This window comes from Paenibacillus sp. FSL M8-0212 (assembly GCF_038004645.1).
GTDB lineage: Bacteria > Bacillota > Bacilli > Paenibacillales > Paenibacillaceae > Paenibacillus.
In genome coordinates this window covers 749,347-1,210,719 of record NZ_JBBORP010000001.1, presented here as the reverse complement: position 1 = coordinate 1,210,719, position 461,373 = coordinate 749,347, and the positions used below count along the sequence as shown (strand labels likewise).

The 461,373-nt window shown below is 46.7% G+C and carries 402 protein-coding genes, 6 tRNA genes, 2 pseudogenes, 2 riboswitches and 1 other annotated feature (2 of these 413 cut by a window edge); of the genes and pseudogenes, 288 read left to right on the top strand and 122 right to left on the bottom strand.

What is annotated here, in order from left to right; all coding sequences use genetic code 11:
• The 3 genes from MKX68_RS05530 to MKX68_RS05520 form a co-directional block, all read left to right on the top strand.
• On the top strand, positions 1–240 hold the 3' end of the coding sequence (locus MKX68_RS05530) for an NADAR family protein (RefSeq protein ID WP_338591532.1). Its footprint begins 246 nt before the window's first position; only the last 240 of its 486 coding nucleotides appear in the window; its start codon lies beyond the left edge, outside the window; the stop codon is at positions 238–240.
• 112 nt (positions 241–352) lie between these two features.
• Positions 353–1,225: a TIGR02452 family protein gene (locus tag MKX68_RS05525; protein ID WP_340915297.1), complete on the top strand. Its 873-nt coding sequence runs from the start codon at positions 353–355 to the stop codon at positions 1,223–1,225.
• Positions 1,226–1,281: 56 nt separating this feature from the next.
• Entirely contained in the window at positions 1,282–1,704 is a 423-nt protein-coding gene (locus MKX68_RS05520; protein ID WP_340909799.1) for a macro domain-containing protein, read from the top strand.
• 171 nt (positions 1,705–1,875) lie between these two features.
• Here MKX68_RS05520 and MKX68_RS05515 read toward each other — a convergent pair whose 3' ends face one another.
• The 4 genes from MKX68_RS05515 to MKX68_RS05500 form a co-directional block, all read right to left on the bottom strand.
• Positions 1,876–2,823 (bottom strand): iron-hydroxamate ABC transporter substrate-binding protein, encoded by a 948-nt coding sequence (locus tag MKX68_RS05515; protein ID WP_340909796.1) that lies wholly within the window; start codon positions 2,821–2,823, stop codon positions 1,876–1,878.
• A gap of 61 nt (positions 2,824–2,884) precedes the next feature.
• A complete protein-coding gene (locus MKX68_RS05510; RefSeq protein ID WP_340909794.1) occupies positions 2,885–3,901 on the bottom strand; it encodes a FecCD family ABC transporter permease in 1,017 nt (338 codons plus the stop codon).
• Between the two features lie 2 nt (positions 3,902–3,903).
• Entirely contained in the window at positions 3,904–4,977 is a 1,074-nt protein-coding gene (locus tag MKX68_RS05505) for a FecCD family ABC transporter permease (protein ID WP_340019424.1), read from the bottom strand.
• A gap of 99 nt (positions 4,978–5,076) precedes the next feature.
• A complete protein-coding gene (locus tag MKX68_RS05500; protein ID WP_340909791.1) occupies positions 5,077–6,807 on the bottom strand; it encodes an AraC family transcriptional regulator in 1,731 nt (576 codons plus the stop codon).
• Between the two features lie 491 nt (positions 6,808–7,298).
• Between MKX68_RS05500 and MKX68_RS05495 the strand changes: the two genes are divergently transcribed.
• A complete protein-coding gene (locus MKX68_RS05495; protein ID WP_340909789.1) occupies positions 7,299–8,300 on the top strand; it encodes a Gfo/Idh/MocA family protein in 1,002 nt (333 codons plus the stop codon).
• Between the two features lie 21 nt (positions 8,301–8,321).
• Positions 8,322–8,945: a pyroglutamyl-peptidase I gene (pcp, locus tag MKX68_RS05490; protein ID WP_340909787.1), complete on the top strand. Its 624-nt coding sequence runs from the start codon at positions 8,322–8,324 to the stop codon at positions 8,943–8,945.
• A gap of 1,507 nt (positions 8,946–10,452) precedes the next feature.
• Here pcp and MKX68_RS05485 read toward each other — a convergent pair.
• A complete protein-coding gene (locus MKX68_RS05485; protein ID WP_036672450.1) occupies positions 10,453–11,295 on the bottom strand; it encodes a 1,4-dihydroxy-6-naphthoate synthase in 843 nt (280 codons plus the stop codon).
• Positions 11,292–12,197 (bottom strand): futalosine hydrolase, encoded by a 906-nt coding sequence (locus MKX68_RS05480; protein ID WP_338591558.1) that lies wholly within the window; start codon positions 12,195–12,197, stop codon positions 11,292–11,294. The genes MKX68_RS05485 and MKX68_RS05480 overlap by 4 nt, the downstream gene beginning before the upstream one ends.
• 1,236 nt (positions 12,198–13,433) lie before the next feature.
• On the opposite strand from MKX68_RS05480, the gene MKX68_RS05475 reads away from it, so the two are divergent.
• The 11 genes from MKX68_RS05475 to MKX68_RS05425 all read left to right on the top strand — a co-directional run bounded on the left by MKX68_RS05475 (position 13,434) and on the right by MKX68_RS05425 (position 25,606).
• The gene (locus MKX68_RS05475) at positions 13,434–13,823 is read left to right on the top strand and encodes a GntR family transcriptional regulator (protein ID WP_091034217.1); all 390 of its coding nucleotides are present in this window, start codon (positions 13,434–13,436) and stop codon (positions 13,821–13,823) included.
• Entirely contained in the window at positions 13,816–14,718 is a 903-nt protein-coding gene (locus MKX68_RS05470; protein WP_340909777.1) for an ABC transporter ATP-binding protein, read from the top strand. The genes MKX68_RS05475 and MKX68_RS05470 overlap by 8 nt, the downstream gene beginning before the upstream one ends.
• Positions 14,693–16,720: a hypothetical protein gene (locus MKX68_RS05465; protein ID WP_340909774.1), complete on the top strand. Its 2,028-nt coding sequence runs from the start codon at positions 14,693–14,695 to the stop codon at positions 16,718–16,720. Before MKX68_RS05470 ends, MKX68_RS05465 begins: the two co-directional genes overlap by 26 nt.
• Positions 16,721–17,303: 583 nt before the next feature.
• A complete protein-coding gene (locus tag MKX68_RS05460; protein ID WP_340909773.1) occupies positions 17,304–18,344 on the top strand; it encodes a hypothetical protein in 1,041 nt (346 codons plus the stop codon).
• Between the two features lie 92 nt (positions 18,345–18,436).
• Positions 18,437–19,450 carry an alpha/beta hydrolase gene (locus MKX68_RS05455; RefSeq protein ID WP_340909770.1) on the top strand — a complete coding sequence of 338 codons (1,014 nt, stop codon included), beginning with the start codon at positions 18,437–18,439 and terminating at the stop codon, positions 19,448–19,450.
• A 52-nt stretch (positions 19,451–19,502) separates the two neighbouring features.
• Positions 19,503–20,039 (top strand): nickel-responsive transcriptional regulator NikR, encoded by a 537-nt coding sequence (gene nikR, locus MKX68_RS05450; RefSeq protein ID WP_289391353.1) that lies wholly within the window; start codon positions 19,503–19,505, stop codon positions 20,037–20,039.
• 300 nt (positions 20,040–20,339) lie between these two features.
• Complete coding sequence (locus MKX68_RS05445; RefSeq protein WP_340909768.1) at positions 20,340–21,998, top strand: ABC transporter substrate-binding protein; 1,659 nt, start codon at positions 20,340–20,342, stop codon at positions 21,996–21,998.
• A gap of 42 nt (positions 21,999–22,040) precedes the next feature.
• Positions 22,041–23,036, top strand: a complete 996-nt coding sequence (locus MKX68_RS05440; RefSeq protein WP_338591575.1) for an ABC transporter permease — start codon at positions 22,041–22,043, stop codon at positions 23,034–23,036.
• Positions 23,033–24,040 carry an ABC transporter permease gene (locus tag MKX68_RS05435; RefSeq protein WP_340909764.1) on the top strand — a complete coding sequence of 336 codons (1,008 nt, stop codon included), beginning with the start codon at positions 23,033–23,035 and terminating at the stop codon, positions 24,038–24,040. The genes MKX68_RS05440 and MKX68_RS05435 overlap by 4 nt, the downstream gene beginning before the upstream one ends.
• Before the next feature lie 2 nt (positions 24,041–24,042).
• Complete coding sequence (locus MKX68_RS05430; RefSeq protein WP_340909762.1) at positions 24,043–24,999, top strand: ABC transporter ATP-binding protein; 957 nt, start codon at positions 24,043–24,045, stop codon at positions 24,997–24,999.
• Complete coding sequence (locus MKX68_RS05425; RefSeq protein ID WP_339785933.1) at positions 24,989–25,606, top strand: ABC transporter ATP-binding protein; 618 nt, start codon at positions 24,989–24,991, stop codon at positions 25,604–25,606. The genes MKX68_RS05430 and MKX68_RS05425 overlap by 11 nt, the downstream gene beginning before the upstream one ends.
• Positions 25,607–25,785: 179 nt before the next feature.
• On the opposite strand, the gene MKX68_RS05420 is transcribed toward MKX68_RS05425, so the two are convergent.
• On the bottom strand, positions 25,786–26,976 hold the full coding sequence (locus MKX68_RS05420; protein WP_340909760.1) for a MalY/PatB family protein: 1,191 nt from the start codon (positions 26,974–26,976) through the stop codon (positions 25,786–25,788).
• A gap of 409 nt (positions 26,977–27,385) precedes the next feature.
• On the opposite strand from MKX68_RS05420, the gene MKX68_RS05415 reads away from it, so the two are divergent.
• Positions 27,386–28,075: a stalk domain-containing protein gene (locus tag MKX68_RS05415; protein ID WP_340909758.1), complete on the top strand. Its 690-nt coding sequence runs from the start codon at positions 27,386–27,388 to the stop codon at positions 28,073–28,075.
• Between the two features lie 141 nt (positions 28,076–28,216).
• Here the strand turns inward: MKX68_RS05415 and MKX68_RS05410 are convergent, their stop codons facing one another.
• The gene (locus MKX68_RS05410; RefSeq protein ID WP_340909756.1) at positions 28,217–30,232 is read right to left on the bottom strand and encodes a S9 family peptidase; all 2,016 of its coding nucleotides are present in this window, start codon (positions 30,230–30,232) and stop codon (positions 28,217–28,219) included.
• A 505-nt stretch (positions 30,233–30,737) separates the two neighbouring features.
• Between MKX68_RS05410 and MKX68_RS05405 the strand changes: the two genes are divergently transcribed.
• The 6 genes from MKX68_RS05405 to MKX68_RS05380 all read left to right on the top strand — a co-directional run bounded on the left by MKX68_RS05405 (position 30,738) and on the right by MKX68_RS05380 (position 34,931).
• Positions 30,738–31,295, top strand: coding sequence for an STM3941 family protein (locus tag MKX68_RS05405; protein WP_338591591.1), 558 nt, complete (start codon positions 30,738–30,740; stop codon positions 31,293–31,295).
• A gap of 46 nt (positions 31,296–31,341) precedes the next feature.
• On the top strand, positions 31,342–32,205 hold the full coding sequence (locus MKX68_RS05400) for an aldo/keto reductase (protein ID WP_445671105.1): 864 nt from the start codon (positions 31,342–31,344) through the stop codon (positions 32,203–32,205).
• 224 nt (positions 32,206–32,429) lie between these two features.
• Entirely contained in the window at positions 32,430–32,816 is a 387-nt protein-coding gene (locus MKX68_RS05395; RefSeq protein WP_036606428.1) for a GntR family transcriptional regulator, read from the top strand.
• Positions 32,809–33,507 (top strand): ABC transporter ATP-binding protein, encoded by a 699-nt coding sequence (locus tag MKX68_RS05390; protein ID WP_338591598.1) that lies wholly within the window; start codon positions 32,809–32,811, stop codon positions 33,505–33,507. Before MKX68_RS05395 ends, MKX68_RS05390 begins: the two co-directional genes overlap by 8 nt.
• A complete protein-coding gene (locus MKX68_RS05385) occupies positions 33,504–34,244 on the top strand; it encodes a hypothetical protein (RefSeq protein WP_339785913.1) in 741 nt (246 codons plus the stop codon). The genes MKX68_RS05390 and MKX68_RS05385 overlap by 4 nt, the downstream gene beginning before the upstream one ends.
• 183 nt (positions 34,245–34,427) lie before the next feature.
• On the top strand, positions 34,428–34,931 hold the full coding sequence (locus MKX68_RS05380; protein WP_091034173.1) for a hypothetical protein: 504 nt from the start codon (positions 34,428–34,430) through the stop codon (positions 34,929–34,931).
• 115 nt (positions 34,932–35,046) lie between these two features.
• On the opposite strand, the gene MKX68_RS05375 is transcribed toward MKX68_RS05380, so the two are convergent.
• The gene (locus tag MKX68_RS05375; protein WP_340909749.1) at positions 35,047–35,931 is read right to left on the bottom strand and encodes a WYL domain-containing protein; all 885 of its coding nucleotides are present in this window, start codon (positions 35,929–35,931) and stop codon (positions 35,047–35,049) included.
• Positions 35,879–37,234, bottom strand: coding sequence for a helix-turn-helix transcriptional regulator (locus MKX68_RS05370; RefSeq protein WP_340909748.1), 1,356 nt, complete (start codon positions 37,232–37,234; stop codon positions 35,879–35,881). Before MKX68_RS05370 ends, MKX68_RS05375 begins: the two co-directional genes overlap by 53 nt.
• A 371-nt stretch (positions 37,235–37,605) precedes the next feature.
• On the opposite strand from MKX68_RS05370, the gene MKX68_RS05365 reads away from it, so the two are divergent.
• From MKX68_RS05365 to MKX68_RS05355, 3 genes are all read left to right on the top strand, one after another.
• Positions 37,606–39,099 (top strand): TROVE domain-containing protein, encoded by a 1,494-nt coding sequence (locus MKX68_RS05365; protein WP_340909746.1) that lies wholly within the window; start codon positions 37,606–37,608, stop codon positions 39,097–39,099.
• Between the two features lie 26 nt (positions 39,100–39,125).
• On the top strand, positions 39,126–39,866 hold the full coding sequence (locus MKX68_RS05360; protein ID WP_340909744.1) for a nucleotidyltransferase domain-containing protein: 741 nt from the start codon (positions 39,126–39,128) through the stop codon (positions 39,864–39,866).
• A 224-nt stretch (positions 39,867–40,090) separates the two neighbouring features.
• Positions 40,091–40,720, top strand: coding sequence for a copper amine oxidase N-terminal domain-containing protein (locus tag MKX68_RS05355; protein ID WP_340909741.1), 630 nt, complete (start codon positions 40,091–40,093; stop codon positions 40,718–40,720).
• Positions 40,721–40,854: 134 nt separating this feature from the next.
• Here the strand turns inward: MKX68_RS05355 and MKX68_RS05350 are convergent, their stop codons facing one another.
• The gene (locus MKX68_RS05350) at positions 40,855–41,247 is read right to left on the bottom strand and encodes a RidA family protein (protein WP_340909739.1); all 393 of its coding nucleotides are present in this window, start codon (positions 41,245–41,247) and stop codon (positions 40,855–40,857) included.
• A gap of 275 nt (positions 41,248–41,522) precedes the next feature.
• On the opposite strand from MKX68_RS05350, the gene MKX68_RS05345 reads away from it, so the two are divergent.
• The gene (locus MKX68_RS05345) at positions 41,523–41,774 is read left to right on the top strand and encodes a hypothetical protein (RefSeq protein WP_145320846.1); all 252 of its coding nucleotides are present in this window, start codon (positions 41,523–41,525) and stop codon (positions 41,772–41,774) included.
• 68 nt (positions 41,775–41,842) lie between these two features.
• Here MKX68_RS05345 and MKX68_RS05340 read toward each other — a convergent pair whose 3' ends face one another.
• Positions 41,843–42,631: an S-layer homology domain-containing protein gene (locus MKX68_RS05340; RefSeq protein ID WP_338591622.1), complete on the bottom strand. Its 789-nt coding sequence runs from the start codon at positions 42,629–42,631 to the stop codon at positions 41,843–41,845.
• Between the two features lie 225 nt (positions 42,632–42,856).
• The gene (locus MKX68_RS05335) at positions 42,857–43,777 is read right to left on the bottom strand and encodes an AEC family transporter (protein WP_150366318.1); all 921 of its coding nucleotides are present in this window, start codon (positions 43,775–43,777) and stop codon (positions 42,857–42,859) included.
• A gap of 121 nt (positions 43,778–43,898) precedes the next feature.
• Here MKX68_RS05335 and MKX68_RS05330 point away from each other — a divergent pair, with 121 nt between their 5' ends.
• From MKX68_RS05330 to MKX68_RS05320, 3 genes are all read left to right on the top strand, one after another.
• Positions 43,899–44,414, top strand: coding sequence for a mismatch-specific DNA-glycosylase (locus MKX68_RS05330; RefSeq protein WP_340909735.1), 516 nt, complete (start codon positions 43,899–43,901; stop codon positions 44,412–44,414).
• Positions 44,415–44,556: 142 nt separating this feature from the next.
• On the top strand, positions 44,557–45,132 hold the full coding sequence (locus MKX68_RS05325) for an RNA polymerase sigma factor (RefSeq protein WP_340909733.1): 576 nt from the start codon (positions 44,557–44,559) through the stop codon (positions 45,130–45,132).
• Positions 45,110–46,723 (top strand): hypothetical protein, encoded by a 1,614-nt coding sequence (locus MKX68_RS05320; RefSeq protein ID WP_340909731.1) that lies wholly within the window; start codon positions 45,110–45,112, stop codon positions 46,721–46,723. Before MKX68_RS05325 ends, MKX68_RS05320 begins: the two co-directional genes overlap by 23 nt.
• 236 nt (positions 46,724–46,959) lie before the next feature.
• Here the strand turns inward: MKX68_RS05320 and MKX68_RS05315 are convergent, their stop codons facing one another.
• A complete protein-coding gene (locus MKX68_RS05315; protein WP_340909729.1) occupies positions 46,960–48,021 on the bottom strand; it encodes a LacI family DNA-binding transcriptional regulator in 1,062 nt (353 codons plus the stop codon).
• 380 nt (positions 48,022–48,401) lie between these two features.
• Here MKX68_RS05315 and MKX68_RS05310 point away from each other — a divergent pair, with 380 nt between their 5' ends.
• Positions 48,402–49,721 (top strand): glycoside hydrolase family 125 protein, encoded by a 1,320-nt coding sequence (locus tag MKX68_RS05310; RefSeq protein ID WP_340909727.1) that lies wholly within the window; start codon positions 48,402–48,404, stop codon positions 49,719–49,721.
• 306 nt (positions 49,722–50,027) lie between these two features.
• Here the strand turns inward: MKX68_RS05310 and MKX68_RS05305 are convergent, their stop codons facing one another.
• Positions 50,028–51,083: a Gfo/Idh/MocA family protein gene (locus MKX68_RS05305; protein WP_340909725.1), complete on the bottom strand. Its 1,056-nt coding sequence runs from the start codon at positions 51,081–51,083 to the stop codon at positions 50,028–50,030.
• 48 nt (positions 51,084–51,131) lie between these two features.
• Positions 51,132–52,019, bottom strand: a complete 888-nt coding sequence (locus tag MKX68_RS05300; RefSeq protein ID WP_076214488.1) for a sugar phosphate isomerase/epimerase family protein — start codon at positions 52,017–52,019, stop codon at positions 51,132–51,134.
• A gap of 216 nt (positions 52,020–52,235) precedes the next feature.
• Here MKX68_RS05300 and MKX68_RS05295 point away from each other — a divergent pair, with 216 nt between their 5' ends.
• Positions 52,236–53,045 (top strand): AraC family transcriptional regulator, encoded by an 810-nt coding sequence (locus MKX68_RS05295; protein WP_340909723.1) that lies wholly within the window; start codon positions 52,236–52,238, stop codon positions 53,043–53,045.
• Positions 53,046–53,309: 264 nt separating this feature from the next.
• Here the strand turns inward: MKX68_RS05295 and MKX68_RS05290 are convergent, their stop codons facing one another.
• Positions 53,310–53,993, bottom strand: coding sequence for a serine/threonine protein kinase (locus MKX68_RS05290; RefSeq protein ID WP_338591644.1), 684 nt, complete (start codon positions 53,991–53,993; stop codon positions 53,310–53,312).
• Positions 53,994–54,504: 511 nt separating this feature from the next.
• Between MKX68_RS05290 and MKX68_RS05285 the strand changes: the two genes are divergently transcribed.
• Both MKX68_RS05285 and MKX68_RS05280 read left to right on the top strand, forming a co-directional pair.
• Positions 54,505–55,422, top strand: a complete 918-nt coding sequence (locus tag MKX68_RS05285) for a PD-(D/E)XK nuclease family protein (protein ID WP_036606467.1) — start codon at positions 54,505–54,507, stop codon at positions 55,420–55,422.
• A gap of 41 nt (positions 55,423–55,463) precedes the next feature.
• Positions 55,464–55,622, top strand: coding sequence for a hypothetical protein (locus tag MKX68_RS05280; RefSeq protein WP_340909720.1), 159 nt, complete (start codon positions 55,464–55,466; stop codon positions 55,620–55,622).
• Here MKX68_RS05280 and ald read toward each other — a convergent pair.
• Positions 55,589–56,722 carry an alanine dehydrogenase gene (gene ald, locus MKX68_RS05275; protein ID WP_036672396.1) on the bottom strand — a complete coding sequence of 378 codons (1,134 nt, stop codon included), beginning with the start codon at positions 56,720–56,722 and terminating at the stop codon, positions 55,589–55,591. The two genes, MKX68_RS05280 and ald, sit on opposite strands and share 34 nt — an antisense overlap.
• A 189-nt stretch (positions 56,723–56,911) precedes the next feature.
• Between ald and MKX68_RS05270 the strand changes: the two genes are divergently transcribed.
• A complete protein-coding gene (locus MKX68_RS05270; protein WP_338591649.1) occupies positions 56,912–58,582 on the top strand; it encodes a PucR family transcriptional regulator in 1,671 nt (556 codons plus the stop codon).
• 59 nt (positions 58,583–58,641) lie between these two features.
• Here MKX68_RS05270 and MKX68_RS05265 read toward each other — a convergent pair whose 3' ends face one another.
• Complete coding sequence (locus MKX68_RS05265) at positions 58,642–58,932, bottom strand: hypothetical protein (protein ID WP_340909717.1); 291 nt, start codon at positions 58,930–58,932, stop codon at positions 58,642–58,644.
• A 436-nt stretch (positions 58,933–59,368) separates the two neighbouring features.
• Between MKX68_RS05265 and MKX68_RS05260 the strand changes: the two genes are divergently transcribed.
• Entirely contained in the window at positions 59,369–61,438 is a 2,070-nt protein-coding gene (locus MKX68_RS05260) for an nSTAND1 domain-containing NTPase (RefSeq protein WP_340909716.1), read from the top strand.
• Positions 61,439–61,485: 47 nt separating this feature from the next.
• On the opposite strand, the gene MKX68_RS05255 is transcribed toward MKX68_RS05260, so the two are convergent.
• The gene (locus tag MKX68_RS05255) at positions 61,486–63,201 is read right to left on the bottom strand and encodes a sigma-54 interaction domain-containing protein (RefSeq protein ID WP_340909715.1); all 1,716 of its coding nucleotides are present in this window, start codon (positions 63,199–63,201) and stop codon (positions 61,486–61,488) included.
• A 453-nt stretch (positions 63,202–63,654) separates the two neighbouring features.
• Here MKX68_RS05255 and MKX68_RS05250 point away from each other — a divergent pair, with 453 nt between their 5' ends.
• Entirely contained in the window at positions 63,655–65,037 is a 1,383-nt protein-coding gene (locus tag MKX68_RS05250) for a collagen-like protein (RefSeq protein WP_340909713.1), read from the top strand.
• A 235-nt stretch (positions 65,038–65,272) separates the two neighbouring features.
• Here the strand turns inward: MKX68_RS05250 and MKX68_RS05245 are convergent, their stop codons facing one another.
• Positions 65,273–66,196, bottom strand: a complete 924-nt coding sequence (locus MKX68_RS05245; RefSeq protein WP_340909711.1) for a proline dehydrogenase family protein — start codon at positions 66,194–66,196, stop codon at positions 65,273–65,275.
• 214 nt (positions 66,197–66,410) lie between these two features.
• Between MKX68_RS05245 and pruA the strand changes: the two genes are divergently transcribed.
• Together pruA and rpoN are read left to right on the top strand one after the other, a co-directional pair.
• Entirely contained in the window at positions 66,411–67,958 is a 1,548-nt protein-coding gene (pruA, locus tag MKX68_RS05240) for an L-glutamate gamma-semialdehyde dehydrogenase (protein ID WP_340909709.1), read from the top strand.
• A gap of 128 nt (positions 67,959–68,086) precedes the next feature.
• Positions 68,087–69,391 (top strand): RNA polymerase factor sigma-54, encoded by a 1,305-nt coding sequence (gene rpoN / locus MKX68_RS05235; RefSeq protein WP_340909707.1) that lies wholly within the window; start codon positions 68,087–68,089, stop codon positions 69,389–69,391.
• A gap of 124 nt (positions 69,392–69,515) precedes the next feature.
• Here rpoN and MKX68_RS05230 read toward each other — a convergent pair whose 3' ends face one another.
• Positions 69,516–70,949, bottom strand: a complete 1,434-nt coding sequence (locus tag MKX68_RS05230; RefSeq protein ID WP_338591666.1) for an aspartate ammonia-lyase — start codon at positions 70,947–70,949, stop codon at positions 69,516–69,518.
• 334 nt (positions 70,950–71,283) lie between these two features.
• Between MKX68_RS05230 and MKX68_RS05225 the strand changes: the two genes are divergently transcribed.
• The 3 genes from MKX68_RS05225 to MKX68_RS05215 all read left to right on the top strand — a co-directional run bounded on the left by MKX68_RS05225 (position 71,284) and on the right by MKX68_RS05215 (position 74,581).
• A complete protein-coding gene (locus tag MKX68_RS05225) occupies positions 71,284–72,561 on the top strand; it encodes a methyl-accepting chemotaxis protein (protein WP_036672371.1) in 1,278 nt (425 codons plus the stop codon).
• Positions 72,562–72,759: 198 nt separating this feature from the next.
• The gene (locus MKX68_RS05220) at positions 72,760–73,605 is read left to right on the top strand and encodes a hypothetical protein (protein ID WP_340909705.1); all 846 of its coding nucleotides are present in this window, start codon (positions 72,760–72,762) and stop codon (positions 73,603–73,605) included.
• Between the two features lie 268 nt (positions 73,606–73,873).
• The gene (locus tag MKX68_RS05215; protein ID WP_091034085.1) at positions 73,874–74,581 is read left to right on the top strand and encodes a stalk domain-containing protein; all 708 of its coding nucleotides are present in this window, start codon (positions 73,874–73,876) and stop codon (positions 74,579–74,581) included.
• Positions 74,582–74,730: 149 nt separating this feature from the next.
• On the opposite strand, the gene MKX68_RS05210 is transcribed toward MKX68_RS05215, so the two are convergent.
• The gene (locus tag MKX68_RS05210) at positions 74,731–75,705 is read right to left on the bottom strand and encodes a ring-cleaving dioxygenase (protein ID WP_340909701.1); all 975 of its coding nucleotides are present in this window, start codon (positions 75,703–75,705) and stop codon (positions 74,731–74,733) included.
• Between the two features lie 457 nt (positions 75,706–76,162).
• Between MKX68_RS05210 and MKX68_RS05205 the strand changes: the two genes are divergently transcribed.
• A complete protein-coding gene (locus MKX68_RS05205) occupies positions 76,163–76,924 on the top strand; it encodes a YwaF family protein (protein ID WP_315939780.1) in 762 nt (253 codons plus the stop codon).
• A 139-nt stretch (positions 76,925–77,063) separates the two neighbouring features.
• On the opposite strand, the gene MKX68_RS05200 is transcribed toward MKX68_RS05205, so the two are convergent.
• The 3 genes from MKX68_RS05200 to MKX68_RS05190 all read right to left on the bottom strand — a co-directional run bounded on the left by MKX68_RS05200 (position 77,064) and on the right by MKX68_RS05190 (position 79,463).
• Positions 77,064–77,858, bottom strand: coding sequence for an SDR family oxidoreductase (locus MKX68_RS05200; RefSeq protein WP_036612094.1), 795 nt, complete (start codon positions 77,856–77,858; stop codon positions 77,064–77,066).
• A gap of 206 nt (positions 77,859–78,064) precedes the next feature.
• Positions 78,065–78,328, bottom strand: a complete 264-nt coding sequence (locus tag MKX68_RS05195) for a YqkE family protein (protein ID WP_036612099.1) — start codon at positions 78,326–78,328, stop codon at positions 78,065–78,067.
• A gap of 484 nt (positions 78,329–78,812) precedes the next feature.
• Entirely contained in the window at positions 78,813–79,463 is a 651-nt protein-coding gene (locus MKX68_RS05190) for a peptidylprolyl isomerase (protein WP_340909696.1), read from the bottom strand.
• Positions 79,464–79,720: 257 nt separating this feature from the next.
• Between MKX68_RS05190 and MKX68_RS05185 the strand changes: the two genes are divergently transcribed.
• Positions 79,721–80,935: an MFS transporter gene (locus MKX68_RS05185; protein ID WP_340915294.1), complete on the top strand. Its 1,215-nt coding sequence runs from the start codon at positions 79,721–79,723 to the stop codon at positions 80,933–80,935.
• 299 nt (positions 80,936–81,234) lie between these two features.
• Here the strand turns inward: MKX68_RS05185 and MKX68_RS05180 are convergent, their stop codons facing one another.
• The 3 genes from MKX68_RS05180 to MKX68_RS05170 form a co-directional block, all read right to left on the bottom strand.
• Positions 81,235–81,429: a hypothetical protein gene (locus tag MKX68_RS05180; protein ID WP_340909695.1), complete on the bottom strand. Its 195-nt coding sequence runs from the start codon at positions 81,427–81,429 to the stop codon at positions 81,235–81,237.
• Positions 81,430–81,468: 39 nt separating this feature from the next.
• On the bottom strand, positions 81,469–81,840 hold the full coding sequence (locus tag MKX68_RS05175; RefSeq protein ID WP_036611534.1) for a hypothetical protein: 372 nt from the start codon (positions 81,838–81,840) through the stop codon (positions 81,469–81,471).
• Positions 81,841–81,962: 122 nt separating this feature from the next.
• Positions 81,963–82,124, bottom strand: coding sequence for a hypothetical protein (locus MKX68_RS05170; protein ID WP_017690239.1), 162 nt, complete (start codon positions 82,122–82,124; stop codon positions 81,963–81,965).
• Positions 82,125–82,269: 145 nt separating this feature from the next.
• Between MKX68_RS05170 and MKX68_RS05165 the strand changes: the two genes are divergently transcribed.
• A complete protein-coding gene (locus MKX68_RS05165; protein WP_017690238.1) occupies positions 82,270–82,551 on the top strand; it encodes a hypothetical protein in 282 nt (93 codons plus the stop codon).
• A gap of 189 nt (positions 82,552–82,740) precedes the next feature.
• Entirely contained in the window at positions 82,741–84,603 is a 1,863-nt protein-coding gene (locus MKX68_RS05160; protein WP_340909693.1) for a HAMP domain-containing sensor histidine kinase, read from the top strand.
• 74 nt (positions 84,604–84,677) lie between these two features.
• Here MKX68_RS05160 and MKX68_RS05155 read toward each other — a convergent pair whose 3' ends face one another.
• Both MKX68_RS05155 and MKX68_RS05150 read right to left on the bottom strand, forming a co-directional pair.
• Positions 84,678–84,938: an NHLP leader peptide family RiPP precursor gene (locus tag MKX68_RS05155; RefSeq protein WP_339785846.1), complete on the bottom strand. Its 261-nt coding sequence runs from the start codon at positions 84,936–84,938 to the stop codon at positions 84,678–84,680.
• Between the two features lie 36 nt (positions 84,939–84,974).
• A complete protein-coding gene (locus tag MKX68_RS05150) occupies positions 84,975–85,922 on the bottom strand; it encodes a hypothetical protein (protein ID WP_340909690.1) in 948 nt (315 codons plus the stop codon).
• Between the two features lie 446 nt (positions 85,923–86,368).
• Here MKX68_RS05150 and MKX68_RS05145 point away from each other — a divergent pair, with 446 nt between their 5' ends.
• On the top strand, positions 86,369–87,106 hold the full coding sequence (locus MKX68_RS05145) for a hypothetical protein (RefSeq protein ID WP_339785839.1): 738 nt from the start codon (positions 86,369–86,371) through the stop codon (positions 87,104–87,106).
• 37 nt (positions 87,107–87,143) lie between these two features.
• Here MKX68_RS05145 and MKX68_RS05140 read toward each other — a convergent pair whose 3' ends face one another.
• Both MKX68_RS05140 and MKX68_RS05135 read right to left on the bottom strand, forming a co-directional pair.
• On the bottom strand, positions 87,144–88,397 hold the full coding sequence (locus MKX68_RS05140; protein WP_340909686.1) for an acyltransferase: 1,254 nt from the start codon (positions 88,395–88,397) through the stop codon (positions 87,144–87,146).
• A gap of 139 nt (positions 88,398–88,536) precedes the next feature.
• Positions 88,537–89,532 carry an LCP family protein gene (locus tag MKX68_RS05135; RefSeq protein WP_340909684.1) on the bottom strand — a complete coding sequence of 332 codons (996 nt, stop codon included), beginning with the start codon at positions 89,530–89,532 and terminating at the stop codon, positions 88,537–88,539.
• Between the two features lie 184 nt (positions 89,533–89,716).
• On the opposite strand from MKX68_RS05135, the gene MKX68_RS05130 reads away from it, so the two are divergent.
• The 5 genes from MKX68_RS05130 (at position 89,717) to MKX68_RS05110 (ending at position 100,236) form a co-directional block, all read left to right on the top strand.
• Positions 89,717–90,268, top strand: coding sequence for an undecaprenyl-diphosphatase (locus MKX68_RS05130; RefSeq protein ID WP_340909682.1), 552 nt, complete (start codon positions 89,717–89,719; stop codon positions 90,266–90,268).
• Positions 90,269–90,474: 206 nt separating this feature from the next.
• The gene (locus tag MKX68_RS05125; RefSeq protein WP_340909678.1) at positions 90,475–92,214 is read left to right on the top strand and encodes a methyl-accepting chemotaxis protein; all 1,740 of its coding nucleotides are present in this window, start codon (positions 90,475–90,477) and stop codon (positions 92,212–92,214) included.
• 417 nt (positions 92,215–92,631) lie between these two features.
• Positions 92,632–95,553, top strand: a complete 2,922-nt coding sequence (locus MKX68_RS05120; RefSeq protein WP_445671104.1) for a glycoside hydrolase family 9 protein — start codon at positions 92,632–92,634, stop codon at positions 95,551–95,553.
• Between the two features lie 85 nt (positions 95,554–95,638).
• Positions 95,639–98,914, top strand: a complete 3,276-nt coding sequence (locus tag MKX68_RS05115) for a glycoside hydrolase family 48 protein (RefSeq protein WP_340909675.1) — start codon at positions 95,639–95,641, stop codon at positions 98,912–98,914.
• A gap of 527 nt (positions 98,915–99,441) precedes the next feature.
• Positions 99,442–100,236 (top strand): C40 family peptidase, encoded by a 795-nt coding sequence (locus MKX68_RS05110; RefSeq protein ID WP_074093837.1) that lies wholly within the window; start codon positions 99,442–99,444, stop codon positions 100,234–100,236.
• Between the two features lie 158 nt (positions 100,237–100,394).
• On the opposite strand, the gene MKX68_RS05105 is transcribed toward MKX68_RS05110, so the two are convergent.
• Positions 100,395–101,303, bottom strand: a complete 909-nt coding sequence (locus MKX68_RS05105) for an ArsR/SmtB family transcription factor (protein ID WP_340909671.1) — start codon at positions 101,301–101,303, stop codon at positions 100,395–100,397.
• 179 nt (positions 101,304–101,482) lie between these two features.
• Between MKX68_RS05105 and arfA the strand changes: the two genes are divergently transcribed.
• The gene (gene arfA / locus MKX68_RS05100; RefSeq protein WP_338591720.1) at positions 101,483–102,988 is read left to right on the top strand and encodes an arabinosylfuranosidase ArfA; all 1,506 of its coding nucleotides are present in this window, start codon (positions 101,483–101,485) and stop codon (positions 102,986–102,988) included.
• Between the two features lie 538 nt (positions 102,989–103,526).
• Here arfA and MKX68_RS05095 read toward each other — a convergent pair.
• On the bottom strand, positions 103,527–104,279 hold the full coding sequence (locus MKX68_RS05095; protein WP_340909667.1) for an MBL fold metallo-hydrolase: 753 nt from the start codon (positions 104,277–104,279) through the stop codon (positions 103,527–103,529).
• Positions 104,280–104,411: 132 nt separating this feature from the next.
• Here MKX68_RS05095 and MKX68_RS05090 point away from each other — a divergent pair, with 132 nt between their 5' ends.
• Positions 104,412–104,843 (top strand): Lrp/AsnC family transcriptional regulator, encoded by a 432-nt coding sequence (locus MKX68_RS05090; RefSeq protein WP_338591724.1) that lies wholly within the window; start codon positions 104,412–104,414, stop codon positions 104,841–104,843.
• Positions 104,844–104,877: 34 nt separating this feature from the next.
• Here MKX68_RS05090 and MKX68_RS05085 read toward each other — a convergent pair whose 3' ends face one another.
• The 3 genes from MKX68_RS05085 to MKX68_RS05075 form a co-directional block, all read right to left on the bottom strand.
• Positions 104,878–105,273 carry a hypothetical protein gene (locus tag MKX68_RS05085; RefSeq protein WP_340909664.1) on the bottom strand — a complete coding sequence of 132 codons (396 nt, stop codon included), beginning with the start codon at positions 105,271–105,273 and terminating at the stop codon, positions 104,878–104,880.
• Positions 105,274–105,482: 209 nt separating this feature from the next.
• Entirely contained in the window at positions 105,483–107,300 is a 1,818-nt protein-coding gene (locus MKX68_RS05080) for an ABC transporter ATP-binding protein (protein ID WP_340909662.1), read from the bottom strand.
• A complete protein-coding gene (locus tag MKX68_RS05075) occupies positions 107,293–109,035 on the bottom strand; it encodes an ABC transporter ATP-binding protein (RefSeq protein ID WP_340909659.1) in 1,743 nt (580 codons plus the stop codon). Before MKX68_RS05075 ends, MKX68_RS05080 begins: the two co-directional genes overlap by 8 nt.
• 361 nt (positions 109,036–109,396) lie before the next feature.
• On the opposite strand from MKX68_RS05075, the gene MKX68_RS05070 reads away from it, so the two are divergent.
• The 8 genes from MKX68_RS05070 to MKX68_RS05035 all read left to right on the top strand — a co-directional run bounded on the left by MKX68_RS05070 (position 109,397) and on the right by MKX68_RS05035 (position 120,850).
• Positions 109,397–110,320, top strand: coding sequence for an S-layer homology domain-containing protein (locus MKX68_RS05070; protein WP_076319033.1), 924 nt, complete (start codon positions 109,397–109,399; stop codon positions 110,318–110,320).
• An 824-nt stretch (positions 110,321–111,144) separates the two neighbouring features.
• Positions 111,145–112,116 carry an ABC transporter permease gene (locus MKX68_RS05065; protein WP_340909656.1) on the top strand — a complete coding sequence of 324 codons (972 nt, stop codon included), beginning with the start codon at positions 111,145–111,147 and terminating at the stop codon, positions 112,114–112,116.
• A gap of 15 nt (positions 112,117–112,131) precedes the next feature.
• Positions 112,132–113,040, top strand: a complete 909-nt coding sequence (locus tag MKX68_RS05060) for a carbohydrate ABC transporter permease (protein WP_036668765.1) — start codon at positions 112,132–112,134, stop codon at positions 113,038–113,040.
• 41 nt (positions 113,041–113,081) lie between these two features.
• On the top strand, positions 113,082–114,677 hold the full coding sequence (locus tag MKX68_RS05055; protein ID WP_340909653.1) for an extracellular solute-binding protein: 1,596 nt from the start codon (positions 113,082–113,084) through the stop codon (positions 114,675–114,677).
• A 107-nt stretch (positions 114,678–114,784) separates the two neighbouring features.
• Positions 114,785–116,071: an alpha-L-fucosidase gene (locus tag MKX68_RS05050; RefSeq protein ID WP_340909651.1), complete on the top strand. Its 1,287-nt coding sequence runs from the start codon at positions 114,785–114,787 to the stop codon at positions 116,069–116,071.
• Positions 116,072–116,134: 63 nt separating this feature from the next.
• Complete coding sequence (locus tag MKX68_RS05045; RefSeq protein ID WP_340909648.1) at positions 116,135–117,157, top strand: carbohydrate-binding family 9-like protein; 1,023 nt, start codon at positions 116,135–116,137, stop codon at positions 117,155–117,157.
• Positions 117,158–117,164: 7 nt separating this feature from the next.
• Positions 117,165–119,798 (top strand): transglutaminase domain-containing protein, encoded by a 2,634-nt coding sequence (locus MKX68_RS05040; protein ID WP_340909645.1) that lies wholly within the window; start codon positions 117,165–117,167, stop codon positions 119,796–119,798.
• A gap of 5 nt (positions 119,799–119,803) precedes the next feature.
• Positions 119,804–120,850: a glycoside hydrolase family 18 protein gene (locus tag MKX68_RS05035; RefSeq protein WP_340909643.1), complete on the top strand. Its 1,047-nt coding sequence runs from the start codon at positions 119,804–119,806 to the stop codon at positions 120,848–120,850.
• 203 nt (positions 120,851–121,053) lie between these two features.
• On the opposite strand, the gene MKX68_RS05030 is transcribed toward MKX68_RS05035, so the two are convergent.
• Together MKX68_RS05030 and MKX68_RS05025 are read right to left on the bottom strand one after the other, a co-directional pair.
• Positions 121,054–123,354, bottom strand: a complete 2,301-nt coding sequence (locus MKX68_RS05030) for a helix-turn-helix domain-containing protein (RefSeq protein ID WP_340909641.1) — start codon at positions 123,352–123,354, stop codon at positions 121,054–121,056.
• Between the two features lie 316 nt (positions 123,355–123,670).
• The gene (locus MKX68_RS05025; protein ID WP_340909638.1) at positions 123,671–125,185 is read right to left on the bottom strand and encodes a glycoside hydrolase family 43 protein; all 1,515 of its coding nucleotides are present in this window, start codon (positions 125,183–125,185) and stop codon (positions 123,671–123,673) included.
• Positions 125,186–125,363: 178 nt separating this feature from the next.
• On the opposite strand from MKX68_RS05025, the gene MKX68_RS05020 reads away from it, so the two are divergent.
• Complete coding sequence (locus MKX68_RS05020; protein WP_340909636.1) at positions 125,364–126,227, top strand: helix-turn-helix domain-containing protein; 864 nt, start codon at positions 125,364–125,366, stop codon at positions 126,225–126,227.
• A 79-nt stretch (positions 126,228–126,306) separates the two neighbouring features.
• On the opposite strand, the gene MKX68_RS05015 is transcribed toward MKX68_RS05020, so the two are convergent.
• From MKX68_RS05015 to MKX68_RS05000, 4 genes are all read right to left on the bottom strand, one after another.
• Positions 126,307–126,876 carry a YdeI/OmpD-associated family protein gene (locus MKX68_RS05015; protein ID WP_340909634.1) on the bottom strand — a complete coding sequence of 190 codons (570 nt, stop codon included), beginning with the start codon at positions 126,874–126,876 and terminating at the stop codon, positions 126,307–126,309.
• Positions 126,877–126,887: 11 nt separating this feature from the next.
• Entirely contained in the window at positions 126,888–127,397 is a 510-nt protein-coding gene (locus MKX68_RS05010; protein WP_340909632.1) for a DinB family protein, read from the bottom strand.
• An 83-nt stretch (positions 127,398–127,480) separates the two neighbouring features.
• Positions 127,481–128,398: a helix-turn-helix transcriptional regulator gene (locus MKX68_RS05005; RefSeq protein WP_340909627.1), complete on the bottom strand. Its 918-nt coding sequence runs from the start codon at positions 128,396–128,398 to the stop codon at positions 127,481–127,483.
• A gap of 274 nt (positions 128,399–128,672) precedes the next feature.
• On the bottom strand, positions 128,673–129,590 hold the full coding sequence (locus tag MKX68_RS05000) for an ArsR/SmtB family transcription factor (protein WP_017690213.1): 918 nt from the start codon (positions 129,588–129,590) through the stop codon (positions 128,673–128,675).
• 397 nt (positions 129,591–129,987) lie between these two features.
• On the opposite strand from MKX68_RS05000, the gene MKX68_RS04995 reads away from it, so the two are divergent.
• The 8 genes from MKX68_RS04995 to MKX68_RS04960 all read left to right on the top strand — a co-directional run bounded on the left by MKX68_RS04995 (position 129,988) and on the right by MKX68_RS04960 (position 139,875).
• Positions 129,988–130,899: a glycoside hydrolase family 43 protein gene (locus tag MKX68_RS04995; protein ID WP_053061664.1), complete on the top strand. Its 912-nt coding sequence runs from the start codon at positions 129,988–129,990 to the stop codon at positions 130,897–130,899.
• Between the two features lie 132 nt (positions 130,900–131,031).
• On the top strand, positions 131,032–132,372 hold the full coding sequence (locus tag MKX68_RS04990; protein WP_340909624.1) for an ABC transporter substrate-binding protein: 1,341 nt from the start codon (positions 131,032–131,034) through the stop codon (positions 132,370–132,372).
• A gap of 157 nt (positions 132,373–132,529) precedes the next feature.
• Complete coding sequence (locus tag MKX68_RS04985; RefSeq protein ID WP_036611613.1) at positions 132,530–133,420, top strand: carbohydrate ABC transporter permease; 891 nt, start codon at positions 132,530–132,532, stop codon at positions 133,418–133,420.
• A 26-nt stretch (positions 133,421–133,446) separates the two neighbouring features.
• Positions 133,447–134,289: a carbohydrate ABC transporter permease gene (locus tag MKX68_RS04980; RefSeq protein ID WP_340909622.1), complete on the top strand. Its 843-nt coding sequence runs from the start codon at positions 133,447–133,449 to the stop codon at positions 134,287–134,289.
• A 56-nt stretch (positions 134,290–134,345) separates the two neighbouring features.
• Positions 134,346–135,767 carry an arabinan endo-1,5-alpha-L-arabinosidase gene (locus MKX68_RS04975; protein ID WP_340915288.1) on the top strand — a complete coding sequence of 474 codons (1,422 nt, stop codon included), beginning with the start codon at positions 134,346–134,348 and terminating at the stop codon, positions 135,765–135,767.
• 1,539 nt (positions 135,768–137,306) lie between these two features.
• Positions 137,307–138,287, top strand: coding sequence for a glycoside hydrolase family 43 protein (locus MKX68_RS04970; RefSeq protein ID WP_340909619.1), 981 nt, complete (start codon positions 137,307–137,309; stop codon positions 138,285–138,287).
• 195 nt (positions 138,288–138,482) lie between these two features.
• Positions 138,483–139,328 (top strand): EcsC family protein, encoded by an 846-nt coding sequence (locus MKX68_RS04965; protein ID WP_340909616.1) that lies wholly within the window; start codon positions 138,483–138,485, stop codon positions 139,326–139,328.
• A gap of 58 nt (positions 139,329–139,386) precedes the next feature.
• Positions 139,387–139,875: a YbaK/EbsC family protein gene (locus tag MKX68_RS04960; RefSeq protein WP_340909613.1), complete on the top strand. Its 489-nt coding sequence runs from the start codon at positions 139,387–139,389 to the stop codon at positions 139,873–139,875.
• 420 nt (positions 139,876–140,295) lie between these two features.
• Here the strand turns inward: MKX68_RS04960 and MKX68_RS04955 are convergent, their stop codons facing one another.
• A complete protein-coding gene (locus tag MKX68_RS04955) occupies positions 140,296–141,570 on the bottom strand; it encodes an MFS transporter (RefSeq protein WP_340909611.1) in 1,275 nt (424 codons plus the stop codon).
• A gap of 253 nt (positions 141,571–141,823) precedes the next feature.
• Here MKX68_RS04955 and MKX68_RS04950 point away from each other — a divergent pair, with 253 nt between their 5' ends.
• Positions 141,824–142,036, top strand: a complete 213-nt coding sequence (locus MKX68_RS04950) for a hypothetical protein (RefSeq protein ID WP_340909609.1) — start codon at positions 141,824–141,826, stop codon at positions 142,034–142,036.
• 365 nt (positions 142,037–142,401) lie between these two features.
• Here MKX68_RS04950 and queF read toward each other — a convergent pair whose 3' ends face one another.
• From queF to MKX68_RS04920, 6 genes are all read right to left on the bottom strand, one after another.
• On the bottom strand, positions 142,402–142,893 hold the full coding sequence (gene queF, locus MKX68_RS04945) for a preQ(1) synthase (RefSeq protein WP_076209554.1): 492 nt from the start codon (positions 142,891–142,893) through the stop codon (positions 142,402–142,404).
• A gap of 148 nt (positions 142,894–143,041) precedes the next feature.
• The gene (queE, locus tag MKX68_RS04940) at positions 143,042–143,815 is read right to left on the bottom strand and encodes a 7-carboxy-7-deazaguanine synthase QueE (protein WP_340909605.1); all 774 of its coding nucleotides are present in this window, start codon (positions 143,813–143,815) and stop codon (positions 143,042–143,044) included.
• Entirely contained in the window at positions 143,808–144,299 is a 492-nt protein-coding gene (gene queD, locus MKX68_RS04935) for a 6-carboxytetrahydropterin synthase QueD (RefSeq protein WP_036611465.1), read from the bottom strand. Before queD ends, queE begins: the two co-directional genes overlap by 8 nt.
• Positions 144,296–144,976, bottom strand: coding sequence for a 7-cyano-7-deazaguanine synthase QueC (queC, locus tag MKX68_RS04930; RefSeq protein WP_340915287.1), 681 nt, complete (start codon positions 144,974–144,976; stop codon positions 144,296–144,298). The genes queD and queC overlap by 4 nt, the downstream gene beginning before the upstream one ends.
• Before the next feature lie 379 nt (positions 144,977–145,355).
• The gene (locus MKX68_RS04925) at positions 145,356–146,060 is read right to left on the bottom strand and encodes an AIM24 family protein (RefSeq protein WP_036668803.1); all 705 of its coding nucleotides are present in this window, start codon (positions 146,058–146,060) and stop codon (positions 145,356–145,358) included.
• Between the two features lie 18 nt (positions 146,061–146,078).
• The gene (locus tag MKX68_RS04920; protein WP_036611459.1) at positions 146,079–146,534 is read right to left on the bottom strand and encodes a hypothetical protein; all 456 of its coding nucleotides are present in this window, start codon (positions 146,532–146,534) and stop codon (positions 146,079–146,081) included.
• Between the two features lie 331 nt (positions 146,535–146,865).
• Between MKX68_RS04920 and MKX68_RS04915 the strand changes: the two genes are divergently transcribed.
• The 3 genes from MKX68_RS04915 to MKX68_RS04905 all read left to right on the top strand — a co-directional run bounded on the left by MKX68_RS04915 (position 146,866) and on the right by MKX68_RS04905 (position 149,068).
• Complete coding sequence (locus MKX68_RS04915) at positions 146,866–147,033, top strand: hypothetical protein (protein WP_340909603.1); 168 nt, start codon at positions 146,866–146,868, stop codon at positions 147,031–147,033.
• A gap of 207 nt (positions 147,034–147,240) precedes the next feature.
• Positions 147,241–147,945 (top strand): hypothetical protein, encoded by a 705-nt coding sequence (locus MKX68_RS04910; protein ID WP_339785754.1) that lies wholly within the window; start codon positions 147,241–147,243, stop codon positions 147,943–147,945.
• A gap of 151 nt (positions 147,946–148,096) precedes the next feature.
• Positions 148,097–149,068 carry a helix-turn-helix transcriptional regulator gene (locus MKX68_RS04905; protein ID WP_339785752.1) on the top strand — a complete coding sequence of 324 codons (972 nt, stop codon included), beginning with the start codon at positions 148,097–148,099 and terminating at the stop codon, positions 149,066–149,068.
• 65 nt (positions 149,069–149,133) lie between these two features.
• Here MKX68_RS04905 and MKX68_RS04900 read toward each other — a convergent pair whose 3' ends face one another.
• Positions 149,134–149,805 (bottom strand): 3'-5' exonuclease, encoded by a 672-nt coding sequence (locus tag MKX68_RS04900; RefSeq protein WP_017690193.1) that lies wholly within the window; start codon positions 149,803–149,805, stop codon positions 149,134–149,136.
• 433 nt (positions 149,806–150,238) lie between these two features.
• On the opposite strand from MKX68_RS04900, the gene MKX68_RS04895 reads away from it, so the two are divergent.
• Together MKX68_RS04895 and MKX68_RS04890 are read left to right on the top strand one after the other, a co-directional pair.
• A complete protein-coding gene (locus MKX68_RS04895) occupies positions 150,239–152,185 on the top strand; it encodes an FAD-dependent oxidoreductase (protein WP_340909600.1) in 1,947 nt (648 codons plus the stop codon).
• Between the two features lie 368 nt (positions 152,186–152,553).
• Positions 152,554–154,338 carry a proline--tRNA ligase gene (locus tag MKX68_RS04890; RefSeq protein WP_340909598.1) on the top strand — a complete coding sequence of 595 codons (1,785 nt, stop codon included), beginning with the start codon at positions 152,554–152,556 and terminating at the stop codon, positions 154,336–154,338.
• A gap of 598 nt (positions 154,339–154,936) precedes the next feature.
• Here MKX68_RS04890 and MKX68_RS04885 read toward each other — a convergent pair.
• From MKX68_RS04885 to MKX68_RS04875, 3 genes are all read right to left on the bottom strand, one after another.
• Entirely contained in the window at positions 154,937–156,736 is a 1,800-nt protein-coding gene (locus tag MKX68_RS04885) for a 5'-nucleotidase C-terminal domain-containing protein (RefSeq protein ID WP_340909596.1), read from the bottom strand.
• Positions 156,737–156,908: 172 nt separating this feature from the next.
• Positions 156,909–157,325, bottom strand: coding sequence for an ImmA/IrrE family metallo-endopeptidase (locus MKX68_RS04880; RefSeq protein WP_101314157.1), 417 nt, complete (start codon positions 157,323–157,325; stop codon positions 156,909–156,911).
• 42 nt (positions 157,326–157,367) lie between these two features.
• Positions 157,368–157,811 (bottom strand): helix-turn-helix domain-containing protein, encoded by a 444-nt coding sequence (locus MKX68_RS04875; protein ID WP_091015519.1) that lies wholly within the window; start codon positions 157,809–157,811, stop codon positions 157,368–157,370.
• A gap of 691 nt (positions 157,812–158,502) precedes the next feature.
• Here MKX68_RS04875 and MKX68_RS04870 point away from each other — a divergent pair.
• The 7 genes from MKX68_RS04870 (at position 158,503) to MKX68_RS04840 (ending at position 164,697) form a co-directional block, all read left to right on the top strand.
• Positions 158,503–158,985, top strand: a complete 483-nt coding sequence (locus tag MKX68_RS04870) for an ArpU family phage packaging/lysis transcriptional regulator (RefSeq protein WP_017690187.1) — start codon at positions 158,503–158,505, stop codon at positions 158,983–158,985.
• Between the two features lie 46 nt (positions 158,986–159,031).
• A complete protein-coding gene (locus MKX68_RS04865; protein ID WP_340909592.1) occupies positions 159,032–160,783 on the top strand; it encodes a GAF domain-containing sensor histidine kinase in 1,752 nt (583 codons plus the stop codon).
• A gap of 18 nt (positions 160,784–160,801) precedes the next feature.
• A complete protein-coding gene (locus MKX68_RS04860) occupies positions 160,802–161,536 on the top strand; it encodes a response regulator transcription factor (RefSeq protein WP_340909590.1) in 735 nt (244 codons plus the stop codon).
• Between the two features lie 194 nt (positions 161,537–161,730).
• Positions 161,731–162,306: an NADPH-dependent FMN reductase gene (locus MKX68_RS04855; RefSeq protein ID WP_339785740.1), complete on the top strand. Its 576-nt coding sequence runs from the start codon at positions 161,731–161,733 to the stop codon at positions 162,304–162,306.
• Positions 162,307–162,353: 47 nt separating this feature from the next.
• On the top strand, positions 162,354–162,812 hold the full coding sequence (locus tag MKX68_RS04850; RefSeq protein ID WP_338591805.1) for a VOC family protein: 459 nt from the start codon (positions 162,354–162,356) through the stop codon (positions 162,810–162,812).
• Positions 162,809–163,444 (top strand): VOC family protein, encoded by a 636-nt coding sequence (locus MKX68_RS04845; protein WP_340909585.1) that lies wholly within the window; start codon positions 162,809–162,811, stop codon positions 163,442–163,444. The genes MKX68_RS04850 and MKX68_RS04845 overlap by 4 nt, the downstream gene beginning before the upstream one ends.
• Before the next feature lie 293 nt (positions 163,445–163,737).
• Positions 163,738–164,697 carry a hypothetical protein gene (locus MKX68_RS04840; protein WP_445671062.1) on the top strand — a complete coding sequence of 320 codons (960 nt, stop codon included), beginning with the start codon at positions 163,738–163,740 and terminating at the stop codon, positions 164,695–164,697.
• 93 nt (positions 164,698–164,790) lie between these two features.
• Here the strand turns inward: MKX68_RS04840 and MKX68_RS04835 are convergent, their stop codons facing one another.
• The gene (locus MKX68_RS04835; RefSeq protein ID WP_091015510.1) at positions 164,791–165,273 is read right to left on the bottom strand and encodes a hypothetical protein; all 483 of its coding nucleotides are present in this window, start codon (positions 165,271–165,273) and stop codon (positions 164,791–164,793) included.
• A gap of 345 nt (positions 165,274–165,618) precedes the next feature.
• Here MKX68_RS04835 and MKX68_RS04830 point away from each other — a divergent pair, with 345 nt between their 5' ends.
• The gene (locus MKX68_RS04830; RefSeq protein WP_340909579.1) at positions 165,619–167,469 is read left to right on the top strand and encodes a DUF4127 family protein; all 1,851 of its coding nucleotides are present in this window, start codon (positions 165,619–165,621) and stop codon (positions 167,467–167,469) included.
• A 4-nt stretch (positions 167,470–167,473) separates the two neighbouring features.
• Here the strand turns inward: MKX68_RS04830 and MKX68_RS04825 are convergent, their stop codons facing one another.
• Positions 167,474–167,818, bottom strand: coding sequence for a YfjL-like protein (locus MKX68_RS04825; RefSeq protein ID WP_340909576.1), 345 nt, complete (start codon positions 167,816–167,818; stop codon positions 167,474–167,476).
• 387 nt (positions 167,819–168,205) lie between these two features.
• Here MKX68_RS04825 and MKX68_RS04820 point away from each other — a divergent pair, with 387 nt between their 5' ends.
• The 39 genes from MKX68_RS04820 to MKX68_RS04630 all read left to right on the top strand — a co-directional run bounded on the left by MKX68_RS04820 (position 168,206) and on the right by MKX68_RS04630 (position 208,858).
• Positions 168,206–169,177 carry a hypothetical protein gene (locus MKX68_RS04820; RefSeq protein ID WP_340909574.1) on the top strand — a complete coding sequence of 324 codons (972 nt, stop codon included), beginning with the start codon at positions 168,206–168,208 and terminating at the stop codon, positions 169,175–169,177.
• Positions 169,178–169,465: 288 nt separating this feature from the next.
• The gene (locus tag MKX68_RS04815) at positions 169,466–169,666 is read left to right on the top strand and encodes a hypothetical protein (protein ID WP_017690177.1); all 201 of its coding nucleotides are present in this window, start codon (positions 169,466–169,468) and stop codon (positions 169,664–169,666) included.
• Entirely contained in the window at positions 169,666–171,129 is a 1,464-nt protein-coding gene (locus MKX68_RS04810) for a phage tail sheath subtilisin-like domain-containing protein (RefSeq protein ID WP_340909572.1), read from the top strand. The genes MKX68_RS04815 and MKX68_RS04810 overlap by 1 nt, the downstream gene beginning before the upstream one ends.
• Positions 171,130–171,309: 180 nt before the next feature.
• Complete coding sequence (locus MKX68_RS04805; RefSeq protein WP_036611426.1) at positions 171,310–171,717, top strand: phage tail tube protein; 408 nt, start codon at positions 171,310–171,312, stop codon at positions 171,715–171,717.
• A gap of 294 nt (positions 171,718–172,011) precedes the next feature.
• Positions 172,012–172,446: a phage tail assembly chaperone gene (locus tag MKX68_RS04800; RefSeq protein ID WP_017690174.1), complete on the top strand. Its 435-nt coding sequence runs from the start codon at positions 172,012–172,014 to the stop codon at positions 172,444–172,446.
• 14 nt (positions 172,447–172,460) lie between these two features.
• Positions 172,461–172,604, top strand: coding sequence for a hypothetical protein (locus MKX68_RS04795; RefSeq protein ID WP_162842432.1), 144 nt, complete (start codon positions 172,461–172,463; stop codon positions 172,602–172,604).
• 24 nt (positions 172,605–172,628) lie between these two features.
• Entirely contained in the window at positions 172,629–174,368 is a 1,740-nt protein-coding gene (locus MKX68_RS04790; protein WP_340909568.1) for a hypothetical protein, read from the top strand.
• Between the two features lie 56 nt (positions 174,369–174,424).
• A complete protein-coding gene (locus tag MKX68_RS04785; protein WP_340915284.1) occupies positions 174,425–175,057 on the top strand; it encodes a LysM peptidoglycan-binding domain-containing protein in 633 nt (210 codons plus the stop codon).
• Entirely contained in the window at positions 175,054–176,043 is a 990-nt protein-coding gene (locus MKX68_RS04780) for an XkdQ/YqbQ family protein (RefSeq protein WP_340909565.1), read from the top strand. The genes MKX68_RS04785 and MKX68_RS04780 overlap by 4 nt, the downstream gene beginning before the upstream one ends.
• Positions 176,036–176,446, top strand: coding sequence for a hypothetical protein (locus tag MKX68_RS04775; protein WP_145146389.1), 411 nt, complete (start codon positions 176,036–176,038; stop codon positions 176,444–176,446). Before MKX68_RS04780 ends, MKX68_RS04775 begins: the two co-directional genes overlap by 8 nt.
• Positions 176,439–176,894 (top strand): DUF2634 domain-containing protein, encoded by a 456-nt coding sequence (locus MKX68_RS04770; RefSeq protein WP_340909562.1) that lies wholly within the window; start codon positions 176,439–176,441, stop codon positions 176,892–176,894. The genes MKX68_RS04775 and MKX68_RS04770 overlap by 8 nt, the downstream gene beginning before the upstream one ends.
• A gap of 4 nt (positions 176,895–176,898) precedes the next feature.
• Positions 176,899–178,038, top strand: coding sequence for a baseplate J/gp47 family protein (locus MKX68_RS04765; protein ID WP_340909560.1), 1,140 nt, complete (start codon positions 176,899–176,901; stop codon positions 178,036–178,038).
• Positions 178,031–178,297 (top strand): hypothetical protein, encoded by a 267-nt coding sequence (locus MKX68_RS04760; protein WP_340909557.1) that lies wholly within the window; start codon positions 178,031–178,033, stop codon positions 178,295–178,297. Before MKX68_RS04765 ends, MKX68_RS04760 begins: the two co-directional genes overlap by 8 nt.
• The gene (locus MKX68_RS04755) at positions 178,257–178,847 is read left to right on the top strand and encodes a YmfQ family protein (protein ID WP_340909554.1); all 591 of its coding nucleotides are present in this window, start codon (positions 178,257–178,259) and stop codon (positions 178,845–178,847) included. Before MKX68_RS04760 ends, MKX68_RS04755 begins: the two co-directional genes overlap by 41 nt.
• On the top strand, positions 178,847–180,019 hold the full coding sequence (locus MKX68_RS04750) for a tail fiber protein (protein WP_340909551.1): 1,173 nt from the start codon (positions 178,847–178,849) through the stop codon (positions 180,017–180,019). The genes MKX68_RS04755 and MKX68_RS04750 overlap by 1 nt, the downstream gene beginning before the upstream one ends.
• Before the next feature lie 107 nt (positions 180,020–180,126).
• The gene (locus MKX68_RS04745; RefSeq protein WP_340909549.1) at positions 180,127–180,555 is read left to right on the top strand and encodes a phage tail terminator family protein; all 429 of its coding nucleotides are present in this window, start codon (positions 180,127–180,129) and stop codon (positions 180,553–180,555) included.
• A 122-nt stretch (positions 180,556–180,677) separates the two neighbouring features.
• Positions 180,678–180,887, top strand: coding sequence for a hypothetical protein (locus MKX68_RS04740; RefSeq protein ID WP_340909546.1), 210 nt, complete (start codon positions 180,678–180,680; stop codon positions 180,885–180,887).
• Complete coding sequence (locus MKX68_RS04735) at positions 180,887–182,203, top strand: phage tail sheath family protein (protein WP_340909544.1); 1,317 nt, start codon at positions 180,887–180,889, stop codon at positions 182,201–182,203. Before MKX68_RS04740 ends, MKX68_RS04735 begins: the two co-directional genes overlap by 1 nt.
• Before the next feature lies 1 nt (position 182,204).
• Positions 182,205–182,663 carry a phage tail tube protein gene (locus tag MKX68_RS04730; protein ID WP_017690162.1) on the top strand — a complete coding sequence of 153 codons (459 nt, stop codon included), beginning with the start codon at positions 182,205–182,207 and terminating at the stop codon, positions 182,661–182,663.
• A gap of 170 nt (positions 182,664–182,833) precedes the next feature.
• Positions 182,834–183,256, top strand: coding sequence for a phage tail assembly chaperone (locus tag MKX68_RS04725; protein ID WP_307414629.1), 423 nt, complete (start codon positions 182,834–182,836; stop codon positions 183,254–183,256).
• A gap of 201 nt (positions 183,257–183,457) precedes the next feature.
• Positions 183,458–185,536 carry a hypothetical protein gene (locus tag MKX68_RS04720; protein WP_340909536.1) on the top strand — a complete coding sequence of 693 codons (2,079 nt, stop codon included), beginning with the start codon at positions 183,458–183,460 and terminating at the stop codon, positions 185,534–185,536.
• Positions 185,537–186,232 (top strand): LysM peptidoglycan-binding domain-containing protein, encoded by a 696-nt coding sequence (locus tag MKX68_RS04715; protein ID WP_340909533.1) that lies wholly within the window; start codon positions 185,537–185,539, stop codon positions 186,230–186,232.
• Positions 186,233–186,245: 13 nt separating this feature from the next.
• Complete coding sequence (locus MKX68_RS04710; RefSeq protein WP_340909530.1) at positions 186,246–187,295, top strand: XkdQ/YqbQ family protein; 1,050 nt, start codon at positions 186,246–186,248, stop codon at positions 187,293–187,295.
• 6 nt (positions 187,296–187,301) lie between these two features.
• Positions 187,302–187,559 (top strand): DUF2577 family protein, encoded by a 258-nt coding sequence (locus MKX68_RS04705; protein ID WP_175383663.1) that lies wholly within the window; start codon positions 187,302–187,304, stop codon positions 187,557–187,559.
• The gene (locus tag MKX68_RS04700; RefSeq protein WP_340909527.1) at positions 187,556–187,969 is read left to right on the top strand and encodes a DUF2634 domain-containing protein; all 414 of its coding nucleotides are present in this window, start codon (positions 187,556–187,558) and stop codon (positions 187,967–187,969) included. The genes MKX68_RS04705 and MKX68_RS04700 overlap by 4 nt, the downstream gene beginning before the upstream one ends.
• Positions 187,962–189,020, top strand: a complete 1,059-nt coding sequence (locus MKX68_RS04695; RefSeq protein ID WP_340909524.1) for a baseplate J/gp47 family protein — start codon at positions 187,962–187,964, stop codon at positions 189,018–189,020. The genes MKX68_RS04700 and MKX68_RS04695 overlap by 8 nt, the downstream gene beginning before the upstream one ends.
• Positions 189,017–189,562 (top strand): putative phage tail protein, encoded by a 546-nt coding sequence (locus MKX68_RS04690; RefSeq protein ID WP_340909522.1) that lies wholly within the window; start codon positions 189,017–189,019, stop codon positions 189,560–189,562. The genes MKX68_RS04695 and MKX68_RS04690 overlap by 4 nt, the downstream gene beginning before the upstream one ends.
• A complete protein-coding gene (locus tag MKX68_RS04685; RefSeq protein WP_340909519.1) occupies positions 189,563–192,223 on the top strand; it encodes a hypothetical protein in 2,661 nt (886 codons plus the stop codon).
• Between the two features lie 12 nt (positions 192,224–192,235).
• Positions 192,236–192,727 (top strand): hypothetical protein, encoded by a 492-nt coding sequence (locus MKX68_RS04680; protein WP_340909518.1) that lies wholly within the window; start codon positions 192,236–192,238, stop codon positions 192,725–192,727.
• Positions 192,728–193,006: 279 nt separating this feature from the next.
• Positions 193,007–193,507 (top strand): phage holin family protein, encoded by a 501-nt coding sequence (locus MKX68_RS04675; protein ID WP_340909514.1) that lies wholly within the window; start codon positions 193,007–193,009, stop codon positions 193,505–193,507.
• Between the two features lie 385 nt (positions 193,508–193,892).
• A complete protein-coding gene (locus MKX68_RS04670) occupies positions 193,893–194,831 on the top strand; it encodes a glycoside hydrolase family 25 protein (RefSeq protein WP_340909511.1) in 939 nt (312 codons plus the stop codon).
• Between the two features lie 944 nt (positions 194,832–195,775).
• On the top strand, positions 195,776–197,425 hold the full coding sequence (locus MKX68_RS04665; protein ID WP_340909508.1) for an ABC transporter substrate-binding protein: 1,650 nt from the start codon (positions 195,776–195,778) through the stop codon (positions 197,423–197,425).
• Positions 197,426–197,619: 194 nt separating this feature from the next.
• Positions 197,620–198,624 carry an ABC transporter permease gene (locus MKX68_RS04660; protein ID WP_340909505.1) on the top strand — a complete coding sequence of 335 codons (1,005 nt, stop codon included), beginning with the start codon at positions 197,620–197,622 and terminating at the stop codon, positions 198,622–198,624.
• A 230-nt stretch (positions 198,625–198,854) separates the two neighbouring features.
• Positions 198,855–199,754, top strand: a complete 900-nt coding sequence (gene nikC / locus MKX68_RS04655; protein WP_124117053.1) for a nickel transporter permease — start codon at positions 198,855–198,857, stop codon at positions 199,752–199,754.
• 736 nt (positions 199,755–200,490) lie between these two features.
• Positions 200,491–202,371 carry a molecular chaperone HtpG gene (htpG, locus tag MKX68_RS04650; RefSeq protein WP_076327316.1) on the top strand — a complete coding sequence of 627 codons (1,881 nt, stop codon included), beginning with the start codon at positions 200,491–200,493 and terminating at the stop codon, positions 202,369–202,371.
• A gap of 706 nt (positions 202,372–203,077) precedes the next feature.
• Positions 203,078–204,493, top strand: coding sequence for a deoxyguanosinetriphosphate triphosphohydrolase family protein (locus tag MKX68_RS04645; RefSeq protein WP_076209597.1), 1,416 nt, complete (start codon positions 203,078–203,080; stop codon positions 204,491–204,493).
• A 21-nt stretch (positions 204,494–204,514) separates the two neighbouring features.
• Positions 204,515–205,540, top strand: a complete 1,026-nt coding sequence (locus MKX68_RS04640; protein WP_445671061.1) for an MsnO8 family LLM class oxidoreductase — start codon at positions 204,515–204,517, stop codon at positions 205,538–205,540.
• A 285-nt stretch (positions 205,541–205,825) separates the two neighbouring features.
• A complete protein-coding gene (locus MKX68_RS04635; RefSeq protein ID WP_340909499.1) occupies positions 205,826–207,538 on the top strand; it encodes a HAMP domain-containing methyl-accepting chemotaxis protein in 1,713 nt (570 codons plus the stop codon).
• Positions 207,539–207,880: 342 nt separating this feature from the next.
• Positions 207,881–208,858 carry a TRM11 family SAM-dependent methyltransferase gene (locus MKX68_RS04630; protein ID WP_340909497.1) on the top strand — a complete coding sequence of 326 codons (978 nt, stop codon included), beginning with the start codon at positions 207,881–207,883 and terminating at the stop codon, positions 208,856–208,858.
• A gap of 178 nt (positions 208,859–209,036) precedes the next feature.
• Here MKX68_RS04630 and MKX68_RS04625 read toward each other — a convergent pair whose 3' ends face one another.
• The gene (locus tag MKX68_RS04625; protein ID WP_340909495.1) at positions 209,037–209,993 is read right to left on the bottom strand and encodes a D-2-hydroxyacid dehydrogenase; all 957 of its coding nucleotides are present in this window, start codon (positions 209,991–209,993) and stop codon (positions 209,037–209,039) included.
• A 207-nt stretch (positions 209,994–210,200) separates the two neighbouring features.
• Between MKX68_RS04625 and thpR the strand changes: the two genes are divergently transcribed.
• Together thpR and MKX68_RS04615 are read left to right on the top strand one after the other, a co-directional pair.
• On the top strand, positions 210,201–210,803 hold the full coding sequence (thpR, locus tag MKX68_RS04620) for an RNA 2',3'-cyclic phosphodiesterase (RefSeq protein WP_340909493.1): 603 nt from the start codon (positions 210,201–210,203) through the stop codon (positions 210,801–210,803).
• 130 nt (positions 210,804–210,933) lie between these two features.
• Positions 210,934–211,791, top strand: a complete 858-nt coding sequence (locus tag MKX68_RS04615; protein WP_340909491.1) for a cell wall hydrolase — start codon at positions 210,934–210,936, stop codon at positions 211,789–211,791.
• Between the two features lie 274 nt (positions 211,792–212,065).
• On the opposite strand, the gene MKX68_RS04610 is transcribed toward MKX68_RS04615, so the two are convergent.
• Positions 212,066–213,280, bottom strand: coding sequence for an MGDG synthase family glycosyltransferase (locus MKX68_RS04610; protein WP_133386709.1), 1,215 nt, complete (start codon positions 213,278–213,280; stop codon positions 212,066–212,068).
• Positions 213,281–213,662: 382 nt separating this feature from the next.
• Between MKX68_RS04610 and MKX68_RS04605 the strand changes: the two genes are divergently transcribed.
• The 3 genes from MKX68_RS04605 to gltB all read left to right on the top strand — a co-directional run bounded on the left by MKX68_RS04605 (position 213,663) and on the right by gltB (position 222,004).
• On the top strand, positions 213,663–214,244 hold the full coding sequence (locus tag MKX68_RS04605) for a TetR/AcrR family transcriptional regulator (RefSeq protein ID WP_036611349.1): 582 nt from the start codon (positions 213,663–213,665) through the stop codon (positions 214,242–214,244).
• Between the two features lie 206 nt (positions 214,245–214,450).
• Entirely contained in the window at positions 214,451–216,733 is a 2,283-nt protein-coding gene (locus MKX68_RS04600; RefSeq protein WP_340909488.1) for a YhgE/Pip domain-containing protein, read from the top strand.
• 672 nt (positions 216,734–217,405) lie between these two features.
• Positions 217,406–222,004: a glutamate synthase large subunit gene (gene gltB / locus MKX68_RS04595; protein WP_340909486.1), complete on the top strand. Its 4,599-nt coding sequence runs from the start codon at positions 217,406–217,408 to the stop codon at positions 222,002–222,004.
• Positions 222,005–222,486: 482 nt separating this feature from the next.
• On the opposite strand, the gene MKX68_RS04590 is transcribed toward gltB, so the two are convergent.
• Positions 222,487–222,855, bottom strand: a complete 369-nt coding sequence (locus tag MKX68_RS04590; protein ID WP_017690127.1) for a helix-turn-helix domain-containing protein — start codon at positions 222,853–222,855, stop codon at positions 222,487–222,489.
• 378 nt (positions 222,856–223,233) lie between these two features.
• On the opposite strand from MKX68_RS04590, the gene MKX68_RS04585 reads away from it, so the two are divergent.
• The 28 genes from MKX68_RS04585 to MKX68_RS04450 all read left to right on the top strand — a co-directional run bounded on the left by MKX68_RS04585 (position 223,234) and on the right by MKX68_RS04450 (position 250,499).
• Entirely contained in the window at positions 223,234–223,638 is a 405-nt protein-coding gene (locus MKX68_RS04585; RefSeq protein WP_340909483.1) for a hypothetical protein, read from the top strand.
• 155 nt (positions 223,639–223,793) lie between these two features.
• On the top strand, positions 223,794–224,552 hold the full coding sequence (locus tag MKX68_RS04580) for a tyrosine-protein phosphatase (RefSeq protein WP_105597655.1): 759 nt from the start codon (positions 223,794–223,796) through the stop codon (positions 224,550–224,552).
• A 38-nt stretch (positions 224,553–224,590) separates the two neighbouring features.
• Complete coding sequence (locus tag MKX68_RS04575; RefSeq protein ID WP_017690124.1) at positions 224,591–225,340, top strand: YveK family protein; 750 nt, start codon at positions 224,591–224,593, stop codon at positions 225,338–225,340.
• Positions 225,321–225,998 (top strand): CpsD/CapB family tyrosine-protein kinase, encoded by a 678-nt coding sequence (locus MKX68_RS04570; protein WP_221819114.1) that lies wholly within the window; start codon positions 225,321–225,323, stop codon positions 225,996–225,998. The genes MKX68_RS04575 and MKX68_RS04570 overlap by 20 nt, the downstream gene beginning before the upstream one ends.
• A 187-nt stretch (positions 225,999–226,185) precedes the next feature.
• Complete coding sequence (gene galU, locus MKX68_RS04565; RefSeq protein WP_339785681.1) at positions 226,186–227,088, top strand: UTP--glucose-1-phosphate uridylyltransferase GalU; 903 nt, start codon at positions 226,186–226,188, stop codon at positions 227,086–227,088.
• Positions 227,085–227,783 carry a sugar transferase gene (locus MKX68_RS04560; protein WP_036611331.1) on the top strand — a complete coding sequence of 233 codons (699 nt, stop codon included), beginning with the start codon at positions 227,085–227,087 and terminating at the stop codon, positions 227,781–227,783. Before galU ends, MKX68_RS04560 begins: the two co-directional genes overlap by 4 nt.
• Positions 227,784–227,817: 34 nt before the next feature.
• On the top strand, positions 227,818–229,194 hold the full coding sequence (locus MKX68_RS04555; protein WP_340909475.1) for an O-antigen ligase family protein: 1,377 nt from the start codon (positions 227,818–227,820) through the stop codon (positions 229,192–229,194).
• Positions 229,191–229,649 carry a PssD/Cps14F family polysaccharide biosynthesis glycosyltransferase gene (gene pssD / locus MKX68_RS04550; protein ID WP_036668906.1) on the top strand — a complete coding sequence of 153 codons (459 nt, stop codon included), beginning with the start codon at positions 229,191–229,193 and terminating at the stop codon, positions 229,647–229,649. The genes MKX68_RS04555 and pssD overlap by 4 nt, the downstream gene beginning before the upstream one ends.
• Positions 229,646–230,125 (top strand): PssE/Cps14G family polysaccharide biosynthesis glycosyltransferase, encoded by a 480-nt coding sequence (gene pssE, locus MKX68_RS04545; RefSeq protein ID WP_340909472.1) that lies wholly within the window; start codon positions 229,646–229,648, stop codon positions 230,123–230,125. The genes pssD and pssE overlap by 4 nt, the downstream gene beginning before the upstream one ends.
• 38 nt (positions 230,126–230,163) lie before the next feature.
• Complete coding sequence (locus tag MKX68_RS04540) at positions 230,164–231,231, top strand: glycosyltransferase family 4 protein (RefSeq protein ID WP_338591952.1); 1,068 nt, start codon at positions 230,164–230,166, stop codon at positions 231,229–231,231.
• A gap of 21 nt (positions 231,232–231,252) precedes the next feature.
• Positions 231,253–232,197: a glycosyltransferase family 2 protein gene (locus MKX68_RS04535; protein ID WP_340909470.1), complete on the top strand. Its 945-nt coding sequence runs from the start codon at positions 231,253–231,255 to the stop codon at positions 232,195–232,197.
• Positions 232,198–232,208: 11 nt separating this feature from the next.
• Positions 232,209–233,231 (top strand): glycosyltransferase, encoded by a 1,023-nt coding sequence (locus tag MKX68_RS04530; RefSeq protein WP_340909467.1) that lies wholly within the window; start codon positions 232,209–232,211, stop codon positions 233,229–233,231.
• Positions 233,232–233,277: 46 nt separating this feature from the next.
• Positions 233,278–234,180 carry a glycosyltransferase gene (locus tag MKX68_RS04525; RefSeq protein ID WP_133386851.1) on the top strand — a complete coding sequence of 301 codons (903 nt, stop codon included), beginning with the start codon at positions 233,278–233,280 and terminating at the stop codon, positions 234,178–234,180.
• An 8-nt stretch (positions 234,181–234,188) separates the two neighbouring features.
• The gene (locus MKX68_RS04520; RefSeq protein WP_338591963.1) at positions 234,189–235,565 is read left to right on the top strand and encodes a lipopolysaccharide biosynthesis protein; all 1,377 of its coding nucleotides are present in this window, start codon (positions 234,189–234,191) and stop codon (positions 235,563–235,565) included.
• Entirely contained in the window at positions 235,552–236,580 is a 1,029-nt protein-coding gene (locus MKX68_RS04515) for a polysaccharide pyruvyl transferase family protein (protein WP_091033831.1), read from the top strand. Before MKX68_RS04520 ends, MKX68_RS04515 begins: the two co-directional genes overlap by 14 nt.
• Complete coding sequence (locus MKX68_RS04510; RefSeq protein ID WP_340909462.1) at positions 236,577–237,959, top strand: sugar phosphate nucleotidyltransferase; 1,383 nt, start codon at positions 236,577–236,579, stop codon at positions 237,957–237,959. The genes MKX68_RS04515 and MKX68_RS04510 overlap by 4 nt, the downstream gene beginning before the upstream one ends.
• A 32-nt stretch (positions 237,960–237,991) precedes the next feature.
• Positions 237,992–239,323 (top strand): UDP-glucose dehydrogenase family protein, encoded by a 1,332-nt coding sequence (locus MKX68_RS04505; RefSeq protein ID WP_340909460.1) that lies wholly within the window; start codon positions 237,992–237,994, stop codon positions 239,321–239,323.
• Positions 239,324–239,336: 13 nt separating this feature from the next.
• Entirely contained in the window at positions 239,337–240,257 is a 921-nt protein-coding gene (locus MKX68_RS04500) for an LCP family glycopolymer transferase (protein WP_340909457.1), read from the top strand.
• Between the two features lie 39 nt (positions 240,258–240,296).
• Positions 240,297–242,438, top strand: coding sequence for a WD40/YVTN/BNR-like repeat-containing protein (locus MKX68_RS04495; RefSeq protein ID WP_340909455.1), 2,142 nt, complete (start codon positions 240,297–240,299; stop codon positions 242,436–242,438).
• Between the two features lie 10 nt (positions 242,439–242,448).
• The gene (locus MKX68_RS04490; RefSeq protein WP_340909453.1) at positions 242,449–243,033 is read left to right on the top strand and encodes a VanZ family protein; all 585 of its coding nucleotides are present in this window, start codon (positions 242,449–242,451) and stop codon (positions 243,031–243,033) included.
• Between the two features lie 84 nt (positions 243,034–243,117).
• Positions 243,118–243,639 (top strand): hypothetical protein, encoded by a 522-nt coding sequence (locus tag MKX68_RS04485; RefSeq protein ID WP_340909450.1) that lies wholly within the window; start codon positions 243,118–243,120, stop codon positions 243,637–243,639.
• 251 nt (positions 243,640–243,890) lie between these two features.
• Positions 243,891–244,142: a hypothetical protein gene (locus MKX68_RS04480; protein WP_143023589.1), complete on the top strand. Its 252-nt coding sequence runs from the start codon at positions 243,891–243,893 to the stop codon at positions 244,140–244,142.
• Positions 244,143–244,174: 32 nt separating this feature from the next.
• On the top strand, positions 244,175–245,083 hold the full coding sequence (locus tag MKX68_RS04475; RefSeq protein ID WP_340909447.1) for an ABC transporter ATP-binding protein: 909 nt from the start codon (positions 244,175–244,177) through the stop codon (positions 245,081–245,083).
• On the top strand, positions 245,076–245,867 hold the full coding sequence (locus MKX68_RS04470; RefSeq protein WP_338591987.1) for an ABC transporter permease: 792 nt from the start codon (positions 245,076–245,078) through the stop codon (positions 245,865–245,867). Before MKX68_RS04475 ends, MKX68_RS04470 begins: the two co-directional genes overlap by 8 nt.
• Before the next feature lie 174 nt (positions 245,868–246,041).
• Positions 246,042–247,115, top strand: a complete 1,074-nt coding sequence (locus MKX68_RS04465; protein ID WP_081745953.1) for an AI-2E family transporter — start codon at positions 246,042–246,044, stop codon at positions 247,113–247,115.
• A gap of 216 nt (positions 247,116–247,331) precedes the next feature.
• On the top strand, positions 247,332–247,727 hold the full coding sequence (locus tag MKX68_RS04460; protein ID WP_264931832.1) for a GntR family transcriptional regulator: 396 nt from the start codon (positions 247,332–247,334) through the stop codon (positions 247,725–247,727).
• Positions 247,728–248,068: 341 nt separating this feature from the next.
• Positions 248,069–248,851 (top strand): DUF1648 domain-containing protein, encoded by a 783-nt coding sequence (locus MKX68_RS04455; protein WP_340909442.1) that lies wholly within the window; start codon positions 248,069–248,071, stop codon positions 248,849–248,851.
• A gap of 58 nt (positions 248,852–248,909) precedes the next feature.
• Positions 248,910–250,499, top strand: coding sequence for an alpha/beta hydrolase family protein (locus MKX68_RS04450; RefSeq protein WP_340909440.1), 1,590 nt, complete (start codon positions 248,910–248,912; stop codon positions 250,497–250,499).
• Positions 250,500–250,620: 121 nt separating this feature from the next.
• Here MKX68_RS04450 and MKX68_RS04445 read toward each other — a convergent pair whose 3' ends face one another.
• The gene (locus tag MKX68_RS04445) at positions 250,621–251,979 is read right to left on the bottom strand and encodes a hemolysin family protein (protein WP_340909438.1); all 1,359 of its coding nucleotides are present in this window, start codon (positions 251,977–251,979) and stop codon (positions 250,621–250,623) included.
• Positions 251,980–252,355: 376 nt separating this feature from the next.
• On the opposite strand from MKX68_RS04445, the gene cls reads away from it, so the two are divergent.
• Both cls and MKX68_RS04435 read left to right on the top strand, forming a co-directional pair.
• Positions 252,356–253,795 carry a cardiolipin synthase gene (gene cls, locus MKX68_RS04440; RefSeq protein WP_340909436.1) on the top strand — a complete coding sequence of 480 codons (1,440 nt, stop codon included), beginning with the start codon at positions 252,356–252,358 and terminating at the stop codon, positions 253,793–253,795.
• A gap of 348 nt (positions 253,796–254,143) precedes the next feature.
• Positions 254,144–255,055, top strand: coding sequence for a YitT family protein (locus tag MKX68_RS04435; protein ID WP_036611290.1), 912 nt, complete (start codon positions 254,144–254,146; stop codon positions 255,053–255,055).
• Between the two features lie 55 nt (positions 255,056–255,110).
• Here the strand turns inward: MKX68_RS04435 and ligD are convergent, their stop codons facing one another.
• From ligD to ku, 5 genes are all read right to left on the bottom strand, one after another.
• Entirely contained in the window at positions 255,111–256,001 is an 891-nt protein-coding gene (ligD, locus tag MKX68_RS04430; protein ID WP_340909433.1) for a non-homologous end-joining DNA ligase, read from the bottom strand.
• 40 nt (positions 256,002–256,041) lie between these two features.
• Positions 256,042–256,992, bottom strand: coding sequence for an ATP-dependent DNA ligase (locus tag MKX68_RS04425; RefSeq protein ID WP_133386730.1), 951 nt, complete (start codon positions 256,990–256,992; stop codon positions 256,042–256,044).
• 35 nt (positions 256,993–257,027) lie between these two features.
• Positions 257,028–258,140, bottom strand: a complete 1,113-nt coding sequence (locus tag MKX68_RS04420; protein ID WP_340909429.1) for a GerAB/ArcD/ProY family transporter — start codon at positions 258,138–258,140, stop codon at positions 257,028–257,030.
• Between the two features lie 177 nt (positions 258,141–258,317).
• Positions 258,318–259,187, bottom strand: a complete 870-nt coding sequence (locus MKX68_RS04415) for a VOC family protein (RefSeq protein ID WP_340909426.1) — start codon at positions 259,185–259,187, stop codon at positions 258,318–258,320.
• 317 nt (positions 259,188–259,504) lie between these two features.
• A complete protein-coding gene (ku, locus tag MKX68_RS04410; RefSeq protein ID WP_340909424.1) occupies positions 259,505–260,419 on the bottom strand; it encodes a non-homologous end joining protein Ku in 915 nt (304 codons plus the stop codon).
• A 263-nt stretch (positions 260,420–260,682) separates the two neighbouring features.
• Between ku and MKX68_RS04405 the strand changes: the two genes are divergently transcribed.
• The 7 genes from MKX68_RS04405 (at position 260,683) to MKX68_RS04375 (ending at position 267,101) form a co-directional block, all read left to right on the top strand.
• A complete protein-coding gene (locus tag MKX68_RS04405) occupies positions 260,683–260,979 on the top strand; it encodes a hypothetical protein (RefSeq protein WP_338592010.1) in 297 nt (98 codons plus the stop codon).
• Between the two features lie 4 nt (positions 260,980–260,983).
• Entirely contained in the window at positions 260,984–261,160 is a 177-nt protein-coding gene (locus MKX68_RS04400) for an H-type small acid-soluble spore protein (RefSeq protein WP_340915280.1), read from the top strand.
• A gap of 263 nt (positions 261,161–261,423) precedes the next feature.
• Positions 261,424–261,906: a tRNA (adenosine(37)-N6)-threonylcarbamoyltransferase complex ATPase subunit type 1 TsaE gene (gene tsaE, locus MKX68_RS04395; RefSeq protein ID WP_339785645.1), complete on the top strand. Its 483-nt coding sequence runs from the start codon at positions 261,424–261,426 to the stop codon at positions 261,904–261,906.
• A gap of 2 nt (positions 261,907–261,908) precedes the next feature.
• A complete protein-coding gene (gene tsaB, locus MKX68_RS04390) occupies positions 261,909–262,757 on the top strand; it encodes a tRNA (adenosine(37)-N6)-threonylcarbamoyltransferase complex dimerization subunit type 1 TsaB (RefSeq protein ID WP_445671103.1) in 849 nt (282 codons plus the stop codon).
• An 18-nt stretch (positions 262,758–262,775) separates the two neighbouring features.
• Positions 262,776–263,297: a ribosomal protein S18-alanine N-acetyltransferase gene (gene rimI, locus MKX68_RS04385; RefSeq protein ID WP_036668955.1), complete on the top strand. Its 522-nt coding sequence runs from the start codon at positions 262,776–262,778 to the stop codon at positions 263,295–263,297.
• Complete coding sequence (gene tsaD / locus MKX68_RS04380; protein WP_340909418.1) at positions 263,294–264,349, top strand: tRNA (adenosine(37)-N6)-threonylcarbamoyltransferase complex transferase subunit TsaD; 1,056 nt, start codon at positions 263,294–263,296, stop codon at positions 264,347–264,349. Before rimI ends, tsaD begins: the two co-directional genes overlap by 4 nt.
• Before the next feature lie 517 nt (positions 264,350–264,866).
• Positions 264,867–265,205: a binding site (T-box leader), on the top strand.
• 336 nt (positions 265,206–265,541) lie between these two features.
• On the top strand, positions 265,542–267,101 hold the full coding sequence (locus MKX68_RS04375) for a 2-isopropylmalate synthase (protein WP_339785643.1): 1,560 nt from the start codon (positions 265,542–265,544) through the stop codon (positions 267,099–267,101).
• Between the two features lie 650 nt (positions 267,102–267,751).
• On the opposite strand, the gene MKX68_RS04370 is transcribed toward MKX68_RS04375, so the two are convergent.
• Positions 267,752–269,710 carry an ABC-F family ATP-binding cassette domain-containing protein gene (locus MKX68_RS04370; protein ID WP_340909414.1) on the bottom strand — a complete coding sequence of 653 codons (1,959 nt, stop codon included), beginning with the start codon at positions 269,708–269,710 and terminating at the stop codon, positions 267,752–267,754.
• A gap of 279 nt (positions 269,711–269,989) precedes the next feature.
• On the opposite strand from MKX68_RS04370, the gene MKX68_RS04365 reads away from it, so the two are divergent.
• The 7 genes from MKX68_RS04365 to groL all read left to right on the top strand — a co-directional run bounded on the left by MKX68_RS04365 (position 269,990) and on the right by groL (position 275,377).
• Positions 269,990–270,628: a 5-formyltetrahydrofolate cyclo-ligase gene (locus MKX68_RS04365; protein WP_339785640.1), complete on the top strand. Its 639-nt coding sequence runs from the start codon at positions 269,990–269,992 to the stop codon at positions 270,626–270,628.
• Between the two features lie 27 nt (positions 270,629–270,655).
• The gene (moaC, locus tag MKX68_RS04360; RefSeq protein ID WP_340909412.1) at positions 270,656–271,147 is read left to right on the top strand and encodes a cyclic pyranopterin monophosphate synthase MoaC; all 492 of its coding nucleotides are present in this window, start codon (positions 270,656–270,658) and stop codon (positions 271,145–271,147) included.
• 37 nt (positions 271,148–271,184) lie between these two features.
• Positions 271,185–271,670 carry a MogA/MoaB family molybdenum cofactor biosynthesis protein gene (locus MKX68_RS04355; protein WP_017690080.1) on the top strand — a complete coding sequence of 162 codons (486 nt, stop codon included), beginning with the start codon at positions 271,185–271,187 and terminating at the stop codon, positions 271,668–271,670.
• Between the two features lie 207 nt (positions 271,671–271,877).
• On the top strand, positions 271,878–272,126 hold the full coding sequence (gene tatA, locus MKX68_RS04350) for a twin-arginine translocase TatA/TatE family subunit (protein ID WP_036668966.1): 249 nt from the start codon (positions 271,878–271,880) through the stop codon (positions 272,124–272,126).
• A gap of 78 nt (positions 272,127–272,204) precedes the next feature.
• A complete protein-coding gene (gene tatC / locus MKX68_RS04345) occupies positions 272,205–272,987 on the top strand; it encodes a twin-arginine translocase subunit TatC (RefSeq protein ID WP_091015386.1) in 783 nt (260 codons plus the stop codon).
• Positions 272,988–273,387: 400 nt separating this feature from the next.
• The gene (gene groES, locus MKX68_RS04340; protein ID WP_017690077.1) at positions 273,388–273,669 is read left to right on the top strand and encodes a co-chaperone GroES; all 282 of its coding nucleotides are present in this window, start codon (positions 273,388–273,390) and stop codon (positions 273,667–273,669) included.
• Between the two features lie 73 nt (positions 273,670–273,742).
• Positions 273,743–275,377 (top strand): chaperonin GroEL, encoded by a 1,635-nt coding sequence (gene groL, locus MKX68_RS04335; protein ID WP_036611259.1) that lies wholly within the window; start codon positions 273,743–273,745, stop codon positions 275,375–275,377.
• A gap of 198 nt (positions 275,378–275,575) precedes the next feature.
• On the opposite strand, the pseudogene MKX68_RS04330 reads toward groL, so the two are convergent.
• Positions 275,576–276,522 (bottom strand): annotated as a pseudogene (locus MKX68_RS04330) (IS30 family transposase).
• 297 nt (positions 276,523–276,819) lie between these two features.
• Here MKX68_RS04330 and MKX68_RS04325 point away from each other — a divergent pair.
• The 4 genes from MKX68_RS04325 (at position 276,820) to MKX68_RS04310 (ending at position 287,101) form a co-directional block, all read left to right on the top strand.
• Positions 276,820–277,503, top strand: coding sequence for an ImmA/IrrE family metallo-endopeptidase (locus MKX68_RS04325; RefSeq protein ID WP_076209637.1), 684 nt, complete (start codon positions 276,820–276,822; stop codon positions 277,501–277,503).
• A gap of 472 nt (positions 277,504–277,975) precedes the next feature.
• The gene (locus MKX68_RS04320; RefSeq protein ID WP_076209638.1) at positions 277,976–280,123 is read left to right on the top strand and encodes a GTPase; all 2,148 of its coding nucleotides are present in this window, start codon (positions 277,976–277,978) and stop codon (positions 280,121–280,123) included.
• 61 nt (positions 280,124–280,184) lie between these two features.
• Positions 280,185–281,918: a GTPase gene (locus tag MKX68_RS04315; RefSeq protein ID WP_076209639.1), complete on the top strand. Its 1,734-nt coding sequence runs from the start codon at positions 280,185–280,187 to the stop codon at positions 281,916–281,918.
• A 383-nt stretch (positions 281,919–282,301) separates the two neighbouring features.
• Entirely contained in the window at positions 282,302–287,101 is a 4,800-nt protein-coding gene (locus MKX68_RS04310) for an AAA domain-containing protein (RefSeq protein WP_340909406.1), read from the top strand.
• A 783-nt stretch (positions 287,102–287,884) separates the two neighbouring features.
• Here MKX68_RS04310 and MKX68_RS04305 read toward each other — a convergent pair.
• Genes MKX68_RS04305 through MKX68_RS04295 form a run of 3 tightly spaced genes read right to left on the bottom strand, consistent with a single transcriptional unit; the run spans position 287,885 to position 289,935 of the window.
• Complete coding sequence (locus MKX68_RS04305; RefSeq protein ID WP_340909405.1) at positions 287,885–288,952, bottom strand: S-layer homology domain-containing protein; 1,068 nt, start codon at positions 288,950–288,952, stop codon at positions 287,885–287,887.
• Positions 288,953–288,991: 39 nt separating this feature from the next.
• Positions 288,992–289,396 (bottom strand): hypothetical protein, encoded by a 405-nt coding sequence (locus tag MKX68_RS04300; protein WP_340909403.1) that lies wholly within the window; start codon positions 289,394–289,396, stop codon positions 288,992–288,994.
• Between the two features lie 47 nt (positions 289,397–289,443).
• Positions 289,444–289,935: a hypothetical protein gene (locus MKX68_RS04295; RefSeq protein ID WP_076209643.1), complete on the bottom strand. Its 492-nt coding sequence runs from the start codon at positions 289,933–289,935 to the stop codon at positions 289,444–289,446.
• A 200-nt stretch (positions 289,936–290,135) separates the two neighbouring features.
• Here MKX68_RS04295 and MKX68_RS04290 point away from each other — a divergent pair, with 200 nt between their 5' ends.
• From MKX68_RS04290 to MKX68_RS04280, 3 genes are all read left to right on the top strand, one after another.
• Positions 290,136–290,333 carry a hypothetical protein gene (locus MKX68_RS04290; RefSeq protein ID WP_340909401.1) on the top strand — a complete coding sequence of 66 codons (198 nt, stop codon included), beginning with the start codon at positions 290,136–290,138 and terminating at the stop codon, positions 290,331–290,333.
• A gap of 61 nt (positions 290,334–290,394) precedes the next feature.
• The gene (locus tag MKX68_RS04285; RefSeq protein ID WP_340909399.1) at positions 290,395–290,700 is read left to right on the top strand and encodes a hypothetical protein; all 306 of its coding nucleotides are present in this window, start codon (positions 290,395–290,397) and stop codon (positions 290,698–290,700) included.
• A gap of 70 nt (positions 290,701–290,770) precedes the next feature.
• Entirely contained in the window at positions 290,771–291,007 is a 237-nt protein-coding gene (locus tag MKX68_RS04280; protein ID WP_076209645.1) for a hypothetical protein, read from the top strand.
• Positions 291,008–291,127: 120 nt separating this feature from the next.
• Here MKX68_RS04280 and MKX68_RS04275 read toward each other — a convergent pair.
• Positions 291,128–292,447: pseudogene (locus MKX68_RS04275) on the bottom strand (IS3 family transposase).
• A 232-nt stretch (positions 292,448–292,679) separates the two neighbouring features.
• Here MKX68_RS04275 and MKX68_RS04270 point away from each other — a divergent pair.
• Together MKX68_RS04270 and MKX68_RS04265 are read left to right on the top strand one after the other, a co-directional pair.
• Entirely contained in the window at positions 292,680–293,738 is a 1,059-nt protein-coding gene (locus MKX68_RS04270; RefSeq protein ID WP_340915278.1) for a flavin-containing monooxygenase, read from the top strand.
• 265 nt (positions 293,739–294,003) lie between these two features.
• On the top strand, positions 294,004–294,351 hold the full coding sequence (locus MKX68_RS04265; protein WP_340909397.1) for a hypothetical protein: 348 nt from the start codon (positions 294,004–294,006) through the stop codon (positions 294,349–294,351).
• Between the two features lie 282 nt (positions 294,352–294,633).
• On the opposite strand, the gene MKX68_RS04260 is transcribed toward MKX68_RS04265, so the two are convergent.
• The 3 genes from MKX68_RS04260 to MKX68_RS04250 all read right to left on the bottom strand — a co-directional run bounded on the left by MKX68_RS04260 (position 294,634) and on the right by MKX68_RS04250 (position 300,149).
• A complete protein-coding gene (locus MKX68_RS04260) occupies positions 294,634–295,254 on the bottom strand; it encodes a hypothetical protein (RefSeq protein ID WP_340909394.1) in 621 nt (206 codons plus the stop codon).
• A 173-nt stretch (positions 295,255–295,427) separates the two neighbouring features.
• Entirely contained in the window at positions 295,428–296,870 is a 1,443-nt protein-coding gene (locus tag MKX68_RS04255; protein ID WP_340909392.1) for a VanZ family protein, read from the bottom strand.
• Positions 296,871–297,029: 159 nt separating this feature from the next.
• A complete protein-coding gene (locus tag MKX68_RS04250; protein ID WP_340909390.1) occupies positions 297,030–300,149 on the bottom strand; it encodes a glycoside hydrolase family 2 TIM barrel-domain containing protein in 3,120 nt (1,039 codons plus the stop codon).
• A 93-nt stretch (positions 300,150–300,242) separates the two neighbouring features.
• Here MKX68_RS04250 and MKX68_RS04245 point away from each other — a divergent pair, with 93 nt between their 5' ends.
• Positions 300,243–301,109 (top strand): helix-turn-helix transcriptional regulator, encoded by an 867-nt coding sequence (locus tag MKX68_RS04245; protein WP_340909386.1) that lies wholly within the window; start codon positions 300,243–300,245, stop codon positions 301,107–301,109.
• Between the two features lie 5 nt (positions 301,110–301,114).
• Here MKX68_RS04245 and MKX68_RS04240 read toward each other — a convergent pair whose 3' ends face one another.
• Positions 301,115–303,169, bottom strand: coding sequence for a helix-turn-helix domain-containing protein (locus tag MKX68_RS04240; RefSeq protein WP_340909384.1), 2,055 nt, complete (start codon positions 303,167–303,169; stop codon positions 301,115–301,117).
• A gap of 494 nt (positions 303,170–303,663) precedes the next feature.
• On the opposite strand from MKX68_RS04240, the gene MKX68_RS04235 reads away from it, so the two are divergent.
• From MKX68_RS04235 to MKX68_RS04200, 8 genes are all read left to right on the top strand, one after another.
• The gene (locus MKX68_RS04235) at positions 303,664–304,884 is read left to right on the top strand and encodes a metal-dependent hydrolase family protein (RefSeq protein WP_340909380.1); all 1,221 of its coding nucleotides are present in this window, start codon (positions 303,664–303,666) and stop codon (positions 304,882–304,884) included.
• 56 nt (positions 304,885–304,940) lie between these two features.
• On the top strand, positions 304,941–306,107 hold the full coding sequence (locus tag MKX68_RS04230; protein WP_338592082.1) for a hypothetical protein: 1,167 nt from the start codon (positions 304,941–304,943) through the stop codon (positions 306,105–306,107).
• 256 nt (positions 306,108–306,363) lie between these two features.
• Entirely contained in the window at positions 306,364–307,299 is a 936-nt protein-coding gene (locus MKX68_RS04225; protein WP_340909378.1) for a helix-turn-helix domain-containing protein, read from the top strand.
• 27 nt (positions 307,300–307,326) lie between these two features.
• Positions 307,327–307,815, top strand: a complete 489-nt coding sequence (locus MKX68_RS04220; protein WP_340909376.1) for a DinB family protein — start codon at positions 307,327–307,329, stop codon at positions 307,813–307,815.
• A gap of 189 nt (positions 307,816–308,004) precedes the next feature.
• Complete coding sequence (locus MKX68_RS04215) at positions 308,005–308,292, top strand: hypothetical protein (protein WP_338592090.1); 288 nt, start codon at positions 308,005–308,007, stop codon at positions 308,290–308,292.
• A 223-nt stretch (positions 308,293–308,515) separates the two neighbouring features.
• Positions 308,516–308,821, top strand: coding sequence for a hypothetical protein (locus MKX68_RS04210; protein WP_340909372.1), 306 nt, complete (start codon positions 308,516–308,518; stop codon positions 308,819–308,821).
• Positions 308,822–308,829: 8 nt separating this feature from the next.
• Positions 308,830–309,165 carry a hypothetical protein gene (locus MKX68_RS04205; protein ID WP_340909369.1) on the top strand — a complete coding sequence of 112 codons (336 nt, stop codon included), beginning with the start codon at positions 308,830–308,832 and terminating at the stop codon, positions 309,163–309,165.
• A gap of 122 nt (positions 309,166–309,287) precedes the next feature.
• Positions 309,288–309,806 carry a GNAT family N-acetyltransferase gene (locus MKX68_RS04200; protein WP_340909367.1) on the top strand — a complete coding sequence of 173 codons (519 nt, stop codon included), beginning with the start codon at positions 309,288–309,290 and terminating at the stop codon, positions 309,804–309,806.
• 35 nt (positions 309,807–309,841) lie between these two features.
• On the opposite strand, the gene MKX68_RS04195 is transcribed toward MKX68_RS04200, so the two are convergent.
• Both MKX68_RS04195 and MKX68_RS04190 read right to left on the bottom strand, forming a co-directional pair.
• Entirely contained in the window at positions 309,842–311,086 is a 1,245-nt protein-coding gene (locus tag MKX68_RS04195; protein WP_340909363.1) for a hypothetical protein, read from the bottom strand.
• 18 nt (positions 311,087–311,104) lie between these two features.
• Complete coding sequence (locus MKX68_RS04190; protein ID WP_338592096.1) at positions 311,105–311,455, bottom strand: hypothetical protein; 351 nt, start codon at positions 311,453–311,455, stop codon at positions 311,105–311,107.
• Positions 311,456–311,893: 438 nt separating this feature from the next.
• On the opposite strand from MKX68_RS04190, the gene rhaD reads away from it, so the two are divergent.
• From rhaD to MKX68_RS04155, 7 genes are all read left to right on the top strand, one after another.
• On the top strand, positions 311,894–312,745 hold the full coding sequence (gene rhaD, locus MKX68_RS04185) for a rhamnulose-1-phosphate aldolase (RefSeq protein WP_340909361.1): 852 nt from the start codon (positions 311,894–311,896) through the stop codon (positions 312,743–312,745).
• Positions 312,746–313,069: 324 nt separating this feature from the next.
• Positions 313,070–314,887, top strand: a complete 1,818-nt coding sequence (locus tag MKX68_RS04180; RefSeq protein ID WP_340909358.1) for an APC family permease — start codon at positions 313,070–313,072, stop codon at positions 314,885–314,887.
• A gap of 344 nt (positions 314,888–315,231) precedes the next feature.
• Positions 315,232–316,194 (top strand): carbohydrate ABC transporter permease, encoded by a 963-nt coding sequence (locus tag MKX68_RS04175; protein ID WP_340909356.1) that lies wholly within the window; start codon positions 315,232–315,234, stop codon positions 316,192–316,194.
• Positions 316,191–317,012 (top strand): carbohydrate ABC transporter permease, encoded by an 822-nt coding sequence (locus tag MKX68_RS04170; protein ID WP_340909354.1) that lies wholly within the window; start codon positions 316,191–316,193, stop codon positions 317,010–317,012. The genes MKX68_RS04175 and MKX68_RS04170 overlap by 4 nt, the downstream gene beginning before the upstream one ends.
• Positions 317,013–317,379: 367 nt before the next feature.
• On the top strand, positions 317,380–318,738 hold the full coding sequence (locus MKX68_RS04165) for an ABC transporter substrate-binding protein (protein WP_133386752.1): 1,359 nt from the start codon (positions 317,380–317,382) through the stop codon (positions 318,736–318,738).
• Between the two features lie 429 nt (positions 318,739–319,167).
• Positions 319,168–324,333: an S-layer homology domain-containing protein gene (locus tag MKX68_RS04160; protein WP_340909351.1), complete on the top strand. Its 5,166-nt coding sequence runs from the start codon at positions 319,168–319,170 to the stop codon at positions 324,331–324,333.
• Between the two features lie 294 nt (positions 324,334–324,627).
• Complete coding sequence (locus tag MKX68_RS04155; protein ID WP_339785576.1) at positions 324,628–324,846, top strand: immunity 17 family protein; 219 nt, start codon at positions 324,628–324,630, stop codon at positions 324,844–324,846.
• 618 nt (positions 324,847–325,464) lie between these two features.
• Here MKX68_RS04155 and MKX68_RS04150 read toward each other — a convergent pair.
• Together MKX68_RS04150 and MKX68_RS04145 are read right to left on the bottom strand one after the other, a co-directional pair.
• Entirely contained in the window at positions 325,465–328,056 is a 2,592-nt protein-coding gene (locus tag MKX68_RS04150) for a glycine betaine ABC transporter substrate-binding protein (protein ID WP_340909348.1), read from the bottom strand.
• A complete protein-coding gene (locus MKX68_RS04145) occupies positions 328,022–329,251 on the bottom strand; it encodes a quaternary amine ABC transporter ATP-binding protein (RefSeq protein WP_307414572.1) in 1,230 nt (409 codons plus the stop codon). Before MKX68_RS04145 ends, MKX68_RS04150 begins: the two co-directional genes overlap by 35 nt.
• 501 nt (positions 329,252–329,752) lie before the next feature.
• On the opposite strand from MKX68_RS04145, the gene MKX68_RS04140 reads away from it, so the two are divergent.
• Complete coding sequence (locus MKX68_RS04140) at positions 329,753–330,328, top strand: GbsR/MarR family transcriptional regulator (RefSeq protein ID WP_338592117.1); 576 nt, start codon at positions 329,753–329,755, stop codon at positions 330,326–330,328.
• A 127-nt stretch (positions 330,329–330,455) separates the two neighbouring features.
• On the opposite strand, the gene MKX68_RS04135 is transcribed toward MKX68_RS04140, so the two are convergent.
• The gene (locus MKX68_RS04135; RefSeq protein ID WP_340909345.1) at positions 330,456–332,087 is read right to left on the bottom strand and encodes a helix-turn-helix domain-containing protein; all 1,632 of its coding nucleotides are present in this window, start codon (positions 332,085–332,087) and stop codon (positions 330,456–330,458) included.
• 186 nt (positions 332,088–332,273) lie between these two features.
• Entirely contained in the window at positions 332,274–333,560 is a 1,287-nt protein-coding gene (locus MKX68_RS04130; protein ID WP_340909343.1) for a DUF5050 domain-containing protein, read from the bottom strand.
• A gap of 243 nt (positions 333,561–333,803) precedes the next feature.
• Between MKX68_RS04130 and MKX68_RS04125 the strand changes: the two genes are divergently transcribed.
• Together MKX68_RS04125 and MKX68_RS04120 are read left to right on the top strand one after the other, a co-directional pair.
• Positions 333,804–334,817 carry a Gfo/Idh/MocA family oxidoreductase gene (locus MKX68_RS04125; RefSeq protein ID WP_340909340.1) on the top strand — a complete coding sequence of 338 codons (1,014 nt, stop codon included), beginning with the start codon at positions 333,804–333,806 and terminating at the stop codon, positions 334,815–334,817.
• A 32-nt stretch (positions 334,818–334,849) separates the two neighbouring features.
• Complete coding sequence (locus tag MKX68_RS04120; RefSeq protein ID WP_340915276.1) at positions 334,850–335,836, top strand: Gfo/Idh/MocA family protein; 987 nt, start codon at positions 334,850–334,852, stop codon at positions 335,834–335,836.
• A gap of 3 nt (positions 335,837–335,839) precedes the next feature.
• On the opposite strand, the gene MKX68_RS04115 is transcribed toward MKX68_RS04120, so the two are convergent.
• The 3 genes from MKX68_RS04115 to MKX68_RS04105 all read right to left on the bottom strand — a co-directional run bounded on the left by MKX68_RS04115 (position 335,840) and on the right by MKX68_RS04105 (position 338,502).
• Positions 335,840–336,634: a MurR/RpiR family transcriptional regulator gene (locus tag MKX68_RS04115; RefSeq protein ID WP_340909338.1), complete on the bottom strand. Its 795-nt coding sequence runs from the start codon at positions 336,632–336,634 to the stop codon at positions 335,840–335,842.
• A gap of 136 nt (positions 336,635–336,770) precedes the next feature.
• Positions 336,771–337,604, bottom strand: coding sequence for an ABC transporter permease subunit (locus tag MKX68_RS04110; RefSeq protein WP_340909335.1), 834 nt, complete (start codon positions 337,602–337,604; stop codon positions 336,771–336,773).
• The gene (locus MKX68_RS04105) at positions 337,597–338,502 is read right to left on the bottom strand and encodes an ABC transporter ATP-binding protein (protein ID WP_340909331.1); all 906 of its coding nucleotides are present in this window, start codon (positions 338,500–338,502) and stop codon (positions 337,597–337,599) included. Before MKX68_RS04105 ends, MKX68_RS04110 begins: the two co-directional genes overlap by 8 nt.
• A 444-nt stretch (positions 338,503–338,946) precedes the next feature.
• Between MKX68_RS04105 and MKX68_RS04100 the strand changes: the two genes are divergently transcribed.
• Together MKX68_RS04100 and MKX68_RS04095 are read left to right on the top strand one after the other, a co-directional pair.
• Complete coding sequence (locus MKX68_RS04100; protein WP_340909328.1) at positions 338,947–340,782, top strand: HSP90 family protein; 1,836 nt, start codon at positions 338,947–338,949, stop codon at positions 340,780–340,782.
• Positions 340,782–341,831: a hypothetical protein gene (locus tag MKX68_RS04095; protein ID WP_340909325.1), complete on the top strand. Its 1,050-nt coding sequence runs from the start codon at positions 340,782–340,784 to the stop codon at positions 341,829–341,831. The genes MKX68_RS04100 and MKX68_RS04095 overlap by 1 nt, the downstream gene beginning before the upstream one ends.
• Before the next feature lie 151 nt (positions 341,832–341,982).
• Here the strand turns inward: MKX68_RS04095 and MKX68_RS04090 are convergent, their stop codons facing one another.
• From MKX68_RS04090 to MKX68_RS04075, 4 genes are all read right to left on the bottom strand, one after another.
• Complete coding sequence (locus MKX68_RS04090) at positions 341,983–344,190, bottom strand: serine hydrolase (protein ID WP_340909322.1); 2,208 nt, start codon at positions 344,188–344,190, stop codon at positions 341,983–341,985.
• Between the two features lie 50 nt (positions 344,191–344,240).
• Positions 344,241–345,011, bottom strand: a complete 771-nt coding sequence (locus MKX68_RS04085; protein ID WP_091033675.1) for a DUF3169 family protein — start codon at positions 345,009–345,011, stop codon at positions 344,241–344,243.
• 1 nt (position 345,012) lies between these two features.
• A complete protein-coding gene (locus MKX68_RS04080; protein ID WP_017690042.1) occupies positions 345,013–345,222 on the bottom strand; it encodes a helix-turn-helix transcriptional regulator in 210 nt (69 codons plus the stop codon).
• 174 nt (positions 345,223–345,396) lie between these two features.
• A complete protein-coding gene (locus MKX68_RS04075; protein ID WP_340909320.1) occupies positions 345,397–346,647 on the bottom strand; it encodes an MFS transporter in 1,251 nt (416 codons plus the stop codon).
• Positions 346,648–346,770: 123 nt separating this feature from the next.
• Here MKX68_RS04075 and MKX68_RS04070 point away from each other — a divergent pair, with 123 nt between their 5' ends.
• Entirely contained in the window at positions 346,771–348,654 is a 1,884-nt protein-coding gene (locus tag MKX68_RS04070) for an ABC transporter substrate-binding protein (protein ID WP_340909318.1), read from the top strand.
• A gap of 244 nt (positions 348,655–348,898) precedes the next feature.
• Here the strand turns inward: MKX68_RS04070 and MKX68_RS04065 are convergent, their stop codons facing one another.
• Positions 348,899–350,392, bottom strand: a complete 1,494-nt coding sequence (locus tag MKX68_RS04065) for a serine hydrolase (RefSeq protein WP_340909316.1) — start codon at positions 350,390–350,392, stop codon at positions 348,899–348,901.
• A 247-nt stretch (positions 350,393–350,639) separates the two neighbouring features.
• On the opposite strand from MKX68_RS04065, the gene MKX68_RS04060 reads away from it, so the two are divergent.
• From MKX68_RS04060 to MKX68_RS04035, 6 genes are all read left to right on the top strand, one after another.
• Entirely contained in the window at positions 350,640–351,836 is a 1,197-nt protein-coding gene (locus tag MKX68_RS04060; RefSeq protein WP_340909314.1) for an outer membrane lipoprotein-sorting protein, read from the top strand.
• Positions 351,837–352,231: 395 nt separating this feature from the next.
• The gene (gene alr / locus MKX68_RS04055) at positions 352,232–353,419 is read left to right on the top strand and encodes an alanine racemase (protein WP_340909311.1); all 1,188 of its coding nucleotides are present in this window, start codon (positions 352,232–352,234) and stop codon (positions 353,417–353,419) included.
• Between the two features lie 260 nt (positions 353,420–353,679).
• Positions 353,680–353,961, top strand: a complete 282-nt coding sequence (locus MKX68_RS04050) for a CopG family ribbon-helix-helix protein (RefSeq protein ID WP_017690037.1) — start codon at positions 353,680–353,682, stop codon at positions 353,959–353,961.
• 3 nt (positions 353,962–353,964) lie between these two features.
• On the top strand, positions 353,965–354,315 hold the full coding sequence (locus MKX68_RS04045; protein WP_024630714.1) for a type II toxin-antitoxin system PemK/MazF family toxin: 351 nt from the start codon (positions 353,965–353,967) through the stop codon (positions 354,313–354,315).
• A 234-nt stretch (positions 354,316–354,549) separates the two neighbouring features.
• Positions 354,550–356,739 (top strand): alpha-galactosidase, encoded by a 2,190-nt coding sequence (locus tag MKX68_RS04040; protein WP_340909308.1) that lies wholly within the window; start codon positions 354,550–354,552, stop codon positions 356,737–356,739.
• 276 nt (positions 356,740–357,015) lie between these two features.
• Positions 357,016–359,238 (top strand): Tex family protein, encoded by a 2,223-nt coding sequence (locus MKX68_RS04035; RefSeq protein ID WP_340909305.1) that lies wholly within the window; start codon positions 357,016–357,018, stop codon positions 359,236–359,238.
• Positions 359,239–359,418: 180 nt separating this feature from the next.
• Here MKX68_RS04035 and cmpA read toward each other — a convergent pair whose 3' ends face one another.
• Together cmpA and MKX68_RS04025 are read right to left on the bottom strand one after the other, a co-directional pair.
• Positions 359,419–359,562, bottom strand: a complete 144-nt coding sequence (gene cmpA / locus MKX68_RS04030) for a cortex morphogenetic protein CmpA (RefSeq protein WP_017690033.1) — start codon at positions 359,560–359,562, stop codon at positions 359,419–359,421.
• 182 nt (positions 359,563–359,744) lie between these two features.
• Positions 359,745–360,101: a hypothetical protein gene (locus tag MKX68_RS04025; protein ID WP_017690032.1), complete on the bottom strand. Its 357-nt coding sequence runs from the start codon at positions 360,099–360,101 to the stop codon at positions 359,745–359,747.
• A gap of 119 nt (positions 360,102–360,220) precedes the next feature.
• Here MKX68_RS04025 and MKX68_RS04020 point away from each other — a divergent pair, with 119 nt between their 5' ends.
• The 3 genes from MKX68_RS04020 (at position 360,221) to MKX68_RS04010 (ending at position 360,946) form a co-directional block, all read left to right on the top strand.
• Positions 360,221–360,682 carry a SprT family protein gene (locus MKX68_RS04020; protein WP_036669054.1) on the top strand — a complete coding sequence of 154 codons (462 nt, stop codon included), beginning with the start codon at positions 360,221–360,223 and terminating at the stop codon, positions 360,680–360,682.
• A gap of 93 nt (positions 360,683–360,775) precedes the next feature.
• A tRNA-Asn gene (locus MKX68_RS04015) sits at positions 360,776–360,851 on the top strand.
• 6 nt (positions 360,852–360,857) lie between these two features.
• Positions 360,858–360,946: transfer RNA gene (locus tag MKX68_RS04010), tRNA-Ser, on the top strand.
• A 222-nt stretch (positions 360,947–361,168) separates the two neighbouring features.
• Here the strand turns inward: MKX68_RS04010 and MKX68_RS04005 are convergent.
• Positions 361,169–361,867: an ArsR/SmtB family transcription factor gene (locus MKX68_RS04005; protein WP_340909301.1), complete on the bottom strand. Its 699-nt coding sequence runs from the start codon at positions 361,865–361,867 to the stop codon at positions 361,169–361,171.
• A 164-nt stretch (positions 361,868–362,031) separates the two neighbouring features.
• Here MKX68_RS04005 and MKX68_RS04000 point away from each other — a divergent pair, with 164 nt between their 5' ends.
• Together MKX68_RS04000 and MKX68_RS03995 are read left to right on the top strand one after the other, a co-directional pair.
• Positions 362,032–362,634: a flavin reductase family protein gene (locus tag MKX68_RS04000; protein WP_340915274.1), complete on the top strand. Its 603-nt coding sequence runs from the start codon at positions 362,032–362,034 to the stop codon at positions 362,632–362,634.
• 358 nt (positions 362,635–362,992) lie between these two features.
• On the top strand, positions 362,993–363,664 hold the full coding sequence (locus MKX68_RS03995; RefSeq protein WP_017690026.1) for an MgtC/SapB family protein: 672 nt from the start codon (positions 362,993–362,995) through the stop codon (positions 363,662–363,664).
• Between the two features lie 64 nt (positions 363,665–363,728).
• Here the strand turns inward: MKX68_RS03995 and MKX68_RS03990 are convergent, their stop codons facing one another.
• On the bottom strand, positions 363,729–364,625 hold the full coding sequence (locus MKX68_RS03990; protein ID WP_338592179.1) for a Cof-type HAD-IIB family hydrolase: 897 nt from the start codon (positions 364,623–364,625) through the stop codon (positions 363,729–363,731).
• A gap of 4 nt (positions 364,626–364,629) precedes the next feature.
• Positions 364,630–365,406, bottom strand: a complete 777-nt coding sequence (locus tag MKX68_RS03985; RefSeq protein ID WP_338592181.1) for a DeoR/GlpR family DNA-binding transcription regulator — start codon at positions 365,404–365,406, stop codon at positions 364,630–364,632.
• Between the two features lie 308 nt (positions 365,407–365,714).
• Between MKX68_RS03985 and MKX68_RS03980 the strand changes: the two genes are divergently transcribed.
• The 4 genes from MKX68_RS03980 (at position 365,715) to MKX68_RS03965 (ending at position 366,663) form a co-directional block, all read left to right on the top strand.
• Positions 365,715–365,786, top strand: a tRNA-Glu gene (locus MKX68_RS03980).
• A 106-nt stretch (positions 365,787–365,892) separates the two neighbouring features.
• Positions 365,893–365,968 (top strand) — tRNA-Lys (locus MKX68_RS03975).
• Positions 365,969–365,985: 17 nt separating this feature from the next.
• Positions 365,986–366,068: transfer RNA gene (locus MKX68_RS03970), tRNA-Leu, on the top strand.
• Positions 366,069–366,237: 169 nt separating this feature from the next.
• The gene (locus tag MKX68_RS03965) at positions 366,238–366,663 is read left to right on the top strand and encodes a helix-turn-helix domain-containing protein (protein WP_036610863.1); all 426 of its coding nucleotides are present in this window, start codon (positions 366,238–366,240) and stop codon (positions 366,661–366,663) included.
• A 111-nt stretch (positions 366,664–366,774) separates the two neighbouring features.
• Here the strand turns inward: MKX68_RS03965 and MKX68_RS03960 are convergent, their stop codons facing one another.
• The 6 genes from MKX68_RS03960 to MKX68_RS03935 are packed head-to-tail and all read right to left on the bottom strand — an operon-like array spanning position 366,775 to position 371,558.
• On the bottom strand, positions 366,775–367,677 hold the full coding sequence (locus tag MKX68_RS03960) for an urease accessory protein UreD (protein ID WP_340909295.1): 903 nt from the start codon (positions 367,675–367,677) through the stop codon (positions 366,775–366,777).
• Entirely contained in the window at positions 367,652–368,371 is a 720-nt protein-coding gene (gene ureG, locus MKX68_RS03955) for an urease accessory protein UreG (protein WP_017690021.1), read from the bottom strand. Before ureG ends, MKX68_RS03960 begins: the two co-directional genes overlap by 26 nt.
• A gap of 33 nt (positions 368,372–368,404) precedes the next feature.
• Positions 368,405–369,097: an urease accessory protein UreF gene (locus MKX68_RS03950; RefSeq protein WP_340909291.1), complete on the bottom strand. Its 693-nt coding sequence runs from the start codon at positions 369,095–369,097 to the stop codon at positions 368,405–368,407.
• 36 nt (positions 369,098–369,133) lie between these two features.
• The gene (ureC, locus tag MKX68_RS03945; protein WP_192133143.1) at positions 369,134–370,852 is read right to left on the bottom strand and encodes an urease subunit alpha; all 1,719 of its coding nucleotides are present in this window, start codon (positions 370,850–370,852) and stop codon (positions 369,134–369,136) included.
• Entirely contained in the window at positions 370,849–371,238 is a 390-nt protein-coding gene (locus tag MKX68_RS03940; protein WP_340909287.1) for an urease subunit beta, read from the bottom strand. Before MKX68_RS03940 ends, ureC begins: the two co-directional genes overlap by 4 nt.
• Before the next feature lie 17 nt (positions 371,239–371,255).
• A complete protein-coding gene (locus MKX68_RS03935; RefSeq protein ID WP_076209470.1) occupies positions 371,256–371,558 on the bottom strand; it encodes an urease subunit gamma in 303 nt (100 codons plus the stop codon).
• A gap of 261 nt (positions 371,559–371,819) precedes the next feature.
• On the opposite strand from MKX68_RS03935, the gene urtA reads away from it, so the two are divergent.
• From urtA to urtE, 5 genes are all read left to right on the top strand, one after another.
• Positions 371,820–373,070, top strand: a complete 1,251-nt coding sequence (urtA, locus tag MKX68_RS03930) for an urea ABC transporter substrate-binding protein (protein ID WP_340909284.1) — start codon at positions 371,820–371,822, stop codon at positions 373,068–373,070.
• A 180-nt stretch (positions 373,071–373,250) separates the two neighbouring features.
• Positions 373,251–374,156 carry an urea ABC transporter permease subunit UrtB gene (gene urtB, locus MKX68_RS03925; protein WP_036610830.1) on the top strand — a complete coding sequence of 302 codons (906 nt, stop codon included), beginning with the start codon at positions 373,251–373,253 and terminating at the stop codon, positions 374,154–374,156.
• Between the two features lie 21 nt (positions 374,157–374,177).
• Positions 374,178–375,269 (top strand): urea ABC transporter permease subunit UrtC, encoded by a 1,092-nt coding sequence (gene urtC, locus MKX68_RS03920; protein ID WP_340909282.1) that lies wholly within the window; start codon positions 374,178–374,180, stop codon positions 375,267–375,269.
• Positions 375,232–376,041, top strand: coding sequence for an urea ABC transporter ATP-binding protein UrtD (urtD, locus tag MKX68_RS03915; RefSeq protein WP_340909279.1), 810 nt, complete (start codon positions 375,232–375,234; stop codon positions 376,039–376,041). The genes urtC and urtD overlap by 38 nt, the downstream gene beginning before the upstream one ends.
• Positions 376,019–376,714 carry an urea ABC transporter ATP-binding subunit UrtE gene (gene urtE, locus MKX68_RS03910; RefSeq protein ID WP_340909277.1) on the top strand — a complete coding sequence of 232 codons (696 nt, stop codon included), beginning with the start codon at positions 376,019–376,021 and terminating at the stop codon, positions 376,712–376,714. Before urtD ends, urtE begins: the two co-directional genes overlap by 23 nt.
• A gap of 29 nt (positions 376,715–376,743) precedes the next feature.
• Here urtE and MKX68_RS03905 read toward each other — a convergent pair whose 3' ends face one another.
• From MKX68_RS03905 to MKX68_RS03895, 3 genes are all read right to left on the bottom strand, one after another.
• Positions 376,744–377,379 (bottom strand): hypothetical protein, encoded by a 636-nt coding sequence (locus MKX68_RS03905; protein WP_338592207.1) that lies wholly within the window; start codon positions 377,377–377,379, stop codon positions 376,744–376,746.
• Positions 377,380–377,406: 27 nt separating this feature from the next.
• Positions 377,407–377,610 (bottom strand): hypothetical protein, encoded by a 204-nt coding sequence (locus MKX68_RS03900; RefSeq protein WP_017690011.1) that lies wholly within the window; start codon positions 377,608–377,610, stop codon positions 377,407–377,409.
• Positions 377,611–377,876: 266 nt separating this feature from the next.
• Positions 377,877–378,578 carry an urease accessory protein UreF gene (locus MKX68_RS03895; RefSeq protein WP_340909272.1) on the bottom strand — a complete coding sequence of 234 codons (702 nt, stop codon included), beginning with the start codon at positions 378,576–378,578 and terminating at the stop codon, positions 377,877–377,879.
• Between the two features lie 425 nt (positions 378,579–379,003).
• On the opposite strand from MKX68_RS03895, the gene MKX68_RS03890 reads away from it, so the two are divergent.
• A tRNA-Leu gene (locus MKX68_RS03890) sits at positions 379,004–379,086 on the top strand.
• 146 nt (positions 379,087–379,232) lie between these two features.
• Here the strand turns inward: MKX68_RS03890 and MKX68_RS03885 are convergent.
• Positions 379,233–379,712, bottom strand: a complete 480-nt coding sequence (locus MKX68_RS03885; protein WP_338592214.1) for a glutathione peroxidase — start codon at positions 379,710–379,712, stop codon at positions 379,233–379,235.
• Positions 379,713–380,084: 372 nt separating this feature from the next.
• A riboswitch (cyclic di-AMP (ydaO/yuaA leader) is annotated at positions 380,085–380,260 on the top strand.
• Positions 380,261–380,378: 118 nt separating this feature from the next.
• Here MKX68_RS03885 and MKX68_RS03880 point away from each other — a divergent pair.
• Both MKX68_RS03880 and MKX68_RS03875 read left to right on the top strand, forming a co-directional pair.
• Positions 380,379–380,774, top strand: coding sequence for a hypothetical protein (locus tag MKX68_RS03880; protein WP_017690008.1), 396 nt, complete (start codon positions 380,379–380,381; stop codon positions 380,772–380,774).
• A 180-nt stretch (positions 380,775–380,954) separates the two neighbouring features.
• Entirely contained in the window at positions 380,955–381,638 is a 684-nt protein-coding gene (locus MKX68_RS03875) for an HAD family hydrolase (protein WP_340909268.1), read from the top strand.
• A gap of 136 nt (positions 381,639–381,774) precedes the next feature.
• On the opposite strand, the gene MKX68_RS03870 is transcribed toward MKX68_RS03875, so the two are convergent.
• Positions 381,775–383,070: an Nramp family divalent metal transporter gene (locus MKX68_RS03870; protein WP_036669231.1), complete on the bottom strand. Its 1,296-nt coding sequence runs from the start codon at positions 383,068–383,070 to the stop codon at positions 381,775–381,777.
• Between the two features lie 398 nt (positions 383,071–383,468).
• Here MKX68_RS03870 and MKX68_RS03865 point away from each other — a divergent pair, with 398 nt between their 5' ends.
• The 16 genes from MKX68_RS03865 to MKX68_RS03790 all read left to right on the top strand — a co-directional run bounded on the left by MKX68_RS03865 (position 383,469) and on the right by MKX68_RS03790 (position 397,893).
• Complete coding sequence (locus MKX68_RS03865; protein WP_017690005.1) at positions 383,469–383,888, top strand: organic hydroperoxide resistance protein; 420 nt, start codon at positions 383,469–383,471, stop codon at positions 383,886–383,888.
• Positions 383,889–384,098: 210 nt separating this feature from the next.
• Positions 384,099–384,344 carry a zinc ribbon domain-containing protein gene (locus MKX68_RS03860; protein ID WP_036610816.1) on the top strand — a complete coding sequence of 82 codons (246 nt, stop codon included), beginning with the start codon at positions 384,099–384,101 and terminating at the stop codon, positions 384,342–384,344.
• A 99-nt stretch (positions 384,345–384,443) separates the two neighbouring features.
• Positions 384,444–384,722: a hypothetical protein gene (locus MKX68_RS03855; protein ID WP_017690003.1), complete on the top strand. Its 279-nt coding sequence runs from the start codon at positions 384,444–384,446 to the stop codon at positions 384,720–384,722.
• A gap of 188 nt (positions 384,723–384,910) precedes the next feature.
• Entirely contained in the window at positions 384,911–385,333 is a 423-nt protein-coding gene (locus MKX68_RS03850) for a thiol-disulfide oxidoreductase DCC family protein (protein ID WP_340909266.1), read from the top strand.
• A 61-nt stretch (positions 385,334–385,394) separates the two neighbouring features.
• Positions 385,395–386,258 (top strand): DUF6612 family protein, encoded by an 864-nt coding sequence (locus tag MKX68_RS03845; protein ID WP_340909264.1) that lies wholly within the window; start codon positions 385,395–385,397, stop codon positions 386,256–386,258.
• A gap of 144 nt (positions 386,259–386,402) precedes the next feature.
• Entirely contained in the window at positions 386,403–386,786 is a 384-nt protein-coding gene (locus MKX68_RS03840; protein WP_047842030.1) for a VOC family protein, read from the top strand.
• 162 nt (positions 386,787–386,948) lie between these two features.
• Entirely contained in the window at positions 386,949–388,166 is a 1,218-nt protein-coding gene (locus MKX68_RS03835; RefSeq protein WP_340909262.1) for a nucleotide-binding protein, read from the top strand.
• Positions 388,163–389,467, top strand: a complete 1,305-nt coding sequence (locus MKX68_RS03830; RefSeq protein WP_338594871.1) for a CpaF family protein — start codon at positions 388,163–388,165, stop codon at positions 389,465–389,467. Before MKX68_RS03835 ends, MKX68_RS03830 begins: the two co-directional genes overlap by 4 nt.
• A gap of 40 nt (positions 389,468–389,507) precedes the next feature.
• Positions 389,508–390,251: a type II secretion system F family protein gene (locus MKX68_RS03825; RefSeq protein ID WP_091016179.1), complete on the top strand. Its 744-nt coding sequence runs from the start codon at positions 389,508–389,510 to the stop codon at positions 390,249–390,251.
• A gap of 12 nt (positions 390,252–390,263) precedes the next feature.
• Positions 390,264–391,133 (top strand): type II secretion system F family protein, encoded by an 870-nt coding sequence (locus MKX68_RS03820; protein WP_338592232.1) that lies wholly within the window; start codon positions 390,264–390,266, stop codon positions 391,131–391,133.
• A gap of 11 nt (positions 391,134–391,144) precedes the next feature.
• Positions 391,145–391,333 carry a Flp1 family type IVb pilin gene (locus MKX68_RS03815; RefSeq protein ID WP_340909258.1) on the top strand — a complete coding sequence of 63 codons (189 nt, stop codon included), beginning with the start codon at positions 391,145–391,147 and terminating at the stop codon, positions 391,331–391,333.
• Entirely contained in the window at positions 391,317–391,991 is a 675-nt protein-coding gene (locus MKX68_RS03810) for a TadE/TadG family type IV pilus assembly protein (RefSeq protein WP_340909255.1), read from the top strand. Before MKX68_RS03815 ends, MKX68_RS03810 begins: the two co-directional genes overlap by 17 nt.
• Positions 391,992–392,082: 91 nt before the next feature.
• A complete protein-coding gene (locus MKX68_RS03805; protein WP_340909252.1) occupies positions 392,083–394,200 on the top strand; it encodes a hypothetical protein in 2,118 nt (705 codons plus the stop codon).
• Positions 394,201–394,229: 29 nt separating this feature from the next.
• A complete protein-coding gene (locus MKX68_RS03800; protein WP_445671102.1) occupies positions 394,230–395,261 on the top strand; it encodes a pilus assembly protein in 1,032 nt (343 codons plus the stop codon).
• 11 nt (positions 395,262–395,272) lie between these two features.
• Positions 395,273–395,788, top strand: coding sequence for an A24 family peptidase (locus MKX68_RS03795; RefSeq protein WP_340909246.1), 516 nt, complete (start codon positions 395,273–395,275; stop codon positions 395,786–395,788).
• A 338-nt stretch (positions 395,789–396,126) separates the two neighbouring features.
• Entirely contained in the window at positions 396,127–397,893 is a 1,767-nt protein-coding gene (locus MKX68_RS03790; protein ID WP_340909243.1) for a DUF6382 domain-containing protein, read from the top strand.
• Positions 397,894–397,918: 25 nt separating this feature from the next.
• Here the strand turns inward: MKX68_RS03790 and MKX68_RS03785 are convergent, their stop codons facing one another.
• Positions 397,919–398,830 carry a TIGR01777 family oxidoreductase gene (locus MKX68_RS03785; protein WP_338592247.1) on the bottom strand — a complete coding sequence of 304 codons (912 nt, stop codon included), beginning with the start codon at positions 398,828–398,830 and terminating at the stop codon, positions 397,919–397,921.
• Positions 398,831–398,988: 158 nt separating this feature from the next.
• A complete protein-coding gene (locus MKX68_RS03780) occupies positions 398,989–399,456 on the bottom strand; it encodes a DUF2621 domain-containing protein (protein ID WP_339785490.1) in 468 nt (155 codons plus the stop codon).
• Positions 399,457–399,626: 170 nt separating this feature from the next.
• On the opposite strand from MKX68_RS03780, the gene MKX68_RS03775 reads away from it, so the two are divergent.
• Together MKX68_RS03775 and purU are read left to right on the top strand one after the other, a co-directional pair.
• Positions 399,627–400,733 carry a deoxyribonuclease IV gene (locus MKX68_RS03775; protein WP_091033584.1) on the top strand — a complete coding sequence of 369 codons (1,107 nt, stop codon included), beginning with the start codon at positions 399,627–399,629 and terminating at the stop codon, positions 400,731–400,733.
• A 42-nt stretch (positions 400,734–400,775) separates the two neighbouring features.
• Complete coding sequence (purU, locus tag MKX68_RS03770) at positions 400,776–401,669, top strand: formyltetrahydrofolate deformylase (protein ID WP_017689986.1); 894 nt, start codon at positions 400,776–400,778, stop codon at positions 401,667–401,669.
• Between the two features lie 74 nt (positions 401,670–401,743).
• On the opposite strand, the gene MKX68_RS03765 is transcribed toward purU, so the two are convergent.
• Positions 401,744–402,223, bottom strand: coding sequence for a hypothetical protein (locus MKX68_RS03765; protein WP_340909239.1), 480 nt, complete (start codon positions 402,221–402,223; stop codon positions 401,744–401,746).
• 434 nt (positions 402,224–402,657) lie between these two features.
• Between MKX68_RS03765 and tkt the strand changes: the two genes are divergently transcribed.
• The 5 genes from tkt (at position 402,658) to MKX68_RS03740 (ending at position 408,362) form a co-directional block, all read left to right on the top strand.
• The gene (gene tkt / locus MKX68_RS03760; RefSeq protein ID WP_253431915.1) at positions 402,658–404,700 is read left to right on the top strand and encodes a transketolase; all 2,043 of its coding nucleotides are present in this window, start codon (positions 402,658–402,660) and stop codon (positions 404,698–404,700) included.
• A gap of 333 nt (positions 404,701–405,033) precedes the next feature.
• Positions 405,034–405,351, top strand: a complete 318-nt coding sequence (gene ppnP, locus MKX68_RS03755) for a pyrimidine/purine nucleoside phosphorylase (RefSeq protein WP_017689983.1) — start codon at positions 405,034–405,036, stop codon at positions 405,349–405,351.
• Between the two features lie 236 nt (positions 405,352–405,587).
• Entirely contained in the window at positions 405,588–406,943 is a 1,356-nt protein-coding gene (locus MKX68_RS03750) for a glucose-6-phosphate isomerase (protein WP_017689982.1), read from the top strand.
• Between the two features lie 178 nt (positions 406,944–407,121).
• Complete coding sequence (locus MKX68_RS03745) at positions 407,122–407,754, top strand: YigZ family protein (RefSeq protein WP_036669098.1); 633 nt, start codon at positions 407,122–407,124, stop codon at positions 407,752–407,754.
• A 5-nt stretch (positions 407,755–407,759) separates the two neighbouring features.
• Entirely contained in the window at positions 407,760–408,362 is a 603-nt protein-coding gene (locus MKX68_RS03740; protein WP_017689980.1) for a TetR/AcrR family transcriptional regulator, read from the top strand.
• 189 nt (positions 408,363–408,551) lie between these two features.
• Here MKX68_RS03740 and MKX68_RS03735 read toward each other — a convergent pair whose 3' ends face one another.
• Complete coding sequence (locus tag MKX68_RS03735) at positions 408,552–408,953, bottom strand: secondary thiamine-phosphate synthase enzyme YjbQ (protein WP_091033577.1); 402 nt, start codon at positions 408,951–408,953, stop codon at positions 408,552–408,554.
• 346 nt (positions 408,954–409,299) lie between these two features.
• Between MKX68_RS03735 and cysT the strand changes: the two genes are divergently transcribed.
• From cysT to MKX68_RS03680, 11 genes are all read left to right on the top strand, one after another.
• Positions 409,300–410,115, top strand: coding sequence for a sulfate ABC transporter permease subunit CysT (gene cysT / locus MKX68_RS03730; RefSeq protein ID WP_017689978.1), 816 nt, complete (start codon positions 409,300–409,302; stop codon positions 410,113–410,115).
• Complete coding sequence (locus MKX68_RS03725) at positions 410,112–410,909, top strand: sulfate ABC transporter permease subunit (RefSeq protein ID WP_340909229.1); 798 nt, start codon at positions 410,112–410,114, stop codon at positions 410,907–410,909. Before cysT ends, MKX68_RS03725 begins: the two co-directional genes overlap by 4 nt.
• 1 nt (position 410,910) lies before the next feature.
• Positions 410,911–411,975, top strand: coding sequence for a sulfate/molybdate ABC transporter ATP-binding protein (locus tag MKX68_RS03720; protein WP_036610770.1), 1,065 nt, complete (start codon positions 410,911–410,913; stop codon positions 411,973–411,975).
• 25 nt (positions 411,976–412,000) lie between these two features.
• Entirely contained in the window at positions 412,001–413,065 is a 1,065-nt protein-coding gene (locus tag MKX68_RS03715) for a sulfate ABC transporter substrate-binding protein (RefSeq protein ID WP_340909226.1), read from the top strand.
• 157 nt (positions 413,066–413,222) lie between these two features.
• Positions 413,223–413,669 carry a hypothetical protein gene (locus tag MKX68_RS03710; protein WP_340909225.1) on the top strand — a complete coding sequence of 149 codons (447 nt, stop codon included), beginning with the start codon at positions 413,223–413,225 and terminating at the stop codon, positions 413,667–413,669.
• A gap of 284 nt (positions 413,670–413,953) precedes the next feature.
• The gene (locus MKX68_RS03705) at positions 413,954–414,760 is read left to right on the top strand and encodes an MBL fold metallo-hydrolase (RefSeq protein WP_340915273.1); all 807 of its coding nucleotides are present in this window, start codon (positions 413,954–413,956) and stop codon (positions 414,758–414,760) included.
• 118 nt (positions 414,761–414,878) lie between these two features.
• Positions 414,879–415,751, top strand: coding sequence for an RNA polymerase sigma factor (locus MKX68_RS03700; protein WP_340909223.1), 873 nt, complete (start codon positions 414,879–414,881; stop codon positions 415,749–415,751).
• An 18-nt stretch (positions 415,752–415,769) separates the two neighbouring features.
• Positions 415,770–416,351, top strand: coding sequence for an ATP-dependent Clp endopeptidase proteolytic subunit ClpP (gene clpP / locus MKX68_RS03695; protein ID WP_340909221.1), 582 nt, complete (start codon positions 415,770–415,772; stop codon positions 416,349–416,351).
• Between the two features lie 228 nt (positions 416,352–416,579).
• Positions 416,580–416,954: a GntR family transcriptional regulator gene (locus tag MKX68_RS03690; RefSeq protein WP_036610760.1), complete on the top strand. Its 375-nt coding sequence runs from the start codon at positions 416,580–416,582 to the stop codon at positions 416,952–416,954.
• A gap of 5 nt (positions 416,955–416,959) precedes the next feature.
• On the top strand, positions 416,960–417,826 hold the full coding sequence (locus MKX68_RS03685) for an ABC transporter ATP-binding protein (RefSeq protein WP_340909219.1): 867 nt from the start codon (positions 416,960–416,962) through the stop codon (positions 417,824–417,826).
• Entirely contained in the window at positions 417,819–418,445 is a 627-nt protein-coding gene (locus tag MKX68_RS03680) for an ABC-2 transporter permease (protein ID WP_340909217.1), read from the top strand. The genes MKX68_RS03685 and MKX68_RS03680 overlap by 8 nt, the downstream gene beginning before the upstream one ends.
• Before the next feature lie 141 nt (positions 418,446–418,586).
• Here MKX68_RS03680 and MKX68_RS03675 read toward each other — a convergent pair whose 3' ends face one another.
• Positions 418,587–420,008, bottom strand: a complete 1,422-nt coding sequence (locus tag MKX68_RS03675) for an aminotransferase-like domain-containing protein (protein ID WP_340909215.1) — start codon at positions 420,006–420,008, stop codon at positions 418,587–418,589.
• A 120-nt stretch (positions 420,009–420,128) separates the two neighbouring features.
• Here MKX68_RS03675 and MKX68_RS03670 point away from each other — a divergent pair, with 120 nt between their 5' ends.
• Positions 420,129–421,067 carry a DMT family transporter gene (locus tag MKX68_RS03670; RefSeq protein ID WP_340909211.1) on the top strand — a complete coding sequence of 313 codons (939 nt, stop codon included), beginning with the start codon at positions 420,129–420,131 and terminating at the stop codon, positions 421,065–421,067.
• A 64-nt stretch (positions 421,068–421,131) separates the two neighbouring features.
• Here MKX68_RS03670 and MKX68_RS03665 read toward each other — a convergent pair whose 3' ends face one another.
• Positions 421,132–421,701, bottom strand: a complete 570-nt coding sequence (locus MKX68_RS03665; RefSeq protein ID WP_289391549.1) for a TetR/AcrR family transcriptional regulator — start codon at positions 421,699–421,701, stop codon at positions 421,132–421,134.
• 156 nt (positions 421,702–421,857) lie between these two features.
• Between MKX68_RS03665 and MKX68_RS03660 the strand changes: the two genes are divergently transcribed.
• Entirely contained in the window at positions 421,858–423,384 is a 1,527-nt protein-coding gene (locus MKX68_RS03660) for an NAD(P)/FAD-dependent oxidoreductase (protein WP_340909209.1), read from the top strand.
• A 37-nt stretch (positions 423,385–423,421) separates the two neighbouring features.
• On the top strand, positions 423,422–423,601 hold the full coding sequence (locus MKX68_RS03655) for a hypothetical protein (protein WP_340909207.1): 180 nt from the start codon (positions 423,422–423,424) through the stop codon (positions 423,599–423,601).
• Positions 423,602–423,714: 113 nt separating this feature from the next.
• Here the strand turns inward: MKX68_RS03655 and MKX68_RS03650 are convergent, their stop codons facing one another.
• Positions 423,715–424,518, bottom strand: coding sequence for a Cof-type HAD-IIB family hydrolase (locus MKX68_RS03650; protein WP_339785445.1), 804 nt, complete (start codon positions 424,516–424,518; stop codon positions 423,715–423,717).
• 276 nt (positions 424,519–424,794) lie between these two features.
• Positions 424,795–425,799: a lipoate--protein ligase gene (locus tag MKX68_RS03645; RefSeq protein WP_340909205.1), complete on the bottom strand. Its 1,005-nt coding sequence runs from the start codon at positions 425,797–425,799 to the stop codon at positions 424,795–424,797.
• Between the two features lie 189 nt (positions 425,800–425,988).
• On the opposite strand from MKX68_RS03645, the gene cobD reads away from it, so the two are divergent.
• The 11 genes from cobD (at position 425,989) to MKX68_RS03590 (ending at position 437,548) form a co-directional block, all read left to right on the top strand.
• A complete protein-coding gene (gene cobD / locus MKX68_RS03640; RefSeq protein WP_340909203.1) occupies positions 425,989–427,179 on the top strand; it encodes a threonine-phosphate decarboxylase CobD in 1,191 nt (396 codons plus the stop codon).
• Positions 427,176–428,006, top strand: a complete 831-nt coding sequence (locus MKX68_RS03635) for an adenosylcobinamide amidohydrolase (protein WP_340909201.1) — start codon at positions 427,176–427,178, stop codon at positions 428,004–428,006. The genes cobD and MKX68_RS03635 overlap by 4 nt, the downstream gene beginning before the upstream one ends.
• 44 nt (positions 428,007–428,050) lie before the next feature.
• Positions 428,051–429,031, top strand: coding sequence for an adenosylcobinamide-phosphate synthase CbiB (gene cbiB / locus MKX68_RS03630; protein WP_340915271.1), 981 nt, complete (start codon positions 428,051–428,053; stop codon positions 429,029–429,031).
• Positions 429,022–429,708, top strand: a complete 687-nt coding sequence (locus MKX68_RS03625; RefSeq protein WP_340909200.1) for a histidine phosphatase family protein — start codon at positions 429,022–429,024, stop codon at positions 429,706–429,708. The genes cbiB and MKX68_RS03625 overlap by 10 nt, the downstream gene beginning before the upstream one ends.
• Before the next feature lie 166 nt (positions 429,709–429,874).
• Positions 429,875–430,005: riboswitch (cobalamin riboswitch) on the top strand.
• A 410-nt stretch (positions 430,006–430,415) separates the two neighbouring features.
• The gene (locus tag MKX68_RS03620; protein WP_074094019.1) at positions 430,416–431,414 is read left to right on the top strand and encodes an ABC transporter substrate-binding protein; all 999 of its coding nucleotides are present in this window, start codon (positions 430,416–430,418) and stop codon (positions 431,412–431,414) included.
• Complete coding sequence (locus MKX68_RS03615) at positions 431,411–432,457, top strand: FecCD family ABC transporter permease (RefSeq protein WP_133386799.1); 1,047 nt, start codon at positions 431,411–431,413, stop codon at positions 432,455–432,457. The genes MKX68_RS03620 and MKX68_RS03615 overlap by 4 nt, the downstream gene beginning before the upstream one ends.
• A complete protein-coding gene (locus tag MKX68_RS03610; RefSeq protein WP_133386800.1) occupies positions 432,454–433,266 on the top strand; it encodes an ABC transporter ATP-binding protein in 813 nt (270 codons plus the stop codon). Before MKX68_RS03615 ends, MKX68_RS03610 begins: the two co-directional genes overlap by 4 nt.
• Before the next feature lie 45 nt (positions 433,267–433,311).
• Complete coding sequence (cobT, locus tag MKX68_RS03605; protein ID WP_340909195.1) at positions 433,312–434,433, top strand: nicotinate-nucleotide--dimethylbenzimidazole phosphoribosyltransferase; 1,122 nt, start codon at positions 433,312–433,314, stop codon at positions 434,431–434,433.
• Positions 434,430–434,990 (top strand): bifunctional adenosylcobinamide kinase/adenosylcobinamide-phosphate guanylyltransferase, encoded by a 561-nt coding sequence (gene cobU / locus MKX68_RS03600; protein WP_338592325.1) that lies wholly within the window; start codon positions 434,430–434,432, stop codon positions 434,988–434,990. The genes cobT and cobU overlap by 4 nt, the downstream gene beginning before the upstream one ends.
• Positions 434,987–435,877: an adenosylcobinamide-GDP ribazoletransferase gene (gene cobS / locus MKX68_RS03595; protein WP_340909191.1), complete on the top strand. Its 891-nt coding sequence runs from the start codon at positions 434,987–434,989 to the stop codon at positions 435,875–435,877. The genes cobU and cobS overlap by 4 nt, the downstream gene beginning before the upstream one ends.
• Positions 435,878–436,003: 126 nt before the next feature.
• The gene (locus MKX68_RS03590; protein WP_340915269.1) at positions 436,004–437,548 is read left to right on the top strand and encodes a cobyric acid synthase; all 1,545 of its coding nucleotides are present in this window, start codon (positions 436,004–436,006) and stop codon (positions 437,546–437,548) included.
• A 126-nt stretch (positions 437,549–437,674) separates the two neighbouring features.
• Here the strand turns inward: MKX68_RS03590 and MKX68_RS03585 are convergent, their stop codons facing one another.
• Positions 437,675–439,375 (bottom strand): methyl-accepting chemotaxis protein, encoded by a 1,701-nt coding sequence (locus tag MKX68_RS03585; RefSeq protein WP_100527909.1) that lies wholly within the window; start codon positions 439,373–439,375, stop codon positions 437,675–437,677.
• Positions 439,376–439,728: 353 nt separating this feature from the next.
• Between MKX68_RS03585 and MKX68_RS03580 the strand changes: the two genes are divergently transcribed.
• From MKX68_RS03580 to MKX68_RS03570, 3 genes are all read left to right on the top strand, one after another.
• Entirely contained in the window at positions 439,729–441,126 is a 1,398-nt protein-coding gene (locus MKX68_RS03580) for an L-cystine transporter (protein WP_091033512.1), read from the top strand.
• Between the two features lie 375 nt (positions 441,127–441,501).
• Complete coding sequence (locus tag MKX68_RS03575) at positions 441,502–442,185, top strand: queuosine precursor transporter (RefSeq protein ID WP_017689950.1); 684 nt, start codon at positions 441,502–441,504, stop codon at positions 442,183–442,185.
• A gap of 211 nt (positions 442,186–442,396) precedes the next feature.
• Entirely contained in the window at positions 442,397–442,750 is a 354-nt protein-coding gene (locus MKX68_RS03570; RefSeq protein WP_091033506.1) for a hypothetical protein, read from the top strand.
• A 287-nt stretch (positions 442,751–443,037) separates the two neighbouring features.
• On the opposite strand, the gene MKX68_RS03565 is transcribed toward MKX68_RS03570, so the two are convergent.
• The gene (locus MKX68_RS03565) at positions 443,038–444,126 is read right to left on the bottom strand and encodes a M24 family metallopeptidase (RefSeq protein ID WP_340909186.1); all 1,089 of its coding nucleotides are present in this window, start codon (positions 444,124–444,126) and stop codon (positions 443,038–443,040) included.
• Between the two features lie 260 nt (positions 444,127–444,386).
• On the opposite strand from MKX68_RS03565, the gene MKX68_RS03560 reads away from it, so the two are divergent.
• Complete coding sequence (locus tag MKX68_RS03560; protein WP_340909184.1) at positions 444,387–445,598, top strand: PQQ-dependent sugar dehydrogenase; 1,212 nt, start codon at positions 444,387–444,389, stop codon at positions 445,596–445,598.
• 572 nt (positions 445,599–446,170) lie between these two features.
• On the opposite strand, the gene MKX68_RS03555 is transcribed toward MKX68_RS03560, so the two are convergent.
• On the bottom strand, positions 446,171–446,902 hold the full coding sequence (locus MKX68_RS03555) for an MBL fold metallo-hydrolase (protein ID WP_340909181.1): 732 nt from the start codon (positions 446,900–446,902) through the stop codon (positions 446,171–446,173).
• Positions 446,903–446,958: 56 nt separating this feature from the next.
• Entirely contained in the window at positions 446,959–447,501 is a 543-nt protein-coding gene (locus MKX68_RS03550; protein WP_340909178.1) for a hypothetical protein, read from the bottom strand.
• Between the two features lie 104 nt (positions 447,502–447,605).
• Between MKX68_RS03550 and MKX68_RS03545 the strand changes: the two genes are divergently transcribed.
• Positions 447,606–448,469: an SDR family oxidoreductase gene (locus MKX68_RS03545; protein ID WP_340909175.1), complete on the top strand. Its 864-nt coding sequence runs from the start codon at positions 447,606–447,608 to the stop codon at positions 448,467–448,469.
• A 47-nt stretch (positions 448,470–448,516) separates the two neighbouring features.
• On the opposite strand, the gene thrS is transcribed toward MKX68_RS03545, so the two are convergent.
• From thrS to MKX68_RS03530, 3 genes are all read right to left on the bottom strand, one after another.
• Positions 448,517–450,517 carry a threonine--tRNA ligase gene (thrS, locus tag MKX68_RS03540; RefSeq protein ID WP_340909172.1) on the bottom strand — a complete coding sequence of 667 codons (2,001 nt, stop codon included), beginning with the start codon at positions 450,515–450,517 and terminating at the stop codon, positions 448,517–448,519.
• Between the two features lie 472 nt (positions 450,518–450,989).
• On the bottom strand, positions 450,990–452,750 hold the full coding sequence (locus MKX68_RS03535; RefSeq protein ID WP_340909169.1) for a sensor histidine kinase: 1,761 nt from the start codon (positions 452,748–452,750) through the stop codon (positions 450,990–450,992).
• Positions 452,747–453,508 carry a response regulator transcription factor gene (locus tag MKX68_RS03530; protein WP_340909166.1) on the bottom strand — a complete coding sequence of 254 codons (762 nt, stop codon included), beginning with the start codon at positions 453,506–453,508 and terminating at the stop codon, positions 452,747–452,749. The genes MKX68_RS03535 and MKX68_RS03530 overlap by 4 nt, the downstream gene beginning before the upstream one ends.
• A 220-nt stretch (positions 453,509–453,728) precedes the next feature.
• Here MKX68_RS03530 and MKX68_RS03525 point away from each other — a divergent pair, with 220 nt between their 5' ends.
• Positions 453,729–454,829: a M23 family metallopeptidase gene (locus MKX68_RS03525; RefSeq protein WP_340909163.1), complete on the top strand. Its 1,101-nt coding sequence runs from the start codon at positions 453,729–453,731 to the stop codon at positions 454,827–454,829.
• Between the two features lie 96 nt (positions 454,830–454,925).
• Positions 454,926–455,429 carry a GNAT family N-acetyltransferase gene (locus tag MKX68_RS03520; RefSeq protein WP_192134353.1) on the top strand — a complete coding sequence of 168 codons (504 nt, stop codon included), beginning with the start codon at positions 454,926–454,928 and terminating at the stop codon, positions 455,427–455,429.
• Between the two features lie 115 nt (positions 455,430–455,544).
• Here MKX68_RS03520 and MKX68_RS03515 read toward each other — a convergent pair whose 3' ends face one another.
• Positions 455,545–456,036: a DinB family protein gene (locus tag MKX68_RS03515; RefSeq protein WP_338592362.1), complete on the bottom strand. Its 492-nt coding sequence runs from the start codon at positions 456,034–456,036 to the stop codon at positions 455,545–455,547.
• 285 nt (positions 456,037–456,321) lie between these two features.
• Between MKX68_RS03515 and MKX68_RS03510 the strand changes: the two genes are divergently transcribed.
• The 6 genes from MKX68_RS03510 to MKX68_RS03485 form a co-directional block, all read left to right on the top strand.
• On the top strand, positions 456,322–456,741 hold the full coding sequence (locus tag MKX68_RS03510; protein WP_338592364.1) for a hypothetical protein: 420 nt from the start codon (positions 456,322–456,324) through the stop codon (positions 456,739–456,741).
• Positions 456,738–458,027, top strand: coding sequence for an ammonium transporter (locus MKX68_RS03505; RefSeq protein ID WP_338592366.1), 1,290 nt, complete (start codon positions 456,738–456,740; stop codon positions 458,025–458,027). The genes MKX68_RS03510 and MKX68_RS03505 overlap by 4 nt, the downstream gene beginning before the upstream one ends.
• Before the next feature lie 341 nt (positions 458,028–458,368).
• Complete coding sequence (locus MKX68_RS03500; RefSeq protein ID WP_340909155.1) at positions 458,369–459,310, top strand: YwqG family protein; 942 nt, start codon at positions 458,369–458,371, stop codon at positions 459,308–459,310.
• A 400-nt stretch (positions 459,311–459,710) separates the two neighbouring features.
• Positions 459,711–460,169: a DinB family protein gene (locus MKX68_RS03495; protein ID WP_340909152.1), complete on the top strand. Its 459-nt coding sequence runs from the start codon at positions 459,711–459,713 to the stop codon at positions 460,167–460,169.
• Positions 460,170–460,275: 106 nt separating this feature from the next.
• Entirely contained in the window at positions 460,276–461,232 is a 957-nt protein-coding gene (locus MKX68_RS03490; protein ID WP_340909150.1) for an aminoglycoside phosphotransferase family protein, read from the top strand.
• Positions 461,229–461,373 carry the beginning of a response regulator transcription factor gene (locus tag MKX68_RS03485; RefSeq protein ID WP_017689932.1) on the top strand. It continues 590 nt past the right edge of the window, so 145 of the gene's 735 nt are visible here — the first part of the coding sequence; the start codon lies at positions 461,229–461,231; the stop codon falls past the right edge of the window. The genes MKX68_RS03490 and MKX68_RS03485 overlap by 4 nt, the downstream gene beginning before the upstream one ends.

The window sequence follows — 461,373 nt, the reverse complement described above, 5'->3', positions numbered from 1 at the left end:
CGCATTGTCTACGAGGGTAATTTGGCCAAATTTACACAAAACGAAGAACTGCTAACCGTGCTGCGTGCCACTCGTGGAACGACCCTTGTGGAAGCAAGTCCAGATGATCGCATCTGGGGTGTAGGGCTGGCGGAGGAAGACCCGCGTATTCGTAATCGAAGAACATGGCGGGGAACCAACTGGCTGGGTGAGATTCTGACCCGTCTAAGAGAAGATATAGGAAGTGATTCAGATGAGTGATCAACAACAGGATAAGAACAATAGCAGCAATAACAAAAATAGCAACGGGCGTAATAGCCACGACAGTAAACTCGGTAGATCAACTGGTAATGGTGGCTCCAATTCACGTTCCATGCGGGCTAATATCGCACAGCAGACGTTGGCTATTTTGGATGAAGGGCAGTACGTAAATGGGTATGATCGCAAGGTTGAGATAGGTACCGATGTGCAGCAAGCCATCCGAAATTCGGCGTTATACCGTCCAGCAGAATTGTCCGCGCTCAGAGAAACGCTTCGTACAGAAGCTTACGTTGGAATTCAACCCACGGCCCCATCCGCTGGAGTTGAGGCTGCACCGGGTCGCATTGAAGTTACTGGCGAGACTACACTTGGAGCTGCTTTACGTTTGACGGTAGCTGAAGGAAGAGAAGATGTGGTCTGTTTGAACTTTGCATCGGCGAAAAATCCTGGCGGCGGCTTCCTTGGCGGAAGTCAGGCACAGGAAGAGAGTCTGGCCCGAGCGACAGGACTATACCCGTGCATCGCCCAAATGGATGAAATGTACGATTACAATCGCAAACAGCGATCGGGTCTCTATTCGAATTATATGATCTATTCACCGGATGTTCCGGTGATTCGTGATGATGAAGACAGGCTGCTGGACAAATATTATGTATCATCATTCATTACTGCGCCGGCGGTGAATGCGGGTGTGGTGAAAGAGCGTGGAGAAGCGGATGATCTACAGATTGAGTCCGTGATGAAGGAACGTATCCGTTATATTCTGGACGTGGCTGTTACGAATGGTCATCGGACGATTGTTCTCGGTGCATATGGTTGTGGCGTATTTCGTAATGAACCGGCAGTGGTGGCGAAGTATTTTCATGATGTGTTAGTGGGAGAGGGATTTAAGGACTCCTTTGAACGAATTGTATTTGCTGTATATGATCGATCCGCAGGTCAGAGAACTTTAAAGGCATTTCAACGTTTTTTGGCAGAGGCCTAATAAAAAAATATGGGATATAGATTGAATGAGAGCGCTTGATAAAGGAGAGGAATGCCATGCAGTTTCATGAGAGAGAACAGGATTTATTTGAACTGGGGGATGAGTACACGCTTGCACACTGCATATCAGCCGATGCAAGGATGGGCAAGGGCATTGCGGTACAGTTTCGCGAGCGATTCGGTTTGGAAAATCTTCAAGAGCAGGCCAAACAAGAGCCGCTTGAGATTGGACGATGTTATCCGGTAGGGCGGACGCTGAATCTGGTCACCAAGGCAAAATTCTCCAATAAGCCGACGTACCAATCGTTGACTAATGCGGTAGAATCCATGCGGGACGTATGTGTGATGGATGGCATTACGAAACTGGCTATGCCCCGAATAGGATGTGGGCTGGACAGGCTGAAATGGGAGAAGGTCAGTCCGATTATACAGGAAGCTTTTGCCGATACGGATGTTGAGATCATTGTCTGTACAGTGTGAACGCGCAGGTTGGAAGAGGATGGACTGCAGCTTGTTGGCAGATCCAAAGCAAAAAAACCTCAGCTTTGAGGGGAATAGACCGTAAGTATGATTCATACCTACGCTGTTCCATTCAAAGTGAGATTTTTTATTGTTTTTTATAGATGATGGGTATCAGATGTACGGGACACTTTATTTTTTGGAGAACATTTCTTTGGCTTCATCCATGGCCATTTTATTACCGATCGATGAGTAATCCAGCCAAGGTTGTGCGCCAATCGGGTAGACATGACCGGCTTTGACTGCTTTCAGACCTTGCCAGATCGGATTGTTTTGCAGCTCCTTGAACATTTCTTTGGCTTCATCATCCGAATTCACAACCACAAAGATTGCATCTGCATCATAGTCCGGCAATATTTCACGAGAGACGACTTGATACGGTTTAGTCGAATCGATATCTGTGATCCCTTTGGCAGGAGTCAGACCGAGATCCTCATACAAAATGGGACCCATGGGACGGCGTGTACTGAACACACGTAATTCTTTGGCAGTAACACGGATCGCCATCACAGCACCATCACCAATCGTGTCATGAATCAGAGATTTCACTTCTTCCGTTTCGGTCGCATAGTCCTGAATGTATTGCTCGGCTTCCTTCTCACGATTTACGAGTTTGCCAATCTCTTTCAGATGATCGCGCCATGTACCGTCATCCAGATTGAAGACATGCACCGGAGCAATCTTTTCGAATTTGGCAATATCATCACCGGAGAATTCTTCGTCCAGATAGATCACATCGGGTTTCAGGGCAAGCAAAGCTTCCATATCCGGGTCTTTAACCGGACCAAGTGGCGTTGTATTTTGAAGTTGATCAGCAACATGGGACAGGAAGCCTTTGGCTTCGCCACCAATAACGGAACCAACTGGAGTAATACCGAGAGACAGCAGATCATTGGTCAGATGGATCGACATGGAGGCAATACGTGGCTCTCCTGAACTTGCACTGTTGTCCTGATTATTGGTTGAAGTATCCGTGGACGAACCGCCAGAAGCAGATGATGAATTATTGGCCGTTCCACAGGCTGCGAGCACAAGCACCAGACAGATACTCATGACAAGCATAAGATTTTTCTTTAACATGGATAGTAACATTCTCCTTGAACATCTCTTGGATGTCTTTATTGTTTTTTGAAAAAAAAGATCACTTGCTTCGTACTAAAAGGTACAAAAAGTAAGGTGCACCAATCGCAGCAACCACCACGCCTGCCGGAATGGCGTTAGGCTGAAAGATCGTTCGTCCGATCGTATCGGCGGTCACCAGAATAACCATACCGATGAGCCCGGCAGCAGGGATCAGATGCCGATGCATCGGACCGACAAGCCTGCGCGCCAGATGTGGTGCCGCCAGACCGATAAAGCCGATCCCACCAGCCATCGATACACTGACGGCAGACAAGGCCACGGCACAGAGCAGCAAAATAACACGCTGGGATCGAACAGGCGTCCCGATACTGGTTGCGGCAGCATCACCAAGGTTGAAGGCATCAAGCGTTTTGGATCGACACCAAATGTACGAGATACATAACACCACCCAAGGAAGCAATGCTTGCACATGAATCCAATCCCGGCCCCAGACGCTTCCTGCCAACCAGCGAGCGGCAAAGGAATAGGTGTCTTCATCCAAACGCAGGGATAGGTAGAGTGTCAACGCATGGAACCCGGCCGCTACCGCGATTCCCACCAGAATCAGCTTAATGGGTGATACGCCGTTGTGCCGATCATAGGACAGCAGCATGATGATCAGGGCGGCAGCAACACTGCCTGCAAAAGCAAACAACGGAATTAACAAGGCTACAGAGCCATCCATTGTAAAGGAGAGACTAACAAACACCATTAGTCCAAATGCTGCCCCAGCATGTAATCCCAGAATACCCGGGTCCGCCAGTGGATTGCGGGTGATCCCTTGCAAGGCCGCTCCAGCAATACCAAGTCCTGCTCCAGCAAGTACAGTTACCAGGATGCGAGGCAGTCGGTAATCAAACAGTACAATCTGATCATCCGAACTGCCATTACCAAGCAAAGTCTGTAACACAGCCATTGGGGAGAGACGAATGGTTCCCGTGTTCAGGCTGATCACAATAACGGCAATGGCGATGCAGAGCAGCGTAATACTGACAACTATCGAACGTTTACCTCGTGAGGGTGTATTAAAATTCATCGCTATAAGGCCCTCCTTTCTTTACGGGCCAGATAGAGGAAGAACGGTACACCGACAAAAGCGACCATAATGCCTACCGCGAGCTCCTCGGGCGGGTTCACGATGCGTGAGCCCAGATCAGCGAGCACCAGTAATATCGCTCCAAGCAGAGAAGACATCGGAATGATGAGTCGATAATCCACACCCACCAGTTTGCGTGAGATATGGGGGATGACGAGCCCGACAAATCCAATTGAGCCTACTGCCGACACGGACACACCAGCCAGCACAACAACCGCTGCGAGGGCGAGAAACCTCGTCCAGCGCAGGTTGATCCCGAGATTAATCGCCACTTCTTCACCGAGTGACATAAGGGATACACGCCGGGCGAGTGGCATAATCAGTACTAGTGTGGCGAGCAGCACGGGAAGAATCAGCTTCAGATGCCGCCATTCTATTCCGCCAAAACCTCCCGCATACCAGAAGGCCAGATCCTGACTCAGGTCAAAATAAATGGCAACTCCTGTGCTGAGCGAGGTTAACATGGCTGCAATAACCGCCCCGGCAACGGTCAGTCTGATGGAATTCAGACCACCCGGTGCTGCCATTCCAAGCAGGAAGATTAGCAGTGTGCCCAGAACAGCCCCCACGAATGATAAAACCATGATCCATCCATATGACAGTCCGGGCCAAAAGGCAAAGCTCAGTGCTACGACAAAAGTGGCTCCAGCATTGATGCCCAGAATGCCCGTGTCTGCCAGCGGATTACGCGTAATACCTTGCATTAAAGCTCCTGCAACGGCAAAGGCAGCGCCGATAATAACCGCGGCAAGGACACGAGGCAGCCGCAGCTCATGAATAATCTGATGTGGTGTCAAAGCTGGGTTGTACTGAAATATGGCAGCCCATACGGTTTCCAGCGTTAGCCCTTTGGCACCTAACGAGATTGCGACAAACATACTTAGCAGCAGTATGGCTATGGCAGACAAAAACGTGAGCCCAACGGTCACTGCAGATTTTTTTGAATTAGACGGACGATGTGGCAGTCCCGGATGTTGAATACGGGTCACTCCTTTGGTACCAACAACGCATTTCATTGTTATTGATTATCATTATCAATTAGTGATCATTATAGAATCTTAATTCAGGCCCGTACATGGCATAAATTAAGATTTTGGAGATGGACATTTTTTAGATTACAAAAGTGAAGGTTTGTTCGTCAACATAGAGAGCGCTTCATCGAGCTGGATGTTGATGGAATATGGAGCATATACGACCCATGAGTTCCAGTCGATGAGATGTACACGTCCGTTTTTTACCGCAGGATGGCTGTTCCATAGTGGATTCGAAGCCATCTCTTTCAACAGTGTTGCCTTTTCATACATAGAATTAATCGCCAGTACCAGCACATCTGCCTCCAGTCCGTCCCATTCTCCTGGTGTGAAGGGCAGCCAATTGAATCCAACGCCGGGAGATTTGCCAGCCAGTTCGGTCTGAATCCGCTGAGGAGCGGCCAATTGCAAGGTTCGATAAAAGACATGTCCAAAGTTCCGATGGCTGTACATCCGTGGACCTTTAGGCGTTAACGTGCCAACGGCAACGGTGATGTCCCCGACGAATTCCTTGATTTTTTTGCGTGCACGCTCTGCCTTGCGTTCATGTCGATCCAGCCAATCTGTGGCTGCTTGGGTACGATCCACTATGGATGCAATCTGATGCAGATGACCAAAGACGTCTGTCTGGTTCCAGGGAATCGTGATGATGGGGGCGACATCGCCAATATGCTCCATCGCTGTGGCAGCTGCATTGTCCTTGGTCAGAATCAATTCAGGATTCACATCCAGGAATGCCTGACGTCCCTGTTCCCACGGTTCATAAGCGTGGAAGGGCAGTGCCAACGATTTGGGCATATGAGGCAGGTGGCCCTGAATCTGAGCTGCGCATGGTGTGATACCCAGTGTCATCAGGTGATCCGTGTATGGATAGGAGAGCGACACAATATTCCGATGCACCTGCTTCGCATAGGAAGTGGGAGCATATCCAGCATGGTTCCGGAAACGTCGGCTGAAATAAAATTCGTCACGGTAACCCACTTCACGAGCCACATCACGGATACGCAGATCGGAAGTGAGCAACAATTCCTTGGCCCGGTTCATACGCAAATGAGTGATGTATTCAATCGGATTCTTCTGCATGCGGCTCTTGAATAGCTGCGAGTAATAGGATGGATGCATGTCAGCCAGTTCAGCCAGCTTTTCCAGTTTGATCTCGTGCATGTAGTTTTCGCGCATGTATTGCAGGGTGGACCTGAGCCACTGTTCGGGTTCATCCTGCCCAGCCCCTACGTCAGTCTGGTCTTCTTGAGGCCAGAGCATATGTAACAGTTCAGTTAGGAAGAGCTGTGCCTTCAGGCCTGTTTCCAAACCTTCGTTGGTCAGTTGTGTAAGCTGTGCGGCAATGCGCTGTATACCGTAAAATGGGCCCTGAATCCAGCCTGTAACAGGTGAACTGAGCTCACGTTCGTAGATTCGTCTGGATTTTGTTTTCTCCGTAGCCCGATACAGATCAAAGTGAATGATATACAGTTCAATATCATGGTCTTCATCACTAATCAGTTCAATCGCAGTTCCTGGTGTGCACAGACAAGCTGATTTGCGAACCACGTGGGATTCGGTCTCATTCATAATCAGTTGGCCTGTGAATTTGTGCATGTATATGAAGGTATGATGAGCAAGCTCAGTTGTGGACCAGCGCCATTTCCCTCGGGTTATTATATGTTCTGCCTGACGAAGTTCAATCAGGGTATCATTCAAGAATGCATCCAGGCCTGCCCGGGTTGAGGATTCCTTTTCTGCATTGAGACTTGTCTGCTGATGTAACATGTGTGGATTCATGTCGTTGTGGGTGGTACCAGGGATGGTAGTCATGGTGCTATGCGACCTCCTCTCTTTTGAACAGTTAAGTAATAATGAATGAATCTGATACGTATCGTATTTTCTCGGGCCTGAACGTCTTACTTGAACATCTATTGATGCGTTTTGCATGATGCTATAATTATTAGCTGCCTTGGCAAAAAAACGCGTTTGCAGTATAGTCAGATGTTTTCTGAATAGCACACGAGTATGATCCCGTTATCAGATGTGATCGATAGTTTAAGCAGATTGTCGCTAGTTACAAGTAGTTTAGGGACAAGACTTCTTGGCCCTAGTCTGCTGATAATCTTAGCAAATCTACTGGAGAATTGAAATGTACATAGATATGTTCGAGGCCCTGATGAGCTTAAATTCTATTGAAAGCACATAATCGAAATCGTTTTCTGACGTAAGCGTTTCTTTTTGGTAAAATAAAGGGGATAACATGTTGGCCTGATCTGAATCATGAACCTTTTCAACTCAAATTGCAGTAGGGAGGCTTTAATATGACAGAAGTAGCGGGACGGGACAAAGTACGTTGGGGCATTATGGGTACGGGATGGATTGCATCCCAGTTTGCAAAGGATCTGGAGCATGCCGGGAACGCAGTGAAGGCAGCGGTAGGTTCACGGACAGCGGGAAGTGCGGAGAAGTTTGCAGCTGAATATGGTTTTGCACGCGCTTACGGTTCTTATGATGAGATGCTTCAAGACCCTGAGGTAGATATTATCTATGTGGCAACACCGCATCCTGTGCATAAGGAGAATGTAATGGCTTGTCTGGAGGCAGGCAAGGCGGTGCTCTGTGAAAAGCCGTTTACGATGAATGCACGTCAGTTGGAGCAACTGGTGGAGACGGCACGGGAGCGTAACCTTTTCCTGATGGAAGGGATGTGGACACGCTTTTTGCCACCGATCGCTCAAGCCAGAGCATGGATCGCAGAAGGACGAATCGGTGAAGTACGTTTGCTCCAGGCAGACTTTGGATTCCGTGTCGGCTGGGAGCCGGAAGGTAGGTTGCTTAATCCGGATCTGGGTGGAGGCGCATTGCTGGATGCAGGGGTGTACCCGATCTCCTTTGCATCGATGATCTTTGGTGAACAGCCCCAGCATGTATGGAGTACGGCCAATATCGGTGAGACGGGTGTGGACGAGCAGTTTTCCGTATTATTGTCCTATTCCGAGGGACGTTCTGCGTCACTGAGTGCTGCCATTCGTCTGAACCTCAGCAATGAAGCGGTCATATACGGTACGGAAGGCAAGATTCGTCTCCCTTTATTCCTGGCGGGCAAAGAAGCTTATCTGCATGCGAATGGTCAGGATGAGCCGGAGAAGTTCACGGATGATCGAACGTGCATTGGTTATGCTTTTGAGGCAGAAGAAGCGGGACGCTGTATCCTAGAAGGCCGCACGGAGAGCAATACCATTAAACTGGACGAATCTCTGGAAATCATGAAGCTGATGGACACCATTCGGGGCCAGTGGGGTTTGCGTTACAAATCGGAGTAAACAGACAGGAGCTGACATGTGATGGTGAAGATTCTGATATCCGGGTTTGAACCGTTTGGCGGGGATGCGGTGAATCCGACGGGGGTGTTAATGGAGGCTCTTGCAAACGAAGTGATCGAGGGTGCTGAGCTAAAAACAGTGCTGTTGCCCGTGCACTTTGATGAATGTGCAGACCTGCTGATCGCAGAGATGGAAGCCTATCGGCCAGATGTGGTCATCGCCTGTGGGCTGGCCAAGGGCAGAACATCCATCACACCCGAGCGGATTGCCGTGAATGTCAAAGACATTCCGCCAGGCTCCTTCGCGGATAACCAAGGCCAGCGTCCTGTGGACGAGCCCATTGCAGATGGCAGCCCAGACGGTTTGTTCTCCACGTTGCCCATACGTGCCATGGTGAATGACATGTCCGCAGCAGGTATTCCGGCTGCCGTATCCAATACAGCAGGTACATATATCTGCAACAACACGATGTACCGGGTACTGGATCACATTCGAGTAGGGCAACTTCCGATCCGTGCCGGATTTGTACACTTTCCCGCCTCCACAGAGATGGCTGTGTTGCAGCCTTCCGTCCCTTCGCTATCTACTCACATGATGCTGGATGCGCTGCGGATCATGATTCGCGCGGTTGTGGCTGATTCGTAGGGGATGGTTCCGATTGTTCGGCTGCGGTTGCAGCAAATCGTAGGTGACGGTTGGATTCGTAGACCGCAGTTGTGAATGGGAGAGCAGTGGATTGGGATGGGTTGCAGTAGGGTTCAAGATGACTTGGAGAGCGTTGAGCTGCATGGGGTTCTTTCTGCTTCAATCTTGGGTTGAGCAGAGTGATAGATATGAGTATAAATATGAAGTTGAACATAGAGTGAAAAAAGAGCTGTCCCATCGTCATAAGTCTGACGTTAGGGGACAGCTCTTTCTATTTTGTGTGTCATGTGTAGACCAACATGGTTAGTGAGGCCACTAGTTTGCAGCAAGTATCTTGTTGCAAGTATCTCGCCTAGTTAAAAATTAGACTCTAAAACCCCAAACCCGAAACCCGAAACCCGAAACCCGAAACCCGGTAAGGCTTGTACAATCTTGCTGGAAAGTAGTGATTCAGCGAAATAGGTGCGGGGGAGTTTAAGGATAGACTCCGATTCGTAAGCCTTCTAAGCTTCTGAATACAACCTCTATTAACCCGAAGTAACCAAGCTCTTACAAAACAAGACGCAAGGACACCGCCATCACCCTGGCTAGCTAAGAAGTTTGTGTCCACGAATGAACCCCGAATAGACTTCTACGAAGCTTGCTCCTCAGAGCGTCTTGGAACGGACTCTAACGAACCGAGCACACGCTATTCGCCGAAAATCCGCACATACTAATTTCTAACGAATCGTAGGATGGTTAATGTGTGGGAAGAAGAGAGTTTATCGTTGATATGACCGATTTCTAGCTGTATAGAGTGTCTGGGATTCGTTAGAATTTTCGTCGCATGATATTTGGCTAAATAAGGTGCATAGGGTTCGTAAGAGAAAAACCTGCGAATTTGTAGCACCCTAGCCTACTTTTACAAACCATTTAAATTTCGAATCCCCCGAATAGGTTTCTACGAAGCTTGCTCCTCAGAGCGTCTTGGGACGGACTCTAACGAATCGAGCACACGTTATTCACCGAAAATCCGCACACACCAATTTCTAACGAATCGTAGGATGGTTATTGTGTGGAATAAAGCGAGTTTATCGTTGATATGACCGATTTCTAGCTGAATAGAGTGTCTGGGATTCTTTAGTATTTTCGTAGCATGATATTTGGCTAAATAAGGTGCATAGGGTTCGTAAGAGAAAAACCTGCGAATTTGTAGCACCCTAAGTCTACTTTTACAAACCTCTTAAATTTCGAATCCCCCGAATAGGTTTCTACGAAGCTTGCTCCTCAGAGCGTCTTGGGACGGACTCTAACGAATCGTGTACACGCTATTCGCCGAAAATCCGCACATACCAATTTCTAACGAATCGTAGAAGCGTTATTGTGTGGAATGAAGCGAGTTGATCGGTGATATGAACGAATTTTAGCCGAATACGGTGTCTGAGATTCTTTAGAATTCTCATACCACGTTATTCGGCTAAATAAGATGCGCTGTGTTCTTTAGATATAGAGCGTACAGATATAGATGTTAGATTCGCAACAGATCAAGGTCGAACTCGGGAACGAGTCCTTCTTTCATGGCACGGCCAAGCAGTGCAGTGATTGCACCGTAACCATCATCACCCAGGTTGGCGCTGAACTCATTAACATACAGTCCGATATGCTGTGCAGCTACGTCAGGGTCCATTTCTTGGGCATGTTCCATAACGTATGCTCTCGACTCATCCGGGTGCGCCCATGCATATTCAACGGAGGCGCGTGCCCATCCGGCGAGGGCATGAGCGTCCATGTTGCGACGTGCGATGATCGCTCCAAGCGGGATCGGAAGGCCTGTGTCGCTTTCCCACCAGTTCCCGAGATCCGTCATCAGTTTGAGATCATAGTTCTGGTACGTGAAACGTGCTTCATGGATGACAAGTCCGGCATCAATCTTGCCGTCTCGCACAGCAGGCATGATCTGGTCGAATGGCATGACCACAATCTCGCCTACACCGCCCGGAACATTTTGCGCTGCCCACAGACGGAATAATAGATATGCTGTTGAGCGTTCACTCGGCACAGCAACTCGTCGTCCAGACAGATAGGCTGGATCGGTTGTACCGTTTGCGGTCAGAACCAGTGGACCGCATCCTCTGCCGAGTGCGCCTCCAGCAGGAAGCAGAGCATAGTCTGATAATACGTATGGCAGTGCTGCATAAGATATTTTCATCACTTCAGGTGTGTCAGGTCCATCGGGATTTGCCGCCAGACCATTGGTAATATCAATATCAGCATAACGGACATCCAGCTCAGGTGCGCCCGGGATCAATCCGTGCACCCACGCGTGAAAGATAAATGTATCATTTGGACAAGGGGAAAATGCAATTTTCATGATGTAATAACCTCCCGTAAAATGGAACTTGCAGCCTGAAGCGCATCGAGGGCATCCTTGATGCGCCAAGCGTCGCGGTCGCGTGGACCGACCGCGTTGGATATGGCCCGCAGTTCGAGTGCTGGCACGCCGAACTGCTGGGCAGCTGTTGCCACGCCGAAGCCTTCCATACCTTCGGCGGCGGCATCCGGCACGCGGCGCAATAGCTCCGCGGCCGTCTCCGCTGTTCCGGTCGCCGTGGACACGGTGACCGCAGTGCCTCCGCTGACGGCGAGCCCAGCCTGCTGCAGCTCATGGCGCAGGCGAGAGGCAAGCTCCGCGTCCGCCGCCACAATGGACGAGCCGAATCCGAGCTCGTCCACACTAAGGAAGCCGTCTGGCGTCTGCGAGCCCAGATCGGCAGCAACCATGGCGTCGGCTACCACGAGGGAGCCGACGTCTGCCCGGCCGGGGAACCCGCCGCCGATGCCGGCACTGATCACCAGCATGTAGGCTGGTGAATATCCGGCTCCGGCAAGGGGCCCCGGCCTTGAAGATGTGGCAGATGCCTGTGCCACATCGGATGGGCTTGGCGCAGTAGAACCCTGCGCCAACGCCCTAGTGCTTGCAGCCGCTACGGCATATGCCAATGTAGCGGCTGTTCCTGCTGCGGCCGAGGCTGGGCCAACGCCCGCTGCGATGACGTCAAATCGTTCCGCGCCCGTGTCTCCCAAACCACGGAGGACCGCATCTTTTTCCGCATCAACCGCGGTTACAATTAACACACGTTGTGATGAATTTGCTTGTACCGGACTTATATCTGAAGTGTTTATTTCCCCAGTTGAATCCCCGTGGTGTCCATTATTTTCGAATGATGCGTTGGGTTCATTATTCTGCTCTTTATCCTGTCTATGTTCATTCATCTCGGATTCTCCTTGTGAGGTATTCGAAGCGTAACCTATGCCTCCATAATATCTTTCTTACAGCAAGCTTTTAACTACACTTCTTAGGGTTATTACTGCCTTCTATATTTCCGTGTACATGTATAGTTCAACTTATATAAATGGAATTCGGACATAGTTTTGTCCACTAGAAAAGGACATTTATCTTCATTTTGTCTTTCAAAGAGTGGACACTTTTTCTAAAAAGGTACTATACCCATCCTTTAAAATAACACACTACATATAGATTTTTTCGGACGTAAAATTACAAATGATCTATATGTAGAAATCAAACTCCAGAGTGCTTTCTCATGTCTGTGTCCACCCTTTGAAAGACATATCTACAATATGTATGCTCAGTGCGGACAGCACGAGTTGGCGCTCCAAAAAGTCAGATAAACGATTGAAAAGGCTGGAGTCTGCCCCGACTCAATCAACGCTAATCATATATCGATTTTCGGATTTTAAACCAACAAACCAAATAAATAACTGGCCGACTCTACACCCGATCCCTACATAGTAGCTCATTTGTGTAAACTCATTTGTGCAAACCCGAACTTAAAGCAAGTACATAGTCTCGCTAACTCTAATTTAGCTACCTGCTGAACAGCCAACTACTGTGTAGACATTAGATCTATAACGCAACACAACATATCTAACGCATAACTGACCTAACAATCAATCAGATTAAATGCGCACAAAAAAGTAACCAAGATACAGTGATTATTGAACAATACTTCATCTCCATCATAACGGAAGGGGAAAGACCTGAACAACCTTTACATGTAATTCTGTCAAAGCGGTAAAGCAAAGGTTTTGGGTAGCTGGCCGCATCACTTCTTCAAGTAGCCACATCTAGCCACATCGCTTCAGATAGCCGTTTTGCCTCACCTCATGTGAACGCCACCATGATCGTGCCGCGTCCTAAGCCGGAATGAACCTGCTTTCCAAAATTATATATGTCAAATAAACCATATAACCTCTCTTTATTAACGTACTCCCAATAAAACAAGAAGTCAAAGTCAACGGTTGACAATTCGATTTAACTGTATTAATAATAGTAGTACAGTTAATACACCTAAGAGTTGAATAGCACGGCACTACAGCTGTACAGCTTAGGTAACGCCTTTTTACACCTAGATATTTGCACATACACCTCAGATACAGTCATTTAAAACCGATAGGTTATTTCACACATGTACAGAAAGGAGGTGCGGGATGTTCGAATTAGATGTACGCAGCCGTAAGGCGATCTACGAGCAACTAGTGGACAAAGTCAAAGAAATGATCGTATACGGTATTCTAAAGCCCGACGAGCAGCTTCCTTCCGTTCGTGCGTTATCCACGCAGCTGACCGTAAATCCAAATACGATTCAGAAAGCGTATCGCGAGCTTGAACGTGAAGGTTACATTTATTCTTTGAAGGGAAAAGGGAGCTTCGTATCATCGTCTGTGGAACATCCGAATGAAGCCATGAGAGATGAGATCAGAGAGTCTCTGGTGAAGTTAATTGCAGAAGCTTCGTATTCCGGTTTGACCAAAGCGGATATGACGCTTTTGTTTGAGGAAGCGATGGCCCGTATAGAGAAGGAGGAGCCTCATGATTGAGCTGAATCAAGTCGTCAAAGCGTTTGAACAGGAAAAGGCAGTGGATGGCGTAACGATGAACATACATAAGGGGTCGATCTATGGTTTGCTCGGTTCCAACGGGGCAGGCAAGACTTCGCTGCTCAAAATGATGGCTGGCATTTACCGTCAGGACAGCGGGACTGTTCGTATCGAGGGTACTGAGATTTATGAAAATATGGATCTCAAAGGCCGCACAATTTTTATGGCCGATTCGCCGTACTTTTTTCCGCAATCTTCAATAACTCAAATGGCTGCATTTTATCGTTCTGCCTACCCGCGCTGGAATGAGGAGCGGTTCAAGCAACTGGCCACCGTATTCAAACTGGATGTAAAACGCAAGCTGCATCGTATGTCCAAAGGCATGCGCCGTCAGGCAGCCGTATGGCTGGGACTTAGCTGTATGCCTGAAGTGCTGCTGATGGATGAGCCGATTGACGGCCTCGACCCGGTCATGCGCCAGCAGATCAAAAACTTGCTGTTCCAGGAAGCAGCTGAGCGTCAAGTAACTATTGTTATCTCGTCTCACAATTTACGTGAGATCGAAGATCTGTGTGACCATGTGGCGATTATGCACAAAGGCCGAATTATTGTAGAGAAGGATCTCGATGATCTGAAGGCCGATACGCATAAAATCCAGGTCGCATTCCGCCACCCGGACCATGCCAAAGCCATGGATGAGCAGATTGATATTTTGCATGAAGAGAAACGGGGAAGTGTGTCCCTGTACATTGTCAAAGGCAACCGACAACAGGTAACGGATAAATTCCGTGTACATGATCCGTATCTGCTGGATGTACTGCCTTTGACGCTCGAAGAAATCTTTATATATGAAATGGAGGACGCAGGGTATGATATTCAACCGATTGTTCTGTAACCGGGGCATCCTGATCCAAAATTTCAGACAGCATGGATGGATAGGCATTTTATTTCTCATCACATTGTTGTTCTCGTTACCTTTATATATTGCTACCGAGTACAGAGATGTGCCACAGCAGATTACAAGTTTGTTTCAGGCCAATGGTGAAGTGCAGATTTTGTTCGCTATCACACTGCCCGTAGCGGCTGGCATCTTTCTGTTTCGGTATATTCAGTCCGGTGCACCGTCTGATCTGTTCCATAGTTTGCCGTTACGTCGTAAACATCTATTAACGGTTAACTTGTTGACTGGATATGCCATGATTTTGCTTCCGATCTGGATTACAACTGCAATTACCGGCTGGGTATGGGCAGTACTGGATCAACCTGCCTTTCTGTTCGATGGCAGCACGATCTGGATGTGGGGCTTGAGCATGAGCATATACTCGCTATTTATGTTCATGCTTACTGTGGCGGTCGGCATGTGCATCGGGCAGTCTGTGTTGCAGGGGCTTACCGTATACGCGCTCCTCTTGTTACCTGTTGTCGTATGGTTCATTATGTCACTTCATCTCCAGCATTATTTGCTTGGATATCCGTACGATGAATTGGGACGTAATGCGGAAGAAATGTCACTTGTTCTTCGCATGGCTTCAATCAGTTATGCTCCTATCACTAATGGAGAACTTATAATCTATTCGATATTCGCAATCCTGTTTATTCCTCTGACTTATGTGCTCTATGCGAGAAGACAGGTTGAATCTGCTACGCAAGCAGTTACATTTACTCTTGTGAAACCTATATTCCGATTTGGTTTAATGTTTACGTTGGTTCTGATTGGCGGAGCTTACTTCACGATTATTGCTCCAAGAGGATCAGCTGGATGGGGAATCTTCGGATATGTTCTTGGTGGAATTGTAGGTTATATCGTTGCCGAGATGATTATTCGCAAAACATGGCTGATCTGGAGCAGCAGGCTGCTGCCCAAGCTGATTTTGTATGGTATTGTCGCTGGTTTGATATTGTACATCCCTATTGCCGGCTGGAATGGATACGCTGCGCGAGTGCCTGAACTGAACAAAGTGAACAGCATCAAGCTTGGTGGGGAGCGTTATATCTATAGTAACGGTGTCAATCAGAAGATGGACGATGCTCACCTCTATTCTAATGATCCGGAATACATGGGGGCAGTTATCGCTCTTCATCAAAAAATTGTGGATTCCGATCTTCCTATACTGAATGATCCAATCAATCCAGGTATGCGTGATGATGAGTATGTATTTATTAACTACAAGCTGGATAACGGCAAGGTGATGAAACGTAAATACTATATTCCAGAAGCCGAATTCCATCAGGAATTAATGGCTCTGAAACAGTCCCAGGATTACAAAAGAGTCGCCTTTGAAACGTATAAGCTGGAAGAGGATGCATTAAGTTTTGGCATTCGCTCTTCCACTAGTTCATACCGAAAGGTGTACATTAGCAATCCGGAGCAAGTCCGTGAATTCAAGGAACTCTTGAAACAGGACATTTTGGACCAGACCTATGAAGAACAGCGCTCGCCGTGGCAGTCGTTTGCTTACGCGGAGATGAATCAGGATTCTACTTCGAAAGATCCATCTCAACCGAGGGAGATGTGGAACTTTGAGATCAAACCTAGCTATGATCGGGTATTGGCCTGGCTGAAGGAGAACAAATTATACGATCAGTTGCTTGTCCAAGCAGACGAGATTATCTCCGCACAGTTTGCGAAGCAGGAGATCAACAGTCCGGGTTTTCTTCAGTGGGCGAATCCGCAGCCAGAATATATCGATGGGAGTCTAAGCATCAAGAAGCAGGTCGCAACCCAAAACAAAGAAATCATTAGCGATTTGCTCAAACGTCAACGGTCTGGTTATAAAACAGAGAAAGATACCATCTACCAGATCAAGTTGAATGTAACTCGTGGCGAGAACATCTACATGATGCTGAAAGAAGAGGATCTGACCGAGGCAATGAAAGCTATTTTGGTCAATCAATAAGTTGAGCTGTATACGTTGTTGATTAAATGCGGGAAGGGTTCTCCCGTTGATCGAAGGGTTGATATTAGACCAGGAAAACTATAAAAATTGAACTAAACATTTACACAAAACGTAGAGGACAGAAAGAACCTGAAGAAGCGGAGCGTTCGCCTACAAGCTTTCTGTAAGAAAGCTACATCGGAAGCATACGCTATCCCCGGATTTACCCTTTATATAAAGAATCAAAAAAATCTGGGGATAACAGCGATCGGAAGGTTGTTCTGTCATCGGAGTGTGCAGTGTAAAAATTCATTAGTTCAATTTATATAAACACGACTTGACCAGATACAACGAATGGAATATATTAGAAAAAGGAAAGGTTCGAGCGACTCGTTCAATCGAATCTCATATGGAACGGCTTATGAGGGAAGCACCCGTAAGAGCAGGCAAATGCCTGACTTGCGGGTGCTTTTTTGTCGTTCGCTGATTTCGTTGGCTATTCTGCTAAATATTTTAGAAGAAAGGGTGTTAGAGACGCATGCAAACAGAAACGTGGAAGGAAACGATAAATGAACAGGAGGCAATGGAGTGTTGTTCTTCCCTATTGGAACGAACAAACTCACATAACTTCATAGAACATGACGGCCTATTGGAAGAAAAAAAGGGGCGACAGCATATCGAAGATATAGCTACAGAAGATATAGCTTTAATGGAGACGAGTGACATTCTATTCCCTTCTCCAATAGCAGGTAGCCATAGTCACATGATGGAACAAAGTAACGTTCGGCGTGGTCAATTGTCATCGTTCGCTCATCTTATTTTCAGATCACGCCTGCTTATAGGGCTTATAATACTTTTCAGCGCAGGCACGATCTATTTTGCTTCTTCAGTGGAGGCTGCGGGCATAGATCTTGGCGTAACCGCGCAAAAAGCATGGGATTCCGTTTTGAACAAAGCCGACGCACAAACCAAGTTAACGTTGAAGCAAGCATACGAGAAAGTGGGGAACTGGAAGGCTCAAGAGCAGGTTTGGGAACAAAAAATAAAGACACTTCATGCCGCCAATACCGCAGAATTGGAGCGATTACGTGTAGAAATAAGACAAACCGATGATGCGAAGGTCGCAGCTCTAGCTGAAAAGGTAAAGCAAACCCAAGCCCGATATGAACCGCTATTCGCCCTATACAGTTCAGTCAATAGACAGTTGGATGCAGCCAAGGCCATCAAAAATAAGGAATGGAGTGCAGCAATCCGCACTCAGGCAGAGACGTTGAGACCCTTTGTGAAGCTTGCCAGAGAAGACATCCGGATCAAGAAAAAGGAACTTGCTGAAGTACGTAAACGGAAGAGCGCTGAAATAAAACGTTTACGAGCTGTGGTAGCAGGGGCTGACTCCGCGAAGAAACAGATTCAAACGGCTAAAAAACAGGCGAGTCTGGCTAAAGAACGATATTCCAACGCATTACAACAGTTCAAACAGAGTACAAAGCAAGGCCAAACGTCACGTGTACTCAGCTCATTGAACACATTGGCTTCTGCAGCAGAGAAGTGCGCAGGTACAAAACAAAATATTTATACACTGGAGCAAAAAGTATCCACTACATATGTGAAAGTCAGACAGGAAATCGCCAAGAGACCCAAATAAGAGGAAACCCGGTCCTCTCCGCAACGTACACAACTTTAGATGTAAAGACGCTTCGATGATGATGGAACGAGGTGGAACTATTGCAGTCCAAGTTGGAAACGAAACGTACGGGGGCAAAAGGTTTTAAACGTAAACGTTACTGGATTCCCAGCGTTGTACTAATTTTGATCATAGGTTTTATCGGGATTGGTACACAATGGACACCCAAAATAGCTGTATTTTTATTAAAATCATTAATTGAAACTACTAATCCAGATACGAGCAGCAAGGACCGTATGATCTCGGAAGGCGTAACTCGTGTTGCGAATGTACCCTATGCAGACGAAGGGCGTAATGACAGTACGCTGGATATCTATTATCCTTCCGTAACATCGGAACCTTTGCCTGTTGTGCTGTGGGTTCATGGCGGTGGATGGGTATTGGGTGATAAAGAGGACATCGCAGATTATGCCGTACAATTAGCCAAACAGGGTTACGTTGTGGTCAGTATAAATTATGCGCTCGCACCGGATACGAAATATCCCATTCCCGTGATCCAGACGAATCAGGCTTTGACTTACGTGAAGAACCATGTCAGTGAGTATCAGGGTGACCCGGAAAACATATTTCTCGCAGGCAATTCAGCAGGTGCCCAGATTGCAAGTCAGACCGCGGCAGTGGTGACCAATCCATCTCTGGCTAAACTGATGAATATAACGCCAGCCGCCCAGCCGGAAGAGTTGCGTGGGGTTCTTCTATACTGTGGTCCATACAATCTAAGTACGGTAGCCAATACAGGTTTTCCACTCATACGGACATTTCTCTGGTCATATACAGGAGTCAAAACATTCGAAGATTATCCACGTTTGCATGAAATGTCGACCGTGCTTCAGGCCACAGCAGCGTACCCGCCTGCATTTATTACCTCAGGCAATAATGACCCGTTGACCAGTCAATCGATTGAGCTGGCACAAGTATTGAAGCGCCTTGATGTTGAGGTGGAAACCTTGTTTTTCTCGAACTCGTCAGAGAAGCTGGGACATGATTATCAATTTGATCTGGAGAGTGACGCTGGACAACAGGCGATACATTCGGCAGTACGATTCATGCAACAGTATAGTCGATGAGCAGACAAGTCTGTGGTACACTCGAAGCAAATGAGGGCGCAGGAGGAGAAGCATGGCAGATAAAGAAGATTTGACCCGGTTCGGGGTGGCGTTTCCTACACCTCTGATTGAGCAATTTGACCAGTATATTGAGGAACAGGGATACAAAAACCGATCCGAGGCTTTCCGTGATCTTGTTCGAAAAACATTACTGCAACCTTCTGCACTGCAATCCGATCAGGATGTGGCAGGCACCATTGTGATGGTCTATGATCACCATATCAGTGATCTTCCCATTCGTTTGATGGAGCTGCAGCACGAGGCGCATCATGACATCATTTCCAATATGCACGTACACCTGAACCATGACCAATGCCTGGAGGTTATTGCCGTACGAGGGAATCTGGGGCGATTGCGTCATCTGCATCAACAGATCCAGGTGCAAAAAGGGGTATTGTATGCAGAATTGTCTGTGACTTATGTGGATGAACTCAACAAACTGGCTCATGCTCAGAGTCATGATCAGGATGGCAAGCCGGATCAGAGTCTGGATCACAATCACAGTGCGGGTCAGCATGGTCACAACCATCATCATCGCTCTTCGGAGTAAGACAAATACGAGTGTAATTTCTATGAAAATATAGCAAATCTAAAAAACAGACTATTGGTTAGATGCCAACCGTCTGTTTTTTTGTTTTTTGTTTTTTTTGTTTGTTATAATACCTGACTCTATAGAGCGCTACAAATGCTCGGTTAAAGAATTTTTTAATTATTAATTCTGAAATATGAAAAAATATGGATTGTGAAGTTAACTTTGTTGACATATAATTTGTGTTTTGTGCTACAATTTCTCTAAAAAGTAACACGAAATAAGTGAGTGCAGCACAACTTTAGAGGGGGAACGACCAGAATGGGCAGATTTTCATGGAGATGGGGAAAACGAAAAGTTAGAACAGGATTAGGCATCTTGCTTGTATGTTCCATTGGTTTATCTGGTTGTGCACAGGGCACAGCGCCAACAGCTTCATCAGCAGAGAATGGACAATCAGGTACAGCCTTAACCAAAGATGAATTGGTGCTGGCCGTTGGCACCGAACCGGAAGGTGGGTTTGATCCAACAACCGGATGGGGGCAATATGGGTCACCACTTTTCCAGAGTACCTTGCTGAAGCGTGATGCCAAGTTACAACTGGTTAACGACCTGGCTACGGCATACTCAGTTAGTGAAGATGGGCTGACCTGGACGGTTACACTCCGTAACGATGTAAAATTCTCTGATGGGGAGCCGCTTACGGCTGAGGATGTGAAATTTACGTTTGATACGGCTGCTCAGAGTGGATCTGTGATTGATTTGACGAATATGGCTGATGTGCAGGCACCTGACGATAGCACGGTTGTATTCACATTGAAATCGCCGCAGTCTACATTTATCAGTCTGCTGACGACACTTGGCATTGTACCTGAACACGCCTATGGTGCTGATTATGCGGAACATCCGGTCGGATCAGGGCCGTACAAGCTGGTACAGTGGGACAAAGGACAACAGGCCATCGTGGAAGCCAATGAAGAATATTATGGTAACAAGTCTGCATTCCACAAACTCACCTTCCTCTATCTGGATGAAGATGCGGCCTACGCCGCTGCGCAGGCAGGTACGGTGGATATCGCTGCTATCCCGGCAGCGTTTAGCAAACAACAGGTGAATGGCATGACATTAGAGGCCGTGAAAACCGTAGATAACCGGGGCATCATGTTCCCCATGCAACCTGCTGGTGCCAAGTCGGGAGATGGTCTTCCCGCAGGGAATGATGTGACATCTGATCTGGCGATTCGCCAAGCGGTGAACGTTGTGATTGATCGTGAGGCTTTGGTTGAGGGCGTACTGGAAGGGTACGGTCGTCCAGCGTATTCCGTCAGTGATGATCTGCCTTGGAGCAATGCAGATGCTGTATTTACGGATGCCAATCTCGAAGAAGCAAAGCGCATTCTGGCATCTGGTGGCTGGGTGGATGCGGATGGTGATGGTATTGTTGAGAAAAACGGCGTTAAGGCCGAGTTCAATCTGCTTTATTTTGCAGGTGATTTAACAAGACAATCTCTGGCGTTAGCTACTGCGGATATGGTTGCCCAGGCGGGAATTAAGATCAATGTTGAAGGCAAAAGCCGTGAAGAGACAAAAAAGATGGCTTACTCCAACGCTGTATTATTTGGTTGGGGCAGTCATGATCCTTTGGAAACGTATAACCTCTATAGCAGTACCCACAAGGGAGAAGGATATTACAATGTAGGACTGTACAGTAATCCTGTCGTGGATTCATGGATGGAGAAGGCCCTTCAGGCAACCAGTGAGGAAGAGGCATTGCCTTTCTGGCAGAAAGCGGAATGGGATGGCACAACAGGTTTCAGTTATCAGGGGGATGCACCTTGGGCATGGCTCGTAAATATAGATCATCTGTATCTTGTTAAGAACGGCCTGAACATTGGCGAGCAACAGATCCACCCCCATGGTCACGGCTGGCCGGTGACATCCAATCTGGAGGAATGGTCCTGGGATAACAGCACGAAATAAGAAGCTCAGCGGTAGCTTTAGCCTGAATTGGGGAGAGATTGGATGACGGGCAGGAATGGATGGGCTAGATTTGTTGGTTTTAAATTGTTGCGACTTGTATCTCTGTTGGTTGGGGTCAGTGTGTTGTCTTTTATATTAATGCAATTCTCTCCTGTGGACCCGATCGAAGCTTATATTGGTGGAGACATGATCAGGGTAAGTGCCGAACAGCGCAGTTTAATCGAAGAACGTTGGGGATTGAATGAATCTCCCATGGAACGATTGCTGACTTGGGGACAAGCGCTGATTCAGGGAGATCTGGGAACTTCGATGATCTACAGACAGCCTGTAGCGGATATTATTCAGGAACGGTTCATGAATTCTGTCGCGCTTATGGCTGTAGCTTGGATGTTATCCGGCATCATTGGTTTCACTCTTGGTGTAGTTGCTGCCATGAGACGGGATTCGAAGCTGGATCACCTGATCTGCTGGTATTGTTATACGCTGGCCTCCACGCCGGTATTCTGGATTGCACTGTTGCTGCTGATGGTATTTGGGGTGTGGCTCGGATGGCTGCCAGTTGGCCTTGGAGTACCCGCAGGCATGTCGGCTGATCAGGTCACATGGGGAGATCGGGCTATTCATATGATTCTGCCAGCGTTGACTCTCAGCTTGACTGGGGTAGCTTCTATTGCTTTGCATACCCGGCAGAAGCTTACGGATGTGCTCGAGTCAGATTATATTCTGTTTGCGAGAGCGCGGGGTGAGCGTGGATTTCAGCTGTTCCGTCGACATGGGTTCAGACATGTTGTTTTGCCAGCCATAACACTACAGTTTGCTTCGTTCAGTGAACTGTTTGGTGGGGCTGTACTTGCAGAACAGGTATTTTCATACCCCGGCCTTGGTCAGGCAACGGTTCAGGCGGGGTTGCGTGGAGATGTTCCACTGCTGCTTGGACTTGTGATGTGCAGTGCAATTTTTGTTTTTACAGGTAATATGGTTGCAGACATTCTGTATCGTATGATTGACCCGCGGATGAAGGAGGAGCTGATGTCATGAAGCAGACGGTAGAACGCTCCTCTGAGCAGACGGCAGAAACAACCGAAGTACAGAAAGTGAAAACTGCGACTCAAGAGGTAAGGTACAGCATTAATCCGGGGTTACTACAAGCTGAGACTGGAAAAGGAACAGGAACAACACGCCAAACGAGAAAAGGTTATGCGGGTGCCAGAGACCAAAATTTCCGCAATCCTCGCCAAAGAGCGGTGATTTGGGGAAGCCTTGCGGTGATCTGGATTACCGTTGTGTGGTTGACGGGCAGGCTGCTTCCGGCTGGTTCTACGCTGACATCATTAATGGATCGGAATTTGGCTCCAACCTGGGCGCATCCATTTGGCACAGATTGGCTCGGAAGAGATATGTTCATGCGCACGTTAAAGGGATTGGCAACCAGCATTCAAGTGGGATTACTTGCTGCATGTGGTGGTGGAATGATCGCAATGTTATTGGGTTTGGCTGCCGCTTCAAGCAAGGCTGCTGACTGGGTGATCTCATGGATTATCGACCTGTTCCTCAGTGTGCCTCATCTGGTATCGCTGGTTATGCTGGCCTTTGTATTTGGTGGAGGTTTGGCAGGAGTGGCGGCAGCGATTGCGCTGACACACTGGCCGAATCTGGCCCGGATTGTACGAGCAGAGATGATTCAACTGAAATCGGCAGAATATATTCAGATTTCACATAAGTTAGGTCAATCACGGTTACAGATTGCGGTGCAGCATATGCTGCCACATCTGGTTCCACAACTTTTCGTGGGCGTGCTGCTAATCTTTCCCCATGCGATTCTGCATGAGGCAGCCATTACGTTTCTGGGGCTTGGGTTGTCCCCGCAACAACCGGCAATTGGAATTATTTTGTCCGAGTCGATGAGATATTTATCTGCTGGCATGTGGTGGCTCGCTTTTTTCCCGGGACTGGCATTGTTGTTGGTTGTTCGTGCGTTTGATGTATTGGGCAACAGTCTGAAGACAATGACGGGAACAGGTAGTTCAAGGGAGGTGAGGTAAATATGGCTCTTCTTGATATTGAGGGAGTATCGGTGGCATTTCGGCGTGCTCGTGGTTGGTTTGGACACGAACAGACTTACGTTATTCAGAATCTGGATCTTTCCATAAACGAGGGCGAGATCGTGGCTGTTGTAGGTGCAAGTGGATCGGGTAAAAGTGTGCTGGCGCAGGCCATTATGGGCATCCTGCCTGCCAATGCCAGGTTGGAGGGGAGAATAAGCTATAGTGGCAAGCCTTTGACTCCAGAGCGGCAGCTTCATCTGCGTGGTGAGGAGCTGATGTTGATTCCACAATCCGTCAGTTATTTGGACCCGTTGATGAAGGTGGGGAGGCAGGTTCAGCCTGTAACCCGAGATGTGGGAAGGAAGCGCAGATTCATGACTCGATCCCACTTGAAAAAGACGGAGCAGGAGCTGACGGAGCGATATCATCTTCCTCAAGGAACAGGCGGGAAATACCCGTTTGAGTTGTCCGGAGGGATGGCAAGGCGGGTGTTGATGGCGACAGCGACCTCAGGCCAGCCGAAGCTGATCATTGCTGATGAGCCGACACCAGGTATTCATCCCGAAGTGTTGGCCGAGACGATGAGGCAATTTCGTGAGCTTGCGAATGATGGCGCAGGCATTCTGTGGATTACCCATGATGTCACGACTGCCCTGACGGCAGCCGATCGCATCGCTGTATTTTATGCGGGTGCCAATGTAGAGACGGCGCTGGTTGATGATTTTACGGGGATTGGAGAACGTCTGCGTCATCCATATACGAAAGCCCTCTGGAATGCGTTGCCGCAGAATGGATTTCAGCCACTTCCGGGCTCCCAGCCATTGGCGGGTCTAGAGATTGCAGCAGGATGTTCATTTGCTCCCCGATGTAGCGCAGCAACCGCAGCATGTACCCGCGAACGTCCTCAGCTTCGTAATATACGAGGCGGAGAGGTGAGGTGTTTCCATGTCACTTGAAGCACGGAATGTAAGTTACCGTTACGATCAGAAATCGTGGGTGTTTCAGCAGATGAATATGCAGGTGCAACAGGGCGAAGTCGTTGGCTTGTGGGGGCCGAGTGGCTGTGGCAAAACAAGCCTTGGGCGCATCCTTGCAGGATATGCCGAACCTGTGGCAGGACAAGTACTTTTGGATGGAAAACCACTCCCTCGTAAAGGAGTATGTCAGGTTCAGCTGGTGTTCCAGCACCCGGAGAAAGCCGTGAATCCACGCTGGCGGATGCGTCGTGTACTTCAGGAGGCGGCTGTGCAGGATGAACAACTGCTCGAAGCTTTGGGTATTCAGCAGAATTGGCTGGACCGCAGACCGGGTGAATTGTCCGGTGGAGAACTGCAACGATTCTGTGTGGCGCGAGCACTCGGTACAGCGACACGTTATGTGATCGCAGATGAGATGACAACGATGCTGGATGCAATCACTCAGGCACAGATCTGGCATACCGTGATGGAAGTGGCTCGAAAGCGTGATCTGGGGCTATTGATCATAAGCCATGATCGGGAGTTGCTGAACAGATTGTGCGACAGAATTACACCGATGCCGATAAAGATGTCATTATCATTTTAATTATGTTTTGAATAAATAAAATGATCGAATACAAAAGGGGTGCCCCTTGTGAAGTCATTGACCATGAATGTGAGTCATGGACTTGACTAGGGAGCACCCCTTTTTCCATTTTACAAATATTCACCATTTAACGAACAGTACACGTTCTGTTCGCAACGCATATAGATGTAACTGGCAGCTTATTTGCCCGACACATTGCTTAACAACACAGATAACCTGCGCATCGCCTCTTCAACCGTAGAACGTGGACAGGCTACATTAATACGCATGAACCCTGTACCCTCTGTTCCAAAGAAACTCCCGTCATTGAAAGCAAGCCCTGCTTCATGAAGAAGCATATTGCATAGTTGTGCATGTGGGATATTCAGCTCCCGGAAATCCATCCATAACAGATAGGTCGCTTCGGGCAGATGCATTTTAATCTGAGGAATATGTTCCGCAACATATTGCTGTACATATTCCATATTTCCACGGATATAGGCAATGCACTCATCCAGCCATTCCTCGGCTCCGTTGTATGCAGCTTCGGTTGCAACAGCCCCCAATGTGCTGATATTGGCAAGTCCCATCGTTTTTACACCCTGCGCGAACGATTCCCACAACTTGGCATTGGGGATGATGATGTTGGATGTGCAGAGGCCAGGAATGTTGAACGTTTTGCTTGGAGCCGTGCAGATGATGCTTAGATCAGAGACGGCGTCCGAGATCAGGGTCAGAGGTGTATGAGTTCCGCGCTGATGAGCAAGATCGGCATGGATTTCATCTGAAACCATCAGTACGTTGTATTGCAGACACAGTGACGTAAGACCTTCAAGCTCTTCACGAGTCCATACCCGTCCAACCGGGTTATGAGGACTGCACAGAATCAGCATTTTGACCCGACCGGTCTGCAAGCTGGATTCCAGTTGTTCCAGATCCATCGTGTAATGACCGTTATTCTCTACTAAAGGATTGGTGATCAGTTCACGACCTTGACCACGTACTACTTCATAGAAGGGCGCATACACCGGAGTTTGGATGACCACTGCATCTCCCGGCTGAGTGAATCGTTGTACAGCAATGCTGAGTGCGGGCACAATACCTGGAGTGAATACGATCCAGTCATCGTTAATTTTCCAGTTGTGGCGCCGTTCCATCCACCCTGCAACAGCTGCATGATACGCCTCAGTCCGCACTGTATAACCAAAAATCCCGTGCACCATCCGTGTTTTCAGGGCCTGAATAACGGATGGTGGAGCAGCGAAATCCATATCGGCCACCCACATTGGAAGCGCATCAGCAACGCCGAAGATATCCTCAAGTGCATCCCATTTTTCTGATCCGGTAGAGATCCGGTTAATAGACTGATCAAATGTACTGTTATTGTTCATCGTATAAATCCCCCTTGAATTCCGTTCCTTCGACCACAAATCGACAAATAATTATCTAATACATTGGTTAATTTCGCAACTGTTGTGCGTGTATGATTGGCTTCATATGTATGGTCCGGAATTCAGGACTTTATTCATATAAGAACAACTTTACGAGCGAGAGAAGAGCAGGCATACAACAAAGACTATTTTTGTACGCCCTTGGTCCTGTTTTGTCCATTTATCGTTTACAACCTCTTGTTAGATGCTATTATATTGCTAACATTTGGTGGAACAACGGGCTGTTATCCGAATAAGCTCGTGCCCATACATGATGAGCATAACTACATGAGTCTTTCGAGTACATCGAGCGATCGCTTGAATCGTATTATGCATAAGGCTGACATTTGAACTCAGGAGGCGTTTAGGGATGAAAAGCAAAAAGTGGTTGATTGCTGCGGGTGTGTTTGGCATGGTGTTAACCGGATCGGCAGGTGTATATGCAGGTACACAACTGGAGACGATCAAAGCTTATCTGAACCATGGGCTCGCCATCGAAGTGAACGGACAGAAATTTACACCGACAGGTGACCAGGGCAAAAAACTTGCACCAATTACATATCAAGGCAGTACATATCTCCCCGTTCGTTCGATTGCTGATGCGTTGAAGACCGAAGTGAAGTATGATTCCCAAAACAATAAAGTAAGCATCGGCTCTTCAAGCTCTTCTGGCGGATCAACATCCACAGGCAACAGCGGATCGCAACCATCTACAGGCACGAACACACAGGCGGCAGGTGTGAAGTCCAAGTATCTGCCAGCAGATTTCCCATTACCGAAGGATGCGAAGGCTACGAGCTTGATTGAGAGTAATGTGGGTGGCAACGATAAAAAAGTAGTCCTCACCTACACAACCAAAGAAACGTTGCTAACCGTTGGAACATCCTACAAAGACTACTACCAGACCAAAAACTTGAGCCAGAACACTCAGGATATCCAGGCAGACGGCTTCAGCATCGTGGGTCGTGAAGATGGCAAATATGCCGTAACGATCACAGGTTCGGTGTCTGCAACCAACAAGGATCTGAATGAAATCACCGTAGTGTGGGGCGAAGAGTAATCTTTCCTTCTATAAAAGGTGAACAGCAAAAGCCGTCCGTTGAAATCATAACAGATTTCATTGGACGGCTTTTAGGGTTGAATCTATATCTGGTCTATACTCTAAATTAATAGTGTAATTAATAGTCTAACTATTAGTCCGTTACAAGTACTCGTTAAACCAACCGGCAATATGCTCCAGACGACGTACTCTTAAGTGGGGATGACCTCCACGAGATAACTCGTGGTTGGCACCTGGGAAACGAACAAGACGAGTGGTCTGTTTGCGTCGTTTCAACGCAATGTATAATTGCTCGGCCTGCTCAATCGGACACCGCAGATCCTGTTCGCCATGCAAAATGAGTAGCGGAGTACTGACGTTGCCGACATAAGCGAGCGGGGAATGTTTCCACAGTTTTTCCGTGTCATCCCACGCGTTACCACCAATTTGATCTTCTGTGAAGAAATAGCCAATGTCACTGACGCCATAGAACGATAACCAGTTGGAGATGGAACGTTGGGTAACAGCGGCCTTAAAGCGGTCCGTGTGTCCAACAATCCAGTTGGTCATGAAGCCACCATAACTGCCGCCGGTTACGCCCAGTCTGGATTCATCAATAAACGCATACTGGGACAGGACGTAATCCACGCTCTCCATAAGATCGCGATAATCGCCACCGCCATAATCTCCGCGACAGGCATCTACGAATTGCTGCCCGTATCCGAGCCCTCCGCGTGGATTGATATACACAACAGCGTAGCCTTGTGCGGCGAGAATCTGGAACTCGTGCATAAATGTAAAACCATACATCATGTGCGGGCCGCCATGAATCTCCAGAATGGTCGGGATTTTGACCCCGTCGACCATGCCATGAGGTTTCATGATCCATCCTTGCAGACGCAGGCCATCTGAGGAATTAAACCAGAAGGTTTCCGGTGTACTAAGGTGGATCTCATCCTCAAGCTGTGGATTACTGCGGGTGAGCTGAACCGGTTCTACCCCGGGATCTTCCGGTTGTTCATACATATAGAGATCACCAGGATTTCGTGTATCGGCAACAGCAGCAACGATCTGCCCGTTTTCCAATTCGGCAAATTGATAAATCTCCCGTTCGTCAGGCCGTATATAGTCGGCACTGCTGCCGTCTCGTGCGAATTTGGCGATGCGTACACTACCATGGATGGTCGCCAGACAGAAGATTGAAGAACCATCCCTGCTGAATAATGGCCCCGTAGTTGTCAGATGTGATCGCATGTCGCCAACAATGCTGTGATTCAACTGTACGTCCCAATCCGTGCTCAGACATACGAGTTCACCACCTGATACTGGAAGGGTGTACAGCTTCACAAGTGTGGCATTTCCATAGGAACGGTCACTGGCGAGCAGTGCAATGGATTGTCCATCCGGTGCAAAGGCCAGTCGGCTGAACGTATATCCTTCCGGGGTTAACTGCTGCACATCCGATCCGTCTGCTTTGGCAAGGTACACATGATTAGTCAGGGTATAATCATTATGATCCTCGCCTTCTTCAGGCATTTGCGTGATCCATACGATGGATGTTCCATCCGGGGACCAGGCGTAGTCTCCAACGTCATAATGACCTGAAGTTACCGGGGTTGCTTCCGCGTACGCGTCAATCGGCGCGATGGTGAAGAGATGGGAACGTCTTCCTTTCCACAATCCACTGGCATCTGATTTCATTCGAATCCGGTCAACAACATGTTCTTGCAGCAGTTTGGGTTTATCGTTTATAGGATCTGTAGGTTCTAATTCTTCTTGTCCGCTCATATCCACGGATGATTTCACAAGTAAGGTATGACCATCTGGTGACCAGAGCAGGGAACTGACGCCATTTTTCAGGTGACTGATTTGCCGTGCTTCTCCGCCATCTGTTGCAATGATCCACACTTGGGATTTACCATCAACCTCTCGTATAAAAGCAAGCTGAGACCCATCTGGCGACCAGGCAGGGGAATGATCCTTCTCTCCAGAGGTAAAAGGCCTGTCCTTCTGACTTCCCAGATGCAGCAGCCTTAGGTGAGAACAATAACCGTCACGTGCTTCATTCGTTTTCCGGCTTACATATACCAGTTGTCCGCCTTGAGGGGACGGAGTTGGATCATTAACCCATGTAATCTGATAAAGATCTTCCGCTGTTATGCCGCGCTGACTCATCATTGTTTGTCCTCCCACCATGAATTAGAATTGGTTAATTTCCTAACCTTTCCATTTATATTAACGGAAAGCTAGGGGCAGGACAATAAGGGTGACAATGGAGGGGACAGAAATAACCTGAAGAAGCGGAGCGTTCGCCTAAAAGCTTTCTGTAAGAAAGCTGCATCGGAAGCATAGGCTATCCCCGGATTTTCACTTTGAAAAAGTGGAATCGAAAAATCTGGGGATAACAGCGATCGGAAGGTTGTTCTGTCATCGGAGTGGTCAGTGCAAACATTCTTTGTTCAATTCATATAGGTGTGTTAAAAGGATTTGCTCGAAGGATGACGAATCCTAATGTTGAATAAGCGCAGAAATGACGAAAAATGGTCTTAATTTAATGTTTAACATTGGTGAATTTGGTTTAATGTACAATGCAATTCCTGTTCAACATTCAGGTATTTGGTTCATGACCATTCGTTTATATAGAACTTGTATGATTCAGTCGCAATGGAGGAGGAACGTCACGTTGAGCACATCCTATGAGCAGCATGTAGAATATCCAAACCGGAAACGAATGGCGTGGCTTACGGCAGGGGCGGCACTCTTTGTGGCAGCCGGATTTTTTTTGATTTTTGATCGTTCTTCAGTTACGAATGATTCCATCCTTTCGGATGTGATTGGACTTCTATCCATTTTGTTTTTTGGGCTATGTTTCTGCTACAGTTTGGTAAAGATGATTAAGAAGGAACCCTCTTTTGTGATCGATGAGGATGGGTTTGTGGATGCATCTTCTTATACCGCAGGAGGGGCAGTGGCCTGGAGAGACGTTGAGAATATTTTTATGTATGAATTGATGGGACAGAAAATGATCGGGGTCAAATTGCGGGACGAGAAAGCTTTTCTGGATCGCCAGAACGGGATGAAACGCAAATTGATGACGGTCAACAGCAATATGGTCGATGCAACCATCAGCGTTGCCCAAAGTAGCCTCACAATGTCACTGGATCAGTTGTATATCATGATGATGAACCACTGGAGGCATGTGAGTGATAACATGATTTATGATTCGTATAATCGTCGTTAGAGAGGTTACAATGTCCATAAGTCTTCAGAATGGAGGAGTATAGATGATGCATGGTAATCAAACACGCACGATTCTGCTTCCGGATGGAACTGCCCTGCCTGCGATAGGACAAGGCACATGGTACATGGGAGAGAAGCAATCCAGCCAGGAAGAAGAAGTACGGGCACTACGTTCCGGTATTGAACTGGGAATGACCGTGATTGATACGGCGGAGATGTATGCAGAAGGTGGGGCAGAAGTCGTTACGGGAAAGGCCATCTCAGGCCTGCGTGATGACGTTTTTCTCGTATCCAAAGTATATCCCCATCATGCAGATCGCAAGCAGATGATTACAGCCTGTGAGCGTAGTCTGACGCGTCTTGGTACAGATCACTTGGATCTGTATTTGCTTCATTGGCGCGGAGGAATACCGCTCGAAGAGACGGTCCAGGCCTTGGAACAATTGAAGCAATCCGGTAAAATCCTGCGTTGGGGTGTCTCAAACCTGGATACAAGGGATATGCAGGAATTATGGAGTCTGCCGGAGGGGTCTCGGTGCATGGTGAATCAGGTGCTTTACCATGCAGCTTCGCGTGGTATTGAACATGATCTGCTTCCATGGATGCGGGAACGTAGCGTTCCTGTAATGGCGTATTGTCCACTGGCACAGGGTGGCAGACTTCGCAGTGAATTGTTGGAGAATCCAGTCATTCAGGAGATTGCACAGGATCGAGGAGTTACAACTTCGCAGATCGCATTAGCCTGGGTGATCAGGGACGGAGATGTGCTGGCGATTCCCAAGGCGGTACAGCTGAATCATGTGGCAGACAATGCAGCAGCAGTGAATATCGTTTTGACACCAGAGGAACGGACCCGTTTGGATGAGGCATTCCCTGCGCCTAAAGGTAAGGTACCTTTAGATATCGTGTAGCTGGTTCTACTTTATCGGATAAGCATATGAATGAGATGACAATACGATTAATGAGTTATGCAGAGCAGATCTTCACGATCTGCTCTTTTTTTGTATGTATTTGGATAACCAAAGCTTGCTCATCAACTGAGCGATTATATATTTATAACAAATGGGCTTTACAACACTATTTCACTAGTGTACTATGTAACTAACACACCAGTACAGAGAGGAGCGAGAGCTTTGTGACTATAGAATTTGATAACAACTTACCGATATATCTGCAGATCATGCAGTACATCAAAAGACAGATTGTAACCGGGACACTTCAAGCAGGTGACAAAATTCCTTCGGTTCGTGAACTGGCGGCCGAACTACAGATCAATCCAAATACAGTACAACGGACATTTCAGGAGCTTGAGCGGGAAGAAGTGGTCGAAACCAAACGGGGCTTGGGCAGATATGTGACCAGTGAGGAGCGGAAGATTATGACGATCAAAAAAGAGATGGCCGGTGAATTACTGGAACGTTTTCTGACCGGAATGCAGGAACTGGGGATTGAAGAGCAGGATATCTTATCCATCGTAGCCGATGCCGTTGCGGAAGGAAAGGGAGGAACAACGCATGAGTAACATCCTTGAACTGAACCAGATCAATAAAACATATGGCAATAAGAAAGCGCTCAGTAATATTACTTTGGATATTGCTCCAGGGCGAATCGTAGGTCTGCTGGGTAGCAACGGCAGTGGCAAAAGTACGCTCATGAAGCTGGTTGCAGGTTTGCTGCATCCGAGCAGTGGAACGATTCAAGTCACAGGTAAGCCTGTGGGGCTGGAGACGAAGTCACTGGTTTCATTTATGCCGGATCGTCCATTAACCGAAAAGTGGATGAGAGTGCGGGATGCGATTTCGTACTATCGCGATTTCTATGCTGATTTTGATGAGGAGAAGGCACGGGAGATGCTGGACTTCATGAATCTTGTCGAGAGTGACCGGGTACGGCATCTGTCAAAAGGGATGAATGAACGACTACAACTAACACTGGCACTTTCTCGTAAGGCTCGTCTGTATTTGCTGGATGAACCGATTGGCGGAGTAGATCCGGTTGCGCGTGGCAAGATTCTGGATGCGATCGTCAAATTCTATGATGAAGAGAGCAGTCTGATCATCTCCACACATCTGGTGAATGATATCGAACGGATTTTTGATGAAGTGGTCTTCATTCGTGAAGGTCAACTGGTGATGCGGGAAGAAGTGGAAACTCTCCGTCTGAAATATGGGAAAAGTGTGGATGAGATGTTCAAGGAGGTCTATGCGGAATGATGACATTATTGAAGTATGACTTTAGAAGGAACTGGAATACACTGCTGGCTGGGCTAGTTATTTTGATTATCGCTCAAGTAGGGCTTTCCCTTTTCGTGTCTGAGGTCACAGGGATTGTGCTTGGCATTATGGGTTATGTTGGAGTTGGTGTGGCTATATATGTGAAAATGATTAAAACATACACGTCCAATATCCGCTCTTATAATCGCCGTCTGTTACCCGTAACGGGCCTATCACATGTGTTGTCTCCTTTGATCTTTGGACTACTTTGCGGGTTGGGGTTAGTCATTATTTTTACGACTCATGCCTACATCTATATTTCAATGAAGCTCAGAATGAACATGGCTAGCAATATTGATCTTTCGGGTCTGCATGTTTCGGATTATATTAGTTTGTTGCTGTTTAGCGCATGGGTTATGGTATTCATGACCGTCATTATCTTCCTTTCGATCTCGATTGCAGGCAGCTTCCGCTGGAAAACGGGACCATGGATCGGAATCGTTGCATTCTTTGTCCTCGTTAATCTGATTGGCTGGTTGGAGAATATTATTACGACTGGACGCTTCAGTCCAAATGAGATGTTCCGGTATACGGAAGAAAGTACAGGTATTGCAATCACAGCCAATGGCGTATTATGGTCGGACGGCATGTGGGTAAGCATTGTATTTGAAATGATCGTAGCCGTTATCTTGGTGTGGGCAACCATTTACCTGAACAACAAAAAAGTTGAAGTCTGATGACAGGATAACTTGAACGTGATGCGAGCAACTAGGGTTGCTCGTTTTTTTTTTACATCCAGTGTTAATCCATATTTTGAATCCACTACCATTAATTATACGTATATATAGATATATTGTGTGCTCGATGCGAGATTAGGTTAAACAGAACAAAAGGATATGTAAGGGAAAGGAGCAATCGTTATGGAACTATACTTTAGGGATAACTTTTTTAATGCGGGTTACACCGAGATTATGAATCCAAATCAGGAACAGGCCGGGCATCTCGATTTGAAAAGTGTTTTTGGCTCTTCGCTCGATGTATCAGATAACTCGGGATTGGTTTGCAGTGGCAAATTCCGCATGTTAACCAATCGTTGGGATATCACTGCAGCCGATGGGAGACATCTGGGCGTATTGCGAGCGAGATTTAGTTTCTTCAGCAAAAAGTATGAGTATGATGCAGGATCACGCGGTACGTATGATGTGTCTGCTCCAGCATTTTCGCAGGAATATGATATAAGTGGCAGTGGTGGCCGCATCGTGGCAAGTTTCCGCCGTACCAGTGGCTGGTTCAGTTCAGGCGCATTTGTATTAGACAACCAGTCGGAACAACTGGACACGTATGAATTAATTGCCGTGGTTATGGGCGTGCATGCGATTAATAAAAGACGGAACTCGGCAGCCAGCAGTGGTGGAGCAACGTAAGTGGATCGAGTAGAATTACTTCCGCTGATAAGTTTACGACATTACGAGCAAGTAGGTATAGCAAAAAAAGGTTTGGATAAGGTTATCCAGACCTTTTTTGCTATATGGGGCCAAATCATTGGCCATCGACTTTCGCAAGAGAGCCTTCCTCGTGTTGGCGGTGCTGAACTTCATTCGCGCGTTCGGGATGCATATCAGGATCTTTTTCTACATAACGGGCCAATGCCTTGGCAGCTGTCTCGGACATCCTCTCCCGCAGCATCGTGTGGTCAGCGATTCGAACCCGTTTGCCGAGAAAACGCATCTTGGATAAAACATAATCCATCTCATTCCGCGGAACGGTCAGCTCGATTCGATACGTCTGCTCGGCTTCCAGGTACTCGACCTGTTTCTCGAAGCAGGAGAAGGCATAGAGGATTCGGGATAACTCCTGATTGAACTCGGGCAGAACCTCGATGGTGATGGTCGTTTTGCGCTTCTCCGTAATTGCAGCAATTCGAGCAGTGTAACCAGAAACGGTATCCGGCTCAACGGGTTGGGCTTCCACGGTAACGATGCTGTGCAGCTTGGTGGACATGAGCTTGTCGAAGCGAGGCGCGTACCAGAGCACATACCATTCTTTTTTGACCATGGAATACTCCAGTTTATATGGGAAACCAAATTCATCCTGGCTTGTGCGTCCATTGCGGACGCGACCGATCAGCCGAAATCCCTGATGATGCAGAATGATTAGCCGTAACTGTCGAAGTAGTGGGTGAGAGACACTGTTTTCTTCGCTTTTGGCTTTTTCGGTCAGGTAATCTTGAAGGTTCAGGTCCTGCTCACTATTCAACATATTGTACATTTTATCCAATGTTACAGCGCTCAGTGCTTCTCTCGCAGCAGGATGATTCAGCATCATGCGAAGCCAGGCCCGTTCCTGTGAGGTCCAGGTGAATAGTCCGGTTTCATTCAATCGCGTCATCATCTGGTAATTGAACATCTTCTCGAACAGGTTCATAATATTCCGCAATCTCCTTCCATTCCTTGATCATCTCCTGGCGTAGTCTCTGAGGTGCAATTATTTCGCAGCTTGAGCCAAAACTCCGTAACCACGGTTTGATCTCGGTGGTACCGTTGACCTGGATTTCGTAGAGAAAGGTATGATCCGTTTCGGGTATAATCTTGCCCCATTGACCTTGCAGACGAACCCGATCCAGAATGAAGTTGCGCTGACCACGCTCCGGGTGGAAAAAGCGTGCTTGAACCGTCACGGTATTCCCCGTATCCACGAGCCAACTGTAGCGACTAATGTCGGTCCACTGCTGCTTCAATTCGAGCATGTATTCCTCTTCTACTGAATCCTGTTCCTCCAGTTGGGTTATGCCTTCCATCCGGAATTTAACAAAGCCGCGGCGCCCCTGATATCCAATTACATACCAACGACCATACTGATGGTCATAAATCACTTCAAGGGGCACGATCCGATTGGATCGACCATCTGCTTCCCGTTCAAAGCGTGGATTCGTATTCTGTGAACTGTAGCTGGATGGTTTTTTCGGTGAATAGTATAGGAACTGCACACGTTTGCGCTGACGAATCGCACTAAGCAGCGTGTAGAGATGAGCTTCGTCCAGAATACGAGAATAATAGTGATACTTATAGATATAGGGTTCGGTAGCTTCTTCTTGCGGAAAACTTACCGTAATGGCTTTCTTCAGACTGTCCCGCAATAAGTACCCCTGTACGGAAGGAACTTGGGTATTCGCCATCATATCCACAAAATCATACAACTCCAGCTGTTCCTCCACAGTTAATTGGGTAAGGACATCCTGTTGTAAAGCATATCGATATGGCCTGCCACCTGGCTCTTTTCGAATAACCCCAACCTCTTCCAGATACTTTAGATCAGAGCGAATGGTTTTCTCGTCAGGTAACGCTAGATCTTCCGGCAGATCAGCACAGCAGGCGTCCAGCAGTTCCATCGCGGTTAAGGCTTCATCTTGTAAGGTATGCAAAAGGACAGAAAGCCGCTGAACTTCAGTCTCTTTCATCGACTTGGCACGGAAGAGAAAGAGCAGCATAGGCTCTGCCGACTCCCCGTATTGGAAGCGAACGAGATCGGCCATTTCCCGGCTTGCGTCGGCACCTGGGCGTTGATCAGCGACGGTCTGCATGATTTCTTTTAACCTGCGATTGGTTTTATCAAAGGTATGTACGGATATGCCAAGCCGCTCGGCATATTGTTTGCGGTTATATGCACCGCTTGTTAGGGATAACATGCGTAAGAACTGAATTTCTTTGTCAAAACTCTCTCTTGCCATGAACATTCACTCCTCGTTATCCCTTCATTGTAGCAGGATGAGCGGCAGGTTTCATTTTAAACTTGTGAAGGTTGACTCCATTTCAGAAAATGATTCGTCGCCATACTTTCGCCATGTTCGCGTGTAGGTGCGTGAGGCATAATGAGGTTGTGAAGCGGGGCAGCAACAAGCACTGTGGATCAAGGTTCCGAGGCGCCAGGGAGGGTTACTTCGACTGTTAATCGACCAGGTCGTTGGTTCGAATCCAATCGCCGCCGTTCATGGCGGTGTAGCTCAGCGGTAGAGCGGGTATTATACCTTCCCACCTTTTTCCTCGGAACATTTTATTATGAAAGAACAGCAAATAGACTCACACCGGGAGGTCATGAGTGATGAGCAGAGCGAAACAATTATTTAATCAACCTCAGCCAACGACACGTAATCATGGGGGCTATGGAGCCTATGAGCGATTGGTGGAGGAACAATATATACAGATGTTGATGACCAATACATTGAACAATACGTTCTATGCAGATACCCAGCAACTGATGGACGATGCGATGGTCAGTCATCAGGAGATGGCTGAGGTCGATGCAGGATTTATGGCACGGGCGCTGGTCTATGCTCGTAATGAAGGTTTGATGCGGTTACAGCCTCTATACGGGCTGGCATTGCTGTCCAAAGTGGACGCGGATCAGTTTTCGAAAGTATTCTCCAAGGTGATACAGACACCGGCTGACTTGGCCGATTTTCTGACGATTCTAAGAGGAACTGGTCGGGGACAGGGCGGTCGAGCGGTGAAGCGTCAGGTGAGTCTCTTTTTGAACGGGATCAGCGAATACTGGGCGATCAAATACAACGGACGTGGGCGTGGATACAGTCTGGGCGATATGATCGCTACAGCACATCCCAAGCCGATAGATATGAAGCAGCAAGCCTTATTCCGTTATTTGCGCGGGCATGAGGTGGATCTTACGGAACTTCCGCAGTTGCAGGCGTTGGAAAAGCTGAAGGCTACCCCAAACCCGGCAAGTCGGATGCATCTGATCGAGAAAGGTAAACTTCCGTATTCGGTGGTCACCTCGATCATGCAACCGACACGTACGGTGTGGGAGGCGTTAATGTCACAAATGCCGACTTTTGCGTTGCTGCGCCATCTGAATGCAATGGATCGGGCAGGTGTTTTTGAAAAATCGAAAAATATCGATTATGTTACACGTCGTCTAACCGATGTTGAGGCCCTGCGCAAGTCGCGGATTTTGCCTTTCCGATTCGCCAGTGCGTATGAAATGATTGCCAGAGAAGAGCTGCGGGGTGCTTTGCGACAAGCGGTGGAATTATCCATTGGCAACCTGCCAACACTGCCGGGAAGAACGGCTATTTTCCTGGATCGCTCCGGTTCCATGCAAGGGGATTATTTGCGGATTGGTTCGGTGCTGGCACTGGCACTATATAAACAAACACGAGGTAACGCGCTGTTCTGGTTATTCGACCATATGGTTGAAGATGCTCGTCCGAAGATGAATGAGAGCATTATTTCCCAAGCTCACCGTATTCGCGCACAAGGTGGAACAGACACGGGTCGGCCGGTGCGGGAACTTCGGGATATCGGAGAAAAAGTGGATCAGATCATTATGATCACCGATGAACAGCAGAATGAAGGCAGCCCGTTATATGCTGAGCTTGAGCGATATCGGCGGATGATGAATCCGGAGCTGAAGGCATTTATTGTGGATATAGCACCTTATCAGCAGGCTATGGTACCGCCACGGGATGGCAAAACCTTTTACATCTACGGTTGGAGTGAAACGGTATTGACGTATATTGCCGAGACTGTGGCTGGATATGATACACTCGCGAACCGAGTAAGAGAGATCGAGATTTAAATAGGGGAATTTGGAGGCGGCTGACCATGACCTACGTTCATGAAGAAATGAAAGATACGATTAGACAACAGCTGAAGCAGATTGAACAGGAGGAGCAGGTACGGATTATCTATGCCTGTGAATCAGGCAGCCGGGCGTGGGGGTTTCCATCCCAGGACAGCGATTATGATGTGCGTTTTCTGTATGTAAGACCGCTGGAATGGTACTTGTCGATTGAGGATAAAAGGGATGTGATCGAACGCCCAATCAGTGATCAGCTCGATATCAATGGTTGGGATCTGCGCAAGGCGTTGAAGTTGTTTCGCAAATCAAATCCACCACTGCTGGAGTGGCTGCAATCCCCAATTCAGTATGATGAACAGTATAACGTGGCACAGCATATCCGTGCGCTGTCGCCTTTGACCTTCTCGCCCAAGTCCTGCATGTATCATTATCTGAATATGGCAAAGGGGAACTTCAGGGATTATTTACAAGGGGACCAGGTGAGAATCAAAAAGTATTTCTATGTTCTTCGCCCCTTACTGGCTTGTGGCTGGATCGAACGTCATGATGCGATGCCACCCATGGCATTTGAAGAGCTGGTGCAAGAACTTGTACCTGCAAATACACAGCTATATACGGAGATTCATGAATTGCTGCGCCGGAAAAAGGCGGGCGAGGAACTGGATCTGGAGCCGCAGTTGCCCGCAATACAGGCTTTTTTGGCGGAGAAGATCGAGCATTTTGAACGACTGGCTGGCCAGATGGAGAATGAACAGATTATTTAATTTGAAGAATTGGACCGGATTTTCCGTTTTGCATTACAAGAGGTGTGGGGCGAAGGGGAATAAGAGAGAGAAAGTTGCATGTGGGTAACACTATCGCTAGAGTCGGAGTGAGAATATCCGCGTTTGTGAACTGTTATGTGAAAATAAATTTTGTTATTCGCCTATATTGTATGGGTAATTATGGTATGATACTCTGGCTAAACTAATTGCTGGAGGTTATCCGTATGCGTATCAAAGTAATAAGCAGTTTGCTTGCCATGTTCATGATTTTTGCTACTGTTGCGTCTGCTCATCCAGGAAGAACAGATTCGAGTGGAGGGCACACCTGTCGTACCAACTGTGCAAAATGGGGGCTGAAACAAGGGGAATATCACTATCACAACGGAGGTTCCTCTTCGAGTTCCAAATCTTCATCTTCAAGTTCATCCAGTTCAGGAAGTACCAAGAAAAGTAACAAGTCTTCAACGACAACCAAAAAGAAAGCCACTCCTAAACCAGAATATATAACGTCTTCTGTTCAGGTGAAGGTGAATGGTTCCAAGGTTATTTTCACTGAATCTCCAATTGTAATGAATAACACAAATCTCGTACCCCTGCGTGAGATGGCCGGAGCGTTGAAAGCCAAAACGTCTTGGGACAGTAAGACTCAAACCATTACCATTACCAAAGATAAGTACAAGCTAATCTTTACCTTGGGCAGTAAAAAGGTGAAGGTTAACGGGAAAGAGGTCACCCTACAGGCAGCGCCCAAAGAAATTAAGGGAACGACGTACATTCCCCTCAGAGTTTTGGTAGAAGGGCTTGGGGCATCCCTCACTTCATCTGGTAATACGCTGGCAGTGAAGGTGAAATAATAAGATTAAGAAATCAGAAAGAAGCAGGTTAGGAGTTTATCCGGCCCTGCTTCTTTTTTTGTGTATGAACTTCGTTAAAGCGAGACCTCATCAGGCCATTTTACTTGGCTCTGCAACGTTGGATATGACCAGAATCAGTCGGTATGAGCAACGGCGCGAATCTCAATCAGTTGATGAGGGAAGGCGAGTCCGGATGTCCCAACCATCGTAACAGCTGGACGATGCGTACCAATGTACTCTTTATACACGGCAACACATGGCTCAAGATGCTCCTGCGGGTGAACCAAAAAAATCTCCAGTTCAGCAATGTTCGACTTGGTCACGTTAAATCCTGCGAGCACGCGATCCAAGTTATCTAGTGTCTGGCGGACTTGTGCTTCAATATCATCGACACCAATAAACGTCCCCTCCATATCATGCGAAAATTGTCCTGCAATGTAGATCGTACCGTTAATGCTGTATCCCTGAGCAACACTAAATGCTTCTTCCCAGGGCACACCGTGGCTATATATTTGAGCTGTAGTCATAAGTTTCTCTCCTTTGAAATTCAAGATAAGGTTAGTATAAACGGATAAAAACGACTTGTGCAGTACGCACTTTCATGACAGTGACTATCCATAAGGATAGTGTGAACACGGTGTTAGTAAGCCTAACGACTCATTTCGGAGAATCTTTATATCAGGATATTTAATTTAGGTATAACTAACTTAAGTCCTATATCCTTCCCCTAGAATCTGGGTAATAATTATAGTAGGCAAGTGATTAATGGAATCTCATAACGTAACGATAGGGGGTAACCTGTATGGCATCCATGATTCTGCTGGTGAAACAGACGGAGGACGATGAGAAGGTTATTTATCGATTCGGACCGAATGAGCGAAAGATGGGGCTCATTGAGATGAATAAGATCAAGGAAAGTGTGAGGGAACTGGAACCTGTCCAGGTGGATGGGGTAAGCCCGAGTTTTTTCTTTAACCGAGCCGCGCAGCGACTGGTACGATGTTTATTCAGGGAAGGCGGCAAGTTCCCGGAACGAACGACGTTTGAATCATAGTACACACTCGTTAAAATAAAACACTCTGTATCCCATGTTGTAGACTGGATACAGAGTGTTTTTAAGTTCTATTTGCTTGAATATTTTTTAAGTGTACCATCTGCTTGTAAATCGAGATATAACCTGTGAAGAATAGTTGCTGCTTCTGCTCTTGTTATTGTTTTTCTGGGATTAAACAGGCCTTCATTTGCTGTCATTATACCTTTCTTTTGTAAGGCTGCGAGACTGCTACCAACCAAAGCTGAGTGATCATCACTAAGTTCCAGTCCTTCAAAAAGTAACGGGTAGACCTTATTGGTCCCATCAACTTCATAGTTAAAGCGTCCATCTTTCAAATGTTCATCACTATACTCGCGTTTGGGGATATCCTTCATCGTGTGTAGAATGTCGTAGACTTCTTGACTGTCATCAATCTCATCGTATAAGACAGGTAGCAGGTTTACTACTCCGATACGAGTGAGCTTGTTATCAGGATAGAAGTAGTTGTTTCCCTTCTTAATGGCATATGTTGAATATGTAAACTGTGAGAGTGCTTTGGATGTGGAACTGTAAGCCCAGTGACTAGAAGGAACATCTTTAAACTTTCGAGTTGGCATGTCATCGTTCGTTATGTATTTATTAAATAACTGTGAAAACATCGTGATGAATTCTGCTTTGGTCACACTATTATCGGGTTTAAATGTGCCATTTTGGTAACCTTTGATTATTCCCTTCTTACTCATAAATTCAATGGATTCGATAGCCCAAGAGTGTTTGTTTTGGGTGACATCCTTGAAGGTGGAACCTTTGGCACTGGCAGCTGTAGAGCCTGCGATGAGAGATGACAAGAGGAACATGATGATAACTAGCTTTTTCATGCTGACTTCCTTTCTAAATGTAGATTCAAATTTTGGAAACTCCTAAATCTTAGCATAATAAATTTCGAGCGTATACTTATTTCAGGGAATAAAGGGACTATTTATCTATTCTAAAAAGGGTGCTGTGGCATTTGCTTAATGTAATGGATGAAAAAAGGCCCATCTCCACAATGTGAAGACAGACCGTTCTATGAATGCTAAGGATATTTATTCCATTCTAAAATTTCAGAACGTTTTGGCATAAGAGATCAGCGCCGTAATCGTAATGATGTTCAAGAGCGTTGAGATTAGCACCGTCTGGGCTGCAAAATCGGGTTCGTTATCGTATTCTTCCGCCAGGATGGATGCGTTGACACCGGTTGGCATACCCGAAGCGATAATGAGTGCCTGTGCAGCGATACCTTCCAACCCAAGCAGAAGCACAATTGAAATGCCGATAGCCGGGCCAATCAGAAGACGCAAAAATGTGCTAATATACACATCAAGGCGATACAGTTGAATTGGATATTTTACAATCTGTGCCCCGAGTGTCAGAAGCGCCACGGCAACCATACTTTGCTGCGCATAAGTCAGCGGCATGGACAGGAACGTAGGCAAGGGAACTTTCCACATGTGTAACAGAATCCCCAGCAAGAGCGCATATGGAACAGGCATTTTAAGAAAACCAATAATCACGGCACGGTAATTACCTTTGAGCTTCGCGCCCTGAATGGACAACACGCCATAGGTGAATGTCAGTAATGCCTGTAAAGACATGACCAGCGCCTGAATGGAAGAGGCGAGTGGATCGCCTCGGAATACCAGTGCATTGATAGGCAGTCCATAGTTGCCTGCGTTATCCAGCATAATGCTGTTGTTGAAGGCAGCCTTCATGCCTTTATTCATCTTAAGTGAACGCGCAAATACAGAACCTACAATATAGAGAATCAATACATATATCGCGTAAAAGAGTGTCACGGTCCCAAGCAGTTCGCCCGACATATCCGAGTGGTACATGCTCATAAAGACGGCTGCGGGGGTAATACAATAGAAATTGATTTTGGCGAGTGTGTACAAGTCCAGCTTGAACACCTTTTGCATCCAGGACCCGACGGCAATCAGGAGAAAGACGGGCAGGACGACTTCAAGCATGATGTCTGCAATCATTAGTTCAGCTTCCTTTTTCATGAAAATTTCAATCCGATTTCGAAAATACTTTGCTTATTATATCATTTTATACACACACGAATGTGGGAATAGGCTAAAAAAGATCAGGAGGGGTTGCATCATGATTCCAGATCATCTGGATGTTGGTTTATCGATATTGTTTATTGGTTTCAATCCTAGCATTACGTCTGGAGAGACGGGTCATCATTATGCTTACAAAGGAAACCGGTTTTGGCGCATTCTTGAACGGTCGGGAATAACCCCGCGTTTATATGATGCAAAAGAGGATAGAGAGTTGCTGAAGCTGGGGTACGGATTCACGAATATTGTGGCCCGTCCCACCAGAGGTATGGAGGATATTACGAAGGAAGAGTACGCAGAAGGACGACAGATTTTACGGCAAAAGCTGGAGGAATACCGACCGGACATCGCCTGTTTTGTCGGGAAAGGGGTATACACCCAGTACAGCAAACGTGCCAAAGTGCAATGGGGATTCCAGGATGACCCGGTCGTCAAGGAGATTCAGGAGTTCGTCGCTCCGTCGTCCAGTGGACTCGTACGCATGTCGATGGATGAGATTGTGGCGATCTATTCCCAGCTTGCTGATTTTGTTACGGAGAAGAACAGGGAAGATTAAGAGGCATGTAAGCAGAGTTCACCCAATTGGCTTCGCCGATAAGGGCGAATTCTTTTTTTTGGATAAAGTGAGAGGTTTCGGGAACGACTACCGTCTATATAGTACAGAACCATGCATGGAAGCTGTAGAGAAGGGGGATTAAATGACTCATCAGATACCGGAGGAGGAGCTTATTCAACGCATTGTTGCAGGGGATAAGCAGTTGTTCTCCGTGCTTGTGGATCGATATAAAAATAAAGTCTACGGCATCATGCGCGGAATGGGCGCGAGTCATCCGGATGCACAGGATCTCGCTCAGGATACGTTCATTCGCATCTATCGTTATCTCCCGTCGCGGCGGGAGGGAAGCAGTTTCTCGTCATGGGTGTACACCATTGCGGTGAACCGGATGCGGGATTTTATACGGGAAAAGAAACCCGTGATGTCTCCGGTCGATCAGGCGATCGAACCTGTCAGTAATGAAACACCGGAAAAACGTGTGCTGCATAAGGAGATGCAGCGTGAAATATATCGACAGCTCGAACAGTTACCTGAATCGTATCGCCTGGTGTTATTACTAAAGTACACAAACGAGTTGAGCTATGAAGAGATTGCAGATATTACAGGCATGAGTTCAACCAAAGTGCGTAACGCCCTTTATCGCGGGAAAAAAACGCTGAGGAAGCAAATGGAACGCAAAGGAGGTTTAGCTACGTATGAAGCCTATTTCAAAGGATGAAGATCGGTTGTGGGAGGAGCACCTATACCGTGAGGAGCCGGATGCGGATTTTACGCTGAAGGTCATGCAGGAGCTGGATGGGGTGTCCATGGAAAATGGAGAAGATGAGCATCCATTCGTGAAAAAATCCAAGAGAGCGCATTGGATGCGCCGGACGGGTATCGCTGCAGCGGCAGTTGTGATTCTTGCGGGAGGGGCCTGGTATGCGTTTGATCACACAGCAGAGCCAGCACAACCCGCGGTAAATGCTGTGGATCGTCTGCCATTGCCTAATATACCTGTGCCTGAAGCATTGAAATATTCCTATTTTGCGGATGATTACAAGCGTCTTAAACCTCTCGGACTTGTGGTTAATCCGAACATCTATATTAATGACCAAGGCTACACGCTCAAGATTGAAGACGTGCTGGTAGACCGATCTCATATGGTAATGACCATGCAACAAACAACACCTGATGGATTAGGGTTATCACGGTTACTGTCTGAGCTGGGGAGAATTCATGTTACGGATGAAGAGGGGAGACAGGTTGCCACTCTTGCAAGAGATACAAGAACAAAGGACCCTCTAACTGAACGATTGTTATTTCAGTTTCATGATGAAATTCCGGATCAGGTGATCGTGCGGGGTGAACTGCGTAATTTAAATATGGGCAGCTATTATAATTACGAGAAAAAATCCTACGAAGATAGAGAAGTTAAGGTAGACTGGAGCTTCCGATTTAAAATCGATATGACCAAAGCCAAATCATTGGCTGTTGAAAATCCTATGGATAACACATATACGACGCCAGAAGGACTAAAGCTTGATATGACACAGCTTGTACGCACGCCAAACGGAACCCGGCTTGACCTGAATGTGAGTCTGGATGATGAACTTCGTGCCAAAGTTGATGAGAATTGGGCGAGCTATATGAGTATCATCTACCATCTTGAGATTCCTGAAACAAATGAATATCGAATTTTCAATGGAATAAGACCAGATGCCCGTCAAGCCAAGTTCCAGCTCCAAGATCAGAGTGACTTAAGGAACGGTGGGCCGTTGAGGTTGTCAGAGACATGGGACCCTGCGTTGGTAACGGTAGATGCGAAGAACATTCGCTTTGTTCTGGATGGTTACACCCTGCCGGTGAAAGAAGAGAAATCAGTGGAAGTTGATCTGAATAAGAGGCGTAAGGACACGAATTTTTATACTTTTGCACAATTTGAACAGCTTGGAGATAAAATATTATTCTATGATTTTGAGTACGAGCCACTGATGGAATCGTATGATCCTCCGAAGATTGATGTAAAGGAAGGGTATTCACTAGTTCTGAAGGGGAGTGGGACGTTCCGAAATGCTTTCATGGGTGATCGCTGGGTTGCAGTAGATTCGGATGAAAAAGAGTATCCTGTTGAAGTGAACGGTTATCCGGATCAACCTAATAATAACGGTGAATACGTTGAAGATGATCTGCAATTAAAAATTCGGGGGTTTAACGAAGAAAAGGGTACAAAATTCACTTTGAAAAGAACCGTAGTCAATAGAGAGTATCGCGATGTGAATTGGGAAGTGGATCTTCCATCGTACAGTAGCCTGCCTTGGCTGAAATAACCAGTAGTACAATTCTTTAGACATGAAGTAAATGAAGCTTAGAATGGATGATATAAGGATGGGTGGATGAATCAGTAGATTTAAGTCTGAATGTACAGGAATATAAGGATATAAGCCTAATATACGAAAAAGGCCCTGCATAATGGTATGCGGGGCCTCTTTCGTATTCACCAGACTCACGGGGACAGCATGTACCTAACGAATCTATCTTCAAAAGAGCGGTTACCCTTTCCGAATTAGGCCGATTCCCTTGGAATCAACGTAGTTGATAACATAACCGTTTCTTTCGGTGTCCCCGGGCGTTCGATCCGGCGTTGTAAAGCTTCAACGGCACGCTGTCCGAGTTCCTCTTTACACAGATTAACTGTGGTCAGAGGTGGGGAAGACGTAACGGCAGAGTGTACATTGTCGATACCGATGACAAGGCAATCTTTAGGTGTGGAGATGCCCATCTCCTGTAATTTGTGCATCCACTGCAAAGCAATATCATCATTAACACCAATCCAGGCATCGGGACGTTCATCATCTGGCATGTTTTGAATTGTGGTGGCCAACTGGTTAACCCATTCCCCGTTCTCATACGGAATATTCCATTCTCTGAAGCTGGTCGTATGACTGGTGTCCACATGGAAATGGTTCAGGGCCAACTCAATCCCGATCTTCCGCTGCGCAAAGCTGGCAGCACGACCATCATCTGTGATGAGGCCAATCCGTCGGCAATTCATAGACATTAGATATCTAGCCACAGTGATGCCAGCTTCCAGATTATCATGGCTGATCGTATCACAATTCAGCAGGGGTTCCTGATGATCTACCAAAATAATAGGCCGACCCGTCTGAGAGAGTCGTTGCAGAACCGTATGCGGGAAAGCCCCCATGACAATAATCCCGGCACAACGTTCCCAGTCCAAGTGAGGAGCAATCGCTTTTTCGGGAGAGGTGTTCTCGTCCGTCACTCCGAGTGAGGGGGATACAATGGCATGATGCCAACCACGCTCATTACAGGCGGAGATCATGCCTGACAGAACACGTTGCCAGTAGTGAGGTTCACCGCGGTTGAGCTGATTCATGCATATGAGAGCAAACGGTGGATCGGACGGATCTGCATGGTTTGAAGTAGCAGGACTATTGCTAGCACCAGGAGTACTTTGACGATATCCTAAAGCGCGAGCGAGTTCCAGTACCCTTGCGCGTGTCGCTTCACTGACACCCGTCTTGCCACTGAGTGCGCGGGAGACGGCATATTTGGATAATCCGAGCTGGTCAGCCAGCGTCTGAATGGATACTTTGCGTGACATATCATTACTCCTTCATTTGACGATCATCTTCTGACACAGTACACTTACAAATAATAATGTTATTATAATTTATCATAACAAAAATAACAATAGTGTTAGGATCATATAGTCAATCTAAACCAATCTATATAAGTTGAACTAATCATTTACACGATAACGGAGAGGACAGAAAAAAATTGACAAAGCGAAGCTAAAAGCTTTCGGCAAGAAAGCTGCATCGGAAGCATAAACTTCGCCTTTATCACCGGATTTCCCCTTGAGAAAGGGGATCGAAAAAATCTGGGGATAACAGCGATTGGAAAGTTGTTCTGTCATCGTAGTGCCAGTGTAAAAATTTATTAGCTGAACTTAAATAAACCAATTCAAAGGAGACGACATCCATGGAACAGTTCAGATTACCGAAAATCCCTATGCCGCAACTGGAATTACCGCAAGCTGTGCAGGATATTCTGACTGAGGCGGACGAGCGTTTGCAACATCGACCGGGGTTGCTGGCTCAGTTTCGCAATTGTTTTCCTAGTACGTTGGAAACGACCACAAAGCTGCTCGATGATGGGACAACCTTTGTGATTACAGGAGATATTCCCGCCATGTGGTTAAGGGATTCCGTAGAGCAGGTCATGCATTATGTTCCACTTGCGAAGGATGACGAGAAGTTGCAGCGTATCATCGGAGGGTTGATCAAACGTCATACGTTCTACGCTGATATGGATATCTATGCCAATGCGTTCAATGAAACAGCGAATGGATGGCATTGGGATGCCAATGATGAGACGGAGATGTCACCTTGGGTGTGGGAACGGAAGTTTGAGCTGGATTCCCTTTGTTTCTCCATGAAGCTGGCTTATACATATTGGCGGGAGACGGAACTGACGGATATATTTGACGAGCGCTTCAAGAAAGTGATGGAGAATATCGTAAACCTATGGGAGACAGAACAGCATCATGCAGAACGTTCATCTTACCGGTTCATGCGGCGCAATTGTCCAGCCCATGATACGCTGCGTAATGAAGGATTGGGTATGCCCGTAAATTACACGGGGATGATCTGGTCCGGATTTCGTCCGAGTGATGATGCATGTGATTTTCATTATAATATTCCGGCGAATATGTTCGCTGCGGTAACCTTGCGTCAGATGGGGGAGATCGCGAAGTGGGTGTTCAGGGATGAACAACTGGTAAGCCGGATGGCTCATTTGGAAGAAGAAATACGACACGGTATCTCTCTGTACGGTACTTATCGTCATCCAGAGTATGGGCAGATTTATGCCTATGAGACGGACGGTTACGGAAACTTTTGTCTGATGGATGATGCGGGTACGCCTGGACTGATGTCCATTCCGTATATCGAGTATGCTTCGATTGAAGACAGGGTGTATCAGAACACACGGCGATTCATTTTGAGTAAGGAAAATCCGTTTTATTATGAAGGGAAGGTAGCCAAAGGAATAGGTAGCCCCCACACCCCTCCGGGATACATCTGGCACATGGCGTTATCCATGCAGGGCTTAACCGCAAACAATGACGAGGAAATACTGGCGATGATTGAATTGCTGGAAAGTACGGATGCGGGTACCGGATATATGCATGAGGGCTTCCACGCCGATGATCCCAACACGTTCACCAGACCATGGTTTGCCTGGTCCAACAGCCTGTTCTCACAGTTGGTGTACAAGGCAATGAAAAAAGGAATTCTATAAGTGATACATTTTTAAAAAAGGTCCTTACTACTCGTAAAGCGGCCGTTTCGGTTACGAATCGTTCTTTTGATCGCTGTTATCCCCGGATTTCCTGATCGACTTTTGTAAAGTCGAAATCCGGGGATAAAGGCGAACACTTCGTTTCTTCAGAATCGATTTCGTTCCCTGCACTACTTTTACTATCGAGCACGACTGTTTTTGAACGATATCATTTTTAGAATAGGAGAGTAGGTAAAAAACAGGAAAGCCCAAACTGCTGAACTTTGCAGTTTGGGCTTTGTTTAGTTGAAAAACACAGGCGCTTCGCTATGTGTTTTTTAGTAGATCGGCGATGAACACTTTTTGGCCTGTGCGTGCGCTTTCCAAAGATGCGAGGACCATGGCCATGCTGAACTGGTTATCGCTGCAATCGGTCTCAGGTAATCGTCCGGATTCCAGTGCAGCGAACATGTCTTCGAGACAGCCGTGATGACCTGTTTTGTCCATGACAGGCAGTTCCGCTTCAATCCGCTCACTTGGCTGAAAAAAGGATGGTTTGCCGTCAGCATCCAGGCTTTGCGCAGTAACTACTTCAGCATAGATGTCATCATGACCATCCCAGATGGCGGTTCCTTTTTCACCGATTACACGCCAGCTTGCTTCCCATGATGTGGCTACACCTTCTGCGCACCAGGATCCGCGATAGTTGAATACGGACCCGTCAGACATCTCAAATATACATAACGCCATCGCATTGCCCTGATACCAAGACCCTGGAGGATTGAATTCATGACAGTATACCGATACCGGGTTGGCTCCGAGAATATACCGTGCCTGATCAAATGTATGTATCGCCATATCGAGCAGCAGTGGACTATCCATCAGATCCCGGAATCCGCCGAAGTGTGGCCCGAGGAAGAAGTCGGCTCCTGCGAAACCTACCTGCCCTATAGCTCCGCCGGAAATGAGGTGCTGGTAGGCGCGGATACGCGGATCGAAACGACGATTCTGCATGACGGCTTGAATGTGTCCTGTGCTGCGAGCGGTTTGCACAATGTCTGTGCATTCGGAGAAGGACTCTGCTAGTGGTTTCTCGCCAAATACATGACATCCTTCCTTCAAGGCTGTCATGGCAATGCCGTAATGACTCGCCGGAATCGTGACATCGAATACGATATTCGCGCCAGTCGCTTGAATGCCTTCACGGATATCGGTGAACGTAGGGCAGGTGAGGCCATGTCTAGTAGCAAAAGCAAGGGCTGTCTGTTCATACAGATCGACCAGTCCGACGATTTCTGTATCCGGCCTTTGCAAGGCATAGTCCGCCCACGTGTTTGCCATAGCACCGCAGCCAGCGATAATTACCCGATAAGGATGAGTCATGTTCTCATCTCCTTCGTATGGATTGTGTTATACAGCTCGCATGGTTTCCTATACCGGATTGGGCACAAAATCGCCGCCGCGGCATTGTTTCAAATATCGCAATGCATGCACCTGTCCGGTCATTTCGAGTTCGTCTTTGTAGACGGGATCATGCCAGCCTTCAATATCAATCGTGCCCTGATAACCGTTCTGGCGCAGAATGGTGATGATGTCTGCCCAGTTGTTATCCCCGAAGCCGGGTGTGCGGTGCCAGACAAATTCCCGTGGACCGTGTACGCCGTATTCCTTAACAATATCCCAGGCAATCGTGGCATCTTTGCCATGGACGTGGAAGACTTTATGAGCCCATTTGCGTAGCTGTGGAATAGGATCAATCAGGCTGGACATTTGATGGCAAGGCTCCCACTCCAAGCCGACATTTTCATCAGGAACAGCATCAAACATCATCTCCCAGGCCGTTGGGTTATGTGCGATGTTCCAGTCGCCTGTCTGCCAAGTGCCTCCCATATCACAGTTTTCAAAAGCAATCCGTACACCCCGGTCTGCTGCCCGGCGTGCCAGTTCACCAAATACTTCCTTGAACCGGGGGATGGACTCGTTAATGGGTTGATCCGTCAGACGTCCGGTGAACCCGGAGACGATATCTGCACCGAAGAGCTGTGCGTGATCGATCACTCGCTCCCAGCTTGCCAGTGTATCGGCGTTGTCTCCGGCTCCCGTGAGCGGGTTACCAAATACACTCACCGCGGAGATGACGATACCTTGTTCGTCCACGATTTCACGGACACGTTTGGCTGTCTCTGCCAAGTCCAGGTCACCAGTTGTTTGCCAGAAGGTCAGGTTAAATGATTCGAAGCCGTGTTGCATGATCTGCGGGATAACGCGGACGGCGTCCTGCCCGCCTACAAGGGTACCGATGCGTAATGATTTATTCATGGTTGTATTTCACTCCAATATTGGCTTATAGTACTTCGTGACACACTCATTATAGCCGTGGATTAACGGGATGGCTCTAAACAATCTTGTGTAATAATAGTCGGATCTTGTGAAGAGGGGGAAGAAGTCGTGCTGGATCTGAAAGCGCTTCACGAAAATACCCGAATTGACCATAAATCACATCCATTTCAGCTGTTCCAAAATAGGTGTTCAGATATGAAAGCTGAAGAATGCATTTTGTATTTGCATTGGCATGAACATTTTGAGCTGATTGTTATGCGCAAGGGAAGTGCGCTGTTTCATATTGATAGCAAACCTTATGTAGTTCGAGCAGGTGAAGTCATCATCATTCCTGGAGGCACATTGCATGTTGGATATGCTCTGGATGAGGGGGATGTGCATTATGATTCCGTTGTAGTTAACCGTGCACTGTTCCATGATTTCACCCATGATCCTGTGCATGAGCAATATGTCGCGCCGTACTTGGAAGGAAGAGTGAGATTTCCGGTCAAACCGGCAGAGGAAAACACAGCCTGCACAGGCTATTATTCTTTGCTGAATGAAGCCGTAGAGGAAATGGCGTTACAGCCCCCGGCTTATCAGCTCGTGGTGAAATCCAAGCTGCATGCCTTGTTCACCCTGCTTGCGCGAACCTTTATGCCGCAGCAGCTACCGGATAAATCGGTCGGATCGTATTTTCCCAACCGCGAACGTTTCAAACAGTTGATTGCACAGATTGAAGCGGACCCCACAGGTAAGATGTCTGTTACGGAAGCGGCAAGTCATGTGGGATTGAATGCGTATCACTTCTGCAAAATGTTCAAAAAGCTGACCGGACGTACTTTTGTGGAATACGTGAACGGTTGCAGGATGAGTGAGGCAGAGCAACTGCTGCAAGGCAGTAGCCTGACCATTACAGAGATCGCCGCCAGAGTTGGTTGCGACAATGCGAACTATTTTACGAAGTTATACAAACAATACAAGGGGATGACCCCCTCGCAGGGACGTGGAAGAAAAGAAGGTTGAGCACGACCAGTTTAGCAATAGTCTCGGATAAAATGTCTATAAAGATGATTGTGACACTAAGTAACTCGCAGTCGCAATTGTGAGCAGAAGCAGAAGTAGAAGTAGAAGTAGAAGTAGAGCACACCGCAGTGATTACCGTAATAATAACCATACGCAAATACGCACATCTACAAAAAACCACCCGGATAAAGGCCTCTTCAAGGCTGTTATCCGGGTGGTTTTGATTCAATAATATCAAGACAATCCTCTATGTGTACAACGTGCTTATTTCATAAATCTGGAGAACAAACGATTGGCTTTCTTGGCGAGGTCGTCCATTTTGATGTTGGCATGATCGAACTGATTGTATCCCCATTTGATCGTTTGCAGCATGCGTGGAGATATGGGTGTTCCTTTGATGCGCGGATAGATGTTGTGATAGGCCCAGACAAGATGCTCCCAGCGATTGTCATTGCCGTCCTGAATATACTCGGATACGTCAATTACTTTCCCGCGTCCGTTCTGAAGAATTACATTTTTCAGATGAATGTCGCGAGGGTTCAACCCGCGGCTGCGAACGGCTTCTCGCGCTGCGTCCACATCGAGCATGACCTGCTCGGGGACGGGGATTCCCTTTTCCAAACATTCCAGCAGTGTATCCCCGGGTTCAAAACTGATCACGAGTACATTCCGGCCGCTGCCGTAATAGGTAGGGAAGTATGGCAGACCTTTGAGCTGCTCGTATACCTGTTTTTCATTTTCGAGTTTGTCCAAGGCATGATCCGAGTACATCTTGAAGGCATACTGCGGCAAGCCGTCATACGTAAATACAGCCGCATCCGTACCTGTGCCAATGCAATTTAAACCTTCTACATCGCCGATGATGTTCACCAGCTCATTCCGGTCGCTTCCGATGACTTGGATCTGTTGTAATGCTTCTTCCGCCTGGAACCAATCCGGTCGATTCATGGGTGGTGCCTCCTTTTAGGATATGCCTGTACAATTTTTTTATATAATCATTTTCTAACGAACCGAGTAAGTCTTATTTCACGTAAATCGGCAGATCTGAAAATGTAACGAATCAGAGACACGCTATTGACTCATTTGCTTGCAATAAACACGTTCTACAACCGGAATAAGACTAATTAGCGTGTCTGGGGTTCGTTAGATTCCGTAAAACCTCATAATCCACGTGATATGGTGTGTGAGATTCGTTAGCGCCGGGCCGCACTGGCCCCGGGCTAGACCCGTACTAGCATCCCGGTCCCAGATTCGCTGCCCTCTATAGAGTATATTATGCGTTCTGCTCCGCAATTTCATCTTTTGGTGATGTTACTATATAAACGATACGGATCGAATCGGAAACGGTTGCGTCAGAAGAAAATAACGGAAGCGCGCTTGCGGCAAGGTTGCCCGGGCTTTATACTGTGAGCATCAAGGGATCTCATGCAGATCCGGCATACAGAAAGGCAGATTACTTATGGCACAATACCCGCAGTGGTCTTATTCGCAGTCGCGGGCGAGTATGTTCGATGAGTGCCTGCGCAAATATTATTATCATTATTACGGTGCCCATAACGGCTGGAAGACAGACTCTGCTGATGAGATGCAGGTTCGTCTGTACCGTCTGAAGCAGCTCAGCAATCTGTATCTTGTCTTCGGAGACCTCGCGCATCGGATGTGTGAGTCGGCGGTACGCAGCAGGGAAGAGGGCAAAGATAAACCGCGTGAACACTTTCTGGAACAGACGATACGCAAGCTGCTGAATCAGGCGTATGTGGAATCGATGGACGCGGATCAGTGGCGGCTGAACCCCAAGAATCGCACGATGCTGTCCGAGATTTATTACGGGGATGATACGTTGAATGACCGGATCGCCACGATTAAGGAGCGGGCTTCGGCCTGTGTCAGTAACCTGTACCAGACGCTTACGTGGGAGGACTTGTCCCGGGCAAGTACAGACATTCTGGAGATCGAGAAATGGGATACCATGATGCTGCACGATACACGCGTGTATGTGAAGATGGATTTATTGTATCGGCGCAGTAACGGCAATATTGTCATTGTGGACTGGAAGACCGGCAAGGAAGATGACTTTTCGGATCAGCTAATGCTGTACGCATCCTATGTGAGAGAGCACTACCGGGTTCCGTTGGAGCAGATTGAACTGCGAGTGGAGTACCTGTTAACCGGAAAACACCGAGAGTTTACAGCCACAGAAGAGGATATCCGGAAGGTGGAGGAGAACGTGGGTCGTTACATCGAGGAGATGCGATCCTGTGTTGAGGATGAATACTATAACCGTCCAAAGGACGTCACCTACTTTACAGCGATGCCTTCCCACCGGTCCTGTCGGGATTGCAACTTCCGCGAAGTTTGCAGTGAGCGAGCAGTCTGAAGCGCCAAAACCGGAGCAACCTAAAGGCCTTATACCAACTAATGAGTTATTTCATATGTGAAAAAAACAAGAAGCGCAAGCCGGGAACATCATCTGCCCGACTTGCGCTTCTATTACGTTCCACAGGCCTGGCGACAAGGCGCCGGGTGGAACGAACGTATCAAGATTACTGGACAGCGGCGGTATTCTCCAGCGCCTGACCCGCAGGAACATAGGCATGCCCGAGATCCCTGGCAACCGCCTCATACGTGATGTGTCCATTCAGCGCATTGACCGCGCTACGAATGGACGAACTGCCGCGAATCGCGGCGGCTGCACCATGGTTGGCCAGCTGCAGCGCATAAGGCATGGTGGCGTTGGTTAGCGCCACCGTGGACGTACGCGGCACGGCGCCCGGCATGTTCGCCACCGCGTAATGCACGACGCCATGTTTCACATAGGTCGGTTCATCATGGGTTGTGATATGATCAATGGTCTCAACGATCCCGCCCTGATCAATCGCGACATCCACAATGACCGAACCCGGTGCCATCGTCTTCACCACTTGCTCGCTGACAAGCGTTGGCGCCTTGGCGCCCGGAATCAGCACCGCACAGATCAACAGATCTGCCGCCGCAACAGCTGTTGCAATGTTGGACGGGCTGGATACCAACGTGTGGATCTGATTGCCGAAGATATCATCCAACTGGCGCAGACGATTCAGATTCAGGTCAAGGATGGTCACATCGGCGCCAAGACCAATAGCAATTTTGGCTGCATTTGTTCCCACCGTTCCACCCCCAATAATGACCACTTTCCCCCGACTGACGCCTGGTACACCTGACAAGAGAATGCCCTTGCCACCTTCTGTTTTCTCCAGTAGCTGTGCTCCGATCTGGGAGGCCATACGGCCTGCAACTTCACTCATGGGGGTTAGCAGGGGGAGAGCACTGTTGACCTCCAACGTCTCATACGCAATAGCCGTTACCCTACTCTTTATAAGGGCTTTGGCAAGCTCCGGTTCCGCTGCGAGGTGCAGGTAGGTGAACAGAATCAGTCCGGGACGAAAATATCCATATTCACTGGCAAGCGGTTCTTTCACCTTGATGATCATATCGGCCTCGGTCCACACTGACTTGGCATCCATCCGAATCTCGGCGCCCGCAGCTTGATATTCATGATCCGTGAATCCACTGCCGATCCCCGCGCCTTGTTCAATCAGTACCTGGTGACCGGCTCTGATGAAATCAGCAGCCCCGGCCGGAGTCATTGCTACACGATTCTCATTATTCTTGATTTCTTTGGGAATTCCGATTCTCATCACCATGCACCTCGTCCATTTATTGGTTGTTAGCTTATACTACAAGTTTATGACTTGGATAATCGTTTTGCACCTTACTTAATGTCTAATCTTTAGAAATTGAACTCAACATATTGTCGAAAAAGACTGTTCAGGACATTTGTCCATGGATTATAATGTAAGAAAAAATAACACGAAGAGGGATCGCCATTGCGAAATGACCGTGTGTTTACGATCAAAGATATCCTTGCACGTCCGGTATTTGGCCGAGCACGACTAGCAGCAGGGAAGGATGGAGTGAACCGTCAAGTTGGCTGGGTTCATGTATTGGAGATTACCAATGTATCTCCATTCGTAAGCCCTCATGATCTTATTTTATCCACTGGACTGTGGCTTCAATCGGAAGAAGGGCGCGAAGAGTATCTGCTTCAGCTCATTGGCAGTGAGGCAGCGGGGCTATGTGTGGAGTTTGGTACCAGCATATACGGAATCCCGGAAGAACTGATTGAACTGGCGGACAGACACCAGTTTCCGCTGATCGTGTTTGAACAACCGGTCCGCTTTGTCGAGATCACACAGGATATTCACTCTCTGCTCATTAATCATCAGCATCAACTGCTGAAAAGTCTCGAAGCATACTCCCGTCAGCTTCAGCAACGAACATTACAGAGTACGGATATGTCTGCTGTGCTGAACCTGCTGCATGAGTACGCTGCCAAACCGGTGGTGTACATTTCGTCTATGGAGCCGGGCAGTTTTGTGCCCGAACTTGTTCCGGAGATGGAACAGGCCATCTATACCTGGTATGAGCAAGAGGTAGAACATCTGGATTTGAATGATTCAGATACCGAATTATGGTTCCACATGGACGAAGAGAAGGCTCTGTTGTGTCATCCGGTCGTCTGTTTTGGCCAGGTATTTTCGGCTGTAGGCATGATTGTGCATCCCGCAGCTCCAGTGGAATATCTCAAGCTGTTGCTCGATTATACGGCGAAGGCGGCGGCAGCGCTTACGCTTCGTTCCCAGTTTCTTGAAGAGAAGATGGTCCGCAATCAGAATGAACTGATCCAGGATCTGATGAATGGCAACATCCATCAGGAGGAACAGGCTCAGACCCGAATGGGGCTTCGTTTACTGGTGAAGGGACAGTATTGGTTTGCTGGAGGGGTTATAGAGATTGAGCATCGGTTGAAGGGTACAGGCCGGGAGCGAATGGAAGCGAATCATCAGGATGTTCTTGTCCTGCTGCGTTCCCTGCTCAAGAAGAACAATCTGCCTAGCCTGATTATGCTGAAGAACAATCAGGTATATCTGTGCTGTGCGAAGGAAGCGGTATCGGCTGCTGCACGTCATCAACTGCTGCGATTGCTGGAAGGGATTGCCCAGGACGTGAAACGGTTTGCCAGTCGTAACTTGAAGCAGGTTATGATCCATGTGGGATTTGGCAAGTTACGCAGCCGTTTGACCAGCCTGCCGGAGAGCCTTCAGGAGGCCTATCAGGTGATCGAAGTTTCGAGATCGGTAGATCCGATGGAACATGTTCACTTTTACGAACGTATGGGTATATATCAAATGTTAAAGGCGTTACCCCAATCCTTTCTGCAACCCTTTGTCCAGGATCACCTGGGTATGTTGATTGAACATGACCAAACGCATCACCTGCGATTGGTGGAGACGTTGGATGCTTACCTGCAGAACTTTGGTTCCAAGCGCGATGCGGCCGCCCAGTTATTTATTCATCGGCAAACGTTGTACAACAGACTGGAGAAGCTGGAAGAACTGATGGGTCCAGGTTACATGGATCAAGGGAGAAGAATCTGTCTGGAGATGGCGCTGCTCGCGCACACGATGATCGAGAATGGACAGTGGCAATCCTCTTGATGAGGTGAAAGGGATGCAACACAGACTGTGCATCGATCTTACACTACCTTGTGCACAGTCTAGCAGTTTTTACTAATCCGCCGGGTATGTTGTAATGAAGCAGGCAGGCGTTGCAGGGTGGAAGTGGAGCGTCGGCCCCGATACAGCTTCGTTTGACCGGAGGAAGGTGCCAGTGATAATGAAGAAGGAGCAGCCAGCCGATACGGGGGTGACGACCGGTCGGGACGTCCTTCCTGTTCTGCTTCATTGTTCTCCATTGAAATGCCACTTTGGTGCAGCCATTCATTAAGTCGTTTGGGATTGATTCCAAGTTGTCCGCTCAGATTACAGATATCGAGGTTTATTCTCACACAAATCCGCCTTTCCTGGAATATCGGGCTGGTAGTAGGGTATGAAAGGGAAGCATGAATTCGAGATCAGTAAATGCTCATATGCATGTTGGCTGTGCTTGATCGGCGGAATGATTCATTAAGTTAAGAAAAAGCGTGGAGGCGTCTATATACCGTGTTAAACGTTTCCATGTCCGCTGTTTTGAATATTTACTATAAATTGGCTTTTAACAAGATTCTATCACTTCACACCCAATTGCGCGTCTCAATATAGTCTCAATTTTGTGAGAAAATAGAATCAATTTCATAATACCTTCAGCTGCTTCAATCAAAGGTGGATATAGATCAAAACGATTCAATTTGTCTATATCTAGTTACAAAATTGATAGTTTACTGAGTTATGAAATTGATTCAAAAAATATATTAAAAGTACCAGTATCTAGTACGGAGGACATATATGGGAAACAGTAGTGAGGCTCAATACGACAAATATGTTGAGGATGGCAAACGTTTCATTGGTCGAGCCAAGGAACTGAAGACACTGGAGCGGTGGTTCAATCATCCGGAAGCCCCATTAACCATATTTTCAATTACGGGCATGGGAGGCATTGGTAAATCTTCCTTGCTTTCAGAGATGTTATCTGTCTCTCGGGATCGAGGTGCGACGGCAATCTGGATGGATGGTCGATCATGTGGGGCGACTCCTTCCGTCTTTATGGATTATCTGTCCTCTACATTAGGATTGGAAACAATGGATAGTGAAGGATACCCGCGGCCATTGAGTCTGCTGAGAGACTCATCGATTGAGAAGAGATTGGTCCTGGCCGTGGATAATTATGAAGAGCTCGCTCTGTTAGAAAGCTGGTTCATGGAAGTCTTTGTATCCAAACTTCCGTTAAGAGGGATACTTGTCATTCTTGCATCACGCCCGGAACTGGCATCCACCTGGCGGACACATCCCCGATTACATCAGAGATTTATACAGATGCGGCTTCAACATTTTACAGTTGATGAGATTACGGAATACATCACGGTGGCAGGCTTTCTGAATCAAGGGATGGCAGGTACCATTACGAGAATGACCGATGGACATCCGCTGGGGCTGGCCCTTGCTGTAGAAGCTGCAGATCAGAGGAGGAATCTTCCGCAGTCCGAATGGGCTGAACTGTCACATATGATCAGTGCTCGATTATTATTGGAACTTACGACACCCCGTCTGCATCCCGTAGTGGAGGTACTAACACTGCTTGAGACAGCCAATCAGGAATTATTATCATCAGTACTGGATATGACCGTGACAAAAGAAGAGTACCACATGCTGAGACAGATGTCGTTTATCCGTTCCGGCCCGGATGGTCTTGCCCTGCATGATATGGCCAGAGTACATCTACTACGAGATTTTCGCCAGCGTGAGCCTCATCGGTTGCAGACCATGCGTATCAAGATTGTGAAGCTGCTGAAACCACTGCATGAGCAGGCGGGTCCACATGAGCGTCGCCAGATCGCCCGGAAGATGCTGTTGCTCTGTCAGGAATCCATGCTTCAATACCGCAAGTACGCAGATGTGTCCCGTGATTCCTTGTTCTCACCTCTCGAAACGATGAGAAGCGAGGATCTGCCCGTTCTGCACAGCCTGTTACAGCAATGGTGCGAGTACAGCGTGGAACCATGGCAAGCCGCATCCTATGGTCCCTTCCTGGATGAACTGGCACATCGTTATCCCGAAGGAATCGTATTAATGCGTGACAAGCTTGGGGAGACAATTGCCATGTTCATTACCGTCCTTGTACATAGGGAGAGTAGTGAGTTGTTACTAAAATATTTTCCAAATGAGATGTATGAATGTTTCACACCACAGGAACTTGAGAATGACCCGGATCAGAGTGATACGCACTTTGCTTTGCTGGCTGCGGCAAGAGATGATGTGCCTGGTTATACACGAGAAGAACTGGTGGGATACATGGCACTGGATCGACTATCTCTACTGGGTGATGGTGCGCGAGCGATACTTGTTGCAACGAATCCTCATTTGAAACTGTTTTTGCAGAGCATTGGATTCCAGATGCGAAGAACCCGCACCCGTGTCTGTGACAGATTCGAGGACCGGGCGGACGTACTTGATTTGGATTTGCGTAGTGGGCAATTCGGAGAGTGGGTCATGTCTCTGCTTGATCCGGAATCAACAGAAGATCGTATACAGCCGGAAACAACGGAAGTGGATGGTGTAATCTGGACTGAACAGGATGTTCGCAAGATGTTGGGGGATCTTCGTTCCCCGGGAGAATTGCATGAATATGCTGGCAGGGTTAGAGGAGTAAAGGATGGAATCCAGTTACAGCTGTATGTCATGGATCTGTTGGAAGGCAGAGTACATGGCCTATCTCCGCAGGATCAGATGCTGTTATACGCGGCCTACTGGACGCATGCTGGCAATCCAACTGCCGCAGCCCAGACGTGTTCCATGAGTCGGGCGACATTCTATCGCCATCTCAGAACAGCACTGACTCGCTTGACGCGGATTTTGTAGGGTTCTATTCGTTCATCATACCGATCATAACGACAAGAAGAGGCTGGTCATAGACCGAGCCTCTTCATGCGATTGTAGAGCGTTGCCCTGGAGATGCCGAGTTGTTTGGCGAGTGTTCGTTTGTTGCCACCTGCTGCTTTCAGATATTGAATTAGAAGTTTCGCCTCATAAGTATCCAATTTTTGCTGGTAGGTAACGTTGGAGACAAGTTCGGAATCATCTGAATGATCTAATTCGTCAGCATTTGCAGCCGTTCGAGGTTCTTGTTCTGGTTCTGCTCCCGCCAAATCCTGACGTTGTTGATTTTTGCTGTAGGCATGTGAATGAATGCCAGATATCAGTTGAACTTCGGACTGTTCTTGCATGATGAGGGAGGTAAGGGTATCAGGCAGGTATTCCTGCTTCACCTCACCATCTGTCGTCAGAATGGTCAGGCGTTCTATCACATTTCGTAGTTCACGTACATTGCCTGGCCAATCATATTGGAACAGTAACTTGAACACTTCAGGTGGAACCAACTCAATATGACGGTTATAGAGCAATGAGAATTCTTGAAGGAACGTCTGGGTTAATTCATATATATCTTCCTTGCGCATGCGCAAAGGAGGGATGACAAGGTTAATGACATTCAGCCGATAGTAGAGATCTTCCCGGAATTGATTGCGGGCAATCATACTTAATAGATTCTGATTGGTCGCAGCGATAATCCGGCAGTTGGCCTGTTTCATGCGCGTTCCCCCCACAGGAAAGTAACTCCTCTCCTGCAACACCCGAAGCAGTTTCACTTGCAATTCCAATGGCATCTCACCGATCTCATCCAGAAAAAGAGTCCCCCCTTCGGCAAGCTCAATCTTACCCTTTTTGCCTTTGGGATCCGCGCCGGAGAACGCGCCTTTCTCATAGCCGAATAATTCACTTTCAAACAATGAAGCAGGAATTGCCCCACAGTTAATAGCGATAAACGGTGCAGTCTGCAATTCACGAAGATCATGAATGGCTTTGGCGAATAACTCCTTGCCTGTGCCGCTCTCTCCGAGGATAAGTACGGTTGCTGAGGTGGTACTGATCTTGCGAATGGTCTCTAAGCACTGCTTGATGACTAAGCTGCTGCCCTTGATTCTGGCGAATGGATCTAATTCGGGACGTAGCCGAGCAACGGCTTTCTCCAGATGCTGGACTTTGGAAGTCATATGTAATAGTTCCTGATGTAATCGGATTTCGGTTGTTATATCCACTTCAGCAGCAACTGCACCCACAATATGTCCATCCAGTTGGACAGGACGAGCGTTAATCAGGGCGAACAGGTCGGGCCTTGGCTGATGCTGTTTGCGGTAGACCGTTTCACCGGTATACAACGTCTTGAGAGATTGTAGCCGATCTGGAGGAAAAAAGTCCGCTGCGGGTTGTCCGATGATGTCTTTTTTGCTGATCGAAAAAACATGCTCCGCGCCAGTTGTCCAGTAGGCCACCTTGGCGTCTTCATTAATTAATGTCAGAGCTGAACCCGCTGTCTCCAGTGTGGTCTCAAAATAAGCTTCTATTAAGCGATGGGCATGCATCATGGCATGCAAAACATCGGATACGGCGATATATCCCAAAAGGGGTCCATCATCCTGAATGAATAGATAAGAAGATGTGTCGAATAAGGAGATGGCATCTACCAACGATGTTGATGACGGAATGGTAAGTGTGGGGAGGTCTGTATCCAGAACATCCATATCCGTACGCAATAAAGACATTAATTCTGGAAGTAAATGTTTCATCGATATCACCTCAGTTAGAACATAACTTTTGGAAACGACTTCTTTTACACGAGTTACTTACAAAGTAATCTACATATGAAATGACTGGAGAATGATGGTTACCCATATTATAACTTTCCAAATGAGGTGTGTATATATTTTTTGACATGAAGCATACATGTTGTCGGTATAGAAGAGATCAATGTTGAATTTTCATTTATTTTATTCCCTTTTACTATTATTTAAAGGAATTAATGCTAATTTGTATAGACCATTTAGTGGTTGAGGTGAGGGTTAAGTTATTAAAATTGACATTTAAAAAAACAGATTAAACGGTTATTTCTCAATATGCTACACGGGCAGTTGAAGTGATTATTCATATAAAACATGAATTGTCCACACCATTAAGAAACTTCTGAATAATGCTATATGAAGGCTCAATCCGCATGAAGAAGAATAAAGGAGGGTGATGAAATGACCATTCTATCAACTGGGCCCATTGAGAATAATATTTCAGGGATAACAGGGATCAGACCGACTCAATCCGTTACGGTCAAAATCGATAACCGGAATGCGACAGATATGTTCACAGTGCTTCTTATGGGCTATTACCTTAATGGGGTCAGGACGTTATATGTAGAAGAACTGCTCAATGTGTTGCCTAATCAGGTCATTACCAAAAATTATTATGGCAATTTTGATGCATTCGAGTTTGTATTTTCAACAGCAGACACGGCTGCTCCAGAAGCACAAATATCCGTATGGGGCAAAAGTGCCCAAGGTGGATTAGTCGCGGCTCACCGATTGGTATCCCAAGAGTTACTGGGAGAAACGCTGAGCACAACGGGTGTAACTGGAGCCACAGGAGCGACGGGCATTACGGGAGTAACGGGAAGCACCGGGGCCACTGGAGTGACAGGAGCGACGGGTATTACGGGAGCAACGGGAAGCACCGGGGCTACTGGAGTTACAGGAGCCACGGGCGTTACGGGAGTAACGGGAAGCACCGGGGCCACTGGAGTGACAGGAGCGACGGGCGTTACAGGAGTAACGGGAAGCACCGGGGCCACTGGAGTGACAGGAGCTACGGGCGTTACGGGAGCAACGGGAAGCACCGGGGCCACTGGAGTGACAGGAGCCACGGGCGTTACGGGAGCAACGGGGGGCACCGGGGCTACTGGAGTGACAGGAGCCACGGGCGTTACCGGAGTCACAGGAGCAACAGGCGTTACGGGAACTACGGGTGTGACAGGAACCACAGGAGTTACCGGAGCAACAGGTATTACAGGAGTTACGGGAGTTACGGGTGTGACGGGAGCTACTGGAATTACAGGAGCTACGGGTGTTACAGGGACCACAGGAGTCACGGGAGCCACAGGAGCCACAGGAGCCACAGGAGTCACAGGAGTCACAGGAGTCACTGGTGCAACTGGAGCTACGGGACAAGGTTTATCCTCATATGCTTATATTTTTAATACTTCAGCTCAGACTGTAGCTACCGAAGCGGACATAACCTTTGATAGTAACCAAAATCTCACTAATATTACTCATACGCCCAATACAGCTGCGATTATTATTGGTAATGCCGGGGACTATGCGGTGTTTTTCAACGTTGCAGGTGTGCAGGCAAACCAATTCACACTTTATCAAAACGGAGCCCCTGTAGGTGGCAGTGTCTATGGCTCAGGAGCTGGGACTCAACCGAATCCAGGCATGGTCATTATTACCGCTGCTCCCGGTGATGTGCTGACATTACGGAATCATTCCAGTGCATCAGCTGTTGATCTGCAAACTCTGGCAGGCGGAACACAGATCAATGCCAATGCCTCGATTCTTATTCAACAATTAAGTAGTTAAAAGGCTTTTCGAGCTTGTAATTTTAATTAATAAATGGGTGTGTCCAGATAAATGGACATTTAAAATTGGGGATGCTAATTTTTTAGACATTAAGAGAAGAACCGGAGAAAAGGAAGGTTGGATATTCTTCTGGTAAGTGTCACCCATACAGAAAAAAACCATGTGCCCAGAAAGAAAGAGGCAGCATGGTTTTCTTTTGTCTTTTTTCATATATATTGATCCAGCTGGAAAATAATTATCTGAACATATTCTTAACGACCATCCAGAGATTAGCCGGTTTTTCGGCCAAACGGCGGGTATAGTACGGATACCACATGGTGCCATAAGGTACGTAACAGCGAATGCGATAGCCTTCTTTGGCGAGACGTTCCTGTTCGCTCATGCGCAGACCATATAACATCTGAAATTCAAAGGCATCCGGAGAGATTCCCCGATCCTTGGCGTATTGTTTCGTCCAGTTAATGATGTGATCATCATGCGAGGCAACCGCAGTGTATACACCCTGATCGAGGTGATTACGAATCATCGTTTTGAATTGATGAATGACTTCAGAAGCATTCTGATAGGCGACTGATGCGGGTTCTTTGTAAGCACCTTTAACCAGACGAAGCCTAATGCCTTCCCGAATCATATCGCGTGTATCTTCTTCGGTGCGATGAAGGTAGGCTTGCAATACTGTGCCTGTATTATGCAGTCCTTCCGAGTGCAGTCTTCGAACTATATCCAGCGTTGCTTGAGTAAATGGACTATCCTCCATATCAATTCGGACAAATAGATCATGCAATTTGGCTTGTGCGGCAACGGTACGGATATTTCGATAGCCCTCTTCCGGGTCTAGTGCAAGGCCCATCTGGGTTGGTTTCAGCGAGACGTTGGAGTCTGCTCGTTCACGTGCAATGCCTTCTACCAGTCGTACATACTCATCCCTGTATAATGCCGCTTCGCTCAGACGGGTGATGCCTTCCCCCAGATGATCGAGCGTAGCCATAATGCCTTTGTTATTGAGTATGCGGATCTCTTCGAGAGCTTCTTCCAAGGTGTTTCCTGCAATAAACTTTCCTGCCAGCTTCTTACCATATCTGATGGACAGGTTCTCTACAGCTTTGTTGCCTGCCACGGTTAATAAGGTTTTGCGATATATTTCCGTTCCCACACTCATCTTCGGTTCCTCCTTCAGCATTGTGCATCCTTAATTCAAGCAAGAAACGTGCCAGAACCAGCAAGATTCAATGTTTTTTATTTTTCAGCGAAAAATATTTCAGTTCCAACCAGAGTTGGCACGGATTTTGCTACATATATTTGGTGATGAGTAACATGCAAAATAATTCAGGCGAGCAGCCAGCGAATCCCACATCCTGAAGGAGGAATCATTGATGAATATCCCTTTTGTTAACGAACCATTCACACCCTTTGCGGTCCAGGCGAACCAGGAAGCATTTGAAGACGCACTTCGTCAGGTAGAAGCTGAACTTGGGCAGGAATACCCGATTATTATTGGTGGGCAAAAAATAACAAGCAGCCGCACGTTAACTTCCGTGAATCCCGCAGCCAAGAATCAAGTTGTCGGAACGATCCATCAGGCAGATCAGGAATTGGCCGAAAAGGCTATTCAGATAGCTGCGGAGACATTCCACACATGGAAACATACCGACCCGAATGAGCGGGCTCGTTATCTATACAAAGCAGCTGCCATTATGCGTCGTCGCAAGCATGAGTTCTCCGCATGGATGGTCTATGAAGCCGGCAAGACCTGGCCTGAAGCCGATGCGGATACAGCGGAAGCCATTGATTTTATGGAATTTTATGCACGGGATATGCAGCGACTGAGTGAACCGCAGCCCCTCGTGCGGATTGCAGGGGAAGATAATGAACTGAGTTATATACCGCTGGGCGTGGGTGTTGTCATTCCACCTTGGAACTTCCCACTGGCGATTATGGCAGGCATGACCTCTGCTGCACTGGTCTCCGGCAACACGGTGGTATTAAAGCCTGCCAGCACAACTCAGGTGATTGCCGCGAAGTTTATGGAGCTGCTCGCAGAAGTTGGCCTGCCGGATGGCGTCGTGAACTTTTTACCAGGACCAGGCAGTGAAGTGGGCGATTACCTCGTGGATCATGCGCTCACCCGGTTTATCAGTTTCACCGGTTCCAGAGACGTAGGACTGAGAATTAATGAACGTGCAGCACGTACAGCACCAGGTCAGAAGTGGATTAAACGGGTCATTGCAGAGATGGGCGGCAAGGATTCCATCGTTGTAGACAGTGACAGTGATCTGGAACTCGCGGCAGAGTCCATTACCGCTTCGGCATTTGGTTTCTCAGGACAGAAATGTTCGGCGTGTTCTCGTGCCATTATTCATAAGGATGTATATGATGAAGTATTGCAAAAAGTGATTGAACGGACACAGAAACTGACGATGGGCAGTCCACTCGAAGTTGGCAGTCAGGTTGGGCCGGTTATCGATGACAAGGCATATGCAAAGATCACGGAATATATTGAAATTGGCAAGGGTGAGGGGCGTCTTGTGCACGGTGGCGGTACTGGGAACGTTGAAGGTTATTTCATTGAACCAACCATAATTGCCGATGTGGACCCGAAAGCCCGAATTGCTCAGGATGAGATTTTTGGACCTGTGCTTGTGTTCATCAAAGCAGAATCCTTTCAGGATGCATTGGATATCGCGAATAATACAGACTATGGTCTGACCGGCGCGGTGATCTCACGTAATCGTGAACATCTGGAACAGGCAAGACGCGAGTACTTTGCGGGTAATCTGTATTTCAACCGGAAATGTACCGGAGCACTGGTAGGCACGCATCCATTTGGCGGATTTAACATGTCAGGCACAGATTCCAAGGCAGGTGGAAGAGACTATCTGTTGTTGTTTACCCAGGCGAAGCTGGTATCGGAGAAATACTAGACAGAAACCCATGATCTGATTAAAAACTTCTTACATTTGCTTGAATAGTATGCTATTATCCCTGCAAATCCTTTTGTTCGTATAAGAAACACAGATGTTTATTACCGAAGGCATAAGGAGGGTAACGGATGTTAGGTGTTCAGTTGGTACAGGAACAACGTATTCGGCTGTCCATCACGCCGGAGATGAAACAATCCTTTCATTTGCTAACCATGTCTGGCCAGGATCTGACTCGTTACTTGCTGGACGCAGCGGAGGAAAATCCAGTACTTGAACTGGAAGAACAAGCTGCGCCCCTCGCCCGGATTCCGCGGCGAATGGATCAGCGCAGGTATGATTCCTACGATCCGCTGCTTCAGGCCAAAGGTGCTGAACCTACTCTGGAACAATTGCTGATTACGCAAATTCGAGTGATGACACTTCCAGACGAATTGGAAAATATGGCGGTATATTTGGCAGGATGTGTAAATGATGATGGTTATCTGACGGTTGAACTGGCAGAAGTGCAAGCAGTTCTTCAGCTTCCGATGAGCAAGATTGCTGCAGGACTGGAGCTTCTCCAATCGCTGGACCCTGCTGGTGTAGGGGCGCGGAATCTGCAAGAATGTCTGTTGCTCCAGATCAGACGTGATCCATTGGCTGTTCAGTACGCTGAACGTATGGTGGAAGCCGGATTGGAAGCACTGGTTCCTTTTCACCCAGGTAGAACAGGACGTCGATTAGGCATGACTTCGCAAGAAGCTCAGGTTGCCTACGACTATATTACACGTCTCGACCCCAAGCCCTGTCGATCCATCGGATGTACAGAACGACCACATTACATTATTCCGGATGCCATTGTTGGGTTGCGTAACGGTGAAGCCTATTTTAACCTGCATGCAGCAGGTAACCCTCGTGTATCGATGAATGAATCGTGCTTCCGCTGGATCAGGGAAGAGGCTCCGGACGCAATCTGGTCTACGCGCGTGGCAGAGGCGAGGGCTATCATTCGGAGTGTACACTTGCGGCGCAGGACTTTAGTGCGTGTGCTGGCGGCCGTGATGGAAGAGCAGAAGCACTTTTTGGTCAAAGGCCCATCCGCGCTAAAACCGCTTAATCTGGGTGTTATTGCAGAGAAGATTGGCATGCATGAATCAACGGTAAGTCGTGCGGTGAACGGTAAATACATTGAGACCCCACATGGTGTATATGAACTCAGGGCTTTTTTTGCCTCGGGAATCAGTACAACGTCAGGGGATAAAACATCGGCATCAGCGGTAAAACGCAGATTAAAAGAAATCATTCGCATGGAACAGGCTCAGCGTCCATACTCGGATAGTCATTTGGCCACACTGCTCGCCGAGGAGGGGGTTGTCATCTCCCGCAGAACGGTTGCCAAGTACAGGGAGGAACTTCAGATTCTGCCTTCCCTTGAGCGTAAACGGTGGATTTAATTGAATAGCTGGCGTCTTATCATCTCTGAATACAAGAACCCCCGCAAACCGGATGAATGGTCTGCGAGGGTTCTTGTTAATTATTCGTTCGTGTTTGGGTTGCTGCATCAGTTTTCCTGATTACCTACAAACGTTCCATATTACGCAAGAAGTGTTCTCCGGCAATCCCTGGTGTAGTCATCTGTTCCGGATGAAGAATCTCTTCCAGTTCTTCCGGTGTCAGCAGTCCGCGTTCCAGGATAATCTCCTGCAAGGAAAGTCCAGTCTTGAGCGCTTCCTTCACGATGGAAGCTGCCACATTATAACCTAAGTGCGGGTTCAACGCTGTAACCACACTGAAACTTTGCTTCATGATTAATTCGCAGCGTTCACGGTTAGCTTCCATCTCTTCCACTGCATAACGTGTGAACACATCGATGCCGTTATTCATAATTTTCAGCGATTGCAGCAAGTTGAACGCAATAACTGGGCCCATGACATTCAGCTCGAATTGACCGGCTTCACACGCCATACAGATCGTATGGTCGTTCCCCATCACCTGGAAGGATACCTGGTTAATGACTTCCGCCATAACCGGGTTGACTTTGCCCGGCATAATGGACGAACCTGGCTGACGTGGTGGCAGGCGCAGTTCATTGAATCCTGCACGTGGACCTGAAGCCATCATGCGAATATCATTACAGATTTTGGACAGGCTGACTGCACATACCTTCAGCGCCGCTGAAAGTTCCAGATAGGCATCCGTGTTCTGCGTTGCATCCACGAGATCCTCAGCAGTTTGCAGGGGCAATCCGGTAACATCAGACAGGTGCTCTGTAACCTTAACGATATATTCGGGTTTGGCATTAAGTCCAGTACCTACCGCAGTTGCACCCATGTTAATGGTAAGCAGGCGGCGATTGGCGAATTCAAGACGCTCGATATCCCGTCCGATGACGCGGGCATAAGCACCGAATTCTTGTCCAAGGCGAATAGGCACGGCATCCTGAAGATGGGTACGGCCAACCTTAACCACATCGTTGAATTCCACTTCTTTTTTATGGAACGCCTCCTGCAGTCTTTTCATGGTAGCGAGTAACGTCTCCGACAGTTGGTACGCCGCAATACGCAGTGCTGTAGGTACCACGTCATTGGTAGACTGGGACATGTTTACATGATTATTGGGATTGCAATGGAAGTAGTCTCCCTTGCTTTTGGTTAACAGTTCCAGCCCGCGGTTGGCCAAAATTTCGTTCATATTCATATTCATGGAGGTGCCTGCACCGCCCTGAATGGAGTCTACAATAAAATGATCCAGATGATGGCCTTTCATCATTTCTTCAGCCGCCATGACGATCACATCGCCAATCTTGCTCGGCAGCATCTTCAACTCCATGTTGGTAATCGCTGCTGCCTTCTTCACCGCAGCCAGAGCCGTGATCAGCTCCCGGTGTACCGGAACGCCGGTAATCGGGAAGTTTTCCACGGCCCGTACCGTCTGAATTCCGTAATAAGCATAAGCCGGGATTTCTTTTTCACCGATAAAATCTTTCTCCGTCCGTGTGGACATAGTAGACATCTCGTTCGCCTCCAGTGGCATCAATAAAAATAGTTCGGCTCCAGCGTTGCTGAAGCGCACTCAGTATATCATTTAAGCAAAATGGATGCCAATCTAAATCATTTGGCCTCTTGTGCCGATAATAAATAAAATTAGGGATATTAAATGGAATATTATTCAATTTTTAAGAAGGGGAGGGGTAGCCAAGCTTGTCTTATACATTATGCGCTTTATGGTAGAGAAGTCATGCATGAACGGCAACTATGGGGGAAATAGAACGTTTTCAGTGATGTATATCACATGAAATTTGGTACTTGATTGGTAAAATAGGAAAAAAGGACTACGGGGTGTGCACATGAAATGGACTTTAGGAGCAAAGACTGTCGCAGGTCTGGTACTGATTTCGATTATTACCTACGGAACTAGCGGCTTTTTTATATTTTTTGTCAAAGACTGGGTTACGTTAGATATTCCGAATTGGGTATACATATCGATTATCCTGATCATGGGAGTATGCTGGAACGGGATTCTGGGATGGTTTGCCTCACGCTGGCTGACTCGTCCAATCGTTCACCTGTCCCGGGCTGCACAGCAGGTTTCAGCGGGTGATCTGACAACCGAAATTCCGCAGCGACGCACGCAGGATGAACTTACAGTATTATATGATGCTTTTCGCGCAATGGTTTCTAACCTTCGAAGCATTGTAAATGATATTGCAGACAGTACAAGAACGACCTCACAGAACGCACAGTCTCTGAGTGAAGCGATTACCCAGGCCGCCGAACAGATCGAGATGATGTCGGATGCGGTGGATCATATTGCGGTAGGCGTAGAAGAGCAGAAGGTCACTTCCCATCAATCTCTGATCACTGCGGATGAGATGCTGAACGATTTCCAGCGTATGCATAGCCAGTCCATGGACATGACAGAGATGTCCGGTCAGATGGAACGATCGGTGGATCATACAAAACAGACTTTCTCATCGTTGATGAAAGGGATGGACGAACTGGCCGAGTCGCACAATCGTTCTCGCGACATTATGCTGTTGTTGGAGAAGGAAGCCTCCGATATCGAGGTAATTACACAATCTGTCAAAAATATTGCTGAGGAAACAGGGCTACTTGCCCTGAATGCTTCCATTGAGGCTGCGCGAGCTGGCGAAGAAGGTTCTGGCTTTGCGGTTGTGGCGCAGCAGATTCGTAAGCTGGCAGACGAGAGTAAGGAATCGGTGCATCGTATTAATGAGCTGATTAGTCGTGTTCAAGAGCGGATCAGGGAGACGGCACAACTGTCTCATGAGCAGCATGGTCTCGTGGTTAATGAATCGGAGCGGACCGTCTCTGTGGATCAGACGTTGCATGAACTGACAGGAACAGTGGAAGTATTTATGAAGGGTGCGCATGATATCGGCTCCAAGATTGCAGAACAGACCGGTCGCGTGGAGCAAACGCACGGTCATGTGAAGAAGATCCAGGGGAAAGCAGGATCGTTCTCGGATGAGGCGAGACGAATTATGGATGCCGCACACGAAGAGACAGCCATCATGGAGGAGATTTCATCCTCGGCTGAAGAACTGAGACAATTAACCGATCGGTTATTGGACAAAACCAAAGCATTCCGGATGCAGCCTTAAGCTGTGTTCGGGATTTTTTTTGTTTTTGGAGAACAGTTTTGGCATGAGAATTTGCTTATTCTGGTTAAAGCCGAACGTTCTTTCGTGAAAATGAAAATTTGTAAAGATTATTTTATGAAAGATTAACAAATTCGCAACTTGCAGGCGATAAATGAAGATATAATAGGATTATCACAACAGATAAAGGAGCCCAGTATATTGAAAACTTGGACAGGTATCCTGCTGATGATTATTTTGGCGGTAGCTACGATTAGTACAACTTCGGCTGCCAGAACCATGAATGAATCGCAAAAACAGCTTAATATAGATGATCAATCCAGCCAGACCGCAGAGGTCGAGGCTTCCAATATAGATAAACTGCATGACACAGCGAAGACAACACAGGAATCCATTCCTGTGAAAGATGAATACGTTTCGGTAGCTCCAGAGAATGAGAACGTCAGATTATACCCTATGAAAGTTGAGGGTTCAGGATATATATACAACGGAATGATTTTGGAAGTGGACGGCAAGACAAGAGAATTTAGTGATTGGCAGGGAGAAGGCGGGTCTTACAAACCCGAAGTGCACGAGCTGGATCTGAATGGAGACGGCCAGAAAGAAATTATCGTTTTGTACACGAAAGGTCATGGAACAGGGATTTATTTGGGACAAGCACGTATCATTAATCCGGTAACGCTGGAAGAGATGAAGATGCAATCTTTGGATGAGATTGCGAAACAGCATGTGAAATCAAAAGTTACGGTTAGATCAGACCGTGTGGATGTTGATGTCGTCGTTGATGGCGTTCAAGCAGAACCTTTACGGATCGAGGAAGATACGAGTGGCGGCGTATATAACGAAGAGTTGGGATTCGGTGGAGTAACCTATTACAGTGTAGAAGATGGCCAGCTTGTCGTATCAGCAGCAGGATCTTACGGTGCGGCTTTATATGCGGGTGATCTGACATTCACTTATGAGTATCAAGATGGCGAGTGGAAGGCCGTAGATTTGAAGTACAGCATGGAAGTGTATGAAGAAGAATATTATGAATCGTTTGATTAATATCATCCTGTTGATATCGTAGTAAAGCGGGAATTGAAAGTTCTCATGTATGGAGTTAAGTGAACATCTGACAAGAATATCTTCCTTTCTATCTTTGCGGACAGTGGGAAACAGGACGAGGCTGAAAAAAATCGGGACATACAGCCTCGTTTTGTGCTGCCTACAGATAGGAACTTTGTACTAAAAATGCAGTAAACAATTGACATTATCACTTTAGTCGTTTAAATGTATAAAGGACAAATCATTTTAACGTTCAGGAGGGATTTTGATGAAGAAGAAGGTTGTACTGGGTCTGATGGTAGGCACATTAACGCTTGGTATCGGTACTGGTGCGCTTGCAGCAACAGGGTTGGAGCAGATTAAAGCCTATCTAAACAGCAAGATTACGCTAAAAATGGATGGTGCCACGGTGACAGCCAAAGATGCCAATGGTAAAACGGTGTTGCCTATCACTTACAACGGAACAACTTATTTGCCTGTGCGTGCTGTGGGATCCTTGCTTGGGACAGAGATCACTTATGACAGTGCAACTTCATCCGTCCTGATTGGCGGAACGAATGGATCTGCGCCCGTAACCAACGGAAAAGTAACACTGAGTGCACTTGGAACATCCGTACTGGGATCTACCGCTTGGCACACCAAAGATCCTAAGGATACCACATATAAAGGCAAGGATTACAAGGATGTTTATCTGCATAATGATCCTACGAAACAGGGGGATGATATCCAGATTAATACGGGTAAAAAGTATTCTTCTTTGCACTTGGAACTTGCCGCGCTGAAAGGAAATCAGGAGATTCATATCTATGATCAGGATCTCGCTACACTCAAAAAGTTCAATATCACTCCAGAAAGCGGTATGATGAGTCTGGATGTGGATGTTAAAGGTACAGACGCTGTCTATGTAGAGATTGTATCTGAAGATCCGGGTTCGGCTCTGTTTGTACCGCTCACAACATCGTATCTGACGAAGTAAAACACAATCTGCAAGTTTGCGACCTTACAGAAGGGGCAAGGCAAGCATAAACATAAAAAAACGATGATTCACTAGGCGATTCCTGAACAGTATCCGGTATTCAGAGCTGCCTGGTGAACATCGTTTTTATTTTCTTTTTGTTACGAATATTAACGAATGACGGTATCCAGCGGTTTGAGATTAGCTTCAATCTCAGCGCGGCGACCTTCAAGGAATGGAGGCAAAGCAAGCGATTCTCCCAGATGCTCCAATTCTTCGTCGGTATCAAATCCCGGACCATCGGTTGCAAGTTCGAACAGAATACCGTTTGCTTCACGGAAATACAGGGAGCGGAAGTAGAAGCGATCTACAAAACCGGAGTTAGGAAATTGGAAGTTATGCACCCGTTCCACCCATTGTTTCAGCTCTTCTTCATTATCCACACGGAACGCAACATGGTGTACGCTGCCACGTCCAGGACGTTCTTGGGCAAGGTCATTCCGTTCCTCAACATGCACCTCGGAGCCGCTGCCACCATCACCGGATTCAAAAACGAGTACATCAGGCTGACCTGGAGTAAAGGCAGGGTAACTTCCTTTGGCTCTGAAACCGAGCAGTTCGGTAAGAACCGGAGCGGTAAGGGAAGCATCTTTTACCGTAAGATGGATGGGGCCAAGGCCTACAATGCCATACTCGGCAGGCACAGGGCTCTGATCCCATGGTTTACCACCAGCGACACCTGTATTGTTTTCATCGGAGACCAGAATCAGACGTTGTCCTTCAAAGTCTGTGAACGAGAGCGTGGCACGGCCACCCCGTTCAACAATCTCTCCATGTGGGACTTCGAATTCGTCAAAACGTTGCTGCCAGTACGTAAGTGCCGCATCACTTGGAACGCGCAGTGACGTTCCAGATATGCTGTTCACCCCTTCACGAGTCTGTCCGGCCATCGGAATCTCGAAGAAGGTAAGTTCGGTACCCGGATTACCTTTCTCATCGCCATAGAAGAGATGGTAGACGGATACATCGTCCTGGTTGACTGTTTTTTTAATGAGGCGCAGACCCATGATGTTGGTGTAGAAACGATAGTTCTGATCGGCATGTGCTGTTAGAGCTGATACGTGGTGAAGTCCTTTGATTTGCATAATAATTCCTCCTAGTTAGGTTATACGTTCAACTAAGGATTATTTACACTGGCACTTCGATGACAGAACAACCTTCCGATCGCTGTTATCCCCAGATTTTTTGATTCCTTTTTTGAAAGGGGAAATCCGGGGATAGCATATGCTTTCGATGTAGCTTTCTTTCAGAAAGCTTTTAGGCGAACGCTCCGCTTCTTCAGGTTTTTTCTGTCCTCTCCGTTATCATGTAAATGTTTAGTTGAACATTTGTTGAGTGCTGTATTTGTATTATTTCGATTAAGAAAGTTACTAACTTTTCGTGTGTTTTGTTTCTGAATTTATCTTAACATAAAGATATTTAAATTACAATGCTTATTTAGAATTCCAACTGGACAGTAATTTCATTCAATGGCAAAATGAAAAAGTTAACATTAAAGAGAGATAATGTTGGTGAGATCATTACAAAGGAGAGAAGAGATGCATGGCGTATCCACCATGGCTGGACCCTTATGACGCAGAGCCGTTTATTCTGTTCTCCACTTCACATATCGTTTCAATTAGCGTAATTACAGCATTGATTGTACTGCTGTTTTTGCTTCGACACCATCTTCGATCATGGTCAGAGAGGGCACGCCGCACCCTGCGGATTGTTCTGGCCTGTATCATGTTTGCCTGCGAAATCGTGCTGCAACTCTGGTATGTGTACGGAGGGATATGGAGCCTGCAGACGTCACTGCCACTCGAACTATGCAGTCTGTCTCTGCTATTATCGGCGTTGTTACTACTGACACGCAGTCGACTGTTACATTCTGCACTGCTGTTTGCAGGCATTGCTGGAGCCCTTATGGCGATCCTGACTCCTAATCTGGGTTATGGTTATGCACATTTTCGATTCATTCAATTTTTCGTCGCTCATGCCTGCATCATTCTGGCTTTACTCTACATGACCTGGGTGGAACAGCTGCGACCTAGCTGGAGATCTGTAGCAGGTTCGATGATATTTGTGAATGTGGCAGCATTAATTGTATATGTTGTAGATGTCATGCTTGACGCGAATTATATGTTTTTGAGACACAAGCCGAGTACACCCTCGGTGCTGGATATGTTAGGTCCGTATCCCATGTACATCCTTGGGGAAGAGATACTTGCGCTAGTTTTGTTCTCGCTAATGTACATTTTGCTCTTTGCCATTCCAGACCGGTTGAAGCATCGTGTGAAAAAAGGTAAAAGTTCCGCGGTGTAGTGATAATCCTTGTAGTTGCAACTGCGCCAGATTATAAACTTCTTATAAATAAAACATCCCGCAGTAATCTGACCGGATCAGATCGCTTGCGGGATATTCGGGCGTTGTCCCTGAATCGGGTCAACTTATATTTATATGTTTATCCACGGAGCAGAGATTCCGCACCATCCACGTAGATTCGTGTGCCTGTAACATGAGAGGCTTCATCGGAGGCCAGGAACAGAACGAGATTCGCCACTTGTTTCGACGTTCCAGGTTCGCCCTTGAGCGGATGTTCATGACCCTCAGGGAATTCAACAGGAATCTGGACTTCTTTCAGATCATCCGACGGATAGGTGTTATCATCGATGTTGGTATCGATGGCTCCTGGGCAGACGGCGTTTACACGGATCTTATAACGAGCCAGCTCCAGTGCAGCCATCTTTGTAAACGCAGTTTGTCCCGCTTTGCTGGAAGCGTATGCAGAGAATCCAATTCCTGAGAAGACCCGGTTACCGTTGATGGAACTGGTGATAATGATGCTGCCACCATGTTCTTTCAGATGGGGGATGGCATATTTGACGGTTGCGAAGGTTCCGCGCATATTGATCTCCATCGTCTGGTCCCAGTCCTCGATTTCCATCGTTTCAATCGGGGCCATCGTTCCGTTAATGCCAGCATTCGCAAATATGATATCCAGTTTACCCGCTTCAGCCGCAGCCTGATTGATTGCCTTCTGCACATTATCCGGTTTGGAGATATCACATTCGATAACATACGCTTCTCCGCCAGCCTTTTCAATCGTCTGCTTGGTTTCCTCCGCATTTTCGGGTGTGCGATCCAGCATGTACACTTTGGCCCCATGCTCGGCGAAACGAATAGCGGTAGCCTGACCAATCCCCGATCCACCTCCGGTTACAATCGCGACTTTGCCTTCCAAACGTTGTTCTGTCATCTCTGATCCCTCCATGAGTTAGATTATCGTTGTACGCTCTACTTCTAACATACCCGGCTCAAGATGCGTGAATCATATGTGTATATATCAAAAAGAACAGGACCGCAATGCGGCCCTGTTCTTTGAACAGATCATCTTCATGATCTGTCTGCTGTAATATTATTTTGGCATGTGTGATAGAAGACACCCTTAGGTCATGCCCTGGTTTACTTATGTTTCTTCCAGTCCATAGCGCTGTTATTAAGCAAATATTCGAAGTCGTTATCCCGGCGCTTCTGCTCCGCTTGGCGAGCTTCTTCTGCTTGCTGACGTTCCTGCTCTTTAAGAGCCGCTTCGGCAGCCTTGGCTTCATCCGCCTGAGCTTTCAGCTTCTCCAGCACATCACTGCTAAGCAGATCCTTCAGTGTTGTGGGTTTATCCTGTGCTACTGCTGCTTTGGGAGCAGGAGTGCGTTTTTTGGATTTTGCCATAGGAAAATCTCCTTTCCAAACATGAATCAGGTTCCATTTATCGTACAGTAGTCATAGTATATCAGGTTCCCGTAAAGCATTCCATGAATCTGCGGAACAAAAGCAGGAAAACGAGGCTTGCGTGACGAATGAAAACGGGTATAAAATCATATACTATTACCGATACTGCGACTATTCCCTGGAGAAAGGAGTCGTTGTTCGTGGAAGTAAACCGTGGTTTACTGAAAGGGCTTGCATGGGGCGTTGCCTTTAGCTGCCCGTTATGGATTGCGATTATCGGCTGGTTACGTTTGATGGGATGGATGTATTGAGGATGATGCCGGAAGAGGTCATTTTTTATAAAGTCATAGATGTAACCGCTATCATTAAAATCAAAAAATAAAGCTCTGCCTTGCGAGATTCGCACAGGACAGAGCTTTTGTTTGTTTAGATTTCATTAACAAGTCATAACCATGGATTATCATCCGTTTGGCATGGAAGTTCATTAAGGCATTTTTACCGGTTCTGGATATTCCAGACCGTGGGTATCTACCGTAACTTTTTTCATAACTTGATCCGTAACCGGTTTGTCGGCTTCACCGATTTCCTGAGCTGCAATACCATCAACAACTTCCATACCTTCTGTTACCTTGCCGAAGGTGGCATATGAGTTATCCAGGTAATCTGCGTCAGCTAGCATGATGAAGAATTGAGAACCTGCCGAATCAAGATTATCCGATTTACGCGCCATCGAAATGATTCCCCGAGTATGATTCAGGTGATTCTTGTGACCGTTGGATGTAAATTCACCTTTGATCGTGTACCCCGGGCCTCCTGAACCGTTGCCCTCTGGATCACCACCCTGAATCATGAAGCCGGGAATGACCCGGTGAAAGATCAGGCCGTCATAGAACCCTTTATTCGCAAGGGAGATGAAATTATACACCGTGTTGGGCGCAATCTCGGGATAGAGCTCAATAACGATCTTTTGACCATCCTGCATCTCAATGGTAGCCACCGGGTTTGGACCTTCAGGCGCGGCCGGAACCGGCGTTTTCTCGGCACTGGTCGCAGGGCGTCCGCAACCACTAATGACGATAAGCAGCATCGCAAGAACGAGCGATACTGCGGTTGTTTTTTTCCACCGTAAAGACATGAAAACGTTCCTCCTTGCATCTCTGCATTATATATTTGCTCCAAAATCATATTTGGATATTTACCCAACTATCATACCGTTTTTGTGGACAGGATGGCAATGTAATACATGTGTTTATGGTGAACAAGGGATGGCCTTCATGGAATGATGGGTGTAAAATAAGGAAAATGCTTCTGCATCGGGGACGTACGGGTCTGTTCCGTCCGCTCCAATACACGGCAGTCCCGGCGTCAGTAACGGAAAGGGCGTGCGGGTATATGAACTTCTCGTGGAAGCGCAATCTGGTCATATTGTGGATTGGTGTATTTTTTTGCAGCACCGCGTATTCGATCTCGATTCCATTTCTGCCCCTGTTTCTAAGTGCTGACTTGGGGGTTCGTGATCACCTGGAATTATGGTCAGGACTGGCATTTGGCATTACGTTTCTTGCGAGTGCACTCGTGTCTCCGTTCTGGGGATCACTGGCTGACAAATACGGACGCAAGCCCATGTTGATCCGGTCGGGATACAGCCTTGCCGTCTTGTATTTAATCAATTATTTCGTGCAGGACCCATACTCGCTGATTGTTGTTCGATTGTTTCAGGGTCTGCTTGCAGGGTTTGTTCCGGCAGCGATTGCCCTGGTAGGTACGAATACACCTGAAGAGAAGACTGGCTATGCACTTGGTATTATGTCCACTGCAGGAGCCACTGGTGGTATTATTGGACCGTTAATTGGTGGCGTGGTGAGTCACTATTATGGGAACCGGAATGCATTTTTGTTTTCGGCTATTGTTGTGTTAGTCTCAGCAATCATCGCAACCTTCTGGGTAAAAGAAGAGAACTTCAACCGGAACAAAGCTCGTTCCCACGTCATGGATGACATTCGTGAAGCGAGAGCGAATCGTTTGTTTATGACGGTGCTTGGCATGATGGGCATATGTACGTTCTCCGTCATGATTCTGGAGCCACTATTGACGGTCTATGTGATGGAGATGGGCGTTCAGCCGGATCGTGCCTCACTCAGCTCGGGTATTATTTTCTCAGCGGTGGGGGTAGCAACCGTTATTATGGCGCCGCGTTGGGGCAAGATTGGTTCAAGGATTGGATACGGTAAAGTGTTGATCATTGGACTGGTTGGTGGGGCTGTAGGGAATCTTCTGCAGTTCTTTACAACAGGTTATATCGCATTCGGCATTTTACGATTTGTGTATGGTTTATTCTTTGCGGCTGTATTTCCGGCAATTAACGCCATGATTGTGCAGGCTACCGCATCGAGTTTCCGGGGAAGGGCCTTTAGTCTGAATCAATCCGCTGCCCAGATCGGGACGATGGCGGGACCGATCATCGGTGGTGTACTTGGGGGCTGGCTGCCGATACGCTGGATTTTTATCATTAATGGACTTGCACTGATCATCACTGCGATTGTAGCGAAGTGGTCTGGATTGGATCACAAACTGCCCGTGGCAAGTAAGGTTTCTGCTAAACAGTGAAGCTGAGTTGTAAAGAGAAATTGAACTTACAAGTAACGAAACGAAAAAAGATGACGCTGTGAAATTACAGACGTCATCTTTTTTAAGTCTAATACGGATCTATATAAGTTAAACTAATCTTTTACACGAGAATGTAGAGGGCAGAAATAATCTGAAGAAACGGAGTGCTCGCCTTTATCACCGGATTATTACCTTTGAAAAGTGAATCAAAAAATCTGGGGATAACAGCGATCAGAAGGTTATTCTGTCATCGGAGTGGCAAGTGTAAAACTCTTTAGTTCAATTTTTATAGGGAGCCTTTAATGGTCATCTGAAGAGGGCTTACGAGAAGCCTTCTCTTTAGGAATGGCATGCTCGACCGCATCACGTTGATCCTCATCCTCAAGTGCTTCGGGGAAGGAGTCCTCAGTGAACAGTCCGAAATCCGGGTCAATATCCCGTTCGGTCACGAGATTATCCGGTTCATGCGCATGCTTTTGGCGATCTTCCTTCATCGTGTAGGCACCTCCTCATTCAGGATGTCATAACAGCTGTTAATGTCGTGGTGGAATGTCGTTCTCTGGTTTGGCATCCGCACCAGCACCATTAAGCAGATCGGTACCATGCAACGCATCCGGATCGGGTGCAGCAGGATCAACCGGACTGTTCGGTTGCAGAAGATCTGCATCCGGTACAGATTCCAGCGGTGTCTCAGCCAAACGTGAATCCAATTCCGGCTCGTCCACAGCAGTTGCGGCTACGGGTGCCAGATCCGAATCTTCCGTTACAATCCGTCTGCCGGAAACTTCATCAAAAGTATCCATATCGCCTTCCGGGACTTCCGTCTCTGGCGGAATATCGCGGGACCTCTGATAACGGTCATAATAGCGGTCGCTCTCTTCGTTACTAATTGGTTTGTCAGACATGAGTAACACTTCCTTTCGTTGTCGGTTGCCCAAATGCTTCTTACCCCGTAGTTACCCAAAGCGCTAGTGTTGTAATCTTGCACAGGTTATTATCTCCGGGTGTTCACTACGATATGAATGCCTTAGAATTTGGGGAATACATATTTAACCAAGAAATATAAGAATCCAAAAAAGATAATGATATATGCGGCATATTTAATAAATGTGGAAGCGACCATACTTGAATCCGATTTATGCTGAACATCCTTATGTTCCACCTCAACCGTACGATGGGGCTCATTCATTGTAATCATCTCCTTAGCGTGTTTGTTTGCTTTGAGAAACCATTACACCCGGAGCAAAGGATTGAATCGCAGCCACCGTTTTTACAGCTTTTCCTGTTTTGCCTATGTTATGATGAAGCTTGAATATGTAAGGGAGGGATTTCATGTGGACTGGTTCACACTGGGCAATATGATCACACGCATCCGTATCGGGCAAAAGGCGTCCACACCCGGGTTCTCCCGTACCGTCATCCGTCGTCCGGATGGTTTGTTTTGGGTAGGTGGTATATGGTCGGGGCAAGTTGTCCAGTTACGGGATTTCCTTTTTTCCGACATATGGACCATTTATGATGATGAGGAGACAGAGCAGTGGCTTGAATTTCGCAGTCAAGTTGAACAGAAAGAACGGGAAATGATAGTGAACCAGTTCGAAGACCTGCGTGATTAATCGGATAACTTTAACAATAAAATGGAAATAAGACTATAAATCGACTTAAATGTGAAATTTCATTTTATCTCAAGAAGGTGACGTGACAAACGGTGGCGAATGATAAATGAGAGAATTTAAGATAGGGAAAATTAGAACTTTGAGGTGCTGTGAATGAAAAATGTGCCCAAAGCTATCGTCATCTTATGGATGAGTGTATTGATTATTCTAGGCATGCCACATGGGATAGTCTTTGCAACTACAGGAGTGGTTCAGCAACCTGTATCCATTACAGGATGGGAAGTAAAATGGGGGAACGTTGACGATCAAGGGTTCATCAGTGAGGTTAAGGGAGCAGACGAGATATGGGAAAAGCAGGGCAGCGATAAGTTAGAGTATAGCAATACGGATCGATCGAATTCCTTATGGACACGCCTGACCATCCCTGAATTGAGTGAGGAAAGTTCAGCCATTCGATTTGAGAACATTAAAGGCAATCATATTGTCATCTATCTGGAAGACCGCAAGGTCTACGAGAACTACCATTACAATTATGATAATAATGCTGTGTTGCTGCCCTTATCCAGCGAAAATTCAGGTGACACGCTCTATGTATGGTCGCAAAATGAAAAAGGCCGTTTGGGGATACAAGGTACTGTTCAGGTTGGACCTTATGCCGCGTTACAGGAGAAATATATTCATAACGGACTTATTGATGTAATTTTGGGCGCGACCTTTGTTTTCACAGCGATTACGATGCTGAGTTGTACGTTCTTCCTTGGCAAGTTCCATAAGGGATTATGGATCTCGCTATGCATCGTAATGGGTTCCATCGGCACGATGATCATTACGTACTCGCAATTTTTGTATACGTTCTATCAGGTATATGGTGACCTGTATTCCGTAGTCTTTGATCTGGCGATGCTGCTGGGTATGCCAGCGCTATGTTATTTTTTTGAACAGATTATCGGACCAGGACTGCATGGAATCTTCACCAAACTGCGAAAAATACTATTCATATATTCAGTTATCGCTGTGTTCTCTCTATTTATCTATGTTACTTCAGGTGGGCAATGGGAGATCCTCTACAATCTGCTCGTACAGCGTGTGGTTGGCATGGTGCTTGTCATTCTGCTGACAATCCTGTTGGTTGGTACCATCGCCAAAGCGCTGCAACGAAATAGGGAAGCTATGCTGCTTGCGACGGGATTCGGTACATTTGCCTTGATCAGTGTGGCTGAACTGTTGTGGTATTATCAGCGGAGTGGAACGTATCATCTGTTATGGTGGAAATGGTCCATGGTTGCATTTGTGATCTCGTTGATTGCCATTCTCGGAAGTCGTTTTGCCGAAAAACATACCAAAGTTTTAGAGTATTCCAAGGAACTGGAGCTGTTCAACAATGAGTTGCAGCGATCCGAAAAGATGGAGATTATTAGCGAACTGGCCGCTTCCGTTGCCCATGAAGTACGTAATCCACTTCAGGTGACAAGAGGGTTCTTGCAACTTATGACGGAACAGGAAGACAACAAAAATAAGGGGTATGTGCGAATTGCACTGGAAGAACTTGATCGGGCTTCGGGCATCATAACGGATTTTCTTACCTTTGCCAAACCTGAGTTTGACCATATTATCTCGCTCAATATCTCGGATGAGTTCAATCATATTGAAGGCATTCTTGTACCGATGGCTAATCTGGAAGGTGGTAAAATCACCACTGACATTCCGCCAGATCTATATATTCGAGGCAATTCCTCGAAGTTCAAGCAGGCTTTTATCAATATTATCAAGAACAGTATTGAAGCTCTGCAGGGACAAGGCCAGATTGATATCTGGGCGTACAAGCAGGACGGAATGATTAAGGTGCATGTCAGGGATAACGGAGAAGGAATGGACGAGGAAGCACTCTCCCGGTTGGGCGAGCCTTATTTCTCCAATAAAATCAAAGGCACAGGCCTCGGCATGATGGTGACATTCCGAATTGTTGAAGCGATGCAAGGACAGATCAGCTTTACAAGCACCAAAGGGGTAGGAACAGAAGCGGTTGTATCTTTTGCCGAGTTCGTCGATTGACGAACTCACAGAAGGATACAGCGGCTTTTTTGTTCCTACCCCTAATTTCTTACATTACCAATAACTCACCCGGTTTAACTTCTCCAAGGTCCGCAATTCACATCATAATTTACTTTGGAAGGATTGGGAGGTATGACAAGCACGTAGTCATTTTGCTGCTCCTCAACGGTACGCACCTGAATGTGCTCCGGGATTATGATACCGAAAGCTTCACGAAGCGCCTGCTTCGGATTGGAGTGCAATTGTTGTCTGAAGTGCTCGTCAGTCCAAGCCTTTTCAATAATATCCTCATGCAACGTTTTCTCTGATACCATCATCGTCAACATTCCCTTCATATTTAAAATTAAACTGAATCAGCTTCATCCTTATGTTCAGAATCCCAACTGTTGCTCGCTAATCCAGTGATGAAACCCGCCATGGAGGAGCCGTTTCTTCCGTTGTGTAATGTCCTGAACAGCTTGTACTAAAGTGCTGCATAAATAAGAATTAAACGCCTCAAGATGCGATGTTCCTAAGTTAGACGATGTTAGTGTACGATTATAGTGATAAGCAATGTCTACGTAAGAGTTCATGAGTTGTGTATTGTATACATTGTCATGTATACGTTCGCTTAGAGGATAAACTGGATAGTTGTGATTCAGTGCTGCGGATATGTGGGAGAGGTAGCTGTTGTAGTTTCCATGCACAGCATCTTGTTGCGTGTCTGTGAAGTCATCGGTCATTTGAAGTGTCATGAGTGTAATGTTGATAGCAGAACACATCGGGATGATCCGGTCGGACTGATTCAGCAGAAGCAGTGCACCAGTAGCTCCAATGAGCAGAGGGGCAGCCTTTTGCGCAATCAACAAGGGATTCTGTTGGAAATAATCAATGGAGTGCTCACCCGTAACACTCACGGCCCAATCCACTACATATTGTCTGAAATAGACCCAGAACGTGGAGGAAAGATTGAATAATACCGAGTAAGATTGAAGTGCATCCATGTAATATAGATTACCCAGGGATAACTTCAATGTGGCATTCTCCGGTTGTTCATCCATCACGTCGTCCTGATTCAGAAAATATAACATATGGATGAGGCAGGCTGTACTTAATTGGTGTGCTTTCTCTGGGGGTAGTTTATCTGAGTGTTGCGTCCAAAGTGGAATGATGTACCCGATGTAGCTGTGTCCCGAATCTCGTAACAGCGGATTAACCGAACGAAGCTGCTCTAATGCATGTCCTGACAAGGGTTCGGGATATTCCCGTACGAGTTGTTCCGCTGAAGCAAACACGACCTCCAGATCGGATCTAAACGGATCTAACCAATCTTTCCGCATTATTACGTATCGTCCTTCCTGCGATAAGGTAATCCAGGACTGTTCAACTATATTAGTTGAAATAATCATTTACACGATAACGGAGAGGACAGAAAAAACCTGAAAAAGCGAAGCGTTCGCCTAAAAGCTTTCTGAAAGAAAGCTACTTCGGAAGCATATGCTATCACCGGATTTTCCCTTTACGGAAATAATCAAAAAAATCTGGGGATAACAGCGATTGGAAGGTTGTTCTGTCAGCGTAGTGTCAGTGTAAATAATATGTAGTTCAACTGATATAGATCATGAAGTTACACTTAGTATAGCGGAAATAAACTGAAAAAAATAGGATTTTTTGTGATCAATTGTGAGAAAAATGATGACTTTTTGTATTTTATGGCATAAAAAAGTGGATTTTAGGCTCAAACTAGGAAGGCACAGGATTTCGACATCGGAAAGGCGGCAGAAAAATGAAATTGAAATGGAAAACATGGATGGCAGCCGGATTGGCAGCCGTAGTCATAACAGCAGCAACAGGACATGTAGCATTCGCTGATTCAACGGTTCGGATTGAGGAACATGAAGATGCGTCAAAAGCTTCTTCCTCTGCTAAACCAGCGAAGCCGTGCATGCAGGCAGGACACGGTCTGTTCATGATTGGTGAGACGGCAGACTTGCTTGGGATTGGACTTCGGGATCTGAAAGAACAGATGGAACTTGGCAAGACGTTGTCCCAGATTGCGAAAGAGCGCAAGGGGCTTAGTGAGGAGCAGTTATTGCAGAAGTTGAAGCCTACACTCACACAGCGTCTGGATCAAGCTGTAGAAGAAGGCTGTCTCACCAAGGAACAAGCTGCAGCCACGAAGGCGGACATGGATACCAAGTTGAAAAAGGTCATCAATACTCCGCTTCGTGATTTGCGGCGCGAGTTTGCCCACCATGGCAAACGTTCCATGGTAGATAAGGGCGAAATTGCCCGGTTTATTGGAGTCACCCCTGCTCAACTTCACGAGCAGCTTCAGGGAGGGAAATCTCTGGCTGAGATTGCTCAGGCAAAAGGCATTAGTGAAACGCAGCTGGTGGACAAGCTGAAGGAACAATTAACGGGTGATCTGAAGAGATTTGTGAATCAGAAGGGCAACGTGCATCCAGCCCCGGGTCCCCAGGAACCTGTTCCTGGACGATCAACTTCGAGCGAAGTGAAATAAAGAAGAGCGTCTCCGTGAGGGGACGCTCTTCTTTATTTTAAAACGGCTCACTCGTTCCCGGACTGCGAGTTGGGCCGGGTGACGGAGTTCGCTCAGGTGAATTTTTTTTGCCCACAGCAGCTGATGGATTGGGGGTTAAACGTGGTTTGCGCATTAACCCTACGGTGAAACGTGAGCCAGGAAGCTTGGACAGCGCCCAACTGATTGCAAGAGCGATAACAACCGTTACAAGGAACGATAGCAACGTTACAGGCAGATGCCATCCACTGAGTTGAAGCGGTCTGGTTACATAAGCGATCGCATAGATCACCAGTGCATGAACCAGATATCCACCAAATGAATAGCGGCCAATCCAGGATAACAGGCGCTGAAACCGTGTATCTTTGCCCCGCATTAGTACAAGGAAACCATACATCATAAACATCTGAGCCATAATGATCAGGAATGTGGTTGGTTTCAGATAGGTGGAGATATTCAGATTAACGACATCCCCGGACCCACGCAGCACATCGTAACCAAGCCATATATACATCCCTATAAACAGACAGATTGTCCATGGCAGGATCTTGGTGGTCCAACTCCTCCAGCTATCCACTGACCAGGCACATACGGCACCCAGTAAAAAGTAGAACCAGTACATCACCCATGAATAGGAGCGATATTGCAGTAACGTTGACCAAGGCTCGGACATGGATTCTGTCCAGCCCCCCATATTATAGTAGGACCATTGCATAAGCAGGGCATATAGTGCTGCTGCAAAGAGAATTAGCCCCATCATGACTTGCATGGGCGTGAAACGCTTGGCTTTCTGGATACGTCTCTGAATGGCTTTCGCTCCCGCCAGGAACAGGGGGAACAGAATATAGAACTGAAACACCATAATGACAAACCAGAGATGGTATCCTGTCTGCGGGACAAACAGTTCACGAATCAGACTGCGAAAATCCGGTATACCTGTAAGCCAGAACGCGGGGGTGAAGATACGGACAGAAAGCCAGTAGATCAGTGTCCATACGACAAACGGCATATAGATATCGCCAAATCGCTTTCGAATGAAGCGAGGATAATCCGGTTTAGTGTTACGGTGATGGTAAAACAACATTACACCTGATAGAAATACAAACGTTGGCGTACCAAATCGGGTCAGATGATAAATCATGGTCAGCATAATGGAATCCGGTTGTTCAATATCAGCGCGATAGATATACTCAGCGATACTATGCTGCATGACAATCGCCAGAAAGGCAATGCCCCGCAGTTCGGTCCATTCCGCTATTCGTGGTTTTTTCACATTGTAATCCTCCCTCCAGGAACCGGAGTTCATCATATAAGGGTACCTGTTAAACATTAAGGCTGCATTAAATGGAGAAAATAGGTACTAAAAAAGACGGCTTCGGCCGTCTTTTCTGTTGGTATAACTCATGTTAGTTTTAGTTCTGTTCGTCTGATGATTGGGGCTGTGAAGATGCGGCATCTTCTTCAAACAGTTTCTGAATGTAGGACTGGAGTTTGGTTACATCGACACCGAGCACCTGAGCTGAACCGACCAGTTCATTGGTGAGCAGCTTGTTTGGTGGAATCTGCTGCTGATCAATATCGTTCACATGGATATCAAAGCCAAGTGATGCGAGTTTTAACATCTGGGTTGGACTAAGGTCTGTCTCAATGTATGGAGCGATGGCTTCCAGGATATCCGGGATTTTGAAGAGCGACGTGGTACTCTGCATTTTCTTGGCCAGCTCGGTCATGAAGATCCGCTGCCGTTCGGTGCGTGTAAAATCCGAGGTGGCATCATGCCGGAACCGAACATATTGTAGGGCGGTCTTGCCGTCCATATGCTGCAATCCTTTTTTCAAGTCAATGTCGTACATATGTTTATCTGCTTTACTGGTGTAATACATGTCTTTCTCCACATCGATTTCAATGCCGCCTACCGCATCAACAAGTGCCATGAAACCTGTAAAGTCTGTGTAGACATAATGCTGAATGGGAATACCGAGCAGATCACTGACGGTTTGTTTGGTCAGCTCCGCACCCCCGTAGGAAAAGGCTGCATTAAGTCTGCTTTTGCCATGCCCCGGAATGGCTACATAGGTATCTCGCAGTACGGAGAATAGATGGGCTTTCTTGGTGACCGGATCAATGGAAGCGACCATGACCGAATCTGAGCGTCCTGCATCGTCACCTCTTGAGTCTCCACCAAGGAGCAGAATGTTCACCCGTTCCTGGCCCTCCCATCTGGGAATCGTTGTAGATGGTGTGTCTGAATCGCTGTCTGTGCCGGAAGAGGACGAGTTGGATGAAGTCCCGGAAGCAGTGGAGATGCTATTGGCAAAATGAACAATCGAATATCCGTAATATACAACGACACCTGTAATCGCAAGTGCCAGGGTCAGGGCTGTACCCCATAACCATTTTTTAAGCATAATCTTCACCTTTCTATGATTGAACTGATATGTAACCCAAACTAGTTTAACAAAAAGAAAGCAAAATGTCCTCTTTGATTTCGTAACTTCGGTCAATATGAGGATTGTTTGACAAATAGTTAGTGTATATTTATTATGTAAAAACTAATCTTGTTTTGTGTAATGGGGGTATTAAAAGCCAGTTATGAATCAATCACTATTTAATTGGATTAATCAGTATGCAGACCAAATACCGTTTCTGGACTGGTTTATGATCACATCATCCGAGTATGCGGTCTGGGTTATGATCGCACTGCTCGTTATCGTATGGTTTCTCGGCGATCCATCGAAACAACGAATTGTTTTCTATGCTTGTGTAGCTTCCATTGTAGCGCTAGTTCTGGCCAAATGGGGGATATCACCAGCAGTGGGTCATCCAAGACCTTTTGTAGAAGGGACTGTGCATCAGCTGGTTGCCCATGTACCTGATCCTTCTTTTCCAAGTAAACATGCTTCCTTTGTATTTGCTCTCGCGGCTGCTTCATTCTTCATTGGGCGTCGCTTCGGGTTATGGATGCTGTTACTCGCTGTGTTGACAGGGGTGTCTCGTGTATATGTTGGTGTGCATTATCCAGGGGATATTCTGGGAGGATTCATTCTCGGAAGTCTGCTTAGTGTGGTTCTGATTACAACCCGCAATTATACCAAGTCGATTCCCGACTTTTTCATTAACATACACCGACGTGTTTTTCGTTAACGTCTGAACGTAATATGGAGCGAAATCGTAATAGTTTTGTTCAATAAAGAAGTCTCTTATCTCTGGTTCTGCCAAAGATGGGAGACTTTTTTTGTGTTATGTTCGAAGTTACATGAAATTTATAGAAATTGAATTCTAACATCTACAATTCACCACGATAGGTGACGATATATTATAAATATGTATTATTTTGAGGAGTGGGACACATGGAAGACACGCGGGGGAATAAGTTGGGGATATTGAAGTTAACGATTCGAGGCAAGTTACTGACTGGTTTTCTAATCGTCGTGGCTCTGCTGGTTGTTGTAAGCGTTTATGCGTTAATACAGATCCATAATATGTCTGGAAAAGCCAATGATGTGGATCAGACCTGGATGCCGAGTGTAAGCCTACTAGGTATGATGAACGGCGATGTTTCGGATGTAGAGCGTTTGGCGCTTGCAGTCATCGTTGAACAGAACGAAGACGAATCGGTTAAGCTGAATGAAGCGTTGCAGCTACTTCTCAACAAGATTGAAGATGAACGAGCACAACTGCAAACGTACATTGCAAGTAATGAAGAAGCACTTAAGCTGTATAATGAGGATTTCAGTACGAATTATGAAGCCTATCTCGCAAAAATGCCTGCATTCATCGAATTGGGTCTGAAAAATGATTATGCGGGAGCAAGCAGACTTCATACCGAGGCTTATCCAATGTGGTATACAGCAAACGACACCCTTGCCAAGTTAATTACCTTGGGCAATGAAGGATCGGATGCAGCAACGAATGATTCTGTCGAGTTGGCTGAGAATACATTTAATGTGATTTTGGCAGTGACGATTTTTGCATTCCTGGCAGCTGTATTTATTGCCTTCTTCATTGCAAGCATCATCTCACGTCCAATCAAAAAGATGAATGAAGCAGCCATGGCGATTGCCAATGGGGATCTCACGGGTGAGACGATTGTACTGAAGAGCAAGGACGAACTGGGAATGTTAGCAACTTCCTTCAATACCATGAGTGGCAATTTGCGCTCCATGATTGAATCGGTATCGATCACTTCCGAACAGGTAGCCGCTTCATCGGAGGAGCTTCTTGCAAGTGCAGAGCAAAATACTCAAGCCTCGGAACAGATCTCCCAAACGGTCGAAGAACTGGCTGTAGGTACGTCGGATCAAGTTGATATTGTGAAGCGTTCTTCACAGGCGATGAATGAAATGGCTCTCGGATCAGAGCAGATTGCCGAGCTTGCTCAGAGTGTATCCGTATCTGCTGTAGATGCGGCGAATCAATCTTCCGAAGGAAATATGATTATTCAGCAAGCGGTTGAACAGATGGGTTCTGTTCGAAATTCTATTGCTTCGCTTACTGAATTGGTTACAGGGCTGGGGGAACGTTCAGCAGAGATTGGAACCATTACCGAGGTAATCAACAACATTGCCCGGCAGACCAATCTGCTTGCACTGAATGCAGCCATTGAAGCCGCACGAGCAGGAGAGCATGGACGTGGTTTCGCCGTGGTTGCCGGAGAAGTGCGTAAGTTGGCTGAGGAATCTTCCACATCTGCGCAAAGAATTACGGATCTCGTTCAATTGATTCAGAAAGATACGGATCATGCTGTTCAGGCAGTCAAAGTGAACAGCAGTGAGACAGAAGCAGGAATCGAGATGGTTACTGCGGCAGGACAAGCGTTCGAGCAGATCTCGGATGCGGTCAACAAAGTAGCGGGTGAGATCCAGGAAGTATCTGCTGGTTCAGAGGAAATGTCGGCGAGTACAACTGAGGTTGTAGGATATGTAAGTCAGATCTCCAACATCGCCGGAGAGGCAGCGGGCGGGGTTCATAATGTATCTGCCGCAACTCAGCAGCAACTGGCTTCCATGGAAGAGATCGCTTCATCCGCAGGTTCATTATCCAAAATGGCCGAAGAACTGCAGGAGCAAATTAACAAGTTCAAAGTGTAACCAAAGAAAGAGATGTTCTGACACCTAAGGTGTACAGATACACACAGACGAGATGGTCAGAGTGCCATTTGATCTGTGGTGTTGATCAAAGCAAGGGCGAGAAGCTGTTTCTCTAACGCGCATATGCGTCAGAGAAACAGCTTTTTTTGTCGCTTGACGAAGAGGAGGTCACAACAATGTTATTTTAGAAGTCACCAACGCTTATATAGCTAGTGAAACAAACGACTATAATGGTAATTAATGGTGGAAGTTACACTGAAATACACCATGGGGAGGAGCGATATAAACTCGCAGTCCAGAGTAATGCATACGGAACATTGATGAAGAGGAGATGAATAGTTGAACATGAAAGGGAGCTGGTGGAGACGAGTCGCCGTGATCGCGTTATCGGCAGGACTACTGGCAGGGAGTTTATCGATGGGTACAGGAATTCGTAAGGCGGATGCGGCCGCCGGAAATCAAAACTATGCTGAAGCACTGCAAAAGGCCATCTACTTCTATGAAGCACAGCGTTCGGGCCCATTGCCGGCGAGTAATCGGGTCGAATGGCGTGGTAATTCAGGCATGCAGGATGGAGCTGATGTAGGCGTTGATCTGACCGGAGGATGGTATGATGCCGGAGATCACGTGAAGTTTGGTTTTCCGATGGCTGCTTCCGCAACGATGCTTGCCTGGTCTGTCGTGGAATACAGCGACGGATATGAACAGGCCGGACAACTGGAGGAGATCAAGGATAATATCCGATGGGCGACCGACTATTTTATGAAAGCGCATACGAAACCAAATGAATTATGGGGACAAGTGGGGGCAGGCAATACCGACCATGCCTGGTGGGGTCCCGCAGAAGTCATGCAGATGAGTCGTCCCTCGTTCAAAATCGATGCTTCCTGCCCGGGCAGTGATCTGGCGGCAGAAACGGCTGCAGCGCTGGCAGCGTCATCGATTGTATTTGCAGATGATGATCCGGCATATTCGGCCAGACTGCTCCAACATGCGAAAGAGCTGTATAACTTCGCAGATACATATCGGGGGAAATACACCGATTGTATCACTGATGCTGCAGCGTTCTATAACTCGTGGTCAGGATACGAAGACGAATTGGCATGGGGTGGCGCATGGCTTTATTTAGCTACTAATGATAGCGCTTACTTGTCCAAAGCCATTGCGGCTTCGGATCGGTGGTCTGCCAGCGGTGGTTCTGCAAACTGGCCCTATACGTGGACACAGGGCTGGGATAACAAAAATTATGGTGCCCAGATCCTACTTGCCCGAATTACGTCCAGTTTGAACATGCCGGAGGCGACGAGATTTATTCAGTCGACTGAGCGCAATCTGGATTATTGGACGGTTGGAGTCAATGGGACACGAGTCAAGTATACGCCAGGAGGTCTGGCGTGGCTGGATCAGTGGGGCTCGCTCCGATATGCAGCGAATGCATCCTTTATTTCTTTTGTATACTCCGACTGGGTTAGTGATCCTGTGAAAAAATCAAGATATCAGGATTTCGCTGTCTCACAAATGAACTACATTTTAGGCGATAATCCACGTCAGAGCAGTTATGTGGTCGGATATGGGCAAAATGCACCTCAACATCCGCATCATCGGACCGCTCACGGTTCATGGCTGAATAACGAAGATATCCCGGCTAACCATCGCCACATTCTGTATGGTGCCATGGTCGGTGGCCCGGATGCATCGGATGGATATACCGATGATATCGGGGATTACGTGAGTAATGAGGTCGCAACCGATTACAATGCTGGTTTTACCGGTGCACTGGCAAAGATGAATTTGCTATTTGGTCAGAATCATCAGCCCCTTGCGAACTTCCCTGCACCTGAGGTGAAGGGCGATGAGTTCTTTGTGGAGGCTGCTATTAAATCATCAGGCGCCAATTATACGGAAATCAGAGCACAGCTTAATAATCGTTCCGCTTGGCCTGCCCGAATGGGAGATCAACTTTCTTTTAAGTATTTCCTGGATTTGAGTGAAGTGTATGCTGCCGGACGTACGGTATCGGACGTGCAAGTGACAACCTCCTATACGGAGGGGGCGACGGTATCCCAACCAGTTGTGGTAAATGCAGCCCAGCATATCTATGCCATTACGGCGAACTTCGGTAATACCAAGATCTATCCAGGTGGGGAAGGAAATTATCGTAAAGAAGTACAGTTCCGCATTACAGGCCCACAGGGTGTATGGAATGCCAGCAATGATCATTCGTTCCAGACGCTGACCACAGGCACTCCTGTGAAGAGCATATACCTTCCAGTCTATGATGCAGGGGTAAAGGTGTATGGACAGGAGCCTGGTGTTACACCAGTCACGGTTCCAGGCGCACCTGCTGGCGTGCAGGCTGTGGCGGGAAGTAGTCAGGTTAACCTGACTTGGGCCGCTGTATCCGGGGCTGAATCGTATACGGTGAAGCGCTCCGAGGTGAGTGGAGGACCATATACAACTGTTGCGACAGGGGTTAATGGATTGACCTACACAAACACGGGGCTGACCAACGGGACGGCTTATTATTATGTAGTGACTGCTGTGAATTCAGCAGGGGAATCATCGGGTTCTGTACAGGTGTCGGCTACCCCGCAAGTAGCTTCGACGGTGCCGGGAGCACTGACTTTAAGTGGGACAGCTGGCAATGCGCAGTCGGTCCTGACCTGGACAGCAGCCTCGGCCGCTACTAGCTATAAGGTACAACGTTCGGTGGCAGGCGGGACATATGCAGATGTGGCAACCGGTTTGTCCGTGTTGACTTACACCGATACAACAGCGCTGAATGGTACCACGTACAATTACCGGATTGCAGCTGTGAATGCGAACGGACAGACACTGTCCAATGTCTTGGCACTGACACCTACTTCACCTCCGGTGACGACCGGTACACTCGAAGTGCAGTACCGCAGCGGAGGTTCCGGGAATTCAAGTAATGCGGTGACTCCGCAGTTCAACGTGAAGAATACGGGAACACAGGCGATTGATCTCAGTACCGTGAAGATCCGATATTATTTCACCAAGGATGGTGCGGATCAAATGACTTTCTGGTGTGATTATGCCGAAATGGGCACGGCCAATGTTGAAGGTACATTTGTCGCAGTGAATCCGGCGAAGGGTACCGCAGATACGTATCTGGAGATTAGCTTCAAGTCGGGAGCAGGCAGTTTGGCCGCTGGAGCAGAGACCGGCGTGATTCAGGCACGCTTTTCCAAAAATAACTGGAGCAATTTCGATCAAAGTAATGATTATTCCTATGATGCTTCCAAGACGGCTTTTGCCGCATGGAACAAGGTAACCGGGTATCAGGGAAACACCAAAGTATGGGGCTTGGAGCCGTAACTGACTGAATGTCAGAAGAAGATCAGCATGGGCAGACCAACAGCGTTTATATTCAATTTCCACTATTCCAGGGAGGTATATATTAATGTTGAAATCAGCTGCGAAAAAAAGTTTAACAGCCATGCTGGCGGGAACCGTCATGTTGACCGGATACACCGGACTCTGGGCAGGGCCGCAAACAGCACATGCCGCAGATCAGGCCATCGAGATTCAGGCAGACAGCATTAATGAAGCCCGGTTTTTGCAATTGTATGATCAGTTGAAAGATCCGGCGAACGGATATTTTTCTCCAGAGGGTCTACCGTATCATTCCATTGAGAGCCTGCTCAGTGAGGCCCCGGATTATGGTCATATGACGACGTCCGAGGCATACAGTTACTGGCTGTGGTTGGAAACCATGTATGGCCACTACACGGGAGATTGGTCCCAATTGGAAGCAGCATGGGACAGTATGGAGAAATACATTATCCCGGTCAACGAAGGTGACGGCAAGGAAGAGCAGCCTACGATGAGTTCATACAACCCAAACAGCCCTGCTACGTATGCAGCGGAAAAACCTTTTCCTGATCAATATCCATCGCAACTTAATGGTCAATATGCAGCGGGTAAAGACCCGATTGATGCCGAACTTAAGGCGACCTATGGTGACAATCAGACCTATCTCATGCACTGGCTGGTCGATGTGGATAACTGGTATGGATATGGCAACCTGTTGAATCCATCACACACGGCTACCTATGTGAATACGTTCCAGCGTGGCGAGCAGGAGTCTGTGTGGGAAGCCATTCCGCATCCATCCCAGGATGATAAATCTTTTGGTAAGGCAAACGAAGGTTTCATGAGCTTGTTCACAAAGGAAAATCAGGTACCGTCAGCGCAATGGCGTTACACAAACGCAACGGATGCCGATGCACGTGCTGTACAGGTGCTGTATTGGGCGAAGGAGATGGGATACAACAATCCGGAATATCTGGATAAAGCGAAGAAGATGGGGGACTATCTGCGCTATGGCATGTATGATAAATACTTCCAGAAAATTGGAAGTGCAAAGAACGGTACACCGACTCCGGGTACAGGCAAGGATTCCAACATGTATCTCATGGCTTGGTATACGTCTTGGGGCGGTGGCCTGGGTCAAGGTGGGGATTGGGCTTGGCGCATTGGAGCGAGCCATACCCATCAGGCTTATCAAAACCCGGTTGCAGCGTATGCTTTGTCTGATCCGGCTGGCGGCTTGATTCCGAAATCAGCAACAGCGAAGGCAGATTGGAATGCTACGCTGAAACGTCAGTTGGAATTCTACACTTGGCTACAATCCCATGAAGGAGCTATCGGCGGGGGAGCAACGAACAGTCTGGATGGTTCATACAAAGCCTATCCGGCAGGCGTAAGTACATTCTATGACATGGCTTATCAGGAGGCACCTGTATATCGTGATCCGGATTCCAACACCTGGTTTGGATTCCAGGCATGGCCGCTGGAGCGTGTAGCCGAGATGTACTATATTCTTGCGGAGAGCGGTGATTTGACCTCTGAGAACTTCCAGATGGCCAAAAAAGTAATCACGAAGTGGATCGACTGGAGTAAGGATTATGTATTTGTAGGTGAGCGTCCGGTGACGGATGCGCAAGGTTATTATCTGAATGTGGCTGGACAGCGCATTTTGGGTGGAACCAATGTTCAGGTAGCAACAACGCCGGCTCCGGGAGAGTTCTGGATTCCGGGTGGTCAGGAATGGCAGGGTCAACCGGACAAGTGGAACGGATTCAGTTCGTTTACGGAAAATCCGAACTTCCGTGTAACGACCAAAGATCCAGTGCAGGACACAGGAGTTCTGGGAAGTTACGTTAAAGCTCTGACCTTCTTCGCAGCGGGAACACAGGCAGAGAACGGCACACTTAGCGCGGAAGGCCAAGAAGCCAAGGATTTGGCCGAGGCTCTGCTGGATACAGCTTGGGATTACAATGATGGTGTGGGGATTGTTACGGAAGAAGAACGTAAAGACTACTTCCGCTTCTTTGCCAAAGAGATCTATATCCCGGCGAACTGGTCAGGAACCTTTGGTCAAGGCAACACGATTCCAGGTACAGCAGGTGTACCTTCCGATCCGGCGAAAGGCGGCAATGGCGTATACATTGGATACTCCGATCTGCGTCCGGCCATCAAGCAAGATCCGGCATGGGCTTACCTGGATAACCTGTACAAAACGTCGTATAACCCGACCACGAAGCAGTGGGAAAACGGTGCACCTACCTTTACGTATCACCGGTTCTGGTCACAGGTGGATATGGCTACAGCGTACGGCGAGTATGATCGTCTCCTCGGAGATTCCGATAGTCCGGAAGTGGAAGTACCCGCTGCTCCTGCTGGAGTAACAGCAACTGGAGGAAGCGAGCAAGTGGTTCTGAATTGGAACGCAGCTGCTGGTGCGGCCTCGTATACTGTGAAACGTGCAACAGTGAACGGTGGTCCTTATACGCCTGTAGCGACAGGAGTCACAGGATCGACATTCACAGACACAGGTTTGACCAACGGCACAACGTATTATTATGTCATCACTGCGGTGAATGCCGTAGGTGAGTCCGTACCGTCGACACAGGCATCTGCAACACCATTGGCAGGTACCGTTGTGCCAGGCGTATTCAACCTTACTGGAACGGCTGGCAATGCCCAGGCGGTACTGACATGGACAGCATCAACTGGTGCAGCAAGTTATAAGGTGCAACGTTCGGTAGGCACCGGAGCATATGCTGATCTGGCAACTGGTTTGACTGCACTGACGTATACCGATGCTACAGCGGTGAATGGTACGGCTTATAATTACAGAGTCGTAGCCATGAATACGAGTGGTCAGACGAATTCGAATGTATTGGTGTTGACCCCATTAGCACCTCCAGTCACAACGGGAACGCTTGAAGTACAATACCGTAATGGTAGTTCAGGAACTTCGGGCAATGCGATTACTCCACAGTTCAATGTGAAGAATACAGGAACAACTGCTGTCGACTTGAGCAAAGTGAAGGTCCGGTATTATTTCACGAAGGATAGTGCCGCTGATCTGAGTTTCTGGTGTGATTATGCACAGGTTGGCAGTGGTAATGTGGAAGGGCATTTTGTTTCGATAGATCCGGCCAAGGGCACGGCAGATACGTATCTGGAGATTGGATTCAAAGCGGGTGCAGGCAGTTTGGCCGCGGGTGCCGAGACTGGAGTCATCCAGGGACGTTTCTCGAAAAATAACTGGACGAATTTTGATCAAACGAATGATTATTCCTTTGATTCCACTCAAACGGCCTTCAGTGCCTGGACGAAAGTGACAGCTTATCAGGATGGCGCCAAGGTATGGGGAATTGAACCTTAAATGAGTTGATCGACTAGCTGTAGAGAGATGTTACTCATCATACAGGTTAAGCCGGGGAGAGATCCCTGGCTTTTCTTTTTTTATGGAAAAGCAAAAATGAAATACGAAATAATCAAACGGACACTGCTGATAAATCGATCCGTATTGAGGCTGGAGGCAAAAATGTGAATTCGGGCAACGGTAATCGGCAAATGAATCATAGTAATGTTTACCATATTTGCGATTTTAAACATTAAAATCTAGGTCATATGGCATATGCCCTGAATGAGAAACGACCTAGCTCTTGTATCGCGGAAAAATCAAGCCTATCAAATAGTTACAATAATTTAACCTTTCAAAAAGAAGGGATCAGCAGTGAATTTTTCCAGCAGATCATGGACAGAACCTGATACTTAGTGCTCAAATGTGCCTATATCAATACAGGACTTTCGACTGATGAACGTTATGGATAGCCCGTTTACAATGGGGCAAGCCCGGGAGAACCAAGCCAGGTTAAAATTCTGTAACATCAGGGGGAACTCGACATCATGAACTGGAAGAAAACGATTATTACGGCAAGTGTCACAGCAACGATGCTGATGGGAAGTCTGACGACAGGAGCACTAACGGCACAGGTATCGGCAGCTGCTGTTGACAATTCACAAGTAAAAGTAATTTGGGGCGTAAACCTACGCACAACACCTTCTTCTTCTGCGAAGATTGTTCGCTTGGTTGCTAAAGGGGAAACGGTAACGGTGCTTCAGCAATCCGGTTCGGATTGGTATAAGATTAAGGATTCTGCTAACCGGACAGGCTACATATCTTCTTCATCCAAATACACACAAGCGATTAGTGGCGGCACAAGCGGATCGGGTTCGAATAGTGGTACATCGGTGACCGGCAATGCATCTGTAGAAAAAGTGATTGCAGCGGGAATGAAATACTTGGGAACACCTTATGAGTTCGGAGCCAGTCGTAACAGCACAGCGACTTTTGACTGTTCCAGCTTTGTACGTCAGGCTTTCATCGATGCGCTGGGCATCAAGCTTCCAGCGGATTCCCGCAAACAGGGAGCTTATGTAAAAGCCAAGGGTACAGTTCAGACCAACTGGAAAAACCTGAAACGCGGAGATCTGATGTATTTCATGTCGTATAAAGGCAGCTCTGCATCATCGTATTCCGGCGTGAATAAATCTACCGCAACCATTACGCACACAGGGATTTACCTGGGCGACGGAAAAGTATTACACACCTATTCTAACGCTGGCGGTGGTGTAACAACTAGTGATATCTCCGGCAAACACTGGGAGTACCGCTTCCTGTTTGGTGGTAGTGCGCTGTAGGTTAGAACAAGAACCTTCTTAGAACTTCTACGAACTTCTAGGATATTCTAGGATATTCTACGGTATTTTGCGGATGTTCATATGTATATTAAACACCTTCCATTTGCCTTTGAGGGCGAGTGGGAGGTGTTTTTGTGTTTTCTATTGAGCCGAAGAGTTCAATCCTGATAGTACAGTCGGAACAGGATGTCCTGATTGTAGTTTCCGAATCCCTCACCATACAAGGTGAGCCCACCTACATGCCGGGCATCTTCCTCCACCGAAAGACGAAGAGTCCATTGGTTGCGTTCAACCGGGATATCTGCGAGTGTAATGTCGGATAGATGTTGTCCATCAATAAACGTACCCTCATTGGTAATTCGGAGTACCTTGAGCATGCCGTATTGATTGACACTGTCACTCCACCATTCCGGGGTGAACATGCCACGTCCGTTGCCTGAATCTCCAGGGCTTGTCCATTCCCCTAATCGGATGCCATTCAGCATGAATGTAATATCCGAGGGCCAATTCGGATTAACCGAAGGGGCTTCTGACCCGATCTCTAGGGACAATTCAATGGCATTGATCTGCTGTCCGGATAAGATATAGTTTGGAATTTTGTACTCCACAAATCCACGACCAAACCACAGAATATGCGCATGCATCCGCTCGGGGTCGAGAAAATAACGAGGATCATCATACTGTCCGATAACATGATTGGACGTAGCCAGACCACATGTCGGGTAGACGTCAAAGTGAGTGTAGTGTCCCACAGGTACAGAAACTTCGTGCAGCTTGCGCGCTGTCCCGCTTTCCTGCGGCATGGAGATGCCAATCCAGTCTACAGCAAGACTGTTCATTTTATGTGTGCCGCCGTCTTTGCGTATCATTTTGGACTGAATAATGCCCACATCCTGAAGTTTGCGGACATGCATGGTCACGATAGCACTACTTAGACCCAGTGAAGCAGCAAGGTCTTTCACATTCATCGGAGTCTCTGCAACAAGGCGGATGATCTGTAGACGGACTTCACTGGCAAGTGCTTCATATAGGGGGAGCCATTCGGCATCGGTATTTGCTCTGATCACAGTTGTTCCTCCATTTTTTCTGTATAGAATTAAGTTAAACATAAATTCAGTAAAAAGAATAACATTTTGCAAAATTCAGGTTGAAATTAAGGCTATAATCGATTTTAATATAAATATGAACGTTGATCCATAGAATATCAATTAATTTTTATATTAATCTTAAGGAGTTGAAATTCATTATGGAAAAAGCAAAAATGACGGTAGATAAAGATTTTACTATTGGTGTAGTGGATAAGCGCTTGTACGGATCATTTATTGAGCATCTGGGACGTGCAGTCTATGGCGGGATTTACGAGCCGGGGCATCCATCAGCGAACGAACAGGGTTTCCGCACGGATGTGCTGGAGATGGTCAAGGAGTTGAATGTACCGATTGTACGTTATCCTGGAGGTAATTTTGTATCCGGTTACAATTGGGAAGATTCGGTTGGACCTGTGTCAGAACGCAAACGCAGACTGGAACTGGCCTGGAGAACGATTGAGACCAATGAATTTGGCTTCAACGAATTCGTGGACTGGGCGAAACAGGCTAATTCTGAAGTCATGATGGCCGTTAATCTGGGAACACGGGGCGCCGATGCAGCACGTAACATTGTAGAGTACAGCAACCATCCAGAAGGTTCGTATTATAGTGATCTTCGCATCAAGCATGGATATAAGCAGCCCCATGCGATCAAAACATGGTGTCTGGGCAATGAGATGGATGGACCTTGGCAGATCGGTCACAAAACGGCAGAAGAGTATGGACGTGCAGCCGTTGAAGCGGCAAAAGTCATGAAGTGGACGGACCCGACGATTGAACTGGTAGCCTGCGGAAGTTCAAACCTGAATATGCCATCATTCCCGGAATGGGAAGCAACGGTGCTGGATCATACGTATGATCACGTGGAGTATCTGTCCTTGCATCAATACTACGGCAATCAAGAGCAAGATACGCCAACGTTCCTGGCACGCTCGCTTGAAATGGATCGTTTTATCGATACCGTGAAGGCAACTTGTGATTATATCAAAGCGAAGAAGCGCAGCAAAAAGACGATGTATCTGTCCTTTGACGAGTGGAATGTATGGTATCACTCCAATGAAAATGATTCGAAGATGGACCCTTGGCAGATTGCCCCACCACAGCTGGAGGATATCTATAACCACGAGGATGCACTGCTTGTTGGTTGTATGTTGATCAGTATGCTCAAACATGCGGATCGGGTTAAAATGGCATGTTTGGCACAACTCGTTAACGTGATTGCACCGATCATGACAGATACGGGCGGTGGTTCATGGAGACAGACGATCTTCTATCCATTTATGCATACGTCTCTCTTCGGGCGCGGAACAGCATTGGTGCCATTGATTCAGTCTCCGAAGTACGATACAAAACAAATCACAGACGTACCTTATCTGGAAGCTATTGCGGTGCATAACGAAGAGCAGGGTGAAGTGACTGTATTCGCAGTCAACCGTCATCTGGAAGAATCCCTTCCGCTCGAAGTGGACCTGCGCAGCTTCGGGAAGTGTACCGTGATCGAGCATATCGTGCTGGAAAGTGATGATCTCAAAGCAGTTAATACAGCGGCACAACCAAACCGCGTTGCTCCTCATAATCGTGGGGGTGCAGTCATCTCCGATACACTGATTACGGCGAGCTTGGCGAAAGCATCATGGAACGTGATTCGTTTGAAAGTTCAGTAGGGGATTAGCGTAAGCGTAAAGGGCTAGGACACGTGAGGGCGCAATGGCAGGCTTGATGCCTGAGAGGGAAAGCCAGCGAACAGCGGATTAGCGTGTTCCTTCAATCAAAAAAGCTGGGTGCGAGTTCATCGCATCCAGCTTTTTTCGTTGTGTTTTGTAGGGAAAGGGAAGGCATGGGAGACATGAGTGATGATGTGGCAGACAAGGTAGCTTATAAGCTAGGTAACGGCGTGTGTTGAAAATGAAGTACATGGTCCTGTCATACGCATACGCGCTAACGAATCTAGGCCACCTTATTGTGCCGATTATCGTTATAGTAGAAATTTAACGAATCGGAGACACGTTATCCTGGCAAAGAGACGGATGAATCTCGGTAAAAGCGTGCCTAGAGCGGAAATAAGGTGTCTAGGATTCGTTAGAATATTAGATTTGCTGGAAACAGACTAATAGCGTGTGCTGAGTTCGTTACAATCCACCCACCTATGTGAAAAGGTTAATTCTCTTCTGCTTTGATTCAGCGTAGCTTCCGCTTCAAAATTTAAAACTCAAAACTTTCGCCGTCACGTGGAATAAGCACCTGTCCATCCATCTGCTCGGATGCCAGATAAGTCGCAAGGTCCGTACGAGACATCACACAATGGTTAATCGCATCCATGTGCACAGCGATGACATGAGCAGACGGCGCATGGCGCTTCACGGCGACAACGTCAGGGCCGTCCATCGTAATGGGATCACCCTCCACAAAGCGTGCACCTCCGGCATTCACGACAATGACTTCAGGCGTATATTGGCGGATGGCCTCAGCAGGTTCTTCACACCAGATCGTATCCCCGGCAATATAGGTGACAGGTTCTAGATCTGCTTCAAGTACAAAGCCGGACACCTTGCCCATACGTTCACCGATCTCACCTGTGCCATGATGCCCGGATGTACGGGCGAATCGGATAGAGTGATGCTCATGTTTTTCATCTACAGCTGTTACATTCGTGAATCCGGCACCCAGAAATACATTCTCATCCCCAGGCTGGCAGATCAGAGGAATGTCTTTGCCAAGTTGTTTCGCCGCTGCTTCATCCCAGTGATCCAGATGGGTGTGTGTCACAATCAACAGATCCGGATTCAGATAATCCGTTTCGGTTTCGGGCAAGCTCACTCTTGGATTACGTAACTCATTGGGTGTGTTCGGGAATGCAGGCATGACTTCGGCGTCCATCAACATCGGATCAACGAGAATGTTCAGCCCTCCATATTCCAGCCACAGTGTAGCATTGCGAATCAATTGAATTTTCATTATATTTGCACTCCTTCGAGTTGTTTAATAGTATTACCCTTATATGGTATACAACCCGTTTAACGGCGTACATAACATGATGAATGGAATTAGGCCACGCTAATTTCACCGTGAAAGGATTGCTGAAGCAAGATGAATGAAATGATAGATGCCACAGATATACGTATTTTGCAGATTCTGATTCAAGATGCCAAACGTTCTCACAAAGAGATCGGTGAAGAGGTTCATCTCACGGGACAGGCCGTTGGTGCAAGAGTGCGCAAGCTGCAAGATCTGGGTGTGATTGAAGGTTATACGGTAAAATGGAACCCGGAACGCCTTGGCCTCGGCCTACAAGCATTTGTCACAGTTTTCTTGAACTCCGGCGACAGACATGCTGCCTTTCGTACATTCATTGCTGAACGTGAGGACATCGTTGAAGTCCATCGCGTCAGCGGAGAAGGCTGTTATCTGATGCGGGTGCAGACCAGTACCACAGAGCAACTTGGACAACTGCTGGAAGCATTGCTGCCTTACGGCAATTACAAAGTTAGCCTGTCCATAGGTGTAGAGAAATCACAATGATGTGTGGGAAACTTGTCCTCATCCATCCCGATACTCAACCATTTTGCCGCTGTTCCTGCAAAGTCTCCTGAAGCAAAGTCACTGCCTGGTTCAGCTCTTTTTTGCTGAGTAGATGATCCGTTTGAATATGAAACCGTGTGCCGTCCTTCAAGTACAGGACAAACATGGGAGAAGTAGACAGAAGCCACTTGCTGCGGGCAGGTGAGGCGAGTTCCACTTTGCGAATCCGGCTCCATGGAATCTTCCGTTTACCCGTGCTCAACGCATCATCATCCCAGGATAACAACACGGCGGGAGTTCTGGTTAGTCGTGAGACGAACATGAAGAACAACGGTCCAACAAACCACATACCCAGTACGGCTGCGATGGAATAGTATATCGTCTCCAGTCTTTCGGCTTGTCCGTCCACGATGATCCATAATAGGCTCACGCACAAGAGAAGGAAAAGAAAGCATAAACTTCCTTTCCATAACGCAGTGCTGCGTTGGTAAAGAATCTGCTGATGGTCACGCTTGGGTGTTTCAGGTTGTTGCATACATGCTCCTCCTAATGAACAATGCTGATCAATATGCCAAACGTGCCGCCTGCATGAGCAGAGCGGCATGTTCAACGTTCTGTATTTACTATAACTCAGGTTCATTACCCTGATATAGCTGAATTTTTACCTGCATCACGCGCATGGGTGTACAAGTCGGCATACACACCTTTGGCTGCGATTAGTTCCTTGTGCGGGCCTTCCTCCACAATCTCACCATTCTCCATCACTAGAATTCGATCGGCATGCATCACCGTGGACAGACGATGGGCAATAACAATGGTGGTGCGTCCCTGGGATACCGATTCCAGCGCCTGCTGCACAAGCTGTTCCGTGTGTGAGTCCAGATTGGCGGTTGCCTCATCCAGGATGAGCACTCGGGGCTGGAACACCACGATCCGGGCAAAGGAGATCAACTGCCGCTCCCCGGCGGATAGTCCGCTTCCGCGTTCGGATAGATGCGTATCATATCCTTGAGGCAAACGTGAAATCATGGCATGTGCTCCGACAAACCGGCAGGCCTCAATCGCCTGCTCTCGCGTAATATCCTCACGAAACATTCTCACATTATCAATGATGGAACCGGAGAACAGGAAGGGTTCCTGTTGAATCAGACCCACGATCCGATGAAGCTTAGCCTGCGGCAGATACCGAATATCGGTACCATCAATCTCAATACTGCCCTTGTTTACATCATAGAAGCGATTGAGTAGGGAGATCAGTGTGCTTTTGCCAGCGCCTGTTGTGCCCACGATACCTACCATTTCACCCGGATAGAGGTGCAGGTTCATATGTTGGATCAGGGGCCGATCTGCCCGATAACCAAACGACACATCATTAAAATCAATCTGGCCCATCACATTTTGTGGTTCAAGCGAGGAGGCCATCCCGGGTTTGGGATCAGCAACTTCAGGCCGTGTATTCAGAATGTTCCAGATGCGATCCATCGATACGGTCGTGGACTGGAATGTATTCCATTGCATCGTAATCTGGTTAATCGGTTGAAAGAACTGACGGATATAGCTGATAAACGCATACAATACCCCGACTTGCAGGGACTCACCCAGTACGGCGCGACCTCCAAGCCAGACCATCATGACCAGTGCCGCATTGCCAAGGATATCAAACGTCCGGTTGAATATGACATTGGAGCGGGCTTGAGCAATGTTGGCTTTCAGATGAAGCGCATTTTGTTCCGAGAAACGTTTCTTCTGTTCTTCTTCCTGGTGAAAAGCCTGAATCAGGAACATGCCGGACAGGTTCTCCGCCGTAAAAGCGATCAGACGGGAAAGCCGGGTACGAGCATTTTGATAAGCTTTCCGCAGTCGACTACGGAATAACACCGCAACAACCGCAATGACAGGCAAGACGATCAGAGAGTAACTCGCCAGTACAGGATCAAGCTGGAACATAAAGACGATAATGAGCACCAGCATCATACCATCTCGAATCAGACTGAGCAGTACTTGAGTGAAAAAGCTGCTGATGGTCTCCGTATCACTGGATACGTTCGTGACCAGACTGCCGATATGAAAACGGTCAAAGAAGGACATGGACATTTTGGATATATGCTTGAACAGGTCCTTTCGGATCCGGGATACAATGTTCTGTCCCACATGCTGCAACAGATTATTCTGGATATAGGTAAAAATAAAACTGATGACAGCCAGCCCGAGAAAGATGGCTGCGAGCTGAACGAGAAAGCCCACACTGGTCTGGCCCACGGCCAGATGATCATCGATGGCGATCTTCACCAGATAGGGTTGCAGCAGATCTGCCGATATGCCAAGAAGTGAACAGAAGAAGATACCAGCAAAAGCCCATTTATGGGGTTTGGCGTATGCCATCATCGCCTTAAATGAAGTTCGTTTACTCTGATCGGCCTCTGCGTCTGGGCGAAGTTCAGCGTTAGCGTTAGACATGATGTAATCCCTCCTCCTGCAAACGGTAGGTGGCCGCATATAACCCCTTGGCAGCCATCAGCTGAGCATGTGTTCCCTGCTCAGCGACTCGCCCTTCATCCAGAACGATAATATCGTCCGCATGACGGACCGCGCTGATGCGATGAGAGATGATTAATGTAGTCTTGCCCTTGCCGATTTCGCGCAAACTGCGCAGAATACCACTCTCGGTGACGGCATCAACCGCGCTCATACTGTCATCCAGAATAAGTAACTGTGCTTGTTTGATCAGTCCTCTTGCCAGGCTCGTTCGCTGACGCTGTCCACCAGACAGGGTGAGTCCACGTTCGCCAAGCAGTGTATCAAAGCGATCGGGAAAACGGACAATATTGTCATAGATCATGGCTTGCCGTGCACTATGTTCCACTGTATCCAGCGATACTTCCCGGTCGCTGAATGCGATGTTATCCCGGATGGTGGTACTAAACAGGAATCCATCCTGAGGGACATAGGCGATGCGCGATCTTAGACTTTCCAGCGACAGCTGCCGAATATCGGTACCATTGATGCGAATCGTTCCTTCAGGTGGTTCATATGTACGCAGCAATAGCTTAACGAGGGTACTTTTACCTGAGCCGGTCTTGCCTACAATACCGACCGTTCGCCCGGCACGGATATTGAGTTGAATGTTTTTGAGAGCAGGAGATGAACTGCCAGGATAGGAGAAGGTTAGATTCTCCATCGTGATGTCTTGTACGGTTTGGAGCGCTGTCGCTTCAGGAAGTTCACGTACATCCGCTACTTCGCTGAGCAGGTCATTCACCCGCTCCAGTGATGCGCCTGAGCGCTGAACGGTATTAATAACATTGCCGATCTGTTGAAGCGGTCCCATGATAATGCGCAGATATAAGGTTAAGGCGACAAAACTCCCGAGTGTAATAGAATTCTGCATGGTCATAATACCTCCAACAAGCAGAGAAACGACCAATGAGATGGCTCCCAGCAGTGGTAGCAAGGCTTGAAACAAGGAAGACAGACGAACCAGTCGAAGCTGTTTGCTCTTGATTGCATCGACGGTAGTTCCAAAGCGTGCACGAGCACTGTCTTCAATGGCAAACGTCTTGGTTACGCGTATGCCACCCAGCTGCTCTTCTGCTGATTCCGTCATGGTTGCAAGAGCTTCCTGCACGTCGCGAGAGCGCTTGCGAATCCGCGGACCAAAAAACACGACCAGAAATGGAATCGCCAGCAAAGGAACAACACTGATTAGAATGAGCGTCAACGGAATCCCGCTAAGCAGCATCATGACAATGCAGGACAACAGCAGGAAGGTGGCATTGGTCATGAGTGTCACGCCATTAGATATCGCTTCACGTACGGAAGTAACGTCATTCATGACATAACTGAGCAGCTTTCCGTTCCCCTGTTTGGAGAAATAATGTTCGCTAAGTTCGGAAAACTTACTAAATATACGCTCACGCGTCATGAATTCGAAGCGTCGACCGAGCTTCATAATCATGAATTGCCCGGTACCGAACAGCAGATTATACCCGATGGCAATAGCCATAAGAGACAGGCTGTACCTTACGACCGTCTGCATCTGAAGCGTGTTCTGCATCAACTGATCCGTGAAGCTGCCGAGTATCCGGGGCAAGGATGCTTGCCCGACATTGGAGGCGATAATCAGAAGAACAGCAACCAGATAAACAGGCCAGTTCGACACAACATAACCGCGAAGTAATCCTTTCTTGGACATAAGCGTTGTTCTCCTTTTGTTATAGGTGAAGTCAGTTCAGGCAGGTGAAGTCAAGAAAAGGGCCGACACCTGTTATTAGCGCGTCGTGCCCTCTTACTGTATGCGATCTAGTTCGTTGTTTATCCGTCATCCGATAGATTTCTCTATTCTTATTTTTGCGCTAATCCGATGGGATGTCAACGAAGCCAGTTAGCAAAAAGCAGGTGATCGGATTAGCGACGTCGGAAAGGAGCTCTATGCCGTGTTCCTGTGTTGTATTCACCAGATGTCGAAATTACTGAAACATTTTCTAGGGATACCCCGTCTGTAGGAATGAAGAGGTAAAAAATAGGCTTTACTAATCATATGGAGGTGCCAGGAAATGAAACATAAAAAAGGTTTGGCTGCAACACTTGCGCTCTGCGTTTCTTTGACAGCAGGAGGTGCATCGGTATTTGCTTTCACAGATGTGAAGGATGAAGGTCAGAAGTCGATTGTGGATTCATTGAAATCAAAAGGCATTGTTAGCGGAGTAACAGCGGATCTGTTCCGTCCAGATCTCGCATTGTCCGAGCCACAGGGTGTTCAACTGATTGTGAACGCATTTGGTCTGAAAAATGAATTTGCGGAAGCATCCGCTCAGAATAAAATCAGTCCGGATACGTGGTATGCCGATGCAGTGCAGGCCGCTACTCAGAATGGACTGTCCATTCCGGTAGAATTGAATCCCCAAGGCAAGATGACACGCGAGCAATTTGTTATTTTGCTGCATGAAGGCATTAACACAACCGGGAATTATCCGGTCATCATGAAGTATAATCTTGTTAAGGACGAAAATAAAATCGGTAAGGACGCCATATCTGCAGTCCAGAACTTGCTGAACATGAACATCATTGAACTGGATAAGGACGGTAACTTCCGTCCAGATCAGTCGCTTACCCGTATGGAGGCTGCAAGCATGATCTTCAATGCACTTGAATTTGTGGATAAACACGGCAATGGCGGCTCGACAGAGCCAGCTCCAACTACTCCAGGTGAAGGCCAACAAGCGATTGTACCTGAAGTAACAACGACGAAGGTTGATGACAAAACAACCAAAGTTAAACTCAGTGCTGAAATGCCGCACCCTGGTTATGGATTGAAGATTGATGATGTGAAATTGGAGAAGGATGGACGTGCGATCGTGCTCTATTCCATTATTCAACCTGATCCAGACATGATGTATCCGATGGTTATCACAAATGTGACTGCAGAAACGGATATCCCAACAGGGTATACAGCAGAAGCTCAACCTTCTGGTAAGTAAATTCACTGCAAACCCTATAAACTGAACATGGTTAAAACGGATGTGAATCTTCAAAACCACTCTCCATGCATGTATGGAGAGTGGTTTTTTATTTGAGTTGAAACTGTACACAGGTTTTTATATGATCATTTATATTACATGTAGTGTAATTAATTATGTCATTATTTATGAATGAAATGGATATCTGCTTAGGTTGTAAAGCCATTTCGTGTTAGCGGAATGGCTTTTTTTAATGGTCTTTTCTGAAATATCTACTGTTTTCAGATTCTACGCCTTGTGCAAAATCTACATATATGACTTCATATTTCCAGTATTTATAAGCGTTTATGTATCCTACAGGCAAGATAAAAACAACATATATACGAAAGAGGGAGGAGAAATATAGAATAAAGGCAAGCCATTACAGGCTTGTAGTATGCGAGAGATGTATGATAGATAATATCACATTGTATCACATCGGTAAAACCTTGAAACCTGCAATCCTTAGAATTCAGTATGATGCTTGTAGACTTGAATACCGTGTCCAATGCGTATATGTGGGTTTTGACTTTAAGGTCTGTTTTCTAACCTAAGTTTGGATCTGACATCTTTCAAGTTCATGTAATGAAACTCTCAATGACAACTATAGGAGGGAAATAGGTCAAATTCTACATGTTTTACAACCCCGAAATGACAATGACAAGCTGGCAACAAAAGTGTAAACCCCCGTTGTAACAGTATATTCCGTGATTTTAGAAGTGAAGATTGAAATGGCATATTTACGGATTAGGAAATGAACCATAAACTCGGTATGTAAGCGTTACCAAAAAAGGAGGAAACAACTGATGCAACCAGATGGGAAGTCCGCCTTATCGCAAAACTTATCGGTATACACCAATCCGAGCAGTAAGAAAAATAAATTATGGAGAAGGGCGATTCGGAACTGGGAGTTGTATCTGTTTATTGCACCAGCCTTTTTATACTTTCTGATATTCCATTATGGTCCGATGTACGGCATACAAATTGCATTTAAAAACTTTATCCCAACGCTTGGTGTCACAGGAAGCCCATGGGTCGGATTCGATCATTTCATCCGTTTCTTCAATTCGTATTATTTCTGGGATTTATTATGGAATACCCTTAGCATCAGCTTGTATGAGCTGGCCATAGGTTTTCCACTGCCGATTATTCTGGCATTAGCGTTCAATGAAGTGAAGGATTCCTTCTTCAAGCGTACTGTGCAGACCGTCACGTATGCACCGCATTTCATTTCGGTTGTTGTGATGTCGGGGATGATCATTACCTTTTTATCACCCTCGTCAGGCATGATTGTCAATTTGGTACAGGCCCTTGGATTTCAGTCACCTCAATTCCTGACGGACCCTGCGTGGTTCAAGACAGTGTATGTACTGTCGGGAGTCTGGCAAAGTGCAGGCTGGGGCACCATTATATACCTTGCCGCTCTATCGGGTGTGGACCCGCAACTGCATGAAGCGGCTGTGGTGGATGGTGCGAGCCGGTTCAAACGGATTTTGCATATTAACATACCAGCGATCATCCCTACGATCACCATCTTGTTAATTCTCAATATGGGCAGTATTCTGGGCGTCGGATTCGAGAAAATCCTGCTGCTGCAAAATCCGCTGAATATGGGCTCGTCCGATGTCATCTCAACATTTGTCTATCGGTCCGGTCTGGTCGATGCGCAGTACAGTTTCTCTACGGCGGTGGGATTGTTCAACTCCGTAGTTAATGCGATTCTGCTTATTACCGTGAATCAGATTGCACGCCGTACCAGTGAAAACAGCCTATGGTAAAAGGAGGGAATACACATGTCATCCGCTGTGAAAGAAAGCAGAAGTGATAAATTGTTCTTATTGTGCAATTACATCTATCTGACGGTAGCGCTCGTCATTGTGCTGTATCCACTGTTATACATCATCAGTGCTTCAATCAGTGATCCCAAATATGTAGCCTCCGGTGAGATGTGGCTACTTCCAAAAGGGATTACGTTTGAAGGTTACGCTCGGGTGTTTGAGAACACCAACATCTGGATTGGTTACAAAAATACGATTATCTATACCGTTGTAGGCACCATCGTTAACCTGATTGTTACACTACCGGCAGCCTATGCGCTCAGCCGCTCGGACTTTGTGGGACGCGGATTCTTCATGGCGATGTTTATGGTAACGATGTTCTTCGGCGGAGGGCTTGTCCCGAGTTACCTGCTGGTTAAGGATCTTGGTATGGTGAACAGCATGTGGGCACTTATTCTGCCCGGGGCTGCATCCATCTGGAATATTATCGTATGCCGGACGTTCTTCCAATCGACCATTCCCAAGGAGTTACAGGAAGCGGCGCATATTGATGGGTGTACTAACACTCGATTGTTCATCAAGATTGTGCTCCCGCTTTCCATGCCAATCATTGCAGTGATGGCGCTCTTCTATGGAGTCGGACACTGGAACAGCTATTTCAGTGCCATGATCTATCTGAATGATTCTTCCAAGTACCCACTGCAGCTCTTTCTGCGCCAGATTCTGGTGCTTCAGGAAATGGCGGCACAGGGGGGAGGCGCTATCGATACGTCTTCAGCAACGGCGATGAACACCAAAGCGGAGATCGCTGCACTGGTCAAATATGCTGTCATTATTGTTGCCACCCTACCGGTCATTGCGGTGTATCCATTCCTTCAGCGTTACTTTGTACAGGGTGTTATGATCGGTTCCGTTAAGGGATGATCTTAATCCATATACCACATTAAACAAGGGGAGTTGCTGTCATGAAAAAGCTTCGCAAGGCTTCATCCATTACACTCTGTCTCACCTTATTCGCAACATTGCTTGCAGCTTGTGGTTCAACCAATGAAGATGGAAGCACGACCTCCAAAGTAGAGGGGGTCAAAAAAGAAGGTTTCCCCATTGTAGACAAAACGCTAACGTTAAAGGTCATGTCCCAGGATGCGGGTGTAGCCGATTGGAGCACGATGCCTGTGCTGCAAGAAATGGAGAAACTGTCGGGCATCAAGCTGGAATACCAGCTCTCACCGATCGACAGCTTTGAAACGAAGAAAAATCTGGTTTTCGCGAGCGGAGACTTGCCGGATATGTTCTATGCTGCGGACCTCAAGCCAGCCGAACAGGTGACTTATGGCAGCCAGGGCATCCTGATCCCGTTGGAAAAATACATTGACGAAGGTTACGCACCAAATATCAAAAAGATACTCGATGAGAACCCGGATGTCCGCAAATCATTTACAACACCAGATGGACATATGTATGCACTCCCATTCATTGATAAAGCGGCTGTGTGGTATAGAGGGCCAATGTGGTACAACGGGGAATTCTTGAAGGCACTTAACGTAGAAGAGCCTAAGACCACGGAAGAATTGTATACCTATCTCAAGCGTGTAAAAGAAGAAGATCCTAATGGCAATGGCCAGCAAGATGAAATTCCGCTTACTTCTGTGAAACTGGATGATCTTCGCATGTTTTTCTTCGGCTTCTGGGGAATGTACAACGAAGGCATCTATTCCGATAAGGACGGTAAAGTTCACTACCCTTATCAAGAAGAAGGTTACAAAGGTTATCTTACATTCATGAACCGCTTGTGGAAGGAAGACTTGCTGGATCATGAGACCTTCTCTCAAACAGGTGATCAGAAAAAAGCAAAAGGTGAAAGCAACAAACTTGCACTGTTCAACGATTACCATCCATACTTCACGCTCGGCGGTGAGCCTAGCACGGATCATCCGCTGATGACACCGGTGAAGAGCGAGGTGGCAGATTCTCCGGTATACGGCAAGCATCCGGGCATGTCGGCTCGCGGTACTTTTGCTATTACGAGCAGCAACCCGTCACCCGAGGCGACGATGCGATGGATCGATTACTTATACAGCTATGAAGGTGCGACTCTGTTCAATCAAGGTCCGGAAGGTGTGTTGTGGAAATTCAAAGACAAGGAAAATCACGTGAAAGAGTGGCTCCCCGTTCCTGGCGGCGGTGATCGTGAGGAATACCGGGGTAAAATCACGCCGAACTTTGGTATCTTGACACCGGGTATTAATGATCCGGATGTAGCGAAGGGTCTACGCACCGAATTTGATGAGTGGATTGACCAGCAGAATCAAGAGAAGTTGGTACCTATCGGAAAAGCACCATTTCCTAACGTTTATTTGACGAATGAAGAGCAAAGCGAAGCAACCGCTCTATTGTCTGATCTGGATACGTACGTTAAACAGATGGAAGCGAAGTTTGTGACCGGCCAGGAACCACTTGAGAACTGGGATAAGTACATTGCACAGATGAAGAAAATGGGCAGTGACCGTGTCATCGAACTGTATCAGGGGGCATATGACCGCTGGAATTCGGGGCAATAAAGCCTATCGAGATACATCCCATGCAAAAAGACAGCAGTTAGCTTCAATAATGTTAGCTGCATTAAATTTTTCGCATATAAGAATTCTCGGGGGAGGTGTGAACCGTTATGCAGAAATGGTTTCAAGAAGCCAAACTGGGGATATTCATCCACTATGGCATCTATGCGGTGGACGGGGTAGCGGAATCCTGGTCCTTCTATAATGGCAGGATATCCTATGAAGAATATATGAAACAGTTGGATGGTTTTACGGCATCGGAATTCAATGCAGAGAAGTGGGCGGACCTGATTGAGAAGTCTGGTGCCCGGTATGCCGTGTTAACAACGAAGCATCATGATGGCGTTGCTCTATGGGATACGCAATATAGCGATCTCAACGTCGTCAAACAGACTCCAGCCAATCGGGACATTGTGAGGGAATATGCGGAAGCGATTCGGGAAAAGGGCATTCATCTGGGGATGTATTACTCGCTCATTGATTGGTCACACCCGGATTATCCTAGCGTGTATGAAGGTGGAAAAGTACCGGAGGATCTCAGTAGTGTCAACCGGCATTCAAGTCCTGTGGACGGCGTTCAGGATCAGGCAAAGTGGCAGAAGTTCCTGCAATTCAATAACCATCAACTGAGAGAGATTTTAACAAATTACGGAAAGGTGGATCTGCTGTGGTTTGATGGGGACTGGGAACGGAGTGCCGAGCAGTGGAATCTGCCGGAGTTCAAGCATTATCTGCAATCTTTTAACCCGGATATCATCATCAACTCCCGCCTTCAAGGTTATGGGGATTACAAAACGCCTGAGCAGGGCATTCCGATTACAAGACCGGAGGGACCCTGGGAGTTCTGTACCACGATTAACACATCTTGGGGTTATGTGCCAACCGATCATAAATATAAATCCCTGAATCAGATCATTCGGATGTTCTGTGATTGTATATCGATGGGCGGTAATATGTTGCTGGATATCGGTCCGCGTGAAGATGGCACCATCGATCAGAGGCAGGAGGATATTCTGCTTGGGCTGGGAGCATGGATTCGAACCCATGAAGAGGCCGTCTTCGGAACGGGTGAAGGCATTATGCCTCGCTATTATCTGGGGGGAAGCACCGTATCTGAGGATCGAAAGACGCTGTACCTGTTTGTGTATGACGATCCAAAAGAGAATGTGTGCATCAAGGGGCTCTGCAATCCGATCAAGAAAATTACCGTGCTGCATTCGGGCAAAGAGCTTAATCATGAGATTCATGGGGGCGTGCCTTGGTTCAATATCCCGGGAACAACGTGGATTAAGATGACCTCGAAGGATACACATGAACAGGTGACCGTTCTTAAGCTCGAATTCAATGAGGAGCTGGAAATGTACGGCGGCTCTGGAGCCGTTGTCACCCATAACTAACCATTACGGGGAGGGCGTGTGCCGATAGACGCATGTCCTCCCTTACGAATTGGAGAGAGTGACATGAACCGAAGTGGAGTGCCAGAACCCAGGATTGAGTATGCTCCCAAACATTATATATGCAAGCGTGCGCAGGAACCACTGGTGTTAGATGGCCGTGTGGATAAGGCATTTTGGGATGCGGCCCATTGGACAGATGATTTCGTTGATATCGAAGGTGATCTTCGTCCGAAGCCAGAGAAACAGACACGGGTAAAAATGCTGTGGGATGACGACTATTTCTATTTTGCTGCCGAGCTGATTGAAGATCAGATATGGGCTACCCTGACTGAACGTGATTCCGTTATTTTTTATGACAATGACTTTGAGATTTTTATCGATCCCGACGGGGATTCCCATCAATATTATGAGTTCGAGATCAATGCGCTCAATACGGTATGGGACCTGTTATTAGTGAAGCCGTATCGGGATGGTGGGCCTCCGGTTAACGGTTGGGATATTAGCGGTCTCAAGACAGCCGTATATATCGATGGGGAACTGAACAGACCTGGTGCAGAGAACCGGAAATGGTGCGTGGAAGTCGCGATTCCTTGGGCCAGTCTAAAGGAATGTGCCGAGGGAAACCGTCCACCTGCGCCGGGTGAATTCTGGCGTGTCAACTTCTCGCGTGTGGAGTGGCAGACGGAAGTGCAAGACGATGAGTACCGCAAGGTATTGAATCCAGAGACGGGTAAACCTTATCCCGAGGACAACTGGGTGTGGTCACCTATGGGCATTATCAACATGCATTACCCGGAGTTATGGGGTTATGTTGTATTCTCGGATGACGGAACGGATCAGTCATTTGAATTGCCTGAAGACGAACGAATCAAATGGGAGCTTCGCAAGCTTTATTACCGTGAACGTAATTATTATGAAAAGCATGGTGAATTTACCCAAGATGTGAAGCTGCTTATGGGTGAGGAATCGTGGAGCTGTGAGCCTGTTATTGAAACGACTCGCAGCCTGTTCCAGATTACTGCGCCGTCTTTGGACGGAGCGGCCTTGATCTGTATTCGGGAAGACGGAAAGCTGTGGAAGGAGTGATAACGCAATGACCAGCCAAACCTTGGTATTTTCCCTTGATGCACAGTCATTGGAGAGGATCGAGCAGAAGTTCCAGGAGAAGGTACGTTTTGCAGAGGCTCGCAAATCGGAGTTGTTTCATATTTTTCAGCAGGAGCTAACGCAAGAAGAGACGTGGGCATTGAAGTATGTCTATGTCTATATGCCGGTAAACGACATGGCTGATTATAACGGGGACTTGTTCTTGAGTCATGTGCGCCGGGCTTTGGACACCCGTAAACGTGTGTCATGGGGAGAACGTGTTCCGGATCATTTGTTTCTTCATTTTGTGCTGCCTTATCGGATAAATACGGAAAATATTGAAGATTACCGCGGCTTACTGTATGACGAATTAGCCAAGCGAACTAATAACTTATCCATGGCAGATGCCATTTTGGAGACCAATTATTGGTGTCATGAAAAAGCGACCTATATAGGCAGCGATCTGCGCACGATATCACCGCTGACGATGATCCGCAATGCTCGTGGTCGATGCGGCGAAGAATCCACGCTGGCGGTGGCCGCTCTTCGCAGCATCGGCATACCTGCCCGCCAGGTCTATACGCCGCGTTGGGCTCACTGTGACAGCAATCATGCTTGGGTAGAAGCTTGGGCAGATGGTCAATGGTATTACATCGGGGCATGTGAGCCGGAAGCCCGTCTGAACCAAGGGTGGTTCAGTCCTCCAGCCCGCAGGGCCATGCTGATTAATACGAGAATCTATGCCGACTATCCCGGACCAGAGGATATTACGCTTTCCGAAAAGGGATATACGGAAATTAATTTGCTTGAAAACTATGCGCCAACACGCAACATCTATGTGAAGGTGAAAAATGAGCAGGGAGAGCCCGTACCCGGCGCGAGTGTCCGTTTTGAGCTGTACAATACAGCTGAATTTTATCCAATTGCCGAGATTAGGACGGACGCACAAGGGGAAGCGACCTTTAAGACTGGCTGTGGAGACCTTTTGATTCGTACGGTCAGCGGCGGCAAGTGGAGTGAGATCCTATTTAAGGCTCGGGAAAACAAGGTTATAGAGCTTGTGCTGAACTCATCAGAGCAGCCTACAGGGATTGTAGATTTCGATATGGTTCCTCCTCCGGAAAGGGAGGGAGAGGTCGTGCTTGCATTACCGGAAGAGAAGATTAAGATTCATAATCGTCGTCTGGAGGAAGGAGCGCAGACCCGGAGTGAGTATGAGGACACGTTCCTGAGTGAGAAGGAAGCTGTCTCGCTGGCTAAAAAGATTGGATTGCCCTCGGTTCGTGTATGGGATGTTCTCCGCAAGGCACGGGGGAACAGCCGTGAAATTGCAGCTTTCCTAGAGGAACGTTCCAATCCATACGGTGAGTGGCCGCTCCGGTTGCTGGAGTCGATGAATGAAAAAGATTTAATTGATACCCTTCGCCAGACGCTGGACGATCATCTGATTGGTGCACTCTCGCAGCAAGGATCATGGGCGGAAGATACGTTTGTGAGATACATCCTGTGTCCGCGGATCTCCTATGAGATGCTGGTCCCTTATCGAGGTGTATTCCAGAATGCCTTTTCGGCAGAGGAGGTAGTGACGTTCAGGGAAAATCCTGCGACGCTTGCCCGAATGCTGGAACAGGAATACGAATACTATGAAGATCTTCCTAATCTAAAAGGTAAAGGGAATCCGATAGGGACGTTTAGTCTAATGAAGGGAGACTCTCAGTCGCTGGATATTTTGTTTGTGGCTGTATGTCGCAGTTTGGGTATTCCGGCCCGATTACATCCGAGCGCACAGAAACCACAGTATCTAAGTGACAGAGGCTGGGAGGATGCAGTGTTTAGTCTCGCCTTACCTCAAACTCAGGAGAGCACAAGCTGGGGAATGCTCCAACTTCATAGGGATATAAAAGCTTCGCAGGATACACCTGAAGCATCCTATTTCGAGAACTTTACGTTTGCCCGTCTGGAAGATGGCGTCTACAAGACGTTGATTTATCCTTATTACAGTACGGATGTCTATAGTGAGCTATATGAGGTTGAGGCAGGAGCTTATCGCTTAACGACAGGCATTCGTCTGAAAGATGGAACGGCAAAAGTACGATTCGTTTACTTTACCGTGAACGCCGGAGATACAACTGATGTTGTATTGTCTTATCGCGAGACTGAGTTTGATATTCCTGTACTGGGTAAACTTGCACCAGGAAGTATACTGACCCGTCTGGATGGTTCAGAGGTAGAACTGGAGGAACTTCTGGGATCGGAGGGTGCCATTGCTGCCTGGATTGAACCGGAGCGGGAACCGACGAAACATCTGATTCGTGAGCTGTGTGAGCTGGCAGAGCCGCTGGATAAGCTGGGTATACCCATCGTACTCATGATCGGAGATATGGAATGGAACGCTGCCTTTGACCCTGCTGATTATCCAAAACTGCCTGTACGCACGGTTTTTGTACGAGATTCCAGTTATGCTTCCTTGTCCGGCTTCATTTCGAAGCCTGCAACTCACGAAGCGGGTTATCCACATCTGTTTGTGCTGGATACTCAGCATCAAGTTCGTTATTTGGCTTCCGGGTACAAGATTGGTACCGGGAAGGAAGCCTTGCAGATTGCTGCTGCGATATCTCAATCATCGAACGGATCGGAGTGAAGAGAGTGACCAAATATATTGCTGCCGGTTATGCTGTTGATTCAGTTCTTCCCGACATGACACATGAGGATCTCTTGAAGTTAACACATCTGAACGTAGCCTTCGGACATGTCAAGAATGATGCAATCACCACCGAGCATTTAAAAAACGGCCATGTGATCCAGCACATCAAGCGGGAGCATCCGAATCTTACAGTGCTGTTGTCTGTAGGCGGATGGAGCGCTGGCGGTTTTTCCGAAGCCGCCTCAACCCAGGCGGGGAGGGAGAGCATGGCTGCATCGGCGGTTAGGGCGCTGGAGGAATATCCTTTTGACGGGATCGATCTGGATTGGGAGTATCCTTGTTACGGTGAAGCCGATATTACATCCAGCCCTGATGATAAACGGAATTTCACCTTGCTTCTCAAGACGATCCGGGAGACATTGAGTGCCAAGGGAGCCGAGGATGGTCGTCATTATCTGCTCACCATTGCGGCAGGGGCCGATCAATACTACGTTGATGGTACAGAGATGGCTAAGGTGCAGCAGTACTTGGACTACGTGCAGTTGATGACCTATGATATGCGTGGCGGTTTTCAAGTCCTGACCGGACATCATACGAATCTGTACACGCCCACCGGAGATTTGTTTCGAATTAGTACGGATGCTTCCGTGAACCTGTTTGTTCGCGCCGGTGTTCCGAAGGATAAAATTGTGATCGGTTCCGCCTTCTATTCACGGATCTGGACTGAGGTTCCTGACCGAAACCACGGGCTTCATCAAATGGCTGGCAGCACAGGCGGTTACGGTCCGTCATTTGCCGAACTGGAAGCGAAGTACATTAACAAGAATGGTTACACTCGTTATTGGGATGAAGAAGCCTGTGCACCGTTTCTGTTTAATGGGTCCAGCCTCATATCGTATGATGATGAAGAATCGATTCAATGCAAATGTGAATACGTAAAGGATCAAGGTCTGGCCGGGATCATGTTCTGGGAGTACGGCTGTGATCCAACTCACCGTTTGCTGGGTGCAGTACATCAAGGGCTGAAGGTTCTTCCAGCTGGGAAATAGGATAAGCACGTCGAAGCCGACGGATCGATTATGTCTACGGACTAAAAACATACGAAGGGGCCGTCCTAACGTCATGAGCATGACGTATAGGACGGCCCCTTGTTTGCGTTATTTTGGTCTAATGAATCAGGCACGGTTATTCGCTCTCATATACATTGTTTACTGTTTTGAGATGTAACCATTCACAGAGACAATGTATCCCTTTATCCAATACATTCCTCGTCATCATCATCAGGGGAATCGACGGAGCCGTTGGGACGGTGCATTTTACGGTATTGCCCTGGGGTATAACCCGTCTCTTTTTTGAATTTTCGGATGAAGTTTGGTGTATCCAGGTAACCGACACGCGTGATGATATCTTTTAACGGATCGGTAGTATGCAGCAGTAGTCGAATGACCTCATCCATCCGTTTCTGCCAGATATATTGGGTAAAGTTCATGCCGATCTTTTCTTTGAAAGAACGACTGAAATAGGATGAAGAGATCGTGAATTTCGATGAAATCGTACCCAGACTGAGATCATAATCAGAGAAATTGGCATCGATATAAGCAACAATTTCATCCATCAGGGAGCTTTCTTCCGTTTCACTCTTTGCCTCGACATGGGCGCAGATTTCGGCGGCAAGACCTGTCAGTTTTTTCTCCAAATCCTCCAACGAGTCGTAGGAAGTGATCCTTGGAAGTTGATCAACCACATGATGAATTCCAAGCTCCGAAGCGGTTTTGAGCATTGTATTCAGAATATCAAAGCAGATGCAACGCAGCAGCGGTACAGACGGCATTTCGGATTTCAGGGTATTCAACGCAGTTGACACCATCTGAACCGCCACATCATAGCTGCCTTGTTTTAAGCTCTGAACCAGCTTTAATAACACATCCTTAGGAACCCAGAAGGAAGAATCCTGTACATCGGAACCGGAAAGGTTGTTAAAGTATGTACTGCTGCCCTGTCCATGCAGCATCGATGCTTCCAGAGCGGTCGAGGCCTCAATGTAGGACTGATTCAGCTGTTTCGGATAAATGTACCGATTGCCTATCCCAATTGCGGGCGCGACCCCGGTGTGTTCTGTCACCATCCATTGCAGTTTTTCAACAATAGGCTCCATACGGGCATTCAGTCTACCTTCATGCTCTATTTCGGCATCGAATCCCACGATAAGGGCCAATTGGTCTGCTTGTGGCAGCTCCACGCCGTAAGCATATGCAGACAACTCCGGCAGCTCCACATCGTTCATCAGCTGCATGACAGTAGGTTGCTCGGGGTTATCACCGTTAGGAAAAGCATGCATTTCCCAGCCCATGATCATGACAAAATAATGGGATCGGTTAAAGCGTATGCCAAGCTTATCCGTAAACTCAGATGGGAAATCTCCGGTGTGACCGTGCTTCAGCAACATGAGCAAAATATGATTGCGAGCATACGGTTCCTGAAGATCTACGCGCTGACTGTAATCATGCAATGTTTTCTTGATCCATTCCAGCTCGTTGGTGGTGGAGGATGGATCAGGATCATTCTTCAACCGAATGAACTCCATTAAGTCTGAAATCGGATGGTACTGTCTTCGGGCCAACATAATGGCGAGGAACGTGCCCATCACCACCATGAAGGAGAAAACGAGAACAACAAAGGTGCGAATATGAACGATACGGCTAAAAAATTGGTTGCTGGGCATAGCGGTTACATAAGTCCAACCCGCATCCGATTTAACGGATACAACCGAATGTGGTTCTTGATTTAAGGAGATGCTGTGCGTTCCGGGTTCAAGAGCAAACAGAGCGTTAACTTCCTGTTCGGATATGATTTCTCCCTTGTAATTGGCTGCCAGTACTTGCCCGTAATTATCGAAAATATAAGTCATCCCGTGATAGTCGCTGAGGATGGAATCAATTAGGCCCGTCAGATTGGACTCGTGAATCAGGTACATGACGGTTCCATGGGCGGGCGTATTGTTAGGTGCAATCGGTACAAGGTAGGCTAGCATGGAATTGGGTATTCTGGTTCCTTGGACGACCTGCTCCGCTGGACGTATCGTGGGGGACTGTACGTTATTCAAATCCCGGATCATGTCTGTTTTGTTCCAAGTAGTAAATTTGTAGCGGCCAGTGAATACATCCAGATTCTCAGAACCTTGAGAAGAATAGATGTTATCATCTCCGCGGAAGAACAGGAATAACTCATCGATAATGGAACTGGTGGCTTTATATTTGACCAATGCGCCGATTGATTCCCGGCTATAGTACGGATGGTGGGTCCAATACCGCGTTAACTGCTCATCGTAGGCGATGCGAAAAGCGATGTCTTGGAGTTCCTTCATGCGATCATCGATGACAGTTTTGGCTTGAGTGAGCTGATTGACATTGGTCTGTTCAATCTCTGAACGGAGCGTGTCTACAGCATTGTGATAAATAATGATGGTTAATATAACAAGAGGGATAAGGAAAATGGAGATATAGGATAGTGTGTACTTAAGCAGAAGCTTGGACTTGAAGTGATTCCATTTCATATCTGCAACCTCCCGTTTTTCTTTCGTGCTGCAGCGATAGCGCTCTCATATGGGGCAGTGAAGTTACTGCCAAGATGGGAGCTACTGGGGTGTTCCTTCTAAAAATACTAGGAGAACTTCTCTAATAAAGCAATGGTTCTTTTATAAATTCCAGTGCAATCATTGAGAAAAATATAAAGATAGCAAAATCCCCTGAAAGTTCACTCATTTCCTTATGCTACCACACAAGGTTTTTCAAAGAGTATCTACTTTAAGGGGATAATTTTAGCTGATCATATATTATATTTTCTATTATTGAATATAGGAGTTAAAACGATTATTCGTCCAGAGGTTCATAGTCAAACCAATCGTAACTTGCAGGCGTACACTCCCCCGATGGGGCGTAGGCGTACATGGCGATCATCACACCTGTGAAACCACTTGCGACTTCGGTAGATAACAGATGTGTTTCCCCTGAACCCACTTCGATGGCATCGGATGAACCTTGCTGGTAGAGGAACGTGAAGTGATTACGGTCAGCCTTGATTTGTAATACAACCGGCCCCTTGTCACATTTAAGTACCTGTTCGGTTCGCAGAGAGCCAACGGTTCGCCGCAATACGATTTTCTTCTGCCCATCGACCTGTGTTACAGCCAAATCGTAATGATATTTATCATTCATAAATAAGGTTAATCCAGCTTCCTCACCGCTCGCATTTGGCTCATAACACAGCTCGGTGGCCATATTGCATAAAAAATGGCTCAATCGACGCCCGACAAAGGCTGGATTTTGTCCATCATCGAGTGAAACCGAATGACCTCGGAGGATGAGTTGCCCGGGATTTTCAGTGAGCGTCCAACTACCCGGAACTGGATTACGTAAGAAGATCCAGTTCATTCCTAATGATGGTTCGTCAAAATCATCCCGAATAGCCTGAGGTGACCAAGGGTGCTCAGCCAACAAAGGCCCAGTCATCTCCTGCTCAATATGTCCGTCCACACCGATCATCGGCCAACCGGTATCCGTCCAAGTGACAGGTGCCAGGAACGTTTCACGTCCCAGATGGTGCCGCATGGGGTAACCTGCTGGACGAATGCCAAGAGATACGGCCCACCAGCTTCCATCCTGGATCTGGACAAGGTCTGCATGACCGGTTGCGTGAATGCTGGATTTCATGCTCCGATTGGACAGTATCGGATTATGTGGACATGGATCAAATGGACCATATGGCTCTGTGCTCCGAGCAATGGTCTCCATATGACCATACTCGGTTCCACCTTCGGCGATCATCAGATAGTAGAGGCCGTTTATTTTATACATGTGGGGAGCTTCGGGGGCTGCTCCTCCGGTTCCGGTCCAGATTAATCGGCTATCCGTCAGTCTCGTTCCGGTCTTAAGGTCTATCTCGAACTGATAGATGCCCTCACCTTCATCGCCGTTACAGGCCGTTTGAAAATACACATGTCCATCTTCATCGAAGAGAAAAGAGGGATCAATGCCGCCCTGATCAACAAAAATCGGAGCAGACCATGGTCCCTCGGGCTGGGCACTACGTACATAAAAATTTCCGCCGCCGCTGACATTGGTTGTTGTCATATAGAACCAGCCATCATGGTACCGGAGTGTTGGGGCAAAAATGCCGCCAGAGCTGCCTGCGTTCGCTAAAGGGAGTTGCTCAGTTGTTGTGAGGACATGGCCGATCTGTCGCCAGTTCACAAGGTCTTTGCTGTGGAAGATGGGCACACCAGGGAAATATTCAAAGGTACTGGTTACCAGATAATAGTCTTCATCTACACGGCAGATACTCGGATCTGGATAAAACCCCGGAATCACCGGATTGGTATATTTCATCATTTATGCTCCTATTCATTTCGAGAGTTTAATATGGATCTGAACGTGAACGTATGAAATGTATCCTTGCTACAAGGGGAATTATATCGTCTTTAATCATTTCCAACCTTGATTTTTCGGTCCTCGAATAGCATGATATAGACATTCAACCCAACATGGTTTGCGGAGGGGAATGCTTTTGAGTAATGCATATTTGAGATGGTTTACTTCAGATCAACAGTTTCCATTTTTCATTCAGTATGGTGGACACGACCAAGACATGGAACTTCATAATCATGTGGACTTTACGGAACTTGTCATTGTTCTGAGTGGTCATGCAACCCATGTGGTGAACACCGAGGAATTTTTTATTAAAAAAGGGAACGCATTTGTGATTAATGGCGACACTCATCATGCGTATAAAGACCCTCATGATTTTAGGATCTGTAACATCATGTTCAGTCCCGAAATGCTTGCTTCGGCTGGGCCCGATCTGAGAAAATCTAACGGCTTCCAGGCGCTGTTTGTTTTGGAACCTTTTTATCGTAATATTCACTCCTTTCCGAGTAAATTGGCGTTATCCATTTCCAGTCTGGAGTATGTAGAATCGCTGATATCGTTCATGATTGAGGAGTATCAGAGTAAACAGCAAGGGTATCAGACGATGTTGATCTCACGTCTTACGGAGATGGTTGTATATTTGTCGAGGCAATATGATACGCAAGAGAAAGGGATCGAAGGTAATAATCTGATGCATCTGGCAAATGCCATTTCATTTATTGAAGATCATTATCTGGAGCCACTGTCGCTAGAGGATATTGCGGGGAAGTCGAATATCTCAATAAGGCATCTGAATCGGATTTTTCGATCCTATTATCAGATGACCCCGATCTCTTATCTGCAAAAGTTGCGTCTGGAGAAGGCATGTCATTTGTTGAAAAACGGGAACCTGTCCATTACGGAAATTTCATATGAATGCGGGTTTAACGACAGTAATTATTTCACCCGCCAGTTTAAGAAAGCTTTTGGCGAATCTCCCAAAACATACAGGCAGAATCATTAATACCTGACCGAATAAAAAAAGCAAAACAGGGCCTCCTCATAGGGAGGTCCTGTCTGCTGTCTTAGGGAAAAGGGAAAATTCAATAGTCCAAAAGCCGTCCGTTGTCATGCCACTGACCGTACATTTTATTTTCCTTTGTGTTGGTTATGAACTTATCCAATCTGCTCTGGAATAATGCTGGCTGATTCTTAACACTTTGGATCGTATCGATCCGAACGTTTTGATACAGGGTAGGGAAGGCCATGAAATTTGCATAAACCTGATGGTCTTCTTTCAGCTTTTGTTCGATCACGCCATCAATAATGAAAGCATTCTGATCCATAACAGGAAGAACCTTTCTCCCCTCGTCATGCATCAAGCCCAACTTTTCAAGACGGCGGACACGTTCCTTGTTCAATTCAGTCCATGAGCTACGTTTACTCCTAGGAGATAATCTCTGTGCTAATTGAGTCTCGGATATTTTCTTTTTGACTCCATCGATCCAGCCAAAGCACAACGCCTCCTCAACCAAGTCCAAATACAGCAGGGTATTTGGCACGGGTTTCAAACTTATCATTACCCAGCAAGATTTCTCAAATTTTCCATGCTCTCGCAACCAATTTCTCAATTCATCCCTTGACGTCACGGGGATACAATGTACATTTTCCATCCGATTATCGACTATGCTTGAGCCAGTTCCTGATACCAATAGAGAAAATAGTCATTCATGATGGAGGCATGCCCCAATTGACGCAGCATGGTAGAAACATTGCCTCGATGATAGGTGCCGTGGTTAACTGCATGGAATACGATTTCCGATAAGCTGGTTTTGCGAACTCCGGCAAATGGATTATCGAGTAGAATGGTTTGCTCCAGATCCGCTTGGCCTCGTAACCACTCACTGTATTGTGCCGACAGGTCGGTAAAACGTTTGATGTACTCATCCACAGAACCGTGAATCTCACCATTAAGCAGTATACATGCTTGCAGTGCCTCGTGCATACCGGTGCCATTCAATACCTCGTACCACATTTTATCTACCGCGTAGATATGGCTGAGTGCGTGAGCAATGGTTGGAAATGAACTGTTCACTTCCTGACTCAGTACAGAAGAGGGCAATTCCTTGATTCTGCCCAGGATCGTTTGGTTGGCCCATGCGTGGTAGTTATACATTTGTTCTGGATGATTCATTGATGATCGTCTCCTTTAATTTGGCAATAGATTGGGTTAACTTACTGAGATGATTATAAAAAAAGAAGTATGACAACAGCGTGTCATACTTCTTCATAGAGCTTAAGTGCATTTTGAAGTTGTTCTTTCAGGATGCCTCGTAATTCAATCGGTTCAAGCACCTCAGCACCACTTCCCAAACTAAGCAGAAACGACCAAAGCCATCTGGCTTGTAACGGTTGATGAACCTGGATCCGCATCGTCATAGTTCCATCCTCATGAAATTGCTTATCTGCCTGTTGGAAATGATCCATGGCTTCCGCAAGTCCTTCCGGATTCACCCGAAATACAACATCACTTACCTGATCTTGCCATGACGGATCTGATACAACCGTCTCTTGAGGAATCTCAAGATGGGGTGGGAAGTGTTCCGATGTCAGTTGTACGTTCATCATCCGGGACAGTCGGAACTCGCGATAATCCTGCCGTGTCTGGCAAAATCCATACACATACCAATTACGATATTTAAAATGAAGTCTTACCGGTTCCAGATGGCGGGGGGTATGTTCATTTTTATAATTGATGTAGTCAAAACGGACAACCTGATGTTCTGTAATACCTTTACGCAGATGAGGAAGGGCATCAGGTTCGGTTCGGCGAGTCTCCAGATCCACCGATAGGCTTGAGGTTTGATGCTCCGGTCCAATCGTTTGCAGACGTTCAATCGTGCCTTGTGCACGTGCATCTTCGAATACTGTGGATAGACTGCTCAGGACAGTTATCAGGGAATCCACATCATAAGAACCGAGCAAGCTTTTATCCATCTTGTATCCGTCCATCATGCCGTAGCCGCCTTTGAGTCCCTGATGGGAGACAACCGGGAAGCCGGCGGCACAGATTACATCAATATCCCGATAGATCGTTCTTGGGGACACCTGAAACTCTTCCGCCAAGGTGGAAGCAGACAATACTTCGTGGTTCAGCAGTTTATATATGATTGAGATTAATCGCTCCAATTTCAAAAGGTATCCCCGCCCGTTGTTCCATTTTTGTCATTACAGGCCATTATTATATCACGACATGGTGAACAACATGGAGGATCGCAGGGGGCTATAAGAAGTCATATCATCCAGTATGTTTGTTTCAACTTGGTTAAATAAGTTCTTAGGCGAGATGAAAAAAAGAGTGCTGGATAGCACCCTTTTGAAGACACATTGTTGTTGCTGTTGTGTTGAACAGTTACGTTAACAGTTGGGTCGAGCTTAATTCATATCGAGTGAATAGTCAGAGCTGGCTCTACTCTTCTTGCACGTTATAGAGAACCCGAGCGAGCAGATTCTGTCCATAGTTACCGAAGTTTTTGCCAAAGATCGTTAAGCCCCGTTTGTTCAAAGGTCCGTCCGTAACCGCAATGCGGAAATGAATATCGCTTTTGTAATCCAGCCCAATCTGGTCCAGCGTTACGTCCGAGATGCGGCATCCGTCGATATAGCTGCCTTCCTGTGTAATCCGGATCAGCTTCAGCATGCCGTACTGATTCAAGTGTGGAGGCCACCATTCCGGATTAAAGGTACCGCGTGTATTGCCAAAATCCCCCGGACTTGTCCAGCAGCCAATCTCAATCCCATTGACATAGAAGTAAATATCCGAAGGGTAATTGTCACAAAAGCCAGGGGCCTCCGATCCCAGTTCCATCGACAACTGAATTTCGCTAAAGGACTGATTAGGTTTGAGATAGTTTGGAATCCGATACTCGAGATAACCTTCAGCCAGCCAGATCATCTCCGCATCAATTCGCAGTGGATCAGCAAAGTACCGCGGATCATCGAACTCTCCAACAATGCTGTCTCGGGTAGCGAGACCACATGTAGGTGCAGCCTGATAATCGCTGTAATGACCGACCTGAATTTCGACCTCATAACGATTGTTAATCTCCTGTGAACGCAGATCAACCATCAATTTTTCCTCATTGAGATAACATATCTTCTGAATTCCATGTTTGCCAACAGCGGTGTTGATCTCGATCAATCCGCTCTCTTCAAGCTTCTTAATATGCATTGTGATAGCGCCATTGCTCAGTCCAAGCTTGGTTGCAAGATCATTGAGATTAAGACTTTGGTTCTTGGCCAGCAGCTCGATGATCTGAATCCGGATTTCCGAACTGAGCGCTTTGAAGATATTCACACCCGACATCAGATCTTTAATATAAATCATAGGTGGATTTCCTTTCCCCGTTCTGAACAAAGTCTTCGACACAGACATTTGCACATTTATATGTTTTATTTCAGATAATTATAAATCATTCCCTCATGGAAGGGAAGGGTGGAGAAATAGAAGCCAAAACCCTTGTGTATAGCCCAAATACGAAAATATAATCTATATTTTGTTCACTATTCCGGTTAAAATAAGTGTTAATCAGTTCACATATATTTGAAATATACCATTGAAATGTAATGTAACCGCTTTTATAATCCTATTATACCTAAATTGATTCATTACTTCATGAACCTAATTAACCATTTGATCAGGAAAGGTGGAGTTTGGTTTGGAAAAGTTAAGCAATGTGAAGAGGTTTAAGTGGAAACGGTTGGCGTTACCGGCATTACTTGTGATGGTATTACTGCTGGCAGGTCAGTCAAAAGCTTTGGCGGCGTTCTGGAATCTGACCGGAGATACCGCTGTTCATGATCCGTCGATTATCAAAGAGGGCAGTTCCTGGTACACCTTTTCAACCGGCCCGGGCATTCAAGTATTGAAATCCGATAATGGATCGTCCTGGTATCGTGTTCCACAAATCTTCTTAAGTAAGCCATCCTGGTGGGCTTCTGCCGTTCCGGGACAAAGCGGATTGGATGTATGGGCACCGGATGTAGAGCAGTATAACGGAAAAGTATGGCTCTATTATTCGATCTCCACCTTTGGCTCCAATCGGTCTGCAATTGGTCTTGCGTCTGCGAACAGTATTGGTGCAGGGCAATGGAAGGACGAAGGATTGGTGCTTCAAACCACGACCGCCAATAATTATAATGCCATTGATCCGAATCTGGTCATTGATGCTTCAGGCAATCCATGGCTGGCCTTCGGTTCTTTCTGGAGCGGTCTGAAGATTGTCAAGCTGGACAAAAATACGATGAAACCGACGGGAAGTATAACTTCCATTGCTGCGCGCCCGAATAACGGAGGGGCTATTGAAGGACCAAGTATTGTATATCGTGGCGGTTACTATTACCTGTTTGCTTCCATCGATTCTTGCTGCCAAGGGGTGAACAGTACCTACAAAATGGTCTATGGACGTTCGACCAGTATAACAGGCCCTTATGTGGACAAAAACGGAGTTAATATGCTGAATGGTGGCGGAACGATATTGGATACAGGCAATGTGAAATGGAAAGGTCCAGGTGGTCAGGACGTGTACAACGGTAATGTCATCGCAAGACATGCCTATGATGCAGAGGATAATGGCAATCCGAAATTGCTGATTAATGACTTGCTTTGGGACTCGAATGGCTGGCCGAAATACTGATTTGTTTTAAATAAATATAAAATATTTTATAAAAGTGTTGACTAAAGTGATCTGGATTTGATAAATTTAACAACAGAAATCTTATTTCATCCAATTGAATGCGGTTACAAGTCCAGATCAGGAGGGGTTCAGATGGTAAAGAAAAAGAGTTGGGTCACATTTATGCTTCTTATGCTGGTAAGTGCGCTGGTACTCGCAGGTTGCGGGGGAAGCAGCGGTGCAAGTGGGGACAAGGAGTTAACGTTTATGTTCCGCGGCGGTACAGACGAGCAGAAAGCATACCAGGCGGTGGTCAAGAAATTTGAAGAAGATCATCCGGGTGTGAAAGTCAAAATTATCGTAACGGCTGCGGATCAATATGCAACCAAGCTAAGAGCGGCAATTACAGGCAACAGCTTGCCTGACGTATTTTATATCAATCCGGGCGACGTGAAAGCATATGTGAACAGCAATGTGCTGATGAACCTCACTTCGTATATTGAAAACAATCCGGATGTGGATCTCGATAATATCTGGAAATACGGCGTGGACCTGTATCGTTATGATGGAAAAATGGCAGGACAGGGCGATATCTACGGTATGCCGAAGGATCTGGGGCCATTTGCACTGGGCTACAACAAAACGTTGTTTGAAAAAGAGGGCATCCCACTCCCTGACAAGGATAAACCATACACATGGGAAGAGTTCATCAAGGTGAACCAGCAAGCGACCAAAGATACCAATGGGGACGGTAAACCGGATGTGTACGGTACCGGATTCAACGTACAGTGGGCCCTGCAATCCTTTGTATGGAGCAACGGTGGGGATTGGTTGGATGAGACCAAAACAAAGGTAACAATTGATGATCCGAAATTCGCTGAAGCCTTGCAATTCTTCGCGGATATGCAGAACGTATACAAAATTACACCTTCCATTGAGGAAGCGCAAACATTGGATACGTACCAACGCTGGATGAAAGGTGAGATGGCTTTCTTCCCTGTAGGCCCATGGGATATGAGTACATTTGAGAAATTACCTTTCGATTATGATTTGCTGCCATTCCCTGCGGGATCTACTGGTAAATCGGCAACGTGGATTGGATCTCTGGGAATCGGAGTATCCGCGAAAACGAAACATCCAGAAGAAGCAGCGGCATTGGTGAACTACCTTACGGCTTCGAAGGAAGGCATGCAGCAACTGGTAGATGCCAAGGTACAGATTCCAAACTTGCTTGATATGGCAGACGAGTGGGCCAAAGATACATCCACGAAACCAGCCAACAAACAGGAATTCATTGATATCGTTGAGGATTACGGCCGGGCACTGCCAGGTAACTACACTTACAATGCGGAATGGTATGACCTGTTCTTCACGGACATTCAGCCGGTATTGGATGGCAAGATTACAGCCGCAGACTATGTGAAGCAGCAACAACCGAAAATGCAGAAACTGCTCGACAAAGCGGTTGAACAAGAAAAGAAATCTCAGAAATAGTAGATAGGAAAGGGCGATGCCGGCAGCCTGCAATCATGCTGCTGGCATCATTCGTATTGGGACTTATTGGATTCCATACGGGCATGTGGCATTCGTTGATCGGCAAGGTTCAATCGAAGAATGCCACATGCTGATACTAGAAACAGGGGTGAACGCCGTGATTACGAAATCGAGTTTGTATCGCAAAGAGATGCTGTACGGATATCTGTTTATTTTACCTCCGATTCTTGGGTTGCTAATCTTTGTCATGTTCCCGTTCCTCTATTCCCTCTATGGTTCCTTTACCGATTGGGATGGACTGGGACAGATGAATTTTATCGGTTTGGCCAACTTCAAGGATCTGCTCACGGATGACCTCTTCTATAAAGCGATGTTTAATACATTCTTCCTGATGCTCGGTATCCCGATTGGTCTGTTGTTGGCTTTGTTGCTGGCAATGGGTCTGAATCGTAAAATTCCCGGCACAACGACATTCCGTGTAATCTATTACATTCCGGTTATTTCTTCCCTCGCTGCGGTGTCCATCATGTGGAACTGGGCATACAACGGGGATTACGGTCTGGTAAACCAGTTCCTTGACCTGTTTGGTATCAAGGGTCCAAACTGGCTCGCGAACAAAGACACGGTCAAACCCGCTCTGATTATTATGACGGTGTGGAAGGGTCTTGGATACACAATGTTATTGTACTTGGCGGCACTGCAAAGTGTATCACGTACATACTACGAAGCGGCTGAGCTGGATGGAGCCAATGGGTTCCAGATCTTCCGCAACATCACCTGGCCTATGGTGAAGCCGGTTACTTTTTTCCTCATTGTTACAAATATCATTGGTGGTTCCCAGATCTTCACCGAGATGAACATTATGACGCCTACGGGTGGTCCTGAATATTCTTCGGCATCGATCGTCTTCTACATCTGGCAGAAAGCCTTCAGTAACTTGCAGATGGGTTATGCCTCAGCGATGGCCATGATTCTTGGTATTTTCATTTTTGTCATTACCCTGGTGCAATTCAAAATGAACGAAAAATCAGCCTATGATGGGGATTGATTGTCAAGGAAAGGAGTGAACCGGAGATGTCTTACAGTCAAAAGAGGAAATTAACGAACTCGATCATCTTTATCGTACTCGCGATCGGTGCGATTGCGATGATTGCACCACTGATCTGGATGTTGTCCACGTCATTGAAGGAGAAGCAGGATGTATTCGCGCTTCCGCCTGTATGGATACCTGAAGTATTCCAATTTGGAAAGTATAAAGAAATCTGGGAAGCAGGACCGCTGCTCAGCGGGATCAAAAACAGCCTCATCGTTGCGGTAAGTGTAACGGTGGTGGGTACGTTTACGTCCAGTATCGCGGCCTTTGCCTTTGCCAAATTAAGATTTCCGCACAAAAACAAACTGTTTCTCGTGTTGCTGGCATCCATGATGATTCCTTATCCAACAGTCATGATCCCGCAATTCATCATGTTTGCGAAGCTGGGCTGGGTGGATACGCTATTGCCACTGATTGTTCCTGGCCTGTTCGGTAACGTAATCATGATCTTCTTCCTTCGCCAATACCTGCTTAGTGTACCTGATGCAATTATTGAGGCGGCCAAAATCGATGGAAGTTCCTACTTCCGGCTGTACTCCAGTATTACGTTTCCGCTCATCAAACCGGCGATTGCTGCACAGCTGATTCTCTGGTTCATGGGCATCTGGAACGATTATCTGGCACCAATTATCTATCTGAATTCACCGGAGAAGCAGACGTTACAACTCGTTATCGCGAACTTCAACGCGACGTATGCAATTCAAACCGATTACCCGCTTATTATGGCGGCGTCGATTGTGGCTCTGTTACCTGTATTAATCATCTTCCTGATCTTCCAGAAACAGATTATTGAATCGGTTGCCATTTCGGGAGTGAAGGGATGAATCAGCGGAAGAGATTCCGAGGGTGGACATTTTCGAAGAGAGGGGTTGTTGCTTCCATGTTGCTGTTGTTGATTACTGGGGCTATCGGCTGTGCTGGAGAAGGGGCGGGAGAAACGGTGTCCCGTCCGGTCTTTCCTGAAGCTCCTCAAGATACTCAGCTGTATGACACATCCATACTGGATGATGAATCCCGTTGGACGGTAAACAATGCGCATGATCCAGCCATTATCAAAACAGAACAGGGGTACTATGTCTATTCCACAGACGTTCGTGTAGCAGGAGAGGCGAAACCCGGTGTCATGGTACGCAAGTCAGATGATCTGATCCACTGGACATGGGTAGGTCAGGCTCTGCCCGGTATTCCGCAAGAAGCGCTGGATTGGACAGGTGCAGTCAATCTGTGGGCACCGGATGTGATCCAGGCTGGCGATACCTATCGGATGTACTATTCGGCTTCTTCTTTTGGCAGTACCCAGTCGGCTATTGGTCTGCAGACATCCTCATCTCCAGAAGGTCCATGGACAGATGAAGGACTCGTAGTGAAAACTTCTGCGAATGAACAGGACAAATTAAATGCCATTGATGCCAATCCCATTGTGGATGCCGAGGGCAATTCGTGGATGGTATATGGTTCATTCTTTGACGGCATCTACATTGCGCCACTTGATCCCGACACCGGGAAATTCAAGGACGAGGGTTATGGTACTCGCATTGCTGCTCGGGATCGTGCAACTGAAGAGGGCGCAGTGGAAGGTCCATACATTGTGTATAACCCGGAGTTCAAAAAATATTATCTGTTCGTCTCATATGATTCCTTATTCGAGGACTATAACGTGCGGGTTGCGCGTGCTGATTCAATCACAGGACCGTACACGGACATAAACGGCAATAACATGCTGGATACAGAGTATCTGCCGCAATATGAGATCGGCACCAAAATTCTCGGGGGGTATCGCTTCACGGAAGGCGAGGGCTGGGTTGCGCCCGGACATAACTCTGTGTTGAAGGACGGAAGCGATTATTACATCGTGCATCATGCACGGGGTGAGACGGATAAAAACTGGCCATATCTGCATGTACGTAAAATGTTATGGACGAAGGACGGCTGGCCTGTCGTTTCACCTGAACGGTACGCTGGTGAGACAGCACAGGATGTTCCGAAGTCCATGATTGCCGGGGAGTGGGAAGGCATGGCAATTGATCCGTCCGTGGACGGGCAAATTCAAGCCGTGCCTTATACCCTAACGGACAAAGGAAAAATCCAAAGCGAAAAAGGTTCAGGAACCTGGACGTTTGATGACAAACAAACACTGACACTAAAGTGGAAAGAAAGCCCATGGGGCGGAGCTACCACGGAAGAGCTGCAACTGCTGCCGTCCTGGGACTGGGAGCGAAGCCAACCCGCGCTGGTGGTGACAGGCCTCAATGACCGCGGCGTGGCGGTCTGGGGCAAGCAGATCAGCGCAGCGGAGGAGTAAGAGGTTGACCAGCGAGCAGTAAAAGAGCGAGCGACTGCTCCGAAGGTGCACAAGCAGTGAGGGGGAGGGAGGAGCCGCAGGAGCGAGTTTGGCATCCGATTTCAACCGCAGAGAGCGGTGATAAAAAGAAATCGGAGGACAAGAGAGCACCAAGGTCCTACCGCCACCGAACGTCTGCTGTGCATGGCAAAGCTGGCCAATAGCTCTGCGGCTAGCCCTGCATTACATGGGGAGAGTCGACTGTGCGAAGCGGTCAACCCCATAAGACCGAGCCAACAAAAGGCTCGAAGTGAGTTTGTAACCCAGCGAGCGCGGTGAGAGCGAGCTGCTGCGCCAAGGTGCACAAGCAGTGAGGGGGAGGAAGGAGCTGCAGGAGCGAGTTTGGCATCCGATTTCAACCGCCAGAAGCGGTGGAAAGAGAAATCGGAGGACAAGAGAGCACCAAGGCCCTGCCACCCCCGAACGTCCGCTGTGCATGCAAGCTGTCCTATTAAGGTGCACTAACGCAGATAGACACTTAAGATTCATCTGTGCTGGCCTATGTCTGAGGCCAATCATGCTCTAAATATGGGGAGAGTTGACCGTGCGAAGCGGTCGGCCCCATAAGACCGAGCCAACAAAAGGCTCGAAGTGAGGCTGTAACCCAGCGAGCGCGGTAAGAGCGAGTTGCCGCTCCGATGGTGCACAAGCAGTGAGGGGGAGGAAGGAGCCGCAGGAGCGAGTTTGGCATCCGATTTCAACCGCCAGAAGCGGTGGGAAAAAGAAATCGGAGGACAAGAGAGCACCAAGGTCCTACCGCCACCGAACGTCTGCTGTGCATGCAAGCTGTCCTATTAAGGTGCACTAACGCAGATAGACACTTAAGATTCATCTGTACTGGCCTGTCTGAGGCCAATCATGCTCTAAATATGGGGAGAGTTGACCCTGCGAAGCGGTCGGCCCCATTAGACCGAGCCAATAAAAAGGCTCGAAGTGAGGTTGTAACCTAGCGAGCGCGAAAAGAGCGAGCTGCCGCTCTAAGGGTGCACAAGCAGAGAGGGGGAGGAAGGAGCCGCAGGAGCGAGTTTGGCATCCGATTTCAACCGCCAGGAGCGGTGGGAAAAGAAATCGGAGGACAAGAGAGCGCCAAGGCCCTACCACCCCCGAACGTCCGCTGTGCATGACAAAGCTGGCCAGTAGCTCTGCGGCTAGCCCTGCATTACATGGGGAGAATTGACCGTACGAAGCGGTCAACCCCATAAGACCGAGCCAACAAAAGGCTCGAAGTGAGGTTGTAACCCAGCGAGCGCGGTGAGAGCGAGCTGCTGCGCCAAGGTGCACAAGCAGAGAGGGGGAGGAAGGAGCCGCAGGAGTGAGTTTGGCATCCGATTTCAACCGCCAAGAGCGGTGGGCAAAAGAAATCGGAGGACAAGAGAGCACCAAGGCCCTACCACCCCCGAACGTCCGCTGTGCACCACCCAAAAAGGTTTTCGTTTTTTGCGCAATTGGGTTACATCCCCAAACTTCGAGCCAAACAACATTTGAAAGGGGAGCATTCCCATGACTGATTCTATTACATTTACTAATCCCATTCTGGAGCAGCGCGCTGATCCTTGGGTGTACCGTCATACAGACGGTTACTATTATTTTTCTGCTTCTGTACCAGCCTTTGATCGGATTGAGATCCGTCGAGCAGAGACTTTGGAAGAGTTAAGAGATGCCAAGCCAGTAACGGCTTGGACCAAGCGTGACACGGGGCCGATGAGTGCCAACATCTGGGCACCGGAGATTCATTTTATCGATGGCAAATGGTACATACACTACGCTGCGGCTCACACCAGTGAGACCAACGAAGGACTGTTCGATCATCGGATGTATGTTTTGGAGAACGATTCCGCGAATCCACTCGAAGGAGAATGGGTAGAAAAGGGACAGATACACACACGGTGGGAATCATTCGCGCTGGATGCAACAACCTTTGAACATAAAGGAATACGCTATCTGGTCTGGGCACAAAAAGATCCGGATATTGTGGGCAACTCGAACCTGTACATTGCCGAAATGGAAAACCCTTGGACGCTACGCGGCGAACAGGTCATGATCTCTACGCCTGAGTACGATTGGGAAATCATCGGTTTTAAGGTGAATGAAGGCCCGGCTGTGATGCATCGTAATGGAAGGTTATTCATTGGATACTCGGCGAGCGCGACCGATTACAATTACTGTATGGGTCTGCTCACCGCAGATGAAAATGCCGACTTGCTTGATCCGGCCAGCTGGGTGAAATCACCCGAGCCGGTATTCCAGACTTGTGAAGCGAACGGTCAATACGGTCCGGGCCATAACAGCTTTACGGTGTCACCGGATGGAAAGACCGATATTCTGATTTATCATGCCCGTAATTACAAAAACATCGAGGGTGATCCTTTGTATGATCCGAACCGTCACGCCCGTGCTCAAGTGATTCGTTGGCGTGAAGATGGCACACCTGATTTCGGTGTTCCGGCACCGGATGGCAGCGCAGTAGCGGAAGCAAAATAAGAGGTCGTTTAACCTTTCATACGAGAGTCCTTAGTTAGCGAGTGATGCTGATTAAGGGCTCTTCTGTATGTGAACGATAAGATAGAGCGGCCTGAACATATGTGTCCTGGACACAAATCAAAGCAACCACAACCATGATCTCTGCGTATGAGAAAGATACAGATTACGATGCAGAACCTATTAGGAGGATCAAATATGGATTCACGCGAGGCGTTGGATAAGGAACTTGAACAGATTTTGAAATGGGAAAAACAACAGAAGGACTTGTTTATATGGGATAAAATCGGGCGTTTGCCCTTTGCGATGTTGGATAAAGTGATGCCTAAAGCGCTGAAACAGAAGATAGGAGATTCCCTGAACGACGTGGGTCAGTATGTACAGCATGGGGGCAAGTTCCTCGTACAGAAGAAAAAAGTAGCCAAGCTGCTGCAAGAGGAAGCAGAGAAGTCCGGTTATTCCATGATGGACACGACCTATCGTCTGGAGCAGGAAGCTGAAGCGGAGGGAACAGCGAAAATTCATAGTGTGGAGAATCTGCCACTTCAGGTGCTGGACCAGGTTGCTGATAACATTACCGAGAGTCGAACCAAGTTTGCTGCGGCTCAGGGGGCAGCTACAGGTTTTGGTGGCATTGTAACCATTGCAGCAGATATTCCGTTAGTGATGGGGCTTTCTCTGAAGGTACTGCAGGAGATGGCACTATGTTACGGTTATGACCCAGATGAACCGCTGGAGCGTATCTTTATTGTCAAATGTCTGCAATTCTCTTCTGCCGATATTGTGGGCAAGAAAGCCATTATTGAAGAACTCGCCGCTTACGACGATCCGGACAAGCCAATTGAAGTGGTATCGCAGATGCAGGGGTGGCGGGAAGTGTTTAACTCCTACAGTGAATCCTTTGGCTGGAAGAAGCTGTTCCAACTCGTGCCGATTGCCGGCATGGTGTTTGGTTCCGTGAGCAACAAAAATACAATTCGAGATGTAGCCGAAGCAGGCAAAATGTTGTACAAAAAACGGCTGATTCTTCAGCGTTTGAAATAAGGTTAAAGAAGAAGTAGTCTTATAGAAGAATATTTATATTGAAAGAGTTGAATTTGATATGTTAAACAAACAGGGTTTCTATGATCTTTTAGATCGCAATAATATCGTTTACGAAAGTATTGAACATCCCGCAGTATACACGATGGAGGAAATATTCTCTTATCAGATTCCACATACAGAACGTATTGTTAAAAATCTGTTTCTGCGTGATGACAAGAAGCGCAACTATTATCTGGTGACGATTGCTGGAACGAAGTCCGTTGATTTGAGAAGTTTAAGCGAAAAGATACCTAGCCGCAAACTCAGTTTTGCTAGTGAAAAGGATTTGTTGGAGTTACTCGGATTGGAAAAAGGGCACGTGAACCCTATGGGAGTGTTTAATAACATACAGAAAAACGTGACCGTAGTTTTTGACAAGGATCTAGTAGGTCAGAAAATCGGAATTCATCCGATGGAAAATACGGCAACGGTATTCCTTGAATTTGAAGATGTGAAGGAACTAATTACAGCTCAAGGTAGCAACGTTGTCATGTGTGACGTGGAATAAACGGTTGAAGCTAAATACGAAAACAACCAATATAAAAAAGGGTTCCTGCAAGTCTGTGAATACAGAGTTGGCAAGAACCCTTTTGTTTTGGTTCAAACATTTTATTCATACTGTAAATGCAGGTGACTAAAGTGAAATCTAACGAACTCAGCAGACGTTATTCGGCGATATTTCACTAATCCCGATTTCTAAAGAATCTCAGACACGTTATTTCTGCATTTCAACGCACATTCCAAGGTTTTCGGCCTTTTTCTCGGGAATAGCGTTGCTCAGATTCTTTAGATTGCGAAACCAGCAGTATTCGTTCAAATAAGTGCTGTCAGGTTCGTTAGCGCAAGATAACGTCTTATAAGGGCGATGCTGCCACGTAAGGATTGGATCTAATATAGAATAAAAAATGGACACCTGTTGATGTATTTTTTACTCTTCACTACTGTTTTCTTTTGCCCAGATATTCAGCAATTTATCGGATGGAAGCAAGAACGTGAAGATCCCGAGCAGGGGCAGGAAGCTGCACATCTGCATTACTGGTGATACACCGAAGACATCAATCCAGTTCCCTAGGACGAGTGCACCTAGCCCTCCCATACCAAATGCGAGACCTGTGATCAGGCCAGAGACCGTTCCGATTTTGCCTGGAATCAGCATTTGCGCGTATACAACAGTAACCGAGAAGCTGGATAACATGATAAAACCAATAATGGTTAGCAGTACGCCTGTCCAGAACAGATTCGCATAGGGCAACAACAGAGCCAGAGGAGCAGCTCCGGCCATGGACAGGAAGATCAGGTTACGTTTGCCGAATCGATCCGCCAAGGGGCCTCCGAAGAACGTACCCAGTGCTCCGGCAGCCAGGAACAAGAAGATATAGATCTGCGCGTCCTCTGTGGACAATCCAAAAGTATCTTTCAGATTAAACGCATAGAAGCTGCCAATGGAAGCGATATACCAGGAACGAACAAAGACGAGCAAGATCAATAGCGTAATGGCGGCAGTAATCTTTTTGCGCAAAGCAGGATTGGGTGCACGACGGGCAGCAGCCTGTCTACGCAGATATCCTCCCGATTGCAGCATACGTCCATACCAACGGGCTATGTAGATCTGAACTGCAATCCCCATGGCAGCAATGCCTGTAAATCCAATGGCACCGAACAGTCCAAACGGGATAAAGATCCAGCGTGTAAGCAATGGGGCAAGGGACTGCCCGGCGTTACCACCAACTTGGAAGATGGACTGTGCCAGTCCACGGCGTTGACCAGCAGCCATATGGGATACCCGTGAACCTTCCGGATGGAAAGCGGCGGAACCTAGACCGACAAAGATAACGGAGATCAGGACAGCCATATAACTGTCAGCGAAAGCCAACAGCAACATGCCGGTAAATGTAAAACCCATGCCAATGGGCAGGATAGATGGTGTCGGTTTTTTATCAGCAAACCAGCCTACGACAGGCTGCATAATGGAAGCGGTAAAGTTAATAGCAAATGAGATCCATCCGATCTGAGTATACGTGAGATGCATAGAGTCTTTCAAAATCGGAAAAATGGCGGGAATAACCGACTGGATCGAATCATTGAACAGATGAACCAGACTTATTGCAATGAGTATCCGGTAAACGGTGCTTTGGGCATCCGATCCGGGTGGGGCTTTCGAACGCGCTGTGGCGTCCTTGGTTAAAGTGGATTGAGTAGACATGTACAATTCTCCTTTGGTCGCGGTCACGAGGGATCAGCGCCTGATGTTGTAATATATGCGTGTAAGCATATTGTTACATAATAGGATAGATTGATTGGACCGACAAGGGGAACAAGGGAAAACGTTGATGAATTGAACTCTATTTCCGAGGTGTTTATTAATAGCATTACATTTACAAAAGAAACGTATTACTTTAGCATCTACTGTAAGAAGACCCATATTTATGTGTAAGAAGGATAGAGGAGGGATGGATATGAAATCCTTATCACCTTATGAATCCGCTAAACGTGAGTTGGTGATGACTATTTTGTATATGGCTGTAATAACGTTTCAGGCTATCTATGTAGCACCGAAATCTCTATCTGCTGCTATCGTCATATTTATCATTTTTCAGCCAATTGGTGTTTTGATGTTGAGACATTACGTCAAAAAAGTCAGAGAACTAAAGGACGATCAGTCTACTTGAAAGTGTCTCCAAGCTTAGGATTGAGACAAGGAGGTTCTACAGGTTTATACTAAAAAGCCGAACTTCTTAAGCTATATAAGCTGAATTAATCATTTACACGATAACGGAGAGGACAGAAAAAACCTGAAAAAGCGAAGCGTTCGCCTAAAAGCTTTCTGAAAGAAAGCTGCATCGGAAGCATACGCCATCCCCGGATTTTCCCCTTTAGGAAAGGGAATGGAAAAAATCTGGGGATAACAGCGATTGGAAGGTTGTTCTGTCATCGTAGTGCCAGTGTAAATAATCTTTAGTTCAACTTATATAGCAGAGTTCGGCTTTTGGCATTCTATGATTCTATCTTATACAGAATAGATGAACCTGACGGATTAACGATTATCAATTGTCTCCGGATACATATCATGATTCATCATGCGGTGCTCAGCCATTTGCTCATACTTCGTTCCTGGCTTACCATAGTTCGTGTAAGGGTCAATGGAAATGCCGCCGCGCGGTGTGAATTTGCCCCATACTTCGATGTAGCGTGGGTCCATCAGCTTGATCAGGTCGTTCATGATGATATTCACACAATCCTCGTGGAAGTCACCATGGTTACGGAAGCTGAACAGGTACAGCTTGAGTGATTTACTCTCGACCATTTTGATATCAGGAATGTAACTGATATAGATCGTCGCAAAGTCCGGCTGACCCGTAATCGGGCACAGGCTGGTGAACTCCGGGCAGTTGAATTTTACAAAATAATCGCGGTACGGATGTTTGTTATCAAAGCTCTCCAGAATGCCCGGATCATATTCAAACGTATATTTTACGTTCTGGTTGCCCAGCAACGTCACATCTTGCATCTCATCAGGTTGTCTCATCGGTTATTAAACGCTCCTTGTTTCCGCCAAAGCCCAAAGCCTCGCGGTATATATGAATAGGCCATTTTGCCTGTTAAATTCTCTTTTTTTCTAAGGACATTTCATCCTCATCCTTACATCATGCCGCCCATTCCACCCATACTGCCCATCACACGCCGCGTTTGTTGCCCCATACCAACGTATGAAGCTGCGGAAGCAAGCGAACGTTGTTCAGGTCATCAGATGCACTAACTTGGTCAATCAGCCACTCATAACGAGCAAGTAGCGAGGACGCCAGATCTGGCGTATCGGCAGAAGTCACATCCGGGTTCCCGGTTTGTAAAAATAAATCCGTGCCCGGATACCGTGCATGCACACGGCGGGCATAATCCAAATCGGTCTCATCGAAGATCACGATCTTCAGACTATGACTTCGTTCTACCGGGCCAGCGGCCAGCCTTTCGATCAGATCATCCAGCACGGCCCAATCGGTGTCCATGCCGGAGCTGGGTGGCTTGGGCGAGACAGTGACTTCGTCAATGTCCGCCAGCCAAGGCTGCCAGCGGGAGCCCTGCGTCTCCACCGCAGTGCGGATGCCGTTCTCCCGCAGCAGGGCAACCAACCCGCCCAGCGAAGCGAGCAGGGCGGGATTACCGCCAGAGATGGTGACATGGGAGAAACGCGTGCCGCCAACGCGGCGCAATTCTTCCCATACATCCTCTGGCGTAATCATCCGAATCTGGTCCTTGCCACTGCCGTCCCAGGTAAAGGCCGAGTCGCACCAGGAGCAGCGATAATCGCAGCCCGCGGTGCGAACAAACATCGTTTTTTGCCCGATGACCATGCCTTCGCCCTGAACCGTCGGGCCAAAAATCTCCATCACGGGAATACGAGCCTCTTTGCGAGTTCCCGTCTCATTCACCTGCTTTGTCACACTACTCATCGATCATCCACTCCCGTCTCGCTTCCGCGTAACTGGTTGGTGTCTCGAAGAGTCGGACAAACTCCGTCCGACCACCATCGGTCAGCCCGGCATAGGGTTCTGTCTGGAGCGCATGTTCCATCTGTTCGAACAGCCAAACGACCATATTTTCAGCCGTTGTATTCATTAAAGGAAGTGTCTCGTTAAGGTACTGATGATCCAGATATCCCTCAATCTGAGTTTTCCATATATCTTTGATATGTCCAAAATCAACCGTCAGCCCGGTTTCACCCGGATAACCGCTGATGCCAAAAATAACTTTATACGTATGACCGTGCAGGTTCTTGCACTTGCCTTCATAACAATGCAGGTGATGTGCTGCGTCAAAGGTAAATTCTTTGCTTACAAGCACACGTTTGCGGTGATAGCGCAGCTGGGTGGGTAGAATATCTTCTCCGATGCGTTGCAGATGCTCTACAATACGGAATGTTCCAGGTTCTCTCATCGTACATCCACTCCCGCCGATTCAGCAGCAGAACGTTGCTGTACATAGCGATCCAGTCCGGCTTTGCGTAGTTTGCAAGCAGGGCATTCTCCGCATCCATCGCCGATCACGCCGTTGTAACAGGTCAGGGTACGCTCGCGTACATAATCAAAGGCACCGAGATCATCGGCCATCTTCCACGTTTGGGCTTTGTCCAGCCACATGAGCGGGGTATGAATGACAAATGGATAGTCCATCGACAGGTTAAGCGTCACATTCATCGATTTCACAAATGAATCCCGGCAATCCGGGTATCCGCTGAAATCCGTCTCGCATACACCTGTAACCAGGTGACGTGCTCCTTTTTGCTTTGCCATAATGGCCGCAAAACTGAGGAACAGCAGATTCCGTCCATCCACAAATGTACTCGGCAGTTCGCCTTCTTCATGCGTAATCTCGACATCCGTGCGAGTGAGCGCATTGGGGGCAAGCTGATTTAACAGGCTCATATCGAGCACCGTTTGCTGTACACCCAGATCACGAGCAATCTCGGCTGCACATTCAATCTCCTGCTTGTGGCGCTGACCGTAATCAAACGTAACAACCTCGACTTCGGCAAACTGTTGTTTGGCCCAGAACAGACACGTGGTGCTATCCTGACCGCCGCTGAATACAACGACTGCTTTTTCTTCGTTCAACATAAAAAAACCTCTCTATCTTCTTGAGATCAAACCATGCACGTAGGCATAGAGTGTCGGAAGAACAGAGAAGTTCATGAACTGGCATCCATCAAAAAACACACCTTCTCGATAACCGCTTCAAAAAAGCAGGTAAGAGTCAGTGTCCTTAGTTTTTTACGTACATTCCGTTAAGTAACGTGTACGCAAGACTTATACTGACCATCACATGGTCAAGTCTTATAGAGGGAGTTCGCGAACCTCTCCCATGCCACAGGCATGGATTTTCTTCTTCAATTGTCTGAACCATTATAACATGAAACCGCGTGGTGACCACCCCACTGGAGCATAGTGGCAGCTAATCGGTCGGCTCCATCAACTAACAGCTTATTTGATCAGTTTATTTTATCAATACATTGCCGAAAGGGATCACTTCTTTCAGAATTCGTTTGAACAGTCCCTCATCGTTAAGATCCTGTTCCAAGCGGTGATTCTCACGTCCAGCCTGAAAGAGTACAGATCCATGTCCTGTCATCTTCCAATGATAATTCATATGCTGACTGGCAAGGTTGTTACCATATACGGTGAGTTCCAGATGTGCATTTTCGGGATAGGCAATAATGCTGCCAGCATCCACATAGAGCGGCGCTGTCGGGTGAAGCTCCTGTTGGCAGACCTGGCCTTGAGTGAGCAATCCGATTTTGCCTTTGCCGGAAAATTTCATTTTCACTGCATCACGGGTGATCAGCATGTTTTTGATTTTCTGAATTTTGGTATGCATGGTTACACCATCAGAGTAGAAGAACAGGTGGCGGAAGTCATAGAGCAGATCACTGTCCTCCGTGAGCTCCACTTCCTTCATCGTGAATCCGGGAGGCAGGGCAGCCACAAATTGGCAAGGTCCGGTAATTTCGGATTTAATCAGCTTTTTTTTGCGATATATGCCCGTGATATTCATGAATTTATCATTGCGACTCCCACTTGGACCGCGGAAGGCCACAATTTGCTGCGGATGCAAAATATGGAGGCGGTCATCTTTAATCAGTGAAAATGTGACAACTTGTCCAGCTCCGCCTGCTTCAGCATTGTTCAGGTGTATGTTCATGCAGTTGCTCCTGTTCTTTTATACTCGGCCGGAACGGCGACGCATTCCCCAGCGCATCACACGAATCAGAACAAAGTAACCCAATATGAGAGAAACGACAGTGATGATCGTCGTCTGAATTCGTTTGGTGGTAGCTGCTTTGGCATTCTGGTCGTCCTGTAATTTACTTACCATTTCAGTGAGTTTCTGGTTCTGAGCCAGCAGTTGTTCGTTCTGGGTCTTAAATGCTTCGACATTGGCCTGGGCTTGTCCCAACTGAGCAGACGTTTGATTTAATTGCTCCATCGTTTGTTTATAACTTTCCTGCAGAGCATTCACTTCTCCGGGCAGTTCGGAGACTCGCTCCCATCCGCTGTATATATCCGTAAAAATATTGGCACTGGCTGCACTTACTGTCGAAGCGATCGAAACGGTAAATAGAATGCATGTGGTGAATAACACCCGAATGAAATAACCCTGAATGGATTTTGGCATCGTTAACACCTCTTTCTTCGGTTAGATAGATCCATCGCCGAATTCGTCGTCTATTGTTGAAATACGGCTCTTACATTATACGTCAAAACCGGGATGATGGGTTCAAGATGATATCGTTTTATTACCCGAAATATATAAAATTATTTAGGAGAAGGGCTGTTTAACTTGCAAATCTGTGGGGTAATAGAACGATAGGCAAGCACACCGGACCGTTTTAACAGATCTTTTACTTCAGTTCCGGGTGCATGCTATTCACAAATGCGCAATTTAATGAACGATACCAATATATCCGATTGAATATAAGATCGTGAACATGAAGGAGTAGAAACATATGTACACAACAGATCAGAATACATCAACCAAAACGATCATGATCACTGTGAATGGAGAGCCAGTAGGGCGTAAGCTGGTCATTGACAGTGTCACCTATGCACCGGTAACCGAAGCAGATGGTACACAATATTTACACAAAATGGGAATCGATCATCCTACTGTTTAATTTGGGACTTGTCATAGATAAGTGATTGATAAGCTTGGCCTAGTGCCAGGCTTTTTCGTCGTTTATTGTCGTATTGAGACGGATTTAGGGATATAAAACTAATATATTGGAAAAATTTAATGAGAACATGTGTTCCGTGACAATATAGTGTCCATTCACCCTGATAACTTAGAAGATAATACACATAAATCGGGGGAGAGACTACCAGTGAACTCAGTCTTTGAAGTATCTTATTCGTGGAATAAAGAGGCCATACCGACAGGGGGAGCCGACCCCGTATATATGATGGTAGAGTGGCGTAACGGTGCCCCTGCCAAAAGACTTAGGAAAATAGCACCCAAAATTGTATCAAGAGATTTGGAACTTTTGCTCAAACCGGAATATGGAGTACAGCTAAAAGGCATCTATGGATGTCGTTCCAAAGAAACGGATATTGGCTGGTTATTGAGACTTGGGGATATGTACAAGGGAGAGAGTAAACAAATTTTGCTTGAATTCGTCATGGGACCCCGTGTATCAGGAAAAGCTGCCGTATGTTCAGCCTACTGGAGCACAAGGAAGTTGAAGCAAAGTCAACGTGTATTGTTACGAAGAGAACAGTTGTATATTCAGTACACCAGTCATCTGGGCATGCTGCGACAACCGGAAGATCCCAAGGTGGAGAAGACGATCAAATTAAGTGAAACCGTGCCCCTGATCAAACAAGCCCTGCGCGCCTACGAAAGAGGCCGGGTTCAGGAGGGAAGTAATATGTTGCGTCGCCATGCTGATGCGTTGTTAATTGAAGCTGCGCGGAAGCAAGATCTGGACTATTACGCGGAAGCCGAGATCGTTGAAAAGTTGCGTTATCACTATGAGATAACGTTTACAACCGGATATCATAACCGTGAAAAAAAGATATTAGGCGAATAGGGATGATTTCAGATGGTAACGGTATAGAGAGAGTCTACATATTTGAAGGTGAAGTTTAGGAGAAGGTCGAATGTATGTATCAATATCATATTAAACTATGGATGGAGTTGTATCAAATTTATTGAAACAACATCGTGGAGGGTCCGGCAAAATGACAGACCGACTAATCCGATTAATGCGCATTATCACGCTAGTGCAAGCCAAGCCGGGCATTCTGGCACGTGAGCTTGCCCAGCGATGCGAGACAACGGAAAGGACGATATACCGCGACATGGAGGCCCTCAGTGCAATGCATATCCCGATCGCCAATATGGGACACGGACAAGGGTACATGTTTATCAGCCATTTTGCCATGTATCCGCTAAATTGGTCTGATGAAGAAGCCCAAGCATTCATGCATCTTGCTGAAGTTATGGAGAACATTCGTCCTTTGCTGAAACCTGCTTTTGAGAGCGCTTATGAGAAAGTGGTTGCTTCGAGTCAGAAAAACAAAACAGAACGAGTGGAATGGTCGGAGCAAATTAGTGGATTGTTCAAAGCGGGATTGCCCGCATGGCAAAATGAAAACAACGATTCGCAGAATCAATCCCTGATTACCCTGCTTCAGGCTGGCATTTCACAGAACATCATTGAAGGGGAGTATCTGTCTCAAGGTAAAAAAGGGATCGTACGTATAGACCCTTACTGTCTTATCCCTCGTGAATACAGATTTGAGCTGTTAGGGTATTGTCACCTGTCGGAGAAACTTCGAATATTTCAGGTGAGCCGGCTGCAAAAGATACGGATATTGCCACGCACGTTTCGCAAAGAGGATTATCTGATACAATCCCACTTCCGCATTCCTTGGGCATACGAGGGAAGTACGGAGTGGACTGCATTCAAAATTCGATTTGCACCCCATGCTGTAGAGCGTGTGATGCAGGAACAATTCTTTATACGCCCCATCTTAACCATAGAACCGGAAGGTAGCCTGTTATTTGAAGCCATATTAAGTGATGTTGAGGAATTTCTCGTATGGATATCTAAATATGGACCTGATGCGGAAATTCTCGAACCTGAGATCTGCCGCATTAAGATGAAAGAACGCCTGAACAGCTGGCAACAAATGTACAATAGAAGTTGAGATTAGCATGCAATCTGAAGCAGAACAAAGATGCTAAAACACCAATAAGTACCTACTGTGGACGGTTACTCTTTGGTTTTGAAAAGGCTTGCCAGATTGCCAAAAGGTGATTCTTTCTCTTCATCTTCTGTGGAGCTGGAATAGACAACCTTGGATGTAATGCCCTCATCATCGGCTGCACAGTTGTTTTCGAGAGTGAAACGGTCAAATTGATGCATAAACACCTTGGCTGTATTGATGGCATCATCCAAGGCACGGTGCTGGGTACCATCAAATTCAATTCCGCAGATTTCAAGAGCCTGAGCGAGTCCGAGTTGACGGAACTTGCCTTCTTTACGAACGGTGCGGGACCATTGTTGCTGGAGATCGTTATGATTGGTGATCCAGGCTACATCAAGTTGATGGGTGCGACAATGAGAGATCAGTTTGCTGCGGTCATCGGGTCCCCAGGAACACATGTAATAGGGGTCACTTCCCATCCAGGCAATAAATTGGTTCAATGCTGCCGGAAAAAGAGGGGCTGCATCAATATCTTTCTGCGTGATACCTGTAAACTGAATCGTGTCAGTGGACAGAACAGACTTATTGGAAGGACGAACATACGTATGGAACGTATCCGTTACGACCAATCCATCTGCACTTTCCGTAACTTTGACGGCACCGATATCAATAATTTCAGAAGAATAGCGAGTATTGCGGCTTACCGTGAATTCAAGATCATATATGATATATGGCATAGGACAAACTCCTTTATCGATTAATACCTGTGATAGATTTCTATTTCTCTATATTACAGGGAACGTGCTGCCATGTCAGCCATCGCTAGAGAATTCATTGTATTCGGGTGAATGAACAGTCTGAGTGTTTAATGATCTTTCTGATGCATTTCCGGTTTTGGTAAGTCTTTACTTCACAAAAAGTGGTCGTTATAATGAGGAAAGTTAGGGCTTTCCTATATTTTGTTTGTATTTATGGCAACATAAAAGTAGAATTTTTCGTCTTATTATCAAAACTTCCTAACACCGTTTGAAGTGTTGGGGAGTTTTTTATCATTTATAGCATACTCATGTAGGAAAGGGGAAAAAGTTAGTCGGTTGTTGGTATAACATAGGAAAATTACATTATGAGTTAGTATTATTGAATTTAAAGTACATATGGAGGTTTGTTTCTTTGATTAGTAGAAAATTGAAAATAACAGTAATTACAGCCAGTGTGTTTATTGTTTTAATGAGCGCTGCATATGGTGCATTCTATATTTGGAACAAGAATTATAAATTTAATAATAATTATGTATGGCAGCCTTTGGAGGACGTGCAATCTACACTAAACCTGAAAGATTCCTATAACGTTATTGTAGCTGGAACGGATCCGGAAGGTATTACTGCTGCTTTATCAGCTGCTCGTAATGGGATGCGTGTATTGCTGGTGGAAGCAAGAGATCGCAACATGTTGGGAGGATTGTTGACCGAGGGAGGACTTAATACGCTGGATCTAAATTATTCCCCTGAACAACCGCAGTTATTGAGTAGTTTGCGGGAGCCTGACTTTTTGAACAAAGGCATTTTCCAGGAATGGTTCGACCAGATCGAGGGTAGTTCATTTGATACCAATACAGCGGCTAACATTTTCTATCGGATGGTTCGTTCTGAACCTAATATTGACCTGTTGATGAATGCTAAGGAATTAGTTCCCCTTACTGAACAATCTACGGGAGATCACACGACAATAACGGGTATGAGCATAACTAAAGAAGATGGAACAACTGTTCAGATCTCAACCCGCTCCATCATTGATGCGACGCAAGATGCGGATATTGCAGCAACTGCAGGAGTTCCATATTCCATAGGTAGACAAGATATTGGAGATGGTAAATCCAAAATGGTCTCTACGCTTGTATTCAAGCTAAGCGGTGTTACTGATGAGGTATGGCAAAAGTTTAGGGAAAGAGAGGGAACCGGGGTTGATAAGATGAGTGCTTGGGGGTACGGTGATGCTAGAAAATATGAATCCTCCAATCCACAACATATTAAGATTCGCAGTCTGAATATCGGAAGACAAAATGATGATACAATCTTGATTAATACAATGCAAATCTTTGGGGTAGATCCGTTAGATCCGATATCTGTGAAAAAAGGTCTGGAAATTGGGCGTAAAGAAGCTCCACTAATTGTTGATTTTCTGAAGGGAAATTATGATGAATTTGCAGGGCTACAATATGCTGGAACAGCGAACGAACTTTACGTAAGGGAATCACGTCATATCTATGGCGAGTACCGATTAACATTAGCTGATGTCATGGAGAATCGTGATCATTGGGATGCCATTGGATACGGTTCATACGATATTGATATTCAGAGCACAAGTGTTGGAAATCCCGGCACGATTATGTTGAGTCCGATTCAATATGGTGTACCCTTTCGCTCGCTTGTACCGCTAAAGGTTGATGGTTTGCTCGTCGTTGGACGTGCAGCAAGTTTTGATACAATCCCACACGGTAGTGCAAGAGTTGTCCCACTGGGAATGGCAGAGGGGGAAGCAGCAGGAGCGGCGGTCAAGCTGGCATATATCCATAAGGAGTCCTTCCGCGAACTCTCAACTTCCGAAGAGCGAGCATCTGAACTACGTAAGATGCTGGAGAATCAGGGGATGGATCTGAAAGTACATCGTTTCGAACAGCCTGATTATATGGAACATAAGGATTACAAGGGATTGCTGGCTGCAGCGAGTATGTATATGACTTCAGGCAATTATAATAACGATGGTTGGGAACTGGATAAAGGAATGAATCCAGAACGATTTTTAAGTAAATTGAAAAGAATGCAAGCGATGTTTCCAGAAGCCTACTCAGGCAGTGCCGACCAAGCTCTAGCAAATATGGAGAATGCCGTAACCCTACCTTTAACGTTGGATCAGGCTGCGTATATGTTATGTCTGGCAATGGGATATTCAGAAACGGAAACTTCACTTGAACAGGCACTTACTCATTTGCAAACACAAAACTTTATAAGTGCCGACACGCTTGCTGGCATTACGGACAAGAACAATCTTACCAATGGGGATGCGTTTATGCTCATTCGTGATGTAGTGGAGTATTATTCTGGAGTTGTATTCGACTAATTGGTTGACAATTACTTGTAAATGAACTAATGTGGTCAAAAATGATAACAGCGTTATAACGAGGACATGATTGTGCAAGCCAGCTTCAACAGAGAGGGAACAGTGTGGTGCAAGGTTCCTGTAGCTGCTTCATAAATTCCTACCTCGCGAGCTGCGGAAGAGAATGCCCATACAGGGTTGCAACCTCCGCCGGCAGGGCCCGTTATGCCCCGTAGGACTGCATGTTACAGATCGCATAGGTTGCGAACGGATTAATTTGCAGTTAAATAAGGGTGGTACCACGACACATTCGTCCCTTGACGGATGTGTCTTTTTGCTGTTTATGCGCCGTATTTGATAACAAAAAGGAAGATTAGGAGTGTGTTATGATGCGTCAAAGTGAAATGCTTGTCCCAACATTACGTGAAGCGCCAGCGGAGGCAGATGCAGCAGGACATCGCTGGTTACTGCGTTCCGGCATGATTCGCCAACTGGCAGCAGGGATCTACAGTTACCTGCCCCTTGGACGACGTATATTGTTAAATGTTGAACGAATCGTTCGAGAAGAGATGGATCGTGCCGGGTGTCAGGAAGTATTGCTGCCAATTATGCAGCCAGCCGAACTGTGGGAAGAGTCCGGAAGGTACACACAGTATGGTCCTGAATTAATGCGTCTGAAGGATCGTCATGCACGGGAATTTGCTCTTGGACCAACACATGAGGAAGTCGTAACCGCTTTAGCGCGGGACGAGGTGAGTTCGTATCGTAAGCTGCCATTCACCCTGTACCAGATCGGAACCAAGTTCCGGGATGAACGCCGTCCTCGATTTGGATTGCTGCGTGGACGTGAATTTATCATGAAAGATGCGTACTCTTTTGCTTCGGACTGGGAAGAGCTTGATCGGACCTATCAGGCCATGAACACAGCTTATAGTCGCATTTTGGAGCGTTGTGGTCTGGACTATATCCGTGTTGAGGCGGACGCTGGAACGATTGGTGGTCAAGGGGAAACACATGAGTTCATGGCTCTTGCTGATGTGGGTGAGGACACAATTGTAACCTGCAAACATTGTGGATATGCTGCAAATCTGGAGAAAGCGGGTTATCAGACTTCTGGAGATATGGAGAAAAAAGAAGGAAACTTGGATGTTCCAGCCGATTCTGTAAGTGCAGACTCCACGCTTCAAACGGATGAACATTCAGGAGCGGAAAACGTAGTACGCATCTCCACACCTGGCGTTCGTACGATCGCAGAGTTAACCACTTTTGTGGGCAAAGGTGCTGAACATATGATCAAAACGCTGCTTTATGTGGCGGATGGTCAGCTCGTCGCTGCGCTTGTGCGTGGAGATCATGAATTGAATGACATCGCATTGAAGCAGGTGTTGGGGGCAGAGGAACTGATCCTTGCAGACGATGCAGCCATTGCGGCACATCCAAATCTGAAGGTAGGATTCCTGGGTCCAATTGGACTAAATCTGCCGATGGTGGTGGACGCTGACGTGGCAGTGATGAAAAGTGCAATTACAGGAGCCAATGAAGTGGATGTGCATGTTTCCGGCGTACGCCCAGGCATTGATTTTGCATTGGAGCGAGTAGAACGAATCCGCTTTGCTGCGGAAGGGGATGCTTGTCCAACATGTGCATCACCACTTGTGTTTACCAAAGGTATTGAGGTTGGACACATATTCAAATTGGGAACAAAATATAGTGATGCCATGGGTGCTTCATTCCTGGATCGTAATGGTCGGCAGTGTGCGCCAGTCATGGGATGTTACGGCATTGGCGTATCCCGCCTGATGGCCGCAATAGCTGAGCAGTATGCAGGAGATGATGGCATAAGATGGCCTGCCGCTGTTGCGCCTTATGATGTGCATCTGATTACAGTAAGTTGGAAGGATGAGCAGCAGCGTCAGCTCACCCTCGAACTGGAACAACAATTAATCGATGGCGGTTTCACCGTATTGGTTGATGACCGGGATGAACGTCCGGGTGTGAAATTCAAGGATGCAGAGCTGATCGGATTGCCTGTGCAGATCGTTATTGGCCGAGGAGCAGCAGAAGGACAGGTCGAACTGGGATCACACGCACTTGCAGCATCAGGTGAATCGAAACGAATCGCTTTGACCGCACAGGAGGCTGTGCTTTATGTGAAGGAACAGCTCACTTCCTAAATTCAGGGGACTCGCTAATTATATGAGTTCATATAATAGTACCGAATATAATGCGGTAGCTGATTTTGATTACTGAAATTCCAATGTGAGCATGAAAAAGAGGGCTATAGGCATGCAATTTGGTAGGATTCTATGAGTGATATCATACGAAATAACTATATTTGGATAGTTGTATTTAGTATACAAATGATTTTATGATTAAGGATTTGAAGATGATCATACTCAGGCGAATCTATGTGCAAGTATGCAATTTTGAGAAGATAGAGATGTCGAAATTAAATGTACAATAACCGCATGAACACGGTCATTCCTGAGAGTTTTTATATAGTTCGGTGTCGAAGGCACATGATAAAGTTGGTCCGTAAAGGCCTGGCTGGGATTTATTTTTGCCTCAGATGATTGTCAGGATTAGCAGGATATGTCCACAGGAAATGTTCAAGTATCTGATGTGGATTGATGTTAAAGAACAGAGATACAAAAGGGTGTTCCCTAAACCAGTAATCTGGCTTTGGGGACACCCTTTTGGTTATGACAAGATAGATCCGTATGCTGATGCACTATAAACGGTCATGCCTATATGCACTTTGCTTTGCTGAGCTTAAGAAGCTGCAGGCAATTTCAATTGTTGACCTGGATAAATCCAGTGTGGATTTTTGATATTGTTCAGCTTTTGCAATGCCTGCCAAGTTGTGCCGTATTGTTTGGAGATAGAGTACAGGGAATCTCCGGATTTCACAACATGCAGTTTGGCTGGAGCTGGTTTACTTGGTGTTGGTTTAGACGGTTTTTCCGGTTTTGGTGTTTCTGGTTTTGGCTTGGTTGGAGCTGGTGTTTCTGTTGCCGGAGTTTCCGGCTCTACTGCAGGTTTTACCGCTTCACTGATCCGACCATCTGTTTTGATGTCTACAGCGCCAAGCTTCTGCATGTAATTGATCAATGCTTCGTCCAGCGCGCCATACATACCCGTAGTTGGATATTTGGCAAACATGGTGTATTCGTCACCACCAACAGCTGTGAAATCATTGGTTGCCAGTGTATATGTTGCTTCCGGATCAAGGGCTTTATCGCCCACGGTTACGGAATGTACACGGCTACCTTCAGCAGCGGAAGTATCGATTTTGAACTTGATACCAGATACTTGCGGGAATCCACCGCTTGGTTCCGGGTAGGAACCTACACCGACTTCAAGGGCTGAAAGAATATCGGACCCTTTCACTTCAAGCGTTACAACTTGGTTACCAAAAGGAAGCACTGTGATGATATCACCTTTGGTTACGGTCCCTTTTTCAATGGAAGCACGGATACCACCACCGTTAGTCAATGCGATATCGGCTTTGCTGACATCACGAATGGCATCTGCAAGCAGGTCACCCAGATTAGTTTCTCCTGCACGTACCTGTTCACGTTTACCATCCAGCAGAATAGCTGTATTGGCTACTTCTTCTTTCAAGATAGGTTCTTGTTCTTTTTGAATGGAGTTTACGAGAGTTGCAACCTTCTCATTTGGTTTGATGTCTTTTGCTTCCGTTTCATCAATTAATGTTGCTTGTTTCTTTGTTACTTTACCCCCGTCTACCCACAGATCGATGACACCAACGTAGTTAGTGTATTCTCCTGCACTTGCAATCAATGTTCCATTATCGGATACAAGGCCATCTTGCAGTACAGTGTGGCTGTGACCATCGATGAATACGTCGATGCCAGGGACTTCTTTAACAACTTTAAAGCTAGTATCCGTGCTGGATGCATCTTGACCAAGGTGTCCCAATACAACAACAACATCTACTTTGCTGCGGATTTCGTTTACCAGAACTTTGGCTTCCGCAGATGGATCTGTAATATCAAGACCTTCTACGTTTTTTGGATTCGTTTTGTACAACGTTTCTGGTGTAGTCAAAGCGATGATACCAATCTTCACACCATCCACCTCTTTAATGAGGTAAGGATCGAAGAGACGTGTTCCGTCTTTTTTCTTCACGTTGGCACTCAGCATAGGGAAGTTCATCATGTCCGCCAGTTCGATCAGACGATCTGAACCATAGTTGAATTCGTGGTTACCGGGTACGATGGCTTGGTATCCCATTTCATTCATGACTTTCACGATGCTCTCACCATTCACGAGAGTGGCAAAAGTTGTACCATGTACAGCATCTCCAGCATCAAGCAAGAGTGTGTTCGGGTTTTCGCTACGATATTTGTCAGCGATTCCAGCTACTTTGGCAAAACCCATAGCAGGTGAAGATTCAACTGCACGGGCATGCGTATCATTCGTATGTAGAATGGTAATGTGTTTACCTGTGCCCGGAGTGGTATCCGTTGCAGCTGCGGCAATACCTACACTGCCAAACAGCAAACAGACCGTTAGCAGAAGTGAAACGTAATTCTTCCAGATTTTCATATGAATCCGAAACCTCCCAAAATAATAATCTACTTGAGCGTTTACACAGCTCACGTAGTATTTTAACAGACTATTATTAGGAAATCTCGCGAATTACGTAAAAATACGTAACCTGAAAGTGACATCTAAATCTGCTGTTGGAAAATATAATCTCTTTAAGGAACGTATGTTCTTAAATGGTGTAAAAAAAATGCTGCGCTTCACGCGGCAGTCCGGTACGTAAACAAAATTTCTCCAAAGATTCATCCGGTTCAGGCATCACTCCGGAGGTTAGCAACTGAATGGCAAAACGGTTAGCCTGTCTTTCCAGCTTGCCTGGAGCAAAATAGGAATGTTCCTCCAGAAAGAATCGATTAATCCCTTTATGAAGCCGGTCATGACCAAGCTCATGTGCGCACACGAACCGTTGCCATTCCGGCGGCAAATCATTGTGTATGACGATAAACCTGCGCCGGAGCTTGCGAAAGTAGAGTCCCTTGGTGGACTTCCCCAAATTGGTGAAACGAATCTGTATTCCAACCGCGCGGGCAATGCTGAACGGGCAGTTGGTCCGATGTTTTCGAATCAGCTTTGTTACGATGTCATCCATATGATCTCACCTGCTGCCTCATTAAATTCAGTGGGTCATGCCTCATGGGCGATTGTCCGATTCGTCTGTCTTTTTGCGTTTGTTCATCTGTTTGGCTTCCCAGAACAGACCTGTCAGTACATCCTTGATTCGTTTCTTGTCCTCTTCATCGAGTGGAATGCCGTCAAACATCAGATCATCATCGTCCTCCAGCATCTTTTTGAAATCACGACGGTCTTTGTATGTAGCCCATTCCGGTACGTCCTGAAGTTCAGCAGTACTCCCTGGTTCAATATAACCAGCCTGCTTCATCATCTCTGTATAGGGCACCGAGAGTGCATCTGAAATCTTGCGGATGGTCGCTGGTTTGGGCACACCCCGGACCCCATTTTCGATACGTGAAATCTGTGAGTTGCTTATTCCAGCTGCTTCGGCGAGCTGATTGATGCTGTATCCCTGTTGCTCGCGCAGTTGTTTCATATAAGGACCAAAAGCGTGCTCCACAATTATGCCAACTCCTTCGATTCGTACAAGTGCTTGAGTTATAAATTAAGAGAGCTCGTGCTGCACAGATCACTCCGATGACAGAACAACCTTCCGATCGCTGTTATCCCCGAATTTCCTGAATGTATATCCTCATAGGTGGAATTTCGATGATAAAGGCGAACGCTTCGCTTCTTCAGGTTCTTTCTGTCCTCTCCGTTAACGTGCATATCTAATCCAAATCTTAACTTATAAAAATCAAATGACTTATACGGAAGTTCATTAATTAAACAGTACTATAACGTATATATACCATTAGGTAAAGAGATATGAAACAATTATGCCAAAAGGCATAGGAAATGAGAGCGAAGGTTTTATTTTATCGTCAAAACGAACCAAAATGAAGGTTTACTCCGATCTCCAGAAAGTGGTATCCTCAAATAGAAATACGAACACTATACGAACAAAATGTAACAATGACACAGGTTGGATTTTAGAAGTGACTCTTTGAAGAAGGTAATTCCCCGGATTATACCGATTTGGAGTGATTCCAAAAGGCAACAGGGGAAAATTGAAAAAATGTCGTTACTTTTTTAGAAAACTGGACAACTCTATGAATAAGAGCATTTTGCCATCGAGCAAGAACGATTGCAAAACAACATGACGTGAACGATAGAGTGAGTGATATAAAGAACACTAAAGGAGGAAGATAAATATGGAATTGATGCTGCCCGAATTGGATCGACGCAAAACACAAACGGCTGTTGAAGCTGCGCTGGAGAAATACCGAATCTATAAAACCATTGCATTTGAAGAACGAGAGGTTATGGTGACGGCAAGTTATGCCGAGCGTTTCCACGGTGCAACCAATGTGACGGGGGATTCCACGGCGAGAACGGCGATCTACAATGTGGACGTGCAGCGCGCACGTCAGGCATATTGCGATACGATTGATTTTGTTGTGTCCCGACTGAGTGAAAAGGAACGTGTACTCGTCTGTGAACGATATCTGAAAGACGATGATGTGTTTGACTATAAAGTGTATAACCATGTGTTTGATCCACCTGTCAGCAAGGATACGTACACGAAGATTCGTACACGTGCTTTCTACAAAATGGCACTGGCTCTGTCAGATCGAGGTCTGATTAATATGGAGCCTTTGTCTGTGTCCCGCAAAGAGCGACAGAAGCTGGGCTGAGTGAGTGAGTGATTGAAGAAGTTGATCCTTTAATATCCAAGGTGGATTGGGTACAATAGTTGAACAAACCACAGTTGGCACAGCCAAAGGAGAGAAGTCTGCCATGTCGGAAGAAGTCGGAATGCAGGAAATGGTCACGTTGAAGACAATCGCGGAAACGCTCAATACGTCCAATGATCTGAACTTAATGCTGGATACCGTTGTCGGCAAATTACTGGAGTTGACCGGATTAACGGCAGGTTGGATGTTTCTGATTAATGAACGTGGAGACTATACCTGTGTTTCGGATTACAATCTGCCCCCGGCATTGCTGCGTAAAGATAAGGAGCCCATGCGAACGGGTACCTGCTGGTGTGTGAACCGCTTCAAGGACGGTCGTCTGAATCATGCGGTCAACATCATTAACTGTAAACGGCTGGAGGATGCGGTGGAATTCCAATGGGGAGATACCCATGATATTACCCACCATGCAACCGTCCCGTTAAGGTCAGGTGAGAAGATGCTCGGCCTGCTCAACGTGGCTGCGCCAGCCAAGGAACATTTCAGTGACAGTGAACTGGCGCTGTTACAGAGCGTGGCGTACCAGATTGGTAGTGCGGTAGAGCGGATGAGATTGTATCGTGCGGAGCAGCGACGAGCTGATCTGTATGCCAAGCTGGGGGAGTTCAGCACGGCTTTGGGTCTTGCAGTGAACGAATGCAGCAATTCTGATGCTTTTTCTTTAAAAGTTGTACAGCTGCTTGGACAGCATTATGATTGGACTTTTGCTTCAATCATTCAACAGAAAAACGGAATGTTCGTTGTGCAGGCAGCCTATGCAGATGATAAGGTTCGAACGTTATCAGGTGCGCTGGTATCTTCAGAAGTGGCAAGCCATATGAACCGAGTAATTAATAGTCACCGTGCTACAATTTTGTCTGCAATAGAGATTGCTGAGATATTTACTCTGTGCGAGCCTGACCCGACTATGAATTCCATTGCCGGAATTGCTGTTCCCCTTCCGTACCATACGCCAGGGGAAACGGGAATTCTGGTGATCGGAATCGGAACTGGAATAGGAATAGGAATAGGAATAGGAACAGCATTTCCTGCGCAGGCAGACCGTGAAGTGCTGGAGGCATTGGCCGAGCATATTGCCGCCTCATGGGAGAGTCTGAAGCTGGCGGAGAATCGCCGCGAACTGGCACGGCTGGAAGAGAGAAACCGGTTGGCTCGCGATCTGCATGATTCGGTTAATCAGATTTTATTTTCACTATCGTTAACTGCTAAGGGAGCAGAAAGTATGTTATCTGGCTCCGAACAGTTGCACCCGGCAGCGGAAGCGATGAAGGATATTCGGGCTTTGTCGCAGGAGGCTCTCAAGGAAATGCGCACATTGATTATGCAGCTCCGTCCCGCGGGACTGGAAGCAGGGCTGCTCCATGCGCTACAGGAATACGGCACCAGCCAGGGGCTTCAAGTGGTGATGAATCGGACGGGAACGCGGTCTTTACCGCGTAATATAGAAGAAGCATTGTGGCGAATCGGACAGGAAGCGCTGAATAATGTACGGAAACACGCTGATGTTTCTTCTGCTGAGGTCACCCTCAAGTTAAGTGATCATGAAGTGGTGTTCACCGTCACAGATCAGGGAAAAGGTGGTGCGAACAGGCCAAAAGTGTCGTCTGGAAGCTCGCTTGGCCTGTCCATTATGAAGGAACGGGCCCAATCGCTCGGGGGCAACTTAGAGATAGTGAGTTCTCCCCGCAAGGGAACAACAGTAACGGCAGTCATTCCACTTCCGTTCGAATCTGTATAAAGTCAGGGGGAAGAAGAGATGCCGATTACGATTTTGCTCGCAGATGATCATGCGATGGTGAGACGAGGGCTGCACGTTTTTTTGACCACACAGCAAGACATGGAAGTTGTTGGTGAAGCATCGAACGGGCAGGAAGCTCTGGCGCAGGCGGAATTGTTAAAACCTGACGTGGTATTAATGGATCTGCATATGCCGGTCATGGACGGAATCGAAACAGCCAGACGGCTGCGTGCATTAATGCCAGGAACGCGAATTATTGTGCTCACATCGTTTTCGGATCAGGATCATGTGGTTCCTGCTGTGCGTGCAGGGGTGAAAGGATATCTACTCAAGGATATTGATCCGGAGGATCTGGCTGTGGCCATTCGCAATGTGCATGCAGGTCAGGTAGAATTGCATCCTGCCGCAGCAGGTCAATTGATGCATGTACTGGCTTCATCCGAGTGGTCTATAAACGATCAGTTATCAAAGCATATAACCGCAGATCAGTCAGCAGATAGTCAACATCAGGAGCCAAAGCAGGTTGGAAAATCAAATGAAACATCCCTTGGTGGTCCGGATATGCTTACTCGCCGTGAACAAGAGGTATTGGGGCTGATTGCTCAAGGATTGAGCAACAAGGAAATTGCAGTTCAATTGGTCATCACCGAAAAAACGGTCAAAACCCATGTCAGTCATCTGCTCGACAAACTGGGTCTGGCGGATCGGACACAAGCGGCTCTTCATGCCGTAAGAAATGGCTGGGTCGTGTGACCAATTCCGACATATGTTCATACTTAAGTCGTATAAACTCAACCTAAAGGTTGAGTTTTTTGGTATTTCAAGTTAAGTCTATCTGCTGACGATTTGGATGCAAAAGAAAGGTAAGATAAGGATAGCCAAAGACGGATCGGTTGAAGGAACGTTAGAGTTTGAAACAATAAAAAAAACCAAGGAGAGTGACATGAATGAAGATTGTTATTTTGGCAGGCAGCAATCGGAACAATGCAACCAGTACACGTCTGGGAGAGTATGCTGTGGAGATTATTCGCGGTCAGGGACATCAGGCTAGCCTGTTTGATCTGTATCAGACACCACTTCCATTCTATGCACCAGATGAAAAGCAGGCGGATCATGAACATCTGGCAGACCTGAACACACGTATGCTCGCGGCAGATGCCATCATCCTGTCTACACCAGAGTATCACGGCAGTATTAGCGGTGTGCTCAAAAATGCACTGGATCACCTGAGTCAGGCTCATTTCAGCGGCAAGCCCGTCCTGTCCATCAGTTCCTCTGGTGGAGCGGTGGGGGTAAGTTCACTTTTACAACTGCAAGCGATTGTCCGCAATCTGCATGGTATCAATGCCCAAGAGTGGATCTCCATTGGTGGTGCGCAGCGCAGACGATTCGAAGCGACATTTGACGGATACGAAGAGTACGAAGGCAGTCAGGATATAGAAGAACGGGTGCAGCGGGTTATTGGATCGTTTTTAAATCTGGCACAGACGTTAACGAATGCGCGGAATTCTACGATGAGTTGAGAACCAAGGAAGATTAAAAATGGGAAAAGGAAAAGAGGTTGAGCATTATGATTACAGGCATATTTGAAACACATTTGAACGTGACGGATCTGGAGAGATCCCATCATTTCTATGAAACGGTCCTGGGTTTACCCCATGCTTATGGGCAGAAAGAACGTGGGAACTCCTTCTACTGGATTGGTGGAAAAGGCAATGCCATGCTGGGATTGTGGCAAAAGGATCCTTCCGAGGTGAAGCGTCAGCACTTTGCTTTTCATGTATCTCTGGAGGATATGAAACATGCGGTGGCTCACTTGGAGAACAAAGGAATCAAGACACAGAACTTCCTGGATGATGATATCGGTGAACTGTACGTCTTTGGCTGGATGCCTGCGGTATCTGTGTATTTTAACGATCCGGATGGTCACTCGCTTGAATTCATCGCCATGCTCCCGGATGAAGCGAAGCCTGAGCTTGGCATGGTGCCATGGAGTCAGTGGGAGGAGTTGCAGGAGAAGGCCGTATGATGATCGAAGAATTGCAGTTATATACAACACGGCTGGAGGACCTCAAGCATTTTTATCGTGATACGTTGGGAATGGAGGTGTCCAATGCGACAGATCAGGCCTTCAACCTGCAGGTTGGAGGGACAAAGATGATTTTCAAACCGTGTGAAACAGATCATGAGCCCTTTTATCATGTGGCCTGGTTGATTCCGACAAATCAGTTCAAGGAAGCAAAGCAGTGGGCAGCATCACGTGTTGTTTTAAGCAGGGAAAAAAATCGGGATGAGACATACTCTGCTAATTGGGACTCTCATTCTCTCTATTTTGAAGATCCAGCAGGCAATATTATTGAGCTGATTGCTCATCATCGTATTCAAAACGAGAGTGACCATGACTTCTCGACTCAAGATATATTACAGGTGTGTGAAGTTGGACTGGTGACGGAGGATGTTCTGTCTACGGTGAATGAGCTTCAGCGGATTGGACTCACGCGCTGGGGTGAGGTTAGTGATACCTTTGCTCCTGTAGGAGATGTACATGGTTTATTTATTGTGGTGAAGAAGGATCGGACGTGGTTTTTCTCCAAGCAAAAAGCAGAGATCTATCCGCTGGAAGTGTCCATTCGTGACTTGGGCAGGCTTCGAATCGGCTAAACTTTGCATTCCGGGGCAAAACGGGCATATGTGGAGCATTTCCATCATGTTATAGAAGTAAACGCTTTATTTATTCATTAGGATATATAAGTTGAACTAAATTTACACGATAACGGAGAGGACAGAAAAAACCTGAAAAAGCGAAGCTGAAAGCTTTCTGAAAGAAAGCTACTTCGTAAGCATAATCTCACATTTATCACCGGATTTTCCCTTAGGAAAGGGGATCGAAAAAAAATCTGGGGATAACAGTGATTGGAAGGTTGTTCTGTCAGGCTTACATATGATGAAGGGTGGTGGCAAGCTTGGATCGACGTTTGTTGGAAGAGGGACTTGCGATTATCGTTTCCAGTCGGGAACGTACAGGAGATCTGTGGCACGCCCATTATGGGGCGGGTGCGATTGCGGCATATTTTTGGGTACGGGAAAATCGTCTCACTGCCCTTGCCGCCGGCAGTGTTACGGCCGAAGCAAAAGCCATGCTTCGCCAGCATGGGATCAGCCCTGGTCAGACCTCCCCGATTGGTGAAATGATGCCCAGGGAAGATGCTGAAGCGCGTATTACGGACGCATTGGATCGAACGATTGGAGAGCTGCACTGGGTTGGACACCAGGCCATCTATGGGGCAATCAGCCTGAAAGCCATTCGCGAACTGGATGGATGGGGCACTGCGGAGGACATTGGTCGGCTGGTTGAACTGATCGATTCTTTCGATCGAACCATCCCGGGAAGATCCTGGATGAACACAACCGTGAAAGAAATTCGCAATCTGAAGCTGGAAAAGAGTGATGGTTTCCCCGAGATCGAAGATCCAACACAGTTGTCACGCCTGATTCTGGATGAGCTTGGTGCGTTCCAGACCATATATCACGCGGAAGCACATCATGATCTGATTGGTCATATGCTGACCTATGGACATGCGCTTAACATATTATATGAATTGGGTTATCCGGCATTATTCCACAAAGGCATTCCGCCTTTCCTTACCATGGTGAAGGCACTACGCTTAAGCCGAGATGTGGATATTGAACAGGAGATGCCGACATTGCAATCACCCGTAGACCTCCTGCCACTAGAACGGGCGGAACGATCAGTGGCGCTTCCCCATGAACTGGAATACTGGCTCACCGATAGACGTTCTCGTGACTGGAACGGAGGTCATATATTTAAATTCCCGTTCAGCTTCTATCATCATGCCAAAAACGGGGAGCCCGTACCGGAAACATGGGAGAATTTTCGTTATATCATCGCGTGAGATAAACATTCATTTCAAAAGGGGTGTCCGTCATGACGGACACCCTTCTAGGCATTATTCTAGTTTACCGAATCGTGGGCAGCCTGCACCTTTTTAACGGGGCCAAATTTCAAGGATAAAAAGGATCAGCATGACTCTGGACACCAGCATGTATGGTGATTTTCGTACGGGCTGACGCGCTGCCCATATTCCCCAGGAACTCATAAGTGCAATACTCCCCCAGAACATCCATAAGGAGATGCCTTCGGGTGTAAATAGAAAGGACAGCTTGGGCAGTCCCCTGTTGCCAGCCCCAAGAAGAACAGTGGTCATATAGACGAGGACAAGGAAAAACAACTCGAAGAGCAGGGTTTGCAGCCAGAAATAATAGATGTTGAACACTCGTAGCATGATGACTGTGATCAGGATAAACAGGATACCAACGGATAAGAATGTTGCCGCGGTCCATCCAATCAGAGATGTTGTTATAACATCTGTTTCCTGATATAAGATGTACATCGCCAACGCATACATAGCTGGGCCCGCCATATAACTGGTGACAGCAATCCAAAGATAGAAGAAATACCTCTTTTTCATCGTCATATCCATCCTTTATTGTTCGTAGGATTTGAAAGCTACTTATGTCATATAAACATCATCAGGATGGGTTTGGTTGGATTGTCGATAGGATTTTCTCGCGAGAAACCGACATTTAACCGCCACGGAGACGACCACATTCATGCGTAATTCATCCCGATTTCCATCAGCGCGAGTGGGCAAAGGCGGTAAAATGGTATTATCGGATCAGCAGCAAGGAAGACACACTGACAGCTCATACGCTAAAGTACAGACCGGCCATGGGGCCGGTTTTTTAATTCGGTGATTGCATCCTTGCCCTGATCGGGTATTAAAGACTAAACAGATAACAGGAGGCTACGTGATATGAAAACAGTATTGTATGTTCCACTGGATGATCGTCCAGCGAATCTGGATGATGTAATTGTGCAAGGGAAAGCAGCCGGTATCCATATCGTTACACCGAACCTGAGTGATATTAAGAATCGTCTGGACTCGGAGAAAACCGTAGATGGCACAACGCTGCTCGGCACCTCCACGCCGGTTTATGGCAAACCGTCCAAGATTCACAACTTTATTCTGAAACATGCTGCCAAGGTCGACGGATTCATTATCTCATCCGATATGCTCGCCTATGGCGGTCTGATTGGCAGTCGTCAGCTCCGCGAAGATGGAGGGGGCGCCTATCCTGAATATGATGATGAGACCACTCGTTTGCTGGATGTGATCCGCGTGATCAAGCAGAAATATCCGCGCAAACCCGTATTTGTCATGGACACCATCATGCGTTTGGCTACAACCTCGTTTGCAGATGGCTTGGCGCTAGATGCATATAATGAGTCCCGTGCGTTGATGCAGCAGCCACGTCAGACATACACCGAGTTTGAGGATATTATCGAAGGTTATAACCTGTCCCCAGATGGGGTGGAATATGGGGCAACGACCTATTTTGATAAAGAACAGTATTACAATACAAGACAACATAAATTCAAAACAAATCTATACATTCTGGATCAACTGGCTCGCACAGGTTATATCGATTTCCTTGCGGTTGGCGTCGACGATGCAAACACGCAGGGTGTTCAGATCAATGAAATCAAATATGTAGAAGCGCGGATCAATGAATGGCTGGGTGGAACCAATGGACAAAATCCAGATCGTGCTATCATCTTGCCGGATGCGGATGGTCTGGGGCACGCTTTGGTTGCTCGCATGGCTAACCAGTTGTTCCGAGGTGGGGCGAGGATACGTTACGCAGTGAAGTATTTTGGTCCTCATGGCAATTCCATCATTAACACGTATGAATACATGGATGTACACGAGAATGTGGTTCGTCATGTGGATATTGTAGGTGGTGTGCTTGTAGCGGATTCGGCATATCCTGAACCGGAGGTGGTGACGGATGTGGGTGCTGGCTTGGAAAATGAACAGCTGGTGGCTGTAGCAGCCGATCAAGTTGTCCCGTTTGACATGGCCTCCGAACTGGATCGTATGACGAAGGGTCACCCGGGTAATTCCGGAGAGAACACGGGCATCGACATCGAGATTATTGCCATTACCGCTCTGGATCAGGTGCAAGCTGCGTTGGAGCAACTGACGCTGAATAGTGAGCAAGGTCTGCCTTCGGTATTGATTGATTTTGTGGGTAAAGGACCAGCCAATGTTGATGTTGCCGAAGCGTTACTAAACAGTCCATATACCGGGCGGGTTCTGGGTTATAGTGCCTGGAATACACCAGGTAACAAGATCGGTATTGCTGTAGGTATGGGGCAGTCGAGGTACGCGTTAATCACAACAGAGAAGCATGAGCATAAGTTGCGAGATGCTATGAATGCGCATGGCTCGCTGTTGTTTAAGCGATTCCTGAAGGATTATTACTACAAAGCGGTAGCGATTGCGGACATCCGCACGTATTCCCGAGCCCATGCGCTGTATACCAACGTGGCTACACTTTCGGATCAAAATATGTTGCTGTTCAACTCAGAGGAAGACTATGCCCATTTGCAAACATTGCTCCGTGACTTGATGCAAACTTACACAACGGCACTCGGGAATAAGACAGCCTTCCAGACAGGAAATGTGGCGATTAAGCAGATCTGTAATGACGAATTGTCCTACGCGACATATGCTAGTGCGCTGCTGGAATATGCGAATCCCGATTTCATTTGGGGGCGTGCATTTGAGATTACGTTGAACCCGCAAGTTACGCTGAACTAAACGGTTATCTCACCATGGGCTCCTCATGTTTGGGATCATCACTGGTATGACTGTACTGCTTAATCTCTCCGTTGTTAAAAATGATATATTGATACTTCGCTTCGAGTTCATCCGCAAATGTTACTGAGGCACCGTAAGGTGCTTCAGAACTTTTTGAGGAGTAAGTACCTTGTACTTCGATAAGCTGTTCGGGTGAGTAACCTTTCTGTTCAATCAGGTAAGTGGTTACCTGTTGTTCAGCATCATTTTTCTTGAGCGGATTACCAAGCAGTCCGATGTAAGCCCAGCAGGATATCCCGAGTATAAATGATAAGATGACAAGTGAAGTGATCTTGAAAGTTTTACTCATAGGTATTTCTCCTTCTTTTACGTAAGCGACAACGAATTTGATAATGAAATATTAATATATTTGGATAAATTTATCAATTTTTTTTGATCTTAATGCTTAATTATTTATTCTTTAAAATGATGCTTCCAGAATCGTCTTTTTTCCACCCGAACGACGCCCTTAATCGCACCGAAGTCGTACGGAACACCATCCGCGCTAGGAATAAAAGGGTATAAGATTGTATTATCGGATCAATAACAAGGGACGCACCGAAAGCACATACGCTAATGTACAGACCGGCCAAGTGGCCGGTCTTTTTGATGCGGTGAATTAGTCCCGGTACTGGTTCGGTCGGAATACAGACTCTGAGTTAAAAGGGGGAGCCTACTGCTGCTGCATTGACGCTGCATGGTGTGGGCAGATCTCAAACTTGCAGCCAAAGGGGGCGAAATGAATGTGTCTATGAGAAATGAAATTAGCACTACCGTGAGTACCAGTAAAATGAGTACGCTCATTAAAAAAACGCTGAAACAGAAACTCGCGGTACTTGTTCCAGATTGGGACGGTCATGTACTCGATGTACCTGCGTCAGGCGCAGTGTTAACCGGGCCTTGTGCAGTGGTTGCGTTTGCCGAAGAAGTGCCGAAGTCTGCTTGGGCGGGATATCGACGGATCATCAAAATCTCACCATACGCTCGTCCGGAAGATGGAGGCGCTGAACAAGTGGAAGCTTGGTCAGCCCTTCTAATCGAAGGGTTGCATCAAGTAAGGCTGGTGGATGAAGCAGGTGAGTCCTTTACTTGTATCTATCTGGGTTCTTCAGATAGTGACCGGGTGGATGCAGGGTCTGGCATGCTTACGCGCAGTCTGCGGTTCGGAGTGTATGTTCCCGAAGACTCGGGAGCTGTCCTCGCTGAAACAGGTGACGCGTGGCTAGCTGCGCTTCAAGACTGGACACAGCAAGAGCTTGGCTCGAACTGGTCGGTATATGGTGAGGTCTGGCCTGGAGGATATGAGATGCCATCTGTGTTATGGCGATTGGCCGGATGCAGCACGTCTGTGGCGGGCACTTCGGCATTAGAGGTTCGACAACAGTGGATTGGGCATGTGCTCTCCGATCATTCGGTGTTAACACGCCAGACCGTTACTCGGTTGGTAGAGCAACTTGCGGTCCAATCTCGTGTTGCCGTCACTGAAACGGGTGGCGAAGAGCAGGAAGGTAACACGCGATATATCACAGTGGATGAAGTCACGGCAGATTTACAGGCAGATGCCTATCTGAACGGACAGATTCGCCTGACGTTGCAACAGCGAATTCGTCGTCCGGGTACGAATGTACCTTTGATTCGTGAGATTCACCATAGTAAAGGGATGGAGTAAAAGTTGTGCCCAGAGGAACTCCATCACAGGTGGTTCCAGATGATAACTTTAGAATGAGAATGTAGTTTTGGAATGATAGATGTAGCTTCAACATTATAGCTTCAAATTCATAGGTTCATAGGATCAAAAATTCATAGATCAAGCTTAAAGGTCAAAGTTCCAAGATTAGAATTAAAGCCTGAAACTTAAAGCTTTAAGTTTGTAGCTTGTAGCTCGTAGCTCGGAAATCATAGCAATAAGTTCATCAATTCACAAAATTAGTAGTCCAACAAATGAGGTGAGATGGCAATGGCAAGCTCAGTGAAAAAAAGCAAACAGACAGCCCCGCGGTATACACGGGCAGAACTGATGAATCATGCAGAAGCCCTCTTTGCCGTTAAGGCAGAGGTGCTGTACGGTGCGCTGTACGAAGCGGCGCAAGAGACGTTTTCCATTGAAGAAACGCAAGAACGAATTAACCAATTTATGAAAGCGAAGGTGAAGGGATAATGGCAGGTGGAAATTGGGAGCAAACGAATCGTCCGGTCCTTCCGGGCTTATATATGAATTTTCAGGCGGCAGCATCTTCGGCCATTCAAGCGGGTACGCGGGGAACCGTCGTTGTGCCAGTCAAGGCCAACTGGGGTCCTGTGGGGACTTTTGTTGAAGTAGGGAGCGAAGCGGCGATTGAACGTATCTATGCGGCGAATGTGCTGGACAACGGTACGGCTTATACGTCCTTGAAGCTCGCCCTGTTGGGTGGGCCGAAGAAGTTGCTCGCTTATCGTGTAGCAAGTGCTGCGGCTAAAGTTGCTACGCTTACTTTGAAAGACAGCAGTGATGCCAATGTGCTGCAACTGGATGCGAAGTATCCGGGGGATCGTGCGAATGGGTTCTACGTCACCATCCAGCCGGGTGTGATTGATAATACGAAGCATGAAGTGCGCCTTTTTGAAGGTAATCGGATGTTGTATGCGCTCCTGACAGCGGATATTACGGCAGCTTCTCTGGCAAAAGAGATTAACGCGGATGAACAAAATGTCTGGGTGACGGCGCAGGCGATTGGCGATGGTGCAGGTGTAGTTGCAACAATTGCGGGTGCGGCATTCAAAGGTGGCGTAAGTGGTAACGATGACCTGACCAATGCAGAGTATATTGCTGTGCAAGGTGCGTTGGAAGGGGAGCAATTCGATGTCTTGGCTTTGGATCAGGCGGCAGACGCACCTCTGCTTGCGAGTTTTGCTGCATGGGTGAAACGTGTGCGTAGTGAAGGTAAACCGGTGGTGGCTGTATTTGGTGGTTCCGCAGCGGATGACACTTCTGCTACAGCAGCACAAAAAGCAGCATCACGTTCGCTTGCGCTGAACCATGAAGGTGTGATTAATGTCGGTACAGGCGTGCGCCTTGGAGATGCATTCTACAGCTCGGCGGAAACATCCGCCTATGTTGCAGGTCTGATCGCCGGACAACGTCTGAACCAATCCACAACCTATGCAGCTACTCCGTTCGATGATGTGACACGTCGCTGGACGCGTGTAGAACAGGAACAGGCGGTACAGAATGGCGTATTTATTTTCTTCCATGATGGTCGTCAGGTGAAAGCACTTCGCGGTGTAAACACACTGGTAACCCCGGCCGCTGGACAGAATAATGCGTGGAAAAAAATCCGTTCCATTCGTGTGTTGGACGCCATCAACACGGATCTGCAACGTTCTGCGGAAGATACGTATATCGGTAAAGTAAACAATACCGAAGAGGGTCGTCAGGCGTTGATTAGTGCCATGAAGGCCTATTTGGCGCTGCTCGCACAGAGCAATGTGATTGAAGCTGACGGTTATGATGTCATTCTTGACCCGGCATATTATGGCGCGGCACCAGTTCTCAAACCGGAAGCAGATCAAGTATTCCTGCAATGGAATGTGAAGCTGACGGATGTGATGGAGCAGTTGTTTGGTACATTTTACGTGCAATAAGGTTGTGTGAGCGGAAAGAACCGTTTTCTAGAATAATTACTATATGTTGAACTGATGGTTTACACGATAACGGAGAGGGCAGAAAAAATCTAAAGAAGCGAAGCGCTCGGAAGATTGTTCTGACTGCGGAGTTATACCGTGTAATATTTATTAGTTCAACCAACCCAAGGAGGAAAATATATGTTGGATGCGTCAAGAGTAATTCTCGGTACCCATGGTCAGTTGCATATCGATGGTGTGTGGCAGACAAACATTAACAAGCTGGAAGCGAGTGTGGAGATTGAAAAGCGTGAGCTGAACCTGGTTGGTAACGACTGGAAGGTGCACAAGAATGGCGCGAAAAAAGGAACAGGCACGATGACGGGCTACAAAGTCACTTCGGATATGATCCAGCGTGGCTTCACCAAATTCGAGATTATTTCCAAGCTGAATGACCCTGAATCATATGGACATGAAAGTGTATTGCTGAGAGGTTGCATGGTGGACAAAATCCAGCTTGCCAACTGGACAGCGGGTGAGGAAGTACCGGAGGAAACGGGCTTTACATTTGAAGGATTTGAATTGCTGAATCCAATTGTGGCGAACTAAAAAGGACTTTAATGGAGGCCGAGATGATCTCGGTCTCTTTGTTGTCTACTTAAAGCAAATTTAGTATCTGCACGATAACGGAGAGGACAGAAATAACGTGAAGAAGCGGAGCGTTCGCCTAAAAGCTTTCTGAAAGAAAGCTGCATCGGAAGCATAGGCTATCCCCGGATTTTCCCTTGAAGAGGGGAATCAAAAAAATCTGGGGATAACAGCGATCGGAAGGTTATTCTGTCATCGGAGTGGCTAGTGTAACATTATGATTACCAAATGTGAACAAGAAGGAGATAACACCCAATGAGTATGAATGAAAATATGTCCGAAGAACAGATTTTGGATCAGTTGTTTGAAGCTGCAGAACGTTTGCCAGAGGAGAATGTACGCATTCAGCGTCTGGATTTGTTGTTGACCTTGCGTGGACTGACGTCTTCCAAAGTGGATCACATTCGCGAACGCTGTACGATTCGTAAAACGACCAAAGGCCGCACCGAGGAAAAGGTGGACACCGAAACGTTTAACGCGCTGCTCATTTCCGAAGCAACGGTGAAATTGAAAGTCCGCAGCCTGGAATTGTCCGGCTGGGGTGACACCCGGATTACCGGTCGCATGAAGTTGTCCGGTGGAGAACAGGCGGTACGTCGTATGTTGCTCGCGGGTGAATTGGATGCTGTAGGTGATAAAGTGCTGGAGCTGTCCGGCTTCGGTGTGGAGATTGAAGACCTAAAAAACTGATTCACTCCGGCGGGATGACCACGTTCCTGTATCATATGTGGGTGCGTCATCATCTCCGGCCCGGAGAGTTCTGGTCTTTGCCACGCGGGGAGCGCTCGCTGTTGATTGCGTTCTCGGAAGAAGAGATGGCAGCAATAACCTCGCAAATGAATCGATAACGATATAAGGCAGGAGGTGAAATAATGGCAGAAATGATTGTAGGTTTGTCTAAATCTAATGCGGAAATGCGGACAACCCTTCGTTATCTGGATCAGATCCAACGCTCAACCGAACGTCTGGGCAGAGTTCGTTATCAGAGTCTGATTAAGGTGAACAATGAACTGAGAACGACAGGACGCAGGTTGGAGCATATTTATAGTATGGCTGTGCGAATCAGCAGGCTGCGAATTACACCGACGATTGGGTTGATTGATAAGCTCAGTCCTGCACTGGATCGCGCATGGGCGAAACTGAATAGTTTCAGGGACCAGTTGGTTACGGCTTCGGGAACAGTATCGTTTGAGGTTCGGCAGAAGATCGAAGTGGCGATGGGCAAAGGTGGGCCAACTGGCCCAACTATGGCTGTCGTGATCCAGAACAACAAAAACATTACTAATAATACGAAGGAAGAAGAACCTAAAAAGTGGTGGGAAAACGTACTTGCAGCGGTCCAAGCATTCAATGATTTGAAGGATGCAGCCTTTAATGTAGGAGATATTTTTAAATTGTTCAAAAAGAAAAAAGAAGAAAGTCCTGCATCAGATCCAACCAGAAGTCCAGCATCCAAATGCTGCTGTTGCACAGGTGGAAAGATGGGCAAAAACCGTAGAGTTCGTTCACCGAATGCGGATGGTGGTGGATCAGATCGTGGAAGACGAAATTACCGAAGCGGTAGAAGGTCTAGTAATCGTTCGAACCGGGGCCCATCACCAGTACCCAATCCTGTACCTGATACTCCAACTCCTCCGCCCGATCGCAACCGTAATAGGGGAGGCGGTAGAAGAATACGAGGAAGCGGTAGATTAGGATTTGCGGATGGTGGATTGGGATCTTTAACCGACATGCTGGCTGGTAATGGATTGATGGATAATTTAAGTAGTGGTTTTGCCAAAGGGGCAAAAAGGTTGCTTGGACCCATCAGCATGCTTGCTGATGTGGCAAATTTAGCGACAGCACCCCCGGAAGAGCGTGGCCGTGCTGTGGGTTCGATGATTGGCGGCACAGCAGGTACTGCGATTGGTAGCGCCATCGGTAGCGTTCTTTTGCCTGGCATCGGGACATGGGTTGGTGGTGCAGTAGGTGGTTGGGCCGGAAGTGCAGCAGGCGGCTGGATTGGAGACAAAGCGAAGGATATTGGAAACTTTATGTCTAGTGCTACCGAGGGTGTAGGGGATGCATTGTCGGGTGCAGCTGATTATGTTTCTGAGAAAACAAAAAAAATCACGGATGGCATATCCGGCTTCTTTGGATTTGGTTCCAAAAAAGAAGAAAAGACTGTCTCGGCAGCAACGGTGGCTGCACCGTCTCCAGTTGCAACAGGCCCGCAGATGGCACCTGCCTATATGCCACCGACACTGACCATGACAGGCCCAACGGCTTATATGAACAGCAAAGTCGGTCAACCTACATCTGCTGGATTCATGGGAACAAGCATGATGCAGAGCCAAGCGATGGCGCTTGGTAACGGTGCGCAGACGAATGGGAAATCGTCCACGATGACGGTACAGATATCTGAAGACCAGATGAGCAGTCTGTCCGGATACTTGAAGGATTTCAAAACCGAAACTACCAATCAGATTGCAGTGAATATCGCGCCAGGTACAGTACAGGTGACGGTGCGTGAGAACGCCATTGATTATGATGCTGTGAGTCATCAGGTGGGGCAACGGATCTCTAACGAGTTTCGTCGTGCGATGCAAAATCGCAAAACAATTATGGCCTAAGCAGAAAGGAGGCCGCAGATATGTCAGTATTTGAAGATAAAGTTGGTCCTAACAAAATGTCATTTACGTTGAAGGACGGCAACACTCCATTTCAATTCCCAGTGAACCCTGAAGAAGTTAATATTTCCAGGTCCAAAGGGTATGAAACGGTCAATATGTTGGAGCATGGCGAGTTTGATTTTGCACAAGGGGAGAAGGTGAAGGAGATCACCTTCTCTTCTTTTTTTCCAAAAAGATTTGATCCGTCCTATTGCATGGATGAAAAATCTTTTCTGGATCCGCGTGTAGCGATGAATGTCCTGAACACATTTCTGATCTCCAAAAAGCCGCTGCGCCTCATCATTTCAGAGACGGGCGTGAACGTGCCTGTTTTTATTGTTTCGCTTAATTCGAGCTTTCGTGGGGGGGAGACAGGAGATATTTACTTCGACCTGACCTTGCGCACATGGCGGGATTCCAAGGTGGAGAAGGTGGGCTCTGCGGCATCCGCGAGCAAGTCAGGTTCGCGTACCGATTTGAAAAAGAACAGCAAGACTTACACCGTCAAATCTGGCGACTCCCTCTCCAAAATAGCAAAGCTTGAGCTGGGCAGCAGTTCCAAATGGAACGAGATCTACAAGCTCAACGCAAAGATCATCGGGAGTGATCCGAACCGGATCAAGCCCGGGCAAAAGCTGGTGATGCCATGACCTACAAGGTCATTGTCGACGACAAATATGACATCACCAAGCTGGTGGAAACGATTACGCTAAAGGATTCGCTCGACCAGATTGCCTATCAGGCCAACATCCGGCTGGCGGTTTCTGCGTCTTCTGGTCTGCCTTCGATCTCACCTGGGATGGCGGTGCGGATTAGCGGGGTTCCTTTTGGTGAAAAATCCATGGTTCATTTGCTGCATCCTGCGGTCATCTGGGAGGTGGAGAGTTCCAACAGCGGCACCAAGCGGCTGTCTCTCACGGTGTACGACCGAATGATTTATCTGGAAAAATCAGAGGACGAGTTCCTGTTGCCGAAGGATCAGACCGCTACGCAACGACTCAAAACCTACGCCAAAGAGTGGAAGATTCCATACGGCACGCTGCCGGATACCAAGACAAAGCTGGGCAAAGCCGTCTATCGGTCACAGACGATTTTCTCGATGATGTTTGCCGATCTGAAAGAAACGGCGAAGTCCGGCGGGGACATGTATCATCCACGGATGACACCCGGCGGTTTGCAGCTTTTTAAGGTGGGAAGTAATGCGAAGGTGTATGAGCTGGATCGGCTGATTGATCTTACCCAGATGCGTACGCTCGAAGGGGCGGTTACCAAAGTTAAAGTGATGGCAGCGTCGGAGTCCGGTGGTAGTGGCAAAGAGGTACCTTCGAAAGTGCTGGCGATTGAGCAGAGTGATACGGAGCAGCTAGGTACGTTGCAAAAACTGATCGAGGATGATCAGGTGAAAACAGCCGCCGCCGCGAAGAAGCTGGCAAAAAGCAAGCTCACAGGTATTCAGGAGACGTTTACAATCTCCGCTCCGGATATCAATACGATTCGCGCCGGGGACGCAGTGTTGTTAAAAGGGCTGAAGTTGATCGTCATGTCGGTAAGCCGTGATCTGTCTGCCGGGCCTGGAACAATGACGTTGGAGCTGGGGACGGCTGAGCTGGTGAAAAGGAGGGTTTACCTTGAATAAAGATGATCCGTATGGGCATTTTGCCGACGTTATGCGGGGTGCGATGAGTACACATTCCCGTCAGGCCGTGAGTGGTCTGGGCGCGGTTTTGGGTACGATGACCTCATCCGGCGTGAAGCTGGATGATTTCAAGCACGAAGTGCAGGATTATCTCGTGGCCGAGTTGCCGGGCACGCTTGGATTGCCGGAGCGCGAGGCTACTGGCGCGATCTCGGGTATATCTGACGTGGCAAACGGCGGAACGACGGGCACGGGACGGTTTCTTTTGCAAGAAGAGGAAGTGGAAGAAGCGGTGTGGTCTCTTGGTAAAGGATTGAAGGCGGGAGATCGCGTACTGGCGATGCGGGTGAATGGCGGTAACGACATTGTGGTGCTGTGTAAGGTGGTGAGTGCGCATGCCTAGTTTGTTCCCGGAAACGGGTGTGGTCTGGGGAGATGAGGAGGATCTGTCGGGGGCGACTTCGGAAGAGGTTCGCTTTGGGCGGAGCTGGCGATTCGATTACGATGCAGGAGATTTTGTACTGACTCCAAGTGGCAAAGTCGCTGCGGCTGGTGGGCATGGAGCCTGGGTGCAGTGGTGCATTAAGGCCGTGAAAACTCCACGTTACAGACATGTGATCTATTCCCGGAACTATGGTTCGGAGCTGGAGGATCTGGTGGGGCAGGGCGACAGTCGGGGTGTGATGGAAAGTGAGATTACCCGGATGGTAACGGAGACGTTGCTGGCTGATCCACGCACGGATTCGGTAGACCAGTTTACGTTTGATTGGAATCGGGAGCAGTGCATGTTCTCGTGCCGGGTGGCGAGTGTGCAGGAAGAGATGTTTATTCTGGAAAGTGAGGTGATCTGACGGGATGGCTGAGATTCCGCGTTATTTGGAGGACCAGACGGAGGAACAGATTATGCAGCGTATGCTGGATCGTCTGCCCGCGGATCTGGATAAGTCGGAGGGTTCGTTCCTGTGGGATGCGGAAGCTCCGGTAGCGTTTATGCTGTCTGAGGCGGCGTTGTGGGCGCAGGAATTACTGCGGCGGGGGTTTGCAAGTACGGCTGCGAGCAGTGATCCGAATTTTCGTTCGGAAGAGCTGGATCTGCGGGCGGGAGAGCACGGTATTACGCGGCGAGCTGCTGTGGCAGCTCAGGGTGCTGTGAGATTCGTGGGTACGCCGGGGAAAGTGGTGCCTGCTGGAACGGTCGTAGCTACGCTCGCGGATGAAGTATCTGCTGAAGCTTCGCTCGAATATGAGACGGTAGGACGTGTGGAACTGGATGCTGAGGGCTCCGGGGTGGTAGGCGTGCGAGCGCTTGTTGCCGGAAAAGAGAGCAATGTGCCTGCGGGCACGGTAACTGTGTTGTCTACACCTGTAGGTGGCGTGACCTCTGTCACGAACGTTGAGGTGATCAAAGGCGGTGCAGATATTGAGGCCGATACGGCGCTGCTGGAACGTTTTTATGCCAAAGTCCGCAACCAAGGGACAAGCGGCAACAAATCGCAATATGTGCAATGGGCCAGTGAAGTGCCAGGTGTTGGCGCAACGCGTGTTATTCCGTTATGGCAAGGGCCTGGAACGGTGGGATTGTATCTGCTGGACACGGAAAAGCGCGCTGCGGGAACCGATCTGGTAGCGGCCGTACAGAAGTACGTAGATCCAACGCAGGATGGACAAGGTGAAGGAGTTGCGCCCGCGGGGCCAGTGGTGTCCGTGATGCCAGCCGAAGAAGTGCCGATGAATATTCAGGTGAAACTGACGCTTGCCAGTGATGCGACATTGGCCGATGTGCGGGCATTGATCGAACGCGGGGTGACCGCGTACTTGAAACAGTTGGCTTTTGCCGATCCGCTTGTACGCTACACCCGGATTGCCGCAATACTGCTGGACATTCCACCAATTATCGACTATTCGGAGCTTACCGTGAACGGTGTGAGTGACCAAAATATCGAGATGACCGCGAGTCAGGTGGCCGTGCTGGGGACGGTGGATGTGCATGAGTAGTGTTGGGCAGATGGTGGATGAGGAAGTAGTTAGGGAGTGCGGCGATGAAGGCAGTATGGGACATCGGGAATGTTCTGACTATGCGGCATTCGGTTCAGCTGGAAATGAAGAGAGCAGCGGGCAGGAAGAGTGCTTGGGTCGTGCGGTACGCCACTCGGGAACGCAGCATTTGAGCGAAGCAGTATACGTTGATGTGAATGGAAAGGAGGATGCTGGTCATGAGTGCTCCTTCTACTGTAGATGCTGGACTGACGAGTGAGAAAGGGCGGGAGCTGTTCTCGTATTTACCCAATTATTATGAGACTTCGCGCGTTATGCAGGCCGATATGCAGACCAAAGGCACCGAGATGGATCTGCTGTACCAGGCGCTGGATGAGACGTTGGAGCAGTTTTTTGTCCGTACAGCGACGTGGGGGCTAGACTTCTGGGAGCAGGAGCTTGGCATTGAGACGGATCGTCTCAAACCTGTGGAACAGAGGCGTGCCGTAGTGGAGTCGAAGCTGCGTGGGGCCGGGAAATTCTCTGGCAGGCTGGTTGCGAACGTGGCCGAGGCATATGCCGGGGGCAAAGTGGATGTAACGTTTCAACCGGAAGCATGGAGTTTTACGGTGAGCTTTGTGGATACGATGGGCATCCCGCCCAATATCGAAGATCTCAAACAGGCGATTGAGGAATTGAAACCGGCCCATATGGCCGTGGAATATGAGTATCGCTATCTGGTCTGGGACGATCTGGACAAGAAGCAGAAAACATGGGATGAACTGGACGCCGCGTCCTTGACGTGGAATGAACTGGAGGTGTGGGCGTAATGCCAAAAGAAACAGATCGACTGAAATTGCCTCTTCCCTTGGGGAACGAGAATGTGACCCGGGAGAGTATTAACGGGATTTTTGAAAAGATTGATGCTGGTGTGGCGACACGTGAATCCATCCTTATACCTGCGGAATCTGATCTTAATAGCTATATCACAGAAGGGGAATATTATTGCCCAACGAACGCCACAGTAGGAACTTTAGCTAATTCTCCAGTAGGAGTAGCCTTTCATTTGACGATAGAAAGACATGCTGGTGTGGTCCAAACTCTAACAACCTTTGAACCGAGTAACCTACAAGTTTTTCAAAGGAACTACTATGTCGGATGGGGTCCATGGAAAAAAGTACCTACAACGGACGATATTGAAGAGGTAAAGGAATACACCGATCAGAAACTCGGAGAAATCGTTATTAATGATGCATCCTTAACAGATAAGGGTATCGTCCAACTGTCCAATGCAGTTGATGGGACCCGTGAAGATTTGGCTGCGACGGAGAAGGCGGTTAGGGATGCGAGAGTTGCAGTAGCTTCAGACTTAACTAAAGAAGCCGATTTGCGAAGTTCTGATATTACGATTACTGTCGGAAAAGGTACTCCTAACGCTCAGTTTTCAACAATACAGTCAGCAGTAAACTCTTTAAAGAAGTTTAATGCTGGTAGGAGAACGATTAAGGTTGAAAGGGGGACCTCAGATGACACTGGAGTATTTACGGAGTCAGTAAGTTTAAAAGATTTCCATGGTGGACCAATTCATATCGCTTTTGATCCTAAAATTAAATTAAAAGGTGGGTTTTCATTTGATGATTGTAGTTGTGAAATTTTAATTAATGGTAATTGGAGTACACCACTTGAAATTGAGAGTGATTATTATTCAATAACTGCTCAAAGTTGCAGGAATTTATCCCTTCTCCATGTCCACAAAATTACTAAAGGGTTAGGCTACTTGTGGGCTTCCAAAGTTCAATCTCTATATTTATTTAATTGCAAATTCTCTAATCAACAGATACCTTTCACTTTACATCAAGGTAGCTTCGCAACATTTGAAAGTGTATCTGGAACTAATAACGCTTTTGGTGGTGATATAAGTGCATCTATATTAATTTTAGATAACTACACTGCTTCAAGCGCTCCATTTAGTATCATAAAAGGTGGACAGGTCTTTAAGTAATGTTTTTTAAAACTATAGGATAACACTAGTAATTATATTCATTACACTAATGAGTAGTTAGCAAGCTACCTTTTTAGTTTATATTTCAAACCTAAAGGAGGTGAACCATGACCACAAATCAACTAACCACTACCACCGCTAATATACTCTCACAGCACTTCCCAAACATCCCGATCCACCCAGCAAAGGGCACTAGCCCTACCCCGGACACTAGAGGCATCACCTACCGCTTGTTGTCCGCTCAACTCACCCGGGAACGCAGCGATCGCTTCGTGCAATCTCACGCCTTTGAAATCCGGTGGCTTGACGCAGACAATATCCCGGCAACACTGCCGGATGAGCTCTTCGAAGCGTTGGAAACCATCGACGTGGAGGGCACACCTTATCGCGCAACAGAGCTACGTTGGGAGACGGAGAACGATACTCCGCGAATGCTGGTGTACTATACCATGCGAACCACCAAAGTGTCGGAGTCCGCCGCTACCATGCAACAACTGGAACAGCGACCTACCGCACTTAAAGCTACAAGAGAATAAGGATATGAGTCAACGTAACGAAGGTTGTTCTGCCATTGGAGTGGCTAGTGTAACCTTTTTTTTATGAACTTAACTAACCAAATGAGGGGATCAGTATGAAAGGAATAGGAGGCGCATTGGCGATGTTTACGAAAAAAGAACCGGAACCTAAAAATCCGGAAGCTCACCAGAAAAACAACCAAAAATACAGCAAAGCACAGTTCGCCGAATCCCGGCAACTTAGCCGGATCGAGAAAGACATTTTGGCAGCAGTTCTGCTGGAACAAGAGACTTACACCTTGCAAGAAGCGCAAGAACACATCCAACAATTCATGAATGGGGAGGCACAATAATGGCTGGAGGAACATGGACGACACAAAACAAGGTACGCCCCGGCGTATATATGAATTTTGCATCAGAGGGCTCATTGCCGGGTACGGTAGGGGAGCGGGGAACGGTGGCTTTGGCCCTTCCATTGTCATGGGGACAAGCTGGCACCATTCTGACCGTGCAAGCAGGTGAAGATGTACAAGCCAAAATAGGCTATGACTGGACAGCACCGCAAATGCTACTGATCCGCGAGGCATTGAAACGGGCGCGGACCTTACTTCTGTACCGACTCAATGCAGGGACCAAAGCCAAGGCAACCTTGGACAAACTGACAGTGACAGCCCAACACGGCGGCGTACGTGGTAATGATCTGGCTGTTGTAATCTCTGCCAATATCAATGAACCGGAACAATTAGATGTCTCCACTTTGCTTGCGGGTAAAGAAGTAGACAAACAAACTTCATCTACCATTGAAGCTCTGGAATCCAACGCATACGTCACATTTACTGGTGAAGGGGCACTCACAGCTACAGCGTCACTTCCACTAACAGGTGGATTAGATGGTGCAGCAACCAACCAGGAGCATTCCGATTTCCTGACGAAGCTGGAAGTACTGGATTTTAACACAGTCGGTCTGATTTCAGACGATGCCACACTCAAGTCAGTCTATACAGCCTATATCAAGCGCTTGCGTGATACCGAGGGCAAGAAGGTGCAACTGGTTCTGTCCGATTATCCGGCTGCAGATCATGAAGGCATTATCAGTGTCAAAAATGGTGTTGTGCTCGCTGATGGTACGGTCCTGTCACCAAAACAAACCGTAGCATGGACTGCAGGCGCAACAGCGGGAGCTAACCTGAATGAATCCCTGACGTTCCGTGCGTATGACGATGCCGTGGATGTGAACGGACGACTGACGCATAGCGAGACAGAAGCGGCATTGCGTAATGGCGAGTTTGTGTTTACGGCGAGCAGCAACCGCGCAGTGGTGGAGCAGGATGTGAATACGTTCCGTTTGGTGACACCGGATAAGGCACGTCATTTTGCCAAAAACCGTGTTGTCCGTGTACTCGATGGCATCGCTAATGATATGAAACGTATTTTTGAGTCCTATTACATCGGCAAAGTGAACAACAACGAAGATGGGCGCAGCCTGTTCCGTTCCCAATGTGTCACTTATCTGAAGCAACTTCAGGATATTGGGGCCATTCAAAATTTTGATTCCAAAACAGATATCACTGTTGCTCCGGGCAATGAAATCGACAGTATTCTGATCGAGATTCAGGTCCAACCTGTGGATTCCGTTGAAAAAGTATATATGAAAGTGAAGGTGGTTTAAGATGGCATTTCTGAAAGCAAGTGACACGATCTCCGGCCAGGAAGGCCGCGCATACGCAACGATTAACGGACAGACGGAAGAAATGTTCTACGTGAAGACGCTGGAAGCAACAGTGGAGAAACAAAAAGCAGAGGTCAAAACCTTGGGCCGCCGTGGCGTACAGCACAAAGCAACCGGTTGGTCCGGTTCAGGTTCCATGACAATTTTCTATACCACTTCCCGTTTCCGCGAGCTGATGCTCCAGTACATGCAGAATGGTGTGGACACGTACTTCGACATTGAAGTGACCAACGAAGATCCTTCTTCTACGATTGGCAAACAAACCGTGACCCTCAAAGGCGTCAACCTCGACAGTGTGATCATGGCATCCCTGGATACCGAGGCCGAGGCGTTGGAGGAAGAAGTGAGCTTTACCTTTGAAGATGTCGATATGCCTGTATCGTTCAATCTGCCGAAGTAATGTAGCGTGAAAGCATATTGATTTGAGATTCATAAAGAGTTTAACTTAGCAGAGGGTTTGTAAAAGAAACCTGTTCAACTTGCCTGTGTTACGGGCTATTTGGCGTGTCAAAATACTGTTCTTCGCCGCTTCGTGCGGCGGGGGACCTAACTTTAGAGGAGGAACAATACATGAGTGGATTGAGTATGTTTTTTGCCCAAAATGCAGCAATGGATACAACGGAGGAGTTTATCGTATCCCCCCGTTTTAAAGATGAGAAAGGTGAACCAGTGGCATGGAAACTGCGCAGCATGACCGAGGACGAAAACCAGGAATGCCGTAAGGCAGCTACCCGCAAAATTAAGGGTAAGAACGGTGTCTACACACCCGACATCGATGCGAATGATTACATGGCTCGCCTGATGAGTGCAAGTGTAGTTTATCCCGATTTGAAAAACGCAGAACTCCAGCGGTCATACGGCGTGATGGGGGCGGAATCGCTTTTGCGGAAAATGCTGCTGCCTGGGGAATTTGCTTCGCTGGGTGAACAAGTTCAGAAGCTGAACGGCTTCAATCAGGATATGAACGAACTGGTGGATGACGTAAAAAACTAATTAAAGAGGGCGATTCCGAGGCCAATCTGGCTTATTACGCTCTCCATGAACTTAACATTTTGCCGCATGAGCTAATGGCCTTCTCCATGCGAGAACGAGCGGCCATCTATGCGATGATCTCCATCCGGGTAGAGGAAGAGAAGAAAGAACGGTCCAAGAGTCGCGCCCGGAAGAAATAAAAAGGAAAGGAGGGAGAAATAGATGTCCGATACAAGTATCGATGTAATTAATCCTCCGTCCATGAATACCCTGATCAATAATCTAAATCTGGTTCAAGTAAGAACAACCGAGATCCTTAATAATTTCAACCAGATTAACCGGATTAATCTGAACCAATTCAACCAGACGAATATATCCAACCATTTTAATGAAGTAAATCAACAACTAAATGTAACGATTAATCTGATGGAAAAGTTGGAGGATACGGCTGATGATACAAGCAATGCTTTGGGGGATAATCTGAGCAAACTCTCCAAGTGGGTTCAAATGGTAAAGTCCGCTGGAAGTGTCGTGTTAAAAGCGGCTGCTGAACAAGAAGACTTCAAATATCGTTACATGGTTGCCGCAGAAGATCCGAGGCTCGGGGAAAACATCTATAATAAGTTTCGAGATCAAGCCTCCAGGAGTGGTCAAGACGTCAATAATTCGCTCAAGTCTTCTCTAGGGTTTGTGCCGTTGGCACAGAATACAGGGCAGGTAGATCAGTTAAATGAAATGACTCAACGATTAAGTATGTTGTCACCGGATAATAAAAGTTTGACCGATGCATCCAAGGCTATTGTTAGTGCCATGAATGGAAAAAATACTGATTTGGCGAGTCAATTCAACATACCGGAAAGTACATTAACCGGGGCTGGATTGGGTGAATTTATACAGACTAAAGACCTTGACGGTTTTATACAAGGTTTGCAGACGGTTATTGAAATGCAAGGTTACACACAAGAAGCCTTTGATACGATGCTGGATTCTCCAATGCAAAAATGGACGGCTCTCGTGAATCAGTTCAATGGAATACTATCTGAAATCGGAACAAGAGCTTTGGAAGTTTTATCTCCTGTGCTTGACCGATTAAACGAAGCCATAAGCTCAGGTCAGTTCAGTGCTTTCATCGAATGGATTGGTGGGGCCTTCGCAATTATTGCTCAAGTGGTGGCATTTATCGTGGATGGGTTCATCAATTTTGCTACAGTTGTACAAGAAAATTGGGCTATCATAGCACCTATTTTGACTGCTATTGCTATGGTGCTGCTTTACAACATGATTATCTCACTTGGCATTGTGATCGCTGAAGTGTTTTTGCTTGCTGTAGCATGGTTGGCTGTAAACTGGCCTATATTGCTGATCATCGCAGCAATTGCTGCAATGATTATGATTTTCCAAATGTTCGGAGCAACCGGTACCGATATTCTCGGGGCTATTATTGGTACATTTATGATGCTTGGCGAGATCATCAGAGTGGTAATTGCTACCGTGTGGAACATATTTGCTTCATTGGCAGATTTCTTAATTAACCTGTTTATTGATCCTGTCTACGCAATTCAAAAGTTGTTCTATGACCTAGGCATGTTTGTTTTACAAACTCTTTACAATGTTATGGTAGGTATCGAGGATTTTCTTAAAAGAGCTGTAGGGGCCATTAGCGATGTTGCTTCATTTATCAATGATACCTTTGGTACGAACCTGAGTGTGATGTCTGAATCGGATATTAACATTGGCAGCAAGAACATTAAGAGTTGGATGGACACTCTGAAGTCTATGGAGCCACAGAGCGACAAAAATGTATTTGAGTCTATGCGAATGGACGGAGAATATAATCCCAGTGTATATGGGGAGGGTCAGATAAAGGCTCAGGAGTGGGTTTCTAAGTTCTCTTCCAACCCGAAGGATGATTCCAAAGATAAAGATTTACCAGGTAAATTTGGCAAGGACTTCACACCTGAAATACCCAAAACACCTTCCATGCCATCGATGCCAACTGCACCTGCTCCCACCGTTGTCCCGAGCAATAACATGAGTAACATCAACAAAATCAACAATATCGGACAGGTGGACAAGATCGGTGACGTGGATGGCACAGTGGATGTGACGAGCGAGGATCTGAAACTGATGCGTGAGCTTGCCGAGATGCAGGCGATTCAGCGATTCGTCAGCCTTACTCCAACCGTTCAGGTTACCACAGGGGATATCAACAGCGGACATGACGTGGACAGTATCATCAGCAAAATCACTGATGGACTGAACAGTCAGATCGTCTCCAGTGCTCAGGGGGTGTATGGATAAGTGGAATATTATATTCAACTAAGCTTCAATAACCGCTCCGAATACATGTTTTTCCCAGTGACACCAGAGAGCATTGAATTTTCGGATTCGGGAGACGGCAGTACGTTTAACGTTAGCGCTTTGGGTGAAATTAACGTGATTAAGTCGCCGAAGCTGCGTGAAGTCAGTTTCAGCGGGATTTTTCCCGCAGACTACAGCCCGTATCATCTGAACTACGATGCAAGACATCCGGCAATTCAGAAGCAATTTTACCGTGATCCCTATGAATATGTGAAAAAGATCATCCGTTGGATGCAGACGGGCAGACCCGTCAGACTGTTCTTTTCCAGTGCAAGGTACACCATTAATATGGCGGTTTCCATTGAGAGCTTTGACTGGAAGGAGACTGCGGGTACGGTGGGGGATATCCAGTATGATATCAAGCTGAAGCAGTTCATTTTTTATGCCGCCAAAAAAGTAGTGCCACTCAAGGACAGCAAGGAAACGGCTGCTTCGAAAACAAAAACCAAAGTCTCCCGGCCCAATGAAAAAATCCAACCCAAGACGGTCACTCTCAAAGCCGGAGACTCCTTGTGGTCTGTAGCCAAAGCCCATTTGGGAGATGGATCTCGCTGGAAAGAGCTGCAGAAACTGAATAGCATCAAAGATGCACAACTGAAGAAGCTGCCGATTGGACTTGTGATCAAGCTTCCGTGAAAGGAGAGGGAATATGCAAGAGCAGATCAGGCTGGATGATAAGCTGGCCAACATGAAGGAACGGTTATTACTGGATGATAAGCTGGCCAACATGAAGGAACGGTTATTACTGGATGACAAACAGGGCAACATTTGGGACATTAGCGAAATTGCTGGCGATATTACGTACAAAACCTCCCGTATTGGCAAGCCTTCCTCTCTGGAATTCACGTTGATCAAGGGCAGCCTGTACCAGAATAAGAAATTCACATATGAGAATGGATATATCGTGAAATATATTAGCAACGAGGTAGGCATATTTTACGGATATATCTTCTCGGTGGATAGTGGCAAGGACGAAAGTGTCAAAATCAAAGCCTACGACCAGACTCGTTATCTGACCGCGAATCAGACGTACAAGTTCGTTAACGCAACCGCTACGGATGTGATCAAACGAATTGCTACCGACTTTCAGTTGAAGGTGGGCGAGCTGATCCAGCCGAAATATGTTATACCGCGTATGTTGTTTGATAACAAAAAGCTGATTGACATGATCTGTGAGGCATTGGACCGAACGTTGATCTATCTCGGAAAAAATTACATCTTCTACGATGATTTTGGCAAGCTTGTGCTTCGGGATGTGGAAGAGATGCCTTACGGCTTTGTTATTGGGGATAACAGTCTGCTCACGGATTACAGCTATACGCGGTCGATTGACGACCAGACGTATAACAAGATCAAGCTGTATCGGGATAACAAGGATACGGGAAAAAGAGAAACGTTTGTTCATCAGGATTCAGGCAGCATCCGTCAATGGGGGCTGCTTTTTTTGTACCAAAAAGCGGATGATGGCCTGAACGAAGGCCAGATTGATGCCATGCTGAAGACCCTGATGACCCTCCGTAACCGTGAGACGCAGACGTTGAAAGTGGATGCGCTTGGTGATTTCAAGGTGAGGGCAGGTAGTTTTGTCAACATCCAGATCAATGAACTCAAGATTAATCAATATTTTCTGGTAGACGAATGTACGCATAAGGTACAGGGGGGCGTGCACACGATGTCACTGGATTTGAAGGTGGTGTAACGATAAATGATGCTGGACGTGATTAAAAAGGCGGCGGTGGCCGCTGTAGATGCCAAGTCTCCCGTTCAGGTAATGTACGGAAGCGTGACAAACACCCAGCCTCTGGAGATCACCGTTGAACAACGGCTGGCATTGGCTGAGCCTTTTCTGGTACTGCCGGAATCCGTAGTGAACAAAGCTTGGACCGTGGGTGACCATGTCTTGTTATTGCGTGTTCAAGGTGGAGACAGCTTTGTCGTGCTGGATCGGCTGGTGAATCCATGATTCCACAGGGTGCGCAGATTAGCGCAGAAGATCAGGAAGAAGCTGCTGTGCTTCCGAGTCTAACTTATGTATTTCAAGCTTCGGGACAACGAATTGGAAGATTGCAACTGGATGGAAAAGATGCGGTAAAACAGGCGGTGTATAAAGCGTTGTCCACACGCCGCTACGAGCATCTAATCTATTCTTCGGATTACGGCATGGAATGGTCCTGGGAAGGAATGGCCGGGAGATCCATGGTTGAATCGGAATTGGAACGCTGGATTCGCGAAGTGTTGCTTCCAGATGATCGCATTTCAGATGTAACCGAGTTCGATTTTGTCCACGAGGCGGATGGAGTGCGGGTGTCTTTTACCGTGGAAACAGATTTTGGCAGCTTCAGGGAGGAGACGGAGGTGAACATGGATGTATGATGAGCAGACGTTTGAAGTTATTTTAAACCGAATGCTGGATAGGGTGCCGGATGGTGTGGATAAACGTGAAGGTAGCATTATCTATGATGCGCTTGCGCCAGCGGCTGTGGAAATGGCTCAGATGTATATCGAGCTGGATGTGAACGCCAATCTGAAGTTTGCGGATACAGCTTCTGGAGAGTATCTGGATCGCGCGGTGGCTTGGTCTGGCATTAGCCGAAAGGCGGCCACGAAGGCACGTTGGGTTGGCAGTTTCCGAGATAACGAAGGGAAGCCTGTTGAAGTTCCTTTGGAGAGTCGTTTTTCCACAGGGGATCGGGTGTATGTTGTTGTGGAACGCATCGCGGCAGGGCAATATGTGTTGGAATGTGAGGTCGCGGGAGCGGAAGGTAATGAATATACGGGGGCACTGCTGCCCATCGATTATATTGCTGCTCTTACCACAGCCGAATTGACACAGTTGCTGGTTCCTGGTGAAGACGAGGAAACGGATCAGGCCTTGTACGACCGATATCAGGACAAAGTTTCCCGTCCGGTTACGAGTGCGAACAAATATCAGTATGAGTTATGGGCACGAGAAAACTCCGGTGTTGGCAAAGCGAAAGCTTTTCCACTGTGGGATGGTCCGGGTACAGTCAAAGTGGCATTGCTGAATAACGAAATGCAAACACCTGCTGAGGCGGTCATTGAGGCGGTGCAGGAATATATCGATCCAACTCAGGATGGAATGGGTGAAGGTGCTGCTCCAATCGGACCCGTGGTCACAGTAGTGGGAGCGCAAGAGATACCTATTGATGTGGAGGTACAGGTCACGCTTGCTTCTGGTTCAACGTACGAGGGCGTGAAGACGCTGATTGAAACGGGAGTTACGGCGTATCTGAAAGAACTAGCTTTTGCCGATCCGTTAGTTCGTTGGACACGTATTGCCAATGTCATTCTGGATATCCCGCCCGTGATCGATTATAGCGATCTGCTAGTGAATGGTGGTATGTCCAATCTGGAGATCGCACCCGGCGCAGTAGCTGTTCTTGGGACGGTGAAGGTGACATGAGTAAAGCAGAGGTATTAATGACTCTTTTGCCCCCGTTGTATGAAAATGTGCTGGAGATGCAGCTTCTTACGGAGACCGAAGGTGTTGAGCTAGACAAGCTTACGGTGGGTTTGGAAAGTGTGCTGGATCAATTCTACCCGGAGTCTGCGACCTGGGCATTGGAACATTATGAGAGGGATTTGCAGATTCCGACGAATCAAGCCAAGCCGGATGATCAGCGGAGATCCGTAATCATTTCCAAAATGCGCGGCAGCGGCAAAGTCTCTGGCTCCATGCTCAAGAACGTGGCGCAGGCCTACGAAAGTGGTGGGATTGATGTATCCGTGTCGCCTGAGGAATACTTGATCCGAATCCGCTTCATCGACACATGGGGCTTACCGCCCAATCTGGACGATCTGAAGGCAGCGATTGAGGATATTAAACCAGCACACATGACCGTGAAATACCGTCTGCGGTATTTGACGATTACGGAGGTTGAAAGCATGACCCTGGAGGACATTGAACAGACCCGGCAGGATAAATTTGCAGGAGGTGGAGCATAGATGAATGAACCGAAAACACCAAATTTGGGATTGAATAAGATTGACCGTTCCTCGCCATCGACGACTTATTTTGATCTGGACAAGTATCTGGATCAGAACTGGGAGAAGGTTGATGGTTTTGCGGAGCAGATGGAGGAAAAGGTTGGGGAGACTGCTGGGCAGGTCAGCGATATTCAGGAGCGGTTGGATACGGAGAAGCGGAGATCAGTGACGTTGGAGCCTGGGTTGCAGATTATTAATGCGGAGCGTACCTCGGCGTTTAAGTTGGAAGGCTTGAAGGGCCGAACGCTGGTGAATTTGTTAGGGCGGGATGGAGGGTGTGAAAATATCTCTCGTTGGCTGTTGTTTCAAGGTGCAGCCTCAATAGATCTTGCAAACAAAACTGAAGGCTCCAGCGGAATCAAGTTAACGGTTACCTCGGGCACTTTTGCCACGGCCACAGCTGTAAATACGATCAATGCCAAAGCAAACAGGTTCTATATTGCTGTAGTAGATGCCAAAAACGGCAATGCGACGAACGCCGCTTTTTATTCCAACGGATTAACGGCTACTAAAGGTGTCAATTCCACTACCGATGCTACCAAATTCATACCTTTGTGGAGGGCATATGCTCCTACATCGGATGTCGTTGCATCGGTAATTATACAAACCAATAGCAGTGCTACAGGTCAATACGCTTATTTTGACGCAGTGAGATTTTATGAAATCACCGCTACTGAATACGCTGCACTCGATAGCATGACGCCGCAACAGGTAGCTGTTGAATATCCATATGTAGATAGCGTCCAGTCCGTTCAAAACCCGTATGTCATCCGCTATGGGGAGAATTTGATACCGCCGTTTTATGAATGGAATCACTTAGGGCACAATTTATTGACAACTACCCCATACATCGCTACAGGCGAGTTATTACTCGATTCAATAGGTACAGATGCATATGCAGTTACCTATCTGAATGTACTAGCAGCTCAAGAATATACGATCAATAACCCAATAGAGAGCACAGGGAAAATTCGAATAAGTGTATACGATTCTTCTGGAAGAGCACAAGGGATGTTTATCAATCCGGGAGAGTCTAAAACGATCAAAACAGCACCAAATTCTTTAGTGATGGGAGTACATCTTAGTGGTGTCACACAGTATAGCGACGAATTTGATGTGAATAAATGGACATGGTCCGTCGGAAACAAAGCGAGTTTTATACGGCCTGTAATGACTATTGGAAAAATCGCCAAACCATTCAAACCTCGCGAAGACTCCATGCTCGCATTACAAACAGAGCTATACGCTAATCCAGACACCGGAGCCAACCCAGATATGGTGTTTGAGCGAGATGGGCAGTATTTTAAACTGGCGAAGTGGCGTAAGGTTGTGCTGGATGGTAACTATTTTCGGGAAGTGTTGTCCGTATACTCAGGCTACAAATCTATAACCAGTCCAGCCAACGTAGTGAACGCTCTCTTGGTTGATGAATTGGGCGTACTTGCATCCACTAAATATAATGGGGATATTTTAAAGCCCTATAAATCTAACGTAACATCAGACATGGCTTGGATTGCGGCAGATCAATCGATACGTATTAGTATTTCCAATACAGACAGTGGATGGGGAGACGCTTACACACCGACAGCAGATGAGATTAAGGCGTATTTTATGGGATGGAAAATGTATGATGTAAATACCAATCCCGATGGCAGTGGTGTTTATAATCGGACTGATGGGGTAGGGAAATGGTTTGTTCCAGTTGATAGATCTTCTGGCGGTGTAAACATACTTCCGACAACTAAGGTTCCAACTGTTGCGCCATACCAACTCCTATACCAGCTTGCTACGCCAGTCGTCGAACCGATCATGTCAGAAGGACAATTGACGTTTATTGAGGGAGATAATCAGGTTGAGGTAGGAACGGGGATTGTGTTGCGTGAGAGTACTAAACCACTATTATCTGCGATATATAGTACTTACGAGATAAATTCCGTCAATACAGTTGGGTCAGTAGCCCCGAATCCTCTAGAATACAAAGCTCGGAAAGTGCTGACGATATACAAGAATAATCGACAGGATAAGTGGTTGAGGAATTCTGACACGAATAGCAACGGATTAGAGCGTGCGTTTTTAGATGCGTCGCTGTTCGATCCTTCCGCAGCCTATAGCGTCACATACCTAATGCTGAACAACTATCCGGTAGCAAGCTTTGAAGGAACTTACTCGCTTAACGAGAAGACGTTTCTACTTGATACAGTGAAGTCACTCCAAGAAAACACAACACGCATTTCGGTGCTTGAATCGAAGAAGGCCGAGAAGGACGCTCCTGCATGGATCACGCCAACGTTGCTTAACGGGATTACGTTCAATAATTATCCCATTAACCGACAGGGGTATTACAAAAATAGCTTGAACGTAGTTCAACTCTCCTTAGCTATAATTGGTCCGAATAATGGTGGTATCGCACAGAATACTTTAATTTGCATATTACCTGTAGGGTACAGGCCTAGCAGCAAGGTGTTTTTAACTGGTACTAATACAAATGCGCAAGGATTAAACGCTCAAGTACTATCTATTGTCATTAATAGCGAGGGCCAAGTAGTCTTAACATCATTGCCTACTACGCCTTCACAGTTATCCGTAACGGTTTCTGGCGTGTTCTTAGCCGAACAATAAAGGAGAGATCATATGAAAGCCGTACCTAAAGTAAATATAGACGGCCTCTATCTGGAGGATGAGTTGGTGGACGATGCCTTTACGGGTGTCGTCCCTTTTTATGCCGAGCCGGAGCCGAGTTTTTTCAATCCTGAAGCTATTGAGCAGCCGGCAGTACCAGAGGAAAAGGCTGTGCCGAAAATTGCCGGGTATCTTGTGGGCTTACCAACTACTGCGGGTCTGTTCAGACCACGTTTTGATCTAGCAGCCTGGGAGGCATACCAGACTGCTCTTGAGATTGATTCCCAAGCAGGTTTTCCTGAATTATGGGTGGAGGGGTTGGGCCAAGATGAAATTGACAAACTCATCGAGCGTACACCTCAAGAACCGTCCGAACTTGACTTGTTGCAACAACGTTTAGTTGAGGCTGAGGCTAAATACTCGCAGTTGGCTGCAGAAAGCACACTTAATCAAGTGGCTCTTATGGAATTGCACCAGATGCTGCTTAAAGTACAAGCCAAGTAACGATTGGCAAAGTACACCCTATTATTGGGGGAGTTCATGTGGGAGGTGAGGGGATGTTAGCGATCTATGTAATGCTGATCCAAAAAGATATCATTAAGCTGGAGGAAGTACCGCCAGAAAGCCGTGATAAAGTGAAAGAAATGTTACAGGCCACAGCTTCCTAAATGAACTTGGCGATTAAACAAACGTAGTAATGTCAATAGCATGCCTCATTGATTTCTGGGAGGAATAAGGATTTTTATAATCAGATGATGGAACAAAGGATATGGAGGTGAAATTATGGAACGATGGGATACCCTATGGAAATGGGGAATTGCGCTAATGAGCAGTTCGGCAACGTACTTCTTTGGCGGCTGGTCGGGCGTGCTAGGTGTACTCTTAGTATTCGTCATCCTCGACTACCTAACGGGCATCGCAGCGGCAGGAATGACTGGCAAGTTGGAGAGTAATGTCGGGATGTTTGGCATCGCACGAAAAGTGTTTATATTTGCAATGGTATCGGTAGCTCATCTGGTGGACGGTGTTCTGGGAGACGGACATTTGTTCAGGGATGCGGTCGCCTTTTTTTATATCGCGAATGAGCTGTTGTCCATTATTGAAAACGGGGGCAGATTGGGCGCACCAATTCCGCCTGTTATCCGACAGGCTATTGAAGTACTCAAGGGTAAGGGAGGAGACGGGGGGATTCCCGCTAACTTCTCCCCAAGTGCCAAAGACTCTTTTTCACAGGCTGATCCGGACGAGACAGAATCACCGACAACCAAAGATAACGTTAAGTAGCGATTAATATTGCGAGTGTATAGTTATATTAAACATTTGTTGATTAGTACGAATGCAGATTAAACAGAACTAATCTAAATAAGCAATGCTATATTAGGCATCTATACAGATTGAACTTAACATTTTCACACAATAACGGAGAGGACAGAAAAAACCTGAAAAAGCGAAGCGGTCGCCTTTATCCCCCGGATTTTCCCCTTTATAAAGAGAATCAAAAAAATCCGGGGATAACAGCGATTGGAAGGTTATTCTGTCATCGGAGTGTCCGTGTGAACAAGGCTCAGTTCATTTCCAACACATCAGGGACACGCACACAAGCAACCCCTGATCCAACTGCATTAACTATATACAAACGGCAATTTGCCGCATAAAGGGTGTGAGAAATATGCAAACGAGAAGTTCGGGCAACACACAGGGCATTGACGTCTCCCGATACCAGGGCAATATTGACTGGGCCAAAGTGAAGGCGAGTGGCATGACATTTGTGTTCATCAAGGCAACTGAGGGACAGACATATACCGATCCAAATTATCAGAAAAATGTAACAGGTGCACTGGTGGCGGGTATGCTGGTCGGAACATATCATTTCTTCCGTGCGACATCCACCGAAGCAGCCAAAGCAGAAGCGGCGCATTATGCTAATACACTTAACAAAGTTGGAGGCGCCAAGGCGTTACAACTGCCGCCTGTCATGGACTATGAGAACAACCCTGGCAACCTGAGCAAAGAGCAGATGAATACAGTTGCCAAAGCTTTTTTAACCGAATTACAACGTCTGACAGGTGTAAAACCGATCATATACACGGGCAATTCATTTGCCGGGAATTTTGACACATCACTCAGCTCATACGATCTGTGGATCGCGCGTTACAGCAACACTCGTGTACCAGATGACCAGCCGACATGGAAACGTTGGACGTTCTGGCAGTATACGGATTCAGGCAAGGTGAATGGCATTAGTGGCAACGTGGATATGAATGAATTCGAGGGAACAGCGGCACAACTCAGAGCAAGGTACGCAGCTGCCACTCCGAAACCACCGGAGCCATCCAATCCAAGTAATCCGAATCTACCAACCGAACCACCGAAAGGGGGCGAACCGATGACAGCCGAAGAGAAAGCAGCGTTTGATGCGCTCAAATCCCAGGTCGACAAACTGCAGGCCCGTCAGCAAATGGAAGTTCCAGTATGGGCGAAAGCAGCTGTGGATGCAGCTCTGGCATATGACACCAAAAATCCATTGTTCAGCATCGATAATGGGGCGAGTTATGATTTTTACCGTTTTATTACCGTGATGCACCGCAGAGGGTTGTTTAAAAAGTGAGCAGATTCTTAGCAAATTAAAATGTTGTTTTATATAAATGTGGATGGAGTGGAGAAGGGACACGAGACGCTTTTTGTCGAACTGTGTTCCTTTTTTGTGTTTTGTGTAAGTAATATTAACGCATATAATAAAGTTGAAGACTTATGTCTGTAAATCTCTTGTCTAATTGATTAATGTGATGTAAAGTAAGTTACACGAAATTGTTTTTCACCACAGTTTATTTACACAATCCTCCTCATCATGACAAAACCATAACATATGAAGTTATTGTAATGTCTCCCTGTTGTACAATCCAACATCTCAAGATGTCTCGCTCATACGTTTTACAAATCCAATCTGCAAGAGAAAACCACCCTAACAAACAACTTACACATCTAAACAACCTAGCCTATGCTGAGTTTCTTTCATACGTATTGCAAACGAACGAACGATGCTTAATTGGGTTCCCACACTTCATGCTCCAAGTCGACACACTCAAGGAACAGACGTTATTGGTACCCAGCAGCAGCGTAATATCCATATGCCCATCAATATTTTTAATCTACCTACTTAAACTTGCTCGTATCGCTCCGTAACCATTTGCTGTTGCTAATTGACCTTAGTTCAAATAAATCGCAACTAACTCATTCCATTCGACAGATTCATCCTACAAGATACTTTGTTCGTTGTGCGTTTTCTTTTTCTATAAAAGTAATCTTCCATATCCGTAATCCGTGAGCATGGTGATCTGACTTTTACTTATATCCATTGTTCTCCTTTCTCCCATGCTGTTTTTACGTTTCATATACATGCCTTATTTTTCCCGGAACTTTAATTCAGGTATCACAGGCACTTAAAGCCTTTCATTGATACAAGCAAGCACCGAACCAATGGCTATCATTGAAGTTTTTTCATGCCAGCATCACACACATTATGAGACAGGGAAGGGTGTTGTACGTATGCGAATGAGAAAGAAATGGATGTCCGGTTTTTTGACTCTGGCTTTGAGTACCGTTTTGGTGTTGTCAGGCTGTTCGAGCAATGAGGGGGCTGGGAATTCGCCTGCTCCCGCGGAAGGCAGCGAGCCGCCAGCCGAAGTGACGGAAGCGCAAGATACGATGATTATGGGGCGTGGCGGGGATTCCGTCGCACTCGACCCGGCGATTGTGACCGATGGGGAGTCGCTGAAGATTGGACAGCAGGTGTTTGATTCATTGCTGGATTACAAGGAAGGTGGAACAGAGGTCGTTCCTGGACTAGCAGAGAGTTGGGAGATTTCGGCGGATGGGCTCAAGTATGTATTTAAGCTGAAGTCCGGTGTGAAATTCCATGATGGAACTGACTTCAACGCTGAGGCTGTTGTGTTCAATTTTAACCGCTGGGGTGATCCGGCGAGTGAATATAAATTCGAAGGAGATTCCTTCGATTATTACGACTCCATGTTTGGTCCAGAGGACGGACGTGTGATCAAGGAAGTGACGGCGACGGACGAGACTACGGTGGAGTTCACATTGAACCAACCACAAGCGCCTTTCCTGCAAAATATTGCGATGACGCCATTTGGCATTGCTAGCCCAACCGCGATTCAGGAGAAAAAAGAAAACTTTAAGAGTGAGCCTGTGGGCACCGGCCCATTTGTATTCAAAGAGTGGAAGCGTAACGACTCCATCACCCTGGAGAAAAACGCGGATTATTGGAAAGAAGGACTGCCGAAGCTGAACAAAGTAATCGTGCGTTCAATTCCGGATAACACCGCTCGCTTCAATGCCCTGCAAAATGGCGAGATTGATGTCATGGAAGACCTGAACCCGGACGATCTGTCCATCCTTGAAGGCAACAGCGAGTTACAGAAGATCGAGCGTCCACCGTTCAACGTGGCGTATATCGGCTTTAACTTCAAGAAGAAACCATTTGATAATGTCAAAGTCAGACAAGCCCTTAATCATGCGGTGAACAAGCAGGCCATTATTGATGCGTTTTTTGCTGGACAAGCTGAGCCTGCCGTGAACCCGATGCCGCCAACGCTGTGGGGGTACAACGATACCATTGAGGATTACCCATATGATCTGGAAAAAGCAAAAGCTCTACTGGCCGAAGCTGGCTTCCCTGACGGTTTGCCTGATCCGGTAACCTTCTATGCCATGCCGGTATCCCGCCCGTATATGCCTGATGGCAAGAAGGTAGCGGAAGCGATCCAAGCTGATTTTGAGAAAATTGGCGTTACGACGAACATTGAATCTCCCGAGTGGGCAACGTATCTGGATGATGCCAAAGCCGGGGAGAAAGACGATATCTACATGCTCGGCTGGACGGGTGACAACGGGGACCCGGATAACTTCCTGTACACTTTGCTGGACAAAGACGCCATTCCGGGCAATAACCGCAGCTTCTATGTCAACGAAGAGTTGCATGTGCTGTTGACGGATGCGCAGAAGGAAACAGACCAAGAGAAACGTGCCGAGCTGTACAAACAAGCTCAGGTGATTATCAAGGAAGACGCACCGTGGATTCCACTCGTGCACACCACGCCAATTCTGGCGGGTAAATCAAACCTGAAAGGTTTTGTACCATCTCCGCTGGGCAGCGAATCTTATGCTGGTGCCTACTTTGAGTAACGCAGAGGTAAACTGAATTTCTGTCTCTATCTGTATCTGAATATGCATCTAACGCATTAACCATTCTTTCTATCAAAGCGCTGGTCAGACGCAATGCTTGGCAGAACCTACATCCGGACGTAACTATCCAAAAAGCATGCGTGTCTGCCGGCGCTTTTTATTTTGCACGATATGTCGAAGGCAGGTGAACAGGATTGAACAGCTATATTGTCAAACGTGTGCTTGTGTTGCTGCCCGTACTGCTGGGCATGACCCTGATTGTCTTTTCCATCATCCACGCCATTCCGGGTGACCCCGCTGAGACCATACTTGGGCAAAAGGCAACCGAACAATCCAAGCAGGCCCTTCGTGACCAGCTCGGTCTGGATAAACCCTGGTTCCAGCAATATTTCGCCTACTTGGGCGATTTGCTCAAAGGAGACTTGGGAACGTCCATCCGCACCAAGGTGCCTATTGCCCAGGAAATTGTGCCTTATCTGACAGCAACCCTTGAATTAACGATGGCGAGTATGTTGTTTGCTGTCATTATTGGGGTGAATGCCGGGATTGTCAGTGCATGGAAGCACAACTCCTGGTTTGATTACTGCTGTATGGTCATTGCTTTGGTGGGCGTATCGATGCCGATCTTCTGGCTAGGTTTGATGGAACAATGGCTGTTTGCGAACAAGTTACAGTGGCTGCCGTCCATTGGACGAATGAATGCACGTGATCCGGTGGAAGCCATTACGGGCTTGTATGTGCTGGATACGATGATTGCTGGACAATGGAATCAGTTGTGGACCGTAACGAAACATTTGATTCTGCCAAGTATTGCGCTTGGTACGATTCCGATGGCCGTTATTGCTAGAATGACGCGTTCCAGCATGCTGGAAGTGATGAGTTCCGATTACATTCGTACTGCAAAGGCGAAGGGACTGGGACCGTTTTTTGTTGTATATGGACATGCACTCAAAAATGCGTTTATTCCCGTACTTACGGTTATCGGCATCCAGACCGGATCGTTGCTTGGGGGTGCGGTGTTGACTGAGACGATCTTCGCTTGGCCTGGCGTGGGACGTTATATATATGAAGCGATTAGTTCGCGGGACTATCCAGTGATCCAGAGTGGCATTCTGATCGTGGCATTCTTTTTCGTGGTGATCAATCTGATTGTGGACTTGCTTTACGCTGTGTTTGATCCACGAATTAGTTATAAATAGGGACTCAATAAAGAACCACTCTGCAGAAGCGAAGCTAAAAGCTTTCCGAAAGAAAGTTACATCGGAAGCGTAGGCTGCGCATTTATCACCGGATTTTCACCTTTAAATAGGTGGATCAATAAAATCTGGGGATAACAGCGATCGGAAGATTGTAATGCAATCGTAGTGCTTGAGTGTAATAGAACTCGTTGATCTTTTGTTATATTCATGTTCAAGAAAGGAGACACCGCATGGCCAAATTATCGACCAATACCGGACCATCCATTGACGCTGCGTCGGCGAGCACATCCGGTCCATGGCGGGAAGCGTGGAGAACGTTTCGGAAAAATCGGCTTGCGCTTGCAGGTCTGATTATTATCGTATTTTTTATCCTGTTGGCCTTCCTCGCGCCATATATCGCACCTTACGATTACAAGGAACAGGTGCTGGTGGATCGGCTTCAGGCCCCTTCGGCAGAGCATTGGTTTGGTACCGATGATCTGGGGCGTGACGTGTTTTCCAGAGTGCTGCATGGGGCGCGTATTTCCTTGTGGGTGGGCTTCTTCTCCGTCATTGGTTCCATTATCGCGGGTACGTTGCTTGGTTTAATTGCCGGTTTTTATGGAAAATGGGCGGACATGCTCATCTCGCGTCTATTTGATATTTTGCTCGCATTTCCCGGGATCCTGCTAGCCATCGCCATTGTGGCGATATTGGGCCCGTCGTTGCAAAATGCACTGCTCGCCATCGCCATCGTGAATATCCCGACCTACGGAAGATTGGTGCGCTCACGGGTACTCAGCTTGAGGCAGGAGGAATTCATTACGTCGGCACGGACACTTGGAGCAGGCAACGGGCGAATCTTGTTTCGTCACATCTTGCCCAACAGCCTTACTCCGCTGATCGTGCAGGGTACACTTGGAATTGGGACGGCGATCATCGAGGCCGCTGCACTCGGATTTCTAGGCATGGGTGCGCAACCACCCGACCCGGAATGGGGAAAAATGCTGTCGGACTCCCGTCAGTTTATACAAAAAGCACCGTGGACACTGATTTTCCCCGGCGTTTCCATCATGTTGACCGTGCTCGGCTTCAACCTCATGGGCGATGGACTACGCGATACCCTTGATCCGAAAATGGCCAAAAAGTAGTAGTTTCTAACTCTAATCGTAAATGTCTTTCACCATGCCGGTTCGAACTTTGGTTCGAGGCGGCTTTTGTTTTACTTGCGGGATTACGTTAAAATGATTGGTGATGTGCAAAAGTTGAAGGGGTATTCAATCTTTTTGTTAAAATAACCGCCTGCGTATTGACACCCAATTTTCCCATATGTTATATAAAAGGAAGGGTTTAGCACTCCGATCATTAGAGTGCTAACAAATGATGTTTTTACTATAAGCCTACATATGGAATGATTCTGTTTTTGAAAATAGATATTGAACCTGAGTCAGACATGCGAATTCCAAAGGGGCACAACAGACCTGAAGCGGCATTCCACGTTTAATAAAAGATATCACTTCATTGATGATCTCTATCCTAAAAAATCAGTCGCTGATCAGATGCAAAAATAGTGCAGGGGACGAAATCGATTTGGAGGAAGCAGAGCGTTCGCCTTTATCCCCGTATTTCTTTAATTCCCTTTTTAAAAAGGGAATTAAAGAAATACGGGGATAACAGCGATCCGAAAAACGATTCGTAATCGGAACGGCTATATTGCAGAACGTCATGCACTTATTTTTTATAATGAGCCATTAGAGTGAATCACATATCTGTGGACTAGAGCGATCAAGGTTTTTGAGTCTACTAATGGCCGCAGGATTATCTCAGTTACTTCCTATTTTCAACTCAATCATTCGATATCCCAATTTGAAAGGAGTCCAACCACTCATGGCTAAAAAAGAATTCCAGGCAGAATCCAAACGTTTGCTGGATATGATGATCAACTCCATTTATACCCAAAGAGAAATCTTTTTGAGAGAATTGATCTCCAACTCCAGTGACGCCATTGATAAAATTTATTACAGAGCACTAACCGACGATTCACTCGTTTTCAACAAAGAGGACTACTTCATCAAGCTCACAATCGACAAAGAAAACCGCACGCTCACACTGACGGATACCGGAATCGGGATGACGCAGGAAGAGCTGGAGAACAATCTGGGCGTGATTGCGAAGAGTGGTTCCTTGGCGTTCAAGAAAGAAAATGAAGCAAAAGACGGCCACAACATCATCGGACAATTCGGGGTTGGTTTCTACTCGGCATTTATGGTGGCGGACAAGCTGACCGTAACAAGTAAAACGCTGGGCAGCGACGAGGCTTGGAAATGGGAGTCCGAAGGCGCGGATGGTTACACGATCACACCAGCTGAGAAAGATTCTGTAGGTACAGAGATCGTCCTGACGATCAAAGAAAATACCGAAGAAGATTCGTATGACGAATTTTTGGAAGAGTACCGCCTGAGATCCATCATCAAAAAATACTCCGACTTCATTCGCTACCCAATCAAGATGGATGTAACGGGTCAACGTCCGAAAGAGGGCACAGAGAACGAGTTCGAGGAATATCAAGAAGAACAAACCGTGAACAGCATGGTACCGATCTGGCGTAAAAATAAAAGCGAATTGACCGAAGAAGATTACACTAACTTCTATATGGAAAAACGCTACGGTTTTGACAAACCGCTCAAACACTTGCATATCAGTGCAGATGGCGCAGTGGTATACAATGCAATCCTGTTTATTCCGGAGAATACGCCGTTTGACTACTATACGAAAGAGTATGAAAAAGGCCTTGAGCTATACTCCAACGGTGTTTTGATCATGGATAAATGCGGGGATCTGTTGCCAGACTACTTCGGATTTGTTAAAGGTATGGTAGATTCCGAAGATCTGTCCCTGAACATTTCCCGTGAGATGTTGCAACATGACCGTCAGCTTAGCCTGATCGCGAAGAACATCAAGAACAAAATCAAGAGCCAACTGCAAAGCCTGTTGAAGGATGAGCGTGAGAACTACGAGAAGTTCTACCAAGCGTTTGGTCGTCAATTGAAATATGGTGTATACAGCGACTATGGTGTGAATAAGGATACATTGCAGGATCTGCTGTTGTTCACGTCTTCTAAAGAGAGCAAACTCGTGAGCCTGGACGAATACGTCTCCAGAATGCCGGAAGATCAGAAGTACATCTACTATGCATCCGGTGAGTCCATTAGCCGTATTGAGAAGCTGCCACAGATCGAGGGTGTTCTTGAGAAAGGGTACGAAGTATTGTACTTTACCGATGACATCGACGAGTTCGCGATCAAGATGATCACGAACTACAAGGAGAAAGAATTCAAATCCATCTCCAGTGGTGACCTGGGTATCGAAGATAGCGCGGACAAAGAAGAAACGGACGCTCAGGACAATGACAACAAAGAGTTGTTTGAAGCAATGCAAGCTCAATTGGCTGGTAAAGTCAAAGCGGTTAAAGCTTCCAAACGCCTCAGAAGCCACCCGGTATGTTTGTCCACTGAGGGTGAGCTGACGATTGAAATGGAGAAAATCCTGAAAGCTATGCCGAACAGCGAAAACGTACAAGCCGACAAAGTGCTGGAAATCAACGTAAATCACGATGTCTTCAAATCATTGAAAGACGCTTTCGCGCAGGATCAGGAAAAGCTGAACCTTTACACAAGCCTGCTGTATCATCAGGCATTGCTGATCGAGGGACTGCCAATTCAGGACCCAGTAGAGTTCACCAACGATATCTGTAAGGTTATGGTGTAAACTTTCGTACAAGCGTGCGATAATATCCTTGATGCAAAAATTCACGTAGCTTCGAGAGTAGACTACGTGAACATTAAGTTTAGAAGTTAAATCACTTCGCTGCACCCACCATATTCATCCGACAGGGCATTTCCGTCCTGTCGGTTTTTGTTTTTTTTACCCACAACGGGGAGGGCACAGGGGAGGCAGACTATCATTGTAATGATGGATGATATTATTCTAAGTTGAACTTGATTTTCACTCGTTTTTAGCGAGATAACTGGTGAATACCATATTGTATTTAAAGGACAGCAAAAGTAGTGAAGGGGACGGAATCGATTCTGAAGAAGCGAAGCGCTCGCCTGAAAGCTTTCTGTAAGAAAGCTGCATCGGAAGCATAAGCTGTCTCCGGGTTTTTCCCTTATTAAAGGGATTCAGAAAACCTGGAGACAACAGCGATCAGAAGAACGATCCGTAACCGGAACGGCCACGCAAACTGTTTAAGTCACTTTTTTTCATCATTAGTCACGATAGTGTGAGTTTAATATGAATCATTGTCATTTAGATGCACGGATGATAGTCTGGCAGGGTATAATAAGAGAAGATGACTGTTCATTACAAGTTGATGTAAGAAGAGATGACAATCGCAGACAGGTTTTACTTTTCGAAACCACAGATGTTGTGTATAATCACTCAAAATAGAGACAGTCGGCTAGGAGTGATCCCCATGCAATGGAACGATCTGAGAGAACATAGACAATATCCTGAATTAACCAAATTGGATGGATCTCGTGCAGCGTATGAACGGGACTATTCCAGACTCATTCATTCACCGACCTTCCGTCGGTTACAAGGCAAATCGCAGGTGTTTGGCGCAGGAACGGGTGATTATTATCGTACTCGTTTGACCCATTCCCTGGAGGTGGCACAGATTGCACGAGAGGCTGCCCGAAGTTTGATTCGCCGTTTTCCTGAGGTAGACTGGGACCGTGCGGACAACCCCGGCCTTATTATTGATTCAGAAGTGGTGGAGTGCGCTGCAATCGCACATGATTTTGGTCACCCGCCGTTTGGACATAAAGGTGAAGAAGTATTAGATGGTATTCTGGATGACCTCATTAACACCGAGGCTAAGAAAATCATGAAAAAAAGCCGCAGTGCCAAAGTTCCCAAGGTGGAGTCTGAAGTCCGTGCCGAGTTAAAACGAAAATACGAGCATTTTGAAGGCAATGCACACAACTTCCGTCTCATTATGCACTTGGAGAAACGTGAAGATATCGACGGACTGAATCTGTCTGATGCGGTATTACTAGGGATAAACAAATATCCGTACCCTGGGACAGAGAGCAAAAAAGGCATGTATCATCATGAGTGGCAATATATTCGGGAGATCCGTGATCGCTGGAACGTGCCGGCAGGCAAGAAGACGCTGGAAGCACAGCTGATGGACCTTTGCGACGATATTGCGTACTCCTCACATGACCTCGAGGATGGCATCAAAGCAGGTAAAATTGAAGTACATGAGCATTTCCTGCAAGATCCGCATGTGAATCGACTGATTGTGGATAAAATTACAACGCTGGAGGATCTGTTCTGGAACGGATGGACCCGAGAAGCGATTGGGCAAAAGGTAGAAGAGGTCCTCGCTTCGTTCCTGCGCATCTGGAATGAGAAGATGCCGTTCTGCGAGCATGATTACTCGCGTACCCGTCGTGAAGTGAAAGCCTATTGGGTGAGCTTTTTTGTAGGCAGCCTGGGCGTTATTGACGACGGTGACTGGAAGAAGGTAACTTTTGTCCGTGAAGGGGCTGAAGACCTTGATATGCTGCGTACGGTGAGTGTGCTCAAGAGTTTTGCCTGGGTGACCATGATTCGTGACCTACGTGTACAGCGTCTACAGAAGCGCAGTGAGTGGATGATTAAGCGATTATGGGATGCATTCCTCGATCCGGAAACGTCCAAATCGATTATTCCATCCGACTGGCTGCAGCGGTATGAGAAGGATCAAGCCAAAGCCCAGCCGATCTGGACTTGGGAACACATGGTGATCGATTATATCGCAGGAATGACGGATGCATTTGCCGAGAAAATATATAATGAACTCTACGGTCTGAAGGTGGGTTCGATCTACGATCTGGATTAAAATTAACCGATATAAAGGGAGATGAGACGCGTGGCTAAGCGAATGAGTGAGATGTTCAGTCTGGGCGTACTTGACCTTGTGCCAAGGTTAAACGATGCCACAGCGGAACAGGCACTTCAACAATCGCTGACACTTGCGCAACATGCCGAGGCTTGGGGATACGCCCGATACTGGACATCAGAGCATCATGATATGGCTGAATTGGCATCGGCCTCTCCCGAAGTACTGTTATCCCACATCGGAGCAAGGACAACAACGATCCAGCTTGGCTCTGGTGCGGTCTTGTTGCCGCATTATAGCCCGCTCAAGGTTGCGGAGTCGTTCCGCCTGCTGGCTGCGCTCTATCCTGGGCGCATTGAGCTTGGGCTCGGACGTGCTCCTGGCGGTGGACCTCATGCCACGATGGCACTCAGTGGCAATTACTTGCAGCATGTGTCCAAGCTGCCTGAATCGCTCGCAGCACTCACGGAACTGCTCGAAGACCGCTACATGTACGAGGATCATCCCGTGACAGCTCGTCCGATTCCCAAGCTTCCGTTATCACTCTGGATGTTGGGAACTAACGTGAAGAGTGCAGAATTTGCGGCACGGTTTGGCATGGGATATGTCTTTGGTCAATTCATGAGTGATGCCGATGGTACAGAGGCTGTAAGGCGATACCGAGAAGGATTTATTCCTAGTGCAACGATGAAGGAGCCTGAGGTTATGGTGGCAGTCAGCGTATTGTGTGCCGAGTCAGAGACGGATGCTTTGGACTGGAGTCGTGACATGGCGGAGAGGCGCAAGCTGGATGGGGAAGAACGTTCAACGGAGCCGAATTCAAGTGGTATCGCGGTCTCTAACACGAGTGATGAAGCCGTTAGTGATCAAAATGAATCGGTACGGCACTATGCAGGTACACCTGAGCAGGTATGGGCTCGATTGCAACAGGTGAGTCGCAGGCTGGATACGGAGAGGATGCTTCTGGTTACGGCAGGACCAGATTATGAGCGCAGGTTGGATTCATATCGATTGCTGGCTGAGCATAAGACAGCAATACTGAACTAGGCTGATCGCTTTATGATGTTAGCCGTTGGAATCCGAACAAACCGAAGAGCTGCAGATCGGGACTTTACCGTATGCTGCAGCTCTTCGGTTTGGACACTGTCAAGATTCAACAATCTTTTACAAAACCAAGCATCTTAATGACAAAATAATGTTATAATACTTTACGTCTATTTTCCTATCGATATAATATAGATAAGCTCTTTTGACAAGAGGTCAAAAGAAGGGGAAAACAATGACAAAAGCACCTGAATTCGGGATGACCGAAGAGGTCAAGGGGGAAATCATATGTTCAGCAGATTTAAGATCAAGAGTATCGGTCTGCGTATCAGCATCGCGTTCTACTTGTTAATCCTCTGTTTAATTATTTTGAGTGTCACGATTGTCACCCGGATGAATTCAATTGAAACCAACACTAATGAAATTACGAACAATTGGATGCCATCAATCCAGCAAATTAACCGGTTAAATTATACCACAGAGCATGTCCTGTCACTAAGTTATCGTCACTTTGACGCGGAAGAAACAGACAAGGCATTTTTGTCAGAAGAGCGTACCAAGTATATTCGTGAAACGACGCAGGCGATTAAAATCTATGATCAGCAGGAGAAGTCTCCGGAAGAGCTCGAACACTGGACTGCGTTCAAGAACAAGTGGGAAGCATATCTCAAGATTAATACGCAATCGATTAAGCTGAGTGATGAGGGTCAGACACAGCTAGCGAAGGAAGTAGCTGATAAAGGTGCTGATTCCTTTGACACCATGCAAGTCGATCTCGATTATCTCGTGGAATACAATCAGGAACAGTCCAATCTTGCGGCGGCCCAAACGATCAGATCGGTGCAGGATGGTAGGTTAAGCATCATTATCGGTGTTCTTGTCATGATTGTCATTACAGCGATTAGCATTCCGATTATTCGTTCACAAGTCGTGAAACCACTGCTACGTGTCATTAGTGCGGTGAAACTGATTGCAGAAGGCCAATTGAATGTTCAGGACATACATACCAAACATGAGGATGAAGTCGGTGTTCTGGCCAAAGCGGTGAATGACATGAAAGGTAACCTGACTTCCATGGTTCTGAGCGTCAGACGAATTGCGGAAGCTGTCAATCTGCAAAGTGGGGAACTGGCAATATCCTCAGAAGAGGTTAAGATTGGTAGTCGTCAAATTGCTGTGACCATGGAAGAGTCAGCCAAGGCCGCAGAGAGCCAGGCAGAGACAGCCGTGGAATCAGCCCGGACGGTTGAAGCGTTGAATGATCACATTCAAAATCATACGGAACAAGGCAGCCAGTTGCGCGTCATGTCGGATCTTGTTCTGGAACAAGGGCTGAATGGTCGCAAGGCGATGGAACAGTCGGTGCAGCAGATGCAACAGATTTCCGGTTCGGTCTCGGCTTCCATGAACAAGATGGAACGGTTGAATCGTAAAAATGAAGATATTTCCAAACTGGTTCAGGTCATTCATGACATTGCACGCCAAACCAATCTTTTGGCATTGAATGCATCTATTGAGGCAGCACGTGCGGGAGAGAGTGGACGTGGATTCGCTGTAGTTGCATCAGAAGTGCGGAAGTTATCTGAGGCTGTGCAGACTTCGGTTGAAGAGATCACGGTGATTACCGAGGATATTCAGCAAGAGTCACAAGGGGTGGTTTCGGAATTACGTACGGGCGTTCAGGAGACCGAACTGGGTCAGGAACATGTGCTTGCTTCAGGTCAACTCTTCCGTACAATTAACGAATCGGTGGAAGGCATGGTTGGTGTCATCAGCACGATGACAGATGGACTGGCAGGCATGCAGGAAGCAAGCGGACGAATGAATGATTTCAGTCAGCAGATTTCCGCTGTTTCGGAACAATCGGCAGCGAGTGTGGAAGAAGTTTCTGCATCGGCGGAAGAGCAGGTAAGTTCCATGGAAACGATTAGCGGCAACATTCAAAGTCTGAAAGAATTATCGGAAGATTTGCTTACATCCATTGAAAAATTAAAAATATAAGCTTCTTCTTATAATAGAAGAAGCTGGAATCACGCAGGCGGCGATTGGTGAGAAATCAGTATGATATATGAGCTGTTGGCCTATAACGTTTGCTGGCAAGAACGATTAGATTTCCAATGTTATAATCTCAAAATAAAGTAAGGCGTTCCTCAATAATGGGAACACCTTATTTTTTTTCTTTCCAAATAGATACGTGCAAGGAAATGGATAGTTGTCTAGCGGTCTAACATTGTATACAATGACTACCTGAAGCTTTCGTAACAGCCGATATTTGATATGTCTTCAATGAGCTTACTATTTATATAGAAGAAACATGATTAATGAAGGAAGGGGAGGAGGATTTTGCCTGATGAAACACTGGGTACACACGGTACTTCTGGGAAACACCTCTACACCTTTGCTTGCCACGAGAACGAGCGCGAATTATGCATGCTGGAGCTGAATACGCTGCTTGAACCGAGTTCAGAGATCCGTATGGATATGGGGTCGTATGTGTGGTCTGAACGATGTATTCCACCTGGACGTAGCCCTTTTATCCACGGCAGACTGGACGTGATCGGCGAAGGGGGCAGCGTGACTGATCTGCTTCCTCTTGCCAAAGAGATTCATCTGTTGCCAGAAGAGACATTTAAGGTAGTTTGTCTGAAAGAAGGCGATCATGCCCCTGATTATGAACAGTCTCGCCAACTGGAAAAAGAAGTTGGCATGTGCATTAAAGGCAAGGCACAGATGAAGCAACCTAAGGTGACTTTCGGCCTAATCCGAACAGGAGAAAAATGGATCTTGGGCCAGTGGACAGAAGCTGATCGATCATGGCAGATTCATCGGCAGAAGCCGCAAAACTACTCGACTGGATTTGGCATCACGCTTGCGAGAGCGCTGGTTAATATTGCTGTTCCGAGAGTAGAAAACCATCGGTTACTTGATCCATGCTGTGGTATGGGAACGGTTGTCATTGAAGCTTTATCCATGGGAATTGATGCAAAAGGTAACGATCTGAATCCGCTGGCTGTCCGAGGTGCGCGAATTAATCTGCCGCATTATGGATATGATTCGAATCGAATCACACTGGGGGATATGAATGAACTGCAAGATCTGTATGATGCAGCAATTCTGGACATGCCTTATAATCTCTGCTCTGTACTTCCAGATGGTGAGCAACGAGCCATGCTGGAGAGTTTGCGCAGATTGGCAAAACGGGCAGTGGTTGTTTCCACAGAGTGGGTAGAAGAGCACTTGTTGGAAGCGGGATGGACTGTAAAAGAGTACCGAACAGTACACAAAGGCACGTTTATACGTCATATTTGGCTGTGTATGTAAGCGCAAAAAAACAAAAACTCTACCTCTGAGGAAATTTCCAGAGGTAGAGTTTTTTATTGCTTACAATATCCATTGAACTAATTGTTTAGACGAGAACGTAGAGGACAGAAATATTCTTTAGTTCAATGTATATCGTTGATCTGATTTGCACAATATTGCATGGGAACGGGTGTTTGTGTTAATATTTATGACTATAATCCACGAGGTTCACCGGCAGGGTATCGCCAGCGACGTAAGCTTCCAGATTTTTGACGAAAATATCGACTGCTCGATCCGCGTATTGCTCTGTACTTCCTGCGATATGAGGCGTAATTAACACGTTATCCATGCCCCATAGCGGGTGGTCTGCAGGAAGAGGTTCTTCTTCGAACACGTCCAGTGCGGCGAAGGCAACTTGGCCGTTTTGGAGTGCATTCAGCAACGCTTCCGTTTTCACACTGGGGCCACGGCCCACATTGACGAAGCAGGCACCGGATCGGAACTGCTCAAATGCAGTTTGATCATATATATGTTTGGTTTCATCAGTTAGCGGTAAAATGTTAATTACATAATCGCCCTGGCTCAAGGCTTCATGTAAACCGGTCATGTCGTACATTTTGTCCACATTGGGGACATCCTTACCTGAGCGGCGAACTCCGATCGTACGCATGCCGAGGGCTTTGAGAATACGGGCTGTTTCTGTGCCAATCTCACCTACACCAACGATGACTGCTGTTTTGCCATGCAGTTCCGGCAATGGTTTGGCAGGAGCTTTCCATTCGGCCTGCTGTTGATGCAGCATAGCTTGTCTCAGCCAGCGACTGTGGGATAACATCATGCCCAGAATAATTTCGGTGATTGGAATCGCGTGAACTCCATTTGCACTGGTGACCTGAACGTTCTTTTGTTGCAAATCTGCGAAGGGGAGATTGTCCACACCGGCAGACCAGACCTGAACCCACTTCAACAGGCTGTCCTGTTTCAATGCATGTTCTGTGACGAGTGGGGACCAGCCGAGAATAATCTCAGCTTCTTTCAACTCAGCAGGGTCCAATTCCTTGGCTTTTCCGAATTTCAGGGTGTATCCCGGTGCAGCATTCTGAATGCGTTGTTGCTGTTCTTCGGATAGAGATGGAAAACATACAATTTTACCCATAATGTGTGGTCCTCCTGAGATAAATAGTTTGATGAGTTTGATAATTAAAGTGTATCAGATTTGGTGTTGGATGTGCATTAAGGTGGGAAATGCAGGAATCTAGCCTTATTTGCAAATGGTTATATTTGTGTCACTCTATACTTACCCAACTTGAAACGATATGTATAGTCATGAAATAATAGAGCGAACTTTAGAGAGGTGTATGCAATGAATAACCAATCACATCAGGATCATTCATCCCGACGGGAAAGATTGTTTGTGGCAATTCGTATTCCTGTTACTGTTCAGCAGTCTCTTCAGATGGATGCAAGGCTTGTACAGAACAAGCTAGATTTTCGTAAATGGACAGATCATAGAGATTATCATATAACCTTGCAATTTCTGGGGGATACGTTAGTTAGTGACATCGGGCACCTGCGAAAAGCATTGCGCTCAGCAGCAAGCGGATTTCAGCGGTTTGAACTTCAGCTTTCCGATTGGGGCACATTTGGACTTGAAGAAGCACCTAAGGTGCTTTGGAAGGGTGTTAGCGGAGAGATAGAGCACTTGTTTTCATTGCAAAAACAAATCGTGCAGGCGACTTCGCCCCTTGGGTATGAAGCTGAATTAAGACCTTATGCTCCCCACATTACCATTGCCAGAAAATATCTGGGACAGCTTCCAGGTAATGAAAATAAAGGGGTATCTGGAGTGCTTCCGGAACATTCCACAGGTGCTAATTCATGGATGGTGGAGTACATTGTACTTTATGTGACAAGGCTGGGCCAATCGCCAATGTATGAGGTCGTGGATACGTTCGCTTTTTCCTGATAATCATTTTTATGCCATAAAATCACATTGACATAACGTTTATCCCTATGTAATATTAGCCATCGTTATTCAAATTCTTTTTTTTGGGTTACTTAGTTAAGGGAATTGTTTCGACAGGAGGAATCTTCGAATGAACATTATAAGCAAAAATCGTTGGGTAGCACCGATGTTAACAGTGCTGCTTGTATGTATAGTGGGGGTAAATGTCGTTCAGGCGACGGGGAAGTGGAATGAAGCTAGTGATAGTAAACAGATGACCGAACTTGCGGCTTCTGTGCAAAATAACCAAACATCTACGCAAGAAGAGAGGCGTATGATGGAAGATGGGACAAGTCTGTCTTCTAATTTGTCTGCCCAAACCGTAGCGTGGACTGAATCTCTGCCAGCGAAGAACTGGCTTACGACTGCTCAAGAAGAGCAGGAACTGCAAGAAGCCAAGGCCAAGAACAAAGCTAGAGCGGTAGCTGCGGCCAAAGCCAAAAAAGAAGCTGCACTGAAATTGGCCAAAGTGAAACGTGCCAAAGAAGTCGCTGCTGTAACAACTCCCCCCCAAAAACTATACTTTACACGGACCAAACTTCTGAACCAGGAAGACTCGAAACTCGCAACCTGGTCATACAGTGTGTCCGATAAAGAACTGCATCTGCTGCAAAAAATCGTCATGGCAGAAGCGGAAGGTGAACCGTACGAAGGCAAAGTGGCAGTTGCCAATGTTGTCTTAAACCGGCTGCGGTCAGCCAATTTTCCCGATACCATTTACAAGGTCATCTATCAGAAATCCCAGTTTAGTCCTGTAGCGAACGGACGTATGAAACGTGTGGTTCCCAACGAGGACAGCATCAAAGCAGTGAATGCTGCGTTGAACGGGAAGAAGGAAGTTGCTGATGATACGTATTATTTCTTATCATTGACGCTTGCCGACGATCTGACAGTTGCCCGCTCGCAGAAAAAAGTAAAAACGATCGGTCATCATACTTTTTACAAGTAATCGACCCGTAAATTCTGCAAACAGGCAGGGTAGTTAACTGTGTGTGCATCACACGGCCCTTTAAAAAGCCTGAATCGTAGTTTTATTTCGTTATTTAAAATATCGTTATACTCTAAATTACCCTTTTTTCTGCCAAATCATACGGTGGAATTAGTGAAAATAAAAGAAGGTTCCCTTCCAAAAATTCGGAAGGGAACCTTCTTTGTATATCGTGAGCAATTGTCTTGTCCCCTATAACACCTCGTGAGAGTTGTTCTATAGGTCCATAGAGGCGTCAGAATGGTATTCTGGTACCTGACAAGGACGTGGCAGCAATTCCGGCTGTGAAGCGCTCCACGGAGGTTGTTGTGACTTCTGCCGTAGTCGGGAACAATAAGTTATGAACAGCTTGAGCACAGCACTTCGGATCATAGGCCGAATGGTTACCTGAAATATGTGCTACGTTCAGCGGGCTTTCAGTTTGAGTAGACGCCTGTTCCACTAGTTGTCTGAAACGATTGGTGATCACGTCGGCAGAGTGAATGACCTGGCCGTATCCGGCTTGTACAAAGTATTCACAGTTCTCTTCCTCTTGACCTGCAATCGGAGGAATGAACAACATCGGTAGACCCTTGGCCAGCGCTTCAGTGCATGTCATGCCACCTGGCTTGGTGATCAGCACATCGGATACATCCATCAGTTTGCTTACTTCCCGTGTATATCCCAGAATACGAATATTCGGATGCTGGAAGCAAGGCATTTCCTTCATTTTTGCGATCATTTTTTCATTGCTTCCTAGACAGAAGACCAATTGAACACGATCTGCCCAGGACGTGAGAGCTTTCATATGATCCTCATCAAACGAAAGTCCCCATCCACCACCCATAAGAAGCGCCGTAGGCATGTTCTGAAGCCCCATCTCTTCCCGTAGCTTCACCTTATCTCCTGCTTCCCAGAAGTCTGGATGCACAGGGATTCCCGTGATCTGAATATGGGAGGGATCGACACCACGGATCTCAAGCAAAGCTTTGACCTGAGGGGTAGAGACCAGATATTTGTTCACTTCCGGATTAATCCATGTTCCGTGCACGTCATAATCCGTCACAACGGTATAGAGTGGGATATTCAGACCCTGGCGTTTGAGCCGGGAGATGACAGCATTCGGAAAAGGATGGGTACAGATCACCGCATCGGGTTTCAGTTGGGATACGACCTGTGCCGTCTGTGTATAGAAAATTCGGTGCAACGCCAGCTTGGTAAAACCATTTAATGATTTGTTGTACTGTGTGCGGTACAACAGGCTGACCAGTTTGGGTTGAACCGATAGTGTCTTTCGATATGCAGAGAAAATTAGTGGAGCAACGGTTGGGTTCAAAAATTTGCCTAGTTCAATGACACGACTGTGAACATGTGGACTGACTTTTTTGATGCCATGTGCCAGCGCATGAGCGGCCTGAGTGTGACCGGTACCGAAACCTTCCGATAATAAGAGCACTCTTGGTTTTCGCATGAGTTCACCTTTATTCATAAGTTTTAATTCAAAATGAAGATATTCATTGTTTATTCTAGCTATGGAATGCGTTACTACATGAATATACATTGAAGCGCAAAATCATGTTTCTTCTATGAATATTTACACCATATATCTTACAATGAGACAACCTAAACTTCATTATATATACGTATTATCTGAGTCATCTTACACTATAGACGACGACAGAAGGAGTTTCCACTGCATTTAGGTTAAAAAATATTAACACAATTTTTAAAAAGTTAGGGTTGCAATCTGTTTTCGAAGGTGGTATTGTAGTTTTTGACCGAATGACTGAATTGTATTTTTGGTCATTTATATAGAGCGATTGAACAATGAATGCGATTAAAGGAGGGATTAGATGGCTCCGATTGACAGGAGACAGCAGGTTATTCATGCAGCAGCCCAGTCGTTTGCCATGTTTGGATACAAAGCAACGACGATGGATCAGGTCGCCAAGATTGCGAACGTTGGCAAAGGAACGATCTATACGTTTTTCACCAATAAGGAACAATTGTTTGATCAGATCCTGGTAGAAGTGATTCAGGAAATGAAGAACATCGCGCATCGTGAAGTACATCAGGAAAGTGCATTTTTCGATAATCTGTTTCGAGTACTGGATGCCTTGTTGGAGTTTCGTCGTGATCACGATCTGCTCGTTAAGTTATCTCAGGAGCTGAAGGACTTTGGAACGCTGCAGGCCAAGGAAGGTTTGGACAAGGTGGAGAAAGTAATCTCCGACTTTCTGGCTAAGGAGCTTGAGAAAGCAAAAGACAATGGAGAGATTCGAGATTGTGATCCGCAAGTCGTCGCATTTATGATGATTCGCCTGTATATTGCATTAACCTCAGACTGGAGCAAACAACATCAACCGCTGAGCAAAGAGGAAATTAAGACTTACTTTCGCCTTTTCTTAATGGAAGGAATTGCTGCTGTAACGTAATCCGAATTTAATCTACTATAATATAAGGATTTTTATGCGTATCAAGCAGGGAGGCTTGTCGGAAGACAGGTTGTTTTTTTGCCCTGAAGTGACCGTTTGAGGAAAGTAGTCACTTCGTGTTTCAGTATGTTTTCTGGAATGCGACATTGTATTTCATTATGGTTATTCCTGCTCATGGAGCAGAGAGATTAAGGGGAGAAAATGACATGAAATCTTTATCCGTGTTTTTCAAGGATGTGGGATCGGCCGTGAGAAACCCGAAGGTATTGATCCCTGTTATTGCAATTATGTTTATACCGATCCTGTATAGTGGCATCTATCTGGCGGCATATTGGGACCCGTATGGTCATGTGGATGAGATGCCGGTTGCCGTTGTCAATCTGGATAAAGGTGCTGAGCTGGAGGGCAAATCCCTCCATGTAGGTAGTGATCTGGTGGATGAACTGAAGAAAAATGCCGATTTCAAATGGGATTTTGTCAGTGCAAGCCAAGCCAAAGAAGGCATGAGTAATGACAAATATTATATGCAAATTACGATTCCGGAGAACTTCTCATCCCAAGCAACAACATTGCTCGATGACAAGCCGGAGCCGGCTGATCTGATCTATGAACCGAATGGCAATTACAGCTTTGTCGGTGCACAGATCGGTAAGACCGCTATTAAGGACCTGAAAGCAAAAGTCTCAGCCAAAGTAACGGAATCCTATGCAGAGACATTGCTCGACAAGTTCTCCGAAGTATCGGATGGCTTGGCTGAGGCAGGCGATGGGGCAGGTGAACTGAATACCGGCGCAGGCAAACTGGATGATGGTGCTGTTAAGCTCAAGGATAACCTGGCGAAGCTTGCATCCGGAACGCTTGAACTTCAGGAAGGACTTTCTCCGTTAAGTGATGGTGTTAACGCGCTGCACACAGGGGCAACCAAGCTTGAAAGTGGAACATCGAATCTTGTATCCGGTCTTCAACAGCTTCAGGCAGCTGCTTCGAGCCAGCTTCAGAGCGGGGCAGATCAGTTGAAGGATGGCAGCGCCAAGTTGGAAACCGGACTCCAGTCTTCACTGGATGGCACAAGTAAGTTGCAGTCTGGCCTGAAATCGTCAGAACAGGGCAGTGCGAAGCTGTCGGATGGTCTGCAAAGTGCCGTTCAGGGCAGCGGCACACTGGCAACAGGCTTGCAATCGGCTGTAGATGGCAGCTCCAAGGTTGCTGATGGTGCACAGGGCGTAGCCGCCGGATTGAAACAGCTTGCTGCATCGAACCCCGAACTGGCCGAAAATGCGGATGTACAGAAGCTGCTTGCGGCAAGTGAGGCTGTCGCTGATGGCAGTGCACAACTGCATGAGAGCGAGCAGAAGCTGGCGCAAGGTGCAGATCAGCTGCATCAGGGCAACCAGCAACTGGCTGCGGGTGCAGTCGAGCTTCATGGAGGCCAGGAGCAACTTCTTGCTGGTGCGAACCAACTGGTGGATGGTCAGAAGCAATTGCTGGCTGGTGCCGGACAGCTTAGTCAAGGGGGAGCGAAGCTCTCCGATGGTCTGAAGCAGTTCAGCGGCAAACTGGGTGATGCTGCAAGTGGCGGTACATTGCTTGCAGATGGTGCCAAGCAGCTGGGCTCAGGGACAACAGCTTTGCAAACGGGTGTAGGTAAACTAAGTGGTGGCGTTAGTTCACTAACCGATGGTTCCAAGCAACTGGGTGATGGAGCAGGTAAACTGGCTGACGGTCTTACTGAACTAAAAGATGGCTCAAGTGAACTTGAAACCAAGCTGAATGATGCCGCACAGAAAACATCTGAAGTTAAGAAAACGGATGATGTAGTGAACATGTTCGCTGAACCTGTAAACTCCTCGGAGAACACAGCAGAGAACGTAAGCAATTATGGTACAGGATTGACACCGTTCTTCCTGTCGATCGGTCTGTTTGTAGGATCGTTGATTTCCACGATTGTATTGAAAATGCGGGAAACGTCCGTACCTGGTGCAACAGGCTGGAATCGTTTTGTCAGCCGGACACTGGTATTTGGCTCGGTGAGCATTTTCCAATCGGTTATCGTGGCAAGCTTCATGTTATATGGTCTTGGACTGGAGACGCATAGCGTAGGGCTGTTCTATCTGTTTACCATTATTACGGGGCTGACCTTCATGTTGATTGTTCAGGCACTTGTAACCTGGCTGGATCTGCCTGGACGGTATGTTGTCATTCTGCTGCTGGTCTTCCAACTTGCGGCGAGTGCAGGAACCTTCCCGGTAGAACTGATTCCATCATGGCTTCAGGCATTTAGCCCTTGGTTGCCAATGACACACAGCATTATGGGCTTCAAAGCCGTGGTATCGAGTGGTAATCTGGATGTGATGTGGCATCAGGCAGGAATTCTTAGCATCTATGCAGGTGTATCCATTCTGCTGACGCTTGCTTACTTCCTCTGGAATGGCAGACGTCCGAAAAAAGAAGTCGAACACGCTGATTCTGGTCAAGTTGTGACGGCATAAGTCGAACCTGATCTTCAGCAGGGTCATATTTTTGAAAAAAAACTTTATTTTCTTGTAGTGAAATTATGCAATATAGTAGTCAAATAGTGCAAATAGCCTGTGGCCCCAAAAAGGGGTTGCAGGCTATTTTGTATACAAATGCATAGAGAAGTAAATTTTCGCTGGCTTAAGCAGTGAAAATTTGGTGGAATTATGGATAAACCTAGGCCGCACATGGAACGATTTTCTTCTGTCAGCAATTTAATTCAGTTGTACTCTGGCATAAAAAGTGTATAATTATTCGAAAAAGAGATGAATTTAAACGTCACTACTGTAAAGCTGTACTGCAAAACATTTCTTATCAGAGGTATTAAAAAGTTTAAATTGCGCTGATGTTAGGTCGGTGTTAAAATAATAGAACTATATCAAAAAAACGTCGCTCCATTTCAGTAGCCGTGCCAGCGGCTGCGTGTTGATTTATACATGCTGTTTGCCGGATCGTCCGGATCAGCTCATCTCATTCAATGGCTTCTGCCCAATAGCAGGCATTATTTTTGACAGTCTCATGCTGTCACCTCTTCTATCTAGCAGGCTCTATCGCAAGCGAAAGGCCAGCTCCTCCCGTTTCATTGTTGCCTGTTGCCTATGTTCTTGATCTTTCCGAAATACTTCATTATAGAAAGGTTGCGTTCCATGAGACACATCGGATTACCTCCAAAACAGGGTCTGTATGACCCGCAGTTCGAAAAAGACGCATGCGGAATGGGTTTTGTTGCCAACATCAAAGGAGTACCTTCACACGATATCGTTAGTCAGGCACTGACCATGCTCAGTAACATGGAGCACCGTGGAGGACAGGGAAGTGAACCGAATTCCGGCGACGGAGCAGGTATCCTGATTCAGATTCCACATCGCTATTTTGCACAGGAAGCAGAACGTCTTGGTTTTGCATTGCCAGAACAGGGTTTCTATGGCGTAGGGATGTTGTTCCTTTCCCAAGACCCTGCCATTCGTAGTGCACATGAAGAGAGCCTTAAGAAGATTATTGAAGAAGAAGGACAGACGTTCCTGGGTTTCCGGGATGTTCCTACTTTTGATGAAATGCTTGGCCGTTCTGCGCTTGCAGCGAAACCTTATGTACGTCAGGTGTTCATTGGAAGATCCGCAGATGTGAAGGATGAGCTTGGATTCGAGCGTAAGCTGTATGTTATTCGCAGACGCGCTGAGCTGGCTATTCGTTATTCGGCAGATGAAGCAGAAGGCGGTTCATTCTACCTTCCAAGCTTGTCTTGTCGCAAAATTGTATATAAAGGCATGCTGACAACGGAACAGGTAGGAGAGTTCTATCTGGATCTGCAGCAAGACCTTGTTGAATCGGCTATTGCACTTGTGCATTCCCGTTTCAGTACAAACACCTTCCCAAGCTGGGAACGTGCCCACCCGTATCGCTTCATGATCCACAACGGTGAGATCAACACGATGCGTGGTAACGTGAACTGGATGCATGCTAGACAGTCCTTGTTCGAGAGCGAGTTGTTCGGTAACGACATCGCGAAAGTAAAACCGGTCATCAATCCGGACGGTTCGGATACAGCCATGTTTGATAACACGCTGGAGTTCCTGTATCTGAGCGGCCGTTCTCTGCCACACGTGGCCATGATGATGGTTCCTGAACCTTGGAGCACAGATGAAGGCATGGACCCTGCCAAAAAAGCATTTTATGAATATCACAGCACAATGATGGAGCCTTGGGATGGACCAGCAGCAATGGCCTTCACAGATGGTTTGCAAATTGGTGCAACACTTGACCGTAACGGTTTGCGTCCAGCTCGTTATTATGTAACCAAGGATGACCGTATTATCCTGTCCTCCGAAGTTGGGGTACTTGATATCGCGCCGGAAGAGATCTTGTACAAAGATCGTCTGCGTCCAGGTCGGATGTTGCTTGTGGATACACAAGAAGGCCGCATCATCGCGGATGAGGAAGTAAAAGCAATCATTGCAGCCGAGAATCCGTATCAGGATTGGCTTGATGAGCATTTGATGGATCTGAGCGAGTTGCCGGAAGCACCGGAACTTCCTGATCCAAAACATGATAACGTGACCCAGCTTCAGCTGGCATATGGTTATACATTTGAAGAACTGCGTAAAATCCTGGAGCCCATGGCAACAACAGGTATGGAAGCTACGGGTTCGATGGGTTATGATGCACCGCTGGCTGTGCTGTCGGATCGTCCGCAGCGTCTGTACAACTACTTTAAACAGATGTTTGCCCAGGTAACCAACCCGCCAATCGATGCAATCCGTGAAGAGATTGTAACGTCTACGGCAACAACCATTGGACCTGAGCGCAACTTGTTGAATCCAGAACCGGAGAGCTGTCGCCAGATCCGTCTGGATACACCGGTATTGTCCAATGAAGACTTTGCGAAGATTCGCCATGTGCGTCGCCCAGGCTTCCGCTCCATGACGATTCCAATCTTCTTCACCGCTGCGGAAGGAGCAGAAGGACTTCGCAAAGCGATGGATTTGCTCTTCGAAGCTGCGGATCGTGTCATCGACAAAGGTCATAACATTCTGATCCTGTCTGACCGCGGTGTGGACGCAGAGAATGCTGCCATTCCTGCATTGCTTGCTGTAGCAGGTCTGCATCACCATCTGATTCGCCAGGGAACCAGAACCAAAGTCAGCATTATGCTCGAATCGGCAGAACCGCGTGATATTCACCACTACGCGTTGCTGCTGGGTTACGGTGTAAGTGCCGTGAACCCTTATCTGGCTTTTGAAACGCTGGATGACATGATTCAGCAAGGGTTGCTGCGTGGCATCTCGCATGAGAAAGCAGTGAAAAACTACATTAAAGCAGCTACCAAAGGCGTTACTAAAGTGTTGTCCAAAATGGGGATTTCTACGATTCAATCGTATCGTGGAGCTCAAATCTTCGAAGCGGTGGGTCTGAAATCAGACTTCGTTGACCGTTACTTTACCTGGACACCTTCCCGTATCGGTGGAATTGGGCTGGAAGAAGTGGCAGCCGAAGCGCTGACACATCATAACCGTGCCTTTACTGAGAAAGATGGTAACGATAAAGTATTGGATTCCGGTGGCGATTATCAATGGCGTAACGACGGAGAAGAGCATCTGTTCAATCCGCAAACCATTCATACCCTGCAACATGCGGTACGCACTGGGGATTACAAGCTGTATAAAAAGTATTCCAAACTTGTACAAGGTGAGAATGATCAATTGTTGACCATTCGCTCCATGCTGAAGCTGAAACCGGTGGGAGCTTCCATTCCACTCGAAGAAGTTGAATCCGTAGAAGATATCATGCGTCGTTTCAAAACAGGTGCAATGTCCTTTGGTTCGATCAGTAAAGAGGCACATGAAGATCTTGCCATCGCTATGAACCGTGTTGGAGGTAAATCCAATACTGGTGAAGGTGGAGAAGATCCGGCTCGCTTCATTAAAGATAGCAACGGGGATTCCCGTCGCAGTGCGATTAAACAGGTAGCATCCGGACGTTTTGGTGTTACATCCAACTACTTGGTTAATGCCGACGAGATTCAGATCAAAATGGCTCAGGGAGCTAAACCAGGTGAAGGTGGACAACTGCCAGGACGTAAAGTGTATCCTTGGGTTGCTGAAGTTCGTGGATCTACACCGGGTGTAGGTCTGATCTCGCCACCACCGCATCACGATATCTACTCAATCGAAGATCTGGCAGAGTTGATCTATGACTTGAAAAATGCCAATCCGCGTGCTGAGATTAACGTGAAGCTTGTATCGGAAGTGGGCGTGGGTACCATTGCAGCTGGTGTAGCCAAAGGCCGTGCCGATATTATCCTCGTCAGCGGTTATGACGGTGGTACAGGTGCATCACCGCAAGGTTCGATTCGCCACGCAGGTATGCCTTGGGAACTAGGTCTTGCAGAGACACATCAAACGTTGATGCTGAACAATCTGCGTGACCGTGTTGTCCTCGAAACAGACGGCAAAATGCTTAACGGCCGTGACTTGGCTATTGCAGCCTTGCTTGGAGCAGAAGAGTATGGTTTCTCTACAGCACCGCTCGTTGCACTTGGCTGTATCATGATGCGTGTCTGTCAGATGGATACCTGTCCGGTTGGTGTAGCGACACAGAATCCGGAATTGCGTAAAAATTATATGGGTGATCCGGCTCATGTGGTTAACTTCATGCGATTTGTTGCTGAAGATGTGCGTGAGATCATGGCTGATCTTGGTTTCCGTACTATTCAGGAGATGGTCGGACGTACAGATTGCCTCGAAACGGTAGAAGCCGTAGATCACTGGAAGAAAAAAGGTGTGGATCTGTCTGTATTGCTGCACGTGCCTGAAATGCCGGAAGGCTCTGCACGTTACCGCACACAGCATCAGAATCACCAATTGGAAGAAACGCTGGATATGCAACAATTGCTGCCACTGGCACAGTCTGCTATTGAATCCGGTCAACCGGTTGAAGCGGTGCTTCCAATTACAAACGTTAACCGTGCAGTAGGTACCATTTTGGGTAGTGAGATCACACGCAAATATGGACTCGCAGGATTGCCTGAAGATACGGTTAAATTCAAATTTGTCGGCTCTGCCGGACAAAGCTTTGGGGCCTTTGTACCTAAAGGTATGACCTTGACCGTTGAAGGGGATTCCAATGACTACGTAGGTAAAGGACTGTCCGGAGGTAAACTGATCGTGATGCCTTCTCCGAAAGCAACGTTTGAGGCGGAAGATAACATCATTATCGGTAACACGGCTCTCTACGGAGCAACAAGCGGCGAAGCGTATATCCGTGGTATTGCGGGTGAGCGATTTGCTGTACGTAACTCGGGCGCCAAAGTCGTCGTTGAAGGTGTAGGCGACCATGGTTGTGAGTATATGACAGGTGGACGTGTCGTTGTACTGGGCGATACAGGTCGTAACTTTGCAGCAGGGATGTCCGGAGGTATTGCCTATGTGTATGATCCGGAAGGCACATTCCTGAAACGTTGTAATCTGGAAATGGTTCTTTTGGAGCGTATCGAAGATGTGGCCGAAAGTGCAGATCTGCGAGGCATGATTCAACGTCATGTTGCCAATACAGGAAGTGCTGTCGGTCAGCGCGTTCTGGATAACTGGCAAGATGCGCTGAATCAGTTCGTTCGGGTTATTCCGAAGGACTTCAAACGTATGACAGAACAGATCGAACGGATTCAGGCAACAGGTTTGACGGGAGAAGCAGCGCTGCTTGCAGCATTTGAAGCGAATATGCGCGAACTTGCACGTACTGGAGGTTAATAACTTCCTTGTTCAAAGGTATAAGTGCATGAACAGGTTGTATTAAGAATAATAGGAGCAATGTGGTTGCCATTCCGGCACCATATTGCTCCTATTTTGCTTTCGACAAAATTAGAACCCCTTCAAAAAACGTTATCGCCATGAGACGACAACATCGAAGAACGTTCTCAAGTATAATAAGGCTAGTTTTGGAGGGCAGGGAAAGTATAAAGATAAGAGAGGTTAGCGGAATGAATATGAAGCATCCAAACAGGGACGATCGTAGGCCGACAGGTAAACCAGTCGAAGCAACCCAGATGGACATCATGAAAGTTTTACTGCAATGCGGAATCGACCCGGAGCGTTGGACCCATTTCGTATCCTCCGTCAACAACAAGCGTCCTTGACACAATAGACAAGCATGGAATGAAAGGGAATTAACACACAAAAAAGCCCAGAAGCCAGAGAGGTTATCTCTCGGGAACTGGGTCCTCTTTTCGGGTTTAGTCCATACTGCGTTCCATTCGGACAAACGCAATAAAACGACGTGCCTCTTCTTCTGTTAAGGACTTCCCATCAATCATCAGATCGAAGCGTTCCAACACTTCCTTATCCGATAACTCCAAGGTATCAACGAATTCACGTACGTCTTCATCCATCACGACATCGCTTTGCTTTGTACGTCCTATAAGATAATCAATAGACACCTCAAAGATGTCAGCAAGTCTCGTTAACACTTCGAAATCCGGTTTACGACGGTTCTTCTCGTAGTGGGAGAGAGCAGCTCTGGTGATATGAATGGAGCTCGCAAGTTCTTCTTGAGTAAGTCCCCGCTGTTCCCGTAATTCAGCAATGCGATTTCCGTAGCTCATAAGCTATTTCCCCCTGAACGACATCAAATATATATTGAAACAATCCTGAGCCAAGTGTTTGATCAGGGCAGCTTTCCTGCAAAAGAGTAACTCCTCATGTGTTTCCTTTAACCCATTTTCATTTGTAAATAGGTCTGTCTAAGGACATCTCAAATTGTCGTAAATCAAAAGAACCATGTCCAAATACCGCTTGACATGATACGTATTGTATCGTAAATTGGACGTATGGAGTTACAAAATGTATCATTTGGAATATTTTAAGTATCTCCTTGTTGCCTGGACCATATACCTGTGAGAAGGAAGTGTAGGCAGTCCATGTAGGCTAATCCATTCTAAAGGAATGAAACCATGTATTCAATAATTCAGGAATGGGCTGATATGAAATTAAATGTCCATATGTACATTCAGGAGTTTCATGGGAAAATGATAGACCGCAAAAGACGCCCTGTTCTGTTACTTGGAATGGACACTCAAGCAATCACCTTCCTGAGCGACCTGAAGTTGCCGGTATCATCAGAAATGCTCATTGGTTTGGATGTTGAAGATCAACATGTATGTGTACGACTTCACGCAAGGTTGCAATGGAAACAGCCCTTCGGAGAGCTTACAATGTATCATTCAAACTTGCATATTCAGCACGAACAGAAACTATATATAACTGGACAGTTAAACACAATGCTTACTGAAGTTCAGTTTCCCGCGGTTTCCCGTTTTCAGTATGAAAAGGCAACAGAGCAGAAGGCTCTGCAGAAACCCTATCATTACATTGATTTCACCATATAATTCCAAGTCGATTCTTAACATTTTCTGAACAAAACATGTACTTAACGCCATTTTACTATATTTCATAGCGTTATGCATTAGTTCTTTAACACCAAAAGCATTTGCGCAATGAATAAAGGGGCGAGGGGGCTCATACTATTTCAGGAAGTTTGGATATGGTTGAAATGCACTGCCACATATTATCCGGCCTAGATGATGGTCCTGTTCGAATGGAGCAGTCCGTTGCGATGGCTGAGAAGGCGGCAGCCTCAGGAATTACCTCCATTATTGCTACTCCGCATCACCTGAACGGGCAATACAACAATGAACCGATGGTGGTCAATCAGGCCGTGAACCTGCTTCATGCAGAACTTCGCAAACGCAACATTCGCCTGGAGATCCGTCCCGGACAGGAGATCAGGGTGCATGACAACCTGATTGGAGACTTATATGCAGGAAAGTGCTGCACACTCGCCGGAAGTCGTTACATGTTGCTGGAACTGCCCTTTGGTCATATTCCCTCACAGTTCCCCAGGATACTGCATGAATTACGAATAGCGGGAATTACCCCTATTATTGCTCATCCGGAACGCAATCGTGTCATTTTGAAGAAGCCAAGGTTGTTGGCTGATTACTTGAGTCAGGGCGGACTATGTCAGCTCACAGCTCAATCTTTCACTGGGCTTTTCGGACGGAAAGTTCGGCAGTGGTGTTTTCATTTTTGTAAAGAAAACGGGTTTCATTTCATTTCATCAGATGCACATGATACGTGCAAAAGGACATTTGCCATAAGTGAAGGGGAGCGGGCGATCGAGCGTCGTTTTGGAGCTGAAGCCGTTAAGCGGCTGGCAGAGAATGCGTCGCACATTCTATCGAATTCGTGTCTGGTCACAGAACGCTGGAAACCTCGCAAATGGCTACTGTCCATCTGGTAGTTACATAGGATAGATCACAACGTATAGGAGGAATGAAAGTGGAACTGAAAGGATATTTTCGACTCTTACAAAAGAAACTGTGGTTGATTGTTGCAATTGCTTTGATAGCCGGTGTGGGTGCAGGGGTCAAAAGCATTTTCTTCACCCAGCCCATCTATGAGGCAAGTTCCAAACTGATCGTGAACCAGACCTCTAACGTTCAAGGCCAGGCGATGATGGACTTTAGCATGATTCAAACCAATATCAAACTCATTAACTCATACAGAGAAATTATTAAATCTTCGGCCATTATGGATAAAGTCGCTACTACGTATCCGGACTTAGGCTTAACCTCTGCTCAACTCATGAATAGCACCTCCGTCTCTACAGCCAGCGAATCCCAAGTGATGAGCATAACTGTACAAGGGACTACCTACGAAAAAGCCGCCAAAACGGTCAATGCCATCTCCAACGTGTTCCAATCTCAAATCCCCCTAATTATGAAAATCGATAATGTGGCTATCCTCAGTGAAGCAAAAGTGGATAGTAACGCATCTCCAATCAATATGAAAACCACATTAAGCATCATTGTCAGTCTGTTCGCAGGTCTTGTGCTCGCGATTGCACTCGTATTCTTGCTGGATTATCTGGATGACACATTCAAATCCGAAACTGAACTTGAAAAAGAGCTGGGCCTGCCTGTGCTTACAGTGATATCCAAAATGAAAAAAGATGATCTGAAAAATACGAAAAATTACGTGTCTCAACAGAAAGTGGGGGATGGCAAATATGTCGCGGCAAACCAATGAAAATAACAGTCTGGTGACCTATTTTAACTCCAAATCTCAAATCTCGGAGGGATACCGTAAATTACGGACGAACATCCAGTTCTCCTCAATCGACAGTCATATCAAAAAAATCATGGTGGCTTCCGCTGAATCCGGCGAAGGCAAGACCACAACCATTAGCAACCTGGCGGTAACCTATGCCCAGGAAGGCAAAAAAGTTCTGTTGATCGATGCGGATCTGCGCAATCCTTCCTTGCACCAGGTGTTTTCCGTACCCAATCATATCGGTCTGAGTAGTGTGCTGTCTAATCAGTACAGTGTGGAAGACGTGCTTAGAGAGAGCTACATCGACAATCTCCAATTATTCACTTCTGGCCCAATTCCGCCGAACCCTTCCGAGATGATCGGTTCCAACCGGATGAAAAGGCTGATTGAGAAGTTAGAGGATCAATATGATGTCATCATGTTTGATACACCGCCGGTGCTCGCTGTAACGGATGCACTCATTGTGAGTTCGCTGTGTGATGGTGTGCTGCTGGTCGTGAACTCGGGCAAGGTCAAGAAGGAACTGGTGAAGAAGACCAAGGCTGCTCTGGAGCATGTGAATGCACGAATCCTGGGCGCTATCCTGAACAATATCAAAAACGTTGCAGTTCCGGTGGGTTACGGAGAGAAGTAAACCTTCCATCCAATGCTCCCAAGTAAACAGGTAATGTCTACTGCACCTTTATCACTGTAGGCACTCGGTCATGCTGTGGGTTCAATGAACCTTAGACGTTAATCGTCGAAGGTATGACGTGAGGACGGGTTAGATGCCCTGGTTCAACTTTTATCAAACTAAAAAAAAAGAGGATAGGGTGGTATTTATGAAAAAAGTGAGAAAAGCAATCATTCCTGCAGCTGGACTAGGTACACGATTTTTGCCAGCCACAAAAGCGATGCCCAAAGAAATGCTCCCTATTGTGGACAAACCAACTATACAGTATATCGTTGAGGAAGCCATTGCCTCTGGAATTGAAGACATCATCATTGTAACCGGTAAAGGGAAGCGGGCAATTGAAGATCATTTCGACAACGCTTTTGAACTGGAGCACAACTTGCTGGAAAAAGGGAAACTGGGCTTGCTTGAAGAGGTCCGCAAATCTTCTAACGTGGATATCCACTACATAAGACAAAAAGAGGCCAAAGGACTTGGTCATGCTGTCTGGTGTGCACGTAACTTTATCGGTGACGAACCTTTTGCCGTGTTGCTCGGAGATGACATCGTCGTATCGGAAGTGCCATGCACCAAACAATTGATTGATCAATATGATCAGGTTCAACATTCCATTGTTGGCGTACAAACCGTACTTGCTGAACAAACAGACAGATACGGCATTGTAGACCCGCTTCAATCGGATGGCCGTTTGACAGAGGTTCTCAGGTTCGTAGAGAAACCTGCCCAAGGCACAGCGCCTTCCAACCTGGCGATTATGGGGAGATACGTACTGAGTCCAGAGATTTTTGATCATCTGGAGCAACAAGAGATTGGTCAAGGGGGAGAGATTCAATTAACAGATGCGATTCAGCGCTTAAATGAGACACAAGGAGTGTATGCTTACGATTTCGAGGGAGTACGTTATGACGTGGGCGAGAAACTGGGATTCATTTTGACAACCATCGATTTCGCTCTGCAAAAACAGGAACTTAGAATTCCAATGCTGCAAGCTCTGCAACAGATTCTGGAAAAAGAGTCGGTAGAACATGCAGCCGGGGGGGAGTTTGAATGAGTCCATCTCCCCAATCGAAGGAAGCGGAGATTGTTATGGACCCAAGTCTGGGGTACAATGCATCAACGATGTCAGGACAAAATGCGGATAAAGTGTATCTATTTATGAAAAGAATGCTCGATTTGCTGGGTTCTTTCATAGGTTTGATCATTTTGTGCCCCTTGTTTGCGGTCATCGGATTACTGATCAAAATCGAGGCCCCGCAGGGGTCTGTTTTTTTTCGTCAGGTACGGGTGGGACAGAATGGAAAAGAGTTTCATATGTACAAATTCAGGTCCATGGTTGCGAATGCAGAAGATCTGCTGGAACAATTGATTGATCAGAATGAAGTGAATGGAAATATGTTCAAAATGAAAAATGATCCCCGCATTACCCGGATTGGCAAGTTCATTCGGAAAACCAGCCTGGATGAACTGCCTCAGTTGTGGAACGTATTCAGAGGAGAGATGAGTCTCGTTGGACCCAGACCGGCTCTGCCCAGAGAAGTGAAGAACTACACTTCCTATGACAGACAACGCCTTCAGATGATCCCGGGATGTACGGGATTATGGCAAGTCAGCGGTCGAAATAGTGTTGGTTTTGAGGAAATGGTGGAGCTGGATCTGACGTATGCCCGTGAGCGCAGCATGATGGTGGATATCAAAATTATCTTCAGAACGTTCAAGGTGCTGGTAGGTTCGAAGGATGCGTTTTGAAACACGATTCTGGCTTTGAGGTGGCATAGCAGATATGCAAAAGACCGGTATACTTGCTGCATTAAATATGAAGTCGTTTAATATCATTCTTTTTTCGCTGGTAATTGTCTTCGCAGCAATCTATCTTCCGCTAGTCTCGGTTGTTGCACTCATAGCTGTGATTCTGCTGGGCGTTTATATTAAACAGCCCAGCTGGATTTTTATGATTCTCATCGTAAGTTTTTCATTGTCCATTGATAAAATATTTAGCATTCATCTGGCAGGACTGGATTCGCTGTCCTTCTACAAGCTGGCGATTCTGGGTTTTGTGGTCTCTCTTTTTTTACGCTTTGGTATTCGCAAAGATCTGATCTATCCTGCACTGGCGATTGGGTTTTTATTTGTGGAAAGTTATTTTCTATCTGATCTGCCCAGCAAGGTTAGTCCGCTCGATCCATTTAAGGCCTTTCTGGGAGTCATTGTTCCTTTTTTGTTGCTGATGCCCCATTTTTCAAGAGAGATCAGTCAACGAATTATACGTGTACTCGCATGGTTGCCGCTGTTCAGTCTTGCTGGTGGTTATATTCTGCAACTCGCCGGCATATTGTCCATTACTAACCTGGAGATGTCGGGTGTAACCCGGTTACAAGGAGCTAACATCGCCGCGCATCTGGCCATGTTGTGTTTTATCTCCATTTGTGTCTGTCTGATTCAGATCAAGCAAGGCCATCAGGTTGTTCTGTATTACATGCTTACCTTGACACATCTGGTTATTCTGGTCCAGACGGGAACAAGGGGGCCGCTTATTGCGCTTATTCCGATTATACTGGTCTATCTTTTTGATCAACTGAAAGCCTTCATCAAAGGCAGAGTCAGTGCCATTATTCCTCTCATTCTGTTTGTTGTCGCTGTGGCCTATATGGTGATAGCGCAGTGGGACAATTATGAGATGAGGTCAGAGAGCAAAGGCTTGTCGGGAAGGGATGTAGCCTGGAATTATTTTATTGGCAAAGCAAATGAGTATCCGATATTTGGACGTGGACTCGGCTCAACTCTCGTAGCGAATGATGGAAGTATCTTTTCTGGATTCGTTGTTCCGCATAATGAATACATTCGTTTTTATTACGATGGCGGTTTAGTTGGAGCCATCCTGTTGTTTCTAGCGCTGCTGCTGGTGTTCCGGGCCGTGTACTTCCGGTTGAGCGGCATGAACCGGTTGTATTTTGCCGGAATGATTATCGGTTTCCTGACCTATTCCTTTTTTGACAATACCCTGTCCACGGTTCATCTAATTGCTCCATTCTGTATCTTCCTGAACGCGTTATATGCTACGGGAAATGGAGTTCATTCCAAGTCAGTGGCTGAAGCAGAAGTGGATATACAGATACAGCGAGCCAAGGACGTATCCTTTTCAAAGGAGATTAGAACATGAAGGTCTGTTTGATCAGTTCTACAGGCGGTCATTTTGATGAATTAACCAAAATTATTCCTGCGGTTGAAGAACATGATTATTTCCTGATTACCGAGAAGAATAAAAGCAGAAAAGTAGAATCGTCTCAGGGCAAAGTATACTTCTTAATGCAGCAAGAGCGTAAAAATGCGATGTTCTTGCTAATCTTTGTGGCTAATATTATCAAGTCGTTCTTTCTATATCTGCGTGAGCGTCCAAAGGTGATCATTACAACAGGGGCGGGAGCTACCTACCCTTTTTGCCTCATCGGTAAAATCTTCGGTGCCAAGCTGATTTATATCGAAAGTTATGCCAAAATCTATTCCTCCAGCGCAACCGGGAGATTGATGTACAAAATCTCGGATGAGTTCTTCATCCAATGGGAAACGTTGCAGGATAGCTATCCCAATGCGAAGTACAGGGGGGCTTTATTTTGATATTTGCTATCGTTGGAACCCAGCGTTTTCCCTTCAATCGGATGTTTGAGCTTATTGATGAGGCGATTGAGGCAGGAATAATTGAAGAAGAGGTTGTTGCCCAATCCGGATATACCGAGTATAAGCCGCGAAATTTCACTGTGATTCCTTTCCTCACGCAGGAAGAGATGAATGAATATGTGGAGCGCAGCAGATGCATTATCTCTCATGCGGGTGTTGGCTCCATTACGAATTCGCTCGAACGTGGCAAGCCGGTGATCGTCATTCCACGCCGGAAAGAATGGGGCGAGCATGTGGATGACCATCAGCTTGAGATCTCCAAGGTTTTTCAGGATAACGGCTATGTGGCCGTCGCGGAGAGTCAGGCTGATTTGCAAAAGCTAATTCCTTGCATAGAGGAGCTGACGTTCCAGCCCTATGTAAGAAAACAGTCTGATCTGATCTCATCCATTAAAAATTACGTGAATAGTCTGTAAGTGGTCTGAAGATTAACCATGAAAAAAAGGAGTCTATCATGAAACCAAAAGTATTGGTTGTTGGATCATCCTTGAAGGATATGGGTGGAATTGTGAGTGTCATCAAAAACATTGAGGATTCCTCCATCTCAGAAATGTATGCCATGCAGCGGGTCGAGACATATATCACGGGCAGCGTATTCTCACGGCTGCTTATTTTTATACGGGGATTCATTCAATTCTGGATGAAGCTGTACACGTTTAAGCCGGATATCGTGCATATTCATATGGCAAACAACGGGAGCTTTTATCGGAAGTCTCTATTTCTGCTAACGGCACGAAAGTTGTTTCGAAAGTCAGTCATTCTGCATATTCATGCGGCCAGCTTTGATGATTTCTACAATCAATTTGCTCTACAGCGCAAGTATTGTCACTACATTCTGAATCAGGCAGATAAGTTGATTGTCTTGTCCCAGACGTGGAAAGAATACTTTGCTACGATTGTGCCGGAGACAGCGATTGAGGTTCTTTATAACGGGGTCTTTGTCAAAGAACCGTTTGCGAGAGAACAACAGGCAGCCGTTAATGCTCTCTTCATGGGCAGACTGGGTGAGCGAAAAGGAGTCTACGATCTGCTTCAGTCCATTCAGCAATTGAAGGCGCTGGGCGTTACAGCCACCTTTAATCTGGCAGGGGATGGTGAAGTCGAAGAAGTCAAAGCAATCGTGCAGCAGTATGGAATAGAGGATCGTGTCAATGTACTCGGCTGGATTAACGGAGAGCAAAAGGAAAAGCTGATGCGGGAAGCGGATCTACTGGTCCTGCCTTCTTATCATGAGGGATTACCTATGGCCATACTTGAAGCAATGAATTGTGGCTTGCCCATTATATCGACCACCGTCGGAGGCATCCCCGAAGTGATTACATCCGGTCATAATGGGCTGTTAATCGAGCCGGGAGATGTGCACGGGCTGACATCAGCGCTGGAATATCTCATCATGGATGAAGAGGTTAGAGCAAGAATGGGTTCACATAACAGAGCGATTATATCGGATAAGTTTGATATGAATCTTCTCGTGGGCAGATTGTCAGGAATATATGATGCACTTCAAGTGAAGGTATCCTAGTGAACAGGAAAAGGTGATGAAATGAACCCCTTGGTATCTTGCATCATTACGACCCATAACCGGGCCGAGTTATTGAAAAATGCGTTGAGAAGTGTACGTGAGCAAACACATCCGTATCTGGAGATTTTCATTGTGGATGATGGTTCAGAAGATCAGACGCCGGAAATCTGTCAGGCGTGGACCCGGGAAGATTCACGGATTCGGTACATCCGGGTTCCATATCCCAAAGGAGCCAACCATGCACGGAATGTAGGGATATCCCAAGCCAATGGCAAGTACATTGCCTTCCTGGATGATGATGATGAATGGATGCCTGACAAAATAAAAACCCAGGCGGAAGTGCTGGAGCGTACACAGGAATCATTCACCTTTTGCAGCAAGTATCTCGCATACACGAATGAGCAGCATCAGGTGGTCAAACGGAAATTGTCGGTGGAACCTCGCGATGTTATTCGGTATGAGGATCTGCTTACATTCAACTGGATCGGGGAAACGTCCAAAATCATGGTACTTACCTCACTGGCCCGTGAAGTTCGATTCGATGAAAATCTGACATCCGCTCAGGATTATGACTTTTATCTGCGCATATTGAAACGAGGCTACATCGCCGTGAATGTGAAAGAACCGCTGGTGGATATCAACATCCACAGTGGACCACGAATTTCAACCTCTACAACGGCCAAGTACAAGGGCCAACGCAAGATTATTTTGAAATACTACAATGACATGTCCAAGGAACAGAAGCGCCGTCAGTTACACCATTATCGAATGCTGGAATGGTCGAGAAATACGCTTCGCAATAACGTTTATTTGAAAAAAGCACTGTCGCTGTATCCCTGGTGGAAAGATTGGGTACTGCTCAAGCGTAATACCAAAATTATGCTGCAAGGATTTCTAATGAGATTTCATGCAAGGCGCGCAGTTGGAACGTATACAGAGGAACCTGTGCGAATGAAACTAAAGTAAGAGGTGCCTGGATGGAAAATCCGACGGTGTATATGCTGCCCAAGATGATTGAGAACAATAAATTCAATGAGCTATTATCCGATTCCATTGAGAATAAGGGATGGGAAGTAAAACAGTTTACCAAAAAAGATCTACTCAAACTGAGAAAAAATGATGTGCTGCATTTTCATTGGCCCAGCTTCTATTACAGAGGTTCGTCCGTGCTGACAACAGTGATCAAATCGATTCTGTATGTATTGATGATTTGTTTTGCACGCTTGCGAGGGGCCAAATTGTTCTGGACGGTGCATAACATCTGGCCTCACAACAGCGGCAAGACGCGGTTTGATTATTGGATGAGAAAAATACTGGTCCAAAATTGCTCCAAGCTGATTGTCATGGGTAAACCCCTGATCTCTGAGATCTGTTCGACGTTTGGGATTGACTCCAGCCGGATCGAGGTTATTCCGCATGGACATTACAAGGGAGTGTATCAGGGGAAAGGCGTGAATATCCGCTCCCGGTTTGGCATCCCGGAGGATAGTTATGTGTATGCGTTCTTCGGTCAGGTGTCGCCGTACAAGGGCGTGGATGATTTGCTGGAGGCATTCAAGGATCTGGATTCCGAACAAGCCCATCTGTTGATTGCCGGTAAAAAGGTAAAGGATTATGACCTTGGAGATGAATTTCTCAAGAGCGGACATATTCATACCCATTTTCATTTCATTGAAGATGATGAATATTCGGACTATTTTGATGCAGTCGATTCGATCATCCTTCCTTATAAACAGATTGCAACTTCTGGCAGTGCGATTCTGGCATTGACCTTCTGTAAACCGGTGGTGGCACCACGGATTGGCTTGTTGGAGGAATACCTGCCGGAAGATTGTGCGGTACTCTATGAACCTTCGGATCCGGATGGATTGCTCAAGGCAATGAATATGATCCGATTAAAACAATCGGAGTTTCAGGAAGGCAGTGGTTTTGTCAAAGCGTTGGAGCGGCTGGATTGGCCAGTGATTGCCCAAAGGACACTTACCCTGTACTCCAGTTAGTGCAGATGAACGGGTGGACCTAATTGAAAAATATGGGGATGAAATGATGAAGGTAACCGTCGCGATCTGTACGTATAACCGTGCACATGATGCGGTAGAGGCCATACGAAGTGCAATACAACAGAATTACGCAAGCAGCGATTATGAGATCATACTCATTGATAACAATTCGAAAGACAACACACGGGAAATCGTGCTTCAAACCATCTTGCAGCATGAGAACCATTCGATCCGGTATGTGTTGGAAGAAAAGCAAGGCTTGTCTGTAGCCCGTAACCGGGCCATTCACGAGGCGCGCGGCGAGTATATCCTGTTCCTTGACGATGATGCCTTTGCTTGCAGGGATTGGATTCGCCAGATCGTTAGCGTGTTTGAGATGAATGAAAATATCGGTTGTGTCGGAGGCAAGATTGATCCGATCTGGGAAGTGCCTGAACCAATGTGGATTCCACCCGAGAACAGGTCGCTGTTCACCATTCTGGATTTTGCAGATGAAGTCACTGAGATGAAAAGTCCTTATATTCCATTTGGTGCAAATGTGGCTTTTCGTTTATCCGTCTTTGATCAACTTGCTCCCTTCCGTGAAGATCTTGGAAGAGTGGGGAACAACCTTCTCTCCAGTGAAGAGAGTGAATTAATTGCAAGAATACGGACAAAGTTCAAGGTATATTACACGCCATATGGCGCGGTACAACATAAAGTAGCCAAAGAGCGAACGACAAAGAACTGGTTTCTGCGCCGAATCTATTGGCAGGGTGTGAGTGATGCCATTCGGGATCAGGACCGTGGTGTTGTGCGTACAGCCAAACATGGCATCAAGCTTGCCCAGGGGATCACAACCTCTCTGATCTACATTTATAATGCAGATCGGTTCACACGTCAGCTTGCCAAAGTATGTTACCGAAACGGCATGATCGTTGGGTCGCTTCGTCAAAACAGTAAGGGATGAGGATCGCTATGGCGCAAGTTGCACTTCGCAAAGTATTCAGAGGAAACGGCTTAATGAGTGCCATATTCCAGACAAGTGGAACCAATCTGCTGGTCATGACACTGACGATGTTGTCTTCCATTTTGACGTCACGCATGTTCGGCGTAGAGGGAAAGGGCGCATTCTCGGCCATCCTGTTCTGGCCAGCGCTCTTAACCGGATTGGTCGGATTTGGACTACCAACTTCTATTATTTATAACATCAAACAGAGCGCAACCGAGAAGAGTGCACAGTATGTTCGGTTAAGCTTTCTTTTTCAAGTTCCGGTGTGCATCATCATTGGTGTTGTGGCCTGGTTTGGATTACCTTTCTGGCTCTCCAGCTTTCCGCCGGAGGTCGTGCAGATATCCAGATGGTATACGATTGCTACTGTTCCTGTACTTATTGTCATCAATCTCATATCAGCCCTCTCGCAGAGTCGGGAGAAATTCGCTGTATATAATGGTATCCGGTTAATGATCCCCCTGTTTAATGTAGGCGGGCTTTTTGTGTTATGGGGCCTGGGCATGCTGAGCATTCAACTCGCGGCTGCGATCTATTTTGTAACCAGCTTCTCCGTGGTGGCGTGGGCTATCTATGCCAACCGTAATGAGTTGAGACTGAGATGGTTCAAAGATCGGGTGGACCAGAGCTCAGCCAAGAAGCTTTTTGGTTATGGCAGCAAGGTGTATGGCGTTGAATTGTTAGGAACATTGTATACCCAGTTCGATAAAATCATTATTTTGGCGTTGCTCACCCCGCGTGATTTTGGATTGTATTCCGTCGTATTTGCGTTATCGCGAATCTACAATGCGGTACAGACGGCGATTAGCAATGTTGTTTTCCCAAAAGTGACCGGATTGCCTCAAGAGCAGATTATTCGAACAGTCGGTAGAGCCTTCCGCATCTCGCTCATGGTCATGATGATCATAGTAATACCCACCATGTTTGTGGGGAACTACCTGATGGGTCTTCTGTTTGGCTCCGAATTTTTGGAAGCGAGCGTAGCATTTTATATTTTGGCTGTGGAATGCATCATTGGTGGTGGCTCCTGGATTCTGGCATCCGCATTTAATGCACTTGGTCGGCCAGGGCTTGTGATGATCAGACAGCTCATTGCACTCTCGGTGACGGTGGCTTTGTTCTTTGTATTCACCCCGCTGTGGGGGCTCAACGGCATTGCAATTGCCTTATTGATCGGGTCCATTGTACGAATGGTGGTTACTGTGGCTGCGATGAAGATTGTATTTAAGGTGAAGTTTGCCGCCATGTTCTATGACAAGGAAGATATACCGTTTCTCTATGAACGGTTAAACAAAAAAAGAAGAAGAGTCACCCAAGGAGGAGATGGAGATGCTGGGCACTAACAATATTCATCCAATGGAAGAGTTGAAGGGACATTTACGTCAGATTTTGAAGGTCATTCCACCGCGTACCGAAATCTATTATTTGGATTACCCGGTGCATAGCAATGGTGGCGACTTGTTGATTATGAAAGGTACTGAGGCTTTCTTCCGGGACAATGATATTCAAGTACGTGCCAGATACAGCATTCTGGATTGCCCTTTGTCCCTCAAGGTTCCGGAAGGTATAACGATCGTGTTGCACGGGGGAGGTAACTTTGGTGATCTGTACCCTGCCCATCAGAAATTGAGAGAGCGAATGATTGCACAACATCCGAATCACCGGATTGTCATTCTGCCACAGACGATGTTTTACAAGAGTGATATTGAATTGAAGAAGACAGCCCAAGTATTCAATCGTCATAAGGATGTACACTTTTTTGTCCGGGACACCTTATCTTATGAGATAGCCAGTAAAGAATTTCAACAAACCAATGTGTACCTTTCTCCGGATATGGCGCATCAGTTGTGGCCTCTTAAGTCCAAGAGCAAGCCTAGTGCAGAGATGTTGTATTTCTTTCGTAAAGACATTGAGAAAACTCAGAATCAGGTGCATTACGAATCCGTCAGTGGACCCAAGGCCACGTTTAAAGACTGGGAGACATTGTACAACCGGGTCGACCGGAAGATCATTCGCATGATTACGTCCCGGTTGAAGTCAGGGAAAGGCAGCTCTTTTGCCCGCTGGTTGTGGTACAAATACTCTGATCGGATGGTACATACGGCCATTAAGGAATTCAATCAATACCAGACCATCACGACATCCCGTCTGCATGGACATATTCTGGCCTGTCTCCTGGATCAACCGAACATCCTGCTGGATAATTCATACGGCAAGAACTCGAATTATTATGCAGCTTGGACCAAGAGCAATCCGGCAGGCAGACTGGAATCCAATCAGACCAGCACATATAACAAGCCAACCGAGACCAGCAAGGGAGCGAGTACGGTTGTGCTGTCGGATGGTGCAGCGCTATGAGAAGTATTCTGTTATCCGGCGGTTCTGGCAAGCGTCTCTGGCCGTTATCCAACGATTCCAGATCCAAGCAATTTCTTAAAGTACTCCATGGGCCTGAGGGGAATCCGGAATCCATGGTACAGCGGGTATGGCGACAGCTGAATCATGCCGGACTTGCATCAAAGGCGCTTATTGCAACCAGTTTGCCACAGGTGGAGATTCTGACTTCTCAGCTGGGAGACGATGTGAGACTGGTTGTGGAGCCTGAGCGCAGAGATACGTTTCCAGCGATTGCGCTGGCAGCCTCTTATCTGTATTCCGTAGAGAGTGTGAGTCTGAATGAGACGATTGCAGTGTTGCCTGTAGATCCCTTTGTTGAAAAAGAATTCTTCGAAGTGCTGGCAACCTTACCGGAGATGCTTGATAAGTCTGGTGCTGATCTGGCCTTGATGGGAGTTGTGCCGACATACCCGTCAGAGAAGTACGGATACATCATTCCGCAATCCCTATCTTCCAGTGAAAATAACAATGAATACGTGAATGTAGCGAAGTTCCAGGAGAAACCCTGCGAATCCGATGCGGTCCTCATGATTGAGCAGGCCGCATTATGGAATTGCGGGGTTTTTGCTTTTAAACTTGGTTATTTGATTAATCTGCTCATTGAGATGGAACTGCCGATCCAGTATGACGAAATGCTGAAGCAATACGGAAGATTGAACAAGATCAGTTTTGATTACCAGGTTGTCGAGAAGGCGAATCAGATTATCGCTATTCCGTATAACGGCTTCTGGAAAGACCTAGGCACGTGGAACACACTCACGGAAGAGATGGGAAGCTCAGTAGTAGGAAAAGGGTGGATTACGGGAGATTCCCTGAATACGCACCTGGTCAATGAATTGAACATTCCGGTTGCCATATTGGGATTGTCGGATGTGGTGGTCGCCGTGAGTCCGGATGGCATTCTGGTCAGTGACAAAGAAGCCAGCCCACGTATCAAGGAAATCTTGAAGAATGAGGATCAACGCCCCATGTATGAGGAGCGTAGGTGGGGGTGCTACCGGGTTCTGGATTACACAAGAAACGAAGCTGGCGGCGAGGTTCTCACCAAACGAATCTGCATCAGTGCCGGGAAAAACCTGAGTTATCAATACCATGTGCTTCGCAATGAGGTATGGACGGTTGTATCGGGAACAGGGGAATTGATTCTGGATGGGCAGAGCCGAATGATCGGGCAAGGAGATACGGTGATCATTGACCGGAGTATGCTTCATTCTGTCAGAGCCGTTACGGAACTGGAGATCATTGAAGTACAGATCGGCAGCCAGCTGATTGAGGAAGATATCGTTAGAGTGTCTACCGAATGGCAGGACATTGTTCAGACATATGTGAAGCACGCGTAACCAACACATTAGGACATGGGGGAGATTATGGAATGAATATTACGGTGATTGGCACAGGGTATGTGGGTTTGGTATCGGGCGTATGTTTTTCGGAACTGGGAAATAACGTGATCTGTGTAGACAACAATGTGGAAAAAGTGAATATGTTAACGGACGGTCATGTTCCGATCTATGAACCGGGTCTGAAGGATATCATGAATGCCAATATGAAAGCAGGAAGGCTGTCCTTCACCACCAACATTCAGGATGCCATCAGTCGTTCGGATATCATCATCATCGCGGTGGGTACGCCATCCCTGCCTAATGGCGAAGCAAATCTGAGTTTTATTGAGCTTGTCGCGCGAGAAATAGGTTCTTATATGGATAATTATAAAATAATAATGACTAAAAGCACTGTTCCTGTCGGAACCAACGATCGTATTCAGGAATGGATCAGCAGTTTGACGAATCATCCATTCGACATGGCATCGGTACCGGAGTTCCTGCGAGAAGGTACCGCTGTCAAGGATACGCTCTATCCTGACCGGATAGTCATTGGGACACATAGTGAGCGGGCAGTCGCCACGTTGAAAGAGCTGCATCAGCCATTAACCGATCAGATTATTGTTACGGATATTCGCTCGGCTGAAATGATTAAATATGCATCCAACGCTTTTCTGGCAACCAAGATCTCATTTATCAACGAAATCTCTAACATCTGTGAAAAAGTAGGAGCAGATGTCAGCCGCGTTGCCGAAGGCATGGGCTATGACAGACGAATCGGTGCCTCCTTTCTCAAGGCAGGCATTGGTTACGGAGGTTCCTGTTTCCCTAAGGATACACAGGCTCTGATACAAATTGCAGGTAATGTGGATTATGACTTCAAACTGCTGAAGTCCGTGGTGGAAGTGAACAAAGATCAACGCTTCAACGTCATTCGTAAACTGGAAGATGCACTAGGCTCACTCGAAGGGAAGGAGATTGCCATCTGGGGGCTTGCTTTCAAACCAGATACCGATGACGTTCGTGATGCTCCGGCGATTGAAATCATTCAACGTTTGCTTGAGCAGGGGGCAGTGATTCGGGCGTATGACCCCATCGCTACCGAGAACTTCCGCAAAGAGGTGGATTCCCCATCCATTACGTGGGAGGATCTTGCCATGAACGCGGCGGAAGGTGCTGATGCACTCTGTGTTCTGACGGAATGGAAAGAGTTCATGGAGGTTAATCTGACTGATTTGGCAGCGCATATGAATCAACCCATCCTGATTGATGGAAGAAACATCTACGGAGAAGATCAGATTAAAGATACGTCCTTCCAATACTACTCCGTTGGTCGTCCAGGTCTAACCAATATCGATGGAAGAAAAACGGCAGTCATCTAACGGAGGCCATAACATGAGACGCGGGATCAAAATAACATTAGGTGCCCTTTCCCTTGTTGCAGTTGTCATGATTGGATATTCGGTGTATCTGTATCTGCATGTTAAATCTGCGGCGGATCAAATGTATGAACCCCGGGAACCCATCAAGCAGGTATCTATTGTAGACCAGCGGGGTGGGGGAGATTTCCCTGTGGACATGGAGAATGAAGAACCTTTTAATGCTTTGATCCTGGGTGTGGATGAACGTTCCAATGATCGGGGGCGCTCCGACACCATGATTGTATTAAGTGTTAATCCTGCGAAACAATCCGCACTTATGTTTAACATCCCCCGAGATACCAGAACGAATATTGTTGGTCACGGCACGGAGGATAAGATCAACCATGCCTATGCTTTTGGGGGCGTTAACATGTCTGTGCAAACGGTGGAACAATTGCTTGATGTTCCCATACATTACTACATGAAAGTGAATATGGAGGGCTTTGCACAGGTCATCGACATGGTGGGTGGGGTGGATGTGAATAACCCGTTTGCATTTGACTATGAAGGTTATCGGTTCGAGCAAGGAAATATTCATCTGGATGGTGCAGCAGCTTTGGGATTTTCGCGAATGCGTTATGATGATCCGAAGGGGGATCTCGGGCGGAATGACCGTCAGCGGGAGATTATCAAACAAGTGCTGAAGAATACGGTTCAGGTATCCAACGTGTTGCAACTGGAGACGTTGCTGGATGAAGTAAGTGCTCACGTGAGAACTGACGTTACCTTTGATGAAATGAAGCAGATGTTCTCCAATTACCGCCCGGTGCTGAATCATATCGAGTCTGTTGAGATCAAAGGCACGGGCAAGAAAATAGACGGAGTGTATTACTATATCGTGGAACAGTCAGAGCGAGACAGAATACATCAGATGATTGAAGAACATTTAAAATGATCGGATAGGGCGGTGAACCAGATGCGTATCTCCAGGCTATTGAAATTATCTCTGATTGTGCTCCTAATGTATATGCTCATGATACCTGCAAGTACAAACGTTGTTCAATCAGCTCAAAACTATCAATGGAAGAATATACCTATTGGTGGTGGGGGGTACGTTACAGGTGTGGTTATTCATCCGACTGAGCCTGATCTGGTTTACGCTCGAACTGACGTTGGAGGAGCCTATCGGTTGGATGCAGCCTCAGGAGATTGGGTCCCGCTACTGGATCATTTCGGAGATGAGGACAGCAATCTGTACGGTGTGGATGGGATTGCACTGGATCAGCAAAACCCTAATATCGTGTATATCGCTGCTGGGAAGTACGGGAATGTGGGGCCGAGCGATATTCTGAAATCTACAGACCGGGGAGAAACCTGGATTCGAACCGGACTTAATCTTCGGAATGAATCGAATGGAAATATCCATCGCGCCATGGGAGAGAGCATCGCCGTCAATCCCACGAACTCCAATTACCTGCATGTTGGTACACGATATGATGGATTGTACACTTCCAGTGACGGGGCAGCAACATGGAGCAAGGTATGGGATGTACCTAGCGGGCTGTCCGGTGAGGGAATACGAAGTGTAGCTTATGGATTGAATCCCGTCACGAAGCAAGGTCAAGTTGTGTATGCGGGGGTTCGCGGCATCGGTGTGTATAGCAAAGCACCAAGAAGCAATGGGCAGACCACCTGGCAACTTACCGGAAGAAGTCCCGAATATCCTGCACGTATGACTGTGGCGAAGAACGGGACGTTGTATGTGACCACGGATAATCAGGGCGTCTACAAGTTCAATGGTGTGCAGTGGACGAATATAACACCCAGCTCCAGTTACTCATCTTATTATGGAATCACGATTGATCCCAATAATGATAATCACATCCTGGCAGCCGTTCGAACAGGCGGAGATAATCTGCCACTGTATCGTTCCGTTAATGGCGGACAGAGTTGGACAACAGTGAGCAAAACGCTGGTATCCAAACCGTCATGGTGGACACCCAACATGTTTTTCTCAGCGACGTCCAGTATCAAGTTTGACCCACATAACCCGGGCACGGTATACGCTACAGACTGGTTTGGCGTGTACAAGACGGATAATATCAATGGTACCAATGGATTGACCGGTAGTACTGCGAGTACTTGGGAAGCCATTACCGATGGTCATGAAGAAGTCGTCGCACTCACTGCATCCACACCACCTCAGGGTGTTTCATTCTTTAGTGGTTTAACGGATCAAGTCGGGTTTAGACATGAAAATGTAAACGATGTTCCTCTTAATAAAATCCCGCTCGCAGGTATGCGAGAAATTGTGAGTATTGACTATCATGAGGCAAATCCGAATTACATGATATTTCTGGGAAGCAGTGACTGGTATGGTACGACCACACGTTTATTTGTTTCTTCCAATAACGGAGTTACGGTAACGCCGGTAAACGTTCCAGCAGGTTCTACACTGGGGCGGGTGGCCTATTCAGCCATTAATCCAAATGTAATTGTTTATTACCCCCAGACAGGTAATCCGGTCAGAAGCACGAATCGTGGCGCAACATGGCAAAATATGAATGGTGCCCCTTTTCAGGCTATCGGGGGAAATATGGTCTTCGCCTATAATCATCCACTGGCTGCCGATCGCATCAATGGATATAAATTTTATATGTATGCTGCTGGTTATATGTATCGCTCAACGGATGCTGGTGCCAACTGGTCCAAAGCCAATACGGTTCGCCTTCCTGTTAATACGGATATCAATACAAGCTTCATTAAAGTTGAAGCTGCACCTGGCGTGGCGAATAATGTATGGGTGAGTCTGGGAACCGATGGACTATATGCATCAACGAACTCAGGAAATACATTTTCCAAGATCCAGGGTGTACAGAACTCCAAATTATTTGCCTTTGGTAAAGCTCAGCCCGGCAGATTGGTTCCAGCTGTTTATGTATATGGCACCGTAAATAACGTGAATGGATTCTTCCGTTCAGATGATATGGGGGTAACCTGGAACAATATAGGTCCTTTAGGTAATGGAATCGGGCTGGGCAATGAACCGCAAATTATGGCGGCAGATCGTCAAATCTATGGTCAGGTATATGTAGGTACAAATGGCAGAGGTATGTACGTTGGATCAATAGAATAACAAGAGAGATATGAAAGTGGTGAAGATCAAAATGATGGAGGAGGGCTCCGGGCGCACGAGACAAAAGCATGTACGAAGAACGTACGGATTTCTCATTGCTCTGCTGCTGATTGTGATCTGGATTCTGGTTATCTGGTCCATGTCCACACAATCCTCTCAACAGCAAGACATTCAGCCTTGGCTTCATAAATGGTCTCAAAAATTGCACATCGGTTTTACGCTTCCTGATGTGCAATTCACTTACGGGGAGTATGAGTATTCGCTGAAGCAGAGGCCGTATGATTTTGCAGAGTTCGTCTTCCGCAAGAGTGCGCACTTATTTGTATACGCTGTGCTCGCCGTGCTTGTGTACGGCGGGCTGCGGTACAGAAGAACATCCCTTGTGACCAGTATCGTTTCTGCTCTGGCTGTGGTGTTTGTTATAGCCTCCATTGATGAATATATTCAGCAGTTCAGCCCGGACCGGACAAGCTCGATACGCGATGTTGGAGTAGACTTGCTCGGCGGCTGCTGTGGGATTGCCATATATGCAGGACTTCAGTCCATTATCCGAAGGATCAGAAAGGGAAAGCGTACTTCCATTCACAGTGAGTGATTTCCCAGGAAATTAGATGTATCGTTCAACTTCTACTTGTCTGCCATCCATCATAAGTATGGAGTAGGACAAGGAGGACTGGACATGCTGCGAAGAAGGAACCGGAATGCTTTGCTCAAAAAGATCGGGTTCATCGCGATCATTGTATTATTGCTGTGGTTGATTGCCAGAACCATTCCGTATCTGTTTCAGGCAGATACATCGGATGAAGCTGCTGCTGTTGCCGAAGAGTTTTACAAATATGAGCAGACGGGTGACTTCGGCAGTTCATGGGAACTCTTTCATCCCCTGATGAAAGAGCGGTTTCCCAAGAGTGCTTACGTACAGAACAGAGCACATATATTTATGCAGCATTTTGGCGTGGAAACGTTTGAGCTGGAGATGGAAAAGCCGGAGCGCGAGTTTGATGTAACGGTGATCGATGGCGTTAAGCCATTTTCTGAAGCCTACAGAATCCAGGTCACCCAGAAGTACTCAGGTACCTTTGGCCAATTCGATATTGTGCAGACCTGTTATCTTGTAGAGGATGGCGATGAGTGGACATTACTCTGGTATTATCCAAATCAGAAAAATGAGGATACCTCGCAGGTCGACAATAGTGACTGATCAGGAAATAATATTAACCCATACGTTGCACCGAATTGTATCATTTACCTTACATGAAGCTCTGTAAATGCGAGACTTTTGTCGCATTTATGGAGCTTTTTTTGTGTTTTTCTTGTTTTTATGCCTGTAAAGCCTTGACAATAGTCCCGGTGTCAAGTAAATTACGAGGTAGATACAAAATGTATCAATTTTCAGCGTCTAACGACAAATAACAAGGACTTCTAAGCTCCTTGTGAGGGGAAGGAATATCATTGATCGAAACGGGCCGCTTTTACTGTGTCAGTTGTGGGATGATTGTGTCGGTCGCTAGAAGCTCTGTCGAAATGAAGGAAGAGGGCAATGGAGGCAATCACGTATTTCGCACCGGATTCTACCGGAGTGAAATGCCGCTTGGATGCTGTGAAGCGTGTGTAGTTGAAGCGAAACGTCAGGGGAAATCCCAGTTTGCGGGACAATATACTAAAGATTATGATACACTATGTGCATATGAGAAACGGGCATGAAGTATATGCTCGTCCATGAAGGAGGGGATTGAATGCAGCAGGAGCCGGTCGTCCGGATTCAGGGCGTCAGCAAAATCATATCCTCCCGATCATTGGTCAGCGACCTGACTCTGGATATTTCTCCGGGGCAGGTTTTTGGTTTTTTAGGACCTAATGGCGCGGGGAAAACAACAACGATTCGGATGATGGTTGGACTGATGTCCATCAGTAAAGGTGATATTTTCATCTCGGGACACAGTGTGAAGAATGAATTTGAGAAGGCGGTAGCCCAGGTAGGAGCTATTGTGGAAAATCCGGAAATGTACAAGTTTCTGACCGGGTACCAGAATCTCGTTCACTTTGCCCGCATGTCGCCGGGAGTTACAAAAGAACGCATTGCGGAAACGATTGAGCGTGTGGGGCTTACGGCTCGTATTCACGATAAGGTCAAAACCTATTCACTGGGCATGCGCCAGCGTCTGGGTGTCGCGCAAGCGATATTACATAAACCGAAGCTGCTTGTACTGGATGAGCCGACTAATGGTCTGGACCCACAGGGTATACGGGAACTGAGAGATTATTTGCGTCAGCTCACCCAAGAGGAAGGTATTACGGTCTTTGTATCCAGTCATTTGTTGTCAGAGATGGAGCTGATGTGTGATACGGTGGCCATCATCCAGAATGGCAAGTTGATTGATGTAAGAAACCTTCGGGCTGAAGCTGGTTCGGATGCATTAATCGAAGTTGCTTTTGAGCTGAATGATGCAGACCGCGCTGCGGATCTGATTCAGGGTGCTGTCGTACAGGGCAATGTCCTGGTGATGCGGGTGTCTCGTGAGCAGATTCCGTATATCAATGCCAAGCTGGTTAGCGAAGGGTTTCAGGTATACGGTATTCGTAACGTGACTCACACCCTGGAAGAACAATTCTTGCAAGTCACTGGGGGTGGAGGCATTGGGTAGTTTTGGTAATCTGATATTGAATGAGAATATGAAAATTTTCCGTCGTCCCCGTACCTGGATTATGTTATCGATTCTGGCGCTGATCTCGCTATTAATGCCAGTGTTACTGCGAGAAGGCATGGGGTCCAATGAAGTGTTGTACTGGGAAGCGGCTGTAACGACCATCCAGATTACGTTTTTCCTGAACACGATCTTCTGTGTCGTGATTGCAGCGGAATCGGTCGCGGGCGAATTTACCTGGGGAACCATTAAGCTATTGCTGATCCGTCCATGGTCACGAAGCAAAGTTCTCGCTTCCAAATATCTGACCGTCATTGGCTTCAGTATTGTCAGTACATTGCTGGTCATCGTGATGGCCATGCTAACGTCTTATATCCTTTTCTCGCATGATGCGCCGGGAGGAAGCAGTAGTCCGGCTACGAATGCTCTGACGTTATGGGGATATTTGTACGTTGATCTGTTCATTACGCTTGCGATTGCCTTTATGGTGTCCTCCGTATTTCGTTCAGGTGCACTTGCGATTGGATTGTCCCTGTTCATTATGTTCTCACAGAGTATCTTCTCACTCATATTCAATCCGGTCCGTTATGAGTGGGCCAAGTATGTTCTATTCAACAACATGGATCTTAGCAAATACATGACCTCCGGGGCGGATTTTGCGTTAATGGGTGGTCCAAGTGCAGGAATGACACTGGGATTCTCTATTGCAGTTCTGGCGGTGTATTACGTTATTTTCATGGTGATTTCCTGGGTTGTATTCAGCAAAAGAGATGTGGCAGGCTAACGCCTGCTTTTTTTTTTGCTCTAATGCTGTTTTGGAAAGAAAAAAGGGTATATTCAACATCGCCTGTGGCATGACTGTCATTTAAGGGTACTTAGTATCATAAGTAAATGACTAGATATACATATGAACGCCGCAGTCACTTTGGCAGAGCAGCGCATGGAGGGATCACGTTTCTTGATAAATAACAAGTTCTACCGCATATGCACAGCGATTATTCTGCTGCTGCTCATCGTGTATCTGGGGGAAAAAGTGAACTTTATTTTCAGCCCCCTGACCTCACTGATTCACATCATCATCATTCCGCTGCTGATTGCCGGTTTCTTCTATTATCTGCTGCGTCCGCTCGTCGATTATATGGAAAGGCATAAGATCAAGCGTGCATTATCAGTTCTGATTATTTACGTCGTAATTGCATTAATACTTGCAGGTTTTAGTGTGCTTGTATGGCCTTCCCTGCGTGAACAATTAATGAATTTCGTGGAGAATGCTCCAGCGTTGGTTACTTCACTCAGCGATCAGTTGAATGCACTTGAAAAGAGCAATGTTGTATCCAGATACCTGCCTGATGATTCCAATCTATTCTCACGATTATCCGATGTTCTGAGCCAAGGGATCACTCAAGTAACCAATTATGTCTCCGGGTTATTCTCCGTGGTATCCAATCTGGTTATTATTCTGGCAACGTTCCCGATCATGTTGTATTACATGCTCAAGGAAGGCAGCAAGTTTGGAACGAATCTGACCTTATTGTTGCCAAGGCATTATCGAAAGGATGGGGAAGAAACCGTCCATGAGATCGATGAAGCACTAAGCAACTATATTGTTGGCCGGGTTATTGTTAATGTAGCCTTGGGGATTCTGATGTACATCGGTTTTCTCATTTTAGGTTTGCCTTACGCATTGCTGCTGACTGTTGTATCGATTATTCTGAACTTCATCCCTTATGTGGGTGCTTTGCTGGCAGCTATTCCGGTTGTCATTGTTGCGTTTATCGAATCACCTTCGATGGCGATCTGGTCACTGGTCATCATTGTAATCGCACAGCAAATTCAGGATAACCTGATCTCACCTTATGTCTATGGCAAACAGCTCGATATTCATCCACTGACTACCGTTATCCTTTTGCTCGTGGGTGCTGACTTGGGAAATATCTTGGGTATGATCATCGTGATTCCCCTATATATGATTCTGAAAATTATAGTTCGCAAAATCCATTATCGGATTGTCGAAGATAAGACTGAAACTTAAATGGAATTTGAAATACAACGCTGTCATGTACCACTACTAATATTTGTTCTTGAATCACATCGATAAGCTCAACAGGATAAGCCGCATAACAATGGTGAAGGGTCAGGTAAGTTTGCCCTCGCCATTGTTATGCGGCTTTTTTCTCATACATATTGCTCACTTATGTTATATCTGTTATACTTGATATATAACAGATAACAAAAAGAAGGTGAACTCTTGATTATTCAACTGGATATGCAATCCGAACTTCCTATCTATTCGCAACTTGTTTATCAAATTATTGAAGGCATTGCTAGTGGTGAGTTACAGCTAGGTGAGGCGTTACCTTCAGTTCGGAATTTGGCCGCAGATATCGGTGTTAACCTTCACACCGTCAACAAGGCTTATACATTACTCAAGCAAGATGGATACATCCTGGTTCATAGACAAAAGGGAGTTGTAGTGAACCCTGATGGAATGCCTGGTTTAACGGATGATTTTTTGAAAAAGCAGCAAAGCGAATTAAGACCGATTATTGCCGAAGCGATCTGTCGCGGAATGACCAAAGAGGAACTATCTGCGGTGTTAGACCAAATGTATGATGATGTGAAGATGGGTCACAACAGAGAATAACGAATCAAGGGAGTGTGTTATGTATGCAACTATTTAGTATATTACCTATCATTTTAATCTTTGCTCCATTAGCCTTACTTCTATCCTTTGCACCATATGTGACAAGGGAAACCATTAGCTTTGGGGTTACGGTAAGTCAATATAATTACTACACACCCATCTTACGTAAGCTAAGGAGTACATTTGCTACAGTAAGTCTGATCGGAAACGGGATGATTATACTTGTCTGTCTGTATTTTCTCCGATCTGCTAATGAAGATTCTACCGCAATAATTACCGGTGTTAGCACAATGATATTTATTCTGTACTGGGCAGCACTACAGATATTATTTCATTTCAAGATGAAAAAGATAAAAGGATCACTTACAACTGTAGAAGCACCTCAAAGAGTTAAAATCGATACCACCTTCCGCCAAAATAAACTCACCTATTCCAACTATTGGTTTCTCATTCACATTGCTATTATTGCAGCCGTTGCGATCATTTCGATCCTGAATTATAAGGCACTCCCTAACGTCATTCCAATAAAATATGATCTTCAGGGCCATGTCACTTCCAGTGTGCCTAAAACCTATCTCTCGGTACTGGCTATTAATCTTGTACAGCTAGGAATCATTGCACTTATGATGTTGGTTAACTGGAGTATTAAATCAAGCAAACAACAGCTTACTACGTCTAATCCGGGCCAATTTGCTGCTGAAAATATTCAATTCCGCCGTAAATGGTCCCTGTTTACGCTTGTAACAGGCTTACTTCTTACCATTTTATTTGCCTTCATTCAGATCAATATGTTCGTCCCTAATCTGGTCTTGTTAACAGCCATTAGCTTCATCACTCCTGTGGTGATCGTGTTAGGTGTTGTATGGCTGTCTCTCACAGGCAGACAAGGCGGTGGGAAAATTCGGAATCATCAGGAAGATCGCGAACGATCCAAAGAACAGCCTGTGAATGACGACGATTATTGGAAGCTTGGGTTTATTTACTTCAATGCCAATGATCCTTCTTTAACCATAGAAAAGCGTTATGGAATAGGCTGGACGATTAACTTCGCTCGTCCACTATCTTGGGTCCTGCTGTTATTCATCATTGCTATTGTTGTTATAAGTATAGTTCTGAGCCAATAAAGGCTCATAATTCTATGCATATAATAGATGAAATTAATTATTAGGAGGAGTTATTACAATGAACAATTGGAAAAAGCTATTACTTTCTCTTACTTTCGTAGGTCTCATCCTTCCGGTAACATCCATCTCAGAAGCTGCTGAAAAATCCGCTGGTAGTGGAAATCTTGTTCCTATTCGTGAGATTGCAGAAAAGAATGGGGCAGAGGTATCTTGGCAACAAAAGACAGGAGAAATCACAATACGAAAAAGTGAGCTTACGATTGTAGTTAAGGTAGGAGAGAAACAGGCGATGGTGAATGGGCAAGCCATATCCTTAGACAATCCTGTTCAGTTAACGAAAGGAGTTACCTATATGGATGGGACATTTCTTTCCGAGACGCTGAAGGCAGAACCTGAGGATATATTCATTTCCCTTATTAGTGAGGGCGATGGCAAGGAGGCTGCCAAGTATGTTCATACCTCTGTGAGTGGCGTGTTGTCACCCACGTTGTTGAGTCAGCTGTGGGGAGCTTTAGAAGGACAAAATGGCAAAATTACAAGTGAAGCCATAGCTAAACACGTAGAAAATAACACAGTGCATCGCAATGTCACCTATACGTTCAAAACAGAGCTAACTCGTATAAATATTACGGTCAGAATGAATCATAACGGACTTGTGGATGATTTGCATATTGCCGCCGCTACGCCAGATGTGTATCAAAAACCAAGCTACGACGACCCATCTGCCTATACAGAACAAGACATTACGGTTGGTCAGGGTGATTTAGCTTTGCCAGGGACATTAACTTTGCCCAAGGGAGAGGGACCTTTCCCGGTTGTCATTCTGGTACACGGATCCGGGCCTAGCAATCAAGATGCTGCCATTGGTGGAGCAAAGCCGTTTCGCGATCTTGCGGTAGGTTTGGCTTCACAAGGAGTTGCTGTATTAAGATACGATAAGGTCACGTATGAGCATACCTATAAGGTGGCTTCACAGCCTAAATTCACATTAAAACAAGAGAGCGTAGATCAGGTAAACGATGCAGTGGAATTGCTTAAAAAGAATGCACATATTGATTCTACAGCGATTTTTGTAGCTGGACATAGTCAAGGCGGGTTTGCAATGCCGTTAATTATTGCTGAGGATAAACAACATGATATTGCAGGAAGTATTCTGCTTGCTGCACCAAGTAGTAGCTTTGCGGATGTGCTTACCGAGCAGCAGGACGAATTGGTAGAGCGGATGAAGCAGCTTGGTTTAGACACGGATGTCATTCAAGGGCAAGCTGATTTTTATAAAAATGTGGCTGCGATGGTTAAAGATCCAAAATATTCTGTAGATCATCTTCCTGAGGCGTTTCCACTTCAACCTGCTTATTGGTGGTTTGAGCAGAGAGATTATGTACCTGCGGAACTGGCTAAAACACAAAATACACCTATGCTTGTTATACAAGGCGAAAACGATGTGCAAGTGTCTATGAATCAATTCCAAACCTGGAAATCGTCTCTTCAAGGTCATTCCAATGTAACGTACAATAGCTATCCAAAGGTAAATCATCTGTTATCCAGCTATGATGGACTTTCAATCGGTCAAGAGTACGCTGAGCCATCTAATGTCTCCAAAGCCATTATCGATGATATTGCGAAGTGGGTATTAAAATCAAACTAAAACGGGAGTTCCATTCTTTGGTCGAGTGATAACATGGGGAAGTGACACATGGGGCGAGATATAAGAAAAGGAGCACTTACCATTATAGGCAAGTGCTCCTCTTCTTATTTATAAATTTGCTTTATTTAGACCAATTGGACTCTTTCTCGTCTTCATCGGTATAATCAGACATGGTCAGTGGTTCCTTGGGAACAACGGCCACTTTGTAGAACCGATTCTTGTCTTTTTCCAGCAAAACAAAGATTAGATTCTCGAACTCATATTCTTCCTGTTCGTTCATCTCGGGACGATGGCTGTAGAGCCATCCACCAATGGTGTCCCACTCATCTGCATCCAGGCTGGCCATAAACATGTCGTTCACCTTTGATAAGGAAACCTTGCCATCCATAATGACATAGTTCTCATTGATGACTTGAATATCTTCCACTTCGTCTGCGTCGAACTCGTCGCGAATCTCACCAACAATTTGCTCAAGTACATCCTCGATGGTTACAATTCCGGAAGTTCCTCCATATTCGTCGACAAGTACGGCGATATGTACCCCATCCTTCTGCATTTTCTTGAGCAAGTCCTTCACAGGAGTTGTTTCGTGAACAGCCGATACAGGCTGAATCAGTGAGGATAGATCAACAGGTTCATCGTTTCCGTATAGTTCCAGGAAGAATTGTTTCGTATTAATGATACCGATGATATCGTCTTTACTCTCATTCACAACTGGAAAACGTGTATATTGTTCTTCACGAATGATCTCCAGGTTTTCCTCGTTTGTTCTATTCACATAAAGGCAGACCATATCGGTCCGGGGTACCATAATTTCTTTGGCTAACATCTCATCAAAAGCAAAGATCCGGCTTACATAACCGAACTCGGCTTGGTTGATTTTACCACTTTCAAAGCTTTCATTAATGATGATCTGCAACTCTTCTTCGGAGTGTGCATCTTCATGTTCAGAAGCAGGTTTGATTCCGAACAGTTTTACCAGTTGGTTCGCTGAGCCGTTTAACAGCCAGATAAAAGGATACATAATTCGGTTAAACCAGATGATAGGTGTAGACGTCAGCAGTGCAACAGTCTCGGCTTTCCGGATTGCAATCGTTTTTGGAGCGAGTTCACCAACCACAACATGCAGATACGTGATGGAAGCAAACGCAATAACAAACGATAAGAATGAAGAAACCGCCTCAGGAATTTGCATGCTTTCGAACACAGGGTGGAGAATCTTCTCTACCGTTGGTTCTCCCAGCCAGCCCAGTCCCAGAGATGTGATCGTGATTCCAAGCTGGCAGGCAGACAAATATCCGTCCAGATTGGCAACGGCTTGTTTAACAGCCAGCGCACGCTTGTTTCCTTCTGCAATCATTTGGTCGATCCGGCTCGGTCTAACCCGTACCAGAGCGAATTCCACTGCGACAAAAAACGCCGAAAGTCCTATCAAAATCGCAACCAATACTAAATTTAACGCATACCTCTCACTGTCCATTCACTACTGTTCTCCTTTAAGTAATAAGTTTTTAACGATTATTATATCTAATTTTACGTAAGAAGACCACCTCCAGACAAAGAAATGAGGAAGAGTCTGGAAGGTGGAATGAGCAGATTGGCGTCACAATGCGAATCTGCTCATTCATTAAACTGATATGTAGAAGGTAACACAGTCAGAATATACAATGAACAAAGTAGAAATTTGAATTTCCAGAATGAAGTATTCCGTCTGCTTATGTAAAGTTTTATCTAAGCAAACGTTACGAATAGGGGGTACATTGGGTATCTATGATTAGCTGTATACATAATCGTCAAAGATGTGTAGGTGAGAGAAAGGCAAGGTCATGAAGCTTGCCACTTGAGGAGGAAGCCGAATGTTCTGGCTGGTCATTATATTACTCGTATTTATTTTCCAGGCAGCCACAATTCTTTTGCTGGAATTTCGTAATCCGGCTAAAGCTGTGGCTTGGCTGTTTATTTTGTTCTGCGTGCCTTTGATCGGTTTTGTAGTGTACTATTTTGTGGCGCAGGATTATAACAAACGAAAAAAGCTCCGCAAGGGTGGATCGCGCATCTTCCGTGAAATGAAGGAAACGATCTGGGAACAAGCCCACATCATTGGAGATGTCAAACAGATGCCGGGCGATCGTTTCAGTCACCAGCTTCGATTGTTTAACCTGTTATCCCATCTGTCGGAGAGCCCGATTACAGGTTGTAACCACAGTACGGTGCTCACAAATGGTGAAGAGGCGTTTGCGGCAATGCTGAGGGAAATGGAAAAAGCAAAGCACCATCTGCATGTGGAATTTTACATTTTCCGTGATGATGTCATCAGCACCAAGTTTCAGGATGTCATGATTCGCAAGGCACAGGAGGGCGTGAAGGTTCGGTTTATTTGTGACGGTCTCGGCAGTCACAAGATGAGCTGGAGTTTTATCCGCAAACTGCAAGATGCAGGTGTGGAGTTTCATTATTTTCTACCGCCACTGATTGCCACGATTGACCGAAGAGTCAACTACCGGAATCACCGTAAAATAGTCGTTGTGGATGGACAGGTTGGCTTCGTGGGTGGCATTAATGTAGGCGATGATTACCTTGGACAATATCCGGAGGTGGGTTTCTGGCGGGATACACATGTGCAGATCGAGGGAGATGCCGTGTACTTCCTGCAAAGTACGTTCCTGAACGACTGGAAATTGGCTTCCGGTGAGCGAATTACCGAACCCCAGCTTGCGGAATTGTTTCCACCTCATATCTGTAGCGGGGAAGAACGAATTCAGATTCTGGCCAGTGGGCCGGATCAGGACTGGGATGCGATTCAGGAAATGTGTTTTGGGGCCATTTCGGTAGCCTGTGACCGGATTTACATTACCACCCCTTATTTTATTCCTGATCCTGCCCTGTATGAGGCACTCAAAACAGCTGCTGTCAGTGGCGTTGATGTGAAAATTATCATTCCGTATCAATCCGATTCAAAGCTTGTTCATTTGGCGTCCCTTTCATACGTAGAGGAGTTACTGCGAGCAGGTGTTGAGTTTTTCCAATATCGCAAAGGTTTTGTACATGCCAAAGTGATGATTGTGGATGAGTTGCTTGCAACGGTAGGCACGGCCAATATGGATATGCGCAGTTTTTTTTGCAATTTTGAGTTGACGGCTGTCCTGTTCGAGTCCTCTCCGATTCGTCGTTTGATTACTGACTTTGAACGTGATCTCGGGGAGTGCAGTCAGATCGATGGGGAGGTATTTCAGAAGCGTTCACGACGGCAAAAAGGTGCAGAAATGCTTTCTCGGATGCTTTCACCGCTTCTTTAGCCGATTTAGGGCAGATTTCTGAAGATAAGTTCACTTTTTGTGAATTTATCTTCTTTTTGCTAAGTATTTTGCGCAAATTTGATCTTTTATGATATAATAGATATATAAATCATGTCTTGGCGAAGGAGGGGAGTCTGCGGGAAAACAGGCTCCCTTTTGCTCTCTTTTGAAAGTGCAAACCGGGATGAATAACATTTTGAATCCATTTTATATCGCCTTTAGATGCTTGCGCTGTATAGCCAGGGTACATATAGAACGCAGTTTGCTGTTCTCCATATGTAGATTCACCCTGAGTATTTAAATGATTTATAAAATGGATTCACACACTGATTTAACGGGGGGGATACCATGTCCAATGTAACAGTGAAAGAACTAACAGCCAAGCAAGCTGACCGCGGGGTCAAAAGCTCGGTGTTTACATTAAAGCTGCTGCAACGTATTGTGATGATTCTGATCGGTGCTGCACTAATGGCTGTATCGCTTGAAGTGTTTCTCGTACCGAATGGTGTTATTGATGGTGGGATTACGGGGATTTCAATTATGGTGTCAGAACTTACAAATTTGCCACTCGGAGTATTCCTGACCTTGCTCAACTTGCCTTTCCTGATTCTGGGTTACAAGCAGATTGGTAAAACATTTGCGTTATCCACGCTGCTGGGGATTGTGGTCATGTCCATCGGGACATCATTATTGCACCATGTTCCTGCATTAACACCAGGGGAGCCTTTGCTCGGAGCTGTATTTGGCGGATTGATCCTGGGTGTGGGTGTTGGACTTGTCATTCGGTCTGGCGGTTCACTGGATGGTACGGAGATTGTGGCCATCTTGCTTAGTGAGAAGTCACCTTTGTCTGTAGGACAGATCGTATTGTTCATTAACGTGTTTATTTTCGCAGGTGCAGGATTTGTATTCGGCTGGCCGAATGCCCTGTATTCCATGATTGCATATTATATTGCGATGAAGATGATTGATATTGTGAATGAAGGACTTGACCAGTCCAAATCGGTATGGATCATTAGTGAGAAATATCGTGATATCGGTTCAGCCTTGACAGACCGTCTTGGTCGTGGTGTAACTTTCCTGGATGGAGAGGGCGGATTCAGCGGGGACGAGAAAAAGATCATTTTTGTCGTGATCACTCGTTTGGAAGAAGCGAAGCTGAAGACCATCGTTGAAGATTGGGACCCGCAAGCCTTTGTGGCTATCGGTAACATTCATGACGTGAAGGGCGGACGTTTCAAGAAAAAAGGTATCCATTAGCGAATTATATACGCATGAATGATAATAGCCGACACCCTTGTGATGAGGGAGTCGGCTATTTTTTCTTCAAATGTTTGAGAATGAGCTCTACCGGTTGGGGTTCAACAGCTGCGATTAAATCACCGGTTTTGTTCAAACGTTCAATAATGTTCATCAGATGGTAATCCTGGATGGAGACGTTACTTCCAACCTCTTCCCAGGTAAGAGGTGTAGAGACAGTGGCGCCGGATTTGGCACGTGGTGTATAGGGAGCGGCAAGGGTCTTGCCACCGTAATGCTGGAGGTAGTCAAAATAAATGCGGTCTCCACGGTCCTTTTTAAGTCGTTCCAGTGTGAACAGATCCGGGTGCTTTTGAGTGACATATTTGCCCACAAAATAACCGATATCTCGTAATTCATCAAAGGTTACACCTTGAATAATCGGAACGATGATCTGAACGCCTGTTGCGCCCGAAGTTTTGGGAATCGACCTCAGACCAAGGGAAGTCAGGGTTTCGCCAACGATGAGTGCAGCTTGCATGATCCGGGGTTCATGTTCCTGAGAGGGGTCCAGATCAATCATCCATTCACTGGGAAGATGGCTCCCCACAGCATGCAGAGAAGGATGAAATTCAAGTGCGGCCAAATTGCCAAGCCATAACAATTCGGGAAGTCCATTCATGACTACATAGCGGATGCCGTCGTGAACTTCAGTCCGCACATAATCTGGTACAGGCTCAGGGGCATTCTTTTGATAGAAAAATGTCCCTCCAGCACCGTGAGGATACCTTATTGTGGTGAGAAGTCGATTGCTCGTATACGTGAGCAGATAAGGAGCCAGAGCGGCCAGCTTTTGCAGATAGATGGCTTTGGTGACACCTGCATCCGGCCATAACAGCTTGTCTGGGTTCGTGACCGTCAGTTCTATGCCTTCTATTATGATGGTTCCCTGGATCTTGGGGGCCATATGGAATACCTCCTATACGTGTAATCAATCTTGGACTGACTCATTGAAGAAGCTGGTTCGCCAGACAATCCTCACGGGTTACATCCGCGAAGGTCTGAATACTGGGATGGCGTAGAGTATTATGATGAGTTAGCTCCATATATTGCACTTTGACTCCTATTCGCGGTTCGACCCAGGTGGTCTCTGCACTGCGCTCGGGTACATTATGGAACGGCCTGTCCTGCCTGATCAGAGGCTCGACTTGATGTGTGAGTTCCCGCCACGTATTGGAGTTCAGTTTGCCAGTCCCAACATGACCAATATAGACAAAATCAGGCCCATCATATACACCAACCGCGACGGCATTTACAATACCGCTCCGGTACGTGACTCCCCCGATCATGGCATATACATCATGCATAATTTTGACCTTCTGCCAGCGCTGGTCCTTGCCCTGTATGCCATAACTGCTGGTGAGATCCTTGCAGACAATGCCTTCCATCTGATGTTGTCTCATGACCGTAAGCAGGGAAGCAGCATCAAGCGTATTGGTGACCTCCTGAACATGGGGAGCGGTGTTAAGAACCTCGTGCAACAGGCGCTGTCGATCTGCCAAAGGCTGATCCGTCACCCATTTTCCCTCATAGAGCAGGATATCAAATACCATATATGTGACTGGAATCTGATGTATGGCTTGGGCGATGCCTTCGGGTCTGCTCATCCGATCCCGCCGCAGAACGTGATAAAACGAAGGTTTTCCGGTGTCCGGGTCCAGCGCAATAACTTCTCCATCCAAGATGTAAGAGGAGCCTGAACATAAATTGCGTGGTGTTACCAGCTCGGGATACTGTGCGGTTCGATCATGTAATCTTCGATTCACCAGGCGCAGCTCATGCCCGTCCTCATAGGCAAGCATGCGGACTCCATCCCACTTAACCTGGGCAATCCATTGCGGACCTGTGGGCAAAGTATCTCTGGAGATAGGTTCGAACGGAATCAACGGTTTGAACATGGGGAACTCCTCTCTCGTACACCAATTAGCGCAGGTTAATTCGGAATTTTACTATATTTTTTGAAGCGGGACTTCATATGTTGCACCAGAATTAGAAGTAACGGAAGTGCTATGCCACAGGTCAGATCCCAATCAATCCAATAGGGAATAACGACCTTGAGATAAAAGTTCTCGTTCGGAGAGATTAGAATAGACATGGCGAGAATAAGCATGGCACCCGGCAGGATCAGAGAACGGTGACTGGACAAGCGAAACAGGTGAGCGACGCCCAGGACAAAACCATAGAAGAACAGAGCGGCTTTGAAGAAAACAGCGATAATCCAGACCGATGCTATGAAGGCTTCGATGCGTTGCATAAAGTTTCCGATATTGATTTTCTGTGAAAGGATGAATGAAGCGAACCAGTGATGCTGGGTCATCCATGGTCCCATAACGAGCAGACACATACTGAGCGTCAGTGTGAGTAACAATCCGCCAATCATCCCTGCTAACAGGATGTCCTTCTCCAGATGGGGCTCTTTTTTTGTGTAGGGAAAAAGCATCATGAAGATGCATAGTTCACAGTAGGGATATGTGAGTACAGCAACAAAACCTTTGAATGGATCAAGAAATCCTTGTGCAAGCACAGGTTGGATGTTGGCCAAATGTACATGGGGGATTAGACATACCGTCAGAATAAGCAGAAACAACACGATCAGAGGAAGAAAGACCTCAGCAGTTTTACCAATGCTCTCCAGACCCGATAGAAGCCCCCAGACAAGCGCACACATAAAAACCAAATGCAGAATCAGTAATGGAGATTCCGGCAAGATCTGGGTAGACATAAAATCGCCAATCTCCCTAATGAACGTTGAGGTACTAAGCAGGAAATAAAAGAGATAAAAAGAGCCAAACAAGGTTCCGATCCAGGGTCCCAGTGTTCGAAGGGCATTTTGAATCAGATTCAACCGGGGATGCAGTTTGTAGGCAACAAGCATAATGAAGAGTATGCCAAGGCCCCCTGCGACTCCCAACAAGGCTGATAACCAGGCATCCTGATGAGCGTAGGATGTGATCATGGAAGGGAAGACCAGAATCTGCTCCCCAATTGTGCACAGGAACATGAGTGAAGCGAGCTGTCTAACAGTCAAACGTCCCTTTTCGATCATGAGGTATCTCCTTAACATATCTTGTCTATGTATTGGTTAGAATGCACCAATTGTGCCAGTTTTATAAAAGCCAACTCAAAAAGCCCGTGCTACCGATCTCTCTGTGATGTAGAGAAATCAGTTACCCGGGCTTAATAAAATGAGGTTAAGCAAACATATGGTAACGCCTAAACAAAATCAGTTCGCAGTTGTCAGACGGATACGAATATTTTGTGGGTCTACCGTAAACCATTTACCCCCCACTTGTGTAACGACTGCACCGGATTGGCGCAATTGTTCAAGTGCCTGATCCAATTGTTCGTTTGTGGCGTACACAATGGTGAAGTAGTCAATTCCTGTAGCGTTATCTGGATTAACAGGTGCATTCACTCCTGCCCAGATATTAAGTCCCAGATGATGATGATAACCGCCTGCGGATACAAATAGTGCTGACATGTTCGCGAAGTTACCCACGATATCAAAACCGAGTATGCCGGTGTAATAGTTGCGGGCTTCTTCCAGGCTGCGGACGTGGAAATGTACGTGACCAATAACGGTGCCAGCAGGCAGACCCTGCCAAGGTTCATTCTCCGATATGGCAAACAAGCTTTCCACATCAACAGGATCACTTGCCATCACGTAGTTATTGTCGCTATCCCGTTTCCACGTATCACGTGCACGGTCAGCGTAGATCTCAATCCCGTTCTGATCGGGATCGGAGATATAGAAGGCTTCGCTGACCAAGTGATCGCCTTGGCCGATATCGATACCGGATGCAGCCAGATTACGAAGAGCAAGACCCAGGGACTTGCGGTCAGGCAGCAGGATGGCGAAATGATACAAGCCAGCGTGTGAGCGTTCCGGCAGGGTAATTCCATCGGTGAGCTCTTCCAATCGCAGCAGGGACTGTTTTCCGTCGGCTGTCAACGTGGCCACTTTGCCACTACGGTCCAGTAATTTCAATCCAACGACATCGGTATAGAACTTAATTGAACGCTCTAGGTTCATAATTCGCAGACTCACTTCACCCAGATGGGTTGTCGCAGGGATTTGATACGTTGTATTCATGATTGTTTCCTCCTGAGAATAGATAATATGGGTTCTCGTTTGATTGTGTATATGCGTTGAAAACGGATTATTTAATTGCATACTGTTGAAGCAGAATTACAGGGTGACTGTATATTCATAAATAAGTTACTTTTCATAAGTTAATATAAAATATAAATCAGCTTTCGTCAATCGTATTTTGCAATTATAGCTGTAGTTGTATTGACAAGAACTGCTTCGATAGTTCTGTAAAACAAAAAAATCCGACTGTGAAGCCGGATCGGAGTAAACATCATTACATGAGTTATATAACGGAATCGGTCTTGCCTGGGCGACAGTCAAACTTTTGGTTTGGGTGTGGCCTTTTTTCTTTTGGCTGGTGCAGCAGGTGTATCGGATTCTCCTCCGGCAACCGCTTGAGCGGGCGTTTTTCGCGGTGCACGTTTCTTAGGCTTGGCCGTTGTTGTTCCAGGGTCAGCCGGAATAGGCTTCACGGCCTCGATACTTGCCTGCAAGGCAGCCATCAAATCCATCACATTCGCTTCAGGTTTGGCTGGAGCAATCTTAATTTCTTCGCCTGCCACTTTGTGCTGGATAAGATCCAGTAGTTTGCTGCGATAGTCATCGGTGTATTTACCGGGTTCAAAAGGCGTGGACAATTGATCAATCAGCAACTTTGCCATCGTAAGTTCCTTTTCATTCACGTTCTGCACTTCCGGCAAGTTGGGCACCTGGGAGACAGGACGAATCTCGTCCGGATAGAAAATTGTCTCCATGGAGAGGCAATCTTCCAGCACGCGTATGGCAGCCAGACTGCTCTTCGAGCGGATGGAGATTTTGGCGATGCCAATTTTGCCGGTATCCCGCATCGCGTTCATCAACAGCTGGTAGGCATTTCCCCCAGCCTGATCGGGCGATAGGTAATATGTTTTCTGAAAATAGATCGGGTCAATCTCAGTCAAGTCGACAAAATCCAGTATGGTAATGGTTTTGCTGGTGGAATCATTTAACGCTTCCAATTCATCTTTCTCGAAGAGTACAAACTTTCCTTTTTCATATTCATAGCCTTTGGTAATCTCTTCCCACTTGACGTCCACTTCACAGGATGGACATTGACGAACATAAGCGAGCGGGCTGCCGCAGACTTTATGGATGTATCGCATGGAGATGTCTTTGTCTTCGGTAGCCGAGAACATTTTGACAGGGAAATGCACAAGGCCAAAACTGATTGCACCTTTCCAGACGGTATGCATAGATCGGCTCCTTTCATTGAGGTACCTTTTAGAGGTTGTTCAAAAATTCCATCTTCTCGGTACTGAAAACGGACTTTTTGAACACGGATTTATATTTAATAGTATGGGCATCTGGCGCAAGGGATAATCGTCTAATGGACGAACGAATTCGTATGGTTCGGCGAGACTCGGGGATGATAACAGAAACATGCTTGAATTCCTACGGGAAGATGGGCATGGGATAGGTAGTTATTCTCGCAGGGCATATGCCGGGAGGTGCAATATTGAAGAACAGACGTGATGAGGAAGAAGCACACAAGCATGCATTTTCTCCGTATCCTCTTGGGGAAGCCGAAAGCGCTGAAGAATTTTATACACCAGCAACAGATGTGAATTGGGAAGCGGTCACTTCTGAAGAATTGCCCCTTGATCGGGAGTCGTTCATGCTCGACATTGACCGGATGGTGAATGAAGGGTTAGGCGGGGGACAGGTTACGGAAGATAACGGATATATTGGTGAAAGTACAACAGATAGCATGGTTCGAGAATCACATGATGATCCGGAAGGGGAGTATGAATAAGATGATGGATGCAAACCGCGCCAAAGCGATATATGATTCCAAGGATACCATTGCCGTTACGCTGGAGGGAGATCCGGTCTGGATCGAGAACGTGGATGAAGCCAACGGTATGGCGACCGTTCAGGTTGGCAGCAGACCGGGAAATACCCAGACGGTACGTGTGGATCGTTTGGAGGAGTAGATAGAGGTAACATGATTGAGGATTTGGAGAATGAATAAAAGCTGAAATATATGCCTTGCATGGCCGGTACCGAAAGGTGCCGGTTTTTGTTTTTTCCTGGTGGGTGTCTGAAAACTTCGAAGGAAGGGAGTTTTGAGACACGTCTAATCATGCATGTTTATATTTCGGCTTGCCTCCTTGGATGTTGCGGGGGAAGAAAGGGACCGATATAATAAGGTTCAAAGTGAACTCAGGCGGCTGGACCGCCAAAGGTGGGGCGAATATTGAATCAGACGCACGAGCAGTGGGTGTATCAATCCCATGGCATTGCAGATACAGAAGCACTTGCTTCCGCACTCGCCAGACAGGCAAACGAAGGTATGGTGATTGCTTTGGATGGTGATTTGGGCGCGGGAAAAACGGCATTTTCACAGAAATTTGCCTGGCATTTGGGTGTGCGTGATGTGGTAAGCAGTCCCACATTCACGTTAATCAAGGAGTACGAAGGGCGTTTGCCTTTGTATCACATGGATGTATATCGCATTTCGCTGGAAGAAGCGGATGAGCTTGGACTTGATGAATATTTCTATGGAGCCGGAGTCAGTCTGGTGGAGTGGTCGAGTATCATTCCCGAATTGCTGCCGCAAGAGCATTTGCATGTGCAGATTGAAACAACGGGCCTGGAGGATCGAACGATTACACTGGATGGGTACGGCGAGACTTATGCAGCCATGTGCCGACAGTTCAGACAGAATGGGGTCAAATGATGATGGAAGATTTACAAAAAGAGCCGCGTCAGCGGTTTTTGGCGTTGGATACATCCACTGCAGTGATGGCAGCTGCGATGATGGAAGATCATGCGCTTCTGGAAGAACGCAATGAACGGGCTGAGCGCAACCATTCGGTACACGTTGTACCGGTGATGGAGCAGCTGCTGGCCGCCAGCAACACACAGCCTGGCCAACTGGACGGCATTGCCGTTGGCGTTGGCCCAGGCTCGTACACGGGCATCCGCATTGCGGTGACCGCGGCGAAGACACTTGCCTGGGCATGGGACATCCCCGTAGCCGGGGTGTCCAGCCTTCAGGCCATCGCCTGGGGCGGCTGGCACAGCGGCCTCGCCGCCAAGGCGGAAGCTGCGGCAGAGGATGCCGCAGCAGGGGCTGGCGGAACGCTATCCGCGGACCAGGGCAGCACAAGTGCTGCCCCTGTCCACTGGATCGTTCCGCTTGTGGATGCACGGCGCGGTCAAGCGTGCACCGCGCTGTTTGCCTCCGCCGGGAGCGATGCGCCCCGGCGTCTGGCGCCTGATGCCATCCGCAAGATGGACGGATGGCTGGAAGCCCTCGCCGCCCGCATGGCGGAGGCGGCGCCGGAAGAGCGGCCCGCAGCCGTCTGGATCGTCGGCGAGACGGGCCCTCATGCTGCGGCAGCGGCGGAGCTTCGCTGCCCCGCAGGAACGGCGCTCCAGCTCGTACCTTATGAGCTGGAAGGCCGCTGGGTTGGGCGCCTTGGCGCCGCCGCGCTGCTTGCAGGTCAGCGTGATGACGTGCATGCGCTGGTGCCGAACTACACTCAGCTCTCTGAAGCGGAAGCCAATCTTCTGCGCAAAAGCTGAAGGGGGAGGGGAAAGCAGATGGACAACGTGGCGAATAATAAGCAGGAAGCAACGCTTCAGTTCAGGTTCATGACACTCGCGGATATTCCCGATGTGATGGAGATTGAACATGAGGCCTTTACCCTGCCCTGGACGGAAGAAGCATTTCAAAATGAATTGACACACAATCATTTTGCTAAATATATGGTGATGGAATTGGAAGGCAAAGCCATTGGTTATGCCGGGATGTGGACGATTATGGATGAAGCCCATATTACCAATATTGCAGTCAGAGGCGCGTATCGTGGACGCAAGCTTGGTGAAAAGTTACTGGATGAATTAATGAGTACAGCGGCTTATCTCGGGATGGAACGAATGACGCTGGAGGTCAGAGTTTCGAACAGCATAGCTCAGCGTTTATATCAGAAAAAAGGGTTTGAATCGGCAGGTCTTCGTAAAGGGTATTACTCCGATAATGGGGAAGATGCGATGATTATGTGGGCGAACTTGCCGTCTGCAGGCCGGAGCGGCGAAGAGGAAGGAAGCGTACTGGATTCATGAACGAACTCAATGAAAAAATAAATTCTGCACCATCATACATTTTGGCGGTGGAGACAAGCTGTGATGAGACATCGGTAGCTGTAGTTAAGGACGGACGGGAAGTGCTGTCCAATCTGATCTCAAGTCAGATCGAGACGCACAAGGCATTCGGCGGCGTTGTACCTGAAGTGGCTTCACGCAAACACGTTGAAGTCATTACGTTGATGCTGGAACAGGCGATCGAGCAGTCCGGCATTCGTCCGCGTGATCTGAGTGCGATTGCTGTGACGCAAGGCCCGGGACTGGTTGGGGCATTGCTGGTAGGCATCGTTGCGGCCAAAACGCTGGCGATGGCACTGGGCAAACCGCTTATTGGTACACATCATATTGCCGGGCATATCTATGCCAACCGACTTACTCATGAACTGCAATATCCAGCGATGGCACTGGTCGTATCTGGTGGACATACAGAACTCGTGCATATGGAATCCGAGGGTAAGTTCAAACTGATTGGTCGTACACGTGATGATGCTGTAGGCGAAGCGTATGACAAAGTAGCACGTGCACTGGGTTGTCCTTATCCGGGAGGCCCGCATGTGGACCGGATGGCGTCTGAAGCGGAGAATGTAGTGCCATTACCACGGGTATGGCTGGAAGCAGGTTCGTACGATTTCAGTCTCAGTGGTCTGAAGTCTGCTGTACTGAATGCGCTCAACCAAGCCAAAATGCGCGGAGAAACCTTGGAGCCTTCAGCGGTTGCACGTGGTTTCCAGGAAGCTGTTGTTGAGGTACTGGTGGAGAAAGCCGTTAGAGCAGTTCGTGAATATGGTTCACGTCAACTGTTATTATGCGGTGGTGTTGCAGCTAACCGGGGGTTACGCTCGGCATTACAGGAGCGATGTACGAAGGAAGGGCTTGAACTGTTAATCCCGCCAATGGAATATTGTACAGATAATGCGGCCATGATTGGAGCGGCTGCGTATCTGAAATGGCAGCGGGGAGAAATTGCTGAATTTGATGCCAAAGCTGATCCGGGACTTTCTCTGGAGGAATGGTCCGTTCAATCTGTATAGTCAGGCAGTTTGAGATTAAGAGTTGACAGCTGGGATGTAAAGAATGTATATTTAGTTACAAATTTAAACAGGAATTCAGATTCCTGAACTGATAAACGCGATGAACAGGAATAGTAAGGTCATTCCCGGTCTTAGAGAGCTGCGGTATGGTGCAACGCAGTCGAAGGAAACCTGAAACTCACCTGGAAGCGGAACGATGGAACACGGTGACTCCCCGGGAGAATCCGAAGGCCGATCATGGCCCAAAGTACATGGTTACGGGTTGCCTCCGTGAATGGGCCGTTGTCGGTAGGACCGTTATTATAAGGATCAACTGACGATAACTGAGGGGGCTTTTAGGCTGCTTCAAGTGATCCGGATATGCGAAAGCATTCAGGGGTTGTCTTGAATGAACAGGAAGGAAGTCAACAAGAGTGGTACCGCGAAGGTGAACAGCCTGTCGTCTCTTGCATTATTGCATGAGGTGGCAGGCTTTTTTTGATTTTCAAAATAAGGATGAATGAAGTTAGGTCATATTATAAATGTGATGAACGGGAGCAGTAAAATGATAAGGCGCTCAGAGAACTGCGGGGTGGTGCGACGCAGTGGCTAAAATCATTCGAATCTCGCCCGGGAACGGAGCTGTGGAAGCGTGGGAACGATATCAATCGCCCAGTTGTCCTGATGGACAACGACATGTGTTACACAGCAACGGTTAACCCCCGTTATAGGGTGTTTCTCCGAATTCCAGTGGTGTCGTGCGTACACACACATCCAGCGGATCTCGGAGACAACGAGGTGGATGGAGTCTGGCGCAAGCCTGGCCCATCAAGCAAGAGTGGTACCGCGGAGGGGATAATAACCCGCCGTCTCTTATATGAGATGGCGGGTTATTTGTGTTTGCTGCCGGCAGCAGGGTGGGCATGGGAATGAACCATATGGAGATTGAAAAGTCAGAAGGTCAGGGTGTAAGTCGACGTACACCCTGTCATGAGGGTAAGCAGGATATGCATCGAACGAGCAATGAACATGTAACATCAAGTATAGACACTAAATATTCAACAGGCATTAGTGATCACCAAGGACTAAGCTACAAACGACATACGCGTTTACAAACAAAATATATAACAACAGTGACGGCGATTAGCGGGTGTTCTGTGGCTCATGGATCGTAACGAAAATATTTATAAAAATTTGATGGAGGTTGATGGACATGACAACAACTAATAACAAACGCATGATTGAGATTTTTGATACAACGCTGCGCGATGGAGAACAGGCACCAGGAGCAAGTCTGCAACCCGAGCAAAAGATTGAACTGGCACACCAACTGGCTTCTCTGGGTATCGACGTCATTGAGCCTGGATTCCCGATCTCCAGTCCAGGTGAGTTCGCGGCGGTTCAGGCGATTTCGAGACAGTTGCAGAACGTGGAGATCTGTGGATTCGCGCGGGCGGTCAAAGGGGATATCGATGCTGCAGTTCAAGCAACAGCGGATGCAGCACGGCGCCGAATTCACCTGTTTATCTCTTCTTCGGATATTCATATTGAGCATCAGCTGCGTCGTCCACGTAGTGAAGTAGTGGCTACGGCCCGTGAGATGGTGTCTTATGCACGACAGTTCACGGACATCGTAGAGTTCACAGCCATGGACGCTGCTCGCACCAAGATGGATGATCTGATTGAAATGGTTGAAGTCGCCATTGAAGCAGGGGCCACCATTATCAATCTGCCGGATACCGTTGGTTATGCTCTGCCACATGAGTATGGCGAGATGTTCCGCCGGGTACGTGAGGGTGCAAGAGGTGGCGATCAGGTTCGCTATAGTGCCCACTGTCACAATGATCTGGGCCTGGCCGTAGCCAATAGCTTGGCTGCGATTGCCAATGGAGCTACCCAGATTGAAGTGACCATCAATGGTATCGGAGAACGGACGGGGAACTGTGCACTGGAAGAGCTGATTATGGCGCTGGAGACTCGGGGAGACGCAATTGGTGCAACGACGAACATTAAGCTGAATCAGCTGTATGAGACTTCACGTCAGATTAGCCGGGCGATGCACTTCCCGATTGCGTACAACAAACCAGTGGTGGGACGTAATGCGTTCCAGCATGAATCTGGCATCCATCAGGATGGTCTGCTGAAGAATCGGAACACCTATGAGATTATGGACCCGGAAGCGCTGGGTATTCCGCGCAGCATGATTATTTTGGGCAAACACTCCGGTCGTCACGCCCTGAAGGATCGGGTTCGCAAATATGGTTTTGAGCCGGATGAGCAACAGATGGAGCAATTGTATGAGGTGTTCAAAGAAACCGCAGACCAGCAAAAAGTGGTCAGTGACGACCAGTTATTACAGATGGTTAGCCAGACCATGAATATTCCTGCACAGGACTATGAACTGGTTGAATTGCAGGTGACGGCGGGCAGCATGACGGATCGAATGGCCGCTGTACGTATTCGCACAAGCGCTGGAGAACAATCTTACTCCGCTGTTGGCGGTGGACCCGTGGATGCGACCATTCGTGCGATTGGTCAGAGCATTTCCGATGATATTGCATTTGTTGATATGGAGATGCATGCATTGAGTGGGGGAGAAGGTGCAAGTGCAGAAGCTGTAGTTACCGTGGAGCGTGCAGGGCGTGAGTTCCGGGGGACGGCAACACATAATGATATCGTCATGGCTGCCGGTCTTGCTTATGTAGCGGCTTGTAATGCTGCTGGGCTGAAGGCGGAATCTTCCGAACATCATGAACAAGAAGCACATGCGTAAAACATCTTTGCCAGATCGCATCTACAGCGACAATAGTAGCAATTGCAATTCGATGTAAATATGCATGGCATATAGTAAATAAATGACGGGCAGGCCTTGAACAACAAAGGTCTGCTTTTGTCTTATTATGGAGGTGCATTGAGTAGCAGGAGAATGCATTTGTCAAGGTGTGACTATAGTTATCCACATATCCAGTGTAATTTGTGGGTAACTACCGCAAAGTCAAACCAGTATAGTTTTCGAAAGGAAAAGGGTTTAGGGGATAGAATGACTCCTTACTATCCACAAAGTTGTGGATAAAGTGGATAACTTGGTGGATAAATATGGTTTTTGTGTGTAAAAGGCTATTCTACCGCTGTATAATTAAGCTTATTAATGTGCTTGCTATCTTGCTTTCTTGTGGATAAGTGTGAGGAAAAGGGGGATAAAAATATTTCTCTTCATTCGAGTAAATTTGACAAAAGCCAAAACAGCTTCCTAACCTTCGTAGGTTAGAGTTCAATCTCAAGGAACATACAGAACATAAGGTGCATGGCTTCAATACTCGTCCTCAACAAACAAAAAGCTGATCCCAATAAGGAATCAGCCGGTGGTACAACTATACTTGTATTGGAGTGATCAAGCCATGGTCTGAGTCTGTACTATTCGTACTATTCCATAGCTAGTTCTTCCCAGTCCTCGTATGCCTTGGTGAGTTCTGCTTTGTGTTCCTCCGATTGTTGCTGGAGTTCTTGCAGCTTCATGTAATCCTGATAGATTTCAGGCAGAGCCATCTGTGACTCAAGCTCTGTAATCTTCGTTTCCAACTCCGCAATCTGTTGTTCCAGAGCTTCTTGCTTGCGTTGCCGGTTACGCTCTTCACGCTTCGCCTGTTTTTCCGCTTCGAATGAAGCCGCTCCGGATTTTTCGGTTGTGACTGTGTTCAGATCGGATTTGGACGAGTTCTTGGCCGAAGCCTGACGTGCCTCAGCAGCTTCACGTGCGATGTCCTCAAGCTCCTGTTTTTTCTCCACATAATCATCATAATTACCGAGATAGTGCTCCGTGCCGCCTGGATGAAGCTCGACTATCCGTTCAGCCATTTTATTGAGGAAGTACCGGTCATGGGAGATGAACAGCAGGGTGCCTTCATAATCCATTAATGCCGCTTCCAGCACTTCTTTGGCAAACAGGTCGAGATGGTTTGTAGGCTCATCCAGAATGAGCATGTTGGCTTCCTTCAGCATCAGCTTGGAGAGAGACACACGTGCCTTCTCACCCCCGCTGAGGGAGGAGATCTTCTTGAGTACATCGTCACCGCTGAACAAAAAGTTCCCCAGTACGGTCCGAATGCGTGCTTCTTCCATCCCGGGATAGGCACTCCACAGTTCTTCCAGAACCGTGTTGGACGGATTGAGGCCAGTCTGTTCCTGATCATAATAGCCAATCTGCACTTTTGTTCCCCATTGGATATCTCCATGTACCGGACGTAAACTTCCGGTCAGACACTTCAGCATGGTGGATTTACCAATACCGTTTGGTCCAATCAGAGCAACGGTTTCCCCGCGCCGCAGATCGAAGGAGACGTTGCGGAACAATGGAGAAGCCTCATCATAAGCGACAGACAGCTGATCCACTCGAAGCACTTCCTTGCCGGACATAACGGCGGTTTCGAAGGAGAAATGGGCTTTTTTCAGATCTCCCATCGGTTTATCAAGCCGCTCCATTTTGTCGAGGGCTTTGCGGCGGCTTTGCGCCCGTTTGGTTGTCGAAGCACGTACGATATTTTTCTGAACAAAATCTTCCATCTTGGAGATTTCGCCCTGTTGTTTCTCATATTGCTTCATCTGAGTCTCATATTCGGCAGCTTTGAGTTCCATATAACGGCTGTAATTGCCCGTATATTTTTTGGAGCGGTGCCGTTCGATCTCAACGATGGTCGTTACGAGTCGATCAAGGAAGTACCGGTCATGGGATACCACGAGCAGTGCGCCTGAATAACCTCTTAGATAATCTTCCAACCAAGTAAGGGTGGCGATATCGAGATAGTTGGTAGGCTCGTCCAGCATGAGCAGATCAGGTGCCTGAAGCAAAATACGAGCTAGTGCAAGGCGTGTCTTCTGCCCGCCGCTTAGAGTAGCAATAGGGGTGTCTGGCGAAAATTCGCCGAATCCCATCCCGTGCAGTACGCTGCGAATGCGAGTTTCCATCTCATAACCGCCATGGTCCTTGAACCAGTCGGAGCGTTTCGCATAACGTTCCAGCAGGTCCGCATACTTTTTCTCGTCTTCCATCTGGGCAGGGTCGGCAATATCGCGTTCCATCTGACGCAAGTCGGCTTCAGCCTGTGTCAGGTGAGCGAAGACGTTCATCATTTCTTCCCAGATGCTGCGGTCCGATTGCAGCCCACTGTTCTGAGCCAGGTAACCGAGCGTCGTTTCTTTGGATTTGAAAATCTGTCCCCCGTCATAGGACATTTCACCCGCCACAATTTTGAGCAAAGTGGATTTTCCTGCACCGTTTACACCAACGAGGCCGATGCGCTCGCGTTCTAATATTTGTAAGTTCACGCCGTCCAGGATTGGATCGACACCAAAACGTTTGATAATTCCGGATACTTGCAGCAGCATAAAATTAAGTTCCTCCATAGGTCCAGTTCTTGATATGACAACTATATCCCAGTTTACATGAAATACAGAGCAATTGCACCGATTGGGAACGCATGGGGCATGTAGTCTTTTTGATCAATCAATGATAAACTGAAAGAAGGCATGTTATTACATGAGGATTTTACAGAAAATGAATCATTTTAACCATTTCAACAAGATGACAACTGGTCATAACATATAAATTGTTTTTAATGAGAGCTTTTTTCTACCTTCCCTATCAACAGGAGGTTATTCAAGGATATGCAGGATCATGCGGAACTGAAAAGTCAGCTTCGATCCAGACTGAGACAGAGCCGTGATTTGATGGATGCAAGCATGCGTCAGCAGGCAATGACTAAGATTAACGCTGGAGTGAAGCGGGAACTGGAGCGCCTTAGACAGGCCAAGAGTAAGGTCGTGAACAGACCACTCGTTATATTCAGTTATTTGTCCTATGGAAGCGAAGCATCTACAGCTTTTCTGTTTCAAGAGGGCTGGAACCATGGAGATGTGATGCTTGCACCAAAAGTATTGGCGAATCCACCCCGAATGGAGCTACGGCGAGTGACCGGAGAACAGGATCTGGAGCCAGGCATATGGGGGATACCGGAACCTAAGGATTCCTGTGAAGTCCTGACGTCTGAAGATTGGCCTGATATCGATCTCGTATTGGTACCGGGGCTTGGTTATGATCTTCATGGCGGGCGTATTGGTTATGGTGGCGGTTATTATGATCGTTTTGCCGAGACGCTTGCAGCAACATGTGTGATGACGGGCAAGAAACCGTTGATGGCTGCGATGGTATTGCCGGGTCAGCTACAAGAGGAGATCCCAATGGACCTGCTCGATCTGCGGATTGATCTGTTGATAACAACCGAAGGTATATTACATATCGAATAAAGGGTTGTGATGTGATTGAGTTCAGAAGTGAACAACGGCCAGTCTTCGGGAGGCAAACTGACCCATTTTAATGAACAGGGGCGGGCCCGGATGGTTGATATTTCGGGTAAGGAAATTACCGTACGTACGGCTGTGGCCGTAACCAAGGTGACGATGAATCCAGATACACTGGAAGCGATTCGGGAGGGCCGAATCGGTAAAGGTGATGTTCTGGCTGTGGCTCAGATTGCCGGGATTCAAGGCGCGAAGAAAACGTCGGACTGGATTCCGATGTGCCATCCGCTGGCACTGACGGGTGTGGATATTCGTTTTCATGATAACGGAGTGGATGAATTACACATTGAAGTCACTGTCAAAACCGAAGGCAAAACGGGTGTTGAGATGGAGGCGCTCACGGCTGCCTCAGCTGCAGCACTGACGGTCTATGACATGTGCAAGGCCATGCAAAAAGATATGATTATCGGTCCAACCATGCTGAATTCCAAGAGTGGTGGCAAAAACGGTGATTACAGCCGATAGGCAATATTTATTTTCATAGAGGAGAAGGGTGATCTTTATGGTGTGGAGAACAGCAATCCTGACAGCCAGTGACAAAGGAGCCCGCGGGGAACGTGAGGATACGAGTGCACAAGTCATTCGGGAGCTGGTGGAAGAAGAGCTGGGTGGTCAAATCGTGGAGTACCGTATCGTTCCGGATGAACCCGATGAGATTATTGCGGCTTTGATTGAGATGACGGATTATTTTCACGCCGATCTGGTGCTGACTACCGGTGGCACGGAGCTGGCCATTCGTGATATTACTCCGGAAGCGACCCGGCGCGTAATTGAGCGGGAAGTTCCCGGGATGGCAGAGGCCATGCGGTACAGTGTAATGAGCAAAAACCGTTCTGCAATGCTGTTCCGTGGGGTATGTGGCATTCGTGGACGCACGCTGATTGTTAATCTGCCAGGTACGCCAAAGGGTGTGCACGAACATCTGGCTGCCATTATGGATCAGCTTCCGGAAGCGCTGCTGATGGTTACGGGTCAGTTCAAGCAATAATCGAGCATGGACTCTGGGCAAGATATCCGATTCGCCATGACTGTTGTTAGATTGTTCTAGTGACATCTCTTATTTGTGAATTTTGCGGGTTATGTAAGTGGTTACATCTATGGTATGATGGGCTTAAATTAAGAACGCAGCAGAGACATCTATGAACATCTGGCCGAGTATGCGCATCTTCGAAGCTTGAGACGAGGAGGAATATCAATGTTTAGTTCCATTGGACCAACGGGTTTTATTTTGCTGGCCGTGATTGCATTGTTGTTGTTTGGACCCAACAAACTTCCGGAACTGGGACGTGCAGTTGGGCGTACCTTCCGTGAATTCAAAGAGGGCGCTCGCGAGATTATCTCTGAGGATGACTCGTCCAATCGCAAAGAGCAGGAGAAGGCGAAACCGCTGGCGGCTGAGAGCACACCTGCAGACAAGCCTGCTGATAAACGCCTGCCGGAATAATCTTGACGGCAATGAAAGAGAAATCCCTTCCTGCCGGAAGGGTTTTGTATTTTAAGCTGGCAATAATGGGGGGCAGGCATGACGCAGCAAATGGAAGAAATGTCGATTACGGAACATCTGAGTGAGCTGCGGAAGCGGCTGATCTACGTATTAAGTATTTTTGTGCTGGGACTGATTGCAGGATTTTTTGTGGCGGACCCGGTATACCAATATCTGACCAAGTCAGAGTCGGCAAAAGGTTTTGTGTTACATGCCTTCTCGTTCTGGGACGGAATTGGCATTTATATGAAGATTGCAGGGTTGTTCTCACTTATTATTACACTGCCGTTTACGGTGTATCAGATCTGGAAGTTTGTTAGTCCAGGGCTAAAGCCGCGCGAACGAAAAGCAACGCTGAAGTATGTGCCCTATGTGTTTCTGTTATTTCTGACAGGTATGGCTTTCTCGTATTATGTTATTTTTCCGATGGCACTTGCCTTCACAACAGCGATTACGGAGAAGATGGGGCTTGTGGAGACCTACGGGATGAAACAGTATTTCAGCTTCCTGTTTGGCATTGTGCTGCCTGTGTCCCTGTTATTTGAACTTCCTTTACTTATTATGTTTCTGACAGGACTGCGGATTCTGAATCCAATTCGTCTTCGCAAGATGCGCAGAGTTGCTTATTTTGTTCTGATCTTCATTGCAGTGGTTATTACACCTCCAGACTTTATATCTGATCTGCTGGTGATGATTCCTTTGCTCCTGTTATATGAGATCAGTGTGTTATTATCCGCAATCGTATATCGCAAGCAGCTTGCAGCCGATGAAGAGATCGAATCCCGCTACGTTCGTGCCGAGGATAAGAAACATGTGGGCTGAATGAGGATAAGCTGTAATGTGCCCGGAGAAGACGGTCTGTTCTTATCCGGGCTATTTCTGTAGACTGCCGACCAACACGACAGGACAAGCAGGCATATTATGTTCAACAATGGATACAATGGGAAAGGGACTGTCCGCTAACGTTGCAGAAGGGCTAAACAATTTCGTAGAATAAGATTAGTGAATTGCAACATATAACCAGGCGCAGCGGGTGTAATTTGGTTATGTTCGTGTAAATTCAACGTAAATTCTCGCAGGAATTCGTCAAAAGGACTTGAAATCATGCTTCAAGTTGAGTATCATAAAGTTGGTTGTTAGCACTGAACACTGTCGAGTGCTAATACATATGGCTACAACCTACAATGTAACGTTATATAATTTCAAAAGGAGGCTATTTTTCATGATCAGACCTTTAGGTGAACGCGTATTGGTAGAACCACTGGAGCAAGAACAAACAACTTCTTTCGGGATCGTACTCCCGGACTCCGCCAAAGAAAAACCGCAAGAGGGTAGAATCATTGCAGTTGGTGCTGGAGTATTGAAAGACGGCGTACGTGTAGCTCTGGAAGTGAAAGAAGGAGATCGCGTTATTTTCTCCAAATATGCCGGTACAGAAATCAAATTCGAAGGTAAAGAATATTTGATTATGAAAGAGAGCGATATTCACGCGATTCTCGACTAATTCAAATTTAATCGGATAACCGAACCATATAGCACGACCATTTTCCAACAAAAACTAGGGAGGTTTTCTTAACATGGCTAAAGACATTAAATTCAGTGAAGACGCTCGTCGCTCCATGCTTCGTGGTGTGGACGCATTGGCTAATGCAGTAAAAGTAACACTCGGTCCTAAAGGCCGTAACGTGGTTCTGGAGAAAAAATTCGGAAGCCCGCTCATCACAAACGATGGTGTAACCATTGCTAAAGAAATCGAACTGGAAGATGCATTCGAGAACATGGGTGCACAACTGGTTAAAGAAGTAGCGACAAAAACCAACGATGTTGCCGGTGACGGTACTACAACAGCAACTGTATTGGCGCAAGCGCTGATCACAGAAGGTCTGAAAAACGTAACTGCAGGCGCTAGCCCAATCGGTATCCGTAAAGGGATCGACAAAGCGGTTAAAGCTGCGGTTGCTGAATTGCAATCCATCTCCAAACCAATTGATTCCAAACAATCCATCGCACAAGTTGCAGCAATCTCTGCAGCTGACGAAGAAGTAGGCGAACTGATCGCTGAAGCTATGGAAAAAGTAGGTAAAGATGGCGTAATCACAGTAGAAGAATCCAAAGGATTCGCTACAGAGCTTGAAGTGGTTGAAGGTATGCAATTCGACCGTGGATACATCTCTCCTTACATGATCACTGATACGGACAAAATGGAAGCTGTTTTGGACAATCCGTACATCTTGATCACAGACAAAAAAATCTCCAGCACGCAAGATATCTTGCCATTGCTTGAGAAAATCGTTCAACAAGGCAAACCGCTGGTATTGATCGCTGAAGATATCGAAGGCGAAGCACTGGCTATGCTGGTTGTGAACAAATTGCGTGGTACATTCAATGCTGTAGCTGTTAAAGCTCCAGGATTCGGTGACCGTCGTAAAGCAATGCTGCAAGACATCGCTGCCCTCACTGGTGGCCAATTGATCACGGAAGAACTGGGTCTGGACCTGAAATCCGCTGTTGTGGAACAACTGGGTACAGCTCGTCAAATCCGCGTAACAAAAGAAAACACAATCATCGTTGACGGTGCTGGTAACAAATCCGATATCGATGCACGTGTTAGCCAAATCCGTACACAATTGGAAGAAACAACTTCCGAGTTCGACAAAGAGAAACTGCAAGAGCGTCTGGCTAAATTGTCCGGCGGTGTAGCAGTAATCAAAGTTGGTGCGGCTACTGAAACAGAATTGAAAGAACGCAAACTTCGCATCGAAGATGCCCTGAACGCAACTCGCGCTGCGGTTGAAGAAGGTATCGTATCCGGTGGTGGTACAGCGCTCATGAACGTATATAGCGCGGTTGCGGCTGTAGCTCTGTCTGGTGACGAGCAAACAGGCGTAAACATCGTCCTGCGTGCTCTGGAAGCACCAATTCGCACAATCGCAGCTAACGCTGGCGAAGAAGGTTCCGTAATCGTGGAACGTCTGAAAAAAGAACAAACAGGAATCGGCTTCAACGCTGCAACTGGCGAGTGGGTTAACATGATCGAAGCAGGTATCGTTGACCCTGCGAAAGTAACTCGTTATGCATTGCAGAACGCGGCTTCCGTAGCTGCAATGTTCTTGACTACTGAAGCAGTTATCGCTGACAAACCAGAACCTGCAGGTGCTGGTGGCGGAATGCCTGACATGGGCGGTATGGGTGGAATGGGCGGCATGATGTAATAAAGGCTGCGAAGCCTTATGGGGCAAGAGTTTCTCTTCGGAGAAACCTGGTTTGCCCACATTTTGCCCACATTGTGTAAAACGAAGACACCTTAGAGTGATGGAAATCGCTCTAAGGTGTCTTTTGTTTTTAAGAAAGAGAGGAGACGCTGATTTGGAAAGTAACCATCTCGAAAAATTTTTTGGAATGACAGATTGTCAAATCAAGTGCGACAGTTCCTCTGTGAAAGGTTCGTGAGCGGTTCTCCAACCCAAGCATTTTCGTGGTCTGTGGTTAATTAAATCTAGTGAACCGGCGAGATCTTCATCCTCCACTTGAGCGAGGTCGGTGCCTTTCGGGAAGAATTCCCGAAGCAAGCCATTCGCATTTTCATTGGAACCGCGTTGCCAAGACGAATATGGATCAGCAAAATAAACGTGCAGGTCATGGCTTGTTTCCAGATTGGCATAGCATGCAAACTCTTTTCCACGATCAGCCGTGGCTGTGAGAAAAGTACCTGTAGGATACTGTGAGATGGCTACACCAAGTGCAATTTCCATGGACAAAGCTGTGCGATCAGGCATGAGAATCGCGGTATACAGACGGGTTTTGCGTTCAATGAGCGTAGCTACGCATTCTTTACTTTTCCCACGACCCGAAACAACGGTATCCAGTTCCCAGTGCCCAAATGTTTCACGGGAACGAACCTCTTTGGGACGATCCGAAATCGATCTGCCGATAGCGAATTTACCGCGAGTTTCTGTGGGCTTCCTACGCTTCCCTTTGTGCCGGAAGGACCTGCAACGTGCCTCGAACCAGACGCCCAGCGTAGAGCCAGCGATAGATAGTTTTAAAGGAGATCGACGGCACACCATCAATGCGGAAACGTTCCGTGATTTGTTCCGGAGACCACGTTGCCTGTAGTTTTTCCTCCAAGGAAATAGCGATGCCTTGGGACCATTTACCGGGTGAGATCGAAGCTTTACGACGCTCCTCATAAGCGCTCTGAGCGATAGGGTTGCGTTGAAGTAGCACGATCCAATTCACGACAAATCGTCGAAGGATGCCTTCCTAATTCTTTTGCGATGGCTCTTGAACTTTGACCTTGCCGATGGAGGATTTCTAGCTTGCTGCGCTCAATTATGCTAAGATGTGTGTAGCTCATGGTGGATTCTCCTTGTGTGAATGTGGTGTAGGAACCTTCCACGAATCCGGCCATGGGCCATTTCTTATTTATTTCCAGTAGGTGTCGCACTTCATATTACAATCCGTCAATATTCACTATAATTTGTAGTGACCTTAAGGTATATTACCTCTACATGGTATTTTAAAGACGTTGAGAGGCAAATGATTTCCTAGTGTCTTTTTATCTGTAATTAAAAGGTAATCCCTTCTGGTTTTGAGGAACTAACCTTGAAAACACTGAAGGAGCTTTGGGCGCTTCCGTGAAGGAGTTACGATAATGAGTTTAGAACGTTTGAAAAATGATTTAGAACAAATGAACATAACATATGTAATTGTAGAAGTACCTTCAAGTGATGAGCAGACTTATAGATTAAGTGATAATTCACCCGCAAACGTTGGTCCTGATGGGCGAATCTTCGTCATGGAGAGACTTAACGAGGAAGAAAAAATAGAAGCGATTGCGCATGAATTAGGACATATATTTTACAGGCACTCTGGTCAAGTTTCTTTAGATAATTATGAAGACCAACATAATCTCCCGCTAGAAATTAACAATACCATCTCACATCGATCTATTATCGATTTGTTAATGACCCGATATGAGATCGCTAGTACAGCTCACATTTCCCGAAGAATAACGTTGCTGGAAGAGTCAGAGGAGTATCTAATTAATTTGGAAGAGGCTCTTTTAAAGAAAGAGATTGATTACATTGATTATAATTATTATCTCGCGATGTTTGGAGTATATTTATTAGATATCGAGAAGTGTCTCGCTGATCGGCAAGATCAGGTGAATTCAGTTGTAAGGACTAATCCCAGATTAAGTTTTATTTTAGATACTGCTAGAATTCATTTATTTGATGTAGCCGAGAACCTTCCTGAGTCGGAACAAAGAAATAGAATAGAGAATTTTCTAGTAGCACTCGGATTTAATATTCAAGACTTCTCATATTGTAACTGAATATTAATCGCGCATCGTAAGGTTGATAAACTTAAACCGACATATTGTGTATGTAACGTACAGGTGGACTAATTTAGCTGCTATCGCAGTTACGGACTTCATCATCATCTTCCGGTCCTTACCTGTAATAGTACTTTCATCGTCACGCTTTAGGGTAAGGTCTACAAATAAAGTTTGCCTAAAACTTGAAAGTCTGCCCATAGCTTAAAAGTTTATCTAAGTCGAGCGAGATTTGGGGGTTCACTCCTGTATTTCCTCGGCTTATTCTGTTTGAACAAAGAACTGTTAAAAATCATGCTTAGAAACATTAACTAAACTGAGAGGGAAAACCATAATGTTTGTCGAATTCAACAGACGTATTCCAATGTATCTCATATTTTACATTGGAAAATGGGACCTGAGGTTCAGTCTTTATAGTTAGTTATTAGCTTGATCTCAGTTGGGCGGATTGACAAAGAGGGAGGGGATTTTCTTGGAACACGCACATAATGGTCGATTTAAAGAGGCCCTGCAGACTTGCAGAGAAACTGCAAAAGAAGCAAATAAAGAAAGTCTATTGTTTGCCAATGGGGTCAAGTATCAGGTCAAGGAACTCACTCGGAATGTTCGAGTTCAAACTGATGAATTATTTCGAGATAAGGATGCGGAAAACTTTAGTTTTTTTCCTGTATTGAATGGAATTGTACATAAATTAGAAAAGCAAACTTCGGAAAGTATGCAAGACCTCAGTCACTCTATTGAGGTCAAAAAGAAGCATCTAAATGATTTCACCGTAGCTTTGTTCGGGCGAACAAAAGCAGGTAAAAGTACCATTCGTGAAGCTTTGACTTGTGGCGATGGAGTGACGATAGGCAAGGGAGCACAAAGAACGACCCGGGATGTACAAGAGTATAATTGGAACGGGCTTCGCCTTCTTGATGTTCCGGGCTTCGAAGCCTTCAAGGGTGATGATGATACAGCCAAAGCACATGACATCATTGATCAATCTGATTTTATCTTGTTTCTGGCATCGGATGATTCCATTCAACCTGGAGAGTTTGACCATATGGCGAGGCTACAGGAGATTAACAAGCCATTTATGATTTTGCTTAATGTAAAATACAATATTAACAATGAAGTGGAACTAAAGCGATTCCTTCGTATGCCCCATAAAATTTTCGATAAAGAACGTCTTGATGAGCACCAAAAGCACATCCGAGCGTACGTGAAGCAACACATGAATATTCCTCAGGTCAAAATCGTGAATATTCATGCGGATGCTGGGTTCAAGAGCACTCTGCCGGAGTATGCGGCACACGCTAATGATCTGTGGAGACTGAGCAATTTCGATGAAGTTCATAATGCGATTAGTGCTGAGGTTCAAAAGCGAGGGAAGCAAAGGAGACTTCTCACGTTTTACGACAGTGCGATCTATTTTGCAGATACCTTGGAGAAGATGATGCTTGAAGAGCAGCGCTCAATCCGAACCCAAGCAAAGTTCATGCTTAACAAAAAGAAGGAATTAATGTCCTTTTTTGACGGATTTGCATCGGATAGTAAGCATCAGATTATTACCGTTTGCAAAAAACATTTTGATCGGATCAAACAATGGATTCCAGGATTTATTGATACCAATTTGGCTTCTCCTGATGTTGATAAGCTGCTTACTGCTAGGCTGAAGGCAGAGCAGGATGAGTTGAAGTCCAAGATGGTGGGAGAACTTCAAAGAATTGTGAGAGAACTTCAAGAAAAATTAACGGAGTTCACGAAGCAATATCAATTCGACCTGGAGCTATTAGAGACTGATACGGCAGAAATGGGAGGCCTTCAAAAAGGGCAAATCGGGCGTGTTGTCAAATGGGGTGGCGTTATTGCAGGAGGGGTATCGGCAGGGGCGTTTATTCTTGCTAATGTCGGGGTTGCAAATTTTTGGAATCCGGTAGGCTGGATCGCAATGGGAGTTAGTGTAGCTGCAGGTTTATTCAGTTGGTTGTTCGGGGGTTGGGAAGAAAAGAAGTGGCGTAAAGCAAAACATGATGCAAAAGAGCAGCTAACAGCGATGATTGACGATACCCATAAAAAGGCTGTTGAAGCCTATTTGCAGTGGTTTGATCGACAAATTATCCGTAAGGGTAAAAGAGAGATGTTAGATCAGGTATCTACTTATATTAGTGGACTCTTTGGAATTGCAGATGTGTTGAAAGCATTTGCGTCGGAAATAAGATTGAGAAAGACGAACATGAATAAGAAGCTATTTGCAAAGCTGCTTAGCTTCGAAGGGGTAAATTGCACAGAGTTGCAGATTATTGCTCTTTCTAGAGAGCAAGGCCGCGCCACGAAAATCATGGTTCCTAATGGTTGGCAGATGGCAGGTAGCATCAAAACAAATTTAGATTCTATTTGTGGTGAACAAGTTCATCTATTTAGTGATGGTTCCAACACGAAGGAACGGGTGTGCCGCGCTCTATATCCCGCTGATATAACTCCGGACATGATCAAGCTCAGCAAAGCTACTGAGGGCAAGCAAAATGAAGCCACGATTACCGTTCCTTCAACGGAGAAGGGGAAATTGATAGGCAAACAGGGAATCAACATTCGATTGGCTAGCGAGATCACTGGAATCAGGCTTAAGATTTCCTAGAGGCACCTAGTCATTCTAATTTCCAAACAACAAATTACTATATGCGGAAGGAGTGGTAACTATGTCTTTTCAATTTCATACTTTGGCAAAGGAAATTCAAGAGTTTTATGATCATGCCTTCGAGCTACTAAAGAACGGAGACGAAAGTGCGGAGAATAAACCTCTTCTACTGCAACTAGAACAGTTTATGGAAGAGTACGAGAGCCAAACCCATCTTACCATTTCTTTTGTTGGCCAATATAACGCAGGAAAATCGACCACAATAGCTGCTTTAACAGGAGCTTCGTTCAAACGTAAGGAAGTGGTGGAATCGGAAGTTGGTTCTAAAACCGTCATGGTGTATGAGGCAGGCAATAAAGACATCAAGATCGGGGCCCAAATTCTTACGGATCGAACAGAGCGGTATTTGTGGGACGAATTGCTACTCATCGATACACCCGGAATTTTTGCTGGGCGCAACGATCACGATGAAGTAACCCTGGATCAGATTTCAAAATCCGATTTGCTGGTGTTTGTTGTTTCTAACGAACTGTTTAACCCTCAAGGAGGAGTTTTCTTCCGCAAATTAGCGTTCGAACTACAGCGTCAAGGTCAAATGATTCTAGTCGTTAATAAGATGGTACGCGAATCTGGAAGTCCCGTGACGTTAACGAAATCTTTACTTAAAGTGATGGAGCCTGCCCACCCGGATGATTTTTATACATGCTTCATCGATTCCGATTCGTATTTGGCAGCTCAAGCAGAAGAAGATGAAGAGGAGAAAGAGTATTTAGTTGATAAGTCGAATTTTGCTCAATTGTGGAATAGGCTACAGGAACTATCGGATAAGAACAGATATACGGCCAAGCTGGCCACACCTTTAAATCGTCTAATCGATATCTTGGACCAGGCTTACAACCTAGCTGTAACGGAAACCCCTTTAAGCCGAAACATGATGGAGTTACTCCGTCGCAAAAAACTTATTTTGCGTTCCTCAGAGGGGAGGCTTACCAACCAATACAAAGCTGAACTTAGCTCTCTTGACCATGAGGTGCTAATGGAAGGGGAGACGGTCGCAGCACTTGTAGACGGTCAGCATACGTCAGAAGAAATCAACAAGGCTATAAAAAACTCGGAGCGAAATATTGAACTGAAATCCAAGGAGTCGTTGGATGCTATATCCAAGATTATTGAAGGAGAAATGAGCAGACTCGAAATAGAACTTGATCAGCTAAGTAACTCCGAACTAGGATCTATTGTAAGAAGGCAGATTCAGGCTGAATTAGTTGAGAATAAGCATACCATTAACGAACGCGAAGTTGATGGCGGGAACTCTTTAAAATGGTTGAGTAAGGGACCCCAAGCTCTAGAAAAGTTGGGTGGTATGGCAACTAAGGTCTCCAAGGATACAGTATATAACTTAGTAAAGATGTTCGGCGGGAAATTTAAACCATGGGGCGCTACAAAATTGACTAAATTCATTAATAAACTTGGCCCGGTGTTGTCTATTATAGGTGTGATGCTTGATGTATTCCTGACTCTCAAAGGTGAAAAAGACGAGGAGGACCAGGCGATAAAGCTTAGGGGGGCACGAACTGAGATTCGGCGAGAATACCGGATAGTTGCTCAAGAAATGAGGAACGAATATGAAATGGGTATTGCTAAGGAATTAAGTAGCTTTTACGATACGGAGCTTGAAGTGATCGAAACAATTCGCAAGGAAATTGCTGAAAGCGAGAACCGGAAGGCATCTTTGACATCTGGCATTGAACTGTTGATGAAGAAGGCAAAGGCAAAATTAAGAACCGTAAAATAGTAAGGGCGAGTGCTTAAAGGCCATAAAATAGTATGCTTCCGAGCATTCGCGGTGTCCTGACATTTGGTAGTAGTGGGAACGGATTGGGGACGAAAGCCATCATTTTGGAGCTAACTTCAACCAAATAGAACCACTCACGATTAGAGAAAAACCATATAAATCAAGGTTTTAGTCGACCTGGACAACCGGGAATCAACTTGCCAATGTTCCCGCATACGGGGCATGTTGAAGTCGTTTGTTCCTTGATTTATATGGATTCTGAGTGATGGATGAAGAGGTATGGGAACGCTGAGTTTCGCGTCCCCATATACTTAGCAATTTTTTTGTGAGTGCAATGATGTTTTGATGAGATCTGTTACACTTTAATAAGTGAGGTAATGCTAATGGAACAGCAACAGGAAGTTTATTTTAATGCTCTATCCGTGAGTAGATCAGAGAGTGCGAAAGCCCTTGAGGGATTCGCATTGCGTGGGGTAAAGAACAGTGTGGTTGAGAAATATTCTGATCAAGCGCACTTTATTTACGAGCTACTTCAAAACGCTGATGACGCTAAAGCAACATCAGCTCGCTTCGAGTTGTTCAAAGACAAACTTATATTCGTCCATAATGGGACACGCCGATTTACGGTCTCAGACCCTGCCACAGAAGCCCAAGACCTTGAGAACAGGGTGTTGGGTGACATAAATTCTATAACCGCTGTCGGTGGTTCCAATAAAACGGATGAAGCAACCATTGGAAAGTTTGGTGTAGGGTTTAAGGCGGTATTTCAATACACTGCTACACCGCAAATTTATGACCCTAATATCTTTTTCAAAATCGAACGGTTCATAGTACCGATCTGTCTAGAAGCCGATTACGATGGAAGAAAAAATGGTGAAACCCTGTTTGTCTTCCCGTTTGACCACGAAAAGCGTAGTGTTGAAGATGCCTATTCCGATATTTCGGAAAAACTGCGCTCGCTTGATTACCCGCTTCTTTTTCTGTCTAACCTTAAGGATATATCATTTGAGATATCCGGCATTTTGGGTTTATATGGGAAGACCGTTGAGGAAATACATAACATTGATAATACTATCGCCGAGTTTGTAAGCCTCACCCAAAATGACGGAGAGAACCGCGACGACCTCTACGACGATAAGTTATGGTTGTTCTCCCGTGATAATGATAAAGGGCATACGTACTCTGTCGGCTTCTTTGTTGATGCACAAGGACATCTGATGCCAAAGACACATTACGCTTTTTGCTTCTTTCCAACAAAGGAAGTTACCGGGTTGAATTTTATACTTCATGCTCCGTTTCTGCTTACCGACAGCCGTGAGGGAATAAGAGCAGGTGTTCAGCATAATATTGACATGATTGCTTTGCTTTCAAACTTGGCAGCAGACAGTCTTCTATATCTCACGGAAATCGGGCAGAAAATAAAGGTGCCACTGATTGACGATAATATTCTCGACATTGTGCCATATGATGAGAGTGGCTTTGTTGATGTTAACAGCAAGAAGACAATATCGTTTAAACCTTTCTATACTGCAATTAAAGAAGCGTTTAGATGCACGGCAATCATTCCGAGTTTAGATGGATATGTAGCTGCCGGGGATGCATATTGGGCATTTGTACCTCAAATTGCCGAGTTATTTTCAAATCTTCAACTAGCTCTGTTAAGTAAAAATGAGACGGCTAAGTGGGTGTTCACATCTTTCGGACGTCAGGACACTCGCCGTAAAAATGAAGCACTCACTGATTATATTGATTCAATAACCGAAGTCTGGTTAGATGAAGGGAAAATACTCAAAGGTTGGAAGGTCGATTCTGGAACTTCTTATGATGGAATCACACCTGACTTCATAGAGTCACAACCGATTGAGTGGCTACATCTTTTCTATAAATGGATTGCAGAGACGAAGGGCAGAACAGAGCTGATTCTAACAAAACCGATTTTTCTCAATGAGGGCGGAAAAGCAGTTGCTGCTTTTGACGTTAAGAAGCAAGCCATATTGTTTCTACCAACTGAAGGCGACAGTGGTTACGCGACCATCAATAATTCTTTGTTGCATAATGAGGAAACGCTTGCGTTCATAAAGCAACTTGGTATCAGTGAGCCTTCTTTACGGGACGAGATATACAACATTATTCTGCCTGAATACAAGAAAGGGGGTGCCATTGGTACCAGACCTCATTTCAAAAAGTTCTTCCGATATTATCAGGTGTGTTCTCAGGCCGAGGCAAAGTCTATTCTATCCTTAATTAAGGAATATAGTTTTGTTTTGTATAAGTCCAAATACGACGAAACTCAGTATCGCGGAATAGCGGAGGGACTTTATTTCCCATTTGAACCTTTGCAGCAATGGTTTCAACCAAAGTCGGAAACGAAATTCGTTTGTTTTGATGAGTATCTGCAACTTGTCGGCGAAGATAAGAAAGAGGAATTGATCAGTTTTTTGACGGATCTTGGCGTTAAGGATACACCGAGAATTATTTCCTGTGAATTAAGCTTGCAAGAAGCGAATGAAATTAAGACTGATTGGCCACGTTCAACAGGGTATCAAATATGGAAAGAGAACTACATTGATGGTTGCAAAGAATTAGTGGAAATCACTGCTAATGAACGAGACTTTGAGAAATCCTGTTTTGTTTGGACTCAGTTACTTAAATTGGTTGAGTACGGACTTTTAAACGATAACTATTGGTCGCAGGAAAGTGTTTTGTGCGGCAAATACAAATACTACTATTACAGTGAGCGTACTGAAAAATTCGATTCAACCGAAGCTAATCGACTTCGGACTCAACCATGGCTCGCCAATCGCGAAGGAGAATTCCTATCCGCCAATGAACTGACCGTTGAAACTCTTCACCTGCAATATGATTTATCAAGCGACGAAGCGGTCGAACTAATCAGGCTTCTAGGAATCAGGGAAGAAGTTGAAGAGACTGAAGAGGATAAGATTGATATCACCTCTTATGCCGAAACATTAGGATTGTCAGACGAGGAGCAAAGGCAGGCTCTATTAGAGTATGCCAAGCGCAAAAAAACCGCTGAGGTTTCTGATGCTGAAGAGGAAGATGAGGACTTGCTCGATGATGAACCGGAAGAAACCACACCTGATCCCAGTCCTACAGTTAAACGCGTCGTAAAGGAAATCTTGAAACGGGCAACTTCCGCACAAGGAAGGCGGATTATGCAACAAGATGACGATATTGAGGACGCGCCGATTGATGAAGACGATTATTCAAAGCCGTCTGTCAACATCAGTAAGAAAATTGAAAAAGTTAAGGAACAGGCTGAGCGGGACATTAATGCGATTGCCCGCCTTGAGGATTTAAAGCAGCAGGCGCATGCGGCTGAAAAGTATTCATACGGATGGTTCAAAGTCCTTCTTGAGTTGGAGTCGATCAATAGTGGCGAAAATAATGCAAGCAGCAGAGAGGTTTCCATATCGTTCTCTAAAGTTAAGCTTGAGGAAGGTACATCTAGAACCTTAATCTTAAAGCATCCGAACCGCTATATCCCTCAGTCCATGGAAGACCTTGCGGATATTCCACTTGAATTGCATTTTGAAAATCATCCTATGGTCAAAGTTGCAATTGAAGTTGTGAATGTAAAGTCATACACTTTACGGGTGAAACTGAGGACGAACGCTCAAATAGAAGGGGTTGATTTATCACTCGTCAAAGAAGCAAGAATCGTCGCAAAGAACCCTGTATTCCTACTAGAGGAATTGCGAAAAGCATTCAATAAACTCGGCTTCGAAGACGACTATGATATGAAAGGCAACCTATGCGAAAATATTGAGTTCGTTTTCGGTCCTCCCGGCACAGGGAAAACAACGCATCTGGCGAGAGAGGTTATTCTACCCATTATGAGGGAAGTCGAGAATTTGAAAGTTCTTGTTTTAACTCCAACAAATAAAGCGGCAGATGTCCTTGTACGGCGTATTATGGAAATTAAGGACGCAGATCATAGTTACTGTGACTGGCTTGTTCGTTTTGGAGCAACGAACGACAGCATCATTGAGCAGAGCGGTGTTTTTCGTGACAAGAACTTCGATATTCGTACGTTGTCAAGAAATGTTACTGTCTCGACGATCGCCCGTTTTCCGTACGATTACTTTCTGCCAGACGAAAGCACTAGGCTTCATTTGAGTGAACTAAAGTGGGATTATATTATCATTGACGAAGCATCTATGATTCCATTGGTCAACATCGTTTTCCCGCTTTATAAGAAGACACCTGTGAAATTTATTATTGCGGGAGACCCGTTCCAAATAGAGCCTATCACTAGTGTAGATCTCTGGAAGAATGAAAATATATACACTATGGTGGAACTCAAATCGTTCACCGAACCCACAACGGTACCTCACTCATACAATGTTGAACTCCTGACTACTCAATACAGGAGCATACCAGCAATAGGAGAGGTGTTCAGTCGGTTCGCATATGACGGAGTATTAAAGCACAACCGCACTACTGAAAGTCAACGATCACTGCCTATTGGTGATTTTATTGATATTAAACCTTTAAACATTATCAAGTTCCCTATTAGTAAATATGAGAGTATTTATAGGCCTAAGCAGTTACAAAGCAAAAGCAACTATCAGGTGTATTCGGCTCTATTTGCCTTTGAATTTGTAAAGTATCTATCATCGATTGTCGAACTTATGAAAGATGATAAGATGTTCCGAATTGGGCTAATAGCTCCGTATCGGGCGCAGTCGGACTTGATTGATAAACTGATGGCTGCAACTACCTTGCCGAAAAATATTGATATTCAGGTCGGCACGATACACGGCTTCCAAGGCGACGAGTGTGACATCATCATTGCACTGTTTAACCCTCCCCCGTTCATCTCGACTTCAAAGGAGATGTTTCTCAACAAGATTAACATCATAAACGTCTCCATTAGCCGTGCGAGGGATTACTTGTTTGTGATTATGCCTGATGATAACACAGAAAATGTGGGCAATCTCACTTTGATTAAAAAAGTTGAAAGGCTGTTCAAAGAGCAGCCGGACTGGACTGAACAGCAGTCTCCTGCAATAGAAGAATTGATTTTCGGGAGCAAGAGCTATCTTGAGGATAATTCGTTCTCAACAAGCCATCAGTTAATAAATGTGTATGGGAAGCCTGAAAAACGATATGAGGTTAGAAGCGAAGATAATGCTGTGGATGTTCAAATACATGAATAATGGAAGGTGAAGTAACAAGATGAATATCAATCATAATAGATACTGTTATGTTTTAAATCGTGATCCAAGTGGTATAATGGTAACAAGGATTTCATTAGTGGCAGGTTAAGAAGCGGATGGGAACCCAACCGCCTATGTTCCCGCACATGACACATTCACCTGAGTAATTCAATGCCCACATTTTGCCCACAAACTCTACCCACACATCTTACTAACACGGATTTATCGAACCAATTTTTCAAGAAAACCGGATAAAATCGTCACAAATAGACTCAAAAAACACATAAAAAAGCCTTTGTCTCATGGGCGGCATGATGTAATTAGCCCCATAAATACCTTAGTATATAAGGGTTTACAGGGTTCTTGAGTGCTCCGTTGTCACAGATTGGTTAGCGTTTATATAATTAGAGGCTTTTCACGAGTTCTCCGAACTTGTGAGAAGCCTCTTTTAAGAGTTTTGGTCACATGCAAATAGACACCTTAGTGAATTCGGGATCTAAAGACCCCTGGATTTTCTAAGGTGTCTTTATATTAAATATTCAATGAAGAGATAGCCTAGGTATTTAAATTGAGTTATCGGATGATGTTTTTACTGTGGACGAATTGAACAAGCTACAAAACGTATTGGCTTCTGAAACTCAGGCTATATGCTTGTTGCCAAGGATGCGTTGTAATCTGTAGGTTAAATTCATAAAAAAAGCGGCGCAGGGAGTATGATATGCTCCCTTATGCCGCTATGTTTCTAGTTATTATATTAGGTTATCTTCTGAATATCCACTCGGTTTAGCTCAGTGAATCTAGTAGTGATTTCACCTGCGGATCAAGATTCAGTGTGTTCAAAATGATCTCAAGCGCTTCTGCGCGAGTGGCATTGCCTTTAGGATCGAATCGATCCTTTCCTTTGCCATTGACGATGCCCACTTGCGCTGCCGTTTGAATTTCGTTCGCTACGTAAGAACGACTCAGATCCGTGAAATGACCTTTGGATGTATCTTTAGTCATCGTATTCAGGTTAGCGATGCGAGATAAAAGAATGACCATTTTTTCACGTGTAATCGTCTTCTCAGGTATGAACGTCCCACCCTCATAGCCTTGGATTACTCCTGCAGCGGCAAGGTTCATAATTACGTCTTTCGCCCAGTGCTTGTCTAGATCGTTAAATGTTACGTTGTTACTGTTGTCAGCTTGGATGTTGAATGCGCGACTTAGCATCGTGGCGAATTCGGCGTGCGTTATATTCCCGTTCGGTCTAAATGTGTCGTCTTCATAGCCGCTAATCAACTGCACCTTCAAGAAGGTATTGATCGTTTGTTTCGCCCAGTGTCCATGAGTATCCGCAAAATCAGTTGTCGTATTAGCAGTATTTGCTGCTGAGACTTGGGCAGCGAGCTTCTCGACCAGGCTAGCGCGATTCACAATGTTACTGTTAAATACTTCAACTACAGGTTGCTGCGTTGGCTTAGGAGTTGGCTCAGATGTTGGCTCAGGTGTCGGTTCAGGTTCTGGTGAACCTGTAAAGATTGGACTCGATGTGCCTCCGCCGCCAGAAGTTACAGTTGCGGCAAATACATACGACAGCGTAACCGTTTCGCCCGTGTTGCTTGTTACTGTAGCAGCCTTGCCGTTAATCATTCCTGTCGTATGCGTAGCTGCAAAAACATAACCGCTATTCGCCGTTAGCGTCACAGTAGCGGTGTATGCGGTACTCCCTGCGAATGTAACTGCCATTGGACTCCATGTTACAGTGCTTGCCGTGAAGTTCGCTGTGCCAACCGTTGCTGTCGTACTCGGTGCAGCTCCCGTTACTGGGGCAGTGACAGAGATTTTCGCATCCCGCTGCCAATTCGGCAAATGTATACGACAGCGTAACCGCTTCGCCCGTGTTATCAGTCACTGCAGCAGCCTTGCCGTTAATCGTTGTGTCGTAAGCATAGCTGCGAAAACATAACCGCTATTCGCCGTTAGAGTAACAGTAGCCGTGTAGGCCGTACTCCCTGCGAAAGCTTCTTCATCTGGACTCCATATTACGGTTCTCGCCGTGAAGTTCGCTGTACCAACCGTTGCTGTCGTACTCGGCGTAGCTCCCGTTACAGGGGCAGTGACTGTAATCGGTGCGCTTGTAATAAATTCAATAGAGCGTAATTGGACGTAAGAAAATCCTCTGAATGTGGTAACATCACCGTTAAAACTGCCGCTCCCCGTCATCGTGCTAGGCGCACTATTGGTGGTATTCGTCCAATATGCGTATGATCCACTGACACTAAGCGAATCCAAACGACCAATAGAGCCACTCACGATTCCTGCGCCACCATCACTACCAGTTGCTTTAATATCGCCACCAGTTATCGTAATCGTACCACCAGTACTCCATTTGCCGCCTCCGATCCCTGCGCTACCCTCATGCCCAGAGGCTCTAATGTCCCAGATCCAGTAGATTGTGCATAAATCGTCAAGAGGTTGTTATTAGAAACATCAATTCCTTGAGGTGCCTCTACATCACTGCCATCCTCAAGGATAATATGAACATCGCCCGTTATGTTAATCCTATTAGATAAGCTCCATGCACCACTAAACAAATACCAGCCGCTTGCAAGTGTAGAGTTATTCAAATCAGATGCATCATGGATGACCGCTACATTCTCGTTTGTTTGTAGATCGCCATTCTGGTCTAGATACGTTACCCCCGTATTCGCCGATACTGTCGATGTTCCCGCCGGAAGAAGTGAAACAACCAATGCGGCAATGAGTAACATCCGAACGAACGACATCCATCCTCTTACCTGTCTTCTCGAACTAAACCGCCATGCTTGTGTCTTGATGCCTCTGCCTCTCATTTCAAACACCCTCCATCTAAAAAATAGTAACGATTAATAATTTCTTTTCATAGCTTCTTCCTAAAATATGTAGAATTATATCATTTTAATTATCATGAGTTTATCATAGAAAACGATCTCATCAAGGAAATATAAAGAAAACTTTAAATTTCATGGTTTGGGGGAGGAGAGTCCTGATCTTTGCTGGTCGCTAGAGGTACATGGCAAGCGTAATCTTAAAGTTTTCGTTATATGGGAGGTGGTTCTTCCCTACATTGCAAGTTAATATTGATCGGTCGTTTAACATTCCAGATGGTGTTGACCCGAATAATGGTGAAAAAATGGATGTAAGTCACTTATCTGATGATACAGGGAATTCTAATAGCTCTGTATTTGATGCAATCAGAACAGCTATCTAGTCCAATATTTTTTGTTAGTGAGAATTAGAGAAACAACGAGCGAAGTATTATCACTTATTAAATGAGACTAGAGGTGAAAATTCCAAATGGTATAATTGGTTTAGATGACTCTCAACAAATGGCTGAGAAGTTAAACGTGTTACTAGATCAAGCAGAGCAAATAGCAAGAACTGGTTTGGCAAAATGTGACGGACATTCAGAGAGACTGGTATACTTAATGACTTTCAGATATCCCAATATTACAGCAGTACAGGCCGCGGAACATGTTGATATTGCAGCTTCAACAGCAAGAAGAACTTTGAATGCCTTAGCTGAAAAAGAACTGGTATTAAAGATCCAGCACAAAAAAAAATGTCGAATATTTTAACTATGATGTATTAGGTTTATTCGATAAATAATAATAAAAATACACAACTGAATTGAGGAGGGAAATGATTTTGAGAAAGGGTACGAAGTGGGTATTATGGATTCTGGGCTTGATGCTCGCTGCAGTTTTCATCAACTTCTATATGAATCTATATAGCTTTGCTTATGCGCTGATTACCGTGCTTTTACTTGCCTTTATGGGGTGGGGATTCTTAGCAAAGTTAAAAAACGACGTTCGTCAGCATGAAGATTATCATCGAAGAGAACATCAATCTGCGATCGATGACATCGATAGATACACCAGGTAGAATTCAACGAACGTATCATATTTAGCAGATAGCATCGATGATACGTTATAAGCAACTTGCACTGAAATGATTTATGGCTCCCTAAAGTGTACTCTTTGTAAAGGACATTTTGAAAAAAACCTAGGCAACTTGTTGAATCTGCTGTCTGTATTTTACAGGCGGCAGCTTTTTTAAGTTCCATTGCCCTCGATAGTGATTGTAATACGTCATGTAACTTTTAATTTCACGTTTCACTTCTTCTAATGTTTCGCATTCTTTTATATTTGTTTCATCCTTAAAATGCCCAAAGAACGATTCTTGGGGGCATTATCCCAACAGTTTCCTCGGCGTGACATCGATTGACGTAATCTCATTTTCTTTACTAAGGTTTGGAATTGTGGGCTCGTATAATGAAAGCCTTGATCAGAATGAATTAGGACATCCTTTGTTAAATGCCGGTGCTTCTTCAATTGATGGAGCGTGTTCAATGCAATGTCTATGCTTAACGAGGAAGATACTTCATACGCTAAAATTTCATATGTCTCTGCGTCTTTAATGGTAGATAAGTACGCGCGTTTACTACCGTTGTACGTTAAATAGGTGATGTCCGTTAATAACACCTTTCCAGCTTGTCCTGACTTGAAATTACGCTGTAATTCATTTGGACATGTACGATGCTCTTACGTTGCCTTTGCCATTTTACGGGCTGGATTAGCTTTTCGAATGGGACAGATGATCTTAAATTTCTTCATAATTCGGCGAATACGCTTTAAGTTGTACGTCACTTTGTATTGATTTTCTAAGGTCATTTTGATTTGACGTGCTCCTTTGTTTCGCCCCCGAAAATGATACGCTTTGTAGATCATTTTCTTTACATGCTCATCTACTTCGTCTTTATTTACACGCTTTTGCACTGATTTTTCACTGAAGTAATTGTAATAACCTGAACGTGATACTTCCATGACGTCGCATAAATAGCTCACCAACCGCTTTAATTTGTACGTTTTAATCGTCTGATGAATGAATTCAAACTTTAGTTCTGTTGCCACTTTGACTTCTTTTTCTTCATCTGCCTTTCGAGTAGATCTAGCTTTTTTAGTAACTCATTCTCCGCTTGTAGTAATCGGTTTTTTGCTTCTAATCGTTTAATTTTTTCCTCTAATGTTAATTCACGTTTTGATGGGCGGCCTGAATTCGTTTTGCGTGTATCTTGTAAGCCTTCTACACCTGCGTCACGATACGAAGCACGCCAACGTTTCCCGGCAGAACGGATCCGGTCTAAACCAATACATTCGACATCTAAGCCGGCTTCTTCAAAAATTTCACGAGGAATTTTACCTTGTTCATGAAATGGCGCTTAAATTCATCGGTATACGTAATCGCCTTTTCACTAACAGCCATTACATTTGGATTCCGTTCTAGCTGTTCTTGTTCTTTCTTCGTCAGTAATCTTTTCGTCATCACATTTCCGCTCCAACATCTTTTTTTTCATTATAAACAAAATACCCTATAAGCTGGACTTTTTTCAAGTGTCCAGCTTATAGGGTACATTTTACCCAAGAGGGAGTCTTTTTTATGTTAATTTTTTTGAGGAATTAATAGTGATGTTTTCTACTCTTGCTAAATAGACAGTAGTTAAGTAAAATTAACGTATGAACAAGTGATCATATATTAATATATAACAATATTGGGGATGATACATATGTACGATGTATTGGTTATCGGAGCTGGGCAAGCAGGCTTGGCGGCAGGTTACTATCTTCAACAGTCGGGGTTAACTTTTTTAATCGTTGACGCTGCCTCAACTGTTGGGGAATCTTGGCGTAAACGGTACGATTCCTTGCGTCTTTTTACCCCACGAATGTATGATGGCTTACCGGGAATGCCTCTTAGTGGTAATAAAAATAGCTTGCCAAGCAAAGATGAAATTGCAGATTATTTGGAAAGTTACGCCAAGCAAATGCATCTTCCTATAAAGTTAAACTGTTTAATCTCCCGTCTCTCGAAGCAAGATGAGATGTACTATGTTGAAACTAATGATGGAATGATTGAAGCGCGCAATATTATCGTTGCGACGGGGCCTTTCCAGACCAAGAATGTTCCTCATTTTGCGAAATCATTATCCGAGAGTGTAATTCAGCTTCATTCATCAGAGTATAAAAATATTTCTCAATTGCATCATGGAACAACAGTCGTTGTAGGTGGAGGGAATTCAGGTGCCCAAATCGCTGTAGAGTTAGCATCAGATGAACAACAAACTGTATACATATCCATAGCTCGAAATATAACCTTTAGGCCTTTGCATATCATGAAACGAAGTATATTCTGGTATTTTGAAAAGCTCGGCGTATTACGTGCAAGTGCAGATCGTATGGTTGGAAAGTGGTTGCGAAATCAGCCTGAGTACGTATATGGTTATGAGTTAAAAGAGTTGATGATCCAAGGGAAAGTTAACATGCGCCCACGTGCTGTAAATGCAATAGATGACCGCATCCTATATGAGGATGGTAGTGAGACACGAATAGACAATATTATCTGGGCGACTGGATTTAAGCGAAACGATAGTTGGATCGATATCAATACTGCTTTTGATGCCCAAGGTGTAATTATACACGAGAGAGGCGTATCACCGGTTGCTGGACTGTACTTTATAGGGCTACCTTGGCAAACAACGCGAGGTTCAGCACTGTTGGGATGGGTCAAGTACGATGCTCAGAGAATCGTTAGTCATATCAAAGGTAAGTCACATTAAACTATATAAATTGGACTAATCATTTACACGATAACGGAGAGGACAGAAAAAACCTGAAAAAGCAAAGCGTTCGCCTTTATCCCCGGATTTCCCCTTCGGAAAAGGAATCAAAAAATTCTGGGGATAACAGCGATTGGAAGGTTATTCTGTCATCGTAGTGTCTGTGTAAATAACTTTAGTTCAACTTATATAGATTAGATATCAGGAATGAGTAGAAAATATCATAACTCACATTTTTGGGTATATTCCTAAAAGGAGGGATATTATGAAATTATTTAAACTGCCAATGATTCTTTGTGTTATAGTGCTTGTATCTATTGTCTCAGCTTGTGGTGCGGATGATAGGTTACACGGAAAGAGCGATAACTGGGATGTGTCCCTTCAGAGGTCAACAGGGATCTATAGTATTACTTATATAGGTGATGAAAAGCGTATAAAAGATTTTGTGTTTGACCTTACCGGCAATAATATAAAACAACAGGGGAAAGCGCTTGTAGAACAAGGGGTACCATTCAGTATGTCGGGAACGGTTACTGAGGCGGAGAAAACGAAAGACCCGATTACCTTTAAAATGAGTTGGAACAATCAAAGCGAGATTGTAACGTTTGAGTAACTCTCGCATTCGGGAGGTGTTCATCAGTGGTTTGGTGGCAACTATTAATTGCGTGGATATGCATTATTTGTTTGATGATCACGTTCAAAGACAGGATCAGTAAATGGATATTATACCCTGTATCGCTTTTTTGTATCGTGATTACTTTAATATTAGGACTCTTTAATCCCTAAAAAGAAGAGATCAAAATTAAATTTACTTAATCATTTCTATAGTACATAAGTACATACATCATACGTTAGGCCGTTCCCTCAGGGAGCGGCCTTTTTGCACAATCGCATCTTATTTCGCAACAGTTATTTCAAAAGTAGAGTGATCATGATCCTGAACGCTGAAGCGATATTCCAATCCGTTGCGAATAGTCGCCCCATCAAAATCAGACTGATTCACATCACGATCCAATAGACCGATATCCTGGATGACATCTTGTGCATCGTTATACGTGTACTCACTATTGGTTGTGAGAATGAGTGTGGCGATAGCAGTCAAAAAAATTCCACCCGTTGGTTTACGCGTATCACCATTTCCATATAACCTGACTTCCTGTACGCTCTCATCTGCATTCACTACACCAACCAAGCGCAATTCATCATTGATTATATACTCGAAAGCGCTAGTGCCCTGCTCAGAAGAGTTATTCATATTCAAGCGGGTAATACTCAAACCATTCAGTCGATATTTGCCCACGGCGCCATTAAATTTATTTTGGAATTCAACGGTAGTCATATGGAGGCCAGAAAGTTCGATTTGGGATGAAGGGTTCTGATCTATTTCAGACTGATTAGAGTTCGAAGATAAAGTCAGCATGCCATACAACCCAATTGAAGCAATGGCAAAACAGGCCGTTGTTAAAAAAATGTATTTGATCGGCAACCTATTACCTTTGCGCATAGATAAGATCATTAGAACAAGAAATCCCATGAAAGCAATGAAACCAAGAATGAAAAGAGCGGTAAACAGATATTGCAAATTCTCACCTCGTAATCAAAATAATTTCATCGTTTTAGCACCTCATTTATTATAATGTTCTCATGAAAAACTTCAAACTCATACATCAAGGCAGGCAGAAGCTGAAATCAATTCATTACTGCTGGGATCAAGGCATCCCAATGCTCTCCATTGATCTCTCCTTCGAATCGATAAACTGGCTGATAATAACCTTTCGAATCATAGGTGTAAGTCAGTTCATACTTGTTCACATGTAGTTTGTCTCCTTTCTTTAAGTTGTTATAGATCGAAAAGTTTCCCTTGGGAATTTCTTCGTATGCCTCAGCCGGACTGATAATATCAACGACTCGCACATAAATATTTTTATTCATAGAGTACAATAAATTCTGAGGAATCATAGGTTCTGCTGATGGGACAATCATAATTAGTCCGGTATCATAATTGCTGTCACCCTTCGCGATATCTGTAACTGTGTTTTCGATATCCCATCGAACCGTGTCTCCATTTTGCGTGCTGAATATCGCTTTATTAGGCAATAAGTCATTCTGAGTCAACCAACGGCCATACTCTTGTCCTTGTTTGATTAAATCTTCCGGCTCTACAGGAGTGCTTGCTTCGATATTAGATGCCAGCCACCATGTGCCTGTACTGACGTCATAATTAAAGGTATATTCTGTTCCCGTATTGTCAAGAAAAGTCCAAATTCGGTTGTATCCATCAATAGATATGCTACCTTTCTGATGTAATTCAAAATAATCCTTCATTAGAGAGGCAACTCGTTTGGCATATTCCAGGTTGTGAATTTCACTACTGCGATAAAGAGACACTTTCTCGGCCTCATCCGGTAACCTTGTGTTAAGCGTGATTTCGACATGATTCATATTTTGAGAAATAGCTGGACGTATGGAGAGATTACCAAGTTCTTTGTTGTGATAAATGATAAAAGCACTGGAAAAAAGCATCGTAAAAACTAGTGGTATGCAGAGTGCCTTCCATAGTGATCTTAAGGTGATCTTTCTTTGCTCAACACTGTCGAGGATCGCTCTCATCAACAAATATCCTGCCATACTACCTAGTGTATTATGTAGAATATCATCAAGTTCAAATATCCCCCTGCCGGTGATCATTTGAAAAATTTCGATTCCCAACGTTACCAACAGCGATATGAGTAGCACGGGCTTAACGTGACGCGTTTTCATTCCGATATGCGGAAGTATGAAACCGAGTGGTGCGAACATCAACATGTTAAAAATGATGAGCTGGAATTCGCTCAACGACCATTGATTCCATGCATTTATATAGCCACTGAATAGCTCTAAATTGATCCAACCCTCATAATTAGCTCCTCTGCTAAATGTGGTTAAAGTCATGACAATAACAAACCAACCCAAGAGCAAAAATGACGCTATAAATTGCCTGCGGGTTATGCTTCGTTTACCCCCTCTTTTTTTGTATGCAATATATACGGAATAAGTAATACCGATTACAACAACTCCCGCAGCCAATGCAATAGCTAAGATAGGCAATATTCTGCCTATAATCTGTATTAGATCCATTTGTAACCCCTCCATTTATTTTATATTCATTGTCAGCATCTTGTTGGTTTAAAGTATAATCAATGTTAGTTGTAACTCCTATGTATCTATCTTTCACGAATCTTTCAATAATGTAAGATTGTATGAATACAAAAAAAGCACTGCCGGCATATTGCCAGCAGTGCTTGCTTGATGTTATACAGGTTTTACCGTAAAGGTGAAGTGATACGCGCGGTTGGCTGGCAAGGTGTACTCAGCGTGGGTACGTGCGCCCCAGCTGTCATCTCCGCCAACACCCATTTGTTTGTAATTGATGCGGGCGACAGTCTGTGTGCTCTGAGGTAATTTGTACACATGGTCGTTTGCTTCCAGTTCCTCCGGTGTCCACGGCAACGCATTGATTTCAAATGGTATGGTGGCTTCTACATGCAGGCCACTTTGACCATCCGTTGACGTTATTTCAGCGAAGCGTACATCCGTTTTGTTACCACACTCTTGTGGTTTCAGATATGGAACAAATTGATCTCGAACCGCACCTGTGTAATAGCCGAGACGTGCACTGGTTAGACGGTCTGCATAATTGTCATGCGGGCCTCTGCCGTACCAAGAGATTGTATCCAAGCTGTTATTCAGTTGCAGCAACATGCCGAATTCCGGAAGATCGGGTAGGCCCTCGCCTGGAATAAGAGTTTGACTGATTTCCAATACACCATCCGGATCGATTCGGTACGTAATAGATAGCGTACATCCCGGATGTTGATCCCACGTGTAATCGCTCGTCACGAGAATGCCTTGCTCGTCTGCATGGTGCTCGAAGCGAATTAATCTGTTGGTAGCGTGAGCATCTCTCCAGAAGGCAGAACGCTCATTCAGGCGGTTCCCCATATCATTGTCTGTCATGGCTCTCCAGAAATTCGGCCGGACAGGTGCGAGCAATTGCTCCTGATTATTGATCTGATAGGACGTGAGCGTGCCAGTAGCTGGATTGAAGCTCAACGTGACTTGGCCTGTAGCCACTTTCAATTCATCCTGCAGATCCTGTACCTGCGTTTCATTGTCTTGTCCTTGACGCATCGGTTGGATTGGACGCAATCGCGGAGATACCACGAATTGATCCCAGGCAATCTCATGACCTACTCCTGCCCATTTGGTTGCGACTTTCGTAACCAGAGATACAGTCAGCACCGCTTCGTGGAACAGATCGGACGATGGCGTATATGGGATGCGGACTTCAACCGATTCGCCAGGAGGTACCGCGATATCCAGCGTGCCGTTTTCTACAGATACACCATCGTGTGTTACTGTCCATACGAGCGAATATTCACTCAGATCCGTGAACAGGAACTGGTTTTTGATGCGCAGCAGGCCGTCTTTGACATCAACGGTTTCCATACGAACGTTCTGATAACATTTCTTCACTTCTTCCAGCTTCGGTGTAACCGTCTTATCTGCCAGAATGAGTCCGTTCCCGCAGAAATTGCCATCATGAGGGGATTCACCGAAATCTCCGCCATAAGCGAAATATTCTACACCGTCTGCCGTAGTGGTACGAATGGACTGATCGACCCAGTCCCAGATGAATGCACCCTGCAACACATCATATTTATCGAACAAATCCCAATACAGATGCAGACCTCCACAGGAGTTACCCATGGCATGGCTGTATTCGCAGATAATATAAGGTTTCTTCGGACCCTTCATGCGAGCATAATTCTCTACATCTTGTGGGCTGATATACATTGTCGATTCAATGTCACTTGCCGAATCAGAAGGGCGATAATGGAAGGTGCCTTCATAATGAACGAGACGGGTTGGATCGACCTGTTTCAGATAATCGTACATGGCGATGAAGTTATCGCCGCCGAAGGATTCATTACCCAGAGACCAGATAATAACGGACGGATGGTTTTTGTCCCGCTGGAACATCGAGTTACAGCGATCGATTACGTTGTTACGCCATTCCGGCTTGCTCGCGGGAATATTGTTTTCATTCATTTCCTTTTGCCCATAATCCCAGGTGCCGTGAGTTTCCAGATTCGTTTCGTCAATGACATAGAGGCCATATTCATCACACAGTTCGTACCAGAGTGACTGATTCGGATAATGGGATGTGCGCACGGCGTTAACGTTATAGGACTTCATCAACTCGATGTCACGGATCATGTCTTCCCGCCCAATGGATCGACCCTTATCCGGGGAAAATTCATGACGATTGACGCCTTTAAACACAATGCGTTTGCCATTGATTTGCATCAGGCCGTCCTTCAGTTCAAACTTGCGGAATCCAATCCGGCTGCGAACAGCCTCCAGTGTTTCGCCCGATTCATTCTGAATGGACAGCACAAGTGTATATAGATGAGGGGTCTCGGCGCTCCATAGAAGCGGCTGGATAACCTCTGCTGACAAATTAAATGAAAGTTCATCCTCACCTTGGAAAGTAACGGCCGCAGTAAGTGGCTGCTTCAGTACAGTCTGTTGCTGTGCATCATAGAGCTGTGCCTGAACGGACAATCCGTCAGTATTCTGCGCAGCATTATGATTAAATAACTTCAGGTCCAGCAGTAGCTCCGCATCCTGATAGGCGTCATCCAGTTCAGTACGAACAAAGAAATCCGCGATCTGAACCGGTGAAGGTGAATGCAAATATACACCACGGAAGATGCCGCTTAACCGCCAAAAATCCTGATTCTCCAACCAGCTCGCATCACACCAGCGATATACCTCCACAGCGAGCTTGTTCTCACCTTCCGTTAGATACGAAGTGATATCGAATTCTGCGGGTGTGAACGTGTCTTCACTATAACCGACCAGCTCTCCGTTCACCCATACATAAAAGGCAGATTCAACGCCCTCAAAGTGCAGCAAGACAGGACGGTCTTTCCAGTCAGCAGGAACAGTAAACGTGCGGATGTACGAACCCACCGGATTATAAGTTGTTGGTGCAAATGGTGGCTTCAATTCAGGCTCACGCTCGACCCACGGATACGTCATATTTGTATAGTGGGGATAATCGTAACCTTGCAGCTGCCAGTTGGAAGGAACGGCGATCTCGTCCCAGTCACTGGCATCATAATTGTTTTCATAAAAGGATGTAATCCGTTGTTCTGGAGTCTCCGCAAAGGCAAACTTCCATTGACCATTCAGTGATTCGTACCATGGCGATGCGCTGGAATCATTGGACAATGCTTCTGTTATAGATGGAAACGCTACCATAGAAGCATGTGCGGGTAGTCGTCCTACTTGAAAAGTCTCGGGATTGTTGTTCCATTCCGGGTATCCATTTGCCGGAGGGGTGTGTACCAGTTTCTTTCGCATAACAGCAACTCCTTCTGAAATGTTATAATATTGTCATTATAGAATTGAATGATGACTTAGAGAATAAAGAATATTGCCCATATATATCACAATATGAAACTAACGATGGAGAAAGTGGTGTACTGGATGGATACCCGGATTTTTTTTGGTAAAACAGAAGAAGCTGCTCGCCTGCCGATCTATATGACCACGGTTGGTTACTGGGAACACCAATATGAAACCGAGCGTCCAGAGGGATTCCCGGATTATCAGATCCACCAGATTATTCATGGTCAGGGGAGACTGATTATACAAGAAGACGAGTATATCGTTGGACCGGGTGACGTTTTCTTTCTGTATCCCGATGTACCGCATCGATATATGCCCATCAGTGACCGTTGGGAACTGGCGTGGGTCTCGTTTCAGGGGAGAGAGGCTAGCCAGTTATTATCTTATGCGGGGATTACCGGTTCACGCGTATGCAGACTCAGGACAGCCACGCTGCTGCGTGGCCTGGAGCAACTTCTGGTTAGAGGAGAGAATGGGGATACTACGGATTACGCAGATTACGATGTGGAATGCTCCAAACAATTATATGCCCTGCTGCTGGATCTGAAGCCACTACTTATCGCATCCGCCAATTATAATGATGAACTGGAGCGCTTGAAGCCTGTGCTGCGTTATATCGCAGAGCATCTGGATCGTTCGCTTTCGCTGAAAGAACTGGCCGATGTGGCTGTGGTATCTCCCCAATATTTGTGCAGGCTGTTTCAGAGGGCACTCCATACCAGACCTGTATTTTACGTGAACCAGGAACGGATCAATCGAAGCAAACAACTCATGTTCAGTGAGAGAGAGCTTCGAATATATGAAGTTGCTGATCGGGTGGGTTACGAGAATGCCAGTTATTTCTGTGCGATGTTCAAAAGGCATACAGGCATGAGTCCAGAGCGTTTTCGCAAACTGCACGGACTGAATTGATGGAATTACAATTTTAGTGCGCCACTTGCGGTAGGAGCAACAGAGTACACTTCACTTAAATGACATGCAAGATACACTTTCATCCAACCCTCGGAATCGTTCAGATCAATACGTAGAATCTCCTCTATTTTGCGCAGGCGCAGATACAGCGTATTGGTATGAATATGCAAACGTTCTGCTGTGGCTTGCACAGATCGATTCGCAGCAATATAGGTTTTGAGTGTGAGTTCAAGCTCTCCTGATTTTTGCTGTTGAAGAGGGGACAGAATTTCATGAATGTAATTCTCGATATCGGAAGGTTCCTGATTCAGAAACAGCCGATTGATCCCGATTTCTTCGTAGAGCATCACGCCAGCTTTGTTTTGTTTCAGCAAAAAGGACAATGAGCGTGTAGCCTCATCATTGCTTTTGCACACATACTCAAGCCCTTGATAAAGTCCACCTATACCGATGGATAGGGCAGGAGTTTTGGAGGTGGTCCATTTCTCCACAGCCGTTTCCAACTTGCTGATGATCGAGTGTCTGACCTTGGGCTCGGATGCAGCAGCCAAAATCGTAATTTTGTGATGTGCACTGAACAATAGATGTTCACGGGTGCCTAGTTCCTTTTCGATAAAGCCAATCAATTTGCGCACCCAAATTTCAGTTGTTTTCATATCAGGATGTTCCCCATAGAGCTGCAATTGTGCGACGAACAAGGACTGATGGGCTGGCAACTGAAAGCTGGAAAGTCGTGCCTCCAACTGCTGTGGTTCTCTATATTGCACGAGATCGCTGAAAAAATCATGGTTTTTCCGATAGGACATCTCGGTGAGTGAGTAGGTATTCACCATCTCCAGCATTACAATAGCTCCGCCTTGTTCCAAAATCACATGATCCAACTGGCCTAACGGATGATCTAACTGGATGGCAAAACAGCCCAGCACCAGAGATCCATTCACAATGGGATACAGGTAATAATCGCTATGATCATTTCCACCGGATAAGGTGATAGGGTTAAACTGACTGTCTAGAGCGGTATAAATATCGAGCTCACTTAGCAAGACACTTTCCGGGAGGAGCGGGTACCAGTCATTTCTCGCCATATCCACATAATAGGTGGGAAGCTTCAGCATCGATCCAACCGTCTCAATGATATGTCCGAGGCTCACATGTTCAATGGAAAGTGCCGTGAATTGATTATGAATTTCATTGCGGCTAACGAGATATCGGTTCGTCTCCAGCAGTTCTGAATACATGGTTGCGTTGGAGATGGCAATGGCTGCCTGATCCGCAAACCCTTGCATCACGTTCAGATCATGCGGGGCAAATCGTCTGTTTTGTTCAAATTGGTATACCAGCATCACCCCGATTTTGTGGGTGTTCATGGTCACGGGAACGGCGATAAGTCCTTTAGCCATAATACCGTCTGGCAGTGAACTTACAATGATATTCGCATTCTCCTGACTGACATTGCCCATATCCTTAAAGGCATCATCCGGTGTGCTATACATTCGGCCAATGCCTTCCTCGTATACCTTTCCCGTAATGCCCTCATCCAGCTCGCCCTGATATTGATACACACTATCCTGAAAACCGACCTTGGCTCTAGGAATCATCTTGCCAGAGTCCGGATCAACCATCATGAACAGTCCGCAGGAAAGAGAGGGGATGACATGCAGCGCATTCTCCATGATTTTGAGTAACAAGTCGTTCAGCTCCAGGGAACAGGTTAGCTCTCGCAGCCCGGTCAACCATCGATCATTGTGCGCACGTTCCATCTCAATCTGCTGCTTCAGCAGTCCTTCCCGAATCAAAGACTCCAGACGTTCACTCTGTAGCAGAGTAAGCTGCTTCTGGGTATCGATAACCACACGAATGTTGATATTGGACAAAAAAATGAATGTATACCTGAGAGTCTTCCAGGAGGACTCGAGCTGTTCATAATCTGTATATTCAGGTACCTCTCCTTCACGCAGCCAGTTATTCCACTGGAAATCGTATTCATCCTTGATCCAGATTCCGTACGGAGCAGCTCCAAAGACCTGAACCATAAATGAGCGAACCGCTTCATGAATCATAGCAAACGTACCCCTTTTGTGTTCACATGGCAAAATGCTTTCATATATAACATGATCTTCACTATGCTGTGTGATTTATATTTTGTATTGTGTATATCACCATAATTAATATTAAAATGCTGTTGCTATCAACAATGACATTATACATTTGCAACTTATATAATGTCATTAACTTTAACACGATACAATTTCATTGTAGTACAACAGTAGAGCTGTAAATCGAACATGTACACGTAATATTTAAGTTCAACTTAACTTTTTACACGAGAACGGAGAGGACAGAAATAACGTGAAGAAGCAAAGCGTTCGCCTAAAAGCTTTCGCAAGAAAGCTACTTCGGAAGCATAGGCTATCCCCGGATTTTCCCATTGGAGAAGGGAATCAAAAAAATCTGGGGATAACAGCGATCGGAAGGTTATTCTGTCATCGGAGTGGGAGTGTGAATATTCTTTAGTTGAACTTACAACCAAGTCTGAAAATGAGGTGGAGTACAGATGAGTCAAATTACTGCTTTTGTAGGTGCATTGTTGATTGATGGACAAGGTGGAGAGCCTGTTTCCGATAGTGTGGTCCTGGTTGAGAACGGGAAATTCATAGCAGCGGGTGCGAAAGTAACCGTTCCAATTCCGGAAAATGCCGAGCTTGTTGATGTAAAAGGCAAAACGGTGATGCCAGGATTAATCGATGCCCATGTCCATGTACACGGGGCCAAAAATCTGAATATGGCTGCGGTGGCGCTGGAAGCCAATGAACTCCAGATGGGGAGAGCACTTCAGGATCTGCCGAAGCTGATCAACGCGGGTTTTACAACCGTCAGGGATGTGGGTAGCCATGTTGCTGTATACATTCGCGATCTGATCAAGGAAGGTGTGGTGAAGGGGCCACGGATTAAAACTTCCCGTCATATGCTCTCTCAGACGGGTGGGCATGCAGATATCCATATGATTCCAACGGAACTGAATATCTTCACCGTGTGTGACGGCGTTCCGGAAGTCATTAAGGCAACACGCACGCAGTTCCGTGAAGGGGCAGATTTCATTAAAGTGTGTTCCACAGGCGGGGTACTTTCGGAGAAAGATGACCCTCGCTGGTCACAATTCCGCATGGATGAGCTGAAGGCAATCGTGTATGAAGCGGAAGCGGTGCAGTCTTATGTGGCTGCACATGCGCAAGGTGCACAGGGGATCAAAAATGCGCTGGAAGCTGGCGTACGCACCATTGAACACGGGATCTACATTGATGAAGAAGGCATTGGCATGATGCTGGATCAAAAGGCGGTTCTGGTTCCAACGCTGGCCATTGTACATCGGATCATCAAAGAAGGGCATAAATACGGTGTTCCCGAATTTGGCATCCGCAAAGCCCAAAGTGTATATCAGGAGCATATTGAGAACATGATTATCGCGCGTAAGGCAGGCGTAACCATTGCAGTAGGGACAGATTTCTGCACGTGTGCACCTGTTGAGCATGGCGGGAATGCACTCGAACTGCGATTGCTTGTTGAAGATGTTGGATTTACGCCGATGGAAGCGATCGTAGCCGCAACAAGAGATGCGGCGAGAGCGATGCAGATGGAAGCGGAGATCGGTACGATTGAGCCTGGCAAAGCTGCTGATCTGCTGGTATTGAATGTGAATCCGTTGACGGATATTGGACTTCTCGAACACACAGAGAATATCGAACAGGTCTATTTATCAGGTGAACGCTTGAAATAAGAAAGATGGTTCCACGTGTACTGAACTGACAACATAGAGAATGGGGAGAAGCCACCATGTTTAGTCAACCGATATATATCGCCACAGTATTACTTGTTATTTTAGCTATAGGGGAACTGGTTTCGATCTGGTCCAAAGCGCGAATTCCTTCCTTGCTTGTTATTCTGATCGGATATTTGCTGCTGAACTGGGCGGGGTTATTTCCTAAAGGAGTGGTCTCCAGTTCTGCTCTGACGGCGTTCGGGGCTCTCATGGTGGCTCCGCTGATTGTACACATGGGGACATTAATACCGTTGAAATTAATACGTTCCCAATATAAAGCAATACTGATCTCATTGTTCGCATCACTCACGGCGACAGGTCTGATCCTGTTGATCGTATCACCGATCTATGGTTATCCTACAGCTGTTGCCGGATCAAGTCCGGTTGTTGGTGGCATTATCTCTTATCTGATCACAACCACGAAGTTGCAGGAGATGAACTTGGGTCATCTGATTACAATTCCGGCTGTCATTCTGGGTATTCATTCCCTCGTGGGGATGCCGATTGCAACCAATATGTTGCGCAGATATGCGTTAAAACTGCAGAAGCAGGGCGCATTTGAAAACAAGGTTGCAGGGGAAGGACATGTGAACATTAAAGAAGCGAATGCCAAAACATTCCTTCCACAGCGATTCCAGACCGCACCTATCCTGCTGTTGCTCTTGTTCATTATGGGCAGTCTATCCATTTATCTGGGCAATATAACCGGACTTAGCTACAGTATCTGGGCTCTGTTGCTTGGGGTTCTCGGACATCTGATCGGACTGTTCCCATCTCGTATTCTGGATAAAGCAAGTACATCGGGAATTGCCATGATAGGTCTGATCGTAGTCGTTATGACAAGTATGGAGTCGATCACTTTCGATGCGGTGGTTAGTTCCATTATTCCAGTGTTGTTCATTATCGCAATCGGTGTAATTGGGGTTCTGATCGGTGGATTTGTTGGCTCCAAGCTGTTCAAATGGGACCCGCTCAAAGGTCTGCCTGTGGCACTGACTGCACTATTCGGTTTTCCGGGGGACTACATTATCTGTGAGGAAGTAAGCCGTTCAGTTGGACGTGATGAAAATGAACGCAAAGCCATCCTCGATGAGATTTTAACGCCAATGCTGGTAGGTGGATTCACAACGGTCACAACAGCATCCGTGTTAATTGCGTCCATACTGATCAAGACACTTTAAGAGGTTGTTCAAAAACGGTCTTTTTGAACACGCACTATAAGAAAAATTGATGTTCTTTTCATCCCAATTTCAGTTTTTATTAAGGTTGGGAAGGTAAGATAAGTCTTGTAAACCCCTTCTCGTGTTAAATAGATGTGTGACTGGCCCTATCGGATTGTCCTCCGGTAGGGCACTTTTTTTCTTCATTTCTTCGGTTGGTGGTATGATAGATGAATACATAATGTGTAACCAACTCTAGTGATCGGAGGATGGAATTGTGGATCACAGCTTGCACCCGTTGTTTAAGCCTATTCAGATAAATGGAACGTACCCTAACAGTTATTATGTTGAGAAAATACCTGCTGCCGGCTTGATGGCTTATGTGGCCTGTTATTGGGAATCAGGATCTCTTCCGAACACACATGCGGATGTTGCTAATAGTGAAGGTCCAGAGCGAACGATGACGACGGCACCTGCCCGGGTATTGCCGGATGGTTGCACGGACATGCTGATTACATACGACCCAGTCTGTTCAGAGCACTCCTATGCTTACTGTGGCAATTATACACAGCCGTTTGCTGTACCTGAGCCATCCGATGATGGTTCCCCTGCTGGAGACTACACCTTTGGTATCCGGTTCTTCCCGGGCGGAGCGCATGTCTTCCATGGCATGCCTCTGGAGTGGTTTACGGATAAGCGAATTGCCCTTCAGGAATGTTGGCCGGAGAAGCTGAACGAGCTTCAGGAACGGATGGCCGAAACGAATCATTTTGCAGAGCGAGTGGAGGTTATGAATGCGTACTTGAGTCCAATGTCTGTGCAGGCAAGTACGTCTGAGAACGATCTGATGAAAAACGTGCTGCACCGCATCTTTATAGATGGGGGACGTATGAGTGTCCAAGAGCTGGCGATGCGTGAAGTGATCAGTGAGCGGCAGTTGCATCGCAAGTTCTCGGAATGGGTAGGAATCAGCCCCAAGCGATTCAGTGAGGTGGTTCGTTTTCATCGTGTGTTGAGTGATATTCATCAGGGGAACACGGCAGATTGGGCAATGCTTGCCCAGAATCATGGATTTTTTGACCAAGCCCATCTAATTCGGCAATTTCGCAAGTTTTATGGAGAGACTCCGTTGACGGCAGCCAGGGAGCACGGCAGAATGTTGTCCGATTTGTACAATAGATCTGCAGCACCTTCGGTTATACTGAAGTCGTGAGAATAAAAGATAAGGGAGACATCATATATGAATGGAACATTGCAGATTCGGGATCACTTGTTAAATGAATTGGAAACAGGCGTACGGACGGGGGCTTCGTTAATTCGCTTGATCCGTTCGGAGGATTGGTCGTATCGTCCACAGGAGAATATGCGTTCATTGGCGGAGCTAGTGCATCACTTTATCCAGATCACAGCATCGGATCTTGCCATTATGCAGGAGAAAGGTGAAGCTGAGGTTGGGCTGGTAGAGAATAGCCTGTCGGGGACCCAGGATATCGAGAAGCTTGAAGCAACGTTATGGAGCAATTTCGAATCCTACAAAGCCTATATTACGGGATTGAGCGAAGACGACTTTTTGAATCGTTCAACAAAAGCTTTTTATATGGAACATGGTCACTTGCAGGTTCAATGGCAGATTGAAACGGTAACACATGTATTCCATCACCGTTCGCAGCTGTATAACTATCTCAAGCAGCAGGGCCATGAACTGAACTTTTTCATGCTGTATGCGTAATTAAACCTGTAATACTAAAGTAAGCTTAGTTGGCTTCACCGGATGGTCCGGTGGGGCTTTTTTTGCGTACATTCGTCTATCAATCTATGAAGTCTATCAAAATTGGACATTATGACGCTGGTAATTCACCGTTGCTTTAATAGATTTCAAGCATAGAATACCGTATCAAAGCAAAAGGAGGTGATTTCAATGGCCATCCTTTTACCGATACAAAATTATAACCTTCCTGCCGGTGCGGGCAAGTCCTACTACGAAAACCTGGCTGGAGGCACAAATGCCAGTGCTACAGTGAACAACGCTGGACCTTTTCCGGTATCTCTCGTGATCACACGTGTTAATGCACCAGTAGTCACTTACGTTGTTCCTGTAAACAGCAGCCTTACCATTTCTGCAGGTGGAGTTCTGGTTTTTGCCTTGTTAGCAAACGTTGGAGGCGCAGCTTCCGGAACAATTCAATTCGCCGTAGCAGATTTGTAATTGATGTGAACTGGATTGGAATGGCCTCTGTCGGACATCTTGTCGGCAGGGGTTTTTCTTTTTTTTATGTGGAACCTTCTGGATTAAAAGTGATATTATACTAGAGTTTTATTATTTGATTTATTAATAGGTTGTTATAAGAATTAATTTCTTATACAGCGAGAGAAAGGGAGATTTGATGTTTAGAAAGATGTTCATCTGTATTTTGGGGATAACCTTAGTATTGTCTGTAATTCTTTTACCACATGTTGCTCAGGCTGCGACTGAGTTGGCTACTCTGGAGTATGGCAATGGGGCTACATATTATGGAGAGACCAAAAATGGAAAACCTCACGGGAATGGAACCATGACCTGGGGGAAAACCAAAACCTACAAAGGAAGCTGGGCACAGGGGAAACGTTCGGGACACGGCGTATATAAAGTTATAACACGCGGAGAGGACAGTATTACAGAGTCCAAGTATGATGGGAACTGGAGGAATGACAAGAAAGATGGTCAAGGTAAACTTGAGATAAAAAAACTTCTCTGAATGATGTGATGTTAAGAATACGTCTTCAGAGTGGGGCGTTTGTCAAAGATCAATGGGTAACTGGGTATGATATTCAGCATGTAGCAGTAGCAGACCCTCCATATTCGTTTGCTTACAAAGATTCGAAAATGAGTCTTAAAATCTTGGGAGATGCCGGAAATATTTTGAATGGATTAAAGAATAACTATTTCTTCTCGTTTACATACCAAAAGGGAAAAATATATAAAAGTGTTGGTGTTGGAGATGAGTATGATCGCAAGCAATTTAGTTCCTTCATAAAAAGTGTAGAGAAAGAGATCAAGCCTCACATCAATCAATTTGAGGAATTGGCTAAGCAATTATAAGTGTAATTAGAAGGTATGAACGTATACAGATTATAAATGTTGTTTATCCTGACGGTCATTCGATTAATTTAAGGTATAGGCGGCACGCAAATTGGTGTTGGCATACAGGAGGTTAGTGGATGATGAACAGAACAATCTTATTTGAAACGGAACGGTTGGAATGTGCGACTTGGAACGAAGGAGATCGTGCGCTGGCGTTTGCATTGTGGGGCGATCACGAGGTTGCCAAATGGATTAGCAGCAAGGGGTTCCTGAGCGAAGATGAAGTAGAAGCGAGATTAACACAGGAGATTCAAAGGCAGAAGGAAGCGGGTGTGCAATATTGGCCCCTTTTTGAGAAAGAGTCGGATGTGTTTGTCGGTTGCTGTGGCCTGCGTCCGTATTCTTCAGAAGAGGATATGTATGAATTGGGATTTCATCTAACCCGGGATCACTGGGGCAAAGGGTATGCGCAGGAAGCGGCACGGGCGGTAATTGGTTATGCCTTTGACAAAATGAACGTGAAGGCACTGTTTGCCGGGCATCATCCGGATAATGAAGTGTCACGTCACATCTTGATCAAGCTGGGATTTGAGTATACAGGTGATGAACGTTATGAACCGACAGGAAAGATGCATCCATCGTATGTGCTGCGAAAATAAGAAACCCCCGACCAGTGAAGGACAGGGATTACATGTTAGGCGATACTGAATAATACGGTTTTGGTTCCCACAAGTATAGATCCGCTGTTAACAAAATAATAGTTGGAGGCGGCATCCAGCGTTAAAGGTCCTGTCCAGGTGATCGTAGCAAATTGACTACTGAATATGCCTGTTGGAGGCACGTCACTTAAGGCGAGTGTGACGGTCACATTGCCACTGATCGTGGAATTGGTAATGTGGGAGTATCCTCTGACGTTAATGGTACTGTCTGAAGCACTATCTACCATCCGTTGAATGTTCAAACCGTTATGAATCATCGTGTTGATGCGACTGTGATACAGGTACGTATTCAGATTACCCATATGACCCGATTGTACAATATTTCCTACGACTCTGGCATTGAGCAGTTGAAATTCAATAGTCGTGAACGGGTCACCAACAGCTACATTCTGAAAAGTAACGTTACCACTTATAATGGCGCCGTCCGTGTAGTTGGTATGCGTACTGACGGACGTGCCGTCATTAAACGTTCCTATAACCGTAACAGGACGAGCATCAAATGCAGGTCCCTGAACCAGATAGACATCTTCTGCAGCCTGGCTTGTCTGGATCGTGACATTGCGGGGAATGGAAGAAGCGAAGTTGGCCAGATCCGAATTTCCGAGTTGCCAGGGGCCAAGTCCCAAAATTTGCACATGTCTTGCAGGAGGAATAACAATGTCTTCATTGAAGGATGAATTGCCGGCAATTAGAATAATCAACCGGGCTCTCATGCCAAAAGTAACCGCAAGAGGGCTGTTCGTGGCTGCGTCGATAGCAGCCTGCAGAGAATTAAATGGATCAAAGGGTGATCCGGTACCCGGTCCAGGAGCACTGGAATCCGCCCAGTAAATTGTCTGTCCCCACTCGAAGTCGGGAGTGCCACCTTCAGCACCCAGCAACTCAGAAGTCACCAGTCGATGGGCAGCGACCAATTGTCCTGTGGCATTTTTGCCCCACATGGAAACGTCGGTTAAGCTCTCCGCCAAGCCACTGGTAGTGAAAATAAATTCGAAGCCATCCAAGTTTGCAAAATAACTCTTGGTGAAGACTTCATTGGGCGCAAGCGAGATAGATTCCAGTACATACAAGGTCCGCGTTCCGTTCAGCGCATATCCTTCGATAAGAACATTTGAGGCGTTGATTGGATCTTCGTTATCTATTTTGACAGTAACCGATTGGGTAAGTCTTGATCCGGATACCAGATTGTTCTCAATGGGTCCGGATGAGATTGTGGCCATCTTTGTTTCCCCCTTTTTTTATAGAGCTAGTTCATTTGAAACAATGCGGTGTGCGGTGACGATTTGCCCGGTGCTGTCTTTTCCCCACACCGAAATTTCAGTCAATGCGGCTGCGTCTCCACTCGTTGTGAATACATATTCGTATCCATCCAGGTTGGCAAAGTAGGTTTGAGAGAAAACTTGCCCGGGGGTCAAATTAACGGATTGCAGCACATATAAGGTCCTCGTTCCATTCAGGAAATAACCTTCAATGAGTACATTGGACGTATTGATGGAATCGGTGTTGACCATTTTGATGGTGACTTGTTGTGTAGGCCTGCTGCCACCGGAGAGATTGTTCTCGATCGGGCCTGTAGAAAGGACTGCCATAGGTTCATCTCCTTTTATATGAATGTCTTTTCCTGAGAAAAGCTAGAATAGCATATGTTAGAATTGGCAAAAGCGTTTGGACAGAGAGATAGATGTACTGACTGAAAAGAAGGCACTCAAATTTCTGTCCAGAGGGGATATATGTTTTCATGCTTTTTTTATTTCGCTTTCAGCTTCTATTAAGGTAGCAGAGGTAAGATAAGTCTTGTAAACCCCTTCTCGTGTTAAATAGATGTGTGACTGACCCCGCCGGACGCCGGTGGGGTATTTTTTTTGTTTTATTTTCAAATAAACAAAACTAAACAAAAATAAATAAAAGTTTATTTCTGTGTTTTTTATTGACTATCAAAGATAAACAAAGGTATAATGAATGTGAAATAAAGAACTTACTATGTACGTGGCAAGCCATATGATTTTCAATATAAGGAGAGATTGATCATGAACGTGACCCTTACGAATGACACAACACAGGTTGCAGGTTTCCATATTCCATTTGTCCGTGAGATGGCTGAGATTACACAACATATGTGGAAAAATGGCTGGGATGAGCGCAATGGTGGTAATGTCAGCTATCTGCTGGAGGAAGAGGAAGTAGCCCAATATATCGATATCCATCATGTGATTCGCAAGATCAAACCGGCATTTTCGGTGCAGGAGCTGGCAGGCAAGTATTTTATTGTGACGGCATCAGGCAAATATTTTAAAAATGTACTCGCTGATCCTGAGAGCAACCTGGGGTTGCTACGTGTTTCGCAAGATGGTCAGGAGCTGGAAGTGCTCTGGGGATTGAAGTCGGGGGCAAACCCAACAAGTGAGTTGCCTACACATTTCATGAGCCATATTGAACGTTTGAAGCTGGACCCGAACCACCGGGTTGTCATGCACAACCATGCCACTCATGTATTGGCCATGACGTTTATCCATGAATTGGATGAGGCAAAATTTACGAAGACCCTCTGGCAGATGTGCACGGAGTGTGTAGTTGTATTCCCGGATGGAATTGGCATTATTCCATGGATGATTCCTGGATCGAACGAGATTGGCCGCGAAACGGCTGAGAAAATGAAAGAATACCACGCGGTCATCTGGCCGCAACATGGTATCTTTGGAACAGGTACAACGATTGACGAGGCTTTTGGTCTGATTGAGACCATCGAGAAGGCAGCCCAAGTGTATATGCTGGTTACTGGTCACGAGATCCGGCAGAGAATTACGGACGAACAGCTGACCACACTGGCACAAGCGTTTGGTGTTACTCCTCGTCCAGGCATTCTGGACGTGAAGGTGTAACGAATTAATCCGAGGTTAACAACAATTGAATGCTTGATCTGACGCGTAGTGATTCTGATTGAGAATATTGATTCGTTATATACAGGAAGTGGTCTTTGGTTCACTGAACCAAAGGCCATTTTCTGTTTTTCGGCTAACAAACGTCGTTTTGGTTCAAAATAGTTCAAAATACTAAACAAGAATGGCTTTGTTATCGATTATTGAATCGTAGGATGCATTATCACGCGCTGGCGAATTTCGGGTGAAATGACGTATTGTCAATGGCTCTGCGATTTTGCATAATAACAATGCTTCACAGATGAGAGACGGAAGGAAGTTATGATCATGCTTGGCAAAATGAAGAGAATCTTAATAGGCAAGCCAATGAAATCGGCTGAACTGGATGGAGAAAAATTGGGGAAATGGAAGGCACTCGCCATCCTATCCTCGGATGCCCTATCGTCCGTTGCCTACGGTACGGAACAGATTTTGCTGGTGCTCGTTGCGGCCGGATTCGCCGCCCTGTGGTACTCCGTTCCGATTTCCATCGCCGTGCTGGGATTACTCGTCATTTTAATTTTTTCCTATCGCCAGACGATATTTGCTTATCCAACAGGGGGCGGCGCTTATATCGTAGCCAAGGATAACCTGGGTACAACATCCAGTCTGATTGCCGGAGGATCTCTGCTGGTCGATTATATTTTGACCGTTGCGGTAAGTTCGTCCGCAGGGACGGATGCGATTACGTCGGCTTTTCCTATGCTGCATGATTACAGTGTTGTGATTGCACTCATTATGATTGTTTTTCTAACCATTATGAATTTGCGGGGAGTGACGGAGTCAGCGTCTGTGCTGGCGATCCCCATCTATCTGTTTATCTTTTCGATTGCAATTCTGATTATCTCGGGCGGAATCAAATTTCTTGCCGGGGGGATGGAAGCAGCTGCACCTGAATTCGGAACAAGTCTATCCCATGTGAGTATGTTTCTGTTATTAAAAGCATTCAGCTCCGGATGTTCGGCCTTGACTGGTGTGGAAGCGGTAAGTAACGCGATCCCGAACTTCAAGCAGCCTGCCGAGAAAAATGCCGCAGGTACATTACTGCTCATGGGTTGTATATTGGGAGCAATGTTCATTGGTATCACCTTACTGGCTTATGGCTACGGAGTGAAGCCTGATCCCAAAGCAACGGTCATTTCCCAGATTGCTGAAGCGACATTTGGCAGGGGCACGATGTATTTTATCATCCAGGGTGTAACGGCACTAATTCTGTTCCTGGCAGCCAACACAGCATATTCGGCTTTTCCGCTGTTATCCTTCATGATGGCTAAGGATAAATACATGCCGCATGCATTTATGGTCAGAGGAGACCGCCTTGGGTTCTCGAACGGGATCATTTTCCTCAGTGTGATGTCTGCGCTGCTGGTAGTTGGATTCAAAGGAAATACGGAAAGTCTGATTCCGCTCTATGCGGTAGGGGTGTTCATTCCATTTACCCTGTCACAGCTCGGTATGATGATTCGCTGGATCAAAGTCAAGCCTTCTGGCTGGCAGATGAAGTTGCTGGTCAATACGGTCGGTATGTTGACTACATTATCGATTACCCTGATCTTTATTTTCACCAAGTTCACGCAGACATGGGTCATCTTTATCTTTTTGCCTTTCGTTGTTTATGTGTTCATGCGTATTCACCGTCACTATTGTAACATTGCCGATGAGCTGCGGATTGATATTCAGGTCGATAAGCCAGCCAAAAAAGGCAATACGATAGTCATTCCTGTTGCGGGCATTACCCGAGTCGTCATGAATACGATCAGTTACGCCCAGACGATGTCGGATCACGTGGTCGCACTGTACATTGGATTCGATGATGAGGCTATACGCAAAATGGAGCAGAAGTGGGAAGAGTGGAATCCAGGTGTTCGTCTGGTCGTGATCAAATCGAGATACCGTAGCATTATGGGCCCGCTGAAGAAATTCATTGATACCGTAGAGTGGAAAACGGCTGAGACCGATCACATCACCATATTAATCCCGCAATTCATCACCAAGCACTGGTGGCAAAATGTACTGCACAACCAGACCAGCTTCATGATTCGGGCCTATCTGATCAATTACAAAGACGTGATTGTCACCACGGTGCCATATCATCTTAATCGTTAACTCGAACGGTTAATTGCTTCACCTCGTTTGGAAGATTTACAGATTATTGTAAAATGAGTCATGTTCTTTAACAGGCAAACGTTCATATTCCATTTACACATCGAACCGCAGGGATATCTCCAAAAAGGGGAGTTCTTGCGGTTTTTTTGTCATGAGATAAGGTCTGGATATCGCTTTCGAATGGATGCACATTTGCGTAAACTCCCTTGTCCATGATTAACGTTACGTTGATTCAGAATGAATTTTGCTGTGACATTCGACTCTTACACTAGATAACGTGGTGCTGAAGTGGATGTAACAATTCACACACACTGAATGCGTGAAACAAGGGGGAAGAAAATCCGATGAGTGAGCTTGATAACCGGATCAGCTTGCCCGCCGCCAAACGGCGCGTATCCGGTACGAGTGAGCGCCGGACAGCCTCGCTGCGTGTGCAGCGAATGCGGGAGAATCTGCTGGCCTATGGTTTCCTGGCACCATCGCTGCTTTTGTTTGCAGTGTTTCTGTTTTACCCGATGTTTAAGTCCGTGTACCTCAGTCTGCATTCCACAGATCCGACGGGGCAGATTGCGGCTTATGTAGGACTGGATAACTTCAAGGCGGTGTTCCAATCAGGACTGTTTATGCAAGGGATGAAAGTGACGTTACTATTTGTCCTGTTTACAGTACCCACAGGTATGCTGGCTGCTCTGATTCTGGCTGCACTGACTCACAATAGGTTCAAGGGAATGCGTGTGTTCCAATTTGTGTTCTCTCTGCCCGTGGTGTTATCCGTCGGCTCGTCAGCGGTCATCTGGAAGTTTCTATTCCATCCGACCCTGGGCATGCTGAATTATCTGCTTGGCAAAGTAGGCATCGACCCAATTCCCTGGCTTACCAGCCCGGATTGGGCATTGATCTCGATCTCCATCATGACGATCTGGATGAATCTTGGATTCAACTACATTATTCTATCCAGTGGTTTGGCAGGCATCCCGGATGAGATCTACGAGAGTGCCAAGATTGACGGCGCAGGACCAGTACTTACTTTTCGCAAAATCTCGATGCCGCTCCTGTCACCCACGTTATTCTTTGTTACGGTCGTATCGATCATTGGTGCTTTTCAATCGTTTGGTCAAATCAACATTCTAACCCGGGGTGGTCCGATGGACAGTACAAATGTTTTTGTATATTCCATCTATCAGGAAGCCTTCGTTAATTTCCGCTTTGGTACAGGTAGTGCACAGGCACTGATCCTGTTCGTGGTGATTATGCTGCTGACCCTGATCCAGTTCAAATGGGTAGAAAGGAAAGTGCATTACCAATGAGTGCAACATGGACCAAAACGCTGTTGTATGGATTACTGACGATCTGTGCAGCGCTTGTGCTGTATCCGGTGATGTACACCTTTTTCATGGCCGTGATGACACCGGAAGATGCGAGCGCTTATCCGCCGCATATCATTCCGCATTCCATCGATCTGTCCAACTTTAGCGAGGTATTTGATATTGTTCCGATTGGTCGATTTATCGGCAATACCTTTCTTGTCGCAGGACTGACGACACTTGGTCAATTGATTACAGCGAGTATGGCAGCCTATGCGTTTGCGAAAATGCAGTTCAAAGGCAAAAACGTCATCTTCAGCATGTTTGTCGCAACGATGATGATTCCATGGGAAGTGACGATGATCCCCAACTACCTGACAGTTCGCAGTTGGGGTTGGCTTGATAGTTATCAAGGGCTTATGGTGCCGTTTCTGGCAACGGCGTTTGGTACATTCCTGCTAAGACAGTTCTTCATGCAGCTACCCAAGGAATTGTTCGAGGCTGCGAGGATCGACGGTTGTGGTCATATTCGTTATTTCATATCGCACGTCTTGCCTTTGTCCCGTCCGGCACTTGGTACACTGGCAATCTATTCATTCTTAAGCATGTACAATTCGTATCTCTGGCCGCTGCTGGTGACAAATACACCGGAAATGAGAACCGCTCAGATCGGGATCTCGATGCTGGAGTTCCAGGAATCCACAGCGTGGAATCTGGTATTTGCCGGAACAGCGATGGTCATTATACCATCCTTACTGTTATTGATTTTCGGGTTGAAACAGCTTGTACGCGGAATGGCCGCAGGCGCACTGAAGGGGTAAGGAGTAAGGTTTTAAAACTATTTAATTGAAGTGTAAGCTCTGAAGGTTTTGATCTAAAGATTTTGATTTAGAGGTTTTGAATAAACCATGTATCAGGTCTTAAGGTCTGGATACCAGGAGCGAATAAAATGAGGCTCGTGTTTCAAATAAAATGTTGAAATGAACGACGGTAGTAGTGGAGGGGACGAAATCGATTCTGAAGAAGCGAAGCGTTCGCCTTTATCCCCGGATTTCCCCCTTTGAAAGGGGATGAAAGAAATCCGGGGATAACAGCGATCAAAAGAACGATTCGTAACCGTAACGGCCACACCGCGTCATCCCCAAGATTTTATTGTACGCGAGCCATATAAAAGGAGAGCGATTTCGTTTGAAAAAAAGAGGAACATTTGCATTAATGCTGGCTGCACTCATGTTGGTCATTTCCGCTTGCGGAACAAAAGCGGAAACAAGCAGCCCGGCAAGTGGAGCTCAAGCAGAAGCGGCCGCAGCCGAAACAACACAATTGACGTGGTGGCACTCCATGTCTGGCGCTGGGGAGAAAGCCATTAACCAACTCGCTTCCGACTTTAACGCAAGTCATCCCGACATTCAGGTGAAGCCCATCTATCAAGGGAAGTACGATGAGAGTCTGAACAAACTCAAAGCATCCATGGGCTCAGACAGCGGTCCTGACATTATTCAGGTCTATGAGATTGGCAGCAAGTTCATGATCGATTCGGGAATGATTACACCAGTACAACAGTTCATCGACAAGGACCAGTTCGACCTTTCCCAACTGGAGCCAAACATCATCCGGTATTACACCATCGATGGCAAGTTGAACGCGATGCCATTTAACACATCGAACCCGATCTTGTACTACAACAAGGATATGTTCAAAGCAGCAGGTCTGGACCCGGAGAACCCGCCGAAGACGTATGAAGAGTTTGAGCAAGCGGCAAAAGCACTGGCGAAAGACGGTAAGCCAGGAGCATCCATGGCGATCTATGGCTGGTTTATGGAACAGTTTTTTGCAAACCAGAATGCAGATTATGTAAACAATGGAAACGGAAGAACTGAAGCAGCTACTGAGTCTCTGCTGAACTCCGAAGCTGGAGTGAAGACATTAACGTGGTGGAAAAAGATGATTGACGAGAAAACCCTCTCCAATCTGGGACGTAGCACAGACGATACAACAGCAGCATTTACCGCTCAGCAAATCGGTATGACCCTGGATTCCACGGCTGGCCTGCGTAAAATCGTAGAAGGTTCAGGTGGCAAGTTTGAACTGGGAACAGGCTTCCTGCCTCGTCCAGCGGATGCCAAAGAAGGCGGAGTTGTAGTGGGTGGAGCAAGCTTGTACATCATGAATAACAAATCGGAAGCACAACAGCAAGCGGCATGGGAGTTCATCAAGTACTTGGCTACACCAGAGGTACAAGCGAATTGGAGTGTTGCTACAGGATACTTCCCTATTACGACAGCAGCCTACAATGAGCAAGTATTAAAGGATAATATGGCGAAGTACCCGCAATTCCAGACAGCAGTCGATCAATTGCACGCTTCCGCGGATTCGACAGCAACATCCGGGGCATTAATGGGTGTATTCCCGGAAGCCAGACAACTTGTCGAAGGAGCGATTGAAACGGTTCTGAATGGACAAGGTACACCACAGGAAGCATTGGATGCAGCAGCCAAACAAATTACAGACAAGATTGCGCAATATAACAGCACGGTGAAGAAATAACGGTAAGCTAATCTCAAAATAAACATGCGGCGATCAATCCTGATCGTCGTATTGTTATGCCTGTGTCTTGAAATTCTATAAGGCGTAAGTCTGATTTTTCTTGAGAAGGGATAAAAAGATGCTGTAAATAAATGTCGAAATACTAAACGATTTACATCTTTTATGTTAGTTTATATGACGCTTATGGTTTAATGTGCACATGAATATGACTCAAAAAGATCAAAAAGACACAATTTCGATCTGAAATTAGTCCTAATTAGCTTTGAATAATAGAAAATGGTTTCTTTTTGTAATGTATGTGTTCTATTTTCTTTCATAACGAAGAAATATTGTTTACACAAGTCTGTTATTCAGTTATCTTATATTTGAACTAATGTACAAGCTATCTGAACAAATGATTGCCAAGTTGAAAACATGGGGGTAGGACGAATGAACAACAAGCAAGTGAAACGTTGGGCACAAGGGTTTCTGGTTTTCGTTCTTGTCGTTACAGGTGCGGCACCAATAGGTGGATTAAGTACCACCGCATACGCTGATGAGGAAAATGTAGTAACTGAACAGCCGCAAACAAGTGAACAGGAGACCTCTATACCGGATGTTGTTTCAACGGAAGAATCGTCAGATCTAGAGGGAACAGAGTCCCCGAGCAACGAAGATGGTGTTCTTGATGGAACTGAAAGTGAGGAACCAGCAGAGACGGATAACTTAGAAATGCAGGAAGCAGACGGGACTGAAATCATATCCATTGCTGATGCGAGAGTCCTTGCACCAAATACAAATGTAGCCGTTTCAGGTGTCGTAACGTACAGTGAACTCTCCGGAGAATTCACGAATTATTATATTCAAGACGAAGAAGCTGGCATTGTAGTCCGAGCGAAAAATCAAGTTGACGTGGGGGATCGCATTGAAGTGTACGGTCCAATTACCCACTACAGCGGACTCGTCCAGATTGAGAAGGATAAGTCAGGTTTTACCGAAGGATACATGAAGGTCACTGAGCAAAATGTAACACTCCCCGGACCCAAAAATATGGTGTCCACAGACTTTGTCAGACCAGCAGACCAAAGTAACAAAGGTCCGGGTGAAAAGTATGAGGGAATGTTTGTCGAAGTAAGAGATATTCAGGTAACACGGGGTAGTAGTTCGACATTCTACGCTACGGATAGTCATGGTGCTGAGATGACGATTTATGCCAAAAACTCGCCTACCGCGCTAACTGTCGGCAAAACCTACGAATATGTGCAGGGTGTTCTCACGTTCCATACAAACTATGGTTTGGAACTGATTCCGCGAACAGCAGCGGATGTTGTAGAAAATAGCCTGTCTGTGATGGCAAGTGTTCCATCCGGCGGGATTCCCCGAAACAATGAAGTCACATTAACCTCTCCAGCCAAGGGTGCGATCGTACACTTCACAACGGATAATACAGAGCCTACTTCTTCTTCCACCGTGTATAGTGGCCCATTAGTGATTGATCAAGACATCGTAATCAAGGCTGTTGCCATTCTTAATGGACAATCCAGTGCAGTGTACACCTTTACGTATCAAGTACTTCCTGATAAAGAAAACTTGCGTATCCATGATATTCAGGGCGCAGGACATACCTCTGTTTTTAATGGATACGATGTTAAGGATATCGAAGGTATTGTTACTTCCGTCAGTACAAGCAGTTTTTACATGCAAGAGCTTCCAGGTGAGATGGACGATGATGTTCGAACTTCCGAAGCCATTCAGGTATATAAACCCAGTCATGGGGTTATCGTTGGCAACCAGGTGAAGGTATCCGGCAAAGTTACGGAGTATGGGGCGGTTAACGAATTAACCACCACGCAAATTACGGCAAATACCATTGTAAAAGTGTTAGATAAAGTTGATCTACCTGTTCCTGTGAAGTTGGGGGTCAATGGGCGTATTATTCCCACAGTCATTGACTCGGACTCTTTTGCAGAATTTAATCCGGAGACGGATGCTATAGACTTCTATGAAAGTCTGGAAGGCATGCGTGTTGAACTGGAAAAGCCTGAAATTATAGGTCCTTACTCCAGTCAGCCAGGTCTGGCCGTTGTTGTGGATAATGGTGAGAATAATCCACTTCGCACACCTAATGGTGGTGTTATTCTGACTGATAACAAGAAAGATATGAATGAGAGTGATCTCAATCCGCAGCGTCTGTTTATTGGCAAGAAACCTTCCAAAGCAGTAAAAACAGGTGACAAATTGGATGGCAATGTGATCGGAGTAATGACATATTTTTCCGGTAATTTCAAGGTGAGTCCTGAAGGGAATTTACCAGCAGTCATCCCGGGAGAAACGAAACAAGCGGTTACTTCCATTGAGAAAGCAGCAGATAAACTGACCATTGCTACGTTTAATGTGGAGAATTTCAGCAAAAAGGATGCATCACGAGCAACTAAAATCGGCAAAATCATCGTGGATAATCTGAACACGCCAGACATCATTGGTATTATGGAAGTTCAAGATAACGATGGTGATGCCGACACGGGCACAACAGCGGCCAATGAGAGTTTTCAGACTCTAATTGATGCAATCAAAACGAACAACGGACCAACATATCGATATAGTGAGATTTCTCCGGAAAATAACAAGGATGGAGGGGCACCTGGTGCCAATATTCGTGTAGGATTCCTTTATCAACCGAACCGTGTATCGTTGGCTACTGGTATCGGAAAAGGAAATGCTACGACAGCGATCACAGTCAAAGCAGACGGTAGCTTATCCAATAATCCGGGTCGTATTGCACCGGGGGATGAGGCGTTCGCCAGCTCCCGCAAACCACTTGCCGCTGAATTCGAATTCAATGGTGAACGTGTAGTGGTGATTGCCAACCACTTCAATTCCAAAGGCGGAGACCTGAAACCTTTTGGAAATATACAGCCTGCCACTCGGAGCAGTGAAGTTCAACGGGCGAAACAAGCTGCATTGGTGAATGGATTTGTGAAGGAGTTACTGAACAAAGACCCTGAGGTCAATGTCGCCGTTCTCGGTGATTTCAATGATTTCCAATTCTCAAATACCTTGAACATTGTCGAAGGTAATGAACTAGACAATCTGGTAAACGAACTACCAGAGAACCAACGCTACTCCTACATCTATGATGGAAACTCTCAGACACTGGATCACATTCTGGTGAGCAAAAACCTGACTAAGACAGCAGCCATCGAAGTCGTACATGTAAATGCCGATTTTGAGACAGCGGATGGACGAGTGAGCGATCATGATCCACTGCTCGCACAATTGAGTATTGGAGATCCAGTGGAAGAAGGGGACTTCAACCTTCGCGTGCTGCACACAAACGACACGCATGCGCATCTGGATAACATCCCGCGCCGAGTAACGGCAATTAAGGAAACACGCAATGATAATACCCTGGTGCTGGATGCAGGGGATGTATTCTCGGGTACATTGTACTTCAATCTGTTTAACGGTCTGGCTGATCTGGAATTCATGAACATGATCGGATATGATGCCATGACCTTTGGTAATCATGAGTTTGATAAAGGTCCAAGCGTACTGAAAGCATTTATTGAAAAAGCAGAGTTCCCGTTTGTGAGTGCCAATATTGATTATTCAAAAGATGCGAATTTAAGTGGTTTGTACAACAATCACATCGGGAATCCGGGTGAGAAAGCCGAAATCTATCCGGCGATTATTACGGAAGTGAATGGTGAGCGAGTCGGTATTTTCGGACTGACAACACCGGACACGGTATCTCTTTCTTCACCGGGGGATGGCTTGAAGTTTGCGGATTACAAAGCAAGTGCACAGGCAACTGTAGAGATGCTGCAAAATGAAGGCATCAATAAAATCATTGCTTTGACTCACCTGGGCTACTCAGAGGATCTCAAATTGGCTGAAGCCGTAGAAGGAATCGACATTGTGGTAGGTGGTCATTCACACACCATTCTGAACGCACCAGTTTTGGTGGATACCCATGCGGACCCAACTTTGGTTGTGCAAACTGGGGAATATGATGTTTCTCTTGGTCAATTGGATGTTACGTTTGATGAAGCAGGTATATTGAAAAAGTGGAACGGCAAATTGCTGAGTCTGGATGCCAAAGATGCAAACGGTCAATTCGTCTATGCTGATGATATGGAAGCCGCAAACAAGCTGAAAGAATATGCGCCTCAGCTGGAACAATTCAAGGAAAAAGTTATTGGTAAAACAAATGTCTTCCTGGATGGAGAACGTGGCACTGTGCGGAAACAGGAAACCAATTTAGGAAACCTGATGACAGACGGTATGCTGGAGAAAGTGAAATCCATTGTGCAGGAAAATGACGTCAAAGGATACGTGGCGATCCAGAACGGCGGTGGCATTCGAGCTTCATTCCAGACAGGGGATATTACGCTGGGAAATCTCCTGTCTGTGATGCCATTCGGTAATAATCTGTCTGCTTTGAAAATGACAGGTAAAGAAATCACAGCCGCGCTGGAAAATGGCGTTAGTGGTGTGGAAACGGGAGAAGGGCGCTTCCCGCAAGTGGCAGGCATGCGGTTCTACTACGATTCCACGAAACCAGGCGAAAAAATTGATGCCACGACCAACACCGTAACCCAAGTTGGTCAACGTGTAGTCAAAGTTCAGATTAAGAATGCAGATGGTACGTACTCGGATATCGATCCGAATGGGTATTATATCGTCGCTACCAATTCATTCATGGCTAACGGTGGAGACTTCTATCGTGCTATGAGAATGGCGAAAGATGATAATCGATTCTACGAATTAAATCTGGTCGATTATGAAATCTTCCATGAACATCTGGACCGTGTAGGTACAGTTGATCAAAAGACGGAAGGACGTAGTACGGATCTGAAGGGAGCGCCACTTCCGGGGGACGGTAATGGAAGCAATCCTGGTAATGGTGGCGGCAATAATGGAAGTAATCCGGGCAGTGGTAACAGTGGTGGAGGTTCTACAACACCTACTACGCCTGTAACCCCAACCACACCGACTACACCAACCAATCCTACGAACCCAACTACGCCAACCGTTCCTGGTAATGGAGGAGGTACTAATCCAACCCCTCCGGTCGTAGACCTGAAGGACATCGGAAATCACTGGGCAGCTGCTGCCATTGAGCAGGCCATTTCCCGGGGAATTGTGAACGGGTATCAGGATGGTAATTTCCGTCCGAATGCACCAGCCACACGCGCCGAATTCATTGTTATGTTGGGAAGAGCATTTGAGCTTCCAGCCAGCAACAAGGCATTGACGTTTAAGGATGCTGCGGGGATACCTGCATGGGCACAATCCTTTATTGCTCAGGCAGTCGATCAAGGCATCATTAGTGGATATACGGATGATACGTTCCGTTCATCAGGTAAAGTATCACGGGTAGAGATGACAGTTATGCTTGTTAGAGCACTCGGTCTCCCGGTACAGTCGAATCCGGCACTGAGTTTTGCGGATGCAGATAAAGTACCGACGTGGGCTGTTCCATATATCGCTGCTGCATATGATGCAGGACTGGTGAAGGGAACAGGAAAAAATATGTTTAACCCTCTCGCTGAAGCAACACGTGCTGAAGTGGTGACTCTGCTATTGTCGGCAAGCGAGTTGCAAAAGCAATAAAACGTATGATACAGACGTAGCAGAACAGCTTGCAGACTTCCATCTGCAAGCTGTTTTTTTCTAGGGCGTGTCTGAAAACTCCGAAGGAAGTAGATTTTACCGAATTTTCGTTCCAAGTAAGGAAGTTTTCTGCAGGCGTGCCGGGGCACGTCAAGGGAAAGTGACGCAGCAGGGGGCGAAAAGGCGGTGAAAGATGCACTTCAGCGAGTTTTGAGATACGCCCAATTAATGCCTGTTAATTTTCACCAAGTGAAGGTATAGTAGACAGGATTATATTGAAGGAGTGTTGACGAAATGCAAGATCAACCCGTTTTAATCGCACTATTTGCCATAGCGGCAGGGATTTTTAGTTTGCTCGGTGGTATCAACAATTGGGACTGGTTTATGAAGAGCTTCAGAGCAGGGATTTTTGTGAAGACTATTGGACGGCAGGGCGCGAGAGTGGTATATGGTATTCTCGGTGTAGTCATGATTGTCATTGGTGTACTACTGTTACTGATTGGTAAAGTGTAGGATAGAAAAGAAAAGAGAAGAATTTGCAGATCCTGAGTACATAATTCAGTTTCACAGCCTTTAATGTAGAAGGTAACGATTAGTACGTTTAGCTTTATGCTTGAGATTTTCGAAGTTAGTTAGGATGTGGAGATTAGCTTTTTAAAATGTCTTGAAGCCCAAGCCTTTATACCCTGGGGAAAGGGAGACCATTTTCTAAGGAACTCAGGACGCCTTATTTCGCCTTTAGTTCTTCTCTTTACAAAGTAAGGAACATCAAACACGTTATTTACTGGAATCCCTGACAAAAACACAGCAAACGACTGTTTTATTCTGATATAGCGTGTCTCAGATTCTTTAGATTTCTGGAATCACTTCATATCCTTGAATAAGACGTCTCCGATTCGTTAGCGCTTGTATTTGCTCTGCTCTAACCGTGAGTGAGTATTCTACTCCTGATCCTATCCAGAGCGAAGCTTTTCATTAAAAGGGAGAAAATCCACTTTAACGGCACTTCAGGTACATTCAGGCTTTGATTAGGTTTGAAAACATTACCAAGTAAAAGTTACACTCAAAAAGACCACCGAAAAATTTCGGTGGTCTTTTTACCAAATTCAGGTTTATACAACTCAATCTGGTTTAATTATCTTTTAAGTCTTCAACAGAGTTGATATCCATGTATGTTGGAACAACCAGACCTTGTTTGACTCCAGTCATACTGACAGCTATGTCTTCAATCTGGTCTCCATAAGTCTCCCAATAATCACCATGTGTAAGCGGGAGCCATACGGCTGGGGAAGCATCAATATCACCTGCTGCCAAACCTGCCCACATGGGTCCAGCTTCGACTTGTAGTGCTTTGACGGTATAACCGAGATCCGTCTCCAGCACATACTTCATCAGGTTGGTACTCGCAATTTCAGAGTCCCATGCAACATAACCGAGACGTAAATTGTCACCTTTAACAGGGGTTAACCCCTTGGTCCACTCTTCAATTTGGTCCGGATGCTTTTCTGCATAAGTCTTGGCAGCTTCTTCAGGCGAAACGCCCTTTTGAATGTCTACCATGATTTCACTCATCTGATCCGCAGTCCAATTAAAGCGAGAGAAGAACTCGTAGGCAACGGGATGATCTTCCTTGATTCCCTTACGTCCAACCGTGTGAACTTCCTCTGCATCGCCGAAAATTAAGTCGGGATCGTCCAGGTACTTCAGATCATACTGGTTGAACATCCAGTGGGGAGTCCAACCCGTAACGATGATGGGTTCTTCATTTTTATAAGCTTTGTCCAATGATGCAGTCATTGCTGCTCCAGAACCTTCAATCAGATTCCAGTTAGACAAATCATAATGCTTAATGGCGTTTGCTGTGGCCTTCATCAGACCTGCACCTGGATCAATACCAACGATTTGGTGATTAACCTCTTTGCCCACATCGGCACTTGCCGATGGAGTGGAGGAAGAAGTAGCACCTGTCTCCAGATCTGCAATCGAATTGACTTCAGTCATGTAACTAGGAACCACGAGGCCTGTACGTACACCTGTCATGTTGGCACCCAGATCGTCCACCTGGTCTTTGTAACGTTCCCAGTAGTCTGCGTGTGTTAATGGCAACCAAGCTGCTGGAGAGGCATCTACGTCGCCTGAGGCAACACCTGTCCACATTGGTCCGGCTTCGACTTGCAGAGCGTTAACTTTATAACCCAATTCGTTTTCCATCACATATTTCAGCAAGTTGGTACTTGCGATTTCGGAATCCCAAGCCACATAGCTTAGTTTGAATGCATCACCGTTCACTGGAGTCAGACCTTTGGTCCACTCAGCAATCTGATCGGCATGTTTCTCAGCATAAGCTTTAGCTGCTTCTTCTGCGGATGTGCCATCCTGAATGGCAGTCATCATTTCACCCATTTCATCCGATGTCCATTGGAAACGGGACAGGAATTCAAACGCAACAGGGTGATCTTCTTTCAGACCTTTACGGGCGATGGTGTGAATTTCTTCAGCATCACCGAAAGATTTTTCTGGATCTTCCAGATATTTCAGATCATATTTGTTGAACATCCAGTGCGGAGTCCAACCTGTAATAATGATTGGATCTTCATTTTTGATGGCTTTGTCCAATGTAGCAGTCATGGCTGCACCAGAGCCTTCAATCAGAGTCCAGTCAGTCAATTTATAGTCTTTGATCGCTTTTGCAGCGGACTTCATGATGCCAGCCCCTGGATCGATACCAATAATCTGATAATTTACTTCTTCACCTACAGCATTGGCTGCTGAATTGTTGCCACCAGCGGAAGTTGTGCCACCAACAAAGTATTGTGAGAAACCAGCTACAAGCACAAGGAATGTTGCCGCAGCAGTGATCCATGCTTTTTGCTTGGCTGTAATGCGTGAGGTCTTTTTGCGACCTGGCATAAACACATTTTGTGTAAAACGGTCCAGAACAATCGCGAGTACAACAACGGCCAGACCGGCTTCGAAACCTTTACCGATTTGAAGTTGTGTTACGGCACGATAAACTTCCGCACCAATACCTTGTGCACCGATCATGGATGCAATAACAACCATGGATAGTGACAGCATGATGGTCTGGTTAATACCCGACATCACGGTAGGCAAAGCGAGTGGAAGCTGTACTTTGAACAACTTTTGCATGGAAGTTGAGCCGAATGCATCAGCTGCTTCAACCAATTCGCCAGATACCTGTCTGATACCCAGGTGAGTCAGACGAATCGTTGGCGGAATCGCAAATATAACGGATGCGATAACACCTGGAACGACACCTAGACTAAAGAATGTGACCGCAGGCAGTAAGTAGACAAATGCAGGCATTGTCTGCATGAAGTCAAGCAGTGGTGTAATGATACGCGCTGCAGTTTTACTGTATGCAAGCCAGATTCCGACCGGTACACCAAGCAGGATCGAAACCAATCCTGAAGTGATAACCAGACCGAGTGTATCCATCGATTGGGACCAGTATCCCAAGTTATCTACGAGCAAGAACCCGATAACCGTAAATAGTGTCAGTGGGAGTCGACCTACGAGGAACGCAAGAACTCCCAATATAGCAATGAACAAGAGTGGATGCGGCAGCATGAACAGCCCGGAGAAGAATCCGACTACTGCCTGAATAACAACAGAGATTACATTAAACAATCCGGAGAGCGAGGAGCTCATCCAGTCAACGATGGATTCAATCCACGATGCTAGTGGTATTTTGGGAATCATTCACAAGTTCCTCCTTTACTGCAACTTCACCGCTAAGCGCACCCAGCAGGGCACCGCGGACGATAACACCTTGCAGACGGCCATTCTCACCAACAACAGCGAGCGGCACATGGGCAGAACTTACAATCTCGAACAATTCATGAATCAGGGTCTCAGGCGACACCGTCGGCCCGTCCGTGATCAGAATGTCGTTCAATAATTTGTTTTCGCGCATGGCACGGGTTGCATCTTCAGCTGTAATAACACCAAGTAGTTTGATCGAACGGTCAATGACAAACAGGTTGGAAATACCACGTTCGCGCATTAATTCGAGGGCAACACGAGGACCACGATCAAGCGTAATTGTTTCAGGGCGACGCATTACGTGAGATGCTGTAAGGACCTTGGACAGATCCACGTCTTCGACGAAGCGGGCCACATATGAGTTGGCCGGTTGAATCATGATTTCTTCCGGTGTACCGATCTGCACAACTGCGCCGTCTTTCATAAGGGCAATACGATCGCCGATGCGCAGCGCTTCGTCCAAGTCATGGGTAATGAAAATAATCGTCTTTTTCATTTTATCCTGAAGCTCGATCAACTCATCTTGCATATCACGACGAATCAATGGATCAAGTGCACTGAAGGCTTCATCCATTAGCAGTACTTCCGGGTCATTGGCAAGTGCACGCGCCAAACCGACACGTTGCTGCATCCCGCCACTGAGTTCATCTGGCATTTTGTCTTCCCAGCCCTTAAGGCCAACCAGCTCAAGTGAGGTTTTTGCTTTCTCCCGGCGTACTTCCTTATCTACTTTTTGTATTTCCAATCCATACTCCACATTATCAAGAACGGTACGGTGCGGGAACAACGCAAACTTCTGGAAGACCATGCTGATCGTTTTCCGGCGCACTTCGCGCAATTGTTCTTTGTTCATCTTGCGTAGATCCTTACCATGGACCAGGATTTCTCCGGATGTTGGTTCAATCAGACGATTGAACATCCGAACCAGTGTGGATTTACCACTCCCGGACAGTCCCATAATAACGAAAATCTCGCCTTCCTTAATGTCCATGTTGACCCGGTTGACACCAACCGTTATCTGTTTTTCTTTGGCCAACTTTTCTTTACCCCAACCTTGCTCCAGTAATTGCAGACCTTGCTCGGTTTGGGGTCCAAACAATTTACTTACGTTTTTCACTTCAAGTATGGTCATGTTTTCACCCCTTCTGATGTGTTGTGCACTTCGAACGGCTTTCAGCATCCATAAGCCCATACACTTATGCGCCCAGCCACGAAATCCGGTAGTTGTTGCTTCGCTTCCCGTCTTTCTGGGTAACGTTTTGTATTCTAACAATACTTACCCCGTATAGCAACCGAATAAACAGTACATAATGTTTGTACAGTAAAAACTGTACAAAGTTTTTCTCCCATATGCTCCGTCATTCTCCTTATTCTGCCTAATAAGGTTCCTTTACATTTGATATCGCTTTTTCTACAATAGAAAATGAGCTGAATTGAAGCTGAATTTTTTGGTTAAAAGATAGTCATAGGCAATTGTAGCCTGGTAAAGTTCCCATTTTCATACATTGGGTGAATGAAAGCCCTCTGGCATATATGATGTCCGGCCGAGTGCTTTCCCATGTAAGCAGGACTTTTAAAGTGTTGCAATTATTTCGCCAAAGACTGTGGAATGTTCAGAATGGAGGTTGCAAGCATGGGCTTGGACCATTTACAAGAGGAACAGCAGGCAACCGTGCTGAAGATTCGTAAGCGCGTCATTGAAGCCATTGGACGTAATATGGATCTTTACGGCGTTACGCTGTCGACGGGACACTTATATGGATTGCTATTTTTTGCAGACAAACCAATGACCCTTGACGATATGGGACGGGAAATGGAAATGAGCAAAACGAGTATGAGTACAGGTGTACGAACACTGCTGGATTTGAAAATGGTAAATAAAGTGTGGAGCAAGGGCTCCAGAAAAGACCTATATGAAGTGGAATATGACTGGCATCAGACGTTTACGGATTATTTTGCCATTAAGTGGAGAAAAGCCGTGGAGAGTAACCTTCAGGTTCTACGCAAATCAATTGAAGAACTGAATCGATTACTCGAAGATCTGGATGAAGAGGCGGATGCTGAACTGATCCACATCCTGATGGAAGACAAACACAAAGTTTTGCAAGCGGAAGCATATTACAAATGGTTGGATCGGTTGATTGATACCATGGAAAATGAAGAGATATACAAGCTTGTTCCGAAGGAAGAAATCAAGGAACATTTATAATTACACGCAAAGGGCCCTTTCCGTTATAGGAGAGGGCCCTTTGGCCTGTGCAATATCTTACTGAATTATAATGAAGAAACACGATGTAAAAGATAACCTTGCCCATCGTATCGACCTATGTTCACATCTAATGTCCGATCAGACCTGCCTGAGGAAAGACTACAGACTGCTGAGCAATCTCTTCGAGTTCGTTCAGAATCTGTAACCGTCCCGCCGGGGTCCAGCATAACCGTTGCCAGTTCGAGATATCGTGAACGTTACCATACAATACAGCAGGAGATCGATTCCACGATGCTGTTTGTTTCATGCGTCGGAACAGCTTTTCACTGGCAGGCTGAAGCGAAGCACGATGGATCAACAGGTAATCCGTGTCCAGCACGGGAATACTATCCGCAACATACTCATTTCTGGAACTTTCGGGAGATACAAGCTGAGCAGGCTGGAGTCCCAATTCAGCATACAACAAGTGATTTAATGGATGCTCGCCAGTCCCCTGTAAGCGAATGAACTGATTCGTAACCTCCATCAGAGCCAACCGTTTTTGTCCGAAATAGGATTGCAGGTTCAGGCTTGTTTCAAGCTTGCGAAACTCTAGTTCTTTGAAATTCAGCAACGCCTGCTGCTCACGTCCAACCAGTTCGGCTAAGCGAATATGGTTCTCTTTCCAGTCATCAGTGGACTCCAAGATGATGGTGGGTGCAATATTTTTCAGGCGATCGTAATAGGGCTTATGGTACAAATCACCGATGATCAAGTCTGGCTTCGCCTGCCGAAGTTGATCGAATTGTCTGGTTAATCGGCGTTCTTGTTCATATTCATCCGATTCTTGGTCAAACACACCTTCACCTTGCAGCACAGCTACCGGGCGCAGTCCAAGTGAGGCCAAGTTCTCATGAAATCCCATAATAGATGCCGTAGCTACGCGAAGTTGGTCTCTTTTCATATATACGCTGGGGGCAATCCCTAAGGTTTGTTTGAATTTGCGGCTAAAATAATACTCATTGCCATACCCGACAGATACCGCGACGTCTTTGAGGACACATGATTCCTCTGCCAGCTGTTTTTTGGCTTCGTCTATACGTAAACGATTCAGGTAATCGGTTGGTGACATGCCTTTGGCCTTCTTGAAACTGCGCGAATAGGAGCTGGGTGTGAGTCCAGCAATCTTGGCAAGCTGATCCATGCTGATTCCTTCACTCATGTAACGTCGCATATACATAATACTGCGTTCCAAGGCAGGGTCCACTTTCTCATGATTGGCTTCCAGCCTGTTCTCCGAAAGAAACTGCAGCAGATCATGCAGCTGGCTATGTATGCTGATAAAGTGATCCGGTTGAAGACCGCGATAGGTTTCATAGAGTTGCTCGAAACGTAATTTAGCCTGCTGCTCGTGACGGACCAGCAATCTGCCTGTTTGCCAATCCAGCGGGAAGGCGGGTGAGGAGGCCATTTTCCATTCCCCGCGTACTTGCTGCAAACGAACCGTATCCATGCTGAGCAATATACATTCGGTCACATTCGAGCGTGCAGCGCCCTCAATGGTTGTTCCTGCTTTCAGTACAAACAAGCTGCCCGCTTCAGCCGTATAGACTGTATCATTCAGGACCAGAACACCGTCTCCTTGCAAAATAAGACAGAGCATGGGCCGTGACACCGTCTTGCCTTGCACACGGAAATTCTCCCCACGACGCACACGGCACATGGAGGAGAGGAGCGGTAGAGATGAGGTTTCAGCAATGAAGGGAAACTGTTCAGTCATACGGACCATCCTTTTGTCTTATTTTCTTAATGATAACAATTATCATTCTCATATGGAAGATGTTTTTGAAAAATAGTTTTCGACAACCAAAAAAGGACTACCAAGAGCCGTTATGGCTGCAAGGTAATCCTTTTTGTTATGGACAAGTCCGTTGAATGGGCTATACGCCTGAATCAACAATATATGTTAGTACGGTGTCACCAATAGAATATTGTCGAGGAAAACTTCACTCATTACTTTTTTCCCTGTTCCACCCGTTTGCACGTGATACAAGCGATATTGATCTTTGGCATTGATGTAGAAGAGGCCCGCAACATCATCTCTGATATGGAATGCATCCCATTCGTCCCCGGTAAGTTTCGTTACCTTGAGAGCTGTATTGACCGAATAGAGTCCGTTGTTGCCCGAGATGTATGCAGCCGTAGCTGTACCATTGGTCAATTGATTCGCAACATACGTTACATTGTTCAGGTTCAGGTTGGCAGACTTGGTCACTTTGTTGCCCGAGACCGTTTTGGCATAAGCCTTTTTGTCTGCATCAATAAGGACAACCTTGTCTGTACCTAAGGCACTTACTTCACGAACGCTTTTGTTATGAAGTTGAAGTGTTTTGGCTGAAGTTGTTAACGCAAACGCTTTGCCTTTGGCATAATTGTAATCTTTGTTGCTGTCGAGAACGATTCCTTTGTTATACACGTAAAGATTGTTTCCCCAACCACCGGAATATACAGCATTCACATCCAGTTTGGCTTTGGGATTAACAGCGGTCGCCTTACCAGTGTTGTAATTCACCTTATACATGACAACAGCATTGGTGGAATAGAAATCCTCGTAGGGGTCTGTATTTACCATCAGTTGCAGTTCGTTTTTGGCTTGGTTCGTAAAATAACGTCCTTCCACTGCGCCTGCGGCAATCCGCTGCACAGCTCCAGAACCGTTGGACGTTTTGGACACGATCCACGTGTTTCCATTAACCAACGCATTATAGTAGGCACGCCCTTTGGTTACCAGGAGAAACGGAAAGTCGGTATCGGCCTTGTCAGCAATCTTGGTGACAGATGAAGCGTCACTATTGCCATTCGCCCGATAAATGGTACCTGTAGCATCCAGATAATAGATGAATCCGTTATCCGTATAATAGCTGAGTACATCTGTAGCAAATGTCTCTGCCTCATCGCTGGACCCGTCATTCGGAACCCGGAGCAAGGTTGTGGAAGAAGCAGTCTGCGTGTAGTAGAGATAAGAGCCTGCCGCGAGCAAGTCTACACCTTGGAAATCAATTAATACTTCTGTTGTATTGCTGCCATCAGCGGATACTTTGTACAGGACGCCATCTGACTCATAATACACTGTGGATTGGCTGAGTGAAGCTGCCTGGGCTGCGGTTCCACCTCCCAATGTCACTGCTGCAATGAGTGTAAATAACAGCAATGTACAGATGGTGCGTTGTAAGTATGTATACCCTGTTTTCATTCGTTCATCGTCCCCCTCGTTCTTCTATATGTATGTCGTTAATTCCTTATGTTATATCGGTAAACTATGGAAGATATGTTAGATCTCAAACATGAAAAAAAGAAGAGGATGAAATTGAATTTCATAGTCATTCAAACCTGAAATCGAATTGCGCATGATGCTGCCAATCCCGTCCCAAAGCATTCTCCGCCTGACTTGATCGTGATAACATAACTCTCAACCAGAGCAGAGGAGTGAGCGATTATGGAATTGAATATGGCGATCATCGGATTTGGGAACGCAGTGGTGAATTATCATTTGCCTTATCTGGACAAGAAAGAAAATATCAAGGTGAAGACAATATACCGTCGCGAGGAAGACCGGGTTGGCGATACAGAGCGTGAATTACTTTATCCCGAGATTACTTTTTCGACCAATGTCGAAGACATATTGCAAGATGATGAGATTGAATTGATTGTTGTTGCCACCCATGTGGATAGCCATGTAGAATACGCCAAGCTGGCATTGGAGAACGGGAAACATGTGCTGGTCGAGAAACCTTTTGCCTCCACTTCTGCGGAAGCCAAAGATATCTTTGAACTAGCCAATCGTAAAAATCTCATCGCCATGGCGAATCAAAATCGCAGATTTGATGGTGACTTTCTGACATTGAAAAAAGTGATTGAGAGCGGCAAACTAGGGAATATTGTTGAAATCCAGTCCCACTATGATTATTTTCACCCACAGTACACCAGAAGTGGATTTGGACTGCTGCATGGTTTGGCTGTACATACCATCGATCAGTTGATCTCCATCTATGGCGTAGCCGACCGAATTAATTATGATGTTCGGAGTTTGATCACGCCGGGTGAATCCGATGATTATATCGATATTGATTTTCGTTATGGACGAATAAAGGCCACGATTAAGTGCAGTCTGCTTGTGAAGATCGAACATCCAAAATTCATTGTACACGGGGATCGAGGGAGCTTTGTTAAATATAGCAGCGGACATCAAACGAAAAATGGAGATGGACGAACCCGGGTATCCATTGAAGCTGAACCGGAGAATAACTGGGGTACGATTAGTTATGTGGACGATAAGGGAACATCACATACGGAGAAAGTTCCTTCGGAAGCGACAGACTATGGCATTTTATATGATCAACTGCTTCAAGCCATTCGACGTAACGGTGATAAACCGGTCAAGGATGAAGAGGTTTTATATGTATTGGATATTTTACATGACGGAATCGAAGCGGCGAAGAGAGCCAACTGACAAACAACCAACGACAGGAGAGAGACGACATGATGAATATAGCAACGATTGGTACAGGGTCCATTGTGGATGCCATTTTATCTGCGATCAATGAGCTGGATGATGTTACGTGTACAGCGATGTACTCCCGGAAGAGAGAGACAGCACAGGAGCTTGCGGGGAAGTATGAGGTCGATACCATCTATACGGACCTGGAATCCCTATTTTCAGATACAAATGTAGATCTCGTATATATTGCTTCACCAAACAGCATGCACTACGAACAGGCCTATCAGGCACTTCAACATGGCAAACATGTCGTCTGCGAAAAACCGTTCACGTCCACGCTTCAGGAAGCAGAAACGCTGATTGCACTTGCAAAAGAAAAGAATCTGTTGTTGTTTGAAGCTATCTCCAACATTCATCTGCCCAATATTAAAGTCATACAGGAGCAGCTACCAAAGCTTGGTCCGATCAAACTCATCCAGTGTAACTACAGTCAATACTCGCGCAAATACAATGATCTGCTTGCAGGGCAAACACCAAATGTATTTAATCCACAATTCTCTGGTGGCGCGCTGATGGATATCAATATTTATAATCTGCATTTGGTCATGAATCTGTTTGGCAGTCCGAATACCGTATCGTATACCGCGAACCAGCATGCAAACGGCATTGATACATCAGGAGTAGTGGTTCTCAAGTATCCGGATTTTATTGCCGAATGTGTAGGTGCCAAAGACACAAACAGCATGAACTTTGTGCTCATTCAGGGCGAGAAAGGTTATCTTCAGGTTGTGGGAGGAGCAAACGGTTGCCGGGAGATCAAGCTTCAGATCGGGAATGAGCCTGCTGAGGTGTATAATGCCCAGAGCCAATCCAATTGGCTGTACTATGAGTGGGAAGCGTTCAGGGACATTCATGCAAGTGGTGATTACAAACGGTGTTACGAACTGCTCGAACACAGCCAGTCTGTGATGAGTGTACTCATGAGTGCACGTAAGGATGCCGCGATTGTATTTGCAGCGGACCAGCTTTAATCATTAATACGTATCGCTAATGCTCCCCATGTATAACATGTCGAAAATGTAGAGTACCGAGACCATCGAAGACATTTTGGATAGCCTTAATTGTTCATTGTATCCATAAGCCAGCAGCGTTTCATCACAATGCTTGGATAGGGTTGAATGGTTGTTGCCCGTGACCGCGATGACTTTCATCTGTTTGCTATTGAGCACTTTGGCGGCTTCAATCATGGATTGGTTCTCACCTGTGTGCGATATAACAAAAGACAGCGTCAGGCTATTCGGATTCATCGTGTTCAAATAATGCATGTTCGGACTATTGTGAGCAATCGCAGATATGCCGAGTTCATTCCACTTGGTACAAGCCTGTTGAGCCAGATAATAATTCATATCACTGCCATAGACATCAATGCGTACGGATTCTTTGACCCAGCTAGCGATTCGTAGCAAAACAGGAGCGTTTAACATCCGGCGGGTATCCTCCAGCGCCTGCTGGTACAGGTAAGGAACTGAGTCGATGGCAGCCAGCACATTGCCTTGTTCTGCGAACGGAGAATCCAGCGTCTGCAACGCTGAAGGCATCTGTTGATATTCAAGAGCAAGCTTTAACTGAAAGTCTGGGTACCCCTTGGTACCCAGCTTTTTGCATAAGCGAACAATAGTGGATGAGCTTGTATAGGTCTGCTGAGCCAGTTCATGGGCTGTAGAATCAAATACAACTTCGGGATTGTTCAGGATATAGTCCACAATATGTTTCTCCTGTGCGGTTAATTGTGAAGCATATTTTAATTTTTGAAGTAGTTTGGATTCCATACAGTTGTTCCATTCCTCTCTAAGATCATCCCATAGCATATATCTCCACATCATAACCTGCACTTATTTATTTCTCAATCTGTATAGCGGAGCGACAGTGTAATCTGTTGAATTTCTTCGTTACACTCCACATCGTTCAGATCTGACTTTCAGCCAGTTGCTGGCGACTATTCCACGACGTGACCAGACGAAGAAGAACCACACTTATGAGCAGGAGCACTGCTCCAATCATGAGTAACATCCAAGGACCAATCAGCAGCATGCCACTGGCTTGACCAGCGACTAAGGCGATGAGGGGAAGGACAATTAATCCGCCGAGCTGATAAGCTTCCTGGAACCCACGGACCTTGGCCGAGATCAGGACGTTTAATAAAATGACCATAAGACTGCAAGCGGGAACAACCCACACGACAAGTATTATCCAGTTCAGATTGGGAAACATCAACGTTCCAAACATGGGGTACATCAGAATATTGGCAATGATTCCGTAGATCAGGAAAGTAACCCAGGATAATATAATGGAAGGGATCAGGGCAGCTAGTACTTTACCTTTAAAAAGAGTGTTCATACTGATCGGTGTGAACAACAATCCTTCCAGCGTTTTGTGTTCCTTCTCCCCAGCGAAACTATTGGCCGTCAGAATACTGGATGCCATCACCGGAATGATGAGAAACAAGGGAGCGAACATATACATGGCCAAGTAATAGACAATACGATGATTATCTGTAGGCATGGAAGCAAGCTGAGGAATCTGTCCACCATGGGTTAACGCATCCAATGATTCGAGCAGAAAGCTGATGTTGCCCAGAGAACGAAGTTCCATTCTGGAGGCCGCCCACAGGAGAGCAGAGGGCATAATGATTCCGATAATCAGTGGAACGATCAACATGGGCAACCAGAGCTGAACGCTGGCTGTGATGGACCTAATATCTTTGCGTACCAGTGCACGTATGGCTTGGCTGTTATTCATGGTGGTGTGCCTCCCTTATGGCAAAATAGATACTTTCCAGATCACTGCCCGTGATGCGGGCCTGATAGACTTGACCATGCTCCGTTAATTGCCTTAGCAGTAATGGAATATCTTCACGCGATGTAAGCTGGAATGTCGCTTTATGTGCGGAGATTATTTCAGGTGTAAAGTCGGTTGTCGTGTGCCATCCATCGGGCATGTCGGCTTCTACTTCGAGCTTCGGAGTGGACAGGTACCGGCTAACAATCTCCTGTTCCGTGCCTTCCTCCACGATGCGCCCCTTTTCCATGAAAATATAATGATCACAGACGGCTGACAGTTGGGACAGCACATGGGATGAGACCAGGATTGTCATCTTTTCTTCCTTATTTAACTGACGGATCATGCGCAGAACCATCTGAATTCCATCCGGATCCAGGCCATTGGTGGGCTCATCCAGAAACAGGATGGAAGGACGGTGCAAGAGTACTCGTGCAAGGCCCAAGCGTTTCTTCATGCCTGTACTATAGGTGCCGACTTTTCGATGCTGATAATCCTGCAACTCGAACAGAGTTACAAGCTCGTCGATTCGTTTCTTGGCATGCTTCAGGCCAAAAACATCTGCGAAGAAAGTCAGATTGTCACGCCCGCTCATATTTTCATATAATCCACTTTGCTCGGTAAGGGTGCCACACATGGCCAGTACTTTCTCCGCCTCACGAGCGGCGTCCAATCCGTTAATGGTTACCTGTCCACCGGAAGCGCCCAAAACACCATTCATGATACGGATCAGTGTGGTTTTGCCCGAACCGTTGGGTCCAATCAACCCGGTGACACTGCCTTGTTTAACTGTGAAACTGACATCATGCAGTGCTTGATGCTCCTTGAATTGCTTGGATATGTTGCGTACTTCGATCATGTATATTCACCGTCCGATCTGAGTTTGGAGATTATACGTGCGGTAGGCTGATATCGTTCAAATGGACGACAAAAAAGATATTTTCCTCCTTCAATAGTCCCGAATGTAGGATGCATATTTACCCTGAAGTCTGTCTGAAATCGGGTCTCAGGTTTGTTTTTTCTCTGCCGTGTAACATGTATCCTTATTTTAGGGTAGAACATCCGTTTCATTGCTATTCATAACGTGGTAATGGAAGATAAGGCCTTACGTCTCATGAATGCCTGTAATATTCATCTAACGCCGGTCTTGGTTATCCAGGGGCGGCTTGACGTGATGTTTAGGCGTGCCTGTCACGGGAACGTCTGTTTTTAACGATTACATAATGAATTCGTCTAACACATCCATATGATTACATCGTATGGGTACATATTGTGCTTGGACGTAGAGGAAGGTGAGTGAGTCATGACAGCATCCAATGAATATCGTTTTCAAGTGAACCTGAGCGGGATGATCCAGATTTTATCCAACCATCTATATAGCAGTCCGAAAGTGTTCTTGCGAGAACTGATGCAGAATGCGACGGATGCGATTACTGCACGAACGGAGGCCGAGCCAGGGTATCAGGGCAAAGTTCGTGTGGAACTGACAGGAACAGGTGAACAATTGACCATGATGGTGGAAGACAACGGCATCGGCTTGACCGAAGCTGACATCCATGAATTCCTAGCTATGATTGGACAATCTTCGAAGAGGGGGCAGCAAGCGCTGCTGGATGGAGAGACTTCGTTTATCGGGCGTTTCGGGATTGGGTTGTTATCCTGTTTCATGGTGAGTCACGAAATTGTCATGCTGACGCAATCCGCGAAGGGCGGCCCTTCGATGGAGTGGCGGGGCAAGCCGGATGGCACCTATACGATTCGACAGTTGGACACACAGCTGTCCCCGGGGACCAAAGTATATCTGCGTTGCACACCGGACGCGGCGCACTACTTTGAACCAGATTATGTGAAAGAAGCTCTGTTCTATTACGGAGCGTTATTGCCGTATCCGGTCATGCTGGATCATGACGGCACCCAACATGTGGTGAATAGCGAGACACCGATCTGGCTGATGGACCCTGCACTCGCACGTTCACGCAGATCAGAGGTATTGGCTTTTGGTGAACGTCTGCTTGGGGAGCAGTTCCAGGACTTCATTCCGTTGACGACAGCTTCAGGCCGTACCGGGGGTGTTGCTTTTGTACTGCCACACGCGGTTAATCTGAATGCCAAGCGTTCTCACCGGGTTTACCTGAAGCGAATGCTGATTTCGGAGAAGGCTGAGAACATTTTGCCAGAGTGGGCTTTCTTCGTGAAATGCCTGATCTGGACAGATGAGCTTCAACCGACGGCATCACGGGAACATTTTTATGAAAATGAAAAGCTGGAGGAAGTTCGCTCCGAACTTGGAGACGCACTTCGCAAGGGACTGGCCGACATGGCTGAGAGCCAGACGGAACGGCTACAGAAGCTGATTCGCCTGCATGCCTTGTCCATGAAGGCACTGGCTGTACAGGATCAGGCATTCTACGCCATGATTCATCGCTGGCTGCCATTTGAGAGCACGAGGGGTCACCGTGAACTGGGTGAGCTAATCGATGAAGGAGAGAAGTTGTATTTCATGTCTTCTGTCGATGAGTACCGTCAGATTCATCATGTAGCATCCGCACAATCGATGTTGGTGATTAACGGTGGTTACATCTATGACGGCGAGTTGATGGAGACATTGCCGATGGCTGTGCATAATGTACAGACGGAGCGTCTACAACCGGACCAGGTTTCGATGAGTTTCACCGACGTACCTCCTGCTGAACGTAATCAATATTATGATGCATTGCGACTGGCAGATTCTGCCTTACAGCGCTTCCGTTGTCGGGCTGAGGTGAAAGGTTTCAAGCCATCGGATCTCCCGGTGTTGTTCACGCTGTCTCAGGAATCCTCAACGCTTCGTGCGCTGGAAAAAGCAAGCGAGGAGAGCACGGAATTGTTCTCATCTGTTCTGGGTTCATTGTCTTCTGGCATGAGTTCAGCAGGGTACTCAACCTTGTATCTGAACGTGAGTAATCCGATCATTCAGCGGGTACTGACATCACCGGATGATCAGATGACACCGATTGCCATTGAAATGTTATATGTCAATGCACTGATGATGGGTCATTATGCCATGAGCAAACAGGAGCTTGAAGTGTTAAATCAGGGCATTGTTCGTTTTATAGATTGGGGTTTACGTGCAAATACAGATCGTAAGGGGGATGCCTGATGAAGACAGAGATGGATTTTGAAGAATTGATGGACGAGGCCTATGGCTTACCCAATGGTCCGGCGAAGCTTGGTATGCTGGAGGAAGCGGCAAGAGTTGCCGATGTGAACGGCATGGAGGAAGAGGCATACGAAGCAAGATCGGAGATTGTGGAGACAGCAACATTCTGCGGTTATCCGATGAAAGCACTGATTGCTTTTTCCTGGCAGCTGGGCAAGTTCGACCAACAGCCCGAAGAATATGATGAAGAAACATTAATGTGGTCGTACAAATGGATATTGGGCAAGATGCCCGACTTCCCGGAAATATCACGTGAGAAGATCATGGAGTTGTTGGAGGATTTTGGACGGCGTTTCAAGTCGTACGGTTACAGCGAACGCTCCTACTGGTATTATCGATTCCGGATCTTTATGGATTTTGGGGAGCTGGAGGAGGCGGGACGCAGTTATGATCGATTCAGAACGATGGACCGTGACTTTATGAGTGACTGCGAAGCCTGTGAGCAGGATGAGATTATGCGATATTTCCTGTTAAAAGGAGACGATGAGAAGGTGTTGGAGGCGGCACAGCCTATCCTGAAAGGGCGTATGAGCTGTGCGGAGATTCCTCATCTGACCTTGTCCGAGATTTTGATGCCGCTATACCGTCTGGGACGGACTGCAGAAGCAGATAAACATCAGACCAAGGGATATCGACTGATCAAAGGCCAGAACGATTTTGTGCAGAGTTTTGCGGAACAGATGGATTATCTCACACGTACGAACCCTGCAAAAGGCATTGATGTGCTGGAGGAAACACTGGTGTTGGCTGCGGATCATGAAGATCCTTACGCCAAAATGTTGTTTTATGCCAGAGCGGCATCGTTGCTTCGCCGCTGGGTGGAAGAATCTCCAGAATACCGATTGCGTCTGCCAGCATCCTTCCCGTATGAAGGCGATCCAGGCGACCTGCTCAAGCTTGCCGATTACTTTGCGGAGCATGCGCAGACCGCTGCAGCCAAGTTTGATCAGCGCAACGGGAACCCCCATGTATCTTCGTTGATCGAATAGAGACGGATATCACTCAGTAACAGATCGCTATAATAATAAGTTATGAAAAGTAACAAAACAGGCTTGTTCAAGAAGGATCGTATCCTTCTGAACAAGCCTGTTTTTCTTGTCATAAGCATGATAAATCTAATCGGTATGAGATATTTTATTTTTATTGTGCTGATGCTGCAGAAGGGACCGGCGCTGGTACAGGAACCGGCGCAGTTTCAGATGTCTCCTCTGCAGGCTCGGCTCCTTCAGCAGGTTCAGCTTGCGGCTGCTGAGCAGCCATCAGTTCAGCGACGATTTGATCTGTTGGTTGGGTAAGCAGCGCATACATAATCGCAGCCTCTTCCTGACGAATCAGAGGTTTGCGGGAAAGTAAATCAATGGACCCATCTTCCAGCACTTTTACCTCGGGTCCATGGATACCAAGCTTCGCCATCATCTGAATGGCTGGTACAGCCCATGCATCTGTGTGCCCCGCAAGTTTCACATCATTGAACAGTTCGCTAGGATATTGCAGTTGCATAATTCTCCACATCATGACCATTGCTTCCTGTCGGATAATCACTTGATCCGGCTTAAACTGCTGTTCGTCCGTGCCAGTAATCATACCCAACTCATATCCGAGTTGAATATATCCGGCCGCTGTATGGTCTGCCCAGTCGGTGTCAGCAGGAGGCGTAGTTTTGCTGGGCTTCAATCCACTCAGTTTAAGGGTGTTCTCAATAAATTCAGCTCGTGTTACACCTGTTTTTGGTTGGAAAGACTTGTTGCCATCATTCTCATAATATCCAAGAGATTGTATGGCGTAGATGGCTTCAGCATAAGGACTGTTCTCACGAACATCCCGGAAGCCCATAGGCTTTTGACCTTTTTTCTCATAACCCATAGGGTTGAGGTAAGGTTCTTTCATGTATGTGGTGCCATCTGCATATTCTTTGAATGCTGTGAATTGACCAGTCAATTCATCTTTGAAGAGATTATCTTCCACCTGAATCAGGTTGCGTTGACCTAGGAATACATCGTTAATGCTCAGTTGTCCTGGCTTATCCCCGCCACCTTTCAGGGAACTTACAATCGTGCTAAGTCGAAGATCGGCGTACAATCCGGTGAAGCGTTGCAGCTCAGCTACGGATTGCGGCGTGTATTCCTTGAACTGTACAGGCTCTGCATATTGCGGGAAGAAACTTTGAATGAATGCCGGGTAGAACAGATTACGAAGTGCTCCATTTTGATTATACGTCAGGAAAACGCCTGTATTTTGCTCGGGAATAAGGAAGAGATAAGAGCTGAATCCGGTCAGGTCGCCTCCTTTTGTAATGATACTTGGATTACTTCCTGCTCCGGGAAGCTGAAATGCAGCTTCGAATCCATACGTGGTGTTTGGTAACAGTGGATGAATGGAAGACCGGTACTGTTCCATGCTTTTCACTGTGGATTCCTTGAGAATACGCTCGTTGTCTTTCACGCCATCATTCAGGAACGCAATCATGAACTTCCCGATGTCTTCTGCGGTAGACAACATGCCACCTTGAGGCATTGGTGTTGGAGAGATGGTGTACAGATCAAGCGGATTGTGTGCCGCATCATAGCCTGTAGCAAGCTGCTTCTGGAACTTTTTGTCCAGCATGAAACTGCTGTTATCCATTCCCAACGGTTTGAAGATATGCTGTTGCATGTAGGATTCAAAAGGCTCGCCGCTTACATTCTCGACAATCATGCCAAGCAGCAAAAACGAAAAATTATCGTACATGTAGGCGCTACCAGGCTCTCGAACGACAGGAGGCATGTGTTGCTGTGCGTAATCCTCCATCGCTATGTACTTGTCAAAATCAGTATGGATGTCTTCCTGCTGCGGATCACGGATCTCGAATCCGGTCGTGTGGGTGAGCAGGTTCTCCACAGTTACAGGTTTGTCAAAAGGATTATCAAATTCGAGCCCTTTCACATAGGTCTGAAAATCAGCTTGCAGATCAACCTTGCCTTGCTCCACCAGCTGCATTACAGCAGCAGACGTGAACGTTTTGGAGACAGAGGCTACACGGAAGGCCGTATTTTTCGGATCGATCGCTGTTTTGCTCTCCACATCGGAGAAGCCATAGCCTTTTTCCGCCAGAACTTTGCCATCCTTCACAACAACAACGGAGGCTCCCACATAATGGGCTTTTGCCTCAGGTGAATCGAAGAATGAATCCAGAAATGCTGTAGCCGATTCAGTTGTCAGCGCTTTCGTCTTTCCTTGTTCAGCAGCTACTGGAGTCGCTGTCTCCGCCTGGACTGCGGGTACCCATAGACTGAGAGACAGAACCACAGCCATGAAAGCTCCTGTTAGGGAGGTGAACCTGAAACGGGTCTTTCGTTTGGATAAATGCATGCAAACACTCCTTTATGAAAATATTTACAAAATAGTTACTTACCCATGTATTACTGATTACTCGCACGATAGGTTTCACGATAATAGATTCCAATGTTGGCAATCCAGATCACAGAGAGCATTACAATTGGGAATGGAGCAAAGGTAAAGAGCATCGAATATAGAACCATAGAGACCATTCCGACACCAAGAAGTACATTCATCATCTGAAAAGAACGATAGGCTGCGCGATACACAAGCCATTTCTCGCCTTCATCCAGCTTCTCAAAATGATCCTTCTTCATATTGCGCGAGTTCAGATCCAGAGTGCGTTCAGGATAATAACGGTTGTATCGCTTCACAGTCAGAGTTTGCACGACCACAACGATGATAATGGAGATACACGAAGCAACGAGATTCAAGAGGTTAAACAGTTCTGGAGAATTCGGCATGGTTCGGTTGGATGCATATAAGGACAAGGCGAGTGCTGCCCAGGTAAACGTAAGAATAACGCTGAATCCGCTGAGGATCATCGCTTTCCCAAGGGAGCGCTCTGCGGGAGAGATGAGTGAATCGGAATCTCCATAAGCATCATCTTCCATGGGAGGGACAGATGGCGTGCGGGAGAGACTGAAGATGTTCCACACCGTCATAACTACCACAAGAGCCGCCAGTATTGCGAATAAAAGATCATAGTCATAATACACGGACAGCGTCCAGTTCAAGTCAGAAGGGAGTTTACTGACTCCGCTAGCTCCCAGAAAACCAACTACAGCGCCACCTGCTGCATACAAGGGAAGACGCAACCGCTTTTTGATGGACGAGGATGATGAATTTTTCATTTTAATCTCCACCTTTCAGTTCAAAGATTTTTTCGACAGGTTCACGAAATACATGTGCTATTTTTAGTGCCAGAACGACCGACGGAGAGTAATCTCCACGCTCAATCAGGGCAATGGTTTGACGGGATGCACCAATGAGTTTGGCCAGTTCCGCTTGGGATAGCCGGTCTCTGGCTCGTAACTCCCGAACGTGATTGTGTAATTCTTCCACTTGCTCACCTCCATGAACCTAATGTACATGATATTTTACTAAATGTAAACTATAATATACAAAATGTTAAAGATAATTTACCTGTATGCGATGAGATTGGTCATGAAAAAGAGAGCCTGGCAGGCTCCCTTGGATGATTATTTTGTTGTCGGAAAAGTTGTCGGAAAAGTGAAATCAAGATGCATCTGCACACGGCAGATGTTGATTCTGTTCCTCTGCCTTCCGAAGTAACATTCGGAAAAAGATGAGCGCTCCAAGCCCCATCAGGATATACAGACCAGCCATCGCATAGGAGGGCAGAAAGGCTCCAATAGTTAACCCAATACTGCCGAGGAGGGCAGCAACGTTATAACTCAACCCGTCAGCAGCCATATAGGCAGCACGGTCCGAATCTGGAATCATACCCGCGAGCATGACCAGACGAACAGGGGCGTACATCAATTCTCCAATGGTCAGCAATATAGCGGAGAAGATAAGTAACCAGGCCCAGTTGCTGAAAGCAAGTACGGTGAAACCTGCGGTATAGAGGAGCATACCGACAGTCATGATAGATCGGGACTGGAAGCGACCTATCCATTTGGAGAATGGAATGGCAACCAAGGCGACCAGTACGGTGTTGATGACCATGATTAGGCTGAACATATGCAAACCTGAGATATCTGAGCCGAACAGTTGAGCGGTGAATTCTTTTTTTAGACGAACAGCGATGTATTTATCCAACTGAAATTCCAGGGAGACTGCAAGTACCGTAGCCGTGAAAAATATCATGAAACGTTTGTCCTGAAAGACCGCCCAGTACGTTTTCAATATGTTCCTCTGGATGGGAGCATCACCATAACCAAGTACACGTTTATCCATTGTTTCACGAATCATAAAGATCAAAATAAACAGGGTAGCTAGGCTTTCTAGGCATACCAGACTGAACAATAGGAAACGAAATGATTCGAATAATAGCCCGCCCATCAGTGCGCCAAAGGTTACAGCAACGTTTGTTGTCCAATATTGCAACCCATATACATAATGACGTTCATGTTCACTGCTCACGTCAACAATCATGGCATTAGCTATCGGCACTGTGATCCCTGAACTGAGACTGCTGAGCAGAAACATGAGGCAGGTGACGATGATTGAATCCATCCACGGCGAATTGGCGATGGCCAAGCCGAGTAGAGCCATGACTTGGAGACTTTGTGCGATCACCATCAATTTCTTCCGACCAATTCGATCCGACCAATATCCTGCCCACAATCCCACAATCATGGAAGCTACAATATTGACCGTCAGCAATACCCCCGCCATACCTGCGCCAATCTGAACACTCAGATAGATCGCCATGAATGGAATGATGGACTTCTGGGTCAAATCGGTGAAAAAATCAGTAATGATTCGTATCCTGATGTTAGGGTGCAGATCAGCGTATTTCATAAGTCGTTTTTCTTCCTTCCCACTGGTCATGTTGATGTTACTGAGTATAATGGAGGAAAACCTGAAGAAAAACTGTAGAAGCATCCGGATGGATTTCGTATTTTAGCAGAAGGGAGGACATATATGGACGTATCAGAACATTACATTCAACTGCGATTAAACTTTCCACATGTGCATGATGAACAAGAAGTATATACAACGGTAGGTGAACTTGCCGATCTTTTATGTTGTACCATGCGCAACATGAACCTCATTATGAACAAATTCAAGGAGAACGGGTGGGTCAGGTGGAACCCGCAGCGTGGCAGGGGCAAAAAATCGATGCTGGTATTTTACATCCCGTTGCTTGAAGTGGCGCGTGAACGGTTTGAGCACCTACTGAATGGGAACAGGATGGAGGACGCCTATGAACTGGCCGCCGCTTTGCCAATTACGATGCGAGAACATCTGATGCAGCAAATGCAGACTCAATTCGGTCTGCGTTCGAATGAAGGGGACAGAGGGCGAGTGGATACTTTGCGAATTCCGCAGAATACACCTTTTAAGACACTCGACCCAACGCAGACGGGGATGTGGGGAGAAGTTTTCATCATTGCAGAGGTCTTTGATCGTCTGGTTCGTTATAATGCTGAACGCCAAGTATGTGAGCCGAGTCTGGCTATAGCATGGGAGAGTCATGAGGACGGAAGGGAATGGACCTTTTATCTGCACAAAGGCATACCTTTTCATCATGGAAGGATACTGGATGCAGAGGACGTGAAGTTTACCTTTGATCGCATTATCTCTGACAAGAGTAACCCGTGCAGGCCTCTGTTTAGTTCCATTGAGAGCATAGAAGCGTATGACCAGTTGACTGTACGTTTTGTGTTGAATAAGCCCAACTTCATGTTCCCGGATCTAATGAGCAGTATGTGTGCATCTATCCTGCCTAGAGACGTGGAGATGAACCCGCTTCATCCAATTGGCACAGGACCTTATCGGTTGACTCGTCATGATTCGAAGCTGCTTGTGCTTGAGGTATTCCTTGCTTATTTCAAAGGGAGGGCTTATGTGGATCGCGTTGAAGTGTGGCAGATCCCCCACTCGGGAAAAGCGGAGTCCATCATCAAACATGATTTATTTTCGGATGCGGAGCCTCGTGCTGTACAGCATGAGATGCAGGGCGGAGTGTATATGACGTTTAATATGCAGAAGGAAGGGCCACAGCATGATGTGAATTTTCGCCGGGCTGTTCAACAGCTATTGAACGCTTATGAGCTGACGGAAGCGCTCGGGAGCACAAACACACAGCCTGCTTATAGTTTAATTCGAGGACGAGTACAGAAGCAACATCTAACGGAGGGTGCGGATCAAGGGGAGCTATGGAAACAGCATTCGGAACAACCGGATGGTTCGGTCACACCTGAAACAGTACTTTCCGTCGAGACCTCACTGGCGAGGGCCTCAGCATTATTGCGTCGTAGCTCTTACCAAGGGCAAAGTTTAAGTCTGTGGGTGGAAGAAGGAGAGATGATGGAGGCAGATATGGTCTGGTTCGCAGAGAGATGTAAACAGATTGGCCTACATATCAACATTATGCGGGGAGATCCGATCCATGCAGTCTATCAAGATGAGTTCGGGAATTGTGATCTGATCTATACAGGAGAAGTCTTCAATGATCATGTCATACTGAGTCTCGTGACGATGTATACCTTCCAGAACACGTTATTCCTGATCGCGATGAATGATTACTGGAGACATGAACTGGAACAGGAATGTGGACGAGTGGTCATGATCCAGGAACCTGCGGAGCGGTTGAGTAGATTGATTCGGCTAGAAGATCGACTGATTCAGGAGGCGTTGCTTCTGCCCACATACAGCTTCAAGGAAGAACACGCCCATCATGATTCGTTGCGAGATTATCGTCTTGCGGGGTATGGTCTGCCTGATCTGCGCAGATTGTGGGTGAAGAGAAGCCCTGGTGCCGAGGAAGAGGATACGAGTTATCCGGTGTATATTCCGTTGTAGTAGGTATGGCTACCACAACGGAAATGAAGCAGGTGTTCTCTATATAAATTGAATTAAACATTTATACAAAACGGAGAGGACAGAAATAACCTGAAGAAGCAGAGCGTTCGCCTTTATCCCCGGATTTTCCCTTTATGAAAAGAAATCAAAGAAATCTGGGGATAACAGCGATCAGAAGGTTGTTCTGTCATCGGAGTGACCAGTGTAAACATTCATTAGTTTAATTTATATAGGTTCTGATCATTTACGAAACCCTAATGAATTCAATAGGCTTTGTACCCGGCTCAAGCAACAAAGGAATGGAAATGGATTGTGCAACTTCTGATGATTCATTCAGGGTGAACGTATATGTGATCTTCAGACCGAATAACACAAATTCGACGGAAAACGTATCTTTTCCGGTGTATTCCATAGGCATTTCGATGGCGTTAAAGGTTGCTTGTAACCCGTCCGATGTTTCCTTAATAGACATCTCGCCATAACCAGGATTCGTGTAAATACCTGCATAAGTGATGAGAGGACGATCACAAGGTGTAATGTGAGGTTCTTCAACTTTTTCCTCAACGGCAGAGTCTGGCTGAATAGGTACTTCCAAAGGATTCTCCGGATTAGTCTCCGTTTCTGCTGATTCTTTCCCCATTAATTTGCTCATTCTGGAACTCCAATTGACGGGTTCCAATCCAAGCAGTCGGTCCATGATATGAAAAGCAACCGTATATGGAATAACACTTCCGTTGGTATTGCTCAGTACTACGATCCCGATCTGCTCCTCTGGCAAAAAGGCAACCTGTGATGCGAAGCCATCAATAGCCCCACCATGATGAATCATGGCATGTCCACGATATGGCTCAATCATCCAGCCCAGACCATATGTACCTACAGGCAGCTCTTTGCTGTTGAATGGTGAATCAAAAGCCATCTGAGGACTGTGCATAACCTTCATCTGTTCCTTAGAGATCAATGATTTTCCTTTCCATTCTCCTGAATGCAATTGGAACTGAAGCCATGCAATCATATCGACTAGATTACTGTTAATGGAACCAGCGGGTCCTATGGTATCGATGGCTCGAAAAGGAGTTCTAATATTCTGACCATCTTTCTCTATATAAGGACAGGCATAGTCAGTCTGAAGCTGCATCTCATCGACAGAGAATAGGCTTGAGTTCATACCTAGTGGGTCAAATAGAGACTTTTGAACAACCTCTTCCCACGAATTTTCTTTCAATTGTCCAACCAGATAACCTGCCGTCATGTACATCAGGTTCTGATACTGCCATTTGTTTCGGAAATCCTGATTTGGCTCCAGATACTGTAATGTACGAACAAGTTCTTCTCTTGTGCGTGGGGAGTTGTACCATACCAACTCATGCCTTGGAAGACCGGAGCGATGACACAACATGTCGCGAATAGTGAGACGTTCTGTTGCGACCGTATCAAACATCTTGAAGTCTTTCATATACGACTTCACAGGGGTATCCCAGTCCAGTATCCCCTGATCCACAAGCAGAGCAGCGGTTGCTGCGGTAAAGGCTTTGGTACTTGAACCGATGGCAAACAACGTATTAGGGGTAACTTCAAGTTTGGACTCCAGGTCACGATAACCGTAGCCTTTTTGCCAGATGACTTCATCCTTATGAATCACAGCCACCGCTGTGCCGACACCATTCCATAATTGAAGCTGCTCGTCGATGAATTCATCCAGTCCTTCCAGTGATGTACGAAGCTTAGTTGTCGTCATACCTTCCCCTCCCAATATTCAATAAACGAATAATTTCCTACAATCTACTATGCCTTTTCTGGATAAAGTTAACATCCTCCCCGAGACTGATTTTGCGTAGCAATGCCTTATTAACGGACTTCACCGATTGCTTGTCAAACTAGTCCGCATATATCGAACAAGTCCCTCATAACATGTACTAATCAAGTAGGGGTTCTGCTGCAAGCACAATCCTGAAGTGAAAACATGTGCTAAAGGGGATGATGTCATGCGCCGAATATCATGGATGCTTGCCATGGTATTGGTCTTATCGGCCTTACTTGCCGCCTGCGGGAAGAAGGATGCGGCAGCTGTGGTCAAAGATCTGAACGAAGTCGTAGGAGAGATGGAAAGTTACCAGGGGGCAGGCGTGATGACGCTGCATACCGGAGATACGCCGCAGCAGTACAAGGTCGAGGTATGGCATCAGAAGCCTTCCTATTATCGTATTGCGTTAACGAATGCCAAAAAGGATGTAACACAGATTGTACTGCGTAACGATGAAGGCGTGTTTGTTTTGACGCCGAGCCAGAACAAAAGCTTCCGTTTTCAGAGCAATTGGCCAGATAATCAGGGACAGGTATATCTCTATGAAACATTGATTCGGAGCATTACGGGGGATACAACCCGTCAGTTTGCGGATGAGAAGGAGAGCTATGTTTTTGATGTAGCTGCCAATTATAATACACACGCACTTGTCAGACAGAAAATCTGGCTGAACAAATCGGATTACGCACCTAAACAGGTGGAGGTATCCGACTCCAATGCCAATGTGGTTGTGGATGTGAAGTTTGACTCCTTCAAATTCGGGACTGAATTTGAGAAAGATGCCTTTGATATGCAACGTAACATGACAGCCAATACAGAAGAAGGCGGCAAAACAGGAACGGATTCTGGTGTAACTCCTGCGGAGCAAACAGGTGAGGGCGGTAAAGAACCTGCCAATCCTCATACAGCGCCTGAACCTGATGGAGCCGTTACTGATGGACAGTCGGGTGTAGGTGGTGACACAGAGCAGCAAGGTACAGAGGGTGCTGCAACAGGTCAGGAAGGCGAAGAACCAACGCTTGCAGAGCCGGAAGGGGCAGACAGTTTTGGTGTAATTCAGCCGACTTATGCGCCAGAAGGTGTGCAGCTCAAGGATGATCAGATCCTGGAAGAGGCTGGGGACTATTCGGTTATGCTTCGTTATGAAGGAACATATAATTACACGATATTCGAAGCCAGACCGCAGGATCGAGCTGTATCGCTTGCTCCATCCAGTGTAGTGGATCTTGGATTCACACTGGGGATGATCAGCGGAGATGCGTTGCAGACACTGACATGGATGACAGATGGTATAGAATATCGGATCACCAGTGCAGACCTGCCTCAGAACGAAATGGTACGCATTGCAACTTCGATGCAGGAAGAGTCAGGTAAATGATTTTTGAACGAATGAACGAATAGTAGCATAAACATAAGGAATGCTAAGAAGCATCGGAGACCCGTTCTCCGGTGCTTTGCTTTGATGTAAGACAGGTATTCATCTGGCGCCGTTTTTCTTACTCAATACACCCAATAATGCAAAATGCGCTTCTACGCAGAGGGAACCGGGTAAATAATCGATATAAGCAGATTTTGCTGGGGTGGGAAAGTGGAATTTAGCCCTGCCAATCTCGCTTATTGGTCTTCTTCTGTGTTCGCATTTGTTCCTCAAACGGCGCACCTTACATCTGTTTTTGAATGCGAAACTTCGGTTCATTTGACAGTCACATGCTGGAGCATTACGATGGAGTCTGACGTGAGCCGGATTAAGATGATTAGAGAAGGTGACTTAACGTGCAAGGACAATATCGGCCGACCCAAGCGGACATCAATTTGGATCATTTGTGTACTAACGTAGAAACTTTCCGCGAGGCATTGCCTCAGGGCATGAAATTCCTCGCCTGTGTGAAGGCCAATGCCTATGGACACGGAGCGGTGGAGACGGCTAGAGAACTGGAACGAGTGGGTGTGGATTACTTAAGTGTGGCTTTTCTTGACGAAGCTCTGGAACTGCGACAACATGGGATTACGATTCCAATTCTGGTATTGGGTTATACGCCGCCTGAAGGGATCGCTGTTGCATGGCAACATGATGTGACCGTCACACTGTTCAGCAGGGAAGTGCTTGACGCCATTCGACATCTGGATGCGAGCACATTCGCTAACAAACTGAAGGTTCATATTAAAATCGACAGCGGCATGGGCCGATTAGGTCTGTTGCCTGGCGATGAGGCATTGGCTTTCATTCAGGAAGTAACTTCGCTCAATCAGGTGATGCTGGAAGGCATGTTTACCCATTTTGCCAGAGCAGATGAAGAAGACAAAACCTATACACTGGAGCAGTATAGACGGTTCCAAGGCGTGGTTCATGCGCTCAGGGATCAGGGATGTTCCATCCCGATTATACATACGGCGAACAGCGCTGCTGCCATTGATACACCGGAATTGTCCTATGACATGGTACGTGTGGGAATAAGCCTGTACGGACTGTATCCTTCGGCTGAGGTGAATCATCAGGTGGTGAAGCTGTCCCCGGTATTGACGCTGAAGACAAAAGCGGTTCTGGTCAAAACACTGCCACCCCATTGGGGGATCAGTTACGGAACCCGTTATTTTACGCAAGGTTACGAACGAATAGCGACCCTGCCGCTCGGATATGCAGACGGATTCTCCAGAATGCTGACAGGTAAAGCACAAGTGCTTGTACGCGGCCGCCGCGTCCCTGTCGTCGGTACGATCTGCATGGATCAGTGTATGGTGTCGTTACAATCTTTCGCGGAAGAGGCGGAAGAAATTCAAGTCGGCGAAGAGGTTGTCCTCATCGGTCATCAGTCTGGTGGCGTAATAACCGCAGACGAGGTGGCAATCCAGCTCGGTACGATTGCTTATGAGGTGATCTGCATGATGGCGCACCGCATTCCGCGGGTATATACCCGCGGGGGAGCAGTTGTCGCCAGAATCAATCCACTTTTGACATCCTGACAGCTAAACTGGACGTCATTACCAATAAACTTTTTTTCAGAACAGAAGGAAAACTGTCGGAGCATCTCGAATTATGTATGACGGTAAGGATTTAATTCCTGAATTGAGATGTTTGGTCTGTACGAATATTGTTCCCCGTGTTTATAATGGAGTACAGCATACTTGATATACTCGGGGCATATATATTCCTTTGTATAAAAGTTCTGGAAAAACGTAATACTGGTTCACAATGGCGAAAGGTTTGTGGGGGTGGAAGAAAGGTGGCCAACTTGCAGAACACCAAGCGGATCATGATCAGTTTACCTGATTATCTTTTGCAGGAAGTGGATGGCATCGTAGCGCTGGAGAATTCCAACCGCAGCGAATTGATTAGGCAGGCTATGAAGCTGTATTTAACGGAGCGTAAGAAACGTTACATCCGTGAAACGATGCAGCGAGGGTACATGGAGATGGCAAAAATTAATCTGACCATGGCATCCGAAGCCTTTCATGCGGAGGAAGATGCGGACAGCACTCTGGACCGCTTAGTTAGCGGGGTGTAGACATTGATCGTAAAACGTGGTGACGTTTTTTTTGCGGATCTTTCTCCCGTTGTCGGTTCCGAGCAAGGTGGAGTCAGGCCGGTTCTGGTGATCCAGAATGATATCGGCAACCGGTTCAGTCCAACTTGTATTGTGGCGGCTATCACCGCCCAGATTCAGAAGGCAAAGCTGCCAACGCATGTTGAAATTGATGCGGCGGCACACGGCTTTGACCGGGACTCGGTTATTTTGCTCGAACAAATACGGACGATTGATAAGCAGAGGCTGACTGACAAGATTACCCATCTGGACGAGGAGACCATGAAATTGGTCAACGAAGCCTTACAGATCAGCCTTGGTTTAATCGATTTTTAGGCAGTAACCAGCGTCTTGTACGCTGCCCTGCCGTCCGTTGGCAATGGATGTTCCTGTAAGGGAACACACTGAATTCAGACTGTAACCAAAAGAGCGTATGACATCCTTCGGGCTGTTATGCGCTCTTTTGATTAAAGCTTGATGAAAGCGTAGAACATTGGCGATCTTTTCGCTATAATGAAACCTGAGAAACCGTTTACCCGAAAGACCTATATATAGAGGTGGAGGAGACATATGAGCATTTACATCAATCAGGAGAAACTTCAATTTCATTTACAGACCCGCGAGGCCAGTTACGTATTTCAGGTACTGCCTTCAGGATATTTGGTGCATTTGTATTATGGCAAAAAATTACGCGACACCGATCTGAGCTGGTTGCATGTACGGACAGAACGAGCGTCCTTTAGCCCTAACCCTGTGCCAGAGGATCGTACGATCTCATTCGATACGTTGCCAGTGGAATTGCCAGTGTATGGCACGAGTGATTTCCGTAATCCTGCAATCCAATTGGAACTTGAGAATGGCTCAACGGTTTCAGAGTTTACGTATACAGGTCATCGATTGATCAAAGGAAAGTCAGCGCTTACTGGATTACCAGCAACGTATGTTGAATCTGATGAAGAAGCAGAGACGTTGGTTATTGAGTTGGAAGACCGCGTTGCAGGCATCAAAATTGAGCTTTCCTATACAGCCTTTACGGCATTTAATGCAATTACACGTTCGATGCGTATCATTAATGAGAGCGCTACCTCAGTGAATGTGGTGCGTGCGCTCAGTTCATCTGTTGATTTCCCGCATGCGGATTATGAATTGTTGCAATTGTCAGGTGCATGGACACGGGAACGTGATATTGTTCGCAGACCGCTTGCTTCAGGCCTGCAAGGAATTGAGAGCCGTCGTGGTTCAAGCAGTCACCAGCAGAATCCATTTATTGCGCTGATGACACCAGGTACGGACGAAGATCAGGGTGAAGTCTACGGATTCAGTCTCGTCTATAGCGGTAGCTTCACTGCACAGGCTGAAGTGGATCAGTTCCACACCACCCGTGTATCACTCGGGATCAACCCGTTCGAGTTCAGCTGGAAGTTGGAGCCACAGGAAGCGTTCCAGACACCTGAAACGGTTATGGTGTACTCGGCTGCAGGTTTGGACGGCATGTCACAGTCCTACCACGAATTGTATCGGGAGCGTCTTGCGCGTGGTAAGTTCCGTAATGCGGAACGTCCGGTTTTGGTCAACAACTGGGAAGCGACTTACTTTGGATTTAATGCGGACAAGATTGAACAAATCGCTCGTGCTGGACAGAAGCTGGGTATTGAGCTGTTTGTCTTGGATGATGGCTGGTTTGGACATCGGGACAGTGACAACTCCTCGTTGGGCGACTGGATTGTAGATAAGAACAAATTGCCACAGGGTCTGGATGATCTGGCTAACCGGGTAACAGGTCTGGACATGCAGTTCGGATTGTGGTTTGAGCCTGAGATGATCTCACCAGACAGTGAGCTGTACCGTGCGCACCCAGACTGGTGTCTGCATGTGCCTGATCGTCGCCGGACAGAAGGACGTCAACAACTGGTACTCGACTTCTCTCGTCAGGATGTACGTGATGAGATTGTGCGCATGTTAACAGACGTACTTGGTTCTGCACCAATCACTTATGTGAAATGGGACATGAACCGCAATATGACGGAAGTGGGTTCTGCGTTGCTTCCGGCAGATAGACAGCGTGAGACAGCGCATCGTTACATGCTCGGACTGTATGACGTCATGGAACGAATCACTTCGGCGTTCCCGAACATTCTGTTCGAGAGTTGTTCAGGTGGTGGTGGCCGCTTCGATCCAGGCATGCTGTATTACATGCCACAGACGTGGACAAGTGATAACACGGATGCCATATCCCGTCTGCGGATTCAGTACGGTACCAGTCTTGTGTACCCGGTAAGTTCGATGGGATCACATATCTCGGCGGTACCGAATCATCAGGTGAACCGGATCACTTCGCTTGAGATTCGGGGACATGTTGCGATGTCGGGCAACTTCGGGTACGAGCTGGACCTGACAAAATTCACGGAGGAAGAGAACGACATCGTGAAAGCCCAGGTTGAGCTGTACAAAGAGATTCGTGGAACGGTTCAATATGGAACATTCCGTCGCTTGCTCAGTCCGTTTGAAGGCAATGAGACAGCGTGGATGTTTATTGCACCAGACGGAAGCGAAGCCGTTGTATTCTACTTCCGCGTGCTCTCTGAGCCCAATGCGCCACTTCAGCGGCTGAAGCTGAAAGGATTGGACCCTAATGCGGATTACCGTCTGAAAGGCGGATCAGAGACCTTTACCGGCGATGCTCTTATGTATGGCGGTATTTCGGTAGGCAGCACATCAGGAGACTATCTGAGCGAGATGTTCCGGTTCGAGCGCGTCTAGACTGCAATTGCATATAAAGTTTTAAAAAAAGGAAGGACCGGGGAGCGTCGTGATGACGTTTTTCGGTCTTTTTTTGACGTAATGGGGAAGGCTGGAGGATAACATGATTCTGTCAGAACTTGTATGCTCAAGGATTGATGGAAATCTGGACGTGATTTTGTGATAATATAGGGTAGAGTGGAAGAAACAAATGGTTTAACTATACTGTAATTACAGCAGCAAAGCTGCCCTGAAATGATTGTAACGAACGATTCAGGAAGGAAAGAGGGATTTATTTTGTCTGAACAGGAAACGGTTCTGGAACCCAATGAAGAAACAATAAAGGCAGAACGCCATGAACGAATCATCAAACAGGTAGCCAAGGAACTGTCACTGTCCTTGAAACAGGTCCGCACGACGTCGGAGCTTCTGGACGAAGGCAATACGATTCCATTTATCGCCCGCTACCGTAAAGAAATGACTGGAGAGCTGGATGAGAACCAGCTGCGATCGATTGAAGAACGCATTGTTTATCTGCGTAATCTTGAGGATCGCAAATTGGAAGTCATCCGTATTATAGAGGAACAGGGCAAACTGACCGGAGAACTGAAGCAATCCATTACGCAGGCTGTGAAGCTGCAGGAAGTGGAAGACTTGTATCGACCTTACCGTCAGAAGCGGAAAACGCGTGCCAGCGTGGCAAAAGAAAAAGGTCTTGAACCCCTTGCTGTATGGATCTGGGGTCAACCGAAACAAGGCGATGCACTCCAGGAAGCTGCGAAATATATCAATGCTGAACTGGGTGTAGAAGATGCGGAGGCTGCGCTTCAGGGAGCCAAAGACATTCTCGCTGAGAACATCGCAGATGATGCTGCCATTCGTGCCTGGATTCGTCGGTACACCTTGGATCACGGGATGTTGACTTCAGAAGCGAAGGATGCTCAAGAGGAATCCGTGTACGAGAATTATTATGATTACCGCGAACTAGCCAAAAAGATGCCTCCACACCGTATTCTCGCGATTAATCGCGGTGAACGTGAGAGTATTCTGAAAGTCGGCCTGGACGTACAGGCAGAACCGGCCCATCGCCATATGGAAGGACAGATCATTCGTGGTGCTTCTGCCGTGCAGGATATCCTGCGTGATGTGATTGAAGATGCATACAAGCGGCTTATTGCGCCTTCCATTGAGCGCGAAGTTCGTGGAGAACTCACGGAAAAGGGTGAAAATCAGGCTATATCGGTATTCTCGGCCAATCTGCGTAACCTGCTGCTTCAACCGCCGATTCATGGCAAACGTGTGCTGGGTGTCGATCCGGCCTATCGTACCGGTTGTAAACTGGCTGTAGTAGATGATACGGGCAAGTTGCTGGAAGTGGCTGTGACCTACCCAACGCCACCACACAACAAGAAACGTGAAGCTGCCGAAGTATTCCATCGCATGATCAAGCAATATGATATCGGACTGATCGTCATTGGTAATGGTACCGGATCGCGTGAAACGGAGCAGTTTGTTGCCGAGATCATTCAGGAGAACGGTGATGAAAGTCTTGTGTACCTGATTGTTAATGAAGCAGGCGCGAGTGTTTATTCTGCATCCAAGCTGGCCCAGGAAGAGTTCCCGGATTTGGATGTTGCGGAGCGCAGTGCAGCTTCCATTGCACGCCGTGTACAAGACCCGCTTGCGGAGTTGGTTAAGATTGATCCAAAAGCCATTGGCGTGGGTCAATATCAACATGACGTTTCCCAGAAGGTTCTGGAGGAAAGCTTGAAGGCTGTCGTGGAATCCGCAGTTAACCATGTGGGTGTGGACGTGAATACGGCATCACCTTCGTTGCTGTCATATGTTGCTGGAGTTAACGCTACGATTGCCAAAAACATCGTGAAGTACCGGGAAGAGAATGGCCGGTTCACGAACCGCCGTCAGCTTCAGAAGGTGCCACGTCTGGGTGCCAAAACCTATGAGCAGTGCGTAGGATTTATGCGTATTGGTGAGGGCGAGAATCCATTGGATCGTACACCTATTCACCCTGAGTCTTACAAGGTTGTGGATCAGCTGTTCAAGGAGCTTCAGGTTGCACTGGACAAGCTGGGCAGTAAGGAACTGTCGGTATTACTGTCAGAGCAACAGCCAGAGCAATTGGCTGTGAAACTGGACGTAGGTGTGCCTACATTGCGTGACATTCTGGACAGCTTGCAGCGTCCGGGTCGTGACCCGCGTGAAGAAATGCCGTTGCCAATCTTCCGTACAGATGTATTGAAAATTGAGGATCTGGTAGAAGGCATGGAGCTGCAAGGTACGGTTCGGAACGTAATTGATTTTGGTGCCTTTGTGGATATTGGAATTAAGAGTGATGGGCTTGTCCATATTTCACAGCTCAGCAACGGATATGTTAAACACCCGATGGATGTTGTATCTGTCGGGGATAATGTAACGGTCTGGGTTATGAATGTGGATACCAAAAAAGGCCGTGTCGGCCTTACGATGAAGAAGCCTGCTTCTGCGCAACAGTCTTCTTAAGTAATAGGATTGGAGAACAGCCTTCCCTGACCAGGAAGGCTGTTTGTTGTCGACAGTAATAGTCCCGTTGTTCGTTCTAATTCCTCTAGTAAGTACGGTGGGCAATATGTGCATTTTCTTAAAGTGCGTGTTCAAAAGGCCATCCTTCGTAATCCGATGCAGACTTTTATGAACAACCTCTTAAAGTTCGTTCTCCGCGCTGCGTGGTGTGCCATTTGCTGGTTTGTTACGATAAAAGAACCAGCATTCGTTCAGCAACTTGATTTGCCGGCTGTCCTTTTTGTGAAATGCACGCATCAGTTGATTGCAAAGCCATTGAGGCAAGGGTATCTCCTCCTCTTGCATAATTCATCTGTACGTTAGCATATGTGGCAATAGCCTGGACTGTGCGGGATAAGTGGAGGCCTCCGGCAAATCAATCTTTTTCACTCAAAAAAAAGCACAAATCCCAATTCAGGGAGATGTGCTTTTTGTTCTCATCATTATAAAATGATACCTGCGGTGAATTAGAGAGCTTCCATCTCTTCTTCATACCATTGTTCCAATTGGGCCTGAAGAGCCCGGATTTCGGTAAGCAGAGAAATCAAAGGATAATGGCTTTCACGTAGTGCTGCAAAAGATTCTTCAAGCGCATTGATATAATCAAGGCCGCCGATGATAGTAAGATTTTCGTTTAGGAGATCGAGGCTGTCACATTCGGCGATCGCCCAAGGCAGGACAGGGACATCTGCTGCAGTGAGTTTATCAATTTCCTTGTGCAGGCGCAGGTTGAGCGCACTGAGTTGATAGGCGTAATCTGCCGGCATTTCCACGAACTGCAATTGTTGTTCCTGCTGCAGGATGACATAGCGCATTGTAGGCATAACGAGTAATAATCTCCCCTCATACATTCTACTTGACAGTGTAGCCTACGAAACGGTTAAAATTCAAGTATTATGCCGGAAAAACAAATGCTCCGAGGGGGTGCAAGGAGAGGATACCGATGGAAAATGAGGAATTGCAACAATGGATTGAACAGGTATCACTGGATCATTTCGGAGTACCGTTCACCCATGAAGCGTTGTTTAACAGTCGCCTGACCACGACGGGTGGGCGTTATATGCTCAAAAGTCACCGGATTGAGATCAATCCGCATCAACTCGAAGCCTATGGGCGAGATGAGGTTGAGAAAATCATCAAACATGAGCTGTGTCACTATCATCTGCATATTCGTGGGCGCGGCTATCAGCATCGTGACCCGGAATTCAAGGCTTTATTGCAGAAGGTAGGCGGCTCGCGTTACTGCCAATCACTTCCTGACGGCAAAGGCAGAAAGCCGCTGCCATATCGTTATAAGCTGGTGTGCAAGAGCTGTGGTACGGAATATTTGCGCAAACGGAAAATAGATCCGAAGCGTTATCGCTGTGGTCGTTGCGCGGGAAAACTGGGCCTTCAGAATATCTGATGTGTGTATCATCCAATGTATTAGAGAAAGTGATGGAAGGGATGTTGACTTGGATTATTAATCATGATAAATTAATCTTATTCAAGTTAATTTTCCCTGATAGCTCAGTTGGTAGAGCACTCGACTGTTAATCGAGTTGTCACAGGTTCGAGCCCTGTTCGGGGAGCCATTTCTTGGAGAGATACCCAAGTGGCTATAAGGGGACCCTCTGCTAAGGGGTTAGACTGCGTAAGCGGTGCGAGGGTTCGAATCCCTCTCTCTCCGTTCTGAATTAAACTTCTCTGCAAAGGGATGAGAACCCTAAAGGTTCGTCGGAGCATAAGCTTCGTTAGCAATACTTCGCAGTCTCGAACGAAGTGAGAGTACCCCTCTCTCTCCGTTCTGATTGCACAAAAAATCCCCTTCACATTAGACCGGTTAACGGTCAGTGTGAAGGGGATTTTTTGCGTTTACTGATCTTTGGTTATCCCTCGTGTACGCTTCAGCCTAAAGTGAAATGCTCAACATCTCATATAAACCTTTCTTGCCTGCTTCCGTTACTTGGACAGAGCGACTTCCTGTTTTTTGACGAATCCAGTCCAGTTCCGCTAACCGATGTCTGAGTTGTTCCCCAAGCATACCTGAGAGATGATGACGGCGTTCGCTCCAATCCAGACATTTGCGAGCGATGGCCCGGCGTGATCCCGGCTTCATCTGAAGTTCAATTCCGAACGTAGTGAACCACTGTATTCCTTTCTCTGTAACTTGATAATCCTTGCTGTGTGCCTCTTCGGGCTCTGAAAGATACCCCTTCTGTACTAACGCTTCACAGAGCGAGATTCCCAATTTTCCGGCCAGATGACTATAACAGGTCCGTGCATGGCTCAGTTGTTGAAGCTGATCGGATTGTTTGAGAGAACGGATCTGTACAGGCGGAGCAATACTGGCCATCGTTTCAATCAGATTAGCAATTTCTTTGTTTGCCAGACGGTAGTATCGATGGCGTCCTTGTTGTTCAACTTCAAGTAATCCTCCCTCTACGAGTTTAGCTAGATGGCTGCTTGCCGTCTGGGGAGTGACACTTGCCATATGAGCAAGCTCTCCTGCGGGCAACGCACGCCCATCTAGCAAGGATGACAGAAAAATAGCACGGCTTGGATCAGCGATTAACGACGCAATAACAGTAATATTCGGATATACATTCATACTTCGATCATATCTGAACTATTACTGTATTACAATCCAGTTGTATCGTCCCATATGGGTCAGATTGAGCTTATAAATCATTGGAATGGGAACAGGAGAGGTACAGGGTGAAAAAGATAACGAAACAGGACTTTGCTACAGGGCAGTTGTCCGAGAGTCCAGCAGTGATTCAACATGAAACGATTAATCCCAGTATTTTATATTATGGTACGCCTGTATTGCTGCTAAGCACATTAAATGAGGATGGGTCAACCAACCTGTCACCATTATCTTCGTCTTGGGCGCTTGGAGACTGTCTGGTTCTCGGTCTAGGTACTCAAGGCAAAGCCTATGAAAATCTGAGTCGACATCGGGAGTGTGTGATTAATTTGCCGGATGCGACTATGTGGAAACAGGTTGAGGCATTGGGTCGTTATACGGGAGTTAGCCCGGTTCCTGAGGAGAAAAGGCAGATGGGCTATGAATATTGTCATGATAAATTCACCGTAGCTGGACTGACATCTGAATGCTCGGTTCAGGTGGCTCCAGATAAAATAGCTGAATGTCCGCTCCAGATTGAAGCGGCTGTACAACACATACGTATTCCCGAACATACACCGTTCATGGCGATTGTTGAAGTGAAAGCATTGAAGGTGCACGCGCACACAAGATTAATATCTGGGCCGAACAAGATTAATCCAGAGGAATGGCATCCGCTGATATATAATTTCAGACATTATTTCGGATTGGGAGAGAGACGAGGGAGTAATTTTCGGGCAGAGAATTGACATGAGTAGAGGCTTTTATTGTATAAGATGAATTAATCATTTACACGATAACGGAGAGGACAGAAAAAAACTGAAAAAGCGAAGCTAAAAGCTTTCTGAAAGAAAGCTACTTCGAAAGCACACACTCGCCTAAAAGCTTTCTGAAAGAAAGCTACATCGGAAGCATACGCTATCACCGGATTTTCCCTTGAGAAAAGGAAATCGAAAAAATCTGGGGATAACAGCGATTGGAAGGTTGTTCTGTCATCGGAGTGCCAGTGTAAATAATCTTTAGTTCAACTTATGTAGTCAGGGAAAGATTGGGTAATAGTAAAGATAGACACATGTAAGCATATACATAATGAAAGAGGTGATGTGCATGGAAGTGGAATACTTGATGCGTGTACTCATAGCTGGAATATGTGGTGTGCTAATCGGATATGAGCGCAAGAATCGAATGAAAGAGGCAGGAATTCGTACTCATTTTGTGGTCGCCGTCGGCGCTGCCCTGATGATGATTGTGTCGAAGTACGGATTTCAGGATCAAGCCGGTTGGGACAATCTGTCCCTTGATCCATCTAGGATCGCTGCACAGGTTGTTAGCGGTGTGGGATTCATTGGCGCTGGCATGATCTTCACGCAGCGGCATACGGTCAGGGGATTGACCACAGCGGCTGGCATATGGGCTACGGCAGGCATGGGACTTGCTGTGGGTTCAGGTCTGTATTGGACGGGTGCAGGCGTGACGCTGCTTATTGTCGTGGCACAGATGTTACTGCATAGACCCACACGCTGGCTGGTATCCGCCCGAACAGAGACCTTAACCATCCATCTGCAAAATGAGGGAGAGGCCCTGAAGACTGTTTTGGCACTGCTGGGGCAGGAGAAAATCTCGGTCATCGGATTTAAGACAGAACAGCAAACAAGCACAGACTCCGTGGAAGAGACTGTGCTTGAGTTCACGTTGCAACTGCCGGGTTCATACCGGGGCGAGCAACTGATTATTTTGTTACAGGACGTGCCTCACGTTCGATCTGCGGAATTAAAATGAATTGAACCAGCTTGGATCAACAGGCGACCAAGCTGGTTCAGTGCTTAATTCAGTATGGGTTCAATTACTGACCTTCTCCGACAATCGTTTCCGGACGAGCCACCGGTTTACCCTCAAGCAGGCACTCGATGGCATGGGCAACACCGTGCTCCACATTGGTTAGCGTTATGGCTTTGGCTAATGCCTGGATTTCGGGTTCGCCATTACCCATGGCGATGCCGAGTCCTGCCATTTTTAACATGGAGACATCGTTGAAGTTATCGCCGATTGCTACTGTATCTTCCATGGAGATGTTCAGGTGAGCCGCCAGTTTGGTGAGGGCATTACCTTTGGATACGTCCGGGTGCTGCATTTCGAAGTTATGCTCAAAGGATACAACCATGGCGACATCGGATCGGGATGCGAAGTATTCTCGTCCTGTCTTTACTTTGTCCGGATTCATGGAGAAGGCCATAATATTATAGATGTAGGCTTCTGCCGGAATTTCCAGATGGCTGTTTACGCGGTGGTAGTCTTTTTTGTCATAGTGTTTCTTGATGGAGCGAATCATGCGTGCAATGTCCTCACCAGGGTTCGAACCAAGAACACGTTCCATCTCGGCGAGCAAGGTCTCATGACTGCTACGCGGGGCATAGATGCCTTGTTGCGTTGAAGCCTCATAATAGACATCATGATCTTCCAGCCACTGCATGACGGAAGCTGCTGTATCACGCTCAAGCGGAAGATGGAATAAACGTTCACCGTCTGCATCATGAATTGTCGCTCCGTTAGAGCCGATAATTGGGGTTTTGATTCCGCCTTCGCGGCTGATGGTCACAACATCGGAATAGACGCGTCCTGTAGCAATGGTAACCTTCATACCGGATTGCTGGGCCTTTTGGATGGCTGCGGCGTTCTCCGGGCTAATCTGGCTATCTATGTTCAACAAAGTTCCATCTAAATCTGTGGCAAATAATTTCATATATTTACAACTCCTTATCATCTGTTGGTTCAGGAATGAGAATCTCAACCTGTTGTTCGGCTAGAAAAACAAGCCATTCTTTGGTTGGCCATTGATCCGTAATCAATACATCCACCAATGACCAGTCGGCAAAACGATAACCATAACGTCTATCAAACTTGGATTGATCTGCAAGAACAACAACCTTCTTGGCAGCTTTCATCATTTGGTGTTTAATTTTCCCTTCCTCTTCGGAAGCGCTGAAGCCATCCATGGTGATACCGCCAATACCGATAAAGGCTTTATCTACATAATAGTGGGAGAGGGTCTCGATAACAGAGGTACCGTAGACATAACGTTGTTCCTTATCTACTTTGCCTCCGAGCAAACGAATCTGGACAGCAGTGTGATTGGAGAGAAGATCAGCGGAATGAATCGAATTAGTAATGACGGTACAGGATTTGCCGTTCAAGTTCTCGGCACAGGCCTGCACAGTCGTGGAAGAGTCCAGAATAATGATCTCGCCTTGCCTTACAATGGCCGCAGCGAGTTTGCCGATGGCCCTCTTTTCCTCAGATACATCGAGTAAACGGTCTTTGTAGGATCTGAATTCTTGCGGAGGAGGGGGGAGAATTGCGCCGCCACGTGTTCGGATAATAGCATCCTGTTCCTCAAGCTTAATCAGATCCCTGCGTGCAGTATCCCGTGATACATCAAACAAGGAGACAATATCATCGGCTGAGATGCGATTGTGTTTGCGTAGATGTTCAACAATGAGCTGCATTCGTTCTTCTTGAAACAAACATGTCACCTCCGAGTGTATGGATGACCGTACTTATACTGATACTTTAATTATAAGTATTCTTAATGTGATTTGCAATATTATAAGTGAACGTAAGTTTTTATAAGTGTTTTAATGAATGATTTACATTTTTCCTGCATAGTGATGACATTGGCATGAATAGGGGAGGTGGCGAATAACGGGGCTCTGAAGAACAGTATGCAATGGACAAAAAGGCTTGAAAAATAAATTTTAAAAAAAGTATTGCAAGTTCAAATTGTCCTGTGGTATACTCATTCTTGTCGCCAAGAAAGACAACTTGTTATTAAGGCCCGTTGGTCAAGGGGTTAAGACACCTCCCTTTCACGGAGGTAACAGGGGTTCGAATCCCCTACGGGTCATATCTTCACCACCTCATGAGATGTACATTTTCGATGAGTAATTCTCAAAGTCATTGCTCTTATAGACAAGAATGAAGCATGGCACATCCGGTGAAGTTTACAGCAAGAGCCATTAGCTCAGTTGGTAGAGCACCTGACTTTTAATCAGGGTGTCGAAGGTTCGAGCCCTTCATGGCTCACCATTTTTACAATTGAATATGCGGTCGTGGTGGAATGGCAGACACGCTATCTTGAGGGGGTAGTGGGTGTATACCCGTGGAGGTTCGAGTCCTCTCGACCGCATCACAGCAACAACATAAGATAGACTTCTATGATCATTCATGGGAGTCTATCTTTGTGTTATACGATATACATCATTCTGTGCCAGGCATATAAAGGCTGAGCATTCAGGAATAATGTGGTATAATTTAAGCAGATGAGTTGATTATTACGGTTGGAAGGCGGTTCTTGTATGCAGTCGATCTATGAGCGAATTGAACACCTGATTGCCGAACGAGGAATGACCAAGAAGGCTTTCTGCCAACAGCTGAAGATTAGCACAGGCAATCTGGGTGATTGGAAACGTGGCAAGTCTATTCCGAGTACGAATAAATTAATTGAGATTGCTTCGTTTTTTGATGTGAGCCTTGACTGGCTCATGATTGGACGTCCATCGAAGGAAGCGATGGTTCGGGAAAAACGGGAGGATTATTTTTTTGACGTTTTGCGGCAATTGAATTGCCAAGAAAGTGAATTATCGACTGTGGAACAGTCTTTTATCAGCGAATATATTGAGTTCACCCGTTACCGCAAATCGAAAGAAAGTAAGGATGCAGGCGACTATCGCTATAAACCTGAGAACAAATCAGAGAACGATTCTGAGGAAAACGAAGCGTAAGTGATATGAGCAGCATCCATAGACTGAATGTACAAAAACCTCTGGACTAATCCGAACACACTCGGAGACAGTTCAGAGGTTTTTTGTATTAACCATGCATGCTTCATGCCCTTATTTACGAAAGACAAGAGTTTCTTTGCCCAGCAGATGGGGGCGGAGTGTGTTCCAGATCTGAAGACACTGCTCCTGAAGCTCCCAAGCTGCCATGCCAAGGAGTCGAACGCCGATGCCTCCGGTTGCCAGCAAACTTGCACCTGCGAGCATCCGTCCATCTGGTGGCAGCGCGGATCTGACTTGCTCCAACTCCGCAGTACCAAGCCCCGGTGCGATCATCCACAACGCAGCGGTATGGGTATAGTGAAGGAGAGACGCGGAGTGTTTGGGATCATCGGTATCCGGTTCGAGTCCGAATCGATCCCAGACAGCCAGTTGTTCACCTTGCCATATCTCCGTCAAGCTGCGGTAACGCTCGAATTGGAAAACTTCTCCCCGATGAATCCGTCCGGCAGACCAGATATCTGCATAGGCCAAGATTGCCCTTTCTTCCAGCTCAAAGGTTACAGCGAGCGAAGAAGAACTTCCTTTGAAGGGAATGACGCATTCAGGAAAGTATTCCAGCGTGGCCCCTTTTCCCAACCGAAAGTGATGATTAACGGATGAGGGAATGGAAGGTGTAGGATGAAGTCTGGTAGCAGATGTGCTGCTCAGCATGACATGGGTACCTTCACCTAATTCCCACTCGGAATGATAATGATCCCCGTTAAGGACTCCGGGGGAGACGTCTGACGTGTACACACATAATTCGGTTCCGCCTCCGGGAGGTCGAAAGGATCGGCTAAACCGGAGCGGTGCGCTGTAATAACGATCAGTCATGACAGTCCGGTCGCCTTGGAAGGCAAAGGTGGCCCGAAGCTCGCTGCGGCGTGTGACGGGCGCACCTGCACTTTCATTCCCATTTATCTCTGTTCCCGTGGGGACAGAAGATGATTTAATGCGAGTGAGTGCCATGTTCATGGCTGTGTGAATGCAGATGTGCAGCGGAAGCATCGTCATCCATATATTGATGTTCAAGCCAGTGGACAATCTCGGATACACCTTCACCGCTCATTAGATTAGACATGACATAAGGGCGGCCTTCGCGTACCCGCTCGGTATCATTTTTCATAACTTCCAGGCTTGCTCCAACGTAAGGGGCAAGGTCGGTTTTGTTGATTAACAACAGATCTGAACGCGTGATGCCAGGACCGCCTTTGCGAGGAAGTTTCTCCCCTTGGGCAACGTCGATAATGTAGATGAACACATCAGCGAGTTCCGGACTGAATGCAGCAGAGAGATTGTCACCACCGCTCTCGATAAAGATCAGTTGCAGATCCGGGAAACGTTCAATTAACTCGTCAACTGCTTCGAAATTCATGGAGGCATCCTCGCGAATAGCGGTGTGCGGGCATCCGCCTGTCTCTACGCCAATAATGCGCTCTGGTGCCAGTGCATTCTGACGCAGCAAGATTTCGGCATCTTCCTTGGTATAAATGTCATTCGTGATGACAGCAAGGCTATAACGTGTACGCAGTGCCTTGGACAGCTTCTCCACCAGGGCTGTTTTACCTGAGCCTACCGGTCCACCAATTCCAATTCGCATCGGACGACTCCGATCAAATGCCTTACGTTCCCACTCTGGATGATGCGTATGATTAGCTCCTCCACACATAACAATTCCTCCTTGGTTAGATAAAAGTTGTAGTTAAGACATAAACAGCCGCGCGGGTAAGGTCTCATGCCGCATGGCGTAGATTTCCTGGGCGATTCCGAAGCTGTGCATATCTTCGGGGTCATTGTCCCGTATGAGAGCCCATTCCGCTTCGATATCATCAAGCAGTTTCTGAATCAACATCTGCGCTTCGGTTTGTCCGATGGGCAGCAGGCGAAGTGCGCTGTTCACATAAGCGTTCACTGAGGTATACAGATGCCCGGTAACGGCTTCATCCAATTCAATCTCCAACTGATAGTTGATATAACCGTGAATGGTCGTGATGCCGCAATACGCGCCATGTTCCCGGATGGCCTTATCAATCAGGGAAAAGTCCATCCATGGATAGAGTGAACGGGCCAGCTTGAGCAGTCGTTTTCCCATTTTGTGGCCGCTTTCCCTGAGTTCCCGAGGGGAGCGCTGGGCGTGGACACGTTTATCATACAGGGCAAGTAGAGCGGCATCTTGCTGTTTTATCGCCTGATAGACGCCTTTGATGGCAAGACCATCTAGTCGTACAAGACTGGAATGAAGTTGGCTGCGAATAAACTGTTCAAGCTGCGCGGTATTTTGCACGGTGCCATCATGCGTGTAAGCTTCCAGACCGAAGGAATGGGAGAAACCACCGATAGGCAGGGCCGAATCCAGCAGCTGAACATAACGGAGTAGCTTCGTGCCACTGTTCATCATGAGTGCCCCCTTATCAGCTAATCCTTATTTCTATCAAAACATAAAGTACCGCTGTGCCATAGGCAACTCGTCTGCGGGTTCACAGGTGAGAAGCTCGCCGTCGGCGCGTACCTCATAGGTTTCGGGATCGACTTCAATGACAGGGGTGACGTCGTTATGAATCATGTCTTTTTTACTGACCGAGCGACAGCCCTTGACGGGTTCAACCCGCTTTTTCAGGCCCAATGACTCTTTGATCCCCGCATCTGCTGCGGCTTGGGAGACAAAGGTGATGGATCCGCTGGCAATGGCGCTCCCATAAGCTCCGAACATGGGTCTGCCAAATACCGGCTGAGGTGTCGGAATGGATGCATTGGGATCACCCATCTGGGCGAATGTAATCATGCCACCTTTGATGACAATCTCGGGTTTAACTCCGAAGTAGGCTGGTTTCCATACGATTAGATCGGCCAGCTTTCCAACTTCCACCGAACCGACGAGATGACCGATTCCGTGTGCAATAGCTGGATTGATGGTGTATTTGGCGACATATCTCTTGATCCGATCGTTATCGGAGGGAGAATCCGGGTTGAGTTCAAGTTTACCGCGCTGTTTTTTCATTTTGTCGGCTGTCTGCCACGTACGGATAATGACTTCGCCCACTCGGCCCATGGCCTGTGAATCGGAACTGATGATGCTGAACACGCCAAGATCATGCAAAATGTCTTCGGCTGCGATGGTTTCGGGACGAATCCGCGAATCCGCAAAAGCGACATCTTCCGGGATGGAAGGGTCCAGGTGATGACACACCATCAACATATCAAGGTGCTCTTCTACGGTGTTGCGTGTGTACGGTCGTGTTGGGTTGGTTGATGAGGGGATAACGTAGGACTCCCCAGCGGCCCGGATGATATCCGGTGCGTGTCCGCCACCAGCGCCTTCCGTATGGTACGTGTGGATCGTCCGGCCGTTGATCGCAGCCAGGGTGTTTTCGAGAAATCCGGTTTCGTTCAGTGTATCGGTGTGGATAGCGACTTGAACATCATGTTCCCCGGCGGCAGTAAGGCAAGCATCGATAGCGCTCGGCGTAGTGCCCCAATCTTCATGCAGCTTCAGGCCGATTACCCCAGCTTCAATCTGTTCAATTAAAGGTGCGGTACTGGAACTGTTGCCTTTGCCAAGGTAACCGATGTTCATGGGAAAAGCCTCTGCCGATTCTAACATCCGGTGGATGTGCCAGGCTCCTGGTGTGCAGGTTGTGGCTTTGGTTCCTGTTGCGGGTCCTGTTCCGCCGCCGATCATGGTCGTGACCCCGGAGGATAATGCAGTCTGAATCTGCTGTGGGCAGATGAAATGAATATGGGTATCAATGCCGCCAGCAGTTACAATCATGCCTTCACCGGCGATGATTTCGGTGGAAGCGCCGATGACCAGTGCGGGATGAACGCCATCCATTGTATCCGGGTTACCGGATTTGCCAATGGCGCAGATGTGACCATCCCGAATGCCGATATCCGCTTTTACAATGCCCCAATGATCGATAATGATAGCGTTGGTGATAACAGTATCAGGAGTGCCGTCACTTCGCAGAGCAGTCGTAGACTGGCCCATCCCGTCGCGGATAACCTTGCCGCCCCCGAACTTGCTCTCATCTCCGTATACGGCATAATCATGTTCAATCTCTGCCCATAGTTCGGTATCTGCAAGTCTTACGGCATCGCCGGTTGTCGGTCCAAACATGGACGCGTACTGTTCACGGCTCATTCGTTTCATGAAGATTCACCCCCATCTTGTATGGGAGGGGAGAACGTCTTCAGGAATGCCTCCAGTTTCAGTGGATCAGGAGCTTGATTCGCAGAGCCTTCGGTTAATCCGTTGAACCCGTGAATCTGGCGTTTGCCGCCAAAGGTTGTGAGTTCAACAGGTTTCTCTTCACCAGGTTCGAAGCGGACTGCGGTGCCTGCCGGAATGTGCAGGCGATGTCCAAAAGCTGACGTGCGATCAAAGTCCAGTGCTGCATTAACTTCATAAAAGTGAACGTGAGAGCCGACCTGGACGGGGCGGTCGCCGCGGTTAAGGACAATGAGTCGTAGGGTTAAACGATCCGGATGACAGATGATGTCGTCATCTGGCTTCAAACGGTATTCACCAGGAATCATGGTTTCTCCTGCCTTTCTCAGCGTATAGGTTCGTGTACAGTAACCAGTTTCGTACCGTCAGGGAATGTGGCTTCTACCTGTACTTCAGGAATCATATCGGGAACACCATCCATACAGTCTTCACGTGTCAGGATGGTGCCTCCGTATCTCATTAATTCGGCAACACTCATTCCATCCCGTGCTCGTTCCATCAGTTCGGAGGTCAACAAGGCGATGGCTTCGGGAACATTCAACTTGAGTCCGCGTGCTCTTCGTTCACGGGCGAGGTTAGCGGCTACGGTAATCAGGAGTTTTTCCTTTTCCTGCTCAGTCCAGTGCAAGGCAATCCGACCTTTCGCTTATAATGTCTGATATGTTCATGGATCATGTTATATGTTAATTATACTCACACAGGGTGAATCCTTTGTCAATAAGCTTCAAGGCATATTAGCAGTATGCATGAAACGAGTAGGCATGAAATAAAATTATGTAAGCTATATTGACATGAAGAGTGTAACCCTCCATAATTTGGATCAACGAACATTTCGGACGCAAATGACCTTAATGTTCGTCAATAGACTAAAAAAAGGGAGTGTAGGCTATTGAAGAAGAGGTCGGTCAAGTTATGGAGTATTTTGCTCGGTGTGGTCATTGTGATGACAGGATGTGTGGAGGGCACTGCGCCGCCTGAAGCTTCGGGTTCAGGTGGTACAGGAGAGCCGGCTGCCTCCGGTGATACGATTAAAGTTGGCATTCTTCACTCTCTCAGCGGAACGATGGCGATCAGTGAGGTATCTGTTAAAGATGCCGAGATGCTTGCTATTGAAGAGATCAATGCCGCGGGCGGAGTTTTGGGTAAACAGATCGAGCCTGTAATTGAGGATGGCGCTTCGGATTGGCCTACTTTTGCGGAGAAGGCTGGGAAGCTACTACTACAAGATAAGGTCGCTGCAGTATTTGGCGGATGGACCTCTGCGAGTCGGAAGGCGATGCTCCCGGTGTTCGAACAGAACAAAGGTCTATTGTTTTATCCGGTGCAATATGAAGGATTGGAATCATCGCCAAATATTTTTTATACAGGAGCAACCACGAATCAGCAGATCGTTCCATCTGTAACCTGGTTACTGGAGAACAGGGGCAAGACGTTTTATCTGCTCGGTTCAGATTATGTATTCCCGAAAACGGCCAATCAGGTCATTAAGGCACAACTCGCAGCAGAGGGCGGCGAAGTGGTGGGTGAAGAATACACACCGCTGGGCCATACCGATTACAGTACCATCATAAGCAAAATCAAGGCTGCAAAGCCGGATATTGTATACAATACGCTGAACGGAGATAGCAATGTGGCTTTCTTCAAACAATTGAAGGATGCCGGAATCTCCTCGGATCAGATGACAACCCTCTCGGTAAGTGTGGCGGAGGAAGAAATCCGTGGTATTGGCGCAGACGTATTGAAGGGGCATCTGGCTTCGTGGAATTATTATCAGACAACCGATACACCTGAAAATGCTACATTTGTTGCCAAGTACAAAGAAAAATACGGTGCTGATCGAGTGACAGCTGATCCAATTGAAGCGGGATATGTGGCGGTTTATCTCTGGAAAGCGGCGGTGGAAAAAGCAGGATCAACCGACGTGGAGAAGGTGAAGGCAGCTGCCAAGGGTCTGGAGTTTGATGCCCCGGAAGGTAAGGTAACCGTGGATGGAGAGAATCAGCATATCTACAAAACCGTACGGATCGGTGAAGTGCAGGAAGATGGGCAGTTCAAGGAATTGTGGAATTCTGGTGCGCCTGTCAAGCCGGACCCTTATCTGAAAACGTATGAATGGGGAGCTTCCCTCAGCGCTAAATAACATAGAAACCTCGCAATAAAACAGGCAACTCGATTCAATGCAGCCGAAACATAAACGAGGGTGTGACAACACATCCTCTCACCATATCGCGGTAAAGCGTTACTGTGATGTGAGAAGTGTTGCTGCCGCTAATTTAAGTTGTGAAATTTCGAGAGTCACGGTATGGAGGAGGGGATAGCGATGGATATGTTTATCCTGCAGATGTTCAACGGTCTGAGTATCAGTTCAATTCTGTTGTTGATTGCATTGGGGCTTGCAGTAACGTTTGGGCTGATGAATGTCATCAATATGGCTCACGGTGAACTGATCATGATCGGTGCATATGCAACGTATGTAACACAAAATCTGTTTATGTCCTATGCTCCAGCGGCGTGGTTTGGTGCCTACTTTGTTGTGGCTCTACCGATTGCGTTCATTGTAGCGGCTCTGATTGGCTGGTTGCTTGAAGTGGTGCTGATCAGACATCTGTATGGCAGGCCGCTGGACAGTCTGCTTGCGACATGGGGTGTAGGCATGATGCTGCAACAACTGGCCCGTACGATATTCGGAGCGCCAAATGTAGGAGTATCCAGTCCGGCCTGGCTCAATGGGGGATTGGCGATCTCGGATGGCATTGTATTCCCATATAAGCGAATTTTCATTATTGCACTGGTTGCGGTTGTGCTGTTGTGTATGTATCTCTATATCTATCGAACGTCTTCCGGAAGACGAATGAGGGCTGTAATGCAGAATCGGAGCATGGCGGGGTGTCTTGGGATTTCGACCAGGCGGGTAGATGGCATGACCTTTGCGATTGGTTCGGGCATTGCCGGAATTGCTGGCTGTGCATTAACGCTCATTGGTCCGATTGGTCCTTCACTTGGTACGTATTATATTGTGGATGCGTTCATGGTCGTTGTCCTGGGTGGTGTGGGAAAATTGGTCGGAACCGTGTGTGGTGCATTGGGGATTGGTATGTTCAACACGCTATTCGAAACCTATACATCGGCTTCCATTGGCAAGGTGCTCGTGTTTGTATGTATCGTTGCTTTTCTGCAATGGAAACCACGCGGTTTGGTCGCGATGCGTACACGAAGTCTCGATTAACGTGAAAAAGGGGGTTAGTTCATGTCCGCTTTACTCAAGACTGGCAGTCTGAAAATGAGGATTATCTGGGCGGTTGTACTCATCATGATGTGTCTTGCTCCACTAATCTCCACGGAGTTTCGTCTAAGTCTGTTAGCCAAGTTTTTGGCGCTGGCAATCCTGGCCATTGGTCTTGATCTGATCTGGGGTTATGGGGGTGTGTTGAGTCTTGGGCATGGTGTGTTCTTTGGGCTAGGTGGATACGCGATGGCGATGTATCTGAAGCTTCAGGCCAGTGGAGCAACGCTTCCTGACTTCATGGGATGGAGTGGTCTCGGTGGTCTGCCATGGTTCTGGGAACCATTTCGCTCTTTCCCGGTGGCGCTGTTATTGGGGATAGCCCTTCCGGCATTGCTTGCCTTTGCCCTGGGGTGGTTTACGTTCCGTAACCGGATCACCGGTGTTTATTTTACCATCCTGACTCAAGCCTTGGTTCTTATTACGGTAACACTCTTTGTTGGTAAACAGGAATGGACGGGTGGAACAAATGGCATTACCGGATATAATTCGATCTTTGGTTTTACACTTCATTCCGCTGGAACGACGATTGCTCTCTACTATATAACGCTTGCTGTTCTGGTGATCGCTTATATGCTCTGTCGTCGAATGGTGAACAGTCGGTTCGGCCAAGTGCTTGAAGCTGCGCGGGATGGGGAGAATCGGGTACGATTCCTCGGATATGATCCGGCAGGATATAAAACGCTGGCTTTTGCTTTTTCCGGTGCGCTTGCAGGCATCGCGGGTATGTTGTTTGTTCTTCAGGTCGGTATTATCTCGCCATCGATGATGGGGATTGTGCCTTCCATTGAGATGGTCTTGTGGGTTGCGCTGGGTGGCCGCGGTACGCTTATTGGAGCGGTCATCGGAGCGGTGGTGCTGAATGCAGCCAAAACAGGCATAAGTGAGGCTTATCCCGAAGGATGGTTGTTTGTCATTGGCGGGCTCTTTGTAACGGTAGTTTTGTTCATGCCAAACGGTATTGTAGGTGTATATCGTCATGTCGTTCGCTTGCTGAAGCGGAGAGGAGAGAGTGCGCATGTCCAAGTCACTCGGGAAAAACCTGAAGTCTACTGAGGAATCGACGGTGTTGGTAGCCGAGGATATTACGGTGGCCTTTGGTGGGTTCGTTGCTGTCAAAGGCATGAATCTGAAGCTGCATGAACATGACCTGCATTTTCTGATTGGACCGAATGGTGCGGGGAAAACCACGATGCTGGATGTGATATGCGGCAAAACCAAACCGATGTCCGGCTCGGTAAAGATGGCGGATGGTACGGAATTAACAAGACTGAAGGAGCACCAGATAGTTCGCAAAGGGGTGGGACGCAAATTCCAGGCGCCATCGATCTTTGCGGGTCTGACGGTGCAGGAGAATCTGACACTGGCGGCGGAGACTCGCCGTTCCCCTTTGCAAGCCATTGGCATTCGGAGATATGGGAAAATGAGTGCTGCCATGGAGCATGTTACCCTCCAGATTGGTCTGCAAGACCGCGTTGATGCTCGTGCAGGAGCGTTATCACATGGGGAGAAGCAGTGGCTGGAGATCGGCATGTTGCTTCTGCAGGAGCCGCGGGTGTTGTTGCTGGACGAACCAGCCGCAGGCATGACGGATGAAGAAACACACAAGACCGGGCGGCTTCTGCAAGAGATTGCGCGTGAACGCTCGGTTGTGGTGGTGGAGCATGATATGGAGTTTGTGCGAGAGTTCGCAGCCAAGGTAACGGTGATGCATGAAGGGAAATTGCTGAAGGAAGGTACGATGGCGGAGGTACAGGCAGACCCGAAAGTGGCAGAAGTGTATCTGGGCAAAAGGAGGGATGACCATGCTGTCGCTGCAACGAATTGAATCCGGCTACGGGGAAAGCAATGTGCTTCGTGGTGTGAACCTGGATATACAGCCTGGACAGGTGGTGTGTCTGATGGGCCGCAACGGTGTAGGGAAAACAACGTTGATGAAAACATTAATGGGGCTGCTCAAAACACGCAAGGGCAGTATTCAGTGGCAAAACCAGGAGTTATCCACTTTGGACACAGCCAAGCGGGCAAGGGCAGGGATCGGTTATGTACCGCAGGGGCGGGAGATTTTCCCGCAGCTTACGGTGAAAGAAAACTTATTGCTTGGTCTGGAGACAAGTGCACCGGGAGTAAAAACGTTCCCGGAGGATGTACTGGCGATGTTTCCAGTACTTGCGACGATGTATGGACGGCAGGGCGGGGATCTGAGTGGTGGACAGCAGCAACAGTTGGCATTCGCCCGGGCATTGGCTTCGCGTCCGGGGTTGTTGCTCCTTGATGAGCCGACAGAAGGCATCCAGCCTTCTATCGTAGAGGACATTCGGCAGGTTATTTTGCAGCTCAAGGCAAAGGGGAACCTCTCGGTTCTGCTGGTAGAGCAGAGTATTGATTTTGTACGGAGTGCCGCAGACTACATCTATATCATGGACAAAGGGGCCATAACCCTGCATGGGACACCGCAAGAATTGGATATGTCGCAGTTTGAACATCATCTCTCCGTGTAGTTGTAGTTAGTGTGGCGAGTGGAGAGGTTTCAGGAACGCTTGTCCAGGATATTCGAGTATTTGGGATATAACCGCCGGATGCATTCCGGACAGATGTCATGGGTGAATTCGGCGTGGGTATGCTTCTCCAGATAACTCTCAACGGAGTTCCAGTGTTCCTCTTCGTCCTTGATTTGTTTGCAGACGGCGCAAATAGGCAGCAGTCCGCGCAATGTGCGCACTTCAGACAATGCCTTCTTCAATTGGTGTTCTGTCTTTCTCTGTTCGGTAATATCCATGTGTGCAATCAAAGCGAGATCGGTATCCTGAATTGAATTTGCATAAGATAGAGGGGTGAGTTCTACACGAAACCACCTCTTTTCGTTGTATACAGTATACACGCAGATGTCATATGTATGATTTCGATTAAAGGGTATTCCGCGTTCTTTCAAATTCTGTGCGACAAGTGCCATGTTAGCGTTCTTGCCTCGTTTTGCCCAGGCTTCTGTCAGATGCAGGTAATGTCTATGACTACTGTGTGTATCCGGGTTTGGTGAGCATTGACCGAGTCCCTGTTGCCAGGCACGGTTACAACTTTGGATAATCCAATTGTGATCAACGATGATGAGTTGGTGACGTATGGACTGGAACGATAGCCTCTCCAGATCGGATGTAACATGTCTCATGGATAGGACCCTCCTTTGGCAGAAATCTTATCTCAGTTCATCTGGAATATCCAAAATATCAGCGACCAGGTGCCTGAATCGGGTTGCTTTGCGTGTGCCGTGAATGAGATTGGATAAACGATAGGGTGGGATGCCGTGCTGTTCACAAAAGGTCTTCTGGTCCACTTGAAGTTCGGTTAGCCGTCGTTTGATGGCCCATCCGAACGGAGTAACTGGTTTTTTCTTGTTCAAAAGGGTTCACCCCTGGTTAGAATGTAGTATTCAGCCGCCCTTTCTTCATGTAAAATGTATAGAAATGCGAGCTGTATGTTTCATTATATACGTAAATTCGTCATCTAACAATTAAAAAAGACGGAAAAAAGTGTATTTTGTGATGATAAATGGCGTAAATACGTAAATAAAACAAATAAAATGACAAAAAACACGTCGGCAAGGAGGTTGCCGCGTGTTTTTTAGTTTGTCTGAATAAAGGGGAGCAGGTATGAGGAGGAAGAGGATTAGGCCCTGTAGGCATGAAGTCCAGCTCCAAGCATATGGAAACTGGGGAAAAATGATTTCATGGACATCGAGGTTGGCTGTGCCAGTCCATCCGCAGCCGAGGCGCTGACGGTCTTCCATTCATTCTCCAGATCTGTGGCCAGGCGGACCATCAGATCCTTGGTTGTATCGTTGTTCAGGGGAATGACTTTGGAGGCTTCGGTTATGCAGGCATTCATGGCTGAATGCAGGTAACCAAGGACCGCCTCCTCGACCGGGATGTCGAGGTGGTGGTTAATCCAGGCGTGAACAGTGGAGAGGCAGCCAACCGAATCGTATTTGGCAAAGATCTGTTCGAGCTGGCTGAATTCAATCCAGGGGTGCAGAGCGCGTGCAAGTCTGATCAATCGTTTACCCATGGAGGCAGCTTGTTCTCTGAGATCTCCAGGGGTTCGCTGAACATGGACGAGCTTGTCGATTAGAGCTATCCGCCATGTATCCTTGTGATCTGCTGCGGTATAGATGCCTTTGATGGCCATACCTTCTAGACGAACGATGCTCGGATGCAACTGACAACGCATGAATGATTCGAGATCTTCAGCATTACGAATGGTACCCTCCCTGATATGGATATCCATGCCGAAGGAATGGGTGAACCCTCCAACCTGAATAGAGGAATCAAGCAGTTTGACATAATCGAGCAGCTTATTCCCACGGTTCACAATCATTCGCCTCCTGTGTTCGTTAAATGTAACTTAAAGTGACATCTATATTCCTTTTTGATTGCTTTATGTTTAAAAATCCGAATTATATGATAGTTATCATCCCATAAATGTCCGCTTTTTGTCAATAGTGTCCGTGAAATTTAATGGATTAAATCTGGGATTCAATATTTGTGTTATTTTATATAACATATAAGGTTAAATATCTGCGAAGTGCAGGGAGGACTAGATATAAATGAATCAATAAGATCAGCTCAATCCGGAAAGGAGGGGATCAAATCTAATGTATGCAGTTCATGGGTAAAGATGACGAGAATATGCGTTTTTTGTGGAAAATGCCTAGCTGTAAAAGAAGTATTAAAAAATACTTTACTTTTAGTTCTGAACCCGGTATAATCAATTCTGTTGCCGATTATTTACGACATGCGGTCGTGGTGGAATGGCAGACACGCTATCTTGAGGGGGTAGTGGGCGTATGCCCGTGGAGGTTCGAGTCCTCTCGACCGCATCATATGAACGATTAAGAAGAAGCTTTCCATTAATGGAAAGCTTCTTTTTTTGTTTTTTTAACAGTCTGACATCAAAGTTGAGAAAAAAGGCCATCCATTACCGGGGCAATGGTGCTCTACCTTCCGGCTACGGGTGGCCAATGTATTATTTTTGCAGCAAGTTCTTGATATCTTCTTCAATCTTGTCCGGTGTTGTTTTGGGAGCATACCGTTTAATGACCTGTCCGTTCTGATCCACAAGGAATTTGGTGAAATTCCATTTGATTGCTTTGGAGCCGAGCAGGCCAGGAGCTTCTGTGCTAAGGTGCTGGAAGAGAGGGTGAGCGCTTGAGCCGTTCACATCAATTTTCTCAAACATAGGGAAGCTTACGCCATAATTCATCTGACAGAACTCGGCAATATCATCGGAAGAACCTTTTTCCTGTGCAAACTGGTTACTTGGAAAACCAAGGACTTCAAATGGCGCATCCTGGAACTTGTCTTGCAATTCTTGCAGACCTTTGAATTGAGGGGTAAGTCCGCATGAGCTTGCCGTATTCACAATCAGGAGCACTTTGTCACGGTAGTCGGACATTTCAACTTCTTGACCGCGAAGGGTATTCACTTTGTAATCGTAGATTGTCATCTAAATCGCCTCCATTTATTTACTCTTATATCTTCTATTATATTGGTTGCAATTAAATATTGCAAAACTAATGTGGTGTTAAAAGCATCAAAATAGGCAAGTTGTGCAGAATACGTGAATGAATTGCGAAGTGATTTTCGTCAGAGTGAGAATTAGATAGATTTAAAGAGATGGATAGAGTATGACCTTGTTGTAAGCGCTATTATATGTGAGTATTGCCGAAAATCTGTCGATTCGGTGATCTGTGCGGACTTTACACCATCATGGCACGGGTGTATGATTCATAACGTAATTTCAATTTAAACTAAATTGTACCTGAAAAACGAAACAAACGATAATATCGCTCGATCTTATCCTTAAGATATACGAACGATGTTTTAATCGCTGAGTTTCCATTCATTGATGAGTGGAAAACGGGGGAACCAACAGAATGCGCTGTCCAGGACAGTAGGCATTCATGGGGTGAATTTTCCGGTGACAGCCGGAAATAGGGCGACTCTCGCGCCCGAATCCGTCAGCTAACCTCGTAAGCGTTAAAGGGAGAGGCAACAAGCCGTACGCTGGTTCATGGTCTTTTCGCCATGGATTCTTTAAGAAGCGTTCGGGAGGCCTTGGTCCCCCACGCTTCTTTTTTGTTGTCTTTTCACGCCAAGGGAGGAACGAATGATGGATACTGAGATGATCTTAGTGACTGCTCCAAATGAAGCAGGACGTAAATTTATCAAATTACTAATGTACAAAAAAATGCCGTTTGCCGTTCTAACCAACAGTGCAGGGGAAGAGCGTAGACTCCGTAGAATCGGAGTCGAACATGTCATTCGCATGAATACGGCTGCAGCTCAAAAATGGTTTTTGCCGCAGGGCAGCGTAGGCAACGTGTTTATTTTTGAGAACAGCCTGAATCTGACCTGTCGTTATTTACAGATCTGCCGTTCATGGACATCGAAATCCCTGTGCGTCATTACGGAGCAGAGTCATCCTAAGGGCATCTATCGGGGCATGGGCGCAGACCGGATTGTATATTCGCTCAATGGGGAAGTTGGCTTTCTCCTCAATGGTTAATGCCATAGCTTGTGATTGCTCAGGTGTAAGGTGCCTGTTATAATTGAATGTATCGATAAACGGAAGTTTGAGGAGACTCATGCAAGATGGTGAGTCTTCTTTTTTATGGTTTTAAAGGTAGTTCAAGACTTTTTGAACACGAACTTTTAGATTGCCTGTGGCTTACAAGGAGGAATTGGCGTGCCGGATGTGGGTGGATTAAAGTGGTTGTTTTTTGATGTTGGAGATACACTGGTGGATGAATGGGAGCCGGTTGATGATATTATCGGACAGTTCGTCCGTGAAGCCTGTGCTTTGGGGTATCCGGTGACAATTGAGGCGGTACGCGAACTGTTCGCGAACTGTTACCAGAAATATGAGCAACGGCCTATGAGAGTGGCGATTCGCACCTTCGTTGAAGACGAGGGACACCAGAAACAGATTCAGGACAAGTTGAAGTTTCAAAAAGATCTTGAACGTCCTTTTCCTTCAGCGGATTCCGTTCTTCAGCAGTTGTCACGGCATTATCGCATTGGCATCATTGCCAATCAGAGTCCCGGAACGGAAGAAAGACTGGAGAGCTACGGCTTGCGGAAGTATGTTGACGTTCTCGCCTGTTCTGCTGAAGAAGGTGTGTCCAAGCCAGACCCTGAGTTATACGCTGTAGCCTTGAAACAGGCCGGCTGTGAACCGGAGGAAGCCGTCATGGTTGGGGATCGGATCGACAACGACATTATACCTGCTCGGAAGCTGGGCATGCTTACGATTCGAATTATGCAGGGTTACGGAAGATTCCAGCCAGACCGATCGGATGAGGAACGTGCGGATTGGACTGTTGACTCATTGGATGAACTCCTGCCGTTACTGGTGCCCAATCAGGATTAGATAATTGTTTATTAGAGTTTAGCGTTTTACTATAAAAGGAAACACGTTGCTGTACTGCAACAATAAAGGCTGATCAACTTGGTATTGAATACCGGAGTTGATCAGCCTTTTTAGTATTTGGTCGATAAAAACGAGATTAGAATAACCGAATCGTCTGAATGATCAGATATACATTCAGCACAACGATAATCGCGGCAATGACCCATGAGATGATTTTGAGCCACAATTTGTTGGCGAATGCACCCATGCTTTTTTTATCACTCGTGAACATCACCAGGGGAATTACAGCAAAGGGCAATTGAAGCGACAGCACGACCTGGCTCAAAATGAGCAGTTCTTCTGTGCCATGTTCTCCTGCAATGGCAGTGACAATTACCGCCGGGATGATGGCGATCAGACGTGTGACCAGTCTGCGCAGCCAAGCCGGAATTCGAATGTTCAGGAAACCTTCCATAACAATCTGCCCAGCGAGTGTACCTGTAAGGGTAGAGTTCTGACCTGATGCTAACAGCGCCACACCAAACAGAATACTTGCAACCGTAGTACCCAATAGAGGTGTCAGCAGATGGTAGGCATCTGCGATCTCGGCAACCTGTGTCATGCCTGCACTGTGAAATACAGCAGCAGATACAATCAGGATGGCCGCATTGATGAACAGGGCGAGTGTCAGTGCGATTGTCGAGTCCATGGTCGAGTACCGAATAGCTTCTTTTTTACCCTGTGGTGTCTGTTCGATCTGACGGGTCTGCACAATGGAAGAATGCAGGTACAGATTATGCGGCATCACGGTTGCTCCGATAATACCAATGGCAATATAGAGCATAGCCGGGTTTTGCAGAATCTCAACATTTGGTACAAAACCATGGAGAACACCGCCCATATCCGGTTTTGCCAGGAAAAGGTCAATCCCGAAGCAGAGGGCAATGGTCGCCATCAGCACAATGACAAGTGTTTCCAAGGCGCGGAATCCTTTGTTTTGCAGTACAAGAATCAGGAGTACATCAACTGCGGTGATGATCACGCCGTATAACATGGGGATGTTAAATAACAGCTTTAACGCGATGGCAGAACCTATGACCTCAGCCAGATCGGTAGCTGCAATGGCAAGCTCACACAGTATCCATAACATCATGACAACAGGCATGCTGAAGCGTTCGCGACAGGCTTGGGCCAGATCCCGTCCAGTGACGATTCCAAGCTTTCCGGCCAACGATTGAAGTACAACGGCCATCAGGTTCGATAACAGGATAACGGATAACAAGGTATACCCGAACTGTGAGCCACCTGCGATATCTGTTGCCCAGTTCCCGGGGTCCATGTAACCTACGGCAACGAGGTATCCTGGGCCTACAAAGGCGAGGAATTTCTTCCACCATGCAGCATTCTGCGGGACTTTCATGGAACTATGTGCTTCTCCAAGCGAAGGGGCCATGCCCGCAGTAGACAATGATTCTCTTGAAGGAGCGTTGAACGGATTTTTTTTACTCATACGATAATCACCTGACTTTGAATTATTGATTTGGTAATATTGATGCGGGACAAACCACGCATGATATATCTAAATTTTTATGTTTATTGTTACATTGTACTCCTTCAATAATTTTTGTCTAGTGCAACTTTTATGTATTAACACAAAATTTCGGTTCTAATTTGAAGATGCCCCTTCGTATATTACCCAACCTTAGGAAAAATACAGCCATGGCGTTGAAATGCATGAAAATAATAAAGTTGTAAAAGCTTATAAAGAACTAAAATGCGTTTCAAAATGAGCCAGAAGTTTAAATTGAAAGGAAGGCAGTAAAAACTAAATGGATAAGGGAGAGATTCTTAATGGAAGCTTTATATACAGCAGTAGCGACAGTTAAAGGTGGACGTACAGGTTCAGTAACTTCTTCGGATGGCGTGCTCAAACATGATTTGAAAATGCCGAAAGAGCTTGGAGGTTCCGGTGGTGAAGGTACCAACCCTGAGCAGCTCTTCGCAGCTGGATATGGAGCATGTTATGAGAGTGCCCTTGCCAATGTTGCTCGTAAAGCAGGTGTGAAATTGGAGAATGTGGTCGTTACAAGTAACGTATCCATTGGTAAAGACCCAGCGGATGACGGTTTTCAATTATCTGTTCGCCTGGACGTGAGTATGCCTGGTGTGGATCACAGTCAAGCAGAAGATCTGGCCCGCAAGGCACATGATTTCTGTCCGTATTCCAAAGCGACACGTGGCAACATTGATGTTGTATTAAACGTAGTCTAAGATTTGACTCCCTGCAAGTAAAGGGAACATATAGAGCAGGGTATCCCAGATACCTGATGTTCGACTACAAAGCCCTGCTGGCAATCGGCAGGGTTTTGTGTTGATTATAATATAAGGACATGATGCAGGAGATTAGATGCCAGATCGCGTACTATTTTACATAATTGCACTCTCACTTCATGCTACACATTCCATAAAGGGGGAACAAAGATGAGTATTGAAGAGATGATCGAGCGGCGATTTGTGTGTACAAAATGCAGAGGCACGGATTGTAACATTAAGGAAGTTTCCATGTCAGGAGCAGGCCTGAGCAAGATGTTCGATATACAGCATAACCACTACCTGTTCGTGGCTTGTGCTTCCTGCGGGTATGTTGAAGTATTTGATCCGGATGTCTTGAAAGGGAAAAAACAGGGGCAGGTAGGGACTATTCTGGATATTCTGTTTGGCGGGTAGACATGCGTGAGTTGACATTGATCTGAATTTTCTTTAATATAACTTAGTACTGAGTAGTGTCATTGCATGAACCAAATTTGAATTAAACAGGTGATATCCATGTCTTATAGACCGCGTATTGCAGATTTAGAATTAGCTTATGGTAACAAGGAAGACGGATTGTACGAATTTAAAATGAATTTGGTAGACGGTACAAAATGCCGTGTATTCTACTCCCGTTCCCCGGAATGGAAGATGACCAATATCAGTCGTTTGCAGAAAACGCCTTGTCCAGTATGTCGCAAAGATTTTATTTGCAAATGTATGGACCAGTGGGCAAGTGACCTGCATCAACAAATGATCGATGACCAATGGATGGAAAAGGCAGTTACGGAGTAATTGTCGGACAGATACGAGCGTAGGCACAGTGCCTGCGCTCTTTTTCTTTCTATTTCCCATTAATGCGAGTTCAAAAAGAGTGGTTTTCAGTCTTTTTGAACTACCTCCATAAATAAATTTAGAATTAGTGAACAAGATGGCTCTAAGTGGGTAAGTTACTCTAACCGCAACAATAGGAGGCAGCCAATATGACAGCAAATCAAACGGATGTGCATCAGGGACATCCCATCGTACTGGTGGATGGCGTCTGTCACTTCTGCCAGGGCTTAACCAAATGGATTATTAAGCGTGACCCGGAAGGGAAATATAATTTTGCATCGCTTCAATCGGATGTAGCCAAGGAACTGTTGAAGAAAGGCAATTTGTCGACAGACAGTATGGATACCTTTGTTCTGATTGAAAATGGAAAATACTATACACGTTCAACCGCCGCACTGCGACTGGCTAAGGGTCTGAAGTTTCCTTATCCGTTGTTATATGTGTTCATTATTGTACCGAAATTTATTCGTAATGCAGTCTATAACTGGGTTGCTCGCAACCGTTATCGCTGGTTTGGCAAGGATGAAGCGTGCATGTTGCCTACACCGGAGATCAAAGATCGATTTTTATGATTAATAACGGAAATAATTGGGTAATGAATACAGATCATATCTATTTTGGGAGGACAACAACTTGAAGAAGTGGACTACATTATTTATCGGGGCATTATTAGCAGTGAGCTTGGCAGCATGCAGTAACGATACAGATAATACGGCAACGCCGCCAGCGACTAACAACGAAACATCTAACGAGGGTAATACACCTGCAGAGCAGGAAACAAAGATCCCTACCCTGGACGAATTGATTACCAAAACCAATGCAGCAACCAAAGAAATGAAAAGCTTCACAACTGAAGCAAACATTGATCAGAATCTGAAACTGGATGCTGGTGAACAGTCCCAGGATCAACAGGTTAAAACATCGCTTAAGATGGATATTATCAAAGATCCAATGATGATCTATCAAGAGATGAAAATGGAAATGTCGGGACAGGAAGCTCAGAACGTGAAGCAGTACATCACATCGGATAAAATCTACTCTCAAGTTGGGGATCAATGGGTTGCGATTCCTGAAGCTCAAACCAAGGAACTGATTGAGCAGATGAAAGCAAGTATGAATCCCGAAGGTGAATTGGAGCAATTCAAAAAGATCGAAGAAGATACTGAAGTGACCGAAGAAGGCGACAATTATGTGATTAACGCTGACGTATCCGGTGATAACGTGAAGGAACTGGCCAAAGCCGTGATGGAGCAGAACGGATCGGATGCCCAGATGCAAGCCATGCTTGATCAGATGAATATCACCAGCATGAAGATGAAATACATGATCAACAAAGAAACCTACCTGCCTGCAAGTACGGACGTAACCATGGTCATGGAAATGGAACAGAACGGACAGAAAATGACGATGGACATGAAGATGAACAGTACGTTCTCCAACCAGGATCAAGTGGAAGAGATCAAGATTCCACAAGAAGCATTGGATAGCGCTAAATAAAACAGGCACCTCTGAACTAGATCTGTGTGAGCCGAGAGGTTTACCGGATTAAAATCAGGGGTGTTTTTCTGTTTAGCGGAGATTATGGTCAGGGTTGAAGGTGTTATAGTATAGTCATATTGAAGTAGAGAGGGGATATAAAAGATGATCGAATATGCACACATCCACCATGTTAGTCTGGCTGTACGTGATCTGGAAATCGCGAAGAAATTCTATTCGGGGTTACTGGGGATGCAAGAGATTGAACGTCCGGCTTTCCGCTCCACAGGTACATGGTATGCCATCGGTAGCCAGCAACTTCATCTGTTACAGCACCCTGAGGGTCACACGTTACGTGAGGCTGGAATTGATACAACAGACGGCCACTTTGCGATCTGGGTGACCAGTTATTCAGGGACTATAGCCTGGTTGGAGCAGCAGGGAATTGAGTACGAAGCGAGACCTGATAGTGTGGCTGGATTCGCACAGATTTTTGTACTTGATCCGGACCGAAACATTATTGAGTTCGATTCACCGTACAACTCTTAAGGAGAAATGGGTTAGAATAAATCCCTTGCTCCCCCAGAAATTGTATGCTATATTATCCATACATTCATAGCACGTGACGGAAGCACCGTCCATATACTGCATATTCATGCGGTTATTGGACGGTGTTTTTTTTGTGCTTTTTGACAGGGAGGGAAGGAAAATTTGATTGTACTGAAGGTAGTTCTGGTTTCGAAGGATAGAGATTACATTAGCGCCTGGCTTGATTATGTACAGGGAAATTCGCCTGGTCTCCATGTGCGTTTCACGGCATTCTCCCAAGGGGATTCGTTCAAGGATCACATGAATGAGCAAGAAGGTCGAGAATTACCGGATCTGGTTATTGCGGAACCGGAGTTTCTGAATGACTGGCTGAATAACGGGGGAGAAGGATCAGGTGTACCTTGGCTAATGCTTAGTGAAGGGATGGAAGAGGTGGATGAGACCAAACGGCTGATGAAATATCAACCCTTGCCTGCTTTGCTGGATGCTGTGATGCATGCTTGCCGACAGCCACGCCGTAAGAAGGTTCACCATTCGGGGCAAGAGACTCTCTCCATCGGTGTAGTATCCGCTTCGGGTGGAAGTGGCAAAACGGCAGTAGCCCTGCATATGGCGAAGCAATTGGGACTTGCGGGATATGCTGTTCTCTATCTTAATCTGGAGACGCTGGACAGTACGCTCCCGTTTCTGGAAAAGGGACTAATTAGAAGTGGGCAGCGTCACCCGGATGCGGAGACGGGATTGTCACGCCTGTTATACGATTTGAAGGTGGGCAGAAAGGAATTCGGCAAGCAGTTACAGGCGCAATCGAAGGGCGTAGATGGATATGTGGTCCGGCATGAAGCGCTGAGATCCGATGTATTCTGGCCATTATCGAATCGGAAAGAACTGTTGCAAATGACTCGTGAGGATACGTCGAATCTGCTTCGTTATTTAACGGATTGCGGACAATATGACGTGTTGATTCTGGATGGGGATTCCGATTGGGATGGGCGCAGTGAAGGGGTACTGGATGCAGCAGATGCATTTGTCTGGTTGGTTGAGGATGATATATCTGCCATGCATCGATGGGGGCAATGGTTACAGCATGCTGAGCGTACGAAACCAGATCTATACGAAAGTATATCGGAGCGTTCACGCTTTGTGGTTAACAAATATCGGGACAATGTCGTCAATGCACTCCCACGTCCTGATCTGCATCTGGATGCAGTGTTGCCCTATATCCCTTCTTGGAAGCAACTCAGTCAGGAGGAAGTCATGCTTAGTTCTCCGATCTTTCAACGCGAAGTGAAGAGATTATGTGCCATGCTGGTACAAGATGGCGAAGAAGAATTGAAGCAGACGGGACGAATTCAGAAGCAGGATCGGTGGGCACTATGACGGATTCATCCAATAGAATACTGGATCGTGAAGAACAGTTTCAGATGATGCGCAGGGAAGTCAGGGCTGGCCTCGATTTAACCTCTTCCGCAGGAGATGATGAACTGTGGCAGGGGATAGAACGCAAAGTTCTTACTGACCCGAAGCTGGATGATCTGACCTCAGGAGAGCGTCATACGCTGGTACAGCGATTGTTTGACTCCTTTCGTGGATTGGATATTTTGCAGCCACTTGTGGATCATCCCGATATTACGGAAATTATGATCAATAGTCACAAGGAGATTTTTGTGGAGCAAGAAGGTGAAGTCAGCCAGATCACCCTTGAATTTGAGTCCAGGGAACGGCTCGAGGATATCATCCAGATGATTGTGTCCGGGGTAAACCGGATTGTGAATGAGTCTTCTCCAATCGTAGATGCCCGTTTAAAGGATGGTTCGCGGGTCAATATCGTGTTGCCTCCTATTGCCTTGAAAGGCCCCACGATGACGATTCGTAAATTCCCCAGTGAACCGATGAAGATGTCCGATCTGATTGACAAGGGAGCCCTGCATGAAGAAGCGGCAGAATTATTGCAGCAGTTGGTACGGAGCAAATACAACATTTTCATTGGAGGTGGGACCGGATCGGGAAAAACGACCTTTCTGAACGCATTATCACAGTTTATCCCTGCCGATGAGCGGATTATAACGATTGAGGATTCGGCTGAGTTGCAGATTGTTACGGTACCAAATCTGGTATCACTGGAGACGCGGAATGCCAATACCGAAGGCAAGGGGCAGATATCTATTCGGGATCTAATCAAATCTTCCTTACGGATGCGTCCAAACCGGATTGTGATTGGGGAAGTCAGGGGCGCAGAAGCGCTGGATATGTTACAGGCCATGAACACTGGCCATGATGGAAGCTTGTCAACTGGGCATGCGAATACCATCTCGGACATGATTAGCAGACTCGAAACGATGGTGCTTAGTGGTGCGGATCTTCCCATTGCCGTTGTGAGGCAGCAGATTAGTTCAGCAATCGATATTTTTGTACATCTGTCCCGGCTACGAGATCGCTCAAGGCGGGTGACAGAGATTAGTGAAGTGATTGGGATGCAGAACGGTGAGGTTTTGCTGAATCCACTGTTTCGTTTCCAGGAACAAGAAGAGCGTGAAGGCAAAATTATTGGCGGGTTAGTACAGGTTGGAAAGTTGAATCAGGTGGATAAAATTCAGATGGCTGGGCTTGGGGAATGGCTGGATGGATACATAGAACAATATAGTGTTGAAACAAATTTATCAGATAACAACGTGAATTAAAGTCATTGGAAGGTGATTACTGTTGGGTGAAGCCAGACAGATGTTGACGGATTACACCGTATATACGCTTTCCCGGAGACAACGAATGGTCTGTATGTTGATTAGTGGTCTGCTGTTTTTTGGCATCGGAATTCTGTTCTACCATCACTGGTTGGCTGGAGCGATCCTGGCTGCGGGTTGCATATGGGTACCAAAACATTGGACTAAAGTGCTGTTGGAACGAAAAAGAATGACACTCAGTTTACATTTTAAGCAAGCGCTATATGCATTATCTTCGGCACTAGCCGCTGGAAAATCGGTGGAAAATGGATTCAAGGAATCCGTGGAGGATCTGCGGATGTTGAACCCGGAAGCGGATACCGATCTGATTCGTGAGTTCACGATATTGCGGACACGGATGGAGTATGGACAACCAATTGAAGAGGCACTACAGGATTTTTCGGATCGGGCGCAGATTGAAGATATTACGAATTTTGCAGATGTGTTCATCACGTGCAAACGAACTGGCGGGGATCTGGTTGAGGTTGTGCGTCGTACCTCTGCGGTGATTGGGGAGAAGCTGGACATTCAGCAGGATATTATGGTCGCGGTTTCGCAGAAAAAGTTCGAATCAAAGGTGATGTTTGCCGCTCCATTTATTTTTCTGATATTCCTCAATCTGACCGCTAAAGACTTTATGGAGCCGTTATATAGCGGGATGGGCTACCTCATCTCAAGTGGTGCCTTGGCAGTACTCGCCTGCTGTTATCTGTGGATTAATCGCATTATGGATATCAAAGTATAAGGAGCTGAAACGATGCTGCTTCCCGTTATAGTCGCAGGGATGCTCGGAGCGGGATGGCTGGTGCTGGATCGAACCCGGGGACAGACCTACCGGCATCTGCGCAAGCTGGATATGGAAGGATTACGACTGAAAAAATTACATGGCCCCTTCCTGTTTATATTGGACAAGTTTGACATTGGACGCAGATTGCCAGTGCTCATGTTTCGAATGCAACATGCCATTCAGAAAATGTATGGCATACAGCACAGTGGAGAAAAAACGATGCTTTATTGCGCCGAAATGTTGACCTACACGTGGCTCATGCTGCTGGTGGGATGCCTGTTATCACTCGTTGGAGATATGGGCATCGGAGGTATGGTAGGTGGGCTCGCGCTTGGTGCAGCGTTACCTTTTGCGCTCTACAAAGACCTCAATACAAAGGTGCAGCGAAGAGACCAGGATATTCTTATGGAACTGCCTGAGCTGCTGAACCGAATTGTACTGCTGGTTGGCGCAGGGGAGACCGTGCAACGTGCCATCGTTCACTGTGTGACAAGCCAGGGGGAACGGGATCATCCGTTGTACAACGAACTCAGAAAGACGGTGGGAGATTGGAATAATGGGTACTCGTTTCAACAATCATTTGAACAGTTCAGTCGTCGCTGCGGTGTACAGGAAGTGACGATTTTTACGACAACAGTGCTGCTGAATTTCCGGCGTGGGGGAGGTGACTTTGTATTGGCGCTGCGGGATCTGTCACATGTGTTGTGGGAGAAACGCAAGGCTGTCAGTCGGGCGAAGGGAGAACAGGCTTCTTCCAAACTGGTGTTTCCGATGGTACTGATCTTTTTTACGATTGTGGTCATGATCGGGGCACCTGCTTTTATGATGATGAATATGTAGGAGGAATTGGGATGATGGGATTATTGAAAAACAAGGTAAACGCATTTTGGAAAGAAGAGGACGGGCTCGGCACGTTGGAGCTGATTCTGATTATCGGGGTTATTATCATTATTGCTTTGATTTTTAAAAACCAAATTAAGACGTTGGTAGAGAGACTTTTGAAGAATGTTAGCGATAAAAGTAATGAATTTTTCGAATAACAAGTTCAAAAAAGAAGAAGGGAGCTTCACGGTTGAAGCCTCCCTGATCTTTCCTGTTGTGCTGTTTATTCTTGTGTTGTTGCTCTTCTTTACCATGTACATGTATCAAAAGACATTTTTGAATCAACATGCCTATGCAGCTTCCGAACGTGCAGCCTATAGCTGGGACAACAGCCACAAGCAGGCGATGACGGGTGAAGTTGTCGCTGGAGAACATGACAATCTGTACTGGAGACTGACGGATGATCGTATGCTTGGAGCACTATTTGGCTGGGCGGGAGCGGATAATCAGGTTAGCGTTTCTATACCTGCTGGTGAAGGCGGCAATCTTTCGGAACAGAAATTAGCACAAGCGGTGCAGCATATGCCTTCAGCTATGAAAGGAACGATTGAGTATCAGAATTCTCTGATTCAGCGGAAAATAACAACCAAGCTGGAACAAGTAATTTCTTTGCCTCTTCCTTCTTTTTTGTTCGATTCAGGTAACCATGTCCTCACTCAAGGATCGTCCGCAGTTGTTGAACCAGTTGAATTCATTCGAACGGTAGATCTGGTCCGTTATTACGCAGCCAAGTTTAAAGGTAAAGGCGGTGCGGCCACCAGTACAGCGGCAGAAGCCGGACAGGTTGTGCAGCATTTTGGCAAAAGCAAAAAGTGAGAAAAGGAGGAGGGCGGAGCTGTTTAGAAAAAAAGACGGTGAGTCGGGAGCCGTAACCCTTTTTTTAATATTAATATTGGCCGGAGTTTATATGTTTGTAGCAATATTTATTGATTACGCTCGTATAGCGGCATTCAAGGTGCAGACTGAACGCATGACTCATGCTGCGATGAGATCCGTCATGTCAGCCTATGACACATCACTCCGGGAGTATGGTTTATTCGGGTATGGCGACAGCAGTGGGGATGCAATTATGGCTAAAGTGCTGAATGATAGTGTGAAGCCTTCAGCTGTAAAAGATGGATTTCCCATTCTGGATATCCAGTGGGATACAACTTCACTGAGCATGGAGCGTGAACTAGGCAGATACGATATATTTAATCGCCAGATTCAGGAGGACATGAAGTATCGGGCTCCGGTTGATTTTACCCTTGAAGTGATCAATCGGTTCAAACCGATGTCAGACGAGATGAAGGAAGCTGCGCACACGGTAGACTTGCTGAAAAAATTACAGAAGTTATATGACAAACGTGAAGAATTGCTGGATGAAGCCATTGCTAATCAGACGGAATCCGCGGAGAAGCTGAAGAATCTTCCAAAGTTGATCATGGACCCGCCTTCACAAGTTATCTATGAAGAAATGTTGGAAGAAACACCAGAGACAGCTGCCGAGGCAGCAGCACGTTATGCAGATTATCTTAACAAGAAACAGGCGGATGAGGGATTGCCGTTCAGAGAGCAACGATACATATTGGAACTGGCTCGTTATCGGGCCGGTGTTGGTAATGTGGTGACAGGCATCAGCATGATCATGCAGCCCGCGTTACAGGCCCATCAAACAAAGCTGGAGGAAGCACAGTCCAAAATCGAAGAAGCACGCAAGATCAATGAGGAAATGAAACGTGTGATCGCGGAGGGGGAGAACCGTTCGGAGAATGCGAGCTATGACAACGTGGGCAACTCGAATTTGCCTGGAACGAGTCCTGTATCTGAAGGATCAGGCACTGAAGCTAAAAGTACACGTTCTCTTGCTTCGGAGCTTGTGAGGGCAGATAGCCTATTTGATCAATTGAAGGCACGGGTTGTTTCCCAGAATACGGACTTCTCTAACGTCAGAAGAGACAACATGGAATTGAATACACAGCTTCGCAGTGTCACAGGCATGAGCGGTGTTCCGATTAAACCGGCGGTCAGACAGGCAAGTCAGGTTACGGAGCGATATATGGACACCTATGTACGTAGCGGTCCTGCCAATCTCATCCTGCAAAGTAAGCAGCAGCTGGAGAGTGGTCGTGGGTCGGATGCCCAGCGCAAAGCGAATGACAAAGAATCCAAAGGGAAATTGAAGGATGTCAAACGAATCTTGTCGCAGATTCAGAATGGAAGTTCGGGGTCCATGGACGCTTTCAAACAGCTGGAGGAATATTACAACGCTAATATTGCTTTTAACGAGGCTAGTCGTGAGGAGGCCAAAAAGGCAGAGATTGCTGGAGATCCTTATGACTCTGGTGGAGATGCCATGAAGGGAATGGACAGTTTGTTTGGCGGGATGTCCGGTCTGCTGGATAATCTTGGCGACGAATTGTTTCAGAATGAATATGCTTTAGCCTATTTCAACTCCATGGATTTTGGTCAGTTATTTACCTGGACTGAAGGTGGTGGAGATGCTGGTGATGTCTTCAAACTGGAGAATCAGGAACTGGAGTATATCGTTTACGGGTTTCATAATCCTTCGGGTAACATCGCTGCGGCATATGCGGAGATATTTGGGATGCGGCTGGCTATTCGGACGGCAGAAGGGTTAATTGAGCACAGCAAGCTTGGGAACCCACTTCTGGTATTATCGGCGGCAATCTTATACGGGATTACAAACGCCATTGCCGATATGGTGAAACTAGCAAAAGAGGGCAGTGTGGAATTGTCCAAGTATATCAAGGTCAAATTGACGTATAGGGACCATCTTCGATTGTTCCTGTTGATGCATAGCAACAATGAACGCAAAATGTCCAGAATGCTGGCGCTAATTCGATTGAATACTGGGGTGAATCCAGATGAGAAACAGACGTACGCTTCGGGTAACATGCGTAGTAGCATCAAGCTGTGGTTTTTACCAGGGGTGGTTAGAAGCATAGGTGCAGTTATGGGTAGTGAGGATCAGGTTGAAGATGGGCGATTTTTCATTGAGCGGAAGGCGGATTATTCCTATTGAATGATCAGGATCGTTTTGGTGGAGGGATTATGGATAAGCAGCAACATTATGAAAAAGAAAGCATACAAAAGCAGATTCGTTTAACACGAATAATCAGATTGCAACGATTGAAGTCTCTGAATAAGCAGATATGTTCTCCGAAAAAGGAACAGGGCAGCATGGTTCTGGAAGCCTCACTGGTGTTACCTGTCTTTCTGTTCTTTATCATGTTTCTCATTTTCATTGTGCAAATGACTCTAATCTCCACAGCGCTACAGAGCACGGCAGGGGAAGCAGTAAAGCAATTATCAACGAAAATATATCCCGTTTCCCTGGCATTCACACCTTCTGATTCTGCCGGCGGAGAAGGTTCTGGAGGGGGTTGGAAGATACCAGAATTATCTCTGACGGAATGGGCAGAAGGTTATGCTTCTTCTCTACCTGAGCCATTAAGTGATTGGGTACGTTCAGTAGCGGCTAGTGGTGAACAGCCACTACAGGAGGTCAAAACATCCGTCTTGGAAACTGTACTTGATCCCACGGTAAAACCGCTGCTTCAACCATTTATCGAGCCAACGCTGCTGAATATGGAACGTGTTCATGTGAATGGCATTTCGATACCTGATCTCAAAAACAAAACAAATCCATATTTCCGACTTGAACTGAGTTATGAATTGCCGGTAAAAGTTCCCTTTCTCAGTAAACCGCTACGGATTCAGGCTGCTGCGGCAGAACGGGTATGGATTGGAGATACCGGAGAAGGATCAGATGGCAGCGCAGGAGATGGGGATACTGCGGGTTCAGCAACGGTACTGTCGAAGCCTGACCCGGCTTACATAGGCAACAATGCAACGATCAAGGTGAAGGTAGAACCAGGAGCGACAGCCAACTTAACGATATTTTACAAGTCAGGTGAAAGTTCTGCGAAGCACATCGGATGGGCCACCGCAGATGAGAATGGAATTATTGAATGGAACTGGTTTGTTGGTACTCGGACAACAGAAGGAACATGGAGTTTTGTTGTCGAGACAGGGGAAGGTGCCAAGACGGAGACTACATTTGCAGTGGCCTCCAGAAAATAAGGAAGGGGATGATGGAGGTGGAGTGGTTCTACATTGCATGTGGCATATACATTATTGCAGCTTTTATTACCGATATTCGTTCCATGAAAATTCCAAATCGATTGACTTTACCTGTGACTGTTGCAGGCGTACTGGCCCATATCATATGGGGAGGTTGGGATGGTTTCTTGTTCTCAGCCGCTGGATTTGCAGCAGGTTTTGGCATTTTGTTTCTGATGTATGCGATTGGGGCGGTAGGAGCAGGAGATGTGAAATTGTTTGGTGGAATTGGCGCATGGACGGGGTTTGCTTTTGGCATTCATGTCATTATTTACTCCGTTTTGTATGCGGGAGCCATTGGTTTAGTGATACTTCTATTCCGCAAGGACTCAGCGAAACGGATTCGGGGCATGGCAGGCAGTCTTGCAGGTTTTTTCATGCTCGGTTCGCTCAAGCTGGTAAATAAAGAGAAGACATTGAAGTTTCCATTTATGCTGGCGGTGTTACCTGGATTTATCACGGTCCTTGTCTCAAGACTTTTCCCTTGATATCAGGAGTCTGGAAAACGTTAGGATAACAGCGATCGAAGATAGCACTGCGATTGGAGTGGAAGAGTGTGGTGTATTGTAACTCAACTTATATCAACTAAACTTTTTACACGAGAACGGAGAGGACGGAAAAAAACCTGAAGAAGCGGAGCTAAAAGCTTTCTGAAAGAAAGCTGCATCAGAAGCATATGCTTCGCCTTTATCCCCGGATTTTCCCCTTTACAAAGGGAATCGAGAAATCTGGGGATAACAGCGATCGGAAGGTTGTTCCGTCATCGAAGTACCCAGTGTAACTTTCTTTAGTTGATCCTATATAGCAACGGAAAGAGAGGATTGGCATGTATGGATTAACGAGAGATTTTATTCGTAATGGCGGAGCGTTCATGGTTTTGGAAAAAGCAGAAGGGTTACGAATGGAGGAATTGAGCCGGGTGCAGATGGGGATGTTGTCCTCCAATCAGATTCCGCGACTTCTTCCTGTTCATATTCGGGAAGTCGATCGAAATGTAACTTTGCAGTACGACATATCAGGGTACAAGATGTTATGCCAGATGTTAAAGTCAAGCAAAATCAAGTTGCGTGTTCTGTATGGTCTGTTGTTTCAACTAGCCGATGCCTTTATGGAATGCCGGCAATATATGCTGGAGCCACGTAAATTATTGATCCAGGAAGAGTACTTGTTCATCAACGGTTCATTGGAACAGGGTGAGCTTGGGATGGTATATGTACCAGTCATGGATACGGTTGAAGTTGATCCAACATCTCAGCAATTCCGTGAGCTGGTGATCAGGCTGATGGCACATGTACAGGAACTGCAGGGAGAAGGCATTCAGCGTGTTCTGCAGTTATGTGACAACGAACGCTGGGATATCAGACAGTTGCGAGAGCTTCTGCTGGAATTATATGCTGACGAGCAAGAGAATGGAGGAAGCGCAGCATTTCTCTCGTCCAGAACTTCGGAAACCTTCGATGATTCAAGAGGTAATCTTCATTTGTCGATTTCTGAGCGGGATAGCAGATTAGCCAATTCTCTATCATATCAACCCGGTGCTCCTGTTCAAAATGTTGCTGTGGAGCCGCAACTAAATTTCCGTCAGCCGCAGAAAACGAGTGAATCCGAGGTGGGAGACATTCCGTTGAGATCTCGAACCTTTCCAGGCAGGCGCTCATCTGAGCAATCTTCATTAGAGAGATCAAACAGCATGGATCAGGGACTGAGTAATCGGTATGATTCTCTAGAGCGTGTTGATATGGAAGTAGAGGAGAAGCCCGGTTCTACCAAAGTAACCTATATCATATTGGGCTGCATGGTTGCCATGGCATTGGTATGGAGATTTATTTACATGGAGCAACCGGGACAGACGCAGATGATCCTGTGCATGGTACTAAGCCTTGGCTTGCTTGGTGTAGCAGGATGGACGTGGAAGCGCAGGGGAAGTCCTCATAATGACTCAGAGAATAAGAGGTCTTTTTCATTTAATTTAGGTAAGAACAAAGGCGAGCAAACGGAAGAGGATGAGGAATTATTTCAGGAGAGTTGGCGCTGGAATACAGCTGAAAGGCTAGCAGAACGCATAAATCAAACAGTTGCATCCGCCTCAGAAGGTGGTAGCGAGCATTCTCGTTATCAAAGTCTGCATATGACACCTGAACACTCCGAACCACCGATCGTTCAGCGTCATGTGGAAACGGTAGCTTCAACTTCGGAGCTAATTCGACAGGATGCAGTTGCGGAGGCAACCGTGAATTTGCAGAATCTGAGTGGAGGTAATGTTATAGGGGCAGGCCCGGTGATGGCGTCTTATTATCTTGAACGAAGATCTGGCACCGGTGACCAACATGAACGGATGGATGTGCAAGGAGCATCTTTTGTCATCGGAAGATCAGCAGACATGGTTCAGTGGGTGGACACAGCGACCGGCGTGTCCCGTGCTCATGTGGAATTGAGCCGGAACAAATCGGGCTATGTGATTAAGGATCTGGGTTCCGTCAATGGCACCGTTCTTCAGGGCAATATTCTTGCTCCGTATAAGGAGTATCCATTGGCGGATGGAGACACATTTACACTTGCGGAATCAGTTTACACCTATCGGTCGGTTGGATAAGACATAGTTCAATCTCGTGGTACAATCAGTCGGATAAGCCACGGTGCTTCAGATCTTCCAGTGCCTGGGTTAAGGTTGGGAAGGTGAACTGGAATCCGTGGTCGAGAGCTTTTTGCGGAATGACTCTCTGCCCTTGAAGCACGACAACGGATAGTTCTCCGACCAAGGTTTTAATTAGGAAGCTGGGTACGGGGAACCAGTGAGGGCGATGATACACCTTGCCCACCGTGCGACCGAATTCATCATTGGTGACAGGGTTCGGTGAGGATGCATTGACCGGACCTGATACTTGTTTATTTTGAATACTAAAATCAATGAGTCTTACGATATCCATAATGTGAATCCAGCTAGTCCATTGCTTGCCACTGCCGATCTTGCCACCAACACCCAGCATGTAAGGAAGTTTCATCAATGGAAAAGCCCCTCTTTTATGTCCAAGAACCAGACTTACCCGGATTTTAACGAGTCTTACATTTTTGATTGCATCTGCAGCAACTTCCCATTGTTCCGAGACCCGGGAAGGGAAATTCATTGATTTTTGCGGACTATTCTCGTCAAAGGTTTCGTTAGGGGAGGTTCCATAGATGGCCATGGCCGAAGCCTGAACGACCACTTCCGGCTTTTGTTCCAAGGATTCCACCAATCGGGCTACCCGCGCTACGGTCGTGACTCTGGATTCAACAATCTCCAGCTTCGCCTTGGTTGTCCAACGTTGATTCAGCGTTTCTCCGGCAAGGTTAACGAGAGCGTCCATACCTTCCAGCAAGTGAGGTTGTTCTTCGACTTGTTCCCACGATATATATGAAAGATTTTTACTTGGATTATGCAAGTCAGGCAGTTTTCGTGTAATAACTTTCACATGGTGCCCGGCTTGCAGCCAGTAATCTACAAGTGCTCCTCCCACAAATCCGGTACCTCCACAAATGGCAATTTTCATATCAAACATCCTCTCTGATTTTCACTGCGCTGATATATACCGTTGAATCGACAAACAGCCCCGTGCGGTAAGCAATGCCTGTTGGGAACAACTTACCTGACGGAGCATATCTGTATCTAATTAACCAAATCCATATGCCACTTAACTCATCTTTTATTTTATTTAATCAAATGTTGATAAGGGGAATAATCGATTTTGTTTTTCTCCAAAAATTTCACCAAAAACTTATTATCCCGCTTCGGTGTGGCAATAATGTATCCTTTAATGCAATGATCTCTCGATACTTCTGTTGCGTTGTCTTCGACTGCAATTTTACCAATCTCTGCAGCAATGGAATGTTTGGCGATGTCACGAAATGGCCCAGGTACAGGCTCCACGAGTTGATCCAAAAAAGCTTTGGCTTCATCTGTCCACAAGTGACGGCTGGCTTCAACCCAATAATTCTGCCAATCCAGCTTGGACTTTCCGTCCGCTTTTGGTAGCACTTTTAAAAACTTGCGCATCATGAAAAATCCACCGATACACATGCTGCCAAGCAATACAAAAGTCCAGAATGCGATCGTATTCATAAACCAATTGCTGGGGGAACTGCTGGTCAGTATCATCGCGTAGGAGTCGAAAATCATTGCGGAGTCACCTCGGTTCATTGATTTTCACGGAAAGACGGATTCCGCCTACCCATGTTCCACATATTAGCTGTTAAAAATAGCCTCTATCCCGAATTATAGCGCATTTCTAGATTTATTTCGATAATCGCGTTAGAATAAGGGATAATTCAGATTAAGGGGGATCAATAATGCTGAAAATCGGCTCCCACGTGTCCTTCTCGGACAAGGGATTATTGAGTGCAACGAAGGAAGCGTCCTCGTACGGTTCCAGTTCGTTTATGATATATACGGGTGCACCACAGAATACACGTCGCAAGCCAATTGAATCCATGTATATTGAAGAAGGCAAACTTGCCATGCAAGAGGGTGGAATGGAAGATATCGTTGTCCATGCACCGTACATTATTAATCTTGGCTCATACAAAGACAACACGTATAGACTCGCTGTAGATTTCCTTCAGGAAGAGATCCGTCGTACACATGCCATTGGTGTGAAGAACATCGTATTACATCCCGGCGCATTTACAGACAAAGATGCCCACTATGGGATCGGACGGATCGCAGAAGGGTTGAATGAAGTGCTGGAGGGTGTGAAAGAGACAGATGTGAACATTGCTCTGGAAACCATGGCTGGCAAAGGTACGGAAATGGGTCGCAGTTTCGAAGAGATCGCTCAGATTATTGAGAAAGTAACGTATAACGAGCGCCTCACTGTGTGTATGGATACATGTCACATTCATGATGCCGGATATGATATCGTTAATGATTTTGACGGTGTACTGGAACAATTCGATCGCACGGTAGGACTTGACCGCATTGCCGTAATGCATATTAATGATAGTAAGAATGCTGTGGGTGCGCACAAGGACCGTCATACACCAATTGGCTCCGGCTGGATCGGGTTTGAGGCGATTAACCGCATCGTCAACCATGAGAAGCTTCAAGGACGTCCATTTATTCTGGAGACACCTTGGATTGGTAAAGAGGCCAAGACACAGCGTCCAATGTATGAGGTGGAGATTGCCCTGCTTCGTGGGGATGTTGCCGGTCGATTCGGCCAGGATTTCCTGACAGAAGTAGAACAGTTGCAACACTTTTTCAAAGGTAAAGAGATTGAGTCTCGTTCGTATATTCTGGATGTGTGGACGTTGCTCAAAAATGATGCCAAAGCCAAAAAGGCAGATCCGCGCGAACCGCTGGAGCGCCTCTATGACATGGTGACTGAAGCTGCTTTATTCCCGCATTTGAATGAAGAACAACTGAATCATCGCTTGATTGCATGGCTTGCGGGTTAACCCCGCAGGTCATGGCTTAATTGAAGGAGGAAGAATAACCCGATGGAGATCCACGCTAAACAAGTACGCCCTGATTCTAAAAACCGCGCCGATCGTGCGCGCATGCTTATTTCCTGTCCGGATGGTCCAGGAATTGTAGCTGCCGTCTCTCACTTCTTGCACCAGCATGGTGCAAACATTGTTCAGTCGGACCAGTACACCATGGACCCTGCTGGCGGCATGTTCTTTATGCGAATTGAGTTTGATCTTCCGCAATTGTTGGTCAATTTACCGAAACTGGAAGCTGATTTTGCAGAAGTAGCAAGCCGTTTTCAGATGGAATGGACGTTATCTGCGGTTAGCCGCAAGAAGAAACTGGCTATCTTTGTATCCAAAGAAGATCATTGTCTGGTTGAATTGTTGTGGCAATGGCAGGCAGGCGACCTGGATGCCGATATTGCGCTTGTGGTCAGCAACCATCTGGACATGAAGGACTATGTAGAATCATTTGGCATTCCATATCATCATATTCCGGTTACAGCAGATACCAAGAAAGAAGCAGAACAGCGTCAACTGGACGTCATTGGCAATGATGTGGATGTGATTATTCTGGCTCGTTACATGCAGATCATCTCTCCCATGTTCATTGAGCACTACCGTAATCGAATCATTAATATCCACCATTCGTTCCTGCCAGCCTTTGTGGGTGGTAAACCGTATGCGCAGGCGTACAACCGTGGTGTCAAAATTATCGGTGCGACAGCGCACTATGTTACGGAAGAACTGGATGGCGGCCCGATTATTGAACAGGATGTGCAGCGTGTAAGCCACGGGGACGATGTAACCGAGCTGAAGCGTATTGGACGTACCATTGAGCGGGTTGTGCTTGCACGTGCCGTGAAATGGCATGTCGAAGACCGTGTTCTTGTTCACGAAAATAAAACCGTTGTATTTTAAGCTCATGCTTTAATACTGTGCAAGGTTGATTCGGAACCACGTAATAGACTAACAAAAAGGCGACCCCAATTCGTTTACGAAGCGGGAGTCGCTTTTTTTGCATTCATAATATACTTTCCGCACAAGCCAAGCACAATACCAAACAGCAGATGTCCTACAATCCAGTAGAAGATGGCGGACACATCGTACAGATCTGGGACACGTGGTGACAATTGAGAGAGTGGAATGTAGAGCAGGGATGAAGCGGCACCGAGCAAGAATCCTTTGAACATGGGACGCCCTGTGCGCCGTATCCACCACAGATAGAAGATGCCAATCACAACGGAAATAACTAGATGCAGAGAAAATTCAATCAATTCGGGTAAGGTTGGCGGAAGACCAGGTACAAAATCAATATTCAGCAGCAGGGTATATACTTGTTCACCTGTGTTGGCCTGAATCACTTTAAGGAAAAATCCCAGGAGAACTCCCGAGAGAACCCCCGTTAAAATACCGGATATCCAGGGTAATGAGTATTTTACCGATGTTGATGGGTGAGCCGCAGGATCTGGCATGATCGCAACCTCCTATGATTGACGTATGTACATCTGAAAAGTAAACCATAGCCCAACTTTCGAATCCATATTCAGGAACATTATATGTGAATTGAGGATGAATATCTAAAAAATGCATGGTTTTCAGGTTAAAGGTTATACTTCATGCGATGGATTTGTGAGGCTCCTTAAGTCTGCTTTTGGAATTTAGTACCTTTTAAAGTACGATTTTTGCTTGATTGGCCAAGGATTATTCATCACAAACAATCGATTTTTCATGAACTTCTCAAAGAAGGTTATGGAAAAGCTTCACGCCAAGTGATACAATACAAAAGTGAATAAGTCAAAATGAAACACTCAAGCGGATTCACTTATTGTGAAATTCGGTTTGCTTGTATGATGAGAGGGATTCGCTTGCGCACCCGACTTATCTAAAGACATGAGGAGGACAAACCATGACTGACAAGAACGAAGCGATTCAAAAGGACGAGAACAGCACGATCGACAACCTGTCGATTACTACCGTACGTACTTTGGCGATTGATGCAATTGAGAAGGCAAATTCCGGACATCCGGGTATGCCTATGGGCTCCGCTCCAATGGGGTACCAACTTTTTGCAAAAACGATGACTCATAACCCGGACCACCCAACTTGGGTTAACCGGGACCGTTTTGTCCTGTCTGCAGGACATGGCTCCATGTTGCTGTACAGCTTGCTGCACCTGAGCGGATATGATCTTCCAATGGAAGAACTGAAACAGTTCCGTCAATGGGGAAGCAAAACACCGGGTCACCCGGAATTCGGACATACTGCAGGTGTTGATGCAACTACCGGCCCACTGGGTCAAGGTATTGCAATGGCTGTAGGTATGGCGATGGCTGAAGCTCAACTGGGCGCAACATACAATAAAGACAAATTCAACGTAGTTGATCACTATACTTACGCAATCTGTGGTGATGGTGACTTGATGGAAGGCGTATCTCATGAATCAGCTTCCCTGGCTGGACGTTTGCACCTGGGCAAACTGATCATGTTGTTCGACTCCAATGACATCACGTTGGATGGTAAATTGGATCTGTCTTCTTCTGAAAGCATCGCTAAGCGTTTTGAAGCTTATGGCTGGCAAGTGCTGCGCGTTGAAGATGGTAACGATCTGCCTGCAATCGAAAAAGCAATTCAGGAAGGTCAAGCAGATACACTGCGTCCTACACTGATCGAAGTTAAAACGGTTATCGGTTATGGTAGCCCGAACAAACAAGGTAAAGGCGGCCACGGCGGTACTCACGGATCTCCACTGGGTGCAGACGAAGCCAAATTGACTAAAGAGTATTACAAATGGGTTTACGAAGAAAACTTCCACGTACCAGCTGAAGTTCGCGATCACTTTGCACAAGTGAAAGATCGTGGTATCTCTGCTAACAAAGCGTGGGACGAGAAATTTGCCGAGTACAAAAAAGCTTTCCCTGAGCTGGCAGCTCAATTCGAAACAGCGATTAACGGCGACCTTCCAGAAGGCTGGGACCGTGATCTTCCTAAATATGCAGCAACAGACAAAGCTCTTTCCACTCGTGTAGCATCCGGTAACGCTTTGAACGGTCTGGCGCACAACGTGCCACAACTGACAGGTGGATCTGCTGACTTGGAAAGCTCCACAATGACTCACTTGAACAACCTGGAGAACTTCACACCTGAAGATTACTCCGGCCGTAACATCTACTTCGGTATCCGTGAATTCGGTATGGCTGGAGCAATGAACGGTATGGCACTGCACAGCGGTGTGAAAGTATTCGGAGGTACGTTCTTCGTATTTACCGATTACCTGCGTCCGGCTGTTCGTCTGGCTGCCCTGATGGGATTGCCTGTAACGTATGTTCTGACTCACGACAGTATCGCTGTTGGTGAAGACGGTCCTACGCACGAACCGATCGAGCAATTGGCATCCCTGCGTATCATTCCTAACCTGACGGTTATTCGTCCGGCTGACGGTAATGAAACTTCGGCTGCTTGGGCTTACGCGCTTGAGAACAAGAGCAACCCGGTTGCACTCGTACTCACTCGTCAAAACCTGCCGATCCTCGAAGGTACCGTTGAAGGTTCACGTGAGAACGTGAAACGTGGTGCTTATGTTGTCTCTGATGCAAAAGATGGCAAAGCGGTAGCACAAATCATCGCTACAGGTTCTGAAGTGCAATTGGCTGTTAAAGCTCAAGCAGCACTTGCAGAACAAGGCATCCAAGTTCGCGTAATCAGCATGCCAAGCTGGGATCTGTTCGAGAAACAAGACAAAGCTTATAAAGAGTCCGTTCTTCTTCCGGATGTTAAAGCTCGTCTTGCAATTGAAATGGCTTATCCAATGGGCTGGGAGAAATATGTTGGCGATCAAGGTGACATTCTCGGAATCAGCACATTCGGTGCTTCCGCGCCTGGCGACCGTGTTATCCAAGAGTATGGCTTTACAGTGGACAACGTGGTTAGCCGCGTAAAAGCATTGCTGTAATAGAGGTTGTTCAAAAAGTCTGCTTTTGATTACGAAGGATGCCTCACGGCATCATCAGCGTCGAATATGGGATTCAGCCGAAATGTCCGTTGCTCACGTAGTTTTCTCCTACGCTCCGCTACTCCATTTCTAACTTCATCCCATCTTCTCGGTACTGAAAACCTGACTTTTTGAATACGCAATTAGCTTCATAAGCGCTGCTATGGTTGAGAGGGCATTATGCTGTCCTGATCCATGGCAGCAAGTTATTTCCGCAGAACATGGGCGGTGAGTCGTTATCGCCCTGATCTGTTTTGCCTTTTGTTTTCATTAACTTCAGGGGAGCGGGTACGCATGTCACAATTCGATCAAGTCAGTGTAGTGAAAGAGGCCAACATTTATTATGATGGTCAGGTAACCAGCAGAACGGTTATTTTGGGGGATGGCAGCAAAGTGACTCTGGGCATCATGCTTCCAGGCAGTTATGAGTTCGGTACGGATTCTCGTGAAATTATGGAGATTCTGTCCGGAGATCTGAAAGTATTGCTTCCCGGAGAAGAAGAGTGGCAAGAGATTCAAGGTCAAGCTACGTTCCACGTGCCTGCCGAATCCAAATTTAAACTGGAGATACGCAGCGTTACTGACTACGTCTGCTCGTACCCGGCGGAATAACATAAGAAGGGTAAGCAGAACCGCAACCTGCGGATTCGGTTTACCCTTTTTACTTCTTGAATTCTAACGACAAAGTTCGAGCTGCAAGCTTGTCAGCCCCGTGGATTTGAAGTATCCTTAAGGCAAGTTGTTTAGAATGGAATACGGACATAATATAAGAGGTTGTTCAAAAAGTCCGCTTTTGATTACAAAGTTTGAACACGCACTATAATCGAAATCAGGAGGTTTTTGAGATCATGGCTAAAAAAGTGACATTTGACTATAGCACGGCATTGCAATTTGTAAATCAGCACGAAGTGGATTATTTCGCAGAACCGATTCGTCTGGCTCACGAGCAGCTTCACAACGGAACAGGAACAGGCTCCGATTATCTGGGCTGGATTGACCTGCCAACAGCTTATGACAAAGAAGAATTTGCCCGCATTCAAAAAGCGGCTGCCAAAATCCAAAGCGATTCCGAAGTACTGATTGTTATCGGTATCGGTGGATCATACCTGGGTGCACGTGCAGCGATTGAAATGTTGACACATTCTTTCTATAACAATCTGCCAAAAGACAAACGCAAAACGCCTGAAATCTATTTTGCAGGAAACAATATCAGTTCCACATATGTAACTCATTTGCTGGATCTGGTTGAAGGTAAAGATTTCTCCGTAAATGTAATTTCCAAATCCGGTACAACAACAGAGCCAGCAATTGCATTCCGTATCTTCCGTGCAGCACTGGAAGAGAAATACGGTAAAGAAGAAGCACGCAAACGCATCTATGCTACAACAGACAAAGCGCGCGGTGCACTGAAAGAACTGGCAAATGCAGAAGGATACGAATCTTTCATTATCCCTGATGATGTTGGTGGACGTTACTCCGTTCTGACAGCTGTAGGTTTGCTGCCAATCGCAGCAGCGGGTATCAGCATCGAAGAAATGATGCAAGGTGCGGCTGATGCATCCAAAGAATACAGCAACCCGAACGTAGCAGAGAATGAGGCTTATCAATATGCTGCTGTTCGTAACGCTTTGTATCGCAAAGGCAAAGGCACGGAGATTCTTGTAAACTATGAGCCTTCCCTGCACTTCGTGTCCGAGTGGTGGAAACAACTGTTTGGAGAGAGTGAAGGTAAAGACTACAAAGGAATCTATCCAGCATCTGTTGATTTCTCTACAGATTTGCACTCCATGGGTCAATTCATCCAGGAAGGTAGCCGGAATATCTTCGAAACTGTTATCCAGGTTACTGAAGTTGCTGAGCATATCTCAATCAAATCTGATCCGGACGATCTGGATGGTTTGAACTTCCTTGAAGGCAAAACTATGGACTTTGTTAACAAAAAAGCGTTCCAAGGAACACTGCTTGCACATACAGATGGTCAAGTACCAAACCTGATTGTGAACATTCCAGATATGACTCCATATTCTTTCGGATATCTGGTATACTTCTTTGAAAAAGCATGCGGTATCAGTGGCTACTTGCTGGGCGTCAATCCATTTGACCAACCAGGCGTGGAAGCTTACAAGAAAAATATGTTCGCATTGCTGGGCAAACCAGGCTTTGAAGAAGAGAAAGCAGCGCTCGAAGCGAGACTTTCCGAATAATTCATCGGTCTGCTCATATAGTTGAATAAGGTAATGTAAATCTAACCGGGAATCACTGTTCAAGTAAGATGCAGGGTTTCCCCGGATGTAGATAACCAGGGCAGTTCGTCCGCGTTCGCGCGGTGAACTGCTTTCTTGTAAAATGGACTCAGGAAAAGATCAGAAAGTTGGATTTAGGATGATTGAACGTTATCGCACGGTTCGAGGACCGGGCAATCTGGAAATTGTAATCAAGAAGTCGCGATTTATCGGTCATATTATGCCGGTCACGACAGAGGAAGAAGCTGTTGCTTTTATTGATGAGATCAAGAAAAAACATTGGAATGCGACTCACAACTGCTCTGCGTACATGATTGGGGAGCGGGATGAGATCCAGAAGCAATCCGATGACGGGGAACCCAGCGGAACAGCAGGGAAACCCATTCTTGAAGTGATCAAAAATCAGAAATTAAAAAATGTGGCAATTGTAGTTACGCGATACTTTGGGGGAATTATGCTTGGAGCCGGTGGGTTAATTCGTGCTTATACGGATGGTGCTGTAGCAGCCATTGAAGCCGGAGAAGCCATTACCAACGTGCTGCATCGTGAAGTGTTTGTTGAACTGGATTATACGTGGCTGGGTAAAGTGGAAAATGAGTTAAGAAGCCGGGAAGTCCGTACAGGTGAAACTGGATTCACCGATAAGGTTACGTTGACTTGTCTTCCGCCGGATAGTGAAACCGAGGCATTTATAGCCTGGATCACGGATTTGACGCAAGGGCAATCCCGGATCACGGAGGGACAGCGGCTTTATTTTATTGAAGGGGAATAAAATATATGGCTAGAAGAGCAGTCGAACAGGAGTTGTCGAGGGAGCGGATACTGGAGGCGGCGAGGCACCTTTTTATTACCAAAGGATACCGCGCCATTTCGATGCGAAGCATCGGCCAGCATCTGGGCTATAGTCATGGGTCGCTGTATTATCACTTTAAGGAAAAGGCAGAGCTGTTCTATGCCATCGTGGTTGAAGATTTTAATCATCTGGGGCATTTGCTGCTGCAAGCTATGGTCAGGCCGGTTCGTGATGATGTGAGCAAGGTAGAGCACATTATGATGGAGTTTATTCGCTTTGGCCTGGAGAATCCATACCAATACGAAATCATGTTTATGATCAGGGACGAAGAACTGTTGTCTTATTGTCGTACCGAACAGGGACGTTGCTTCGAATTGTTTGCATCGATTATAAGGCAGTATATGAATGAAGAGAACTGTACGGAAGAGGATATTCAAAGAGTACCGCGTACGCTATTTTTGGCTATGCACGGATTCATTTCTTATTACATTCAGGACCGTTTAACGTTTGTGGAGATTGAATCGTCTGCGCTGTCTCATGTCAAAGTGCTGTGCCGCAATCTGGGTCAGCAGCCTGGCGTCCAATAATGGCGCTATTGTTGCACCCCTACACTTCAGGGCGGTGATTTGTCATAACTTTAATTCTTTATAACGTTATCTCGCGAAAGTTAATATGCGCAGCAGACCAAGTCAGGCGGCTCCGACCCGAAATGAGGGTGGACCGCCTGTTTGTGTTTGCAAAAATGAATGAGTAGGTGGCAGGTCTAATGGACCCAACTAGCCTTCCATAATTTTGAGAAAATATTCCCGCTCACGTGGTCCATCGAATTCGCAAAAGTAAATGCCTTGCCAGCGGCCAAGCAGCAGCCTGCCTTCGTGAATAATCACTGTCTGTGATGGCCCTGTTGTAATGGATTTGAGGTGAGAGGCTGTATTGCCTTCGGCATGTCGATACTCGGGATGCTCCCAAGGGTACACTTCGTCCAGGCGCAACAAGACATCGTGTTTCACATCCGGGTCTGCATTTTCATTGATGGCTATACCGGCCGTCGTATGTGGACAGTAGATGAGCACCGTCCCATTCTGCACCCCGCTACGCTGGACAACCTGCTTCACGTCCCATGTGATATCCTTCATTTCATCTCGTGTGGAAGTGGATATATTCTTCGTATATAACATGTTAAATCACTCCTTAGGATCTCATTTCTTACCCTCGATTGTACCTTAACCACTACATACCAAACAAACCACATATGCAAGGTGAAAGAGCAAATCGCATGATAACGGAGAGGACAGAAATAACCTGAAGGGATTTTATTAATTGATCTCGGATGTGCCCCAATTTTATTCAATAAAAGCATTGACGATTAGCACTGCAAACTGGTAAAGTATCAGAAAAGCAAAACCAAGTAGACTAATGGGAATAATATTAAAGCAATATCATCCAACTTAGGAAAAATGTCGTATTGAAGCCAGGAAGACTGCCGACCGGAGTTAAAGCCGGAGGCTGGGAGGGAACGCAGCAATGAATACCGTTCTTCGTCATAAGGGATGGACTTGGGGATTTCGCAGTACCGTGTTGTTATATTTTATCGTACTTATTGTACTTCCAATCATCGGTGTGTACGTCAATTCCTTCTCCGAAGGATGGAGCAACTTTGTTCAGAGCATTATGGACCCCATCGCGTGGAAAGCCGTACTGCTCACCATTCGGCTGGCCGTCATTGCCACGCTGATTAATGTGGTTTTGGGCACGATGATCGCCTGGGTGTTAACAAGGTATCGCTTTGTGGGCCGATCGTTTCTAAATAGTCTGGTTGATCTCCCGTTTGCACTGCCAACAGCGGTGGGCGGCTTGATGATTATGCTGCTTTTGGGTCCGGTCAGTGCCATCGGGAAACTGGCAGAATCCATGGGATTTGAGATTGTGTTTCATCAGCCCGCCATTGTTATAGCGATGACCTTTGTCACGTTTCCGTTTGTTATCCGTGCAGTGCAGCCTTTGCTGGAAGAAATTGATCCTTCCGAGGAAGAGGCCTCTTATACAATGGGGGCATCCAAGGCTCGCACGTTCATGCAGGTTATTCTGCCGTCCATGGCACCTGGCATGATCAGTGGGGGGATGCTTGCTTTCTCCAGAGGACTGGCTGAATTCGGGGCTGTTGTGCTGGTGGCTGGTAACATTCCAGGAAGAACACTGACCGCTTCCGTATTTATCTACGGGGAGATTGAAAGTGATAATCCAACGGGAGCTGCTGCTGTATCCGTGTTGCTCCTGACGCTCTCCTTCCTGATCCTCTGGCTGATCAATCTGGTGCAGATGCGGGGGAGAAGACGATGAGACGACTGTTAATTGGACTGACGTTTGCGGTATTTATTGTACTGCTGATTATCCCGCTTGGACGAATTTTTATTGGCGCATTTGAAGACGGGGCAGGTGGATTCCTGAAAGGGTTAATACGCCCTGAGGCGTTACATGCCTTGATGATGACCGGACTGGTTGTCCTGGTGGTCACCTTGTTAAATACATTGTTTGGCATCATGATGGCTCTGTATCTGGTTCGTGCCGGATGGCTGAGTGAACGGATAAAAGGGCTGCTGAACAGCATTGTAGACCTGCCTTATGCCGTATCTCCTGTCATTGGCGGTTTGATGATTGTGTTGATGTTGGGACCTAACAGCATTATGGGTGCTTTTTTTGAAGGGATTGGATTCAATGTGGTCTATGCCTTCCCGGGTATGGTGATCGCAACGTTATTTGTTACCTTTCCACTGATGGTCAGAGAGGTTATGCCTGTCCTGCAGGAACTCGGTTCTCAGCAAGAGGAGGCCGCATCTACACTTGGCGCCTACGGCTGGAGAACGTTCTGGAGTGTGACATGGCCTTCGATCCGCTGGGCGGTAGTGTATGGTCTAGTCTTGACGGTTGCGCGCTCGCTTGGGGAATTCGGTGCAGTGCTGGTTGTATCCGGTAATATTATGAACAAAACGCAGACAGCAACAACCCTGGTGTATCAGGATGTTGAGAATTTTAATGTAGCTGCCGCAAATGGTGTGGCATTGGTGCTGGTCACCTTCTCCGTCGGGCTGCTGCTCATGATGGAATGGGCCAAGAAGCGAAAGGAAGTGCATTGATATGCATGTAGAAGTCCGTGATCTGAACAAACATTTCGGTGATTTTCATGCGGTAAAAGATGTCTCATTCGATATTGCCAAAGGCCATCTGATCGGTCTGCTTGGACCCAGCGGAGGCGGGAAGACGTCCATTCTGCGGATGCTTGCGGGTCTGGAGAATCCGGGTTCCGGAGAGATTCGCTTTCACGGAAAAGTCGTGAACCATTTGCCTCCACAGGAGCGGGGCATCGGATTTGTATTCCAGAACTATGCCTTGTTCAAACATATGACGGTATTTGAGAATATTGCTTTTGGACTTAAGGTCAAAAAGACACCGAAAGCCCAGATTCGTGATCGGGTGATGGAACTTGTTGAACTGACTGGGTTAAAGGGTTTCGAACAGCGCTATCCACATCAGTTGTCTGGTGGGCAGCGTCAGCGTGTGGCTTTTGCCAGAGCACTCGCCCCGGAGCCACAGCTGTTATTGCTGGATGAACCGTTCGCGGCTATTGATGCGAAGATCCGTCAGGAACTGCGTTCATGGTTACGGGAGCTAATCGAGCGAGTGGGAATCACTTCGATCTTTGTAACGCATGACCAGGATGAAGCAATTGAAGTCGCGGACGAAATTATGATTATCAGCCAGGGTCGTCTGGAACAGAAGGGCACACCTTGGGATATCTACAAAAACCCGCAGACACCGTTTGTCGCTACATTTATCGGGGAGTCTACAGTTGTGGAGGATGCTTCCCAGCTGAAAGGATTCGAACATGCCGTTGAGGGTGAACATACCAAAGCGCTTATTCGACCGGAGTATATTGAGATCGGCTTGAAAAACGAGTTCACCATGTTGTCTGCAACGGAAAAAGGTACAGTCAAACATCTTCATTTCCGCGGCAGTGAATGGATGGTAGAGGTGGACGTACAGGGGCACAAATTAATTACCTATCGTTCCCTGGAGAAAACGACATTGGAGATTGGTCAACAGATTCGCGTCCTTGTACACCGTGCATACCTGTTCAATGACTCAAACAGTTGGGTGGTTGAGAACCGACTGAAGGAAGATCCGATGCCGGTGATGATTTAGATCAAGTGGAAGAAGGGGGCTGCCCATGCAGACGAGGAAGAAAAAAGCCATACTCTTATATGTTGCCCTCATGCTTCTGCTCGTCTGCATGACCGCTGGATGCAGCAAGCAGGAGGAGTCAAGCGAACAGAACGAGTCCGCTGGTAACGATTCATCCAATACGCTGGTGATTGGTGCCTATAGTGTAGCGAAAGATGCTGTAGGCGAATTGCTGCCCAAGTTCCAGGAGGAGTGGAAGGCGAAGACTGGACAGACAATTAACTTCCAGGAATCCTATGAAGCTTCGGGTACACAGGCCAGAGCCATCGTTGGTGGATTCGAGGCTGATGTGGCCTTGCTCGCGATGGAGAGTGATATCGAGAAGCTGGTCAAAGCCGATCTGGTTAGCTCCGATTGGAAACAGACCCCTAATGAGGGCATGATCACCCGTTCGATTGTTGTTCTGGGTACAAGAGCAGGCAACCCGCTCGGAATTCATGATTTTCAGGATTTAACCAAGCCGGGAGTGAAGGTGCTCTACCCTAATCCAAAGACATCCGGGGGCGCACAATGGGACATTAATGCCATCTACGGTGCTGGATTGAAACTGTCGGAGGAGCAAGAGGGGAAGAAAGATCCTGCCGCAGCCAAGGCTTTTCTCGAACAGGTACATCGTAACGTTGAATCATTGGACAAGAGTGGGCGTTCTTCGATGGCGGCATTCGAATATGGTGTGGGTGATGTAATCGTCACGTATGAAAATGAATTGCTTGCCCGGATTGCCAAAGGTGTAGATTATGACATCGTCATTCCGAAAAATACGATCCTGATTGAGAACCCGGCAGTTGTGGTGAATAAATATGCCGATAAACATGGGAATCGTGAACTGGCAGAAGCCTTTATCGCATATCTGCGTACACCAGAAGCACAGCGCATTTTTGCCAAGCATGGTTTTCGTTCAGTAGATCCGGATGTATTTGCACAGACCGAGTCGACATTCCCAACGCCTGAAGGATTATTTGATATCAACTATCTGGGTGGATGGGATGAGGTACGCAGTACGTTGTACTCCAAACGCGGCGTGTGGTATCAGGTGCTTGCGGGATTATGAGTATTGCTGATGTAATCGAATAGGTGACCGAACATGTGGAAGCTAAACCTTCATTTCAATGGAAGTAGAGATGGAGGTTTTTTACTGCCAAAAGGTTATAATAGAGGTATACTGAATCATGATTGTTACATAGTACTAGCAGGAAGGTGTGAGTTGGATGAGTGCAGAGATCAAATTATCCCAAAGTACAGCGATTCGACTGGAGCAGGCCCGCGGTAAGGGGATGCTTGAGGAAGAACTTTTAAAAGCCATTCAAGCCAAAGACATTTCCGCTTTTGACGCCGTGTCTGAAGAGGAATACCGATATAACGAATTTTTCTCCTATGCGGACGAGCATGGTGAAAATCTGGAGGCAGCAGTGAAAGACGGCTACCGGATTACTTTTAACACGCGTGGTGGGCTCGGAATCTGGTTGGAAAAGGCCTTTAAGGTGCAGCCGGAGAAAGACTTCACGGTGGGTGAAGGTATCGTAACCGGATTACAGTTGAAACCGGAACAGGCAGAAGTGCTGGCGAAACGGCTTGCGTCGAACTGGGTGATTACGGATTCGAAGGATGTACCCGCAGGCCGGGAACTGACATTGAAGCTGCGAGCACTGGTATAGTTCCAGCGCCGAGTGGATGTGACTTGAATTAATCGGTCGTGGCCTGTGAAAAAGGTAAGGCCTGCTCTTCATATGGGTGACCCACCTATAGGAGGGCGCACCAGATGTGGATGAGCGGAAGCTCCCGATTGGAGCGAAGCATGGAATTGAAGTCTGACGGTGAACGGTCAGAATACGGACTGTCCCGAATTGCAGTGGAGAACTGCAGCGGGATGGTCTTTTTTTTGCAAAAACAGAGGTGGACGATTACAATTTACATATCATTAATTCAGGGGGAATGCGGATTGAATCAGCTAACATTTCTGGGCACTGGCGATGCGATGGGCGTTCCACGTGTGTATTGTGATTGCGACGTATGTACAGAGGCAAGGCTTACGGGAGAAAATAAACGGAAACGCTCTTCTGTTCTGATTGACGGTGGTAGGGATGGTGCGAGTGAACAGTTCATGATTGACTGCGGACCAGACTGGAGATCACAGATGGAGGATCAGGGATTGCGTATGGTGCATACGCTGCTCATTACGCATGCCCATTTTGACCATATTGGAGGATTACCGGAATGGGCAGATGCGTGCCGCTGGTTGGGTGAAAAAGGGCGTTTGTATGCACCACGTGAAGTGATTGCCACCATTCAGGGACAGTTTCCCTGGTTGGGTCGTCATATGGACTTTCTGGAAACAGATGATGATATTGAACTAGGCGGCTGGAAGGTACATTCCTGGAAAGTATGCCATGGACATAACGGATATTCGTACGCATATCGACTGGATCGAGACGGGTATAGCTGGGCGTACTGTTCAGATGCTATTGACCTGAAAGACGCCGAGAAAGAGCCATTGCACGGACTGGATATGCTGGTGCTTGGAACAAGCTTTGTGCATGAGCTTGCGGAATTCTCAACACGTTCCGTGTACGATATGCGTGAGGCGCAGGAGCTGCTGTGGGAACTGAAGCCGGGGCATACTTATTTTACACATATGTCTCATGACGTAGATGTAAGGCAGAATTATAATCTGGATCAAGGTATTACGATTGCCCTTACCGGGATGAAGGTGCCGCTTGGAACATTAAAGCTGGAAACGAATGCGTAACCCAACTTAACTAGCGTAATAAAAATAAATTCAGAAGAGCGTATCCTTTACAAGGGGTTCTTCGTTTACATAGTGTAAGTCAAAATCAATCAGGAACCAGCAAAGGGGGGCCCCCAAGATGGCCTTTGTGAAGTCCGTGGATTGCAGAATCAACAGACCACATGATGATGGTAAACAAGATAAATTCGATATTGAATTCAATGGCAACGACAGAAAAAATCAATTGAACCAAAGCATCCATACCGTACTACCCGATCTGATGGGTTCGTTGTATGCGTATTGTTTATCTCTGACGAAATCAGTTCCAGACACGGAGGATCTGGTTCAGGAGACCTGTCTCAAAGTGTTGTCGTCGAGTGTAGTTGGAACTTATGGGATGAATAAAGATATAAACTGGGAAGCTTATCTGATCCGTATTGCACGCAACAGCTGGATTGATATCTTACGTCAGCGGGAGAGATTAGCCTGTAAAATGGATAGCTTGAAGCCGCTCCTGCACGAGATGGAGGAGGAAAGGCGATTCGAGGAATTGGAGTCTGCCGTACAACTTCTTGTAAATACGCTACCACCGTGGCAGCGAGTGATATATGTATTACGTGAATTAATGGGTTATAAGGCGGCAGAGACTGCGGAAATGTTGGATACAACAGAAGGTGCTGTGAAAGCAGCGTTAAGTCGTGCCCGCTCTGCCATAGCCGAGGTGAGGCACAGGTTGGAACAATCAGACGGTGAATTGCAGTATGAGGAGGGCACAGTGGTGGACAATCGGGAGGAACTGCGCAGTTATCTGCTGGCATTTCGTAATGGAGATACAGCTCAAATCATTGATCTGTGCCTGAATCGTTCGGATGATCCGATGGCTGTGGCGGGGACGATTTTGCAGCAGACTTTGCCGTCTCCATCCATGCAGCCAATGATGTACGGGTACTCCACTTCTGGTATGAACTCGATGTCGTATGGAGGCGGGTACACGGTCAACATGGTTGCCTAAACCGAGGAGGCGACACATATGAATGTAGTGCCGTATGTAGTGGAACAAACCGCTCGCGGAGAGCGGAGTTATGATATTTATTCACGATTGCTCAAAGACCGGATCATTATGGTGTCCGGAGAGATTGAGGATCAGATGGCAAATGCCATCGTGGCCCAGTTATTGTTTTTGACTGCAGAGGACCCGGAGAAGGATATCCAGATGTACATCAACAGCCCTGGTGGGTCGGTGACTGCGGGATTCTCGATCTATGACACGATGCAATTTGTGAAGCCGGATATCTCCACGATCTGTACAGGGATGGCGGCAAGTTTTGGTACGATATTGCTGGTAGGTGGAACAAAAGGCAAGCGTATGGCGCTGCCCAACAGTGAGATCATGATCCATCAGCCACATGGCGGTACACGAGGGCAGGCGTCGGATATGTTGATTCATGCTAACCGCATCATTCAGCATCGTCAGCGCCTTAACAAGCTGTTAGCAGACCATACAGGACAGTCAATTGAGCGGATTGAGAAGGACTCGGATCGAGATTATTTCCTGACCGCTGCTGAAGCAGTCGAATATGGATTGGTGGATAAGGTCATATCCGGCTCATAACAGTAGCCCGGAAGGTCATGTGACCTTCCGGGCTTGATTAATCAAGAGGACGAACAGGAAACTGACGTCCTCTTTTTTGTCGTCCAGATTAGCCAGTCCACGTCTATGGAATGATTCAGAATGAGAACAATCTGAAATAAGGATTGACCATCGGTAGGTATAGTGTGTATATTATATATACACACTATACCTACTGAAAACTATTTAACATCAATGAGGTGAGGAAAGATTAACATTTTAATATCGAACGCTTCGAGCGATCCGATCTATATGCAGATTTTAACTCAGATCAGACAGAGCATCTTGAGCGGAGAATTGGTTGCTGGAGATAGTCTCCCCTCCATTCGGCAGCTCGCCAAGGATCTGCAAGTCAGTGTTATTACAACTAAACGTGTCTATGAAGAGCTGGAGAAGGAGAAACTGATCGATTCAGTTGTAGGAAAAGGGAGCTTTGTATCCGGAGCCAATCAGGACTTTATTCGAGAACGGCGGATGAAACAATTGGAAGAGAAGATGCTCGAAGTGATTCGTGAGAGCAGAGAACTGGGCATGAGTTCACAGGATGTAATCCATCATCTTACATTGTTGGTTGAGGAGGAATAAGCATAATGAACGCTATTGAATTACGTAATGTAACCAAAACGTATCCCTTATTTAAAGTAGATAATGTATCTCTTGATTTGAAAAAAGGATATATCACGGGACTTATTGGTCCGAATGGGGCGGGAAAGAGTACTTTGATCAAAATGATCACGGGTCTGATCCATCCCGATAAGGGGAGCCTCAAGACATTGGGCAGTGAGATGCCCAATCAGGAAGTTGACATCAAGCAGCGCCTTGGCATTGTGTCCGATGAATGCTTTTATTATGAGCATCTAACGATCCGGGAGATGACACAAATGATTGCTCCTTTTTACACCAAATGGGATAATAAAGCGTTCAATGACTACTTGGATCAGTTCGAACTGTCTCCCAAAAAGAAAATCCAGGATCTGTCCAAAGGCATGAAGATCAAGTATTCTCTCGCCGTAGCTTTGTCGCATGAAGCAGATCTGCTAATTATGGATGAACCGACATCCGGGCTTGACCCTGTATTTAGGCGGGAACTGCTCGATCTTCTTGCAGATATGATACAGGACGAAACAAGGTCCATTATTTTCTCGACGCATATTACGACCGATCTGGAACGTATTGCAGACTACATTACGTTTATTCATCAAGGAAAACTGGTGTTTAATGAAGCCAAAGATGATGTGCTGGAAAGGTATGCGATTGTAAAAGGGGATACGAGTCTGCTTGATTCCGACATTCGGAAACATTTCATCGGAATACGAGAGACAGCCGTTGGTTTTGAAGCGTTGTCGGATCATAAAGCAGAAGCCGAACAGTTATTTGGGAGGTTAGCTCTTTTACAAAGACCTACGTTGGAAGACCTCATTTATTTTACGGCGAAGGGAGGACGCAAATATGCTTAACTTGCTTCGTAAAGATTTCATTGTACTAAAAAGTTCACTGTGGACGATTGGGTTATACCTGGTGGTGTTTAGTCTTGCCTTTATACCTAAGAGTGAACTGTCAATGTATTTTGTAGGCATCTACACAGCCTTTGGTTCGGTCATGCTGGCAACCATGATTGATATCAAGAACCATAATCATAATTTTCTGGTCACGCTCCCGGTTAGCCGCAAACAGATTGTGAAAGCCAAGTACCTCTCTGCTATAGTCTATACATTTTTCGGGGTGCTCGCGTCGTACGGAATTCACGAGCTTGTGAACCTGAATTATCCTGAACTGAACAAACCGAATTATTCACTTAGGGATATTGTCATTGCCGTAGGTATGGTGCTTGCGTTAGTTTCCATATACATGCCTCTTTTCTACGGACTTAGCAAAAAAGGGGCAGGCATCATCAATGCGATATTCATGGTCTGCATGATTATACTGGCGCAACCCGTTGCGTACCTCATGAGTATGGCCAACGAGAACGGTATGATTACCACAACGACAATGGCTTTGGTTTCCGTAGGCATTATAGGTTTGTTTGTGGTGTCCTATCTCATTACGATCCGCCTGTTTGCAAGAAAAGACCTTTAAAACACAGAGCGGATGCAGGTAGAAAATATAGAACACCAAAAGTAAAGTCGCCACAAGGCGACTTTTTTTGATGCAGCGATACGAGTGGCAAATTACACTTGATATTCTTCGGAGTGACGTCAGTTCCTGGAAATCCAAACTTTACAATTCTTTAGCCAGCGAGATAAGTCTGCTCATGCCTTCCCGAATCTGCTGCTCATGTGCATAAGAGAACGAAAGGCGCAGCTTGCGACTGGCTGAATCATCCGAAGAATCAAATACGGTTCCGGGTACAAAGGCAACGGATTGTTCCATGCATCGGTGAAGCAGTCTTCCGGTATCCACACCCTCAGGAAGCTCCACCCAAAAGTTGAGTCCGCCCTCCGGCCGGGTCCACGTCCAGTCCGTTTCCAGCAGAGATTGTTCCATCACTTCCATCCGTAGCTGGATGGCGGTCCGCAGCTTGGACAGATGCTGATGCATACGTTCTGACTGAAAATAACGGAGAAAAAGCTTCTGGTTCAGAAGGGGCGATCCGTTATCTGTCAGTGATTTTACAGCCTGTAGTCCTGGCATGAATCGCTGGCGGCATATGATGGCTGCAATCCGTAGCCCGGGTGCAACATACTTGCTGTAACTGCGAATGTACAGAGTGTGTCCGGTGGTGTCGTAGGTGAAAATGGGTGCAGGAGGTTTCTCCTTAAAATAGATATCATAGGTGCTGTCGTCTTCGAGCAGAAAACAACCATACTGTTCTGCAAGTTCGGGTAACTGCTTGCGCTGTTCTACTGGAACATTCATGCCGGTTGGATTCTGAAAGGTCGGTGTCATATAAAAGAGACGTGGCTTCTCACTCTTCATCAGATGTTCGATCTGCTCCAGATCATAACCCTCGGGATGAATGTCGGTAAAGACGAGCCGGGCACCTTGTTTGCGGAAAATCTCCATTGCCGGTCCATACGTAGGCCGTTCCATCAAGACCCGATCCCCGGGCTTGACTAGCGTCCGCGAGATGACGTCGATCGCTTGCTGGGCACCCGATGTAATTAACACCTCGTCTGCGGAGAGGTAGAAGCGTTCCTTGGTTGTCAGATGGCTTGCCAGCGCACTTCGCAATTCCAAATCTCCCTGAATCGTGGAGTACGTTCCGAGCAGACGTGGATATTGATCCAGCAGATCACGCATCAGTTCTCCCCAATACCGATTGGGAAGCAGGGCGGGATCAATCAGTGATTTGGAGAACTGGAATTCGGCTTCAAGCGACTGTACACGTGCGAGGGAGTCCCAATGCAGCCAGGCAGACACGGCGGGATCATCCGCCTGATCCGTTACTGAGAATGGAGTTGCTGGACTGACATAATAGCCGGACTTATCCTTCACATAGACATTCCCATGTTCTTTTAACTCCTGATAGGCTTTGAAAACAGTCAGACGATGTACGCCGAGTAGCTCGGACAGGCTTCGTACAGATGGCAGTTTTTCATGTTCGGCCCACTCTCCCGCTTCTATACGTACAACGAGATAATGGATTACTTGCTCATATAGTTTCAGGCTATTATCTGTCATCATCATGGTTCTGCCCACCCGGCTCACACTCCTTTTGAACTCTATTGTAACAGCTAATGGGAGAGAACTGTTCTGTTTTGTTCATTCTGTTCTATAGACCATGAGATATGATGGAGAACAGATAAAGGAGTGGTTATCATGGTGGGGATTGCATTTACGGTCATGTGTCTTATTTTCGGTACAACGTTTCTGGCTATTAAAATTGGAGTAGAGGCTGGCATGCCGCCTTTTCTGTCAGCTGGATTGCGATTTGTAATCGCGGGAGCGCTGATGTTTGCATGGATGTGGATGAAGGGCAAAGTGAGCTGGTCGCTCCTGTTCCGCAAGGAGATGTTGTTGACAGGAGCGGGTCTGACCTTTGGCACCTTTGCCACATTATATTGGGCTGAACAGCATGTGAGCTCGGGTGTGGGTGCCATTCTGTCAGCGACAGGGCCGCTGATGATTATGTTGATGCAGACGGCGTTGTTACGGCAAAAAACATCTGGCCGTATGATTACAGGCTGCCTGATCGGGTTCACCGGTGTGGTTCTGGTTGTGCTGCCAGGTGTATCGCTTGGTGCAGGTTCCCTGTTCATGTGGGGTTGTATCGCGGTACTGGTGGGAGAAGTCTGTTATTCAGCAGGTGCATTATACTCCAAAAAGGTCATTCATCAGTTCAAGGAGGCTAGTCCTGTAGCGATTAATGCGGTGCAGATGATGTATGGGGGATTGCTCTTAACTCTGCTCTCGGCCGGAACGGAATCGTGGAATATGTCTGCTCTGGACTGGGTGCCTGCCGTCTCGTCGGTGATCTATCTGACTGTCATAGGCTCCATGGTGGGGCATAGTCTATTCTATTGGATTATGTCGCGCACCAATCCGTTATTCCCGGCAACCTGGTTATACATTTCTCCGCCCATTGCTGTAGGTCTTGGTGCTGTTGTCTATGGTGAGCATGTCAGCTGGGTTACATGGATCGGCGTGGTACTGGTCGTTTCAGGTCTGCTGGCGATGAATGAGAAGGTGAGCGGCTGGTTGAAGAAAGGAAAGCGTGCGAGGATGACAGTGCAGGCTTCCGAAACTGTTTTAAAATAGGTAAAGTTTGAAGGTATGCAGCTCAATCTCAAAATCAGCCCTTGATTTTAGGTTGAGCTGTTTGTTATTCCAACATGATGTTCTCGTTAACCAGTTGGTAGTAATATTCATCCATCTGTTCTGCCGTAACATTTTCATCGAAATGTTGTATCCACCACGTCACAAGTAAACGAATAACCCCCGAGTGGAACTCGGCTACCAGTTCAATGGGAAGTGAAAAATGTTTACCTCTTCTCTTCAATTCCAGAAAATCTCGTCTGAATATCTCTCCGATATAATGTATGAAAAAGTTGTTAAACCCCTCATCCTTCTGCTGGTTCTGCACGATAGTCTCCAGTACATTTCCGAACAGAATTTTAGATACGCTTTGCAAAGGCTGCTGTATCCGATCTTCTACATTCATGTGTAAATAATCCCGAAGGACCCAAGTTAGGGTGGAGGACAGTAGAGCAAATTTATCCTTGAAATGTTTGTAAAATGTTGTTCGGTGAACCATAGCTTTGTCACATATTTCATTAATTGTGATGTTGCTGAATAGCTGGCCTTTCTCACATAACAGATCGAGAAGCGCCATCGTTAACAATTTATGAGTTCGGGTAACTCTCAAATCCACCTTTTTATCAATCATTTTCATCTACATCATTTCCTTATTGTAGTTTAGCTATATAGTATCCTGATATTGATTCTTACTTGATGCGAGATTCCAAGTGTATATTGGTATTATAAGTAATTTTTTGATAGGGCTACAAGTGTAGATAAAATATGATGGATTAGAGAGGATGAAGTGGCGATGTCCGATATGAAAAAAGCTGTGGTAATTGGGGCAGGTATTGCAGGATTAATAACTGCAAGGATGTTATCTGATTATTATGATGAGGTGTGTATCATTGAGCGAGATGAATTACCTTCTGAACCGGGGAATCGGCAGGGTGTGCCTCAATCCTTTCATCCACATCGTGTATTACCGCGCGGCGGACTCATTCTGGAAAAGTACTTTCCCGGATACAATGACGAATTGGTCGCGCTTGGTGCCATTCCTTCACATGAAGAGAAATTTGTGATTGCCAATCGCTACGGTACATTAGTTAATAAGGCAAATGCTAATTCCTCATTCAAAATTGCATCAAGCAGTAGAGCTCTCCTGGAATGGGTACTGCGTCAGCGCGTCCAGAACATCGATCATATAAGCTTCTTAACGAGTACGGAAGTTACCGGGTTAATGGCATCCGAAGATCGGCGTTCCATTACAGGGGTGTATACCAAAGAAAGAGGCCGGGATAATAGGGAAGAAATGCTTGCGGCAGATATGGTTATTGATGCTGCGGGACGTTCTTCCAAATTGATCAGATGGCTTGATAAGATAGGGTTATCCGTGCCTGAGCCGGAAGTGCTGAAGGTGTCTCTTGGTTACAGCACCCGCTATTATAAGATACCATCCTCTATTCAAAATGACTGGGGAACGGTGATAACAGAGTCCGATCCTGTGCAAGGAATTCGTGCAGGCATGTTGTGGCGCATTGAAAATGATATCGCTGGACTATTACTGTTCAACGCAGGAGGAGATGAATATCCTTCAACCCATCCGGATGAGTTCCAAGAGCAAATCAAACATCTGTTTGCTTCGGATGAAATCGTAGCGTTGGCAGACCAGCTGGAGCCGTTTCAAGGACCGCGGGGATACCGTATTTCCGAGTCTGTCCGTCAACATTTTGAACTCATGGAGAATTGGCCCTCAGGATTACTGGTCCTTGGCGATGCATTTTGCAGCTTCGATCCGATCCATGGCCAAGGCATGACGGTCGCAGCAATTGAAGCCGAGACCATAGGAAAATGTTTGGATGAGCAGCGAATACATCCTGAGCCGCAGTTTGAGCGCCAAATCCTGCTTCGTATGCAGCAGGCGATTGAACCGGCCTGGTGGCTTAGTTCTGTGGCCGATCTGCGATGGAAAGGGGTCGAACATGTTGGGCCTTCCCGAATGAAAGGGGTTGCGTTTGCTCAGAAGTATATAAACTTGTTTACTAAGCAGGCGATGAAAAAGGCGAGTCAGGAAAACAATAATCATCTCTTTTTTACTCAGTTCCTGATGAATGCTCTAATCCTTCCTCCAAGTGAATACTTTAAAGGTGAAATCCTGAACATGATCCTGAACGACAATGGTTCCGAAGAAGAAATGGAGTTAAGAGCGGAGCTTGGTGTCCAAGATCCGGAGCTATTCCAGCAAAGAATAGATGAGATCATTCCGCCATTTCAACTGGAATTTGATGGGCAAATCAAAAAACTGTTGGAGTCTTTCCAGCATGCCATGAGCAAGTAAGAGACAATGAATCATGGTGCGTGAAAGTAGGCAAAACATGAAACGAATAATTTTAAATTTCATAGCTAGCATTTTAATCTCATTTATTGTATTTTTTATTGTTTTGTTTTTTGCTGATGTCCCAGATACAAATCGTGTCATCTTATCTATGGCGATTACGATTTCACTACAATTATCCTTGATTACCGCATTGTTGCTCTCAAAACATAAAAAATAAGAGAGAAATATACCTAATATAATCGTTTATATAGGATAATGAACATATTTTTAAAATCAAAAAAACAGCCCTGCACGGCGAAATTCGCCGACAGGGCTGTTCGTTGATCTTAATTACTCTGCGTTCAGCACAAACTTCTCAATAACCTCTTTTACGCCGTCTTCGTTATTACTTGCCGTAATGTAGTCTGCCAGCTCTTTCAGCGCAGGAATGGCATTCCCCATCGCTACACCAAGACCAGCAACTTCGAGCATCTCATGGTCATTCCAAGAGTCGCCGATGGCAATACACTCGCTGAGCTGGTGACCGAAATGGTCAGCCAGGAAGGTCAGGGCATGGCCTTTAGTTCCTTCATTATGCATGATCTCCAGGAAGTAAGGTTTGGACTTGGTGATATGCACTTGTGGTCCGAGCAATTCACGCAGGTCAACGGCAACCTTATCCAAGTAGTCTGGCTCATCGATAATAAGCAGCTTCGGAGTTTTTTGTTCGATGACTTTGATGAAATCAGATTCGATGTAATATTGAGTGCCGTTTAATTTGGCATAATCCCGCAGCTTGTCGTTTTCCTCACGGGCATACAGCTTGTCCTCAATGTATGTTTGAAGGTGGAGATTGTTCTCCAGGCAGTAATCATACAATTTGCGGGAAGCTTCCTGTGGAACGTAACGCTCATAGAGGACTTTTTCGTCCAGCAGGTTTTTCACCAATGCGCCTTGATACGTAATGATCGGCACGTTAAGTCCGGTTTGACGAGCAAGCGCTTGTGCGGAAGCATAAGCACGTCCAGTCGCCAGCGTTACAGTTACACCATGGGCAACTGCTTGTTCCAGTGCAGTCTGTGTAGCAGGGGTTACTTCCTTGTTGTCGTTGATCAGTGTGTCATCAATGTCGATTGCAATCAATTTGTAGGTCATCTGTGTTTCTCTCCTTTTTTATCTGTATCTATATTAACGAACGAAAAATAAGTTTTACACGAGGCCACTCCGAATACAGATTCATCTTTCGATCGCTGTTATCCCCGGATTTTTGATTCCATTCCCCAAGGGGAAATCCGTTGATAGCTTATGCTTCCGATGTAGCTTTCTTTCAGAAAGCTTTAAGCGAACGCTTCGCTTCTCCCGATAAATTCTGTCTTCTCCGTTAACGTGTAATCTTACACTTCGTTCTAAAACTATACTTACATCTAAATTTTATTCTTCTAGGAAAACAAGGCCAATAAAGTCTTCTAGCTCAAGGTTGCCGAAGTAATGTTTTACATCCAGGCCCTCAAGCGCAGTACGCACCTCGGTTTCCTCATACCGCTTGCCGCGCAGCATATTTTCGATATCCGCCACATCACCTACACCGAAGAAGTCGCCAAAGATTTTGATATCTTCGATGCGTCCATCCTTGATGTTCATGCGCAGATCGATGATGCCAACAGGGAATTTGCGAGTGTGCTTCACATTGCTTTCCGGAGACAAGCCATAGTTCCAGTCCCAGTTGTTATAACGCTCAGCGGAGATTTCCTTGATTTTGTCCCAGTCCTTGTCAGTGAGTGTGTACTGTGGAACGTCCTTAGGCTCCATCCCGAAAATGTGACGTAACAGCTCATCGCGGAACTGCTCAATCGTCAGGTTGGTGTCAATCAGGTCCCGTATGTTGGCGACCCGGCTGCGCACGGACTTGGTGCTCTTGGATTTGAATTTCTCGGGATTGACGTTCAGGGAAGCCTGAACATGCTCCAGATTCAGATCAAACATCAATGTGCCATGACTGAACATGCGCCCACGTGTGGAAAACTGGGCGTTGCCCGAAATTTTCTTTTCGCCTACTTGCAGATCATTACGCCCGGTCAACTCCGCATTTACACCAAGCTCGTGCAAAGCTTCAACCACAGGTTGGGTAAACTTGCGGAAATTGTGGAAGGATTGACCGTCATCCGCTGTAATAAAACTGAAATTCAGGTTGCCCAGATCGTGATATACCGCTCCGCCTCCCGAAAGACGACGAACCACCTGGACACCGTTATCCTGAACGTACTCGATATTAATTTCTTCAATCGTATTTTGATGCTTTCCGATGATGATCGACGGACGGTTGATGTAAAACAGCAGATAGCTGTCATCCTCCATCGGCAGATGTTTCAGAATGTACTCCTCAATGGCAAGGTTTACAGAAGGATCTGTAATGCCCTGGTTGTCAACAAACAGCATGGTCATTCCTCCATTAATGTATGTGAGGGATTGCTAGTCCCTTATGTAGTGAACCTTGTATATCAAACGGAACCGAAATTCCTCTTCTATTGTAAACGAATTATGGTTGGGACACAAAGAAAACAGGATTGACCCACACCTCTCGTGCCATCCATAATAAAAAGGACATACAGAAAGGATGACGGAAGAATGACCGGTTATATCGAAGTGTTCGGACATGGCGGGGATGTGGAGACGGCTGCGTCACGATTTGGGAGGGAAGCCGCTAATTTTCTGGATTTCAGTGCCAACATTAATCCGCTCGGTCCGCCCAGAGGGGTGCTGGAGGCTATACAGCAAGGATTGCAGTCGGTGATTCGGTATCCCGATCCTGGGCATCGGGGATTCAAAGCACTGCTGAGCGAGCGTCTTGGTGTGAGGCAGGAGCAGATTTCCGTGGGCAACGGTGCAGCCGAAAGTATGGCGCTCATTCTGCTGGGGCTTGCCCCGCGCAAGGTTGGTACGGTGGAACCGGGATTCTCGGAGTACCGCGCGTTGGCACGACAATTCGGTGCCGAGGTTGTACATACGGAGGGCAGAGAAGAGCTGGCGTGGCGAGCGGAACCGGAGGACATCGAGCAGCTCATGGAAAAGGTAGACCTGCTCTTCCTTGGCCAACCCAACAATCCAAACGGTGTACAATACCCGCTTGAGATATTGCAACGGCTTGCCCGCAAAGCGGAAGAAACGGGAACCGTACTTGTCATTGATGAGGCATTTATGGATTTTATTCCGGTAGCCCGGCGCCAGTCTTTGGCAGCACATCTGAATGACTATCCAAATGTGATCATCATCCGCTCGATGACGAAGTTTTATGCCATTCCGGGCTTGCGTCTCGGATATGCTTTGGGCCGTGCGGAATACATCCAGGCGATGACGAAGAAACAGGTGACCTGGAGTGTCAACGGTCTGGCGCTCACGGCAGGTGAAGCCTGTCTGCGCAGCGGAGAACCGTACGAACAGGAAACCATGTCACAGATCACGCGGGAACGGGGGCGTCTCATCGAAGGACTGCAGGCGTATGGATGTGCGGTGACACCGGGAGAGGCGAATTTTATTTTGGTACGTGTGCCGGCCCCCTGGACAGCAGCATCAATGCAGGAGGCACTGGGCCGAAGGGGTATTCTGATTCGCAGCTGTGCCATGTATCCGGGGCTTGACGAGGGGCATGTACGTTTCGCGGTCAAGGATGCAGACGCCAATGCTACATTACTCGAAGTGCTGGGCAACGTGCTCGAAAGCAAGGCATATCCAAATGTCGATCAGACCTCCATTCATGAATCAAGTCAGCAGGAGCAGACAAAAGGTTCGGAACAGGCACAGGGAGGGAAGCGGTCGTGACACTCCCGTTTTATAACTACTTTACGAATGCTGAAACAGGCGAGAATGAATATGCTTCCTCTTCCTGGCCCGGACTGAATATATCCGCACATGAACGACATATCAAAGCTCAGAGCCCAAGGGCTACCCAAGCGCTGTCGAGTGCGGTATATGGCGGTGGGATGTTTGAACTGGATCGCATTTTTAACATCTATGTGGACAGGCATTACCGCTGTGATGATCCGCCGCGTGATATCGAACAAGCACTGAACGAATGGCATGAGCCGCGGGATCAATGCGCCGGATTATTGACGGCCGTAAGGCTGGAGCATACCTCCATTCAGGAATATACAAGTGATGAATTTGGTCTACTGTGCTGTACCACTGCGGGTGTATCGAATGCAGCACGCGCGGGATCGGAGAGAACGGTATTTGATACGGTGGGAAATAAGAAGATGTCTTCCGGCAGGGAGCGCTGTGCTCCTTCAGCACGGAATCTAACGATTCACCCCTATGTCCCGGGTACAATTAACATCATGCTCTGGTTGAATGGACGCATGACCACCGGGGCGATGGTGAATGCGGTACAGACGGCGGTGGAAGCCAAAGCGGCCGCGCTGGCGGATGCGGGTGTTCTGGATTCGGAGAACGGGTTGCCCGCCACCGGTACCACAACCGATGCCATTGTGTTGGCGGTACGTCAGGCAGTGGAAGAACCTCAGCCGATGATCACTTATGCCGGGACAGCAACTACGGCAGGGGCGGCGATTGGCAGATTGGTATACGACACGGTGACGGAGAGCCTTCAGGCCGGACTGTTATGGAAAGAGAGGATCAGGCACAAATGACTTTTGAGCTGGAGCATCTATGGACCTGGTCATTCTGGACAGGCATGGCGGGAGCCTGGATTATTATACTGGCGTACCTGTTGGACCGATGTATCGGAGATCCGCGCTGGATTCCCCACCCGGTGATTGGTATGGGAAAAGGCATCTCGGCGTTGGAGTGTGTCATTCGCTCGCGTGTGCGCACAGATTCGGGGCTGAAGAGAGCCGGGCTGTTGTTCCCAATTGTGATTGCGGGGGGTTCTTTTGCCATCACCTGGGGACTCGTATATCTGCTTGGGCTGATTCATCCTGTCATTGCAGCGGCAGCTGAAGTGGTGCTCATTGCAACGACCATTGCTTCAAAAGGGCTGAAGGATGCAGGTATGGAAGTGTATCGTCATCTGAAGCAGCAGGATTGGCCAGCGGCCAGAACTTCACTGGGCATGATTGTTGGGCGTGATACGGCGCATCTGGACGAACCGGAGGTTGTGCGGGGAACAGTAGAGACGGTGGCGGAAAATATCGTTGATGCCATTGTATCGCCGTTATTCTATGCGCTCATTGGAGGCGCTCCGCTTGCCATGGCTTATCGCGCCGTCAACACGCTGGATTCCATGGTCGGATATAAAAATGACAAGTATCTGTATCTTGGCTGGGCCTCGGCCCGTCTGGATGATGTGGCGAACTGGATCCCTGCCCGGCTGACCGCGGTTCTGTTAATTGTGGGTGCCTGGGTCATGAAGATGGACGCGAAAGGGGCATCGCGCATGGTCGCACGGGATGCTAGACTGCATCCAAGTCCGAATAGCGGTTTTCCCGAATCAGCGGTGGCTGGAGCACTGGGCATCCGGCTTGGCGGACATAACGTGTATCACGGAGTTGCTTCATTTCGTGCCTATATGGGCGAGGCCACAAGGTCGATGGAAGCCGAGGATATTGTGCAAACATCACGCCTGATGTTCTGGTCGGCAGGGGCTTTTGTTGTACTGTGCATGTTCATAACGCTGGGTGTGTGGCTGGCAGGAGGGACGCTGTTATGGCTGTAAATAAAGGGAATGCAGGCAATGAAGTACATACGGATCAACCCGGCTCACTGAAACGAAACATTCTGTGGGTCCGTCACGGGACAACACTGTGGAATGTGGAAAAAAGATACCTGGGGCATACCGACATCGGTCTGCTGCCAAATGCCAAAGAAGAACTGGCTCCGCTTCATGAACAATTGAGCCGTGTTTCGTGGCACGAGGTATATTGCAGTGATCTGCTTCGCTGCCGGCAGACGCTGGAACAGATTCTTCCTGATGCCAGCGGACAGGTGAAGTTCGACTCACGCCTGCGCGAGAATGATTTTGGACAGTGGGAAGGGCTGACGTATGAGCAGCTCAAGGATAATTCTGTGTACCGAAACTGGATAGATGCCCCGCAGGAGGTCACTCCGCCTGTGGGGGAATCGTGGCAGGAGTTTACCGGACGGTTGGACTCCTTTCTCCAAGAGATGTTATTGGAGGGCCGTCCTTCGACGCACGTTAATGAGGGTCAAGTGCCAACCATAGTTGTGGTTACGCATGGTGGTGTCATCCGATATGCCTTGTCCCGTCTGATTGCCGGGCTTGGGTTCTGGGATACACATGTCGTACCGGGACAGGCGATTCAGGTTCAGCTTGAACAACAGGGGAATGAGTGGTTTGGCAGCAGAATGACTTTTCCGCCGATCGGGTTGTAAGGATGTACAATATACCCTATAATCACAACAGAAGTGTGACTTCAGCATGGATACAGATACGCTGCAGGTTGTGAAGCCTGAATGAGTATGCAACATGCAGAAATTACACGACAATGGTTTACCATATCAGCGACCAAGGGTCCCGCGTGTGAAGGCTGTTTTCATGGCAGATTAGTACGAGTCACGAAACACACAAGGGAGAAATGGGGAAGCCGGTGCAAATCCGGCACGGTCCCGCCACTGTAAAACAGGATGATTCCTGTAAGTCAGGTTACCTGCCCTGGACGTACAAACCGGTGTTCCTTCGAGGAAAGGACAGCGTTTCGGGCTATTCTATGCGCATGGACAACCCTTGGTTGAACATGTACAGATCGCCATATGCGAGACGTCATCCCTGATCCTTGTCCAAGGATTGGGGATTTTTTATTGTTCATGTAAGATGAACCGAGACCAATTTTACACGAGGTCACTCCGATTGCAGTACCATCTTCCGATCGCTGTTATCCCCAGATTTTTTGATTCCCTTTTTGAAATGGAAAATCCGGTGATAAAGGCGAACACTTCGTTTCTTCAGATTGGTTCTGCACTCTCCGTTAGCGTGTAAATGTTGCAGTTCAAACCTTACACAGGAACACCAAGACATGGGGAATAAGAGTTCGAGCACGATGCAAGAAAATATTACAAATAGAGAAGGGGAGAATAAGAGAATGAATTTCAAGAATTGGAAAAGCGTAGCGTCCCTGCTAAGTGCAGCGGCACTTGCACTGGCTTTGGCCGGATGTGGAAATGCAACAACAAACGAGGGCACAGGTACTTCACAGCAACCGGCACAGGAGCAATCCCAAGGCCAGGCGCAGACGGACCTCAAAACACAATATCCACTTACCGTTACGGATGCAACGGGTGAATCGTTCACCTTTGAAAAGGCACCAGCCAAAATCGTATCCGTGTCTCCGGCTGAGACGGAATCCCTGTTTGCCCTTGGATTGGACGATCAAATCGTTGGTGTATCCGACTATGACGATTATCCGGAAGCAGCAACAACCAAAGCTAAAATGGGCGGTATCACCAAGCCCAATGAAGAGTCCATTATTGCAGCTGAAGCCGACATTGTCTTCACAGGTATCTCCATGAGTGAGGATGCAGTGAAGAAACTGCGTGAACTGGGCATTACCATTTTTAAAACGGATCCTAAATCCATCGACGATGTGATGAACAATATCGAAACCTTCGGTAAAATTACCGATCATCAGGAAAAAGCACAAGAAATCATCACTCAGATGAAACAGGACGTTACGGATGTAACGGAAGCAGTGAAGGCAGTTAAACCGGAAGATAAGAAAAAAGTATACGTTGAATTCTCCCCAGGCTGGACTGTGGGTAAAGGCGAATTTATGGATGAACTCATCACTGTAGCCGGTGGCAGCAATATTGCTTCGGACAAAGAGGGTTGGTATGAAATCAATGAAGAGAACGTGATTGCCTCCAACCCGGATGTGATTTTGTATGCTAATGATGTAATTGATGAAAACTCCAAAACACTGGATCAGATCATCAAGGCGCGCAGTGGCTGGGATCAAATTACGGCTGTGAAAAATGACGCGGTTATTGGCCTGGATGCCAACCTGCTGAGCCGTCCGGGTCCACGGGTAACTCAAGGGTTGAAAGAAGTAGCCAAAGCGATCTACCCTGACTTATTCCAATGAGTAAAAAGCTGATCCTGTTCGGAACGACGGGCATGGTGCTGCTGGTGCTCACCGTGCTCATCTGCACGGGCATTGGTTCAGTAGCTTTGCCGATCCGGGATATTGCAGGTATCCTGATTCACAAAATTCCCTGGGTGGGCGATTGGATTACACCGGATTGGAATAAGGCAGCCGAACAGATTATCTGGAAAGTCAGATTCCCACGTGTACTGCTTGCCGTGCTCGTGGGCGCATCGTTGGCGATTGCCGGTGCGGGCTTCCAGGGTGTGCTGCGTAATCCGCTGGCCGATCCGTTCACCCTGGGCGTATCATCCGGTGCTTCGGTGGGTGCAGCCTTTCTGATTTTCTTCGGATTGCAGTATGCACTGATCGGAATCTGGACGTTGCCACTGGTGGCGTTTTTGACGGGTGTAATCACGTTATGGTTTGTTATGGCACTGGCTCGTGAAGGGCGTAAAATACCTACACACAGCCTCATTCTGGCTGGTGTGGTCATGCAAAGTTTCCTGGGCGCAGTTGTTTCCTTCCTGTCGACCATGTCGAAACAGACGATTAATGAAATTATATACTGGACGATGGGAAGTCTGGCTCTGCGTGGGTGGTCGTATACGGCCATCCTTTTCCCGTATTTTCTGTTAGGGCTGGTCTTTCTCTGGAGCCGCGCACGCTCGTTGAATGTGCTTGCACTGGGAGAACGTCAAGCGGCACATATCGGGATCGGAGTGGACAGGCTCAAGCTGTCCGTGCTGGCAGTTGGCACACTGCTGACTGCAGGCGCTGTCTCGGTATCAGGTGTCATCGGATTTGTTGGATTGGTGATCCCGCATATGTTGCGGCTGGTGGTGGGACCGGATTACCGACTGCTGGTACCTTTGTCAGCCATTGGTGGAGCGATCTTCATGGTGTGGGCAGATACCATAGCAAGGTCGTTGCTGGCGCCAACTGAAATTCCGCTCGGTGTTGTCACCGCCTTTGTTGGTGCGCCATTCTTTGCTTACCTGCTGCACCGGAACAAAAAGTTGCAGAAGGGGATGATGCCATGAATTCCAGTACCAGTTCCAACTCGACTTCACTTATCTCCATTAAGGGAGCAGGGAAGTCATATGGCAATCATCAGGCATTGCGCAATGTAGACTGGCATGTTGGCGAAGGTGACTGGTGGGGAGTTGTCGGACCAAACGGCAGCGGCAAGTCTACCCTGATCCAGCTAATTGCCGGAACGGAACAGTTAAGCGAAGGTCAGATCCGTATCGATGGTCGAGATATTGGCTCTTACAGCCGTAAGGACCTGTCGCGCATGATCGCTGTATTGCAGCAGGATGGCTTGCCAGCCATCTCCTATCCTGTACGAGACGTGGTGGAGATGGGGCGATATCCATACCAGAACTGGCTGGGCCGGGAAACGGGTGATGGGGCGCTTGTGGTGGACAGGGTGCTCGAAGACCTGGGATTGACAGAGCTGGCAGACAGACCGCTGGATGCACTCAGCGGCGGGCAACGGCAGCGGGTCGCACTAGCCAAAGTTATGGCTCAGGAGCCGAGGTTACTGCTGCTGGACGAGCCGACCACGTTTCTGGATATTAAATATCAATTGCAATTCATGGAATTGTTATCGGCATGGCGACAGAGAAATAACATTACAATTGTGGCTGTGCTGCATGATCTGAATCTGGCCGCGTTATTTTGCGATCACATTCTGGCGCTCCGTGAGGGCATGGCGGTTGGAAAGGGCACACCTCATACGTTGATCAATGATGAGAATATCCAGGATATATTTCGCGTTAAACCCGCGATTGTCTCCCATCCCGACCATGCCATACCTCAACTGCTGCTGCGGCGGGACATCGATTAAATGAAGCGGGGCAACCCATATTTTGATGAAGGAAGTGCTGGTTGTATGAATAATGAACAGGTGTTGGAGCATTTAATAAGTAAGATTACTGCTCCTGATCAGGAAGTCGCGGCAGAAACCTCTGGACATGTGGATTCGTTGACAAAGCCGCCGGGGAGTCTGGGCAAATTGGAAGAGCTGGTGATCCGTTTGGCAGGCATGACGGGCAATGCACGCCCGCGTTTTGAACACAGAGCGGTCATTGTCATGGCCGCAGATCACGGCGTAGTGGAAGAAGGCATCAGTGCCTTTCCTGCTGAAGTGACTCCGCAGATGGTCCTGAATTTCCTCGCTGGGGGCGCAGCCGTGAATGTGCTTGCACGTCACGCCGGAGCTGATGTGATCTGTGTGGATATCGGGGTGAATGCCGATCTTGAACATCCGGACCTGCTCTCCCGCAAAATTCGCAAAGGCACGGCCAACATGGCCCGAGGGGCAGCGATGACCCGGGATGAGGCAGTTCGGGCTATCCTTGCAGGAGCCGAAGTTGTATCGGCAGAGGTGGCGAAGGGAACACAGCTGTTTGTCACCGGGGAGATGGGAATTGGCAACACAACTGCAAGTGCTGCGGTAATGAGCGCGTTAACCGGAGTTGCACCAGCTGCCGCTGTGGGGAGAGGTACAGGGATTGATGATGCAGGCTTGCAGCGCAAGGCTGCTGTAGTCAGCCAGGCGCTTAGTGTAAACGCACCGAACCCGGATGATGCACTGGATGTTCTGTGCAAGGTGGGTGGACTGGAGATTGCTGGACTCACGGGGGTTATCCTCGCAGCAGCTGCTCATCGGTGTCCGGTCGTTGTAGACGGGTTCATCTCTACCGCGGCAGCGCTGGTTGCAAGACAACTTGCACCTCTGAGTACGGCTTATATGATCGCTTCTCATACTTCACATGAAAATGGGCATGGAGCGCTGCTGCGTGAACTGGACCTGAAATCGATGCTGGATCTGGACATGCGTCTGGGTGAAGGCACAGGCGGTGTGCTTAGTCTTCATCTGATTGACGCAGCATGTCTCATTCTGAACGAGATGGCAACCTTTGCAAGCGCGGGTGTCTCGGACGGGGCAAGCCATGCTTCGGACTCTGCTGCGTCGGTTGATTCATCCCTGCAAGGAGAGAGTTCCCGATGAGCGTACTGGTGACAGGCGGCGCACGCAGTGGTAAAAGCTCCTTTGCCGAGCGTCTCTGCATGCAGCGTTCCTCGGAGGCCTGGTATGTGGCGACAGCTCAGGCCTACGATGATGAAATGCGTGAGCGTATCGCCATGCATCAGCATCAGCGTGAGGCATCGGGATATCTGTGGCATACAACGGAAGAGCCGATACATCTGCCTGCTTTGATAAACCGCATGGGTGAAGGGCATACAGGGACTTCTGCACCCACCGTTCTGGTGGATTGCCTGACGCTGTGGCTGACAAATGTTTTGTTAGCGCATGAGCATGACGAGAAGCAGGTGTTACAGGGACATTTGGACGCGCTGGTTGAAGCGATTCGAACCTATCCCGGTTTACTTGTTCTGGTTACGAATGAAGTAGGGGACGGGATCGTACCGGAATATGCCCTTGGCAGGAGATATCGGGATTTGGCCGGTGTACTGAATCAGCGCATTGCGGCGATATGCGGTGAAGTGTTTCTGGTGACCGTAGGCATTGCGATTGAACTAAAAAGCAAGGAGTACCGCTTATGAAGGATGGCACGCCTGCTCCTCAGCGCAAACATGCGGCGGCAGCCGCTTTTCAATTTTTGTCCCGTTTCCCTGTCAAAATGCAAATCGATTTTGTCCCGTCGCTGCTGCGGGAAAGTGTTGTCTTTTACCCGCTGGTCGGTGCAGCAATTGGTCTGTGTGTCTGGCTCATGGGAGCCTTAAGCGGTGCAGTGCTTCCCGCCTTCCCGGCAGCCGTCCTGACCTTGACGTTATGGGTATGGCTCACCGGAGGGCTCCACCTTGACGGATGGATGGATACGGCGGATGGTTTGCTCAGTTATCGTACCCGTGAGCGGATGCTGGAGATTATGAAAGACAGTCGTGTCGGGGCAATGGGCGTGATCGCCTGCGTGTTGCTTCTGATGATGAAGGCTGCGCTGATCGCCGATTTTATTGCCCGGGGCCACTGGATGTACGGTGCGCTGCTGATCCTGCCCATGATCTGGAGCCGTTGGTTCATGGTGTATGCAATGTCGGCCTGGCCGAATGCACGCGGAGATGATGGACTTGCGGTATTGTTCAAAGGTCTCGGTGAGCGGAAGGAAGTCCAGCGTTCACGCAGCTCAGCCGTGGGGCTGACCCTGATCGCAGGGGCAGTTACGTTTGCCGCGGTGTGGCTTTTGAAGCCGGATATGGGGATTGCAGATGCGATGGTGAGTGGGCTGGGAACACTGCCATGGTGGCTATACCCGGTGACGGCGGTTATTGTACTGCCTGTGGCGTGTTATTATATCGGCCGATTCGTGGCTGCCCGGATCAGTGAACGGCTCGGTGGTTTAACCGGGGATACGTATGGTGCCATGAATGAGCTGCTGGAGGCGGCTTTGTTGACCGTGCTGAGCGTGCTTCAAGGACTGTTCTGGCTGTAACTTTTGAAGTATGAAGCAGTATGGAAAGTGTTACGCATGAGGTTGGTAGCAAGGTGATCTGGATATAACACGGAGACAGGGGGAGAGAGCGTGGAAGATAGGCCATCACAACCAGCGGCGGTACTGATGCTGCAAGGAACGGCTTCCGATGTAGGCAAAAGTGTCATCACAACGGCGCTGTGCCGTATATTTAAGCAGGACGGCTTCAAGCCAGCCCCGTTCAAGTCACAGAACATGGCACTGAATTCCTATGTGACGGAAGATGGCAAGGAGATTGGTCGGGCTCAGGGGGCACAAGCTGAAGCCTGCGGTATTGAGGCGACAACCGACATGAACCCGATCCTGATCAAACCGGTGCGGGACATGCATTCGCAGATCGTGGTACATGGTGTACCTTTTGCCCAGATGAGTGCATCAGATTATCGGCAGAAGTTCCTGCCTGAAGCAAAGCAGACGGTGATGGATGCGTTGAATCGGCTACGGGATACCTATGATATTGTGCTGATGGAAGGAGCGGGCAGTCCGGCCGAGATCAATCTGAAGGACCGGGATATCGTCAACATGAATCTGGCAGGCTGGGCCGATGCGCCGGTGATTCTGATCTCCGATATTGATCGGGGCGGAGTGTTTGCTTCCATTGTAGGTACGCTGGAGCTGCTGGAACCCCATGAGGTGGCGCGAGTCAAAGGGTTCATTATCAACAAGTTCCGCGGTGATCTGTCCCTGTTGCAGCCGGGACTCGACTGGCTCGAAGAACGGACAGGCATTCCAGTATTAGGGGTATTGCCTTACATAAGAGATATTCAGATTGAAGCAGAGGATTCAGTGGTGCTGGACTCCATGCGTCATGGGAAATCCGGTAAAACCGAGCTGGATCTGGCGGTGATCCGATATCCGCGAATTTCCAACTTTACAGACTTTGACGCACTTTCCCGTGAACCGGATGTGAATGTGCGTTACGTGACCTCGCCAGAGGAATTGGGAAGTCCTGATGCTATTCTTCTACCGGGTACGAAGGATACCATAGGTGACCTGGCATATCTGCGTGAGTCTGGGCTGGAGCAGGCGATTGCCAGCCAGACCGAGCGTGAGCATGTTCAGCTCGTAGGAATATGTGGCGGGTACCAGATGCTGGGACGTCATCTGAAGGACCCCTTTGCTGTGGAGGCGAATCAGATTCAGGAAGCGAAAGGGCTTGGCTGGCTCCCGCTATCAACAACGTTTCTTCAGGAAAAGCAGACCGTCAGAGCTTCCGGACGGGTGCAGCCTAATCACCCGATTCGTCTGTATGGTGAGCGAGATGTAGCAGATGCTGCATTACCTGTTAATGGATATGAGATTCATATGGGCGTTACGGAGTGCCACGAGCCTGAACGTGTAACCACGTTGTTTGAAATCTCACATCCAGGTGGGCAACCTTTCCAAGAAGGCTGGGGCTCAGTAGATGGCAGCGTGTGGGGAACCTACCTGCATGGTTTGTTTGAAAGTGATCAATTCAGACGTTCGTGGCTGAATGCCTTGCGTGCAGGAAAAGGACTGCCGCCGCTTCAGGAGACATATAGTGCGCATGAACGTAAGGAGATGGAGTTCGATCGGGTAGCCGAATCGTTGCGTTCGGCATTGGATATGAAGCGTGTGTACGAGATTATGGGTGTTCAGGCACCCAAGTGAAACAACAATACCCCCATGCCCGACAAACCGTTCTCTAGAAACGGAATGTTAGCGGCATGGGGGTATTGTATATCCTATGATTAAATGAGGTTTAAAACAGGTGATGATAGGTTAATGGTTAACCTGTTAGTTTATTTTGAAATTCTTCATAGCGGATTGCAGCTCTACAGCTTGTTCATGCAGATGACGAACCGTATTCGAATGTGAATCCATCTCGCTGAGCTGAAGATCTGCTGTTGAAGCAATCTGTAGCATACTTTCACGGGATTTGGTCGTAATTTGTGCCGTTTCTTCAACGGACGCACTCACTTCTTCAGCACCAGCAGATACTTGTTGTGTAGAAGCAGAGACGGTCTGAATGGTCAGATTCACGTTCTGGATCAATTCATTCAGCTGCTGGAAGGCTGAGCCTGCTTGTTGAACAACAGTTGTACCGGAACCAATCTCCTGGGTTACACGGTTCATGGCGTCAACGGAACGTTCAGCGTCTTCACGAATGGTACCCAGATAATCCGAAATTTCTTCGGTGGCTGTCTTGGATTGCTCGGCAAGTTTGCGAACTTCTCCAGCAACAACAGCGAATCCGCGGCCATGTTCTCCGGCACGTGCTGCTTCAATGGAGGCGTTGAGTGACAGCATGTTAATCTGTTTGGTGATTTCAAAAATGGAAGCAACAATGGTGCCGATAGCTACCGAACGTTCATTCATAGTTTCGACATAACGCAACGATTCGCTTGCTGTCTGGCCTACACGCTCCATCTGCTCAATGGCATTCTGAGCCAGTCGGTTACCGTTAACTGCCTCGTTGGCTGCTTCACCAATCTGGTCAGACACTTCAGCGGAAGAAGAAGCAATATGCATGATACCTTGCGTAATTTCTTCCATAGCTCTCGCGTTCTCGGATGCGCTTGACGCAATGCTGATGCTGCCTTTTTCTGCATCTTCTGCGGAGCGGCTGGAGTTTCGAACCATACCAGACATCGATTCAACTCGCTGAAGCAGGTCATTGGAACCTGACACAACTTCATTGGATGTAGACAAGGCACGGCTAATCATTTCTTTCAGGTTATGCGTCATCGTCTGGAAGCTTGCGGCAAGCTGGGCAATTTCATCTTTACCTTTGATCTCTAGCTCAGCGGTCAGATCGCCTTGGGAAATTTGTTTACTATGTTGGACAAGCTTGATGATCGGTTTGGTCACTCTTTTGATCATACTAGTGGAGATAAGCCACCCAAGCACAAACACTAATGCTGTAATCCCAAGACACAACCAGAAAATCTGGGTAATCTTGTCTTGAATGAACTGGGCATCCATGCTCACAGCCATAATCATATTACTTCCTGCAATGGGGATAAAGGCTGCTTTATGTACACCAAAGGAATCGGAGTAGACCTCACTGATTACCATTTCTTTGTTCTCAATAGCTGCATTCATTGCGGGTTCTACACTGATCTCATCCTGCGCTTTCATGCCTGAGGAAGAGTTGGCAACAACCACTTTGGCGGTGCCATCTTGAATAGCAACAACGTAAGCAGCATCCAGATTATGTTCTTTTGCTTTATCTGCCAGATACGATTCCACGGTCATGGCAGCACCTTCAGAACCGGCTCCGCCACTCTGTACCTGTAGGATTTTGGATGCTGAAGTATTCTTGTATATATCCTGAATGGACGTGTTTAGGACTTTGTCAAACTGCGGCAGCACGTAGCTTTGAATAATATTCATCGAAACGGCGTAAAAACTAATACTGAACAACAGGGAAGCAACCAGCAGAACGAGGAACAAAGTGCCTCTGATTTTACCGGCAACGGTGCGATTACGAAACATATGATCATCCTTTCACGTCAAGTTCATTAACATTGTCGCTTTTCCGTAATCCTAAGACCTATCTACCAATGAAGAAAGACCTAAATTATACGTTGAGAAAACTTGGGAATAAGCGGATATACCTATATTACAAAATTAACCGGAGGTTGAATAGAACAATTTTCACGATTTGGTGTATTTTTTTCAGAAATAGATGAATCTGTTACATGCATATTACATAATATCAATTAATACCTACCAGAATAGTTTGTTATATGTTATATTGTAAAATGTCTTTGTCGGAAGTACAAAAGATAAAAGAGAAAATCGGATATTTTCCGGTTACACACATACCTGAGGAGGATTTAAAAGAAATGGATACTTTTCTAGTCATATTGAATGTAGTGGTTATGCTTGCCTTACTTGGCATCCTCTACTGGATGCAGAAAAAGCATATCTCCTTTACGAAACGCGTATTTGCGGGTCTGGGACTGGGGGTTGTGTACGGGGTTATTCTTCAATTGGTGTACACATCAGGTTCTGATGTCGTTACGAAATCAGTCGATTGGTTCAATCTGGTCGGTTCAGGATATGTTCGTTTGTTGCAAATGGTCGTGATCCCATTAATCATGGTGTCGATCATCTCAGCCATTATGAATCTGAAAGGCAAGCAAAATCTAGGCAAGATGAGTGTTTCCATTATTGCCATTCTGTTGATCACCACAGCGATTGCCGCAGGGGTCAGCATTGTGACCAGTCTGGGTTTCAACCTGACTTCCATTGAGATTCAAGGAGGAGACCGGGAGAATGCGCAGATTCAGAAGGTGGAGGAACGGCTTGTTGATGTGAAGGATCAGACCATCCCGCAGCAAGTGCTGGAATTCATTCCTTCGAATCCATTTGCAGATATGACAGGAGAACGTCGTACATCCACACTGGCGGTGGTTATCTTCTCCGCGTTTATCGGTGTAGCCGTACTTGGACTGGATCGCAAAAAACCTCAGCAGGCGGAGACGTTCCGCGGTATGGTTAATGCGGTATATGCGGTGGTTATGCGAATTGTTACACTGGTGCTGAGGCTTACGCCTTACGGGATTTTAGCACTGATTACAAAGGTAACGGCGACAACCAATGCGGAAGAGATATTAAAGCTCATCAAATTCGTGATTGCGTCTTATATCGCGCTGGCGATCATGTTTATTATTCATCTGATCATTATCTCTCTGTCCGGCTTCAACCCGGTTACGTATTTGAAGAAGGTGCTGCCAACACTGGTATTTGCCTTTACGTCCCGTTCAAGTGCAGCGGCGATCCCGCTGAATGTGGAGACACAGACGAAGAAACTCGGCGTATCGGACGGCATTGCGAACCTGTCTGCAAGCTTTGGGGCTACGATTGGGCAAAACGGCTGCGCCGGGATCTATCCGGCCATGCTGGCGGTGATGATTGCTCCGACGGTCGGTATCGACCCGCTGAGCTGGGACTTCATTGTGACTTTGATCCTCGTAGTCATGATCAGTTCGTTTGGTGTGGCTGGCGTTGGCGGCGGGGCAACCTTCGCTTCCCTGATCGTATTGTCCACCATGAATCTGCCTGTGGCTCTGGTTGGACTGCTCATTTCCGTGGAGCCGCTGATCGACATGGGTCGTACAGCGCTTAACGTGAACGGGTCGATGACATCAGGACTCGTGACGAGCAGAATTTTGAAGGAAAACGATCGGGACACGTTTAACGATCAAAGCCGTGAGCTGGATTCTGCGGCTCAGGCTTAATACAGAATGGATTAGATAAAAGCTCACATTAAGATAGCTAGAGCCGTCTACAAATCAAGTGAGAAAAGCCGTCCTTCGGAGGAATCCGGAGGGCGGTTTTTTTTGCGGAAATCAAACTATACTGTGCACGGTGGTGAAGCAGTCTTCTTTTTCGATACACGGGGCAAGGGGAATCGGGGTAGGAAAAACTAGTATGGTGGAGAGAGACAGAGGAGGAATATAGAAGGGATCGTAGTCAGTCAGGCACACTTGGAGTTATTTAGTTCTGTTCATGGGACGAGAAATGTGATAGAGTATTCATGTTTTGGCCCTGAGCCAAACCGCGGTTCGTAACCATCCCGCGTAATCAAAACTAGGAAGGCAGTGTATGTATTTATGTTTAACTTAGGGTGGGGAGCAGTTTTTGTTCTCGTAACTTATGGATTTTTCTTGCTGTGTTACCGCTTGTTCGGTAAAAAAGGTCTCTATGCCTGGATTGGTGTGGCTACGGTTATAGCCAACATTCAGGTGACCAAAACGATAGATATCATGGGAATCGTGCTGACGCTTGGTAACACGATGTATGTCAGCATGTACCTGACCAGTGACCTTCTTAATGAGAAGTATGGACCAGGTGAGGCACGCAAAGCCGTATGGTTCGGATTCTTCACGCTCATCATGACGACGGTTCTGATGCAGATGGTGTTGTTCTTTGACCCGGCACCGACGGACTTTGCACAGGAATCCATGGCGAAGTTGTTCGGTCTGCTGCCACGTCTGGCACTCGGAAGTCTGACGGCTTACTTTATCAGTCAGTTCCTGGATGTACGATTGTACTCCTGGCTGCGCAAGGTGGCCCCAGGACGCAATCAGTTGTGGATACGCACCAACGGTAGTTCGATCATCAGTTCATTTGTGGATACACTGGTGTTCTGCACAATCGCGTTTGCGTTTATCTACCCTTGGGATGTTTGGCTGGAAATCTTCCTGACGACGTATATTATCAAATTTGTATTAACTGCGGTTGGAACACCGTTTCTGTATGCCGCACGCAGCTTTAAGTTTAAGGATGAAGCTTAGACAATATTCAAAGAGTATCACTTAAAATCACCCTCTGCGCAGTCAATTGTAATTCGGACTCAGCAAGGGTTTTTTTCATAGAAAAGTCCCGAAACAAGAAAAATCCTTTTTACATTTTTATGAAAAAGTTATAATATAAACGACCTGTCGTTTATGAGCGTGTATCATTTATTATTAGCCAACAATGACTTCATACAAAGGGGAATCGCACATGTATTCTACACTGCGTTATACACTGGAAAGCAATGGCACAACCTACGAGAATGATAACATTAATGCCTCGTTATTGGTGGAGTTGATCTCCAATCTGGAATTGCATGAATACGTAGTACTTAAACCTTCGGAGCTGGTGGAGGGAAGTATGTATATGCAGGCTGCTGCGCTTGAGGAACCAGGGCAAATGGTGGCGGAGATTCGTTTGCAGGAAGGCGAGGACGGTTTCCGGCATTACAGCTGCAGCACAACAGATACAACTGGGATTATTCAATGGTTTCTGGATTACTGGGGGAAGCAACAGTTGCCACAGCTAGAGTCTTGGCAGGATATCACGCATGAGTTTGACTAATGGTAAATGAGTGAGCAGGAATAAGATTACGTAGAATGCAGACGGAGTAATTTAGGATATGCTTTGTATTAATTACAATCCCGCAACCCATGATATTCATGGATTTGCGGGATTTTTGTGTTCGCGTGTGTACTTGCACTTTTTCTGTATACAGGCCTGAGGCGTACGCGAAAGAGTATATTATTTTGAAAACAGTTCAGCACAGTTTCGTGCAGTTTAGTTCATGATGCATAATATCGGCTGAGCATTGATGTATATGGGCTGTTTTTGACATAGATCCAATTGGATTAGTCGGTAAGAATGTGCAGTTCTTTCGGAAATGTCGTCAGAACTTCGAAACCCGTCTCGGTTACAATTACATCATCCTCGATACGAACGCCACCTGTTGCGGTATAGATGCCCGGTTCAATCGTGAATACGGTGCCTGCATTCAGGATGTCCATATTCTCTCCATGGAGAGAAGGATACTCATGCACGTCAATACCCAATCCATGGCCTACTCTATGCATAAAACGTTCGCCGTATCCCGCTTCTTCCGTTACCTGACGTGCTGCACGATCCACTTCAGCGCAGGTAATGCCTGGTTTCACGATTTGGATAGCAGCTTCGTTCGCTGCGAGCACAGTGTTATAGATGGATTTGAGTTCAGGTGAGATGTCACCAAAGGCGAATGTACGTGTGATATCCGAGGCATATCCTCCAGCATACACACCCATGTCAAACATCAACAGGTCACCATGTTGCAGTTTCCGTTCACCCGGTGTACCGTGTGGCAGACCAGTTTTGGGTCCCGTGAGCACCATGGTATCAAAGGAAGGGCCATCGGCACCCAGCTTTTTCATCTGATACTCCATCTCGGCGACAAGTTCAATCTCGGTTACACCTGTGCGAACATGAGAGAGGCCTTGACGAAGAGTTTCTTCAATTAGATGAATGGCGTGGCGAATGCGGGCTACCTCATCTGGTGTTTTTTTCACACGTAATGTGCGAAGCAGGGGACCAACATCTTCAAAGCTGGCTGCACCGAGAGCGGCGGTCAGCTGCTCATAACGTGCAACCGTCACGTATTCTTTCTCGAGACCTACTCGGCCCAAGCGCCCCTGATAACGATCGAACAAAGCGTACGGATTATCCGTATCCGTGTGCGTGGCAATGTTGGATACCGAGGAAGCGGCAGCGGCAGCTTCTGCGTCCAGTGCGGGTACAATCAACAGGGGCTCTTCGCCGCGTGCAAGAACCAGACCAAGGAAGCGTTCATGCGGATTGCTCGCAAATCCAGTTAAATAGTAGATATGTTTCGGATCTGTGATCAGCATGGCGTCCAATCCTTGCCCGGACAGATCGGCTTCAAGACGAGATAAAGGGTTTTGATTCATAAGTGTAGTTGTCCACCTTTCCATTCATACTATCCTTCTATTATAAAAGATTATGATGGAATTCCAAACTGCGATGATTTCATGTCCTCGGGATCCCTTGAATTCTCGGTTTAAGCGGCTGGTATGAAGGGTAATACAGGGCGAAACCGCTTTACACATGAATAATAACACCACAACAATAGAGTACAATATATTAACAATACGTTGAAGCTTGGCTTAATTATTTTATACAAGAACGATATACGAAGGGAGATGTAGTCATGAATAATCGAGTAAACGTTCCGCTGTATGCTTCATTATTAAGTGTGGCACTGTTAACCGCGTCATGTTCTTCAGGCGAAACCTTTACGGGAGGGACAGAGCAGACGTCTCAGGGACAGGGAACAGGTCAGGGAAAGACGGCCAACGGAGGCAATACCGGTGCAAGTGGAAATGAGAGTGGAGCGCAGGGAGAGACGGTTATTCCGTATCAGGCTTCCGTACTGGTTGAAGGATTGAATGCACCATGGGAGATTGTAAGTGTGCCTGATGGTCGGATGTTTGTAACGGAACGCCCTGGTGCAATTCGGGTCATTGAGGATGGAAAACTGGCCTCTGAACCACTGATTGAATTCTCAGCTCCGTTTAATGAAGAAGGTGAAGGAGGACTGTTGGGTCTTGCAGCTGATCCGGACTTTGAGGAGAACGGTTACTTGTATGCATACCACTCCTATCTGGAAGGCGACGACATTGCCAATCGGGTGTTACGCCTCAAGGTGAATGATGGCAAAGCGGTCATAGATAAAGAACTACTTGGTAACATTCCAGGCGGAACAAATCATAACGGTGGGCGGATCAAGATTGGCCCGGACAAGTTGCTCTATATCACAACAGGTGAGCGGTATGAACCGGAACTGTCACAGAACCAAGATAGCCTTGGAGGTAAAATATTGCGGATAGGTCTCGACGGATCGATCCCGGCAGACAACCCATGGCCGAATTCACCTGTATACAGTGTGGGACACCGTAACGCACAGGGACTGGCCTGGAACCCGGACAACGGTTATCTCTACTCCACTGAGCATGGTCAGCGTAATCATGATGAGATCAACCGGATTGTAGCTGGTGAGAATTATGGCTGGCCTGAGGTGGAGGGAGACGACGATGACAATGGCGCATATCAGGCTCCGCTTGCACATAGTGGGAATGATACATGGGCGCCGTCTGGTGTAGCTTTTGTTGAGGAAGGATCTTGGGCTGGATCACTGATTGCTGCGAATCTGCGTGGAGAGCAGTTGCTGAAAGTTACTCTTTCGGAGGATGGTACACAGGTCGAGCAGGTGGAACCGATCTTTGAAGATGAATGGGGTCGAATTCGCAATGTGAGTGCTGGTGAGGACGGAAAGTTATACGTGCTTACGAACAATCGGGATGGACGAGGATCGCCACGTGATGGGGATGACAAGCTGATTGTACTTACTCCGGAGAGCTAAGTCGGGGTCAAAGGAGATAAAATCAGTGTTACAGGACAGCGTCGAACCGGATTGGTATCCCCGTAAGGTTGAGGATGGAGTAAGTTTAAAACGAACGGTTGCCGCTTAACTTTAAGCCAAAGCCCTGAAGTGCCCTAATCTGAATCGCTCTAAATAAAATTATTCTAACGAACCTGACGCACCTTAAATAGAGGTTTGGTGGCGTTCATAGTATATAACGAACCTCAGTCACGTTATATCGCCAAAATTCACTAGAAACCTGCCGAAAAACCAATGAAATGAGTAACTAAGGTGTCTGGAGTTCGTTAGAAAATACTGATACTCAAAATTCTGCGTATAGGGTGTCAGAGATTCGTTACAAAACAACTCCAGTGCAGTAGTATATGCACATGGTTAGTTAATTAAAGGAGCTGTTCCCGTCAAATTCATGACTTATGGGACAGCTCCTTGATTGTAATGTATGTGTCGCCCTAATCTTGAATGAGCTACTCCGCACAATGCCGCACGAAGAGAAACAGCGTTAATAGGATGCTTGTGTCATTCCAAAAATACTCACAGCTCCGCGTTCTTTACTACTCTGCGCTCTCCGCAAGTGTGGCAATGCGCTGAGCGGGATCATTCGTGTACTCTCCACCGTGATAACAGAGGACTTTATCGAGCTTAAGGTCGGTCAGTTTCTTCAGGCTTCGTAGCGCTTCAGGCATGTCCGGTGTCGCGGGTGGCGCTGGGCCAACCAGTTCATCATCGACCACACGAAGTTCATCGGCAGCGAGCAGGAACTGCTGCTCACCGAAATACAGGCAGATATGACCTGGGGTATGTCCCGGTGTATGAATAATCTGTGTACCACCTTGAAGGGGTAACATGTCCCCGTCCGCCAGTGTTCTGCTGATGTTCACTTCAGGCAGTTGTAAGAGCAGTTGGTCTGCCAGTGCCAATACGGGCGCGGGCAGCAGCGCACGACGTTCAGGCGTGAACTTGATCAAAGGTTTCTCACCTGTTAGATAAGGAATTTCATCGGTATGTGCCCAGATTTCCAGATCGGGAATAGCATCCAGAAGAGCGCCCAGATTACCGATATGATCGATGTCCTGATGGGTAATAATCACACGTTTGACGTCCGAGAGCTGTACGCCTTCTTGTTCCAATGCGGATTGAAGTTCGGCAAATTGTCCAATCATGCCTGTATCCACCAGGGTTACCCCATCTTCGTCACGAAGCATGACGGGGAATATGGGGCTGTTCCCAGAAGGTGTGGGAATCTGAAGATTTAGCACAGTAATCGAAGTTGTTGGATGGCTCATGGTTGTCCGGACCGTAGTCCGGTACACCTCCTTTTCTTTTTTAGCGATGATTGTTGTTATTCAGGGCGATTATATTTTAAGTGTTTTCTATATTTTTTTACCGTATGGAGTAATGTTTCAAACGTTTCTTCTTCATTACTGCCATCCTTAACGATGGAGACAAATGAGAAGTTATCATGAACAAGTTTGTTCCTCGTCTGAAACACCTGGCTAAGGGCTTCTGCGAAGTGTTCTTTTTCGGATTCAAGAGCAATGAATTCTTTACTCAGTTCGGCTTGAATAATCTCCATGTTGGAGCGCGCACGATAGGCAGGAGTTTTCATCAGCTGGGTCGAATTAAACTTTTTCTGATATACGTCTTTGTACAGTTGATGTAACATTTGTTCAATAATGGCGCATAGTTCGATGACCAGTGAAGCATATCTTCGGTTTTTGCGTTTTCGGGTAAGTTCACGTGTTTCTTCTTTGTCCAAAATACCGTATTTTTCATACAGCGTAGAATCAACGTTCTGCAAGATTTCCTGATATTCCTGTTCGAGTAGTGCGATTTCAAGTTTGGCTTGTTTTTTAACTTTTTTAAAATCTTCTTTGGTCAGCATACTTGTCCTCCCATGGAAACCGAGATGTGATCCTATCATTATCTCATATTGTCCGTCGTTGCGCCTCTAATTTCGGAACCTCAGGTTCAGAAGGGAAGTACCTCATGTCCAATCAGACAGCAATTGTAACAGGAGCTAACTCAGGTATGGGGTTGGCAACCACTAGTGAACTTGCAAGACAAGGATATCGGGTAATCATGGCATGCCGCAGTGAGAAGCGCGGACAGGAGGCTCTTCAGGAAGCTGTGCGTCAGTCCGGCTCTTCTGCGATTGAATTGATGTTGTGTGACCTGGGTTCACTCGAAAGTATACGCCAGTTTGCCCGCACATTCCGCGAGCGTCATGATCGTCTTGACGTTCTGGTTAATAATGCGGGGGTGGTGATGATCAAGCGGAAGGAAACCTCAGATGAATTCGAACAGAGTATCGGCATTAACCATCTGGGGCATTTCCTGCTGACTTTACTCTTGATAGAACCTCTGAAAGCCGCGAAGCAGGGGCGGATTGTGAACGTGTCGTCAGGGGCGTACAAGGCCGGCAAAATCCACTTCGAAGATCCACATTTGCACAAAGGGTATAATCCGATCAAAAGCTACGCTCAATCCAAACTGGCGAACGTGCTGTTCACTCGTGCACTGGCCCGCAAACTGTCAGGTACGTCGGTGACAGTGAACTGTCTACACCCTGGTGCGGTGGGAACGAGCATTGGCGTAGATCGCAATACCGGATTTGGCACACGTATTATGGCGTTTGTGGGCAAGCTGCCATTCTTTTTGTCCCCTGAAGAAGGGGCGCGAACGGCTATTTATCTGGCCACAAGTCCTGAAGTTGTCGGCATCACCGGGCGTTACTTCTATCAACAGAAAGAGCAGCAGCTGAAGGCACATGCCGTTGATGATGCTTCAGCTGAGCGTTTCTGGACATGGAGCGAAGAACAGGTGGGGCTAAAGCCTGATGAGAAGTTGTAATTCAGCACAAGCTGATAAGTGACCAATAGATAGAGTCGTTACTTCTTTTATATTTTTGCCTTCACAGCTTGTTGGATCATTTCAATAACAGCTTCAATACGTTGGATGCCTTGATCTCCCTGACCGTATGCACGGACAGAGGCAGATGAGGCATTTTTCTCATTCTCACCAAGCACGAGCGAATAAGGCACTTTTTCCATCTGGGCTTCACGGATTTTGTACCCGAGCTTCTCGCTACGCAGATCTGTTTCTACCCGAATGCCCGCAGCCCGGAGCTGGCTCTGTACTTGGAGCGCATAATCTGCGTAATGATCCGATACAGGCAGCAGCTTCACTTGCACAGGTGCGAGCCAGAGTGGGAACGCTCCTGCATAGTGCTCAGTCAGAATGCCGATGAAACGATCAATGGAACCGTAGATGGCACGATGGATCACGACAGGACGGTGTTTCAGGCTATCCTCGCCAATGTAAGTGAGGTCGAACTTCTCCGGCATTTGAAAATCAAGCTGGATTGTTCCGCACTGCCAGCTACGCTTCAGCGCATCGAGGATATGAAAGTCAATTTTTGGTCCATAAAAGGCACCGTCTCCTTCGTTAACGCGATACTCCACGCCGCGGCGATCCAGTACATTTTGCAATGCACGTTCCGCTTGATCCCACAGCTCTTCCGATCCCATGGAATCTTCCGGGCGAGTGGACAATTCAATCTTATATTCGAATCCAAAGATATCGTACATACGTCCGATCAGTGAGATCGCCTGATTAATCTCGTCCTCGATCTGCTCTGGCATGACGTAGAGATGAGCATCATCCTGGCAGAATGTCCGCACACGCATCATGCCGTTCAGGGCACCTGAGAATTCATGACGGTGAACCTGACCAAATTCCATCATGCGAATCGGTAATTCGCGATAGGAATGGAGTGTGTTTTTGAAGATCAGCATGTGCCCAGGACAGTTCATCGGTTTCAGTGCAAAAGTGGCATCGTCCACTTCGGAGAAATACATGTTGTCCTTGTAATGCTCCCAATGGCCGGATTGCTCCCACAGCCGGTTGTTCATCATGAGAGGAGTCCGAACTTCCTGATAACCTTCCTGTAATTGCAGCTCACGGGAGAATTGCTCCAGTTCAGTGCGAACAGTCATGCCTTTGGGCAAGTAGAAGGGCATGCCTGGCGCTTCTTCGGAGAACATGAACAGTTCAAGCTCTTTGCCGAGTTTACGATGATCCCGTTTTTTTGCTTCTTCGAGCATGTGCAGATGTTCATCCAGTTGGGCTTTGTTGGGGAAAGCAGTGCCGTAGATACGTTGCAGCATCTTATTATCCGAGTTACCCCGCCAGTACGCACCGGCTACATTCAACAGCTTAAACGCTTTGATTCGACCAGTGGATGGAAGATGGGGACCGCGACACAGATCGAAGAACTCTCCTTGATCATAGATTGAAAGTTCGGCGTCCTTCGGCAAATCCTGAATGAGTTCAAGCTTGTAGGGGTCCTGGATCTCTCCGAAGATACGGAGGGCTTCCTCCCGGTTAACGACCCGGCGACTGATCTTATGATTCTCCTGAATGATTTTGCTCATTTCCCGCTCAATGGCAGCCAGATCACTGATGGACAAGGCATGCTCCAGATCAACATCGTAATAGAATCCATCTTCAATGACTGGGCCGATACCCAGTTTCACTTGTTCTGCACCGTAGATGCGTTTGAGCGCCTGTGCCAGCACATGTGCTGCGCTGTGACGATAACGATACAGACCTTCCGCGCTGTCCAAAGTAACAATAACGAGTTCGCAATCTTGCTTGAGCACCCAATCGAGATCGACATTCTGACCATCTACAATACCGCCGATAGCCTGTTTCCCAAGACTTGTGCTGATGGATGAGGCGACCGCCCCTACAGTGATGCCTGCTTCGTAAGAACGTATCGCGCCACCTTGCAGACGGACCTCAATGGAATGACTGGATGGTTGAAGATCATTTGCTTGGTTGTTTATTTCGTTACCTGATTTGTTGCTTGCTGAGTTACTGTTTTCTTGTTTGCTCATGTGAACCACTCTCCATTTCTTGAAATGAAAGCGCAAAAAACACCCGTCCCGGAAAAGGGACGAGTGCGCTTGGCTCGTGGTTCCACCCTAATTTTGGTTATGGTGCACCCTGATCTCGGCCAGCCGCCGGAACAGAAAACATCATAACCCTCATTGGAATCCGTTATCGGGGATCAGGCGGTGAACTCTACTGACAGCATGTCGAACATCCAAAGGGGTCCAAAATGCTGAGGTTCGAGGTCACGGCTGCAGAGGGGTAATTCCGGTCCGTTCGCTGAAGAAGGTTTCACCAATCCCCTCTCTCTCTGGGCAGCACGCAAACGAAATCTTGTCTCTGGTCATCGCCAAATATGTTAGATCAAACTCATTTGAATTATTCTGAAATGTGTTGCATTCAATATCAATATATTGGAACAGGTGTTATTGAGTGTCGATTATATAGACTGAAAATGGAAAGGTCAAGCGGAACATTTTATTTGGTTTCGGACGGCTCATCCCATATTAAGCGAATGATCGTTCCTTCACCAGGGGTGGACTGTACCTCAATACGACCATTCATGGCTTCGATCAACCCTTTGATTACCGCCATGCCCAGCCCTGATCCAACGTCCGATGTACCTGTATCTGTGCCGCGATAGTATCGTTCAAATAACTTCCATACCGTTTCGGAGTCCATGCCTTTTCCATTATCGGCAAACTGAATGCTGAATTCATCTGCCTGCGTACCAGAATGCACACTGACAACCAGGATGGACTCGGGCGGATTATGAAGAAGGGCATTGGCGGTCAGATTATCCACAATTCGTTCAAACGACGGAATATGGACAAGTCCATACACAGGCACTTCGGACGGTTGGAATATGATGCGACCTTCTCCATATGCCGGATTCCGTTCAGCGCGCTGGATCAGATCACGGAGTAACGTATTTACGTCAGTCTTTTCCACCACAGGTTGATATCCTCCACTGCGTAATCGATAGGTCATGGCAAGGTCGTTGACAAGCCTGTCCATATACATGGACTTATCGAGCATTATACCTGCGAATTCTCTGACTTCCTCCGCGGTCCAGCTATACTTATCCGCCTCAAGCATATGAGCATATCCCTGAATGGAGGAGAGGGGTGTCTTCAGGTCATGTGTTATGCCAGCAATCCACTCCTCCCGCAGAGAATCGGTCTGTTTCCGAAGTTCTTCATCTTGCTTCAAAGTGTGAGACAGGGCCTGCATGGAGCGAAGCACTTCAGCATACACGTTGTATTTTCGCTTCCACTTTCCGTTACGACGCTGACTGCGAGGCACTCCAAAGGCTCCGGTAGGTTCCTCGTAATGTCCTCGTTCCAGACGCTGTAACCATTGGAGCATATGCAGCATAGGTGAGCCGAAGCGGTTGGCATACCAGAAGGCAAGCAAAATGAGCAGAATGATGATGGACACGATCAATACAACCAATGCCGGTTCCAGAATAAAACTGTAGGGGTTTTGATTTCCGGTCGCCAATGGATCGCCAGGGATGCTAATCAGCCAGGTGGTTTCATTCTTCTCATCGTACCACGTGGCAACAGACATGCCTGATCGACTCGGATAGCGAATTTGCAGAACCAGTTCCTGAATGGTGTATTCGCTTGGTACGCCCATGGCCGGTTTGTTATAGGAGGAGAGTTCGCTTCCTGACGCGTCCAATACTTGAAGATAAGCATTGGCGGCACGGAGGGCCTCCTGTTGATCGGGCTGAAGATCAAGCTTCCCGTTGGTGAAAGCAAGGTCTGAACGAATTTTATTCATTAAGGACTTGGCCGGGTTACTCTCGCCATATAACAAGGTGAATTCCTTCCCGTTTTTCTCCCGAATCAGCATGACAATCTGATAAGGGAACGGCTTCTGGATTTCCCAGTATGCAATCAATTCCCCCGGTTTATAGTGAGTAGGAACATCGGCAGGTGTGTGATATTCATCAATAGCGTAACCTTGTTCATCCAGAACCTGGAGCCAGCCTTGATTTTTATCCACTTGTTTCAGCAATTCGGGGTCATATCGGATCGTATTATCTGGCAGAATCTCTGCTGTATTAATCAATTGGTCCAGACCATTAACAGCAAAATCATCCACCAGATTCACTTCATTTACCTTTTGCACGACCCAGTAGGTGGCTACAGACCCAAGCAGGATGATAAGAACGACTGCACCGGCAAGCATCCCGATAAACCGGGTCATTAACCTGCGACGAATACTCATGGGCGTGACACATGTTCCGGCTGAATCAGTTTATAACCCAGACCCCGGACGTTGACGAGAAACACCGGATTGGAAGGATCGGCTTCAATGCGCTCCCGAATGCGGTGAATATGAACCATCACGGTATTGTCATCACTAATGGCTTCAGAGCCCCAGACCCGTTCATATAGATCTGACTTGGTGAAGATGCGATTGGGATGTTTGCAGAAAAAGAGTAGTAGTTGAAACACAAGTGCTGGACAGGATACGGACTCACCTTCAACACGAAGCTCACCAGCCCATTCCAGCACTTGAAACCGTCCAAAGTCGTACACGCCTTCCGATGTGCTGGGAGATGACGTATTTACGTTAGATGGGATGTGATCCGAGATCGCTGCGGTTTTGGAAGGTAAATAACGCTTCAGTAATGATTTAATTCGAGCAACGACTTCCAGCGGATTAAAGGGTTTGGCGACATAATCGTCGCCACCAACAGCGAATCCGGTTAATTTGTCATAATCGGTTGTTTTGGCCGTCAGAAACAGGATGGGCGCATCGGTGACCTGCCTTAGAAAAGGACAGATTTCCAGTCCGCTTTTGCCAGGAAGCATGATGTCGAGCACGATGCAGTGGTATGTCTTGTTGTTGCATGCCTCAATGGCAGCTTCGCCTGTTGTAACGGTATCAATATCGAGAAACTGCTCTTTGAGCAGAACGGTTTTGAGCATATGCAGAATGGCCTGTTCATCATCCACAAGCAGTAATGAGACGTTATCCATAGTTTAAAAATGACCTCCTGATCCTTCCGTTGTGTGTATTGCTAATCATACCATCCAAGAAGGCTGTATAGCGTATGAGCTATCTTAACGGAATCTTAATTATACAGCGTTATAGGGTAAGACGAGTTTAGCTACTGGTAAGTTGGGGTTAGACGAAGGATAAGACTCATTCTGTACACTTAACTGGAAAGTATAACGATTAGTAGAAGGGATGTTGAGAATGAACAGAGAAGGTCATCTGAAATCAGAGCAAAATACACATTTGAAATCACAGAATAAAAGGGGTTGGAAGGTGCTTGCGATTACCCTTGGAGCTTGCGTGATACTGTCTGCTTGCGGTAACAGCAACTCCATTACTTCTGACCAGGCGGAGCAGCAGTCAGCCGAAGAGGCGTCCAATAATGAAGCGAGCGAGAACTCGAATCAGGAGCAGAACTCAAGTTCAGAGGTGAGCACGATGGTTACACCAGACAATTTCATAGATACCTTGATGAACGGTTCAAAGGATGCAATCTATAATCAGTTCTCTCCGGAATTAAAGGGGACGTTAACGCTTGAGCAGTTCAAAACGACCGCTGATCCTTTTCTGGAGGGTGTTGAATCATGGGAGCAAGTGGTAGACGCCAAAATGAATCAAATATCTGAGGTGGCCTGGAAGGATCAGACTGGGACCAAAGGGATTCGAGCCTATTTTTCCGAAGAAAATCAAATTGAAGGTCTCTCGATCCAACCACTGCAAGCTCATGAGGACACGGATGCCAAATTCACCAAAACGGAATTTCAATTGCCGATGAAGGGGGAATGGTACGTATTCTGGGGAGGCAATGATGCCTTGTCAAACTATCATTATGAGCACGAAACGCAGCGGTATGCGCTAGATATCGTTCGGACCAAAGAACAATCCAGTTATCAAGGTGATGCAACGGCAAACGAAAACTACTATGCTTTTGGTGAACCACTCTATGCTGCTGCGGACGGAACAGTCGTCGAAATCAAAAACGATATTCCGGACAATGTACCAGGTGTCATGAATCCGGAAGAGCCGGCGGGTAACTATGTGGTGATCGATCATGGAAATGGTGAATACAGCATCACAGGACACATCAAGGAAGGCAGTGTTTCGGTCAAAAAAGGAGATAAGCTCAAGCAAGGAGACCCTATCGGTGAGCTCGGTAATTCGGGTAACTCCAGTGAAGCTCATCTGCATTTCCAAGTGTCGGACGGCCCGGATCTGTTCACATCTCGCTCAATTAACATTCGTTGGGCAGACCAGAGTCAGCAGTTCACTCGTGGGAACACAATACAGGGACTTCCAGAGTAATTCTCTGTCAGAATGTTAGAGGTGACGAAAACTTCTCTTCTCCGTTATAATATCCTCTATGATAATAGAACGATCTGAGATGATGGAGGAATAGCGATGAAACTGGAAGATGTGCAGATTGAATATGCGCGCCTGGAGGACTTGCCGAGGATTGTGGAAATATATAATTCCACTATTGAGGGCCGTATGGCAACAGCGGATTTGGAGCCGGTGACGGTGGAGCAGCGTATTCCGTGGTTTGAGGACCATTCACCGGATCATCGTCCGCTTTGGGTGATGAAGCAGGCAGGGCATGTGGTAGCTTGGGCAAGTCTCAGCTCGTTCTATGGACGCCCTGCGTATAATGGAACGGTGGAAGTCAGTGTATACGTGGATCAGCAATGCCGCGGAATTGGGGCTGGCGGACGTTTGCTCGAAACGGTATTTGCAGCATGTCCTGCACTTGGAATTACAACCATTCTCGGATTTGTCTTCGGGCATAACGAACCGAGTCTGGGGTTATTGCGCAAGCATGGTTTTGAACAGTGGGGATATTATCCCGAAGTGGCCGTGTTGGATGGTGTGAATAGAGATCTGGCGATTTTGGGCAAAAAAATATAAGTGTCGTTCTTATTCGTAACATAAGAACACTGAAAACCTCCAACCTAAATTAATAGGATTGGAGGTTTTTTTGTCGTTAGACTATATTCTTCGCTATGTGAAAAGGAGGTTGTGTTTATACGCCAAGCTGCTGTTTAATCTCTTGGATCTGTCCCAGATGACGTTCCTCATGATAACTTGTAAAGTCAATCCATTGAGTAAGATCCATCTCACCAAATACGGGATGAGGAAAGGACTTGCTGCGCAGCAGGTCAGGATCATGATCCAATGCAAAGTTGTTTAACGCTTGGTGAGATTCGTCCAGATCACTGCGTACGTCTGCAAGTGCTTCAGGCGCTGCTGGAGGCTGAAGATGGGGTGGTGCCTCGACGGAGCGGCTGCGGTCCAACGATAATTCATATGGTTTTTTGTCCACAGACACCGTCTGTTCCTTCTCTAGGGCAAGGCGGGCTTGTTTTCCAATTACATTTTCCATCAGATTCAGATGTCGTAGTACTTGCATAATACTCCATTGTTGGGGTGAAGGTTTTTGGTTCAATTGTTCTTCTTCGAGTCCCGAGATTGCTTCCCAGATTTGGTTGCGTATATTGTCATTACGGGTAAACATTGTGCAATCCTCTCCTTATATATAGGTTCTATGATGCGGGTAGTCTGTGTATGTTCATTACCCCAAAAGTGGATGCTTATTCTATAAGCATTGAGAATGGAAAGAGTGAATGCGAACCTGGGCAAGATTAGCCTTGTTAGATGTAATCTGTGCCAAATAAAAAAAGCCGTTCTCCATGAACGGTTCATTTAAATCCATCACAAGTCCAAAAAAAGATTGACGGGTAGACCCCGGCAAACTATAATCGGTACAAGTAACTTGATATGTAAGGAGTCCTGACATGATATGTTAGTAATCGACGAGGTGTATCACCATACAGCATTGCAAATATCATCGTCCGATTTATTGTACCTTATCGAACGGCTGAAGGTCAAAAAAGAAAATGAGATCGAAACGCTCAAACAGAAGATCGAACAGTTCGAACAAAAGCGTCGAGCGGAAGAGATCGCTTATCAATCGTTGTCGCCCGTACGCAAATGGTTTGCGGGACGCCCCGCATCCCATCATCAGGCGGTAGAGTATATGGTGCAGGTGAAGGAACGTTTTCGCAAGATGGAACAGATTCGCAGACGCATACGTGAATTGGATCAGATCGCAGAGCGAATTAAGCATCCGGACAGCATTGAGCGGGACAAGATTGAGCTTGCGCCCGAAACAATCCGTGAGCTCAGACAGCTTAGTGAAACGGAGGATGTACAAGCATGACTTTGGAGACGTTAAGCACCGGGATTGATACGGTCTGGGTCGTACTGAGTGCAGCGATGATTTTATTGATGGAGGGTGGATTCGCCCTGCTCGAGGCTGGCTTTGTGCGTTATAAAAATAGTGTGAACATTATTATGAAGGTTTTTGCTGACATTACGATTGGAACGTTGCTGTTCTATGCTATCGGTTTTGGACTGATGTATGGTTCGGACGTTGGCGGTTTTGCGGGAGTAACGGGATTTTTCCTGAATGGGGATTTGTCTCACCTGGACGTACCGGTATCTCTGGAGACATTCTGGTTGTTCCAGGCTGCTTTTACCATTGCCGTTATTTCCATCGTTTCAGGAGCGGTAGCCGAGCGCATCAACTTCCGTGCCTACCTGTTATATATCATATTGATGACGGCGATCATCTATCCAATTGGTGGACACTGGGCATGGGGCGGCGGCTGGCTTAGTCAGCTGGGGATGCAGGACTTTGCCGGTTCGGCCGTCATCCATGCGCTTGGCGGATTCTCGGCACTGGCTGCTGCGATTATCATTGGTCCGCGTAAAGGGAAGTACACGCCACTTGGCGTAAGTGCCATCGCACTCCCGAGCAATCTGCCACTGGCATCTGTAGGTGCATTTCTGTTATGGTTCGGCTGGTTTGGTTTCAATGCAGGTAGTACACTCAGCGCGACGGATGTAAGAATTGGTCACATTGCGATTGTTACGATGTTATCTGCGGCTTCGGGTGGTGCAGTCACGTTGCTGTATACGTTATTCCGCTTCAATCGTTCAGATGCACCATCGGTCATTAACGGTTCGCTTGCGGGACTGGTCGGCATTACGGCAGGGTGTGCTTTTGTTGGTGATGCAGCAGCGATATTCATTGGGGCCGTATCCGGCTTATTGATGATGGCTGCCACCAACTGGCTGGACCGTCGGCAGATTGATGATCCAGTTGGTGCTTTCCCGGTGCATGCCGCATCAGGAATGTGGGGCACGATTGCCGTAGGTCTGTTTGCCACGGATGGTGGATTATTCATGGGCGGCGGCTGGAGGTTGCTGGGTGTTCAGGCACTTGGCCTTACAGCCTTGGTCATCTGGGGATTCGCCATGACCTGGATCGGGTTAAAGTTGATTGGCAAAATTGTGCCTGTACGTTCGACAGAAGAAGAGGAAGATCTGGGTCTGGATATCAGCTATCATGGTGTGATGGCAGCCCATCAGGCCCATGAATTCCTGGATGGTGAGGAGCATATGCGTGCTTACCAGGAAAAGTCTTCTGATCCAAATCGTTAAATGCAATATAGGATAAAGAAGTAGACTGACAAGGAGTGTCAGTCTCTTTTTTCTATATAAATTGAACTACACATTTACACGAGAACGTAGAGGACAGAAAGAACCTGAAGAAATGAAGAGTTCGCCTTTATCCCCGGATTTTTACCTTTGCAAAGGTGAATCTAAAAAATTCTGGGGGTAACAGCGATCGGAAGGTTGTTCTGTCATCGGAGTGGTAAGTGTAAAATAATCTTAAGTTCAATTTATATAGAAGCAGGGAAAGACGTCCGGGCGGAAGAATATACAGGTGTGAACCTGAATATGTCTCAGCATAGGTGTATTGTCAAAAGGGGAGGATCTATATGATTAAGCCAGAACAATGTGAACGTCTGACCAGAAAAGCCCGTAAAACACTTGAGGAATATGGTTTGGGAGTTGCTGCCGATCTGCTGTTGTCCTCAAGCCGCTGGGGAATTCGCCTCGATGTATCCACACTGGACGAATATCGCAGGACAGGAAACTCACGTGTGGGTGGGCATCCGGATTTGCCGAGTCGCATGGAATGGCCCGTAACACAAGAAGGGGTTCCAATGACTTTCCTGGCCCAACTGAACCTGGTGGATTTGTCGCCGTATACGCCGAATGATGGGCGCGGGACTTTGCCTGAACGTGGAATGTTATACTTTTTCATTGGCACGGATGAATCTGCTTGTCCCATTGAACATCGTGTGATTTTTGAACCGAGTTCTCATAACCTAATAAGGCGAGAGCCTGAAGGTGATACCGCGCTGGATGGAGCCCCGTTTGTTGCACATTCGGTGACTGTACTGCCTAATCTGGAGTTTCCTACATATGCATATATAGACGCCAACGCGCTGAATGAGCTCTCGCCGCCTCAGCTTGAGACCGATGAGGCCGAAGCGGAAGTGAGTCTGTATGACCGATACCTTGAGTTCGAGTCGAGCTGGAATCATCCGAGTACGCTGAATTGGGGTGGAATGTTTGGATATCCTGACGGGCAGCATCCGGATGCCGAGCATCGGGCCTTGTTACAGATCGCATTGGGAGAAGAGTACGATTATAATGAGCAGGAGTGTGAGAAGAAGCTGACCAAGCATTACGGCGGTGATGAGGATCGGACATGGCAGGAACTATCCGATACGCTGCTGCTGTTGAAGATAGATACACATGATGCTATTGGTTTCCAATGGTGGGATTGCGGGGAGCTGCAATTTTTCATTCGCAAGTCTGACTTGGAGGCTGGACGATTCGAGCAAACGTATTGTTCGTTATACTCAAGTTGAGCAAAGATTTGAACTCATATAGGCAACAAAATGTCCTGAATCCCGTCTATAAGAAGGAGGAAGGACTTTTTTGTTCGTAGATGTTTATATAAATTGAACTAAAGAATATTTACACTGCACACTCCGATGACAGAACAACCTTCCGATCGCTGTTATCCCCAGATTTTTTTGATTCCTTTTATAAAGGGGAAATACGGGGATAGCGTATGCTTCCGATGTAGCTTTCTTGCAGAAAGCTTGTAGGCGAACGCGTTGCTTCTTCAGGTCCTTTCTGTCTTCTACGTTATGTATAAATGTTTTGTTCAATTTATATAGATTTGGGGTATATATTAGGGAGGGATATCTTGGTTGATAACCGATCATATGTTCTGTATAATGGGATAAAAAGGAAGTGTATCTGTTGATTCAATCTGCGTTCAAACATATTGACGTGGCCGTAACATCGTTGATTGATATATGTGATCAGTTGTCGGAAGAAGACTTGGCTTTGACTCCAATTGAAGGTAAACGGCCTGTTGGAGAGTTACTAGCCCATCTGTCTGTGATCTGCCGAGCGGATGTTTATATTTCCGAAGGTGCATCGGAGGAAGAGATGGCTCAATTCTATGCAGAGAACCAGGTGCATTCGCTCCCTGAGATCAAGCAGGCACTGATTGATAACCAGATGTATCTATACCAACGTTACAGGCAGTTTAACACGGAAGAGTTACTACATGTGACGGATTCGTACTGGGGAGCTTCCTATAGTCGGCTGGAGTGGTTGCTTGAGATAATGGGGCATGTATATCATCACAGGGGACAATTGTATACGATGCTGACCCTGACGGGCAAAGAACCCGAATCAGTACTTTTTAAATAGAAACAGATAGAATACATATAAGCATGTTATAGGAAACATCATGGGTTAAAGTGGGAATAGACCGACGATACTACACGTTATACGTGAAATAACGGAGGATTCTGGTATGGAACGACATAATACATGGAATGCATCGATGGACAATACGTTGATTGACAGGTTAAAACAGATTCCTGAACTTGATCAGGCTACACGGATTGAACCCGTTTTGAAGGGGTATTCAGCGGATGCTAAATTCAAAATGTTTGTCCCTGGCCAAGGCCATGTGTTGGTGAGGGTATATGATGTTGCTGAGGAATCGATGAAGCAAAGGGAATATCAATGTTTGAAGAGCATGGAACAATTAGGTGTACTGTGTCCAGCAACGTTAGGCACAGGTAGATTGGATGAGAAGAACGGTTATATGATTCTTAGCTACATTGAAGGCGAAGATGCTTCCGAGAGACTGCCTCAACTGAATGAACAACAGCAGTGGGCGGTTGGCTTTGAAGCAGGAGCGCAGCTACAACTGATTCACAAGTTGCCGATGGAGGAACAGACCGAATCATGGTACATACGCAAGAGCACGAAGCATCAACGTTACGTAGAGCGCTATAAACAGTGCCCGATCGTGATGAAAGAGGATCAGGCCATTCTAACGTTTATTGCAGACCATTTCGGTTGGATGAAAAATCGTCCAGATGGATTTCAACATGATGACTTCCACCCGAGCAATCTTGTCGTTAAGCAGGATAAGCTCGCAGGAGTGATTGATTTTAATCGTTATGATCAAGGGGATCCCATTCATGAATTTTTGAAGCTGGGTTTGTTTGCTTCGGAGATCAGTATTCCATATTCCAAAGGTCAGATTCAGGGCTATTTCGATGGCAATGAACCGAATGAGTTATTCTGGAGATTGTATTCACTGTATACGGCTATGGCGCTGGTGTCTTCTGTGGTGTGGATTCAGCAGGTGAAGCCGGAAGAGACACATGAGATGATGACCAAGATCGAGCGTGTCCGTGAAGATCACGATGATTTTCGCAGTTTCATCCCTCGGTGGTATACTTTGAACAGATCATGAATTATGGAAGGGAAAGGAATAATGCCGTGGCACAGCCAGCAACCATTCTGCTTGTGGATGATGAGCAGGAGATTATTAAACTGATGGAAATTTATTTTGGCAACGAGGGTTATCGGATTCTCACTGCGAATGATGGGCTTG

What these genes read in the sequence shown, in the direction of transcription:
- MKX68_RS05525 (WP_340915297.1), top strand. Translation starts at nt 353, where the DNA reads ATGCGGGCTAATATCGCACAGCAGACGTTGGCTATTTTGGATGAAGGG.
- MKX68_RS05520 (WP_340909799.1), top strand. Translation starts at nt 1,282, where the DNA reads ATGCAGTTTCATGAGAGAGAACAGGATTTATTTGAACTGGGGGATGAG.
- MKX68_RS05515 (WP_340909796.1), bottom strand. Translation starts at nt 2,823, where the DNA reads ATGTTAAAGAAAAATCTTATGCTTGTCATGAGTATCTGTCTGGTGCTT.
- MKX68_RS05510 (WP_340909794.1), bottom strand. Translation starts at nt 3,901, where the DNA reads ATGAATTTTAATACACCCTCACGAGGTAAACGTTCGATAGTTGTCAGT.
- MKX68_RS05505 (WP_340019424.1), bottom strand. Translation starts at nt 4,977, where the DNA reads ATGAAATGCGTTGTTGGTACCAAAGGAGTGACCCGTATTCAACATCCG.
- MKX68_RS05500 (WP_340909791.1), bottom strand. Translation starts at nt 6,807, where the DNA reads ATGACTACCATCCCTGGTACCACCCACAACGACATGAATCCACACATG.
- MKX68_RS05495 (WP_340909789.1), top strand. Translation starts at nt 7,299, where the DNA reads ATGACAGAAGTAGCGGGACGGGACAAAGTACGTTGGGGCATTATGGGT.
- pcp (WP_340909787.1), top strand. Translation starts at nt 8,322, where the DNA reads ATGGTGAAGATTCTGATATCCGGGTTTGAACCGTTTGGCGGGGATGCG.
- MKX68_RS05485 (WP_036672450.1), bottom strand. Translation starts at nt 11,295, where the DNA reads ATGAAAATTGCATTTTCCCCTTGTCCAAATGATACATTTATCTTTCAC.
- MKX68_RS05480 (WP_338591558.1), bottom strand. Translation starts at nt 12,197, where the DNA reads ATGAATGAACATAGACAGGATAAAGAGCAGAATAATGAACCCAACGCA.
- MKX68_RS05475 (WP_091034217.1), top strand. Translation starts at nt 13,434, where the DNA reads ATGTTCGAATTAGATGTACGCAGCCGTAAGGCGATCTACGAGCAACTA.
- MKX68_RS05470 (WP_340909777.1), top strand. Translation starts at nt 13,816, where the DNA reads ATGATTGAGCTGAATCAAGTCGTCAAAGCGTTTGAACAGGAAAAGGCA.
- MKX68_RS05465 (WP_340909774.1), top strand. Translation starts at nt 14,693, where the DNA reads ATGATATTCAACCGATTGTTCTGTAACCGGGGCATCCTGATCCAAAAT.
- nikR (WP_289391353.1), top strand. Translation starts at nt 19,503, where the DNA reads ATGGCAGATAAAGAAGATTTGACCCGGTTCGGGGTGGCGTTTCCTACA.
- MKX68_RS05445 (WP_340909768.1), top strand. Translation starts at nt 20,340, where the DNA reads ATGGGCAGATTTTCATGGAGATGGGGAAAACGAAAAGTTAGAACAGGA.
- MKX68_RS05440 (WP_338591575.1), top strand. Translation starts at nt 22,041, where the DNA reads ATGACGGGCAGGAATGGATGGGCTAGATTTGTTGGTTTTAAATTGTTG.
- MKX68_RS05435 (WP_340909764.1), top strand. Translation starts at nt 23,033, where the DNA reads ATGAAGCAGACGGTAGAACGCTCCTCTGAGCAGACGGCAGAAACAACC.
- MKX68_RS05430 (WP_340909762.1), top strand. Translation starts at nt 24,043, where the DNA reads ATGGCTCTTCTTGATATTGAGGGAGTATCGGTGGCATTTCGGCGTGCT.
- MKX68_RS05425 (WP_339785933.1), top strand. Translation starts at nt 24,989, where the DNA reads ATGTCACTTGAAGCACGGAATGTAAGTTACCGTTACGATCAGAAATCG.
- MKX68_RS05420 (WP_340909760.1), bottom strand. Translation starts at nt 26,976, where the DNA reads ATGAACAATAACAGTACATTTGATCAGTCTATTAACCGGATCTCTACC.
- MKX68_RS05415 (WP_340909758.1), top strand. Translation starts at nt 27,386, where the DNA reads ATGAAAAGCAAAAAGTGGTTGATTGCTGCGGGTGTGTTTGGCATGGTG.
- MKX68_RS05410 (WP_340909756.1), bottom strand. Translation starts at nt 30,232, where the DNA reads ATGATGAGTCAGCGCGGCATAACAGCGGAAGATCTTTATCAGATTACA.
- MKX68_RS05400 (WP_445671105.1), top strand. Translation starts at nt 31,342, where the DNA reads ATGCATGGTAATCAAACACGCACGATTCTGCTTCCGGATGGAACTGCC.
- MKX68_RS05390 (WP_338591598.1), top strand. Translation starts at nt 32,809, where the DNA reads ATGAGTAACATCCTTGAACTGAACCAGATCAATAAAACATATGGCAAT.
- MKX68_RS05385 (WP_339785913.1), top strand. Translation starts at nt 33,504, where the DNA reads ATGATGACATTATTGAAGTATGACTTTAGAAGGAACTGGAATACACTG.
- MKX68_RS05380 (WP_091034173.1), top strand. Translation starts at nt 34,428, where the DNA reads ATGGAACTATACTTTAGGGATAACTTTTTTAATGCGGGTTACACCGAG.
- MKX68_RS05375 (WP_340909749.1), bottom strand. Translation starts at nt 35,931, where the DNA reads ATGAACCTGTTCGAGAAGATGTTCAATTACCAGATGATGACGCGATTG.
- MKX68_RS05370 (WP_340909748.1), bottom strand. Translation starts at nt 37,234, where the DNA reads ATGGCAAGAGAGAGTTTTGACAAAGAAATTCAGTTCTTACGCATGTTA.
- MKX68_RS05365 (WP_340909746.1), top strand. Translation starts at nt 37,606, where the DNA reads ATGAGCAGAGCGAAACAATTATTTAATCAACCTCAGCCAACGACACGT.
- MKX68_RS05360 (WP_340909744.1), top strand. Translation starts at nt 39,126, where the DNA reads ATGACCTACGTTCATGAAGAAATGAAAGATACGATTAGACAACAGCTG.
- MKX68_RS05355 (WP_340909741.1), top strand. Translation starts at nt 40,091, where the DNA reads ATGCGTATCAAAGTAATAAGCAGTTTGCTTGCCATGTTCATGATTTTT.
- MKX68_RS05350 (WP_340909739.1), bottom strand. Translation starts at nt 41,247, where the DNA reads ATGACTACAGCTCAAATATATAGCCACGGTGTGCCCTGGGAAGAAGCA.
- MKX68_RS05345 (WP_145320846.1), top strand. Translation starts at nt 41,523, where the DNA reads ATGGCATCCATGATTCTGCTGGTGAAACAGACGGAGGACGATGAGAAG.
- MKX68_RS05340 (WP_338591622.1), bottom strand. Translation starts at nt 42,631, where the DNA reads ATGAAAAAGCTAGTTATCATCATGTTCCTCTTGTCATCTCTCATCGCA.
- MKX68_RS05335 (WP_150366318.1), bottom strand. Translation starts at nt 43,777, where the DNA reads ATGATTGCAGACATCATGCTTGAAGTCGTCCTGCCCGTCTTTCTCCTG.
- MKX68_RS05330 (WP_340909735.1), top strand. Translation starts at nt 43,899, where the DNA reads ATGATTCCAGATCATCTGGATGTTGGTTTATCGATATTGTTTATTGGT.
- MKX68_RS05325 (WP_340909733.1), top strand. Translation starts at nt 44,557, where the DNA reads ATGACTCATCAGATACCGGAGGAGGAGCTTATTCAACGCATTGTTGCA.
- MKX68_RS05320 (WP_340909731.1), top strand. Translation starts at nt 45,110, where the DNA reads ATGAAGCCTATTTCAAAGGATGAAGATCGGTTGTGGGAGGAGCACCTA.
- MKX68_RS05315 (WP_340909729.1), bottom strand. Translation starts at nt 48,021, where the DNA reads ATGTCACGCAAAGTATCCATTCAGACGCTGGCTGACCAGCTCGGATTA.
- MKX68_RS05310 (WP_340909727.1), top strand. Translation starts at nt 48,402, where the DNA reads ATGGAACAGTTCAGATTACCGAAAATCCCTATGCCGCAACTGGAATTA.
- MKX68_RS05305 (WP_340909725.1), bottom strand. Translation starts at nt 51,083, where the DNA reads ATGACTCATCCTTATCGGGTAATTATCGCTGGCTGCGGTGCTATGGCA.
- MKX68_RS05300 (WP_076214488.1), bottom strand. Translation starts at nt 52,019, where the DNA reads ATGAATAAATCATTACGCATCGGTACCCTTGTAGGCGGGCAGGACGCC.
- MKX68_RS05295 (WP_340909723.1), top strand. Translation starts at nt 52,236, where the DNA reads ATGAAAGCTGAAGAATGCATTTTGTATTTGCATTGGCATGAACATTTT.
- MKX68_RS05290 (WP_338591644.1), bottom strand. Translation starts at nt 53,993, where the DNA reads ATGAATCGACCGGATTGGTTCCAGGCGGAAGAAGCATTACAACAGATC.
- MKX68_RS05285 (WP_036606467.1), top strand. Translation starts at nt 54,505, where the DNA reads ATGGCACAATACCCGCAGTGGTCTTATTCGCAGTCGCGGGCGAGTATG.
- MKX68_RS05280 (WP_340909720.1), top strand. Translation starts at nt 55,464, where the DNA reads ATGAGTTATTTCATATGTGAAAAAAACAAGAAGCGCAAGCCGGGAACA.
- ald (WP_036672396.1), bottom strand. Translation starts at nt 56,722, where the DNA reads ATGAGAATCGGAATTCCCAAAGAAATCAAGAATAATGAGAATCGTGTA.
- MKX68_RS05260 (WP_340909716.1), top strand. Translation starts at nt 59,369, where the DNA reads ATGGGAAACAGTAGTGAGGCTCAATACGACAAATATGTTGAGGATGGC.
- MKX68_RS05255 (WP_340909715.1), bottom strand. Translation starts at nt 63,201, where the DNA reads ATGAAACATTTACTTCCAGAATTAATGTCTTTATTGCGTACGGATATG.
- MKX68_RS05250 (WP_340909713.1), top strand. Translation starts at nt 63,655, where the DNA reads ATGACCATTCTATCAACTGGGCCCATTGAGAATAATATTTCAGGGATA.
- MKX68_RS05245 (WP_340909711.1), bottom strand. Translation starts at nt 66,196, where the DNA reads ATGAGTGTGGGAACGGAAATATATCGCAAAACCTTATTAACCGTGGCA.
- pruA (WP_340909709.1), top strand. Translation starts at nt 66,411, where the DNA reads ATGAATATCCCTTTTGTTAACGAACCATTCACACCCTTTGCGGTCCAG.
- rpoN (WP_340909707.1), top strand. Translation starts at nt 68,087, where the DNA reads ATGTTAGGTGTTCAGTTGGTACAGGAACAACGTATTCGGCTGTCCATC.
- MKX68_RS05230 (WP_338591666.1), bottom strand. Translation starts at nt 70,949, where the DNA reads ATGTCTACTATGTCCACACGGACGGAGAAAGATTTTATCGGTGAAAAA.
- MKX68_RS05225 (WP_036672371.1), top strand. Translation starts at nt 71,284, where the DNA reads ATGAAATGGACTTTAGGAGCAAAGACTGTCGCAGGTCTGGTACTGATT.
- MKX68_RS05215 (WP_091034085.1), top strand. Translation starts at nt 73,874, where the DNA reads ATGAAGAAGAAGGTTGTACTGGGTCTGATGGTAGGCACATTAACGCTT.
- MKX68_RS05210 (WP_340909701.1), bottom strand. Translation starts at nt 75,705, where the DNA reads ATGCAAATCAAAGGACTTCACCACGTATCAGCTCTAACAGCACATGCC.
- MKX68_RS05205 (WP_315939780.1), top strand. Translation starts at nt 76,163, where the DNA reads ATGGCGTATCCACCATGGCTGGACCCTTATGACGCAGAGCCGTTTATT.
- MKX68_RS05200 (WP_036612094.1), bottom strand. Translation starts at nt 77,858, where the DNA reads ATGACAGAACAACGTTTGGAAGGCAAAGTCGCGATTGTAACCGGAGGT.
- MKX68_RS05195 (WP_036612099.1), bottom strand. Translation starts at nt 78,328, where the DNA reads ATGGCAAAATCCAAAAAACGCACTCCTGCTCCCAAAGCAGCAGTAGCA.
- MKX68_RS05190 (WP_340909696.1), bottom strand. Translation starts at nt 79,463, where the DNA reads ATGTCTTTACGGTGGAAAAAAACAACCGCAGTATCGCTCGTTCTTGCG.
- MKX68_RS05185 (WP_340915294.1), top strand. Translation starts at nt 79,721, where the DNA reads ATGAACTTCTCGTGGAAGCGCAATCTGGTCATATTGTGGATTGGTGTA.
- MKX68_RS05180 (WP_340909695.1), bottom strand. Translation starts at nt 81,429, where the DNA reads ATGAAGGAAGATCGCCAAAAGCATGCGCATGAACCGGATAATCTCGTG.
- MKX68_RS05175 (WP_036611534.1), bottom strand. Translation starts at nt 81,840, where the DNA reads ATGTCTGACAAACCAATTAGTAACGAAGAGAGCGACCGCTATTATGAC.
- MKX68_RS05170 (WP_017690239.1), bottom strand. Translation starts at nt 82,124, where the DNA reads ATGAATGAGCCCCATCGTACGGTTGAGGTGGAACATAAGGATGTTCAG.
- MKX68_RS05160 (WP_340909693.1), top strand. Translation starts at nt 82,741, where the DNA reads ATGAGTGTATTGATTATTCTAGGCATGCCACATGGGATAGTCTTTGCA.
- MKX68_RS05155 (WP_339785846.1), bottom strand. Translation starts at nt 84,938, where the DNA reads ATGAAGGGAATGTTGACGATGATGGTATCAGAGAAAACGTTGCATGAG.
- MKX68_RS05150 (WP_340909690.1), bottom strand. Translation starts at nt 85,922, where the DNA reads ATGCGGAAAGATTGGTTAGATCCGTTTAGATCCGATCTGGAGGTCGTG.
- MKX68_RS05145 (WP_339785839.1), top strand. Translation starts at nt 86,369, where the DNA reads ATGAAATTGAAATGGAAAACATGGATGGCAGCCGGATTGGCAGCCGTA.
- MKX68_RS05135 (WP_340909684.1), bottom strand. Translation starts at nt 89,532, where the DNA reads ATGCTTAAAAAATGGTTATGGGGTACAGCCCTGACCCTGGCACTTGCG.
- MKX68_RS05130 (WP_340909682.1), top strand. Translation starts at nt 89,717, where the DNA reads ATGAATCAATCACTATTTAATTGGATTAATCAGTATGCAGACCAAATA.
- MKX68_RS05125 (WP_340909678.1), top strand. Translation starts at nt 90,475, where the DNA reads ATGGAAGACACGCGGGGGAATAAGTTGGGGATATTGAAGTTAACGATT.
- MKX68_RS05120 (WP_445671104.1), top strand. Translation starts at nt 92,632, where the DNA reads ATGGGTACAGGAATTCGTAAGGCGGATGCGGCCGCCGGAAATCAAAAC.
- MKX68_RS05115 (WP_340909675.1), top strand. Translation starts at nt 95,639, where the DNA reads ATGTTGAAATCAGCTGCGAAAAAAAGTTTAACAGCCATGCTGGCGGGA.
- MKX68_RS05110 (WP_074093837.1), top strand. Translation starts at nt 99,442, where the DNA reads ATGAACTGGAAGAAAACGATTATTACGGCAAGTGTCACAGCAACGATG.
- arfA (WP_338591720.1), top strand. Translation starts at nt 101,483, where the DNA reads ATGGAAAAAGCAAAAATGACGGTAGATAAAGATTTTACTATTGGTGTA.
- MKX68_RS05095 (WP_340909667.1), bottom strand. Translation starts at nt 104,279, where the DNA reads ATGAAAATTCAATTGATTCGCAATGCTACACTGTGGCTGGAATATGGA.
- MKX68_RS05090 (WP_338591724.1), top strand. Translation starts at nt 104,412, where the DNA reads ATGAATGAAATGATAGATGCCACAGATATACGTATTTTGCAGATTCTG.
- MKX68_RS05080 (WP_340909662.1), bottom strand. Translation starts at nt 107,300, where the DNA reads ATGTCTAACGCTAACGCTGAACTTCGCCCAGACGCAGAGGCCGATCAG.
- MKX68_RS05075 (WP_340909659.1), bottom strand. Translation starts at nt 109,035, where the DNA reads ATGTCCAAGAAAGGATTACTTCGCGGTTATGTTGTGTCGAACTGGCCT.
- MKX68_RS05070 (WP_076319033.1), top strand. Translation starts at nt 109,397, where the DNA reads ATGAAACATAAAAAAGGTTTGGCTGCAACACTTGCGCTCTGCGTTTCT.
- MKX68_RS05065 (WP_340909656.1), top strand. Translation starts at nt 111,145, where the DNA reads ATGCAACCAGATGGGAAGTCCGCCTTATCGCAAAACTTATCGGTATAC.
- MKX68_RS05060 (WP_036668765.1), top strand. Translation starts at nt 112,132, where the DNA reads ATGTCATCCGCTGTGAAAGAAAGCAGAAGTGATAAATTGTTCTTATTG.
- MKX68_RS05055 (WP_340909653.1), top strand. Translation starts at nt 113,082, where the DNA reads ATGAAAAAGCTTCGCAAGGCTTCATCCATTACACTCTGTCTCACCTTA.
- MKX68_RS05050 (WP_340909651.1), top strand. Translation starts at nt 114,785, where the DNA reads ATGCAGAAATGGTTTCAAGAAGCCAAACTGGGGATATTCATCCACTAT.
- MKX68_RS05045 (WP_340909648.1), top strand. Translation starts at nt 116,135, where the DNA reads ATGAACCGAAGTGGAGTGCCAGAACCCAGGATTGAGTATGCTCCCAAA.
- MKX68_RS05040 (WP_340909645.1), top strand. Translation starts at nt 117,165, where the DNA reads ATGACCAGCCAAACCTTGGTATTTTCCCTTGATGCACAGTCATTGGAG.
- MKX68_RS05030 (WP_340909641.1), bottom strand. Translation starts at nt 123,354, where the DNA reads ATGAAATGGAATCACTTCAAGTCCAAGCTTCTGCTTAAGTACACACTA.
- MKX68_RS05025 (WP_340909638.1), bottom strand. Translation starts at nt 125,185, where the DNA reads ATGAAATATACCAATCCGGTGATTCCGGGGTTTTATCCAGATCCGAGT.
- MKX68_RS05015 (WP_340909634.1), bottom strand. Translation starts at nt 126,876, where the DNA reads ATGGAAAATGTACATTGTATCCCCGTGACGTCAAGGGATGAATTGAGA.
- MKX68_RS05010 (WP_340909632.1), bottom strand. Translation starts at nt 127,397, where the DNA reads ATGAATCATCCAGAACAAATGTATAACTACCACGCATGGGCCAACCAA.
- MKX68_RS05000 (WP_017690213.1), bottom strand. Translation starts at nt 129,590, where the DNA reads ATGATTTATATTAAAGATCTGATGTCGGGTGTGAATATCTTCAAAGCG.
- MKX68_RS04995 (WP_053061664.1), top strand. Translation starts at nt 129,988, where the DNA reads ATGGTATTACTGCTGGCAGGTCAGTCAAAAGCTTTGGCGGCGTTCTGG.
- MKX68_RS04990 (WP_340909624.1), top strand. Translation starts at nt 131,032, where the DNA reads ATGGTAAAGAAAAAGAGTTGGGTCACATTTATGCTTCTTATGCTGGTA.
- MKX68_RS04980 (WP_340909622.1), top strand. Translation starts at nt 133,447, where the DNA reads ATGTCTTACAGTCAAAAGAGGAAATTAACGAACTCGATCATCTTTATC.
- MKX68_RS04975 (WP_340915288.1), top strand. Translation starts at nt 134,346, where the DNA reads ATGTTGCTGTTGTTGATTACTGGGGCTATCGGCTGTGCTGGAGAAGGG.
- MKX68_RS04970 (WP_340909619.1), top strand. Translation starts at nt 137,307, where the DNA reads ATGACTGATTCTATTACATTTACTAATCCCATTCTGGAGCAGCGCGCT.
- MKX68_RS04965 (WP_340909616.1), top strand. Translation starts at nt 138,483, where the DNA reads ATGGATTCACGCGAGGCGTTGGATAAGGAACTTGAACAGATTTTGAAA.
- MKX68_RS04960 (WP_340909613.1), top strand. Translation starts at nt 139,387, where the DNA reads ATGTTAAACAAACAGGGTTTCTATGATCTTTTAGATCGCAATAATATC.
- MKX68_RS04955 (WP_340909611.1), bottom strand. Translation starts at nt 141,570, where the DNA reads ATGTCTACTCAATCCACTTTAACCAAGGACGCCACAGCGCGTTCGAAA.
- MKX68_RS04950 (WP_340909609.1), top strand. Translation starts at nt 141,824, where the DNA reads ATGAAATCCTTATCACCTTATGAATCCGCTAAACGTGAGTTGGTGATG.
- queF (WP_076209554.1), bottom strand. Translation starts at nt 142,893, where the DNA reads ATGAGACAACCTGATGAGATGCAAGATGTGACGTTGCTGGGCAACCAG.
- queE (WP_340909605.1), bottom strand. Translation starts at nt 143,815, where the DNA reads ATGAGTAGTGTGACAAAGCAGGTGAATGAGACGGGAACTCGCAAAGAG.
- queD (WP_036611465.1), bottom strand. Translation starts at nt 144,299, where the DNA reads ATGAGAGAACCTGGAACATTCCGTATTGTAGAGCATCTGCAACGCATC.
- MKX68_RS04925 (WP_036668803.1), bottom strand. Translation starts at nt 146,060, where the DNA reads ATGAACATACACCTGAACAATGCTGAAGCAGGCGGAGCTGGACAAGTT.
- MKX68_RS04920 (WP_036611459.1), bottom strand. Translation starts at nt 146,534, where the DNA reads ATGCCAAAATCCATTCAGGGTTATTTCATTCGGGTGTTATTCACCACA.
- MKX68_RS04915 (WP_340909603.1), top strand. Translation starts at nt 146,866, where the DNA reads ATGTACACAACAGATCAGAATACATCAACCAAAACGATCATGATCACT.
- MKX68_RS04905 (WP_339785752.1), top strand. Translation starts at nt 148,097, where the DNA reads ATGACAGACCGACTAATCCGATTAATGCGCATTATCACGCTAGTGCAA.
- MKX68_RS04900 (WP_017690193.1), bottom strand. Translation starts at nt 149,805, where the DNA reads ATGCCATATATCATATATGATCTTGAATTCACGGTAAGCCGCAATACT.
- MKX68_RS04890 (WP_340909598.1), top strand. Translation starts at nt 152,554, where the DNA reads ATGCGTCAAAGTGAAATGCTTGTCCCAACATTACGTGAAGCGCCAGCG.
- MKX68_RS04885 (WP_340909596.1), bottom strand. Translation starts at nt 156,736, where the DNA reads ATGAAAATCTGGAAGAATTACGTTTCACTTCTGCTAACGGTCTGTTTG.
- MKX68_RS04880 (WP_101314157.1), bottom strand. Translation starts at nt 157,325, where the DNA reads ATGGATGACATCGTAACAAAGCTGATTCGAAAACATCGGACCAACTGC.
- MKX68_RS04870 (WP_017690187.1), top strand. Translation starts at nt 158,503, where the DNA reads ATGGAATTGATGCTGCCCGAATTGGATCGACGCAAAACACAAACGGCT.
- MKX68_RS04860 (WP_340909590.1), top strand. Translation starts at nt 160,802, where the DNA reads ATGCCGATTACGATTTTGCTCGCAGATGATCATGCGATGGTGAGACGA.
- MKX68_RS04855 (WP_339785740.1), top strand. Translation starts at nt 161,731, where the DNA reads ATGAAGATTGTTATTTTGGCAGGCAGCAATCGGAACAATGCAACCAGT.
- MKX68_RS04850 (WP_338591805.1), top strand. Translation starts at nt 162,354, where the DNA reads ATGATTACAGGCATATTTGAAACACATTTGAACGTGACGGATCTGGAG.
- MKX68_RS04845 (WP_340909585.1), top strand. Translation starts at nt 162,809, where the DNA reads ATGATGATCGAAGAATTGCAGTTATATACAACACGGCTGGAGGACCTC.
- MKX68_RS04835 (WP_091015510.1), bottom strand. Translation starts at nt 165,273, where the DNA reads ATGAAAAAGAGGTATTTCTTCTATCTTTGGATTGCTGTCACCAGTTAT.
- MKX68_RS04830 (WP_340909579.1), top strand. Translation starts at nt 165,619, where the DNA reads ATGAAAACAGTATTGTATGTTCCACTGGATGATCGTCCAGCGAATCTG.
- MKX68_RS04825 (WP_340909576.1), bottom strand. Translation starts at nt 167,818, where the DNA reads ATGAGTAAAACTTTCAAGATCACTTCACTTGTCATCTTATCATTTATA.
- MKX68_RS04820 (WP_340909574.1), top strand. Translation starts at nt 168,206, where the DNA reads ATGGTGTGGGCAGATCTCAAACTTGCAGCCAAAGGGGGCGAAATGAAT.
- MKX68_RS04815 (WP_017690177.1), top strand. Translation starts at nt 169,466, where the DNA reads ATGGCAAGCTCAGTGAAAAAAAGCAAACAGACAGCCCCGCGGTATACA.
- MKX68_RS04810 (WP_340909572.1), top strand. Translation starts at nt 169,666, where the DNA reads ATGGCAGGTGGAAATTGGGAGCAAACGAATCGTCCGGTCCTTCCGGGC.
- MKX68_RS04805 (WP_036611426.1), top strand. Translation starts at nt 171,310, where the DNA reads ATGTTGGATGCGTCAAGAGTAATTCTCGGTACCCATGGTCAGTTGCAT.
- MKX68_RS04800 (WP_017690174.1), top strand. Translation starts at nt 172,012, where the DNA reads ATGAGTATGAATGAAAATATGTCCGAAGAACAGATTTTGGATCAGTTG.
- MKX68_RS04795 (WP_162842432.1), top strand. Translation starts at nt 172,461, where the DNA reads ATGACCACGTTCCTGTATCATATGTGGGTGCGTCATCATCTCCGGCCC.
- MKX68_RS04790 (WP_340909568.1), top strand. Translation starts at nt 172,629, where the DNA reads ATGGCAGAAATGATTGTAGGTTTGTCTAAATCTAATGCGGAAATGCGG.
- MKX68_RS04785 (WP_340915284.1), top strand. Translation starts at nt 174,425, where the DNA reads ATGTCATTTACGTTGAAGGACGGCAACACTCCATTTCAATTCCCAGTG.
- MKX68_RS04780 (WP_340909565.1), top strand. Translation starts at nt 175,054, where the DNA reads ATGACCTACAAGGTCATTGTCGACGACAAATATGACATCACCAAGCTG.
- MKX68_RS04770 (WP_340909562.1), top strand. Translation starts at nt 176,439, where the DNA reads ATGCCTAGTTTGTTCCCGGAAACGGGTGTGGTCTGGGGAGATGAGGAG.
- MKX68_RS04765 (WP_340909560.1), top strand. Translation starts at nt 176,899, where the DNA reads ATGGCTGAGATTCCGCGTTATTTGGAGGACCAGACGGAGGAACAGATT.
- MKX68_RS04760 (WP_340909557.1), top strand. Translation starts at nt 178,031, where the DNA reads ATGAGTAGTGTTGGGCAGATGGTGGATGAGGAAGTAGTTAGGGAGTGC.
- MKX68_RS04755 (WP_340909554.1), top strand. Translation starts at nt 178,257, where the DNA reads ATGAGTGCTCCTTCTACTGTAGATGCTGGACTGACGAGTGAGAAAGGG.
- MKX68_RS04750 (WP_340909551.1), top strand. Translation starts at nt 178,847, where the DNA reads ATGCCAAAAGAAACAGATCGACTGAAATTGCCTCTTCCCTTGGGGAAC.
- MKX68_RS04745 (WP_340909549.1), top strand. Translation starts at nt 180,127, where the DNA reads ATGACCACAAATCAACTAACCACTACCACCGCTAATATACTCTCACAG.
- MKX68_RS04740 (WP_340909546.1), top strand. Translation starts at nt 180,678, where the DNA reads ATGTTTACGAAAAAAGAACCGGAACCTAAAAATCCGGAAGCTCACCAG.
- MKX68_RS04735 (WP_340909544.1), top strand. Translation starts at nt 180,887, where the DNA reads ATGGCTGGAGGAACATGGACGACACAAAACAAGGTACGCCCCGGCGTA.
- MKX68_RS04730 (WP_017690162.1), top strand. Translation starts at nt 182,205, where the DNA reads ATGGCATTTCTGAAAGCAAGTGACACGATCTCCGGCCAGGAAGGCCGC.
- MKX68_RS04725 (WP_307414629.1), top strand. Translation starts at nt 182,834, where the DNA reads ATGAGTGGATTGAGTATGTTTTTTGCCCAAAATGCAGCAATGGATACA.
- MKX68_RS04720 (WP_340909536.1), top strand. Translation starts at nt 183,458, where the DNA reads ATGTCCGATACAAGTATCGATGTAATTAATCCTCCGTCCATGAATACC.
- MKX68_RS04710 (WP_340909530.1), top strand. Translation starts at nt 186,246, where the DNA reads ATGCAAGAGCAGATCAGGCTGGATGATAAGCTGGCCAACATGAAGGAA.
- MKX68_RS04705 (WP_175383663.1), top strand. Translation starts at nt 187,302, where the DNA reads ATGATGCTGGACGTGATTAAAAAGGCGGCGGTGGCCGCTGTAGATGCC.
- MKX68_RS04700 (WP_340909527.1), top strand. Translation starts at nt 187,556, where the DNA reads ATGATTCCACAGGGTGCGCAGATTAGCGCAGAAGATCAGGAAGAAGCT.
- MKX68_RS04695 (WP_340909524.1), top strand. Translation starts at nt 187,962, where the DNA reads ATGTATGATGAGCAGACGTTTGAAGTTATTTTAAACCGAATGCTGGAT.
- MKX68_RS04690 (WP_340909522.1), top strand. Translation starts at nt 189,017, where the DNA reads ATGAGTAAAGCAGAGGTATTAATGACTCTTTTGCCCCCGTTGTATGAA.
- MKX68_RS04685 (WP_340909519.1), top strand. Translation starts at nt 189,563, where the DNA reads ATGAATGAACCGAAAACACCAAATTTGGGATTGAATAAGATTGACCGT.
- MKX68_RS04680 (WP_340909518.1), top strand. Translation starts at nt 192,236, where the DNA reads ATGAAAGCCGTACCTAAAGTAAATATAGACGGCCTCTATCTGGAGGAT.
- MKX68_RS04675 (WP_340909514.1), top strand. Translation starts at nt 193,007, where the DNA reads ATGGAACGATGGGATACCCTATGGAAATGGGGAATTGCGCTAATGAGC.
- MKX68_RS04670 (WP_340909511.1), top strand. Translation starts at nt 193,893, where the DNA reads ATGCAAACGAGAAGTTCGGGCAACACACAGGGCATTGACGTCTCCCGA.
- MKX68_RS04665 (WP_340909508.1), top strand. Translation starts at nt 195,776, where the DNA reads ATGAGAAAGAAATGGATGTCCGGTTTTTTGACTCTGGCTTTGAGTACC.
- nikC (WP_124117053.1), top strand. Translation starts at nt 198,855, where the DNA reads ATGGCCAAATTATCGACCAATACCGGACCATCCATTGACGCTGCGTCG.
- htpG (WP_076327316.1), top strand. Translation starts at nt 200,491, where the DNA reads ATGGCTAAAAAAGAATTCCAGGCAGAATCCAAACGTTTGCTGGATATG.
- MKX68_RS04645 (WP_076209597.1), top strand. Translation starts at nt 203,078, where the DNA reads ATGCAATGGAACGATCTGAGAGAACATAGACAATATCCTGAATTAACC.
- MKX68_RS04640 (WP_445671061.1), top strand. Translation starts at nt 204,515, where the DNA reads ATGAGACGCGTGGCTAAGCGAATGAGTGAGATGTTCAGTCTGGGCGTA.
- MKX68_RS04635 (WP_340909499.1), top strand. Translation starts at nt 205,826, where the DNA reads ATGTTCAGCAGATTTAAGATCAAGAGTATCGGTCTGCGTATCAGCATC.
- MKX68_RS04625 (WP_340909495.1), bottom strand. Translation starts at nt 209,993, where the DNA reads ATGGGTAAAATTGTATGTTTTCCATCTCTATCCGAAGAACAGCAACAA.
- thpR (WP_340909493.1), top strand. Translation starts at nt 210,201, where the DNA reads ATGAATAACCAATCACATCAGGATCATTCATCCCGACGGGAAAGATTG.
- MKX68_RS04615 (WP_340909491.1), top strand. Translation starts at nt 210,934, where the DNA reads ATGAACATTATAAGCAAAAATCGTTGGGTAGCACCGATGTTAACAGTG.
- MKX68_RS04610 (WP_133386709.1), bottom strand. Translation starts at nt 213,280, where the DNA reads ATGCGAAAACCAAGAGTGCTCTTATTATCGGAAGGTTTCGGTACCGGT.
- MKX68_RS04605 (WP_036611349.1), top strand. Translation starts at nt 213,663, where the DNA reads ATGGCTCCGATTGACAGGAGACAGCAGGTTATTCATGCAGCAGCCCAG.
- MKX68_RS04600 (WP_340909488.1), top strand. Translation starts at nt 214,451, where the DNA reads ATGAAATCTTTATCCGTGTTTTTCAAGGATGTGGGATCGGCCGTGAGA.
- gltB (WP_340909486.1), top strand. Translation starts at nt 217,406, where the DNA reads ATGAGACACATCGGATTACCTCCAAAACAGGGTCTGTATGACCCGCAG.
- MKX68_RS04590 (WP_017690127.1), bottom strand. Translation starts at nt 222,855, where the DNA reads ATGAGCTACGGAAATCGCATTGCTGAATTACGGGAACAGCGGGGACTT.
- MKX68_RS04585 (WP_340909483.1), top strand. Translation starts at nt 223,234, where the DNA reads ATGAAATTAAATGTCCATATGTACATTCAGGAGTTTCATGGGAAAATG.
- MKX68_RS04580 (WP_105597655.1), top strand. Translation starts at nt 223,794, where the DNA reads ATGGTTGAAATGCACTGCCACATATTATCCGGCCTAGATGATGGTCCT.
- MKX68_RS04570 (WP_221819114.1), top strand. Translation starts at nt 225,321, where the DNA reads ATGTCGCGGCAAACCAATGAAAATAACAGTCTGGTGACCTATTTTAAC.
- galU (WP_339785681.1), top strand. Translation starts at nt 226,186, where the DNA reads ATGAAAAAAGTGAGAAAAGCAATCATTCCTGCAGCTGGACTAGGTACA.
- MKX68_RS04560 (WP_036611331.1), top strand. Translation starts at nt 227,085, where the DNA reads ATGAGTCCATCTCCCCAATCGAAGGAAGCGGAGATTGTTATGGACCCA.
- MKX68_RS04555 (WP_340909475.1), top strand. Translation starts at nt 227,818, where the DNA reads ATGCAAAAGACCGGTATACTTGCTGCATTAAATATGAAGTCGTTTAAT.
- pssD (WP_036668906.1), top strand. Translation starts at nt 229,191, where the DNA reads ATGAAGGTCTGTTTGATCAGTTCTACAGGCGGTCATTTTGATGAATTA.
- MKX68_RS04540 (WP_338591952.1), top strand. Translation starts at nt 230,164, where the DNA reads ATGAAACCAAAAGTATTGGTTGTTGGATCATCCTTGAAGGATATGGGT.
- MKX68_RS04535 (WP_340909470.1), top strand. Translation starts at nt 231,253, where the DNA reads ATGAACCCCTTGGTATCTTGCATCATTACGACCCATAACCGGGCCGAG.
- MKX68_RS04530 (WP_340909467.1), top strand. Translation starts at nt 232,209, where the DNA reads ATGGAAAATCCGACGGTGTATATGCTGCCCAAGATGATTGAGAACAAT.
- MKX68_RS04525 (WP_133386851.1), top strand. Translation starts at nt 233,278, where the DNA reads ATGAAGGTAACCGTCGCGATCTGTACGTATAACCGTGCACATGATGCG.
- MKX68_RS04520 (WP_338591963.1), top strand. Translation starts at nt 234,189, where the DNA reads ATGGCGCAAGTTGCACTTCGCAAAGTATTCAGAGGAAACGGCTTAATG.
- MKX68_RS04515 (WP_091033831.1), top strand. Translation starts at nt 235,552, where the DNA reads ATGCTGGGCACTAACAATATTCATCCAATGGAAGAGTTGAAGGGACAT.
- MKX68_RS04510 (WP_340909462.1), top strand. Translation starts at nt 236,577, where the DNA reads ATGAGAAGTATTCTGTTATCCGGCGGTTCTGGCAAGCGTCTCTGGCCG.
- MKX68_RS04505 (WP_340909460.1), top strand. Translation starts at nt 237,992, where the DNA reads ATGAATATTACGGTGATTGGCACAGGGTATGTGGGTTTGGTATCGGGC.
- MKX68_RS04500 (WP_340909457.1), top strand. Translation starts at nt 239,337, where the DNA reads ATGAGACGCGGGATCAAAATAACATTAGGTGCCCTTTCCCTTGTTGCA.
- MKX68_RS04490 (WP_340909453.1), top strand. Translation starts at nt 242,449, where the DNA reads ATGAAAGTGGTGAAGATCAAAATGATGGAGGAGGGCTCCGGGCGCACG.
- MKX68_RS04485 (WP_340909450.1), top strand. Translation starts at nt 243,118, where the DNA reads ATGCTGCGAAGAAGGAACCGGAATGCTTTGCTCAAAAAGATCGGGTTC.
- MKX68_RS04475 (WP_340909447.1), top strand. Translation starts at nt 244,175, where the DNA reads ATGCAGCAGGAGCCGGTCGTCCGGATTCAGGGCGTCAGCAAAATCATA.
- MKX68_RS04455 (WP_340909442.1), top strand. Translation starts at nt 248,069, where the DNA reads ATGAAAAAGATAAAAGGATCACTTACAACTGTAGAAGCACCTCAAAGA.
- MKX68_RS04450 (WP_340909440.1), top strand. Translation starts at nt 248,910, where the DNA reads ATGAACAATTGGAAAAAGCTATTACTTTCTCTTACTTTCGTAGGTCTC.
- MKX68_RS04445 (WP_340909438.1), bottom strand. Translation starts at nt 251,979, where the DNA reads ATGGACAGTGAGAGGTATGCGTTAAATTTAGTATTGGTTGCGATTTTG.
- cls (WP_340909436.1), top strand. Translation starts at nt 252,356, where the DNA reads ATGTTCTGGCTGGTCATTATATTACTCGTATTTATTTTCCAGGCAGCC.
- MKX68_RS04435 (WP_036611290.1), top strand. Translation starts at nt 254,144, where the DNA reads ATGTCCAATGTAACAGTGAAAGAACTAACAGCCAAGCAAGCTGACCGC.
- ligD (WP_340909433.1), bottom strand. Translation starts at nt 256,001, where the DNA reads ATGGCCCCCAAGATCCAGGGAACCATCATAATAGAAGGCATAGAACTG.
- MKX68_RS04425 (WP_133386730.1), bottom strand. Translation starts at nt 256,992, where the DNA reads ATGTTCAAACCGTTGATTCCGTTCGAACCTATCTCCAGAGATACTTTG.
- MKX68_RS04420 (WP_340909429.1), bottom strand. Translation starts at nt 258,140, where the DNA reads ATGATCGAAAAGGGACGTTTGACTGTTAGACAGCTCGCTTCACTCATG.
- MKX68_RS04415 (WP_340909426.1), bottom strand. Translation starts at nt 259,187, where the DNA reads ATGAATACAACGTATCAAATCCCTGCGACAACCCATCTGGGTGAAGTG.
- ku (WP_340909424.1), bottom strand. Translation starts at nt 260,419, where the DNA reads ATGCATACCGTCTGGAAAGGTGCAATCAGTTTTGGCCTTGTGCATTTC.
- MKX68_RS04400 (WP_340915280.1), top strand. Translation starts at nt 260,984, where the DNA reads ATGGATGCAAACCGCGCCAAAGCGATATATGATTCCAAGGATACCATT.
- tsaB (WP_445671103.1), top strand. Translation starts at nt 261,909, where the DNA reads ATGGAAGATTTACAAAAAGAGCCGCGTCAGCGGTTTTTGGCGTTGGAT.
- rimI (WP_036668955.1), top strand. Translation starts at nt 262,776, where the DNA reads ATGGACAACGTGGCGAATAATAAGCAGGAAGCAACGCTTCAGTTCAGG.
- tsaD (WP_340909418.1), top strand. Translation starts at nt 263,294, where the DNA reads ATGAACGAACTCAATGAAAAAATAAATTCTGCACCATCATACATTTTG.
- MKX68_RS04375 (WP_339785643.1), top strand. Translation starts at nt 265,542, where the DNA reads ATGACAACAACTAATAACAAACGCATGATTGAGATTTTTGATACAACG.
- MKX68_RS04370 (WP_340909414.1), bottom strand. Translation starts at nt 269,710, where the DNA reads ATGCTGCTGCAAGTATCCGGAATTATCAAACGTTTTGGTGTCGATCCA.
- MKX68_RS04365 (WP_339785640.1), top strand. Translation starts at nt 269,990, where the DNA reads ATGCAGGATCATGCGGAACTGAAAAGTCAGCTTCGATCCAGACTGAGA.
- MKX68_RS04355 (WP_017690080.1), top strand. Translation starts at nt 271,185, where the DNA reads ATGGTGTGGAGAACAGCAATCCTGACAGCCAGTGACAAAGGAGCCCGC.
- tatA (WP_036668966.1), top strand. Translation starts at nt 271,878, where the DNA reads ATGTTTAGTTCCATTGGACCAACGGGTTTTATTTTGCTGGCCGTGATT.
- tatC (WP_091015386.1), top strand. Translation starts at nt 272,205, where the DNA reads ATGACGCAGCAAATGGAAGAAATGTCGATTACGGAACATCTGAGTGAG.
- groES (WP_017690077.1), top strand. Translation starts at nt 273,388, where the DNA reads ATGATCAGACCTTTAGGTGAACGCGTATTGGTAGAACCACTGGAGCAA.
- groL (WP_036611259.1), top strand. Translation starts at nt 273,743, where the DNA reads ATGGCTAAAGACATTAAATTCAGTGAAGACGCTCGTCGCTCCATGCTT.
- MKX68_RS04325 (WP_076209637.1), top strand. Translation starts at nt 276,820, where the DNA reads ATGAGTTTAGAACGTTTGAAAAATGATTTAGAACAAATGAACATAACA.
- MKX68_RS04315 (WP_076209639.1), top strand. Translation starts at nt 280,185, where the DNA reads ATGTCTTTTCAATTTCATACTTTGGCAAAGGAAATTCAAGAGTTTTAT.
- MKX68_RS04310 (WP_340909406.1), top strand. Translation starts at nt 282,302, where the DNA reads ATGGAACAGCAACAGGAAGTTTATTTTAATGCTCTATCCGTGAGTAGA.
- MKX68_RS04295 (WP_076209643.1), bottom strand. Translation starts at nt 289,935, where the DNA reads ATGAGAGGCAGAGGCATCAAGACACAAGCATGGCGGTTTAGTTCGAGA.
- MKX68_RS04290 (WP_340909401.1), top strand. Translation starts at nt 290,136, where the DNA reads ATGGCAAGCGTAATCTTAAAGTTTTCGTTATATGGGAGGTGGTTCTTC.
- MKX68_RS04285 (WP_340909399.1), top strand. Translation starts at nt 290,395, where the DNA reads ATGAGACTAGAGGTGAAAATTCCAAATGGTATAATTGGTTTAGATGAC.
- MKX68_RS04270 (WP_340915278.1), top strand. Translation starts at nt 292,680, where the DNA reads ATGATACATATGTACGATGTATTGGTTATCGGAGCTGGGCAAGCAGGC.
- MKX68_RS04265 (WP_340909397.1), top strand. Translation starts at nt 294,004, where the DNA reads ATGAAATTATTTAAACTGCCAATGATTCTTTGTGTTATAGTGCTTGTA.
- MKX68_RS04260 (WP_340909394.1), bottom strand. Translation starts at nt 295,254, where the DNA reads ATGATCTTATCTATGCGCAAAGGTAATAGGTTGCCGATCAAATACATT.
- MKX68_RS04255 (WP_340909392.1), bottom strand. Translation starts at nt 296,870, where the DNA reads ATGGAGGGGTTACAAATGGATCTAATACAGATTATAGGCAGAATATTG.
- MKX68_RS04250 (WP_340909390.1), bottom strand. Translation starts at nt 300,149, where the DNA reads ATGCGAAAGAAACTGGTACACACCCCTCCGGCAAATGGATACCCGGAA.
- MKX68_RS04245 (WP_340909386.1), top strand. Translation starts at nt 300,243, where the DNA reads ATGAAACTAACGATGGAGAAAGTGGTGTACTGGATGGATACCCGGATT.
- MKX68_RS04240 (WP_340909384.1), bottom strand. Translation starts at nt 303,169, where the DNA reads ATGATTCATGAAGCGGTTCGCTCATTTATGGTTCAGGTCTTTGGAGCT.
- MKX68_RS04235 (WP_340909380.1), top strand. Translation starts at nt 303,664, where the DNA reads ATGAGTCAAATTACTGCTTTTGTAGGTGCATTGTTGATTGATGGACAA.
- MKX68_RS04230 (WP_338592082.1), top strand. Translation starts at nt 304,941, where the DNA reads ATGTTTAGTCAACCGATATATATCGCCACAGTATTACTTGTTATTTTA.
- MKX68_RS04220 (WP_340909376.1), top strand. Translation starts at nt 307,327, where the DNA reads ATGAATGGAACATTGCAGATTCGGGATCACTTGTTAAATGAATTGGAA.
- MKX68_RS04215 (WP_338592090.1), top strand. Translation starts at nt 308,005, where the DNA reads ATGGCCATCCTTTTACCGATACAAAATTATAACCTTCCTGCCGGTGCG.
- MKX68_RS04205 (WP_340909369.1), top strand. Translation starts at nt 308,830, where the DNA reads ATGTTAAGAATACGTCTTCAGAGTGGGGCGTTTGTCAAAGATCAATGG.
- MKX68_RS04200 (WP_340909367.1), top strand. Translation starts at nt 309,288, where the DNA reads ATGAACAGAACAATCTTATTTGAAACGGAACGGTTGGAATGTGCGACT.
- MKX68_RS04195 (WP_340909363.1), bottom strand. Translation starts at nt 311,086, where the DNA reads ATGGCCACAATCTCATCCGGACCCATTGAGAACAATCTGGTATCCGGA.
- MKX68_RS04190 (WP_338592096.1), bottom strand. Translation starts at nt 311,455, where the DNA reads ATGGCAGTCCTTTCTACAGGCCCGATCGAGAACAATCTCTCCGGTGGC.
- rhaD (WP_340909361.1), top strand. Translation starts at nt 311,894, where the DNA reads ATGAACGTGACCCTTACGAATGACACAACACAGGTTGCAGGTTTCCAT.
- MKX68_RS04180 (WP_340909358.1), top strand. Translation starts at nt 313,070, where the DNA reads ATGCTTGGCAAAATGAAGAGAATCTTAATAGGCAAGCCAATGAAATCG.
- MKX68_RS04175 (WP_340909356.1), top strand. Translation starts at nt 315,232, where the DNA reads ATGAGTGAGCTTGATAACCGGATCAGCTTGCCCGCCGCCAAACGGCGC.
- MKX68_RS04170 (WP_340909354.1), top strand. Translation starts at nt 316,191, where the DNA reads ATGAGTGCAACATGGACCAAAACGCTGTTGTATGGATTACTGACGATC.
- MKX68_RS04160 (WP_340909351.1), top strand. Translation starts at nt 319,168, where the DNA reads ATGAACAACAAGCAAGTGAAACGTTGGGCACAAGGGTTTCTGGTTTTC.
- MKX68_RS04155 (WP_339785576.1), top strand. Translation starts at nt 324,628, where the DNA reads ATGCAAGATCAACCCGTTTTAATCGCACTATTTGCCATAGCGGCAGGG.
- MKX68_RS04150 (WP_340909348.1), bottom strand. Translation starts at nt 328,056, where the DNA reads ATGATTCCCAAAATACCACTAGCATCGTGGATTGAATCCATCGTTGAC.
- MKX68_RS04145 (WP_307414572.1), bottom strand. Translation starts at nt 329,251, where the DNA reads ATGACCATACTTGAAGTGAAAAACGTAAGTAAATTGTTTGGACCCCAA.
- MKX68_RS04140 (WP_338592117.1), top strand. Translation starts at nt 329,753, where the DNA reads ATGGGCTTGGACCATTTACAAGAGGAACAGCAGGCAACCGTGCTGAAG.
- MKX68_RS04135 (WP_340909345.1), bottom strand. Translation starts at nt 332,087, where the DNA reads ATGACTGAACAGTTTCCCTTCATTGCTGAAACCTCATCTCTACCGCTC.
- MKX68_RS04130 (WP_340909343.1), bottom strand. Translation starts at nt 333,560, where the DNA reads ATGAAAACAGGGTATACATACTTACAACGCACCATCTGTACATTGCTG.
- MKX68_RS04125 (WP_340909340.1), top strand. Translation starts at nt 333,804, where the DNA reads ATGGAATTGAATATGGCGATCATCGGATTTGGGAACGCAGTGGTGAAT.
- MKX68_RS04120 (WP_340915276.1), top strand. Translation starts at nt 334,850, where the DNA reads ATGAATATAGCAACGATTGGTACAGGGTCCATTGTGGATGCCATTTTA.
- MKX68_RS04115 (WP_340909338.1), bottom strand. Translation starts at nt 336,634, where the DNA reads ATGGAATCCAAACTACTTCAAAAATTAAAATATGCTTCACAATTAACC.
- MKX68_RS04110 (WP_340909335.1), bottom strand. Translation starts at nt 337,604, where the DNA reads ATGAATAACAGCCAAGCCATACGTGCACTGGTACGCAAAGATATTAGG.
- MKX68_RS04105 (WP_340909331.1), bottom strand. Translation starts at nt 338,502, where the DNA reads ATGATCGAAGTACGCAACATATCCAAGCAATTCAAGGAGCATCAAGCA.
- MKX68_RS04100 (WP_340909328.1), top strand. Translation starts at nt 338,947, where the DNA reads ATGACAGCATCCAATGAATATCGTTTTCAAGTGAACCTGAGCGGGATG.
- MKX68_RS04095 (WP_340909325.1), top strand. Translation starts at nt 340,782, where the DNA reads ATGAAGACAGAGATGGATTTTGAAGAATTGATGGACGAGGCCTATGGC.
- MKX68_RS04090 (WP_340909322.1), bottom strand. Translation starts at nt 344,190, where the DNA reads ATGCATTTATCCAAACGAAAGACCCGTTTCAGGTTCACCTCCCTAACA.
- MKX68_RS04085 (WP_091033675.1), bottom strand. Translation starts at nt 345,011, where the DNA reads ATGAAAAATTCATCATCCTCGTCCATCAAAAAGCGGTTGCGTCTTCCC.
- MKX68_RS04075 (WP_340909320.1), bottom strand. Translation starts at nt 346,647, where the DNA reads ATGAAATACGCTGATCTGCACCCTAACATCAGGATACGAATCATTACT.
- MKX68_RS04070 (WP_340909318.1), top strand. Translation starts at nt 346,771, where the DNA reads ATGGACGTATCAGAACATTACATTCAACTGCGATTAAACTTTCCACAT.
- MKX68_RS04065 (WP_340909316.1), bottom strand. Translation starts at nt 350,392, where the DNA reads ATGACGACAACTAAGCTTCGTACATCACTGGAAGGACTGGATGAATTC.
- MKX68_RS04060 (WP_340909314.1), top strand. Translation starts at nt 350,640, where the DNA reads ATGCGCCGAATATCATGGATGCTTGCCATGGTATTGGTCTTATCGGCC.
- MKX68_RS04040 (WP_340909308.1), top strand. Translation starts at nt 354,550, where the DNA reads ATGAGCATTTACATCAATCAGGAGAAACTTCAATTTCATTTACAGACC.
- MKX68_RS04025 (WP_017690032.1), bottom strand. Translation starts at nt 360,101, where the DNA reads ATGCCTACAATGCGCTATGTCATCCTGCAGCAGGAACAACAATTGCAG.
- MKX68_RS04020 (WP_036669054.1), top strand. Translation starts at nt 360,221, where the DNA reads ATGGAAAATGAGGAATTGCAACAATGGATTGAACAGGTATCACTGGAT.
- MKX68_RS04005 (WP_340909301.1), bottom strand. Translation starts at nt 361,867, where the DNA reads ATGAATGTATATCCGAATATTACTGTTATTGCGTCGTTAATCGCTGAT.
- MKX68_RS03995 (WP_017690026.1), top strand. Translation starts at nt 362,993, where the DNA reads ATGGAAGTGGAATACTTGATGCGTGTACTCATAGCTGGAATATGTGGT.
- MKX68_RS03990 (WP_338592179.1), bottom strand. Translation starts at nt 364,625, where the DNA reads ATGAAATTATTTGCCACAGATTTAGATGGAACTTTGTTGAACATAGAT.
- MKX68_RS03965 (WP_036610863.1), top strand. Translation starts at nt 366,238, where the DNA reads ATGCAGTCGATCTATGAGCGAATTGAACACCTGATTGCCGAACGAGGA.
- MKX68_RS03960 (WP_340909295.1), bottom strand. Translation starts at nt 367,677, where the DNA reads ATGAACATGGCACTCACTCGCATTAAATCATCTTCTGTCCCCACGGGA.
- ureG (WP_017690021.1), bottom strand. Translation starts at nt 368,371, where the DNA reads ATGTGTGGAGGAGCTAATCATACGCATCATCCAGAGTGGGAACGTAAG.
- MKX68_RS03950 (WP_340909291.1), bottom strand. Translation starts at nt 369,097, where the DNA reads ATGAACAGTGGCACGAAGCTACTCCGTTATGTTCAGCTGCTGGATTCG.
- ureC (WP_192133143.1), bottom strand. Translation starts at nt 370,852, where the DNA reads ATGAAACGAATGAGCCGTGAACAGTACGCGTCCATGTTTGGACCGACA.
- MKX68_RS03940 (WP_340909287.1), bottom strand. Translation starts at nt 371,238, where the DNA reads ATGATTCCTGGTGAATACCGTTTGAAGCCAGATGACGACATCATCTGT.
- urtB (WP_036610830.1), top strand. Translation starts at nt 373,251, where the DNA reads ATGGATATGTTTATCCTGCAGATGTTCAACGGTCTGAGTATCAGTTCA.
- urtC (WP_340909282.1), top strand. Translation starts at nt 374,178, where the DNA reads ATGTCCGCTTTACTCAAGACTGGCAGTCTGAAAATGAGGATTATCTGG.
- urtD (WP_340909279.1), top strand. Translation starts at nt 375,232, where the DNA reads ATGTCCAAGTCACTCGGGAAAAACCTGAAGTCTACTGAGGAATCGACG.
- urtE (WP_340909277.1), top strand. Translation starts at nt 376,019, where the DNA reads ATGCTGTCGCTGCAACGAATTGAATCCGGCTACGGGGAAAGCAATGTG.
- MKX68_RS03905 (WP_338592207.1), bottom strand. Translation starts at nt 377,379, where the DNA reads ATGAGACATGTTACATCCGATCTGGAGAGGCTATCGTTCCAGTCCATA.
- MKX68_RS03885 (WP_338592214.1), bottom strand. Translation starts at nt 379,712, where the DNA reads ATGACAATCTACGATTACAAAGTGAATACCCTTCGCGGTCAAGAAGTT.
- MKX68_RS03880 (WP_017690008.1), top strand. Translation starts at nt 380,379, where the DNA reads ATGGATACTGAGATGATCTTAGTGACTGCTCCAAATGAAGCAGGACGT.
- MKX68_RS03870 (WP_036669231.1), bottom strand. Translation starts at nt 383,070, where the DNA reads ATGGCCCCTTCGCTTGGAGAAGCACATAGTTCCATGAAAGTCCCGCAG.
- MKX68_RS03865 (WP_017690005.1), top strand. Translation starts at nt 383,469, where the DNA reads ATGGAAGCTTTATATACAGCAGTAGCGACAGTTAAAGGTGGACGTACA.
- MKX68_RS03860 (WP_036610816.1), top strand. Translation starts at nt 384,099, where the DNA reads ATGAGTATTGAAGAGATGATCGAGCGGCGATTTGTGTGTACAAAATGC.
- MKX68_RS03855 (WP_017690003.1), top strand. Translation starts at nt 384,444, where the DNA reads ATGTCTTATAGACCGCGTATTGCAGATTTAGAATTAGCTTATGGTAAC.
- MKX68_RS03850 (WP_340909266.1), top strand. Translation starts at nt 384,911, where the DNA reads ATGACAGCAAATCAAACGGATGTGCATCAGGGACATCCCATCGTACTG.
- MKX68_RS03840 (WP_047842030.1), top strand. Translation starts at nt 386,403, where the DNA reads ATGATCGAATATGCACACATCCACCATGTTAGTCTGGCTGTACGTGAT.
- MKX68_RS03830 (WP_338594871.1), top strand. Translation starts at nt 388,163, where the DNA reads ATGACGGATTCATCCAATAGAATACTGGATCGTGAAGAACAGTTTCAG.
- MKX68_RS03825 (WP_091016179.1), top strand. Translation starts at nt 389,508, where the DNA reads ATGTTGACGGATTACACCGTATATACGCTTTCCCGGAGACAACGAATG.
- MKX68_RS03820 (WP_338592232.1), top strand. Translation starts at nt 390,264, where the DNA reads ATGCTGCTTCCCGTTATAGTCGCAGGGATGCTCGGAGCGGGATGGCTG.
- MKX68_RS03815 (WP_340909258.1), top strand. Translation starts at nt 391,145, where the DNA reads ATGATGGGATTATTGAAAAACAAGGTAAACGCATTTTGGAAAGAAGAG.
- MKX68_RS03810 (WP_340909255.1), top strand. Translation starts at nt 391,317, where the DNA reads ATGAATTTTTCGAATAACAAGTTCAAAAAAGAAGAAGGGAGCTTCACG.
- MKX68_RS03805 (WP_340909252.1), top strand. Translation starts at nt 392,083, where the DNA reads ATGTTTGTAGCAATATTTATTGATTACGCTCGTATAGCGGCATTCAAG.
- MKX68_RS03800 (WP_445671102.1), top strand. Translation starts at nt 394,230, where the DNA reads ATGGATAAGCAGCAACATTATGAAAAAGAAAGCATACAAAAGCAGATT.
- MKX68_RS03795 (WP_340909246.1), top strand. Translation starts at nt 395,273, where the DNA reads ATGGAGGTGGAGTGGTTCTACATTGCATGTGGCATATACATTATTGCA.
- MKX68_RS03790 (WP_340909243.1), top strand. Translation starts at nt 396,127, where the DNA reads ATGTATGGATTAACGAGAGATTTTATTCGTAATGGCGGAGCGTTCATG.
- MKX68_RS03785 (WP_338592247.1), bottom strand. Translation starts at nt 398,830, where the DNA reads ATGAAAATTGCCATTTGTGGAGGTACCGGATTTGTGGGAGGAGCACTT.
- MKX68_RS03780 (WP_339785490.1), bottom strand. Translation starts at nt 399,456, where the DNA reads ATGATTTTCGACTCCTACGCGATGATACTGACCAGCAGTTCCCCCAGC.
- MKX68_RS03775 (WP_091033584.1), top strand. Translation starts at nt 399,627, where the DNA reads ATGCTGAAAATCGGCTCCCACGTGTCCTTCTCGGACAAGGGATTATTG.
- purU (WP_017689986.1), top strand. Translation starts at nt 400,776, where the DNA reads ATGGAGATCCACGCTAAACAAGTACGCCCTGATTCTAAAAACCGCGCC.
- MKX68_RS03765 (WP_340909239.1), bottom strand. Translation starts at nt 402,223, where the DNA reads ATGCCAGATCCTGCGGCTCACCCATCAACATCGGTAAAATACTCATTA.
- tkt (WP_253431915.1), top strand. Translation starts at nt 402,658, where the DNA reads ATGACTGACAAGAACGAAGCGATTCAAAAGGACGAGAACAGCACGATC.
- ppnP (WP_017689983.1), top strand. Translation starts at nt 405,034, where the DNA reads ATGTCACAATTCGATCAAGTCAGTGTAGTGAAAGAGGCCAACATTTAT.
- MKX68_RS03750 (WP_017689982.1), top strand. Translation starts at nt 405,588, where the DNA reads ATGGCTAAAAAAGTGACATTTGACTATAGCACGGCATTGCAATTTGTA.
- MKX68_RS03745 (WP_036669098.1), top strand. Translation starts at nt 407,122, where the DNA reads ATGATTGAACGTTATCGCACGGTTCGAGGACCGGGCAATCTGGAAATT.
- MKX68_RS03740 (WP_017689980.1), top strand. Translation starts at nt 407,760, where the DNA reads ATGGCTAGAAGAGCAGTCGAACAGGAGTTGTCGAGGGAGCGGATACTG.
- MKX68_RS03735 (WP_091033577.1), bottom strand. Translation starts at nt 408,953, where the DNA reads ATGTTATATACGAAGAATATATCCACTTCCACACGAGATGAAATGAAG.
- cysT (WP_017689978.1), top strand. Translation starts at nt 409,300, where the DNA reads ATGAATACCGTTCTTCGTCATAAGGGATGGACTTGGGGATTTCGCAGT.
- MKX68_RS03725 (WP_340909229.1), top strand. Translation starts at nt 410,112, where the DNA reads ATGAGACGACTGTTAATTGGACTGACGTTTGCGGTATTTATTGTACTG.
- MKX68_RS03720 (WP_036610770.1), top strand. Translation starts at nt 410,911, where the DNA reads ATGCATGTAGAAGTCCGTGATCTGAACAAACATTTCGGTGATTTTCAT.
- MKX68_RS03715 (WP_340909226.1), top strand. Translation starts at nt 412,001, where the DNA reads ATGCAGACGAGGAAGAAAAAAGCCATACTCTTATATGTTGCCCTCATG.
- MKX68_RS03710 (WP_340909225.1), top strand. Translation starts at nt 413,223, where the DNA reads ATGAGTGCAGAGATCAAATTATCCCAAAGTACAGCGATTCGACTGGAG.
- MKX68_RS03700 (WP_340909223.1), top strand. Translation starts at nt 414,879, where the DNA reads ATGGCCTTTGTGAAGTCCGTGGATTGCAGAATCAACAGACCACATGAT.
- clpP (WP_340909221.1), top strand. Translation starts at nt 415,770, where the DNA reads ATGAATGTAGTGCCGTATGTAGTGGAACAAACCGCTCGCGGAGAGCGG.
- MKX68_RS03685 (WP_340909219.1), top strand. Translation starts at nt 416,960, where the DNA reads ATGAACGCTATTGAATTACGTAATGTAACCAAAACGTATCCCTTATTT.
- MKX68_RS03680 (WP_340909217.1), top strand. Translation starts at nt 417,819, where the DNA reads ATGCTTAACTTGCTTCGTAAAGATTTCATTGTACTAAAAAGTTCACTG.
- MKX68_RS03670 (WP_340909211.1), top strand. Translation starts at nt 420,129, where the DNA reads ATGGTGGGGATTGCATTTACGGTCATGTGTCTTATTTTCGGTACAACG.
- MKX68_RS03665 (WP_289391549.1), bottom strand. Translation starts at nt 421,701, where the DNA reads ATGAAAATGATTGATAAAAAGGTGGATTTGAGAGTTACCCGAACTCAT.
- MKX68_RS03660 (WP_340909209.1), top strand. Translation starts at nt 421,858, where the DNA reads ATGTCCGATATGAAAAAAGCTGTGGTAATTGGGGCAGGTATTGCAGGA.
- MKX68_RS03655 (WP_340909207.1), top strand. Translation starts at nt 423,422, where the DNA reads ATGAAACGAATAATTTTAAATTTCATAGCTAGCATTTTAATCTCATTT.
- MKX68_RS03650 (WP_339785445.1), bottom strand. Translation starts at nt 424,518, where the DNA reads ATGACCTACAAATTGATTGCAATCGACATTGATGACACACTGATCAAC.
- MKX68_RS03645 (WP_340909205.1), bottom strand. Translation starts at nt 425,799, where the DNA reads ATGCTGTTTGTTGACAACCAGGGCATTACAGATCCTTCTGTAAACCTT.
- cobD (WP_340909203.1), top strand. Translation starts at nt 425,989, where the DNA reads ATGACCGGTTATATCGAAGTGTTCGGACATGGCGGGGATGTGGAGACG.
- cbiB (WP_340915271.1), top strand. Translation starts at nt 428,051, where the DNA reads ATGGCGGGAGCCTGGATTATTATACTGGCGTACCTGTTGGACCGATGT.
- MKX68_RS03625 (WP_340909200.1), top strand. Translation starts at nt 429,022, where the DNA reads ATGGCTGTAAATAAAGGGAATGCAGGCAATGAAGTACATACGGATCAA.
- MKX68_RS03620 (WP_074094019.1), top strand. Translation starts at nt 430,416, where the DNA reads ATGAATTTCAAGAATTGGAAAAGCGTAGCGTCCCTGCTAAGTGCAGCG.
- MKX68_RS03615 (WP_133386799.1), top strand. Translation starts at nt 431,411, where the DNA reads ATGAGTAAAAAGCTGATCCTGTTCGGAACGACGGGCATGGTGCTGCTG.
- MKX68_RS03610 (WP_133386800.1), top strand. Translation starts at nt 432,454, where the DNA reads ATGAATTCCAGTACCAGTTCCAACTCGACTTCACTTATCTCCATTAAG.
- cobT (WP_340909195.1), top strand. Translation starts at nt 433,312, where the DNA reads ATGAATAATGAACAGGTGTTGGAGCATTTAATAAGTAAGATTACTGCT.
- cobU (WP_338592325.1), top strand. Translation starts at nt 434,430, where the DNA reads ATGAGCGTACTGGTGACAGGCGGCGCACGCAGTGGTAAAAGCTCCTTT.
- cobS (WP_340909191.1), top strand. Translation starts at nt 434,987, where the DNA reads ATGAAGGATGGCACGCCTGCTCCTCAGCGCAAACATGCGGCGGCAGCC.
- MKX68_RS03590 (WP_340915269.1), top strand. Translation starts at nt 436,004, where the DNA reads ATGCTGCAAGGAACGGCTTCCGATGTAGGCAAAAGTGTCATCACAACG.
- MKX68_RS03585 (WP_100527909.1), bottom strand. Translation starts at nt 439,375, where the DNA reads ATGTTTCGTAATCGCACCGTTGCCGGTAAAATCAGAGGCACTTTGTTC.
- MKX68_RS03580 (WP_091033512.1), top strand. Translation starts at nt 439,729, where the DNA reads ATGGATACTTTTCTAGTCATATTGAATGTAGTGGTTATGCTTGCCTTA.
- MKX68_RS03575 (WP_017689950.1), top strand. Translation starts at nt 441,502, where the DNA reads ATGTTTAACTTAGGGTGGGGAGCAGTTTTTGTTCTCGTAACTTATGGA.
- MKX68_RS03570 (WP_091033506.1), top strand. Translation starts at nt 442,397, where the DNA reads ATGTATTCTACACTGCGTTATACACTGGAAAGCAATGGCACAACCTAC.
- MKX68_RS03565 (WP_340909186.1), bottom strand. Translation starts at nt 444,126, where the DNA reads ATGAATCAAAACCCTTTATCTCGTCTTGAAGCCGATCTGTCCGGGCAA.
- MKX68_RS03560 (WP_340909184.1), top strand. Translation starts at nt 444,387, where the DNA reads ATGAATAATCGAGTAAACGTTCCGCTGTATGCTTCATTATTAAGTGTG.
- MKX68_RS03555 (WP_340909181.1), bottom strand. Translation starts at nt 446,902, where the DNA reads ATGAGCCATCCAACAACTTCGATTACTGTGCTAAATCTTCAGATTCCC.
- MKX68_RS03550 (WP_340909178.1), bottom strand. Translation starts at nt 447,501, where the DNA reads ATGCTGACCAAAGAAGATTTTAAAAAAGTTAAAAAACAAGCCAAACTT.
- MKX68_RS03545 (WP_340909175.1), top strand. Translation starts at nt 447,606, where the DNA reads ATGTCCAATCAGACAGCAATTGTAACAGGAGCTAACTCAGGTATGGGG.
- thrS (WP_340909172.1), bottom strand. Translation starts at nt 450,517, where the DNA reads ATGAGCAAACAAGAAAACAGTAACTCAGCAAGCAACAAATCAGGTAAC.
- MKX68_RS03535 (WP_340909169.1), bottom strand. Translation starts at nt 452,750, where the DNA reads ATGAGTATTCGTCGCAGGTTAATGACCCGGTTTATCGGGATGCTTGCC.
- MKX68_RS03530 (WP_340909166.1), bottom strand. Translation starts at nt 453,508, where the DNA reads ATGGATAACGTCTCATTACTGCTTGTGGATGATGAACAGGCCATTCTG.
- MKX68_RS03525 (WP_340909163.1), top strand. Translation starts at nt 453,729, where the DNA reads ATGAACAGAGAAGGTCATCTGAAATCAGAGCAAAATACACATTTGAAA.
- MKX68_RS03520 (WP_192134353.1), top strand. Translation starts at nt 454,926, where the DNA reads ATGAAACTGGAAGATGTGCAGATTGAATATGCGCGCCTGGAGGACTTG.
- MKX68_RS03515 (WP_338592362.1), bottom strand. Translation starts at nt 456,036, where the DNA reads ATGTTTACCCGTAATGACAATATACGCAACCAAATCTGGGAAGCAATC.
- MKX68_RS03510 (WP_338592364.1), top strand. Translation starts at nt 456,322, where the DNA reads ATGTTAGTAATCGACGAGGTGTATCACCATACAGCATTGCAAATATCA.
- MKX68_RS03505 (WP_338592366.1), top strand. Translation starts at nt 456,738, where the DNA reads ATGACTTTGGAGACGTTAAGCACCGGGATTGATACGGTCTGGGTCGTA.
- MKX68_RS03500 (WP_340909155.1), top strand. Translation starts at nt 458,369, where the DNA reads ATGATTAAGCCAGAACAATGTGAACGTCTGACCAGAAAAGCCCGTAAA.
- MKX68_RS03490 (WP_340909150.1), top strand. Translation starts at nt 460,276, where the DNA reads ATGGAACGACATAATACATGGAATGCATCGATGGACAATACGTTGATT.